The sequence below is a fragment of the Amycolatopsis thermophila genome (assembly GCF_030814215.1).
Lineage (GTDB): Bacteria > Actinomycetota > Actinomycetes > Mycobacteriales > Pseudonocardiaceae > Amycolatopsis_E > Amycolatopsis_E thermophila.
Window position 1 is genome coordinate 228,015 of record NZ_JAUSUT010000001.1, and the last position, 446,274, is coordinate 674,288.

Annotated in this window: 481 protein-coding genes, 7 tRNA genes, 5 pseudogenes and 3 riboswitches (2 of these 496 running past the window's edge); of the genes and pseudogenes, 182 read left to right on the forward strand and 311 right to left on the reverse strand. The window is 71.1% G+C overall.

Annotated features, from left to right (window positions below):
- The 5 genes in view from FB470_RS00935 to FB470_RS00955 are tightly spaced (at most 25 nt apart) and all read right to left on the reverse strand, a layout consistent with a single transcriptional unit that may run on beyond the window.
- Positions 1–766 carry the 5' portion of an MFS transporter gene (locus FB470_RS00935; protein ID WP_306987931.1) on the reverse strand. The gene continues 557 nt to the left of window position 1, outside the view, so 766 of the gene's 1,323 nt are visible here — the first part of the coding sequence; the start codon lies at positions 764–766; the stop codon falls past the left edge of the window.
- A gap of 25 nt (positions 767–791) precedes the next feature.
- Positions 792–2,198: an FAD-dependent oxidoreductase gene (locus FB470_RS00940; protein WP_306987932.1), complete on the reverse strand. Its 1,407-nt coding sequence runs from the start codon at positions 2,196–2,198 to the stop codon at positions 792–794.
- Positions 2,195–2,971: an SDR family NAD(P)-dependent oxidoreductase gene (locus FB470_RS00945; protein ID WP_306987934.1), complete on the reverse strand. Its 777-nt coding sequence runs from the start codon at positions 2,969–2,971 to the stop codon at positions 2,195–2,197. Before FB470_RS00945 ends, FB470_RS00940 begins: the two co-directional genes overlap by 4 nt.
- Positions 2,964–3,779 carry an SDR family NAD(P)-dependent oxidoreductase gene (locus FB470_RS00950; RefSeq protein ID WP_306987936.1) on the reverse strand — a complete coding sequence of 272 codons (816 nt, stop codon included), beginning with the start codon at positions 3,777–3,779 and terminating at the stop codon, positions 2,964–2,966. The genes FB470_RS00945 and FB470_RS00950 overlap by 8 nt, the downstream gene beginning before the upstream one ends.
- Entirely contained in the window at positions 3,776–4,183 is a 408-nt protein-coding gene (locus FB470_RS00955; RefSeq protein ID WP_306987939.1) for a nuclear transport factor 2 family protein, read from the reverse strand. The genes FB470_RS00950 and FB470_RS00955 overlap by 4 nt, the downstream gene beginning before the upstream one ends.
- 113 nt (positions 4,184–4,296) lie before the next feature.
- Between FB470_RS00955 and FB470_RS00960 the strand changes: the two genes are divergently transcribed.
- Complete coding sequence (locus FB470_RS00960) at positions 4,297–4,968, forward strand: IclR family transcriptional regulator (RefSeq protein WP_306987941.1); 672 nt, start codon at positions 4,297–4,299, stop codon at positions 4,966–4,968.
- 249 nt (positions 4,969–5,217) lie between these two features.
- Here the strand turns inward: FB470_RS00960 and FB470_RS00965 are convergent, their stop codons facing one another.
- Complete coding sequence (locus FB470_RS00965) at positions 5,218–5,925, reverse strand: SDR family oxidoreductase (RefSeq protein ID WP_306987943.1); 708 nt, start codon at positions 5,923–5,925, stop codon at positions 5,218–5,220.
- Between the two features lie 120 nt (positions 5,926–6,045).
- On the opposite strand from FB470_RS00965, the gene FB470_RS00970 reads away from it, so the two are divergent.
- From FB470_RS00970 to FB470_RS00980, 3 genes are all read left to right on the forward strand, one after another.
- Complete coding sequence (locus FB470_RS00970; RefSeq protein WP_306987945.1) at positions 6,046–6,666, forward strand: L-threonylcarbamoyladenylate synthase; 621 nt, start codon at positions 6,046–6,048, stop codon at positions 6,664–6,666.
- Positions 6,667–6,732: 66 nt separating this feature from the next.
- On the forward strand, positions 6,733–6,870 hold the full coding sequence (locus FB470_RS00975; RefSeq protein WP_306987947.1) for a hypothetical protein: 138 nt from the start codon (positions 6,733–6,735) through the stop codon (positions 6,868–6,870).
- A 3-nt stretch (positions 6,871–6,873) separates the two neighbouring features.
- The gene (locus FB470_RS00980) at positions 6,874–7,551 is read left to right on the forward strand and encodes a hypothetical protein (RefSeq protein WP_306987949.1); all 678 of its coding nucleotides are present in this window, start codon (positions 6,874–6,876) and stop codon (positions 7,549–7,551) included.
- Positions 7,552–7,829: 278 nt separating this feature from the next.
- Here FB470_RS00980 and FB470_RS00985 read toward each other — a convergent pair whose 3' ends face one another.
- Together FB470_RS00985 and FB470_RS00990 are read right to left on the reverse strand one after the other, a co-directional pair.
- Complete coding sequence (locus FB470_RS00985; RefSeq protein WP_306987950.1) at positions 7,830–9,137, reverse strand: phosphotransferase family protein; 1,308 nt, start codon at positions 9,135–9,137, stop codon at positions 7,830–7,832.
- On the reverse strand, positions 9,134–10,387 hold the full coding sequence (locus FB470_RS00990; RefSeq protein ID WP_306987951.1) for an acyl-CoA dehydrogenase family protein: 1,254 nt from the start codon (positions 10,385–10,387) through the stop codon (positions 9,134–9,136). Before FB470_RS00990 ends, FB470_RS00985 begins: the two co-directional genes overlap by 4 nt.
- 46 nt (positions 10,388–10,433) lie before the next feature.
- Between FB470_RS00990 and FB470_RS00995 the strand changes: the two genes are divergently transcribed.
- Complete coding sequence (locus FB470_RS00995; protein WP_306987952.1) at positions 10,434–11,201, forward strand: SDR family NAD(P)-dependent oxidoreductase; 768 nt, start codon at positions 10,434–10,436, stop codon at positions 11,199–11,201.
- A gap of 11 nt (positions 11,202–11,212) precedes the next feature.
- Here FB470_RS00995 and FB470_RS01000 read toward each other — a convergent pair whose 3' ends face one another.
- From FB470_RS01000 to FB470_RS01025, 6 genes are read right to left on the reverse strand one after another with little or no spacing between them, the layout of a single operon-like run.
- Positions 11,213–12,091, reverse strand: a complete 879-nt coding sequence (locus FB470_RS01000; protein ID WP_306987953.1) for a crotonase/enoyl-CoA hydratase family protein — start codon at positions 12,089–12,091, stop codon at positions 11,213–11,215.
- Complete coding sequence (locus tag FB470_RS01005) at positions 12,076–12,861, reverse strand: enoyl-CoA hydratase/isomerase family protein (protein ID WP_306987954.1); 786 nt, start codon at positions 12,859–12,861, stop codon at positions 12,076–12,078. The genes FB470_RS01000 and FB470_RS01005 overlap by 16 nt, the downstream gene beginning before the upstream one ends.
- Positions 12,858–13,922, reverse strand: coding sequence for an acyl-CoA dehydrogenase family protein (locus FB470_RS01010; RefSeq protein ID WP_306987955.1), 1,065 nt, complete (start codon positions 13,920–13,922; stop codon positions 12,858–12,860). The genes FB470_RS01005 and FB470_RS01010 overlap by 4 nt, the downstream gene beginning before the upstream one ends.
- Positions 13,923–13,935: 13 nt before the next feature.
- The gene (locus tag FB470_RS01015) at positions 13,936–15,108 is read right to left on the reverse strand and encodes an acyl-CoA dehydrogenase family protein (protein ID WP_306987956.1); all 1,173 of its coding nucleotides are present in this window, start codon (positions 15,106–15,108) and stop codon (positions 13,936–13,938) included.
- Positions 15,109–15,148: 40 nt separating this feature from the next.
- Entirely contained in the window at positions 15,149–16,282 is a 1,134-nt protein-coding gene (locus FB470_RS01020; RefSeq protein WP_306987957.1) for a thiolase family protein, read from the reverse strand.
- Positions 16,267–17,841, reverse strand: coding sequence for an acyl-CoA synthetase (locus FB470_RS01025; RefSeq protein ID WP_306987959.1), 1,575 nt, complete (start codon positions 17,839–17,841; stop codon positions 16,267–16,269). Before FB470_RS01025 ends, FB470_RS01020 begins: the two co-directional genes overlap by 16 nt.
- Before the next feature lie 93 nt (positions 17,842–17,934).
- Between FB470_RS01025 and FB470_RS01030 the strand changes: the two genes are divergently transcribed.
- Together FB470_RS01030 and FB470_RS01035 are read left to right on the forward strand one after the other, a co-directional pair.
- On the forward strand, positions 17,935–18,564 hold the full coding sequence (locus FB470_RS01030; protein WP_306987960.1) for a TetR/AcrR family transcriptional regulator: 630 nt from the start codon (positions 17,935–17,937) through the stop codon (positions 18,562–18,564).
- A gap of 64 nt (positions 18,565–18,628) precedes the next feature.
- Positions 18,629–20,215 carry a long-chain-fatty-acid--CoA ligase gene (locus FB470_RS01035; RefSeq protein WP_306987962.1) on the forward strand — a complete coding sequence of 529 codons (1,587 nt, stop codon included), beginning with the start codon at positions 18,629–18,631 and terminating at the stop codon, positions 20,213–20,215.
- Positions 20,216–20,219: 4 nt separating this feature from the next.
- Here FB470_RS01035 and FB470_RS01040 read toward each other — a convergent pair whose 3' ends face one another.
- From FB470_RS01040 to FB470_RS01055, 4 genes are all read right to left on the reverse strand, one after another.
- Positions 20,220–21,155, reverse strand: coding sequence for a hydroxymethylglutaryl-CoA lyase (locus FB470_RS01040; protein ID WP_306987963.1), 936 nt, complete (start codon positions 21,153–21,155; stop codon positions 20,220–20,222).
- A gap of 745 nt (positions 21,156–21,900) precedes the next feature.
- Positions 21,901–23,013 carry an NDMA-dependent alcohol dehydrogenase gene (locus tag FB470_RS01045; RefSeq protein ID WP_306987965.1) on the reverse strand — a complete coding sequence of 371 codons (1,113 nt, stop codon included), beginning with the start codon at positions 23,011–23,013 and terminating at the stop codon, positions 21,901–21,903.
- 11 nt (positions 23,014–23,024) lie between these two features.
- The gene (locus tag FB470_RS01050) at positions 23,025–24,524 is read right to left on the reverse strand and encodes an aldehyde dehydrogenase family protein (RefSeq protein WP_306987967.1); all 1,500 of its coding nucleotides are present in this window, start codon (positions 24,522–24,524) and stop codon (positions 23,025–23,027) included.
- An 80-nt stretch (positions 24,525–24,604) separates the two neighbouring features.
- Positions 24,605–26,206 carry a sigma-54-dependent Fis family transcriptional regulator gene (locus tag FB470_RS01055; RefSeq protein WP_306987968.1) on the reverse strand — a complete coding sequence of 534 codons (1,602 nt, stop codon included), beginning with the start codon at positions 26,204–26,206 and terminating at the stop codon, positions 24,605–24,607.
- 176 nt (positions 26,207–26,382) lie between these two features.
- Between FB470_RS01055 and FB470_RS01060 the strand changes: the two genes are divergently transcribed.
- Positions 26,383–27,276 (forward strand): alpha/beta fold hydrolase, encoded by an 894-nt coding sequence (locus FB470_RS01060; RefSeq protein ID WP_306987970.1) that lies wholly within the window; start codon positions 26,383–26,385, stop codon positions 27,274–27,276.
- Here FB470_RS01060 and FB470_RS01065 read toward each other — a convergent pair.
- The 4 genes from FB470_RS01065 to FB470_RS01080 all read right to left on the reverse strand — a co-directional run bounded on the left by FB470_RS01065 (position 27,273) and on the right by FB470_RS01080 (position 32,350).
- Positions 27,273–29,993 carry an FAD-binding and (Fe-S)-binding domain-containing protein gene (locus FB470_RS01065; protein ID WP_306999007.1) on the reverse strand — a complete coding sequence of 907 codons (2,721 nt, stop codon included), beginning with the start codon at positions 29,991–29,993 and terminating at the stop codon, positions 27,273–27,275. The two genes, FB470_RS01060 and FB470_RS01065, sit on opposite strands and share 4 nt — an antisense overlap.
- A gap of 98 nt (positions 29,994–30,091) precedes the next feature.
- Positions 30,092–31,369 (reverse strand): hydroxyacid-oxoacid transhydrogenase, encoded by a 1,278-nt coding sequence (locus tag FB470_RS01070; protein ID WP_306987973.1) that lies wholly within the window; start codon positions 31,367–31,369, stop codon positions 30,092–30,094.
- Positions 31,370–31,380: 11 nt separating this feature from the next.
- Positions 31,381–31,578 (reverse strand): hypothetical protein, encoded by a 198-nt coding sequence (locus FB470_RS01075; protein WP_306987974.1) that lies wholly within the window; start codon positions 31,576–31,578, stop codon positions 31,381–31,383.
- A gap of 58 nt (positions 31,579–31,636) precedes the next feature.
- Positions 31,637–32,350: a GntR family transcriptional regulator gene (locus tag FB470_RS01080; RefSeq protein WP_306987976.1), complete on the reverse strand. Its 714-nt coding sequence runs from the start codon at positions 32,348–32,350 to the stop codon at positions 31,637–31,639.
- Positions 32,351–32,411: 61 nt separating this feature from the next.
- On the opposite strand from FB470_RS01080, the gene FB470_RS01085 reads away from it, so the two are divergent.
- From FB470_RS01085 to FB470_RS01100, 4 genes are read left to right on the forward strand one after another with little or no spacing between them, the layout of a single operon-like run.
- Positions 32,412–32,915, forward strand: a complete 504-nt coding sequence (locus tag FB470_RS01085) for a 2Fe-2S iron-sulfur cluster-binding protein (RefSeq protein WP_306987978.1) — start codon at positions 32,412–32,414, stop codon at positions 32,913–32,915.
- Positions 32,912–33,883: an FAD binding domain-containing protein gene (locus tag FB470_RS01090; protein ID WP_306987979.1), complete on the forward strand. Its 972-nt coding sequence runs from the start codon at positions 32,912–32,914 to the stop codon at positions 33,881–33,883. Before FB470_RS01085 ends, FB470_RS01090 begins: the two co-directional genes overlap by 4 nt.
- On the forward strand, positions 33,880–35,952 hold the full coding sequence (locus FB470_RS01095) for a xanthine dehydrogenase family protein molybdopterin-binding subunit (protein ID WP_306987981.1): 2,073 nt from the start codon (positions 33,880–33,882) through the stop codon (positions 35,950–35,952). The genes FB470_RS01090 and FB470_RS01095 overlap by 4 nt, the downstream gene beginning before the upstream one ends.
- A gap of 30 nt (positions 35,953–35,982) precedes the next feature.
- Positions 35,983–37,131: an epoxide hydrolase family protein gene (locus tag FB470_RS01100; RefSeq protein WP_306987983.1), complete on the forward strand. Its 1,149-nt coding sequence runs from the start codon at positions 35,983–35,985 to the stop codon at positions 37,129–37,131.
- 128 nt (positions 37,132–37,259) lie between these two features.
- Here the strand turns inward: FB470_RS01100 and FB470_RS01105 are convergent, their stop codons facing one another.
- Positions 37,260–37,850, reverse strand: coding sequence for a nucleotidyltransferase family protein (locus FB470_RS01105; protein ID WP_306987985.1), 591 nt, complete (start codon positions 37,848–37,850; stop codon positions 37,260–37,262).
- A 20-nt stretch (positions 37,851–37,870) separates the two neighbouring features.
- Positions 37,871–38,983: an IS630 family transposase gene (locus FB470_RS01110; protein ID WP_306987986.1), complete on the reverse strand. Its 1,113-nt coding sequence runs from the start codon at positions 38,981–38,983 to the stop codon at positions 37,871–37,873.
- 315 nt (positions 38,984–39,298) lie between these two features.
- Between FB470_RS01110 and hisS the strand changes: the two genes are divergently transcribed.
- Positions 39,299–40,585, forward strand: coding sequence for a histidine--tRNA ligase (hisS, locus tag FB470_RS01115; RefSeq protein WP_306987987.1), 1,287 nt, complete (start codon positions 39,299–39,301; stop codon positions 40,583–40,585).
- Between the two features lie 262 nt (positions 40,586–40,847).
- Here hisS and FB470_RS01120 read toward each other — a convergent pair whose 3' ends face one another.
- Both FB470_RS01120 and FB470_RS01125 read right to left on the reverse strand, forming a co-directional pair.
- On the reverse strand, positions 40,848–41,480 hold the full coding sequence (locus FB470_RS01120; protein ID WP_306987988.1) for an SRPBCC family protein: 633 nt from the start codon (positions 41,478–41,480) through the stop codon (positions 40,848–40,850).
- Positions 41,440–41,823 (reverse strand): ArsR/SmtB family transcription factor, encoded by a 384-nt coding sequence (locus FB470_RS01125; protein WP_306987990.1) that lies wholly within the window; start codon positions 41,821–41,823, stop codon positions 41,440–41,442. Before FB470_RS01125 ends, FB470_RS01120 begins: the two co-directional genes overlap by 41 nt.
- Before the next feature lie 154 nt (positions 41,824–41,977).
- On the opposite strand from FB470_RS01125, the gene FB470_RS01130 reads away from it, so the two are divergent.
- Both FB470_RS01130 and FB470_RS01135 read left to right on the forward strand, forming a co-directional pair.
- The gene (locus FB470_RS01130; protein WP_306987991.1) at positions 41,978–42,328 is read left to right on the forward strand and encodes an ArsR/SmtB family transcription factor; all 351 of its coding nucleotides are present in this window, start codon (positions 41,978–41,980) and stop codon (positions 42,326–42,328) included.
- The gene (locus FB470_RS01135) at positions 42,312–42,794 is read left to right on the forward strand and encodes an SRPBCC family protein (protein WP_306987992.1); all 483 of its coding nucleotides are present in this window, start codon (positions 42,312–42,314) and stop codon (positions 42,792–42,794) included. Before FB470_RS01130 ends, FB470_RS01135 begins: the two co-directional genes overlap by 17 nt.
- Before the next feature lie 2 nt (positions 42,795–42,796).
- Here FB470_RS01135 and FB470_RS01140 read toward each other — a convergent pair whose 3' ends face one another.
- Positions 42,797–43,462: an HAD family hydrolase gene (locus tag FB470_RS01140; RefSeq protein ID WP_306987994.1), complete on the reverse strand. Its 666-nt coding sequence runs from the start codon at positions 43,460–43,462 to the stop codon at positions 42,797–42,799.
- A 44-nt stretch (positions 43,463–43,506) separates the two neighbouring features.
- Positions 43,507–44,568: an aldo/keto reductase gene (locus FB470_RS01145; RefSeq protein WP_306987996.1), complete on the reverse strand. Its 1,062-nt coding sequence runs from the start codon at positions 44,566–44,568 to the stop codon at positions 43,507–43,509.
- A 116-nt stretch (positions 44,569–44,684) separates the two neighbouring features.
- On the opposite strand from FB470_RS01145, the gene FB470_RS01150 reads away from it, so the two are divergent.
- Positions 44,685–45,548 (forward strand): helix-turn-helix transcriptional regulator, encoded by an 864-nt coding sequence (locus FB470_RS01150; protein WP_306987998.1) that lies wholly within the window; start codon positions 44,685–44,687, stop codon positions 45,546–45,548.
- Here FB470_RS01150 and FB470_RS01155 read toward each other — a convergent pair.
- Genes FB470_RS01155 through FB470_RS01175 form a run of 5 tightly spaced genes read right to left on the reverse strand, consistent with a single transcriptional unit; the run spans position 45,511 to position 48,506 of the window.
- Positions 45,511–45,912: a hypothetical protein gene (locus tag FB470_RS01155; RefSeq protein WP_306988000.1), complete on the reverse strand. Its 402-nt coding sequence runs from the start codon at positions 45,910–45,912 to the stop codon at positions 45,511–45,513. The genes FB470_RS01150 and FB470_RS01155 overlap by 38 nt on opposite strands.
- The gene (locus tag FB470_RS01160; RefSeq protein ID WP_306988001.1) at positions 45,912–46,598 is read right to left on the reverse strand and encodes a methyltransferase domain-containing protein; all 687 of its coding nucleotides are present in this window, start codon (positions 46,596–46,598) and stop codon (positions 45,912–45,914) included. The genes FB470_RS01155 and FB470_RS01160 overlap by 1 nt, the downstream gene beginning before the upstream one ends.
- Positions 46,598–47,329: a DUF2071 domain-containing protein gene (locus FB470_RS01165; protein WP_306988003.1), complete on the reverse strand. Its 732-nt coding sequence runs from the start codon at positions 47,327–47,329 to the stop codon at positions 46,598–46,600. The genes FB470_RS01160 and FB470_RS01165 overlap by 1 nt, the downstream gene beginning before the upstream one ends.
- The gene (locus FB470_RS01170; RefSeq protein ID WP_306988005.1) at positions 47,326–48,162 is read right to left on the reverse strand and encodes a hypothetical protein; all 837 of its coding nucleotides are present in this window, start codon (positions 48,160–48,162) and stop codon (positions 47,326–47,328) included. Before FB470_RS01170 ends, FB470_RS01165 begins: the two co-directional genes overlap by 4 nt.
- Positions 48,132–48,506: a DoxX-like family protein gene (locus FB470_RS01175; protein ID WP_306999010.1), complete on the reverse strand. Its 375-nt coding sequence runs from the start codon at positions 48,504–48,506 to the stop codon at positions 48,132–48,134. Before FB470_RS01175 ends, FB470_RS01170 begins: the two co-directional genes overlap by 31 nt.
- A 337-nt stretch (positions 48,507–48,843) precedes the next feature.
- On the opposite strand from FB470_RS01175, the gene FB470_RS01180 reads away from it, so the two are divergent.
- Both FB470_RS01180 and FB470_RS01185 read left to right on the forward strand, forming a co-directional pair.
- Positions 48,844–49,032 (forward strand): antitoxin, encoded by a 189-nt coding sequence (locus FB470_RS01180; RefSeq protein ID WP_306988006.1) that lies wholly within the window; start codon positions 48,844–48,846, stop codon positions 49,030–49,032.
- Positions 49,033–49,131: 99 nt separating this feature from the next.
- Entirely contained in the window at positions 49,132–50,052 is a 921-nt protein-coding gene (locus FB470_RS01185) for an MBL fold metallo-hydrolase (RefSeq protein WP_306988008.1), read from the forward strand.
- 3 nt (positions 50,053–50,055) lie between these two features.
- Here FB470_RS01185 and FB470_RS01190 read toward each other — a convergent pair whose 3' ends face one another.
- The 8 genes from FB470_RS01190 to FB470_RS01225 all read right to left on the reverse strand — a co-directional run bounded on the left by FB470_RS01190 (position 50,056) and on the right by FB470_RS01225 (position 56,390).
- Positions 50,056–50,481, reverse strand: a complete 426-nt coding sequence (locus FB470_RS01190; RefSeq protein WP_306988010.1) for a PPOX class F420-dependent oxidoreductase — start codon at positions 50,479–50,481, stop codon at positions 50,056–50,058.
- A gap of 35 nt (positions 50,482–50,516) precedes the next feature.
- The gene (locus FB470_RS01195; RefSeq protein WP_306988012.1) at positions 50,517–50,690 is read right to left on the reverse strand and encodes a hypothetical protein; all 174 of its coding nucleotides are present in this window, start codon (positions 50,688–50,690) and stop codon (positions 50,517–50,519) included.
- 303 nt (positions 50,691–50,993) lie between these two features.
- The gene (locus FB470_RS01200) at positions 50,994–51,587 is read right to left on the reverse strand and encodes a TetR/AcrR family transcriptional regulator (protein ID WP_306988014.1); all 594 of its coding nucleotides are present in this window, start codon (positions 51,585–51,587) and stop codon (positions 50,994–50,996) included.
- A gap of 76 nt (positions 51,588–51,663) precedes the next feature.
- A complete protein-coding gene (locus FB470_RS01205) occupies positions 51,664–52,968 on the reverse strand; it encodes an ABC transporter substrate-binding protein (protein WP_306988016.1) in 1,305 nt (434 codons plus the stop codon).
- A gap of 9 nt (positions 52,969–52,977) precedes the next feature.
- Positions 52,978–54,030, reverse strand: coding sequence for a branched-chain amino acid ABC transporter permease (locus FB470_RS01210; RefSeq protein ID WP_306988017.1), 1,053 nt, complete (start codon positions 54,028–54,030; stop codon positions 52,978–52,980).
- Between the two features lie 2 nt (positions 54,031–54,032).
- Positions 54,033–54,911, reverse strand: coding sequence for a branched-chain amino acid ABC transporter permease (locus FB470_RS01215; protein ID WP_306988019.1), 879 nt, complete (start codon positions 54,909–54,911; stop codon positions 54,033–54,035).
- On the reverse strand, positions 54,911–55,618 hold the full coding sequence (locus FB470_RS01220; protein ID WP_306988021.1) for an ABC transporter ATP-binding protein: 708 nt from the start codon (positions 55,616–55,618) through the stop codon (positions 54,911–54,913). The genes FB470_RS01215 and FB470_RS01220 overlap by 1 nt, the downstream gene beginning before the upstream one ends.
- Positions 55,611–56,390: an ABC transporter ATP-binding protein gene (locus tag FB470_RS01225; protein ID WP_306988022.1), complete on the reverse strand. Its 780-nt coding sequence runs from the start codon at positions 56,388–56,390 to the stop codon at positions 55,611–55,613. The genes FB470_RS01220 and FB470_RS01225 overlap by 8 nt, the downstream gene beginning before the upstream one ends.
- Positions 56,391–56,608: 218 nt before the next feature.
- Here FB470_RS01225 and FB470_RS01230 point away from each other — a divergent pair, with 218 nt between their 5' ends.
- From FB470_RS01230 to FB470_RS01240, 3 genes are all read left to right on the forward strand, one after another.
- Positions 56,609–58,657, forward strand: coding sequence for a DUF6351 family protein (locus FB470_RS01230; protein WP_306988024.1), 2,049 nt, complete (start codon positions 56,609–56,611; stop codon positions 58,655–58,657).
- A 267-nt stretch (positions 58,658–58,924) separates the two neighbouring features.
- Complete coding sequence (locus FB470_RS01235) at positions 58,925–60,208, forward strand: FAD-binding protein (protein ID WP_306988026.1); 1,284 nt, start codon at positions 58,925–58,927, stop codon at positions 60,206–60,208.
- 1,161 nt (positions 60,209–61,369) lie between these two features.
- Positions 61,370–61,690 (forward strand): roadblock/LC7 domain-containing protein, encoded by a 321-nt coding sequence (locus tag FB470_RS01240; protein WP_306988028.1) that lies wholly within the window; start codon positions 61,370–61,372, stop codon positions 61,688–61,690.
- A gap of 309 nt (positions 61,691–61,999) precedes the next feature.
- Here FB470_RS01240 and FB470_RS01245 read toward each other — a convergent pair whose 3' ends face one another.
- Positions 62,000–62,467 carry an ATP-binding protein gene (locus FB470_RS01245; protein WP_306988029.1) on the reverse strand — a complete coding sequence of 156 codons (468 nt, stop codon included), beginning with the start codon at positions 62,465–62,467 and terminating at the stop codon, positions 62,000–62,002.
- A gap of 141 nt (positions 62,468–62,608) precedes the next feature.
- Between FB470_RS01245 and FB470_RS01250 the strand changes: the two genes are divergently transcribed.
- The 4 genes from FB470_RS01250 (at position 62,609) to FB470_RS01265 (ending at position 66,132) form a co-directional block, all read left to right on the forward strand.
- Positions 62,609–63,619, forward strand: coding sequence for an iron-siderophore ABC transporter substrate-binding protein (locus tag FB470_RS01250; protein ID WP_306988030.1), 1,011 nt, complete (start codon positions 62,609–62,611; stop codon positions 63,617–63,619).
- A gap of 4 nt (positions 63,620–63,623) precedes the next feature.
- Positions 63,624–64,655 carry a FecCD family ABC transporter permease gene (locus FB470_RS01255; protein WP_306988032.1) on the forward strand — a complete coding sequence of 344 codons (1,032 nt, stop codon included), beginning with the start codon at positions 63,624–63,626 and terminating at the stop codon, positions 64,653–64,655.
- On the forward strand, positions 64,652–65,674 hold the full coding sequence (locus tag FB470_RS01260; RefSeq protein WP_306988034.1) for a FecCD family ABC transporter permease: 1,023 nt from the start codon (positions 64,652–64,654) through the stop codon (positions 65,672–65,674). The genes FB470_RS01255 and FB470_RS01260 overlap by 4 nt, the downstream gene beginning before the upstream one ends.
- Before the next feature lie 263 nt (positions 65,675–65,937).
- A complete protein-coding gene (locus FB470_RS01265) occupies positions 65,938–66,132 on the forward strand; it encodes a hypothetical protein (RefSeq protein WP_306988035.1) in 195 nt (64 codons plus the stop codon).
- On the opposite strand, the gene FB470_RS01270 is transcribed toward FB470_RS01265, so the two are convergent.
- Positions 66,129–67,718, reverse strand: coding sequence for a GntR family transcriptional regulator (locus tag FB470_RS01270; RefSeq protein ID WP_306988037.1), 1,590 nt, complete (start codon positions 67,716–67,718; stop codon positions 66,129–66,131). The genes FB470_RS01265 and FB470_RS01270 overlap by 4 nt on opposite strands.
- 130 nt (positions 67,719–67,848) lie before the next feature.
- On the opposite strand from FB470_RS01270, the gene FB470_RS01275 reads away from it, so the two are divergent.
- The 7 genes from FB470_RS01275 (at position 67,849) to FB470_RS01305 (ending at position 78,933) form a co-directional block, all read left to right on the forward strand.
- Entirely contained in the window at positions 67,849–69,213 is a 1,365-nt protein-coding gene (locus FB470_RS01275) for an MFS transporter (RefSeq protein WP_306988039.1), read from the forward strand.
- The gene (locus tag FB470_RS01280; RefSeq protein ID WP_306988040.1) at positions 69,210–71,249 is read left to right on the forward strand and encodes an NADH:flavin oxidoreductase; all 2,040 of its coding nucleotides are present in this window, start codon (positions 69,210–69,212) and stop codon (positions 71,247–71,249) included. The genes FB470_RS01275 and FB470_RS01280 overlap by 4 nt, the downstream gene beginning before the upstream one ends.
- Before the next feature lie 215 nt (positions 71,250–71,464).
- Positions 71,465–71,689: a response regulator transcription factor gene (locus FB470_RS01285; protein WP_306988041.1), complete on the forward strand. Its 225-nt coding sequence runs from the start codon at positions 71,465–71,467 to the stop codon at positions 71,687–71,689.
- Between the two features lie 56 nt (positions 71,690–71,745).
- Entirely contained in the window at positions 71,746–75,336 is a 3,591-nt protein-coding gene (locus tag FB470_RS01290) for a ThuA domain-containing protein (RefSeq protein WP_306988043.1), read from the forward strand.
- Between the two features lie 82 nt (positions 75,337–75,418).
- Positions 75,419–77,035: an OmpL47-type beta-barrel domain-containing protein gene (locus tag FB470_RS01295; RefSeq protein WP_306988044.1), complete on the forward strand. Its 1,617-nt coding sequence runs from the start codon at positions 75,419–75,421 to the stop codon at positions 77,033–77,035.
- 30 nt (positions 77,036–77,065) lie between these two features.
- Positions 77,066–77,992 (forward strand): multicopper oxidase domain-containing protein, encoded by a 927-nt coding sequence (locus FB470_RS01300; RefSeq protein ID WP_306988046.1) that lies wholly within the window; start codon positions 77,066–77,068, stop codon positions 77,990–77,992.
- A 20-nt stretch (positions 77,993–78,012) separates the two neighbouring features.
- Positions 78,013–78,933, forward strand: coding sequence for a sugar phosphate isomerase/epimerase family protein (locus FB470_RS01305; RefSeq protein ID WP_306988048.1), 921 nt, complete (start codon positions 78,013–78,015; stop codon positions 78,931–78,933).
- Between the two features lie 74 nt (positions 78,934–79,007).
- Here FB470_RS01305 and FB470_RS01310 read toward each other — a convergent pair whose 3' ends face one another.
- Both FB470_RS01310 and FB470_RS01315 read right to left on the reverse strand, forming a co-directional pair.
- Positions 79,008–79,202, reverse strand: a complete 195-nt coding sequence (locus FB470_RS01310) for a helix-turn-helix domain-containing protein (protein ID WP_306988050.1) — start codon at positions 79,200–79,202, stop codon at positions 79,008–79,010.
- 525 nt (positions 79,203–79,727) lie between these two features.
- Positions 79,728–79,800: transfer RNA gene (locus FB470_RS01315), tRNA-Asn, on the reverse strand.
- 144 nt (positions 79,801–79,944) lie between these two features.
- On the opposite strand from FB470_RS01315, the gene FB470_RS01320 reads away from it, so the two are divergent.
- Positions 79,945–80,187 (forward strand): hypothetical protein, encoded by a 243-nt coding sequence (locus FB470_RS01320; RefSeq protein WP_306988051.1) that lies wholly within the window; start codon positions 79,945–79,947, stop codon positions 80,185–80,187.
- Positions 80,188–80,993: 806 nt separating this feature from the next.
- A complete protein-coding gene (locus FB470_RS01325) occupies positions 80,994–81,611 on the forward strand; it encodes a DUF6000 family protein (protein WP_306988053.1) in 618 nt (205 codons plus the stop codon).
- Here FB470_RS01325 and FB470_RS01330 read toward each other — a convergent pair.
- Positions 81,608–81,883 carry a hypothetical protein gene (locus FB470_RS01330; protein ID WP_306988055.1) on the reverse strand — a complete coding sequence of 92 codons (276 nt, stop codon included), beginning with the start codon at positions 81,881–81,883 and terminating at the stop codon, positions 81,608–81,610. The two genes, FB470_RS01325 and FB470_RS01330, sit on opposite strands and share 4 nt — an antisense overlap.
- A 41-nt stretch (positions 81,884–81,924) precedes the next feature.
- Between FB470_RS01330 and FB470_RS01335 the strand changes: the two are divergent.
- Both FB470_RS01335 and FB470_RS01340 read left to right on the forward strand, forming a co-directional pair.
- Positions 81,925–82,251: pseudogene (locus FB470_RS01335) on the forward strand (XRE family transcriptional regulator); the annotation flags it as partial.
- Between the two features lie 5 nt (positions 82,252–82,256).
- A complete protein-coding gene (locus tag FB470_RS01340) occupies positions 82,257–82,727 on the forward strand; it encodes an NUDIX hydrolase (protein WP_306988057.1) in 471 nt (156 codons plus the stop codon).
- Positions 82,728–82,961: 234 nt separating this feature from the next.
- Here FB470_RS01340 and FB470_RS01345 read toward each other — a convergent pair whose 3' ends face one another.
- Both FB470_RS01345 and FB470_RS01350 read right to left on the reverse strand, forming a co-directional pair.
- A complete protein-coding gene (locus FB470_RS01345; RefSeq protein WP_306988059.1) occupies positions 82,962–83,273 on the reverse strand; it encodes an HD domain-containing protein in 312 nt (103 codons plus the stop codon).
- On the reverse strand, positions 83,264–83,587 hold the full coding sequence (locus FB470_RS01350) for a winged helix-turn-helix domain-containing protein (RefSeq protein ID WP_306988061.1): 324 nt from the start codon (positions 83,585–83,587) through the stop codon (positions 83,264–83,266). Before FB470_RS01350 ends, FB470_RS01345 begins: the two co-directional genes overlap by 10 nt.
- A 130-nt stretch (positions 83,588–83,717) precedes the next feature.
- On the opposite strand from FB470_RS01350, the gene FB470_RS01355 reads away from it, so the two are divergent.
- Positions 83,718–83,954 (forward strand): helix-turn-helix domain-containing protein, encoded by a 237-nt coding sequence (locus FB470_RS01355; RefSeq protein WP_306988062.1) that lies wholly within the window; start codon positions 83,718–83,720, stop codon positions 83,952–83,954.
- 77 nt (positions 83,955–84,031) lie between these two features.
- Here the strand turns inward: FB470_RS01355 and FB470_RS01360 are convergent, their stop codons facing one another.
- The 4 genes from FB470_RS01360 to FB470_RS01375 form a co-directional block, all read right to left on the reverse strand.
- Positions 84,032–87,169 (reverse strand): type I restriction endonuclease subunit R, encoded by a 3,138-nt coding sequence (locus FB470_RS01360; protein ID WP_306988064.1) that lies wholly within the window; start codon positions 87,167–87,169, stop codon positions 84,032–84,034.
- Entirely contained in the window at positions 87,169–88,437 is a 1,269-nt protein-coding gene (locus tag FB470_RS01365) for a restriction endonuclease subunit S (protein WP_306988066.1), read from the reverse strand. Before FB470_RS01365 ends, FB470_RS01360 begins: the two co-directional genes overlap by 1 nt.
- A complete protein-coding gene (locus FB470_RS01370) occupies positions 88,434–90,179 on the reverse strand; it encodes an HsdM family class I SAM-dependent methyltransferase (protein ID WP_306988068.1) in 1,746 nt (581 codons plus the stop codon). The genes FB470_RS01365 and FB470_RS01370 overlap by 4 nt, the downstream gene beginning before the upstream one ends.
- Positions 90,180–91,158: 979 nt before the next feature.
- A complete protein-coding gene (locus tag FB470_RS01375) occupies positions 91,159–91,485 on the reverse strand; it encodes an ArsR/SmtB family transcription factor (RefSeq protein WP_306988069.1) in 327 nt (108 codons plus the stop codon).
- A gap of 93 nt (positions 91,486–91,578) precedes the next feature.
- Between FB470_RS01375 and FB470_RS01380 the strand changes: the two genes are divergently transcribed.
- Positions 91,579–92,058, forward strand: a complete 480-nt coding sequence (locus tag FB470_RS01380) for a class I SAM-dependent methyltransferase (RefSeq protein WP_306988071.1) — start codon at positions 91,579–91,581, stop codon at positions 92,056–92,058.
- Here FB470_RS01380 and lexA read toward each other — a convergent pair.
- The 4 genes from lexA to dnaG are packed head-to-tail and all read right to left on the reverse strand — an operon-like array spanning position 92,044 to position 95,904.
- Positions 92,044–92,703 carry a transcriptional repressor LexA gene (lexA, locus tag FB470_RS01385; RefSeq protein WP_306988073.1) on the reverse strand — a complete coding sequence of 220 codons (660 nt, stop codon included), beginning with the start codon at positions 92,701–92,703 and terminating at the stop codon, positions 92,044–92,046. The genes FB470_RS01380 and lexA overlap by 15 nt on opposite strands.
- A gap of 17 nt (positions 92,704–92,720) precedes the next feature.
- Positions 92,721–93,476 (reverse strand): trans-aconitate 2-methyltransferase, encoded by a 756-nt coding sequence (locus FB470_RS01390; RefSeq protein WP_306988074.1) that lies wholly within the window; start codon positions 93,474–93,476, stop codon positions 92,721–92,723.
- 18 nt (positions 93,477–93,494) lie between these two features.
- Positions 93,495–94,013, reverse strand: coding sequence for a hypothetical protein (locus tag FB470_RS01395; protein WP_306988076.1), 519 nt, complete (start codon positions 94,011–94,013; stop codon positions 93,495–93,497).
- Between the two features lie 4 nt (positions 94,014–94,017).
- A complete protein-coding gene (gene dnaG / locus FB470_RS01400; RefSeq protein WP_306988078.1) occupies positions 94,018–95,904 on the reverse strand; it encodes a DNA primase in 1,887 nt (628 codons plus the stop codon).
- Between the two features lie 51 nt (positions 95,905–95,955).
- Between dnaG and FB470_RS01405 the strand changes: the two genes are divergently transcribed.
- Positions 95,956–96,900, forward strand: a complete 945-nt coding sequence (locus FB470_RS01405) for a sigma-70 family RNA polymerase sigma factor (RefSeq protein WP_306988080.1) — start codon at positions 95,956–95,958, stop codon at positions 96,898–96,900.
- Here FB470_RS01405 and FB470_RS01410 read toward each other — a convergent pair.
- Positions 96,860–97,429, reverse strand: coding sequence for a carboxymuconolactone decarboxylase family protein (locus FB470_RS01410; RefSeq protein ID WP_306988082.1), 570 nt, complete (start codon positions 97,427–97,429; stop codon positions 96,860–96,862). The two genes, FB470_RS01405 and FB470_RS01410, sit on opposite strands and share 41 nt — an antisense overlap.
- Before the next feature lie 175 nt (positions 97,430–97,604).
- On the opposite strand from FB470_RS01410, the gene FB470_RS01415 reads away from it, so the two are divergent.
- A complete protein-coding gene (locus FB470_RS01415; RefSeq protein ID WP_306988084.1) occupies positions 97,605–98,699 on the forward strand; it encodes a DUF2332 domain-containing protein in 1,095 nt (364 codons plus the stop codon).
- Here the strand turns inward: FB470_RS01415 and FB470_RS01420 are convergent.
- The 9 genes from FB470_RS01420 to FB470_RS01455 form a co-directional block, all read right to left on the reverse strand.
- On the reverse strand, positions 98,691–100,481 hold the full coding sequence (locus FB470_RS01420; RefSeq protein ID WP_306988086.1) for a glycosyl transferase: 1,791 nt from the start codon (positions 100,479–100,481) through the stop codon (positions 98,691–98,693). The two genes, FB470_RS01415 and FB470_RS01420, sit on opposite strands and share 9 nt — an antisense overlap.
- Positions 100,482–100,491: 10 nt before the next feature.
- On the reverse strand, positions 100,492–101,607 hold the full coding sequence (locus tag FB470_RS01425; RefSeq protein WP_306988088.1) for a serpin family protein: 1,116 nt from the start codon (positions 101,605–101,607) through the stop codon (positions 100,492–100,494).
- Entirely contained in the window at positions 101,604–101,885 is a 282-nt protein-coding gene (locus FB470_RS35710) for a DUF1963 domain-containing protein (protein ID WP_370876432.1), read from the reverse strand. The genes FB470_RS01425 and FB470_RS35710 overlap by 4 nt, the downstream gene beginning before the upstream one ends.
- A gap of 147 nt (positions 101,886–102,032) precedes the next feature.
- Positions 102,033–103,283: a deoxyguanosinetriphosphate triphosphohydrolase gene (locus FB470_RS01430; RefSeq protein WP_306988089.1), complete on the reverse strand. Its 1,251-nt coding sequence runs from the start codon at positions 103,281–103,283 to the stop codon at positions 102,033–102,035.
- A gap of 200 nt (positions 103,284–103,483) precedes the next feature.
- Positions 103,484–104,116, reverse strand: a complete 633-nt coding sequence (locus FB470_RS01435) for a YdcF family protein (protein ID WP_306988091.1) — start codon at positions 104,114–104,116, stop codon at positions 103,484–103,486.
- Positions 104,117–104,141: 25 nt separating this feature from the next.
- On the reverse strand, positions 104,142–104,747 hold the full coding sequence (locus FB470_RS01440) for a response regulator transcription factor (protein WP_306988093.1): 606 nt from the start codon (positions 104,745–104,747) through the stop codon (positions 104,142–104,144).
- Complete coding sequence (locus FB470_RS01445; RefSeq protein ID WP_442320121.1) at positions 104,744–105,880, reverse strand: sensor histidine kinase; 1,137 nt, start codon at positions 105,878–105,880, stop codon at positions 104,744–104,746. Before FB470_RS01445 ends, FB470_RS01440 begins: the two co-directional genes overlap by 4 nt.
- The gene (locus FB470_RS01450) at positions 105,880–106,608 is read right to left on the reverse strand and encodes an ABC transporter permease (protein WP_306988096.1); all 729 of its coding nucleotides are present in this window, start codon (positions 106,606–106,608) and stop codon (positions 105,880–105,882) included. Before FB470_RS01450 ends, FB470_RS01445 begins: the two co-directional genes overlap by 1 nt.
- Positions 106,605–107,522: an ABC transporter ATP-binding protein gene (locus tag FB470_RS01455; protein WP_306988098.1), complete on the reverse strand. Its 918-nt coding sequence runs from the start codon at positions 107,520–107,522 to the stop codon at positions 106,605–106,607. Before FB470_RS01455 ends, FB470_RS01450 begins: the two co-directional genes overlap by 4 nt.
- Positions 107,523–107,640: 118 nt before the next feature.
- Here FB470_RS01455 and FB470_RS01460 point away from each other — a divergent pair, with 118 nt between their 5' ends.
- Entirely contained in the window at positions 107,641–108,189 is a 549-nt protein-coding gene (locus FB470_RS01460) for a helix-turn-helix domain-containing protein (RefSeq protein ID WP_306988100.1), read from the forward strand.
- The gene (locus FB470_RS01465; RefSeq protein ID WP_306988102.1) at positions 108,186–108,710 is read left to right on the forward strand and encodes a GNAT family N-acetyltransferase; all 525 of its coding nucleotides are present in this window, start codon (positions 108,186–108,188) and stop codon (positions 108,708–108,710) included. The genes FB470_RS01460 and FB470_RS01465 overlap by 4 nt, the downstream gene beginning before the upstream one ends.
- Before the next feature lie 21 nt (positions 108,711–108,731).
- Here FB470_RS01465 and FB470_RS01470 read toward each other — a convergent pair whose 3' ends face one another.
- On the reverse strand, positions 108,732–110,117 hold the full coding sequence (locus tag FB470_RS01470) for a glycine--tRNA ligase (RefSeq protein ID WP_306988103.1): 1,386 nt from the start codon (positions 110,115–110,117) through the stop codon (positions 108,732–108,734).
- Positions 110,118–110,290: 173 nt separating this feature from the next.
- On the opposite strand from FB470_RS01470, the gene FB470_RS01475 reads away from it, so the two are divergent.
- Entirely contained in the window at positions 110,291–110,674 is a 384-nt protein-coding gene (locus FB470_RS01475) for an ArsR/SmtB family transcription factor (RefSeq protein WP_306988105.1), read from the forward strand.
- Entirely contained in the window at positions 110,674–111,123 is a 450-nt protein-coding gene (locus FB470_RS01480; protein WP_306988107.1) for a Fur family transcriptional regulator, read from the forward strand. Before FB470_RS01475 ends, FB470_RS01480 begins: the two co-directional genes overlap by 1 nt.
- Before the next feature lie 82 nt (positions 111,124–111,205).
- Here the strand turns inward: FB470_RS01480 and FB470_RS01485 are convergent, their stop codons facing one another.
- From FB470_RS01485 to FB470_RS01575, 19 genes are all read right to left on the reverse strand, one after another.
- Positions 111,206–111,919 (reverse strand): TIGR03943 family putative permease subunit, encoded by a 714-nt coding sequence (locus FB470_RS01485; RefSeq protein WP_306988110.1) that lies wholly within the window; start codon positions 111,917–111,919, stop codon positions 111,206–111,208.
- 13 nt (positions 111,920–111,932) lie between these two features.
- A complete protein-coding gene (locus tag FB470_RS01490; RefSeq protein WP_306988111.1) occupies positions 111,933–112,289 on the reverse strand; it encodes a hypothetical protein in 357 nt (118 codons plus the stop codon).
- Complete coding sequence (locus FB470_RS01495; RefSeq protein ID WP_306988113.1) at positions 112,286–113,296, reverse strand: permease; 1,011 nt, start codon at positions 113,294–113,296, stop codon at positions 112,286–112,288. Before FB470_RS01495 ends, FB470_RS01490 begins: the two co-directional genes overlap by 4 nt.
- A 1,359-nt stretch (positions 113,297–114,655) precedes the next feature.
- Positions 114,656–115,060: a hypothetical protein gene (locus tag FB470_RS01500; protein ID WP_306988114.1), complete on the reverse strand. Its 405-nt coding sequence runs from the start codon at positions 115,058–115,060 to the stop codon at positions 114,656–114,658.
- Positions 115,057–115,872 (reverse strand): isoprenyl transferase, encoded by an 816-nt coding sequence (locus tag FB470_RS01505; protein WP_306988116.1) that lies wholly within the window; start codon positions 115,870–115,872, stop codon positions 115,057–115,059. The genes FB470_RS01500 and FB470_RS01505 overlap by 4 nt, the downstream gene beginning before the upstream one ends.
- Positions 115,873–115,909: 37 nt before the next feature.
- Positions 115,910–116,665 (reverse strand): DNA repair protein RecO, encoded by a 756-nt coding sequence (recO, locus tag FB470_RS01510; protein ID WP_306988118.1) that lies wholly within the window; start codon positions 116,663–116,665, stop codon positions 115,910–115,912.
- 12 nt (positions 116,666–116,677) lie between these two features.
- Positions 116,678–117,097 carry a DUF2752 domain-containing protein gene (locus FB470_RS01515; protein WP_306988119.1) on the reverse strand — a complete coding sequence of 140 codons (420 nt, stop codon included), beginning with the start codon at positions 117,095–117,097 and terminating at the stop codon, positions 116,678–116,680.
- A 4-nt stretch (positions 117,098–117,101) separates the two neighbouring features.
- Complete coding sequence (locus FB470_RS01520; RefSeq protein ID WP_306988121.1) at positions 117,102–117,854, reverse strand: RDD family protein; 753 nt, start codon at positions 117,852–117,854, stop codon at positions 117,102–117,104.
- A gap of 70 nt (positions 117,855–117,924) precedes the next feature.
- On the reverse strand, positions 117,925–118,818 hold the full coding sequence (era, locus tag FB470_RS01525) for a GTPase Era (protein WP_306988123.1): 894 nt from the start codon (positions 118,816–118,818) through the stop codon (positions 117,925–117,927).
- Positions 118,815–119,147, reverse strand: a complete 333-nt coding sequence (locus tag FB470_RS01530) for a cytidine deaminase (RefSeq protein WP_306988124.1) — start codon at positions 119,145–119,147, stop codon at positions 118,815–118,817. The genes era and FB470_RS01530 overlap by 4 nt, the downstream gene beginning before the upstream one ends.
- A complete protein-coding gene (locus FB470_RS01535) occupies positions 119,140–120,477 on the reverse strand; it encodes a hemolysin family protein (protein ID WP_306988126.1) in 1,338 nt (445 codons plus the stop codon). Before FB470_RS01535 ends, FB470_RS01530 begins: the two co-directional genes overlap by 8 nt.
- Before the next feature lie 10 nt (positions 120,478–120,487).
- Entirely contained in the window at positions 120,488–121,036 is a 549-nt protein-coding gene (gene ybeY / locus FB470_RS01540; RefSeq protein WP_306988128.1) for an rRNA maturation RNase YbeY, read from the reverse strand.
- A gap of 3 nt (positions 121,037–121,039) precedes the next feature.
- Positions 121,040–122,119: a PhoH family protein gene (locus tag FB470_RS01545; RefSeq protein ID WP_306988130.1), complete on the reverse strand. Its 1,080-nt coding sequence runs from the start codon at positions 122,117–122,119 to the stop codon at positions 121,040–121,042.
- A gap of 95 nt (positions 122,120–122,214) precedes the next feature.
- Positions 122,215–122,568 carry a histidine triad nucleotide-binding protein gene (locus tag FB470_RS01550; protein WP_306988133.1) on the reverse strand — a complete coding sequence of 118 codons (354 nt, stop codon included), beginning with the start codon at positions 122,566–122,568 and terminating at the stop codon, positions 122,215–122,217.
- Between the two features lie 1,284 nt (positions 122,569–123,852).
- On the reverse strand, positions 123,853–124,605 hold the full coding sequence (locus FB470_RS01555) for a 16S rRNA (uracil(1498)-N(3))-methyltransferase (RefSeq protein ID WP_306988135.1): 753 nt from the start codon (positions 124,603–124,605) through the stop codon (positions 123,853–123,855).
- Positions 124,605–125,765: a molecular chaperone DnaJ gene (dnaJ, locus tag FB470_RS01560; protein WP_306988136.1), complete on the reverse strand. Its 1,161-nt coding sequence runs from the start codon at positions 125,763–125,765 to the stop codon at positions 124,605–124,607. The genes FB470_RS01555 and dnaJ overlap by 1 nt, the downstream gene beginning before the upstream one ends.
- A 45-nt stretch (positions 125,766–125,810) precedes the next feature.
- The gene (hrcA, locus tag FB470_RS01565) at positions 125,811–126,836 is read right to left on the reverse strand and encodes a heat-inducible transcriptional repressor HrcA (protein WP_306988138.1); all 1,026 of its coding nucleotides are present in this window, start codon (positions 126,834–126,836) and stop codon (positions 125,811–125,813) included.
- Positions 126,837–127,091: 255 nt separating this feature from the next.
- Complete coding sequence (locus FB470_RS01570; RefSeq protein WP_306988139.1) at positions 127,092–128,582, reverse strand: CoA-acylating methylmalonate-semialdehyde dehydrogenase; 1,491 nt, start codon at positions 128,580–128,582, stop codon at positions 127,092–127,094.
- Complete coding sequence (locus FB470_RS01575) at positions 128,579–129,877, reverse strand: aspartate aminotransferase family protein (RefSeq protein ID WP_306988140.1); 1,299 nt, start codon at positions 129,875–129,877, stop codon at positions 128,579–128,581. Before FB470_RS01575 ends, FB470_RS01570 begins: the two co-directional genes overlap by 4 nt.
- 101 nt (positions 129,878–129,978) lie before the next feature.
- Between FB470_RS01575 and FB470_RS01580 the strand changes: the two genes are divergently transcribed.
- From FB470_RS01580 to FB470_RS01605, 6 genes are all read left to right on the forward strand, one after another.
- A complete protein-coding gene (locus FB470_RS01580; RefSeq protein ID WP_306988142.1) occupies positions 129,979–131,595 on the forward strand; it encodes a PucR family transcriptional regulator in 1,617 nt (538 codons plus the stop codon).
- Between the two features lie 35 nt (positions 131,596–131,630).
- Positions 131,631–131,999: an SSI family serine proteinase inhibitor gene (locus FB470_RS01585; RefSeq protein ID WP_306988143.1), complete on the forward strand. Its 369-nt coding sequence runs from the start codon at positions 131,631–131,633 to the stop codon at positions 131,997–131,999.
- A 161-nt stretch (positions 132,000–132,160) separates the two neighbouring features.
- Complete coding sequence (locus FB470_RS01590) at positions 132,161–133,726, forward strand: NCS1 family nucleobase:cation symporter-1 (RefSeq protein WP_306988144.1); 1,566 nt, start codon at positions 132,161–132,163, stop codon at positions 133,724–133,726.
- Positions 133,677–134,519: a nitrilase-related carbon-nitrogen hydrolase gene (locus tag FB470_RS01595; RefSeq protein WP_306988146.1), complete on the forward strand. Its 843-nt coding sequence runs from the start codon at positions 133,677–133,679 to the stop codon at positions 134,517–134,519. Before FB470_RS01590 ends, FB470_RS01595 begins: the two co-directional genes overlap by 50 nt.
- A 9-nt stretch (positions 134,520–134,528) precedes the next feature.
- Positions 134,529–135,914 carry a dihydropyrimidinase gene (hydA, locus tag FB470_RS01600; RefSeq protein WP_306988147.1) on the forward strand — a complete coding sequence of 462 codons (1,386 nt, stop codon included), beginning with the start codon at positions 134,529–134,531 and terminating at the stop codon, positions 135,912–135,914.
- A gap of 9 nt (positions 135,915–135,923) precedes the next feature.
- The gene (locus tag FB470_RS01605; RefSeq protein ID WP_306988148.1) at positions 135,924–136,919 is read left to right on the forward strand and encodes a TIGR03842 family LLM class F420-dependent oxidoreductase; all 996 of its coding nucleotides are present in this window, start codon (positions 135,924–135,926) and stop codon (positions 136,917–136,919) included.
- Positions 136,920–137,409: 490 nt separating this feature from the next.
- Here the strand turns inward: FB470_RS01605 and FB470_RS01610 are convergent, their stop codons facing one another.
- From FB470_RS01610 to FB470_RS01630, 5 genes are all read right to left on the reverse strand, one after another.
- Positions 137,410–138,642: a serine hydrolase domain-containing protein gene (locus tag FB470_RS01610; protein WP_306988150.1), complete on the reverse strand. Its 1,233-nt coding sequence runs from the start codon at positions 138,640–138,642 to the stop codon at positions 137,410–137,412.
- A 47-nt stretch (positions 138,643–138,689) separates the two neighbouring features.
- Complete coding sequence (locus tag FB470_RS01615) at positions 138,690–138,872, reverse strand: M15 family metallopeptidase domain-containing protein (protein ID WP_306988152.1); 183 nt, start codon at positions 138,870–138,872, stop codon at positions 138,690–138,692.
- Between the two features lie 471 nt (positions 138,873–139,343).
- Positions 139,344–139,415, reverse strand: a tRNA-Val gene (locus tag FB470_RS01620).
- A gap of 22 nt (positions 139,416–139,437) precedes the next feature.
- A tRNA-Gly gene (locus FB470_RS01625) sits at positions 139,438–139,513 on the reverse strand.
- Positions 139,514–139,619: 106 nt separating this feature from the next.
- On the reverse strand, positions 139,620–140,420 hold the full coding sequence (locus FB470_RS01630; protein WP_306988153.1) for a siderophore-interacting protein: 801 nt from the start codon (positions 140,418–140,420) through the stop codon (positions 139,620–139,622).
- 892 nt (positions 140,421–141,312) lie between these two features.
- Between FB470_RS01630 and FB470_RS01635 the strand changes: the two genes are divergently transcribed.
- Complete coding sequence (locus tag FB470_RS01635) at positions 141,313–141,933, forward strand: VC0807 family protein (protein WP_306988154.1); 621 nt, start codon at positions 141,313–141,315, stop codon at positions 141,931–141,933.
- 16 nt (positions 141,934–141,949) lie between these two features.
- Here the strand turns inward: FB470_RS01635 and hemW are convergent, their stop codons facing one another.
- Positions 141,950–143,155 carry a radical SAM family heme chaperone HemW gene (gene hemW, locus FB470_RS01640; RefSeq protein ID WP_306988155.1) on the reverse strand — a complete coding sequence of 402 codons (1,206 nt, stop codon included), beginning with the start codon at positions 143,153–143,155 and terminating at the stop codon, positions 141,950–141,952.
- A gap of 136 nt (positions 143,156–143,291) precedes the next feature.
- Between hemW and FB470_RS35715 the strand changes: the two genes are divergently transcribed.
- From FB470_RS35715 to FB470_RS01690, 11 genes are all read left to right on the forward strand, one after another.
- Positions 143,292–143,363 carry a putative leader peptide gene (locus tag FB470_RS35715; protein ID WP_354708697.1) on the forward strand — a complete coding sequence of 24 codons (72 nt, stop codon included), beginning with the start codon at positions 143,292–143,294 and terminating at the stop codon, positions 143,361–143,363.
- Between the two features lie 134 nt (positions 143,364–143,497).
- Positions 143,498–145,195: a nitrite/sulfite reductase gene (locus FB470_RS01645; protein ID WP_306988156.1), complete on the forward strand. Its 1,698-nt coding sequence runs from the start codon at positions 143,498–143,500 to the stop codon at positions 145,193–145,195.
- On the forward strand, positions 145,192–145,350 hold the full coding sequence (locus FB470_RS01650; RefSeq protein ID WP_306988158.1) for an Insertion element protein: 159 nt from the start codon (positions 145,192–145,194) through the stop codon (positions 145,348–145,350). Before FB470_RS01645 ends, FB470_RS01650 begins: the two co-directional genes overlap by 4 nt.
- Positions 145,347–146,051 (forward strand): phosphoadenylyl-sulfate reductase, encoded by a 705-nt coding sequence (locus FB470_RS01655; protein ID WP_306988160.1) that lies wholly within the window; start codon positions 145,347–145,349, stop codon positions 146,049–146,051. The genes FB470_RS01650 and FB470_RS01655 overlap by 4 nt, the downstream gene beginning before the upstream one ends.
- Before the next feature lie 10 nt (positions 146,052–146,061).
- Entirely contained in the window at positions 146,062–146,976 is a 915-nt protein-coding gene (gene cysD, locus FB470_RS01660) for a sulfate adenylyltransferase subunit CysD (protein ID WP_306988161.1), read from the forward strand.
- Positions 146,976–148,277: a sulfate adenylyltransferase subunit 1 gene (locus tag FB470_RS01665; protein WP_306988162.1), complete on the forward strand. Its 1,302-nt coding sequence runs from the start codon at positions 146,976–146,978 to the stop codon at positions 148,275–148,277. Before cysD ends, FB470_RS01665 begins: the two co-directional genes overlap by 1 nt.
- 39 nt (positions 148,278–148,316) lie before the next feature.
- Complete coding sequence (locus tag FB470_RS01670) at positions 148,317–149,378, forward strand: ABC transporter substrate-binding protein (RefSeq protein ID WP_306999012.1); 1,062 nt, start codon at positions 148,317–148,319, stop codon at positions 149,376–149,378.
- A 10-nt stretch (positions 149,379–149,388) separates the two neighbouring features.
- Positions 149,389–150,189, forward strand: coding sequence for an ABC transporter ATP-binding protein (locus FB470_RS01675; protein WP_306988163.1), 801 nt, complete (start codon positions 149,389–149,391; stop codon positions 150,187–150,189).
- A complete protein-coding gene (locus tag FB470_RS01680) occupies positions 150,176–151,060 on the forward strand; it encodes an ABC transporter permease (RefSeq protein WP_306988164.1) in 885 nt (294 codons plus the stop codon). The genes FB470_RS01675 and FB470_RS01680 overlap by 14 nt, the downstream gene beginning before the upstream one ends.
- A complete protein-coding gene (locus FB470_RS01685) occupies positions 151,057–151,776 on the forward strand; it encodes a sirohydrochlorin chelatase (RefSeq protein ID WP_306988165.1) in 720 nt (239 codons plus the stop codon). The genes FB470_RS01680 and FB470_RS01685 overlap by 4 nt, the downstream gene beginning before the upstream one ends.
- A gap of 16 nt (positions 151,777–151,792) precedes the next feature.
- Positions 151,793–152,671: a TIGR03854 family LLM class F420-dependent oxidoreductase gene (locus FB470_RS01690; protein ID WP_306988167.1), complete on the forward strand. Its 879-nt coding sequence runs from the start codon at positions 151,793–151,795 to the stop codon at positions 152,669–152,671.
- A gap of 1 nt (position 152,672) precedes the next feature.
- On the opposite strand, the gene FB470_RS01695 is transcribed toward FB470_RS01690, so the two are convergent.
- The 8 genes from FB470_RS01695 to FB470_RS01730 form a co-directional block, all read right to left on the reverse strand.
- Positions 152,673–153,191: a DUF3558 family protein gene (locus FB470_RS01695; protein ID WP_306988168.1), complete on the reverse strand. Its 519-nt coding sequence runs from the start codon at positions 153,189–153,191 to the stop codon at positions 152,673–152,675.
- Complete coding sequence (locus FB470_RS01700) at positions 153,188–153,481, reverse strand: hypothetical protein (protein WP_306988170.1); 294 nt, start codon at positions 153,479–153,481, stop codon at positions 153,188–153,190. The genes FB470_RS01695 and FB470_RS01700 overlap by 4 nt, the downstream gene beginning before the upstream one ends.
- Before the next feature lie 132 nt (positions 153,482–153,613).
- Positions 153,614–154,144, reverse strand: coding sequence for a DUF3558 domain-containing protein (locus tag FB470_RS01705; protein ID WP_306988172.1), 531 nt, complete (start codon positions 154,142–154,144; stop codon positions 153,614–153,616).
- Positions 154,141–154,437 (reverse strand): hypothetical protein, encoded by a 297-nt coding sequence (locus tag FB470_RS01710; protein WP_306988174.1) that lies wholly within the window; start codon positions 154,435–154,437, stop codon positions 154,141–154,143. Before FB470_RS01710 ends, FB470_RS01705 begins: the two co-directional genes overlap by 4 nt.
- A gap of 117 nt (positions 154,438–154,554) precedes the next feature.
- Entirely contained in the window at positions 154,555–155,073 is a 519-nt protein-coding gene (locus FB470_RS01715; RefSeq protein ID WP_306988176.1) for a DUF3558 domain-containing protein, read from the reverse strand.
- Positions 155,070–155,360 carry a hypothetical protein gene (locus FB470_RS01720; RefSeq protein WP_306988178.1) on the reverse strand — a complete coding sequence of 97 codons (291 nt, stop codon included), beginning with the start codon at positions 155,358–155,360 and terminating at the stop codon, positions 155,070–155,072. Before FB470_RS01720 ends, FB470_RS01715 begins: the two co-directional genes overlap by 4 nt.
- Positions 155,361–155,495: 135 nt before the next feature.
- Positions 155,496–156,011, reverse strand: coding sequence for a DUF3558 domain-containing protein (locus FB470_RS01725; protein ID WP_306988179.1), 516 nt, complete (start codon positions 156,009–156,011; stop codon positions 155,496–155,498).
- Positions 156,012–156,157: 146 nt separating this feature from the next.
- Complete coding sequence (locus FB470_RS01730) at positions 156,158–156,448, reverse strand: hypothetical protein (RefSeq protein WP_306988181.1); 291 nt, start codon at positions 156,446–156,448, stop codon at positions 156,158–156,160.
- 137 nt (positions 156,449–156,585) lie between these two features.
- Between FB470_RS01730 and FB470_RS01735 the strand changes: the two genes are divergently transcribed.
- Positions 156,586–157,359, forward strand: a complete 774-nt coding sequence (locus FB470_RS01735; protein ID WP_306988182.1) for an enoyl-CoA hydratase-related protein — start codon at positions 156,586–156,588, stop codon at positions 157,357–157,359.
- Here the strand turns inward: FB470_RS01735 and FB470_RS01740 are convergent.
- Genes FB470_RS01740 through FB470_RS01750 form a run of 3 tightly spaced genes read right to left on the reverse strand, consistent with a single transcriptional unit; the run spans position 157,356 to position 158,324 of the window.
- Positions 157,356–157,718, reverse strand: a complete 363-nt coding sequence (locus FB470_RS01740) for a barstar family protein (protein WP_306988183.1) — start codon at positions 157,716–157,718, stop codon at positions 157,356–157,358. The genes FB470_RS01735 and FB470_RS01740 overlap by 4 nt on opposite strands.
- A gap of 11 nt (positions 157,719–157,729) precedes the next feature.
- Complete coding sequence (locus tag FB470_RS01745; RefSeq protein WP_306988184.1) at positions 157,730–158,113, reverse strand: guanyl-specific ribonuclease; 384 nt, start codon at positions 158,111–158,113, stop codon at positions 157,730–157,732.
- A gap of 10 nt (positions 158,114–158,123) precedes the next feature.
- Entirely contained in the window at positions 158,124–158,324 is a 201-nt protein-coding gene (locus FB470_RS01750) for a hypothetical protein (protein WP_179777777.1), read from the reverse strand.
- A 44-nt stretch (positions 158,325–158,368) separates the two neighbouring features.
- On the opposite strand from FB470_RS01750, the gene FB470_RS01755 reads away from it, so the two are divergent.
- The 4 genes from FB470_RS01755 (at position 158,369) to FB470_RS01775 (ending at position 162,669) form a co-directional block, all read left to right on the forward strand.
- The gene (locus FB470_RS01755; protein ID WP_306988185.1) at positions 158,369–159,334 is read left to right on the forward strand and encodes a quinone oxidoreductase family protein; all 966 of its coding nucleotides are present in this window, start codon (positions 158,369–158,371) and stop codon (positions 159,332–159,334) included.
- Between the two features lie 103 nt (positions 159,335–159,437).
- Complete coding sequence (locus FB470_RS01760; RefSeq protein WP_306988187.1) at positions 159,438–160,409, forward strand: alpha/beta fold hydrolase; 972 nt, start codon at positions 159,438–159,440, stop codon at positions 160,407–160,409.
- A gap of 273 nt (positions 160,410–160,682) precedes the next feature.
- Positions 160,683–161,156, forward strand: a complete 474-nt coding sequence (locus FB470_RS01770; protein ID WP_306988188.1) for a carboxymuconolactone decarboxylase family protein — start codon at positions 160,683–160,685, stop codon at positions 161,154–161,156.
- A gap of 94 nt (positions 161,157–161,250) precedes the next feature.
- The gene (locus tag FB470_RS01775; protein ID WP_306988189.1) at positions 161,251–162,669 is read left to right on the forward strand and encodes an amino acid permease; all 1,419 of its coding nucleotides are present in this window, start codon (positions 161,251–161,253) and stop codon (positions 162,667–162,669) included.
- Here the strand turns inward: FB470_RS01775 and FB470_RS01780 are convergent.
- The 4 genes and pseudogenes from FB470_RS01780 to FB470_RS01795 all read right to left on the reverse strand — a co-directional run bounded on the left by FB470_RS01780 (position 162,654) and on the right by FB470_RS01795 (position 166,462).
- Entirely contained in the window at positions 162,654–163,268 is a 615-nt protein-coding gene (locus tag FB470_RS01780; RefSeq protein WP_306988190.1) for a glycine-rich domain-containing protein, read from the reverse strand. The two genes, FB470_RS01775 and FB470_RS01780, sit on opposite strands and share 16 nt — an antisense overlap.
- 248 nt (positions 163,269–163,516) lie before the next feature.
- A pseudogene (locus tag FB470_RS01785) lies at positions 163,517–164,869 on the reverse strand (L-serine ammonia-lyase).
- 10 nt (positions 164,870–164,879) lie between these two features.
- The gene (gene glyA / locus FB470_RS01790) at positions 164,880–166,151 is read right to left on the reverse strand and encodes a serine hydroxymethyltransferase (protein ID WP_306988191.1); all 1,272 of its coding nucleotides are present in this window, start codon (positions 166,149–166,151) and stop codon (positions 164,880–164,882) included.
- Positions 166,151–166,462, reverse strand: a complete 312-nt coding sequence (locus tag FB470_RS01795) for a glycine cleavage system protein H (RefSeq protein WP_306988192.1) — start codon at positions 166,460–166,462, stop codon at positions 166,151–166,153. Before FB470_RS01795 ends, glyA begins: the two co-directional genes overlap by 1 nt.
- 188 nt (positions 166,463–166,650) lie before the next feature.
- Positions 166,651–166,742, reverse strand: a riboswitch (glycine riboswitch).
- Position 166,743: 1 nt separating this feature from the next.
- Positions 166,744–166,835: riboswitch (glycine riboswitch) on the reverse strand.
- 159 nt (positions 166,836–166,994) lie between these two features.
- Here FB470_RS01795 and FB470_RS01800 point away from each other — a divergent pair.
- The 7 genes from FB470_RS01800 to FB470_RS01830 are packed head-to-tail and all read left to right on the forward strand — an operon-like array spanning position 166,995 to position 176,239.
- Positions 166,995–169,070 carry a hydantoinase/oxoprolinase family protein gene (locus FB470_RS01800; protein ID WP_306988194.1) on the forward strand — a complete coding sequence of 692 codons (2,076 nt, stop codon included), beginning with the start codon at positions 166,995–166,997 and terminating at the stop codon, positions 169,068–169,070.
- On the forward strand, positions 169,067–170,779 hold the full coding sequence (locus FB470_RS01805) for a hydantoinase B/oxoprolinase family protein (protein WP_306988195.1): 1,713 nt from the start codon (positions 169,067–169,069) through the stop codon (positions 170,777–170,779). Before FB470_RS01800 ends, FB470_RS01805 begins: the two co-directional genes overlap by 4 nt.
- Positions 170,780–170,837: 58 nt before the next feature.
- The gene (locus FB470_RS01810; protein WP_306988196.1) at positions 170,838–172,166 is read left to right on the forward strand and encodes an MFS transporter; all 1,329 of its coding nucleotides are present in this window, start codon (positions 170,838–170,840) and stop codon (positions 172,164–172,166) included.
- Positions 172,163–172,720 (forward strand): cysteine hydrolase family protein, encoded by a 558-nt coding sequence (locus FB470_RS01815; protein ID WP_306988197.1) that lies wholly within the window; start codon positions 172,163–172,165, stop codon positions 172,718–172,720. The genes FB470_RS01810 and FB470_RS01815 overlap by 4 nt, the downstream gene beginning before the upstream one ends.
- Positions 172,717–173,901 (forward strand): glycine C-acetyltransferase, encoded by a 1,185-nt coding sequence (locus tag FB470_RS01820; protein ID WP_306988198.1) that lies wholly within the window; start codon positions 172,717–172,719, stop codon positions 173,899–173,901. Before FB470_RS01815 ends, FB470_RS01820 begins: the two co-directional genes overlap by 4 nt.
- Entirely contained in the window at positions 173,898–174,692 is a 795-nt protein-coding gene (locus FB470_RS01825; protein ID WP_306988199.1) for an SDR family NAD(P)-dependent oxidoreductase, read from the forward strand. Before FB470_RS01820 ends, FB470_RS01825 begins: the two co-directional genes overlap by 4 nt.
- A 50-nt stretch (positions 174,693–174,742) precedes the next feature.
- Entirely contained in the window at positions 174,743–176,239 is a 1,497-nt protein-coding gene (locus FB470_RS01830) for a CoA-acylating methylmalonate-semialdehyde dehydrogenase (RefSeq protein WP_306988200.1), read from the forward strand.
- Positions 176,240–176,262: 23 nt separating this feature from the next.
- On the opposite strand, the gene FB470_RS01835 is transcribed toward FB470_RS01830, so the two are convergent.
- Positions 176,263–177,033 (reverse strand): GntR family transcriptional regulator, encoded by a 771-nt coding sequence (locus FB470_RS01835; RefSeq protein WP_306988201.1) that lies wholly within the window; start codon positions 177,031–177,033, stop codon positions 176,263–176,265.
- Positions 177,034–177,175: 142 nt separating this feature from the next.
- On the opposite strand from FB470_RS01835, the gene FB470_RS01840 reads away from it, so the two are divergent.
- Complete coding sequence (locus tag FB470_RS01840; protein WP_306988202.1) at positions 177,176–178,285, forward strand: pyridoxal phosphate-dependent aminotransferase; 1,110 nt, start codon at positions 177,176–177,178, stop codon at positions 178,283–178,285.
- 24 nt (positions 178,286–178,309) lie between these two features.
- On the opposite strand, the gene FB470_RS01845 is transcribed toward FB470_RS01840, so the two are convergent.
- Positions 178,310–178,486, reverse strand: a complete 177-nt coding sequence (locus FB470_RS01845; protein WP_306988203.1) for a hypothetical protein — start codon at positions 178,484–178,486, stop codon at positions 178,310–178,312.
- A 429-nt stretch (positions 178,487–178,915) separates the two neighbouring features.
- On the opposite strand from FB470_RS01845, the gene FB470_RS01850 reads away from it, so the two are divergent.
- The gene (locus tag FB470_RS01850) at positions 178,916–179,164 is read left to right on the forward strand and encodes a hypothetical protein (protein ID WP_306988204.1); all 249 of its coding nucleotides are present in this window, start codon (positions 178,916–178,918) and stop codon (positions 179,162–179,164) included.
- A 317-nt stretch (positions 179,165–179,481) separates the two neighbouring features.
- Here the strand turns inward: FB470_RS01850 and FB470_RS01855 are convergent.
- Positions 179,482–179,553 (reverse strand) — tRNA-Val (locus tag FB470_RS01855).
- A 31-nt stretch (positions 179,554–179,584) separates the two neighbouring features.
- The gene (locus FB470_RS01860; RefSeq protein WP_306988205.1) at positions 179,585–180,637 is read right to left on the reverse strand and encodes a nitronate monooxygenase; all 1,053 of its coding nucleotides are present in this window, start codon (positions 180,635–180,637) and stop codon (positions 179,585–179,587) included.
- A 183-nt stretch (positions 180,638–180,820) separates the two neighbouring features.
- Between FB470_RS01860 and FB470_RS01865 the strand changes: the two genes are divergently transcribed.
- A complete protein-coding gene (locus tag FB470_RS01865; RefSeq protein WP_306988206.1) occupies positions 180,821–181,264 on the forward strand; it encodes a pyridoxamine 5'-phosphate oxidase family protein in 444 nt (147 codons plus the stop codon).
- A gap of 6 nt (positions 181,265–181,270) precedes the next feature.
- Here FB470_RS01865 and lepA read toward each other — a convergent pair whose 3' ends face one another.
- Positions 181,271–183,121, reverse strand: a complete 1,851-nt coding sequence (lepA, locus tag FB470_RS01870; RefSeq protein ID WP_306988207.1) for a translation elongation factor 4 — start codon at positions 183,119–183,121, stop codon at positions 181,271–181,273.
- Between the two features lie 102 nt (positions 183,122–183,223).
- Here lepA and FB470_RS01875 point away from each other — a divergent pair, with 102 nt between their 5' ends.
- Entirely contained in the window at positions 183,224–183,823 is a 600-nt protein-coding gene (locus tag FB470_RS01875) for a class I SAM-dependent methyltransferase (RefSeq protein WP_306988208.1), read from the forward strand.
- 307 nt (positions 183,824–184,130) lie between these two features.
- Here the strand turns inward: FB470_RS01875 and FB470_RS01880 are convergent, their stop codons facing one another.
- Together FB470_RS01880 and FB470_RS01885 are read right to left on the reverse strand one after the other, a co-directional pair.
- Positions 184,131–184,511, reverse strand: a complete 381-nt coding sequence (locus FB470_RS01880) for a VOC family protein (protein WP_306988209.1) — start codon at positions 184,509–184,511, stop codon at positions 184,131–184,133.
- 22 nt (positions 184,512–184,533) lie between these two features.
- Positions 184,534–185,397 (reverse strand): EamA family transporter, encoded by an 864-nt coding sequence (locus FB470_RS01885; protein ID WP_306988210.1) that lies wholly within the window; start codon positions 185,395–185,397, stop codon positions 184,534–184,536.
- Positions 185,398–185,549: 152 nt separating this feature from the next.
- Here FB470_RS01885 and rpsT point away from each other — a divergent pair, with 152 nt between their 5' ends.
- On the forward strand, positions 185,550–185,810 hold the full coding sequence (gene rpsT / locus FB470_RS01890; RefSeq protein ID WP_191244985.1) for a 30S ribosomal protein S20: 261 nt from the start codon (positions 185,550–185,552) through the stop codon (positions 185,808–185,810).
- A 760-nt stretch (positions 185,811–186,570) separates the two neighbouring features.
- Here the strand turns inward: rpsT and holA are convergent.
- Positions 186,571–187,551 (reverse strand): DNA polymerase III subunit delta, encoded by a 981-nt coding sequence (gene holA / locus FB470_RS01895; RefSeq protein ID WP_306988213.1) that lies wholly within the window; start codon positions 187,549–187,551, stop codon positions 186,571–186,573.
- A gap of 136 nt (positions 187,552–187,687) precedes the next feature.
- Positions 187,688–187,820, forward strand: a riboswitch (SAM riboswitch).
- A 13-nt stretch (positions 187,821–187,833) separates the two neighbouring features.
- On the opposite strand from holA, the gene thrC reads away from it, so the two are divergent.
- Entirely contained in the window at positions 187,834–189,099 is a 1,266-nt protein-coding gene (gene thrC / locus FB470_RS01900; protein WP_306988215.1) for a threonine synthase, read from the forward strand.
- 12 nt (positions 189,100–189,111) lie between these two features.
- On the opposite strand, the gene FB470_RS01905 is transcribed toward thrC, so the two are convergent.
- The 8 genes from FB470_RS01905 to nadD all read right to left on the reverse strand — a co-directional run bounded on the left by FB470_RS01905 (position 189,112) and on the right by nadD (position 196,022).
- Complete coding sequence (locus FB470_RS01905) at positions 189,112–191,379, reverse strand: ComEC/Rec2 family competence protein (protein WP_306999014.1); 2,268 nt, start codon at positions 191,377–191,379, stop codon at positions 189,112–189,114.
- Positions 191,380–191,471: 92 nt separating this feature from the next.
- Positions 191,472–192,227: a ComEA family DNA-binding protein gene (locus FB470_RS01910; RefSeq protein WP_306988217.1), complete on the reverse strand. Its 756-nt coding sequence runs from the start codon at positions 192,225–192,227 to the stop codon at positions 191,472–191,474.
- Between the two features lie 180 nt (positions 192,228–192,407).
- Positions 192,408–192,671, reverse strand: coding sequence for a hypothetical protein (locus FB470_RS01915; protein WP_306988218.1), 264 nt, complete (start codon positions 192,669–192,671; stop codon positions 192,408–192,410).
- Between the two features lie 68 nt (positions 192,672–192,739).
- On the reverse strand, positions 192,740–193,612 hold the full coding sequence (locus tag FB470_RS01920; RefSeq protein ID WP_306988220.1) for a DegV family protein: 873 nt from the start codon (positions 193,610–193,612) through the stop codon (positions 192,740–192,742).
- A 10-nt stretch (positions 193,613–193,622) separates the two neighbouring features.
- A complete protein-coding gene (octT, locus tag FB470_RS01925; protein ID WP_306988222.1) occupies positions 193,623–194,357 on the reverse strand; it encodes a diglucosylglycerate octanoyltransferase in 735 nt (244 codons plus the stop codon).
- A gap of 1 nt (position 194,358) precedes the next feature.
- Positions 194,359–194,970 carry a histidine phosphatase family protein gene (locus FB470_RS01930; protein ID WP_306988223.1) on the reverse strand — a complete coding sequence of 204 codons (612 nt, stop codon included), beginning with the start codon at positions 194,968–194,970 and terminating at the stop codon, positions 194,359–194,361.
- Positions 194,967–195,356, reverse strand: coding sequence for a ribosome silencing factor (gene rsfS, locus FB470_RS01935; RefSeq protein ID WP_306988226.1), 390 nt, complete (start codon positions 195,354–195,356; stop codon positions 194,967–194,969). The genes FB470_RS01930 and rsfS overlap by 4 nt, the downstream gene beginning before the upstream one ends.
- Positions 195,357–195,428: 72 nt before the next feature.
- Positions 195,429–196,022, reverse strand: a complete 594-nt coding sequence (gene nadD / locus FB470_RS01940) for a nicotinate-nucleotide adenylyltransferase (protein ID WP_306988228.1) — start codon at positions 196,020–196,022, stop codon at positions 195,429–195,431.
- Between the two features lie 264 nt (positions 196,023–196,286).
- Here nadD and FB470_RS01945 point away from each other — a divergent pair, with 264 nt between their 5' ends.
- Both FB470_RS01945 and FB470_RS01950 read left to right on the forward strand, forming a co-directional pair.
- Complete coding sequence (locus FB470_RS01945) at positions 196,287–198,392, forward strand: RecQ family ATP-dependent DNA helicase (RefSeq protein ID WP_306988229.1); 2,106 nt, start codon at positions 196,287–196,289, stop codon at positions 198,390–198,392.
- 749 nt (positions 198,393–199,141) lie between these two features.
- Positions 199,142–200,431 carry an MFS transporter gene (locus FB470_RS01950; protein ID WP_306988230.1) on the forward strand — a complete coding sequence of 430 codons (1,290 nt, stop codon included), beginning with the start codon at positions 199,142–199,144 and terminating at the stop codon, positions 200,429–200,431.
- Here the strand turns inward: FB470_RS01950 and proB are convergent.
- The 5 genes from proB to FB470_RS01975 all read right to left on the reverse strand — a co-directional run bounded on the left by proB (position 200,428) and on the right by FB470_RS01975 (position 207,518).
- On the reverse strand, positions 200,428–201,537 hold the full coding sequence (proB, locus tag FB470_RS01955; RefSeq protein WP_306988232.1) for a glutamate 5-kinase: 1,110 nt from the start codon (positions 201,535–201,537) through the stop codon (positions 200,428–200,430). The two genes, FB470_RS01950 and proB, sit on opposite strands and share 4 nt — an antisense overlap.
- Complete coding sequence (gene obgE, locus FB470_RS01960; RefSeq protein ID WP_306988233.1) at positions 201,534–202,985, reverse strand: GTPase ObgE; 1,452 nt, start codon at positions 202,983–202,985, stop codon at positions 201,534–201,536. Before obgE ends, proB begins: the two co-directional genes overlap by 4 nt.
- Before the next feature lie 118 nt (positions 202,986–203,103).
- Positions 203,104–203,361 (reverse strand): 50S ribosomal protein L27, encoded by a 258-nt coding sequence (gene rpmA, locus FB470_RS01965; protein WP_306988235.1) that lies wholly within the window; start codon positions 203,359–203,361, stop codon positions 203,104–203,106.
- A gap of 15 nt (positions 203,362–203,376) precedes the next feature.
- Entirely contained in the window at positions 203,377–203,691 is a 315-nt protein-coding gene (gene rplU / locus FB470_RS01970; protein WP_017987730.1) for a 50S ribosomal protein L21, read from the reverse strand.
- 152 nt (positions 203,692–203,843) lie between these two features.
- Complete coding sequence (locus FB470_RS01975) at positions 203,844–207,518, reverse strand: Rne/Rng family ribonuclease (protein WP_306988239.1); 3,675 nt, start codon at positions 207,516–207,518, stop codon at positions 203,844–203,846.
- 497 nt (positions 207,519–208,015) lie between these two features.
- On the opposite strand from FB470_RS01975, the gene FB470_RS01980 reads away from it, so the two are divergent.
- Entirely contained in the window at positions 208,016–209,338 is a 1,323-nt protein-coding gene (locus FB470_RS01980) for a S8 family peptidase (protein ID WP_306988241.1), read from the forward strand.
- Positions 209,339–209,392: 54 nt separating this feature from the next.
- Here FB470_RS01980 and FB470_RS01985 read toward each other — a convergent pair whose 3' ends face one another.
- The 9 genes from FB470_RS01985 to folC form a co-directional block, all read right to left on the reverse strand.
- Positions 209,393–210,220: an ABC transporter permease gene (locus FB470_RS01985; RefSeq protein WP_306988243.1), complete on the reverse strand. Its 828-nt coding sequence runs from the start codon at positions 210,218–210,220 to the stop codon at positions 209,393–209,395.
- A 597-nt stretch (positions 210,221–210,817) separates the two neighbouring features.
- Positions 210,818–211,621: an ABC transporter permease gene (locus FB470_RS01990; RefSeq protein WP_306988245.1), complete on the reverse strand. Its 804-nt coding sequence runs from the start codon at positions 211,619–211,621 to the stop codon at positions 210,818–210,820.
- Positions 211,621–212,532 (reverse strand): ABC transporter ATP-binding protein, encoded by a 912-nt coding sequence (locus tag FB470_RS01995; RefSeq protein WP_306999016.1) that lies wholly within the window; start codon positions 212,530–212,532, stop codon positions 211,621–211,623. Before FB470_RS01995 ends, FB470_RS01990 begins: the two co-directional genes overlap by 1 nt.
- Before the next feature lie 57 nt (positions 212,533–212,589).
- Entirely contained in the window at positions 212,590–213,345 is a 756-nt protein-coding gene (locus FB470_RS02000; RefSeq protein ID WP_306988247.1) for an IclR family transcriptional regulator, read from the reverse strand.
- Between the two features lie 71 nt (positions 213,346–213,416).
- Positions 213,417–213,827 carry a nucleoside-diphosphate kinase gene (ndk, locus tag FB470_RS02005; RefSeq protein ID WP_017987723.1) on the reverse strand — a complete coding sequence of 137 codons (411 nt, stop codon included), beginning with the start codon at positions 213,825–213,827 and terminating at the stop codon, positions 213,417–213,419.
- Positions 213,828–213,884: 57 nt separating this feature from the next.
- Positions 213,885–215,426 (reverse strand): alkaline phosphatase D family protein, encoded by a 1,542-nt coding sequence (locus FB470_RS02010; protein ID WP_306988248.1) that lies wholly within the window; start codon positions 215,424–215,426, stop codon positions 213,885–213,887.
- Positions 215,427–215,486: 60 nt separating this feature from the next.
- Positions 215,487–215,846, reverse strand: a complete 360-nt coding sequence (locus tag FB470_RS02015; protein WP_306988249.1) for a DUF4260 family protein — start codon at positions 215,844–215,846, stop codon at positions 215,487–215,489.
- A 112-nt stretch (positions 215,847–215,958) separates the two neighbouring features.
- The gene (locus FB470_RS02020) at positions 215,959–216,360 is read right to left on the reverse strand and encodes a DUF4233 domain-containing protein (protein WP_306988251.1); all 402 of its coding nucleotides are present in this window, start codon (positions 216,358–216,360) and stop codon (positions 215,959–215,961) included.
- Entirely contained in the window at positions 216,357–217,829 is a 1,473-nt protein-coding gene (folC, locus tag FB470_RS02025) for a bifunctional tetrahydrofolate synthase/dihydrofolate synthase (protein WP_306988252.1), read from the reverse strand. Before folC ends, FB470_RS02020 begins: the two co-directional genes overlap by 4 nt.
- Positions 217,830–217,902: 73 nt before the next feature.
- On the opposite strand from folC, the pseudogene FB470_RS02030 reads away from it, so the two are divergent.
- Positions 217,903–218,497 (forward strand): annotated as a pseudogene (locus tag FB470_RS02030) (class I SAM-dependent methyltransferase).
- On the opposite strand, the gene FB470_RS02035 reads toward FB470_RS02030, so the two are convergent.
- The gene (locus FB470_RS02035) at positions 218,485–218,760 is read right to left on the reverse strand and encodes a DUF2277 domain-containing protein (RefSeq protein ID WP_306988254.1); all 276 of its coding nucleotides are present in this window, start codon (positions 218,758–218,760) and stop codon (positions 218,485–218,487) included. The pseudogene FB470_RS02030 and the gene FB470_RS02035 sit on opposite strands and share 13 nt — an antisense overlap.
- Positions 218,761–218,830: 70 nt before the next feature.
- Here FB470_RS02035 and FB470_RS02040 point away from each other — a divergent pair, with 70 nt between their 5' ends.
- The 3 genes from FB470_RS02040 to FB470_RS02050 all read left to right on the forward strand — a co-directional run bounded on the left by FB470_RS02040 (position 218,831) and on the right by FB470_RS02050 (position 222,179).
- Positions 218,831–220,012, forward strand: a complete 1,182-nt coding sequence (locus tag FB470_RS02040; protein WP_306988256.1) for an amidase — start codon at positions 218,831–218,833, stop codon at positions 220,010–220,012.
- On the forward strand, positions 220,009–221,175 hold the full coding sequence (locus FB470_RS02045) for an acyl-CoA dehydrogenase family protein (RefSeq protein ID WP_306988257.1): 1,167 nt from the start codon (positions 220,009–220,011) through the stop codon (positions 221,173–221,175). The genes FB470_RS02040 and FB470_RS02045 overlap by 4 nt, the downstream gene beginning before the upstream one ends.
- A 110-nt stretch (positions 221,176–221,285) precedes the next feature.
- Positions 221,286–222,179 carry an SGNH/GDSL hydrolase family protein gene (locus FB470_RS02050; protein WP_306988259.1) on the forward strand — a complete coding sequence of 298 codons (894 nt, stop codon included), beginning with the start codon at positions 221,286–221,288 and terminating at the stop codon, positions 222,177–222,179.
- Here FB470_RS02050 and FB470_RS02055 read toward each other — a convergent pair.
- Positions 222,141–222,587 carry an ATP-binding protein gene (locus FB470_RS02055; protein WP_306988260.1) on the reverse strand — a complete coding sequence of 149 codons (447 nt, stop codon included), beginning with the start codon at positions 222,585–222,587 and terminating at the stop codon, positions 222,141–222,143. The genes FB470_RS02050 and FB470_RS02055 overlap by 39 nt on opposite strands.
- A gap of 163 nt (positions 222,588–222,750) precedes the next feature.
- On the opposite strand from FB470_RS02055, the gene FB470_RS02060 reads away from it, so the two are divergent.
- Together FB470_RS02060 and FB470_RS02065 are read left to right on the forward strand one after the other, a co-directional pair.
- Positions 222,751–223,125 (forward strand): DUF4180 domain-containing protein, encoded by a 375-nt coding sequence (locus FB470_RS02060; protein ID WP_306988261.1) that lies wholly within the window; start codon positions 222,751–222,753, stop codon positions 223,123–223,125.
- A gap of 13 nt (positions 223,126–223,138) precedes the next feature.
- A complete protein-coding gene (locus FB470_RS02065) occupies positions 223,139–223,636 on the forward strand; it encodes a DinB family protein (RefSeq protein ID WP_306988262.1) in 498 nt (165 codons plus the stop codon).
- Positions 223,637–224,719: 1,083 nt separating this feature from the next.
- Here FB470_RS02065 and FB470_RS02070 read toward each other — a convergent pair.
- Positions 224,720–227,344 carry a valine--tRNA ligase gene (locus tag FB470_RS02070; RefSeq protein WP_306988264.1) on the reverse strand — a complete coding sequence of 875 codons (2,625 nt, stop codon included), beginning with the start codon at positions 227,342–227,344 and terminating at the stop codon, positions 224,720–224,722.
- 139 nt (positions 227,345–227,483) lie between these two features.
- Between FB470_RS02070 and FB470_RS02075 the strand changes: the two genes are divergently transcribed.
- The 4 genes from FB470_RS02075 (at position 227,484) to FB470_RS02090 (ending at position 232,668) form a co-directional block, all read left to right on the forward strand.
- Entirely contained in the window at positions 227,484–228,467 is a 984-nt protein-coding gene (locus FB470_RS02075) for a hypothetical protein (RefSeq protein WP_306988265.1), read from the forward strand.
- Positions 228,468–228,507: 40 nt separating this feature from the next.
- Entirely contained in the window at positions 228,508–228,945 is a 438-nt protein-coding gene (locus FB470_RS02080) for a MarR family winged helix-turn-helix transcriptional regulator (RefSeq protein WP_306988267.1), read from the forward strand.
- 61 nt (positions 228,946–229,006) lie between these two features.
- Complete coding sequence (locus tag FB470_RS02085; protein WP_306988269.1) at positions 229,007–230,353, forward strand: MFS transporter; 1,347 nt, start codon at positions 229,007–229,009, stop codon at positions 230,351–230,353.
- 5 nt (positions 230,354–230,358) lie between these two features.
- The gene (locus tag FB470_RS02090) at positions 230,359–232,668 is read left to right on the forward strand and encodes an FdhF/YdeP family oxidoreductase (protein WP_306988270.1); all 2,310 of its coding nucleotides are present in this window, start codon (positions 230,359–230,361) and stop codon (positions 232,666–232,668) included.
- Between the two features lie 83 nt (positions 232,669–232,751).
- Here the strand turns inward: FB470_RS02090 and FB470_RS02095 are convergent, their stop codons facing one another.
- Together FB470_RS02095 and FB470_RS02100 are read right to left on the reverse strand one after the other, a co-directional pair.
- The gene (locus FB470_RS02095) at positions 232,752–233,249 is read right to left on the reverse strand and encodes a VOC family protein (protein WP_306988272.1); all 498 of its coding nucleotides are present in this window, start codon (positions 233,247–233,249) and stop codon (positions 232,752–232,754) included.
- A 64-nt stretch (positions 233,250–233,313) separates the two neighbouring features.
- Positions 233,314–233,871, reverse strand: a complete 558-nt coding sequence (locus tag FB470_RS02100; RefSeq protein WP_306988274.1) for a YceI family protein — start codon at positions 233,869–233,871, stop codon at positions 233,314–233,316.
- An 82-nt stretch (positions 233,872–233,953) separates the two neighbouring features.
- Here FB470_RS02100 and FB470_RS02105 point away from each other — a divergent pair, with 82 nt between their 5' ends.
- Positions 233,954–234,427: a MarR family winged helix-turn-helix transcriptional regulator gene (locus tag FB470_RS02105; RefSeq protein ID WP_306988276.1), complete on the forward strand. Its 474-nt coding sequence runs from the start codon at positions 233,954–233,956 to the stop codon at positions 234,425–234,427.
- Here the strand turns inward: FB470_RS02105 and FB470_RS02110 are convergent.
- Together FB470_RS02110 and FB470_RS02115 are read right to left on the reverse strand one after the other, a co-directional pair.
- Complete coding sequence (locus tag FB470_RS02110; protein ID WP_306988278.1) at positions 234,412–235,167, reverse strand: SDR family NAD(P)-dependent oxidoreductase; 756 nt, start codon at positions 235,165–235,167, stop codon at positions 234,412–234,414. The two genes, FB470_RS02105 and FB470_RS02110, sit on opposite strands and share 16 nt — an antisense overlap.
- On the reverse strand, positions 235,164–235,583 hold the full coding sequence (locus FB470_RS02115) for a VOC family protein (RefSeq protein ID WP_306988280.1): 420 nt from the start codon (positions 235,581–235,583) through the stop codon (positions 235,164–235,166). Before FB470_RS02115 ends, FB470_RS02110 begins: the two co-directional genes overlap by 4 nt.
- A gap of 69 nt (positions 235,584–235,652) precedes the next feature.
- On the opposite strand from FB470_RS02115, the gene FB470_RS02120 reads away from it, so the two are divergent.
- Entirely contained in the window at positions 235,653–236,312 is a 660-nt protein-coding gene (locus FB470_RS02120; RefSeq protein WP_306988281.1) for a GntR family transcriptional regulator, read from the forward strand.
- Between the two features lie 279 nt (positions 236,313–236,591).
- Here FB470_RS02120 and FB470_RS02125 read toward each other — a convergent pair whose 3' ends face one another.
- The 3 genes from FB470_RS02125 to FB470_RS02135 form a co-directional block, all read right to left on the reverse strand.
- Complete coding sequence (locus tag FB470_RS02125; RefSeq protein ID WP_306988282.1) at positions 236,592–236,720, reverse strand: hypothetical protein; 129 nt, start codon at positions 236,718–236,720, stop codon at positions 236,592–236,594.
- A 275-nt stretch (positions 236,721–236,995) separates the two neighbouring features.
- Complete coding sequence (locus FB470_RS02130; protein WP_306988284.1) at positions 236,996–237,130, reverse strand: MFS transporter small subunit; 135 nt, start codon at positions 237,128–237,130, stop codon at positions 236,996–236,998.
- Entirely contained in the window at positions 237,127–238,485 is a 1,359-nt protein-coding gene (locus FB470_RS02135) for an L-lactate MFS transporter (protein WP_306988285.1), read from the reverse strand. The genes FB470_RS02130 and FB470_RS02135 overlap by 4 nt, the downstream gene beginning before the upstream one ends.
- Before the next feature lie 98 nt (positions 238,486–238,583).
- On the opposite strand from FB470_RS02135, the gene fdhD reads away from it, so the two are divergent.
- On the forward strand, positions 238,584–239,420 hold the full coding sequence (gene fdhD, locus FB470_RS02140) for a formate dehydrogenase accessory sulfurtransferase FdhD (RefSeq protein WP_306999018.1): 837 nt from the start codon (positions 238,584–238,586) through the stop codon (positions 239,418–239,420).
- A 4-nt stretch (positions 239,421–239,424) separates the two neighbouring features.
- On the opposite strand, the gene FB470_RS02145 is transcribed toward fdhD, so the two are convergent.
- Positions 239,425–240,327, reverse strand: coding sequence for an LLM class flavin-dependent oxidoreductase (locus FB470_RS02145; protein WP_306988286.1), 903 nt, complete (start codon positions 240,325–240,327; stop codon positions 239,425–239,427).
- A gap of 73 nt (positions 240,328–240,400) precedes the next feature.
- On the opposite strand from FB470_RS02145, the gene FB470_RS02150 reads away from it, so the two are divergent.
- Positions 240,401–241,333, forward strand: coding sequence for an alpha/beta hydrolase (locus FB470_RS02150; protein WP_306988287.1), 933 nt, complete (start codon positions 240,401–240,403; stop codon positions 241,331–241,333).
- 635 nt (positions 241,334–241,968) lie between these two features.
- On the opposite strand, the gene FB470_RS02155 is transcribed toward FB470_RS02150, so the two are convergent.
- The 5 genes from FB470_RS02155 to tig form a co-directional block, all read right to left on the reverse strand.
- Positions 241,969–242,373 (reverse strand): hypothetical protein, encoded by a 405-nt coding sequence (locus FB470_RS02155; RefSeq protein ID WP_306988288.1) that lies wholly within the window; start codon positions 242,371–242,373, stop codon positions 241,969–241,971.
- A 42-nt stretch (positions 242,374–242,415) separates the two neighbouring features.
- Entirely contained in the window at positions 242,416–243,711 is a 1,296-nt protein-coding gene (clpX, locus tag FB470_RS02160; protein WP_191245034.1) for an ATP-dependent Clp protease ATP-binding subunit ClpX, read from the reverse strand.
- A gap of 229 nt (positions 243,712–243,940) precedes the next feature.
- Entirely contained in the window at positions 243,941–244,570 is a 630-nt protein-coding gene (locus FB470_RS02165) for an ATP-dependent Clp protease proteolytic subunit (RefSeq protein WP_306988290.1), read from the reverse strand.
- A gap of 26 nt (positions 244,571–244,596) precedes the next feature.
- Entirely contained in the window at positions 244,597–245,211 is a 615-nt protein-coding gene (locus tag FB470_RS02170) for a ClpP family protease (protein WP_020420753.1), read from the reverse strand.
- A gap of 143 nt (positions 245,212–245,354) precedes the next feature.
- Entirely contained in the window at positions 245,355–246,746 is a 1,392-nt protein-coding gene (tig, locus tag FB470_RS02175; RefSeq protein ID WP_306988292.1) for a trigger factor, read from the reverse strand.
- A 219-nt stretch (positions 246,747–246,965) separates the two neighbouring features.
- Between tig and FB470_RS02180 the strand changes: the two genes are divergently transcribed.
- A complete protein-coding gene (locus tag FB470_RS02180; RefSeq protein ID WP_306988293.1) occupies positions 246,966–248,504 on the forward strand; it encodes an FAD-binding oxidoreductase in 1,539 nt (512 codons plus the stop codon).
- A 4-nt stretch (positions 248,505–248,508) separates the two neighbouring features.
- On the opposite strand, the gene FB470_RS02185 is transcribed toward FB470_RS02180, so the two are convergent.
- Positions 248,509–248,841 (reverse strand): SRPBCC family protein, encoded by a 333-nt coding sequence (locus tag FB470_RS02185; RefSeq protein WP_306988295.1) that lies wholly within the window; start codon positions 248,839–248,841, stop codon positions 248,509–248,511.
- Between the two features lie 50 nt (positions 248,842–248,891).
- Between FB470_RS02185 and FB470_RS02190 the strand changes: the two genes are divergently transcribed.
- The 5 genes from FB470_RS02190 (at position 248,892) to FB470_RS02215 (ending at position 254,378) form a co-directional block, all read left to right on the forward strand.
- Positions 248,892–249,311, forward strand: a complete 420-nt coding sequence (locus FB470_RS02190; RefSeq protein WP_370876435.1) for a MarR family winged helix-turn-helix transcriptional regulator — start codon at positions 248,892–248,894, stop codon at positions 249,309–249,311.
- The gene (locus FB470_RS02195) at positions 249,304–249,744 is read left to right on the forward strand and encodes a protein-tyrosine phosphatase family protein (RefSeq protein WP_306988297.1); all 441 of its coding nucleotides are present in this window, start codon (positions 249,304–249,306) and stop codon (positions 249,742–249,744) included. Before FB470_RS02190 ends, FB470_RS02195 begins: the two co-directional genes overlap by 8 nt.
- Before the next feature lie 422 nt (positions 249,745–250,166).
- A complete protein-coding gene (locus FB470_RS02205) occupies positions 250,167–251,690 on the forward strand; it encodes a sensor histidine kinase (RefSeq protein WP_306988299.1) in 1,524 nt (507 codons plus the stop codon).
- A complete protein-coding gene (locus FB470_RS02210; RefSeq protein ID WP_306988300.1) occupies positions 251,687–253,564 on the forward strand; it encodes an ArnT family glycosyltransferase in 1,878 nt (625 codons plus the stop codon). Before FB470_RS02205 ends, FB470_RS02210 begins: the two co-directional genes overlap by 4 nt.
- A gap of 91 nt (positions 253,565–253,655) precedes the next feature.
- A complete protein-coding gene (locus tag FB470_RS02215) occupies positions 253,656–254,378 on the forward strand; it encodes a PP2C family protein-serine/threonine phosphatase (RefSeq protein WP_306988301.1) in 723 nt (240 codons plus the stop codon).
- Positions 254,379–254,438: 60 nt separating this feature from the next.
- Here FB470_RS02215 and FB470_RS02220 read toward each other — a convergent pair whose 3' ends face one another.
- The 4 genes from FB470_RS02220 to FB470_RS02235 are packed head-to-tail and all read right to left on the reverse strand — an operon-like array spanning position 254,439 to position 258,982.
- Positions 254,439–255,848 carry a GH1 family beta-glucosidase gene (locus tag FB470_RS02220; RefSeq protein ID WP_306988302.1) on the reverse strand — a complete coding sequence of 470 codons (1,410 nt, stop codon included), beginning with the start codon at positions 255,846–255,848 and terminating at the stop codon, positions 254,439–254,441.
- A gap of 2 nt (positions 255,849–255,850) precedes the next feature.
- Entirely contained in the window at positions 255,851–256,693 is an 843-nt protein-coding gene (locus FB470_RS02225) for a carbohydrate ABC transporter permease (RefSeq protein ID WP_370876436.1), read from the reverse strand.
- On the reverse strand, positions 256,690–257,670 hold the full coding sequence (locus FB470_RS02230; protein ID WP_306988303.1) for a carbohydrate ABC transporter permease: 981 nt from the start codon (positions 257,668–257,670) through the stop codon (positions 256,690–256,692). The genes FB470_RS02225 and FB470_RS02230 overlap by 4 nt, the downstream gene beginning before the upstream one ends.
- Positions 257,671–257,689: 19 nt before the next feature.
- Positions 257,690–258,982: an ABC transporter substrate-binding protein gene (locus FB470_RS02235; RefSeq protein ID WP_306988304.1), complete on the reverse strand. Its 1,293-nt coding sequence runs from the start codon at positions 258,980–258,982 to the stop codon at positions 257,690–257,692.
- Between the two features lie 179 nt (positions 258,983–259,161).
- On the opposite strand from FB470_RS02235, the gene FB470_RS02240 reads away from it, so the two are divergent.
- The gene (locus FB470_RS02240) at positions 259,162–260,157 is read left to right on the forward strand and encodes a LacI family DNA-binding transcriptional regulator (protein WP_306999024.1); all 996 of its coding nucleotides are present in this window, start codon (positions 259,162–259,164) and stop codon (positions 260,155–260,157) included.
- A gap of 26 nt (positions 260,158–260,183) precedes the next feature.
- Here FB470_RS02240 and FB470_RS02245 read toward each other — a convergent pair whose 3' ends face one another.
- Together FB470_RS02245 and FB470_RS02250 are read right to left on the reverse strand one after the other, a co-directional pair.
- Positions 260,184–261,572: an aldehyde dehydrogenase family protein gene (locus FB470_RS02245; RefSeq protein WP_306988305.1), complete on the reverse strand. Its 1,389-nt coding sequence runs from the start codon at positions 261,570–261,572 to the stop codon at positions 260,184–260,186.
- Positions 261,573–261,631: 59 nt separating this feature from the next.
- Positions 261,632–262,165, reverse strand: coding sequence for a DUF1360 domain-containing protein (locus FB470_RS02250; protein ID WP_306988307.1), 534 nt, complete (start codon positions 262,163–262,165; stop codon positions 261,632–261,634).
- An 87-nt stretch (positions 262,166–262,252) separates the two neighbouring features.
- Here FB470_RS02250 and FB470_RS02255 point away from each other — a divergent pair, with 87 nt between their 5' ends.
- On the forward strand, positions 262,253–262,711 hold the full coding sequence (locus tag FB470_RS02255) for a GNAT family N-acetyltransferase (protein WP_306988310.1): 459 nt from the start codon (positions 262,253–262,255) through the stop codon (positions 262,709–262,711).
- Between the two features lies 1 nt (position 262,712).
- Here FB470_RS02255 and FB470_RS02260 read toward each other — a convergent pair whose 3' ends face one another.
- A complete protein-coding gene (locus tag FB470_RS02260; RefSeq protein WP_306988312.1) occupies positions 262,713–263,567 on the reverse strand; it encodes a serine/threonine-protein kinase in 855 nt (284 codons plus the stop codon).
- Between the two features lie 81 nt (positions 263,568–263,648).
- On the opposite strand from FB470_RS02260, the gene FB470_RS02265 reads away from it, so the two are divergent.
- The gene (locus FB470_RS02265) at positions 263,649–264,608 is read left to right on the forward strand and encodes a DNA polymerase domain-containing protein (protein WP_306988314.1); all 960 of its coding nucleotides are present in this window, start codon (positions 263,649–263,651) and stop codon (positions 264,606–264,608) included.
- An 80-nt stretch (positions 264,609–264,688) separates the two neighbouring features.
- On the opposite strand, the gene FB470_RS02270 is transcribed toward FB470_RS02265, so the two are convergent.
- The 9 genes and pseudogenes from FB470_RS02270 to FB470_RS02310 all read right to left on the reverse strand — a co-directional run bounded on the left by FB470_RS02270 (position 264,689) and on the right by FB470_RS02310 (position 272,144).
- Entirely contained in the window at positions 264,689–265,807 is a 1,119-nt protein-coding gene (locus FB470_RS02270; protein WP_306988316.1) for an IS110 family RNA-guided transposase, read from the reverse strand.
- Positions 265,808–266,053: 246 nt separating this feature from the next.
- Positions 266,054–266,155: pseudogene (locus FB470_RS02275) on the reverse strand (IS481 family transposase); the annotation flags it as partial.
- Between the two features lie 357 nt (positions 266,156–266,512).
- Positions 266,513–267,130 carry a flavin reductase family protein gene (locus FB470_RS02280; protein WP_306988318.1) on the reverse strand — a complete coding sequence of 206 codons (618 nt, stop codon included), beginning with the start codon at positions 267,128–267,130 and terminating at the stop codon, positions 266,513–266,515.
- 46 nt (positions 267,131–267,176) lie between these two features.
- Complete coding sequence (locus FB470_RS02285) at positions 267,177–267,764, reverse strand: GTP-binding protein (protein WP_306988320.1); 588 nt, start codon at positions 267,762–267,764, stop codon at positions 267,177–267,179.
- On the reverse strand, positions 267,745–268,107 hold the full coding sequence (locus tag FB470_RS02290; RefSeq protein WP_306988322.1) for a DUF742 domain-containing protein: 363 nt from the start codon (positions 268,105–268,107) through the stop codon (positions 267,745–267,747). The genes FB470_RS02285 and FB470_RS02290 overlap by 20 nt, the downstream gene beginning before the upstream one ends.
- The gene (locus FB470_RS02295; RefSeq protein WP_306988325.1) at positions 268,104–268,514 is read right to left on the reverse strand and encodes a roadblock/LC7 domain-containing protein; all 411 of its coding nucleotides are present in this window, start codon (positions 268,512–268,514) and stop codon (positions 268,104–268,106) included. Before FB470_RS02295 ends, FB470_RS02290 begins: the two co-directional genes overlap by 4 nt.
- A gap of 19 nt (positions 268,515–268,533) precedes the next feature.
- The gene (locus FB470_RS02300; RefSeq protein WP_306988327.1) at positions 268,534–270,819 is read right to left on the reverse strand and encodes a sensor histidine kinase; all 2,286 of its coding nucleotides are present in this window, start codon (positions 270,817–270,819) and stop codon (positions 268,534–268,536) included.
- 38 nt (positions 270,820–270,857) lie between these two features.
- Positions 270,858–271,589: an MHYT domain-containing protein gene (locus FB470_RS02305; protein ID WP_306988329.1), complete on the reverse strand. Its 732-nt coding sequence runs from the start codon at positions 271,587–271,589 to the stop codon at positions 270,858–270,860.
- A 478-nt stretch (positions 271,590–272,067) separates the two neighbouring features.
- A tRNA-Pro gene (locus FB470_RS02310) sits at positions 272,068–272,144 on the reverse strand.
- A gap of 82 nt (positions 272,145–272,226) precedes the next feature.
- Here FB470_RS02310 and FB470_RS02315 point away from each other — a divergent pair.
- Together FB470_RS02315 and FB470_RS02320 are read left to right on the forward strand one after the other, a co-directional pair.
- Positions 272,227–272,300: transfer RNA gene (locus FB470_RS02315), tRNA-Gly, on the forward strand.
- 316 nt (positions 272,301–272,616) lie between these two features.
- A complete protein-coding gene (locus FB470_RS02320) occupies positions 272,617–273,735 on the forward strand; it encodes a tyrosine-type recombinase/integrase (RefSeq protein WP_306988331.1) in 1,119 nt (372 codons plus the stop codon).
- Between the two features lie 60 nt (positions 273,736–273,795).
- Here FB470_RS02320 and FB470_RS02325 read toward each other — a convergent pair whose 3' ends face one another.
- The 4 genes from FB470_RS02325 to FB470_RS02340 all read right to left on the reverse strand — a co-directional run bounded on the left by FB470_RS02325 (position 273,796) and on the right by FB470_RS02340 (position 275,662).
- Positions 273,796–274,053, reverse strand: a complete 258-nt coding sequence (locus tag FB470_RS02325) for a hypothetical protein (protein WP_306988333.1) — start codon at positions 274,051–274,053, stop codon at positions 273,796–273,798.
- A 30-nt stretch (positions 274,054–274,083) separates the two neighbouring features.
- Positions 274,084–274,683, reverse strand: coding sequence for a TetR family transcriptional regulator (locus tag FB470_RS02330; RefSeq protein ID WP_306988334.1), 600 nt, complete (start codon positions 274,681–274,683; stop codon positions 274,084–274,086).
- Between the two features lie 380 nt (positions 274,684–275,063).
- On the reverse strand, positions 275,064–275,312 hold the full coding sequence (locus tag FB470_RS02335) for a hypothetical protein (protein WP_306988336.1): 249 nt from the start codon (positions 275,310–275,312) through the stop codon (positions 275,064–275,066).
- 23 nt (positions 275,313–275,335) lie between these two features.
- Complete coding sequence (locus FB470_RS02340) at positions 275,336–275,662, reverse strand: hypothetical protein (protein ID WP_306988338.1); 327 nt, start codon at positions 275,660–275,662, stop codon at positions 275,336–275,338.
- Positions 275,663–275,873: 211 nt separating this feature from the next.
- Between FB470_RS02340 and FB470_RS02345 the strand changes: the two genes are divergently transcribed.
- Complete coding sequence (locus FB470_RS02345; RefSeq protein ID WP_306988340.1) at positions 275,874–277,196, forward strand: XRE family transcriptional regulator; 1,323 nt, start codon at positions 275,874–275,876, stop codon at positions 277,194–277,196.
- On the forward strand, positions 277,193–278,086 hold the full coding sequence (locus tag FB470_RS02350) for a phosphotransferase family protein (RefSeq protein ID WP_306988342.1): 894 nt from the start codon (positions 277,193–277,195) through the stop codon (positions 278,084–278,086). The genes FB470_RS02345 and FB470_RS02350 overlap by 4 nt, the downstream gene beginning before the upstream one ends.
- A 3-nt stretch (positions 278,087–278,089) precedes the next feature.
- Here FB470_RS02350 and FB470_RS02355 read toward each other — a convergent pair whose 3' ends face one another.
- The 3 genes from FB470_RS02355 to tgmA are packed head-to-tail and all read right to left on the reverse strand — an operon-like array spanning position 278,090 to position 280,508.
- Positions 278,090–279,226 carry a methyltransferase domain-containing protein gene (locus FB470_RS02355; RefSeq protein WP_306988344.1) on the reverse strand — a complete coding sequence of 379 codons (1,137 nt, stop codon included), beginning with the start codon at positions 279,224–279,226 and terminating at the stop codon, positions 278,090–278,092.
- Positions 279,223–280,179, reverse strand: coding sequence for an ATP-grasp ribosomal peptide maturase (gene tgmB, locus FB470_RS02360; RefSeq protein WP_306988346.1), 957 nt, complete (start codon positions 280,177–280,179; stop codon positions 279,223–279,225). Before tgmB ends, FB470_RS02355 begins: the two co-directional genes overlap by 4 nt.
- 2 nt (positions 280,180–280,181) lie before the next feature.
- Positions 280,182–280,508: a putative ATP-grasp-modified RiPP gene (gene tgmA / locus FB470_RS02365; RefSeq protein WP_306988347.1), complete on the reverse strand. Its 327-nt coding sequence runs from the start codon at positions 280,506–280,508 to the stop codon at positions 280,182–280,184.
- A 461-nt stretch (positions 280,509–280,969) separates the two neighbouring features.
- On the opposite strand from tgmA, the gene FB470_RS02370 reads away from it, so the two are divergent.
- A complete protein-coding gene (locus FB470_RS02370; RefSeq protein WP_306988349.1) occupies positions 280,970–281,446 on the forward strand; it encodes a hypothetical protein in 477 nt (158 codons plus the stop codon).
- Between the two features lie 263 nt (positions 281,447–281,709).
- Here the strand turns inward: FB470_RS02370 and FB470_RS02375 are convergent, their stop codons facing one another.
- From FB470_RS02375 to FB470_RS02545, 35 genes are all read right to left on the reverse strand, one after another.
- On the reverse strand, positions 281,710–281,940 hold the full coding sequence (locus FB470_RS02375) for a hypothetical protein (RefSeq protein WP_306988351.1): 231 nt from the start codon (positions 281,938–281,940) through the stop codon (positions 281,710–281,712).
- 65 nt (positions 281,941–282,005) lie between these two features.
- On the reverse strand, positions 282,006–282,878 hold the full coding sequence (locus FB470_RS02380) for a M15 family metallopeptidase (RefSeq protein ID WP_306988352.1): 873 nt from the start codon (positions 282,876–282,878) through the stop codon (positions 282,006–282,008).
- Positions 282,879–282,905: 27 nt separating this feature from the next.
- Complete coding sequence (locus FB470_RS02385) at positions 282,906–283,649, reverse strand: hypothetical protein (RefSeq protein ID WP_306988354.1); 744 nt, start codon at positions 283,647–283,649, stop codon at positions 282,906–282,908.
- Positions 283,646–283,909, reverse strand: a complete 264-nt coding sequence (locus FB470_RS02390) for a hypothetical protein (protein ID WP_306988355.1) — start codon at positions 283,907–283,909, stop codon at positions 283,646–283,648. Before FB470_RS02390 ends, FB470_RS02385 begins: the two co-directional genes overlap by 4 nt.
- Before the next feature lie 88 nt (positions 283,910–283,997).
- Entirely contained in the window at positions 283,998–284,657 is a 660-nt protein-coding gene (locus FB470_RS02395) for an SGNH/GDSL hydrolase family protein (RefSeq protein WP_306988356.1), read from the reverse strand.
- 1 nt (position 284,658) lies between these two features.
- Positions 284,659–286,293: a hypothetical protein gene (locus FB470_RS02400; RefSeq protein ID WP_306988357.1), complete on the reverse strand. Its 1,635-nt coding sequence runs from the start codon at positions 286,291–286,293 to the stop codon at positions 284,659–284,661.
- Between the two features lie 81 nt (positions 286,294–286,374).
- Positions 286,375–286,857 (reverse strand): hypothetical protein, encoded by a 483-nt coding sequence (locus tag FB470_RS02405; RefSeq protein WP_306988358.1) that lies wholly within the window; start codon positions 286,855–286,857, stop codon positions 286,375–286,377.
- 51 nt (positions 286,858–286,908) lie between these two features.
- Positions 286,909–289,851 (reverse strand): hypothetical protein, encoded by a 2,943-nt coding sequence (locus FB470_RS02410; RefSeq protein ID WP_306988360.1) that lies wholly within the window; start codon positions 289,849–289,851, stop codon positions 286,909–286,911.
- Between the two features lie 239 nt (positions 289,852–290,090).
- A complete protein-coding gene (locus FB470_RS02415) occupies positions 290,091–290,648 on the reverse strand; it encodes a hypothetical protein (RefSeq protein WP_306988361.1) in 558 nt (185 codons plus the stop codon).
- Positions 290,629–291,048: a hypothetical protein gene (locus FB470_RS02420; protein ID WP_306988362.1), complete on the reverse strand. Its 420-nt coding sequence runs from the start codon at positions 291,046–291,048 to the stop codon at positions 290,629–290,631. Before FB470_RS02420 ends, FB470_RS02415 begins: the two co-directional genes overlap by 20 nt.
- 11 nt (positions 291,049–291,059) lie before the next feature.
- The gene (locus FB470_RS02425; protein WP_306988363.1) at positions 291,060–291,803 is read right to left on the reverse strand and encodes a hypothetical protein; all 744 of its coding nucleotides are present in this window, start codon (positions 291,801–291,803) and stop codon (positions 291,060–291,062) included.
- The gene (locus FB470_RS02430) at positions 291,800–292,009 is read right to left on the reverse strand and encodes a hypothetical protein (protein WP_306988365.1); all 210 of its coding nucleotides are present in this window, start codon (positions 292,007–292,009) and stop codon (positions 291,800–291,802) included. The genes FB470_RS02425 and FB470_RS02430 overlap by 4 nt, the downstream gene beginning before the upstream one ends.
- Positions 291,993–293,069 carry a hypothetical protein gene (locus FB470_RS02435; protein ID WP_306988367.1) on the reverse strand — a complete coding sequence of 359 codons (1,077 nt, stop codon included), beginning with the start codon at positions 293,067–293,069 and terminating at the stop codon, positions 291,993–291,995. The genes FB470_RS02430 and FB470_RS02435 overlap by 17 nt, the downstream gene beginning before the upstream one ends.
- The gene (locus tag FB470_RS02440) at positions 293,069–294,352 is read right to left on the reverse strand and encodes a hypothetical protein (RefSeq protein ID WP_306988368.1); all 1,284 of its coding nucleotides are present in this window, start codon (positions 294,350–294,352) and stop codon (positions 293,069–293,071) included. The genes FB470_RS02435 and FB470_RS02440 overlap by 1 nt, the downstream gene beginning before the upstream one ends.
- Positions 294,353–294,361: 9 nt before the next feature.
- Positions 294,362–298,129, reverse strand: a complete 3,768-nt coding sequence (locus FB470_RS02445) for a phage tail family protein (RefSeq protein WP_306988369.1) — start codon at positions 298,127–298,129, stop codon at positions 294,362–294,364.
- Positions 298,130–298,201: 72 nt separating this feature from the next.
- A complete protein-coding gene (locus FB470_RS02450; protein WP_306988371.1) occupies positions 298,202–298,498 on the reverse strand; it encodes a hypothetical protein in 297 nt (98 codons plus the stop codon).
- Between the two features lie 2 nt (positions 298,499–298,500).
- A complete protein-coding gene (locus FB470_RS02455; RefSeq protein WP_306988372.1) occupies positions 298,501–298,860 on the reverse strand; it encodes a hypothetical protein in 360 nt (119 codons plus the stop codon).
- A 23-nt stretch (positions 298,861–298,883) separates the two neighbouring features.
- A complete protein-coding gene (locus tag FB470_RS02460) occupies positions 298,884–299,297 on the reverse strand; it encodes a hypothetical protein (protein WP_306988373.1) in 414 nt (137 codons plus the stop codon).
- A gap of 10 nt (positions 299,298–299,307) precedes the next feature.
- A complete protein-coding gene (locus tag FB470_RS02465) occupies positions 299,308–299,862 on the reverse strand; it encodes a hypothetical protein (protein WP_306988374.1) in 555 nt (184 codons plus the stop codon).
- A complete protein-coding gene (locus tag FB470_RS02470; protein ID WP_306988376.1) occupies positions 299,853–300,662 on the reverse strand; it encodes a hypothetical protein in 810 nt (269 codons plus the stop codon). Before FB470_RS02470 ends, FB470_RS02465 begins: the two co-directional genes overlap by 10 nt.
- A gap of 94 nt (positions 300,663–300,756) precedes the next feature.
- Positions 300,757–301,440 carry a hypothetical protein gene (locus tag FB470_RS02475; protein WP_306988378.1) on the reverse strand — a complete coding sequence of 228 codons (684 nt, stop codon included), beginning with the start codon at positions 301,438–301,440 and terminating at the stop codon, positions 300,757–300,759.
- A 15-nt stretch (positions 301,441–301,455) separates the two neighbouring features.
- Entirely contained in the window at positions 301,456–302,298 is an 843-nt protein-coding gene (locus FB470_RS02480) for a hypothetical protein (RefSeq protein WP_306988379.1), read from the reverse strand.
- A gap of 102 nt (positions 302,299–302,400) precedes the next feature.
- On the reverse strand, positions 302,401–304,266 hold the full coding sequence (locus FB470_RS02485; RefSeq protein ID WP_306988381.1) for a major capsid protein: 1,866 nt from the start codon (positions 304,264–304,266) through the stop codon (positions 302,401–302,403).
- A gap of 227 nt (positions 304,267–304,493) precedes the next feature.
- Positions 304,494–304,676 (reverse strand): hypothetical protein, encoded by a 183-nt coding sequence (locus FB470_RS02490; protein WP_306988383.1) that lies wholly within the window; start codon positions 304,674–304,676, stop codon positions 304,494–304,496.
- On the reverse strand, positions 304,676–307,414 hold the full coding sequence (locus tag FB470_RS02495) for a phage minor head protein (protein WP_306988385.1): 2,739 nt from the start codon (positions 307,412–307,414) through the stop codon (positions 304,676–304,678). The genes FB470_RS02490 and FB470_RS02495 overlap by 1 nt, the downstream gene beginning before the upstream one ends.
- On the reverse strand, positions 307,401–309,341 hold the full coding sequence (locus tag FB470_RS02500; RefSeq protein ID WP_306988387.1) for a hypothetical protein: 1,941 nt from the start codon (positions 309,339–309,341) through the stop codon (positions 307,401–307,403). The genes FB470_RS02495 and FB470_RS02500 overlap by 14 nt, the downstream gene beginning before the upstream one ends.
- 63 nt (positions 309,342–309,404) lie before the next feature.
- Positions 309,405–309,734, reverse strand: a complete 330-nt coding sequence (locus FB470_RS02505; RefSeq protein WP_306988389.1) for a DUF1360 domain-containing protein — start codon at positions 309,732–309,734, stop codon at positions 309,405–309,407.
- A 73-nt stretch (positions 309,735–309,807) separates the two neighbouring features.
- Complete coding sequence (locus tag FB470_RS02510; protein ID WP_306988391.1) at positions 309,808–311,397, reverse strand: terminase large subunit domain-containing protein; 1,590 nt, start codon at positions 311,395–311,397, stop codon at positions 309,808–309,810.
- Complete coding sequence (locus FB470_RS02515) at positions 311,394–311,966, reverse strand: hypothetical protein (RefSeq protein ID WP_306988393.1); 573 nt, start codon at positions 311,964–311,966, stop codon at positions 311,394–311,396. The genes FB470_RS02510 and FB470_RS02515 overlap by 4 nt, the downstream gene beginning before the upstream one ends.
- A 28-nt stretch (positions 311,967–311,994) precedes the next feature.
- Positions 311,995–312,582, reverse strand: a complete 588-nt coding sequence (folE, locus tag FB470_RS02520; protein WP_306988394.1) for a GTP cyclohydrolase I — start codon at positions 312,580–312,582, stop codon at positions 311,995–311,997.
- Positions 312,579–313,328, reverse strand: coding sequence for a 7-carboxy-7-deazaguanine synthase QueE (locus FB470_RS02525; RefSeq protein WP_306988396.1), 750 nt, complete (start codon positions 313,326–313,328; stop codon positions 312,579–312,581). The genes folE and FB470_RS02525 overlap by 4 nt, the downstream gene beginning before the upstream one ends.
- Complete coding sequence (locus tag FB470_RS02530; protein ID WP_306988398.1) at positions 313,325–313,765, reverse strand: 6-pyruvoyl trahydropterin synthase family protein; 441 nt, start codon at positions 313,763–313,765, stop codon at positions 313,325–313,327. The genes FB470_RS02525 and FB470_RS02530 overlap by 4 nt, the downstream gene beginning before the upstream one ends.
- Positions 313,762–314,433: a 7-cyano-7-deazaguanine synthase QueC gene (gene queC, locus FB470_RS02535; protein ID WP_306988400.1), complete on the reverse strand. Its 672-nt coding sequence runs from the start codon at positions 314,431–314,433 to the stop codon at positions 313,762–313,764. Before queC ends, FB470_RS02530 begins: the two co-directional genes overlap by 4 nt.
- A complete protein-coding gene (locus FB470_RS02540) occupies positions 314,430–315,335 on the reverse strand; it encodes a hypothetical protein (RefSeq protein WP_306988401.1) in 906 nt (301 codons plus the stop codon). Before FB470_RS02540 ends, queC begins: the two co-directional genes overlap by 4 nt.
- Positions 315,332–315,946, reverse strand: a complete 615-nt coding sequence (locus tag FB470_RS02545; protein ID WP_306988402.1) for a ParB/RepB/Spo0J family partition protein — start codon at positions 315,944–315,946, stop codon at positions 315,332–315,334. Before FB470_RS02545 ends, FB470_RS02540 begins: the two co-directional genes overlap by 4 nt.
- A 326-nt stretch (positions 315,947–316,272) precedes the next feature.
- Here FB470_RS02545 and mihF point away from each other — a divergent pair, with 326 nt between their 5' ends.
- A complete protein-coding gene (gene mihF / locus FB470_RS02550; protein WP_306988403.1) occupies positions 316,273–316,626 on the forward strand; it encodes an integration host factor, actinobacterial type in 354 nt (117 codons plus the stop codon).
- 158 nt (positions 316,627–316,784) lie between these two features.
- On the opposite strand, the gene FB470_RS02555 is transcribed toward mihF, so the two are convergent.
- Positions 316,785–317,636, reverse strand: a complete 852-nt coding sequence (locus FB470_RS02555; protein WP_306988405.1) for an SDR family NAD(P)-dependent oxidoreductase — start codon at positions 317,634–317,636, stop codon at positions 316,785–316,787.
- An 80-nt stretch (positions 317,637–317,716) separates the two neighbouring features.
- Here FB470_RS02555 and FB470_RS02560 point away from each other — a divergent pair, with 80 nt between their 5' ends.
- Entirely contained in the window at positions 317,717–318,328 is a 612-nt protein-coding gene (locus FB470_RS02560; protein ID WP_306988407.1) for a TetR/AcrR family transcriptional regulator, read from the forward strand.
- 115 nt (positions 318,329–318,443) lie between these two features.
- On the opposite strand, the gene FB470_RS02565 is transcribed toward FB470_RS02560, so the two are convergent.
- The 11 genes from FB470_RS02565 to FB470_RS02615 all read right to left on the reverse strand — a co-directional run bounded on the left by FB470_RS02565 (position 318,444) and on the right by FB470_RS02615 (position 325,447).
- Positions 318,444–318,692, reverse strand: a complete 249-nt coding sequence (locus tag FB470_RS02565) for a hypothetical protein (RefSeq protein WP_306988409.1) — start codon at positions 318,690–318,692, stop codon at positions 318,444–318,446.
- A gap of 136 nt (positions 318,693–318,828) precedes the next feature.
- Complete coding sequence (locus tag FB470_RS02570; RefSeq protein ID WP_306988410.1) at positions 318,829–319,287, reverse strand: hypothetical protein; 459 nt, start codon at positions 319,285–319,287, stop codon at positions 318,829–318,831.
- A gap of 50 nt (positions 319,288–319,337) precedes the next feature.
- Entirely contained in the window at positions 319,338–319,706 is a 369-nt protein-coding gene (locus tag FB470_RS02575; protein ID WP_306988412.1) for a hypothetical protein, read from the reverse strand.
- On the reverse strand, positions 319,703–320,107 hold the full coding sequence (locus FB470_RS02580) for a hypothetical protein (RefSeq protein ID WP_306988414.1): 405 nt from the start codon (positions 320,105–320,107) through the stop codon (positions 319,703–319,705). Before FB470_RS02580 ends, FB470_RS02575 begins: the two co-directional genes overlap by 4 nt.
- Before the next feature lie 74 nt (positions 320,108–320,181).
- A complete protein-coding gene (locus tag FB470_RS02585; protein ID WP_306988415.1) occupies positions 320,182–320,517 on the reverse strand; it encodes a hypothetical protein in 336 nt (111 codons plus the stop codon).
- 43 nt (positions 320,518–320,560) lie between these two features.
- Positions 320,561–321,427 (reverse strand): hypothetical protein, encoded by an 867-nt coding sequence (locus FB470_RS02590; protein ID WP_306988416.1) that lies wholly within the window; start codon positions 321,425–321,427, stop codon positions 320,561–320,563.
- On the reverse strand, positions 321,424–321,702 hold the full coding sequence (locus tag FB470_RS02595) for a hypothetical protein (RefSeq protein WP_306988418.1): 279 nt from the start codon (positions 321,700–321,702) through the stop codon (positions 321,424–321,426). The genes FB470_RS02590 and FB470_RS02595 overlap by 4 nt, the downstream gene beginning before the upstream one ends.
- 15 nt (positions 321,703–321,717) lie before the next feature.
- Positions 321,718–321,978, reverse strand: coding sequence for a WhiB family transcriptional regulator (locus FB470_RS02600; protein ID WP_306999026.1), 261 nt, complete (start codon positions 321,976–321,978; stop codon positions 321,718–321,720).
- 105 nt (positions 321,979–322,083) lie between these two features.
- Positions 322,084–322,341, reverse strand: a complete 258-nt coding sequence (locus tag FB470_RS02605) for a WhiB family transcriptional regulator (protein WP_306988420.1) — start codon at positions 322,339–322,341, stop codon at positions 322,084–322,086.
- A 272-nt stretch (positions 322,342–322,613) separates the two neighbouring features.
- Positions 322,614–325,181 carry a hypothetical protein gene (locus FB470_RS02610; RefSeq protein ID WP_306988421.1) on the reverse strand — a complete coding sequence of 856 codons (2,568 nt, stop codon included), beginning with the start codon at positions 325,179–325,181 and terminating at the stop codon, positions 322,614–322,616.
- The gene (locus tag FB470_RS02615) at positions 325,178–325,447 is read right to left on the reverse strand and encodes a hypothetical protein (RefSeq protein WP_306988422.1); all 270 of its coding nucleotides are present in this window, start codon (positions 325,445–325,447) and stop codon (positions 325,178–325,180) included. Before FB470_RS02615 ends, FB470_RS02610 begins: the two co-directional genes overlap by 4 nt.
- Positions 325,448–325,634: 187 nt before the next feature.
- Here FB470_RS02615 and FB470_RS02620 point away from each other — a divergent pair, with 187 nt between their 5' ends.
- Positions 325,635–326,975 (forward strand): DUF2637 domain-containing protein, encoded by a 1,341-nt coding sequence (locus tag FB470_RS02620; RefSeq protein ID WP_306988423.1) that lies wholly within the window; start codon positions 325,635–325,637, stop codon positions 326,973–326,975.
- Between the two features lie 121 nt (positions 326,976–327,096).
- Entirely contained in the window at positions 327,097–327,438 is a 342-nt protein-coding gene (locus tag FB470_RS02625; protein WP_306988425.1) for a hypothetical protein, read from the forward strand.
- 438 nt (positions 327,439–327,876) lie between these two features.
- Here the strand turns inward: FB470_RS02625 and FB470_RS02630 are convergent, their stop codons facing one another.
- The 3 genes from FB470_RS02630 to FB470_RS02640 all read right to left on the reverse strand — a co-directional run bounded on the left by FB470_RS02630 (position 327,877) and on the right by FB470_RS02640 (position 330,716).
- A complete protein-coding gene (locus tag FB470_RS02630) occupies positions 327,877–328,476 on the reverse strand; it encodes a hypothetical protein (RefSeq protein ID WP_306988426.1) in 600 nt (199 codons plus the stop codon).
- Between the two features lie 63 nt (positions 328,477–328,539).
- Positions 328,540–329,409, reverse strand: a complete 870-nt coding sequence (locus FB470_RS02635; protein ID WP_306988427.1) for a hypothetical protein — start codon at positions 329,407–329,409, stop codon at positions 328,540–328,542.
- Positions 329,410–329,510: 101 nt separating this feature from the next.
- Positions 329,511–330,716, reverse strand: a complete 1,206-nt coding sequence (locus tag FB470_RS02640; protein ID WP_306988429.1) for a hypothetical protein — start codon at positions 330,714–330,716, stop codon at positions 329,511–329,513.
- Positions 330,717–330,842: 126 nt separating this feature from the next.
- Between FB470_RS02640 and FB470_RS02645 the strand changes: the two genes are divergently transcribed.
- Genes FB470_RS02645 through FB470_RS02725 form a run of 17 tightly spaced genes read left to right on the forward strand, consistent with a single transcriptional unit; the run spans position 330,843 to position 338,382 of the window.
- A complete protein-coding gene (locus FB470_RS02645) occupies positions 330,843–331,076 on the forward strand; it encodes a hypothetical protein (protein ID WP_306988431.1) in 234 nt (77 codons plus the stop codon).
- Between the two features lie 26 nt (positions 331,077–331,102).
- Entirely contained in the window at positions 331,103–331,279 is a 177-nt protein-coding gene (locus FB470_RS02650; RefSeq protein WP_306988432.1) for a hypothetical protein, read from the forward strand.
- A 14-nt stretch (positions 331,280–331,293) separates the two neighbouring features.
- A complete protein-coding gene (locus FB470_RS02655) occupies positions 331,294–331,611 on the forward strand; it encodes a hypothetical protein (protein ID WP_306988433.1) in 318 nt (105 codons plus the stop codon).
- A complete protein-coding gene (locus FB470_RS02660) occupies positions 331,595–332,551 on the forward strand; it encodes a DNA cytosine methyltransferase (RefSeq protein ID WP_306988435.1) in 957 nt (318 codons plus the stop codon). Before FB470_RS02655 ends, FB470_RS02660 begins: the two co-directional genes overlap by 17 nt.
- A gap of 35 nt (positions 332,552–332,586) precedes the next feature.
- On the forward strand, positions 332,587–332,889 hold the full coding sequence (locus FB470_RS02665) for a hypothetical protein (RefSeq protein ID WP_306988437.1): 303 nt from the start codon (positions 332,587–332,589) through the stop codon (positions 332,887–332,889).
- On the forward strand, positions 332,886–333,299 hold the full coding sequence (locus FB470_RS02670; RefSeq protein ID WP_306988439.1) for a hypothetical protein: 414 nt from the start codon (positions 332,886–332,888) through the stop codon (positions 333,297–333,299). Before FB470_RS02665 ends, FB470_RS02670 begins: the two co-directional genes overlap by 4 nt.
- Before the next feature lie 2 nt (positions 333,300–333,301).
- A complete protein-coding gene (locus FB470_RS02675; protein WP_306988440.1) occupies positions 333,302–333,808 on the forward strand; it encodes a DNA translocase FtsK in 507 nt (168 codons plus the stop codon).
- The gene (locus tag FB470_RS02680) at positions 333,805–334,392 is read left to right on the forward strand and encodes a hypothetical protein (RefSeq protein WP_306988442.1); all 588 of its coding nucleotides are present in this window, start codon (positions 333,805–333,807) and stop codon (positions 334,390–334,392) included. The genes FB470_RS02675 and FB470_RS02680 overlap by 4 nt, the downstream gene beginning before the upstream one ends.
- The gene (locus FB470_RS02685; protein ID WP_306988444.1) at positions 334,389–334,832 is read left to right on the forward strand and encodes a hypothetical protein; all 444 of its coding nucleotides are present in this window, start codon (positions 334,389–334,391) and stop codon (positions 334,830–334,832) included. The genes FB470_RS02680 and FB470_RS02685 overlap by 4 nt, the downstream gene beginning before the upstream one ends.
- A complete protein-coding gene (locus FB470_RS02690) occupies positions 334,829–335,311 on the forward strand; it encodes a hypothetical protein (protein ID WP_306988446.1) in 483 nt (160 codons plus the stop codon). Before FB470_RS02685 ends, FB470_RS02690 begins: the two co-directional genes overlap by 4 nt.
- The gene (locus tag FB470_RS02695; RefSeq protein ID WP_306988447.1) at positions 335,311–335,742 is read left to right on the forward strand and encodes a hypothetical protein; all 432 of its coding nucleotides are present in this window, start codon (positions 335,311–335,313) and stop codon (positions 335,740–335,742) included. The genes FB470_RS02690 and FB470_RS02695 overlap by 1 nt, the downstream gene beginning before the upstream one ends.
- The gene (locus tag FB470_RS02700; RefSeq protein WP_306988448.1) at positions 335,739–336,230 is read left to right on the forward strand and encodes a hypothetical protein; all 492 of its coding nucleotides are present in this window, start codon (positions 335,739–335,741) and stop codon (positions 336,228–336,230) included. Before FB470_RS02695 ends, FB470_RS02700 begins: the two co-directional genes overlap by 4 nt.
- A gap of 5 nt (positions 336,231–336,235) precedes the next feature.
- Complete coding sequence (locus FB470_RS02705; protein ID WP_306988449.1) at positions 336,236–336,520, forward strand: DUF7352 domain-containing protein; 285 nt, start codon at positions 336,236–336,238, stop codon at positions 336,518–336,520.
- Positions 336,517–336,867 (forward strand): hypothetical protein, encoded by a 351-nt coding sequence (locus FB470_RS02710; protein WP_306988450.1) that lies wholly within the window; start codon positions 336,517–336,519, stop codon positions 336,865–336,867. Before FB470_RS02705 ends, FB470_RS02710 begins: the two co-directional genes overlap by 4 nt.
- The gene (locus FB470_RS02715; RefSeq protein ID WP_306988451.1) at positions 336,867–337,592 is read left to right on the forward strand and encodes a nucleotidyltransferase domain-containing protein; all 726 of its coding nucleotides are present in this window, start codon (positions 336,867–336,869) and stop codon (positions 337,590–337,592) included. The genes FB470_RS02710 and FB470_RS02715 overlap by 1 nt, the downstream gene beginning before the upstream one ends.
- Entirely contained in the window at positions 337,589–338,164 is a 576-nt protein-coding gene (locus FB470_RS02720) for a metallophosphoesterase family protein (protein WP_306988452.1), read from the forward strand. The genes FB470_RS02715 and FB470_RS02720 overlap by 4 nt, the downstream gene beginning before the upstream one ends.
- Before the next feature lie 35 nt (positions 338,165–338,199).
- Positions 338,200–338,382 carry a hypothetical protein gene (locus FB470_RS02725; RefSeq protein ID WP_306988454.1) on the forward strand — a complete coding sequence of 61 codons (183 nt, stop codon included), beginning with the start codon at positions 338,200–338,202 and terminating at the stop codon, positions 338,380–338,382.
- A gap of 262 nt (positions 338,383–338,644) precedes the next feature.
- Here the strand turns inward: FB470_RS02725 and FB470_RS02730 are convergent.
- Together FB470_RS02730 and FB470_RS02735 are read right to left on the reverse strand one after the other, a co-directional pair.
- Positions 338,645–338,715, reverse strand: a tRNA-Cys gene (locus FB470_RS02730).
- Between the two features lie 26 nt (positions 338,716–338,741).
- Positions 338,742–339,092 (reverse strand): hypothetical protein, encoded by a 351-nt coding sequence (locus FB470_RS02735; protein ID WP_306988455.1) that lies wholly within the window; start codon positions 339,090–339,092, stop codon positions 338,742–338,744.
- Between the two features lie 123 nt (positions 339,093–339,215).
- On the opposite strand from FB470_RS02735, the gene FB470_RS02740 reads away from it, so the two are divergent.
- The 6 genes from FB470_RS02740 (at position 339,216) to FB470_RS02765 (ending at position 341,314) form a co-directional block, all read left to right on the forward strand.
- Positions 339,216–339,344, forward strand: coding sequence for a hypothetical protein (locus tag FB470_RS02740; protein ID WP_306988456.1), 129 nt, complete (start codon positions 339,216–339,218; stop codon positions 339,342–339,344).
- Positions 339,341–339,709 carry a response regulator transcription factor gene (locus FB470_RS02745; RefSeq protein WP_306988458.1) on the forward strand — a complete coding sequence of 123 codons (369 nt, stop codon included), beginning with the start codon at positions 339,341–339,343 and terminating at the stop codon, positions 339,707–339,709. Before FB470_RS02740 ends, FB470_RS02745 begins: the two co-directional genes overlap by 4 nt.
- Positions 339,710–339,751: 42 nt before the next feature.
- Positions 339,752–339,997, forward strand: coding sequence for a hypothetical protein (locus tag FB470_RS02750; protein ID WP_306988460.1), 246 nt, complete (start codon positions 339,752–339,754; stop codon positions 339,995–339,997).
- Between the two features lie 77 nt (positions 339,998–340,074).
- A complete protein-coding gene (locus FB470_RS02755) occupies positions 340,075–340,275 on the forward strand; it encodes a hypothetical protein (protein ID WP_306988462.1) in 201 nt (66 codons plus the stop codon).
- On the forward strand, positions 340,272–341,054 hold the full coding sequence (locus FB470_RS02760; protein WP_306988463.1) for a metal-dependent hydrolase: 783 nt from the start codon (positions 340,272–340,274) through the stop codon (positions 341,052–341,054). The genes FB470_RS02755 and FB470_RS02760 overlap by 4 nt, the downstream gene beginning before the upstream one ends.
- Positions 341,051–341,314: a hypothetical protein gene (locus FB470_RS02765; RefSeq protein ID WP_306988465.1), complete on the forward strand. Its 264-nt coding sequence runs from the start codon at positions 341,051–341,053 to the stop codon at positions 341,312–341,314. The genes FB470_RS02760 and FB470_RS02765 overlap by 4 nt, the downstream gene beginning before the upstream one ends.
- 18 nt (positions 341,315–341,332) lie before the next feature.
- Here FB470_RS02765 and FB470_RS02770 read toward each other — a convergent pair whose 3' ends face one another.
- From FB470_RS02770 to FB470_RS02850, 18 genes and pseudogenes are all read right to left on the reverse strand, one after another.
- Positions 341,333–341,686, reverse strand: a complete 354-nt coding sequence (locus tag FB470_RS02770; protein ID WP_306988466.1) for a hypothetical protein — start codon at positions 341,684–341,686, stop codon at positions 341,333–341,335.
- Between the two features lie 54 nt (positions 341,687–341,740).
- Positions 341,741–342,388, reverse strand: a complete 648-nt coding sequence (locus tag FB470_RS02775) for a DUF4145 domain-containing protein (protein WP_306988468.1) — start codon at positions 342,386–342,388, stop codon at positions 341,741–341,743.
- Between the two features lie 227 nt (positions 342,389–342,615).
- Positions 342,616–344,769, reverse strand: coding sequence for a TerD family protein (locus FB470_RS02780; RefSeq protein WP_306988470.1), 2,154 nt, complete (start codon positions 344,767–344,769; stop codon positions 342,616–342,618).
- A gap of 108 nt (positions 344,770–344,877) precedes the next feature.
- On the reverse strand, positions 344,878–345,063 hold the full coding sequence (locus FB470_RS02785) for a hypothetical protein (RefSeq protein WP_306988471.1): 186 nt from the start codon (positions 345,061–345,063) through the stop codon (positions 344,878–344,880).
- Positions 345,064–345,601: 538 nt separating this feature from the next.
- Positions 345,602–345,817 (reverse strand): helix-turn-helix domain-containing protein, encoded by a 216-nt coding sequence (locus tag FB470_RS02790; protein WP_306988473.1) that lies wholly within the window; start codon positions 345,815–345,817, stop codon positions 345,602–345,604.
- A 403-nt stretch (positions 345,818–346,220) separates the two neighbouring features.
- Positions 346,221–346,811 carry a hypothetical protein gene (locus tag FB470_RS02795; protein ID WP_306988474.1) on the reverse strand — a complete coding sequence of 197 codons (591 nt, stop codon included), beginning with the start codon at positions 346,809–346,811 and terminating at the stop codon, positions 346,221–346,223.
- 149 nt (positions 346,812–346,960) lie between these two features.
- Positions 346,961–348,061, reverse strand: coding sequence for a hypothetical protein (locus tag FB470_RS02800; protein WP_306988476.1), 1,101 nt, complete (start codon positions 348,059–348,061; stop codon positions 346,961–346,963).
- 223 nt (positions 348,062–348,284) lie between these two features.
- Positions 348,285–348,656, reverse strand: a pseudogene (locus FB470_RS35720) (WhiB family transcriptional regulator); the annotation flags it as partial.
- A 260-nt stretch (positions 348,657–348,916) separates the two neighbouring features.
- Positions 348,917–349,330: a hypothetical protein gene (locus tag FB470_RS02805; RefSeq protein ID WP_306988478.1), complete on the reverse strand. Its 414-nt coding sequence runs from the start codon at positions 349,328–349,330 to the stop codon at positions 348,917–348,919.
- The gene (locus tag FB470_RS02810; RefSeq protein WP_306988479.1) at positions 349,327–350,343 is read right to left on the reverse strand and encodes a hypothetical protein; all 1,017 of its coding nucleotides are present in this window, start codon (positions 350,341–350,343) and stop codon (positions 349,327–349,329) included. The genes FB470_RS02805 and FB470_RS02810 overlap by 4 nt, the downstream gene beginning before the upstream one ends.
- Positions 350,340–350,624 (reverse strand): hypothetical protein, encoded by a 285-nt coding sequence (locus tag FB470_RS02815; RefSeq protein WP_306988481.1) that lies wholly within the window; start codon positions 350,622–350,624, stop codon positions 350,340–350,342. Before FB470_RS02815 ends, FB470_RS02810 begins: the two co-directional genes overlap by 4 nt.
- Complete coding sequence (locus tag FB470_RS02820; protein ID WP_306988482.1) at positions 350,621–350,926, reverse strand: DUF7701 domain-containing protein; 306 nt, start codon at positions 350,924–350,926, stop codon at positions 350,621–350,623. Before FB470_RS02820 ends, FB470_RS02815 begins: the two co-directional genes overlap by 4 nt.
- Positions 350,919–351,641 (reverse strand): hypothetical protein, encoded by a 723-nt coding sequence (locus tag FB470_RS02825; protein ID WP_306988483.1) that lies wholly within the window; start codon positions 351,639–351,641, stop codon positions 350,919–350,921. The genes FB470_RS02820 and FB470_RS02825 overlap by 8 nt, the downstream gene beginning before the upstream one ends.
- Before the next feature lie 3 nt (positions 351,642–351,644).
- On the reverse strand, positions 351,645–351,971 hold the full coding sequence (locus FB470_RS02830; protein ID WP_306988485.1) for a hypothetical protein: 327 nt from the start codon (positions 351,969–351,971) through the stop codon (positions 351,645–351,647).
- 3 nt (positions 351,972–351,974) lie between these two features.
- On the reverse strand, positions 351,975–352,460 hold the full coding sequence (locus tag FB470_RS02835) for a hypothetical protein (protein WP_306988486.1): 486 nt from the start codon (positions 352,458–352,460) through the stop codon (positions 351,975–351,977).
- A 247-nt stretch (positions 352,461–352,707) separates the two neighbouring features.
- Positions 352,708–353,187, reverse strand: coding sequence for a hypothetical protein (locus FB470_RS02840; RefSeq protein ID WP_306988487.1), 480 nt, complete (start codon positions 353,185–353,187; stop codon positions 352,708–352,710).
- Positions 353,184–353,516 (reverse strand): hypothetical protein, encoded by a 333-nt coding sequence (locus FB470_RS02845; RefSeq protein ID WP_306988489.1) that lies wholly within the window; start codon positions 353,514–353,516, stop codon positions 353,184–353,186. Before FB470_RS02845 ends, FB470_RS02840 begins: the two co-directional genes overlap by 4 nt.
- A gap of 56 nt (positions 353,517–353,572) precedes the next feature.
- Positions 353,573–353,776 (reverse strand): hypothetical protein, encoded by a 204-nt coding sequence (locus FB470_RS02850; RefSeq protein WP_306988491.1) that lies wholly within the window; start codon positions 353,774–353,776, stop codon positions 353,573–353,575.
- 162 nt (positions 353,777–353,938) lie between these two features.
- Here FB470_RS02850 and FB470_RS02855 point away from each other — a divergent pair, with 162 nt between their 5' ends.
- Positions 353,939–354,421 (forward strand): hypothetical protein, encoded by a 483-nt coding sequence (locus tag FB470_RS02855; RefSeq protein ID WP_306988492.1) that lies wholly within the window; start codon positions 353,939–353,941, stop codon positions 354,419–354,421.
- Positions 354,422–354,671: 250 nt separating this feature from the next.
- Here the strand turns inward: FB470_RS02855 and dcd are convergent, their stop codons facing one another.
- The 7 genes from dcd to FB470_RS02890 form a co-directional block, all read right to left on the reverse strand.
- A complete protein-coding gene (dcd, locus tag FB470_RS02860; RefSeq protein WP_306988494.1) occupies positions 354,672–355,247 on the reverse strand; it encodes a dCTP deaminase in 576 nt (191 codons plus the stop codon).
- A 362-nt stretch (positions 355,248–355,609) separates the two neighbouring features.
- Entirely contained in the window at positions 355,610–355,846 is a 237-nt protein-coding gene (locus FB470_RS02865) for a hypothetical protein (RefSeq protein ID WP_306988495.1), read from the reverse strand.
- Between the two features lie 137 nt (positions 355,847–355,983).
- Positions 355,984–356,157, reverse strand: coding sequence for a hypothetical protein (locus FB470_RS02870; RefSeq protein ID WP_306988497.1), 174 nt, complete (start codon positions 356,155–356,157; stop codon positions 355,984–355,986).
- A 370-nt stretch (positions 356,158–356,527) separates the two neighbouring features.
- A complete protein-coding gene (locus tag FB470_RS02875; RefSeq protein WP_306988499.1) occupies positions 356,528–356,980 on the reverse strand; it encodes a single-stranded DNA-binding protein in 453 nt (150 codons plus the stop codon).
- Between the two features lie 103 nt (positions 356,981–357,083).
- On the reverse strand, positions 357,084–357,491 hold the full coding sequence (locus FB470_RS02880; protein ID WP_306988500.1) for a hypothetical protein: 408 nt from the start codon (positions 357,489–357,491) through the stop codon (positions 357,084–357,086).
- Entirely contained in the window at positions 357,488–357,769 is a 282-nt protein-coding gene (locus FB470_RS02885) for a hypothetical protein (RefSeq protein WP_306988502.1), read from the reverse strand. The genes FB470_RS02880 and FB470_RS02885 overlap by 4 nt, the downstream gene beginning before the upstream one ends.
- A 55-nt stretch (positions 357,770–357,824) precedes the next feature.
- Entirely contained in the window at positions 357,825–358,391 is a 567-nt protein-coding gene (locus tag FB470_RS02890) for an LPD29 domain-containing protein (protein ID WP_306988503.1), read from the reverse strand.
- 204 nt (positions 358,392–358,595) lie between these two features.
- On the opposite strand from FB470_RS02890, the gene FB470_RS02895 reads away from it, so the two are divergent.
- From FB470_RS02895 to FB470_RS02945, 12 genes are all read left to right on the forward strand, one after another.
- Positions 358,596–359,081 carry a hypothetical protein gene (locus FB470_RS02895; protein ID WP_306988504.1) on the forward strand — a complete coding sequence of 162 codons (486 nt, stop codon included), beginning with the start codon at positions 358,596–358,598 and terminating at the stop codon, positions 359,079–359,081.
- Between the two features lie 273 nt (positions 359,082–359,354).
- Positions 359,355–359,810 carry a hypothetical protein gene (locus FB470_RS02900; protein ID WP_306988505.1) on the forward strand — a complete coding sequence of 152 codons (456 nt, stop codon included), beginning with the start codon at positions 359,355–359,357 and terminating at the stop codon, positions 359,808–359,810.
- Between the two features lie 33 nt (positions 359,811–359,843).
- Positions 359,844–360,755: a DUF3560 domain-containing protein gene (locus tag FB470_RS02905; protein ID WP_306988506.1), complete on the forward strand. Its 912-nt coding sequence runs from the start codon at positions 359,844–359,846 to the stop codon at positions 360,753–360,755.
- A gap of 79 nt (positions 360,756–360,834) precedes the next feature.
- Entirely contained in the window at positions 360,835–361,149 is a 315-nt protein-coding gene (locus FB470_RS35725) for a helix-turn-helix domain-containing protein (protein WP_370876439.1), read from the forward strand.
- A gap of 122 nt (positions 361,150–361,271) precedes the next feature.
- Positions 361,272–361,526, forward strand: a complete 255-nt coding sequence (locus FB470_RS02910; protein WP_306988508.1) for a hypothetical protein — start codon at positions 361,272–361,274, stop codon at positions 361,524–361,526.
- Positions 361,526–362,245 carry a hypothetical protein gene (locus FB470_RS02915; protein WP_306988509.1) on the forward strand — a complete coding sequence of 240 codons (720 nt, stop codon included), beginning with the start codon at positions 361,526–361,528 and terminating at the stop codon, positions 362,243–362,245. The genes FB470_RS02910 and FB470_RS02915 overlap by 1 nt, the downstream gene beginning before the upstream one ends.
- Positions 362,246–362,561: 316 nt before the next feature.
- Positions 362,562–363,101, forward strand: a complete 540-nt coding sequence (locus FB470_RS02920) for a hypothetical protein (protein WP_306988510.1) — start codon at positions 362,562–362,564, stop codon at positions 363,099–363,101.
- Between the two features lie 32 nt (positions 363,102–363,133).
- On the forward strand, positions 363,134–363,313 hold the full coding sequence (locus FB470_RS02925) for a hypothetical protein (protein ID WP_306988512.1): 180 nt from the start codon (positions 363,134–363,136) through the stop codon (positions 363,311–363,313).
- Positions 363,313–364,080, forward strand: coding sequence for a hypothetical protein (locus tag FB470_RS02930; protein WP_306988514.1), 768 nt, complete (start codon positions 363,313–363,315; stop codon positions 364,078–364,080). Before FB470_RS02925 ends, FB470_RS02930 begins: the two co-directional genes overlap by 1 nt.
- A 485-nt stretch (positions 364,081–364,565) precedes the next feature.
- Positions 364,566–364,883 carry a DUF4326 domain-containing protein gene (locus FB470_RS02935; RefSeq protein WP_370876440.1) on the forward strand — a complete coding sequence of 106 codons (318 nt, stop codon included), beginning with the start codon at positions 364,566–364,568 and terminating at the stop codon, positions 364,881–364,883.
- Positions 364,880–365,701, forward strand: a complete 822-nt coding sequence (locus FB470_RS02940) for a DNA adenine methylase (protein WP_306988515.1) — start codon at positions 364,880–364,882, stop codon at positions 365,699–365,701. The genes FB470_RS02935 and FB470_RS02940 overlap by 4 nt, the downstream gene beginning before the upstream one ends.
- Positions 365,698–366,060, forward strand: coding sequence for a hypothetical protein (locus tag FB470_RS02945; RefSeq protein ID WP_306988516.1), 363 nt, complete (start codon positions 365,698–365,700; stop codon positions 366,058–366,060). Before FB470_RS02940 ends, FB470_RS02945 begins: the two co-directional genes overlap by 4 nt.
- Before the next feature lie 551 nt (positions 366,061–366,611).
- On the opposite strand, the gene FB470_RS02950 is transcribed toward FB470_RS02945, so the two are convergent.
- Positions 366,612–368,234 (reverse strand): hypothetical protein, encoded by a 1,623-nt coding sequence (locus FB470_RS02950; protein ID WP_306988518.1) that lies wholly within the window; start codon positions 368,232–368,234, stop codon positions 366,612–366,614.
- A 37-nt stretch (positions 368,235–368,271) separates the two neighbouring features.
- Complete coding sequence (locus FB470_RS02955) at positions 368,272–368,631, reverse strand: hypothetical protein (protein ID WP_306988520.1); 360 nt, start codon at positions 368,629–368,631, stop codon at positions 368,272–368,274.
- Between the two features lie 248 nt (positions 368,632–368,879).
- Here FB470_RS02955 and FB470_RS02960 point away from each other — a divergent pair, with 248 nt between their 5' ends.
- The 6 genes from FB470_RS02960 (at position 368,880) to FB470_RS02985 (ending at position 371,668) form a co-directional block, all read left to right on the forward strand.
- The gene (locus tag FB470_RS02960; RefSeq protein ID WP_306988521.1) at positions 368,880–369,275 is read left to right on the forward strand and encodes a hypothetical protein; all 396 of its coding nucleotides are present in this window, start codon (positions 368,880–368,882) and stop codon (positions 369,273–369,275) included.
- 2 nt (positions 369,276–369,277) lie between these two features.
- Positions 369,278–369,658 carry a hypothetical protein gene (locus FB470_RS02965; protein WP_306988523.1) on the forward strand — a complete coding sequence of 127 codons (381 nt, stop codon included), beginning with the start codon at positions 369,278–369,280 and terminating at the stop codon, positions 369,656–369,658.
- 2 nt (positions 369,659–369,660) lie between these two features.
- Complete coding sequence (locus tag FB470_RS02970) at positions 369,661–369,819, forward strand: hypothetical protein (protein ID WP_306988525.1); 159 nt, start codon at positions 369,661–369,663, stop codon at positions 369,817–369,819.
- On the forward strand, positions 369,819–370,244 hold the full coding sequence (locus FB470_RS02975) for a hypothetical protein (protein ID WP_306988526.1): 426 nt from the start codon (positions 369,819–369,821) through the stop codon (positions 370,242–370,244). Before FB470_RS02970 ends, FB470_RS02975 begins: the two co-directional genes overlap by 1 nt.
- Positions 370,241–370,537, forward strand: coding sequence for a hypothetical protein (locus FB470_RS02980; protein ID WP_306988528.1), 297 nt, complete (start codon positions 370,241–370,243; stop codon positions 370,535–370,537). Before FB470_RS02975 ends, FB470_RS02980 begins: the two co-directional genes overlap by 4 nt.
- A gap of 720 nt (positions 370,538–371,257) precedes the next feature.
- On the forward strand, positions 371,258–371,668 hold the full coding sequence (locus tag FB470_RS02985) for a hypothetical protein (RefSeq protein WP_306988529.1): 411 nt from the start codon (positions 371,258–371,260) through the stop codon (positions 371,666–371,668).
- 68 nt (positions 371,669–371,736) lie between these two features.
- Here the strand turns inward: FB470_RS02985 and FB470_RS02990 are convergent, their stop codons facing one another.
- The 9 genes from FB470_RS02990 to FB470_RS03030 form a co-directional block, all read right to left on the reverse strand.
- Complete coding sequence (locus FB470_RS02990; protein WP_306988530.1) at positions 371,737–372,084, reverse strand: hypothetical protein; 348 nt, start codon at positions 372,082–372,084, stop codon at positions 371,737–371,739.
- Between the two features lie 164 nt (positions 372,085–372,248).
- Positions 372,249–372,674, reverse strand: coding sequence for a hypothetical protein (locus tag FB470_RS02995; RefSeq protein ID WP_306988532.1), 426 nt, complete (start codon positions 372,672–372,674; stop codon positions 372,249–372,251).
- Complete coding sequence (locus FB470_RS03000; protein WP_306988534.1) at positions 372,662–373,264, reverse strand: hypothetical protein; 603 nt, start codon at positions 373,262–373,264, stop codon at positions 372,662–372,664. Before FB470_RS03000 ends, FB470_RS02995 begins: the two co-directional genes overlap by 13 nt.
- 186 nt (positions 373,265–373,450) lie before the next feature.
- Entirely contained in the window at positions 373,451–373,807 is a 357-nt protein-coding gene (locus tag FB470_RS03005) for a hypothetical protein (protein WP_306988535.1), read from the reverse strand.
- A 156-nt stretch (positions 373,808–373,963) separates the two neighbouring features.
- On the reverse strand, positions 373,964–375,424 hold the full coding sequence (locus FB470_RS03010; protein ID WP_306999031.1) for a replicative DNA helicase: 1,461 nt from the start codon (positions 375,422–375,424) through the stop codon (positions 373,964–373,966).
- Positions 375,425–375,532: 108 nt separating this feature from the next.
- Positions 375,533–376,129 (reverse strand): ATP-binding protein, encoded by a 597-nt coding sequence (locus tag FB470_RS03015; RefSeq protein WP_306988536.1) that lies wholly within the window; start codon positions 376,127–376,129, stop codon positions 375,533–375,535.
- A 31-nt stretch (positions 376,130–376,160) separates the two neighbouring features.
- Positions 376,161–377,090, reverse strand: a complete 930-nt coding sequence (locus tag FB470_RS03020) for a helix-turn-helix domain-containing protein (RefSeq protein ID WP_306988537.1) — start codon at positions 377,088–377,090, stop codon at positions 376,161–376,163.
- Positions 377,087–377,761, reverse strand: a complete 675-nt coding sequence (locus FB470_RS03025; RefSeq protein WP_306988538.1) for a GIY-YIG nuclease family protein — start codon at positions 377,759–377,761, stop codon at positions 377,087–377,089. Before FB470_RS03025 ends, FB470_RS03020 begins: the two co-directional genes overlap by 4 nt.
- A 44-nt stretch (positions 377,762–377,805) precedes the next feature.
- Complete coding sequence (locus tag FB470_RS03030) at positions 377,806–378,063, reverse strand: MerR family transcriptional regulator (RefSeq protein WP_306988539.1); 258 nt, start codon at positions 378,061–378,063, stop codon at positions 377,806–377,808.
- Between the two features lie 93 nt (positions 378,064–378,156).
- Here FB470_RS03030 and FB470_RS03035 point away from each other — a divergent pair, with 93 nt between their 5' ends.
- Together FB470_RS03035 and FB470_RS03040 are read left to right on the forward strand one after the other, a co-directional pair.
- Positions 378,157–378,561, forward strand: a complete 405-nt coding sequence (locus FB470_RS03035; protein WP_306988541.1) for a hypothetical protein — start codon at positions 378,157–378,159, stop codon at positions 378,559–378,561.
- A 116-nt stretch (positions 378,562–378,677) separates the two neighbouring features.
- A complete protein-coding gene (locus FB470_RS03040; protein ID WP_306988543.1) occupies positions 378,678–379,592 on the forward strand; it encodes an ATP-dependent DNA ligase in 915 nt (304 codons plus the stop codon).
- Here the strand turns inward: FB470_RS03040 and FB470_RS03045 are convergent.
- Together FB470_RS03045 and FB470_RS03050 are read right to left on the reverse strand one after the other, a co-directional pair.
- A complete protein-coding gene (locus FB470_RS03045) occupies positions 379,566–380,423 on the reverse strand; it encodes a hypothetical protein (RefSeq protein WP_306988545.1) in 858 nt (285 codons plus the stop codon). The genes FB470_RS03040 and FB470_RS03045 overlap by 27 nt on opposite strands.
- Positions 380,420–380,983, reverse strand: a complete 564-nt coding sequence (locus FB470_RS03050; RefSeq protein WP_306988546.1) for a hypothetical protein — start codon at positions 380,981–380,983, stop codon at positions 380,420–380,422. The genes FB470_RS03045 and FB470_RS03050 overlap by 4 nt, the downstream gene beginning before the upstream one ends.
- A gap of 536 nt (positions 380,984–381,519) precedes the next feature.
- Between FB470_RS03050 and FB470_RS03055 the strand changes: the two genes are divergently transcribed.
- Positions 381,520–381,822, forward strand: coding sequence for a helix-turn-helix domain-containing protein (locus tag FB470_RS03055; protein WP_306988548.1), 303 nt, complete (start codon positions 381,520–381,522; stop codon positions 381,820–381,822).
- 97 nt (positions 381,823–381,919) lie between these two features.
- Here FB470_RS03055 and FB470_RS03060 read toward each other — a convergent pair whose 3' ends face one another.
- From FB470_RS03060 to FB470_RS35730, 15 genes are all read right to left on the reverse strand, one after another.
- The gene (locus FB470_RS03060) at positions 381,920–382,663 is read right to left on the reverse strand and encodes an exonuclease domain-containing protein (RefSeq protein ID WP_306988550.1); all 744 of its coding nucleotides are present in this window, start codon (positions 382,661–382,663) and stop codon (positions 381,920–381,922) included.
- A 16-nt stretch (positions 382,664–382,679) separates the two neighbouring features.
- Positions 382,680–383,153 (reverse strand): DUF6884 domain-containing protein, encoded by a 474-nt coding sequence (locus FB470_RS03065; RefSeq protein WP_306988552.1) that lies wholly within the window; start codon positions 383,151–383,153, stop codon positions 382,680–382,682.
- A gap of 53 nt (positions 383,154–383,206) precedes the next feature.
- On the reverse strand, positions 383,207–383,692 hold the full coding sequence (locus FB470_RS03070; RefSeq protein WP_306988553.1) for an SLOG family protein: 486 nt from the start codon (positions 383,690–383,692) through the stop codon (positions 383,207–383,209).
- Between the two features lie 121 nt (positions 383,693–383,813).
- Positions 383,814–384,293 carry a VRR-NUC domain-containing protein gene (locus tag FB470_RS03075; protein WP_306988555.1) on the reverse strand — a complete coding sequence of 160 codons (480 nt, stop codon included), beginning with the start codon at positions 384,291–384,293 and terminating at the stop codon, positions 383,814–383,816.
- Complete coding sequence (locus FB470_RS03080; RefSeq protein ID WP_306988557.1) at positions 384,290–384,784, reverse strand: hypothetical protein; 495 nt, start codon at positions 384,782–384,784, stop codon at positions 384,290–384,292. The genes FB470_RS03075 and FB470_RS03080 overlap by 4 nt, the downstream gene beginning before the upstream one ends.
- Positions 384,781–385,734, reverse strand: coding sequence for a phage Gp37/Gp68 family protein (locus FB470_RS03085; RefSeq protein WP_306988559.1), 954 nt, complete (start codon positions 385,732–385,734; stop codon positions 384,781–384,783). The genes FB470_RS03080 and FB470_RS03085 overlap by 4 nt, the downstream gene beginning before the upstream one ends.
- Complete coding sequence (locus tag FB470_RS03090; RefSeq protein WP_306988560.1) at positions 385,731–386,219, reverse strand: hypothetical protein; 489 nt, start codon at positions 386,217–386,219, stop codon at positions 385,731–385,733. Before FB470_RS03090 ends, FB470_RS03085 begins: the two co-directional genes overlap by 4 nt.
- Entirely contained in the window at positions 386,216–386,581 is a 366-nt protein-coding gene (locus FB470_RS03095; RefSeq protein ID WP_306988562.1) for a hypothetical protein, read from the reverse strand. Before FB470_RS03095 ends, FB470_RS03090 begins: the two co-directional genes overlap by 4 nt.
- 14 nt (positions 386,582–386,595) lie before the next feature.
- Entirely contained in the window at positions 386,596–386,814 is a 219-nt protein-coding gene (locus FB470_RS03100; protein ID WP_306988564.1) for a hypothetical protein, read from the reverse strand.
- The gene (locus tag FB470_RS03105) at positions 386,811–386,969 is read right to left on the reverse strand and encodes a hypothetical protein (RefSeq protein ID WP_306988565.1); all 159 of its coding nucleotides are present in this window, start codon (positions 386,967–386,969) and stop codon (positions 386,811–386,813) included. The genes FB470_RS03100 and FB470_RS03105 overlap by 4 nt, the downstream gene beginning before the upstream one ends.
- Entirely contained in the window at positions 386,947–387,498 is a 552-nt protein-coding gene (locus FB470_RS03110) for a hypothetical protein (protein ID WP_306988566.1), read from the reverse strand. The genes FB470_RS03105 and FB470_RS03110 overlap by 23 nt, the downstream gene beginning before the upstream one ends.
- A gap of 63 nt (positions 387,499–387,561) precedes the next feature.
- On the reverse strand, positions 387,562–388,476 hold the full coding sequence (locus FB470_RS03115; RefSeq protein WP_306988568.1) for a recombinase RecT: 915 nt from the start codon (positions 388,474–388,476) through the stop codon (positions 387,562–387,564).
- A 25-nt stretch (positions 388,477–388,501) separates the two neighbouring features.
- On the reverse strand, positions 388,502–389,443 hold the full coding sequence (locus tag FB470_RS03120) for a PD-(D/E)XK nuclease-like domain-containing protein (protein ID WP_306988569.1): 942 nt from the start codon (positions 389,441–389,443) through the stop codon (positions 388,502–388,504).
- Complete coding sequence (locus tag FB470_RS03125; RefSeq protein WP_306988571.1) at positions 389,443–389,709, reverse strand: hypothetical protein; 267 nt, start codon at positions 389,707–389,709, stop codon at positions 389,443–389,445. The genes FB470_RS03120 and FB470_RS03125 overlap by 1 nt, the downstream gene beginning before the upstream one ends.
- 96 nt (positions 389,710–389,805) lie before the next feature.
- A complete protein-coding gene (locus FB470_RS35730) occupies positions 389,806–390,057 on the reverse strand; it encodes a helix-turn-helix domain-containing protein (protein WP_370876441.1) in 252 nt (83 codons plus the stop codon).
- Between the two features lie 149 nt (positions 390,058–390,206).
- Between FB470_RS35730 and FB470_RS03130 the strand changes: the two genes are divergently transcribed.
- Together FB470_RS03130 and FB470_RS03135 are read left to right on the forward strand one after the other, a co-directional pair.
- Positions 390,207–390,716 (forward strand): helix-turn-helix domain-containing protein, encoded by a 510-nt coding sequence (locus tag FB470_RS03130; protein WP_306988573.1) that lies wholly within the window; start codon positions 390,207–390,209, stop codon positions 390,714–390,716.
- A 219-nt stretch (positions 390,717–390,935) separates the two neighbouring features.
- Entirely contained in the window at positions 390,936–391,112 is a 177-nt protein-coding gene (locus FB470_RS03135; protein WP_306988574.1) for a hypothetical protein, read from the forward strand.
- A gap of 181 nt (positions 391,113–391,293) precedes the next feature.
- Here the strand turns inward: FB470_RS03135 and FB470_RS03140 are convergent, their stop codons facing one another.
- The 3 genes from FB470_RS03140 to FB470_RS03150 all read right to left on the reverse strand — a co-directional run bounded on the left by FB470_RS03140 (position 391,294) and on the right by FB470_RS03150 (position 392,570).
- Complete coding sequence (locus FB470_RS03140; RefSeq protein ID WP_306988575.1) at positions 391,294–391,614, reverse strand: helix-turn-helix domain-containing protein; 321 nt, start codon at positions 391,612–391,614, stop codon at positions 391,294–391,296.
- A 68-nt stretch (positions 391,615–391,682) separates the two neighbouring features.
- Positions 391,683–392,210, reverse strand: coding sequence for a hypothetical protein (locus tag FB470_RS03145; protein ID WP_306988576.1), 528 nt, complete (start codon positions 392,208–392,210; stop codon positions 391,683–391,685).
- A 105-nt stretch (positions 392,211–392,315) separates the two neighbouring features.
- Positions 392,316–392,570: a hypothetical protein gene (locus FB470_RS03150; protein WP_306988577.1), complete on the reverse strand. Its 255-nt coding sequence runs from the start codon at positions 392,568–392,570 to the stop codon at positions 392,316–392,318.
- Between the two features lie 153 nt (positions 392,571–392,723).
- On the opposite strand from FB470_RS03150, the gene FB470_RS03155 reads away from it, so the two are divergent.
- Positions 392,724–393,293: a hypothetical protein gene (locus FB470_RS03155; protein WP_306988578.1), complete on the forward strand. Its 570-nt coding sequence runs from the start codon at positions 392,724–392,726 to the stop codon at positions 393,291–393,293.
- Between the two features lie 186 nt (positions 393,294–393,479).
- Here the strand turns inward: FB470_RS03155 and FB470_RS03160 are convergent, their stop codons facing one another.
- Together FB470_RS03160 and FB470_RS03165 are read right to left on the reverse strand one after the other, a co-directional pair.
- Positions 393,480–393,767 (reverse strand): hypothetical protein, encoded by a 288-nt coding sequence (locus tag FB470_RS03160; protein WP_306999622.1) that lies wholly within the window; start codon positions 393,765–393,767, stop codon positions 393,480–393,482.
- Complete coding sequence (locus FB470_RS03165) at positions 393,727–393,969, reverse strand: DUF2188 domain-containing protein (RefSeq protein ID WP_306988580.1); 243 nt, start codon at positions 393,967–393,969, stop codon at positions 393,727–393,729. The genes FB470_RS03160 and FB470_RS03165 overlap by 41 nt, the downstream gene beginning before the upstream one ends.
- 106 nt (positions 393,970–394,075) lie before the next feature.
- Between FB470_RS03165 and FB470_RS03170 the strand changes: the two genes are divergently transcribed.
- Both FB470_RS03170 and FB470_RS03175 read left to right on the forward strand, forming a co-directional pair.
- Positions 394,076–394,624 carry an AAA family ATPase gene (locus FB470_RS03170; RefSeq protein ID WP_306988581.1) on the forward strand — a complete coding sequence of 183 codons (549 nt, stop codon included), beginning with the start codon at positions 394,076–394,078 and terminating at the stop codon, positions 394,622–394,624.
- 4 nt (positions 394,625–394,628) lie between these two features.
- Entirely contained in the window at positions 394,629–395,264 is a 636-nt protein-coding gene (locus FB470_RS03175) for a YdcF family protein (RefSeq protein ID WP_306988582.1), read from the forward strand.
- 33 nt (positions 395,265–395,297) lie between these two features.
- Here FB470_RS03175 and FB470_RS03180 read toward each other — a convergent pair whose 3' ends face one another.
- Both FB470_RS03180 and FB470_RS03185 read right to left on the reverse strand, forming a co-directional pair.
- Positions 395,298–395,744 carry a nuclear transport factor 2 family protein gene (locus FB470_RS03180; protein WP_306988583.1) on the reverse strand — a complete coding sequence of 149 codons (447 nt, stop codon included), beginning with the start codon at positions 395,742–395,744 and terminating at the stop codon, positions 395,298–395,300.
- Between the two features lie 11 nt (positions 395,745–395,755).
- The gene (locus FB470_RS03185) at positions 395,756–396,625 is read right to left on the reverse strand and encodes an LLM class F420-dependent oxidoreductase (protein ID WP_306988584.1); all 870 of its coding nucleotides are present in this window, start codon (positions 396,623–396,625) and stop codon (positions 395,756–395,758) included.
- An 84-nt stretch (positions 396,626–396,709) separates the two neighbouring features.
- Here FB470_RS03185 and FB470_RS03190 point away from each other — a divergent pair, with 84 nt between their 5' ends.
- Together FB470_RS03190 and FB470_RS03195 are read left to right on the forward strand one after the other, a co-directional pair.
- Positions 396,710–397,495 (forward strand): class I SAM-dependent methyltransferase, encoded by a 786-nt coding sequence (locus FB470_RS03190; RefSeq protein ID WP_306988586.1) that lies wholly within the window; start codon positions 396,710–396,712, stop codon positions 397,493–397,495.
- A gap of 208 nt (positions 397,496–397,703) precedes the next feature.
- Positions 397,704–398,519, forward strand: coding sequence for a hypothetical protein (locus FB470_RS03195; RefSeq protein ID WP_306988588.1), 816 nt, complete (start codon positions 397,704–397,706; stop codon positions 398,517–398,519).
- A 45-nt stretch (positions 398,520–398,564) separates the two neighbouring features.
- Here FB470_RS03195 and FB470_RS03200 read toward each other — a convergent pair whose 3' ends face one another.
- Positions 398,565–399,374 carry an Fpg/Nei family DNA glycosylase gene (locus FB470_RS03200; RefSeq protein ID WP_306988590.1) on the reverse strand — a complete coding sequence of 270 codons (810 nt, stop codon included), beginning with the start codon at positions 399,372–399,374 and terminating at the stop codon, positions 398,565–398,567.
- Positions 399,374–399,844 (reverse strand): ribose-5-phosphate isomerase, encoded by a 471-nt coding sequence (locus tag FB470_RS03205; RefSeq protein WP_306988592.1) that lies wholly within the window; start codon positions 399,842–399,844, stop codon positions 399,374–399,376. Before FB470_RS03205 ends, FB470_RS03200 begins: the two co-directional genes overlap by 1 nt.
- Positions 399,845–399,982: 138 nt before the next feature.
- Here FB470_RS03205 and FB470_RS03210 point away from each other — a divergent pair, with 138 nt between their 5' ends.
- Both FB470_RS03210 and FB470_RS03215 read left to right on the forward strand, forming a co-directional pair.
- Positions 399,983–400,450 carry a 2-phosphosulfolactate phosphatase gene (locus FB470_RS03210; protein ID WP_306988593.1) on the forward strand — a complete coding sequence of 156 codons (468 nt, stop codon included), beginning with the start codon at positions 399,983–399,985 and terminating at the stop codon, positions 400,448–400,450.
- The gene (locus tag FB470_RS03215; RefSeq protein WP_306988595.1) at positions 400,447–401,133 is read left to right on the forward strand and encodes an MBL fold metallo-hydrolase; all 687 of its coding nucleotides are present in this window, start codon (positions 400,447–400,449) and stop codon (positions 401,131–401,133) included. Before FB470_RS03210 ends, FB470_RS03215 begins: the two co-directional genes overlap by 4 nt.
- Here the strand turns inward: FB470_RS03215 and FB470_RS03220 are convergent.
- The gene (locus tag FB470_RS03220) at positions 401,120–401,731 is read right to left on the reverse strand and encodes a mycothiol-dependent nitroreductase Rv2466c family protein (RefSeq protein WP_306988597.1); all 612 of its coding nucleotides are present in this window, start codon (positions 401,729–401,731) and stop codon (positions 401,120–401,122) included. The two genes, FB470_RS03215 and FB470_RS03220, sit on opposite strands and share 14 nt — an antisense overlap.
- Before the next feature lie 132 nt (positions 401,732–401,863).
- Between FB470_RS03220 and pepN the strand changes: the two genes are divergently transcribed.
- Positions 401,864–404,425 carry an aminopeptidase N gene (pepN, locus tag FB470_RS03225; protein WP_306988598.1) on the forward strand — a complete coding sequence of 854 codons (2,562 nt, stop codon included), beginning with the start codon at positions 401,864–401,866 and terminating at the stop codon, positions 404,423–404,425.
- A gap of 203 nt (positions 404,426–404,628) precedes the next feature.
- Here pepN and FB470_RS03230 read toward each other — a convergent pair whose 3' ends face one another.
- The 3 genes from FB470_RS03230 to FB470_RS03240 all read right to left on the reverse strand — a co-directional run bounded on the left by FB470_RS03230 (position 404,629) and on the right by FB470_RS03240 (position 406,522).
- On the reverse strand, positions 404,629–405,114 hold the full coding sequence (locus FB470_RS03230; RefSeq protein WP_306988599.1) for a DUF5130 family protein: 486 nt from the start codon (positions 405,112–405,114) through the stop codon (positions 404,629–404,631).
- Positions 405,101–405,370, reverse strand: coding sequence for an aa3-type cytochrome oxidase subunit CtaJ (ctaJ, locus tag FB470_RS03235; RefSeq protein ID WP_306988601.1), 270 nt, complete (start codon positions 405,368–405,370; stop codon positions 405,101–405,103). The genes FB470_RS03230 and ctaJ overlap by 14 nt, the downstream gene beginning before the upstream one ends.
- 654 nt (positions 405,371–406,024) lie before the next feature.
- Complete coding sequence (locus FB470_RS03240; RefSeq protein WP_306999033.1) at positions 406,025–406,522, reverse strand: HNH endonuclease; 498 nt, start codon at positions 406,520–406,522, stop codon at positions 406,025–406,027.
- Between the two features lie 388 nt (positions 406,523–406,910).
- Between FB470_RS03240 and FB470_RS03245 the strand changes: the two genes are divergently transcribed.
- Both FB470_RS03245 and FB470_RS03250 read left to right on the forward strand, forming a co-directional pair.
- The gene (locus FB470_RS03245; RefSeq protein ID WP_306988603.1) at positions 406,911–407,873 is read left to right on the forward strand and encodes a mechanosensitive ion channel family protein; all 963 of its coding nucleotides are present in this window, start codon (positions 406,911–406,913) and stop codon (positions 407,871–407,873) included.
- Between the two features lie 13 nt (positions 407,874–407,886).
- A complete protein-coding gene (locus tag FB470_RS03250) occupies positions 407,887–408,270 on the forward strand; it encodes a globin (protein WP_306988605.1) in 384 nt (127 codons plus the stop codon).
- A gap of 30 nt (positions 408,271–408,300) precedes the next feature.
- On the opposite strand, the gene FB470_RS03255 is transcribed toward FB470_RS03250, so the two are convergent.
- The 8 genes from FB470_RS03255 to FB470_RS03290 form a co-directional block, all read right to left on the reverse strand.
- Positions 408,301–409,140 carry an LLM class F420-dependent oxidoreductase gene (locus tag FB470_RS03255; RefSeq protein ID WP_306988607.1) on the reverse strand — a complete coding sequence of 280 codons (840 nt, stop codon included), beginning with the start codon at positions 409,138–409,140 and terminating at the stop codon, positions 408,301–408,303.
- 39 nt (positions 409,141–409,179) lie between these two features.
- Positions 409,180–409,815: a hypothetical protein gene (locus FB470_RS03260; RefSeq protein ID WP_306988609.1), complete on the reverse strand. Its 636-nt coding sequence runs from the start codon at positions 409,813–409,815 to the stop codon at positions 409,180–409,182.
- The gene (locus FB470_RS03265; RefSeq protein WP_306988611.1) at positions 409,812–410,234 is read right to left on the reverse strand and encodes an acyl-CoA thioesterase; all 423 of its coding nucleotides are present in this window, start codon (positions 410,232–410,234) and stop codon (positions 409,812–409,814) included. The genes FB470_RS03260 and FB470_RS03265 overlap by 4 nt, the downstream gene beginning before the upstream one ends.
- A gap of 10 nt (positions 410,235–410,244) precedes the next feature.
- On the reverse strand, positions 410,245–415,215 hold the full coding sequence (locus FB470_RS03270; RefSeq protein ID WP_306988612.1) for an NAD-glutamate dehydrogenase: 4,971 nt from the start codon (positions 415,213–415,215) through the stop codon (positions 410,245–410,247).
- An 843-nt stretch (positions 415,216–416,058) separates the two neighbouring features.
- On the reverse strand, positions 416,059–418,908 hold the full coding sequence (locus FB470_RS03275) for a hypothetical protein (protein WP_306988614.1): 2,850 nt from the start codon (positions 418,906–418,908) through the stop codon (positions 416,059–416,061).
- 52 nt (positions 418,909–418,960) lie between these two features.
- Positions 418,961–420,637, reverse strand: a complete 1,677-nt coding sequence (gene ettA, locus FB470_RS03280) for an energy-dependent translational throttle protein EttA (RefSeq protein ID WP_306988616.1) — start codon at positions 420,635–420,637, stop codon at positions 418,961–418,963.
- A 632-nt stretch (positions 420,638–421,269) separates the two neighbouring features.
- On the reverse strand, positions 421,270–423,279 hold the full coding sequence (locus FB470_RS03285) for a cytochrome c oxidase assembly protein (protein ID WP_306988618.1): 2,010 nt from the start codon (positions 423,277–423,279) through the stop codon (positions 421,270–421,272).
- Between the two features lie 20 nt (positions 423,280–423,299).
- Entirely contained in the window at positions 423,300–424,481 is a 1,182-nt protein-coding gene (locus tag FB470_RS03290) for an MFS transporter (RefSeq protein WP_306988620.1), read from the reverse strand.
- Positions 424,482–424,547: 66 nt separating this feature from the next.
- On the opposite strand from FB470_RS03290, the gene FB470_RS03295 reads away from it, so the two are divergent.
- Together FB470_RS03295 and FB470_RS03300 are read left to right on the forward strand one after the other, a co-directional pair.
- Entirely contained in the window at positions 424,548–425,621 is a 1,074-nt protein-coding gene (locus FB470_RS03295; protein ID WP_306988622.1) for a LacI family DNA-binding transcriptional regulator, read from the forward strand.
- Between the two features lie 199 nt (positions 425,622–425,820).
- Positions 425,821–426,213 (forward strand): peptidase inhibitor family I36 protein, encoded by a 393-nt coding sequence (locus tag FB470_RS03300; protein ID WP_306988623.1) that lies wholly within the window; start codon positions 425,821–425,823, stop codon positions 426,211–426,213.
- A gap of 200 nt (positions 426,214–426,413) precedes the next feature.
- On the opposite strand, the gene FB470_RS03305 is transcribed toward FB470_RS03300, so the two are convergent.
- Together FB470_RS03305 and FB470_RS03310 are read right to left on the reverse strand one after the other, a co-directional pair.
- The gene (locus tag FB470_RS03305) at positions 426,414–428,249 is read right to left on the reverse strand and encodes a glycoside hydrolase family 2 protein (RefSeq protein ID WP_306988625.1); all 1,836 of its coding nucleotides are present in this window, start codon (positions 428,247–428,249) and stop codon (positions 426,414–426,416) included.
- A 926-nt stretch (positions 428,250–429,175) separates the two neighbouring features.
- Positions 429,176–429,916, reverse strand: a complete 741-nt coding sequence (locus FB470_RS03310; RefSeq protein WP_306988627.1) for a PP2C family protein-serine/threonine phosphatase — start codon at positions 429,914–429,916, stop codon at positions 429,176–429,178.
- 78 nt (positions 429,917–429,994) lie between these two features.
- Between FB470_RS03310 and FB470_RS03315 the strand changes: the two genes are divergently transcribed.
- Positions 429,995–433,117, forward strand: coding sequence for a BTAD domain-containing putative transcriptional regulator (locus tag FB470_RS03315; RefSeq protein ID WP_306988628.1), 3,123 nt, complete (start codon positions 429,995–429,997; stop codon positions 433,115–433,117).
- A 997-nt stretch (positions 433,118–434,114) separates the two neighbouring features.
- On the opposite strand, the gene FB470_RS03320 is transcribed toward FB470_RS03315, so the two are convergent.
- Positions 434,115–435,290 carry an FAD-dependent monooxygenase gene (locus tag FB470_RS03320; protein ID WP_306988629.1) on the reverse strand — a complete coding sequence of 392 codons (1,176 nt, stop codon included), beginning with the start codon at positions 435,288–435,290 and terminating at the stop codon, positions 434,115–434,117.
- Between the two features lie 106 nt (positions 435,291–435,396).
- On the opposite strand from FB470_RS03320, the gene yaaA reads away from it, so the two are divergent.
- Entirely contained in the window at positions 435,397–436,128 is a 732-nt protein-coding gene (gene yaaA, locus FB470_RS03325; protein WP_306988631.1) for a peroxide stress protein YaaA, read from the forward strand.
- Here the strand turns inward: yaaA and FB470_RS03330 are convergent.
- A complete protein-coding gene (locus tag FB470_RS03330; protein WP_306988632.1) occupies positions 436,115–437,200 on the reverse strand; it encodes an NAD(P)/FAD-dependent oxidoreductase in 1,086 nt (361 codons plus the stop codon). The two genes, yaaA and FB470_RS03330, sit on opposite strands and share 14 nt — an antisense overlap.
- 204 nt (positions 437,201–437,404) lie before the next feature.
- Here FB470_RS03330 and FB470_RS03335 point away from each other — a divergent pair, with 204 nt between their 5' ends.
- Positions 437,405–438,337, forward strand: coding sequence for a serine protein kinase RIO (locus FB470_RS03335; RefSeq protein ID WP_306988634.1), 933 nt, complete (start codon positions 437,405–437,407; stop codon positions 438,335–438,337).
- A 213-nt stretch (positions 438,338–438,550) separates the two neighbouring features.
- Positions 438,551–439,933, forward strand: coding sequence for a DEAD/DEAH box helicase (locus FB470_RS03340; RefSeq protein ID WP_306988636.1), 1,383 nt, complete (start codon positions 438,551–438,553; stop codon positions 439,931–439,933).
- A gap of 53 nt (positions 439,934–439,986) precedes the next feature.
- On the opposite strand, the gene FB470_RS03345 is transcribed toward FB470_RS03340, so the two are convergent.
- Positions 439,987–440,487, reverse strand: coding sequence for a winged helix-turn-helix transcriptional regulator (locus FB470_RS03345; protein WP_306988638.1), 501 nt, complete (start codon positions 440,485–440,487; stop codon positions 439,987–439,989).
- Between the two features lie 94 nt (positions 440,488–440,581).
- On the opposite strand from FB470_RS03345, the gene FB470_RS03350 reads away from it, so the two are divergent.
- On the forward strand, positions 440,582–441,178 hold the full coding sequence (locus tag FB470_RS03350; protein ID WP_306988640.1) for a dihydrofolate reductase family protein: 597 nt from the start codon (positions 440,582–440,584) through the stop codon (positions 441,176–441,178).
- A gap of 52 nt (positions 441,179–441,230) precedes the next feature.
- Here the strand turns inward: FB470_RS03350 and FB470_RS03355 are convergent, their stop codons facing one another.
- Entirely contained in the window at positions 441,231–441,953 is a 723-nt protein-coding gene (locus FB470_RS03355; RefSeq protein WP_306988642.1) for a PIG-L deacetylase family protein, read from the reverse strand.
- 45 nt (positions 441,954–441,998) lie between these two features.
- Between FB470_RS03355 and FB470_RS03360 the strand changes: the two genes are divergently transcribed.
- On the forward strand, positions 441,999–443,174 hold the full coding sequence (locus FB470_RS03360; protein WP_306988644.1) for an 8-amino-7-oxononanoate synthase: 1,176 nt from the start codon (positions 441,999–442,001) through the stop codon (positions 443,172–443,174).
- Here the strand turns inward: FB470_RS03360 and FB470_RS03365 are convergent.
- Positions 443,140–443,586 (reverse strand): GNAT family N-acetyltransferase, encoded by a 447-nt coding sequence (locus tag FB470_RS03365; RefSeq protein ID WP_306988646.1) that lies wholly within the window; start codon positions 443,584–443,586, stop codon positions 443,140–443,142. The genes FB470_RS03360 and FB470_RS03365 overlap by 35 nt on opposite strands.
- Before the next feature lie 10 nt (positions 443,587–443,596).
- A complete protein-coding gene (locus FB470_RS03370) occupies positions 443,597–444,406 on the reverse strand; it encodes a serine protease (protein ID WP_306988648.1) in 810 nt (269 codons plus the stop codon).
- Between the two features lie 171 nt (positions 444,407–444,577).
- Here FB470_RS03370 and FB470_RS03375 point away from each other — a divergent pair, with 171 nt between their 5' ends.
- Both FB470_RS03375 and FB470_RS03380 read left to right on the forward strand, forming a co-directional pair.
- Entirely contained in the window at positions 444,578–445,408 is an 831-nt protein-coding gene (locus tag FB470_RS03375) for a M15 family metallopeptidase (RefSeq protein ID WP_306999035.1), read from the forward strand.
- Between the two features lie 68 nt (positions 445,409–445,476).
- Positions 445,477–446,274, forward strand: the 5' portion of a protein-coding gene (locus tag FB470_RS03380) for a mycothione reductase (RefSeq protein ID WP_306988650.1). It continues 594 nt past the right edge of the window; 798 of the gene's 1,392 nt are visible here — the first part of the coding sequence; the start codon lies at positions 445,477–445,479; the stop codon falls past the right edge of the window.

Here is a 446,274-nt window from a genome sequence, read left to right on the forward strand (position 1 = left end):
GGTTCGCGAAGGCCATGTAGAGCACCCTGCGGTCCTTCATCACCCGCAGCTGGCCCAGGAAGGTCTCCTTCTGCTCCGGCGCGTAGTCCTTGTTGATCTCGGTCTCCAGCCAGTCCTTCTCCTCGGCGGACAGGAAGCTCGCCTGAGCGGGCTTGTTCGGCAGGTACACCAGCACGACCAGGCCGACCAGCACCGCGGGCAGGCCCTGCAGGATGAACACCCAGCGCCAGCCGGACAGGCCGAACCAGTGCAGGTGGTCCAGGATCAGGCCGCCGGTCAGGCCGCCGAGGATCATCGCGACCGGCTGGGCGATCGCCAGTGTCGCGATCGCGCGGCCGCGTTCCTTGGGCCGGAACCACAGCGTCAGGTACAGCAGCAGGCCCGGGTACAGGCCGGCCTCGGCGACGCCGAGCACGATCCGCGCGATGTAGAGCTGCGGGATGTTCTGCACGAACCCGGTGATCGCGGTGACGATGCCCCAGCTGATCGCGATGCGGGCGAGCCAGATCCGGGCGCCCACCTTCTTCATGATCATGTTGCTGGGGACCTCGAACACCACGTAGGCGAGGAAGAAGATCGCCGACGCGGTGCCGAACACGGCCGTGGTGATCGCCAGCTCGTGCTGCATGCCCAGCTGGGCGTAGCTGATGTTGGACCGGTCCATGTAGTTGAACACGTACAGCAGCGCGACCAGCGGCAGCACTCTGCGGCTGACCTTGCGGACCGTGCGGCTGCCGACGTCACCGGCAGTGGTGGTTTCGCTCATGTCTCTCCTCGTTGAGTTCGCGAAATCAGGCCGCGGCGTTGATGCCGGCGAGGCGGCCCATGGTCAGGGCGTTGGCGACGGCGTTGCCGCCACCGACGTAGCGCTGCCCGAGCACTCCGGCTCCGGCCTCGCCCGCGGCGAAGAGGCCGTCGATGACCTCGCCACGCTCGTCGCGCACGGCCGCGCGTGCGTCGATCTCCAGTCCGGCGTGCGTGCACACCAGCTCCGCGGGCAGCAGGCGCGCCGCGTAGAACGGGGGTTCGCCGATCGGGTCCGGGTGGCCCGTCGCGCCCTTGCTGGCGAGCGTGCGGTGCCGCAGGAACTCCGGGTCGTGCCCGGACGGCAGCTGCTCGTTCCAGCGGCGCACCGTCGCGACCAGCGCGTCGGCGGGGATCCCGGCCTTGCCGGCCAGTTCCTCGAGGCTACCCGCGCGCAGCGTGCGCCCGGCCTCGGCCTCCGCCAGGACGTGGCCCGCGTCCCAGTGCGCGTACCCGGCGGGCAGGCTGAGCCGGGCGCGCTCGTCGAAGACCGCCCACGCCGTGCCGCCCTGCCGCTCGATGACGCCGCTGGACACCGCGTAGGAGGCGTCCTCGTCCATGAACCGGCGGCCCGCGCCGTTGACGTAGATCCGCGACTTCGGCGGGAACCCGGACTGCCAGTGGTGCAGCCGCTGGAAGTAGGCGGTGGGCAGCAGCAGGCCCCAGCCGTCACCGGTGACCCCGGCGCCGACCTGCTCGCCGAAGCGCAGGTGGTCGCCGCGGCTGCCGTCGGCGGCGACGACGAACAGGTCCTCGCCCGCCCGCAGCGCCGCCGGGTAGTAGCGCGCCAGCAGGTCCGGGTCCCGGGCGAACCCGCCGCTGGCGACCACGACCGCGCCGGCGCGCACCTCGATGCCGTCGGCGACCACCCCGGCGACCCGGCCGTCCTGCTCGATCAGGCGCTCGACCCGGGTGTTGAGGACGACCTCGGCACCGCGCGTGCGCGCGGCCCTGGCGAGCACCTGGACCACGCCGTAGCCCTGGTCCTTGGGCACGTGCCCGCGCCACACGTCCTCGACACCGGCCTGGCACAGCCCCGGCGTGTGCGCGTTGCCCGACACCTTCGCCGGGATCTCCACACCCAGGCCGATCAGCCACTCCAGCGTCGGCCCGGAGTGCTCGCAGAACGCGGCGATCAGGCCCGGGTTGAGCTGCCAGGAGTTGAGGTCCATGTAGTGCTGGAAGAACCGCTCGGCGGAGTCGTCCACGCCCAGCGCGGCCTGCACGCTCGTGCCGGCCGCGGTGAACATGCCCGCGGACAGCTGCGTGGAGCCGCCCAGCTCGGTTTCGGATTCGAACAGCAGCACCGAGGCGCCCCGCTCGGCGGCCGAGGTGGCCGCGGCGAGCCCGGCGCCGCCGCCACCGACGACCACGACGTCCCAGTCGTCACTCACTGCAGGTCCCCTCCGGTCTCGGCGATGATGCGGTGGTACAGGCCGTTGGACACCAGGCCGCCGTCCACGGTGACCTCGCTGCCGGTCATGTAGCTCGACCGGTCCGACAGCAGGAACAGCACGGCCTCGGTGATCTCCGCGGGCTGGGCCGTGCGCCCGGCCGGGATGCTCGCCACGGCCGAGGTGACGAACGAGTCCGCACCGGCCAGCAGCCCGGTGTCCACGAGCCCGGGGTGGACCGAGTTGACCCGGATCCCCCACTTCGCGAAGCCGCCCGCGGCCGATTTGGACAGCCCGGTCAGGCCCCACTTGCTGGAGCTGTACGCGGGCGAGAAGTAGCCGATCTGGCCGGAGATCGAGGAGATGTTGACGATCGACCCGCCGCCGGAGTCGCGCATCAGCCCGGCCACGGCCTTCATGCCGTAGAACGGGCCGGACAGGTTGATGCGCAGGACCTTCTCCCAGATCTCGTCGGTGGTGTCCAGGAACTCCAGACGGCGGGAGACGCCGGCGTTGTTGACCAGGCCGGTGAGACGCCCGCGGGCCGCGCGGATCTCCTCGACGACCCGTGCCCACGCCTGTGGGTCGGTCACGTCCAGCTGGTGCGCCGACGCCGATCCGCCGTCGGATCGGATCTCCTCGACGATCGTCGCGGCGTCGGCGATGTCCGCGACACAGACGTGCGAGCCGTGGCGCGCGAGCGCGCGTGCGTGACTGGCACCCATGCCCGCCGCGGCGCCCGTGACGAGCACGGTGTCCGGGTACTCAGACATGCCGCGACCCACCGTCGACGGCGATGCTGTGACCGGTCACGTAGCGGGCGCTGTCGGAGAGCAGGAACAGCAGCGGGCCGACGACCTCCTCCGGCGAGCCGAGGCGGTGCAGCGGCACGACGTCCAGCGCGTGCTGCAGCGCGGCCGGGTCTTCCTTGACCCAGCGCGTCATCTCGGTGTCGATGTAGCCCGGCGCGATCGAGTTGACCCGGATGCCCTTGTCGCCCAGCTCGACGGCGAGCGACTCGGTGAGGTGCGCGACGGCGGCCTTGGAGGTGCAGTATGCGCCGCGGCCCCGCCGGACCCGGATCGCCGACACCGACGACATGTTCACGATCGCGCTGCCCGGCTCCATGTGCCGCGCGGCGGCCTGGGCGCCGTAGAGCACGCCCTCGACGTTGACCGACAGCGTCGCGTTGATCTGTTCCGGCGTGATCTCCTCGGCCAGGGCGAACGGGAAGATGCCGGCGTTGTTGACCCAGAAGTCGATGCGCCCGAACCGTTCCAGCGCCAGCTGTGCCACGGTTTCGTGGTCCTCGGGCTTGGTGACGTCGATGCGAGTGCCGACGACCTGGCCGGGCTTGCCGGCGATCGACGACGCGGTGACGGCCGCGTTGATCTCGGTCGCGGTGGCCAGCATCTGCTCTTCGTTGATGTCGGCTGCCACGACGTGGACCCCACGCGTGGCCAGCGCGGCGGTGAAGCGCGCGCCCATCCCACGGGCCGCGCCGGTGACGACCGCGACCTTGCCCGGGAGCTCGGGGTGGACGGCCGTCATCGGCTCGTGCTGGGCGCGGGTGTCGCTCATCGGTTCTCCTTCATGTCGTCGCGGCGCACCGTGCGGCGGCGGATGCGCCAGGTGCCCGCGTGGCGGACCAGGTCGTCGGTGATCGTGGTCTGGCGCAGCAGCTCCGGCGGGCCGCCCGGCAGGGTGCGCACGATCTGCAGGTAGGCGCGGACGGTGAGGCCGCCGGCCGCCGGCGTGACGTGGACGTTGGTGAGGACGTGGCGGGTGACGCCGTCCTGCCGCGCGAAATCCGCCGCGAATTTCGTGAGGGCCTCGGTACCGGCGACGGGAGCCGGGTAGCTGGGCGAGTGGAACTCCCCGTCCGGGGTGAACGTGGCGGCCCATTCGCGCGCGTGGCCCTCGTCGATGTAGTGGCTCTGCGCGCCGTACAGCTGCTGGACGAGCGCGAGCGTCTCCACGTCCACGGTGACCTCCTGCGGGGTTTGCACGACCGACTTGGCGTGCTATTATCGCACGCAGCGTGCGAACTACGGAAACAGTAGGTCGCGGTCCGGCTCGTCGTCAAGGGGGTGCCCTCGTGTCCGAAGTCGACTCGGGGATGTCGAAAACGCTGCACAACGGGTTGCAGATCCTCGAACTGCTCGTCGCGCACCCGCAGGGGATGACGCTGACGGAGATCGCGGAGGGGGTCGGGGTGCACCGCACGGTGGCGCACCGGCTGGTGCGGACGCTGGAGGCGCACCGGTTGTGCCGGCGGGACCGGTTCAAGCGGATCTCGCTGGGCACCGGCCTGGTGCGGCTGGCCGAGCCGGTGGAACAGGACCTGCGCACGCTCGCGCGGCCCGTGCTGGAGGAGCTGACGGACCTGACCCAGGCGACGGCGCACCTGGTCGTGCGCGAGAACGCCGAGGAGGTGCGGATGCTGATGATCGTGGAGCCGCGGCAGGCGCGGATGCACGTGAGCTTCCGGCCCGGCCAGGTGGACCCGATCGACCGCGGCTCGGCGGGGCTGGCGCTGCTGGCGGCGGCGCCGCCCGTGCCGGGCGAGCGGGAAGAGGTGTCGCAGGCCCGCAAACGCGGATTCGCCGTGTCCTACGGGGAGATCGCGCCCTCGGTGATCGGGATTTCGGCGATCGTGCCCGGCCGCGAGGTGAGCATCGGCTTGTCACTGTTCTCGGCGCCCGACGAGGAAGCGCTGGGCCGCACGGTGGTCGACGCCGCGCAGCGGCTGGCGTCCGTGCTGCGGTGACGCCGCGCGGGCTGCGGCACCACACACGCGGCCCGGGCCGCCTCGACGCGGCGGGCCGCGGTCACGAGCGGCGGGACGATCGGACCACGCCGGCCGCAGGCTCGTCGGCCACAGCCGCTTCGCGGCCGAGCCATCGGACCCAGGGCACCGGGCCACGAGACGGCCGAGCGATCGGACCGCCGCGCGTGCGAGAGCCCTGGGCCGCGCCGTCATCCACGGCGGCCCAGCCCCTGAGTCCTCAGCGCGGACCTACACCTGCGCCGTCGGGCGGAGGATGATCTCGTTGACGTCCACTTCGGCCGGTTGCGCGATGGCGTACGCGATCGCGCGCGCGACCGCCGCGGCCGGGATCGTCTTCGCGCGGTAGGTGCGCATCCCCTCCGCGGCGTCGTCGTCGGTGATCGAGTCGGCCAGCTCGGATTCCGTCACGCCGGGCGACACGGTGGTCACCCGGATGTCCGGCCCGGCCTCCTGGCGCAGCCCCTCCGACAGCGCCCACACCGCGTACTTCGTCGCGCAGTAGACGGCCGCCGTCGGGCTCACCTGGTGCGCCCCGATCGACGCCACGTTCACGAAGTGCCCGCCGCCCTGCCGCCGCATCACCGGCAGCCCCGCCGCGATGCCGTGCAGCACGCCCCGGACGTTCACGTCGATCATCCGGTTCCACTCGTCCACCTTCAGGCGGTCCAAAGCGGACAGTGGCATGACACCGGCGTTGTTCACGATCACGTCGACCCGGCCGTGCGACGCCACCGCCCAGTCCACGAACCCCCGCACGTCCGCGGCGTCGGTGACGTCGAGCCGGCGGTAGGCGGCGTTGCCGATCTCCGACGCCAGCTCCCGCAACCGCTCCACGCGACGGGCACCCAGCACGACCTGGTGCCCCGCCCCGGCCAGCTCCCGCGCGGTGGCCGCCCCGATCCCGCTGCTCGCCCCGGTGATGACCACGACTGACATGGTTTCTCCCTTCCGTCACCCCCAGTCTCGGAAGGTGCGCGGAGGGCCACCAGGCCGCGGCGTTCCGGGGTGCGGTGCACCCAGGCAGCCGAGCGAGCCGGAAGATCCTAAGCTCTTCACATGGCGAAGTACTTCGACGTGCACCCGGACAACCCCCAGCGTCGCGCGATCGGACAGATCGTCGACCTGCTGCGGCAGGACGGCCTGATCGCCTACCCCACCGACTCCGCCTACGCGCTGGGCTGCCAGCTCGGCAACCGGGACGGCCTGGACCGCATCCGGTCGATCCGCCACCTCGACGACCGGCACCACTTCACGCTCGTCTGCCGCGACTTCGCCCAGCTCGGCCAGTTCGTGCACGTCGACAACACGGTGTTCCGCGCCATCAAGGCCGCCACGCCCGGTAGTTACACGTTCATCCTCCCGGCCACGAAAGAAGTACCGCGGCGGCTGCTGCACCCGAAGAAGAAAACCGTCGGTGTGCGCATCCCCGACCACGTCGTCGTGCAGGCGCTGCTCGACGAGCTGGGCGAGCCGCTGGTGTCGAGCACCCTGCTGCTGCCCGACCACGCCGAGCCGCTGACGCAGGGCTGGGAGATCAAGGACGAGCTGGACCACGTGCTCGACGCCGTGGTCGACTCCGGCGACTGCGGCACCGAGCCCACCACGGTGATCGACTTCTCCGCGGGCGAGCCGGAGATCGTCCGAAAGGGTGCCGGCGACCCCGCACGTTTCGAATAGCTCTGGACATCGCCGCGATGACGGGTCACGCTGGAAAAACGCACCCTGATCCGCGAGGAGGCTGCGATGAGACTGGGCCGGAAACTTGCCGTGGGCGTCGTCGAAGAATCCGAGGTCGAGGAGATCACGCCCGTCGAGGAGCCACGCGAGACCGCCGAGACCCCCGAGCCGGAGCGTCCCGCGCCCGTCACCGCCGATCGCTGAGCCATGGCGGGCTGGCTGTCGTTGCGCCGCATGCCCCAGGAACGGCGCGACGCCCCGCTGCGCGGCTACAAGCTGGCGTACCCGATGATCTCGGCCGAGGGCACCGAGGCCGGGTTCACCGGGGTGTCGCTCGGCCGCGCCCACGCCTACCGGGTCGAGGCCGAGGCGAGGTGCGCGCAGAGCAGCAGGCACCCGAGCCCGTCCCGGCTGTGCGACTGCGGGTTCTACTGCTTCCACGAGCTGGCCGACGCCCGCGCGCTCGCCTGCGATCCGCAGTACCAGCAGAGCGTGCTGCTGGAGGTGGACGCCGCCGGGCGCTACTTCCGCTACGAGCGGGGGCTGCGGTACTCGCGGCAGACCGTGCGGGCGGTGCACGCCGGGTTGTGCGCGTGCGGGTGGCCGGCGCAGGTGTTCGTGGCGACCGGCACCGGGGTGGTGGGCTGGCGGAAGCTGCTGCCGGTGTGCTCGACGTGCGCGGGCAACCGGCCGCCGCTGACGCTGGAGCACTTCAGCCGCCTCGCGGGGGTGCCGGTCCACCGGGACGACGGGGCGGTCGCGTTCACGACCGGCGCCGTGGCGGGGCCCGAGATGGTGCCGCTGCTGTCCGCGGAGGTGGCCCTGCTGCACGCCCGCCTCGACGAGCTGCAAACCCAGCTGGACCGCCTCACGCGGGGCACCTGACGCGCATCCACCACCCGGCGGCGCGCGACCGGCGGGCCCACCTCACCAGGTGTCGCGGGTTCACCGCCCCACGCGAGCACCCCCAAGAGTCAGCCCCCAGCTCACCCGGGTTCAGGCCGACGGAGGGCCGACGCATCGGCGCGGCCCGCGCCTGATCGCGGCCGCGCGCGTGAGCACCCCCCGGGGCAGCCGGTTCACCACCCCCTCGGGACCGCCGACCACCAGCGGCCCCCCCCCGGCCCACACCTCACCGCGGCCGCACGCGAGCACCCCGGAGGTCAGCCGCCGTCCAGGTAGCGCGGGTTGGCCACCAGCAGCCGGTCCGTGACGTCCTCCCGCACCGCGTTCAGCACCGTCTCGTCGAAGGGGTCCAGCCGCCCCGTGCGGAGCGCCGCGGCCAGCTCGGCGTGCGATCGGAACCCGAGCGCGGCCAGCCGCTCCCCGTGCCGGGCCTCCTGCGCCGCCCCCAGGCGCAACTCCCGCTCCACCACGCCCAGCACGTTCGCCGCCACCCGGGCCTGGAAGCTCAGCCGCCCCTCGGTTCCCGGCATGACCTCCGTCCGCAGGAACTCCGCCACCGCCTCGACCAGATCCACCGCGCTCGGCCGGCCGTGCAGGTCCGGCGTCGCGGCAGCCACCGCGTCCCCGGCGCCACCAGGCACCCCGAGCGCGCACAGCAGGTCGTGCTCCTGCTCGCACACCCGCCGTCCGATCGCCGCCAGCTCGACCGACCGCGTCCGCCCGCTCAGGTGCCGCTCCGCCTGGTGCAGGCACATCACGCCCCACCGCACGGTGCCGAACACCTCCCACCAGTGCAGCGCGGCCGGGTCCGGCCGGAACCCGGCGACCTCGGCGTACCCGTCCAGCAGCTCGTCCCGGCTGCCGAACCCGCCCGCGGGCAGCGGCGAACCGAACCGCCACGCCTTGACGCACAACCAGCCCAGGTCCTCCAGCGGATCGCCCCGGTGCGCCAGCTCCCAGTCGAGCACCGCGGCGAGACCGCCGGGCGCGACGATCAGGTTCCCGGTCCGGAAGTCCCCGTGCACGACCGTGTCACCCGACGGCCCGGGGCGGTGGGCGCGCAGCCAGTGCAGCCCGATCTCCAGTGACGGCAGTGGCTGCCCCAGCGCGTCGTACATCCGCACCACCGCGTCCAGCGGGTCCACTTCGGACAGTCCGGGCACGAGCGGCATCGCGTGGATCCGCGCCGCCACCCGGCCCAGTTCCGCGGCCAGCCCGGGCCGCACCCCGGCGAACTCCGGGTCCCGCAGCAGCCGCCGCGGGATCGTCTCGCCGTCGACGTGCGAGGTGATCAGGTACGGCGAACCGAGCACACCGGTGTCCGTGCTGTGGTCCACCAGCCGCGGCACCGGAACGCCCGCCTCGCCGGCGGCCCGGATCAGCGCGGCCTCCAACGCCATCTCCTCCGGCCGCCCCTCCCCCGGCGGGTCGCGCCGCAGCACCAGCCGCCCGCCGGGGCGCGCCTCGAACGCCCAGGTCTCCCGGCTCGCGCCGCCGCTGAGCCGCCGCAGGCCGGTGATCTCCGCGCCCAGCCGCCGCCGCAGCGCCTCCGCCAGCTCGCTCATCGCTTGCCCGGCCCGGCGAACCCGAACAGGTACCCGGCGATCTTGCGCATCTGGATCTCCTCGGCGCCTTCGGTGATGCGGTACCGCCGGTGGTGGCGGTAGATGTGCTCGAACGGCGTGTGCCGCGTGTAGCCGAGGCCGCCGTGCACCTGCATCGCGCGGTCGGCGGCGTCGCACACCAGCCGGTTGGCGCGGTAGTTGCACATCGACACCTTGTCGCTGATCAGCATGTGGTCGGTGCGGTCGAGCTCCCACGCCGTCTTCCGCACCAGCGCGCGCACCAGTTCGGCCTCGGTGTGCAGCTCGACCAGCGGCCACTGGATCGCCTGCCGTTCCGCCAGCGGGCGGCCGAACGTGACCCGCTCCCGCGCGTACGCCACGCTCCGGTCGATGCAGTACTGCGCCGCGCCGACCCCGGACGCGGCCTGCCGGATCCGGTTCTCGTGCACGAAGTGCTGCGCCAGCGCCAGCCCCTGCCCGACCTCGCCGAACACCGCTGTCGCCGGCACGCGGACGTCGCGCAACGTCACCTCCGCGTGGTCGGTGGGCATGTTGAACGTCCACCAGTGGAAGTCGACGGAGAACCCCGGCGAGCCGGTCGGCACGACGAACGCGGTGATGCCGCGCGGGTCGCCGCCCTCACCGGACGTCCGGGCGAAGATCACGTCGTGCGTGGCCGAGTGCAGGCCGGAGTTGAACCGCTTGGCGCCGTTGAGGACCCAGTCGCCCCCGTCGCGCACGGCGGTCGTCTCCAGCCAGGTGGCGTCGCTGCCGTGGTCGGGTTCGGTCAGTCCGAACGCGACACGTTTCGTGCCGGTGATCATGCCCTCGACGAACTCCTCCTGCTGCTCGGCGGTGCCGAAGGCGAGGAACATGTGGACGAACGGGAAGTTCCCCACCACCGACGCCTCGTTCTGCAGGTCGTTGTGCAGGCCGAGGCCCTTGGCCGCGAGGTGCTCGCGGATCACGGCCATGTCGAGGTTCGAGCCGTCACCGCCGCCGACCGACTGGGGCAGCCCGTAGCGCAACCAGCCCGCGCGGTCGGCGCGGGCGGACATCTCCTCGAGCAGCGCCTCCCACTCCGGGCGCGGCGTGCCGCCGGCTTCGAAGTCGGTGCGCGCGAACTCCCGGCGGTGGTCGAAGAAGCGCTCGTTGTCGTCCTGCCGTTGCAGGGGCCAGATCTCGTCCTCGAGGAACTGGTCCAGTTCGGCGAGCCGCTGCCGCAACGGCGGGGGCAACTCGAAGTCCATGGGCAACTCCTTGCGTGGGAATCGGGGCCTGGGGCACCATCCGGCCATGACCAACCCGTTCGACCTCAGCGGACACGCGTCGGTGATCACCGGCGGCAACTCGGGAATCGGCCTCGCGATGGCGCACGCGCTGGCCGCCGCCGGAGCCGGCGTCGCCATCTGGGGCACCAACGCCGAGCGCAACGACCAGGCCGTCGCCGAACTGTCCCGGCACGGCACCACAGTTCTCGCGGTCCGCTGCGACGTCGGCGACGAGGAGGCCGTCGACACCGCGATGGCGCAGAGCGTGGAAGCATTGGGAAGACTGGATTCCTGCTTCGTCAACGCCGGGCTCGCCGGGACGGGCACCCGCTTCACCGAGACGTCGCTGGAGGAGTTCCGCCGCGTCACCCGGGTCGACCTGGACGGGGCCTTCCTCACCCTCCGCGCGGCCGCACGGGTGATGCTGGCGCAGGGCACGGGCGGCAGCCTGGTCGGCACGTCGAGCGTGGCGGCCGTGCAGGGCCAGCCGCGCGGGCAGGCGTACGCGGCGAGCAAGGCCGGGCTGACCGCGATGATCAAGTCGATCGCGATCGAGCTGGCCCGCCACGGCATCCGCGCCAACGCGGTCCTGCCCGGCTGGGTGCACACGCCGCTGGCCGCACCGGCGCTGGACTCCGAAGGGTTCCAGCGCCGCGTGCTGCCGCGGATGCCGGTCGGCCGCTGGGGCAGGCCGGACGACTTCGGCGCGCTCGCGGTGTACCTGGCGAGCCCGGCCAGCGCCTTCCACACCGCCGACACCATCACCGTCGACGGCGGCTACCTCAGCTTCTGACCGGCTCCCGCTCACGGGGTCCCGGGGAAGGGCGGGACCCCGTCCGGGTAGTCGTCGCTGACCCGGCCGGGGAAGGCCGGCGAGCGCTTCTCCAGGAAGGCCATCACGCCTTCCCTCGCGTCCTTGCCCGCGCCCATCTGCAGCAGCGCGCGGGAGTCCGCGCGGTGGGCGTCCCACGGCGTCGGCGAGCCGAGCATGCCCCACAGCAGCTGCCGTGACACCGCCACGGAGACCGCCGAGGTGTTGTCGGCGACCTCCCGCGCGATCGCCGTCGCGGCCGGGATCAGCTCGTCCGCGGGCACGACCCGGGAGACCAGTCCCCCCTCACGCGCCTCGGCCGCGTCGAACACCCGCCCGGTCGCCACCCACTCCATCGCCTGCGAGATGCCGACGACCCGCGGCAGGAACCACGACGACGCGGCCTCCAGGAGGATCCCGCGCCGAGCGAACACGAACCCGAACTTGGCGTTCTCACTGGCGATCCGGATGTCCATCGGCAGCGACATCGTCACGCCGACGCCCACCGCCGGGCCGTTGAACGCCCCGATCACGACCTTCTTGCACGCCGCGATCCGCAGCGCCACGGCGCCACCGGCGTCGCGCGGCACGCCGTCGATGTCGCCGAACCCCGTCACCTCGCCGATCTCGTCCTTGTTGAACGTACCGGCACCACGCTCGAGGTCCGCGCCCGCGCAGAACCCGCGCCCGGCGCCGGTCACCACGACGACGCGCACCGAGTCGTCGGCGTCCACCTCGTCGAACGCCGCCACCAGCTCGTGCGCCATCTCCAGCGTGAACGCGTTCAGCCGTGACGGCCGGTTCAGCGTGATCGTGGCAATCCCGTCGGAGACCTGGTAGATGATCTCGTCGTAACTCACCGCACCGCCCATCGTCCCGTGTACTTCGCTTCGGTCCTGCCGAGGAACGCCTCGAACGCGGCCGGCGCGTCCTCGGTCGCGAAGTTGACCGCCTGTGCCCGCGCCTCGCCCTCCAACGCTTCACGCAGCGTCCGGCTCGCCCCCTCTTCGAGGAGCTTCTTGCTCAGCGCCAGCGCGATCGGCGGCGCGGCCGCCAGCTCCGCCGCCAGTTCGTCCACAAAGGAGTCCAGCTCGCCCGCCGGTTTCACCCAGGTGACCAGCCCCAGCTCGCGCGCCTGCGCCGCGTCGATCATCTCGGCCCGCAGCGCGAGCCGTTTCGCCTGCTGCATCCCGACCAGCCGGGGCAGCAGCCACGACCCGCCGAAGTCCAGCGACAGCCCGCGCTTGGCGAAGATCTGGCTGAACCGCGCCCGCTCGGAGGCCACCACGAAGTCGCAGCCGAGCGCGAGGTTCCACCCCGCGCCGACCGCGACCCCGTCGACCTTCGCGATCGTCGGCTTGGTGATCTCGTTCAGCGCCAGTGCGACGTCGTTGACCCGGTGCATGGCGGTCAGCGGGTGGCCGCCGCGCTCCGCACCGAGGTCGGCGCCCGCGCTGAAGTCGCCGTCGGCACCGGTGACCACGACGACCCGGACGGCGTCGTCGCGCTCGGTCTCCCGGAACGCGTCGAGCAGCCCGTCCCAGGTCGCGAGGTCGATCGCGTTCTTCCGGTGCGGCCGGTTGATCGTCACGGTCGCCACCGCGCCCGCGCGGCTCACCAGGACCGGGTCCTCCTCGGTCACCGAACCTCCGCCAGCCGCCCGGCGAGCCGGGCCAGCTGCTCGTCCTGGCCGCCGAACAGCAGCTCGCTGCTCTTGGCCCGCTTGTAGTACAGGTGCGCGTCGTGTTCCCAGGTGTAGCCGATGCCGCCGTGCAGCTGCAGCCCGGAAGCCGCTGCCGCGAAGTACGCCGGTCCGGTGAACACCTGGGTGGTGGCCGCGGCCAGCGGCAGAGCCTCCGGCTCGTGGTCGGCCACCCAGGCCGCGTGGCGCAGCAGGGATTCGGCGCGTTCGCTCGTGCTGTAGAGGTCCGCGCACGCGTGCTTGACCGACTGGTACGACCCGATGGCGCGGCCGAACTGCACCCGCACCTTGGCGTACTCGACGGTCGTCTCCAGCACCTTCGCGATCCCGCCGACCTGCTCCGCCGCCAGGGCCACGGACGCGAGGTCGCGCACCTTCTCCAGCACCGCCGCCGGATCCGCCGTGTCGAGCCGGCGCGCCGGGGTGGCGGAGAACTCCAGCTTCGCCTGACCGCGCGTCGGGTCGAGCGTCGTCAGCGGTGTGCGCCGCGCGTCTTCGGCCACGAACCACCCGGACTCCGTGTAGACCACGAAGACGTCGGCGACGTCGCCGGAGATGACGAACGGTGCGGTCCCCTCCAGCACCCAGCCGCCGTCGCGCTCGGTGGCGGCCACCGGAGCCGGTCCCCACGAACCGTCCACACCGGACACGGCGACGGCCCCGATCCTCTCGCCGGAGGCCAGCGCCGGCAGGAGTCCGGTGTCGCCCAGCGCCATCAGCGCGTCGACCGCCAGAACGGCGGAGGCGAGGAACGGCACCGGCGCCAGGGCACGGCCCAGTTCCTCGAGCACCAGGCACCGTTCGACGTGTCCCGCGCCGGCGCCGCCGTGCTCCTCCGGCACGACGAGCCCGGTCAACCCCAGCTCGGCCAGGTGCCGCCACAGCACGCGGTCGTAGCTCTCGTCACCGTCCACAACGGAACGGACGTGGTTGTGGTCGGCGAGCAGTTTGCGCACCGTCGACCGCAGTTGCTGCTGTTCGGTGTCGAGCACCAGCTGCACGATCCCTCTCCTCTCAGGCGGGGCGCTGCGTGCCCACCCGCAGCTCGCGGAAGGGCACGTCCCGGTCGACGACGGGTTCGCGGGGCAGTCCGAGGATCCGGTCCCCGATGATCGTGCGCTGGATCTGGTCGGTGCCGCCGGCGATGCTCGACGACGGCGTCTGGTTGATCGCCAGCGCCAGTTCGTCGCCCGCCGGGTCGTCCGGGTCCCACGCGGCGACCCGTGGCCCGCCGATCAGCCCGGCGACCGCCACGGCCTGCTGCATCAACTGGGCGCCGGCCAGCTTGGCGACCGAGCCGCGGGCGCCCGGCGGCGTGCCGGCGTCGGCCTCCTGCCGCAGCCGCGTGTTGAACAGCGCCAGCGCCCGCTCCGCCGCGTACAGCTTCGCCAGCTCGGCCTGGACGACCGGATCGGTGTCGCGGCCGTACTTGCGCGCGGTCTCGGCGAGGTTCGCGTGTGCCAGCGGGTCGTGCCGCTTGCGCACGAACCCGCCGATGGACACGCGCTCGTGGCCGAGCATCGTGACCGCGGCGAGCCAGCCCTGGCCGACCTGCCCGAGGACCGCGTCGGCCGGGACCCGGAGGTTCTCGAAGTACACCTCGTTGAACGGCGCGCGCCCGGTCATGTCCTTCAGGGGCCGCACGGTGACCGCCGGGTCGTGCATGTCGATGAGGAACATGGTCAGGCCCTGGTGCTTGGGCACGTCCGGGTCGGTGCGGGCGAGCAGCGCGCCGAAATCGGCGAGGTGCGCGACCGTCGTCCACACCTTCTGCCCGTTGATCACCCACTCGTCCCCGTCCCGGACCGCGCGGGTCTGCAGGCTCGCGACGTCGGACCCGGCGCCCGGCTCGGAGAACAGCTGGCACCAGATCTCGTCGCCGCGCAGCAGCGGCGGGATGTAGCGCGCCTTCTGCTCGGGCGTGCCCAGGTCGACGATCGTCGGACCGCACATGCCCATGCCGATGCGGAACACCGAGGTGGGCAGGTCGTAGCGGGCCGACTCCTGATCGAAGATCTGCTGCTCGGCGGCGGTGAGACCCTGCCCGCCGAACTCCTCGGGCCAGGTGATGCCGGCGAATCCCGCGTCGTAGAGCGCGGTCTGGAACCGCTTGGCCGTCTCCAGCTCCTCGTCGCCCGGCACGTTGGCGGCGAGCCACGCCCGGACCTTCTCACGGAACTCGCTCATGCCGCCTCCTGTCCGCTCGATGATTCGCTCGCAAGCCCGCTCATGCGATCAGCTCCAGGATCGTGGCGTTGGCCTGCCCGCCGCCTTCGCACATGGTCTGCAGGCCGTAGCGGATGCCGGCCGCGCGCATGTGGTGCACGAGCGTGGTCATGATGCGCGCACCGCTCGCGCCGAGCGGGTGGCCGAGCGCGATCGCGCCGCCGTGCGGGTTGAGCGCCTTGGCGTCAGCGCCGGTCTCCGCGAGCCACGCCATCGGCACCGGCGCGAACGCCTCGTTGACCTCGAACACGCCGATGTCGGAGATCGACAGACCGCTGCGCTGCAGGGCCTTCCGCGTGGCCGGGATGGGCGCGGTCAGCATGATCACCGGGTCGTCCCCGGCGAGCACGGCGGTGTGCACGCGGGCGATCGGCCGCAGCCCGAGCTGGGCCGCCTTCTCGCTGGTGGTCATCAGCAGCGCGGCCGCGCCGTCGCTGATCTGCGAGCTGTTGCCCGCGGTGATGACGCCATCTTCGCGGAACGCGGGCTTGAGCTTGGCCAGCTTCTCCAGCGACCCGCCACGCCGCACGCCCTCGTCGGCCGTGACCCCGGCCAGCGGCAGCAGCTGCTCGTCGAACGCGCCCGAGTCCTGCGCGGCGGCCGCCTTCTCGTGCGAGGCCAGCGAGAACTCGTCGACCTGGGTGCGGGACAGGCCCCACCGTTCGACGATCATCTCCGCGCCGATGCCCTGGTTGGGCCGCACGTTGTCGTAGCGGGTCAGGACCTGCTCGCCCAGCGGGTTCTTCCCCTGCGCGGAAAAGCCCATCGGCACGCGGCTCATCGACTCGACCCCGCCGGCCACCACCACGTCGTAGTGGCCCGCGATCAGCCCGGCGGCGGCGAAGTGCACGCTCTGCTGCGACGAGCCGCACTGCCGGTCCACGGTCACGCCGGTGACGCTCTCCGGCCAGCCCGCGGCCAGCACCGCGTTGCGGCCGATGTCGCCGGTCTGCTCACCGGCCTGGCTGACACAACCCCACACCACGTCCTCGACCTCGGCCGGGTCGATCCCGCTCCGCTCGGCGAGGCCGCGCAGCACGTGCGCCGACAGGTCCACCGGGTGCACCCCGGACAGGCCGCCGTCCCGCTTGCCCACCGGCGTCCGCACCGCTTCCACGATCACCGCGTCCCGCACGGCTCCTCCTCCTGGTTCGCCGCGGCCGGAGCCGCGTACTTCTCCTTGAGCCGCCGCTTCACCAGTTTCCCGGTGGGGGTGCGGGGCAACTCGTCCACGAAGTCCACGCTGCGGGGCGCCTTGTAGTGCGCGATCCGCTCGCGGACGTAGGCCAGCAGCTCGGCTTCCAGCTCGGGTCCCGGCGTCACGCCGGGCGCGGGCTGGACGACGGCCTTGACCGCCTCCCCCATCTCCTCGTCCGGCACGCCGATCACGCCGACGTCGAACACCGCGGGGTGCAGCGCGAGCGCGTCCTCGACCTCTTGCGGATAGATGTTCACCCCGCCGGAAATGATCATGAACGCCTTGCGGTCGGTGAGGTAGAGGAAGCCGTCCTCGTCGAGGTAGCCGACGTCACCGGTGGTGGTCCACGTCGGGTGCTCGGGGTGCTGCGCCTCGCGGGTCTTGACCTCGTCGCCGTGGTAGGTGAACGGCACCTCGTCGCGTTCGAAGTAGACGGTTCCGACTTCGCCCGTGGGCAGCAGCTTGCCCTCGTCGTCGCAGATCTTCGCGACGCCGACCACCGCGCGGCCCACCGATCCCGGCTTGGCCAGCCACTGCTCGCTGTCGATGAACGTCATGCCCGCGCCCTCGGTCGAGGCGTAGTACTCGTAGAGGACCGGCCCCCACCACTCGATCATCGCGCGCTTGACCTCGACCGGGCACGGCGCGGCGGCGTGCACCGCCACGCGGTGGCTGGACAGGTCGTAGCGGGAGCGGACCTCGCCGGGCAGCTTGAGCATCCGGACGAACATCGTCGGCACCCACTGGCTGTGCGTGACGCGGTGGGTCTCGATGGCGCGCAGGGCCGCCTCGGCGTCGAAGCGCTCCATCATCACCACGGTGCCGCCGAGGCGGTGCACGGTGGCCCCGAACCGCAGCGGCGCGGCGTGGTAGACCGGCGCCGGCGACAGGTAGACCGCGTCCGGGCCGAAGCCGTACATGTGCTGCAGAACCGGGGACAGGACGTCACCCGGCTCGTCCACCTGGCGGTCGGGCAGCTCGACCTTGATGCCCTTCGGACGGCCGGTGGTGCCCGAGGAGTACAGCATGTCGGCGCCCGAGGGCTGGTCCGCGGGCCGCTCCGGCGAGCCGGTCGCCAGGAAGTCGTCGTAGTCCGCGTAGCCGTCGGCCTCGCCGCCGTAGACCAGCTTGACCGGCAGGTCCGGGAGCAGCTCGGCCACCGCGCGGGCCAGCGGGCCGAGCGCGGCCGAGACGATCAGCGCCTGCGCGCCGCTGTCGCGCACGATGTAGGCGACCTCGGGCGGCGCGAGGTGGCTGTTGACCGCCGCCACGTAGCGGCCGGACCGCATCGCCGCCCAGTAGACCTCGTAGGCCCGCACGGAGTTGTCGCTGAGCAGGGCGACGGTGGCGCCACGGCCCAGACCGGCACCGGTCAGGGCGTCGGCCAGGCGGGTGGACCGCTCGTCGAGCTCGCCGTAGGTCAGCCGCTCCCCCGAGCCGGCCATGATGACGGCGGGTTTGTCGGGATCGGCGTCGGCGTGGGTACCCGGGTACATGCGGCTCCTCCTCGAACCGTGGACTCCCCTGCGAGAGTGCAAGGATTCGGCGTAACAGTCAACACCGACTGTTAACGGGTTATGGTGATCCTCGTGGTGACCGAAACCCGGAACCGGCAGGACCGCGCGGCCGGCACCCGGACGTTGATCCTGGACGCGGCCGTGGCGTGCCTGGTCGAGCTCGGCTACGCCGGCGCGTCCACTTTGGCCATCCAGGCCAAGGCCGGGGTGTCGCGCGGACGCCTCCTGCACCACTTCCCGTCGCGGGACGAGCTGCTGGTCGCGGCCACCCAGCACCTCACCTCGACCCGGCTGGCGCAGATCGAGGACCAGGTCGCCGAGCAGCTCGCCGGCGAGCCGGAGGGGCCGCGGCGGGTCGAGAAGTGCATCGAGCTGCTGTGGACGACCTTCCACGAGCCCGTGTTCTGGGCCGCGGTCGAGCTGTGGACCGCGGCGCGGACCAACCCGGCGCTGGCCGCGGCGCTGCGGCCGGAGGAGCGCGCGTTGCGGGACGCGATCCGCCGGGTCGGCGAGCGGATCTGGGGACCGGCGGTGTGCGCGCACCCCAACTACCCCGAGCTGGGCGAACTGCTGTTCACCAGCATGCGGGGCGCGGCGCTGCCCTACGCGTTCGAGGACCGGCGCCGGCCCTTGACCGACCCGCACCTCGCGCTGTGGAAGTCGCTCGCGCGGCGCCTGCTCTTCACCGACGGTCAGTGTTGACTGTTTCCCCGGGCGCACGGTAGAAACGCGGTTACCCTGACCCACCGGATCGCCGAGGTTGCCGATGTCCGGAGCTGTCGAAGTGCCCCGCCTGCTGGGGCGCGGGATGACCATGGGCGACCAGCTCGCCCGCCACGCACGCAAGCAGGGCGACGAGCCCGCCTACACCTTCGAAGGCGCCACCCTCACCTACCGGCAGTTCGACACGCGCGTGAGCCGGCTGGCCAACGCGCTGCGCGACCGGGGCGTCGGCTACGGCGACCGGGTCGTGGTGCTCGGGCTGAACACGCTGGAGGTGATCGAGGCCTACTTCGCCTCGACCCGGCTGGGCGCGATCTGCGTGCCGGTGAACTTCCGGCTGGTGGCGGACGAGATCGCCTACGTCCTCAACGACAGCGGAGCGCGGGCGAGCGTGGTCCACGCGGCGCTCGCTCCCGCGCTGGCCAAGGCCAGGGAGCAGGTCGAGGCGCCGGGCCCGTGCCTGGTGTTCGGCGGCGCGTTCGAGGGCATGGAGGACTACGAGGACGCGCTGGCCGGGGCCTCGCCGGAGTTCGACGAGATCGCGGTGGACGAGCAGGACCCCGCGTTCATCATGTACACCTCGGGCACCACGGGCCGGCCGAAGGGCGCCGTGCTCACGCACCACAACCTGCTCATGCACGCGTTCAGCAACATGGCCTCGCTCGAGACCGGGCCCGGCGACAAGGTGTGGCTCGCGGCGGCGCCCCTGTTCCACATCGCCGGGCTGTCCGGGATGCTGCCGAACCTCCTGCTCGGCGGGCGCACGGTGCTGCTGCCGAGCGGCCAGTTCGACCCGGTGGCGGTCGTGGACCTGATGGAGCGCGAGCGGGTGTCGTCGGTGTTCCTGGTGCCCGCGCAGTGGCAGGCGATCGTCAACGTGCCCGGGATCGCGGAGCGGGACCTGTCGTGCCTGACGAAGATCTCGTGGGGTGCGGCACCCGCGTCGACGACCCTGCTGCGCACGTTGATCGACACGTTCCCGCAGGCCGAGGTGACCACGGCGTTCGGGCAGACCGAGTGCAGCCCGGTGACCACGCTGCTGCGCGGCGAGGACTCGATCCGCAAGATCGGGTCGGTCGGGACGCCGATGCTCAACGTCGAGGTGCGCGTGGTCGACGACGACATGAACGACGTCCCGCAGGGCGAGGTCGGCGAGATCGTCTACCGCAGCCCGATGGTGATGAAGGAGTACTGGAACAAGCCCGCCGAGACGGCCGAGGCCTTCCGCGGCGGGTGGTTCCACTCCGGTGACCTGGTGCGGCAGGACGAGGACGGCTACTACTTCGTGGTGGACCGCAAGAAGGACATGATCATCTCCGGCGGGGAGAACATCTACTGCGCCGAGGTGGAGAACGTCCTGGCGGCGCACCCGAAGATCGGGGAAGTCGCGTTGATCGGCATGCCGGACGAGAAGTGGGGCGAGACACCGCTGGCGGTGATCGCGCCGCGCACGCCCGGTGACGCGCCCACCGCCGCCGAACTGGAGGAGTGGTGCCTCGACCGGCTGGCGCGGTACAAGCGGCCGCGGAAGATCGCGGTGGTGCCGGCCCTGCCCCGGAATCCCAGCGGCAAGGTGCTGAAGACGCAGCTGCGGGCCGACCGGGAGGCCGGGAAGCTGCCGGTCGAGTAGCCGGTCAGCCGCCGGTGAGGGCCTTCACGACGCGCGACGGGCTGGGGCGGCCGAGCTGCTGCGCCATCCAGGCGCTCGTCCGCACCAGCGCGTCGAGGTCGACGCCGTGGTCGATGCCGAGCCCGTCGAGCATCCACACCAGGTCCTCGGTGGCCAGGTTGCCCGTGGCGGCCTTCGCGTAGGGGCAGCCGCCGAGACCGCCGGCCGAAGAGTCCACTGTGGTCACTCCGGCCCGCAGGGCGGCGAGGGTGTTGGACAGCGCCTGACCGTAGGTGTCGTGGAAGTGCACGGCGAGCCGGGTGACGTCGTCGAAGGCTCCGAGGACGGCCTCGACGTGCCCCGGCGTGGCGACGCCGATGGTGTCGCCGAGGGAGAGCTGGAAGCAGCCCATGTCCAGTAGCCGGCGCCCGGCCGTGACGACCTGGTCGACGGCCACCGCGCCTTCCCAGGGGTCGCCGAAGCACATCGAGAGGTAGGCGCGCACTTCCAGGCCCTCGTGCCGGGCCCGCCGCACGACCGGCTCGAACATCGCGAACTGCTCGTCGAAGGAGCGGTTGAGGTTCTTCCGGGCGAACGTCTCGGTGGCACTGCCGAAGATCGCGATGGACTCCACACCCAGTGCCAGTGCCCGGTCGAGGCCGCGTTCGTTGGGGACGAGCACCGGGTACCGGACGTTCTCACGCCGGTCCAGCTTGGCGAGGAGGTCGTCGGCGTCGGCGAGCTGCGGGACCCATTTGGGGTGCACGAAGCTGGTCGCCTCGAGCGTCCCCAGGCCCGCCGCGGCCAGCCGGTCGAGGAACTCGAGCTTGGTGCCGAGGCCGACGACGGTCTGTTCGTTCTGCAGCCCGTCGCGAGGCCCCACTTCCCAGATCGTGACCCGCGACGGCAACTCCCCCCGCGACGGCTCCCGCTGGGGCAGGTTCAGATCTCGCACACTCACCGATGTCCACCTCCACCCCTAGGTTAACGCTGACTAACGCAGGGCGCCAGGGGCGGTCGGCACGAGCGCCCTGCCCCAAAAAGGAGCTGGGTGGTCATCCCGTCGCCTGAGGCCGTCTCGATCACTGTGAGCCAGGCCCGCACCCCCGGCACCCGCGCGAGATGACATGCCAAGCTTGCGGGCCTGGCTCACAGTGATAGGCCTCAATCAGGCGACGGGATGACCACCCAGCGACCCCCCTGCATGAGGTGAGATGACTGCACTCCCCGGTCATCCCGGAGCCTGCCCGTCCGGCGAGGACATTCTTTTGATCTTTTTCTCTGGCCTTCGGCCCGGGGCGCCTACGGCGCCGAACGGTCGCCTTGGGCTCGACCTCCCCCGCCCCCTCCGGCTGGATGGTTTCGGTCGCCGAGCAGACGTGTCAAGGCGGGAAAGAGTACCTTGACACGCCTGGTCGGCGACCAAAGACGGGCTGGGGATCGGGGGCGGGGGAGGTCTGGGGACGCCGTGTGTCGCCTCGCGTTGCCGGCCGCCTGGAGGGGTTTGGGGGAGGTCTGGGAAGGTCGCACCTCGCCTGGCGTCGCCGGGTTCCGGTTCGGGTTGTGGTCCCGCGTCACCTCGCGTTGCCGGGTGCCTGGGGGTGCAGGCTCCAGCCACTCTCCGCAACCCATCCCCGTCCCCAGCCACCCAAAAGACCTGGACACCGGCCGGGCGGCGCACTCCGGCGCCGCCCGGCCTGCAGCTCTCACTGGCCGTGCACCACCACGCCGCGGATGTTCTTGCCCGCCACCAGGTCCTCGTACCCCTGGTTCACGTCCTCCAGCCGGTACGTGTTGGTCACCAGCTCGTCGAGCTTGAGCGTCCCCGCCTGGTAGAGGTCCAGCATCTTCAGGATGTCCCGCTGCGGGTTGCCCGAACCGAACAAACTGCCTTTGATCGTCTTCTCCCACAGGGTCAGCACGGCGCCGGACACGTGGATGGTGGCCTTCGCCGGGTCGGCCAGGCCGGTCACCACGACCACCCCGCCCTTGCCGACCACGTCGAATGCCGCCGACATGACCTCCTCGTCCACGACCCCGACCGTCACCAGCGCCTTGTCCGCCCCCTGCCCGCGGGTCAGCTCGGTGACGACCTCGTGCGCCTCCGCCGCGGTGGCGAACGCGTGCGTGGCGCCCAGTTTCACCGCGGTGTCCCGCTTGACGGCCAACGGGTCGACGACCACGACGTTCTTCGCCCCGGCGTGCGCGGCGCCCTGCACCGAGTTGATGCCGATCCCGCCGATCCCGTAGACGACCACGGTTTCCCCAGGACGGACGTCCCCCGCGTACACCGCGGTTCCCCACCCGGTCGGCACACCGCAGCCGACCAGCACCGCCGTCTCCAGTGGCACGCTATCGTCCACTTTGACCACCGAGTGCTGCGAAATGGTCGAGTACTCGGCGAAAGTCCCGAGCATGCACATCTGCCCGTAGTCCGTCCCACCCGAGTGGAACCGGAAACTGCCGTCCGGGAAACTGCCCTCCAGGATCGTCGCCCCCATGTCGCACAGGCTCTGGTGCCCCGTCGCGCAGTACCGGCACGTGCCGCAGTTGGGGATGAACGAGCACACGACGTGGTCACCGGGCTTGACCTTCGTGACGCCCGGCCCGACCTCCTCGATGATGCCCGCACCCTCGTGCCCGCCGACGATCGGGAACCGCGGCGGCAGGTCGCCGTCGGACAGGTGCAGGTCCGAGTGGCACAACCCGGCCGCCACGTAGCGGATGAGGACCTCGCCCTCCCTGGGGCCGTCCAGGTCCAGCTCGGTGATCTCGAACGGGGTCCGGAAGTCCCGCAGAACGGCTGCCTTGACCTTCATCGGAAGTCCTTTCAGAGCGCGACGTTGACGGCTTTGGTCTGGGTGTAGAGGTCGATGGCCTCGGCGCCGAGCTCGCGGCCCCAGCCGGACTGCTTGTAGCCCCCGAACGGGATCGCGGTGTCGAACCCGTTGTAACAGTTGACCCACACCGAACCGGCCTTGATCTGCTTGGCCACCCGGTGCGCCTTGGAGATGTCCCGCGTCCAGATCCCCGCGGCGAGGCCGTATTCGGTGTTGTTCGCCGCCGCCGCGAGACCGTCCCCGGCGGAGAACGGGATCGCCGCGACGACCGGGCCGAAGATCTCCTCCCGCACCACACTCATGTCCTCGCGCACGTCGACCAGCACGGTCGGTTCGACGTAGTAGCCGGAGTCGCCGTGGCGGCCGCCGCCGGTGAGGGCGCGGGCGCCGTCGGCGATGCCCTGCCGCAGGTAGCTGGTGACGCGGTCGAGCTGCTCCTGCGACACGAGCGGCCCCAGCTGGGTCGTCGGGTCCAGGCCGGGCCCGATCTTGACCTGGCTCGCGAACTCGGCCACCCCGGCGGTGAACTCGTCGAAGATCGAGTCCTCGACGAACAGGCGCGTGCCCGCGACGCAGCACTGTCCGTGGTTGAACAGCCAGGCGTTGGCCGAGCCGGGGATCGCGGCCTCCAGGTCGGCGTCGGCGAACACGATGTTGGGGCTCTTGCCGCCCAGCTCCAGCGACACCTTCTTCAGGTTGCCCCTGGCCGCGTCGACGATCTTCTTGCCCACCTCGGTGGAGCCGGTGAACGCGACCTTGTCGACGTCGTCGTGCGCGGCCAGCGCGGCGCCCGCGTCGCCGAACCCGGTGACGATGTTGACCACGCCCGCGGGGAAACCGGCCTCGAGGAACAGCTCGCCGAGCAGCAGCGCGGTGAGCGGGGTCTGCTCGGCCGGCTTGAGGATCACCGTGTTGCCCGCGGCGAGCGCGGGGGCGAGCTTGAACGCCGCCATCACCAGCGGGAAGTTCCACGGGATGATCTGCGCGCACACCCCGACCGGCTCGCGCAGCGTGTAGGCGTGCCACTGGCTGCCCGGGATCCACGGCACCGACGGGGTGATCGTGCGACCCTCGATCTTCGTGGCCCAGCCCGCGTAGTAGTGGAAGATGTCGGCCGACCAGGCGACGTCGACCCCCTGCGCGACGGCCACGGACTTGCCGTTGTCGAGCGCCTCCAGCTGCGCGAACTGCTCGGCACGTGCAAGCAGCAGGTCGCCCATGCGCCAGATCAGGCGCTGCCGCTCCGACGGTGTGGTCCGCGACCACGGCCCGTCGTCGAACGCCCGCCGCGCGGCCGCGACCGCCCGGTCGACGTCCTCGGCGGCACCGTGCGCCACCTCGGTGATCTTCTCCCCCGTCGCGGGGTCGAACGTGGAGAACGTGCGGCCCGACGCCGCGTTCACCCACTGCCCGCCGATCAGCAGCTGCTTGGTCCCGGACACGAACTCGCGCACCGGCTGCCCGACGGCCTGCTCCGCTACCGCTGTCACACCAACCTCCTCGTCGTGGACGTGGCGGTAATGGTGACGTGGGCAACAGCGGGCTAACCGTGTCAAGTTGACACAGCGGGTCAGCTCAGGCCGAGGCTCCGGACGCGCCGGTGCAGGGTGGAGCGGCTGATGCCGAGCGCCTTGGCGGCGTGCGCCTTGTTGCCGCCGCAGTCGCGCAGCGCGGCGGCGATCGCGTCGTGCTCGAGCTGCTCGATCGGGCTCAGGCGACGGGCCTTCGGGCTGCACCGGTAGGCCTCGGGCAGGTCGCGCGGCAGCACGTCACCGCAGGCGCGGGCGGCGGCGACGTGCCGGACGAGCGCCTTGAGCTCGCGCAGGTTGCCCGGCCACGGCTGGGCGGCGAGGACCTCCAGCGTGCTCGGCACGAACCGGAGCGTGCAGCCCAGGTCGGCCAGCATCGCCGCGACCAGCGCGGGCAGCTCGTCGCGCCGGGCCCGCAGCGGGGGCAGCTCGCGACGGGCGATGCAACGGCTGGCGAGGTCGGCGGCCGGACCGGTCAGCTCGGCCGCGGGCGGGCCGGTGAGCGCGAACCAGCCGCGATCCATGACGGCGGCGATCCGCGCGGCCGACGCGGCGGGCAGCAGGGCGATGTTCTCGATCACCAGCAGTCCGGCGTGCGTGGCGACGAGCTGATCGAGGGTGGGCGTCCAGTGTTCGGCGTCGACGGCGTCGAGGACCGCGAGCGCGGCTTCGCCGGCGAGCTCGCGCGCGACGGTCGAGCGGCCGGTGCCGGGCTCGCCGCTGATGAGGACGTGGGTCCGCTGCTCGCGGTAGGCCGCGAAGTCGCGGTGCACCGGACGCGGGGTGGCGCGCCGCGGGATCGCCTGGACGTCGGGCGGTTCGAGCTCGAACAGCACACCGGAGGCGCCGGTGATGCGTTCGAACGCCACCCCGGTTTCGCGGCCCGAGGACAGCCGCACGGTGCGGGTCTGCCGGACGCCGAAGGGTGCGTCCATGGCCAGCCCGCGCAGGACCGCGTGGTCGGCGGCGTCGAGCAGGTCGGTCGCCGCGGCGTTGGCCAGCACCACGTCGTCGCCGAGGACCAGGACCGGGCGCAGCCGGTTGAGGGCGGCGGCCTGGTAGGCGGCGAGCATGCGCTGCTCCGCGGCGCGGGAGCCTTCCAGCAGGCGATGTTCGATGTCGGCGACCGCCCGGCGCAGGAACGGTCCCAGCAGCGGGTTGGCGTGCTCGGCGGGACAGGTGATGTCCAGGACGCCCTCCAGCCGGCGCGTCACCGGGTGGACGATCGGGTGGCCGTAGCAGGCGAAGGCCTTGAAGCTGTCGATGAAGTGCTCGTGCCCGTGCACCGCGAGCCCCTGGCGCAGCTCGAAGACGGTGGCGATCGAGTTGGTGCCGGTGTTCTCCTCGGTGAAGCGCGTGCCGGGGACGACGCCGAGGCGGTCGAGGGTCGCTTCCAGCCGGCGCTCCCCGAACCGGCGGTCGACGATCCACGCGTCGCGGTCGGCGAGGATGAGGCTGAACGCGGTGTCGGCGAGTTCGCGGGTGGCCTGGTCGAGCACCGGTTCGGCGGCGAGGACCAGCCGGCTGCGGCGGTCGATGTCCTCGACGGTCAGGGTGTCGACGGCGGCGTCCGGCCGGAGCCCGGACAGCTCGGCCCGCCGCCAGGACAGGGCGATCTCGGGCCGCAGCGCTCCGCTCTCCATCCCGCCTCCCTCGGCGCCGAAGACCGAGCCACGTTAGCAACGGTTAACGCCGCTGGTCGAGGCCGTGCCCCCATCCGGGGGCGGGCGTGCCGCGGCGACCGGGTCCAAAGCCCCTGGTGGCGGGCGTCGACGGGGAGTGCAATCGACGTCCAGCCCGGCGGGAGGAGTGATGGCCGGTGGACACCAACGGGTTCGGTGACCTCAAAGCCGTGTGCGTCAACGGCACGCCACTGGCGTACCGGGAGGCGGGCGCGGGTGAGCCGGTCGTGTTCGTGCACGGCGGGATCAGCGACCTGCGCACCTGGTCCGGACAGGTCGCCGGGTTGTCCGACGGCTACCGGTGCATCGCCTACAGCCGCCGGTTCGCGCGCCCCAATCCGGACATCGAGCCCGGGCAGGACGATCAGCTGATCCCGCACAGCGACGACCTCGCGGCGTTCCTGACCGCGCTCGGCGCGGCTCCGGCGCACCTGGTGGGCAACTCGTGGGGCGGATTCGTGTGCCTGTACACCGCGATCCGGCACCCGGACGTGGTGCGCAGCCTGGTTCTCGAGGAACCGCCGGTGGTCTCGCTGGTGATCGGTCCGCGCAACCGCCCGCACCCCGGCACCACGTTGGGCAACCTGGTGCGCCACCCGGCCCGCACCGCGACGGTCCTGCGGTTCGGCGCGCGCACGATGGCACCCGTGCAGAAGGCGTTCCGCCGCGGCGACGAGGACGCCGCGCTGCGGACCTTCACCCGGGGAGTGCTCGGTGCCGGCGTGGCCGACCGGATCACCCCGGCCCGGCGGACGCAGATGCGGGAGAACGCCAGTGCGCTCCGGGCGCAGATGCTGGGTGCGGGGTTTCCGCCGCTGGACCCGGCGCAGGTCCGCGCGGTGCGCGTGCCGGCGCTGCTGGTGTCGGGCGAGCTCAGCCCGAAGATGATGTCGGCGATGACCGAGTACCTCGCGGAGCTGCTGCCGGTGGTCGAGCGGGTCCGGATCCCCGGCGGGTCCCACCTCATGCACGAGGACCGGCCGGATGCGGTCAACGCGGCCATCCGCGAATTCCTGCGCCGGGCGGCCTAACGGTTGCCGCGCTCCAGCGCACGCGCCAGCACCTGCGCGAGGTGCAGGGCCCGCCGTCCGGTGAGGTCGTCGATCTGGGTGCGGCAGCTGAAGCCGTCCGCGAGCACCATCGTGTCGTCGGACGCGGCTTCGATCTCCGGCACCAGCACCCGGTTGGCCGCGCCGACCGACACCTCGTAGTGCCCCTTCTCCACGCCGAAGTTCCCGGCGAGCCCGCAGCAGCCGGAGTCGAGCGTGCGGTTGGCGACGCCGACGCGCCGCAACAGCCGCTCGTCGGGGGCGTTGCCCATCACCGCGTGCTGGTGGCAGTGCTGCTGCGTGATCGCCTCGGCTTCCACGGCGGGGAACTCCACGTCCGGCGCGTACTGCTCGAGGAACTCCGCCAGGGTGAAGGCCCGCGACGGCAGCCCGTGCAGCTCGTCGGAGTCGAACAGTTCGCGCGCGTCGTGCCGGAACACCGCCAGGCAGCTCGGTTCCAGCCCCACCACGGGGGTCCCGGCTTCCAGCTCGGGCCGCAGCACGCGCAACGTCCGCCGCAGCACCCGCCGCGCCACGCCCAGCTGCCCGGTGGAGATCCAGGTCAGCCCGCAGCACACCGACGACGACGGCAGCACCACGTCGAACCCGGCGTGCTCCAGCACCCGCACCGCGTCGTGCCCGACCTCCGGGGACAGGAAGTTCGTGAACGTGTCCGGCCACAGCAGCACCTTGCGCCGGCCGCGGTCCCGCCCGGCGAACCCGCGCCGGAACGTCCGGGGCGCGAACCGCGGCAGCGACCGTTCCGGCGTGATGCCGCCGGCCTTCTTCACCAGCCCGGACAACCGCCCGCCCAGCACGCGGTTGACCGCCCCCGGCGCGGCCGACGCGAGCCGCGCCAGCACGGGCAGGAACCCGAGCGTGTAGTGACTGGCGGGGCGCAACCGGCCCGCGTAGTGCTGGTGCAGGAACTCCGCCTTGTACGAGGCCATGTCGACGTTGACCGGGCAGTCGGACAGGCATCCCTTGCACGCCAGGCACAGGTCCAGGGCCTCGAGGACCTCCGCCGACCGCCACCCGCCGGTCACGGTCTCGCCGCGCATCATCTCGAACAGCATGTGCGACCGCCCGCGCGTCGAGTGCTCCTCGCGCCCGGTGACCATGTAGCTCGGGCACATCACACCCGACGACTTGTCGACACACGCCCCGACGCCGACGCACCGCCGGGTCGCGGTCGCCAGGCTGCCGCCGTCGTGCGGGTACTTCAGCGTCAGCGGCAGCGGCCGGACGGGCCCGTCGAACCGCAGGTCGGCGTCCAGCGGCCGCGGGTGCACGAGGTTGCCCGGGTTGAGCAGGTCCGCCGGGTCCCAGATGGCCTTGAACCGCTCGAACAGCGCCAGGACCTCCGGCGGGTACATGCGGGACAGCAGTTCCGCGCGTGCCTGTCCGTCGCCGTGCTCGCCGGACAGCGAACCGCCGTGCCGCACCACGAGATCGGCCGCGTCCTCCATGAACGACCGGAACTGGCGCCGGCCCTCCTCGGTGGTGAGGCCGAAGTTGATGCGCACGTGCACGCAGCCCTCGCCGAAGTGTCCGTACGGGACACCGCGCAGGCCGTACTTCGCCAGCAGGGCGCGGAAATCCCTCAGGTAGAGGCCGAGGTTCGCGGGCGGGACGGCGGAGTCCTCCCAGCCCGGCCACGCCTCCGAGCCGTCGGCCATCCGGGTGACGATGCCCGCGGCGGCCTCCCGCACCGACCACAGCACCCGCTGGTCGGCGGGCCGTGCCTCCACCACGGTCGCCGCGCCGGTCTCGCGTTCCAGCACCGTCGCGACCTCCCCGGCGCGCGCCGCCGCGTCGGCCGGGTCGGCTCCGCCGACCTCGACGAACAACCACCCGCGTCCCTCGGGCAGCAGGTCGACCGCCGGGTGGGACCGGCGCACCAGCAGTGAGTCGATCAGGTCGCGGCCCATGCCCTCGACGGTCAGCGGCCGCAGCGGCAGCACGGACGGCACGGCGTCGGCGGCCGCGACGTCGTCGGCGTATCCCGCGACGACCAGCGCACGGGCCGCGGGCGCGGGCACCAGCCGCACGGTGATCTCGGTCAGCAGCACGCACGTGCCTTCGGTGCCGACCAGCGCGCGCACCAGGTTCGTCCCGTTCTCCGGCAGCAGCTGGTCCAGCGCGTACCCCGACACCCGCCGCGGGATCGACGGGAACGCCGTGCGCAGCAGGGCCAGGTTGTCCAGCGCGAGCCGCTTCGAGGCCTCGACGCGCGGATCCTCGGGCAGCGACGGGCCGATCTCCAGCCGGGTCCCGTCGGCGGTCAGCACGCCGAGCGCGACCACGTTGTCCGCCGTCCGCCCCCACGCCACGGAATGCGACCCGCACGCGTCGTTGCCGACCATGCCGCCGAGGGTGCACCGGCTGTGCGTCGACGGGTCCGGCCCGAACGTCAGGCCGTGCGGGGCCGCCGCCGCGCGCAACGCGTCGAGCACCACGCCGGGTTGCACGCGCGCGGTCCGCGTCCGCGGGTCGATCTCGAGCACGCGGTTGAGGTGGCGGCTGTAGTCGACGATGACCCCGCGCCCGAGCGCCTGCCCGCCGATGCTGGTGCCGGCGCCCCGCGCGGTGATCGGGACGCCGTGCTCCCGGCACAGCCGGACGGTCGTCTCCAGGTCCTCCACAGTGGACGGGAACACGACGGCCAGCGGCACGTGCCGGTAGTTCGACGCGTCCATGCTGTAGGTGGCGCGCGCCGTCGTGCCGGACTCCACCTCACCCGTGAGCGCGCGGCCCAGCTCCGCCAGGAACCGCTCCTCCGCCACCACCGTCGTGCTCACCAGTTCTCGATCGACCGGGCGAAGATCGCCGCCAGGTCCTCGCCGCGCACCGGCCGCGGCGAGATGGTCAGCAGGCGCTCCTGCTTGAGCGTGCCCTCGACCAGCTCGTCGATGTCGTCCTCGTCGTAGCCGACGCCGCCGATCCCGTTGGGGATGCCGATGTCGCGCATCAACGACGACAGCACGAACGGCAGCTGGTCGACCGGGTTCTGCTGCTCGGGCGCACGCGGGTCGAGGATCCGCGCGGCCCGCAGGTGCTTGTCCGGGTTCGTCGGAAAGGTGAACCGGAACGCCGCCGGAGCGGTCAGCGACACCGACTCGCCGTGCGGCACCATCGGCTCGTCCTGCGGGTAGTTCTTCGGCCGGTACTCCTTGACGCGGCCCGCGATCGGGTACGCGCAGGCGTGCGGGATGTGCACACCGGCGTTGCCGAAGCCCATGCCGGCGAAGGTCGCGGCCAGCATCATGTCGGTGCGGGCGGCCAGGTCACCGCCGTTGAGCACGGCCCGCCGGAACGAGCGGGCCAGCAGGCTGAGGGCCTGTTCGGTCCAGGCGTCCGAGATCGGGTTCGACCCGCAGTAGGCGGCCCGGGTCTCGGGGCGGTGGCGCGCGAAGGAGTCGAACGGCTTGGCGGTGTAGGACTCCAGGGCGTGGCACAGCACGTCCATGCCGCTGGCGGCGGTCACCTCGGGCGGCATGCTCAGCGTCAGCAGCGGGTCGACGACCGCCATCGTCGGCCGCAGCCGCGGGTGGCTGATGCCGGACTTCACCTTCAGGTCGAGGAAGTCCATGATGCACACCGGCGTCGTCTCCGAGCCGGTGCCGGCCGTGGTGGGCACCGCGACGAGCGGCTTGAGCGGCCCGGCCGGCGCCTTGCCCTGCCCGATCGGCTTGTTGACGTAGTCGTAGAGGTCGGCCGGGTGGGTGGTCATGAGGTTCACGGCCTTCGCGGTGTCGATCGACGAGCCGCCGCCGACCGCGATGAACCCGTCCCACGACGACTGCTTCGCGAAGTCCACGGCGGCCTGGATGCTCACGTCGGTCGGTTCGACGTGCACCTGGTCGTAGACCTCGACGGTCAGCCCGCCGGCCTTGGCGGCGTCGGCGACGCGCTGCGGCACGCCGGTGGCCGCGATACCGGGGTCGGTGACCAGGAGGACCCGCTCGGCGCCCATCTGCGCCAGGTCCCACCCGATCTCGTCGACGGCGCCGGGCCCGAACTTCAGCGGCGTGGCGCCCCAGGTGAACACGGTCTCGTTGAGGTACTCGGTCACGGGAATCCCTTTCAGCCGAAGTGCCCGTGGTGAGCGAACGGGAGGGTGGCGGCCTGGCCGGGGCCGGCCTCGGGCAGCTCCACCCGCAGGGACATCGTCCCCCCGGTGTGGCCCGGTGTCTCGATGACGCTGACGCCCGGCGCGAGGCCGGCGGCACCGGGAATCCCGGTGAGCACCGGATGGGTGGGGCACGCCGTCGGTGCTGTCATCTGCGCCTCCCTGTGCCTCGCGATCCCGCGCGGTTCAGGGTGGCATGTAGCATGCTACTCAGTCAACGCCGGGGTACGCGGTCCACTCCAGCGACACCGGCGGGAGCGCGTCCCCGCTGGCAGCGGCCTCCTGGCTGATGAGGAGGCGGCCGGTGTGCAGCAGGTGCGCGCGCATCGATTCGGCCGCTTCGCCCGCCTTGCCCGCCTCGATGAGGGCGTAGATCTCCTCGTGCTCGGCGAGGATGTCGGTCAGGCTGCGCGAGGTGTCGACGGTCGAGGCGCCGCGCAGCAGGACCATGTCGCGCAGCGAGTCGATGTAGCGGGCGAGCCGGACGTTCCCGGACGCGGAGTTGATGACCTCGTGGAAGCGCCGGTCGGCGGCCATGAAGGTGGCCTCGTCGTGCTTCTCGGCGGCCACGCGCATCGCCTTGAGCTGGGCGTTGAGCTCCTTCACCCACGCCGCGGTCCGCTGGGTCACCGCGCGGTAGGTGGCGGGAACCTCCAGCAGCAGCCGGATCGCGAAGACCTCCTCGAGGTCGTGCAGGGAGGTCTGCAGGATCCGCACGCCGCGGTTGCGCTCGAACCGCACCATGCCGCGCTCGGCGAGCTGGATCAGCGCCTCACGCACCGGCGTGCGGGACACGCCCAGGCGCTCGGCGAGGTCGTGCACCGAGTAAAGGCTGCCGGCGACGAGCTCGCCGTTGACGATGGCCGTTTTGAGCTCGGCAAGGATCTTCCCGGCGAGGTTGGCGTCGTTCCCGATCTGCCGCATCCGGGCATTTTCCCACGACGCGGGCCGTTTCACGCCCGGCCCGCCGGGTACGCCCCCGGCTATGGACGCGGAGATCACCTTGCGTGTCGACGGCGCCACGCACCGGCTGACGCTCGACAGCCGCACCACCCTCCTCGACGCCCTGCGCGAACGGCTGGGCATCACGAGCCCCAAGAAGGGCTGCGACCACGGCCAGTGCGGCGCCTGCACGGTCCTGGTCGGCGGTCGCCGGGTGCTGTCGTGCCTGTCGCTGGCCGTCGCGCAGAACGGCGCCGAGGTCACCACGGCAGCGGGGCTGGCGCCCGACGGCGAGCTGCACCCGGTGCAGCGCGCGTTCCTCGAGCACGACGGCTTCCAGTGCGGCTACTGCACCCCGGGCCAGATCTGCTCCGCCGTCGGGATGCTCGACGAGGTCGAACAGGGCTGGCCGAGCCATGCCAGCCCGGACGTCAGCGCCCGGCCCACCCTCACCCGCGCCGAGATCTCCGAGCGGATGAGCGGCAACCTGTGCCGGTGCGCCGCCTACGACGGGATCGTGGACGCGATCGAGGAGGCGGCGCGGTGAAGCCGTTCGCCTACGACTCCCCCACCGACGCCGTCACCGCCGTCCGCGCGGTGGCGGACGACCCGTCCGCGGTGTTCCTGGCCGGCGGGACGAACCTGGTCGACCACCTCAAGCTCGGCATCGCGCGGCCGGGCCGGGTCGTCGACGTCACCGGGCTGACCTCCACCGAGATCACCGAGAGCGACGGCGGGCTCTCGATCGGCGCGGGGGTGCGCAACAGCGACCTGGCCGCCGACCCGCGCGTGCGGTCCCGCTACCCGGTGCTGGCCGAGTCGCTGCTCGCCGGCGCGTCCGGCCAGCTGCGCAACATGGCGACCACCGGCGGGAACCCGTTGCAGCGCACGCGGTGCGTCTACTTCCAGGACGTCACGACCCCGTGCAACAAGCGCACACCCGGCTCCGGCTGCTCCGCGATCGGCGGATACACCCGCTACCACGCGATCCTCGGCGCCTCCGAGCACTGCGTCGCGACCCACCCGTCGGACATGGCGGTCGCGCTGGCCGCGCTCGGCGCTTCGGTCCGGGTACTGGGGCCCGACGGCGAGCGCACGATCCCGTTCACCGAGCTCCACCGCCTGCCCGGCGACTCACCGGAGAAGGACACGGTCCTCGGGCACGGCGAGCTGATCACCGCCATCGACCTGCCCGCCCCGCCCGGCGGCCGGCAGCGGTACCGCAAGGTGCGCGACCGCGCGTCCTACGCGTTCGCGCTGGTGTCCGTGGCGGCCGTGCTGGACGTCGCGGACGGGACGATCCGCGACGCTCGCGTCGCGTTCGGCGGTGTCGCGCACAAGCCGTGGCGGGCGTGGCAGGCCGAAGACGCGCTGCGCGGCGCGCGCGTGTCGGACGCGGTGTTCCGGGAGGCCGCCGAGGCCGAGCTGGCGCAGGCGGAACCCGTGCCGGGCACCGAGTTCAAGGTCCCGCTGCTGACCCGAACCCTCGTCTCCGTGCTCCGGGAGCTGACATGACCGCGATCGGCGAGCCGCTGGTGCGGCGGGACGGTGCGCGCAAGGTCACCGGCTCGGCCACCTACGCCTACGAAACCCCGGCCGACGCGCCGTTGTTCTGCCACCCCGTGCAGGCCACCGTCGCGCGCGGCCGGATCTCCGCGATCCACACGGCCGAGGCCGAGGTGCTGGACGGGGTGCTGGACGTGATCACCTACCGCACCGCCGAACGGCTCGCGTCCACAGAGGACGCCGAGCTGGCGCTGCTGCAGGACCGCGAGGTGGCCTTCCGCGGCCAGGTGATCGGGCTGGTGGTGGCCGAGACCTCGGAGATCGCCCGGCACGGCGCGGAACTGGTGGTCGTGGACTACCTCGAGCACGAGCACGACACCGAGCTGTCCGCCGAGCGCGACGACCTGTACAAGCCGGAGAAGGTCAACCCCGCGTTCCCGGCCGACACCGGCACCGGTGACGTCGACGCGGCCATGGCGTCCGCGGACGTGACGGTCGAGCAGACCTACCGCACGGCGATGTACCACAACAACCCGCTGGAGCCGCACGCGACGACGGCGTTGTGGGACGACGACTTCCTGACCCTGTGGGACTCCACACAGGGCGTGCACCCGTCGCGGAAGGCGGTCGCGAAGGTGTTCGGCCTGCCCGCGGAGCGGGTGCGGGTCGTGTGCCCGTTCGTCGGCGGCGGGTTCGGGTCGAAGGGACTGCCGCACGCCAACGTCGTGCTGGCGGCGATGGCCGCCCGGGCCCACCCGGGGCGGCCGGTGAAGCTCGCGCTGACGCGGCAGCAGATGTTCTCCCTGGCCGGGTACCGGACGCCGACGATCCAGAAGATGCGGCTGGGCGCGACCCGCGACGGCGAGCTGACCGCGCTCGGGCTGGACGTCGTCGAGCAGACCTCGCGCATCAAGGAGTTCGCGGAGCAGACCGCACTGCCGTCGCGGATGATGTACGCGGCACCCAACCGCCGCACCACGCACCGGCTGGCCGCGCTGGACGTGCCGGTGCCGTCGTGGATGCGCGCGCCGGGCGAGTGTCCCGGCATGTTCGGGCCCGAGGTGGCGATGGACGAGCTCGCCTACGAGCTGGGCCTCGACCCGGTCGAGCTGCGGGTGCGCAACGAGCCGGAGGTGGACCCGGAGTCGGGCAACCCGTTCTCCAGCCGTCACCTGGTCGAGTGCCTGCGGGAGGGGGCCCGGCGGTTCGGCTGGGACTCGCGGGACCCGCGGCCCGGCGTGCGGCTGGAGGACGGCTGGCTGGTCGGGACCGGTGTGGCCGCGTCGGTGTACCCGTCGAGCACCCGGGCCGGGACGACGGCACGGGTGCGGTTCTCCCAGGGCCGGTACGCGGTGGAGATCGGCGCGGCGGACCTGGGGACCGGGGCGTGGACGGTGCTGCCGCAGATCGCCGCGGACGCGCTGGACGTGCCGGTCGAGGAGATCGACATCCGGATCGGCGACACCGACTACCCGGTGGCCGCGGTGGCCGGCGGTTCGGCGGGCACCGCCACCTGGGGTTCGGCGATCGTGGAGGCGGCGCGGACGTTCCGCGACAAGTTCGGCCGCGACCCCGCCGACGGCGACGAGGCCGACGCGACCACCACGGACAACCCGGCGCGGAAGAAGTACGCGATGTACGCGTTCGGGGCGCAGTTCGCCGAGGCGCGGGTGCACGCCGACACCGGGGAGATCCGGGTGCCGCGGCTGCTCGGGGTGTTCGCCGCCGGCCGGATCATCAACCCCCGCACCGCGCGGTCGCAGTTCCTCGGCGGCATGACGATGGGTCTGTCGATGGCGCTGCACGAGGAGAGCGTGTGGGATCCGCGGTTCGGTCAGGTGGTCAACCACGACCTCGCCGAGTACCACGTGTCGGTGAACGCCGACGTCGACGACATCCAGGCGCACTGGCTCGACGAGGAGGACGCTCACGTGAACGCCCTGGGCGCCAAGGGGATCGGCGAGATCGGGATCGTCGGTACCGCGGCGGCCGTCGTGAACGCGGTCTTCCACGCGACGGGGGTGCGGGTGCGGGAGCTGCCGGTCACGCTGGACAAGGTGCTGCCGGCGTTGCCGTGAATTGTCGGTGGGTGTCGTTATGGTCGGCGCATGGAGGACTTCCGGATCGCCGTCGCCGAGGGTGAGCTGGCCGACCTGCGGGACCGTCTGGCGCGCACGCGCTGGCCGGATGCCGAAACGGTGGACGACTGGTCGCAGGGCGTGCCGCTGGCGTACCTGAGGTCGCTGTGCGCGTACTGGGCGGACGGCTACGACTGGCGTGCGTTCGAGAAGCGGGTGAACGCGCTGCCGCAGTACCGCACGGTGGTCGACGGTCTCGGGATCCACTTCCTGCACGTGCGCTCGCCGCATCCGGGGGCGCTGCCGCTGGTGCTGACGAACGGCTGGCCGGGGTCGGTCGTGGAGTACCTGGACGTGATCGGGCCGTTGACCGATCCGGTGGCGCACGGCGGGTCCGCGTCCGACGCCTTCCACGTCGTGTGCCCGACGCTGCCCGGCTACGGCTTCAGCGACAAGCCTTCCGCGCCGGGGTGGGGTGTGCAGCGGATCGCGGACGCGTGGGCCGAGCTGATGGCTCGTCTGGGTTACGCGCGGTACGGCGCGCACGGGAGCGACTGGGGCAACAGCGTCACGACCGCGCTGGGGCAGCAGCATCCCGGGGTGCTGGCCGGCATCCACGTGCAGCCCCCGATCGCCGCTCCCGACCCGGCGACGTTCTCCGATCTGACCGATCGCGAGCGGTCCGCGCTGGAGTCGCTGGCCGTGTCGGAGTCCCAGGAGTCGGGGTACGCCGCGGAGCAGTCGACGAAGCCGCAGACCGTCGGGTACGGGCTGGTGGACTCGCCGGTGGCGTTGTGCGCGTGGATCGTGGAGAAATACCGGTCGTGGATCGACTTCGAGGGTGACCCCGAGGAGTTGCTGACGCGCGACACGATCCTGGACAACGTCAGCCTGTACTGGTTCACCCGCAGCGGCGCGTCGTCGGCGCGGTTGTACTGGGAGAGCTTCAGGCAGGTGTCCGAGTGGTTCAGCAAGTCCACAACGGACACCGTCCGGGTGCCGGCGGGCTGCTCGGTGTTCCCCCGCGAGGTCCCCCGCCCGTCCCGCCGCTGGGCGGCCCGCCGCTACACCGACATCCGCTACTGGAACGAGCCGGCGCGCGGAGGCCACTTCGCGGCACTCGAACAGCCCGAGTTGTGGGTCGCGGAACTCCGCAACTTCTTCCGCCTGGTCCGGTGACCGGAGTCCCGCTCCGCAACAGGTCCGGCATCCGTACGCCGCTCCCATGCCCACTGCCGGCCGGCAACCAGGCAGAGCCCCGGCGCGCCATCCACCGCACGCGCTCGCCCCGGCACCACCCGCGGCCGCTATTCCGACCAGGGCAGCACCACCAGCTCGGGCCACCGCTCCTGCCACCGCCGCGCCTTGGCCTCGTACACGTGCCGCGGCGCGAGCACCGGGTTGGGCCGGACGACCAGGTTGAACACGTCGGCCAGCCCGTGCGGCGCGTACACCCGCCACCGTCCGCCGGCCGACTGGCGGACGCCGACGCAGCAGGTCGTCGCCTCGAAGGAGTCGATCGCGGCCTCCGTGGAAGGGTACGGGCGGCACGGCACGCCGAACCGCGACTCGTACCACAGGTGGACCCGTGCTTCGTTGCGGATCTCCACCACCGCGGGCAGGTCGCCGAACACCCCGGCGCCCGCCGTGATCGCCGCGTTCTCGGCGGCCCAGCTCAGGTCGCGGTCGTCGAAGTAGACGAGGTCGTAGTCCCGGATGCCGTACGCCGGCGGGCGGCCGGTCACCACGTTCCACACCGTCTGCACCACACAGCCCGCCGCCAGGTACCAGCCCGGCAGGTCGAGCACCGCCGCGCGGGTCAGGACCTCCGTCAGCAGCTCGTTGCGCCTCAGCGCCGCGCGGAGGGCGTCGAGCTGCCGGAGGCCCTCGGTGTCCACCGACCCTGTCTAGTGCCTCGTCAGGCAACGTTCGGTAGGTAATCAGGCCTGCGGATCTTGGATTCGGGGGCGAAGCGTCGTTTCGGTCGGGCGTGGCGATTGGCCCAGCGGATGTAGCCGGCGATAGCGGTCTCCTGCGCGGTGTGGGAGGGGTAGTCGCTGCCGTCGAGGGTGAAGTAGCGCAGCGCGGTGAACTCCGACTCGATCCAGTTCAGCCAGGAGGCGTGGGTCGGGGTGAACACCAGCTCGACATCGTGGTTGGTGCACCAGGTGGCGATCTCGGCCTTGCGGTGCGGGGAGAAGTTGTCGCAGACGATGTAGAGCCACCCGGTCGGGAACCGGCGTCGGAGCTGGCGCAGGAAGGCGAGGAACTCCTGCCAGCGCTTGCGGTCGCGCAGTCGGTAGAACAGCTGACCTGAGGCCAAGTCGAGTCCGGCGAGCATGTGCCGGACCCCGCCGTAGCGGTTGTAGGTCGCCCGTAGCCGGGCCGGGCTCCCGGTGGGGAACCAGCCGCGGCCGGGGCGGGGTTGCAGGTTCAGCGGCCCGAACTCGTCCACGCAGATCACCCGGCCGCCATCGGGGATCTGTCCGGTGGCAGAGCGGTCGTAGAGGTCGAGGATGCGGTGCATCTTCTCGCTGAACTGCGGGTCTGGACTGGCCTTCCAGGTCTTGGTGGCCTGCCAGCGCACCCCGGCCGCCCGCAGGATCTGCCGGACCGTCTCGGCGCTGGCTATGATCCGATGCCGGTCGTGGAGATGCTCGGCCAGCTTCGACAGGCTCCACGTGGTGAACGGCAGCCCGGCGTGCTGTGGTGGGGTCCGGGCGACCCGGCAGATCAGTTCGCGGGCGTGGGGGCCGAACTTAGGAGGTCGGCCCCCGCTCCATTTTGGGTCTAGCGCCGCGAACCCCTGGGTGTTGAACGCGTGGATCACCTCCCGCGCGTACTGCGGCTTGGCCGCGAACATCGCCGCCGCCTCGGCCGCGCTGCGGCCCTGCACCGACGCAAGCACGATCCCCGCCCGCCGCAGCCGGACCCGGTCCCGCGCCGTCCTGGTGATCTTGACCAAACGCTCGGCCTCATCCGGAGTGAGCGCCCGAACGAAGACCTCGGGCTGTCGCGGCACGTCCACCACCTCCGGCAGACAGCTTTCAGCACCTGACCGGAACCGATCAAACCGGCCCGTTACGTCCCCGACCTTCCTGGACGAGGCACTAGCACGGTCCGCGGATTTTTCCGCCACCGCTGGTTTGACTTCTCCTACGGGGGGTAGTCACCTCCCGGAGTCGCAATCCGGTGGTCGTGCAGGGGTGCCGTCGGATGGAGCAGGAAGCCCCGGCCCACCTCCCCCTCGGCGGGCCGGGGCTTCCGTCTGTCCAGGGGTCCCGCACGGGCGCCGGCGGCGGCGCGGGACAATGGCAGGCGCACCCGAGCAGCAAAGGACCGATTCATGGCGAAGGCCGCCGAGCCACCTTCAGGTACCCGCGACTTCCTGGCCGACGACGTGCGCCGCCGGAAGGCCGCCTTCGACACCGTCAGCGCGGTCTTCGAGCGCTACGGCTTCGACCCCCTGGAGACCCCGGCCTTCGAACGCCTCGAGGTGTTCGCCGGCAAGCTCGGCGACGACGCCTCGGCCCTGATCTTCAAGATCCTCAAGCGCGGGGTGCACGAGGCCAGCGGCGAGGCCGACCTCGCGCTGCGCTACGACCACACCGTCCCGCTCGCCCGGGTCATCGGCACCTACGGCAGCCGGCTCCCCTCGCCCTACAAGCGCTACGCGATCGGCCCGGTGTGGCGCGCGGACCGCCCGGCGCAGGGCCGCTTCCGCGAGTTCGTGCAGTGCGACATCGACACGGTCGGCTCGTCCTCCCCCCTCGCCGACGCCGAGACCGTCTGGGCGCTCAACGACGCCCTGACCGCCCTGGGCGTCGAGGACTTCCGGTTCCTGGTCAACAGCCGTCAGGCGCTGCACGGCCTGCTCGAGGCGTACGGCGTCCCCGAGGAGGCGGGCACGAAGGTGCTCGGCAGCCTCGACAAGCTGGACAAGGCCACCCCGGACGCGGTGATCGCCGAACTCGCCGACCGCGGGCTGCCGACCGAGACGGCGGAGAGCCTGGTGGGTGACGTCGTCGCCACCGACACCGACCGCATCCGCAAGCAGCTGGACACCACCGAGCGCGGCCGCGCGGGCCTCGCCGAGGTCGACAAGCTGCTGGAGCTCACGGCCGGCCTGCCGTCCGGGCGGGTCGTGTTCACGCCGCGGATGGTGCGCGGGCTGGACTACTACACGGGCCCGATCTTCGAGGTCACCGCCGCGGGCTACCCGGGCTCGATCTCGTCCGGCGGCCGCTACGACGGGCTGGTCGCGAAGCTGGGCGGCCCCGACCTGCCCGCGTGCGGCGGGTCGATCGGCCTGGAGCGCATCCTCGCGGGCCAGGCCGCGGCCGACGCCGAAGCGGGCGGCCTGGATGTGGCGCTCACCGTGCTCGGCGCCGAGGACGAGGTGCTGCGGCTGGCGAACCGGTTGCGCGCCGAGGGCCTGCGCACGGGCGTCTACCTGGGCACCTCGGGCAAGCTCGCGCGCCAGCTGAAGTGGGCCAACGACCAGCGGGCGCGCACGGTGCTGATCTACGGCCCGGCCGAGCAGGAGGCCGGCGAGGTGACCGTGCGGGACATGACTTCGGGCGACCAGACCCGCGTCCCGGTCGACGAGGTCCCGGCCCACCTGCGCCGGTAGTTCCCGGCCGCTCCCGCTTCGCCGCCGTCACCAGCCGCCCCGAGCCGGTGCGACCTCCTCGCTACGGCGCCGGCGACGGCATCGGCCGCGCCCGGGCCTCGGCGAGCACCTCCTCCTCGTCCGCCAGACCCGGGACGCCACCGCCGACCCTGGTCAACCGGGTCACCGTGACGATCAAGGAGCCGGCTGGGGGCCCGTCGCCGCGCGGTGCCGGGCCTCCTGCCTCCGCCCGGAACATGTCCCACCGGAGACCCGGGACGCCCTACTCGGTCGGACCGCCGGCCAGGTCGGGGGCGAACTGCGCCATCGAGACCTGCGCCGCCGCGCTGATCTCCTCCGCGGTGGCCGTGCCGGAATCCTCGACCACGGTGCTCCACGCCTGCACCGAGCCGGCGCAGAACTCCTGGCTTTCGCGGGAATTGGCGGCCGCCACCGGGTCCTCGGCGATCTCGCCGGCGAAGTACAGCGCCAGGGCCAGCAGCGCGCCGTCCCAGCCGGGGCCCACGAACAGCGCCCCCGCGCCGCTCTGCGCGATCTCGATCGGCACCGTGTGCTCCAGCTGGAAGTCGGTGCTCTCGCCGTCCCCGGTCAGGCGCACCTCGACGATGCTGGACGGCCCGCCGAACGTCACCTTCAGCAGCCGGGGCGCGTCGCACGTGAGGATTTCGCCGCCCGCGTTGCCCTCGAGCTGGAACGAGCCGCCCTCGCGCAGGTCGCCGGTCAGCGGCAGGAACCACCGGCGCACCCTGGCCGGGTCGGTGACCGCGTCCCAGACGTCCTCGACGGTGGCGTCGTAGCGGCGCCGCAGCACGACGGTGACCGTCTCGCCGCCGGACGTCGTTCCGCGGCGGACCTCACGGTGGATCGCCTTCAGGTGGTTCGCGATGTCGAGCATGGTCTGTCTCCTGCCTGAGTCGTCGTTCCCGCTTGCCGCGGGCCAGCTCCGTGGCGAGGGCGTCGAGCGGCTGGTCCCAGATGTGGCGGAACCGCTCCAGCCACTCCCCGGCTTCGCGCAGCGGCTCGGAGTTCACCGCGTAGAGCCGCCGCGTCCCTTCCGTGCGCACGGTCGTGAAACCGCTTTCCCGCAGCACCCGCAGGTGTTGCGAGACCCCTGGCTGCGAGATGCCGAACTCCGCCCGGATGTCCGCGGCGATGGCCCCCGAGGGCCGTTCGCCGTCCGCCAGGAGCTCCAGGATCCGCCGGCGAACCGGGTCGCCCAGCACATCGAACGCGTGCACGGCCCGAGTGTCTCAGTGCGTACTTATATAAGTCAAGACTTAAACCCCGGATCGGCTTAGACGCACTCCGTTATCCAGGAACCCGCCCTTGACAATCGCCGCGGTGACGAGCTTAGGTAACCAAGTAGTTAGATAACCGATTGGTTCGATACGCATGGCAACGGATCCCCTGAGCGTCACCTTCGCGGCGCTGGCCGACCCGACCCGCCGCGCGATCCTCGCGCGGCTCGCCGACGGGCCGGCGACCGTGAAGGAACTGTCGGAGCCCTTCGCGATGAGCGGGCCCGCCGTGTCCAAGCACCTGCGTGTGCTGGAGAAGGCCGGCCTGATCACGCGGGGCCGGGAGGCGCAGTGGCGTCCCTGCTCGCTCGAAGCGACCCCGTTGCGCGAGGTCGCCGAGTGGGCCGAGGGCTACCGGCGCTTCTGGGACGCCAGTTACCAGCGGCTCGACCGCTACCTGAAAACCCTGCAGGACAAGGAGAATCCCGATGAGCACGAGCAATGAGACCACGCGGTTCAGCACCCCGTCGGACACCGAGATCGTCGCCGTGCGGGTGTTCGACGCGCCGCGCACCCTGGTCTGGGACGTGTGGACGAAGCCCGAGCACGTGCGCCAGTGGCAGCTCGGCCCGGACGGCTGGACGATGCCGGTGTGTGAGATAGACCTGCGCCCCGGCGGGAGATGGCACTACGTGTGGCGCGGCGACGACGGTGCCGAGTTGTCGATGACCGGCGAGTTCCGCGAGGTGTCCCCGCCGGAGCGCCTGGTCAACACGGAGAACTGGGGCGGTGACTGGCCGGAGGCGGTGGTGACGGTCGAGTTCACCGAGGACGACGGCCGCACCACCGCCACCACCACGGTCGTCTACCCGTCGAAGGAGGCCCGCGACGCCGCGACGGCCACCGGGATGAAGGACGGGTGGAACGCCGGCCTCGACCGCATGGCCGGCTACCTCGCCACCCTGCGCTGAGGTCAGCGACCGGACGGCTCACCGAAGGGCAGGTCGTCCAGGTTCGCGCGGAGTTCGTGCAGGTCGGAGAAGGTGCGGGCGGCGCCGTTGTCCGTCAGCTCGGCGGCGCCGAACCCGCCGGTCAGCAGCCCGGCCGAGGGCAGGCCGATCCGGTTCGCGGCGACGCAGTCCCACACCGAGTCGCCGATGACCACGGCCTGCTCGCCCCGCACCTTCTCCAGCGCGACCTCCAGCAGGTCCGGTTCCGGTTTGGTGGCCTCGACGTCCTTGGAGCTGGTCCAGTCCCCCGCCAGTTCGCGGCCGTCGATGAGGTCGAGGTAGTGGTCGACGTGGTCGGGTTTGCCGGAGCTGGCCAGCACCACCCGGTACCCGGCGTCGTTGGCGGCCCGCAGCAGCTCGTGCGCGCCGTCGAGGGCGCACACCTCGGGCAGCATCCCGTCGACCAGTTCCTTCCACTTGGCCCGGACGTCGTCGCCGCAGGAGTCCTCGACCTCCTGGCCGGCGACCTCGGGCACGAGCTGGTCGCCGCCCATCCCGATGGCGCGGTGGATCCGCCACACCGGCACGGTCACGCCGTAGGTGCGGAACGCGCGGAACCAGGCGAGCGCGTGGTGGTAGTTCGTGTCCACCAGCGTGCCGTCCACGTCGAGCACGAGAACCTTGGCCATGCCGGACGGGGTGCCCACGGCGACCGGCCGGGAAACGCCCACGCTCAGCGGCGGGTGTCGATCGTGAGGTCGCCCTGGGTGACGGTGCGGATGTGGTCACCGGCGAGCATGGCGTGCGGGTAGCCGAGGTCGATCGCGCTGACTTCGTCGAGCCGCGCCAGCTGGGCGGCGGTGAACCCGACCTCCAGCGCGCCCAGGTTGTCCGCCAGCTGCGCGGGCGTGCGGGCGCCGACGATCGGTGCCGTCACGGCCGGGTTCTGCAGGGTCCAGGCCAGTCCGACCTGGGCGGGTGTGCGGCCGAGGTCCGCGGCGACCTCGCGCAGGACTTCGGCGATGTCCAGGTTGCGTGCGGTGACCGTGCCCAGGCCGGAGTTGAAGCTCTTGCGGGTGCCGTCGGCCGCGAAGTGCGTGGCGGCCAGGTCGTCGCGGCTGTACTTGCCGGTGAGCACGCCGCCGGCCAGCGGCGAGTACGGAACCACCCCGAGACCCATCTCCCGTGCCATCGGGATCAGGTCGCGCTCCCCGGTGCGCTCGGCCAGGTTGTACTCGATCTGCAGCGCGACCAGCGGCGCCCAGCCGCGAAGGTCGGCGATCGCCTGCATGCGCGACACTTGCCACGCGGGCACGTTGGACATCCCCAGGTACAGGACCTTCCCCTGCCGGACCAGGTCGTCCATGCCACGCAGGATCTCCTCGACCGGTGTCGTGGAGTCCCACACGTGCAGGTAGAGCAGGTCGAGGTAGTCCGTGCCGAGGTGCCGCAGGCTGGCTTCCACCGACGCGAGCAGGCTCTTGCGGTGCGCGCCACCGGAGTTGGGGTCGCCGGGCCGGCGCAGCGTCGTGTACTTCGTCGCCAGCACCAGGCTTTCGCGCCTGCCCCGGGCGAATTCGCCCAGCAGGCGCTCGGAGCTGCCGTCGGTGTAGGTGTTGGCGGTGTCGATGAAGTTGCCGCCGCGCTCGACGTAGGTGTCGAACAGCTTGCGCGCGTCGTCCCGCTCGGCGCCCCAGCCCCACTCGGTGCCGAAGGTCGCCGCGCCCAGCGCCAGCGGTGAGACCCGCAGCCCGGAGCGGCCCAGCAGCCGGTAGGTGTCGAGGGTGAGCGTCATGGTGTCCTCCCGTGCTCGTGATCGTTGCCGGGGACGAGTCTGTGATCACCCCGAGCCGGGGGTAAGGGAAGGAAGATCCTGGGAAGAGCAGTCCCACCCGGGATGTTGGACCGGAGGTGATCAGCAGCACCGTGGAGCTGGCCGCGTTCCTGCGGAACCGGCGCGAACGCCTGGACCCCGGCGAGTTGGGCCTGCCGTCCCGTCGGCAGGCGCGGCGGACCCCAGGACTGCGGCGCGAAGAGGTCGCCGAACTGGCCGGGATCAGCGTCGACTACATCGTGCGGCTGGAACAGGCTCGCGGGCTGCGGCCCTCGGTGGACGTGGTGGAGGCGCTGGCCCGGGCGCTGCGCCTGGCCCCCGACGAACGCGCCTACCTGTTCGACCTGGTCCAGCAGCGGCCGCGCGGGACCGGCAAGCCGGCCACCACTGCCGCGCCGTCGCTGGCCCGGCTGGTCGCCGACCTGTCGCCGCGACCGGCCATGCTGATGAACCACCGCTATGACATCCTGGCCTGGAACGGCGAAATGACGCGGTTGCTCGTCGACTTCCAAAGCCTGCCACCGTCGCAGCGCAACGTGATGTGGTTGTGCCTGATGCACCCCGGGATGCGCGAGTTCTACGTCGACCGCGAACGCGTCGTGCGCGAGGGGATCGCCCACTTGCGCGCGGCGTGGGCCGCGCACCCGGAGGACCAGGCGTTGACCGACCTGATCGCCGAGTGCATCGCCGGTGACGAGCAGTTCGCGCGGCTGTGGGCCGAACGGGACGTCAAGGTCAACGGCCGCGGGCGCAAGGTGGTGCGGCACCCCGAGGCGGGCGAGGTCGCGGTGGAGTTCGAGACGCTCAAGCCACTCCAGGACCCGGACCAGCTGCTGGTGATCTACCGCGCCGCGGACGAGGAGAGCCGGTCTGCCCTGGACCGGTTGTTCGCACGAGGTCCGGTCACCGCGTCAGGAGGGCGGTCAGCGGAACCGCGGTGAGCCAGGCCCAGCCCGCCACACCGGCCACGTGCGCGGCCCGCCACGCGACCGGAGCACCACGCACCACGCGGCCGACGAGCAGCAGTTCGCACAGCCAGCGCGCACCCCAGAACACCGTCTGCGCGGTCAGCACGATCCCGGCGAGCGCGCCGGGCGCGAGCAGCTCGTCGACCGGCCACAGCAGGACGCCGAGGACGACGCAGGTCAGCCCGATGAACCCGGTGTGCAGTCCGACGACGAGCCGGGACAGGGGACTGGCCGCGACGAGGTCGGCGGGCCACCCGAGCAGCCGCGGCAGCAGGAGATGAGCCACCCCGAGCGCGATCGCGACCGTGCCGGCCAGGCGCATCTGCAGTTCGAGCATCACGGCGCCTCGAACGCGGTCGCGGTGACCAGCGGGGTCCGCCGCACCCGGGCGACCGCGACGAGACCGGCCCGCGCCGCCACCCGGTCCCACTCCGCGTGCGGGTAGAAGTGCCAGGCGCTCGGGCCGAACGCGAGCACGTTCGGCAGGTCGCGGTGGTGCTCGACCAGCACGAGCCGTCCGCCGCGGCGCAGCACCCGCCGCGCCTCGCGGAACAGCGCCTCCCGCCCGCTGGCGGTGCGCAGCTCGTGCGCGGCCAGCACCGCCAGCACGACGTCGGCCGAACCGGTCGCCACCGGGAGTGCCTGCGGCCGCACCGGGACCGCACGCGCCGGGTACCTCCGCCGTGCCCGGCGGATGGACGCCTCGCTGGGGCCGCGCGGGTCGAGCACGTCCAGCACCACGCCGGTGGAACCGGGCAGCACGGCGGGCAGTGCCGGGGACACTTCGTCGAAACCCGCGGTCACCAGCACGTGCCGGCGGACCGGATCGGGCAGCACGGGCCGCAGCCACGTCCAGCGGTAGAGGCCGGAGACGTCGTAGACCCACCACGAGGCGGCCAGGCTCGCGATCGTGAACCACGCTGCCCCGGCTCGCACCGGTTTCGGCACGGGCGCCAGGGCCACCACCGCGCCGGCGAGCACCTTGGGCCAGTTGAACGCCAGGACCTGGGCCACCCCGCGCATCACCGCAGCTCACCCCGGTGCCACCCGTAGTCCACATCGGACACGTGAAACGCGTTGGCCAGCACCGGTTCGCCGAAGCGGCGCAGGAAAGCCACGCCGTGCGACCGGATCGCGACCGGCTCGGGCCGCCACGCGCTCCGGAACGCCTTGACCACCACGATGCCCCGCTTCTCCGGCGAGAACGTGTACGGCAGCGGCCCGGCGAAGCGCCGGGCGTCGGCCGCGGTGGCGAACACCTCGTCCCACACCGGTTCCCGATCGCCGAGGTCGGCCGCGACGTCGAGATCGCCCTGCCCGTCACGGGATGTCACCGTGAACCGCAGCGCGTCCCCGTCGCGGGAGACCCGCGCCCCGCTGCGGTGGTAGTGGTAGCCGGTGAGGACGTTGCCGCCGAGGGCGAGCAGCGTGCGGTCGGTGTCGCTGCGCAGGATCTTCAGACCGCGCATGGTTTTACCGCCCGGGGTGCGCATCCGGGCGAGGATCCGGTAGCCGGTCATCACCGAGCGGAACCCGAGCGGCGCGGGCACGCCCGACGGCCGGAGGTGCCGCAGCGCGACGAGGGCGACGGCGACGAAGGCGTGCTCGGTGCCGTCCGGGGCCGTGTAGGTGTCCGGGGTCAGCCGGTCGCCCAGCAACGGCGCGAGCCGCGCCGGCTCGACCGCGTAGGTCAGGACCAGCGAATGGTCGAACCTGGTCCGCATCGGCAGGGGATGCCTCGTCAACGCCGTCATACCGGTCTCCGTGCTTCGATGACGCCCCACAGCATCGAGCGGTCCGCGGGGCCGGGATCCTCGCCGGGGCGCGGTTGGCGGAACGAGCGCGACACGACCACTCCCCCGGGTCGCAGGGCGTGGCGCACGGCCTTCTCGAGGCGGGACGCGTACCGCGGGTCGGGGCCGTCGAGGATGTTCGACAGGGAGATGCCGCCGTACCAGCCGCGCGGCACCTGTTCGAGGTGGTCGGCGACGTCGGCGTGGACCAGCGTGGCCGGGGCGCGCAGGTCGCCGGCGAGTTCGTCCCGGCCCGCGAGCAGGCGCCACGCCCACGGGTTGTCCGCGGGGGCGTGCCGGCCGAGCCCGCGCCGCAGGCGGGTGAGCAGCACGCGGTCGAGGCGCGGCGGGATGGCGTGGCGGAAGCCCGGCAGCAGCAGGCCCAGCGGGGCGAGCCCGGCGGCCAGGAGCCCCCGCAGGCGCCGGGATGCCAGCAGCTCGGCGGGATCGCCGTGGCGGATGACCGGCTCGATGCGCCGCCACCGCGGGTCGAGCCCCCGGAGCACGGCGCGCCCGGCGGCGAGCAGGCGTTCCGCGCTGCCCGCGGCGGCGGGTGCGCCGGCGAGCCGCGCCCGGCAGTAGGCGAGCTGGACGGGGTTGATGTCGACGCCGGTGACCTCGAACCCGGCCCGGGCGAGGGCGGACACGGTCTCCCCGGCGGCGGCGATGGCGAGCACCCGGCCGCGGGGAAACGCGCGCACCTCGACGTCCGGGTCCTCGTAGCCCCAGCCGAACAGCAGGCTGCGCCACCCCTCCCACGGGTTCACCGGCGCCTCCGGGTCGCCACGAGCCATGCCAGGACGAGCAGGACGATGTTCTGCAGCACCAGGTCGAGGGGTTCGGTGATGTTCCCGCCGCCGAACGCGATCCCGCCCGTGTTGAACCCGGCCAGCAGCGCGGTCTGGACGGCCGCGGCGGTGCGTGGCGTCCACCCGGTCAGCACCCACATGCCCAGAGCGATCTCGGCGAGTCCGATGAGCACGAGCAGCACCGCCGCGTACCGGCCGAGCACGGGGACCGACTGGACGACGGCCCGTTCGTCGGGGCGGGCGCCGAGCAGCTTGGCGACCAGGCCCTCGTAGATCCAGACGGCGGCCACCGCCCCCGGCGGCACCCAGCGAGCCACCCACTCCCCCATGCGCACCAGGTGACTCTAGATCCCGAACGGCGGACGGCACGGCTCGAACCCGTCGATCGTCACGCGGATCTCATCGCCATTGCGCGCAGCCGCGGCCCGAGGAGGGGAAACCGCCTCCCCGGCGCGGGCGACGGGGGGGCCGCGCCGGGCCGTCCGTCCAGCTGGTGCCGCCCGGGACGCCGAGGCCCAGCAGGCCTTCGCCGTTACCATCCACTGTGGATAACCCCGGTCGACCACGCGCGATCGCGCCACCCTCACGTGAGTGACCCGCGTCCGGGGGAGGCGCCGTTTCCGCCCGGTCTCGCCGGGTACGCGGGGCGGTGAGGAGGTAAGTGCCATGAACATGTTCGACAAGGCCAAGGACGCGCTGAGCAAGAACCCGGACAAGGCCGACCAGGGCATCGACAAGGCCGCGGAGGCCGCCAAGGGCCGGTTCGGCGAGCACGCCGACCAGATCGACCAGGCGTCCGAGAAGGCCAAGGACTACGTGCGCGGCCAGGGCCAGGAGCAGCCGCCCCCGCAGTGACGGGGTCCACAGTGTCCACAGCGGAGTGAGCCCTTCGGGACCGGATTCCCGGCCCGTTGGGCTCTTCTCCTGTCCTGCGGGATGCGGGATGCTGGGCCCATGTCCAGACCTGACCTGAACCCGGTGGCGCTGGCGCCCGGTGTCGTCGCCTTCCACCAGCCGCCCGGGGGCTGGTTCGTCAGCAACGCCGGTCTCGTCGTGGGCGCCGACGCGGCGCTGCAGGTCGACACCTTCGCGACCGAGCCGCTCAACCGGCGCCTGAACACCGCGATCGACGCCTACCTGGAGCCGGGCACACCCCGCACCGTGGCGCTGACCCACGCGCACGGCGACCACGCCCACGGCGCGGGCGCACTGGCGGCGCGGGGCGCGACGATCCTGGCCACCCCGCCCGCGGCGGGCGAGGTGCTGTCCGGGCCGCACACCTACGACATGCTGTTCAGCTGTGACTGGGGCGCCATCGACCCGCCGCCGGACGTCACGCCGGTGACCGAGCCGCGCACCGTAGACCTGGGCGGGACGTCGGCGGTGGTCGTGCCGGTGCCGGGGCCCGCGCACACGCACGGCGACCTGGTGGTGTGGCACGAGGAGTCGGGCACGCTGTTCACCGGCGACCTTCTGTTCCTCGGCGTCACGCCGCTGGCGATCTCCGGCTCGGTCGCCGGGTGGCTCGAGGCGCTGGACTGGCTGGAGACCTTCGGCGCGACGACCTACGTACCCGGCCACGGCCCGGTGACCGCGGCGGCGGAGAACCCCGTCGCGCCCGTACGGGAGTACTTCGAGTGGCTGCGGGAGGCGGTCGCCTCGTCGGCCGACTTCGCGGCGATCGAGCACGCCGCGCGCGAGCGCTGGCCGGACTGGCCCGCCGGCGAGCGGCACCGCGTCAACGCCCGGGTCGCGCACGCCCAGTCCCACGGTGGGCAGCTCGACTTCCCGGCCGGGGTCAAGGACCTCCTGACCAGCGCCGCCGCCCACGGCGAGCCGATGACCGAGACGGGCCTGATCCGCCTCGACCTCTGACGGTCAGCGGATCCGCTCGCCGTAGACGCGCTCGACCTTCAGCGTCATGAGCACCCGGCGGTCGGCGACCATCACCTGCCGGTACTCGTCCCAGTCCGGGTGCTCGCCCGCGGCGCGGCGGTAGTAGTCGACCAGCGCCTCCACTTCGGGGCCGTCCGGGTTTTCACCCGGACCGGTGAGGGTCACCGTGCCCTCGGCGGTCGCCCACGCCCAGCCGTCCGCGCTGGTGACCTCCAGCGCGGCGCGCGGGTCGCGGCGCAGGTTGCGCGTCTTGGCGCGCCCCTCGGTCATCGACACCAGGACGACCCCGGCGTCCCGGTCGTAGTAGGGCGTGACGGGCGAGAGCTGCGGCAGGCCGTTCGCCTTGATGGTGGCCAGGACGGCGAGCTTGCTCTGGGCGAGCAGTTCGTGCGGATCGAAGGAAGCCATGACCCCGATCATGCACCCTCACACCGGTGAGAGGGTCAACGCCGGAGGGCCGGCGCAGTGAGCCCGAGGGCGGCCGCGATCGCGACGGCGGCGACGGGGCCGGACGCGAGCGCGACCAGCGCGCCTCCGAGCAGCGGCCCGGCCGCCACGCCGACGCCCCCGGCCGCGGCCCACCAGCCCACCAGCCGGTGGCGGCCGTGGTCGTCCACCGCGGTCGCCGTGGCCAGGGCGAGCGCGCTGGGCAGCAGCAGTGCCGAGCCGGCCCCCCTGCGCGAGCCGCGCCAGGTCGAGGACGAGCATCGTCCCGGCCACCGCGCACATCGCCGAGGACGCGGTGAACACGACCAGGCCCGTGACGAAGGCGCGTTTGGCGCCGAGGGTGTCCGTGATCGCGCCCGCGCCCAGCATCACCGCGGCGAAGGAGAACGCCACGACGGTGTTCGATAGTCATGGAACAACTGGGGACGGAGTCCGACGGTCGTCGAACACCAGACGCGGGACCGCGGTCGCGATCAGGCGGAGGGGTAGAGGCGCCCCATCAGCTCGAGCACCTCGTCGATCATCTTGCGTGCCCTGGCCTTCGACGGCGCGGCCGCGACCTCGCGCCCCGCCTCGGTGGCCATCGCCGTCAGGCACAGCACCAGCATGTCCGACAGCGGCCGGGTGTGGCCGTTGACCAGCGTCGAGTTGGCGTGCAGCCATTCCCGGAACCGCCGGCGCGTGAGCAGCCCGAACCCGGCCGGCCCGCTGCCGGACAGGAAGATCCGAGCCAGCTGCCGCTCCTCCCAGCACCCCTCCAGGTAGGCGCGCGTGCCCGCGATGAACAGCCGCAGCGCGTCCTCCTCCCCCGCCGCCAGCGCGGTGCGGAACGCACGGGCCGACCGGTGCTGCTGCCGCTTCGTGTACTCGTCGTACAGCGTGATCCACAGGTCCGACTTGGCGGTGAAGTGGTGGTACAGGCTGCCGATGCTGGCCCCCGCCCGGTCGGCGATGTCGACCAGCTTCGCGTCCTCGTAACCGGAGGCGACGAACACCTCGCGTGCGGCGTCGAGCAGCGCGGCCCGCGTGATCTGGGCTCGCGTGCTCCCGGTGGTGGCCTCGGTCATGCTCCGATTGTGCCGGACCGCGGCGCGTGCGCCGGTCCCGGCGTGACGTGAGCCCCGCCGGGACGCGGCGTTCACCTCACGCTGCCGGGACGCCGTTGGCCGGCGCGGCCGGCTGCGGTGTCGTGTACGGCGTGACCGGGCCGTCGCCGTCGTCGGTGGTCAGCGGCGTGCCGGAGAACACCTGCTGCCCGCCGCGGATGGTCGAGATCTGGCCACCGGTGTAGCCGGCGTGGGAGTCCGGCCCGTACCGGAAGGGCACCAGGCCCGGCCCGGTGAACCCGCCCTTGTTCAGCGCGTCCAGCAGGCCCTGCCGCGTCAGGTTCTTCCCGGCCGCCTGCAGCACCTGCGCGAAGGTGTAGGCGTAGGACATCGCGTAGACGACGTTGCCGTCGAACGGCACGTTCGGGATGTAGGTGTCGTGGACCTTCTTGAACAGCTGGATCCACGAGTTGTCCGTGTCGCTGCCCGCCGGAAGGTAGGCGCTGCTGACCAGGCCCTCGATCAGGTCGGTGCCCTTGACCGACGCCCCGCTCTGCTTGGCGAAGTTCTCCAGCAGCCCGGACACCGTCACCGGGTCCGCGCCCACGCTGGAGGCGACCAGCTGCGGGGTGTAACCCAGCTTGAGCGCGGTCAGCTTGAACAGCGCGGTGTAGGCCGGGATCGCCTCCAGGACCACGACCTCCGCGCCGCTGCGCGCGATCGCCGACACCTGCGCCGCGACGTCGGTGTTGCCCGGCTGGTACGGCTGCCTGCTCACGACCAGGCTCTGGTCGATGAACTTGTCCAGGCCCTTCATGCCGTCGGCGCCGAAGTCGTCGTCCTGGTAGAAGTAGGCGACCTTCTTGCCGGCGAAGTTCTTCGCCACGTAGTCGCCGAGGATCTTGCCCTCGACGGTGTAGTCGGGCTGCCAGCCGTAGGTGTAGGGGTTCTTGCCGGGCTGGTCCCAGCAGGTGCAGCCGGAGGCGACGAACAGGTCCGGCACGCGCGAGCTGTTGAGGAAGTCGACGACCTTCGTGTGCGTCGGGGTGCCGAGCGCGCCGACCACGGCGAACACCTTGTCCTCCAGCACCAGCTGCTTGGTGAGGGTGACGGTGTTGGCCGGGTTGTAGCCGTCGTCGACGTACTTCAGGGTGATCTTGCGCCCGTTGATGCCACCGTTGGCGTTGATGTAGTCGAACATCGCCTTGGCCGCCGGACCCTGCTCGCTGTAGCCGGGCGCCGCGTTGCCGGTCAGCGGCAGGGTGCTGCCGATCAGCACCTCGGTGTCGGTCACGCCGGGCGTGCTGCCGCCGCCCGATCCCCCGCCGCCGCACGCCGTCAACGTGAGGGCGAGCGCCGCGGTCAGCGCGACCGCCGCGCGCGGGTGTCTGGACAGGACCATGTCGTCTCCTTAGATCTTCCGGTTACGGCGGAGCAGGCGGCCGATCCGGCGGACCCCCGACTGGATGCCGCCGGGAAAGGCCAGGATGACCAGGATCAGCACCAGTCCGTAGAGGACCAGCGGGATGTTGGCGTAGACCGCGCGCGGCAGGTTCGCCTGCTGCGCGAGGTCGGTGGACCAGGTGGGCAGCAGCGTCACGATCACCGCGCCGTACACGGCGCCGGCGAGGCTGCCGAGCCCGCCCAGCACGGCCGCGGTGAGCAGGGACAGCGACAGGGCCAGCGTGAACGCGCCCGGCGCGGCGAGGTTGTTGACGATCGCGAACAGCCCGCCCGCGAGCCCCGCGCACCCGGCGCTCACGCAGAACGCGAGGATCTGCGTACGGGCGACGGGCACGCCGGACAGGGCCGCGGCGTCCTCGTCCTCGCGCACCAGGCGCATGTCCCGGCCGAGGCGGCTGCGGCTGAGGTTGGCCAGCAGGAACAGCACGACCACCAGGCAGATGCCGCAGATCCAGGACTGCCACCGCTCCAGGGGGAACGACTCCCCCAGCGACAGCGGCGGCACCGGCGGGCTGACGATCAGGCCGTTCGCGCCGCCGAGGAGGTCACGCAGGCCGTGGTAGTCGGCCAGCGACGGCAGCCCGACCGCGAGCGCGAGCGTCGCACCGGCCAGGTACGGCCCGCGCAGCCGCGCCGCCGCCACCCCGACCAGCGCCCCGACCACCGCGGTGCCCGCGGTCGCCACGATCAGCACCGGCGCAAGGCTCCAGCCGGCGTTCTCCAGCAGCAGCGCGGAAGTGTAGGCGCCGACCGCGACGAACGCGCCGTGCCCGAGCGAGATCTGTCCACTGAGGCCGGACAACACCGTAAGCCCGGCGACCGCGATCGCCGTGTAGGCGATCTGGGCCAGCTGCAGGTTCGCGAACGGGTCCAGCGCGATCGACAGCAGCCAGAACCCGGCCAGCCCCAGCACCGCCCAGAACCCGTGCCGCAGCAGGGTCGAGCGCAGCCACAACGGGGGACGGCGCGTTTCCCCTTGCGGTGCCTGTGTTTCCGTCATCGTCATACCCGCCGCCTCGTTCCCGCGCCGAACAACCCGTGCGGCCGCACCATCAGCACCACGATGAGCACGACGAGCGCGCCCAGCGTCACGATGTCCGGGCCGAGGTAGCCCGAGACGAAACTGAGCACCAGGCCCAGCGCCAGCCCCCCGACGACCGCGCCCGGCGGGCTGTCCAGTCCCCCGATCACGGCGGCGGTGAACCCGAACACCAGCACCGCGTCGAACGCGGTCGGGCTGACGAACGTGCTGGGCGCGATCAGCACCCCCGCCACGGCACCGACCACGGCGGCCAGTGCCCAGCCGACCGTCAGCATCCGGCCGACGCGCACCCCCAGCAGGCGAGCCACCTCCGGCGCGAACGCCGACGCGCGCATCCGCAGCCCCACCGAGGTCCGGCGGAACACCACCGCCAGCACCGCCATCACGGTCAGCACCACCAGCACGATCCACAAGTCGTTGGGGGAGAACAGAACCTGGTGACCACCCACCTGGAAACCGGCGATGCCGAACGCCGGTGGATACGACTGCGGGGTGCCGCCGAACACCATCCCGGCGACGCCCTGCAGCCCGACGAGCAGGCCGAAGGTGACCACCACGGCGTCCAGCGGCGGCCGTTTCGCGACGGGGCGGATCAGCACCCGTTCCACGAGCGCGCCGAGCACCAGCCCGGCCACGACCGCGACGGCCAGCGCGAGCCAGTAGGACCCGCCGTGACTGACCACGGTGTAGCCGAGGAACGTCGTGATCATCATCATCCCGCCCTGCGCGAAGTTCACGATGCGGGTGGAACGCCAGATCAGCACCAGTGCCAGCGCGACCGCGGCGTACACCGCGCCGCTGGTGAGCCCGGCGAGGGTCAGGTCGAGGAAACGGCCCATCACATCTCCAGGTAGGCCCGGCGGACCCGGTCGTCGGCCGCCAGCCGGGCGGCTTCGTCGTCGGCGACCTTGCGGCCGACGTTGAGCACGACGGCGCGATCGGCGACCGACAGCGCGGTGCCCGCGTTCTGCTCGACCAGCAGCAGGGTCAGGCCGGTGTCGGCACGCAGGCCGCGCAGGGTCGCCACGATCTGCGCGGCCGTGCGCGGCGCCAGCCCGAGCGACGGCTCGTCGAGCAGCAGCAACTCGGGGCGGCTCATCAGGGCCCGGCCGATCGCGAGCATCTGCCGCTCACCGCCGGACAGGGTCTCCGCCCGCCGTCCGCGGCGCTGCGCCAGCGGCGGGAACAGCTCGAACATCCGGGCCACGCCGGTGCGCAGCCACGAGCGGTCCCGCCGCCACAGCCCGCCCAGCCGCAGGTTCTCCTCGACCGTCAGCTCGACGATCACACCGCGTCCCTCGGGGACGTGCGCGATGCCGGCACGCACCAGGTCTTCGGGTCCCCGGCGCGTGATGTCCTGCCCGTTGAGGCGCACCGACCCGGCTTTCGGCCGCAGCAGGCCGGACAGCGTGCGCAGCAGTGTGGTCTTGCCCGCGCCGTTCGCCCCGAGCACCGCGGTGATCGAGCCGCGCTCGACCGTCAGGTCGATGCCGTGCAGGGCGCGCACCGGCCCGTACTCGGCGACCAGGCCGCTCACCTCAAGCATCGGCGGCCACCGCTTCGCCCAGGTAGGCACGCTGCACGGCGGGGTCCTCCCGGACCACGGCGGGCGGCCCGGTGGCGATCACCTCGCCGAAATCGAGCACGACGAGCCGGTCGCAGAGGTTCATCACGAACTCCATGTGGTGCTCGACGAGCATGACGGTGGTGCGCTGCCGCAGCCCGCGCACGATGCCGGCCAGGTCGTCGATCTCAGCGGCCGACAGGCCGGCCGCGGGCTCGTCGAGCAGCAGCAACCGGGGTTCGCTGATCAGCGCGCGGGCCAGGGCGACGTGCTTGCGGATGCCGTAGGGCAGGCTCGCGCACGGGCGGTCCGCGACGTCGGAGATGCCGAACTCGTCGAGCATGGCGAGGGCCTGGTCGCGCAACCGCAGCTCGTGCCGCTCGGCCCACGGCGAGGCGAGCAGCGCCCCGACCGGCCCGGTGTGCGACCGGTGCGTCGCACCGGCGGCGACGTTGTCCAGCGCGCTGAGGTTGGGGAACAGCCCGAGCCCCTGCAGCGTGCGGGCGATGCCCAGCCGGGTCAGCCGGTGCGGGCGCGGCAGGAGCCGGTGGCCGTCGAACGCCAGCGTGCCGGAGTCCGGGCGGACGAACCCGCAGATCGTGTTGAACAGGGTCGTCTTGCCGGCGCCGTTGGGACCGATGACGCCGAGCACCTCCCCCTCGGCCACTTCGAGTGAGACCGTTTGGAGGACCTGCAATCCGCCGAAGGAGACGTTCAGTTCGTCCACTCGCAGCAAGGGAGCTTCCTGCGCCATTTCTTGCGACCACCGCCTCTTCGCAGCGTGCCAAAACAGAATCAGGTTCGGTTTGCAGGGACCGTACACACTCGTGGACGGCTTGCCCAGCCCCTTCGGACAATCGGTGCAAGCGTGATCGGAGAGAATTCCGTTCTGCGCTGTTGCGGTGACCCGATCACGTGCTATACCCGACCAGACGCCACGACGAGGTGGCGCACGAGCCCGGGGGTGCTCCCTTGCTGCGTGCACTGGTGCTGGCTGCCGCTGTGACGGCGCCGTTGATGACCGTTCCGGCGGCGGTCGCCGCGCCGCCGCGGCTGACCGTGGAATCCGTCTCCAACCCGCACCCCGATCTGGTGAGCGGCGGGCAGGTGCTGGTGCGGGTCCCGGCGGCGCGCGACGTGCGGGTGACGGCCAACGGCCGCGACGTCACCGACGGGTTCAAGCAGGCCGGCGACACGCTGCTGGGCCTGGTCAGCGGGTTGCGTGACGGTGCCAACGAGATCGTCGCGAGCGCGCCGGGGCGCGGTCGCGCGAGCCTGCGGGTGACCAATCACCCGATCAGCGGGCCGGTGTTCTCCGGACGGCAGCAGGAGCCGTTCTACTGCGAAACGCAGGCCTACGGGCTGCCGGCCGCGACCCCGCCGCTGTGCAGCGCGCCGACGCAGGTGAGTTACCAGTACCGGACCACCGGCGGACAGTTCCGGCCGATGGCCGACCCGGCGTCGCGTCCCGCGGATCTCGCTTTCGTCAACGGGATGCCTTACGTCGTGCGGGTGGAACGCGGCACGATCGACCGCGCGGTCTACGAGATCGCCGCGCTCTTCGACGGCACCCAGCCGTCACCGTTCACCGTGGAGCGCGGCTGGAACGAGCGGCTCGTCTACACCTTCGGCGGCGGCTGCAATTCCGGCTTCCACCAGGGCTCCTCGACCGGCGGGGTGATCAACGACCTGTTCCTGTCACAGGGTTACGCGGTGGCCTCGTCCAGCCTGAACGTGCTGGACAACAACTGCAGCCCGATCATCTCCGCGGAGGCCGCGATGATGGTCAAGGAACACTTCGTCGAGACGTACGGGCCGGTGCGGCACACGATCGGCTGGGGCGGGTCGGGCGGCGCGATCCAGCAGTACGACATCGCCGACAACTACCCGGGCATCGTCGACGGCATCATTCCGGGAATCTCCTACCCGGACCCGCTCAGCACGGCCGGCCCGGTGACCGACTGCCGGCTGCTGAACCGGTACTTCGCCGGAGTGGGCAGCTCGTTCACCCCCGAGCAGCGGCTCGCGGTGGCCGGGTTCACCAGCTACAGCACGTGCGTGTCGTGGGAGCAGACCTTCGCCAGCCGGGCCACCGCGACCGGGAGTTGCGACCCGTCGATCCCGGTGGCGCAGCGGTGGGATCCGGTGTCCAATCCGGACGGTGTCATCTGCAACTCCAACGAGCAGCTGGTGAACCAGTTCGGCCGTGATCCGCGCACCGGGTTCGTGCGAAGCACGCTGGACAACACGGGCGTGCAGTACGGGTTGTCCGCCCTGCTCGCCGGGAAGATCACGCCGGCGCAGTTCGCGGACCTCAACGCCGCGGTCGGCGGGCTGGACTACACGGGTGCCCCGGTGCCGCAGCGGAGTTCGGCCGACCCGCGGGCGCTGCATGCGGCGTACCGGTCGGGGCTGGTGAACTCCGGCTCGCTGGGGTTGCGGACCACGCCGGTCATCGACCAGCGCACCGACCTCGACCTGGCCGGCTTCGGCGCCGACATCCACACCACCGAGTGGTCGTTCGTGATGCGGGAACGCCTGCGCCGCAGCGGAGCCGAGGGCAACCAGGTGATCATCGCGAACCACCCGACGGCGGCGGAGTCGGCGGCCGCGAGCCGGTACGAGCTGGACGCGATGGACCGGTGGCTGACGGCGATCGGCAACGACCGGTCGCCGCGCGGTGCGCAGCAGAAGGTGGTCGCGAACCGGCCGGCGGACCTGGGCGACGGGTGTTACGTGTCGGCGACGGAGCGGGTGCTGGAGCCGTTGACCTACCCGGCCGCCGGACGGTGCGGCGCGCTGTACCCGGTGGCGGCGAACACGCGGATGGCGGCGGGCGAGGGCCTGGCGATGGACGTGCTCAAGTGCCGGCTGACACCGCTGGACTTCCGGGACTACCCGGTGCGGTTCACGGCGGAGGAGCAGCGCAAGTTGCGGGCCGCGTTCCCGGACGGCGTCTGCGACTACCGCAAGAGCGGTGAAGGTGCCCACCGGCCGGCCGGGGTCTGGCAGACGTACTAACCCGGGCGGGTGGCTTTCCTTGGTTGACACCATGCGGTGAAAGCGTTGTACCGCAACGCTTTCCGTCCGGGCAGAATGGTGACATGACCCAGCAACGAGTCCTCGCCGCCACAAAGCCCCCGGCCCGCCCTCCCACGCACTTCACCCGATCCACGCCCGAGCACAACGCCCCTCCTGGCCGGCACCTCAACCCACCACCAACGCCCGCACCTACTCGATGCATCCTCTCCATTGCAGGCCCTGGCGCGCGCCCCCTAGCGTGGACCGGTGAGCCTGAGCCACGACGACGGCCTCCGTGACGCCGCCTCCGTCGACTTCGGACACCTCGTCCACCATCGGCCGTCCGCGGTGGTGCGGCCCCGCTCCGCGCGCGAGGTCGCCGAGGTCGTCCGCAGCGCCGCGGCGGCGGGGGTGCCGGTCGCCGCGCGGGGCCGCGGCCACTCCGGGTACGGGCAGGCGCTGACCACCGGCATCGTGATCGACATGTCCACCCTCGCGACGGTGCACGAGGTGCGTGACGACCGCATCGTCGTGGACGCGGGCGCGGGCTGGGACGCGGTCCTCGAGGCCGCGTGGCGGCGCGGCAGCGCGCCACCGGTGCTGACCGACTACCTGGGACTGTCGGTCGGCGGCACGCTGTCCGCAGGCGGCATCGGCGGCACGAGCTTCCGCTACGGGCTGCAGACCGACACGGTCACCGAGCTGGAGGTCGTCACCGGCGGGGGAACCGTACACACCTGCGTCCCGAGCGACGACCTGTTCGCCGCGGTGCTGGGCGGGCTCGGCCAGTGCGGGATCATCACGCGCGCCACGCTGCGGCTCGTCGGTGCGCGGGAACGGGTGCGCCGACGGGAAATCGACCACGCGACGGTGACCTCCGCGGCGGCCGAGCAGCTCTGGTTCATCGAGGTGGGCCGGTTCGACTTCGTGCAAGGCCAGGTCCGCTACGGCGCGTCCGGACGGCGGATATTCCTGGAGACCGCGACCTACTACACCACACCCACCGAACCGCACGACGACGGCGAAGACGTGCCGTACCTGGACTTCCAGCACCGCCTGGACGCCGCCGAAGCGCTCCTGACCCAGACCGGCGGGTGGTTCCAGCCGCACCCGTGGTGGAACTGTTTCCTGCCCGCGTCCACCGCGGTGGATTTCCTGGAGTCACTGGTGGACGCCCTGACCGCCGACGACCTCGGCCCAGCCGGGTGCGTCCTGTTCTACCCCGTGTTCACCGAAAGGATGCACGCTCCACTGGTCCGCCTACCGCCCGAGCGGGTCGCCTACCTGATCGCGATCCTGCGCTTCCCACCCGACGCCACCACGGCAGCCGCCCAGTTGACCCAAAACCTCCACCTCTACCGCGAAGCCCGCCAACGGGGCGGCACCGCCTACCCGATCGGCGCGATCCCCTTCACCACCGCCGACTGGCACCACCACTACGGCACGGATTGGCCGCGCCTGCGGGAGTGGAAGTCCCGCTACGACCCCGCACAGATCCTCACCCCCGGCCCCGGCATCTTCCCCACCCGAGACCACTGCCCCCCGCAATGACCGACCACGCCGAGTCCGCTGATCCCCACAACCACCGACCACCGACCACCCCACCGGAACCCCTCAATACCCGCGACCATCGAGCACTCCGCGTGAACAGCTCAATGCCCCCAACCACCCCACCCGGCCCCTCAACACGCCCAACCACCGGCCACGCCGCCCGAACCGCCCAACACCCCCAACCACCTTCGTCGACCATCCACGCCCAACGACCACCCCGCCCACGTCGCAGCGCAGGCCCTCCCCACGTTTTCGCCCGCCGCCCACCAGAACCACCAGCCATCCCAAACACAACCGCACCCGCCCCCACGCTCCACCCCTTCGCCACATCAACTCGGCCGCAACCCCCAACCCTCCGCCCCTCACCACACCAGCCCACCAACAGACCCACGCCGTCTCCTCTTCACCACCATCAACCGACCCCGTACCGCCAGCCCTCAACACCCGACCGCACCAGCCCCCACCACCCACGTTTCCGCCCACCGCCAGCACCATCCACCACAACCCCAGCCCTCCCAAACCCGACCGCACCAGCCGCACCGGCCATGCCTTCACCCTCCGCCGACAACAAACCAGCCCAAACCCCCAGCCCACCTGCACCCGCCCACAAAAACCACACCCGCGTCCCGGACCCAGCCGTCCATTCGTCCCGCGGATCATCTGGCGGTAGCCGTCCTCTCCGAGCGTGTCCGGGTCGCTCGCGCCTCAGCCACGTGTGCTCGGGCGGGGGACAGGTCGCCGGCCCGGCGGTAGGCGTCGCCGGACGCCGCCGCTAACGCCCGCCCGTCCCACGTCAGCTCGTCGCGCACGTCATCCCTCCGGCCAGGCAGTGCGCCGCCCACCGGCCGGCTGGTCCGCCGTCCGACCACACCGCGGCCAGGATCCGAAGCGCCGCCTCGCGTTCGGCAACGCCGTGCCAGCTCGGTGCCCTCCGTCGACCGCCTCATGCGGGGCATCGTGCGGGCTTCGACCCACTCGAAGCCCCGACCCGCAGCTACCCTGAACACAATGGGGGCCGTCACCCACCCCCTCGCGCGGACCGGGCATGCGCGCGTGATCCAGTTCTACGCCGACGACCCCCGCGCGGCGGTTGCCGCGATCAAGTCCGCCCTGGCGCGCCCGCGTGACAGCCCGCGGTGATCACCCCAGCACGATGCGCGCATGATCATCGACGACGTCCTGCGCAGCGTCCCCGCGGTCCGGCACGCCGTGCTACTCTCCCCCGACGGGCTGGTCCAGGCCCACTCCCCCGGCATGACCACCACCGGGGCCGAGTACCTCGCCTCGATGGCCGCGATGCTGCACAGCCTGGCCCACCGCGCGGGCGCCCTCCTGGACGGCGGTGAACCGCAGCACGTGGCCATCAGATTCAGCGACAGCTCCCTGGTGCTCGTGGCCGCGGGCCCGGCAGCGCACCTGGCCGTCACCACCACGCGCGATCCCGCCGAGGTCCTCCGGCACCTGCCCCGCCGGGACAGCTGACCACCCGAAGACCACTCGCGGCCCGGCCACAACGATCACGGGTCCGGTCGTGCAGAAACGCCTGCGCCCCGGCGGGACCTCCGATCGAAGCCCGGAAGCGGAACGTCGGCACGAGTCGTCTCGCGTCCGGGCCGGGCTCGTCGCTCCCCACCCGAGCGGGACATTCGCCAACCACACGCGCGAGGTCCCGGCGGGAGCACAAGACACCTCGCCGCCCGGTGATCACGCGTTCTCCGCACCAGCAGTAGCCAGCGCCCCCGGGGTGCACGGAGAAGTGGCCCGGAACAGCCCCGAACCGGAGAGCGTCGCTCACCAGCGCGGCGACCACGCCGGCACCGAGCAGTCCACCACCGCCCACACGGTCTTGCCGCCCCCAGCGGCGGCCCGGTACCCCCACCCCGTCGCCAGCCGGTCGACCAGCACGAGGCCCCGGCCGCGCAGCGACTTCGGGTTTCCGTCGCCCAGCACGGGCGGAGCGGGGGAGCCGTCGTCAACCTCGATGAGGACCTCGGGGGACGGCCCGTCGCGCCTCAGTCGGATCCGGTGGGCGCCCCCGGCGTGGTCGTAGGCGTTCGTGAGCACTTCGGTCGCGACCAGCTGCACCGCGAAGACGTGGTCGTCCCCCAGGTCCGCCAGTGCACAGGCCACCCACTGGCGCACCCGCACCAGCGGGGGCACCGCGTCCGGCAGATCGAGCACCAGCTCGTCCTTCGCCGCCGGGTCGCCCATCCGGTTCACCACGCCCTGTCTGCTCAACGCGTTTCGCACGGCCGCCACACGGAAACCGTCACCCGTCCATGTCACACCCTCGCGCGCCCGGAGGCCAGTCCGCGCGCGCCCTGCGATCACGGCCATCTGGACGACACCCCCAGGCGACCCTAATTTAGGATCGGCTTACCTAATACGAGAGGCACTTCCATGCGTTCTCCACGTCCGCGTGCGCGCGGTTCTCTGCCGGCTCTCCTCCTGGGCGCGGTCCTCGCGCTCGCGGGCTGCGGCTCGTCCGCGGAGCAGAGCGCGACCGAGCCGGCGACCCCGGCGAGCGGTCGGTTCCCGGTCACCATCGCGACCGCGTTCGGTGACGTCACGATCCCCGCGCAGCCGAAGCGGGTCGTGGCGCTGGGTTGGGGTGACGCGGAGGTCGCGTTGACGCTCGGGGTGCAGCCGGTGGGGGCATCGGACTGGCTGCCGGTCGGCGGTGACGGCGTCGCCCCGTGGATGCCGCAGGACAAGCACTACACGACGGCGCCGACGATGCTGGGCACCCTCGAGGTGAGCGCCGAGCAGGTCGCCGCGCTCGACCCGGACCTCATCCTGGACACCCGCGCCGGCGGCGACAAAGCCCGTTACGACCAGCTCGCCGCACTCGGCGTCCCGGTGGTCGGCATCCCGGCCGGCGGCGAGGCCTACGCGACCACCTGGCAGCAGCAGCTCGACATGATCGGCAAGGCCCTCGGCCGGACCAGCGAGGCCGCGAAGGTGCAGTCCGACCTCGACGCCAAGTTCCAGCAGGCCGCCGGCGCGCACCCGGAGTTCACCGGGAAGTCCGTGGCGGTCGGCGCCAAGATGGCCGGGTCCTACGGCGCCTACGTCAACGGCGGCGCCCGCATCGAGTTCATGGAGCGCCTCGGCTTCACCCAGTCGCCCCAGGTGCAGGCACAGGCGAACGACAGCTTCTACATCACCGTCTCCCCGGAGCGGATGGACCTGTTCAACGCGGACCTGACCGTGATCTCGCCGATCGGGGTCAGCGCCGACGAGATCACCAAGGACCCGTTGTTCCAGGCGGTGCCCTCGGTCAAGGCCGGGCACGTGGTCGTCCTGTCGGACCAGACGGTCTCCCAGGCCTTCGCCAGCGCCACCCCGCTGGGCCTGAGCTACGCGATCGACCAGGTCGTGCCGATGATCACCGAGGCGATGGCGCGCTGACCCGGTGCTCCGCGAAACCACGACCGGCCTCCCCCGGCGCCGCCGGGCCCCGCTCGGCCTCGGCCTGGTCCTGGGCCTGGTGGCACTGGGGCTGGCCGTGGTGGGCAGCGTCGCGGTGGGAGCCAAGGGGCTCCCACCGTCGGTGGTCCTCGATGCCCTGCTGCACCACGATCCGGCCGACCCGGACCACCTGATCATCTGGCAGGTCCGCGTCCCGCGCACGCTGGTGGGCCTCCTCGCCGGCGCCGCGCTCGGGCTGGCCGGCGTGATCATCCAGGGCGTCACCCGCAACCCGCTCGCCGACCCGGGCATCCTCGGCGTCAACGCGGGCGCGTCGCTGTGCGTCGTCGTCGCGATCAGCGTCGCCGGGATCGACTCGATGACCGGCTACGTCTGGTTCGCGTTCCTCGGGGCCGCGCTCGCCGCGGTGGTGGTCTACGGCGTCGGCTCGCTCGGCCGGGACGGCGCCACCCCGCTGAAGATTGCCCTGACCGGCGCCGCGTGCGAGGCCGCGTTCCGGTCCCTGACGACCGGCATCCTGGTCAGCGACAACGCCACCTACGAGCAGTTCCGCTTCTGGCAGGTCGGTTCGCTCGCCGGACGCGATGCGGCGGTCGTCACGCAGGCCCTGCCGTTCCTGATCGCCGGTTTCGTGCTGGCGCTGGCCTCCGCGCGGACCCTCAACGGGCTGGCCCTGGGCGACGACGTGGCCCGCGGCCTGGGCCAGAACGTCCCCGCCGGCCGGGCGCTGTGCGCCCTGGCGGTGGTCGTCCTGTGCGGCACGGCGACCGCGATGGCGGGTCCGATCGCGTTCGTCGGCCTGATGGTGCCGCACGCCGCGCGCCTGATCACCGGGCCGGACCACCGCTGGCTGCTGCCGTACTCGATGGTGCTGGCGCCGCTGGTGCTGCTGGTCGCCGACATCATCGGACGGCTGGTCGCGCAGCCCGGCGAGCTGCAGGTCGGGATCGTCACCGCAGCGATCGGCGCGCCGGTGTTCATCGCGCTGGTCCGCCGGAAGCGCGTGCGCGGATGACCACGGTGATGGCGGTGCAGCGGCGCACGGCGCGCCGGACCGCGGTCGTGACGCTGGTGCTGGCGGCCGCGGTGCTCGCGGTGTTCCTGCTGGCGCTGTCCATCGGGGACTTCCCGATCGCGTTGCCCGACGTGGTGCGCACGCTGTTCGGCAACGGCACCGTGCGGGACAACTACATCGTGCTGCGGCTGCGGTTGCCGCGCGCGCTGGCGGGGCTGCTGGCCGGATTCGCGTTCGGGTTGTCCGGCGCGCTGTTCCAGCGGGTGCTGCGCAACCCGCTCGCCAGTCCCGACGTCATCGGCGTGACGGCAGGCTCCTCGCTGGCCGCGGTGCTGTGCCTGATCACGTTCGGCGTCACCGGGGCGATCGTGCCGGCCGCGGCGCTGGTGGGCGGGCTGGTCACGTCCGTCCTGATCTACGCGCTGGCCTGGCGCCGCGGCGTGACCGGGCACCGGCTCGTGCTGGTCGGCATCGGGGTCGCCGCGCTGGCGGCGAGTGCCATGTCCTACTTCCTGACCCGGTCCGACGTGCGGATCGCGACGCAGGCGTTGGTGTGGATCACGGGCAGCTTCGCCCGGGTCTCGTGGACCGAGGTGCGGATGGCCGCCGTGTTCCTGGTGGTGCTCGTGCCGGCCGCACTGCTGCTCGGGCGGGCGCTGTCGGTCCTGCAACTCGGCGACGACGCCGCGAAGGGCCTGGGGCTGCGCGTGGAACGGGTGCGGCTCGGCCTGCTGGCGCTGGCGGCCGAGCTGTGCGGGGTGGCGACGTCGGTCGGCGGTCCGATCGCGTTCGTGGCGCTGGTGTCCGGGCCGATCGCCACGCGCGTGCTGCGCACCGGGCGCCCCGGTCTGCTCCCGTCCGCGCTGGTCGGCGCGCTGATCACGCTGCTCGCGGATTTCGCCGCGCAGCACCTGCTCAGCGGCACCCACCAGCTACCGGTCGGCGTGGTCACCGGTGCCGTCGGGGCGCCCTACCTGCTGTTCCTGCTGGCCACGGCGAACCGGGGAGGACGTTCGTGACCCGTGGGGCGCCCGTGCATGGCGCCCACGCGTTGCGGGGGCCTGGCCCGCGGGAGACAGCCGAGCTCACGGGCTGGTGACCAGCGCGGAGTACCAGCGCCACTCGCCCGGCCGCGACAGGCCCGGCAGGTCGGCACCGCCGGCGGCCCGCAGCAGCGGCCACAGGCGTCCGGCCTCACGCGGGGAACAGCCGCGCCCGGACCAGCGCGCACAGCTCGCCCGGTGGCTGCCACGGCAATCCAGCCTGCGGTCAGTCCGTGCGTGTGCACCAGCGTCTCCACGATGCCCACGGCGGCGAAGCCCGCCAGGTCGCTGTGGTCGACGACGCCGACAGCGGCTACCTGGTGCGCGGCGTGCTGCACGGCGTGGTGTGCGCGGCCGTGCTGCTGGCCGCGGTCGCGGTGGCGTCCTCGCTCCGCCTGCGGCAGCGGCCGCACCTGAAGTTCGTGGGCCGCTAGCCCCCGCGGCCGGGTCCGCCGGTCAGGGTGGTCCACAGGCCGGCGTCGAAGTCCTCCAGGGGGAGGCGGCCGATCATGTACCGCACCGCGTATTCGATCTTGCCGCGCCAGCGGGCCGCGGCTTCTTCCGGGCTGCCGGAACGCAGTGCGGCCAGGATGCCGCCCGCGTCGTGGATCATGCGCGGCACGGCGCCGGTGTAGTCCAGGCCCAGGATCGAGATGAACATCCGCAGCTGAACGCCGAGCCGGTTGAAGTGCAGGGCCGTCCGGGGCAGATCGGCCGCCTCGGCCATCGCCTCCTGGAACGCCAGGTCGGCCTCGGCGGTCTCCTCCGCCTGTCCCGACCGCGCGCGGTCCCGCACCTCGGCCACCGCCTTCGCCACCGGCGTCAGCTCCCCTGGCCCGCGCGTGGCCAGTCTGCGCACCAGCAGCGATCCGAGCGCGGCCCGCGCGGCGTAGGTCTCCAGCACATCGCCTGCCCGCATCCGCGGGATGGCCGCGCCCCGGTTCGGCAACAGTTCGAGCAGCCCGTCCGCGGCGAGCGAGCGCAACGCCTCCCGCGCCGTAGCGCGCGAGACCCCGAGCCGGGCCGCCAGTGGCGCCTCCCGGATCCGTTCCCCGGGCTGAAACCTGCCCCGCGCGATCGACTCCCGCAGCACCGGCACCACCCGTTCGGCCGGCCTCGTGCCCGCCGCTACGGACCGGTGAAGACGGTCCTCGGGTGAGTCAGTGATGACGCGCCCCCGCGGCACCCACGAGAACGGCGACGAGCGATCCCACGCCCGCAACGCACCGGTGAGATCGGCCAGGTCCCCGGTGTCCAGTCCGGGTGCGGTGAGGACCTGCTCGGCCTGCGCGTGCCACACCTCGGGCGCAACGACCAACGGCCGCAATCGCGTCTGGTGCGGCAACCAGCTCGCGTCCGCACCGGCCAGCAGCACCACCACTTGGCCGCGGGCCGGCACCGCCCGGTCGACCGCGACCAGGAACGCCCGCAACCCGGACGGCGCCGCGGCGGCGGACCGGGCGATCGCGACGGCGGCGAGCAGTGTCTGACTCCCGGTCCGCGCCACTTGCCGCGCCCGCCCGGACACCACCGCACCGCCGGCGTCACCGGCCAGGGCGAGGACGGCCGCGGTCCCGTCGAAGTAGACCCCGGCCACGTGCCGGAACGCCGCCACCGCGGGCACACCCGCCACCGGCGGCCACAGCGAGCGCACGATCCGGCTCACGGTGCTCTGGCTCAGCCCCGTGGCCGCGGCCAGTGAGCGCGTCGACCACGGTCCACCGGGTGCCAGAAGGGTGGACAGGACCAGGGAGACACCGCCGTCCGCCACCGTCCGCGGACGCCCGCGCCGTCGCCGGTCGCCGAGCGCGGGCAGGCCGCCCGAGGCGAAGCGGTCCCGCCACCGCGTCACCACGTCCCGCGACACCCCCAGCGTCCGGGCCACCTCGGCGACGGTGGGCGCCGAAGCGCAGGCGAGCACGATCCGCGCTCGCGCCACCACCGCCTGCGGGCTCGACGGGCTGCCGACCACTCGCTCCAGTGCCGCCCGATCGGCCGCTCTCAATTCCAGAACCGCCATCCCGCCAGCGTAGTCTCACTTCTGACTCAGCCCGGAAAAAAAGACCAGTTCGTCGTCGACACCGTTGTCTACAAAAATCGCGGTACCGATACTTCACCGCTATCCATCCAGCAGAGGCGAGGAGTACCGGATGCGGCATTCGATCATCGACGCCGAACCGTACGGGAAGTTCCACCGGAAACTGTTCTTCCTGTCCGCGGGCGGGCCGTTCCTGGACGGCTACATCCTGAGCGTCGTCGGCGTGGCCATCGGCGGGGCGTCGGCCGACCTCGGGCTGACCCCGGGGCAGGAAGGACTCGTGGGTGCGTCGGCACTGGTCGGCGTCCTGCTCGGCGGGCTGGTGTTCGGCTGGGTCACCGACCGCGTCGGCCGCCAGCTCATGTACACGATCGACCTGGTCGCGCTCGTGCTGTCCTCCGCACTGTGCCTGGTCGTGCCCGACGCGTGGTGGCTGATCGCCCTCCGCGTCGTCGCTGGCGTCGCGGTCGGCGCGGACTACCCGATCGCCACGTCCCTGCTCGCCGAATGGCTACCCGCGGACCGCCGCGGCCGCACCATGGGCGCGCTCGTCGCCGCGTGGTTTGTGGGCGCCGCGGCCGCCTACCTCGTCGGCTACGCGGTGACCGCGGTCGCCGGGGACGAACCGTGGCGCTGGATCCTGGCCAGCGGCGCGCTTCCCGGGATCATCATCCTGCTGGCCCGCCTGGGCACTCCCGAGTCGCCCCGGTGGCTGCTGCGCCACGGCCGGCGCGACGACGCCAGGGAAGCCATCCACAAGGCGTTCGGCCGCTACCCCACCGAGGCGGAACTGACCGTCCTCGCCGAACAGGAACCGCCTGCGAAGTCCCGCCTGTCCCGCGTCTTCACCGGCGGCTACCTGCGCCGCACCCTGTTCGCGGGCGGGTTCTGGCTCTGCCAGGTCGCACCCGCGTTCGCGATCATCACCTTCTACCCGGTCGTGCTCGGCGCCTACGGCTTCTCCAAGGGAGGCACCGCACTGCTGTGGTCCGCGGCGGTCACGCTGGTGACGATGGCCGGCTGTTTTCCGTGCATCCGGCTCGTCGAGTCGTGGGGCCGCCGTCCGGTGATCATCTGGACCTTCGTCGCCTCCGCGATCCCGCTGGCGGTGCTCGGCTTCTTCCCGGGACTGCCCGCCGTGCTCGCGATCGTCCTGTTCTCGGTGAACGCCCTCGCCCAGGGCGGCGGCAACATCCTGCAGTGGATCTACCCGACCGAACTGTTCCCCACCGACATCCGCGCCTCGGCCGTCGGCGTCGCCAGCGCGATCAGCCGGATCGGTGCGGCGGGGGGCACCTACCTGCTCCCCCTGAGCCTCGACCACCTCGGCCTCGGCCCGACCATGCTCATCGGCGCCGCGATCGCCGTCATCGGCACGGTGATCTGCGTGCTGTGGGCGCCGGAGACGCGGGGCCAGGCCCTGCACGAGAGTTCCTCGACGACACCGGTGCGCCGGGCCCGGGAGACCGCGCGATGACCGACCCGCTGCTCACCCCGTTCCGCCTGAAGACCCTTACCCTGCGCAACCGCGTTGTCAGCACGTCGCACGAGCCCGGCTACGGCGTCCACGGCATGCCCGCCGACCGCTACCGCGCCTACCACGTCGAGAAGGCCCGCGGCGGGATCGCGCTGACCATGATCGGTGGCGGCGCCGTCGTGAGCCCGGACGCCACCCCCTCGTTCGCGAACCTGCGCATGGACTCCGACGACGTGGTCCCCTGGCTGCGGCGGCTGTCCGACGAGGTGCACGCCGAAGGCGCGGCGGTGATGACCCAGCTGACGCACCTCGGTCACCGCACCAGCAACCACAGCGGCGACTGGCTTCCCGTGCTGTCGGTGAGCGCCGTGCGCGAGCCCGCGCACCGCGCGTTCACCCGGGAAGCCGAACCGCACGACCTGCGCCGCATCGCCGCCGACTTCGCCAGTGCCGCCCTGCGCTGCCAGGACGGTGGCCTCGACGGTGTCGAACTGATGGCGTACGGGCACCTGCTCGACAGCTTCTGGTCGCCGGCGATGAACCGGCGCACCGACGGCTACGGCGGTGACCTGGACGCCCGGATGCGCTTCCCGCTCGAGGTGATCGCGGCGGTGCGCGAGGCGGTCGGCAGCGACTTCGTGGTGGGGATCCGCATGGCCGTCGAGGAACGACGGCCCGGCGGGCTGACCGCCGAGGAGGGGCTGGAGATCGCCCGGCGCGTCGTGGACGCGGGCATCGACTTCATCAGTGTGATCCGCGGCCACATCTCGACCGAGAACGGCCTCTCGCACGTGATCCCGCCGATGGGCGAACGGTCGGCACCGCACCTGACGCTCGCCGGCGCGGTCCGCGCGCACGTCGGCGTGCCGGTGATGCACGCGGCGCGCATCGCCGACCTGGCCACGGCCCGGTACGCGATCGCCGAGGGCCTGCTCGACCTGGTCGGCATGACCCGCGCGCACCTCGCCGACCCGCACCTGGTGCGGAAACTGCAGGCCGGGGAGGCCGACCGCATCCGGCCGTGCGTCGGGGCGAGCGCGTGCATCGACGCGGCCTACCTCGGCGAACCGGCCCACTGCGTGCACAACGCCTCGACGGGCCGGGAACTCCAGCTGCCGCACCGGATTCCGCCCGCACCGGCCGTCAAACGGGCGGTCGTCGTCGGTGCGGGCGTGGCCGGTCTGGAGGCGGCCCGCGTGCTCGCCGAGCGCGGGCACGACGTGACCGTGTTCGAGGCGGCCGACCAGCCCGGCGGACAGCTGCTGCTGGCCGCCAAGACCCCCCGGCGTCGTGACCTGGCCGGCATCGTGGACTGGCGCGTCGCCGAGCTGCGGCGGCTCGGGGTCGCGGTGAAGCTGAACCACTACGCCGAGGCCCGCGAGGTCCTCGAGCTGGAGCCGGACGTCGTGGTCGTCGCCACCGGCGGGACGCCCGACACGCGGTTCCTGGACGCGGGCGCGAACCTCGTGCACGACACGTGGGACGTGCTCTCCGGCGCTGTCCGGCCGTCCGGTTCCGTGCTCGTCTACGACGACCACGGCGGCCATCCCGGCCTGGACGCGGTGGACGCGCTGCTGGACGCGGGCGCGGACGTGGAGTGGGTCAGTCCGGAAAGGACGATCGGGGTCGAGGTCGGCAGCGTCAACGCCCCGCCGTACCTGCGGCGCTTCACCGGCGACGGGGTGCGGGTCACACTGCTGCACCGGCTGACACGGGTCGAGCGGGACGGCAGCCGCCTGCGGGCGGTCTTCACCAGCGACCTCGCCGACACTGGCGCGGAGACGCTGACCCGCGTCGTCGACCACGTCGTGGTGGAACACGGGACGCTGCCCAACGCCGACCTTTACCACGACCTGGTGCCGCACTCGACGAACCTCGGCGAGATCACCGTCGCCGAGCTGCTGGCCCGGCGGGAGCAGCCGGCCGGCCCGAACGCCGACGGCGCGTTCCGCCTCTACCGCATCGGCGACGCCGTGAGCAGCCGCAGCATCCACTCCGCCGTGCTGGACGCGTTCCGCCTCTGCGTCGCGGTGTGATCCACGGGGAGGGCGGGCGGCACTCGCCGTCCGCCCTCCGAAAGTCGTGGGCTGAACGGAGCCACTTCTTCCTGCTGCCGACGTTCCAGTGGCCAGTTTGCGACAGACATCTTCCTACCGTGCGCAAAAGTGGTTAGTTTCCCAGAGCATCCGTTGCCCGCTGCTGGGAGGCAGAGATCAATGGTGATCCGTTCCCGAACCGCGCAGGTCGAGCGGTGACCGCCACGCTCGACGAACCCCTCAGATCCACCGTCCTGAACGAGCAGGAACGCGCCGTGCTGGCGCTGCTCGCGGACGGGCTGCCGATCGAGGCGGTGGCCCGGCGGCTCAACCTGTCCAAACGCACGGTGCAGCGCCGGATCCGGCGGATCTGCGACCGGCTGGACGTCCACGCGCCGATCCAGGCCGTGGTGTGGGCCGCCCGGCGCGGGCTCATCTGACGTGCGGTGCGACCACCGCAACGGCAAGGCAAATCCGACGCTAGGCGAGGGATGGTATGCGGCACAGACGTGATCTCGAACCGAGCCGATCGAGACGGCCCTGGGCACCACCACGGCGGCGGGGCAGGTTCCGGCGGTCGCTGGCCCAGCTGTGCGGACTGGTCCTGCTGACCGCCGTGCCCGTGGTCCCCGCGCTGGCCGCGCCGGCCCCGGCCCCGGCCGAGGCCGCCGTGGCGGCGTCGGAACCGGTGCGGGTGCTGGTCTTCCACGGCCCGTCCGACCGGCAGGCCGACCCGGTGAACACCGCCGCCGCGGCGATCCAGGAACTGGGCCGCACCGGCGGGTTCCAAGCCGACGTCACGGCCGACCCGGCTGCGTTCACCCCGGCCAACCTGGCCCGTTACCGCGGCGTGGTGTTCCTCTCCGCCGACGGTGTCACGCTCAGCCCGGCCCAGGAGGACGCGCTCAAGGCGTTCGTCGCCGCCGGCAACGGGTTCGTCGGCGTCCACGACGCCGCCCGCGCACAGTCCACATCGGACTGGTTCACCGGGCTGATCGGCACCCGGCCGGCGGCGAGCCCGGACACGGTGCAGCAGGCCGTGGTCGACGTGACCGACCGGCAGCACCCCGCCAACACGGGCCTGCCGCTGAACTGGACCCGCTCCGACCAGTGGCTGAACTGGAGCCCGAACCCGGTCGGCCAGGTGCACACCATCGCCCAGGTCGAGGAGTGGAAGTACCAGGCGGGCGACGAGGCCAACGGCGCGTTCCACCCGGTGTCCTGGTGCCGCGACTACTCCGGCGGCCGCTCCTTCTACACCGGCATGGGCCGCACCCCGGAGAGCTACACGACCGACCAGCTCTTCCGCGGTCACCTGCTGGGTGCGATCCAGTGGACGGCGGGCATGGTGCGCGGCGACTGCCAGGCGACCATCGCGTCGAACTACACCGTGGAACGCCTCACCGCCAAGAACCAGCCGGGGCAGCTGGACCAGATCGGTGAGCCGCACGGCCTCACGATCGCCCCCGACGGCAAGGTGTTCTACATCGGCAAGGCCGCCTGCCCGTCCGGCCCGGTCGTCGACTGGTCGGACCCCGACGTCGGCCTGGGCTGCGGCACGATCCACCAGTGGGACCCGAAGACCAAGCAGGTCAAGCTGCTGACCACGCTCGAGGTGATGGGCAACCGCGGCAGCGGTGACGAGCTGGTGAAGAACGAGGAGGGCCTGGTCGGCATCACGCTCGACCCGGACTTCGCCCGCAACGGCTGGATCTACGTGTACTGGATGCCGCACGAGTCGATCGACCGCGACCTGCGGATCGGCCAGCGCACGGTGTCCCGCTTCACCTACGACGCGGCGAGGCAGACCATCGACCAGTCGACCCGCAAGGACCTGCTGCACTGGGACGCCCAGATCCACAGCTGCTGCCACGCCGGCGGCGGCATGGCGTTCGACGACGCGGGCAACCTCTACATCGGTGTCGGGGACAACAACTCCTCCGGCGGTTCGGACGGCTACTCCGGCAACAACTGGACGGCCGAGTACAAGGGCACCTCGTTCCAGGACGCCCGCCGCACCTCCGGCAACACCAACAACCTCAACGGCAAGGTGCTGCGCATCCACCCCGAGGCGGACGGCACCTACACGATCCCGCCGGGCAACCTGTTCACCGGGACCGAGGAGGGCGGCGGCAAGACCCGCCCGGAGATCTACGTGATGGGTGTGCGCAACATCGCGCGCCTGGCGATCGACAAGCAGCACGACTGGCTCACCGCGGGCTGGGTCGGTCCGGACGCCGGCGGCCCGAACCCGGAGCTGGGCCCGGCCAAGTACGAGACCGCGACCGTCATCACCTCGGCGGGCAACCAGGGCTGGCCGTACTGCATGGGCAACCGGCAGCCCTACCGGGACCGCAGCAACACCGACGCGAGCGTCCTCACCGGCTGGTACGACTGCGGTGACCTGAAGAACACCTCGCCGCGCAACACCGGCCTGGTGGACATCCCGCCCGCACGGGACAACGCGATCTGGTACTCGCCGCAGGGCGGCGGCCCGGTCTACCCGGCGCGCGCCGACGGCAGCGGGATCCCGTCGTACGTCCAGTCCGAGGCCACCTACACCGAGCCCTACCTCAAGGGCGGCGGCCAGGCGGTCATGTCCGGCCCGACCTACCACCGCTCGGAGGTCAACACCGCCAGCGGGGTCGCGTGGCCGGCCTACTGGGAGGACAAGTGGTTCATCGGTGACGAGTCCAACGCGAACAACCGCATCGCGGTGACGCTCGACCCGTCGCGCGTGCCGAACCAGGGCCCGCCGGCGTTCGCCGAGGACCTGCGGCAGATCATCAAGGGCGGCGGTGGCGACACCGCGCTGCAGAGCTGGATGGACGCCAAGTTCGGTCCGGACGGGGCGCTGTACCTGCTGGACTACGCGGGCGGGTTCTTCAGCCTCGACCCCAACCAGAAGCTGATCCGGATCAGCTACCACGGTGGGGCGCCGACCCCGTCCCCGGAGGCGGCGACCGTCGCGACGACCACCCAGGCCGGCCCGATGACCATGGCGTTCAACGGCGCCAAGGCCGGTGGCGTGTCCTGGCGGTGGGACTTCGGTGACGGCACCACGTCCACCGAGGCCAACCCCACGCACACCTACCTGCGCGGCGGCACCTACGACGCCACGCTGGAGGTCACCTACGCCAACGGGGAGAAGGCCACCAAGCGGCTGCCGGTGACGGTCAGCTGCCCGGCTCCGGATGCCCGCAAGTCGGTGTGGATCCTCGACTCCGAGACCAAGGTGGCCAACCGCAACATCGGCCTCGGCTGCACCGTCAACGACCTGATCGACGACGAGCGGGCCTGGCCGGACCACGACGCGTTCACCGCGTACGTGACCGACGTGACGAACAAGCTGCGCGGGTTCGGGCTGCTGTCCGACAAGGACGTGAACGCGCTGGTCCGGGCGGCCTCGTCGTCACCGGTGGGCCGGGCGGGCACCACGGGCTACGAGTGGCTGTTCGACGGCACGTCGACCAACGGCTGGAGCCAGGCCCCGGACGGGAGGTTCGACCTGCAACCGGACGGGACCCTGCACAGCTCGGGCGGCATGGGCATGCTCTGGTACTCGGGCAAGGCGTTCGGCGACTTCTCGGTGCGCCTGCAGTTCCGGGACGTCGCACCGGCCGGTGACCGCGCCAACAGCGGCGTGTTCACCCGGTTCCCGGACCCGCGCACACCGCTGGAGCAACGCCCGCCGGGCAGCTGCGGCACGGTCGGCTCGGCGCGGACGTCGCAGGCGTGGGTGGCGATCTACTGTGGACACGAGATCCAGATCAACGACAACACCGCGGGTGACGCGCAGAAGACCGGTTCGGTCTACAACTTCTCGCAGGTGGGTCTGGACGGGGCGTTCCCGACGGCGAAGGGCGTCTGGAACGACTACGAGGTGCGGGTGACCGGCCAGCACTACACGATCATCCGCAACGGTGTGGTCATCAACGAGTTCGACAACACCCCGGGCAAGCCGTCGTCGCGCGCCGGCGACCCGCCGACGGACCTGCGGCAGTTCTTCAGCGGGTTCATCGGCTTGCAGAACCACAGCGATCGCGACGTGATCGAGTTCCGCAACATCCGGGTGCGCCAGCTCTAGCACACCTCCCCTCCCCGGTGGCGCCGCTCGTCGGGCGGCGCCACCGGCTCCCCACCTGTGACGACGAAAGGGTTGTCGACCCATGCGCATCCTCCGGGGCGTGCTGGTGGCCGGGACAGCGACACTGTGCCTGCTCACCGGCACCACCACCGCCGCACTCGCCGAGCCGGTGCCGGTCACCGGCACCTCGGTGGCACCACTGGCGGACCAGGTGCTCACCTGGACCGCGAACGACAGCATGACGGAGTACGCCTCCGCACCGGCCACCGCCGTCGCCGGGGCGGCCACCATCGTGTTCGAGAACAGCACGGCCACCGGCAACACCACCGCGATGACCCACACGCTGACCTTCGACACCACGACGCCCGGCTACAACCACGACGTCGACGTCAACATCACCGCCAGCCCGCTGGACTCCCAGGGCGGCCGGCACGAGGTGCAGGCCACGCTGACCCCGGGCAAGTACCGCTACTACTGCGCGATGCCCGGCCACACGATGAGCGGCGAGCTGATCGTCACCGAGGGCGGCGGCCAGCAGGACACCACCCCGCCGGAGGTGACCGCCACCGTCGACGGGAACACCGACGGCGACGGCAACTACATCGGCACCGCCACCGTCACGCTGGCCGCGACCGACGACAGCTCCGGCGTGGACACCGTCGAGTACACCCTCGACGACGACAACTACCGCCCCTACGACGGGCCGATCACCATCACCGCGCCGGGCGCGCACAACGTCCACTACCGGGCCACCGACAAGGCGGGCAACGCAGCCGAGCCGAAGACCCTGGTCGTCACCGTCGTGCAGCCCGACAACGACACCACCCCGCCGGTCGCCACCGCGACCGTCGCCGGCGACCGGAACGACAGCGGGAACTACGCGGGCAGCGCCACCGTCACCCTCGCCGCCACCGACAGCGGATCCGGCGTCGCGACGATCGAGTACACAGTGGACGGCAGCGGGTTCCGCACCTACAGCCAGCCGGTCGTGCTGTCGCAGACCGGCACCCACACCCTCACCTACCGCGCGACCGACAAGGCGGGCAACACCAGCCAGCCCAAGTCGCTCACCGTGGTCGTCGACCCGCTCGGGGACGTCGTCGCGCCGTACGTGACGGCCGATCTGTCGGGCGAGGTGAACACGCAGGGCTCCTACGTCGGCAAGGCCACGCTCACCCTGGCCGCCACCGACACCGAATCCGGCGTCGCCTCGATCGAGTACGACCTCGACGGCGCGGGATTCGTCCGTTATGGACAGCCGGTGACGCTGACCGCGGTCGGGACGCACATGCTGCACTACCGGGCCACCGACCGGGCGGGCAACGCCAGCGCGGTGCAGATGCTGTCGTTCACGATCGCCGAGGCGGGCGACGTCACGGCGCCGGTGGTGTCGGTGCAGCTCGCCGGTGCGCAGAACTGGTCGTGGGACTTCGTCGGCCCGGTGACGGTGACGCTCTCCGCCACCGACGAGGCCTCCGGCGTCTCGCGGATCCAGTACTCGGTGGACGGTTCGGCATTCACCCGGTACACCAAGCCGTTCGTCATCGACCACGTCGGCACCCACACCATCCGCTACAAGGCGACCGACGAGGCCGGCAACACCAGTGCGACCGCGAGCGTGACGTTCACCGTGGCGGCCGCGACCGGCCCGTCCCACCAGGCCCCGCACCCGAACGCCGCCGACCAGCGCATGGTCTGACTCCCCCATCCCCCAACGGAAGGACCGTTCATGTCCCATCTTTCGCGGCGGGCCGTGCTCGGCGGTGCGGCCGCCGGGCTGGCCGCGTCGGTCGCCGTGCCCGGTCTCGCGGCCGCCGCGCCGGTGCAGCCGCAGGGCGAGACCCGGCGCATCACGATGTACGCCGAGAAGATCTCCGACGAGCTGTACGGCTACGGCCTGGCCCCGGGCGCGGCGACCGTGCCCGGGCCGGTGCTGGAGATGTGGGAGGGCGACACCCTCGAGATCGACCTCGTCAACACCACCGACCGGGTGCTGTCCCTGCACCCGCACGGCGTCGACTACGACGTCAACTCCGACGGCACCCTGATGAACAACTCGGCGGTGATGCCCGGCCAGACGCGGCGCTACACCTGGCGCAGCCACGTGGGCTACCGCCGGGCGGACGGGTCGTGGGCCGAGGGCACCGCGGGGTACTGGCACTACCACGACCACGCGATGGGCACCGAGCACGGCACCGAGGGCATCCTCAAGGGCCTGTACGGGGCGCTGGTGGTGCGGCGGCAGGGCGACCTGCTGCCCAAGCGCCAGTTCACCGTGGTGTTCAACGACATGCTGATCAACAACCGCCCGGCGCACCAGGCCCCGACGTTCGAGGCGAACCTGGGCGAGCGGGTGGAGTGGATCGCGATCGGGCACGGCAGCAACTTCCACACCTTCCACCTGCACGGGCACCGCTGGCTGGACAACCGCACCGGCATGCGGACCAGCGAGTACGACCACAGCCCGCTGATCGACATCAAGGACCTCAACCCGGGTGTGTCGTTCGGGTTCCAGGTGATCGCCGGCGAGGGCGTCGGGCCGGGGATGTGGATGTACCACTGCCACGTCCAGAACCACTCGGACATGGGCATGGCCGGGATGTTCCTCGTCCGCAACGCCGACGGCACGATGCCCGCCGGTGTCCACGACCACTGAATTGATCGGAGGAGATTGACATGTGTGGTGGCGCTCCCGTCGCGTTCGACCGGCGGCGGTTCCTGGCAGGTGTGACGGCGACGGCGGCCGGTGTCGCGGCGCTCGGTTTCGGGGCTTCCCCGGCGGCGGCCGCGGAACCGGACGGCGGATGGGGCCGGACCATCCCGAACAGCCGGATCGGCCTGCAGATGTACTCGGTGCGGGACGCGTTCATGTCCCAGCCCGAAGCGGTCCTCGCCGCCCTGGCCCGCGCCGGGTACCGGAACCTGGAGTTCGCGGGTTTCCCGGGCGGGACCGACCCCGCGCACGCCCGGGAGATCCGGCCGCTGCTGGACAAGTACGGCCTGCGGGCCGTGTCCAGCCACCACGGGTACGCCGAGTTCACCGACGAGGCCCGGCTCGACGAGCTGATCGAGATGGCCCGGATCCTCGGGCAGCAGTACATCGTCTGCCCGGGCGGTGTGCCGGACACGGCGGAGGGTTTCGCGGCGGCGGGGCCTGCGTTCAACCGGGCCGGGGAGAAGATCCGGCGCGCGGGGATGAAGCTGGGGTACCACAACCACACCGGCGAGTTCCTCGGGCACGGGCCGGACGGGCGCACGTTCTACCAGATCCTGCTCGACGCTTCCGATCCCCACCTGCTGTACATGGAACTGGACATGGGCTGGTCGTCGGCGGCGGGGTTGAGCGCGCAGGACAACGTGGAGCTGATCCGCGCCAACCTCGGGCGGATGCTGCTGGCGCACGTGAAGGATCTGGACGCCAACGGCAACCTCGCCGACCTCGGCACGGGCGTCGTCGACTACCGCACCATCCTGAGCGGCGCGACCCGCCTGGGGATGCGCGAGTTCATCATCGAGAACGACGACCAGAGCAACCCGCTCACCGATTCCCGTGCCGACCGGATGCACGACTACCTGGCCGCGCTGCGACTCGGGTAGCGGGTCTCCGGTAGGGCCTCCGGTAGGGGAAGGATCCGGCTCCGGCGGGGATGGGCAGGCCCGCCGGAGCCGGGTCATATCGCGCCGTGGCGGACGGCCCACACCACCGCCTGGATGGGGGTGGCCACCCCGAGGCGGTCGCAGACCGCCCGGATGCGGCGGCGCACCGTCCGGCCCGACAGGCCCGTCCGCCGGGCCACCTCCTCGGGCGACAGGCCCTCCGCGAGCAGCTCCAGGAGGACCAGGTCGCTGCGTGGCAGTTCGGTCACCTCCGGCCCCTCCACCGTCCCGTCTCCCACCCAGCATCGTGATCGCCGGGACCGCGACGGGTCAATGACAGAACAGGACAAGGTGGTTCAGACCGGCGGCCGTTCCGGGACAGGGCTGGAAAGTCCTTCCCGGGGAGCCACCGCCGGACAGCGTCGAGCGGCCAGCCGAGCCCTTGAAGCCGGCACCGGGACAGCCGGACAACCTCGTCTTCATCACCCGATCGGAGAGGGTCGCCGAGCCGAGGAACGTCAACACCATGCTCGACCGGGTGTTACGGAGAGCGACCATCGACCCCAGCGGCCTGCATGACTTGCGCCACACCTGTGCGACGCTGCTGCTGGAAGACGGGCGAGCATCCGCGAGGTGACGGAGCACGGGCCACGCCTCGCTCACGACGACGGCCGACAACTACGGTTCACGTGCCGGACCAGGCGAAGCGGCAGATGGAGCTGGTCGTGGGGACCTGATGTCACCCCTGGATGCCAGAAGGGCCCCGGATGATCTCCGAGGCCCTGTTTGTGCAGCTCCCCCGGTTGGACTCGAACCAACAACCCTTCGGTTAACAGCCGAATGCTCTGCCAATTGAGCTACAGGGGAATGCTCTGTGTCGCCCGGATCGCTCCGGGCTGACGGGACAGAACTTTAGCCCATGGCCGATCGCGCTCTGCAAGCACCCCCCGGCACTTCCCGCGGGGTTGGGGGACAATGAGTGATCGAGCCGGAGACACCAGGGAGGCGGGCATGAAGACTTTCCTGCTCGGCGCGGCCGTCGGGTACGTGCTCGGCGCGCGGGCGGGCCGTGCGAGGTACGAGCAGATCGTGCGGACCTACCGATCGGTCGCCGACCACCCGGCCGTGCAGGGCGCCGCGGGCGTCGTCCGGGCCAAGGTCGGCGAGAAGGTGGGCCACAAGCTGCCGTTCGCGCGGTCCGCGGGCGGCCCGAACGGGCACCGGACCAGGGAGCCGAAGGCCACGCAGGCGTAGGCCGCCGACCGCTGGGCCACCGGCAGGTCGGACCCGCGGCGGCCAGGGTACTTCCCCCGGGCGGGCGACCAGGGCGGCGTGGCGCGAGCGGCGGAGGCACCGGCGAGCTGACCGGTCGCGGCCGGCAGCGGTACCCGCAGGTGGAGGCGCACGTGCGCAGGGCCCCCCGACGAGCCGCCCCGGCCGATGTCCGAGCACGCCGCCTGCCTCACGCCGGCACGATCCGGTTCCCCGAGGTGTCGCAGAGCGTCACGTGGAGAAGTCGATCTACCCAGACGGTGTCCAGCACGTCTGCGATCTCTTGCGCCCGGCTTCGGCGCGGCCGTCGGCCTGCTCACCGCGTCTCGGGGGCCGCGACGCAGATCGGCGGCAGGTAGAGCACGCGCCGGGGCTTCTGAACATCAGCTCACCCCGCACCCGTGGGACAGTCCGGCGGACCCGGGGCTCCCCTCCTCAGGTTGGTGTCCGTCCAGGCCAGCCCGGCCTAGACGAGCTGGTAGGTGTCAGTCCGGTACGTCTCCGCGCCGGCGGGACAGACCGAGGCGCCGCAGTTCTTGCCGGCGACGTAGAGCAGACCGTCCGGCATGTCGTGAGTGACCCGCTCGACCTCACCGCCGACCCAGTCCGCTTCCGCGCGCCGCCGCACTGGGCCGGGAGCAGGCAGCTGCGGGCATGACGTGGGTGAGCCACCAGCGGTAGTCCGGGCCGGTCGCGCGGCACAGCAGATCAGGGCGAGGTCGCGAGCGCTCATACGGGCACCGCCCGAAGCACCTCGCCCCGGAAGCTCTCCACGACACAATGACCGCATGCGGGAGGGCTACATGCGCAACCACCTTGAGGATCCCGAATTGGGCAGGGTGGTCAACCGCTACGTGACGCCGGGCGGTCGGTACAAGAAGCTGTCCTACCGCAAGCTCATGAGGATGGCCCCGGAGGAGCGGTTGCGCTTCGGCCGGGCGTTCGCCGAAGACGCCCGGCTGGTGACCGATGACGAACTGCGAAACCTGCTCGACTACGAATGGCGGGCGCGCCGGACAGCCGCTTGGCTGATCGGCCTCGATCGTCGCACCAGGTTCCGCGAGCAACTTGGTGAACTGCTGCTCGCCAGTGAAATGGCCTACGCAGGCAAGGCGTACTGTTTCGCGCTTGCGCGGTTCGGCACCGAGGAGGATGCCCAAGTCCTGATCGCCTACCTCGGCCACTACCTCCCCCAGGTCGACCTTTCGTATGACCAGGCAGACGCCCTGGGCGCGCTGCAATTCATAGATGCCAAGATCGGGACCCACCACGCCGCCCGGTTCCTCCAGGAGGGCGGGTTGTGGCATCGGTGGGCTCACCCGGAGTCGAGACTGACAGCCCCGCCACTCCTCCTCCGAGACATCCACGACCTCTGCACCCTCGCCGATGAATGGATGGCTGCCTAGGCCGGCTCGGCGACGGCTCCCAGCCCCACCACGGTCCTGGTGGTGGGGCCGAGGCTCATGGTCGAGACGGTCAAGGGATGCTCAGGGTCAGGCGAACAGGTGCGCGTAGACGTCGACGTCGTGGGTGGTGGCCCACCGCCAGCCCCCAGCAGTTCGCCGGTCGGCGAGTAGGCGGGCAGCAGCGCACGCGGGTCGAACTCCTCGATGGGCACGGTCACACTGATCACCTCCGCGCCCGAGCCGTCCATGGCAATCAGCTGCACAGTCCACATCGGAACGTTCGTACCGAGCTCGCCCCGCTGAATCCCGTTCTGATCCACCGGCGGGGATCCGGCGCAGCATCGACGAGGGCATCGGCTCGCACACGATCTCGGCGAAGATCGACCACGCGCTGGCCTACTTCCGCAAGCTCGACGGCGTACCCGGAATCGAGATCCGCACCCACGGAACGGTGCTCTACAACAGCATCTTCCGCTTCGACGACGAGATGATCATCAACCCGCACGTCTACGGCAAGATGGCCGCCCACGCCCCCGCGCTGCACCTGCGGCGGTTGTCGGCGGGCGACCTGTTCACCACCTACGCGGACAGCTTCACCGCCGTGTGGGAGCACGCTCAACCGCACAAGTGGGAGGACTGAGGCTCGTGCCGAAGAAGGACTACTACGACGACCCCGACGCCCCGGCCGCCAACAGCATCGTGCCCGCGGTCGCCGCGGTCGTGCGCAACGAGGCCGGCGACATCCTGATGATCGAGCGCACCGACAACGGACTATGGGCACTCCCCGGCGGAGCCCAGGACCTCGGCGAGTCGGTGGTGGACGCCGTGCGACGCGAGGTCGAGGAAGAAACCGGGCTGACGGTCGAGGTCACCGGGATCAGCGGCATCTACTCCGACCCCAAGCACCTCATCGCCTACGACGACGGCGAGGTCCGGCAGGAGTTCTCGATTTGCTTCCACGCCCGCCCGCTGGCAGGCACGTTGCGGCCCAGCTCGGAGTCACGACAGGTGCACTGGGTCGCCCCGGAGCGCCTGGACGAGCTGGACATCCACCCGTCCATGCGGCTGCGTATCGACCACACGGTCAAGAACCCTGAGGACGTCCATTTGGGTTAGCCGCCGAGACGGCGGAGAGACGGCCCTTCGTGCGCTCGACGGCTGTCAGCAGCTCGGGGGTGGCACCGGTGATGAACCGAGTCACGAGGTGGCCAGGGCCGTAGCGCCGCTTGATCTCCGCAATGCGGTCTTCGGCGTCGACGGTCTCGCCGTCCGGCGAGGTGGTGAGGTCGCAGTACCAGAGCGCGTCGCGGATCGAACCGCGCTCGTCGTGGAAGTCGGCCAGCTGTTCGGTCAGCCCCGCAGTTCGGCTTCATAGACGGCGTAGGAGTGGTGTGCGACGAGGTGCACGAGCCGTTCGGGGGCATTGACCTTGGCTAGGTAGGTAGCGCCGTCGATGGGGTGAAAGCCGGTGTCGACCAGATCGGGGGCATACCCGATGTCGTGAAGAATGGCCGCGGCTTCGAGGAGTTCGGCGTCCGATCCGGCGACCGGCGCGAGGGTGCGTGCCTGCCGTGCTACGCCCTGGACGTGGGCCCATCGTCGAGGCAGCGCGTCACGCAGCTTCGCCTCGGAGAGGTCGTATGCCCACGAGATCAGCGACATCCGCCCACCGTAACGTCAAGATTCAGCGGACGCCGAGGCCCGCGAACGAAGGTGCCCTTGGAGCAGACGGTCACGACCAGGCCCAGCTCCCGCAGGATGCTGGTCGCGTGGCGGGCCGTGCCCAGTGAGACGCCGTACTCGGCGACCAGCCGCCGTTCGGCCGGCAACGGGGTGTTGGGTTTCAGTTGGCCTGCGGCGATGAGCCTGGCCAGGTGATCGGCCAGCTGCTCGTAGATGTACTTGTCCGGGTTGCTGTCCGGATCAAAGACGATGCGTTGGTCGACGGCTCCGCGGCCGCCGAGGTCATCGCTCATGCTCCCTCCTGCCTGTCGGCGATACCGGGTGCGCGCCGCGCCGCACACCAGCGCCGCTCGTTGCGACAGGGCACGAGCGCCAGGATATCCGATTTTGGGATATCCGTCGGCTCTCCGGTCGCCTTGACAGGTGGAGAAGTCGATCTACTCGGCCAAGTACCAACAGCTCTGCCGCCTCCTGCGCGAACTACGCCAGGAAGCCGGCCTCACGCAGGTGCAGGTAGCAGAGCGCCTCGGGGTGCCACAGTCGTTTGTCAGCAAGTACGAGTCAGGGGAGCGACGGCTCGACTTGATCGAACTTCGACATGTGGCTGGTGCCCTTGGAACATCCGTGACTAACGTGATCGGGAGGCTCGACCTCTCCTGAGGGTTGTCTGGTGACGGCGTGTTGCAATCAGTGCTCTGTTGAACCGGTACCGCACGGTCTTTTGCGCGCCGGCCGGCTCACACGTCCGTCCCCCGATCGATCGCGGCCTCGTAGAAGGCGTCGGCGAGCGCCATGATGACCGCGCTGATACCGGGACCGTCGCTGAAGAAGTAGTCGGCCATGGTGTTGTGGGCTTCCTGGTTCTCGACGACTGCCTCGGTGACCGCGACTTGAAAGTCCTGCGACTCCATGAACTGCTTTTTCGAGTTCACCTTGGTCTGGTTGACCAGCTCCGGATAGGCGAGCAGTCGCTGCACCAACCCCTGCACGAACTCCCGGATCTGCGACTGGGTGAACGACTCGGCGCCGAAGAGGTCGTTCATCTTGTCGATAACCACCTGGAGAGCGACGTACTTCGGCTCCTTCCGCGCCCCGGTACCCGCCGCGCTGATCCCTTTCAGCTCGCCGTCACCGGTCAGCGAGATGTCGACCGCGGTTCCCTTGCTGTGCTTGACGCCGACCAGGACCACGTCGGAGAGGTCGACGTCCGCGGACCACGATGAATCTGCGATGACCTTCTCCAAAAGCCGCAGGAAGATCGACAGCATCTCCATGTACGCGTCGCCGTAGTCGACGATTTGGCTCATGAAGTCGTATAGCCGGACGAAGGTAGACACGTCCTTGCGGAACAGGTCAAGGGTGTTGAGGGTGACCTTGTCGTCGGCCTCAATCGCTTTCGCATAGCGGCGGGCAAACTCGTTCTTGGCCGGGCTGATCGCAGCCGAGAGCGCGTTGTTGCCTTTCCGGGTGACCCACAGCTCGGCGACCTCGCGTACTTGCTCCGGGGTGTAAATCCCGGCCTGAGCGAGCTTCATCGCGAGGTGGACAACTACGTACGGGTCGGTTTCGGTCTCCAGTGTCGCATTGGTGAAGTAGGGCTCGAACGCGGCCCGGATGTCCTCGGGCTTGTTCACGAAGTCGATGACGAACGTCTTGCGCTTCTGCTCCCCGCCCGCGGTGCGATGGGTGCGGTTGAGCCGGGAGAGGGTCTGCACGGCCGTGACCCCGGAGAGCTTCTTGTCCACGTACATTGCCGAGAGGAGCGGCTGGTCGAACCCTGTCTGGTATTTGTTGGCGACCAGCATGATCTTGTATGTCGTGCCCTTGAAGGCGGCGGCCAGGTCAGAGCCGGCACCGGGGTTCAGGTTGGCCTCGGTAAACTCGTCGTCCTTGCTCGGCTGCGGTCCCCAGTCCGCGGCCCATTCCTCGTCCTCAGCCATGGCCACCGAACCGGAGAAGGCGACCAGGGTGCGGTAGTTGTACGAGTCGTCCTTCGCGGCCCGCTTGGCGATGTAGGCGTCGATCGCCTTCTTGTACTTCACCGCGGCCTTGCGCGAGTCCGTCACGACCATCGCCTTCGCCTTGCCCTCCAGCAGGTGGGCGACGTTCACGTGGAAATGCTCGACGATGATCTGCACCTTCTGACTGATGTTGGTCGGGTGCAGCTTCACCCACCGCATCAGCCCTTTCCGCGCCGCGGCCTCCTCCACTACCACCTCGCCGTCGCCGCTCTCCACCTGACCGGCGATCTTCAGCGCGGTGTCATAGGACTGGTAGCCCTTGAGCACGTCGAGGATGTAGCCCTCCTCGATCGCCTGCCGCATCGAGTAGAGGTGGAACTCGACCGGCTTGCCGTCAGGACCCTTGCGGCCGAAGAGTTCCAGTGTCTTGTTCTTCGGTGTCGCGGTGAACGCGAAGTAGGCGATGTTCTCCGACTCGGCCCGCTCGGTCATCTCCGCGGCCAGGATCGACTCGACGTCGACGGAGCCGCCCTCCTCGATCTCGTTGACCTCCTCCGCGGTCAGCACCGCCTTGAGTTTGGAGGAGATCTGCCCGGACTGTGAGGAGTGCGCCTCGTCCGCGATCACCGCGAACCGCTTCCCCTTCAGCCCCTTGTCGGCCCGGATCTCATCTAGCGCGAACGGAAAGGTCTGCATCGTCACCGCGATGATCAGTTCACCGTTTTTCAACGCGGTCGCGAGCAGCCCGGACTTCGACTTCGCCCCTGCCTTGCGGACGTCCTCCGGGCTAATCGTAGCCACGATCTTCCCCGACCCGTCGATCTGTCGGATCGCTTCCTGGAGCTGCCCGTCGAGCACGGTGCGGTCCACGACCACGATCACCGAGTCGAATACCTTCTTGTCGTTCACGTGCAGCCGCGCCAGCCGGTGCGCGGTCCAGGCAATGGTGTTCGTCTTCCCTGACCCTGCGGAGTGCTCGATCAAGTAGCGCTGCCCCACCCCCTCCTCGCGCACCGCCGCCACGATGTTCGTCACGGCCTCCCACTGGTGGAACCGCGGGAAGAGCATGCTCGTACGCCGCACTGACGTCCCGGTGGTGACATCCCACTCCTCCTTGGTCTCCACGATCATCAGCCGGCCGATGATGTTGAGCCAGGCGTGCTTCTCCCAGACCCGCTCCCACAAGTACGCCGTCGCAGACCGTCCACCCTCACCCGGTGGGTTCCCCGCGCCACCGTCGTGGCCAATATTGAACGGCAGGAAAAAGGTCTTCTCGCCCTCGAGCCTGGTCGTCATCGCGGCCAGGTCGTTGGAGACCGCGAAGTGCACCAGCGCCCGGTGCCCGAACGACAACAGCGGCTCCGGTCGCCCGTTCGTCATCGGGTGCCGGTTCTTGCGATACTGGTTGATCGCCTCATCCAGCGACTGAGTGAAGTCGGTCTTCAACTCGACGGTGGCGACCGGAAGCCCGTTGATGAAGAACACTAGGTCGATACTGCGCTGGTCGGCGGTCGAGAAGTGCACCTGCCGCATCACCCGAACCCGCATCGCCGCGTACTGCTCGTTAGTCGTCCCGTTCAGGCTGGTCTCAGGGCGGAACTGCGCCATCTTCAACCGGCCACCGCCGATGTACTGCACCCCGTTGCGCAGGATGTTCAGCATCCCGCCGCCGTGTTCGAGAGGCTTGTCGAGCGCCGTGGTCAGCACGTCGAGGAACTTCGCCTCCGACCCCGCGGCTTTCAAAGCTTTCTTGTACGGCGTCGGCTGAGTCGCCTTCAGCCAGGCCACCAGGTCCTCGGGGAAGAGCGCCCGCTCCCGGTCGTACCCGGTGTCATCGGCTGAGTAAAGCCACCCGTGGTCGGCCAGGTACTCGCAGATCTCGGACTCGAAGACGACCTCGTTATGGTCGGCCATTAAGCCGCCTCCCGTACGTCGATCTGCCCCGTCACGGCCGCCGTGATCAACGCCGCACGGCGTTCGCGGGCGAGCTCGATGAACCCCTCGGTCTCGACGATGAGGGTGTCGATCTTGGCGGTTTGCCCGTCGAGATACGCCGCAATGCGGCGCTGCTCGTCGAGTGGAGGTACGGCCAGCCGAAACTGCTTTAGCGCCTCGCACGTGAGACCGCCCTTCGTGCTTCCATTTTCCTCACTAAGTCGTCGAAGCTCGTCATAAGACGCTCTGAGCGACCACAAAAGGTACTCCGGCAACCACCGGCTCCGATCAGGAGTCACGTACGCAACGTGCTGGTTCACCGTGGCCTCGATGTCGAGAATCGTTGCCATTCCGCGCGTCTTCCCCTGGCCGGTCAAGCCAACCAAGACAGAGCCAGGAGCAACAACCGGCAAGTGGCATTCGCGGAGCGCCACGGCAGTCACAAACTGCTCGGCTCCGCTGACCCGAGCCTTATTGACGACGGAGCTGTTCAGCCAAGGGATGTGCCCGCCGCGCCAATAGATAGCGCTATCCCGCCGTGGTGTCGACCCATTGCCGATACGAGCCGTACGTCCAAGCTTGTCTGTCGCTGAACCGGTCGACTGGAGAATGGCATGCATAGCCACGGCCTGGCGCCGCTCGCGGAGCATCTCGATCAGGCGCTGCTGCTCCTCGATGAGCGTGTCGATGCGGACGGTCTCGCGGTCGAGATAGTGGGCGATCGCGCGCTGCTTCGCAAGGGGCGGGATCGGGATCGGAAGCGTCTTCAACTTCCCGGCGCTAATGTGGACCACGGTGAACCCAGTCGACCTGATCGCTTTGTATGCCCGTAGCGGGGATGATTCGAGCGCGTAGGCCAGGTAAAGTGGGTCAATCTCGTGGCTGGGGTGGAAAACCACCGCGTCGCCGCCGACGACCGCTGGTTCAGCAAGGAGCGACATCGCGGACTTCCCGATGTCCTCAGCCGATTCGCCGGATGCTGCAAAGACAATGCTGTGCATCGGCAGCGGCGTATACCTCGCTGCGTCCTCCTCGCTGACAAACGCCACGGGCGCAGCGATGGTTGTGTCGAACTTCGTGTACAAGTCGCCGTAGCGAACGACCGGAACGCCAGCATCACGGTTGTCTTCCTTCGACCCCCCGCGTCCCTTGACCAACGCCCCCAGAGCGCCGAGTCGCTTGATGGACCAGCCGGCCGGAAGTCGCCCCAACCACGGGTCAACGGCATTCTCGGATACGCCGCTCACTGCTCTACCTCTCGCAGCAGGTCGAGGATCTTGGCGACCTGCTTCTCTAGGTCGGCGTCGATCTCGGCAAGGGGGCGGGGTGGGACGTACTTGTAGAAGTGGCGGGTGAAGGGGATTTCGTAGCCCGTCTTGACCTTGGCCCAATCGATCCACGCGTCGGGCACGTGTGGCTTCACCTCGGCGTCGAAGTACGCTTGGATGACCTCGGTCTTGTCGGCCGCGCCGACGGTCGAGCCGCCGTAGGTGAACGAGACGTTCTCGGTATCGCGCTTCTTCGTGTCCGGCTTGGGCTTGCCCTTACGGTCCACGACCGGCTTTCCGTCCTCGTCGACGAGGGGGCGCTCCACGGTTACGGTCCAGTAGCCAAACTCGTCGTTGCGCAGCACTTTGGAGAAGTCCGGGTCTGCATCTTCGAAGTCGGCGTACAGCCGGACGATCTTGGCGCGGTCGGCGTCGCTGAGCTCACGGTTCTTGGCGCCGAGATTCTTGCGCATCTTGGTCCAGAACGACGAACCGTCGATGAGCTGCACCTTGCCCTTGCGGTCCGGATGCTTGGTGTTGTCGAGGATCCAGATGTAGGTAGCGATACCGGTGTTGAAAAACATGTTCGTCGGCAGCGCGACGATGGCATCGACCAGGTCGTTCTCGAGCAGCCACTTGCGAATGTTGGAGGGTCCGGACTCGGCGGCGCCGTTGAAGAGCGGCGATCCGTTCATCACAATCCCGGCGCGGCCGCCGCCGTCCTCCGGCGCCCGCATCTTGTGAACCAGGTGTAGCAGGAAGAGCATCTGCCCGTCCGAGGTGGACGGGAGTCCCGGGGCGAACCGGCCGTAGGGTCCCGCTTCGTCGCGCTCTTTCGCGACCGCTTTGGCATATTGCTTCCAGTCGACACCGTACGGTGGATTGGACATGCAGAAGTCGAATTGGCGGCCCTTGAACGCGTCATCGGTCAGCGTGTTGCCGAAGGCGATGTTGGTCGCGTGGTGCCCCTTGGCCAGCAGATCGGACTTGCAGATCGCGTACGACTGCGGGTTGTACTCCTGGCCGTACAGGCTCAGCTTCGCGTCAGGGTTCTGTGCGAGCAAGTGCTCCTCGGCCAGGGCAAGCATGCCGCCAGTGCCCGCAGTGGGGTCGTACAGTGTGCGGACGATGCCGGCCTCAGTCAGGTCGGCGTCCCGCTCGGCGAAGAGCAGGTCGACCAACAGCCGGATCGCGTCCCGCGGGGTGTAGTGGTCGCCGGAGGTCTCGTTCGCGGCCTCGTTGAACTTGCGGATGATGTATTCGAACGCATCGCCCATGTCGGCGTTGGACACGACGTCCGGATGCAGATCGATCGCCTTGAAAGACGTGATGACCTCGCGAAGCAGCCCCGCCTTCTCCAGGGCAAGGATCTCCTTCTTGAAGTCGAAGTATTCAAACACGTCGACGTCCGGCGAGAACCGGTCGATGTAGTCGGCCAGGTTGTCCGCCAGCCCGTCGGCGTCGGCCAGCAGGTTGGCGAAGGAGTAATTCGACGTGTTGTAGAACGGCCGCCCGGTCGCCTTCTTGACCTCGATCTTGAGCCGGTTTGGGTTGTCGTACTTCGCCGCCAGCTCGCGCACCGTCTCCCGGTCGGGCTCGAGGATGCAGTCGAGGCGGCGCAGGATCGTGAGCGGCAGGATCACGTTGCCGTACTGGTTGGGGCGGTAGGGACCCCGAAGCTGGTCGGCGATCGACCAGATGAAACTACCCAGCGTGCTCACAAGGCTCCTTAACCGTTCACTGGACGATGAATGTTGGTGACGCTCAGCGCGAGCCCCGTGCAAGCCGTCCGAACAGACAGCGCACGGTCTGCAACAGCCGGTGCGTCACAAGAGCATCATTGTGCATCATGGCATCTTGAGTACCACGACGTCGCCGGTCGCAGGGTGAGAAGTTTCTGTACGGCTTCAAGCCGCCCTGGCGGGCGGGCGCGCGGGCCGAACCGGCGCGCGGCCGAGCTGGGCCGCTCCGCTTTGCACGGCCGCGCTCAAGGCCGTCGGCCGGCGCGCGCAGGGCGGGGGAAGGCGCACAAGTACGACACGGAGCACCCGAGGCACGCGGCTGCCGGTGGACGCCACCTTTCCGCGATCGCCGGATGGTCAAAGCCGGGCCGGGTGCCGTCAACCCCGCTTCGCGCCGATCACGCCTCCGGTGGTCGGCTCGTGCACGCACAGTCACGTCTCGTAGTTCGGCTGTGCGGCGTGATCGGTTACAAGGGTTGACGGCACCCGGCCCGGCTGTAGGCGGCTTTGGATCGCGGAAAGGTGACGAGCGGTCAGTCAGCAGCCCGTTGAACAGCGTTGTTGCGCCCGCGCGGCCCGCCGTGGCTGACATCCAATTGTGACATCAACAGGGGCGGATCAGCGTGAACAGACGTGGGGAAATCCGAAGGACGAGGACGAGCCGAAGCAGCGAAAGCCCAGGTCGCCAGCAGCCACCATGTAGCTGTTAACCGAAGGGTTGTTGGTTCGAGTCCAAGCGGGGAAGCTTCCACCCCAGCGCAGCGACCTGGGGTTTGGTCATTCGCCGACCACGATGGCTCGGTCCGCCGGAAACCTCCGGCAATCCAACTCTCGAGGGCGGGCGCAAGCACGTAAGACCCCGAGTTCCGGGCCTCTCACTGGCCTGCGCGTCGAACGAGTTCAGTCCAGCCAGCAGCCTCGTCGACCGGTCGAGGCGGCGCGACCACCTCAGAAGTGGTCAGGGCGTGAGCATCGCCGACAGTCGGCTGAGCGGCCCGGGCTGGACGCGGTAGTAGATCCACGTTCCGCGGCGCTCCCCGGTGATCAGGCCGGCCTCGCGCAGCACCTTCGCGTGGTGGGAGATCGTCGGGCCGGTCAGGGTGAACGCGCGTGTCAGGTCGCACACGCAGATCTCCCCGCCCACATGTGAGGCGATCAGCGACAACAGCCGCAGCCGCACCGGGTCGCCCGCCGCTTTGGACCCCTTCGCCAGTTCCGCGGCCTGCGGCTCGGGCAAGGGTTCGCGCACCAGGGGCGAGCAGCACTCGTCCAGCTGTTTCGACACGACAGATATCAACTCAAGCGCGCAGGCCAGCTCCATGACGGACCAGGAGCTCCGGGAACGGGTACGCGAGCGGTACGCACTCGCCGCCACGGGTTGCTGCGGGACGGACTGACCGGCGGGCTGTACGGCGAGGCGGAGCGGTCGACGCTGCCCGCCGAGGCCGTCCAGGCGAGCCTGGGCTGCGGCAACCCGCTGGCGCTCGCCGAGCTGCGCGAGGGTGAGACGGTGCTGGACCTGGGCTCGGGCGGTGGCATCGACGTGCTGCTGTCGGCCCGGCGCCTCGGGCCGACCAGCAAGGTCTACGGGGCTCCTCATGACCGAGGAGATGCTCGCGCTGGCACTGCCCAATGCCACCCGAGCCGGTGCGCGCAACGTCAAGGGCCACATCGAATCGATCCCGCTGCCCGCCGACCGCGTCGACTTGATCATCTCCCACTGCATGATCAAGCGGGCGAGTTCGTCGGGTGCATCGCGGACGTGGAGATCACCACGACCCACCAGGTGGCCGAGGGCATGCACTCCGCGATCGTGCGCGCCCGGAAACCTGCCGGGACGCGGTCAGACGCTGCGTAGCACCGACACGACGGCGCCCAGGATGACGGCGCGGTCGCCGTCGATCACGTCGTAGGCCGGGTTGCGCGGCTCCAGGTACACGTGCCCGTTGCGGCGCCGGTAGACCTTCACCGTCGCCTCCTCGTCGATCATCGCGGCCACGATCTGGCCGGAGTGGGCCTCCGACTGCTGGCGCACCACCACGATGTCGCCGTCGCAGATGGCCGCGTCGATCATCGAGTCGCCGCGGACCCGGAGCCCGAACACCGTGCCGCGGCCGGTCAGTTCGCGCGGCAACGTGAGCGTGTCGTCCAGCTGCTCGATCGCCGAAATCGGTGTGCCGGCGGCGATGTCGCCGACCACGGGAACCGGCACCGAGTCGTCGGACGCCCGGCCGGACACCGGTTGCAGGAACGCCCGCACGTCGATCGGCCGGGACACCGTCGCGCTGCGGCGCAGGAAACCCTTCTCCTCCAACGCCGCCAGGTGCTTCGACACCGACGACGACGAGCGCAGGCCGACCACTTCGCCGATCTCCCGCGTGTTCGGCGCGTACCCGTAGCGGTTCACCCAGTCGCGGATCGCGACGAGGATCCGCTGCTGCCGCTCGGGCAGCGACGCCGCGTCCAGGTGCTCGAACAGGTCAAGATCGTCGTAGGAGGCCACCCGCGGATGTTAGATGGTCACACCCGCGCCACCGCGAACACCCGCCGGAACGGGAACCACGTCGTGCCGTCGGGTCGCGGCGGGTAGGCCTCGTCCAGCATCGGCGCGAGCTGGGCCCGGAACCGCTGCCACTCGTCATCGTCCAAAGCCGACCGCACCGGCCGCAACGCCGTGCCGGTGATCCACTCCAGCACCGCGTCCTTCCCGCTCAACCGCTGGATGTACGTGGTTTCCCAGGCGTCCACGGCACATCCCGCGTCGGCGAAGAGATCCGCGTACGCCAAGGGTGAATCGACCGCGTCGACACCGCGCAACCCGCCCAGCCGCGACGACCACTCCGGCCGGGACGCCAGGGCACGAACCAGCGTGTGCGAGGGCGAATCCATGTTGCCCGGCACCTGCATCGCGAACCAGGCGCCCGGTGGCAGCGCTCGCACCCACCGGCGCAGCAGCGACCGGTGCTCGGGCACCCACTGCAGCACCGCGTTGGTCACCACGACATCGGTGTCCGGCTGGGGGCTCCACTCGTTCACGTCGCCGAGCCGCGCGTCGATCCCCGCCGCGCGCGCCGCATCGACCATCTCCGGTGAGCTGTCGATCGCCTCCAGGACGGCGTCCGGCCACCGCTTGGCCAGCGACGCGGTCAGGTTCCCCGGGCCGCAGCCCAGGTCCACCACGCGCCGGGGTTCAGTGGCGTCGATCCGCCCGATGAGGTCGTAGAACGGGCGTCCCCGCAGGTCCGCGTAGTCGAGGTACTTCGCCGGGTCCCACACAGTACGAGCGTACTGTTATCAGTCGGGTCGCGCCAGCCGTTCCGCGGCCTCGCGCGCGATGGCCGCCACGACCTCGGCGTCCACGCCCGGATCCGGCCGCGCCTGCAGCACCACGCCGTCCTGCCCCGGCAGCTTCCGCTGCACGAACCACACACCGCCGCCGGTCAGTTCGGTCCGGTGCCGCCCGCGGATGGAGCCGTCCACGTGCCGGCGGACCAGCCACGGCACCTTCCCGGGCTCGGTCAGCTCGAACCGCACCGGCTCCCGCTCCCGCAGCAGCACGGCTGCCCCCGCCGTGCCGGTTTCCTCCGCCTCGGTCACGGTCAGGACGCCGTCGCCCCACGCCGCCTTGCTGACCAGGTGCCAGCCGATCCGCCGCGCCGCGCCGCCGGCCGGCACCCACAACCCCAGCTCGGTGACCACCACGTGCCCGCCACCCGCGACGGGTGCGGCGGCAAGGGCGTTCTCCGGCGCCTCGAACCGGCCGGGGAAACCCTCCGGCAGGGGGTCCCCGAGCAGCCGACGCAGCCACCGCACAGCGCTACCCCAGTCCACCGATGGCCTGGGCCTTGAGCGCCTTGCGGTACTCCTCCAGCGCCACCAGGTCGCCGAACAGCGCGCGGTAGTCGTCGGCCGCCTCGATCGGCGACAGCCGCTGCAGCCGCGACTTGATCTCGGCGATCTGGCGCCCGACCAGGTTCTCCTGCACGGCGGCGATCATGCTGCCGATGTAGTGCCCGTCGGCCTCGCCCTTGGCGCGCAACGGTTCCACGGCCAGTTCCGACAGCAGCGACCGCACCGGCCCCTCCGGGGTGTGCGGGCTCGCCGCGTCGATCAGCGCGGGCCCGGCCAGCCCGCTGCCGGTCCCGCCGGCCTTGAGCACCGCGCGGTGCACCGCCACGTACGCGGGGTGGGTGAAGGCCTCCTCCGGCAGCGCGTCGTACTCCGGGCCCGCGTAGGCCGGCTCCTGCAGCGCCGCCTTGAGCACCTCGCGCTGCGCCATCAGCCGCGGGTCCTTCGGGTCGGGCCGCGGCACGTCCGCCACCGCCGTGCCGTTCGCCCGGGGCACGCGGCGGCCGTTGCCGGCCCGCACCGCGCCGCCGGTGCTCTCCCGCACCCGCCGCACGACCATCGCCTCGTCCTGCCAGCCGACCCACCACGACAGCTTGGTCGCGTAGCCGTCCCGCTTCGCGCGGTCCTTGATCTGCGCCACCAGCGGCACCGTGCGCTGCAGTGCGGCGACCTGGCCGTCGACCGAATCCAGGTCGTACTCCTTGAGGATGCTGCGGATCGCGAACTCGAACAGCGGGGTGCGGCGGGCGACCAGGTCGCGCACCGACGCCTCACCCTTGGCCAGCCGCAGGTCGCACGGGTCCATCCCGTCGGGCGCGACCGCGATGTAGGTCTGCCCGGCGAAGGTCTGTTCGCCCTCGAACGCCTTCAGCGCCGCCTTCTGGCCCGCCTCGTCACCGTCGAAGGTGAAGATGATCTCGCCGCGGAAGGCGTCGTCGTCCATCAGCAGCCGGCGCAGCACCTTCATGTGGTCCTCGCCGAACGCGGTGCCGCACGACGCCACCGCCGTCGGCACGCCGGACGCGTGCATCGCCATCACGTCGGTGTAGCCCTCGACCACGACCACCTGGTGGCGCTTGGCGATCTCGCGCTTGGCCAGGTCGAGCCCGAACAGCACCTGCGACTTCTTGTAGATCGGACTCTCGCTGGTGTTGAGGTACTTCGCCTGGATCGGGTCGTCGTCGAACAGCCGCCGCGCACCGAACCCGACGACGTCGCCGCCGAGGTCTCGGATCGGCCACACCAGGCGCCGGTGGAAGCGGTCGATGGGGCCCTGGCGGCCCTCCTTGACCAGCTGGGCCTTGAGCAGCTCGGTCAGCTCGAACCCGCGGTTGAGCAGGTGCTTGGTCAGCTTGTCCCAGCCCGCGGGCGCGTAGCCGCAGCTGAACGTGCGGGCCGCGACCTCGTCGAACCCGCGCTCGGCGAGGAACTCGCGGGCCTTCTGCGCCTCGGGCGTGCGCAGCTGCTCGGCGTAGAACTCCGCGGCGACCTTGTGGGCCTCGACCATCCGGGTGCGCGTGCCGCGGTCGCGCTGGACGCTGCCGCCGCCGCCCTCGTAGGTGAGCCGGAACCCGACGCGGTCGGCCAGCCGCTCGACCGACTCGACGAAGCCGAGGTGGTCGATCTTCATCAGGAACTTGATGACGTCGCCACCCTCGCCGCAGCCGAAGCAGTGGAAGGTGCCGTGGGTGGGGCGGACGTTGAACGACGGGGTCTTCTCGTCGTGGAACGGGCACAGCCCCTTGAGCGCTCCCCCGCCGGCGTTGCGCAGGGCCACGTAGTCGCCCACGACCTCGTCGATCCGGTTGCGCTGCCGCACCTCCGCGATGTCACTTTCCCGGATCCGGCCTGCCACGGCGACCAGTCTAGTGACCGGAGGTCTTGTGCCGTGCGGCACACTCGATCCGTGAGCACGCTCGACGGGGTGGCCGAGGAGTTCGCCGGCCTGCGCCCGCACCTGGCCGCCGTGGCCTACCGGCTGACCGGTTCGGTGAGCGACGCCGAGGACGCGGTGCAGGAGTCGTGGCTGCGGCTGTCCGCGCTCGGTGACTCCGGCCGCGCGGAGATCAAGGACCTGCGGGCCTGGCTGACCACGGTGGTCGGCCGGATCTGCCTGGACCGGCTCCGCTCGGCGGCGGCGCGGCGCGAGAAGTACGTCGGCGAGTGGCTGCCGGAACCGATCGTCACCCCACTGGGCGCACCCCCGTCGGACGATCCGCTCGAGGCCGCCGTGCGCGACGAGGGCGTCCGCATGGCCGCGATGATCGTGCTCGACCGCCTGACCCCCGAGCAGCGCGTGGCGTTCGTGCTGCACGACGCGTTCAGCGTGCCGTTCGACGAGATCGCCGGCATCCTCGGCATCAGCCCGGCGTCGGCGCGGCAGCACGCGTCGCGAGGGCGGCGCGCGCTCGACGACGCGCAGCCGCCACCGCGCGCGAGCATGGCCGAGCAGCAGGAGGTGCTCAACCGGTTCGTCGCGGCACTGGTGTCCGGCGACGTGCGGGCGCTGGCCGAGGTGCTGCACCCCGACGTCGTGCTCATCGGCGACAGCGATGGCAAGGCCAAGACCACCGTGCGGGTCATGGCCGGCGCCGACAAGATCCTGCGGTTCTTCCAGGGCCTGCTGCGGATGTACCGGCCGGGTGCGTTCGCGACCGGCCGCCCGGTGCTGGTCAACGGCGATCTCGGGGTCTACCTGCCGCCGTCGCCGGGTGGTGACGGCTACAAGGACCTGGACGCCCACCTGCAGACCGTCACCATCCGGGACGGGCTGGTCACGGCCGTCTACGACCAGGCCAACCCGGACAAGCTCACCCGGCTTGCGGAATCCGGCACGCGTCCCCGGACGTGAAGCCCTGGTCGGTGATGCCGAGCGCGCTGTAGCTGCGGGCGCGCTGGTTCTCCAGCCCGATCAGGTAGGTCAGCTCCCACAGCCCCGCGCGGCCGAACTCGCGCTCGAGCTCGGCGACCTGCTCGTCGGTGACGGAGACCGGGGTGTCCGACATGGCGTCGGCGTAGGCCAGGGCGAGCCGCTCCTGGTGGGTGTAGAGGGGCGAGGTGGCGTAGTCGTCGATGTTCTTCAGGCGGTCGATGTCCAGCCCGTGGTGCTTCTGCAGCATCGTGCCGAAGTCGATGCACCACGAGCAGCCCAGCCGCACGGCCGTCCGGTACTGGGCCAGCTCGCGCACGTTCACCGGCAGGTGCTTGACCGCCTTCTCGACGAGCATTTCGTGGATCCCGCCGGCGCGCATCAGGGCCGGCTGGTGCGCGGCGACGGCGAACGGCTCGGGCACGGCGCCGAACCGCCGGGCCGCGTAGCGGAAGACGAGCTTGGTGAGCAGGCCGGCGTCCTTCGGGGAGACCGCGGGGATGCGTGGCATCGGAATTCCCTCCTCGTTGTGGTGGCTCTACCAGGGGGACGAGACGGCGTGCCGGAGTGTGACAGCGACGCCATGGCGCGAGGTCGCCGGCACGGCCGGTCCGGCCGGCGGGCACCACTTCCCCGGTGCCTCGAGCGGCTCGCGCGTGAGGTGCCGGATTCCTAGAATCGCCGGAATGCCACAACCGACCGCGGGCGTTGCCCGGCGACCTACGCTCGCCCAGGTGTACCGGCGCTTCGCCGAGGTCGAGGCGGCCGGGACATCGCCGCTGTACGGGCGCGTCGCCATCGCGCTGAGTGAATCCGGCAAGGCGCTGCGGGCGATCGAGACGGCCCCGGCGCGCAAGCGGCACCCCTCGCTGATCCTCGCCGCGCTGCACGACCTCGCCCTCGCCGGACGCGCCCCGGCGCTCGCCGCGGCCTACGCCGCCGGGGATGGCGAAGCGGCCGCGGACGCGGCGATCGCCACCCTGCTGGGGATGACCGAAGCGGTCGTGGCCACCGCCGTGCGCCGGCCGGTGCGGGCCGGCGAGACCGGGCGCTGCGCCGTGCTGTACCCGGTCATCGCCGAAGCGGCTCGCCGGCTGGGCGCGGACGCGGTCGGGCTGATCGACGTGGGCTGCGGGGCCGCATTCAACCTCAGCGTGGACCGCGTCGGCATCACCTACAGCGACGGGTCATCGCTGGGCGACCCGTCCTCGCCCGTGCGGATCCCGGCGTCGATCGTGGGCGGCCGGGCCGTTCCGGCGCGGGCGATGCCCGAGGTCGTCGCCCGGATCGGCGTCGACGTCGACCCGGCCGACGTGACCGATCCGGACGAGGCCCGGTGGCTGCGTGCCTGCCTGCCGCCGGACCAGCCGGAGCGGATCGCGACGCTCGACGCGGAGATCGCGCTGGCGTCGTCGGCGCCTCCGGCATTGCTGCGCGGCGCGGCCGTCGAAGTGCTGCCCGACGCGTTCGCGCGGGTGCCCGCGGACGCCCTGCCGGTCGTCACCACGACCTGGGCGTTGTCGCGGTTGTCGCTCGAGAACCGCCTGCGCTTCCTGCACCGCCTCGACCAGGCGGCCGCGGGCAGGCCGGTGGCCTGGGTGTCCGCGGAAGGCGTCGGAGTCGCCCCGGCGATCCCGACGCTGGGCGATCGCCGCGCCTCCGGCCACAGCATCCTCGGCCTGGCCGTGTTCGACGGGCCGGCCCTGCGCGCCGAGGCCGTCGGACGATGCTGGTCGCAGGGCCGCGTGCTGGCCTGGCTGGCCGGCTCCCGGCTACCGTGACCCGGCCAGCGCCCGGACGTCCCACACCCAGACGCCGCCGACGTACTGGGCCGAGCCGCCGAGCAGCTGGTCCACCGTCTGGTGCAGGGCGTTGCCGTTGGTGACCGGGGCGAGCACCACCGCGTCGGCCTTCCAGAACTTCAGATCCTCGACCGCCTGGGTGCGCTCCGCGGCCGTGATCTGCGGGACCTCGCCGTTCTCGCGGACCTCGGCCAGCAGGTTCGCCGTCGGACGCTCCACGGGCCCGTACCGGCCGCGCTTGTCGTCAGGCCCGCTGGGGCCGACGAAGTAGCCGTCGGCCAGCGGGAATCCGAGATCCGCCTCGACCTGCCAGTTCAGCGCCCGCGCGTCACCGGTGTTGGGCAGCGGCACGACGACCATCGACCCGGACCCGATGAACTGCCGCCACGCGCCGTCGGTGAAGAACGCGGGCGTCGCGGGACGGATGTAGGTCTTCAACGGCGTGGGCGCGACCGGGAGCAGCACCGCGACCAGCGCGCCCAGCCAGAGGAAGCGCACCGGCAGGTTCCGGTCGCGGAACGACGGCGCCGCCGCGAAGACGCGGTCCGTCGCGATCGCCAGCAGCGCCGCGACGGCCGGGATGCACCCGATCGCCAGCCGCGACTCCAGCAGCGAGTCGAACAGCGGCAGCTCAGCCAGCAGCTTCCACGGGCCGGGGATGCCGGTCTCGTGGTGGTTGACGATCAGCTGCACGCCCAGCGACAGCCACGCCATGAGGAACATCGAGATCGCGATCGCGCGGGCGACGGCGTTGCGCCACAACCAGATCGTCAGCACGACCATCAGCACGATCAGCGGCCAGCCGAAGAACGCGTTCTCCTCGGTGCGGTTCATCGACACGTCCGCGGCGGCCTCGGGGGCGCCGGCGATCGATTCGGTCGCGAACCGCGTGAACGCCGCGGTGTCGTTGCCGACCGGGCCGTGCTCCAGGGTGCGGTAGCTCTGCGGGCCGAGGAACTGCCACCACAGCGGGTAGATCGCGATCGCGACCGCCACGACGGCGGCGATCACCAGGCCGCCGGCCATCGGCTTGACCATGCGCAGCGCCTCGCGCGGGCGCGACGCGGCGTAGCCGGCGGCGAACAGCACGAACGCCATCATCATGATCAGCAGGGGTTCCTCGCCCAGGAACACCTGGTAGGCGAGCATCAGCCCGAGGACGATGCCGTCGCGCACCGGGCGCCGGCCCTGCGCGAGCCGGATCAGCCGCAGCACGATGAACGGGATGAGGAACAGCACCACGAAGTTGGGGTGCGCGTTGCCGTGCGAGATCATCGCCGGCGCGAAACCGCAGAACGCGCCGCCGATCGCGGCCGCGGTGCGCGAGGTGACCAGGTGGCGCGAGAACACCCAGTACCAGGCGATCGCCGTGCCGGACAGGCCGCCGGTGAGCGCGATCGCCCACGTCACGGTCGGGCCGAACAGCTGGGTGATCGGCGAGAGCGGGATGCCGAGACCGAACATGGCCGTGTTGGCCATGAGGTTCACACCGTCGGGGTAGTTCTGCAGCGTGGTGCCGAGCGGGTTCTCCCAGTGGAACACCGCGTGGGCGGTGACGGCGAAGAACCACTCCCACATGTTCTGGTCCTGGCCGCTGTTGTACATGTAGCCGCCGCGGCCCAGGTTGACCCACAGGCCGGCGTAGATGATGAACGCCGCGACGACGTAGAGACCGATCACCAGGGCGTCGGCACGGCCGAAGCGGCGCCGTTTCTCTCCGACCTCGGGCACGGTCTCGGGCGCCTCCAGCAAAGCGGTCACTTCTACACCCTCATGGCTCGACAACGCGGGCGAAAAAGTAGACCACACCCGTTCGGGCGTGCCGCACGAGGAGGAGGAACGGCCGGTCGACGCGCACCTCGACCGGATCGGCCGGGCTGACCATGGACAGGGTGCGGATCATGACCGCGGTGGCGGCGGCTCCCTCGAGGCCCTGCTCGTCGAGTTTGAGCACGGACTGGTGCTGGACGGCCGAGACGTAGGCGCGCCGGTCCGGGGTGAGGCGGCCGAGGTCGGCCTCGCCGGCGCGGAAGAGGGTCCGCACGCCGAGCCGCTGGAGGGCTCCGGTGAGGTCGGCGGGGATGTCGAGGTCGACCTTGGGCAGGCGCAGGTCGACCTGGACGCGTTTGGGCGCGGCGAGCAGGGCGTCCAGCCGTGCGGCGTCGAGGTCCGGTTCCTGGTCGCGCAGGTCGCCGTCGGGCAGCAGAACCGTGGCGGTGACGCCACCGGCGCCGGGCAGCTCGACCACCTGCCAGCCGTCGCGGTGGGCGTGGCCGAGGCGCTCGGACTGGCGCATCATCGCGACGCGGCGCGGGCCGCCCGGGCTGTGGAACTGCTCGTCGCGGGTGTTGGCGTCGCGGAACGGGTGCTGCCAGGCGACCTTGAGGTAGAGGGCGTTGACCAGGCTCGCGACGGTGCTTGCGTCCACCGAGCCCGGCGGCAGGAGTTCGGTGATCAGGCCGCGGGTGGTCTCGGCGATGTCGGCGTTGATCGCGCGGCGGGCGCCGTCGGGGTCCGTGACGAACGGCGCGGTGCGGGTGCTCGCGCCCGGCCACCCCGCGAGGTCGGCGAGGAAGTCCTCGCGCATCGGCAGCTGGTCCCAGGCCCACAGCTTGTTCGCCACGGCCAGGACCGGGTCCTCCTGGCGGGTGGTGTTGTCCAGCACGGCGGCGGCGCGGAGGAGGTCGGCCTGCTTGGCGATGTCCGGATCGCCGCCGGTGAGCAGCTGGAGGAGCTCGTCGGCGGCCGCGCCGCGGGCGGCCTGCGCGGCGAGGCCCAGCGCGCTCGCGATGGAGTACGGCGACACCACCGAGTCGCCCCCGGCAGCGGCGACGACCCGGTGTATCGCGAGGCTGAAGTTCAGATGCTCACGTTCCGGCGTGGTCACCTCCCCGACGCTACCGGACGAGGGGTGGGTGTCATGTGCACTGCCACGTGAACGACGACGCCTCGAACCGTCCAGCGGCGAAGGTCCTCGGGCCGGATGAGCCGGTGCAGCCGTCCCACGTCGCCCCACGTCATCCCGGTCTCGTCGCCGGAGCCGATCTGGGCGGGCATCACCCGGCGTCGCGCTTCCTCGTGGACCGCTCGCCACTCCCGCTCCGTCCGGAACCTCGGGTGCGACCAGTCCGGCCCGGTCAACCGTGGCGAGGCAGCCAGCGGCACCCGATCGTACGGCTCGATGTCGGCTGGCGGTTCGACGGGCGTTCCGGAGGCGCACGCCGGGGCGATTCAACGAGAGCCGGCGTTCGGCGATGGCCGGCGGGAGTGTCTTGCGCGTGACGGCGAGCAGCCGCGCCTCGCGAGTGGGCATCACTGGCGTCCGGTGAGCCAGCGGTGCCAGGAGCGTGCCTGGGCGTCGGTGAGCGAGGCGACCTGGTCGATGACCACGCGCAGCCGCGCGGCGTCGTCGGAGGCGGCCTGCCACGCGGGGTGGAAGGCGGCCTCCAGCGGGTCCGGGGCGCGCTCGGCGAGGGTGGTGACCAGCTCGGCGAGCATCTGGCGCTGTCCCTCCTGCATCGCCAGCCGCCGGGGGTCGCTCATCACGTAACGCAGGGCCAGTGCCTTGAGCAGCGCGACCTCGGCCGCCACGCGGTCCGGCATCACCAGCGACGCGCCGTAGCGGGTGAGCGGACCGTCACCGTACTCGGCGCGGGTGCCGGTGACCGCCGCCGACGCGAACCGGCCCACGAGTTCGCTCGTCATCCGTTTCAGCGCGATCTGCGCCTGCGGCGTCGAATCGAAGCCGGGGCGCGCCAGCTCGGCGACCACGGGCAGGTCGAGGAGGTCCCGCGCCGCGCCCTCCAGCGCGGACACCGACAGGCGCGAGAAGTGCTTCGCCGCCAGTTCGGCCACCGCGGCCCGCTCGGCCGGATCGGCCAGCACCGACAGCGACAGCCGCCCGGCGAGCACGCCGTCCTCGACGTCGTGCACCGAGTACGCCACGTCGTCGGCCCAGTCCATGATCTGGGCCTCCAGGCAGGTGCGGCCGTCCGGGGCCCCCGCCCGCATCCACTCGAACACCTCGCGGTCGTCGTCGTACACGCCGAACTTCGCGGTGCCCGCCCGCCGCGGCCACGGGTACTTCGTGGCCGCGTCCAGGCACGCGCGGGTCAGGTTCAGCCCCGCGCCCTCGACCTTCGGCTCGAGCCGGGTGAGGATGCGCAGCGTCTGGGCGTTGGCCTCGAACCCGCCGCACGCCTGGCTCACCTCGTCGAGCGCCTGCTCGCCGTTGTGCCCGAACGGCGGGTGCCCGATGTCGTGCGCCAGCCCCGCGGTCTCGGCCAGGTCCGGGTCGGCGCCCAGCTCCTCGGCGATGCCGCGCCCGATCTGCGCGACCTCCAGCGAATGCGTCAGCCGCGTGCGGGGCACACCGCTGACCTCGGTGCCCTCCCCCGGGCCGACGACCTGGGTCTTGCCCGCCAGGCGCCGCAAGGCCGCGGAGTGCAGCACGCGAGCCCGGTCCCGTGCGAACGCACTCCGCCCGTCCGGGCGCGACCCGGTGAGTGCCGCCCGCTTGGGCGCCTCGCCGAGCCGCCGCTGTCGATCGTGCTCGCTGTACACGCCGCAACTCTACGGGCCCCGGCCGACGATTTCGGGGCTGGAGAACCGGACCGCACGACGTTCCCTCTCGTGCGGTCGCGAGATGCGGAGATCCTTGCCCGTGTGGGGCGAAGTGGCGGTGCGGACTCCGGCCTGGCGCACGGGGAAATGCTGTGGCGCGAGTCGGTGGGCACAGGACGCGCGCGGGCGCGCGGCGGCGCTCAGCCGAGCCCCGTGCCGCCGATGTTGTCGGCCGGCGTCTTGGTCAGCCGGTAGAACAGCAGGGCGCCCGTCTCGCGGTAGATGTAGCGGAACTGCGTCTGGCGGGTCTGCACGATCGGCCCGCTGTGCGTCGGCGAGGTCCAGGTGTCCATTCCCGAGTCGTCGGCCATCGTGCGGGCCCGCAGGGAGTGCCAGGGGTCGCTCACGAGCACCGCCGTGTGCCAGCCGCGCGCGGAGAACGTCGCCGCCACCGCCCGCAGGCTGCCGAGGGTGTCGCTGCCCTCGCCGACGGCCAAGGTGTCCTGCCGCGGCACGCCCTGCTCGACCAGCCAGCTCACGCCCGCCGACGCCTCGGTGTAGGCGTCGCCGGCCCGGTTGCCGCCCGCGGTGACGATCCGGTCCGCCACCCCGGCCTGGTAGAGCTGCATCGCGTGCTTGAGCCGCGCCTGGAAGATCGGCGACGGCTTCCCGTTGTACTGGGCCGCCCCGAGCACGACGATCGCGTCGGCGTGGTCGCGGTCGTCCTCGCGCGCGACCTGCCACACCCGCAACGCCGTCCCGCCGACCAGCATCACGAGCACCAGGACCGTCCCCAGCACGGCCCGGCGCACCCAGCTCACCCGATCACCCATCCCGGTCATCCTCCCAGACCGGCCCTCACAGCCAGCCGCGCTCCTCCGCCAGCCGGATCGCCTCGGCGCGGGTGCGGGCACCCGTCTTGCCGATCGCGGCCGACAGGTGGTTGCGCACGGTGCCCTCGGACAGGTGCAGGCGCCGGGCCACGTCGGACACCGTGCCGCCGTCGCTGGCCGCCCGCAGCACCTCGTGCTCGCGCGGCGTCAACGGGCTCGCCCCGGTGGCCAGCGACTCGGCGGCCAGCGCCGGGTCCACCACCCGCAGTCCACTGTGGACGCGCCGGACGGCGTCGACGAGCTGTTCCGGTGGCGAGTCCTTCACCACGAACCCCGCCGCGCCCGCGGCCATGGCGCGCGCCAGGTATCCGGGACGGCCGAACGTGGTGCACACGATGATCCGGCACGACGGCAGGGCCGCGTGCAGCTCGGCGGCCGCGGTTAGCCCGTCCTTGCCCGGCATCTGCACGTCGAGCAGCGCCACGTCCGGCGCGCTCTCCTTCGCCGCGGCGAGCACCTCGTCGCCCGACCCGACCTGGCCGACCACCTCGATGTCCGGTTCCAGCCCCAGCACGGTCGCCAGCGCGCCGCGCACCATCGCCTGGTCGTCGGCCAGCAGCACGCGGATCACGAGACCTCCACCGGACGCGTCGCGGGCACCTCGGCCCGCAGCTGGAACCCCTCCCCGGGCCGTGCCCGGACCTGCAGCGTGCCACCCACCTGGGCGAGCCGTTCCGTCAGCCCCCGCAACCCGTTGCCCGCCACGCCCGGCTCCACCCCGCGCCCGTTGTCGGTGATCTCCAGCCAGTTCCGGCCGAGCCGCACCTTGACGCGGCTGGCGCCGGAATGCCGCAGCACGTTCGTCACCGCCTCCCGCAGCACGTACCCGAACGTGGTCTGCAGTTCGGGGCGCACGTTGTCCACCGCGCTGGGCAGGTCCGCCTCGATCTCCGCGGCCCGCAACGCCGCCCGCGCCCCCACCAGCTCCGCCGACAACGACACCTCGCGGTACTCCGACACCGTCGCGCGCACGTCCGACAGGGCGCTGCGCGCCAGCCCCTCCACCTCGCGGATCTCGGTGACCGCCCGCTCCGGGTCCGCCGCGCTCTCGATCAGCCGTCGCGCCAGGCCGGCCTTGACGGCGATCGTGGTGAGGCTGTGGCCCAGGATGTCGTGCAGGTCCCGGGCCAGCCGTTCCCGTTCCGCGCCGACCGCGAGCGCGGCGATCTCCTCGTTGGCCTGCCGCAGCCGCCGGACCGTCTGGGAGAGGCGGCCCATGAAGAACATCGCCGACGTGATGCCGAAAACCGTACCGAAGTCGCCCGGCGTGCCGTGCACGCCGGCGTGCAGGAGCACCAGCAACCCGCCCCCGGCCACCGACAGGCCGTCGAAGAGCAGCACCCACCCGGGCGGCAGCGACAGCGCGATGACGACCGTCGTGTACAGCAGCATGTACACGCTGCCCCCGGTCACCAGCACGGCCCAGCCGAGCACGACCAGGACCGCCGCGAACGTCAGCCGCACCGGCATCCGCCGGTGCGGCAGCAGGAAGAACGGGAAGGCCATGTAGCAGGCGCCGTAGACGGCGAGCAGGCCGATCACCAGCGGCCCTTCACCGCGCCCGGACGGTATCGCGGCGGCCAGGAAGAACACCGCGCCCAGCACCGGCCAGCGCCGTCTGAAGGCCGCGGCCCGGGCCCGGCTGGTGGAGGTGTCACTCCACCAGCCGGCCCTGTCGTCGGAGTCCACCGTGCTTCTCCCCATCACACCCGTGCGGAGTCCTTACGGTAGCGCCGGACCACCGCGATCCCGAGCGCGACGGTCCACACCGCGACCCACAGGACGGCCTGCCCGAGGCCGGTGCTCAGGTCGGTGGTCACCGCGCCGCGCCCGATCTGCCCCATCCAGTAGCTGGGCAGCACGTGCGAGATCTGCAGCAGCCAGTGCGGCATCGCGTCGATCGGGATGAAGATCCCGCCCAGCAGCGCCATCGGCAGCATCACCAGCTGCGTGATCGGCTGGACCGAGTCGGCCGTGCCGATCTGGCCGATGAGCAGGCCGATCAGCGCGAACGGGATCGCGGCGAGCCACACCCCCAGGGTGACCCGCAGCCAGCTGCCCGCCCCCAGCGACACGCCTTCGACGAGCGCGCCGGCCAGCGGCACGAGGACCACCGGTGCGATCGCGAGCGTCAGGCCGGTCGCGGCCTTCGCGGTGAGGTACCCGGCACCCGACAGCGGGGTCAGCCGCAGCTGCCGCTGCCAGCCCGCCTTGCGCTCGATCGCCACGCGGCTGCCGACGAACAGGGCGGAGGCCATCGCGCCGAACGAGGTCATGCTGACCATGAGCGTGGCGATCACGTTCTTGTCACCCTTGCCGAAGATCCCCACGTACAGCATGAACAGCAGCACCGGGAAGGCCACCGTGAAGATCAGGAACCGGGGCGAACGCAGGACCCGGCGGATCTCGAGTGCCAGGAACTTCAGGCTCATCGGTCGTTCTCCTCTTCGGCGGTGAGGGTCAGGAAGGCGCCTTCCAGCCCGACGGCGGTGATCTCGATGTCGTGGGCGCCGGGGTAGCGGGTCAGCAGCGCGCGCAGGGTCGCGTCGGAGTCCGAACTGGACACCGCGATCCGGCCGCCGCGCACCTCGTACCCGGTGACCGCGGGCAGCGCGGCGACCTCGGCGGGCGTGGCGCCGGGGACCGCGGCCCGCAGCGTGCGGCCGCTGGCCAGTGCGCGCACCTCGGCGACCGTGCCGTCGGCGACGATGCGCCCGGCGCGCATCAGCACGACGCGGTCGGCGAACTCCTCGGCCTCCTCCAGGTAGTGCGTCGCGAACAGCACGGTGCGGCCGGTGTCGGTGTAGTCGTGCATCGACTTCCAGAACTCGCGGCGGCTGGCGACGTCCATCGCCGCGGTCGGCTCGTCGAGCACCAGCAGGTCGGGGTCGCTGACCAGCGCGACGGCGAACCGCACGCGCTGCTTCTGACCGCCGGAAAGCTTGGTGCCGCGCCGGTTCGCCAGGTCCTCGATGCCCGCGCGGCGCAGCGCCTCGGCGACCGGCATCGGCTTGCGGTGCAGCGACGCGATCATGCCGACCATCTCGCCCACGGTCGCGTCGTCCAGCAGCGCCCCGCCCTGCAGCATCGCGCCGATCGCCCCGCGGGTGACGGCCTCGGCGGGCGAGGTGCCGAAGATCGATACCTCGCCGGAATCGGGCCTGGTCAGGCCCAGCATCATGTCGACCGTCGTCGACTTGCCCGCCCCGTTCGGGCCGAGCAGCGCGACCACCTCGCCCGGCGCGATGGTGAGGTCGACACCGTCCACGGCGCGCACTTCGCCGTAGTGTTTGCGCAGGCCGGTCAGCCGCACCGCGGCCCGGGTCAGGGTCTGTGTTCCGTCCATGTGCTCAGCGTGCCGCCGCGAGCGGCGACGGCAGCAGGCCTTGCGTCACGACCTGACCGTGACAAGTGTCAGGGTCACCATATCCCAAATATGGGATATCCTCTCCGATGTGAGAACGATGGACGATCGCCTGGCCACGCGGCTGGCGGAACTGCGCGCCGAACGCGGCTGGTCCCTGGACGAGCTCGCCGAGCGCTCGGGCGTGAGCCGGTCGACGCTGTCACGCGTGGAACGGGGCGAGATCAGCCCGACGACGTCCCTGCTGGGCCGGCTGTGCACCGCCTACGAGCGGCCGATGTCGCGCCTGCTGACCGAGGTGGAGGCCGACGGGCCGCAGCTGATCCCGGCCGGCGGGCAGAGCGTGTGGACCGACGACGACAGCGGTTTCGTGCGCCGTTCGGTGTCGCCACCGCACCCGGCGCTCCGGGCGGAGGTCGTCGAGGGCGCACTGCGGCCCGGCGCCGACATCGGCTACGACGCGCCGTCCGTGCCCGGCCTGGAACAGCACCTGTGGATGCTCGAAGGCACCCTCGAGCTGACCGTGGACGGTCGGACCCACACGGTGAGCACCGGCGATTGCCTGCGGTTCCGGCTCTGGGGGCCGACCCGGTTCCGCTGCCCCGGCCCGGGCGCGGCCCGGTACGCACTGGTCCTGGTGATGCCGTGATCACGCGACTGTCCGCGGACGACTACCCCGCCGCCGTGCCCGCCCTGGGCGAGGTGCTGGCCGACTGCACGAACGGCGGCGCGTCCGTCGGGTTCCTCGCCCCGCTCGACCCGGTCGAGGCCGCGACCTGGTGGAAAGGCCTCACCGGCGACGTCATCGCGGAGCGCGTCCTGGTCTGGGCCGCCTGGGACGGTGCGCGTCTCGTCGGCACCGTCCAGATCCGGCCGGCCTCCCTGCCCAACGCGCCGCACCGCGCCGAACTCGCCAAGCTGCTCGTGCACCGCGACGCGCGCGGCCGCGGACTGGGCCGGGCGCTGTTGGCGGAGGCCGAACGCGGTGCGCGCACGGCCGGGGCGACGCTGCTGGTCCTGGACACCGAGACGGGCAGCCCCGCCGAACGCCTCTACCGGTCGGCCGGCTGGACCGAGGCCGGCACGGTCCCGGACTACGCCGCCAACCCGGCCGGCGCCCTGCGTCCGACCACGTTCTTCTACAAGAAAGCCCTGGTCACCGCCGGGTGACCAGGGCCTTCGAGGCGTCCGTCAGCAGCCCGGGAGGCGGGCGGCGAGGTAGGACTCGACCTTGTCCAGCGCCACGCGCTCCTGCTGCATGCTGTCGCGCTCCCGCACGGTCACGGCCTGGTCCTCGAGCGTGTCGAAGTCGACGGTGACGCAGAACGGGGTGCCGACCTCCTCCTGGCGGCGGTAGCGCTTGCCGATCGAACCGGCGTCGTCGAAGTCGACGTTCCAGTTGCGGCGCAGCTGCGCGGCCAGCTCCTTCGCCTTCGGGGTGAGGTCGGCGTTGCGGGACAGCGGCAGCACCGCGACCTTGAACGGCGCCAGGCGCGGGTCGAGCTTGAGCACGACGCGCTTGTCGACACCGCCCTTGGCGTTGGGCACCTCGTCCTCGGTGTAGGCGTCGAGCAGGAACGCCATCATCGGGCGGCCCACACCGGCGGCCGGTTCGATGACGAACGGCCGGTAGCGCTGCTTGGTGGCCTGGTCGAAGTAGGCCAGGTCGACACCGGAGTGGTTGGAGTGCGTCGTGAGGTCGAAGTCGGTGCGGTTCGCGATGCCCTCGAGCTCACCCCACTCCTGGCCGGCGGAGAACCCGAAGCGGTACTCGATGTCGACGGTGCGCTTCGAGTAGTGCGACAGCTTCTCCTTCGGGTGCTCGTAGTGGCGCAGGTTGTCCCGGTTGATGCCCAGGTCGGTGTACCACTCGGTGCGCAGGTCGATCCAGTACTGGTGCCAGCGCTCGTCCTCGCCCGGCTCGACGAAGAACTCCATCTCCATCTGCTCGAACTCGCGGGTGCGGAAGATGAAGTTGCCGGGGGTGATCTCGTTGCGGAAGGACTTGCCGATCTGGCCGATGCCGAACGGCGGCTTCTTCCGCGACGTGGTCAGCACGTTGAGGAAGTTCACGAAGATGCCCTGCGCGGTCTCCGGGCGGAGGTAGTGCAGGCCCTCCTCGGACTCGACCGGGCCCAGGTGGGTCTTGAGCATCATGTTGAACTCGCGCGGCGCGGTGTACTGGCCGCGCGTGCCGCAGTTGGGGCAGGGCACGTCGGACAGGTCGTCCTCCGTGGTCTCCTTGCCGGTGCGGGCGCTGTAGTCCTCGGCCAGCTGGTCGGAGCGGAACCGCCGGTGGCACGCGGTGCACTCGACCAGCGGGTCGTTGAAGGCGTTGACGTGACCGGAAGCCACCCACACCTGGCGGGGCAGGATCACCGAGGAGTCCAGGCCGACGACGTCGTCACGGCTCTGGACCATCGTGCGCCACCACTGGCGTTTGATGTTCTCCTTGAGCTCGACGCCGAGCGGTCCGTAGTCCCACGCCGACCGGGTTCCGCCGTAGATCTCCCCGCTCGGGAAGACGAAGCCACGACGCTTGCACAGGCTGACGACGGTCTCAATGTTGGCGGGCACTCCACGCTCTCCATCAGATGCGGGGACGGTTATCGGTCGGTCCAGCGTATCCGGCCGTCGTCGCGGCCCGGCGCGGGGCTTGACATGGCACGGGGCGAGGCGATAACGGCAACCACTACCGGGAGAACACTAGGATGGTGGGGATCACCGACCGACCCGAGGCTGGAGAAGCTATGCCGATGGCTCGTCCGGACGCCGCGCTGCCCGGATTGCCCGACGACGCCGAGCAGGTCCACGCCGGCGACGAGCTGACGCCGCGCACGCCGCCGCAGCCCGCGACGACGCTGTCGGAGGCCGGCGAGCTGCTGCGGGCGCTGTCGGCGCCCGTGCGGATCGCGATCGTGCTGCAGCTGCGGGACGCCGACCGGTGCGTGCACGAGCTGGTGGACGCCCTCGACGTGGCGCAGCCGTTGATCAGCCAGCACCTGCGCGTGCTCAAGGCTGCCGGGGTGGTGCGCGGGGAGCGCCGGGGCCGTGAAGTGGTCTACCGGCTCGTGGACGATCATCTGGCGCACATCGTGATGGACGCGGTCGCGCATGTGCAGGAGGGCACCTGATGACGAGTAGCGAGGTCCGCCGGGCTCCGGTGCCCGGCAGGCGGTCGACGAAGCAGCGCGCGGCGGTGGTCGACCTGCTGTCGGAGATCGACGACTTCCGGTCGGCGCAGGAGCTGCACGACGAGCTGCGCAAGCGCGGCGACGGCATCGGGCTCACGACGGTGTACCGGACACTGCAGACGCTGTCCGAGGCCGGCGAGGTGGACGTGCTGCGCACCGAATCGGGCGAGGCGATCTACCGCCGGTGCTCCACCCACCACCATCACCACCTCGTGTGCCGGCACTGCGGGTTCACCGTCGAGGTCGAGGGCCCGGCCGTGGAGCGCTGGGCGGACAAGGTGGCGGCCGGCAACGGCTTTTCCGAGATCCGCCACACCGTCGAGATCGTCGGCACCTGCGCCGACTGCGCTCAGCGCCGGGACCTGGAACCGGGCCCCGCGCCGGCGTAGCGTCGTCGCCTTGCGCCTGTGGGACTCGCCTGGTGGTCGAGGAAGGGTGCTGGGGCACGGTCGGCGAGCCGCCGGAGGCGGGTTAGTACTCATAGGCGTCCTGCGGGGCGGGGACGGTGCGCAACGACCTCACCGTGACGTCCGCGGTGTAGCCGTTGGCGGGGACGGCCGTGCCGGGAACGACCTGGCCGGTGACCTCGAGCCAGGTGTCGTCGGGGTAGCGCGCGGCCTCGGGATCGGTGAGCCGCACGGTCATCGGTGACGCATCGGCCGCGCAGCACCGGATCACCATGCGCGCCAGCAGCACGCCGTCCTTGTCGTGCACGACGAACCCGGTCAGCCGCACCGTGCGGCCGGTGAGCGAGCCGCGCGAATCCCACCCGGCGCGGGTGACGAACTCGGTCAGCGTCAGCGGCACCACGTCGCCGGCGGGCAGGGGCGGGAACGCGGCCGCGTCCTGGGCGACGGCCGGCCGGGCCGGGGCGCGGATCACCGAGTCGGAGCCGAGCGCCGGCGGGGCGACGAGGAACACCGCGAGAACCGGCACGACCAGCAGCCACGCCGAGCGGGCCGGGTGGTGGTGGTCGTGCGCCGTGGTCCCGGCGCGGGTGCGACGGGCGGCGAGCACGTCCCGCACGATCGCGACCGCGCCCAGCAGCAGGATCACCGCTCCCCCGGCGATCACCCACGGCTGTTGCGCGGGTTTGACGTAGCGCAGGTAGTCGCCGTTGACGCCGAGCTTCAGCAACGCGCCGCCGAGGAGCACCAGCAGGACGTTCTGCGTTTCGCGACGCACTCGTTTCCCCTCCCTACCCCGGCCGGACGGCCAGCCAGTTGCTCGCGGCGACGACGAACGCGATGGCCCCGCTGAGCGCGAGCAGCACGGCGACCGTCCCGAACAGCATCCCGGCCCGGGCGAGCCCGCCCGGCGTGGCGCGGCCGAGGAAGCCGAACAGGATCGCCAGCACCCCGGCGGACAGCACCACGATCCACAGCGCGCCGAGGACGAGCGTGAGCACCACGGTCATCGGCGGGGGCAGGACGTCTCCGGCGGTGGGCCGCACCAGCGCCCACGTCACCCAGATCGACACGCCCATCACGACGCCGACGGCGCCGAGCGCGGCGGACGCGACCGCGAGCCCGGGTCTCTGCTGTTGCCCGATCACCTCGCACCCCCCAGGACGAGCACTCCGACGACCACCGCGCACGCGGTCGCGACGACGAACGTCACGGGCGCGAACCGTACCGCGAAGGATCGCCCGAAGGTGCCCGTCTGCAGGGCGAACAGCTTGACGTCGATCGCCGGGCCGACCACGAGGAAGACGAGTTTCGGCAGCAGCGGCAGCGCGGTGAGCGAGGCGGCCACGAACGCGTCGGCCTCGCTGCACAGGGCCAGCACGACCGCGAGCACGGCCATGACCACGACGCCGAGCACGATCTGGTTGCTCAGCGCCTCGAACCAGGCGGCGGGCACGAGGACGTTCATCGTGGCGGCGATGAGCGCGCCGAGCACCAGGAACCCGGCCGATTCGACGAGGTCGGCGCGCGCGGTCTCGGTGAACGTGCGCCACCGGTCGCCACCCTCGGGCAGGCGTTCGAGGGCGCGCCGCACCATCCAGTCGAGCTTGCCCCACCTGGCCCAGAGCAGGCCCATCACGACGGCCGTCGCGAACGAGCCGAGGAAGCGGGCCGGCACCATTTCCGGCTGTCCGGGGAACGCGACCGCAGTGGCGACGAGCACCACCGGGTTCACGGCCGGGGCGGCGAGCAGGAAGGTGAGCGCGGCGGCCGGCGCGACCCCTTGGCCGATCAGCCGGCGCGCCACCGGGACGGACGCGCACTCGCACCCCGGCAGAGCGACCCCGGCGAGCCCGGCGACGCCCACCGCGCCCGCCTGGTTGCGCGGGATGACCCGGCGGAGGAGGCGCGCCGGGACGAACGCCGCGATCGCCGCGCTGATCAGCACACCGAGCACCAGGAACGGCAGGGCCTGCACACACACCGCGACGAACACCGTCGAGCCCGTGCGCAGGGCCGGCACGTCGAGCGCGTCGCGCAGCCAGCCCTGCCCGAGCACGGCGACGATCAGGAGGGCGCAGAGCACCTCGACGGAGGTGATTCGCCCCCTTCGCCGCGCGCCCGCGGGTTCGGTTCGGTCCAGTGCATCGCTCACGGGGCCGATACTGCCAGGGGGTGGGGTCGCGAGGTGGCGTTGCGGTGCACGAGTGGACCGTTCGTGAGGTTGAGGGCACGAACGGGACTGTTCGTGCGGATGCGAGATGCGGGTTTGGGTGGTGGGCGGGGGTTTTGGGGCAGTCGGGAGGCTCGGGTGCGGCCGGTGTGTTGCGTGGAGGGAGTGGGGGCCGGGGCCGGGTGAAGGGCGCGGGTGGGGAGGTTCTGTCGGCACGTGCGGTGTGGGCCGCGGGCGCGCGGCGCGACGGGGTGGGGTGGAAGGTGCGGGCGGGCGCGGGCCGTGAGGGGCAAGAGAACGAGTGAAGGGCGGGGAGGTTCTACCGGCGCATGCGGTGTATGCCGGGGGCGCCCGCGGCGCGACGGGGTGGGGTGGACGGTGCAGGCGGGCGCGGGCCGAGGGGCAAAAGACCGAGTGAAGGGCGAGGCGGTCTATCGGCGCAAGCGGTGTAGACCGGGGGCGCCCGCGGCGCGACGGGGTGGGGTGGAAGGTGCGGGCAGGCGCGGGCCGAGGGGCAAGAGACCGGGTGACGGGCGAGGCGGTCTGTCGGCGCATGCGGTGTAGGCCGGGGGCGCCCGTGGCGCGAGAGGGTTGGGTGGACGATGCAGGCGGGCGCGGGCCGTGAGGTGCATGAGGCCGGGTGAGGGCGGGGAGGTTCTGTCGGCGCATGCGGGGTAGGCCGCGGGCGCCCGCGGCGCGAGGGGGTTGGGTGGAGGGCGCGGGCCGAGGGGCAAGCGACCGAGTGAAGGGCGGGGAGGTTCTATCGGCGCAAGCGGTGGAAGCCGGGGGCCGTAGCGCGAGGGGGTTGGGTGGAGGGCGCGGGCCGTGAAGTGCAAGCGACCGGGTGAGGGGCGGGGAAGTTAAGGAGCGCGTGCGGTGGAGGCCGCGGGCGCCGCGCCGCCAGGGGGTGAAGGCCGCACGAGGTGCGCGGTGCTGGAGGTTCTCGCGGGGGGCCGAGCGGTGCGGAAGCACGGCTGGACGCCACATGAAGCGCGGCCGTGGACGTTTCTCGGGGTGGAAACCGCGGGCGGGTGCGGGCCTGAGGTGCGGAAGGCCGGGAGAGGAGCGCGAAGAGGCAGTTGGGCGCCGCGCGAGGGTCGGAGTGGGCTGCGCGGGGCCGGAAGAGGAGCGTCCGGGAGCTGCTCAACGACCGTTGCCGCCAACGGGAACCCGGCAACGGCAAGGACCCGCCTCCCGAACCGGTCCTCTCCCGCGACACCGATCCCCAGTCACATCGGTTGCCGAGCAGCGGGGTCAACGTGCTCTTTCCCGCCTGACGCCGCTCCCCGGCATCCGGGCGAGCCCACAAGCCGGGCCAGGGGCATCCGCCTAGCGGCGCACTCAAGTCAATTCAGAACGCAATTGCGACGCCGTCGAAACCACCAGCATCAACAAGGTCCCCAAAGCCGCGATGCCCAGCCCCTGCGCGGGAAACGCGTAGCGCAACGTCAGATCCAGCCCGCGCTCGGCGTGCTGCACGCCGAGCGTCCCGAACAGCCCCTGCCCCGCGCGCTCGGCGGCCTTCGCCGCGAAGGCCGGATCGTCGGGCAGGTCCCAGCCCACCACGCAGGTCAGGCTGAGCACCGTGAGCCCCTCCGCGAGTTGGGTCGACTGGACCACGCAGGGCACGCCGTTGTGGGAGAACGTCAACGCCCCGTCGTCGTCGACGTGCACCTCGAGGTAGGTCTCCAGCGCCTCGCGGGCCCGGCTCAGCAGCTCGGCGGTGTCCGCGGCTTCGGTGTTCACGATGCTCCCTTCGCCGCGTCGACCGCGGCTCCGAACCGGCGGTCCCGTCGGGCGAACTCCTCGCACGCCGCCCACAGCTGCCTGCGGTCGAAGTCCGGGAACAGCGTGTCCTGGAAGACGAACTCGGCGTAGGCCGACTGCCACAGCATGAAGTTCGACGTCCGCAGCTCCCCGGAGGGCCGCAGGAACAGGTCCACGTCCGGCATCTCCGGCTGGTACAGGTACTTCGCGAGCATCCGCTCGTCCACCTTGTCCGGGTTGATCTTGCCCTCGGCGGCGAGCTTCGCCACGCGCCGCGCCGCGTCCGCGATCTCGGCCCGGCCACCGTAGTTCACGCACATCGTCATGTTGAGCAGCGTGTTGTGCTTGGTCTTCTCCTCGGCGGCCTGCAGCTCCTTGATGACGCTGCGCCACAGCCGCGGCGTGCGCCCGGCCCACCGGATGCGCACCCCGATCGACCCCAGGTAGTCCACCTGACGACGAATGGTGTCGCGGTTGAAGCCCATCAGGAACCGCACCTCTTCGGGGCTGCGCTTCCAGTTCTCCGTCGAGAACGCGTACACGGACAGCCACTTGACGCCCAGCTCGACGGCACCGCTGGCGACGTCGATCATCACGGCCTCACCGCGCTTGTGCCCCTCGATCCGCGGCAGCCCGCGCTGGTTGGCCCAGCGGCCGTTGCCGTCCATGACCAGGGCGACGTGGTTCGGCACCAGCTCGGCGGGGATGGCAGGCGGCTTCGCACCGGAGGGGTGCGGGTCCGGTGCCCGCAGCTCCACCGCCGAACTCGCCCCACGCGCCTTGAGCCGCACCAGTTCCTCCCACTGCCTCGGGTTGCGGCTTCCGACCCTACTTGCCCGCCTGGAGCTCCCGGGCACGCCTCTCCACGAGCGGCAGCGACTTCAACTGGCGTTCCAGGTGCCACTGCAGGTGAGCGGCGACGATCCCGCTCGCGTCCCGGCGGGTGGCGGACACCGACGCCTCCGCGACGTCCCAGTCGCCGTGCAGGAGCGACTCCAGGAGCACCAGGACCTCGGGCGCGGGGTGCACCGAGCCCGCCACCCGGCAGTTGCCGCACAGCGACCCGCCGGCCTGGACGTTGAACGCGGCGTGCGGACCGGGCAGGCCGCAGCGCGCGCACTCGGTGATGGCGGGCGCCCACCCGGCGAAGGCCATCGCGCGCAGCAGGAACGCGTCGAGCACCAGCGAGGCGTCCCGCTGCCCGTCGGCGAGCGCCCGCAGCGCCCCGACGACCAGCAGGTACAGCCGCAGCGCCGGCTCGCCCTCCTCGACGGTGAGCCGGTCGGCGGTCTCGGCGATCGCGCTCGCCGCCGTGTAGCGCTGGTAGTCCCCGACGAGCGGCAGCGCGAACGCGTCGACCGTCTGGACCTGCGTGATCACGTCCAGCGAGCGGCCGGTGTAGAACTGCACGTCGACGTGCCCGAACGGCTCCAGCCGCGCCCCGAACCGCGACGTCGTGCGGCGCACCCCCTTCGCGACGGCCCGGACCTTGCCGTACCGCCGCGTGAGGAAGGTGATGATGCGGTCCGCCTCACCCAGCTTGTGGACCCGCAGCACCACCCCGGTGTCGCGATAAAGACTCACGTCTCCATGGTCTCACGCGTACGCGGACAACCCGGTGAACGGCGCGAACGGCAGGTTCCGCACCACCCACCACGCGACGACCAGCGCGACGACCAGCAGCGTGAGCCGACGGCCCCGGGCGCCCTCGGGCCACCACCGCCGGGCGCGGCCGGCCTCCCACCGGGCCGCCGCGGCCAGCGTCACCGCCGCGAGCGGCAGCAACACGACCACGGCGAACGCGTTGACCGACAGCGCCGCACCCAGGTCGCCGTGCAGCAGCGCGCCCAGCGCCCGGCTGCCGCCGCAGAACGGGCAGTCCAGGCCGGTAAGGGCGTGGAACCAGCACGGGATCCGCAGCAGCCCGGTGCCCAGGGCCGCACCGGCCGCGGCGCCCGCCACGGCCACGGCGGGCGTGACCCGCACGCTCCGCCACGACCGTCCGGCAGAAGTCATGCCCTCAGTACAGCGCCTTCGTCGAGATCGCGTAAGTCTTCGCAGCCTTGTCGTGCCAGCCCTGCCGCGCCTGCTCGTCGAAGAACGGCGACAGCACCACCAGCAGCTCGACCAGCCCGCCGATGCACGGGATCAAGCCCGGCAGCACCATCGTGGCCAGCCGGGTGAACGCCGGCCCACCGCCGATGCCGGTGCCCGGTTGCCCGGCGGACTGCTCGGTGACCAACCGGATCCCGGCCACGTTCTTGCCGACCGTGGCACCACGGGTGGCCAGCATCGTGCCCTCGTACACCAGCATCGACAGCGATGTGAGCGGCAGGAACAACAGCACGATCCAGAACGAGCCCGGGTCGCCCGCGATCACCGCGAACTGCAGGACCAGGATCAGGATCGTCAGCGGCACACCGATGATGAGCCCGTCGATGACCCGGGCGAGGAACCGGCTGCCCATCGTGGCGAGCACGAGCGGCGGGGTGTGCGGGAACTGGATCTGCGAGCCCGGCACCACGATGTGCGCCTGGCCCGGCATGGGCGGGATGCGGCCGTACGGCGGCTGACCGGGGTAGCCCTGCGGCGCGCCGTAGCCCGGCCCCTGGGGGTACCCGGCCTGGGGGTAGGGCTGCTGCGCCGGGAAACCGCCCGAGGGCTGGCCGTAAGGCTGCTGGCCGGATTGCTGCGGGTACGTCCCGCTCTGCGGGTACTGCGGGTACTGCCCGTAGGGCTGCTGCCCCGGCTGTTGGCCGTAGGGATTGGTCATGGAGTCCCCCTCGGAGTGGATCACGTCGACGCGGCAGCGTACCCGGCGATCCCGGAAGCCTCGCGAACGCCTAGAAACCCAGCCGGCGCAGCTGTTTGGGATCGCGCTGCCAGTCCTTGGCGACCTTGACGTGCAGGCTCAGGTAGACCTTGGTGCCCAGCAGCTTCTGGATCTGCTGGCGGGCCTGCGCCCCAACGGCCTTCATGCGCTCGCCCTGGTGGCCCAGGACGATGCCCTTCTGGCTGGGCCGCTCGACGTACACCGTGGCGTAGATGTCGAGCAGGTCGCGCTTGTCCTCGCGCGGCAGCATCTCCTCGACGGTCACCGCGATGGAGTGCGGCAGCTCGTCGCGCACGCCCTCCAGCGCCGCCTCGCGGATCAGCTCCGCGACCAGCGTCTGCTCGGGCTCGTCGGTGAGGTCGCCGTCCGGGTAGAGCTGCGGGCCCTCCGGCAGCCGCGCGACCAGCAGGTCCTCCAGCTGCTTCACCTGGAAACCGTCCACGGCCGACACCGGGATCAGCTCCTCGAACTCCAGCACGTCCTGCAGCGCCAGCAGCTGTTCGGCGATCTGCTCCGGCTTGGCCAGGTCGGTCTTGGTGACGACCCCGATCACGGGGGTGCGCTTGGCGACCTTGCGCAGCTCGCTCGCGATGTAGCGGTCGCCGGGGCCGACCTTTTCGTCGGCCGGCACGCAGAACCCGACGACGTCCACTTCGGACCACGTCTCGCGCACGACGTCGTTGAGCCGCTGCCCCAGCAGGGTCCGCGGCTTGTGCACCCCGGGAGTGTCCACAATGACCAGTTGCGCGTCGTCGCGGTGGACGATGCCGCGGATGGCGTGCCGCGTGGTCTGCGGCTTGCTGGAGGTGATCGCGACCTTGGTGCCGACCAGCGCGTTGGTCAGGGTCGACTTGCCGGCGTTGGGGCGGCCGACGAAGCAGGCGAAACCGGAGCGGTGGGTCACAGGACTTCCTGCACGGTTCCGGACGGGTCGGCGCGCAGGATCGCGGCCGTCTTCGCCAGGTCGCGCACCGCGTGAACGGACGCCTCGGCCACGAACGGTTCGGCGGTGACGACCGCGGCGGCCTCCAGCCCCTCCGCGCCGCTCGACACCGCCGCCGCGACCGCCGCCTGCAGCGCGGTGATCTTGAACGAGGGCAGGTCCACGGTGGTCGCCGCGTAGGTGCGGCCGTCGGTGTCCCGCACCGCGGCGCCCTCGGCGGCCTGGGTGCGTGCCCGCGCGGATCGGGCGAGGATGACGATCTTCTCGTCCTCGGGGTCCAGCTCAGGCATGGTCCACACTCCTGTCGGCCTCGTCGTGGTCACCGTTGCTGGTACGCACCCTACGTCCGGCCAGTTCGTCGCTCTCCGCCTGCACCACCACGGTGGTGATGCGCATCCGGCCGCGGCGGTCCTTGCCGCCCTCCGCGTGCAGCCGCAGACCGTCCACCTCGGCCTCGGCGCCGGGCAGCGGCACGCGCCCGAGCCGCTGCGCGAGCAGGCCGCCGACGGTCTCCACGTCGTGGTCCTCCAGGTCCAGCCCGAACAGCTCACCGAGGTCGTCCACGCCCAGCCGAGCCGACACCCGCACGGTGCGGTCGTCGAGGTGCTCGACCGGCGGCCGTTCCTCCAGGTCGGACTCGTCGGTGATCTCGCCGACGATCTCCTCCAGGATGTCCTCGATGGTCAGCAGGCCCGCGGTGCCGCCGTACTCGTCCACGGCGATCGCGAGGTGGTTGTGCGACACCTGCATCTCGCGCAGCAGGTCGTCCAGGCGCTTGGAGTCGGGCACGAAGCTCGCCGGGTACATCAGGTCCGGCACCGGCTTGGCCTCGCCGCCCTCCAGTTGCGCGCGCACCAGGTCCTTGATGTTGACCACGCCGACGATGTCGTCGACCGACTCGCCGATCACCGGCAGCCGGGTGAACCCGGTGCGCAGCGACAGGGCCAGCGCCTGGCGGACGCTCTTGGTCTGCTCGATCCAGATGATCTCGGTGCGCGGCACCATCACCTCGCGCGCGACCGTGTCGCCCAGCTCGAACACCGAGTGGATCATCTGCCGCTCGCCCGGCTCGACCACGCCGCGTTCCTCGGCGAGGTCCACCAGCTCCCGCACCTCGACCTCGGTGGTGAACGGGCCCTCGCGGAACCCCTGACCGGGGGTGATCGCGTTGCCGATGATGATCAGCAGCCGGGACAGCGGGCCGAGGACCGACCCGAGCACCCGCACCGGCCAGGCCACGATGGTGCCGACGCGGTAGGGGTACTGGCGGCCGATCGTGCGCGGCCCGACGCCGATCAGCACGTAGCTGACCAGCACCATCACCAGCGCGGCCACCACCAGCGCGAGGCCCTCGGGTGTGATCCACCGCAGGAACACGACGGTGACCAGCACCGTCGCGGTGAGCTCGCACCCCAGGCGCAGCAGCACCAGCAGGTTGATGTGCCTGCGCCGCTCGTCGATCACCGCGGACAGCTGGCGCGCGCCGGGGCGGCCCATCCGCACCAGCCCCTCGGCGCGGGCCTTGGACACGCTGCTGACCGCCGCGTCGGCGGCCGCCAGCACCGCGCCGAGCAGCACCAGCGCCACGGCGATCACCAGGAGTGCGGCCGAACTCGCCATCGGCCGTTCCTCAGTCCTCGGTGTCGGCCGGCGCGTCCAGGCCGGCGGCTCCCAGCAGCCGGTCGTCGGCCGTCCGCTGCGCGTCGCGGCGCTGCGCCTCCGCGACCGCGGCCTGGAAGTCGGCGAGGATGCGCTTCTGCAGCCCGAACATCTCGCGTTCCTCCGCCGGCTCGGCGTGGTCGTAGCCGAGCAGGTGCAGCACGCCGTGCACGGTCAGCAGGTGCAGCTCGTCGAGCAGCGAGTGCCCGGCGGTGCGCGCCTGGTCCCTGGCGAAGGCCGGGCACAGCACGATGTCGCCGAGCAGGGCCGGTGACGGGTCACCGGCGTCGGGGCGGCGGGCGGCGTCCAGCTCGTCCATCGGGAAGGCCATGACGTCGGTGGGCCCGGGCAGGTCCATCCAGCGTTCGTGCAGGTCGGACATGACGTCCAGGGTCACCAGCACCACCGACAGCTCGGCGAGCGGGCTGACCTCCATGCGGTCCAGCGCGAAGCGCGCGGCCGAGACGATCGACGTCTCGTCCACCGCGACGCCGGACTCGTTCGCGATCTCGATCGTCATGGCTCAGCGACGGCTCCGCCAGCCGTTGCCGGCCTGTGCGTCCTGTTCGGCCTGCCACTTCTCGTAGGCGTCCACGATGTCCCCGACCAGCCGGTGGCGGACCACGTCGGAGCTGGTGAGCGTGGCGAAATGCAAGTCTTCCACGCCTTCCAGGATCTCACGCACCACCCGCAGGCCCGACTTCTGCCCGGTCGGGAGGTCGACCTGCGTGATGTCGCCGGTCACCACGATCTTCGAGCCGAAGCCGAGCCGGGTGAGGAACATCTTCATCTGCTCGGGCGTGGTGTTCTGCGCCTCGTCGAGGATGATGAACGCGTCGTTGAGGGTGCGGCCGCGCATGTAGGCCAGCGGCGCGATCTCGATCGTGCCGGCCTGGATGAGCCGCGGGATCGAGTCCGGGTCGACCATGTCGTGCAGCGCGTCGTAGAGCGGCCGCAGGTAGGGGTCGATCTTCTCGGACAGCGTGCCCGGCAGGAAGCCCAGCCGCTCACCGGCCTCGACGGCGGGGCGGGTGAGGATGATCCGGGTGATCTGCTTGGCCTGCAGCGCCTGCACGGCCTTCGCCATCGCCAGGTACGTCTTGCCGGTGCCGGCGGGGCCGACCCCGAACACGATGGTGTGCTTGTCGATGGCGTCGACGTAGCGCTTCTGGTTCAGCGTCTTGGGGCGGATGGTGCGGCCGCGCCGGGACAGGATGTCCATGCTGAGCACTTCGGCCGGCGACTCCGACCCGCCCGCCGACAGCATGCCGACGGTGCGGCGGACGGTGTCCGGGCCGACCTGCTGGCCGCGCGCGGCCAGGGCGACCAGTTCGGCGAAGACGCGCTCGCCGAACGCGACGTCGGCGGGTTCCCCGGTGAGGGTGACCTCGTTGCCCCGGACGTGCACGTCCGCGGCCAGCAGCTCCTCGGCGACCCGCAGGTTCTCGTCACGGGATCCGAGCAGCGTCAGCACCGCGCCGTCCGGGATGGGGAACCGGGACTGGGCACTGCGCGTGCCCCGTGCGGTTCCGGTGGGCTCAGTGACGTCCCCGGTGGCGGGTACGTCCGATCGGGCGGCTCCACCCTGTGCGGTTCCGGCCAAGTGTCCTCGGGCCTGCCTTCTGCGTCTCCGCTGCTCGCTTGCTGCTTACCCCTTCGATGCTAGCGGGCCGGGCGGGTGGCGCGCAGTCGGTTACTTCACGGTCGCCCGAACAACCCGAGCTGCTCGCCGCCCAGGACGTGCGCGTGCACGTGGAAGACGGTCTGCCCGGCGTCACTGTCCGTGTTGAAGACCACGCGGTAGCCGGATTCGGTGATGCCCTCCAGTTCGGCGACCTTGGCGGCGGTGCTCAGCACGTCGGCGAGCAGCTGCGGGTCGGCCGCCGCGAGCTCGGCGACATTGCGGTAGCGCTTCTTCGGGACCACCAGCACGTGCACCCGGGCCTGCGGGTGAATATCCCGAAACGCGAAAGTCGTTTCAGTTTCGTAGACCTTCTCGCTGGGAATCTCGCCCGCGATAATCCGCTCGAACAGCGTCTCGGCATCACTCATGCGGCGAAGACTATCGCTGCCCCGCGGCTCGGCGACATGCCTGGTACCGCAAGGGATTTGCGTGCGGGAAGAGACGCCGCGGGGCGGTGGAGCCTGGGGGTCGCTCCACCGCCTCCGCGGCTCCGCCGGACCGAGGGGGGAGGTGTCCGGCGGGGCTTTGGGCACCCGAGGGCAACCCCAGGTGTCGTGGTGGTCAGGGTAATGGGTGCGGTGGCCCGTGCGCCACAGTCGACACCCAATTTTTTCCAGGTTTCGAAGACGGCCGGTACGCGAATGGCGGGGCTGCTGGGGTGTGGCGTGGGTTCGACGGGGCGGGCTGTGCGCTGGGTGCGGGGTCGGTGGTGGTGGCGGGACGTCGGGGCGGTCCGCGTCCGTGGCGACGGTGCGTGATCGGGGGTGGGCGACGGTGTGTGATCGGGGGTGGATTGGTTGGGCGTGGTTGGCGACGGGCTTTCGGGGTGTTGGGGGCTTGGGTTGTTCCCAGCACCAGACGGGTGGGCACCTTCGCGGCTGTGCGATTCGCCGCTGTGCGAAGGGTCCGTCCACGTCCGCACCGGTGGTCTGTTCGCGGCCGGTGAGCGGACCGTTCACCGCTGCGCAAAGGGCCCGTTCGTGCCGCACCGCCCGCAACGCCCGCAGCGCACCGCACCGTTGGTCCGTTCGTCGCCGCGCGGATGGTCCGTTCATCGCCGCACGGATGGTCCTCTCGCCGTCGCCGGACGCGAAGGGGCCATTCATCCATGCACGAACGGGCCGTTCATTGCCACGCGAGCGGATCCGTTCATCCCTGGGCGGGCGGGCCCGTTCATGCGTGACAGCACCGCATGGGTGGACCGCTCAACGCCGCGCCAACGGACCCTCCACCACCCCATGAACAGACCGCTCAACGCCGCGCGAACGGACCCTTCACCACCCCATGAACGGACCGCTCAACCCCGCGCGAACGGACCCTCCACCACCCCATGAACAGACCGCTCAACCCCGCGCGAACGACCGTTCAACCCAACGTAAGCGGACCGTCCGAACCTCGCGCGAGCGTGTCACTCATCGCCCCACGAGTGGACCGGTTCCCGCGCGCACCGGCGGGCATCTCCCAGCGCGCGCCGCTCCCGCTGCCGCTCCCGCCGGGCCACTCCCGCGGCCGTGCCGCTGCCGCGCGCCGCTGCGGTCCCCACTTCCGTGCGGTCCCCACTTCCGCTGCCGCTCCCGCGGCCGTGCCGCTGCAGTCCCCACTTCCGCTGCGGCCCCCACTCCCGCTGCCGTGCCGCTGCCGTGCACGAACCCTCAACGCCAGCGGGAAGTCATCGCTCCCAGGGCGCCCAGCGCCACGGCCGCCGCGGTGGAGGTGCGCAGCACGGTCGGCCCCAGGCGAACCCCCACGGCGCCCGCCGAGGTCAGGGAGGCCAGCTCACCGTCGGTGATACCGCCTTCCGGCCCCACCACCAGCAGCAGGTCCCCGCCGGCGGGCAGCTCCAACTCGGTCAACCGCGCATCCGCGGTACCTTCCAGGACCACCGCGCAAGCCGCCCGGGAGGCGATTTCCGCGAGCTCCTTCGTGGTCACCGGGGAGCGCACGGGCGGCACCCACGCGCGCCGCGCCTGTTTCGCCGCCGCGCGGGCCGTGTTCTGCCACCTGGCCAGCGCCTTGGCGCCGCGCGGACCCTCCTCCCAGCGGACCACGCTGCGCTCGGCCCGCCACGGGAGGATCTCGTCGGCCCCGGCCTCCGTCGCCAGCTCGACCGCCAGCTCACCGCGGTCGCCCTTGGCCAGCGCCTGCGCCACGACCACGCGCAACGCCGGCGGCTCCTCGCTCCAGCGGCGCACGACCTCCAGGTCCAGCACCGGGTCGCGGCCCGGGCGCACCTCGGCGATCACGCACTCCGCCGCCGCGCCACGACCGTCCGACACCACCAGCCGCTCCCCCGCCCGCATCCGCCGGACGGTCGACGCGTGCCGCGCCTCTTCGCCGTCCAGCACGACGTGCGGCCCCGCCGGCAACTCCCCGACGAGGAAGACCGGCGGCGTCGTGGCCGGCATTACCGGTGGCTCTTGGCGCGCAGCTTCGAGAACAGCCCGCCCTGGTGCCGCCCGTTCGCGGTCACCCCGGACTCCTCGCCCCGCAACTGGGCCAGCTGCTGCAACAGCTCGCGCTGGGCTTCGTCGATCTTGGTCGGCACCGTGACGTCGACGTGGACGTGCAGGTCACCGCGCCCGTCGACCCGCCCGGACGACCGCAGCCGCGGCATGCCCATGCCCGCCAGCACCAGTTCGGTGGCCGGCTGGGTACCCGGGTCGACCGTCAGCTCGTACTCGCCGTCGACCAGCGTCTCCAGCGGCACCGTGGCACCCAGCGCGGCCGCGGTCATCGGGATGCGCAGGTTGCAGTGCAGGTCGTGGCCCTCGCGCACGAACACCTCGTGCGGCTCCTCGTCGACCTCGATGTACAGGTCACCGGCCGGGCCACCACCCGGGCCGACCTCGCCCTGCGCGGACAACCGGATCCGCATACCGTCGCCGACCCCGGCCGGGATCTTCGCGGTCACCGAACGACGCGCCCGCACGCGACCGTCGCCACCGCACTGGCGGCACGGGTCGGTGATGACCTCGCCGATACCGCGGCACACCGGGCACGGCCGCGAGGTCACGACCTGGCCGAGGAACGACCGCTGCACCGACTGGACCTCGCCCTGACCGTGGCAGGTGTCACACGTCTTGATCGTGCCGCCGGGCGCGGTGCCGTTGCCGTGGCACTGGTCGCACAGGACCGCGGTGTCGACCGTGATGTCCTTGTCGACACCGGTCGCGCACTCCTCCAGGCTCAGGCTGATCCGGATCAGCGCGTCCGACCCCGGCTGGACCCGGCTGCGCGGGCCGCGACCGCGACCACCACCGGTCGCCGCGCCGAAGAAGGCGTCCATGATGTCGCCGAGCCCGCCGAACCCGCCGAACGGATCGCCTCCGCCGGCGGCGCGGGCGCCGTTGTCCAGCGGGTCGCCGCCGAGGTCGACGATCTTGCGCTTCTGCGGGTCCGACAGGACCTCGTAGGCCGTGGTGACCTCGCTGAACTTGTGCTGGGCGTCCTCGGACGGGTTGACGTCGGGGTGCAGCTCACGGGCGAGCTTGCGGTAGGCGCGCTTGATCTCCTGATCACTCGCGTTCTTGGCAACCCCGAGGATGCCGTAGTAGTCCCTGGCCACCTTCTGAACCGTCCTCCTAGAAAAGCACTGCCTGGGTTCGGCGGGTCAGCCGCCGGCCAGGATCTGCCCCACGTAGTTGGCCACCGCGCGCACCGCCGCGATCGTGCCCGGGTAGTCCATCCGGGTCGGGCCGACCACGCCCATGCCGCCGAGCAGCATGTCGTTCTTGCCGTACCCGATCGACACGACCGAGGTGCTGCGCATCTGCTCGTCCTCATTCTCTTCACCGATGCGAACGGTGACCGCACCGGGGTTGCGCGCCGCGGCGAGCAGCTTGAGCACCACGACCTGTTCCTCGAGCGCCTCCAGCACCTGCCGCAGCGAGCCGGGGAAGTCCGCGACGCTGCGGGTGAGGTTCGCCGTCCCGCCCAGGACCAGGCGTTCCTCCGGGTGCTCGACGAGGTGCTCGACCAGCAGGGTGCAGATCCGGATGACCGCGTCGCGCAGTTCGGCCGGCGCCTGGTCGGGCAGCTCGGTGACCCGGCTGGCGGCGTCGGTGAGCCGGCGGCCGGCCAGGGCGGTGTTGAGCATCTCGCGGATGCGGCCGACGTTCTCGTCGGTGATGACGTCACCCAGGTCGACGGTGCGCTGGTCGACCCGCCCGGAGTCGAGGATGATCACCAGCATCAGGCGCGCCGGTGTGAGCGCGACCACTTCCAGGTGCCGCAGGGTCGAGTTCGACATCGTCGGGTACTGGATGACGGCGACCTGCCGGGTCAGCTGCGCGAGCAGCCGCACCGAGCGGCGCAGGACGTCGTCGAGGTCGAGCGCCCCGTCGAGGAAGCTGATGATCGCGCGCCGCTCGGCCGGGCTCAGCGGCTTGACCTCGGACAACCGGTCCACGAAGAGCCGGTACCCCTTGTCGGTGGGGATGCGGCCGGCGCTGGTGTGGGGCTGGGTGATGTACCCCTCCTCCTCCAGCACGGCCATGTCGTTGCGCACCGTCGCGCTGGACACGCCGAGACTGTGCCGGTCCACGAGAGCCTTGGACCCGACCGGTTCCTGGGTCGACACGTAGTCCGCGACGATGGCGCGCAGAACCTCGAAGCGACGCTCCTCCGAGCTGGGCACGCCTCACCTCCGAACACCTACGGGCGGGTATCTCACCTCGAGTTTACGGAAGGCGAACGTGAAGCGCCCTCGCTTGTGACTCGGACGCCGCGCACGGACCCGCGGGCCACCGGCAGCGGCGGGTGCTCAGCCCCGCCTGCGGGGGTGCGGCTGCCGCGATCGGCCCGCCGGCGGGTGCTGCCCGGCCGGCGGGCGGTGCGACCGCTCGAGGTCGCCGCGGCTCCGCGCGTCGTCGGCGGTCCGCGGCGACCGGCCTCAGGAGTTGCGCGGGAAGCCCAGGTTCACCCCGCCCTGCGCGGGGTCCGGCCACCGGGACGTCACGACCTTCGTCCGCGTGAAGAAGTGGAAGCCCTCCGGCCCGTAGGCGTGGCTGTCGCCGAAGAGGGAGTCCTTCCAGCCGCCGAAGGAGTAGTACCCGACGGGTACCGGGATGGGCACGTTGAGCCCCACCATCCCGACCTCGACCTCGTTCTGGAACCGCCGGGCCGCGCGCCCGTCGTTGGTGAAGATCGCCGTGCCGTTGCCGTAGGGGTTGGCGTTCACCACCGCCAGCGCGTCGTCGTAGCTGCCCGCCCGCACGACCGCCAGCACCGGCCCGAAGATCTCGTCCGTGTAGATCGACATGTCCGTCCGCACCCGGTCGAACAGCGTCGGCCCCAGCCAGAACCCGCCGCCCGGCACCGGAGCCGACCGCCCGTCCACCACGAGCAACGCCCCGGCGGACACGCCCGCCTCCACATAGGACGCCACGCGGTCCCGGTGCGCCGCCGTCACCAGCGGCCCCATCTCCGAGTCCGGGGAACGCCCGTCGCCCACCGTCAGCGAGCCCATCCGCGACGCGATCTTCGACACCAGCTCGTCACCGACCGGGTCGACGGCCACCACCACCGACACCGCCATGCACCGCTCCCCCGCGGACCCGAACCCGGCCGAGACCGCGGCGTCGGCCGCCAGGTCCAGGTCCGCGTCGGGCAGCACGACCATGTGGTTCTTCGCCCCGCCGAGTGCCTGCACACGCTTGCCGTGCGAGGTCCCGGTCTCGTACACGTACCGCGCGATCGGCGTCGAGCCCACGAACGAGATCGCTTTCACGACCGGGTGCGCGAGCAGCCCGTCGACCGCCACCTTGTCTCCGTGCAGCACGTTGACCACGCCGTCGGGCAACCCCGCTTCGGCCAGCAGCTCCGCGATGAACAGCGACGCCGACGGGTCCTTCTCACTCGGCTTCAGCACGACGGTGTTGCCGCACGCGATCGCGTTGGGCACGAACCACAGCGGCACCATCGCCGGGAAGTTGAACGGCGAGATCACCCCGACCACGCCCAGCGGCTGCGCGATGGAGAACACGTCGACGCCGGTGGAGGCGTTCTCGCTGAACCCGCCCTTGAGCATCTGCGGCGCGCCGCACGCGTACTCGACGTTCTCGATCGCGCGGGCGACCTCGCCGGCCGCGTCGGACAGCACCTTGCCGTGCTCACCGGTGATGATCTCGGCCAGCTCGTCCCGGCGCGCGGTGAGCAGCTCGCGGAAGCGGAACAGCACCCGCGACCGGGCCGCGAGCGAGGTGTCCCGCCAGCCGGGGAAAGCGCGTGCGGCCGCCGCGACGGCCTCGTCGACCTGCCCGTCACCGGCGAAGTCCACGTACCCGCGGACTTCGCCGGTGGCGGGGTCGAACACCTCCCCGGTCCGGTCCGCTACGCCACCCCAGCTCTTGCCGTCGATCCAGTGGCTGATCCGTCGCGTCATGCCCGCGCCTCCTGCACTGCAGCGACCGATTCCCGCAGGATCTCGAGCGCTTCGCCGGTCTCGTCGTCGGTCAGCGTCATGGGTGGCGCCAGCCGGATCACGTTGTTGTGCAGCCCGCCCTTGCCGACCAGCAGGCCGCGGGCCCGCGTCTCCTCCAGCACCAGCCGCGCGGCCTCGGGGCTGGGCGCGCCGTCCGGCTCGACGAGCTCGACGCCGATCATCAGGCCCTTGCCGCGCACGTCACCGACGACGTCGTAGCGCTCGGCGACGTCCCGCAGCCCCGCCAGCAGCCGCGCGCCCTGCTTCGCGGCGTTGCCCTGCAGGTCGTGGCTGAGCAGGTAGTCCAGCGTCGCCTTGGCGCCCGCGGTGGAGACCGGGTTGCCGCCGAAGGTCGAAATCGAGTTGGCGGTGAGCGAGTCCATCAGGTCGCCGCGGGCCACCACACCGCCGATCGCCAGGCCGTTGCCGAGCCCCTTGGCGAAGGTCATCGCATCCGGGATCACGCCGTGCGCCTGGATGCCCCAGAAGTGCTCGCCGGTGCGGCCCCAGCCGGTCTGGACCTCGTCGGAGATCAGCAGGATCCCGTACTCGTCGAGGACCTCCTTGAACGCGGCGAACAAGCCGTCCGGCGGCACGTTGAACCCGCCGACACCCTGGATCGGCTCGGCGATCAACGCGGCGACGTCGCCCGAAGTGGTGGTCTGCAGGACGTCGCGCAGGTCGTCGGCGCACGCCCGCACGTAGTCGGCGTCGGACAGCCCGCGGAAGGCGTCCCGGTAGCGGTAGCCGCCCTGCACATAAGAGACCTTCACCGGGGACAGCGAGCTGGCCGACCAGCCGCGGTTGCCGGTGATGCCGATCGTCGCGAACGCCCGGCCGTGGTAGGAGTTGCGCATCGCCAGCACCTGGTTGGAGCGGCGGTACTGCGTGGCGAGCATCAGCGCGGTCTCGTTGGCTTCGGTGCCGGAGTTGGTGAAGAACACCTTGGCGTCCGGTATCCCGCTCAGCCGCGCGATCTGCTCGGCGAGCTCGACCTGGGTGCGGATGAGGTACAGCGTCGAGGTGTGCAGCACCCCGGAGTCGACCTGCGAGCGGATGGCGTCGGAGATCTCGGCGATGTCGTAGCCGATGGCGTTGGTGAGGATGCCGGCGAAGAAGTCCAGGTAGGTGGTCCCGGCGGAATCGGTGACCCGCCTCCCCTGCGCGCGCACGATCTCGAGGGGCTCGTCGTAGTACAGGGCCAGCCAGTTCGGCAGGACCGCCCGGTGCCGGGCGAGCAGCTCCGATTCGCTCATGTCCGCCAGTCTCGGCGGCCGTTGTCGCGCACCACCACACACAACATGTACCCAATGGCCCGATCGGCCGTACAGTCTGCGTTCTGCGGAGGTGGTGGCGCTTGTACCCGACGGTGGCGGACGTTCTGGCCCTGCCGGTGCTGCGCCACGGCCGTCCGGAGGTCGTGGCCGGCGGGGGACGGCTGGACACGCGGGTGCGGTGGGTGCACGTCGCCGAGGTCGCCGACATCGGGCACCTGCTCAAGGGCGGCGAACTGGTGCTGACCACCGGGATCGCCCTGCCGGACGACGCCACGCAGCTCGCGAAGTACGTCGACGGGCTGGCCGACGCCGGCATCGCCGGGCTGGTGGTCGAGCTGGTCCGGCACTGGAGTGACGCGCTGCCGCGGGCCCTCGTGGAGGCCGCCGCGCGCCGCGAGCTGCCGTTGATCACGCTGTCCCGCGAGACGCGGTACGTCGCGGTCACCGAGGCGGTGAACGGGCTGATCGTCGACGCGCAGGTCGCCGAGCTGCGCGCGGCCGAGCACGTGCACCAGGTGTTCACGCAGCTCACGGTCGCCGGTGCGGAGCCGGCCGAGGTGCTGCGCGAGGTCGCCCGCATGACCGGGCGGCCGGTCGTGCTGGAAACGCTCGCGCACGAGGTGCTCGCCTACGACGCCGCCGGGACCGATCCGGGCGAGCTGCTCACCGGCTGGCCGGCCCGCTCCCGCACCGTCCACCTCGGCGAGCGCACCGGCTACCACGCCGACGCCGGGTGGCTGGTCACGGTCGTCGGCGCACGGGGCCACGACTGGGGGCGGCTGGTGATCGTGTGCGACGAACCACCGCCGGACCGGCACGTCGTCGTGGCCGAGCGGGCCGCGTCCGCGCTGGCCGTGCACCGGCTCGTCGCCCGCGAGTCCGACAGCCTGGAACGGCAGGCGCACCGCGCGGTGCTGACGGAGCTGATGACCTCGCCGACGCCGTCCGCCGAACTTCTGGCGCGGGCCGCCGCGCTGGGGGCGGCGCTGTCCGGACGGCTCGTCGGCGTCGCGGTCCGGCCCCGGATGACGGCGTCGCAGCGGCAGGCGGCCTCCGCGCCGACGGTGCTGCGCGACCTGGCCGAGACCGTCTCGCTGGCCACCCGCCGGGCCAAGGTGTCCGCGCTCGTCGCGGTGGTCGACGACGTGAGCGTGCGGGCGCTGCTGTCGCTGTCACCGCAGGCCAACGTCGACGCCGTGCTGCGCCGCCTGTCGGCCGAACTGCGGGCGCGGCCGACGTCGGTGCCCACCGTGCTGGCCGTCGGCACCACCGTCGAGTCCGCCGCCGGCGCCCGGCGCAGCCTGACCGAGGCCGCGCACGTCGCCGCGGCCGCGTTGCGCGACGGCGCCGAGCGCGAGGTGCACCGGCTGCGGGACGTCCGCCTGCGCGGGCTGCTGCACCTGCTCGCCGACGACGAGCGGGTCCAGGCGTTCGCCGAACGGGAGCTGGGTCCGCTGCTGTCCCGCGACGCCGCCTCCGGCACGCGGCTGGTGCAGGCCCTGCGGCACTACTGCGAGCACGGCGGCAACAAGTCCGCGGCGGCCGCCGCCGCCCACACCTCCCGGACCGCTTACTACCAGCAGCTCGCGCGCATCGAGCAGGTGCTCGGCGTGCCGCTGGAGGACCCTGAATCGATGCTGTCGCTCTACCTCGCGCTGCTCGCCCACGACCTCTCCGACGATCACCCGGACAGGTAACACAGTTCTCCCGCCGACCGGCCGATAGCCCCGATATGCCTCTTTCCGCCCTACTCCCCGTCGCGGCGTCGGTCCTCACACTGGCCGCGCCGCCGGCGCACCCGCCCGCCGCGAGCCTGCTGCTCGGCCTCCAGGACAGCACCGGCCGGATCACCACGGTGACCCTGGACTGCCACCCGGCCGGCGGTGACCACCCCGGCAAGGCCAGGGCCTGCGCCTCGCTGACCACTGTGGACGGCGACTTCGACCGGCTGCCGGCCGAGGCCACGGTGTGCCCGATGATCTACAGCCCGACCACGGCCACAGCGAAGGGCCACTGGCGCGGCAAACCCGTGGTCTACACCCACACCTACGGCAACAAGTGCGCCGCGGCGGCCGAGTCCGCCGGTGTCTTCGATTTCTAGTTCGTGTTTCTGCGGGATTGACCGCGTGTCACGAACGGCTTTCCCGGGAGGGTGAAGCACCGGCCCGCGCCGGGCGCAATCGACACACTGCGTTCCGACGCGGGCAACGGTGAACACTCTGACACTGCCTCCCCCGCGCCGGGGGCGAGCAGGATTCCGCAATGGAACCCACCTCGCAGGTCACCAGACCCGACGGACGGGTCGATCTCACCGGCACCGCGCAGCTCCAGGGCAGCCGGTTCATCAACGACGAGCTGGCCCCGGTGCCCGTGGAAAAGCGCACCTGGAGCACCTACAACTATTTCGCCCTGTGGATGGGAATGGCGCACAACATTCCCAGTTACGCGCTCGCCGCTTCGCTGATCGCACTGGGGATGAACTGGATCCAGGCGCTGATCACGATCACCCTGGGCAACCTGATCGTGCTCGTTCCCATGCTGCTCAACAGCCACGCGGGCACCAAGTACGGAATTCCGTTCCCGGTGTTCGCGCGTGCGTTCTACGGCGTGCGCGGGGCCAACCTGGCGGCGCTGCTGCGGGCGTTCATCGCGTGCGGCTGGTTCGGCATCCAGACCTGGGTCGGCGGCGAGGCGATCTACATCCTGGTCGGCAAGCTCACCGGTGCGGGCTGGCGGAACGCGGCCGAGGTGGGCGGCCAGCCGTGGACGCTGTGGCTGTCGTTCGGGGTCTTCTGGCTGGTCCAGATGCTGATCATCTGGCGCGGGATGGACGCCGTGCGCCGGTTCGAGAACTGGACCGCGCCGCTGGTGTCGGTCGGGTTCCTGATCCTGCTCGCGTACGTGCTCGTCAAGGCGGGCGGGCTGGGGCCCATCCTGTCCGAGCCGGCGAAGCTGGGCTGGGGCAGCGGCTTCTGGAAGATCTTCGCGCCGTCGCTGATGGCCATGATCGCGTTCTGGTCGACGCTGTCGCTGAACATGCCGGACTTCACGCGCTTCGGCGGCAGCCAGCGCACGCAGGCCCGCGGGCAGGTCCTCGGGCTGCCGACGACGATGACGTTCATCGCGATCGTGGCGATCCTGACCACCTCCGGCGGCCAGGTGCTCTACGGCGAGGCGATCTGGGACCCGGCGCGGCTGGCCGACCGGTTCTCCAGCCCCGCGGTGGTCGTCGTCGCGCTGATCGCGCTGGTGCTGGCCACGATCTCGGCGAACCTCGCCGCGAACGTGGTGAGCCCGTCCTACGACTTCTCCAACGCCTTCCCGCGGCGGATCACCTTCGCGCTCGGCGGCCTCATCACCGGCGTGATCGGCGTGGTGATCATGCCGTGGAAGCTCTACTCCGACCCCGACATCTACATCTTCGCCTGGCTCGGCTTCTACGGCGGCATCCTCGGCGCGGTCGCCGGGGTGCTGGTGGCCGGTTACTGGGTGGTCAAGCGCACGAACCTCGACCTGGCCGGGCTCTACACCGAGGGCGGCCGCTACTGGTTCCGCGCCGGCTGGAACTGGCGCGCGCTGGTCGCCACGCTGGCCGGCGCCGTGCTCGCGGTCGGCGGCGCCTACACCGCGCCCGGTTCGCAGGGCCCGTTCCCCGCCGGCGGCCTGATCCCGTTCCTCAAGCCCCTCTACGACTACAGCTGGATCGCCGGGCTGGCCGGCGCCTTCGTCGTCTACCTCGCGCTGTCGTGGGCGCACCGTCAACCGAAGGAGGAAACCCGTGAGCAATCTGGTCCGAGCCGCGTTGGTACAGCAGCGGTGGACGGGTGACAAGGACTCGATGATCGCGGGCGCGGTCGAGGCGATCGGTTCGGCCGCCTCGCAGGGCGCCCAGGTCGTCTGCCTCCAGGAGCTGTTCTACGGGCCGTACTTCTGCCAGGTCCAGGACGCCGACTACTACTCCTACACCGAGGGCATCCCGGACGGCCCGACGACCAGGCTGCTGCAGGAGGTCGCCGAGCGGCACGGCATCGTGATCGTCGCGCCGATGTACGAGGAGGAGCAGGCGGGCGTCTACTACAACACCGCCGCCGTGATCGACGCCGACGGCAGGTACCTGGGCAAGTACCGCAAGAACCACATCCCGCAGGTCAAGGGCTTCTGGGAGAAGTTCTACTTCCGGCCCGGCAACACCGGCTACCCGGTGTTCGACACCGCGGTCGGCCGGATCGGCGTCTACATCTGCTACGACCGGCACTTCCCGGAGGGCTGGCGCGCGCTCGGCCTGGCGGGCGCGAAGATCGTGTTCAACCCGTCCGCCACCAGCCGCGGCCTGTCGCAGTACCTGTGGCGGCTCGAGCAGCCCGCCGCCGCCGTGGCGAACGAGTACTACGTGGGCGCGATCAACCGGGTCGGCGTGGAACCGTTGGGCGACAACGACTTCTACGGCCAGACCTACTTCGTCGACCCGCGCGGCGAGCTGGTCAGCGACGCCGCCTCCGACACCGAGGACGAGGTCGTGGTGCGGGACCTGGACATGGACAAGCTGGCCGACGTGCGGAACCTGTGGCAGTTCTACCGCGACCGCCGTCCCGACTCCTACGACCCGATCGTGGCGCCGTAAGGAGGGCCGATGCGTACGCTGATCAAGGGTGGCACGGTGCTGTCCAGCACCGGGGCGAGCCGCGCGGACGTGCTGGTCGACGGTGAGACGATCGCCGCCGTCGCCGCGCCCGGGCTGTTCGAGACGGCCGACGAGGTGCTCGACGCGACCGGGAAGTACGTGATGCCCGGCGGGATCGACGCCCACACGCACATGGAGATGCCCTTCGGCGGGACGTTCTCGAACGACACCTTCGAGACCGGGACGACCGCCGCGGCGTGGGGCGGCACCACCACGATCATCGACTTCGCGGTGCAGCCCAAGGGATCCACGCTGCAGCCGACGCTGGACAAGTGGCACGAGAAGGCCGACGGCCACTGCGCCATCGACTACGGCTTCCACATGATCCTGTCCGACGTCAACGACACCACGCTCAAGGAGATGCAGACCTGCATCGACGCCGGGGTGTCCAGCTTCAAGATGTTCATGGCCTACCCGGGCGTGTTCTACTCCACCGACGGCGAGATCCTGCGCGCGATGCGGAAGGCGACCGAGACCGGCGCGACGATCATGATGCACGCGGAGAACGGCATCGCGATCGACCAGCTGGTCGCGCAGGCGCTCGCGGACGGCAAGGGCGATCCGGTGCAGCACGGCCTGACCCGGCCGCCGGAGCTGGAGGGCGAGGCGACGTCGCGGGCGATCCGCCTCGCGCAGGTGACCGGCGCACCGCTCTACATCGTGCACCTCTCGGCGTCGCAAGCGCTTGCGGCGGTGGCGGAGGCGCGCGACGGCGGCCAGAACGTGTTCGCCGAGACCTGTCCGCAATACCTGTACCTGTCCATCGAGGACCTGGCGCGCCCCGGCTTCGAGGGCGCGAAGTACGTCGCGTCCCCGCCGCTGCGGGAGAAGTGGCACCAGGGTGATCTGTGGCGGGGACTGCGCACCAACGATCTGAGCGTGGTGTCGACCGACCACTGCCCGTTCTGCTTCAAGGACCAGAAGGAGCTCGGCCGCGGGGACTTCTCGAAGATCCCGAACGGGATGCCGGGTGTCGAGCACCGGATGGACCTGCTGCATCAGGGGGTCGTGGCGGGCGAGATCTCGCTGGCCCGGTGGGTCGAGGCGTGCTCGACGACGCCGGCGCGGATGTTCGGGCTGTACCCGCGCAAGGGTGTGATCGCGCCCGGTGCGGACGCCGACATCGTGATCTACGACCCGGCCGCGAAGCAGACGTTGTCCGCCGAGACGCACCACATGAACGTGGACTACTCGGCGTACGAGGGGTTCGAGATCACCGGCAAGGTCGAGGCGGTGCTCTCGCGCGGGCGCGTGGTCGTGTCGCCGTCGGGGTTCAGCGGCAGCGCCGGGCACGGGAAGTTCCTGTCCCGGGACCTGTGCCAGTACCTGAACTGAGGAGCGGGCATGGATTTCGGTGTGGTGCTGCAGACGGACCCGCCCGCGCGCGAGGTCGTCCGGCTGATGAAGGCCGCGGAGGACTGCGGGTTCGGCTACGGCTGGACCTTCGACTCCGTCGTGCTGTGGCAGGAGCCGTTCGTCATCTACTCGCAGATCCTCGCCGCGACCTCGGCGATGACGGTCGGGCCGATGGTGACCAGCCCGGGCACGCGGGACTGGTCGGTGACCGCGTCGCTGTTCGCCACGCTCAACGACATGTTCGGCAACCGGACGGTGTGCGGGATCGGGCGCGGCGACTCCGCACACCGGGTGATCGGCAAGCGTCCGTCCACTTTGGCCACCCTGCGGGACGCGATGCACGCGATCAAGGAGCTGGCCGAGGGCCGGGAGGTCGTGCTCGGCGACACCCCGGTGCGGATCCCGTGGGTGCGCGGCGGGCGGCTGGAGATGTGGATGGCCGGGTACGGGCCGAAGGCGCTGCAGCTGGCCGGCGAGCACGCCGACGGGTTCATCCTGCAGTGCGCCGACCCGGCGATCGCCGCGTGGACCATCGGCTCGGTCCGCGAAGCGGCCCGTGCGGCGGGACGGGACCCGGCGGGGATCACGATCTGCGTCGCGGCCCCGGCGTACGTCGGCGACGACCTGCCGCACCAGCGGGACCAGCTGCGGTGGTTCGGCGGGATGGTCGGCAACCACGTCGCCGACCTGGTCGCCCGATACGGCGAGTCCGGGCCGGTGCCGCACGAGCTGACCGATTACATCCGCGAGCGGCAGGGCTACGACTACACGCACCACGGCAAGGCGGACAACCCGTCGACGGACTTCGTGCCCGACGAGATCGTCGACCGGTTCTGCCTGACCGGCCCCGCGGCCGCTCACGTCGCGCGGCTGCAGGAACTGGCCGCGCTGGGGGTCGACCAGTTCGCGGTCTACCTGATGCACGACCAGCGTGAGCAGACGCTGTCCGCCTACGGCGAGGAGATCATCGGCAAGCTCGGGTGAGCCCCCGCTGGGTGCCCGGCGCAGGAGTCCTGCGCCGGGCTGGTGCGGACCGTCGAGCGGGCGGCCGAGCTGCGCGGGCTGGTCGCGGTCGCGGCAGCGCGGGCGATGAGTTGAGCGCGGCGGTCGCCCGGCCGGTGCACGAACCGCCCGGCGGAGCTCGCTCCGGTGCTACGGCCGCACCGTCAGTCCACGAGGCGGCCCAGGTCGGCCAGTCGCCCTGACCGCCGCCGTCCGGCTCGTGCTGGAGCGCGACCGGGTCCCGAGCAGCTGGAAGTCGTCCTAGCCCGGCGCAGCTCCCGAGGAGGTGCGCTCAAGGCGGCGCGGCTGCCGGGGTGCCTGTGACAGCGCGAGCGGCCCCGTGGATCGAGGCGGGTGCCGGGATCGGCCCGAGGGGTGCCCTCCTGGACGTACCGTGTCCTCGGAAACCCTGCTGGGCCGGCCGGTGCACGAACCGCCCGGCGGAGCTCGCTCCGGTGCTACGGCCGCACCGTCAGTCCACGATCGCCTGGTAGACCAGCTGGCGCAGGTACTGCCGGATCGGGTGGGTGCTGGAGGGCAGCAGCTGGGTGAAGAACAGCGCGGTGATCTCCGCCGCCGGGTCGACCCAGAACGCCGTGCTCGCCGCGCCGCCCCACGCGTACTCGCCTTTGCTGGACAGGGTTTTCGCCTTCACCGGGTCGGTCAGTACCGAGAAACCGAGCCCGAAGCCGAAGCCGTGGAAGGGCATTTCGGCGAACAGCGGACGGCCGTACCGCTCGAGGTCGACGCCGCCGGGCAGGTGGTTGCTCGCCATCAGGCCCACGGTGCGCGGCCCGAGCAGGCGGACGCCGTCGAGCTCGCCGCGGTTCAGCAGGAACTGGGTGAAGCGGTGGTAGTCGGCCGCCGTGGACACCAGTCCGCCGCCCCCGGACAGGCACGCCGGTTTCGTGCGGCCGACCTGGCTGAACCCCTCGTTGCGCACGGCCTTGCCGGTGGCGGGGTCGGGCACGTAGAGGGCGGCGAGCTCGTCGGCCGAGTCGGTGGCGAACCCGGTGCTGCCCATGCCCAGCGGTTCGAAGATCCGCCGGGCGAAGAACTCGTCGAGCGGCTGCCCGGACACCACCTCGACGAAGCGGCCGAGAACGTCGGTGGCCACGGAGTAGTTCCACTCCGAGCCCGGCTGGAAGACCAGCGGCAACTCCGCCCATCGGCGCGTGCACTCGGCGAGGTCGGCGCCCGGCGGGGTGCCCCATTCGAAGCCGTTCTCCCGGTAGATCGCGTCGACCGGGTGGGAGTGGTGGAACCCGTAGGTCAAGCCCGCGGTGTGGGTGAGCAGGTGCCACACGCGGATCGGCTCGGTGGCGGCCTCGGTGACGGGTTTGAGCGCGGAGCCCTTGACGAACACGCGCGGCTCCGCGAACTCCGGCAGCCAGCGGGCGATCGGGTCGGTGAGCTCGAAGGCGCCCTCCTCGTACAGCATCATGGCGGCGACCGAGGTGATCGGCTTGGTCATCGAGAAGATGCGCCAGCGGGTATCGACCGCCACGTCGAGACCTGCCTCGACGTCGCGGTGCCCGCGCTTCGCGAGGTACGCGATCTTGCCGCGCCGCGAGACCACGGCCAGCCAGCCCGGAAGCAGGCCGTCATCGACGTAGCGGGCGAAGTAGTCCTCGATCCGGTCCAGCCGCCGCGCGTCGAACCCCACCTCGGCGGGGTCGGTGTCCACCTTCAGCTCCATTGCCATGATCTCGTTGTACTCCTGGCGCTGCGGCTGGGGCCAGGCCTGCGAGGTCAGGACTGTCCGGAAGGCAGACACGCGCCGGGGTGCGACCGGCGCTGCGGCGCTCCCTCGGGCCGGTACTCGAAGTGCGACCATTCGTTGTCGTAGACGCGGTACAGGTGGTGGCGGGCGCCGTGCAGCTCGAGCCAGCGCGCCGCCTCCTCGGGGCGCACGTCGAGCGCCGTGCCGGCCACGTGCTTCGACTCGGCGGGCGGCAGACCCGCGGCCTGGCGGCCCGCCGCACGTCGGCCGCGTACAAGCGCTGCTGCTCCCCGGCGTCGCGGTAGCCCGAGGTGAGGCCGATCAGCACACCGTCCCGCCGCAACGCCCGGGTGCGCGCGTCCGCGAACGCGGCCCGGGCCGCCGGGGTCAGGCCGGTGACGTCTGCGGCCGGGAAGCGAACGGCGAGGGCCCACCGGCAGGCGACGAACCGCGCCCGCCCCGGCGCGAGCACCCCGGCCGGGAGGAGCAGCACCACGGCGAGCACCCGGGTGACCAGCGAGTACGCCCGGACTTTCCAGGCACGACGAGAACGGGGCATGGGGATTCCTTCCGGACCAACCGATGTCCGGAGTCTCGCCACACCTGGTCATGCTGTCGAAGACAGAAGTGAACGGTTCGATGCGGAAAACGCATGATCGCCGGGGACCGGGGGAAGGAATGAGTGCGCGATACTGGGATCGAACCAGTGACCTCTACCGTGTCAAGGTAGCGCTCTCCCGCTGAGCTAATCGCGCGGAAAGGCCTCTCGTGGGGCCGTGGAGCGGACGACGGGATTCGAACCCGCGACCCTCACCTTGGCAAGGTGATGCGCTACCAGCTGCGCTACGTCCGCCTGTGGCACCGGTGTCCCGGCGTCGGAGACGACTTTAACGGATCGCCGAATGGCGCTCGCAACCACCCGGGGTGACGGGCCGGCACCGCCGGTCACCCCGGGACCGTCAGCGGCCGGCGGCGCGCTCGGCCGCCTTCTCCGCTCGCCACTCCTCGTCGGTCTTGCCGCGGCGCCAGTAGCCCGAGATGGACAGCAGGTCCTTGCGCACCCCGCGCTCGTCGAGCAGGTACCGGCGCAACTCGCGCACGAAACCGGCCTCGCCGTGGACGAACGCCTGCACCGTGCCCGGCGGGAACTCCAGCCCGCGCACCGCGGCCACCAGGTCGTCGCCCGCGGACCGGTGCAGCCACCGGATCTGCGCGTCGCCCTTGGTGGCCAGCGGCTGCTCCTCGTCGGGGTCCGCCACCTCGACGAACACCTTCACCGGCACGCCCGCCGGCATCGCCTCCAGCGCCACCGCGATCGCGGGCAGCGCGCTCTCGTCGCCCACCAACAGGTGCCAGTCCGCCTCCTCGACCGGCGAGTAGGCGCCGCCCGGACCGGACAGCAGCAGCTCGTCCCCCGGCTGCGCGTTCGCGGCCCACGGGCCGCCGAGCCCCTCGTCGCCGTGGTGCACGAAGTCGAGCGCGAGCTCACCGGCCTCCGGGTCGTGGTAGCGCACGGTGTAGGTCCGCATCACCGGCCACTGCTCACGCGGCATCTCGGCGCGGATCACACCCATGTCGAACGGCTCGGGGTACGCCACGCCCTCCTGCGGGAACAGCATCTTCACATACGCGTCGGTGAACCCGTTCGGCTGGAAATCGGCCAAACCGGGCCCACCGGCGACGATGCGGATCATGTGCGGTGTCAGCCGCTCGGTGCGCAGCACCCGCAGCCGGACCGCCGGCCGGGACTTGCCTGCCATACGCCGCTCCTTGTTCCGTTCACTGCCTGCGCGGTTAGGCTACCCTAATTCCGCGGGGGTAACCGGCGATGGCGTCATCTCCCGTCCGTCGGACCGCCCCGCAGCCGTCGAGGCACGCTCCAGCGACTCGCCACCCGACCAGTCCAGCGCCGGGCGGGAGGCGCCTCGGCCGGATCACCGCCGTCCGTCCACAAGGGACGTGCCGAGCACGTGCAGCGCTGAGGCATTGGCCCGACCGGCCGATGCGCGCCGGTGAGGTCGCCGGGCTCCGCAGGGTGTCGCGCGCGGGGAGGTGTCGGCGTCAGTTGCGCACCGCGGAGGCGGCGATCGCGTCGGCTGATGCTTATCTTGGTCATCGTGGTGAGCGGGGGTGCCGGTGAGACGTCGACGCTGACCGAGTAGCAGCGGCTGTTCCCGTTCACCGGCGGGCACAGCAAGAGGTAGTCCGCCCAGGCGAGTCGCTCCACTGCCGCACGGTCAGGCCGTCCGGCGCCCGCAGCGCACGGTTCGTCCGATGGGTGCACCAGGCTCATCCCCGCGCCGACCCCGGCGATCACCACCGCCACCGCGGCCACCGCACCCGCGACGCGCCGTTGCCTGCGGCGCCGCCGGATCCCGCACCTCCCGCGGCCTGTCTGTGCTGCGGGTCCGCCTTGGCGCCCGAGACGCGGTGCTCGCCCGTGCGCGCGGCCTGGCTGCGCAACCGTCCCCACTGCGCGCCCAGGACCGAGGCGACCTCCTGATTGTCGCGGTCCTCGTAGAGACGTGACGAACGGCGCGACGCCGGGGTGCGCCGGGGTCACCGACGCCTGCTGAACCACCGACCAAAGTCGGACCCGCACCCGCCTCCGGACCGATGCCCGCGGCCGTTCCGGCGTGTGATCATCCGCGGGTGACCGCGCCCGCCGGACTCTTCCGGACACTCGTGCTGGACATCGGCGCCCCGCTCGCCCTGTTCTACGGCCTCCGCGGGGCCGGAACCGGCGACACGACGGCGCTGCTGGTGAGCGCGGTGCCGCCCGCGGTCACCGTCGTCGTGACCGCGTGGCGGGCCCGGCGGGCCGACGCGCTGGCGGTCGCCGTGGTCGCCGGGACCGTGCTCGGCGCCGTCGCGGCCCTGCTCGGCGGCGGCCCCCGCGAACTGCTGGCGCGCGGCGCGTGGTTCACCGCGCCGGCCGGGTTGTGGACGCTGGCCACCCTGCTGCGCCGCCAGCCGCTGACCTACGAGGTGACCCGGACCTTCCTCGTGCACCGGGCCACGATCATGGACCGGCTGTGGGACACCGACCGGAGCTTCCGCGCGGCCTGGCGGTCCATCACGATCTGCTGGGGTGTGGCGGCACTCGCCGACAGCGCCCTGCGGCTCGTCATGGCCTACACCCTGCCGGTCGCGGTGGTCCCGGCTCTCGACACCGCGCTGACCATCGTCACCATCGTCGTCCTGCAGCTGCCCACCCACCTGCTGCTGCGCCGCTCCGGCCACTGGCACAGCCTGTTCGGGCCCAGCGCGTGACGCGCCGGGCCACTGCTCAGGGCGCCAGGCGCCGCACGAGCCCGTCGGCCAGCAGGCGCCCGCGGAAGGTCAGCACACAGCGCCCCTTCTCGGCGAAAGCTGCCGGGTCGAGCAGGCCCTCGGCGACCGCCAGCCCGGCCTCCCGGACGCCGGCGGCGTCGAGGGCGGACAGCGGCAGCCCTTCGGCCAGCCGCAGTTCCAGCATGATCCGCTCGAACGCCTGCTCCTCGGCGGTCAGCACCTCGCGGCCGGCCTCCGGCGAACCGCCCTCGGCGAGGGCCGACGCGTACCGCGCCGGGTGCTTCACGTTCCACCACCGCACGCCGCCGACGTGGCTGTGCGCGCCCGGTCCGGCTCCCCACCAGTCGCCGCCGCGCCAGTAACCGAGGTTGTGCCGGCACGCCGCGGCTTCCGAGGCCGCCCAGTTCGACACCTCGTACCAGGTCAGCCCGGCGCCGGACAGGACCGAGTCGATCAACTCGTAGTCCGCCGCCAGCACGTCCTCGTCGGGCGCGGGCAGCTCGCCCTTCCGGACGCGGCGGGCCAGCGCGGTGCCGTCCTCGACGATCAGCGAGTACGCCGACACGTGGTCGACCCCGGCCGCCAGCACGGCGTCCAGCGAGGCGCGCAGGTCCGCGGTCCGCTCCCCCGGCGTGCCGTAGATGACGTCGAGGTTCACGTGCTCGAACCCCGCCGCCCCGGCCTCGCGCGCGGCGGCGACCGGGCGGCCCGGGGTGTGGGTGCGGTCCAGGATCCGCAGCACGTGCGGGGCCGCCGACTGCATCCCGAGCGAGACGCGCGTGTACCCGGCCGCGCGGACGCCCGCGAAGAACTCGGGCGAGGTCGACTCGGGGTTGGACTCGGTGGTCACCTCGGCGCCGGGCGCGAGGCCGAACGCGTTGCGCACCGCGTCGAGCACGTCGGCCAGCCCGTCGGCCCCGAGCAGCGACGGCGTGCCGCCGCCGACGAACACCGTCTCGGCCGCCGGGGCGGCGCCCAGCGCCCGCGCGCCCAGGTCCAGCTCGCGCCGCAGCCCCTCCAGCCAGGACTGCGGCGAGGCGCTCGTGCCCAGCTCACCGGCGGTGTAGGTGTTGAAGTCGCAGTACCCGCAACGGGTCGCGCAGAAGGGCACGTGCACGTACACGCCGAACGGCCGCGTTCCCAGGCCCGCCAGCGCGTGCTCCGGCAACGCGAACGCCGCCGGCGCGGAAGTCTCACTCACCCTTCCAGTGTCCCTGATCGTTTCCGCGCGCCAGTGTGCCGGAGATTTTTTCAGCGTGATGCGTATCCCAGGATGCGGAGCGGGCTGGACCACATCCTGAGCAGCGTGGCACGCTGATGCGGTGACTTATGCCGGAGTGCTCCTCGTGGTGCGTCGCCACGTCGACTTCCGGCGTGTCGCCAGCGCCCTGTGCCGCGAGACGAACTGACGCCGCCCACCGCCACCAGCTAGGACCAGCGGGCGCCGTCTCGCCGCGGACCGCCATCCCTTTCCATGGGTTGTGACCAGGGCATATCCGTGTGCGCGGCGCCTACGCGAGAGCTCCCCCGGAAGGACTCCAACATGGCTTCGCCGACGCGCGACAACTCTGCCGCCCGTACCCCGCGCGCCCGGCAGCGTCGTGGTGAGGGCCAGTGGGCCCTCGGCTACCGCGAGCCGCTGAACCCGAACGAGCGCTCGAAGAAGGACGACCACCCGCTCAACGTTCGGCCCCGGATCGAAAACATCTACGCGCACGGCGGCTTCGACTCGATCGACCCGGGCGACCTGCGCGGCCGCTTCCGCTGGTACGGCCTCTACACCCAGCGCAAGCCGGGGATCGACGGCGGCCGCACCGCGACGCTGGAGCCGGAGGAGCTCGACGACGAGTACTTCATGCTCCGCGTCCGCATCGACGGCGGCGCGCTGACCACCGAGCAGCTCGCGATCATCGGCGAGATCTCGCAGACCTACGCGCGCGACACCGCCGACATCACCGACCGGCAGAACATCCAGTACCACTGGATCCGGATCGAGGACATGCCCACGATCTGGGAAAAGCTGGAGGGCGCCGGCCTGACCACGATGACCGCGTGCGGTGACAGCCCGCGCGTCATGCTCAACTCGCCGGTGGCCGGCATCGCCGAGGACGAGGTCATCGACGGCACCCCGGCGCTGGACGAGATCAAACGCCGCTACCTGGGCAAGCCCGAGTACGCGAACCTGCCGCGCAAGTTCAAGACCGCGGTGTCCGGGCTGCCGGACGTGGCGCACGAGATCCACGACGTCGCGTTCGTCGGGGTCGAGCACCCCGAGCACGGTCCGGGCTTCGACGTGTGGGTCGGCGGCGGCCTGTCGACCAACCCGATGATCGGCGTCCGGCTGGGCGCGTGGGTCCCCAGCGACGAGGTGCCCGACGTGTGGGAGGGCGTCGTGAGCATCTTCCGCGACTACGGCTACCGCCGCCTGCGCTCGCGGGCGCGGCTGAAGTTCCTGGTCAAGGACTGGGGTGCGGAGAAGTTCCGCGAAGTTCTCGAATCCGAGTACCTGAAGCGGAAGATGATCGACGGCCCCGCGCCCGAGGCGCCCGCCGTGCAGCGCGACCACGTCGGCGTGCACCGGCAGAAGGACGGCAAGTTCTACGTCGGCGCCGCGCCGATCGCCGGCCGCGTGTCCGGTTCGACGCTGATCAAGGTGGCCAAGGCCGCCGAGCGCGCCGGGTCGAGCCGGGTGCGGCTGACCCCGTTGCAGAAGCTGCTCGTGCTCGACGTGGCCGAGGACGACGTGCCGGGCCTGCAGGCGGAACTGGCCGAGCTGGGCCTGCCGACCGAGCCGAGCCCGTGGCGGCGCGGCGTGATGGCCTGCACCGGCATCGAGTTCTGCAAGCTCGCGATCGTCGAGACCAAGGAGCGCGCGAAGGACCTGGTGGCCGCGCTCGAGGAGCGGCTGGCCGACATCCAGGGCCAGGTGGAGAACCCGGTCTCGGTCCACATCAACGGCTGCCCGAACTCGTGCGCCCGCATCCAGACCGCCGACATCGGCCTCAAGGGCCAGATCGTGACCGACGACGACGGCAACCAGGTCGAGGGCTTCCAGGTGCACCTGGGCGGCGGGCTCGGCCTGGACACCGGGTTCGGCCGGAAGCTGCGCGGCCACAAGGTGACCGGCGACGAGCTGATCGATTACGTCGAGCGGGTCGTGCGCAACTACCTGACGCAGCGGGTAGACGGCGAGCGGTTCCCGCAGTGGGTGGCCCGCGCGGACGAGGCCGATCTCCGATGACTGCACAGGAACGAGCGACGCCGTTCCACTGTCCCTACTGCGGGGACGAAGACCTGCGTCCGGACGAGGACGGAGCCTGGCTCTGCGGCGCGTGCCGCCGCGTGTTCACCGTCAAGTTCATCGGGCTGCGCTTTCCGGAAGGAGCGAGCAAATGACCACCGCGACGAGGACCGAGGAACTGAAAGCGCTGGCGGAGAAGGCGTCCGCCGAGCTGGCCGACGCCACCGCCCTGGAGGCGCTGCGGTGGACGGCCGAGACCTTCGGCGACGACTTCATCGTCGCCTCCAACATGCAGGACGCGGTGCTCATCGACCTCGCCACGAAGGTGAAGTCCGATGTGGACGTCCTGTTCCTGGAGACCGGGTACCACTTCGCCGAGACGATCGGCACCCGCGACGCGGTCGCGACGGTGTACCCGGACGTGCGGATCGTCAACGCCGAGGCCGAGCAGACGGTGGCGCAGCAGGACGCCGAGTACGGCCCGAAGCTGCACGAGCGGGACCCGAACCTGTGCTGCCACCTGCGCAAGGTGGTGCCGCTGCGCAAGACGCTGGCGAACTACTCCGCGTGGGTCACCGGCGTGCGCCGGGTGGACGCCCCGACGCGGGCGAACACGCCGATCGTCACCTGGGACGACCGCAACGGCCTGGTCAAGGTGAACCCGATCGCGCCGTGGACCGACGACGAGTTCAACGCCTACATCGACGAGCACGGCATCCTGCAGAACCCGCTGGTGGGCGAGGGGTACCTGTCGATCGGCTGCGCGCCGTGCACCGCGAAGGTGGCGCCGGGCGCCGATCCGCGCAGCGGCCGCTGGGCCGGCAAGTCCAAGACCGAGTGCGGCCTGCACGCGTAGGGAGAGGGAAGTGACGACAGCCGCGACCGACGCAGCGACCGACAACCTGGCGGCGCTGGAATCCGAGGCCATCCACATCTTCCGGGAGGTGGCGGGCGAGTTCGACCGTCCGGTGATCCTGTTCTCCGGCGGCAAGGACTCGACCCTGCTGCTGCACCTGGCGATCAAGGCGTTCTGGCCGGCGCCGGTGCCGTTCCCGCTGCTGCACGTGGACACCGGCCACAACTTCGACGAGGTCATCGCGTTCCGCGACCACGTCGTCGCCAAGTACGGCCTGCGGCTGATCGTCGCCCACGTGCAGGACTGGATCGACGACGGCCGCCTGACCGAGCGCCCCGACGGCACCCGCAACCCGCTGCAGACGCAGCCGTTGCTGGACACCATCACCGAGCACAAGTTCGACGCGGTGTTCGGCGGCGGGCGCCGCGACGAGGAGCGCGCACGGGCCAAGGAGCGGATCTTCAGCCTGCGCAACGCGTTCGGCCAGTGGGACCCGCGACGCCAGCGTCCCGAATTGTGGAACCTGTACAACGGAAGGCACCGTCCGGGGGAACATGTGCGGGTGTTCCCGCTCTCCAACTGGACCGAAGCCGATGTGTGGAACTACATCGCGCGCGAGAAGGTGGAGCTGCCCTCGATCTACTACGCCCACCGGCGCAAGGTCTACCAGCGCGACGGCATGTGGCTGACCGAGGGACCGTGGGGCGGTCCGCGTGACGGTGAAGAGGTCAAGGAGCTGACGGTGCGCTACCGCACGGTCGGCGACGGCTCCTGCACGGGCGCGGTGGAATCCACCGCCTCGACCGTCGATGAAGTGATCGCCGAGGTGATGGCGAGCCGGCTCACCGAGCGCGGCGCCACCCGGGCCGACGACCGGTTGTCGGAGGCCGCCATGGAGGACCGCAAGCGGGAGGGGTACTTCTGATGAGCTCGTTGCTGCGGCTCGCCACCGCCGGGAGCGTCGACGACGGCAAGTCGACGCTGGTCGGCCGTCTGCTCTACGACACCAAGTCGGTCCTGGCCGACCAGCTGGACGCGGTCACCCGGGCCAGCGTGGACCGCGGTCTGTCCACTCCGGACCTCTCGCTGCTGGTCGACGGTCTGCGCTCGGAGCGGGAGCAGGGCATCACGATCGACGTCGCCTACCGCTACTTCGCGACGCCGAAGCGGTCGTTCGTGCTCGCCGACACCCCGGGTCACGTGCAGTACACCCGCAACACGGTCACCGGTGCCTCGACGGCCCAGCTGGCCGTGCTGCTGGTCGACGCGCGCAAGGGCGTGATCGAGCAGACCCGCCGCCACGCCGCGGTGCTCGCGCTGCTCGGCGTGCCCCGCCTGGTGCTCGCGGTCAACAAGATCGACCTGGTGGACTACGACGAGGAGACCTTCCGGGTCATCGCGAAGGAGTTCACCGACCACGCCACGTCGCTGGGTTACGCTGAAGGATCGGTGCTGGCGATCCCGGTGTCCGCCCTGGTGGGTGACAACGTCGTGGACCGCTCGGCGCAGACCCCGTGGTACTCCGGCCCGACGCTGCTGGAGCACCTGGAGACCGTGCCGGTCGCGCCCGACCCGCACGACGCGCCGTTCCGGTTCCCGGTGCAGTACGTGATCCGGCCGCGCACGCCCGAGTACCCGGACTACCGCGGCTACGCGGGCCAGGTCGCGGCGGGCACGGTGCGTCCCGGCGACGAGGTCGTGGTGCTGCCCGCGGGTCTGCGGACGACGGTCGAGCGGATCGACACGCCGGACGGCGAGCTGGCCGAGGCCGGTGCGGGCCGTTCGGTGACGCTGGTGCTGGCCGACGACCTGGACATCTCGCGCGGTGACGTGATCGCGGCGGCCGCGACCGCCCCGGTGGCCACCGACGAGCTGGACGCGACGCTGGCCTGGCTGTCGGAGAAGCCGCTGCGGCCGGGCGCCCGCGTGCTGGTCAAGCACGGCGCGCGCACGGTCCAGGCGTTCGTGGACGAGCTGACTTCGCGCTTCGACGAGCAGAAGCTGTCCACCGTGGACTACCCGGAGACGTTGCAGCTCAACGAGATCGGCCGCGCGAAGGTTCGCACCGCGGAACCGCTGCCGGTCGACGACTACGAGGTCAGCCGGCGAACCGGCGCCTTCCTGGTGATCGACCCGGCCGACGGCACCACGCTGGCGGCCGGGATGGTCGGTGCGCCGCTCCCCGTGCTGCGCAGCGACCGGGACGTGGTCTCCCCCGGCCCGTAACTCCCCAACCCCCAACCGAAAGGTCCGCCCGTGAAATCCATGCGACGCAGCACCCGTGTCGTGGCTCTGGCAGCCGCAGCGTTGTCGATGTTGGCCGTCGTCACCGGATGTTCACGGGCGGACCGTTCGGACGCCAGCGCGACCGCGACCGACCAGGGCCCGGCCGGCGAGCTGCGCCTGGGCTACTTCCCCAACGTCACGCACGCTTCGGCGCTGATCGGGCTGGACCAGAACCTGTTCGCGCAGCGGCTGGGGAACACGAAGCTGGTGCCGACGAAGTTCAACGCCGGCCCCGAGGAGGTCAACGCCCTCCTCGGCGGGTCGCTGGACGCCGGGTTCATCGGGTCCGGCCCGGCGATCAGCGCCTACGCCCAGTCCGAGGGCGAGGCGGTGCGCCTGATCGCGGGCGCCACCTCCGGTGGTGCGCAGCTGGTCGTGAAGCCGGAGATCAACACGCCGCAGGACCTGCAGGGCAAGACCGTCGCGTCGCCGCAGCTGGCCAACACCCAGGACGTCGCGCTCAAGAAGTGGATCGCCGACCAGAAGCTGACCGGCGTCAGCGTGCAGAACATCGACAACGCGCTGACGCTGGACCAGTTCAAGCAGGGCGCGATCCAGGGCGCGTGGCTGCCCGAGCCGTGGGCGTCCCGCCTGGTGCTCGAGGCCGGCGCGAAGGTACTGGTGGACGAGAAGGACCTGTGGCCGGGCGGTCAGTTCCCGACCACCGTGCTCGTCGTGCGCACCCAGTTCCTCAAGGAGCACCCGGCCACCGTCACCGCGCTGCTGCAGGGCCTGCTCGACGCCAACACGCTCGCCGAGTCCGACCCGGCGAAGGCCAAGACCGCGGTGAACAACCAGCTCCAGCAGCTCACCGGCAAGGCGCTGGCCGGCCCGGTGCTCGACCGCGCGTGGAACAGCATCCAGCTGACCACCGACCCGCTCGCCGGGAAGTTCCCGCAGCTGTCGCAGGACCAGGTGACGGCCGGCGTGAAGAACAAGGCTCCGGAGGTCGCCGGGTTCGCCGACCTCGCGCTGCTCAACACCGTGCTCGCCCGGGCCGGCAAGACCCCGGTCGACGCGGCCGGCCTGGACAAGAAGTAAGGAGCGACGCATGACCGCCACGCTGGGACGTCCCACGGTCGAGCCCGCGACCGGGCACGCCGTGCGGCTGTCCGGGGTGCACAAGAGCTTCGGGCAGGGCCGTGAGGCCGTGACCGCGCTCGCCGGCGTCGACCTCGACGTCGCACCGGGCGAGTTCGTCTGCCTGCTCGGCGCCTCGGGCTGCGGCAAGACCACCCTGCTGAACCTGATCGCGAACCTGGATCGGCCGACGGCGGGCGAGATCGAGCTGACCACGTCCAGGCCGGCGGTCATGTTCCAGGAGGCGGCCCTGATGCCGTGGCTCACCGCCGCGGCGAACGTCGAGCTGCCGTTGAAGCTCGCCGGGTTGGGGCGCGCCGAGCGCAAGACCCGCACCGGAGAGCTGCTCGAACTGGTGCGCCTGTCCGGCGTGGGCGCGAAGCGGCCGCACGAGCTGTCCGGCGGCATGCGGCAGCGCGTCGCCCTGGCGCGCGCGCTCGCCTCGGCCACCCACACCGAGAACGGCGAGGAGCGCCCGTCGCTGCTGCTGATGGACGAGCCGTTCTCCGCGCTCGACGCGATCACCCGCGACGTGCTGCAGGCCGAGCTGGTGCGCATCTGGGAGGCGACCGGCACCGCGGTGGTGTTCGTGACGCACGACGTGCGCGAGGCGGTCCGGCTCGGTCAGCGGGTGGTGCTGCTGTCGTCCCGGCCGGGCAAGGTCGTGCAGCAGTGGCGCGTCGACGGGCTGGCCGGGCAGGACGAGATCAACGCCGTGGACGTCATCAACCGGCGCCTGCGTGAGGTGATCAGCAGCCATGCCGCCGCTTGAGGACACGACCGAGCCGGACGCGGCGGCGGTCGAAGCCGGCCTAGACGCGCTCGACACGCCGGCCGTGGCCGCGAAGCGGACGAGCGGGTGGCGCCGGTTCACGCGGTCCGTGCTGCCGCCGGTGTCGTTCCTGGTCCTGGTGATCGTGGTCTGGCAGGCGCTGTGGGCCGCCGCGTTCTGGCCGGAGTACCAGCTGCCAGCACCGCTGACGGTGTGGACCGAGCTGTGGAACCGCTTCACCAGCGGGGACGCGTTCGGGTTCGTGTGGACCTCGGTGCACCGCGCCGTGCTCGGGTTCCTCATCGCGATCGTGATAGCGACCCCGCTCGGCCTGCTGGTCGCCAAGGTGCGGCTGGTGCGGGCCGGGGTGGGCCCGTTCCTGTCCGGTCTGCAGAGCCTGCCGTCGGTGGCGTGGGTGCCGGCGGCGGTGCTGTGGTTCGGTGTCGAGCCGGCCGCGATGTACGTCGTGCTGCTGCTCGGCAGCGTCCCGTCGATCGCCAACGGCCTGGTGGCGGGCATCGACCAGATCCCGCCGATCCTGCCGCGCGTCGGGAAGGTGCTGGGCGCCGGGCGGCTGGCCACGGCGCGGCACATCCTGCTGCCCGCGGCCCTGCCCGGGTACCTCGCCGGGCTCAAGCAGGGGTGGGCGTTCTCGTGGCGGTCGCTGATGGCGGCCGAGATCATCGCGACGTCACCGCTGCTGGGCAAGGGTCTCGGCGCCTATCTCGACGACGGCCGGTTCCTCAACGACATGTCGACCGTGATCGCCGCGATCGTGCTGATCCTGCTCGTCGGCGTCGGGATCGAACTGCTGGTGTTCCGGCCGCTGGAGCGGGCCGTGCTGCGGGCACGCGGGCTGGGGTCGCTGTGATCCCGCTCGTCGCCGTCGCGCACGGCAGCCGGGACCCGCGATCCGCGGCGGCCGTGCGGGCGCTGGTGGCCCGGATCGCCGCTGCGGCGCCGGACCTGGACGTGCGGGTGGCTTTCCTGGACCTGTCGGAGCCGCTGGTGACGGACGTGCTGCGGGACCTGGTGTCCGAGGGACACCGGGACGCTGTCGTCGTGCCGTTGCTGCTGGGCAGTGCGTTCCACGCGCGGGTCGACCTGCCCGCGCTGGTGGCCGAGGTGCCGGGGTTGCGGGTCACGATCGCGGACGTGCTGGGTACGGCGCTGTCGGAGGTCGCCTTCGACCGGCTGGCCGCGGTCGCGGACGTGTCCGATCCCGGGTTGGGCGTGGTGCTGGCGGCGGTCGGTTCGTCGCGCGCGGCGGCCAACGAGGTGGTCGCGACACTGGCACGGCGGTGGCAGGCGCGGCACGGTTTCCGCGCGGTGGCGGCGTTCGCGAGCGCGGCGAAGCCGGACGTGCCGGCGGCGGTGGCGAAACTGCGGGCCCGCGGTGCGCGGCGGATCGCGGTCGCGTCGTGGTTCCTGGCACCGGGCCTGTTGCCGGACCGGATCGCCGCGCAGGCGCGGGCGGCCGATCCCGCGGTGGTCCTGGCCGAGCCCCTCGCCGGCGATCCGCGTGTCGCGGAACTGGTGCTGGAGCGGTACACCACCGCGTTGGCCGCTGCCACGCGGTCGGCCTGAGCCGTACGGTGGTCGTGTGAAGATCCGGATCGGGGTGGGGTTCGGGGCGGAGACGCCGCCGGGTGAGCTGCCGTCGCTGGTGGACCGGCTGGAGGCCGCCGGGGTCGACTCGGTGTGGTTCTCCGAGCAGGTGTATTCGGACGCGGTGGACCCGTTCATCGGGATGGCGCACGCCCTGGCGCGGACCTCGCGGCTGAAGGCGGGCACGTCGGTGGCGGTCCTGCCGGGCCGGCATCCCGTGCTGGTGGCGAAGCAGATCGCGTCGCTGGCCGCGCTGGCGCCGAAGCGCGTGTTGCCGGTGTTCGGGCTGCGCCCGGCGCGGCGCGCGGAGTGGGCGCTGTTCGACGTCCCGGCCGGTGCGCGGGCCGCCGTGTTCGACGAGTCGCTGCGGTTGCTGCGGACGGCGTTGTCGGGTGGCGGTGACTTCGCCGGGGAGTTCTGGAAGCTCGACGGCGTCAGCCCCGGCCCGCAGCCGCCGCGCCCGGTGGACATCTGGCTGGGCGGCAGCGCGCCCGCGGCGTTCCGCCGGATCGGCCGGTTCGGCGACGGGTGGCTCGGCAGCTTCCTGTCCCCGGCGGACGCGGGCCGCGCGCGAGCCGCGATCGAGGAGGCCGCGGCGTCGGCGGGACGTGAGATCGAGCCGGACCACTACGGGATGAGCCTGATGCTCAGCGAGTCGGGGATCACGCCGGAGCTGGCCGCGGCGACGCGGGTGCGCCGCCCGGAGACCGACCCGGCCGAGGTGATCGCGTCGGACTGGTCTTCACTCCACCGCCTGCTTGACGCCCACCTGGAAGCCGGGCTGACGAAGTTCGTGGTCTACCACCGGGGCCCGTCGTCGTTCGAGGAGTTCCTCGACCGCTTCGTCGAGGAGCTGCTGCCGCGGCAGAACTGAGCTATCGAACCTTCGGCAAGAGCGGTTCGAGCTTCTCGGCGAGGGCTTGGGCGTCGACGCAGGCTTGCGGATCGCGCGGGCCGGTGGCGAGAGTCATCAGCACGAGAGCGCGCGCGTGCTCGCCGACTTCGACCGCGATCGCACACCCCCCGGTGGGAATGTCCGCCTGCATGGCGCGACGTCCGTTGATCGTGAGGTCAACGACGTCCTTGTTCGTCGCCGCGAACTCACGGAGCCCTTGCACCGGATCCAGAGCCAGGCCGTTCCCCATGACACCCGGCTTCGTCGCATCGCACTCATTGCGTCGGCTCTTGTTCTCGCCAGGCTCATAACCCTGTCCGGCGTTGAGTTGATCCAGCACTTGACACGCGTTCATACCGGCGAACACATCCGCGCTGGACATGGGACTTGTTTCCGGCGCCGGCGAGGCTGTTCCAGCCACCGTGGCGGTACACGCGGATACCGTGGCCCCCAAGGCAGCGACAACAAGGGCCTGACGAAGACGAGCGTTGATGGTCACCGAGCGTCCTGGTCTTTGAAGGTGTGGAGAGCCTCGGATGCGGCCGCGTCCGAGGCGTCGTACTTGCTGATCGCGATCTCGATAGCCTCATGCAGGCTGACGAGCATCTCTTGAGCGGCGAGGAACACCCGGACCAAGGATTGGTCGTCCGAGTCCATCGCGGTGAGGAACGGCCTGTATTCCTCGTTGCCCAGTATCGGTGCCTGCTGGAGCCGGTAGAGACGACGGCCGACTTCCCTCATCCGGTCCTGCATCTGCGTCAGGCGGCACGACAGCGCAACCTGCACCATGGCTCGAGGTCTGTACGAACCCTCGCTCGTCGCGGCGAACTCAAAGGCCCTGTACCGGGTCCAACGCAAGCCCGTACGTACCGAACTCGGACTTCCGGCATCGTGCTGCTTCCAGGTCAGCGCTGAGCTTGGTCACCGCACCTTGGGAAGCAACGGCTCGAGCTTTTCGGCAAGGGCTTGGGCGTCGACGCAGGCCTGCGGGTCGCGCGGACCCGAAATCAGCGACACCTGCACCATCGCGCGAGCATGCTCCCCGACCTCGATCACGATCGCGCACCCACCCAGCGGAATGGGCGCTTGCAGCGCAGCACGTCCGTTGACCGAGGTCTCCACCACACCCTCGGTGGTCTCGGCGAACTCGCGAAGCCCCTGCACAGGATCCAACGCCAGACCGTACGCTCCGAAGTCCGGCTTCGTGGCACCGCATTCATTGCGCCTGCTCTTGTTCTCGCCCGGATTGAAACCTTGTCCGGCAGTAAGCTGGTCCAGCACTTGACACGCGTTGAGGCCCGCGAAGACATCGGCGTACGTCGCGCTCGGACTGGGCCCGGCGCTGGGAGCAGGCGAAGCTGTGCCCGCTACCCTGCTGGTGCACGCTGTCGCGGCCACCGCCAGACACGCAAAGCCCGCAACGGCCTGGACGATGCGTACGTTGAACGTCACTGTGATTCCTGATCCTTGAACATCCGGACAGCCTGGGCCGCCGCTTCGTCGGAGGCGTCGTACTTGCTGATCGCGATCTCGACCGCCTCGCGAAGGCTAGCGAGCATATCCTGAACCGAGTAGAAGACCCGGACGAGAGACTGCTCGTCCGAATCCATCGCGGCAAGGAAGTGTGCTGCGGCCTTCTTGGCGTACTCGTCGTTGCCGAGCTTCGGTGCCTGCTGGAGCCGGTAGAGCCGGCGGCCGACTTCCCTCATCCGGTCCTGCATCTGCGTCAGGCGCCCCGACAGCACGACGCGCCACTCGACATGCGGATGGACCGCACAACGTCCCCATGGCCCTAGGGTGCTCGCCGAGCTTGATCTCGGACATCCGGAACCGTGCTGCTTCCAGGTCAGCACTGAGCTTGGTCACCGCACCTTGGGAAGCAACGGCTCGAGCTTTTCGGCAAGGGCTTGGGCGTCGACGCAGGCCTGCGGGTCGCGCGGCCCCGAAATCAGCGACACCTGCACCATCGCGCGAGCATGCTCCCCGACCTCGATCACGATCGCGCACCCACCCAGCGGAATGGGCGCTTGCAGCGCAGCACGTCCGTTGACCGAGGTCTCCACCACACCCTCGGTGGTCTCGGCGTATTCACGAAGCCCCTGAACAGGATCAAGTGCCAGACCGTACGTGCCGAACTCGTGCTTCAGAACATCACACTCGTTGCGCCGACTGATGTTCTCCCCGGGCCCGAAACCCTGTCCCGCGGTGAGCTGCTCGAGGACCTGGCAAGCGCTGAGGCCGGCGAAAACATCGGAGTTCGCAGCACTCGAACTAGGTGCCGGCGACGCAGTGCCCGCCACGGTGGTGGTGCAGGCAGCCGTAGCCATTGCCAGACCCACCATCGCTGCGGAGGCCTGGACGATGCGAACGTTGACGGTCACCAGTCCTGGTCCTTGAAGGTCATGAGAGCCTGGGTCGCTGCCTCGTCCGAGGCGTCATACTTGCTGATCGCGATCTCGATAGCCTCATGCAGGCTAACGAGCATATCTTGAGCGGCGAGGAACACCCGGACCAGGGATTGGTCATCCCAGTCCATCGCGGTGAGGAACTGCTTGGCGTATTCATCGTTGCCCAGTTTCGGCGCCTGCCGGAGCCGGTAGAGCCGACGGCTGACTTCCCTCATCCGGTCCTGCATCTGCGTCAGGCGGCACGACAGCGCAACCTGCATCGCGGCCCGAGGTCTGTACGAACCCTCGCTCGTCGCGGCGAACTCACAGGCCCTGTACCGGGTCCAACGCAAGCCCGTACGTACCGAACTCGGACATCCGGAACCGTGCTGCTTCCAGGTCAGCACTGAGCTTGGTCACCGCACCTTGGGAAGCAACGGCTCGAGCTTTTCGGCAAGGGCTTGGGCGTCGACGCACGCTTGCTGATCGTCGTTGGACGCCAGTGATACCTGCAGCATCGCGCGAGCGTGCTCACCGACCTCGATCACGACGGCGCATCCACCCAAAGTAATCGGCGCCTGCAGCGCGGCACGTCCGTTGACCGACGTCTCTACGACACCCGCGCTCGTCGCGGCGAACTCACGAAGGCCCTGCACCGGGTCCAGCGCCAGACCGTACGTCGAGACACCTGGTTTCGTGACATCGCACTCGTTGCGCCTGCTGATGTTCTCCCCCGGCTCGAAGCCTTGTCCCGTCGTGAGCTGCTCCAGGACTCGACACGCGTTTAGGCCAGCGAACACGTCGGAGCTCGCTTGGCTCGAAGTAGGCGCGGGGGATGCTGTGCCCGTCACCGTGCTCGTGCATGCAGTCGTGGTCAGCGCCAGTCCCACGACACCTGCGACGGCCTGGGCGATGCGAACGTTGACAGTCACCGGTCTTGGTCCTTGAACGTGTGGAGAGCCTGGGTCGCCGCGTCGTCCGAGGCGTCGTACTTGCTGATCGCAATATCGATGGCCTGCCGGAGGCTGTCGAGCATGTCCTGAGTCGCGAGGAAGACCCGGACGAGCGATCGCTCATCCTAGTCCATCGCGGCGAGAAAATGCGCCGCGACCTTCCTCGCGTATTCGTCGTTGCCGAGCTTCGGCGCCACCTGCAGCCGGTCGATCCGCTGGGCCGCCTGCCGCATCCGGTCCTGCATCTGCGTCACCGCTCGCCCCAGGTGGGTCCCAGTGTCTTCGTCCACCGCCCACTTGCCGGCCTTCGCGTCGGCCAGCATGCGCTTCGCATCCGCGTTCATGCGCTGCAGGTTGTCCTCGCCGCCGAACACGCCCGCGATTTGTGCAGCCCCGGTAGAGCCCGCCTCAGCCACACCGAACCCCTCCCCCTCTCCTGGTCGCGCTCCACGGCACGATAGCGCGGGCCTCACGCGGTGTCACAGCTTCACCCCGGTGCGCACCCGCTCACAGCAGCAGGCCCACGGCGGCCCGATCCAACTATGGTGAGCCCGTGACTGATGAACTGGTGCATTACTCAGTGGCGAGTGGTGTCGCGACCATCACCCTCGACTCGCCGCACAATCGGAACGCCCTGTCCGCCCAGCTGCGTCGTGAGCTGTCCGACTCGCTGGCCAAGGCGAAGGCCGACGACGCCGTGCGCGTGATCGTGCTCACCCACACCGGCCGGGTGTTCTGCGCCGGCATGGATCTCAAGGAGGCCAAGGGCGCCGGGGCCGGCGACCAGGGCGTGAACGAGTTCCCGCGGATCCTGGAGCAGATCTGGACGAGCCCGAAGCCGGTCGTGGCGAAGCTGTCCGGCGTCGCCCGCGCGGGTGGGGTCGGGATGGTCGCCGCGGCGGACATCGTCGTCGCCGCGCACGAGGTCACCTTCGCGTTCTCCGAGGTCCGCATCGGCGTCGTGCCGGCCGTGATCTCGCTGACCGTCCTGCCGCGCGTCAACCCGCGCGCCGCGCAGGAACTGTTCCTCACCGGTGAGGTGTTCGACGCCGCGCGCGCCGCCGAGATCGGACTCATCAACAAGGCCGTGGACGCCGACCGGCTCGACGCCGAGACCGACCGCTACGTCCAGGCGCTCACCCTCGGCGGCCCGGCCGCGCTGGCCGCCACCAAACAGCTCCTGGCGAGCCCCCGCCCGGCCACGCCGTCCGACGGGTTCCCGGACATGCTGAAGCTGTCCGCACAGTTCTTCGCCAGCGACGAGGGCCAGGAAGGCATCCGCGCCTTCGCCGAGAAGCGCAAACCGAACTGGGTGCCGGCGGACTAGTCGTCGGCGAGGGCGACCGTCAGCCGGCGGCTGTCGGCGCGGTCGCCGCCCGGCGCGAGCGCCCGCTCGGCGTCCGACAGGACGCTGCGGATCGCCAGGTACGACTTGGGGTCGGCCTGCTTGAGCAGGTCCGATCCCGCCCACACCAGCACGTGCTCGCCGTAGGGCAGCCACGACAGGTCGGTGAGGCAGTCGTAGAGCGCGTCCAGGTTGCGGCCGAACCAGTCCGGAAAGGACAACGCGGACGCGATGGCGTCGAGCGCGGACATCTTGTCCGCGGGCCGGCCATCGATGAGGTGCGAGTAGGCACCACGCGCGCGGGCCTGCTCGACGATCGTCTTCGAAGACGTCTGGGACATGGGAGTTCTCGCTACTTCGACGGGTCGACCTGGACGAAGGAAGCGTAGTGATCGCCGGTGTAGTACAGCTCGGCCCGCCCCCCGGTGATCAACCGCCGGGCGCCGCGATCCTCACTTCCGGGTGTGGGCACCGTGTACTCGTGGTAGTAGCCGCTCTGCTTCACGGGGAGCCGCTTCTCCCGGTTCTCGAACACGGTTCCGTCTTCGCGGTACGGGAACGGCCCGCCCGCCTGGATGAGGCGCCACGTCTGCCCGGCTTCGGCCGGCAGGCTGGACAGCGCCGTCAGCCCGGCAGCGGGCTCCGTCGACGTGGCCGTCTCGCGCACGATCCACCCACCGAACACGAGCACGATGAGCCCGACCAGCGCGACGGTGATCCGCCTCCTGCTTGACACCAGCGACACCTTAGGACCGGCTCGACGCGTCCTCGTCGCGGCCTGCCCGCAACCACGCGGCCACCCGGTCGACGATCCGGTCGATCAGCCACGCCACGCCCAGGCACAGGGGCGCCAGCACCGCGATGACCAGCAGGAACTGCAGCGGGAACCACAGCTGCGCGAGCCACAGTTCCGCGTTGTCCCACCAGTTGGCGAAGCCGTCGAACACCTGACCAGGGTACGCCAGGGGCCCGGGCGAGGTACGTTGCAGGCATGTTCGCCGTCTACGCCCGTGAACCGAACCCCGACAACCCGCTCGACGCCCTGGTCGTCGGCGAGCGGCCGGACCCCGAGGTGCCCGCAGGCTGGGTCAAGGTGGCCGTCAAGGCCGCCAGCCTCAACATGCACGACCTCTGGACCCTGCGCGGCGTCGGGATCAAACCGGACCAGTTCCCGATGATCCTCGGCTGCGACGGGGCCGGCGTGCTGGAGGACGGCACGGAGGTCGTCCTGCACTCCGTGGTCAACGCGCCGGGCTGGCAGGGGGACGACACCCTCGACCCGAAACGCACGCTGCTCACCGAGAAGTACCAGGGCACCTTCGCCGACCACGTGGTCGTCCCGGCGCGCAACGCGGTGCCGAAGCCGGCCGGGTTGTCGTTCGCCGAGGCCGCCACGATGGGCACGGCCTGGCTGACCGCGTACCGGATGCTGTTCGTGAAGTCCGGTCTGCGCCCCGGCCAGACGATGCTCGTGCAGGGTGCGTCCGGCGGCGTGTCGACCGCCCTGGTCCAGCTCGGGCGGGCCGCGGGCCTGAGGGTGTGGGTCACCGGCCGGTCCGAGGAGAAGCGCGCGCTGGCCGAGCAGCTGGGCGCGCACCAGACGTTCGAGTCCGGCGCGCGGCTGCCCGAGCGGGTGGACGGCGTGTTCGAGACCGTCGGCAAGGCGACCTGGGGTCACTCGCTCAAGTCGCTCAAGCCGGGCGGGATCGTGGTCGTGTCGGGGTCGACCAGCGGCCCGGACCCGAGCGCCGACCTGCAGCGGGTGTTCTTCCTGCAGCTGCGCGTCGTCGGGTCCACGATGGGGACCCGCGACGAGCTGGAGGACCTGCTCCGTTACCTCGACCTGACCGGCATCCGGCCGCAGATCGGCAAGGAACTGCCGCTGGCGGAGGCCGCCGAAGGGTTCCGGCTGATGCAGGAGGGTCAGACCGCGGGGAAGGTCGTTTTCACCCGCTGAATCGCGCTGACCTGCGCAGACGCCTTGTTGACATCACGCCGACACCAGTTTGTGATCCACGTCGACTGAGCGAAACCCGAGATTTACTCGCTAACCTGGGTACATGACCGCAGTGCAGCGGGAGATCGAGGCGGCGCCGGGCTCACGGTCCGCCGGCCCGGAGGACATCCGGGCCGGCCACCGGAGCTTCGCCGGCGTGCGCACCAGGGTGCTGGAAGTGGGTCCCAAACCCAAGCGCGGCACCGGAAGACTCGTCCTCCTGCACGGCTACTGCGACAGCGCCGACACCTGGCGCCCGGCGCTGGCCGAGCTCGCCGCCGCCGGGATCCCCGCGGTCGCGGTGGACCTGCCCGGGTTCGGCGAGGCCGATCCGCTGCGGCCCGGCGCGATGCTCGCCCAGCTGGACGCCTTCGTCGCCGAGGTCACCCGGTTCTACTCCGACCGCGGCAAGGTCGTGCTGGCCGGAAACTCGCTGGGGGGCACGCTGAGCCTGCGCGCGGCCTGCCGCGAGCAGCTGCCGGTGTCCGGGGTGGTCTCCATCGCCGCGCCCGGGTTCGTCGACTCCTGGCTGGTCCGCACGGTCGGGAAGTACCCGCTGCCGCTGCGCCTGGCCGCCTCCCTGCCGCTACCGGTGCCCGGGTTCGTGGTCCGCACCATCGCCGGGTTCGTGGTGCCGCGGCTGCTCTACGCCGACCGCGCGGCCGCCGACGTCGCGCACGTGGCGCGGTTCACGGGGCTGTTCCCCGACTTCCGGTCCACCACCACTCGTCTGGATCAGGCCCGCCAGCTGGTCGCCGAGCTCGCCGACGCCTACGACGGCCTGGAATCGATCAAGGTGCCGCTGCTGGTGGTCGCGTGCGGCAAGGACCGGCTGGTGACCGCCGCCGCCGGCCGTCGCCTGCACGCCCTGGTGCCGCACAGCCGGCTGATGCTGCGCGAGGAGTGGGGCCACTGCCCGCAGCTGGACGACCCCGTCGCGATCGCCGAGTTGCTGAGCTACTTCCGCGCCGGTGCGCTGCACAAGAAGTCGCGCCGCCGCTCGGCCTCGCTCACCCAGAGGGCCGCCGCGGGTTAGCTAGTGAGGCCATGGCGTTGGTGACGCCGGTGTGGAGTCGAGTCGCTGGTGGCTGGTCTCCGGTGCCGACGTGTGGCCGACGGTAGTTGTAATGGATGTTCCAGACGGCCAGGGCTGCGGTGGATGTGGATGATGCCGTGGCGGGTGAAGAACGCCCGGGCCCGGTGGACGGGCATGCCGGCACCAACGTCATGACCCGCACCAGTTGGCTGTCACATTTCGCCGGGCTGTTCCGTCAGGGATGTGGAAACCCCAACGGAACAGGAGTTCACCGTGGACGCTCGTCTGAACCTCTTCGCCAGCCCGACGGCAGGCAAGTTCTTCAAGCACATCTTCGCGGCGGGCAAGGTGCTCGCCGATTCGACGCTGCCCGCGACCACGCAGGCGCTGCTGACGCTGCGCGCCAGCCAGATCAACGGCTGCGGTTACTGCACGGACATGCACTACAAGGACGCGGTGGCGGCCGGCGAGGAGCCGACGCGGCTGAACCTGGTGGCGGCCTGGCGCGAAGCCACCGTGTTCACCGAGGCCGAACGCGCGGCCCTGGAGCTCACCGAGGAGGGCACCCGCATCGCCGACGCGGCCGGTGGTGTCAGCGACGAGGTGTGGGCCAACGCGGCCAAGCACTACGACGAGGAGCAGCTCGCCGCGCTGGTCGCCGCAATCGCGCTCATCAACACGTGGAACCGCATCAACGTCATCACCCGGAACCCGGCCGGCGACTACCGGCCCGGCCAGTTCGCCTGATCCGGCACAGCCCCGGGACCTTCGGAGGTCCCGGGGCGGGCCGCTCCCTAGTACCGTGATCCGGTCTCACCCGGACGAGTGATTGGGGACATCGGTGGCCGTACGCGAGCTGTTCCGGCGCAAACCCGTCGAGCAGATCGAAGCCGAGGAAGGCGGCGGGCTCCAGCGGACACTGGGCCTGTGGCAGCTGACGGCGATCGGCGTGGGCGGGATCATCGGGGCGGGCATCTTCTCGCTCGCGGGCGCGGTGGCGAACGAGACCGCCGGGCCCGCGGTGCTCATCTCGTTCCTGGTGGCCGGCATCGCCAGCGCGGCCGCCGCGTTCTCCTACGCCGAGTTCGCCGGGCTGATCCCGCGGGCCGGGTCGGCCTACACCTACGGCTACGCGGTGCTCGGCGAGCTCGTCGGCTGGTTCATCGGCTGGGACCTGCTTCTGGAGTACACCGCGATCGTCGCCGTGGTCGCGATCGGCATCTCCGGCTACTTCAACGACCTGCTGGGATTCCTCGACGTCCACCTGCCGCTGTGGATGTCCGGCGCGCCGGGCACCGAGCCGAACGGCGTGGCCGCGGGGTCGTACAAGGTGAACCTGTTCGCGATGCTGCTGTGCCTGCTGATCGCGTTCGTCCTGAACCAGGGCATGCGGTCGGCCGCGCGGTTCGAGACGCTGCTGGTGTACCTCAAGGTCGCGCTCGTCGTGCTGGTGATCGTGGTCGGCGCGTTCCACGTCAAGACCGGCAACTGGTCGAACTTCTTCCCGTTCGGGATCAGCGGGGCCTTCACCGGTGCGGCGACGGTGTTCTTCGCGGTGTTCGGGTACGACGCGATGTCGACCGCGGCCGAGGAGTCGCGCGAGTCGCAGAAGCACATGCCGAAGGCGATCCTGTACTCGCTCGGGATCTCGATGGTGCTGTACGTGCTGGCGTGCCTGGTGCTGACCGGGATGGTGCCCTACACCGACATCGACCCGGAAGCCGCGTTCTCGAGCGCGTTCGAGTCGGTCGGGTTGCGCGCGCTGGGCGCGGTCATCGCCGTCGGCGCCATTCTCGGCATCCTGACGGTGCTGTTCACGTTCCTGCTGGGCGCGACCCGCGTCGGGTACTCGATGAGCCGCGACGGCCTGCTGCCGAAGTGGTTCTCCGGCACGCACCCGGTGCGGCGGGTGCCGAGCCGGATGACGTGGGTGCTCGGCGTGGCGGCCGCGGTGATCGCCGGCCTGCTGCCGATCGGCGAGGCGGCCGAGCTGACGAACATCGGCATCCTGCTGGCGTTCGTGGTGGTGTGCGTCGCCGTGGTGGTGCTGCGGTACCGCCGGCCCGACCTGCCGCGCACGTTCCGCTGCCCCGGGGTGCCGGTGGTGCCGGCGATCGGGGTGGCGTTCTCGATCTGGCTGATCACGTTCCTCAAGCCGGAGACGTGGCTGCGGTTCGCGATCTGGTTCGTGATCGGGATGGTGGTCTACTTCACCTACAGCAGGCGGCATTCCCTCCTGGCACGTCACCACCAGAGGTAGACGTACCCGGGTGCGCCGGGCGCGCCGGCGGCGCCGCCGGAACCGATCCCGCCAGGCGGCTCGCTCGGAATCACTCCCGCTGTCCCGGGCTGGTCGGCGGTGCCGTTGCTGCCGGTGGCCACCAGCCCGGGCGAGGTTCCGCAGTCCGCGGTGCCGCCGCGCCCGTACGCCCCAGGCGTCCCGGCTTGCCCGCCGTGGGCCACGACGAGTGGTGGGCTGCCGGTGACGCCCAGGCTCGAGTCGCCGCCCGGAGCCCCGGGGACGCCGCCCACGCCGACGGTCACGATGTACTCCGTGGCCGGCGTGACCGCGACCGAACACCAGGCGGCACCCCCGCCACCACCGGTGGTGCCCGGCGCGTTGGGCGGCTGTTGTGCCGGGGTCTCCGGGGGTTTGGGTGCGGCGGCCGGCGAGGCCGTCACCCCGCCCCCGCCGCCCGCGCCCCACAGCGCGATGAACACCGAGCTGACGCCCTCGGGCGCGGTGAAGGTGCCGCCCGCGGTGAAGGCCCGGTCCCCGTGGGCGGGTTCGGCCCCGGCCACCGGCGCGGTGGCCGTGATCAGCACGGCCGCGACGGCAACGGCCTTTCCGAACACCATGCTCGAAAGGGTGCGCCGTCCGGCGGGCTCGCGCACTTCTTTCAGCCGATGGGGTGAGCCCGACGGCCGGGACCGGCGGACTTCTCCGGCAAACCCACCTGGCACCGAACACAACGAACCGGAATGACCTGCTCTGCCCGTTCGGTCACGGGGCGGACTGGGCCGACGCGCTGCTGAAGAAGGCGGCGGAGCAGATCCGATGGCCGCGCGGCCTGCCGGCGAACACCACCGTCAGGCCGCCGGTCCGGTCAGCACTCGATCACGTTCACCGCCAGTCCGCCGCGCGCGGTTTCCTTGTACTTGACGTGCATGTCGCGCCCGGTGTCGCGCATGGTCTTGATCGCCTTGTCCAGGCTCACCACGTGGCTGCCGGTGCCACGCAGCGCGATCCGGGCGGCGTTGATCGCCTTCACCGAGGCGATCGCGTTGCGCTCGATGCACGGGATCTGCACGAGACCACCCACCGGATCGCAGGTGAGGCCCAGGTTGTGCTCGATGCCGATCTCGGCCGCGTTCTCCACCTACCGGGGGCTGCCGCCGAGGACTTCGCACAGTCCCGCCGCGGCCATCGAGCACGCGGATCCGACCTCGCCCTGGCAGCCGACCTCCGCGCCGGAGATCGACGCGTTCTGCTTGACCAGGATGCCGATCGCCGCCGCGGCGAGCAGGAACCGCACGACCCCGTCGTCACCGGCATCCGCCTCGAACCGCGTGTAGTAGTGCAGGACCGCGGGGATGATGCCCGCCGCACCGTTCGTCGGCGCGGTGACGACGCGGCCGCCCGCGGCGTTCTCCTCGTTGACGGCGAGGGCGAACAGGGTGACCCAGTCCACCACGTCGAGCGGGTCCCGCGCGCCCTGCCGGACGTGAGTTCGCGGAACAGGCCGGGCGCGCCGCGGCACCCGCAGACCTCCCGGCAGCACCCCTTCCCCCTGACAGCCCGCCCGCACGCAGCCGGCCATGACACCCCAGATGTGCAGCAGCCCGTCCCGGACCTGGCGTTCGGTTCGCCCCGCCAGTTCGTTGGCGAGCATGACGTCGCTGATCCGCAGCCCGCGGTCGGCGCAGATCCGGAGCAGGTCGGCGGCCGTGGCGAACGGGTACCGCACCGGCGTGGTGTCGGCCACGATGCGATCCGCCCCAGCCGCCTGCTCGTCCACCACGAAACCGCCGCCCACCGAGTAGTAGGTGCGTTCCCGCAGGACCTCGCCGCCGGCCCCGCGGGCGGTGAACATCATGCCGTTGGGGTGGACGGGCAGGGATTTCCGGCGGTGCAGCACCACCTCGACACCGGTCTCGTGCACCCCGTTGAGCGTCACGGCGCCCCGTTCCCGCACCCGCGCGGCCCGGGCTTCCGCGGTGCGGGTGTCCACGGTGGCGGGATCTTCGCCCAGCAGACCGAGCAGGACCGCATTCTCCGACCCGTGGCCGTGCCCGGTGGCCCCCAGCGACCCGAACAGTTCCACATGCACCAGCTCGGGCAGCCGCCCCTCCCCCGTCAGTCCGTCCGCGAACCGCTTGGCCGCCCGCATCGGTCCCACCGTGTGCGAGGAGGACGGGCCGATTCCGACGGTGTAGAGGTCGAACGCGCTCAGCGCCACCGCGCGGCCCTCACATCTCCGGGTAGAGCGGGAACTTCGCGGCCAGCGCCGCCACGCGGGCACGCAACCCGGGCAGCACATCCTCCGGCGCGGACGTGACGAGCGCCGTCGCGAGGATGTCGGCGACCTCGGCGAACTCCGCGGCGCCGAAGCCGCGCGTGGCGAGCGCGGGCGTGCCGATCCGCACTCCCGAGGACACCATCGGCGGACGCGGGTCGAAGGGCACCGCGTTGCGGTTCACGGTGATGCCGGCCGCGTGCAGCCGGTTATCGGCCTGGCGCCCGTCGAGCGCCGAGTGCCGCAGGTCCACCACCACGAGGTGGACCTGTGTGCCGCCGGTGAGGACCGAGATCCCGGCCTGCCGGACGTCGTCGGCGAGCAGCCGGCGGGCGATGAGGCGGGCGCCCTCGAGGGTGCGGCGCTGCCGGTCGCGGAACTCTTCGGTCCCGGCCAGTTTGAACGCCACCGCCTTCGCCGCGATCACGTGCTCGAGCGGACCGCCCTGCTGCCCCGGGAAGACCGCCGAGTCGATGCGTTTGGCCAGCGCCGCGTCGTCGGTGAGGATCACGCCGCCGCGCGGGCCGCCGAGAGTCTTGTGGGTCGTGGTGGTGACGACGTCGGCGTGCGGCACCGGGCTGGGGTGCAGGCCGGCCGCCACGAGCCCGGCGAAGTGCGCCATGTCCACCACCAGGCGCGCGCCGACGTCATCGGCGATGCGGCGGAACGCGGCGAAGTCCAGGTGCAGCGGGTAGGCCGACCAGCCGGCCACGATGAGCTTCGGGCGGTGCTCGGCCGCCAGCCGCTCGACCTCGGCCAGGTCCAGCCGGAAATCGGTGTCACGCACGTGGTAGGGCACGACCCGGTAGAACCGGCCGCTGGAGTTCGCCCGCATCCCGTGCGTCAGGTGCCCGCCGTGGGCCAGGTCGAGGCCGAGCACGGTGTCACCGGCTTCGAGCATCGCGAACATGGCCGCCGCGTTGGCCGGTGCCCCGGAATTCGGCTGGACGTTGGCGAAACGGGATCCGAACAGTTGCTTCACGCGGTCGATGGCGAGTCGTTCCACGGTGTCGACGTGCTCGCAGCCGCCGTAGTACCGGCGACCGGGATAACCCTCGGCGTACTTGTTGGTCAGGACCGAGCCCTGCGCCTGCATCACCGCCACCGGCGCGGAGTTCTCGCTCGCGATCAGCTCGAGGGTGTGCCGCTGACGGTCGAGCTCGGACGTCACCGCGGCGTGCACCTCGGGGTCCACTTCGGACAGCGGGAGGTCGTGCGTACCCATCAGGCGCCGCCGGTGCGCGCCAGGTAGGCGGCCGCGTCGAGCAGGTCGCCCACCGCGGCGACCTTCATCCGGATCAGCCAGCCCTCGCCGAACGGGTCGGTGTTGAGCAGACCGGGGTCGGCGGCGACCTTCGCGTTGACCTCGACGACCTCGCCGTCCACCGGCGCGTAGAGCTCGCTGACCGACTTGGTGGACTCGATCTCACCGCACGGCCGGCCCGCCGCGACGGTGCTGCCGACGGTGGCGGTGTCCCCGTCGACGTCGAGCCACTCGTGCTCGGCGGTGTACTTCAGCTCGGCCGGAACGGACACGGGCGCCTCCTCGGCTGATCGGGCCCGCACGGCAGCGGCCGGCATCGGGTCCGGAGTGGACCGTGTGGTGGGCGGGCCGGCGGATGGCGCGGCGGTCCCGGCACGGGAGGGGGATGCGGGAACGGAGTTCACGGCAGGAGGCTCCCGGTGTCCGGCACCGCACCGACGCGGCACCACGGCTGGGTGGGCCTCCCCGCTCTGTCATCGATACCTGAGAGCTTCACCGCGGGAGCGGTTTGCACCGTGGGCGCAGGACCGGGTCCTGACTTTCCAGAGTTCGCCTCGCCGGAGCGGTGGGGGTGCCTGAGAGATTCTGGGGAGTGTTGCTCCTTCGGCGTCCCGCCCGCGGCGGGAGCTCTCCCGCTCCGGTTCGAATGGCGCGATATGCAGTTTGACGGATGCCGAACCTAACGGGACCGGTCCGGGCCGGTCAAGAGGCTGGCCTGACGTTCAAAAACGCCAACTGACTCTTGCTGATATCTCAACCCGAGTTTACTGTGATCCCACTTACTCGTTCAGTGAAGGAGATCCCGTGGCTTCCCGTCCCGATCCCCGACCGGCCGGCTGGCGAGTCGGCGCCGACATCGGCGGCACCTTCACCGACGTCATCGCGCTGGGTCCGGCCGGCGACGTTGTCCCGATGAAGGTCCCCTCCACCCCGCCGGACTACGGCGCGGGGGTGGTGTCGGCGACCACCGGTGTGCTGGCCGCGGCCGGGGCGAAACCGGAAGCCGTCACCGCGATGCTGCACGGCACCACCGTGGCCACCAACGCGATCCTGGAGATGACCGGCGTCCGCACCGCGGTCGTCACCACCCGCGGCTTCCGCGACGTGCTGGAGCTCGGCCGGCTGCGGCGGCCGGTGCTCTACGACCTGTCCTGGTCCAAGCCGGTGCCCCTCGCCCGGCGGCGGCACCGGTACGAACTCGACCAGCGCATCACCGCCGACGGGCGGCTCGATCCCCCGGCCGACGACGACGAGATCCGCACCCTGGCCGCGCGCCTGCGGGCGGCGGGGATCCGGGCGGTGGCCGTGTGCCTGATCAACTCCTACGTCCGGCCCGACGAGGAACGCCGGGTCGCCGAGCTGCTGCGGGCCGAGCTGCCCGGCGTCTACGTCACCGCGTCGGTCGACGTGTCGCCGCAGCCGCACGAGTTCGAGCGCACGAGCACCGTGACCGTCAACGCCTACGTCGGCCCGGCCGTGCACGGCTACCTCACCCGGCTGGAAGCCGGGCTGCGGGCGGCCGAGGTGACCGCACCGCTGCTGGTGATGCAGTCCAGTGGCGGGCTGCTGGAGGCGGCTTCCGTCGCACAGCGGCCGGTGCAGATCATCGAATCCGGTCCCGCGGCCGGGGTGACCGCGGTGCAGAAGCTGGCCCAGCTGATCGGACTGTCCACAGTGGTCGCCTTCGACATGGGCGGGACCACGGCGAAGGCCTCCCTGATCGAGGATGGCGAGCCGTTCGTCTCCGCCGACTACGAGGTCGGCGGCGGGATGAACGTCGCCCGCGGCCTCAGCTCCGGCGCCGGGTACCCGGTGCGCGCCCCCTCGATCGACATCGCCGAGGTCGGATCCGGCGGTGGCAGCATCATCTCCGTGGACCCGGCCGGCGCGCTGCACGTGGGTCCCGCCAGCGCCGGTTCCCGGCCGGGCCCGGCCTGTTACGGGCAGGGCGGTGAACTGCCGACCCTGACCGACGCCAACGTGACGCTCGGGTACCTCAGCCCGCACGCCCTGGCCGGTGGCCGCGTGCCGGTCCACCCCGACCTGGCCGTGAAGGCGCTGACCCCGGTCGCCGAACAGCTCGGCGACGACGTGGCGGGCACCGCGCGAGGCGCCTACCAGGTGGCGGTGTCGAGCATGACGACCGCGGTCAAGGCGGTGACCAGCGAACGCGGACGCGACCCGCGGGAGGCCACCATGGTCGCCTTCGGCGGCGCCGGTCCGCTCTACGCCGCCGCGCTGGCCCGCGAACTGGGCATCTCCACCGTGATCGTGCCCGTGTACCCGGGCCTGTTCAGCAGCCTGGGCCTGCTCGTCGCCGACACCGAGCGGCACGAGCTCACCCCGTACCGGGACGAGTTCGCGCAGACCAGCGCGCTCGCCGCGGAGTTCGGCCGCCTCGCCGCGAAGGTGACCGACGAGCTGGGGCCGGACGCCGTGGTGGACCGGCTGCTGGACATGCGCTACCGCGGGCAGCGGTTCGAACTGCGCATCCGGGTGCCCGACGGCGACCTCACCGGCGACCTGCTCGCCGAGGTGCGATCGCGGTTCCACGCCGAGCACAAGCGCACCTACGGCCGGGCCGGCACCGACGAACTGGTCGAGCTGGTCAACCTCCGGGTCCGCGGCCGGGTGCCCACCCCGGTGTCCATCGCCGACGTGCTGAGCCTGCCCGCCGCCGACCGCGAACCCACCACCCGCGACTGCCGGTTCGCCGAGACCGTGCCGACCCCGGTCGTGGGACGGTCCGCCCTCGGCACCGAACCGGTGGCGGGACCGGTGGTCGTCGAGGACATGGACGCCACCACCCTCGTCCCGCCCGGTGCGCGAGTGCACCGCGACCGGTTCAACAACATCGTGATCACCTGGAGTGCCGCATGATCCGCGACGCCGTGACCTTCGAGGTCTTCCGCAACGCCGTCACCGGCATCGCCGACGAAATGGCGATCACGATCCTGCGCACCGCACACTCGCAGCTCGTCGCGTCCAGCATGGACTTCTCCGCCGCGCTGTGCGACGCCCACGGCCGCGTCATCGCCCAGGCCAACACCCTGCCGGTGCACCTGGGGTCCATTCCTGACGCGATGGAGGAGATCTTCGCCGAGTTCGGCGACCGGATCCAGCCCGGTGACGTCTACCTGCTCAACGACCCGTCCCGCGGCGGCATGCACCTGCCCGACATCTTCGCGGTCGCCCCGGTGTTCGCCGGCACCGCGCTCCTGGGGTTCGCGGTCACCGTCGTCAACCACACCGACGTGGGCGGCTGGGCCGCCGGTTCGATGGCCGTGCAGTCGACGAGCATCTTCGCCGAAGGCATCCAGATCCCGCCGTCGCGCCTGATCGAGGCCGGCACCACGAACGAGACCTTCCTGCAGCTCATCCTGCGCAACGTCCGCGAACCCGACCTGCTGCGCGGCGACCTCGAATCCCAGCTGGCGGCCTGCCACACCGGGGCCGAGGGACTGCGTGCCCTCGCGGCGCGGCACGGTGTCGAACGGCTCGCCACCCTCAACGACGAACTGCTCGACTACTCCGAGACCCTGCTGCGCGCCGCGCTGGCCGAAGCGGTGCCGGGGACCTACGAGTTCACCGACCACATCGACGACGACGGACTCGGCTCCGGGCCGATCCCGATCGCGGTCAAGGCGACGCTGTCCGGGTCCGCGATCGAGCTCGACTTCACCGGTTCGGCACCGCAGGTCGGCTCCGCGCTCAACGCGACCGCGTCGTTCACCCGCTCCGCCTCCTACGCGGCCCTGCAGGGTGTCCTCGCCGCCGACATCCCGGCCAACAGCGGCTTCTACCGGCCGTTCACCTTCGTCATCCCGGAGGCGTCGATCCTCAACGGACAACGCCCCGCCGCGCGCGGTGCCCGTGGCCTGGTGGGTTTCCGGATCATCGACGCGGTGCTCGGCGCGCTCGCCCCGGTGTTCCCCGCCCGGGTGCCCGCGGCCGGGGACGGCGGACCCGACGGGATCGCGATCGGGGTCGTCGGCGCGGACGGCGAATCCGCCGTGCTGTGGGATCCGCTGGCCGGCGCGTGGGGCGCCCGGCCGGACCGGGATGGGGTGGACGGGATCAGCTCGCTGGGCGCCAACCTGACCAACACCCCGGTCGAGGAACTGGAACGCTCCGGTCACCTCCGCATCGACGGGTACGGCTACCTCCCGGACAGCGGCGGCGCGGGCCGGTGGCGCGGTGGTCTCGCGACCTTCCGCGACATGACGCTCCTGGCGCCCGAGGCCGCGGTGCAGATCAGGTCCGACCGGCGGAAGTTCCTGCCCTACGGACTGGCCGGCGGCGCGCCGGGAACGCCCTCGCTCAACGTGCTCGACCCCGGTGGCCCCGGCGAACGGGTACTGGAGTCCAAACCGCACTTCGTCATGACCGCGGGCACCCGCCACCGCCACGTCACCGCCGGCGGCGGCGGCCACGGCCACCCGTTCGAACGCGAGCCGGAGCGGGTCCTCGACGACGTCCTCGACGGCAAAGTGACCCGCGAGGGAGCCGAGCGGGACTACGCCGTCGTGATCACCGCGAATGGTGTGATCGACGCGGGCGCCACCGCCCGGCTGCGCGGGCAGCGCTGAAATCCATGTCCACCAACACCACGGAGACACCAGCCCTTCTCACCGATTGGACCTCCCGATGGACTCCACCGCCGCTACCACCCGGGCCGTCGTCGCGCCACGCACGTGGCGCAAGGTCGGCTTCCGGATCATCCCGCTGGTCGGCCTGGCCTACGTGGCGAGCTACATCGACCGTGCCAACGTCGGCTACATCGCCGCGCCCATGTCCCGGGACCTGCACCTGACGAGCGGCCAGATCGGCCTCGCCGCGGGTCTGTTCTTCATCGGCTACATCCTCGTGGAAGTGCCGAGCAACATGATGCTCAGGCGGTTCGGCGCGCGGAAGTGGATCGCCCGCATCATGATCACCTGGGGTCTGGTCACGGCGGCGACCGCGGCCGTGAACTCGGCGGCGACGTTGTTCCTCGCGCGGTTGCTGCTCGGGCTCGCCGAAGCCGGCCTGGCCGCCGGGATCCTGCTCTACCTGACGTTGTGGTTCCCGCGCCGCCAGCGCTCCTGGGCGTTGTCCGCCTTCTTCCTGATGACCCCGGTGTCCTCGGTCATCGGCTCTCCGCTGGCCGCCGCGCTGCTGGAGTGGGGTCAGAACCTGTTCGGCATCGCGGGCTGGCGGTCGCTGTTCCTCGTCGAGGGCGTCCTGACGATCCTGGTCAGCATCCTGATCCTCGCCTTCCTGCCGGACCGCCCGGGGAACGCGCGCTGGCTCGACGACCGGGAGAAGGCCGCCATCGAGGCCACGCTGGCCGCCGAAACCGACGAGCACCGCGCCCGCGGGGCGCTCACCGGGCTGCGCCAGGCGCTGACCAGCGGCCGGGTCTGGCTGATGGCCGTGACGTGGTTCGCGATCGCGTTCGGCCTGTACCCGCTGCAGTTCTTCCTGCCCACGATGATCCGGTCCATCACGCACAGCATCGGCAAGTCCGGTGATGTCAGCAGTGTGCTGCTGTCCGCCATCCCGTACGCGGTGGCCGTGCTCGCCCTGCTTCTCTGGGCCCGCTTCGCCGCCCGCCGGACGGCGGTCACCGCGACGGCCGTCCCGATGACCGTCGGGGTGGCAGGGCTGCTGCTGGCCACCTTCACCAGCAGCGGCACCCTGTTCGTGGTCGCGGTCTGCGTGAGCGTCGCCGGGATCATGACCGCGATGCCGCAGTTCTGGCGGATCCCGGCGATCGGCCTGACCGGCGCGGCGGCCGCGTCCGGGATCGCGCTGATCAACTCGGTCAGCAACGTCAGCGGGTTCGTCGGCCCCTACTTCACCGGGGCCATCGCGTCCGCGACCGGCAGCTTCACCTGGGCGCTGCTGGCCATCGCGATCATCATGACCGCCGGGCTGGCCGTCCTGCTCAGCGTGGGCCGCCGGATGGAACGGCTGGACGGGAGCCTGTCGTGAGCACCGCACTGATCATCGGCGACATCCAGCGGGGCATCACCGACGGCTACCCGTTCGCCAGGCAGGTCGTGCCCCCGCTGACCGAACTGCTCCCCCGCGCCCGCGCGGCCGGTGTCCTCGTGGTGTTCGTCCACTTCGGATTCCGCGCCAACGGGGCCGACGTGCCGCCGGACAACGCGATGTTCCGGACGTTCTTCGACGCCGGGGAAGCCTTCCACGAGGGTTCGGCCGGCACTCAGATCGCGTTGCCGGTCTCCGGCGAGGACGTGGTCGTGCTCAAACGCCGCGCCAGCGCCTTCGCCGGCACCGACCTCGACCTCGTGTTGCGCGCCCGCGGTGTCCGCACACTCGCGATCGCCGGGGTCGCCACGAGCGCGATGGTGGCCGCGACCTGCTACGACGCCGCCGACCGCGGCTACGGGGTGACCGTGCTGCGGGACGGGTGCGCCGACGGGGACCCGGCGATGCACGACTTCTTCATGGACGCCGTCTTCCCCAGCCGGGGATTCGGTGTGGTGCCCTGCGCGGGCTGGACCCCGGGACGGGACGCGTGAACGCCGCATTGCTGCACCGGCTCCGGACGGAGCTGGACGATCGCCGGGCGAGGACCGGGTTGCGCCGCGACCTGGTGGTCTCCGGTCCGCAGGGGCCGGCGCTCGGCGTGGACGGCGAGACGCTGGTGAACCTCGCCGCCAACGACTACCTCGGGCTCGCCGGTGACCCCGAGGTCCTCGACGCGGCCCAGCGGGCGGTGCGGGAGCTGGGAGTCGGGGTCACCGCGGGACGGGTGCTGTGCGGCACGCGGGAGGTCCACGGCCTGCTCGAGGCCGCCATCGCCGAGCTGGTCGGGACCGAGGACGCCGCACTCCACGGCTCGTGCTTCGACGCGAACCTCGGCGTGTTCGACGCCCTGCTCGGCCGGGACGACGTCGTCTTCAGCGACGCGCTCAACCACGCCAGCCTGATCGACGGCATCCGGCTGGCACCGGCCCGGCGGCACGTGTTCCCGCACGCCGACCTCGACGAGCTCGAACGCGGCCTCGCCGGGGCCGCGGACGCGCGCCACCGGGTCGTCGTCACCGACGGCGTGTTCAGCATGGACGGCGACATCGCCCCGCTGCCCCGGCTGTGTGAACTGGCGGAACGCTACGACGCGGTGCTCGTGGTCGACGACTCGCACGCCACGGGGGTGCTGGGCGCGAGCGGCGCGGGCACCGCCGAGCACTTCGGGCTCACCGGCCGCGTCGACGTGCTGACCGGGACGCTGGGCAAGGCGCTGGGCGGTGGCGCCGGCGGTTTCGTCGCCGGTTCCCGTGCGGTCGTGGAGACCGTGCGCCAGGTCTCGCGTCCCTACGTCTTCACCAACGCGTTGGCTCCGGCGCTGGCCGTCGCGGCGCTGACCGCGATCGGCATCGCGCGGCGGCGTCCCGATCTGCGCGAGCGGCTGGCCGCCAACACCGTGTGGCTCCGCGGGGCGTTGCGCGACCTCGGGTACGAGGTGCTGCCGGGCGAGCACCCGATCATCCCGGTGATGCTGCGGGGCGGCTCGCTGGCCCGTGACGTGTCGGCGGCGCTGCGGCGCGAAGGTGTCCTCGCCTTCGCGCTGGCCCACCCGGTCGTCCCGGCCGGTGCGGAACGGATCCGGGTGCAGGTCTCGGCGGCGCACACGCCGGACCAGCTCGAGCTCGCGGCGGCCGCCTTCGCCCGCGCACGTGCCGTCCTGGCGGCCGCATGAGCACCGCACCGGGGCTCGGCGCGCCCACCAGCGCCGACAGCAGCGAACTCGCCGGCCGGGTCGCGGTCGTCACCGGCGGCGCGAGCGGCATGGGACTGGCCACCGCGCACGCCCTCGCCCGCCGCGGAGCGACCGTCGCCGTGTTCGACCTCGCCGCACCCGGCCGCGCCGACCTGGCGGCCACGCTGGAGGTCGCACCCGGCCGGGTCTGTTCGACGGCAGTGGACATCACCCACGCCGACGCGGTCCGCGACGCGTTCGACGCGCTGCTGGCCGGCTACTCGCGGCTGGACATCCTCGTCAACGCCGCGGGGATCGCGCCGCCGACCCCGTTCGACGACATCACCGAGAACGAGTGGAACCGGGTGCTCGCGGTGAACGTGCACGGCACGTTCCTGTGCTGCCGGCAAGCGCTGCCCGCGATGCGCGCCGGACGGTGGGGGCGGATCGTCAACTTCTCCTCCACCGCGGGCAAGACGATCAGCACCGCGGGCGGGGCGCACTACACCACGGCCAAGCACGGGGTCCTCGGCCTGACCCGGCACCTGGCGAAGACCTGCGGACCCGACGGTGTCACCGTGAACGCCGTCTGTCCCGGGCTCATCGACACGCCGATGGCCCGCGCCCTGCTGCCCGACGAGACGCTCGAGCGCGTCACCCGGTCGTTCCCGGTACCCCGCGTCGGGCAGGCGTGGGAAGTCGCGGAACTCGTGGCGTTCCTCGCCTCCGACCGGGCGGCCTACATCACCGGCGCGGCCGTGGACATCAACGGCGGCGACCTCATCATCTGACGCCGTCCGACGCGACCGCGCGCGGACGACCCCACCAGAAAGCGAGCACCATGACTGTCCGGACCATCCTCCACCACATCGACGGCCGGGAGACCGCGGGCGCATCGAGCCGCACCGCACCTGTCTGGGATCCCGCGACGGGCGAGCAGCAGGCCGACGTGCTCCTCGCCGAAGCCGCCGACGTCGACGCCGCCGTGCGTGCCGCGCGCGCCGCACTGCCCGGCTGGGCCGACACGTCCGTGATGCGCCGGTCACGGTTGATGTTCGCCTTCCGCAACCTCGTCGAGAAGCACCTGGATGAGATCGCCCGGCTGGTGTCCGCGGAGCACGGCAAGGTCCTCGACGACGCCAGGGGCGAGGTCGTGCGCGGCCTGGAGGTGATCGACTTCGCGTGCGGGATCCCGCAGCTGCTCAAGGGCGACTACTCCGACCAGGTTTCGACCGGCGTCGACCTCTTCTCGTTCCGCCAGCCGCTCGGCGTGTGCGCGGGAATCTCGCCGTTCAACTTCCCCGCCATGGTTCCGATGTGGATGCACCCGATCGCGATCGCGACCGGCAACACGTTCGTGCTCAAGCCCTCCGAACGCGACCCGTCGGTCTCGAACTTCGTCGCCGGGCTCTACGCCGACGCCGGCCTGCCCGGCGGTGTGTTCAACGTCGTTCACGGCGACAAGGTCGCGGTCGACGCGATCCTGGACCACCCGGACGTCGCGGCGGTGTCGTTCGTCGGCTCGACACCGGTCGCGAAGTACGTGCACGACCGCGCGAGTTCGAACGGCAAGCGCGTGCAGGCGCTCGGCGGAGCCAAGAACCACGCCGTGGTACTGCCCGACGCCGACCTCGACCAGGCCGCCGACCACCTGGTCTCGGCCGCGTACGGGTCGGCGGGCCAGCGCTGCATGGCGATCTCGGTCGCCGTCGCGGTCGGCGACGTGGCCGGACCGCTCGTCGATCTGCTGCGGAAGAAGGCAGAGGCGATCAAGGTCGGGCCGGGGCTGGCCGCCGGATCCGAAATGGGCCCGGTCGTGTCGCGGGAAGCGCTTTCACGGATCACCGGCGCCATCCGGTCCGGCCTCGACGCGGGCGCCGAGCTCCTGCTCGACGGGCGCGAGATCGATGTCCACGGCGACGGGTTCTTCGTCGGCCCCACGTTGTTCGACCGCGTCACGCCGGAGATGGACGTCTACCGCGAGGAGATCTTCGGCCCGGTGCTCGTCGTCGTGCGCGCCGGCTCGCTGGCCGAGGCCATCGACCTCGTCAACGCCGGCGACTGGGCCAACGGCACGGCGATCTTCACCACCAGCGGCCAGGCGGCGCGCACCTTCCAGCGTTCGGTGCAGGTCGGGATGATCGGGATCAACGTCCCGATCCCGGTGCCGATGGCGTTCTACTCCTTCGGCGGGTGGAAGCAGTCGCTGTTCGGCGCCCACCACATGCACGGGCCCGAGGGGGTGGCGTTCTACACCCGTGCGAAGGCGGTCACCAGCCGCTGGCCGGAGGACGGTGCGCACCAGCGCAGCGACCTCCACTTCCCGACCGCGGTCTGAGCGGACCCCGTCGCTCCCGCCGGCTAGGCCGGCGGGAGCGAGGCCGGCATCTCGATGTGCGCCCTGCTCACGGAGGCGCTCCCGGCGAGGACCTGGATGACGTCGTGCCGCACGCGCTCACACCGGTTGCGCATCGCCGCCTCGGCGCCGTCCGCGTCGCGGTCCCGCAGCCGCTCGAAGATGACTTTCAGCTCGCCGGGTGGGCTCGCGGCGCTGGGCGCGATCAACGCCGCCATCCGCAGGACCCGTTCCAGCTCGTCGACCACGTCGACGATCGCCTTGGCGAGGCGGTTGTTGCCGGCGCTGTTGGCGATGACGGCCTCGAACTCGACCGCGGCCCGCAGCGCCTCCTCCTGTTCCACCTCACCCGCCGCGAGTGCGAAGTGGACCTCGGACAGCGCTTCGAGCCGCGCGAGCGCCGGCGCGGGCACACCGCGGCGCGCGGCCTGGGCGGCGGCCGCGCCGGACAGCAGTGTCCGCAAGGCGCAGAGGTCGTCGGTGTCCTGCAACGTGATCGGGCTGACGACGTACCCCGCGCGCGGCAGTGCCGTCACGAGCCCGTCGCGCCGCAGCCGCGCGAGCGCCTCGCGCACCGGTGTCTTGCTGATGCCCCACTGCTGCGCCAGCGAGGCCTCGGTGAAGCTGCTGCCGGGCGGCAGCGTGAGGTCGATGATCTGGCGCCTGATCGCCCGGTACGCCTGGCCGGTGCGGTCGAGTCCGGCGTCCGCCCGGCCGACCAGCAGCAGGGCGGGGATGTGGGGCGTTCCCGTGATCACGGAATGGATGTCAGGCACTTGGACAGTGTATCAGCAGCGCAGAGCAAGATATTTTTCCGAAAATCTGATATCTCAACGATGATAAGGTGATCCCATGCTGCGTTCCGCCTCGGAGTCCTGGTCCCTCCCCGCCTCGACGCTTCTCCCCACGATGGGGGCGATGGCCACGCGTGACCGGGCAGCCCGTGCCGCGCGCGACGGGGTCGCGGTCCTCCCGCTCGTGGGCGCCCCGGTCCTGCCGATGCCCGAGCACGTGCGGCAAGCGGTCAGGCAGGCGATGGACCAGCCCGACCCGCGCGACAGCCGCGGCCTGCCCGAGCTCCGCGCGGCGATCGCCGCCGAACTCGAGCGCGAGAACGGTCTGCACGTCGATCCCGAGCGCCGCCTGCTGATCACGCACGGGGCAATGCAGGGCCTGTCCCTCGTGCTGCGCACGGTGCTCGCCCCGGGCGAGGAGGTGATCGTGCCGTCCCCCACCTTCTTCTTCGACGGCCCGATCCGCGAGGCGGGCGCGACCGCCGTGCACGTCCCCGCGCACGAGCGCGACGGCTGGGCGCTCGACCTCGAAGCCCTTGAGGCCGCCGTGACGCCCCGCAGCCGGGTTCTGCTCCTGTGCAACCCGAACAACCCGACCGGCTACCTCCCCGATGCCGCGACCGTCGCCGCGGTGGCCGACCTCGCCGCCCGCCACGGGCTCCTCGTCGTCTCCGACGACTCGTGGCAGCACTTCACCTTCGACGGCCGCCGCTACCAGCCGGTCGAGGCGTTCGCCGATCGCTGGCCGCACCTGGTCACCGTCACCAGCCTCAGCAAGTACTACTCGCTCGCGAGCTGGCGGGTCGGCTACGTCCTGGCACCACCGCCGGTCATCGACGCGATCGAGCGCCGGTTCCAGTGGGAGGCGGTCTGTTGTGGCGCGGTCCCGCAGCACGCCGCGATCGCCACCCTCACCGGGCCGCGCGACTGGCTCGACCAGGCGCTGTCCACCTACCAGGCCAAGCGCGACCGCGTGTGCGACGGCATCGCCGCGAGCGGCCTTCCCGAACCCGTGCGGCCGGCGGCGGGCGCGTTCCTCCTGGTCGACTGCGCGAGCCTCGGTGACACCCCGGACGACATCGACCGCGTGCTCCTGCGGCACGGCATCGCGAGCATCCGCGGCGGCGACCTGCACGCCCCCGGCACGCACGTCCGCCTCACGTTCGGCTCACCGGAGCCCGTGCTCGACGAGCTGGTCCACCGCCTCGCCGCGGCCCGCCGCGAAGCCCGCTGACCGAACCGCGGGGATGTGCGCGGGTCAGGCGCTGGGTTGTCGCGAGCGGCTGCTCGACGTGCGGGTGATCGCTGCGGTGAGCTCGGCCTGCCGCCGGTAGCCGTCGACGGCGGCGAGCTTGATCTCCTCGTAGCCGCGCACCACGTCGGGCAGTCCGGCGAGCTCGTGATCACCTCGCGGTACTCGCCGACCAACTGCCACTCGACGCGCCGCACCCCGGCGTAGCCGGAGACGTCCAGGCGAGTGCCCCGGCGGAACGCCTGCAGGTTCGCCGGCACGGCGGTGCCGTTCCCACCCGCGGCTACGTCGCCGTCTTCGACGAGGACATCGTCCGCCACTACATCGCCTTCCTCGACGACCGCCGCGACCTGCGACCGATCGAGGAGTACCGCGAGGCCACCAGCGAGGAATGGGCCGAGTTCGACGAGCACTTCGACAAGCGCAAGGTCGAGCTCGGCTCCTGCGGGCGTCCCTACGGCACGGCCTGCCAGCACGAACACGCCTGCATCCGCTGCCCGATGCTGCACGTCAACCCCAAGATGCTGGCCCGGCTCGACGACCTCGAAGCCGACCTGCTCGACCGCCGCACCCGCGCACAAGCCGGATGGTGGGTCGGCGAGATCGAAGGCAATGACATGCCCCTCACTTTCCTGCGCGCCACGCGCGACGACACGCACCTGCGAGTACAAGGTCGCCCTGCTGAAGAAGGCGGAGCGCGAGTTGCTCGGATATCCACATCCGCGTCGAGTGCCGCCCGGTGTCTACGCCGGGCAGGCCATCGGCATCAGCACCGATGAAATCGGGCGAGCCCGAGACGCCGGCGTCGGGTTCCTGCGCAACGTCTTCGCACTGCTCGAACTCGGCTTCGACCGGGAATGAGACCTGGTTGATCGACGACGGCGTCCCGCGCATCCTCCGGCTGGTACGCCGCCTGGGACACAAGCGCAAGGACACCGAAGACCTCTACTCCCACGTGACGTCATGGTCGAGTCGATGCTGACCGCTTTGCAGTGACGCTGGGAGCAGGACGGCGTATGGAGCTGGAATGCAACCCACGTCAGGAGCAGGATGCGGCGTGACCTCTTCGGATTCGCGAAGCTGGCCAGGACGCCGTGCTCCCCATCTGCTCCCCGCAAACGCCGACGGCCCGCCGACGATGGTCGTCGACAGGCCGTCTGAACAGCTGAAATAGCCGGTGGGCGATACTGGGATCGAACCAGTGACCTCTTCGGTGTGAACGAAGCGCTCTCCCCCTGAGCTAATCGCCCGGTGTGCTGACCATGGTAGCGGGTCCCGCCGCTACCCCAGCCGCCGGGTCACGCGTTCCCGCGCCGCCTTGGCCTCCAGTTCCAGGCGAGCCATGATCTCCGCCGCCGGACCCTCCGGCGCGACCGAGTACGTCTGGCCGCCCCAGAGGTTCACCCCCTCCGGGTCGCCGGCCCGGTGCGCGGCCGTGCGCACCGGCTTGGTCAGGTGGTGCACCTGCGGGTAGGCCGACGGCGCGTACGGGGAGTGCTCGGTCAGGAACCGGTTCACCAGGCCCCGCGCGGGGCGTCCGCTGAAGGCCCGCGTGATCGCGGTGACCCGCCCGCCCTCGGCGAGCGCGCGGCGGTGCGCGGGCTGGGTGCCGGCCTCGTCCGCGCGCAGGAACGCGGTGCCCAGCTGGGCCGCTTCCGCTCCGGCGGCCAGCACGGCGACCACGTCCGCGCCGTGCACGATTCCGCCCGCCGCGATCAGCGGCAGGTCCACCGCGGAGCCGACGAGCCGCAGCAACGCCAGCAGTCCGTAGGCCTCGCCGCCGGCCGGGTTCTCCGGGTCGTCGACGTACAACCCACGGTGCGCGCCCGCCTCGAAACCCTGCACGCACAGGGCGTCCGCCCCGGTCTCGGCCGCCTGCACCGCCTCCTCGGGAGTGGTGACGGTGACGATCACCCGGGAGCCCGCCTCGTGCAGCCGTCGCACGTCCTCAGTGGACGGCAGCCCGAAGGTGAACGACACGAACGGCGGCGCCTCCCGCACCACGACGTCGACCTTCGCCGCGTAGTCGTCGTCCTCCCAGCGCGGCTCGCCGGGCTCGGTCTCGTAGCGCCGGGCCTCCTCCGCCAGCCGCCGGACGTACGGCGACAGGTCCACACCGGACTCGCGGCCGGGCACGAACAGGTTGACCCCGAACGGACGTCCCGTCAGCTCCCGGGTCCGTGCGATCCGCTCCGTGAGCGCGCCGGCCGTCAGGTACCCGGCGGCGAGGAACCCCGACCCGCCGGCCTCGGCCACGGCGGCGACGAGTTCGGGCGTCGTGGGGCCGCCGGCCATCGGCGCGACGAGCACGGGGACACGCAGGTCTTCGAACATGACCCCACTCTACGATTCCCGCGCGCCGCGGGCACCGGGCCGAACGTGCCCTCAGCGACCGCCCGGAGATCACGCGCAGCTTCGACCTTCAACGCGACCGCACCGCGGCGCCGTGCTGTGGCGGGCTAGGTCTGGCCGGCCGTGCTGTGGTGGAGCGGGCGCGTCCGGCACTAGCGTGGCCTCATGACGAAACTCGACGACGTCCGCGCGCTCGCCGCCCAGGAAACCGGTCTGGCGACCGTGGCGATCGCGCGGGCGGACGGGACGGTGCACGCCTCGGTGGTCAACGCCGGCCTGCTCGACGACCCGGTCTCCGGGCGGGCCGCGGTCGCCTTCGTGGCCGCCGGCGGGACGAAGAAGCTGGACCTGCTGCGCGAACGCGGGAACGCGACCGTGGTGTTCCGGCGCGGCTGGACGTGGGCGGCCGTGCAGGGCCCGGCCCGGCTCATCGGCCCCGACGACCCCGATCCGGGTTTCGACCCCGCCGGCCTGCCCCGGCTGCTGCGCGACATCTTCACCGCGGCCGGCGGCACCCACGACGACTGGGACACCTACGACCGCGTGATGGCGGAGGAGCGGCGGTGCGCGGTGTTCGTCGAGGCGGCCCGGATCTCCGGCCCCGCCTGACGCCGGCTACTTCTTCTTGCCCTTGTCGCCCGAGGGCTCGTCGGTGGACAGCGCGGCGACGAAGGCCTCCTGCGGAACCTCGACCCGGCCGATGTTCTTCATCCGCTTCTTGCCTTCCTTCTGCTTCTCCAGCAGCTTGCGCTTCCGCGAGATGTCGCCGCCGTAGCACTTGGACAGCACGTCCTTGCGCATCGCGCGGATCGTCTCGCGCGCGATGATGCGCGAGCCGACGGCGGCCTGGATCGGCACCTCGAACTGCTGCCGCGGGATCAGCTCGCGCAGCCGGCCAGCCATCTTGTTGCCGTAGCCGTAGGCGGCGTCCTTGTGCACGATCGCGGAGAACGCGTCCACCGGCTCGCCCTGCAGCAGGATGTCGACCTTGACCAGGTCCGCCACCTGGGTGCCGGCCTCCTCGTAGTCGAGCGAGGCGTAGCCGCGGGTGCGGGACTTCAGCGAGTCGAAGAAGTCGAAGATGATCTCCGCGAGCGGCAGGTGGTAGCGCAGCTCGACGCGCTCCTCGGACAGGTAGTCCATGCCGAGCAGGTTGCCGCGCTTGCTCTGGCACAGCTCCATGATCGCGCCGATGAACTCCGACGGGGCGATCACGGTGACCTTGGACAGCGGCTCGTGCACCTCGGCGATCTTGACCCCGGTGGGCCAGTCGGACGGGTTGGTCACCATCACCTCGGTGCCGTCATCCTGGATGACGCGGTACTCCACGTTGGGCGCGGTCGCGATCAGGTCGAGGCCGAACTCGCGCTCCAGCCGGTCGCGGGTGATCTCCAGGTGCAACAGGCCGAGGAAGCCACAGCGGAAGCCGAAGCCCAGCGCGACCGACGTCTCCGGCTCGTAGGTCAGGGCCGCGTCGTTGAGCTGCAGCTTCTCCAGCGCCTCGCGCAGTTCCGGGTAGTCCGAGCCGTCGACCGGGTAGAGCCCGGAGAACACCATCGGCTTGGGGTCGCGGTAGCCGGCCAGCGGTTCGGTGGCGCCCTTGCGCTCGGAGGTGACGGTGTCACCGACCCGGGACTGGCGGACGTCCTTCACGCCGGTGATGAGGTAGCCCACCTCGCCGACGCCGAGGCCCGCGCTGGGCTTGGGCTCGGGCGAGATGATGCCGACCTCGAGCAGTTCGTGCGTGGCGCCGGTGGACATCATGCGGATCCGCTCGCGCGGGGTGATCTTGCCGTCCACGACGCGGATGTAGGTGACCACCCCGCGGTAGGTGTCGTACACCGAGTCGAAGATCATGGCGCGGGCCGGGGCGTCCGCGTCACCCACCGGCGGCGGCACCTGGCGGACGACCTCGTCGAGCAGGTCGGACACACCCATGCCGGTCTTCGCCGAGACGCGGAGGACCTCCGACGGGTCGCAGCCGATGATGTGCGCGAGTTCGGCGGAGTACTTGTCCGGGTCGGCCGCCGGGAGGTCGATCTTGTTGAGGACCGGGATGATGTGCAGGTCCTTCTCGAGCGCCAGGTACAGGTTGGCCAGGGTCTGGGCCTCGATGCCCTGAGCCGCGTCGACCAGCAGGATCGCGCCCTCGCACGCTTCGAGCGCCCGGGAGACCTCGTAGGTGAAGTCCACGTGGCCGGGGGTGTCGATGAGGTGCAGGACGTGGTCGCGGCCGTCGACCTGCCAGGGCAGCCGGACGTTCTGCGCCTTGATCGTGATGCCGCGCTCGCGTTCGATGTCCATGCGGTCGAGGTACTGCGCGCGCATGGCCCGCTCTTCGACCACGCCGGTGAGCTGCAGCATCCGGTCGGCCAGGGTGGACTTCCCGTGGTCGATGTGGGCGATGATGCAGAAGTTCCGGATCTGCTCCGGCGGCGTGAAGGTCTGGTCGGCGAACGTGCTCACTCGGATCCTCGGCTCGTCGTGGGGTACACCTCCATGTTCCCATGCCCGATTTCCGGGTCATCCCCGATGCCGGTGAGCGGTGGCGAGTGCTGACCTGGAGGTATGAGCACAACGATCGGGCAGATCCTCGACCGGGCCTTCGGTCACCCCCGTGGCCTGCTGGGCCGGGTCGGCGGGATGGTGATGGCCTACGGCAACGGCGCGACGGAACGGCACGTGGTGGACGTGGCGAGGCTCACCCCGGAGGAGACGGCGCTGGTGGTCGGGCCCGGTCCCGGGGTCGGGCTGCGGCTGGCCGGCGAGCGCGCCCGCACGGCGGTCGGGGTGGACCCGTCGCCGGAGATGCTGGCGCTGGCGCAGACCCGCTGCGCGGCGGAGATCGCGGCGGGCCGGGTGCGGCTGGCCCGCGGGTCGGCCGAGCGGACGGGCCTGGCGGCGGCTTCGGTGGACGTCGTGCTGAGCGTGAACAACGTCCAGCTGTGGGACGACCGGGCCGCGGGTTTCGCGGAGTTGCTGCGGGTGCTGCGCCCGGGCGGCCGGCTGGTGCTGTCCGCGCACGAGAAGTGGCTGCCGGTGCCGCGGCACGCCCTGGCAGCCGAGCTCACCGCGGCGGGGTTCACGGACCTGCAGACGTGGGTGTGGCAACCGCCCGGGGTCACGGCTCCCCTGGCGGCCCAGCTCCGCGCCCGCCGCCCGGAGTAACGGCGGCCCGCGCCACGCGTGCCTGCTCGGCCTCGCCTGCCAGGGCGCCGCAACCTCGCGCCACCGCGCGAGGCCCGGCCAGCCTTGTCTCCACACCTGTCCGAAGTCCGCACGTCGAAGCGGAGGAACCCACCGGCCCGAGCTGCCGGCTCCCGGTATCCGACCCCGTGTCGGCCCGCGGCAACCTCGCCCAGGTTCACCCCCGGAAATCCCTGGCCCCGCCCGCAGGGCCCACCGCTGCCTGCCGATGACCCGAACTCCCGCCCGGGACCTCCATCCAGGCGCGGGAGTCGCGGTCCCGGCCCGGTCACTGGGTCCGTACGTCAGTGCGGAGCGGGTGGTCCGGCGGGATCTCCACCAGGACGATGGACGTGCCGTCCGGGTCGGAGATGCGGGCCTCGTCCAGACCCCACGGCTCCCGGCGGGCCTCGCGGTCGGGTTTGACTCCCCGCGAAGCCAGCTCGTCGAGCGTCGCGGTCAGGTCGCGGACCTGGAACCACAGTTCGACGTCGGGGCTGGTGCCCTTCTCGCCGCGGCCGACGACCTCCAGGAAGCCCTGTCCGGTGAAGAACACCGTGCCGCCGGGGAACGTGCGGTAGATCGCCAGGCCCAGCACGTCCCGGTAGAACGCCGTGGTCTTCTCGGGGTCGCGGGGGTGGATCAGCACCCGGCTGCTCAACACGTCCATGGTTCCTCCCTACCCCACTCGATCAGGACGCCGCAATCGCGGCAATTCCGGCCAGCACCACCACCGACCCGGCCAGCCGCCGAGCCGGATTCGGCTCGTCCAGCAGCAGCCACGCGGCGATCCCGCCGAGCACGATGCTGACCTCCCGCGCCGGGGCGACCAGGCTGACCGGCGCCATGCGCATCGCGTACAACACCAGCACGTAGGCGACCGGCGACAGCACCCCGACGACCACGGCCTCGCGCCAGTGCGCCCGCCACAGCGCACCGGTCCCACTCCCCGGACGGCATGCGGCCGGCGCGAGCAGCACGCTCTGCAACAACGCGCCGGAGGCGAAGTAGATCAACGGGGGGACGGCGAGCGCGTTGACGGCGTGGTCGTCCCACAGCGTGTAGGCGGCGATGGTGGCCCCGGTCAGCAACCCGTAGAAGACCCCGGCCCGCCGGGCACGCGCGTCCCCCGCCGACCGCGGTCCCAGGCCGATCACCAGGACGCCTGCCACGACCAGCAGTGCACCGGTCAGGCCCAGCCATCCGGGCCGCTCGCCGAACAGGACCACGGCCGCGACGACCGACAACAGCGGCCCGCTCCCCCGCGCCAGCGGGTAGACGACGGACAGGTCGCCGACCCGGTAGCCGCGCTGCAGCACGACCCCGTAAGCGACGTGGAAGACCGCGGTCAGGACCGCGGCGGGCAACCAGATCCACTGTGGACGTTGATGCTGGGCGACGAGGGTCACGACCGCGATCGGGACGCAGACCACGGCCGAGACGGTGTAGTAGAGGAACACGAACCCGGCCCCGGCGTCGACCCGCTTGGCCGCGAGGTTCCACCCGGCGTGCACGACGGCGGCGAGGAGCACCAACCCCAGCGCGGTCCCGTTCACCTCTCCCCTCCCCAGCCAGTGCAAGTGCCACCGTAACCCCCTGCTAACCTTGACGGTCGTTGCCGTGCGGCATTCCGCCAGGGAGGAAACCCGCACGCCGGGGCCGGTACAGCGCGGCAGCGAAGCCACCGACAGATCGAAGGAGCGCCTTCATGGCCAACATCAAGTCCCAGATCAAGCGCATCAAGACCAACGAGAAGGCGCGCCTGCGCAACCAGTCGGTCAAGTCCTCGGTGAAGACCGCGATCCGCAAGTTCCGCGAGGCCGCCGAGTCGGGCGACAAGGCCAAGGCCGTCGAGCTGCAGCAGGTTGCCGCTCGCGCCCTGGACAAGGCCGCCAGCAAGGGCGTCATCCACGCGAACCAGGCCGCCAACAAGAAGTCGGCGATGGCCAAGCGCGTCAACCAGCTCTGAGCTTGATCTTTCCGAGGGGCGGGCATCCGGCAGGGTGCCCGCCCCTCGCGTTTTGCCGGGTCCGGCCGGCGCCGGAGCGACGCCGGCCGGACGCCGCGCGGCCCCGGCTTCCCGGCGTTCCACCGTCCCGAGCGCCGCTGAGCAAGGCGCCCGCGCTACCCGGAGTTCTATCGTCCGCAGCGCCGCCGACCACGCCCCCCGCGCTACCCGGCGTTCCACCGCCCCGAGCGCAGCGTCGATCGCGGCCGTCACCCAGCTTCCCCGCGTGACGCCGGGCAAGCGCTGACGACCAGCCACCGCGCCGCGCTACGCAGGGCTCCACCAGCCCGACCGGCGCGATGCCGCTCCACCAGCCCGGACGCCACCAGCAACCGAAGCACGCTACCCAGCGCAGGGCCGGACAGGGCGCCGCCGACCGGCGCCACCAGCACCGCATCGCCCAGCGCTCCACCGGCCAATGCCACCATCGCCCGCACCCCGGCCCGGCTCCCAGCCCAAGGCCGGCCGGGCGCCGCTGACTACAGCCACCGGCACCGCGCTACCCAGTGCCTCACCCGCCCAAGCGCCGCCATCAACCGGAGCCCGTCCGCCGGGTTCCCGGCGTTCGGCCAGCCAGGGCGCCGCCGACCGGGGCCACCAGCACCGCATCACCTACCGCGCCACCGGCCAAGGCCACCATCGCCCGCACCCCGACGACGGTTCCCCACCCAGGCCCGGTCGGGCGCCGCTGCCCGGGTCCGCTGGCACCGTGGCGGAGCGGCTACCGCTTGTCGCGCGCGGCGGCCAGCTCCAGGACGGCCCGTTCGAGCGCGTAGGCCGGGTCCGCGGCCTGGCCTTTGACCTCGGCGTTCACGCGCGCCACCACCGCCATCGCCTCAGCGAGACCGGCCTGCGTCCACCCGCGCGACTGTCCCTGGGCCTTGCGGATCTTCCACGGCGGCATCCCCAGCTCACCAGCCATCTGGTTCGGGTTGCCGCGACCCGCCGCGGAGACCCGGGCGATGGTCCGGACCGCGTCGGCGAGGGCGTCGGCGATCAGGACGTGCGCCACGCCGATCTGCAGCGCCCACCGCATCGCCTCGAGGGCCGCACCGCGCTCCCCCGCGACCGCCTTCTCCGCCACCGCGAAGCCGGTCACGTCCGCGCGGCCGCGGTGGTAGCGGCGCACGGCCTCCTCGTCGACCCGGCCTCCGGAGTCGGCCACCAGCTGCGACGCCGCCGCGGCCAGTTCCCGCAGGTCGGCCCCCACGGCATCGATCAGGGCGGCTACCCCGGCGGGGTCGATCTTGCCCCCGGCCTGACGGACCTCGTTGCGGACGAACGACTCCCGGTCGGCCGGCCGGGTGATCTTCGGACATTCGGTGACCAGGGCACCCGCCTTGCGCAGCGCGGCCGGGAGAGCCTTGGCCGCCTTGCTGCGCCCGCCACCGGTGTGTACGACGACGAGGACGACCCCGTCGGCGGGCATCTTGGCGTAGGCCAGCACCGCGTCGGCCAGCTCCTGCCCGATGTCCTGCGCCCCCTCCAGGACGATCACGCGCCCCTCGCTGAACAGCGACGGGCTGACCAGCTCGGCCAGGGCGGGCGGGGTGAGATCCGACACGCGGACCTTCGTCAGCTCGGCGGTCGGGTCCTCCTGCCGGGCCTGGGTGAGGGCCCCGCGCACGGCGCGCTCGACGAGCAGCTCCTCTTCGCCGAGCACGAGCTGCAAGGGTGCGGAGGTGGTTGCCGGCGCGGTCACGGTTCAGATACTGCCACGGACCACCGACAGCGCCGGACCGTGATGAACCCCGCAGGGGCATGGCGCCTCCGGATCGGCGTGCCGTATGTTGTTAGCCGGGCGTTGCCGCAGCACGACAACCCCGACAACTGAATACCGCTCATCCAGAGGGGCAGAGGGAACGGCCCGACGAAGCCCCGGCAACCGGCGTCAGCCTGTCATCTCGATTCCGCGAGGTAGCTGACGACCACGGTGCCAATTCCGGCCCGCGTCAGCGGGACAGATGAGGAAAGGAACCTCGCGATGACTGCAGCCCTCGATTCGACCGCCACCCGCCGCACCGTCGACCTCGGCCCCGCCGTGGAGCTGGTCTCGAAGGAAGAGGGGCACAGCCAGCCGCTGGCCCCGGAGTTCGTCTCCGCCGAGGACTTCTCGCCCCTCGAGGTCGGCTACGACTTCGGCCGCGTGCGCCGCGAGGACATCGAGGCCGGGCCGCGCAACATCTGGCGCTACAAGAAGCTCCTCCCGGTCCCCTCGAACGTCGAGGAGATCCCGAACACCGAGCCCGGCTGTACGAGGCTGGTGAAGGCCGACCGGCTCGCCAAGGCTCTCGGGGTCAAAAGCCTGTGGGTCAAGGACGACACCGGCAACCCCACGCACTCCTTCAAGGACCGCGTCGTCGCCGTCGCCCTGGCCGCGGCTCGCGAGTTCGGCTTCGACACCCTGGCCTGCCCGTCCACCGGCAACCTGGCCAACGCCGTCGCCGCGGCCGCCGCCCGGGCCGGCTGGCAGTCGGTGGTGCTGATCCCCTCCTCGCTCGAGCGCGCCAAGGTCCTGACCACCGCCGTCTACGACGGCAACCTCGTTGCCGTCGACGGCAACTACGACGACGTCAACCGCCTGGCCACCGAGCTCGCCGCCGAGCACGAGAACTGGGCGTTCGTCAACGTCAACGTGCGCCCCTACTACTCGGAGGGCTCGAAGACGCTGGCCTTCGAGGTCGCCGAGCAGCTCGGCTGGCGGATCCCGGAGCAGATCGTCGTGCCGATCGCGTCCGGTTCCCAGCTGACCAAGGTCGACAAAGGCTTCCGCGAGTTCGCCAAGCTCGGTCTGGTCGACGACACCCCGTACAAGGTGTTCGGCGCCCAGGCCGCGGGCTGCTCGCCGGTCTCCACGGCCTTCCGCAACGGTCACGACGTGGTGCAGCCGGTCAAGCCGGACACCATCGCCCGCTCGCTCGCGATCGGCAACCCGGCCGACGGCCCCTACGTGCTCGACACCGTCCGCCGCACCGGTGGCGCGATCGAGGACGTGACCGACGAAGAGGTCGTCGAGGGCATCCGCCTGCTGGCCCGCACCGAAGGAATCTTCACTGAGACCGCCGGTGGCGTCACCGTGGCGACGGCGAAGAAGCTCATCGAGGCCGGCAAGATCGACCCCGACGCCGAGACCGTCCTGCTGATCACCGGTGACGGCCTGAAGACGCTGGACGCGATCGAGAACCGTGTCGGTCCTAAGGCGACGGTCAAGCCGTCGGCGGCGGCCGTGCACGAGGCTCTCGGGCTCTGAGCAACTCCCACCTCACTTTCCCCGGCGCACCAGTGCGGGGCCGGTCTGGTCCGGGATCACCGCGGTGTCGCCGTCGGTGTCCGTGCGGGCGACGAGCGCGCCGTCCGCGGTCAGGGTGTCGAGTGTCGTGCGGTTCGGGTGGCCGTACCGGTTGCCCGAACCGACGCTGACCAGCGCCAGCCGCGCCGACACCGCGGCCAGGAACTGGGGCAGCGAGAACCTCGACCCGTGGTGCGGCACCTTCAGGATGTCCGCGTGCAGATCGGCTCCCGCGGCCAGCAGGTCGGACTGCGCCGCGAGTTCGACGTCACCGGTCAGCAGCACACTGCCCGCCGGTGTCCGCGCCCGTAGTACGACCGAGCTGTTGTTGATCTGCGTGCCGTCGTCGTTGTCATCCTCCTCTTCGGACACAAAGGCCGGCCCCAGCACTTCGAGGCTCAGCGACGGCCACTCCAGCCGGCGCCCGGCTTCCAGTTCCAGCAACGGGACTCCGTGGCGCGCGGCGATCTGGCCGGCCTGCCGCCAGGCCCAGTCCGGGCGGCGGCCCGGTCCGACGGCGATCCCGCCGACGGCGCGTCCCTCGAACACCGATTCCAGCCCGCCGATGTGGTCGGCGTGCAGGTGGCTCAGGACCACCAACGGCACCCGGTCGACGCCCAGCCTGTCCAGGCACCGGTCCACCGGCCCCGGCTCGGGCCCGGTGTCCACCACGATCGCCCGTTTCGGCTCGCCGGTGGCCAGGACGAGGCTGTCACCCTGACCGACGTCGCACGCGACCACGGCCCAGCCCGGCGGCGGCCACCCGGGCGTGATGACCCGGCCCGGAACGACGAGCAGTAGCACCCCGGCCAGCACCAGCGCCAGCAGCACCCGTAGCCGTCGTCGCCGCAGAGCCAGCACCACAGCGACCGCGACCGCCAGGGCAAGCGCCCCACCCCACCACCCGCCGGGCCAGGGCAACACCGCTCCAGGCACCTCCGACGCCCGCCGGGCGACGAGGATCAGCCACCCCGCCTCAGGCCCGGCCAACCGCACGACCAGCTCGCCACCAGTCGGCCAGACACCCGCGACCACCGTGGCGAGCACCCCGAACACGGTCGCCGGGGCGACCACCGGAGCGGCGAGCACGTTCGCCGCCACGCTGACGATGCTCAACTGCCCGGCCATCCCGGCCACCACCGGCGCGGTCACGACGAACGCCGCCGCCGGTACCGCGAGGCCCTCCGCGAAGCCCGGCGGCAGCCCGCGCCGCTGGAGCACTTCCGCCCACCGCGGCGCCAGTAGCACCAGCCCGGCGGTGGCGATCACCGAGAGCGCGAAACCGAAGCTGACGGCCATCGCCGGGTCCCACGCCACCAGCACGCACACCGCGCCGGCCAGGGCCGGCACGACGGACCGTTGTCGTCCCAGCGCGAGGGCGAGCAGCGCGATGCCGCCCATCACCCCGGCACGCAGGACACTGGGCTCCCCGCCGGCCAGGATCACGAACCCGGCCAGTGCCACTCCGGCCAGCACCGCCGACAGCCGCGGCCCCGCGCGCAGCAGCCGCAACAACAGCAGGACCGCGCCGCACACGATGGCCACGTTGGAGCCGCTGACCGCCATCAGGTGTGTCAGCCCGGCGTCGGTGAACTCGCGGTCGAGCCGTTCGGACAGACCGCTGGTGTCACCCACGACCAGACCCGGCACCAGACCGGCCTGCTCCTCGGGGAGAACCGCGCAAGCCCGGCGCAGCGCCGCCCGCATCGACTCGGCGGCACGCTGCCACCACGGGGCAACGGTCGCGCCGGACGGCGGCCCGCGCACGTACACCGCAGCCACCGTCAGATCGGCATCCCGTGGCGGGGCCAGTTCGCCGGTGGCCATCACCTCCTGGCCCGGAACGATCCCGTTCCAGGAGGCGAAGGGTGCCAGCAGCACCACGCGTCCGGACGTGAGGACCGCCCGGCCGTCCTGTTCGGCGTGCAGGACCTCGCCTGCGACGACGACTGATCGTGGCCCGGCCTGCTGATCGGCGTACCCCGCGGAGCGGATCGGCTTCGGCCGTTCCGTCACGAGCATCCGCAGCGCCACCTCCCTTCCCTGATCGGCCAGGGCGCGCAACGGGTCGTGCTCCGCACGGCCGAACCGCAGGGCCAGGGGGCCGGTCAGCAACAGGCCGGCCACAAGCAACGCCACCGCGCCCGCCCACCAGCGTGAGCCACCCCGTCGCAGTCTGATCAACAACAGCACGGACACCACCACCGCGGCCGCACCACAGACCGCGGGCATCCACCACATCCAGAGCAGTCCGAGCAATGCCCCGAGCCACAACGACAACGCGGCCGGAACCAGTCGGAAGTCGTGCCGCACCACGGGTTCCACGCCGGTGATCACGACACCGTCACCTGCTCGCGCAAACGAGACAGCCGCGTCTCACCGATGCCCTCGACCTCGCGCAGCTGGTCCACCGACCGGAAACCGCCGTTCTTGGTGCGCCAGTCGACGATGCGCTGGGCGGTGACCTCGCCGATGCCCGGCAGCGCATCGAGCTGTTCCGCCGTCGCCGTGTTCAGATCGACCAGAGCCGAAGTGGCGCTGCTCGTGGCCGGCTGCGGCACCCCGGGCGGAGGCGGGACACCGACGTAGATCTGCTCGCCGTCGGCGAGTTTCCGGGCGAGGTTGAGCGCGGTGACGTCGGTGCCCTCGATCGCGCCGCCCGCCGCGCGCAGCGCGTCCGCCACCCGCGACCCCGCCGCGACCGTGACGAGACCTGGAGTGCGTACCTTGCCGACCACACTGATCACCAGCGAGCTGTCGGCGACGCGGCTCGCCGACACACTGGCGGGCGCCGGCCGCTCCGGTGCCGCGGGCAGGACCGGGGCGCGTTCGACCGGCGGCCCGCCGCCCAGCAGGACGATCGATGTGCCGACGAGGACGAGGACCGCCGCGAGGGCGAGCAGAACAGTCGTCAGGCGCCGCCGCTGCGGACTGCTGGTGAGCGAGGCCGGGACCCAGCGTTCGACCAGGCGGCCGACCGCGCCCGGCGGCCCGCTGTCGCGATCGGCCGCGAGGGCCTGATCGGCGAGCTTCTCAAGCCGGCGGTTGACGGGGATTCCCGGCGCTTCCGGGGCTGATCGTTCGAACACGCATTCGACGCTAGGGGGCATGAGGAGGAGGGAGAAGCGGGAATCGGCGGGGCTGTGGACAAGTGGGGGTCTGTGGACAAGTGCCGCGTTCTGACGCGGCTGCACGGGTTTCTGTCGGTCGCCCGTGTCAAACTGGAAGGTTCGCCGCGGATCGGCGGAACTGCACCATCCCTCGCGCGTCTACCAGGCCGTGCGGACGATTCTCGAGACGCGGACGTGGTCCCGGATCACGCGGGTGTGCGTGGTCCTCGTGCCGGTGTTGTACCTGCTCGCGGTGCTGAACGTCGCACGGCTCGAGAACCCGTACCACACGTGCACGCAGGAACGGTTCGGCGTGCCCGACGACGCCGGGCTGCCGCGCTTCACCGCTCTCGACGAGGGTTTGCTGCCGCCGCGGTCGATGTGCTCCTGGGCGGACGGGTACAGCACCGATCGGGTGCCCACTGTCCTGATGATCGCGCTCGCCGCCTGCGTGGCGCTGCTCGTCGTCGCCTTGCTGTTTTCGGCGCTGCTCAGGCTCTCGAAACGGCGCCCGGACCGCCTGGATCCCGTTGCACCACAACGCCCACCACGCCCGGCCCGGTGTGCGCGCCGATCACCGCGCCCAGCTCGGAGACGACGCAGCCCTCGGTGACGTTGAGCCGCTCCTCGATGCGGTTCGCCAGCTCCACGGCGCGCTGGGGCGACGCGAGGTGGTGCACAGCGACTTCCACCGGCTCGCCGTGCCCCGCTTCCTCCGCGAGCTCCACCAGTCGCGCGATGGCGCGGTTCATGGTGCGCACCTTCTCCAGCGGCTTGATCCTGCCGTCGTCCAGGTGGAGCACCGGTTTCATGGCCAGCGCGGTGCCCAGCAGGGCCGCCGCCGCGCCGATGCGCCCACCTCGGCGCAGGTACTCCAAGGTCTCGACCACGAACAGCGTCTCGGAACAACGCACCGCCGCCGTCGCGGCCGCCTCGACCTCTTCGGGTGACGCTCCGGCCGACGCCGCTCTGGCCGCGTGCAGGGCCGCGAAACCGAGGCCCATCGCCGTCCCCCGCGAATCCACGACCCGCACCCGCTCCGGGCCCACCTCCTGCGCCGCGAGGACCGCCGACTCCCACGTGCCCGAGATCTCGCTGGACAGGTGGACGGACACGACCGAGTCCGCACCCGCGTCCAGCGCCTCACGGTAGGCCGTGGCGAACGCGCCGGGCGTCGGCCGGGACGTGGTGACGATACGGCGCTGACTCAACGCCTCGGCCAGCGCGGCCGGCCCCACGTCGACCCCGTCCAGGGCAGCGACACCGTCGATGAGGACGTGCAGCGGCACGACGCGCAGGGCGTAGCGGTCGGCGAAGCCCTCGGGCAGATGGGCGGTGGAATCCGTGATGACGGCGACCGGCACGACCGTCAGCCTACGTGCCCGTGGTCTGTTCGCCGGGGACCAGGAGTGGTCCGATCAACGCGGCCATCGCCTTGCCCACGAGCGCGTGCCCTTCCCACCCCCAGTGCATGCCGTCGGGGTTGCCACGGCCGCTGAGCACGTGCTCTCCCACCACCTCGGCCAGGTTCAGCAGCGGCACGTCCACGCGCCGCGACCACGCGGCTATCGCGGCCGCGGTCTCCTCACGGCCGGTGTGGACGTTGCCGTAGGACGTGGCTCGGTGGACGCTCGGCAGGACCGCCACGACGGGCATCTCCGGCCGCAGGATGCGCAGGGCGTAGACCGCGCGGTCGAGGTAGTGGACGGTCAGCTTGGCCGGCAGCACGCGTGGTCTGCCCCGCAGGGCGACGGCGAGACGCGGCTGGGCTGCCAGGTACGCCTTCCGCACGGTGCGGCGGAGCCCCGCGGGCCGCAGGTACCGCAAACCGCCCCGCAGGTAGGTCGGCAAGGGCGACGGCAACGTGTCCATGCTCCCGACGGCCAGCACCACGACGTCGGCATGCTTCAGATCGGCCCACACCCGCGGGTCGCCGATCATCGACCACCACGCGTCGCGCGCCGTCCAGCCCGCGGACGCTACGAGGTCGGCGCTGCCGCCCAGCGCTTCGGCCGCGATGTTCGGCCACAGGCGCGGCTCATCCGCCGCGCACGGGTTTTGCGGACCCTGGAAACTCAGCGAGTCCCCGAAGACCAGCAGTTTCGGCATCTCAGCCGAGCATTCCGGCGTTGTAGGCGTGCAGCCGCCAGTGGCCGTCGCGCAGGCCGAGATCGACCCAGTGGCAGTTGCCGATGCCGCCCAGCTGCGGCCACGCCTCGACCGGAAGGTTCAGCAGCTTCCCGGTGAGCGCCGTGATCAACCCGCCGTGTGCGGCCAGCAGCACGGTCTCGCCCGGCTCGTCGCTCGCCAGCAGGTCGTTGACGACCTCGGACGCGCGTTCGGCCACGTCCACCCGCGACTCGCCGCCCGGGGGCGCCCACGTCGCGTCGACGCGCCAGATGGCCCTGTCACCGGGCCAGCCCTCGTCGACCTCGGCGCCGGTCAGGCCCTGCCATTCGCCGAGGTGCGTCTCCCGCAGCCGCTTGTCGATGCGCAGCGGTACGCCGATCGCCTCGGTCAGCACGGTCGCGGTATCCATCGCCCGGTGCAGGTCGGACGAAATGACCAGGTCGGGCTCGAAACGGGCGAGTGCGGGTGCGGCGAACCGGGCCTGGTTCCAGCCCACCTCGGTGAGCGCCGAGTCCAGGTGACCCTGCATGCGCCCCGCGGCGTTGTAGTCGGTCTCCCCGTGACGCCACAGCACGAGGCGCCGGAAACTCACGAGGCGTCCCCCGCGTCGACCGCCTCGGCGAGCCCGTCGACCTCGATCCGCGGGCAGTCCTTCCACAGCCGCTCGATCCCGTAGAACGAGCGCTCCTCGTCGTGCTGGACGTGCACCACGACGTCGACGAAGTCGAGCAGCACCCAGCGGCCCTCGCGCGCCCCCTCGCGGCGAACCGGCTGGTGCCCGGCCTCGCGCAGCTTCTCCTCGACGTTGTCGACGATGGCCCCGACCTGCCGCTCGTTGGGCGCCGAGGCGATGACGAACACGTCGGTGATGACGAGCTGCTCGGAGACGTCCAGCACCACCACGTCGGTGGCCTTCTTGTCCGCAGCGGCGTAGGCCGCCACGGTCGCGATGTCTCGTGCCTGCGCCGTCGCTGCCACTCCTGAGCTCCCTCACCTCGGACCGTCGGTCAACCGAGGGTACCTGCCGCCACCGACAACCCCGGCGGCGTGTCAGGCCGGCTTGCGGTACAACCCGCGCTTGTCGATGTACCGGACCACACCGTCGGGCACCAGGTACCAGATCGGTTCGTTCTGCTCGACGCGCGTGCGGCAGCCCGTGGACGAGATGGCCATCGCGGTGACCTCGACCAGGCTCACCTTGCCGCTGGGCAGGTGGTGGTCGTTGAGACGGTAACCCGGGCGGGTGACACCGATGAAGTGCGCGAGGGTGAACAGCTCGTCAGCGTTGTGCCAGGTCAGGATCTGCTCCAGGGCGTCCGCCCCGGTGATGAAGAAGAGCTCGTCGTCGGGGAACTCGGCCTTCAGGTCACGCAGTGTGTCGACGGTGTAGGTCTCGCCGCCGCGGTCGATGTCCACCCGGCTGACGGAGAAGACCGGGTTGGAGGCGGTGGCGATGACCGTCATGAGGTAGCGGTCCTCGGCGCGGGTGACCTGCCTGGCGGACTTCTGCCACGGCTGGCCGGTCGGCACGAAGATCACTTCGTCGAGGTCGAACCGGGCCTGCACCTCGCTGGCCGCGACGAGGTGGCCGTGGTGGACGGGGTCGAACGTGCCGCCCATGACCCCGATTCGGCGTGGTGACATGAACGGATCGTAGAAGCGCGAGTGCGCGGGCACTGCCCCGCTCCCCGGTAACAGCGCCCGCGCGCCTCGCTCCGCCGGCGGTTCGAGGGGAACCTCCGGAGGCGCCGGCGAACCCGCGCGAGGACCCCGACACCGAGGAGACTCGGCCGAACGGGTGTCCTGATGCGGTTATTCGCTGTGTTGTACGTCACATTACTTCACGACTGGACCGTTCGTGCGCTATCCGGCTCGGTTTCGTCGGCGCCGTGGGGTAGACGTGGTCGCGTGGACCTTCACCTCTTGCGCGAACGAGCCGAGACGCTGCTCCGGGCACTGGCCGGAGACGGCGCTACCCTGCGCGACGACCAGTGGACCGCCATCGAAGCCCTGGTCGCGCACCGCAGGCGTGCCCTCGTCGTGCAGCGCACCGGGTGGGGCAAATCGGCGGTCTACTTCCTGGCCACCGCCCTGCTGCGCGAGCGCGGGGGCGGTCCGACGGTCATCATCTCGCCGCTGCTGGCGTTGATGCGCAACCAGATCGCGGCGGCCGGGCGCGCCGGCATCCACGCGGCCACGATGAACTCGGCGAACCCGCAGGAGTGGGACGACGTGCAGGCGCGCATCGCCTCCGGGGAGATCGACGTGCTGCTGGTGAGCCCGGAACGGCTCAACAACCCGGACTTCCGCGACACGGTGCTGCCCAAGCTGACTGCCACGGCCGGCCTGCTGGTCGTCGACGAGGCGCACTGCATCTCGGACTGGGGCCACGACTTCCGGCCCGACTACCGGCGGCTGCGCACGCTCCTGGCCGGGCTGCCCGACGGCGTGCCGGTCCTGGCCACCACCGCGACCGCGAACGACCGGGTGGTCACCGACGTCGCGGATCAGCTGGGGCTCGGCCAGGGCGGTGACACGCTCGTGCTGCGCGGCCCGCTCGACCGCGAAAGCCTGCACCTGTCGGTCGCGAAGCTGCCCACGGCACAGGCGCGGCTGGCGTGGCTGGCCGACCGCCTCGGTGAGCTGCCCGGGTCCGGAATCATCTACACGCTGACCGTCGCGGCAGCCCACGACATCGCGGAAATGCTGCGGGAGCGCGGTTTTCCGGTGACGGCCTACACGGGCAAGACCGAACCGGCCGAGCGCGAGGCGGCCGAGGACGACCTCCTGGCCAACCGCGTCAAGGCTCTGGTGGCGACCTCGGCGCTGGGCATGGGCTTCGACAAACCCGACCTCGGGTTCGTCGTGCACGTCGGGGCGCCGTCCTCGCCGATCGCCTACTACCAGCAGGTGGGCCGTGCCGGGCGTGGCGTGCGCCGGGCCGAGGTGATCCTCCTGCCGGGCGAAGAGGACGCCGAGATCTGGCGCTACTTCGGATCATTGGCCTTCCCCGACGAACAGCGGGTGAACCAGGTGCTCAACGCGCTCGCCTACGCCGACCGGCCGCTGTCGACGGCGGCGCTGGAGCCGATGGTCGAGCTGTCCCGGTCGCGCCTCGAGATGGTGCTCAAGGTGCTCGACGTGGATGGCGCGGTGCGGCGGGTCAAGGGCGGCTGGGAGTCGACCGGGCAGGACTGGGCCTACGACCGCGAACGGTACGAGCGGGTGGCCCAGGCGCGGCGGGCCGAGCAGCAGGCGATGCTGGAGTACCAGGCGACCACGTCGTGCCGGATGGAGTTCCTGCGCCGGCAGCTCGACGACCCGTACGCCGAGCCGTGCGGCCGGTGCGACAACTGCACGGGCGAGCACCGGGACGTCACGGTGTCGGCCGAGGCCGTCGAGAAGACCGACGAACGGCTTCGACGGCCAGGCGTTGAGGTGAGCCCGCGACGCCAGTGGCCCACCGGCATGGGGACGCTCGACGTGCCCCTGTCCGGGCGCATCGTGAAGGGCGAACTCGCCGAGCCGGGTCGCACGCTCGGCCGACTCACGGACGTCGGGTGGGGCGGCCGGCTGCGCGAGCTGGTCGGCGAGCGAGCGGCGGACGGCGAAGTGCCCGAACCGGTCTTCCAGGCGTGCGTCCAGGTTCTGGCGGCGTGGGAATGGTCGCAACGACCGGTGGCGGTGGTGGCTCTGCCCTCGGCTACCCGGCCCCGGCTGGTGCACGACCTCGCCACCCGCCTGGCGCAGATCGGCAGGCTGCGCTTCCTCGGCGCGCTGGAAAGCCGGGGTGGACGTCCGCGGCGAGCGAACAGCGCGCAGCGGGTGGCGGATCTCTGGCACTCGCTTGCCGTGCCTGGAGAACTGGCCGCGGAGTTGTCCGGTGTGGAGGGACCGGTGTTGCTTGTGGACGATCTCGTGGACACCGGCTGGACACTGACGCTGGCCGCCCGGCTCCTCCGGCAGAGCGGGGCGCCGGCGGTGCTGCCATTCGCCCTGGCGAGCACGAGCTGAGGCGGGTGATGGGATGACCGATTGAGCGCCGCTGCGCGGAATCGGTGCGGAGGGCGGGGCAGACGGCGCCGCCCAAGGCCGGGCGGCGTGGCCCAAGGCCGGGCGGGCGGCCGAAGCCGAGGCGGCGCAGCCTAAGACCACGCGGCGCGGCCCAAGCCCAGCGGGCGGCCGAAACCGGGGCAACGTGGCCGAAGCCCGGCCGGGGGGCCGAAGCCGGGGCGGCGCAGCCGAAGCCCGGGCGGGGCTGCGTGGCCGAAGCCCGGGCGGGCGGCCGACGGAGGGAAGCTCGTGTGCGGTGGAGGGCGGCGTGGCTCTCGGCGGGTGGCGTCCTCGTGCGGCGGCGCAGCCACAGCCGAGGCCGCGGTTCCCCGTGGGTGCTGGCGCAACAGCACGGCTGCACGGCCGCGACGGAAGGACCGTGACTCCCGGCGAGTGCGGGACGTGGGGTGGTGCGGCTGGCGGCGCGGGGCGCCGGCGCGGCCGAGGGAGGCATGGCGTCAATGCGGCTGGTCGCCACAACGCACACGCACTCGCTGCGCTGGTGCCGACCGCAGCGCGGGCGGCACCGGCGCAGCCGAAGGGCGTGGCGGGTGCCGTGCGGGGCGCCGGGCGCCGCGACAGGCGGCCGGCGCGGTACGGGAGCGCTACCCAAAGTCGCAGGTCAGCTACTCCCGGACGAAAGTAATCTTTCGGTCCTGAGCGACGTGTGGCATTGTCCCACTCGATCGGGTGAACGTGGAGGTTATGCCATGGTCGAATCGAAGGTGAGCTCCCAGGTCCGGCACCGCCTGCCCGTGCGGAAGCTGTTCGCGGCCAGCGTGGGCAACGCGCTCGAGTGGTTCGACTGGACGATCTACGCGACGTTCAGCATCTACTTCGCCACGGCGTTCTTCCCCTCCGGGAACGACGTGCTCGCCCAGATCAACACCTTCGCCACCTACGCGCTCGCCTTCTTCTTCCGGCCCCTCGGTGGTCTCCTCCTCGGCCGGTTCGCCGACGTGCGCGGCCGCAAACCGGCCATGATCCTCACCATCAGCCTCATGGCCGGCGGCTCCGTGGTCATCGCGATCCTGCCGACGTTCCACCAGGTCGGATGGCTCGCCCCGATCCTGCTGCTCCTCGCCCGCGTGGCGCAGGGCCTCTCGCTCGGGGGCGAGGTCTCCAACGCCTCCGCCTACCTCGGCGAGATCGCCCCACCGAAATGGCGCGGCCGCTACTCGTCGTTCTTCTACATCTCGACCGGCTCCGCGGTGCTGCTCGCCTCCGTGCTCGGGTTCGTCCTCGCCCGCACCATGGACAAGGCCACCATGAGCTCCTACGGCTGGCGCATCCCGTTCCTCCTCGGCGGCATCCTCGGCCTCATCGGCCTGTGGCTGCGCCGCAGCCTCTCCGAGACCGAACAGTTCGAACAGAACAAGACGCGCGCCCGGAAAGTCCGCCGCCCGCTGCTGACCACCCTGCGCGAACACCCCAAGGCAGTCGGACAGCTCGTCGGCATCACCATGCTGTCCACGTTGTGCTACTACACGTTCTTCAGCGCCCTCACGCCGTTCGCGGTCAAGACCCGCCACGCCGACGACGTCGACGTCTTCCTCGCGCTCTCCGTCGGAACCGCACTGTTCGTCGCCCTGCAGTACCCCTACGGCGCGCTCGCCGACCGCATCGGGCGCAAACCCCAGCTCTTCGGCTGGTCCGCGGCCACCGCGATCCTCATCGTGCCACTGTCCACACTGGTCAAGCCCGGACTGGGCAACCTGCTCGTCGTCTTCTGCGTCGGCCTCGGGCTCTACGCGGCCCTGTCCAGCCTCGCCCCCGCGATCATGAGCGAACTCTTCCCCACCGAACTCCGCGGCCTCGGCATCGGCGCCTGGTACAACCTCACCGTCGCCATCTTCGGCGGCACCGCACCGCTGGTCATCAGCGCGCTGTCGGCGGCGGGCGCGTCGATCCTGTTCTTCTGGTACGTCGCCGCCGGCGCGGTCATCGCCTTCCTCGTGCTGCTCACCCTGCCCGAAACCAAAGGCAGCGAGCTGCGCTAACGCCGGAACGGCACCAGATCGTCAGCGTGCACGACCTCGCGGCGCTGCTCCTCCGGCAGCTCGTGGCTCGACCGGCCGATCAACTCCGGCAACTCCCCGGCGTCGAACGCCACCACGCCGCGCGCCACCACCCGCTGCGCCGGGTCCACGAGCTCGACGACGTCGCCCGCCTCGAAATCACCGTCCACACCGGTGATCCCCGCGGCGAGCAGCGACCGCCGACGGCGCACGACCGCGGCCACCGCGCCGTCGTCGAGATGCAGACGACCCCGCGTCCCGGCCGCGTAACCGAGCCAGAACCGGCGCGCGGACAACCGGGACTCGGCCGGGCGGAACGCCGTGCCCACCTCGGCCGTGGACAACGCACGCGCGGCCTCCGACGCCGCGGCCAGCAACACCGGGATACCCGCCGAAGCCGCGGTGCGCGCCGCCGCGAGCTTGGACACCATGCCACCCGTGCCCAGGCCCGAACTGGACATGCCGACGGCGATGCCCTCCAGATCCGCCGGGCCGGTCACCTCGGCGATCTTGCTCGTCGCCCCCGAACGCGGGTCCCCGTCGTACAGGCCGTCCACATCGGACAGCAACACGAGCGCGTCCGCGCCGATCAGGTGCGCCACCAGCGCCGCGAGCCGGTCGTTGTCGCCGAACTTGATCTCCTCGGTGGCGACCGTGTCGTTCTCGTTCACCACCGGCACCGCGCCCAGCGCGAGCAGCCGGGAGAACGTGCGCTGCGCGTTGCGGTAGTGCGCGCGCCGCACCACGTCGTCGGAGGTCAACAGCACCTGACCGACCGTCAGCGAGTACCGCCCGAACGACTCCGCGTAGGCGTGCGCCAACTGCAGCTGGCCGACACTGGCCGCGGCCTGCTGCGTCGCCAGGTCGCGCGGCCGTTTGCCCAGGGCGAGCGGCGCCAGCCCGGCGCCGATCGCGCCCGACGACACCAGCACGATCTGGCTGCCCGCCGCGATGCGCGTCGCGATCGCGTCGACCAGCGCGTTCAGGCGCGTCACGTCGAGCCCGTCACCGGTGGTCGTCAGTGCCGACGAACCGACCTTCACCACCAGCCGTTCGGCCGCCGCGACGGCTTTCCGGGCGACGCTCATCGCGCTTCCGCGTCCTCGGGCTCGTCGGGCCCGTCCCGGCGGATGCGGCGGGCCTCCTTGCGCTCGGCCGCCGACACCCGGTTGGTCTGCTCCAGCCGGGCATCGGTGCCCCGGCCGGTCATGTGCGCCGCCACGCCCGGCGTCGACGGCTCCCACTCGAACGTGATGTCGCCGATGGTCACCGGGCAGCCCGGCTCGGCGCCGCGCTTGGCCAGCGCGTCCTCGACGCCCAGCCGGTTGAGCCGGTCGGCGAGGTACCCCACGGCCTCGTCGTTGCCGAAGTCGGTCTGCCGGATCCACCGCTCGGGGCGGGCGCCGCGCACGATGAAGCCGCCCGGCTCCTCGGGGTCCTCCTCGATGGTGAACCCGGAGTCGTCGACCGCCACCGGGCGCAGCACGATCCGCGTCGGCTCGGCCACCGGCTGTGCGGCCCGGTACTTCTCGACCTCTCTGGCCAGCGCGAACGTCAGCTCCCGCAGGCCCTGGCGCGTCACGGTGGACACCTCGAACACCGGCAGTCCGCGTGCCTCGAACTCGGGCCGCACCATCTCCGCCAGCTCGGCGGCGTCCGGGACGTCGATCTTGTTGAGCACCACCACGCGCGGCCGCTCGTCCAGCTCCTCGCCCAGCGCGGGCGTGTAGCGGGCCAGCTCGGCCTCCAGGGCGTCCACATCGGACACCGGGTCGCGACCCGGTTCGAAGGTGGCGCAGTCGACGACGTGCACCAGCACCGCGCACCGCTCGATGTGGCGCAGGAAGTCGAGCCCGAGGCCCTTGCCCTCGCTCGCACCGGGGATGAGGCCGGGCACGTCGGCCATCGTGAAGACGGTGTCGCCCGCGTTGACCACGCCGAGGTTCGGCACCAGCGTCGTGAACGGGTAGTCGGCGATCTTCGGCTTGGCCGCGGACAGCACCGAGATCAGCGACGACTTGCCCGCGGACGGGAAGCCGAGCAGGCCCGCGTCGGCGACCGAGCGCAGCTCCAGCACCAGGCTGCGCTGCTCACCGGGCTCGCCGAGCAGGGCGAAACCGGGCGCCTTGCGGGCCTTGGACGCCAGGGCCGCGTTGCCGAGGCCGCCCCGGCCGCCCTGCGCGGCGACGAACGTGGTGCCCGGGCCGACCAGGTCCGCCAGGACCTCGCCGTCCTCGGTCATCACGACCGTGCCGTCGGGCACCTTCAGTTCCAGGGTCTCGCCGGCCGCGCCGGCGCGATTGCTTCCCTGCCCCTGGCGGCCGTTGGTGGCCTTGGCGTGCGGGTGGAAGTGGAAGTCGAGCAGCGTGTGCACGTTCGGGTCGACGACGAGCCGGACGTCGCCGCCGTTGCCGCCGTTGCCCCCGTCGGGGCCGCCGAGCGGCTTGAACTTCTCGCGGTGGATCGAGGCACAGCCGTGCCCGCCGTCGCCCGCGGCGACGTGGATCACCGCGCGGTCAACGAACCGGGACGCCATCGTGAAGCCTCTTCTCGTTGGTTCGGAGGGATACAGCCACTTTCAGCAACAAGGGGCGGGACCGGATGTGTTCCGGGCCCGCCCCTCGCTGAAGGTGCTGGGTTGTCTCGCCGGACCCTCAGGCCTCGACCGGGACGATGTTGACCGTCTTGCGACCGCGCTTCGAGCCGAACTCCACGGTGCCCGCGGACAGGGCGAACAGCGTGTCATCGCCGCCGCGGCCCACGTTCAGGCCGGGGTGGAACTTGGTGCCGCGCTGGCGGACCAGGATCTCACCGGCGTTGACGTTCTGACCGCCGAAGCGCTTCACGCCGAGGTACTGGGGGTTGGAGTCGCGCCCGTTGCGGGAGCTGGACGCACCCTTCTTGTGTGCCATGGCTCCTGGGGCTCCTTACTTCGTGATTCCGGTGACCTCGACGCGGGTCAGCTTCTGACGGTGACCCTGCCGCTTGTGGTACCCGGTCTTGTTCTTGAACTTGTGGATGCGGATCTTGGGACCCTTGGTCTGCTCGACGACCTTGCCGGTGACCGAGATCTTCGCGAGTGCTTCGGCATCCGCCGTGACATCGCTGCCGTCGACGTACAGCACGGCGGGGAAAGAGTGCTCGGTGCCCGGCTTGCCCTCGAGCTTCTCGACCTCGACGACGTCGCCGACGGCCACCTTGTACTGCTTGCCGCCGGTCTTGACGATCGCGTACGCCGACACGGAAGTCTCCTGCTTACTCGACAATGGGTGAGGGCTTGCGCCACGTCCCGCTCTACCGCGGTCCGATGATCGCGCCATAGCCCATCCGGGGATGGGCCGTCTTACAGGTTACGTGACGCCCCGGTGCCGGGTGACACCGGGGCGCACAAACATCAGCTCTGGTCCGTCGCGTGGACCGGAGGGCCTGCCGGACGGGAGGCCGCGCGGCGCGGGCGCCGGCGGGTCGTCCGGGTGGCCGGGGTGGGCACGTCGACCTCCGGGGAGGTCTCGGCGCCCTCAACAGGCTGCTCCGCGGGCTGAGCGGTCTGCTCCGCGGGCTGAGCGGTCTGCTCAGTGGGCTGAGCAGCCTGCTCAGCGGGCTTGGCAGCCTGCTCAGCGGGCTTGGCAGCCTGCTCAGCGGGCTTGGCAGCCTGCTCGGTCGCACTGGTGGCCGGGGCGGCCACCTCCGCCGAGGTGGCGGGCTCGGGAGGCGCGGCGGGCCTGCGGGCGACGCGGCGGGCCCGGGACGGCTTCGCCCCGGACTTCTCCGGCGCCGGCTGCTCGCCGGTGCCGGTCTGCGCCGCGGACTCGGCCTGCGCGGTGTTGTCCGCCGGAACGGCATCCTGCGAGCGCGCAGCGGTGTCGGGCCGGGCCGACGAGGTGCCCCCGGCGGGAGCCGCCGCGGCGGCCGGAGACCCGGCAGCAGGCTCAGCGGCCGCGGCCCGGCCCGACGGGGTACCTCCCGCGGGCTGACCGGCGGCCTCCGGCTGCGTCGACGAGGTACGGCCCTCGCGCTGAGCAGCGGGAACGGCGGCAGCGGCCGTCGACCGGTCCGCGGCGGCAGTGCCCTCGGACCGGGCGGCCGGAGCCGCGGCCTCAGCCTTGGTTTCGGCCGGCGAAGCGGCTTCCGGGGCGGCGCCGTCCAGAGCGCCGCTGTCGGCCTCGGCCTCGTGTTTCTCGTCACCCTCGGTCTTCGTCGAGGCGATCTTCGCGGCCTTGGCCATCGCCTCGACCGCCGAGATCGTGCTCTCCCGCTGCACCGGGGACGGCTCGGGGCTCTTCGGCGTCTCCGCCGGCTGCTCCTCCGCCTTCGCGCGGCCACGGGACCGGCGCGAACCGCCGCCACCACCGCCGTGCTGGTGACCGTTGCCGCCGCCGTTGCCGGACTTCACCGGCTCGGTCGAGACGATCACGCCGCGGCCCTTGCAGTGCTCACACGTGGTGGAGAACGCCTCGAGCAGCCCCGTGCCGATCTTCTTGCGGGTCATCTGCACCAGGCCCAGCGACGTGACCTCCGCCACCTGGTGCCGGGTGCGGTCGCGGCCCAGGCACTCGGTGAGCCGCTTGAGCACCAGCTCGCGGTTGGACTCCAGCACCATGTCGATGAAGTCGATGACGATGATGCCGCCGATGTCGCGCAGCCGCAGCTGGCGGACGATCTCCTCGGCCGACTCGAGGTTGTTGCGGGTGACCGTCTCCTCGAGGTTGCCGCCCGACCCGGTGAACTTGCCGGTGTTGACGTCGATGACCGTCATCGCCTCGGTGCGGTCGATCACCAGGTACCCGCCCGAGGGCAGCCACACCTTGCGGTCCAGCGCCTTGGTGATCTGCTCGTCGATGCGGTGCTCGGCGAGCACGTCACCGGTGCCGACGTAGCGCTTGAGCCGCGGGGTCAGGTCCGGCGCGACGTGCTCGACGTAGGCGCGGATGGTCTCCCACGCCGTGTCGCCCTGGACCTCCAGCTTCGCGAAGTCCTCGGTGAACAGGTCGCGGATCACCTTGACCAGCAGGTCCGGCTCCTCGTAGAGCATCACCGGAGCGGACGACTTCTTCCCACCCGCGGCGGAGTCGGCCTTCTCCTTGACGACCTCCCACTGCGCCTTCAGGCGCCGGACGTCGCGCTCCAGCTCCTCCTCGCTGATGCCCTCCGAGGCGGTGCGGATGATCACGCCCGCGTCCTCGGGGACGATCCGCTTGAGGATGTCCTTGAGCCGCCGCCGCTCGTTCTCCGGCAGCTTGCGGGAGATCCCGGTCGCGCCGCCCGAGGGCATGTAGACCAGGAAGCGGCCGGGCAGGGAGATCTGGGTGGTCAGCCGGGCGCCCTTGTGCCCGACCGGGTCCTTGGTGACCTGCACCAGCACGTTGTCGCCGGTGGACAGGGCCTGCTCGATCTTGCGGGACTTGCCCTCCAGTCCGGCGGCGTCCCAGTCGACCTCACCGGCGTACAGCACGGCGTTGCGACCGCGGCCGATGTCGACGAACGCGGCCTCCATCGAGGGCAGGACGTTCTGCACGCGACCCAGGTAGACGTTGCCGACGATCGAACCGCTGCCCTGCGAGGTCACGAAGTGCTCGACCAGGACGCCGTCCTCGAGGACGCCGATCTGGGTGTGCTCGCCGCGCTCGGCGACGACCATCGTGCGCTCGACCGACTCACGCCGGGCCAGGAACTCGGCCTCGGACAGGATCGGCGCGCGGCGGCGGCCCGCCTCGCGGCCGTCGCGGCGGCGCTGGCGCTTGGCCTCCAGCCGCGTCGAGCCGCGGACGCTGCGGACACCGTCCGAGCTGCTGGTGCTCTTCTCCTCGGCCTTCGTCTCGCGGACGTGGACGACGGTGTTCGGCGGGTCGTCGTTGGTGTTCTCGGCGTTGTCACCGTCGGAGCCCTTGCGGCGGCGACGGCGGCGACGGCGGCGGCTCGAACCCTCGCCCTCGTCGCTCTCGTCGGAGGGCTCCGCCTCCTCGGCGGTGTCCTCGTCCTCGGCCCTGGCGGTCTCCTCGGCCGGCTTGGCCTCGTCGGTCTCGGTGGTCTCGGTGGCGTTCTCGTCGCCGCCCTTGCCCCGGCCACGGCCGCGGCGGCCACGACGACGGCGGCGGCGGCCGGTGGCGTCCTCGCCGTCGGCGTCGTCGGCGTCCTCGTCGCGCTGGGGCTCCTCGGCCGGCTTGGCCCGGACGGGTTCCTCCGCGGCGGTGGCCTCGGGCGGCAGGAACACCGGCGACGGGGCCGCGAAGACCGGCATGTGGACGGCGCGCTTGGGCTCCGGCGGGGCCGCCGGGTCCGCGGCCGGCTCCGGCTCCGCGGTCGGCGGGACGGCCTTGAGCTCGGGCTTCGCCGAGGGCCGGCCGGCGCGCGCTGCGGGCTGCTGCTCGCCCTTGCTGCGGGCGGCGGGCTGGTCGGCGGGCGCCTGGCCAGCCGTCTCGGACGCGGCCGGCTGGCTTGCCGCAGCTCGAGCGGCGGCCTGTTCAGCCGAGGCCTGGGCGGCGGGCTCCGCGGCCTTCCGCCCAGCGGGAGCCTGGGCGGCGGCGTTCTCGACGGGAGTCTCCGGGGCCTTCTGCCCGGCGCGCGCCTGGGTGGCGGGCTGCTCGGCGGGGGCCTGGGTGGCCCGCTCCGCGGCCTTCCGACCGGCACGCGCCTGGGTGGCGGGGGCCTGGGTGGCGGCCGCCTGGGTGGCGGGCTGCTCGGTGGAAGCCTGGGCGACGGGCGCCTCCGGCTCGGCCGGGGTCTCGACGACCGGTTCCGGCGTGCTCTCCGGCACCGTGTCCGGGGCCCGCGCCGCGTCCTCGGCGGGGGCGACCGCCCCGGGCGCAGCCGCCTCGCCGGCGGCCTGCTCCTCCGCCGGTGCGAGCGCCTCGGCGACCTTGACCGCGACCTCACGCGGCACGCTCGACTGCGCGCTGCGGGCGGTCTCACCCAGTTCGGTGAGCTTGGCGAGCACGACCCGGCTGTTGGAGCCGAGCAGCTTCGCCAGTGCGTGAACCCTGACCCGGGGCGGCAACTCGCCCAGCGGGCCGGTTGCGGGTAGGGCGGTGTTCCCGCCGGTGTTCTCGGCGGGTGTGTCCGCGTTCGACATACATCTCCTCCGCCCCCGGGCGCGTCTCCAGCCACGCGGGCTGGCGGACGCGGCCGCACAGGGGCCCTTCCTGTCTGTTCCGCCGGGGTGGTCACCACCAGCGGGAATCCTGTGCCTCATCTCGCCACGACGGTGCCGGGGTCCGGCACCCGCCGACAGCAGGTCCACTCGGTGACGGGCCGTCCGAGCCGGCGGTTCCCGCCCGCCTGCCGCTCGTCGAGCCACCCAGGTGGTTCCTGGCGGCGACGACCTGGCGCTCTTCCGGCCTGTCTCCGGACCGCTCCCACCGGATGGACCGCAGGTAGCGGACGTGTCGGCGGAAGCAGCCAAGTCGAGTATCCCACACGGTGCGTCCGGTGCGGTGTACTCGGTGCCAACCGGGGTGTGACCACGGCCGGGGGAACTTCCCCGTGGCGCTTGTCGGCACCGCCCGGGTGGCTTAGCGTGCGGCTGAGTATCGCCGGCCCCCGCCGCTGTTCGCCCTGCTGGAGGTCCCGTTGCCCGCCTTGGGACGGTCACTGGTCGCGATCACGTGCGCCGCGCTGGTCGTGGCGCCGGCGCGGGCCGCGGCGGCGGACCCGGAGCCGGCGTGTTCGGACAGCGGACGGAGCGTGCGGCACCTGGTGGTCTTCGATCCCGGTACCGCCGAGGTCGCGGCGCGCGAGCAGGCCGGCGCGGCGTGCGGGCAGCTGACCGGGTATTACCCGCAGATCGGGGTGGGGGTGGTCACCTCCACCGATGCCGGGTTCGGCGCGCGGATGGGTCCGGGGCGCACGTACAGCGCGCAGAACGACCGTCGCACCGGCACGCGGTCGGTGCGACGGGCACTGCCGGCGACGGGGCCGTCGGAGGTGTCGAGGGCGGACCGCAGCGGCGAGCAGTGGAACCTGGCCGCGGTCGGCGGACCCGGCGAGGGCAGTCCGGACGTGGTGGTCGGCGTGCTGGACTCCGGCATCGACCCCGACCACCCGGACCTGGCGGATGCGGTGGACCGCGACGAGTCGGCGAGCTGCGTCGGCGGTGTCGCGGACCCCTCCGAGCGGGCGTGGCGGGCGACGACGTCGGCGCACGGCACGCACGTGGCCGGGATCATCGCGGCGGCCGACGACGGCAGAGGCACGACCGGGGTGGCGCCCGGCACGCGGGTCGCGTCGGTGAAGGTGATCGACGACCGCGGGGTCGTCACACCGGAGGCCGTCGTGTGCGGCCTGATGTGGGCGGCCGAGCACCGGATGGCGGTCACCAACTCGAGCTACGCGATCAACACGTGGGGGCCGGCCTGCTCGGGTTCACCGCACGAAGCGGTGCGCGAAGCTCTCGAGCGGGCCGTGGACTACTCGGCCACGCGGGGAACGCTGAACGTGGCGGCCGCGACGAACGACGCGCTGGACCTGACGCCGTCGCCGCGATCCGGCTGCGACGCGCTGCCGGCGGCGCTGCGGGACGTCGTCACGGTGTCGGCGGTCGGGCCGGACGGGGTCAAAGCCGGGTACAGCTCCTACGGGCTCGGAGTCGTGGACCTGACGGCGCCCGGCGGTGCCGGTGACACGTGCGTGCTGTCCACGACGCCGGGCGGGTACGACACGCTGTGCGGCACCTCGATGGCGGCGCCGCACGTGGCGGGCGCGGCGGCGGTGCTGGCAGCCGAGCGACCCGGCTCGACGGCGCGACAGCTGCGGCGGGCGCTGGAGGACCGAGCGCTGCCGGTGCCGTGCCCCGCGGACTACGACCTCAGCGGCGACGGGCGGCAGGACGCGTTCTGCGCCGGGTACACCGGGTACAACGGGTTCTACGGGCACGGACTGGTGCGCGTCGGTTGAGGCGCGTGAGCACGCGCGAATCGCACCGCGGCCGGGGCGGCTGACGGTGCCGGGTCAGCGCAGGAGCAGTCCGCTCAGCCGGCGGGTCGCGCCCCAGATTCCCAACGCCGTCAGCGCGGCCAGGTAGGCGATGTGGCCGATCATGCCGGGGTGCAGGGCACCCACTGCCAGCTCCCGCATCAGCTGGATCCCGTGGTAGAGCGGCGAGCACTGCACGACGATCCGCAGCACCTCCGGGTACACCGACAGCGGGTAGAACGTGGTGGAGAACAGGAACATCGGCACCACGGCCAGCTGGATGTAGTCGAACTGGGACGTCGAGCGCAGGAAGGTCGCGCACGTCATGCCGACCGCCGCGAAGGCGAGCGCGATCAGCAGCGCGACCGGGATCAGCAGCAGCGCCCACGGCGACGTGACCAGCCCCATCACGGCCATCACTACGAAGAACGCCACCGAGTAGAGGCCGCCGCGCAGGACCGCCCAGGAGATCTCGCCGATCGCGATGTCCAGCGGGCCGATGGGAGTCGCCAGCATCGCGTCGTAGGTCTTGGCGTAGCGGAACTTGAAGAACACGTTGAACGTGCTGTCGAAGATCGCGCCGTTCATCGCCGACGAGGCCAGCAGGGCGGGCGCGACGAACGCGACGTAGCTCATCGGGGCGCCGTCCGGACCGGTCGCGTCGCCGACCAGCCTGCCGAAGCCGATCTGGAACGCGACGAGGTAGAACAGCGGCTCCAGGACCCCGGAGGCGAACACCAGCCACATACGCGAGTAGGCGAGGACCGACCGCTCGACGATCTTGCTCGCCCGGCCGGCGTAAAGGCCGGGCGGGAGGACCCGGAGCAGGACGCCGCGGCGGGCGGGTCCCGTCAGCACGGTCATGGCGTAGCTCCTCGGCGAGCGGAGAGGGCGCGGGGCGCGCGCCGCGGTGATGGATGCGGGACCGACGTTGGCGCGGCGAGGCGCGTCCGCGGGTGACGGCCGGGCGGCAGTGTGTGCAGTGGAACGCCCCGGCGAGCGGGTCCGAACAGGGGTGTCGCGCGACGCGGGGAGTGGCCTCGGGTTGGCCGGCCGCTGCGCACGACGAGTTTCGGTTGGTCCCAGGGAAGGGGGACGGTGGGGAACCGGCCAAGCGTGTGGGCGCGGTGGAGGCCGGGCGGGAGGAGCCGGAGCGGGACGCCGCCGCGGGCGAGTTCCCTCAGCACGGCCATGGCGCAGCTCCTCGGCGGGCCGAGAGGGCGCTGGGGTGATGGATGCGGGACCGACGTTGGCGCAGCGGCGGGCGTCGGCGGGTGGAAGGCGGGCCGGAGGCCCCGAAGCGGGACGCCGCGGCGGGCGGGTTTGAGCAGCAGTGTCGCGCGGCGCGGGGAGTGGGCACGGGTCGGGTAGCCGCTGCGGGAGGCGCGCTGTGGCCGGTCCCAGCGACGCGGAGTGGTCGGGAGCTGGTCCGCGTGAATCGTGTCCTGTGGCATGGCGGTCTCACACCACCAGTCGTCGGTAGAAGTAGTGGTGGGCCAGGTAGGCCCCGACGGCGAAGAGGGCCGCCAGGAAGGCCAGGTGACCGAGCGCGGGCCACCACCGCAGGCCGCCCAGGGTGACGCCCCGCGCCAGTTCGTTGCCGTGCCACAAGGGCGAAATCCACGCCAGCCACCGCAGTGCGAGCGGGATCTGCTCGACCGGGAAGAACGTGCCCGCGAACAACGTCATCGGCATCACCACGAACCGGAACACGCCGTTGAACCTCGTGCCCTCGTCGTAGGTCGTCGCGGCCAGTGCGGTCACCGGCGCGGCGCACGCCAGACCCGTCACGGCGCCCACAACCACGACCAGCACGGCCCCCGCGTTCAACCACGCCCCGAACGGGATCGCGATCAGCGCGTACACGGCACCGGACAGCAGCAGCCGCAACGTCACCCAGATCAGGTGCCCGCCCAGCACCTGCCCGGGCGTGACCGGCGTCGCCGTGACGGCCAGGTAGTCCTTCTGCCACTTGAACCCCGACAGCACCGGGTACGTCGACTCCCCCACCGCGTTCTGCAGCGCCGCCGACACCAGCAGCGCGGGCGCGATGTAGTGCACATAGGACAGTCCGCCGGTGGCGGGCCCCGCCTGCACCTGGGAACCGAAGCCCAGCCCCATCGCGAGCAGGAACAGCAGCGGCTGCAGACCGGTCGAGTACACATTGGACTTCCAGTACCGCCGGTACCACGCCCAGTAGCCCTCGACGCGCAACCACGCGCCCTGCCACGCCGGCACCACCCGGCCCGTCGACACCACGCTCATCAGTCCACCAGCGTCCGTCCGGTCAGCCGGAGGAACACGTCCTCCAGGGTGCTGCGCCGCACCAGCGAGGACAACGGCCGCACGCCTCGCTGGTGCACCTGCTCCAGTGCGGCCTCCCCGGCCGCGGTGTAGAGCAGCAGGCGGTCCGGCAGCACCTCGACGCGGTCGGCCAGGTCGGCCACCCGGTCAGCGGGCGCCTCCTGCCCCGGCGGGAACCGCAACTCCAGCACCTCCCGCGTGGAATAGCGCAGGATCAGGTCCGACGGCGACCCCTCGGCCACGATCCGGCCGCCGTCCATGACCACCAGCCGGTCGCACAGCTGCTCGGCCTCGTCCATGTAGTGCGTGGTGATGATGAGCGTGACGCCCTGGGCCTTGAGCCGGAACAGCCTGTCCCACAACAGGTGCCGCGCCTGCGGGTCGAGCCCGGTGGTCGGCTCGTCGAGCAGCAGCAGCTCCGGGTCGTTGACCAGGGCGCGCGCGATGGTCAGCCGCCGTTTCATGCCACCGGACAGCGGCTCGACCTCGTCCCCGGCGCGGTCGGACAGCTGCGCGAACTCCATCAGCTCGACCGCCTTGCGCCGCACGTGCGCCCGCGACAGCCCGAAGTAGCGGCCGTAGACCTGCAGGTTCTGCCGCACGGTCAGCTCGTTGTCGAGGTTGTCCTGCTGCGGCACGACACCGAGCCGGGCGCGGATGCGCGGGCCCTCGATGTCGGGGTCCATGCCCAGCACCGTCAGGTCACCGTCCGAACGCGGCGACACCGACGCGATCATCCGCATGGTCGACGACTTGCCGGCGCCGTTGGGCCCGAGGAACCCGAACGCCTCCCCGCGCCGGACCTCCACGTCGATCCCGCGCACCGCCTCGAAGTCGCCGAAGCGCTTCACCAGCGCCTTGGCCTGCACCATGCTCGGTTCGTCCACGCCTGGCAGACTACGACCGACCACCGACAGTTTTCGATCGTTTTACGGCGCGGCCAGTTCCCGGGTCAACGCGGACGCGGCCGTCCGCACGGCCGGGGCGAGCCGCTCCACGTCGAGCCGCGCGGTGCTCCCGGTGATGGACACCGCCGCGATCAGGCGCCGGTTCCGGTCGAACACCGGGGCGGCCACGGCGGCGACACCGAGCTCGGCTTCCTCGTGGTTGACCCCGTACCCGCGCTCGACGGCCCGGTCGAGATCGCGCCTGAGCAACCCCGGCGCGACGATCGTGCGGGGCGTCCGGCGCGCGAGACCGGCCTCGGTGACGCGGTGGAAGTACTCCGGCGGCCCGAGCGCGAGGAACACCTTGCCGGTCGCGGTGCAGTGCACCGGCATGCGGCCGCCGACGCGCGAGACGATGGGTGTGGACCGGTGGCCGGTGACCTTCTCCAGGAACAACGTGTGGCAGCCGTCCGGCACGGCGAGGTGGATGTTCTCGTGCGTGGCCTCGTACAGGTCCTGCAGGTACGGCAGTGCGGCTTCACGCAGCTCGCGGCGCCGGGGCACGCGCTGGCCGAGCTCGAAGAGCTTCATGCTCAAGCGGTAGGAGGCGCCCTCGCGCTCCAGTCCGCCCCACCGGACGAGCTCGGCGACCAGCCGGTGGGCGGTGGCCTTCGGCAGGCCGGTGCGCGCGGACAGTTCGGCCAGGGAGAGTTCGACGTCGGCAGGTTCGAACGCGTCGAGCAGCCGCAGGCCGCGAGCCAGCACGGACTTCGGGACGTCGCCGTCGTTGGCGGTCATCCCCTGATGGTAAATCGCCGAGGGGCTCCCGGTGGGGATCAACCACACCGGAAGCCCCCTCGGCCGGTTGGTCACAGGTCGGGGAACCAGAGCTTCAGCTCGCGCTCGGCCGACTCGGGCGAGTCCGAGCCGTGCACCAGGTTGAACTGGGTCTCCAGGCCGTAGTCCCCGCGCAGCGTGCCGGGAGTGGCCTTCTCCACCGGGTCGGTGCCGCCGGCCAGCTGGCGGAAGGCCGCGATGGCCCGCACGCCCTCGACGGCGATCGCGACGACCGGGCCGGAGGTGATGAACTCCAGCAGGTCGCCGAAGAACGGCTTGTCCTTGTGCTCGGCGTAGTGCTCCTCGGCGACCGAACGCTCGACGGTGCGCAGCTCCAGCGCGGCCAGCTTCAGCCCCTTGCGCTCGATGCGCGAAATGACCTCGCCGACGAGGCCGCGCTGTACGCCGTCGGGCTTGACCAGGACCAGCGTGCGTTCACTCACGACTGCGTTTCTCCTTAAGAACACGTGCACGGATTGACCGGAAGCCTACTGGCCTGGTCAGCGCCGCGGTTCCAGGGTGGTCGACCACAGCGCGGCGCCGGTGCCGTCACGAAGATCGACGCGCAGTTCGCCCGTGCCGCCGTCGATGTTGATTTCGCCGAAATGCTGGAAACCGCCCATCGGCGAGGTGTTGGCCGCGGGCGGGGCGTGCACGAAAACCGCCTCCGGGCCGAAGGTCGGGTCGAGCGTGTTCGGGCCGAACGCACCCGCGTGCAGTGGCCCGGAAACGAATTCCCAGAACGGGTCGAAATCCTGCACGGCCGCGCGGTCCGGCGAATAGTGGTGGGCCGCGGTGTAGTGCACGTCCGCGGTCAGCCACACCGTGTTGCGCACCTTGCGCTTCGCGAGTTCACGCAGGACCCAGGCGATTTCGCTTTCCCGGCCGGCGGGCGCGCCGGGCCGGTTGTTCGCCACGCCCTCGATGCCGGTGCCGTCGAGCACCGCGAGCCCGATGGGCAGGTCGGCCTGCACGATCTTCCACGTCGCGCGGCTGCGGGACAGGCCGTCGACGAGCCACTGCGCCTGCTTCTCGCCGAGGATGTGCCCGGGCCGGGTCTGGTCGGCGGTGTTGGCGTCCTTGTAGCTCCGCATGTCCAGGACGAACACCTCGAGCCGCGAGCCGTAGGTGAAGCTGCGGTAGACGCGGCCGTCGACCGCGCGCTTCGGGTCGATCGGCTGCCATTCGTGGAAGGCCCGGAACGCGCGCGCGGCCAGGACGTCGACGCGCTTTTCGGTGTACTGCGGCAGATCCAGGATCTCGCCCGGGTACCAGTTGTTGGTCACCTCGTGGTCGTCCCACTGGACGTAGCTCGCGGTCGCCGCGGTGAACGCGCGGACGTTGTCGTCGAGCATGTTGTAGGCGAACTGCCCGCGGTACTCGTCGAGGGTTTCGGCGACCTTCGACTTCTCCGGGGTGACGATGTTGCGCCACACCCGCCCGTCGGGCAAGGTGACCGACTCGGTGAGCGGGCCGTCGGCGTACACCGTGTCGCCGCTGTGCAGGAACAGGTCCGGCTTGCGGGCGAGCATCGCGGAGTAGGCGGTCAGGCCGCCGATGTCGGGGTTGATGCCCCAGCCCTGGCCGACCACGTCGCCCGACCAGGTAAGCCGGACGTCGCTGCGCCCGACGGGCGCGGTCTTGAAGGTGCCGGCCAACGGTTCGCTGCGCACGCGGCCGTCGAGGGATTCGGCGGTGACGCGGTAGTGCACCTCGGTGCCCGGGGCGAGCGCGGAGATCCGCAGCTTGCCGGTGCCGCCGGTGTCCGGGGTGAGCAGCGGACCGCGCACGGTGCGGGCGTTGCGGAAGGACGGGTCGCGGGAGATCTCGACGACCATCCGGGACGGCCGGTCGGCGCGGGTCCAGACCAGTCCGGAGGTGGGGGTCACGTCGCCGGACTGGATGCCGTGGGTGAGCACCGGGCGGTCCGTGCGGACGAGGGTGGTGGCGCTCGCCAGGGGGCCGGCCAGGACACCGGCGGCCAGGACACCGGCGCCGGCGAGGCCGGTTCTGAGGGCGGAGCGTCGCGTCTGTTCGGTCATGCCGGTGTTCTATGCGGCGGCGGAAGCCGGAGGGCCAACTCCGGCTGTCCGCCCGGTGAATTACGCGGCGGCTCGCTGACGGCCGTCGGCGGTGCGCAGGCCGTAACCGAAGACGCGGTCCACGGCGATGTGTGCGAGCCAGGCCAGGGCGAGGGGGAAGGTGTTCGGGACGAAGCTGAAGACCACGAGGAACAGCACGGGCGACGCCCAATGGTGGGCGGCGTTGTAGAACGGCACGACCCGCCGCGGCAGGATGCCGCGACCGGCCGGTGGGGCACCGATCCCGGCCAGGAACGTCAGGTCCGGCCCGATCAGGCCCAGCAGCACGGCGCCGACGGTCCACCCGCCGTGCTCGACGGCCTCGAACACGGCGAACGCGAGCAGGAAGGCGGCGGCGACGGCCCAGGCGATGCGCTTCACGGGAACTCCTCCGAGATCGGGTATCCATTTCGAGAGCAGTGCTCTCAACATGGACGAGCGTGCCCGCATCGGCGCCCTTTGTCAAGAGCACCGCTCTCGGTTCGGATCGCCGCTACTCGGTGGGTTGCTGCTGGCTCGGCAGGCGTCCCTGCGCCATCCGCTTGGCCACGTCATTGCGCAGCCACAGCGCCCACAACCAGAACGCGGCGAACAGCAGCCCGATGATGCCGATCGCGACCTGCACGAAGAAGTACGCGATCAGCGCGACCTGCAGGACCAGGATCACCGGCACCGCCCAGCGCCGCTTCAGGACCCCGCACAGCAGGACGTGCAGGACGGCGATGACGATGACCCCCCAGCCCGGGACCGTGCCCACACCGCCGCCCAGGTTGGCGATGATCGGCACCGCCAGGCCGACGGTGATCGCCTCGCAGATCAGGGTGCCGGCCATGACCCCGCGGAAGGACTTCATCGGGTCCTTCGCCGGCGGCCGCACCGTCTTCTCCTCGCTCACGCCGGCTCCTTCCCGAACAACGTCCGCGCGTCCCCCACCGTGACGACCGAGCCGGTGATCAGCACGCCGCCACCGGCCAGCGGTTCGCCCGGGTCGTCGCTCTCCTCGACCAGCGCCACGGCCGTCTCCACCGCCGCGTCCAAACTGGACTCGGCGACCACCCGGTCCTCGCCGAAGATCGACAGCGCCAGCTCGTTCAGCTCGTCCAGCGGCATCGCGCGGGGCGAGCTGTTCTTGGTGACCACCACGTCGGAGACCACCGGTTCGAGCGCCTCCAGGATGCCGCGCACGTCCTTGTCGTCGAGCACGCCGATGACCGCGGTGAGCTTGCGGAAGGCGAACTCCTCCTCGATCGCGGTGGCCAGCGCCCGCGCGCCGTGCGGGTTGTGCGCCGCGTCGAGCAGCACCGTCGGTGCGGACCGGACGCGCTCCAGCCGTCCCGGGTTCTCCACGGCCGCGAACGCCTCGCGCACCGCCTCGATGTCCAGCCGCCGGTCCTTGCCCGCGCCGAAGAAGGCCTCGACGGCGGCCAGCGCCAGCAACGCGTTGTTCGCCTGGTGCGCGCCGTGCAGGGGCAGGAAGATCTCGTCGTAGACGCCGCCGAGGCCCTGCAGGCTCAGCATCTGCCCGCCGACCGCGATCTCCCGTCGCAGCACCCCGAACTCGCTGCCCGCGCGCGCGACCGTGGCGTCGACCTCGACGGCCCGCTCCAGCAGCACGCGCAGCGCCTCGGGCTCCTGCTCGGCGATGATCGCGACGCTGCCCGGCTTGATGATCCCGGCCTTCTCCCCCGCGATCTCGCCGAGGTCCGTGCCCAGGTAGTCGGTGTGGTCGAGGCCGACCGGCGTGATGACGGCGACCTGGCCGTCGGCCACGTTGGTGGCGTCCCACGTGCCGCCCATGCCGGTCTCGACGACGGCGGCGTCGACCGGGGCGTCGGCGAACGCCGCGAACGCCATGCCGGTGAGCACCTCGAACTTGCTCATCTTCGGGCCGCCCGCGCCGTCCACCATGCCGACGTAGGGCTCGATGTCGCGGTAGACGTCCACGTACTTCGACGCGGCGATCGGATGCCCGTCGAGCGCGATCCGCTCGGTGACCAGCTGCAGGTGCGGGCTGGTGTAGCGGCCGACGCGCAGGCCCAGCCGGGACAGCAGCGCGTCGACCAGGCGGGTGACCGAGCCCTTGCCGTTCGTGCCGGCCACGTGGATGACCGGGTACGTCTTCTGCGGGTCGCCCAGCACGGTCATCAGCGCGGTGATCCGGTCGAGCGACGGCTCGATCTTCGTCTCCGGCCAGCGCTGGTTCAGCTCGGCCTCGACGCGCAGCAGCTCCTGGCGGGCCCGGCGCTCGATCTCCTCGAGGTCGACCGGGTCGATCTCGGCCGGATCGTCGGGCAGGGGCCCGGCCACGAAGTTGCCCCCGCTGGACAGCTCCGCCGGGTACTCCTCGTCCTCGCCCGATGTCACACGTTCTCCCTACTCAGCCGGGGCCGACTACCCCGCCGAGTCTACTTTCGCCGGTCCTGGCAGGTTGGGCTGCATGCCGTTCGACCACAACCACGCCTACCACCGGCTGTTGCTGCGGCACGTGCCCGCTGGGGCGCGCACCGCGCTCGACGTGGGCTGCGGGTCGGGACGGTTCGCCCGCAGGCTGGCCGCAGCGGGGCTCGCCGTCGAGGGCATCGACGCGTCCGCGGAGATGATCACGCTCGCGCGGGCGCTCGGGCCGGCCGCGATCACCTACCGCAACGAAGACGTCACGACGGCCGAGCTCGGGCGCTACGACTTCGTCTCGTGCCTGGCGTCGCTGCACCACGTGCCGTTCGAGACGGTGACGAAACTGCGCGGCGCTGAACCCGGGCGGAGTGCTGGCGGTCCTCGGCCTGGCGAAGCCGCGCTCGCCCGGGGACTGGGTGAAGTGGGGCCTGCTCGCGCCGCCGGTGAACCTGGCGGCGCGGCTCGTCGTGGTGGCCGGGGAACACCTGAACGGCGGCCCCGATCCCGTCGCGTCGCCCCCGGTTCGGGACTGGGAGACGACGATGACGCAGGTGCGGCGCGAGTCGGCGGCGCTGCTGCCCGGGCGGACCGTGCGGCCGCTGCTGTTCTTCCGCTACCTGCTGCTCTACCGAGCCTGACGCGCGGCGATGCGCGCCTGCACCTCGGGGCGGCGCAGGGGCGGCACCGTGGCCGGGGGTTGGCGGCGCGCGGGCAGCTCGTCGAGCAGCCGCGTGGTGATCTCGGCGATCTCGGCCACCGCCCGTTCGAAGGGTTCGCGCGTGGCGTCCGACAGCGTCTGCACGCCGGTCACCTTCCGCACGTACTGGCGCGCGGCGGCCTCGATCTCCTCGGCCGTCGCCGACGGCTCCAGCCCGCGGAGCACGGTGATGTTTCGGCACATGCGGCCGAGGGTACGCGCGCCGCGGCCTCGACGGGGACACTCCGATCGGGCAAGCTCGGGGCAGCTTCGAGTGCACGAGGAGGTGTACACCCTGGCCACGGACTTCGGCGCGTACGTCGAGCGCCACCCCGTTCCCGCAACCGGGATCCCCTTCGCCGTCAAGGACTTCCTCGACGTCGCCGGCCAGACGACCCGCAACGGCACGCCCGGTCTGGGACACCACGTCGCGGCCGAGGACGCCGAACCGGTCGCCCGGCTGCGCGCGGCCGGTTACGTACCGGTCGCCCGGACCACCGTGCCCGAGCTGGCCTGGTCGGTCCGCACCCCGGGCTGCCGCAACCCGCGGGACCCCCGACGGGACGCGGGCGGCTCGAGCGGCGGGTCGGCGGTCGCGGTCGCCATCGGGGACGTGCCGGTCGCGCTGGGCACCGACACCGGCGGCTCGATTCGCATCCCGGCCGCGCTGTGCGGCGTCGCGGGGCTGCGGCCCACCCACGGCACGATCTCGATGCGCGGAGTGACCCCGCTGACGCCGTCGATGGACACCGTCGGGCCGATCGCGCGGACCGCCGCGGAGTGCCTCGAGGTGCACCGGATCCTCGGCGGCGCGGTGGAAGGCGCGCCGGAGAGCGTCGAGGGTCTGCGGCTGGGCTGGCCGGAACACCTGTGGGGCACCAAGATCGATCCGGAGGTGCTGCGGATCGTCGAAGGCGCGCGGGACGTCCTGCGGGCGTCGGGCGCGGAGATCGTGCCGGTCGAGCTGCCGCTGGGCCACCGGCACGCGCGGTCCGCCGGGTTCACGACCATGCTGTTCGAGTCGGCGCAGCTGTGGTGGCAGGCCTACCAGGACGACCCGTCCGGCCTGCGGGGCCGCGCGATCGGGCAGCTCAAGGCCGGCAGCGAGGTCACGCGGGACGACTACGACGCGGCCCGCGAGCACGCCGCCGCGATCGCCGGCGAGGTGGACGACGCGTTCACCGAGGTCGACGCCCTGCTGATGCCCACCGTGCCGGTCGCCGCCGCGCTCGCCGAAGCCGACGCGGTCGAGGTCGGCGGGCGGGCCGAGGCGATCGAGAACGCCTACTACCGGCTGACCGCGCTGGCCGCGGTCAGCGGGCACCCCGCGCTGACGGTCCCGGCCGGGCTGACCGCCGACGGCCTCCCGGTCGGCGCCCAGCTCGTCGGGCCCCGACGGCGGGAGGCCCTCCTCTGCCTGCTCGGCACCACGATCGAAGGAGGCTCCCGGTCATGACCAAACCCGACCCGCGCGACCTGCTCGGCATCCGCGGCCTGCTCCACGACGAGGAGCGCGAGATCGCGGACACGGTGCGGACGTTCGTCCGCAAGGAGGTCGCCGACCACGCCGGCCAGTGGTTCGAGGACGCGACGTTCCCGCGGCACCTGGTCGGGCAGCTCGGCGAAATGGGTCTGCTCGGCATGCACCTGACCGGTTACGGCTGCGCGGGCACCAGCGCGACCGCCTACGGCCTGGCGTGCCTGGAGCTGGAGGCCGGCGACAGCGGGCTGCGCAGCTTCGTGTCCGTGCAGGGCTCGCTGGCGATGTTCCCGATCTGGAAGTACGGCTCGGACGAGCAGAAGGACCGGTGGCTGCCGGCGATGGCACGCGGCGAGGCGATCGGCTGCTTCGGCCTCACCGAGCCCGACCGCGGCTCCGATCCCGGCGACATGCGCACCTACGCCCGCCGCGACGGCGACGACTGGATCGTCAACGGCGCCAAGATGTGGATCACCAACGGCACCCTCGCCGACGTCGCGGTGGTCTGGGCGCGCACCGACGAGGGCGTGCGCGGGTTCGTCGTGCCGACGGACACCCCGGGTTTCACCGCACGGGAGATCAAGCACAAGCTGTCGCTGCGGATGTCGGCCACGGCGGAGCTGTCGTTCGACGACATGCGCCTGCCCGCCGACGCGGCGCTGCCCGGCGTGACCGGATTGAAGGGGCCGCTGTCGTGCCTGTCGGAGGCGCGGTTCGGCATCCTGTTCGGGGCCCTCGGCGCGGCACGCACCTGCTACGAGAGCGCTCTGGACTACGCGGCGAGCCGGGAGCAGTTCGGGCGCCCGATCGGCGGTTTCCAGCTGACGCAGCAGAAACTGGTCGGGATGGCGCTGGAGCTGAACAAGGGCATGCTCCTCGCGGTGCACCTGGGCCGGCGCAAGGACGCCGGCGACCTGCCGCCGGAACTGGTCAGCTTCGGCAAGCTCAGCAACGTGCGCACGGCGATCGACGTCGCCCGCACCTCGCGCACCATCCTGGCGGCGAACGGGATCAGCCTCGAGTACCCGGTCCTGCGGCACGCCAACAACCTGGAGAGCGTGCTGACCTACGAGGGCACCGAGGAGATCCACACGCTGGTGCTGGGCCAGCTGCTGACCGGCCAGAGCGCCTACCGCTGAGGCGAACGGGTGGCGGGCGGCCGTCCGGTCGACACCCGCACAGGTGATAACCGGCCCGCCCCACCCGATCGGCGGCGCCGGACGCGGCCGGCAGCGATTAAGAAGAACTCATGCGCCGCAGCATGGTCGTCGTCCTGGTCGCCGCCTGCACGTTGCTGGCGTCCGCCCTCACCGCCTCCGCCACGCCCCGCTACCGGCACTACGTGGCGCTCGGCGACTCCTACACGGCCGGACCGCTGATCCCGCTGCAACGCCTGGACCCGGTCGGCTGCCTGCGGTCCACCGCCAACTACCCGTCACTGCTGGCGATCGCGCTGCGGGTCGGCTCGTTCACCGACGTGTCGTGCAGCGGCGCGGACACCCACGACATGGTCGCCCCGCAGGACGTGGTGCTCGGGCCGAACCCGCCGCAGCTCGACGCGCTGCGCGCGGACACCGACCTGGTCACGCTCGGCATCGGCGGCAACGACTACGGCGTCTTCGGCACGATCATCGGCACCTGCCCCGGGCTGCGGGATTCCGACCCGGCGGGCAACCCGTGCGAGCGGCACTTCACCGTCGACGGCGTCGACACGATCAAGGCGCGGCTGCCGCAGACGCAGGCGAACGTCACGGCGGTGCTCGGCGAGATCCACGACCGCGCGCCGGACGCCGAGGTGCTGGTGATCGGCTACCCGCGCATCGCCCCGCCGACGGGCACCTGCCCGCAGATCCTGCCCTTCGCGGACGGCGACTACCCGTGGCTCAACAGCGTCGAGGAGGAACTCAACGCGGCGTTGGAGAAGGCGGTCGCCGAGGACGGTAAGGCGTCCTATGTGGACACTTATGGTCCGTCGCTCGGGCACGACGCCTGCGCTCCGCCGGGTCAGGCGTGGATCAACGGCAAGGACCTCAAGCCGTGGGCGGCGAACTACCACCCGCTGTTCACCGGGATGCAGGGCGTCGCGGCGACGACCCTCGCGGCGCTACGCGATGGAGCGGGCGCGGCCGTCGCGGTGCGGTAGCTGCCAGGTCATCGACACCGTGGTGCCCTCGTCGGAGGCCGTGATCTCGACGTGCCCGGCGAGCCCGCGGATGAGCCTGAACCCGCGCCCGTCGGCCATCGTGCGGCCCGGCGGCAACGGCTTCCAGCGGCCGCGGTCGATGACGGTCACCGCGATCAGGTCGTGGTCGCGGCTCGCGTGCAGTTCGACCGGGCCGCCCTTGCCGTCCGGGTAGGCGTGGGTCACCGAGTTCGTCAGCGCCTCGTAGCCGGCCAGGCCGATGGCGTGCGCGAGGTGACCGGGCAGGTCGAGGTCGTGCGCCCAGCGCACCAGCTCGTACCGCAGTTCGGTGATGTCGCGCGGTGACGCGGGCCAGTGGCAGTGGAGGCTGGTCTCGGTGCAGCCGGACGGGCGGGACGTGCTGTCCATCGGCTTCCCCCACTCGAGGGTGTGCAGGTTCCCTTCATCTTCACACTGTCGAGTGAATGGGCAACAGGGACCTTGGACCTCATTGGATGCCCGACTCTCGATACCCTTCAATACCGCTTAATTCCCTTTGCTTCCGCTTAATAGGGAAGGATAGGGTAGAAGTATGGTTGACACGATCACGGAAATCAGCGGGGTTCGGACCTTCCGGTGCGCGCCCGAGGGGCCACGCATAGCGACGGAGGCGGACGCGCTCGACCTGGTGGGGCGGTTGTACTGGGACGAGGTCGAGCTGATCGTGCTGCCGGTGGAACGCCTGGCACCGGAGTTCTTCGAGCTGAGCACCGGGGTCGCGGGCGCGATCACGCAGAAGCTGCTGAACTACGGCTTCCGGCTCGCGATCCTCGGGGACATCGCGCCGTTCACGGCGGGCAGTGCGGCGCTGGCGGCCTACGTCGCGGAGTCCAACCGCGGCCGGCAACTGTGGTTCGTGCCGGACCTGGACGTTCTCGAAACGCGCCTCGGCCGCGCCGCGGCCTGACTAGGGTGGTCCGATGACGAGCACCCAGCGCGGAGACGTGGGACCCCCCAGCGTCAACGCGGACGAAAAGACCACGCTGACGACCTTCCTGGACTACCTGCGGGAGGCCGTGATCGCGAAGGCCGCCGGCGTGCCGGACGACGTCGCCCGCACTCCGGGGGTGTCGTCCGGCACCAGCCTGCTGGGCTTGCTCCGGCACCTGACCGGCGTCGAGCACAACTGGTTCGTCTGGTCGTACCGGGGCGAAGGCTCGCTGCGGGACGACGAGCTCACCCCCGACCCGGCCGACACCGTGGCGGGGCTCATCGACGACTACCGCCGGACGGTGCGGCGCTGCAACGAGATCATCGCCGCATGCGAGGACCTCGACCGCCCCGGCGCCCGCACGCTGCGCGAGGCGGAGCCGCCGTCCATGCGCTGGCTGCTGGTCCACCTGATCGAGGAGACCGCCCGGCACGCCGGACACGCCGACATCCTGCGCGAACAGATCGACGGTGCCGTGGGCCGCTGACGCCCGGTCCGCCCGGGGGCGTCGCGGCGCTGGGCCGGGCGCGGCGCTGGGGCAGCGCGGCGCCGGAGCGTGGCGGCGCTGGGGCAGCGCGGCGCCGGAGCGTGGCGGCGCTGGGGCAGCGCGGCGCCGGAGCGTCGCGGCGCCGGGGCAGCAGCGCGGCGCTGGGGCGTCGCGGCGCTGGGTGGAGACAGGTCGCCGCCACGTGCGGCGGTGGAGGCGGTGGGCTGCCGCGACGGGCGGTGGTGGGTAGCGGCGGCGCACCGTGGGGCCGCCGCGGCGCGGGGTGGTGGCACGCGATGGCGGGCGACCGCCGCCCGCGCTGGTGGCCGCGGCACGCGGAGTGGGTGATGGCTGCGACACGCGGTGGCGGGCGATGGCATCGTTCGGTGGCCGGGGCGGGTCGCCGGGTCAAGCGGTGGTGAGTGGGCGCAGCGTGCGGTAGCGCGTAGTGGCCGCGGCATGCGGTGCCGGCCACCCGCGGCGCGCGGTGTTGAGACGGTGCGCCACCGCTGGCGGTGGCGGGCGGTGGCCGCGGCATACGGTACCGGCCAGCCGCGGCCCGCGGTGGTGAGCGGTGGCGGCATCCGGTGGTAGAGACGGTGAGCCACCGCTGGCCGTGGCCCGTGGTGGCCGCGGCACACGGTACCGGCCAGCCGCGGCGCGCGGTGGTGAGCGGTGACGCCTCAGTGGTAGAGACGGTGGGCCACCAGCTGTCGGTGGCGGATGAGTGGCCGCGGCATTCGGTCGTAGGTGGCCGCAGCACACAGAGCCGGGGCCGCTATAGCACGCGGTGGTAGGCGGGGATGCGTGGCGCCCGCTCGCTGCCACCTTCGGTGAACAGCGCGGGCGCACTGGCCGTGGCTCACCGGCGATGGAGCCACGACCGGCAGAGTCCCGCAGTCGACCGTCGCAGGCGGTCATCCCCCGCGCCACGGAGGGCCGGCGCTGACCACATGCCTCCCGTAGGAGGGTGTCGACGGCCGGACGCCCGCCCCGGGCGATTGCCGCTCGTAGGCCTCCATCGCGGAAGCGCACGGGCAGCCACCGCCGCGGGCCGGGCACGGCCGTCCTGCGGCCCGGGAATCAGGCCGCGGGCAGCGAGGCCAGGCGTGCGGTCAGGCGCTCGATGTCGGCCGCCGCGGCGTCGCGGCGCACCTTGATCTTGTCCACGACCTCGGCGGGCGCCTTGTCGAGGAACGCCTGGTTGCCGAGCTTGCCCTCGGTCTGCTTCAGCTCCTTCTGCGCCGCCGCCAGGTCCTTCTCCAGCCGCTTCCGCTCGGCGGCCACGTCGACCGCGCCGGACAGGTCCAGTTCGACGTGCACGTTCCCGACGGACAGGCTCACCTCGACCGACGCCGACGCGGTGAACCCGTCCTCCGGAGCGGTCAGCCGCGCCAGCGACCGGACCGCCTCCTCGTGCCCGGCCACGTCGCCGAAGCCCTCGCCGTTGACGCGCGCCGCGACGCGCTGACCGGGCTTCAACCCCTGGTCCGACCGGAACCGGCGGATCTCGGTGATCAGCTTCTGCACATCGGCGATCCGGGCGTCGGCCGCGGCATCGGCGTACGAGTGGTCGGCCTCGGGCCAGGAAGCGATCACGAGCGACTCGCCGCCGGTCAGCGCCCGCCACAGCTTCTCGGTGATGAACGGGATCACCGGGTGCAGCAGCCGCAGCACGGTGTCGAACACGTGCCCCAGCACCGAGCGCGTGCTCTCGGCCCGGTCACCCGCGATCTGGACCTTCGCCAGCTCCAGGTACCAGTCGCACAGCTCGTCCCAGGTGAAGTGGTAGAGCCGGTCGATGGCCTTGGCGAACTGGAAGTCCTCCAGCAGCTCGTCCACTTCGGACACCGTGGTGGCGAGGCGGCCGAGGATCCAGCGGTCGGCCTCGGTCAGCTCGCCGGGCGACGGCAGCGGCGTGGCCACGGTCGCGCCGTTCATCAGCGCGAACTTGGTGGCGTTCCACAGCTTCGTGCAGAAGTTGCGCGACCCGGCGGCCCACTCCTCGGCCAGCGCCATGTCCGCGCCCGGGTTCGCGCCGCGGGCGAGGGTGAAGCGGGTGGCGTCGGCGCCGTAGTTGTCCATCCAGTCCAGCGGGTCGATGACGTTGCCGCGGGACTTCGACATCTTCTTGCCCTGCGCGTCGCGAATGAGCCCGTGCAGGTAGACGTGGTCGAACGGCTGCACGCCGTCGCCACCGTAGAGGCCGAACATCATCATGCGGGCGACCCAGAAGAACAGGATGTCGTAGCCGGTGGACAGCACGCTGGTCGGGTAGAACTTCGCCAGGTCGGGGGTCCGCTCCGGCCAGCCCAGTGTCGACAGCGGCCACAGTCCCGAGGAGAACCAGGTGTCCAGGACGTCCGGGTCCTGGGTCCAGCCCTCGCCGGACGGCGGCTGCTCGTCCGGGCCCACGCAGACGGTCTCGCCGTCCGGGCCGTACCAGACCGGGATGCGGTGACCCCACCACAACTGGCGCGAAATGGTCCAGTCGTGCATGTTGTCGACCCAGTCGAAGTAGCGCTTCTCCAGCTCCGGCGGGTGGATCTTGGTGCGCCCGTCGCGCACCGCGTCACCGGCCGCGCGGGCCAGCGGCTCGACCTTGACCCACCACTGGAGCGACAGCCGCGGCTCGACGACGGTGTCGCAGCGCGAGCAGTGGCCCACCGCGTGCAGGTACGGCCGCTTCTCGGCGACGATCCGGCCCTGCTCCCGCAGCGCCGCGACGATCGCCGGGCGCGCCTCGAACCGGTCGAGGCCCTGGAACGGGCCCGGCGCGGTGATGGTGGCTCGCTCGTCCATGATCGTCGGCATCGGCAGGTTGTGCCTGCGGCCGATCTCGAAGTCGTTCGGGTCGTGCGCCGGGGTGACCTTGACGGCACCGGTGCCGAACTCGGGGTCGACGTGCTCGTCGGCGATGATCGGGATCCGGCGGCCGGTCAGCGGCAGCTCGACCTCGGTGCCGACCAGGTGCCGGTAGCGCTCGTCGTCCGGGTGGACGGCCACCGCGGTGTCCCCGAGCATCGTCTCGGCGCGGGTGGTGGCCACGACGATCGAGTTCTCACCGTCGCCGTAGCGGATGGAGACGAGCTCGCCCTCGTCCTCCGAGTGCTCGACCTCGATGTCGGACAACGCGGTCAGACAGCGCGGGCACCAGTTGATGATCCGCTCGGCGCGGTAGATCAGGCCCTCGTCGAACAGGCGCTTGAACATCGTCTGGACGGCGCGGGACAGGCCCTCGTCCATGGTGAAGCGCTCGCGCGACCAGTCGACGCCGTCGCCGAGGCGGCGCATCTGGCCGAGGATCTTGCCGCCGTACTCGGCCTTCCACTCCCAGACGCGCTCGACGAACTTCTCGCGGCCCAGGTCGTGGCGGGACAGGCCGGACTTGGCCAGCTCGCGCTCGACGACGTTCTGGGTCGCGATGCCGGCGTGGTCCATGCCCGGCAGCCAGAGCACCTCGTAGCCCTGCATGCGGCGGCGGCGCGTCATCACGTCCATCAGCGTGTGGTTGAGCGCGTGCCCCATGTGCAGGCTGCCGGTGACGTTGGGTGGCGGCAGCACGATGGTGAACGGAGGCTTGTCCGACCCGGCGTCCGCCGTGAAGTAGCCCGCGTCTACCCACCGCTGGTAGAGAGCGGCTTCTTCGTCGGCCGGGTTCCACGCGGCCGGGAGGGCGGGCTGCTGGTCAAGAGGGTTCTCCGTCACAACCGGTAAGTGTACGAACCGGCCTTTCCGCGTCGCATCCGCCTTCCTTGCGCGCCCGTAACGATCTCCGTCACGCCGGTAACGAACCCCGCCGCCGGCCGACAGAAAGGCGAAGATCGAACCGGAAGGCGAATCCGAAGTGGACGACAACGACATCTCCCAGCACCCCGACCTGCGGGACCCGGACTGGCAGCGGCGCGCGGTGCGGGAAGCGCGGGGCGACCTGCGCAGGCAGCGCCGCCGGGGCCGGATCGGCAAGCGGATCGCGTGGGCCGCCGGGTCGCTGGTCGTCGTCGCCGGGGCCGTGTTCGGGCTCGTCCAGTGGGGCCGGTCGACCTCCGCCCACTACGACGGGAGCGCGCCACCGCCGGCCGAGATCCGCCCGACCGCGCCGAGCGTGCTGCCCGACATCGCCCAGGTCGACCTGACCCGCCCCTTCGCCGGCACACCCGCCGAGACCTGGGGCGAGTCGGTGGACGCGCTCACCGTCCCGCCGACCGGCCCGGTCGGCCGGATCAGCGCGGCGCAGGTGCAGAACGCCGTGGACCAGGTGAAGAAGGCCATCCACGCGGCGCGGCTGGACCGCCACACCATCGAAGCCCGCGACGGCTCGGCCTACCTGAACCTCCTCGCCCCGAACGCGCGGCCGGCATCCGCGGGCAACATCGCCGACCGCAGCAGTGACGCGGTCATGTCGCAGGTCAGCTTCGCGGCGGAGGGGTTCAAGCTCCTGCCCGCCAACCCCCGGATCAGCGGCACCATCACCGCCGCGCCGGGCACGGACTCAGGGCGGCTGACCCTGCACGCCAGCTTCGTCGTCGGCTACGCGTTCGACCCGGACGGCTACACGCCGATCATGAGCCCGGGGTACATCGACGTGTTCATGCGCCACGAGGTGGACTTCGAAATGATCGCGGGCTCGAACTACCCGAAGGCCGACCGGGGGCTCTGGGTCACCAGGACGAACTCCATCGTCCATTCGATGGCCTGCGGCCCCGCGAAGAAGGGGTACCTGGCGCCCGCGTACAGCGAGCTCGGCTCTGACGGGGGGCCGGTCCAGAACGAGGCGGCGCTGTTCGACGTCACGCAGCCGATGCCGGAGGTCAGCAACCCCTGCGACTGACCGGTTCGACAGGCCAGACTCAACAGCCTAGACTGTGTATATGACCCGGGTTCCGAACGACGTCGCGCGCTTGGCGGGTGCCCTGCGCGGCGTCGTCGGGCAGTTGCACCGCCGCCTGCGGCAGGTGGACAACGCCGGGGTGCTGACGCCGTCGCAGTCGGCCGTGCTCGCGCGGCTGCACCGGGACGGCCCGGCCACCCAGGCGCAGCTCGCGGCGGCCGAGCACGTCCGGCAGCAGTCGATGGCGTCCACGCTCGCCGCGCTCGACGAGCTGGGCTACCTCAGCCGCAGCCGCGACCCGCGGGACGGCCGCCGCGTGGTCATCGCCCTGTCCGACCTGGGCGAGAAGACCGTGCGGGGCGTGCACCAGCACCGGGAGGAATGGCTGGCGCAGGCGCTCGTGGACGACCTCACGCCCGAGGAGCGCCGCAAGATCGACGACGTGCTGCCCCTGCTGCAGAAGCTGGCGCAGCGATGAGGAAGTGGTGACGACGGCTCAGCGCACGATGACGCGATCCGGAACCGCCTATCCCCCGCGCATGGTCCTGCCACTGGTGGCCAGCGCGGTGCTCAACCCCATCAACTCCACGCTGATCGCCGTGGCGCTGGTGCCGATCGGCCAGGCCTTCGGCGCCGGGCCGGGCGCGACCGCGTGGCTCATCACGTCGCTGTACCTGGCCACGGCCGTCGGGCAGCCGGTGGTCGGGCTGTTCGTGGACCGCTTCGGCGCGCGCCGCGTGCTACTGGCCGGCGCGGCGATCGTGATGCTCGCCGGGATCGGCGGCCTGCTCGCCTTCTCCCTCGGCTGGCTCATCGCGGTCCGGGTCGTGCTCGGGATCGGCACCTGCGCCGGCTTCCCGGCCGCGATGGCCGTGCTGCGCAAGCGCGCGGACGCCATCGGCGGCGGCGTGCCGAGCCGCATCCTGTCCGTCCTGGCCATGGCCTCGCAGACGGTCATGGTCATCGGCCCGACGCTGGGTGGCGCGCTGATCGGCCTGGCCGGGTGGCCCGCGATCTTCGCCGTCAACATCCCGCTCGCCGCCGTCGCGCTCGTGCTGGCGTTCGTCTGGGTGCCCAAGGACCCGGTGCGCACCCGGACGCGCGAACCGATCGACTTCGCCGGCATCGCGCTGTTCTCCGCGACCCTGCTGGCGGTGCTGCTCTACGTGATGGCGCCCGCGGTGTCCGACCTGTACTTGCTCGGTGCCGCGCTGGCGCTGGGCGCGCTGTTCGTGCGGGTCGAACTGCGGGCCCGGCGCCCGTTCATCGACCTGCGGATGCTCGCCGGCAACGCCCCGCTGCTGCGCACCTACCTGCGCCAGGCGCTGGCGTTCCTCATCGTCTACTCGATCATGTTCGGCTACGTGCAGTGGCTGGAGTCGGCGCGCGGGCTCACCGAGTCCGCCGCCGGGGCGCTGCTGCTGCCGATGTCCGTGGTCGCGGTGCTCGCCGCGGCGTCGGCGGGCAGACCGACCCGGCTCAAGGGCCGTCTGGTCGTCAACTCGCTCGCGCTGCTCGCCGGGTCGGTGCTGCTGCTGTTCGTCGGCGACGGGACCTGGATCGGCGCGCTGGTGGTGCTCGCCGCGGTCTTCGGGCTGGGGCAGGGCCTGACGAGTGTGACCAATCAGACCGTCCTCTACGGCCAGACGCCGCCGGAGGTGATCGGCACCGCGAGCGGCCTGTTCCGCACCGCGCAGTACCTCGGCGCGATCGGCTCGTCCACGCTGATCGCCCTGTGCTTCGGGGACAAGGCCAGCTCACAGGGCCTGCACGAGCTGGCGGCCGCGCTCATCGGGATCGGCGTCGTGCTGTTCGTGGTGACGGTCGCCGACCGGACACTCCGGAACTGCGGTACTCGACCAAGGTCGGCCGCTGCCGCAAGATAGTGGACGTGACACGCAACGCGCCGCGCGAAGACATCGACGAAGCCGCCCTCGAAGTGCACAAGCCCAAGGAGTGGGCGGCCGGGATCCCCGGAGTGGCGGTGTCACTCCTGCGCGGTGTCGAGCAGATGGGCGCCGGGCGCACGGTGAAGACGCTGCGCCTGCTCAACCAGCGCGAGGGCTTCGACTGCCCGGGCTGCGCCTGGCCGGAGCCGCGCGCGGAGGACGGTGAGCACCGCAAGCTCGCCGAGTTCTGCGAGAACGGCGCGAAGGCCGTGGCCGAGGAAGCCACCAAACGGCGCGTCGACCGCGAGTTCTTCGCCCGGCACTCCGTCGAGGAACTGCACGCCCGCACCGACTTCTGGCTCGGGCAGCAGGGCCGCCTCACCGAACCGATGGTGCTGCGCGAGGGCGCGACGCACTACGAGCCGATCGCGTGGGACAGCGCTTTCCGGATGATCGCCGGCGAACTCGCGGACCTGGACAGCCCGGACGAGGCGATCTTCTACACCTCCGGCCGCACCAGCAACGAGGCCGCGTTCCTGTACCAGCTGCTGGTGCGGGCGTTCGGCACCAACAACCTGCCGGACTGCAGCAACATGTGCCACGAGTCGTCCGGCGCCGCGCTGTCGGAGGCCTACGGCATCGGCAAGGGCTCGGTGAGCCTGGCCGACATCCACCACGCGGACCTGATCGTCGTCGTGGGCCAGAACCCGGGGACGAACCACCCGCGCATGCTGTCCGCGCTGGAGGAGGCAAAGGGCCGCGGCGCGAAGGTGGTCGCGGTCAACCCGCTGCCCGAGGCGGGGCTGATGCGGTTCAAGAACCCGCAGAACCCGCGCGGCGTGGTGGGCAAGGGCACCCCGCTGGCCGACGAGTTCGCCCAGATCCGGCTCGGCGGCGACCTCGCGCTGTTCCAGGCGATCGGGCACCTGCTGCTGTCCTGGGAGGAGGCGGCGCCGGGCACGATCATCGACCGCGCCTTCGTCGAGGCGTCCACGCACGGGTTCGACGACTGGGCCAAGAACCTGCGCGAGATCGACTGGGCGGCGATCGACGAGGCCACCGGCCTGGACCGCGACCAGATCGAGCGGATCGCGCGCATGATCGCGGCCTCCGAGCGCACGGTGTACTGCTGGGCGATGGGTCTCACGCAGCACCGGCACGCGGTCGCCACGATCCAGGAGATCAGCAACCTCGCGTTCGCCCGCGGCATGATCGGCAAGCCGGGTGCGGGGCTGTGCCCGGTCCGCGGGCACTCCAACGTGCAGGGCGACCGCACGATGGGCGTCTGGGAGAAGATGCCCGAGACGTTCCTCAGCAGGCTCGAGGACGAGTTCGGGATCCCGGTGCCGCGCAAGCACGGCTTCGACACCGTCGACGCGATCCGCGCGATGCGGGACGGGCGCGGCAAGGTGTTCATCGGCATGGGCGGCAATTTCGCGGCCGCCACCCCCGATTCGGAGCTGACCGAACGCGCGCTGCGCTCGTGCGAGCTGACCGTGCACGTGTCCACCAAGCTCAACCGGTCGCACGTGGTGCCCGGGAAGACGGCACTGATCCTGCCGACGCTCGGCCGCACCGAGCGGGACACGCAGGCGGCCGGCGACCAGTTCGTCACGGTCGAGGACTCGATGTCCTGCGTGCACGTCTCGCGGGGCCGCCTGAAGCCGGCGAGCGATCACCTGCTGTCCGAGGTGGCGATCATCTGCCGCCTCGCGCGCGAGCTGTTCGGCGCGGACCACCCCGTGCCGTGGGCGGACTTCGAGGGGAACTACGACCTGATCCGCGACCGCATCGCGCAGGTCGTGCCCGGCTGCGCGGACTACAACGCGAAGGTGCGGCAGCCGGACGGCTTCGTGCTGCCGCACCCGCCGCGCGACTCCCGGTCGTTCGCCACCTCGACCGGCAAGGCCAACTTCACGACGAGCGAGCTGGAGTTCCCGCGCGTGCCGGCCGGACGGCTGCTGCTGCAGACCCTGCGCAGCCACGACCAGTACAACACCACGATCTACGGCCTGTCCGACCGCTACCGCGGCATCGAGGACGCGCGTCGCGTGGTGATGGTGAACCCGCGGGACCTCGCCGAGCTCGGCTTCGCCGACAGGGCGCTGGTCGATCTGGTCTCCGAGTGGGAGGACGGCAGCGAACGGCGGGCGCCGCGGTTCCGCGTGGTGGCCTACCCGACCGCGCGGGGGTGCGCGGCGGCGTACTTCCCGGAGGCCAACGCGCTGGTGCCGCTGGACTCGGTGGCGAAGAAGTCGAACACGCCGGTGTCGAAGGCGGTCGTGCTGCGCCTGGAACCCGCCGCGGGCTGAGCGGCGGCCCCTACCGGCAACGGGGGTCGCCGGCCGAGCGCGCCGTCAACGGGGAGCCCGGACGAGCGGGCGGTGAGCCCGGGTCAGAGGACCGTGTTGCCGTACATCTCGCCGAGCGGGTCGGCGATCAGCTCGACGCGGGCGCCGTCGGGGTCGCGGAAGTAGACCGAGACGTCGCTGTGCACGGCGTGCTCGACACCGGCCTCGTCGAGTTTGCGGACCAGGCGCTGCCAGCGCTCCGGGTCGATCGAGATGGCGATGTGGTGGAGCCCGCCGAGCACCTCCGCGTAGGGCCCGACGTCCAGGCCCGGGAAGTCGAAGAACGCCAGCAGGTTGCCGTTGCCGATGTCGAAGAAGAAGTGCGACGAACCCGGGTAGTCGCGGTTCTCGATCAGCTCGGTGAGCGGGAACTCCAGCAGGTCCTGGTAGAAGCGGACGGTCCGCTCCACGTCGCTGCTGATCAGCGCGGTGTGGTGCAGGCCGCGCGCCGACGAAGCCGGCCGCTGCCCGGCGGGCTTGAGGTGGGTGTCGCGGATGCGGTCGCGCTCCGCACGCACCACATCGAGGTCGATGGAGGTCATGGCCGGCGTTCCTTTCCGTTGGTGGTGTGCCCGGCGTACCCGCCGGGCACCACCGGCATCCGCGTCACGCGGCCTTGATCGCGGAGACCTCGAACTCGAGGGTGACCTTCTCGCTGACCAGGACGCCACCGGTCTCCAGCGCGGCGTTCCAGGTGACCCCGAAGTCCTTGCGGTTGATGGTGGTCGAGCCCTCGAACCCGATCCTGGTGTTGCCGAACGGGTCCTGGGCGGTGCCCTCGAACTCGAACGGGATGGTGACCGACCTGGTCACGTCCTTGATCGTCAGGTCCCCGGTGACGTCGAAGCTCGTGTCGCCGGTCTGCCTGACCGAGGTCGAGACGAAGGTGATCTCCGGGTACTCGTCCATCGACAGGAAGTCGTTGCTGCGCAGGTGCGCGTCGCGGTCGGCGTTGCGGGTGTCGATGCTGTTCGCCTTGATCGCGACCGTCACCGAAGACTGGGACGGGTCCGACCCGTTGATCTTGGCCGTGCCGGAGAACTCGTTGAACGAGCCGCGCACCTTGGTCACCATCGCGTGCCGGGCGACGAAACCGATCCGGGTGTGGGTCGGGTCGATGGTGTACTCGCCGGTCAGTTGTGGGTACGTGGTCGAGGTGGTCATGCTGTCCTCCCGTGGTGGTTGCTGTGTCGTCACCGTGGCACAACTTAGATGACGTGTCAACTATTCCCGGTATACTCGGGGCATGACCCGGTGGCTCGAAGATGACGAACAACAGGCGTGGCGCGCGTACGTGAAGATGCAGAGTCACCTCAACGCCGCGCTGGGCCGCCGGATGCAGGCGGATTCGCAGCTGTCCCTGCCCGACTTCGAGGTGCTGGTGCAGCTCACCGACACCTCCGAGGGGCGGGTGCGGGTGTTCGAACTGGCGCGGGCGCTGGACTGGGAGAAGAGCAGGCTGTCGCACCACCTGCGGCGCATGCAGAAGCGCGGGCTGGTGGCGCGCGAGGAATGCCCGGACGACGCGCGCGGCGCGTTCATCGCGCTGACCCCGCAGGGGCGGGAGGCGATCGAGCAGGCCGCGCCGCACCACGTGGAGACCGTGCGCAAGCTGGTGTTCGACGTGCTCACGCCGGAACAGGTGGACGCCCTCCGGACGATCTCCGAGCGGATCCTCGAAGTGGTCCGCCCGGAGGACTGTCCTCAGGACCGCAGGTGAGACGCGCCGTTGAGGTCGAGGATCGCGCCGGAGGCCCACTCGGCGTCGGCTGACGCGAGGTAGACCACGGCGGCGGCGACCTCCTCGGGCCGGGCGACACGGCCGAACGGCGACTGGGCCCGCAGGGCGTCGCCCCGTTCCCCGGTCAGCCAGTCCGCGACCCGCTCGGTCGCGATGAAGCCGGGCGCGACGGAACTGACCGCGATGCCGTGCGGCGCGAGGTGCACCGCGAGCGACTGGCCCATCGAGTGCAGGGCGGCCTTGGTCGCGCCGTAGGCGGGGTGGTCGGGCTCGCCGCGGAAAGCGCCCCGCGAGCCGATGTTGACGACCCGGCCGGCCGCACCGCGGGCGATCATGTGCCGGGCCACGCAGAACGTCACGTCGGCGGCGCCGAGCAGGTTCACCTCGACCGACTGCCGCCAGACCTCGCGCCAGTGCTCGAACGTGGTGCCGGCCAGCGGGTGCGCGGTCTGCGTGGTGGTCACCACCGCGGCGTTGTTGACCAGGACGTCCACTCCGCCGAGCGCCTCCTCGGCGGAGTCGGCGATGCGCTGCGCGTCCCTGATGTCGCCCTGGACCAGCGCGTGCCCGTCGCCGGGCAGTGCGGCCAGTGTGGCTTCCGCGGCGGCCCGGTTCGAGTTGTAGTGCACCGCGACACGGTCCCCGCGCTCGGCGAAGGCCGTGGCGATCGCGCGGCCCAGGCCCGCCGACGCGCCGGTGACGAGGATCCCGCGGCTCACTTGGCGAACAGCTGGGACTCGTCGCGGAAGGCCTTGAACTCCAGCGCGTTGCCGGCCGGGTCGTGCAGGAACATCGTCCACTGCTCCCCCGGCTCGCCGGCGAAGCGCTGGTAGGGCTCGATGACGAACTTCGTGTCCGCCGCGCGCAGGCGATCGGCCAGCTCGTGGAACGCCTCGACGGTGAGGATCAGGCCGAAGTGCGGCACCGGGACGTCGTGACCGTCGACCGGGTTGCGACCCGCCTCGTTGCGCGCGCCCTCGACGACGTGGGTGACGACCTGGTGGCCGTGGAAGTTCCAGTCGACCCACTTGGTGTCGGAACGGCCCTCGGGCAGGCCGAGCACGCCGCCGTAGAACTCCCGGGCACGGCCGAGGTCGTCGACCGGGATGGCGAGGTGAAAGCCGGGGCGGGTCATGGGTTTGCCTCCTCGTTCGTCGGTGCGGCCAGCTTGACCCAGCTCATGTCCGAATGTCAACATTCGTACATGCAGCCCGCCCGGCGGCGCGGTCTGGCCGAGGAGGCCGCCGACCGCATCCGCGACGAGATCCTCACCGGCCACTTCGAACCCGGCGACCACCTGCGTGAGGTCGAGCTCGCCGAGTCGCTGCAGGTCAGCCGCGGGTCGGTGCGCGAGGGGCTGGCGATCCTGGTCCGCGAGGGGCTGGTGCACAGCGAGTGGCACCGGGGCACCCGGGTCGTCGAGCTGACCGAGACCGACATCACCGAGGTTTACGCGGTGCGCGCGGCCCTCGACCGGCTGGCCGCGCTGACGGCGGCGGAGACGGGGCGGCCGCACCAGTTCGACGAGCTGGACCGGCTGGTCGGGGAGATGGAGCGGGAGGCCGCGGGGCAGGCCGACGGCCCCCGGCTGGTCGCGCTGGACATCCAGTTCCACAACTGCGTGTACGCGATGGCCGGCAACCGGCGGCTGATCAGCGCCTGGGAGGCGGTGCGCTCACAGGTGCACCTGTTCCAGGCCCACCGGGTTCGCCTGTCGCACGAGCACTACCGGACCCGCGTGGTCGACGAGCACCGCGAACTGGCGACGCTGCTGCGCGCCGGCCGCGTCGAGGGGCTCGGCGATCTGGCGGAGGAACACGTGCAGTCCGCGTGCCGGGGACTCATTTCGAGCCTGCGGGGCTGAGGACGTCCGCCAGGGACGCGTATCGGGAGCGCTCCCCCGCCGCGAGCGCGCCGAACCGCCCGCCCACGAGCGCCGCGAACCGCCGCCGGATCCGGTCGCGCAGATCCTCCCCCGCCCCGCTCGGGACGGCGCGGCTTATCCGCCGGTCCGTCGCGTCGGGTTCGCGGGGCCGGCTGGGCTCGGATGGCGCCGCGGTGGTGGTTGACTACCGCCCGGACGCCGGGCGGCGGCCGACGCGGTCGCCCGGATCGAACGCGACGGCGGCCGGGCCACCGGGGTTCACGGCGCCGTCCCCGATCCCGGGGCGATCCGGTGGCTCTTCGGCGCGGCCGAGGAACTCGTCGGCAACCCGAGCACGACCCGCTTCGCCCCGCTGACCGAAACCAGCGACGAGGACTTCGAACTCACCTTCGCCACCAACGACGTTCACCGCACTGCGCGAAGCCGCGCCGCCGTCTTCCCGACAGCGGGCGGATCGGCCAGCAAGGCGGCCGGGGACCAGCTGATGCGCGCCGCCGCGAAGGAGCCGGGGCCGCGCGGCATCAGGGCCTGGCCGGGGCTGTCGCCCGGACGTCGCTGGGGCGGCTGGGCGCGCCGTCGATCGTCGCGTTCCTCGGCTCCGCCGACGGCGGCCGGGTCACCGGACAGGCGACCCCGGCCGGCGGCGGCGCGTTTCCGGCCCCTCAGCCGCCGAAGAGCTGGATCACCTTGCGGATCAGTTCGTACAGGCCGTAGGCGAACGGGACGCCCACCCACAGCCAGGCGAGCGTCATGAGCCAGACGCGGCTGCTCGCGGGGCTCTGCTCCGGCGTGCTCATTTCGCCTCCTCGTGCGCGGTCTCGGCGCGCTCGGGCTCGTGGTACTTGGCGTTGACCGGCCGCACCAGCTCGTTCGCGACGAAGCCGATCACCAGCAGCGCGATCATGATGTAGAACGACGTGGTGTAGAGGTCCGGGCCCTGCTTGCCGGCGCGCTTCTGGCTGTCCGCGATCGCGTTCACGATCAGCGGCCCGAGCACCCCGGCCGCCGACCACGCGGTGAGCAGCCGCCCGTGGATCGCGCCCACCTGGTAGGTGCCGAACAGGTCCTTCAGGTACGCCGGCGCCGTGGCGAAACCCGCGCCGTAGAAGGACAGGATCAGCATCGCGGCGAGGATGACGACCACTTTGGACGAGTTCCCGACGAGCGCGATGGTCAGGTACAGCAGCGCGCCCACGCCGAGGTACATCCGGTAGATGTTCTTCCGCCCGATGAAGTCCGAAGTGGATGACCACACGAACCGGCCGAGCATGTTCGTCAGAGACAGCAGCGCCACGAACCCGGCCGCCGCCGTCGCGCCGACCGGGACCGACGTGCCGCGGAAGAAGTCGGTGATCATCGGCGACGCCTTCTCCAGGATGCCGATGCCGGCGGTCACGTTGAAGCACAGCACCACCCACAGGCACCAGAACTGCGGTGTCTTGATGGCGTTGGCCGCCGACACGTTCGCCGTCGTGATCATCGACCGGGTCTTCGCCGCGGCCGGGTCCCAGCCCTTCGGTTTCCAGCCCTCGGCGGGCACCCGGACCAGGAACACCCCCAGCGACATGAAGATGGCGTAGACCACGCCGTGGATGAGGAAGGAGGTGCCGATGCCACTCGGCGTCGACCCGAACGACTCGAGCATCTGGCTCGACCACGGCGACGCGATCAGCGCCCCGCCGCCGAAGCCCATGATCGCGATCCCGGTCGCCATGCCGGGGCGGTCCGGGAACCACTTCATCAGCGTCGACACCGGCGAGATGTAGCCGATGCCCAGTCCGATGCCGCCGATCAGGCCGTACCCGAGCACCACGAGCCAGTACTGCTCGGTGAACGCGCCCAGCGCGGACACCAGGAACCCGGTGGAGAAGCAGGTCATCGACACGAACATCGCCCACCGGGGCCCGTTGCGCTCGACGAGGGTGCCGCCGAACGCCGCCGACAGGCCCAGCATGACGATGCCGAGCTCGAACGGCAGCGCGCTCAGCGTCCCGGACAGGCCCAGCGCCTTCTCCAGGGGCGGTTTGAAGACGCTCCAGGCGTACGCCTGTCCGATCGCGAGGTGCACGGACAGGGCCGCGGGCGGGATCAGCCAGCGGCTCCAGTCCGGAGGCGCGATGCTGTGCGAACGGTCGAGGAAAGTGACGGCCACGGCGGGCTCCCCTACGCTGGTGATTGAGCCTGCAATTTCTTACTAGAAACTTGACGGAACGGCAACCAGATGTCGTGGATGAGTGGAACGAGGTCCCGATGGGGCGGGTGACGGTGCGTCGTCCGGTGCGGAAGCTGACCGCCGACGGGCGGCGTCGGCGGGCCGACCTGCTGGCGGCGGAAGAGCCGCTGGAGCTGCGGGTCGGCGGGAAGGCCCTGGCCGTCACCATGCGCACCCCCGGGCACGACGTCGAGCTGGCGCACGGGTTCCTGTTGTCCGAGGGTGTCATCGCCTCCCGGCACGAGGTGTTCGCGGCGCGGTACTGCGACGGCGTCGACGACCAGGGGCGCAACACCTACAACGTTCTCGACCTGACCCTGGCCGAGGGCGTCGCACCCCCGGAGACCGGGGTCGAGCGCAACTTCTACACCACGTCCTCGTGCGGGGTGTGCGGCAAGGCGGCGCTGGACGCGGTCAAGCTCAAGACCCGGTTCGCGCCCGGCGAGTCGTCGTTCGCGGTGACGCCGGAGGTGCTCGCGGGGCTGCCCGACAAGCTGCGCGAGCAGCAACGCGTGTTCGCCAGCACCGGCGGCCTGCACGCGGCCGGGCTGTTCCGCGCCGACGGTTCGCTGCTGGCGGTGCGGGAGGACGTGGGCAGGCACAACGCGGTCGACAAGGTGCTGGGCTGGGCACTGCTGGAGGGGCGGGTGCCGCTGTCCGGGTGCGGGCTGCTGGTGTCCGGGCGCGCGTCGTTCGAGCTGGTGCAGAAGGCCGCGATGGCCGGTGTCCCGTTCCTCGCCGCCGTGTCCGCGCCGTCGTCGCTGGCGGTGGAGCTGGCCGAGGAGAACGGGATGACCCTCGTCGGGTTCCTGCGCGGCAGCAGCATGAACCTCTACACCGGCGACCAGCGGGTGGTGGAGCCGGCCGCGGTGTGAGGCGTCAGATCCGCGGCATGATCTCCGCGGCGAGGCGTTCCATCTGCTCGGCCTGGTCGGCGAACGTGGTGAACAGGATCATCTCGGCGCCCGCGTCGGCAACCTCCCGCACCCCGGCGACGCACTCGTCGGGCGTCCCGGCGACGGCGACGGCCTCGAGACCCCGCTTGCCGTAGATGGCGGCGAGACCGTCGGCGGCGCGGCGGCGCGCGGCGTCCCCGTCGTCGTCGATCGCGATGTAGACCCGCTTGGCGATGCGGAAGCCGGCCCGCCCGGACTCGGCCAGCACGTCGCGCAGCACCTTGACCTGCTCGGCGAACGCGGCGGTGGTCGAGGAGCCGGCGCCGAAGAAGCCGTCGCCGTACTTGACCGCCCGCTTGATGGCGTTCGGGTGGCCGCCGCCGAACCACAGCGGCGGGCCGGGCTTCTGGAACGGCTTGGGCTCCATCGAGGCGCCCTCCAGCTGCCAGAAGCGGCCGTCGAAGTCGGTCTTGGCCTCGGTCCACAGGCTCTTCACCAGCCGGAGCCCCTCGGTGAACCGGGCGACGTGCGCCTCGCCGTCCAGGCCGAACGCGGCGAACGGGCGCTGCTTGCCGCCGCTGCCGACGCCGACCTCGAGGCGGCCGCGGCTGAGCTGGTCGAGCGTGGCGAGGCTCTTGGCCAGGTGGGCGGGCATGTGCAGCGGGGTCACGTAGACCGCGCAGCCCAGGCGCAGGCGTTCGGTGCAGGCGAAGGCGTAGGCCATCGTCTCGTTGGGCGCGAGCTGCGGAAATGTGCCGAGGACCTGTTCCTGGGTCCAGCCGCTCTCGAAGCCGAGTTCCTCGGCGCGGCGGACGTAGGCGCGGAAGGCGCCGGGATCGAACGTTCCGTCGGCGACGAACTGGGGGATGGCGATCGCGAACCGCATGGGCACGAGATTAGTCCCCCGGGTGTATCGGTTGTGGCACTTCCCACGACAGGGGTGGCGGGAGTGATGTTCAATGGCGCCGGGAGGCCAGGTGACCGAGGACGAAGCGACTGCACCGCGCAGGCGGCCCAGCCGCCGTTCCGTGCTGATCGCGGGCGCGTCGGGTCTCGGGATCGCCGGGTTCGCCGCCGGGACCGCCACCGGGGTGCTGCCGTTCAGCGAAGCGGTGCAGCGGGTGCTCGGGGTGACGTCGTCCTCGCCGGCGACGCAGCTCGGGGTGGCGAAGGTCGAGCGCGCGTGGTCGCGCTACCGCAACCGCATGGTGGACCTGGTGATGCTGCTGCCGTCGAAGGCGCCGCCGCGGAACCTGCCGATGTCGTTGTTGCTGCACGGCCTGCACGGGCGGGCCCGGACGGCGGCACCGACCGGGACGCTGGCCGAGCTGGCGAGCCAGGTCGCCCGGAAGCGGATCCGGCCCTACGGTTTCGTGGCCGTGGACGGCGGCGACAACTACTGGCACGAGAACGTCCCCGGCGACGATCCGATGGGCATGCTGCTGGAGGAGGTCCCGCAGTGGCTGCGGGAGCGTGGCCTGGGCGGGGTCGACGGGCTGCCGTTCGCCTGCACCGGCATGTCGATGGGTGGTTTCGGCAGCCTGCTGTACGCGCGCCGCCGGGCCGAGCGACGTCAGCCGGTCGGTGCGCTGGCCCTGCTCGCGCCGGCGCTGATCCTGTCCTGGGCGGAGATGAGCAAGCGCGGCGCCTTCCACGACGAGGCCGACTGGGCCTCGATGGATCCGCTGAAGAACCTGCAGGCCACGGCCGGCATCCCGACGGCCGTGTGGTGCGGCACGGAAGACTCGTTCATCAGCGGCGCGCGGCGTTTCATCGCGGCCGTGCACCCCGAGATCGGCTACACAGCGAGAGGCAAACACGGCGACTCGTTCAACCGCACCGTGGTGCCCAGCCTGATCAGCTTCGTGGGCCGCCACCACCCCGACGCCTGAGCGGCGCGCAAGCGGCGCGTCAGCGCCCTGCCCCAAAAGGAGCCGGGTGGTCATCCCGTCGCCTGAGGCCGTCACATCACTGTGAGCCAGGCCCGCACCCCCGGCACCCGCGCGAGATGACATGCCAAGCTTGCGGGCCTGGCTCACAGTGATAGGCCTCGATCAGGCGACGGGATGACCACCCAGCGACCCACTGCATGAGGTGACCCGGCCTGCATTCCCCGGTCATCCCGGAGCCTGCCCGTCCGGCGAGGACATCTTTTGATCTTTAAAGCCGCGCTCACGCGCTGAAAAGAAGGCGCCTACGGCGCTGGGTGGTCGCCTTGGGTGCCGACCTCCCCCGCCCCCCTCCGGTTGGAGTGTTTCGGTCGCCGAGCAGCGGCGTCAAGGCGGGAAAGAGTACCTTGACCCCGCTGATCGGCGACCAAAGGCGGGCTGGGGATCGGGGGCGGGGGAGGTCTGGGGACGCCGTGTGTCGCCTGGCGTTGCCGGCCGCCGGGAGGCCTCGTGAGGTCTGGCGAGGTCGCACCGCGCCTCGCCTGGCGTTGCCGGCTGCCGGGACGTCTGGTGAGGTCCTTGGTCGGTTTGCCTTGCCGGGTTCCGGGTCGGGTGGTGGTGCTGCGTCGGCTTCCGGGCTAGCTGACCCAGCGGCCCATCACCGAGATCAGCCACAGTCCCAGCAGCACGGCCGCGAACAGCACGCACGACCACCGCAGCAGGGGGCGGTACTCGTCCCCCGCCGCGCGGACCCGGCGCAGTCCGTAGAACCCCGCACCGAGCACGGGGAGCGGGACCAGGGGCAGCGCCGAGAGCCGCACCGGGGCCGCTACCACGCAGGACAGCGTCATGAGGCCCAGCAGCACCAGCATGACCTTGTGCAGGACCGGGCTGCCCAGGTAGGGAGTCACGACCCGGAAGGTGAGATCACTGATGCCGCGCACGTCGTCCCGCCCCTCCGGAACGACGGTGTCCCCGGCCTCCGCGGCCGGAGCGGTGCCCTCACCGGCACCCGAACGGGGACCAGCCCCCTCCACGCTCATCGGGCTAGCTTAGCGAGCGCGGAGGGGTGTCCTTCACGCAGATCAGGCGGTTTTCTCGCCACGTTCGCTGCTGCGGCGGCGCGACGGCTGACGCGACACGATCGTGGGATTGACGTTCTCGCGGACCGTCTGCTCGGTGATGACGACCTTGGCGACGTCGGTGCGGCTCGGGATGTCGTACATGACCGGCTGCAGCACCTCTTCCATGATGGCGCGCAGACCACGGGCACCGGTGCCGCGCAGAACGGCCTGGTCGGCGATCGCCTCGAGGGCCGTCTTGGTGAACTCCAGCTCGACGTTGTCCATCTCGAAGAGCTTCTTGTACTGCTTCACCAGGGCGTTGCGCGGCTCGGTGAGGATCCGGACCAGCGAGTGCTTGTCCAGGTGCGTCACGTTCGCCACGACCGGCAGCCGGCCGATGAACTCCGGGATCAGCCCGAACTTGATCAGGTCCTCGGGCATGGTGTCGGAGAAGACGTCGCTCTCGTCGATCTCGGCCTTCGTGCGGATCTCGGCGCCGAAGCCCAGCCCGCGCTTGCCGACCCGCTCATTGATGATCTTCTCCAGGCCCGCGAACGCGCCCGCCACGATGAACAGCACGTTCGTGGTGTCGATCTGGATGAACTCCTGGTGCGGGTGCTTGCGGCCACCCTGCGGCGGCACCGAGGCCGTCGTCCCCTCCAGGATCTTCAGCAGCGCCTGCTGCACGCCCTCACCGGACACGTCACGGGTGATGGACGGGTTCTCCGACTTGCGGGCGATCTTGTCGACCTCGTCGATGTAGATGATGCCCGTCTCGGCGCGCTTGACGTCGTAGTCGGCGGCCTGGATCAGCTTGAGGAGGATGTTCTCGACGTCCTCGCCGACGTACCCGGCCTCGGTGAGCGCCGTGGCGTCCGCGATCGCGAACGGCACGTTCAGCATCTTCGCCAGGGTCTGCGCGAGGTAGGTCTTGCCGCAGCCGGTGGGCCCGAGCAGCAGGATGTTCGACTTGGCGAGCTCGACCGGCTCGTCCTTCGCGTCCTTCGGACCGGTCTTGTCCTCGGACTGGATGCGCTTGTAGTGGTTGTACACCGCCACGGCGAGCGTCCGCTTGGCGTCGCTCTGGCCGATGATGTACTGGTCGAGGAACTCGTGGATGTCGAGCGGCTTGGGCAGCTCGTCGAGCTTGACGTCGCCGGCCTCGGCCAGCTCCTCCTCGATGATCTCGTTGCACAGGTCGATGCACTCATCGCAGATGTAGACGCCAGGTCCGGCGATGAGCTTCTTCACCTGTTTCTGGCTCTTCCCGCAGAAAGAACACTTCAGCAGGTCCCCGCCGTCGCCGATCCGTGCCATGACCGTTGACCTGTTCCCCTCCGGTGCACCTGCCGGCACACCTGGTCGTGTTCCTGCCCTCGCCGCCGAGCCAGCGGGAAAACGTGGCCGCTGTCCCTAGACGGTACCCGCCCGCGGCGCCGCGCGGGAGGACCAGCGGGCCCCGGCCGCCCCGAGACCCTAAACCGGGGGCCGGTACGCGCGGGGTACGACACGCACCGGCCCGGGGCCGGAATCTCGGGGCCGGGCGTCAGCCGATCTGCGACGCCTTGCGGTACGGCAGCACCTCGTCGATGATGCCGTACTCCTTGGCCTGCTCGGCGGTGAGGATCTTGTCGCGCTCGATGTCCGCGCGGACCTCGTCGGCGCTCTTGTTCGTGTGCTTGGACAGCGTGGTCTCCATCAGGCGGCGGACCCGCTGGATCTCGTTGGCCTGGATCTCCAGGTCCGAGACCTGCCCGTAGGTGCCCTCGGTGGCCGGCTGGTGGATCAGCACGCGGGCGTTGGGCAGCGCGAGCCGCTTGCCCTTCGTGCCGGCCGCCAGCAGCACCGCGGCCGCGGAGGCGGCCTGGCCCAGCGCGACCGTCTGGATGTCCGGGCGCACGAACTGCATGGTGTCGTAGATCGCCATCAGCGAGGTGAACGAGCCACCCGGCGAGTTGATGTAGATCGTGATGTCGCGGTCCGGGTCCTCGTGCTCGAGGTGCAGCAGCTGGGCCATCACGTCGTTGGCCGACGCGTCGTCCACCTGCACGCCGAGGAAGATGACCCGCTCCTCGTACAGCTTGTTGTACGGGTTCGACTCCTTGACGCCGTAGCTGGTGCGTTCGACGTACGACGGGAGGATGTACCGGGACTGCGGAAGCTGGAAGTTGTTCATGAGAGCTTTCTCCTCGTCAGGCCCGGTCAGCGGCTGCCGTTGCTGGACGGGAGCTGGTTCTCCCGGGTGAGGACGTGGTCGACGAAGCCGTACTCCCGCGCCTCCTCGGCGGTGAACCAGCGGTCCCGGTCGCCGTCGGCGATGATCTGCTCGACCGACTGACCGGTCTGCTCGGCGGTGATGCGCGCCAGCTCCTGCTTCCACTTGCCGAAGACCTCGGCCTGGATGGCGATGTCGGAGGCGGTGCCGCCGACACCGGCCGAGGGCTGGTGCATCAGGATGCGCGCGTGCGGAAGCGAGTAGCGCTTGCCGGGGGCGCCGGAGGACAGCAGGAACTGCCCCATCGAGGCGGCCAGGCCCATCGCGTAGGTCGCCACGTCCGGCTCGATGAGCTGCATCGTGTCGTAGATGGCGAACCCGGCGGTGACCGAACCGCCCGGCGAGTTGATGTAGAAGCGGATGTCCGACTCGGAGTCCTCCGCGGACAGCAGCAGGAGCTGCGCGGTGATCCGGTTCGCCACCTCGTCGTTGACCTCGGAACCGAGGACGACGATGCGCTCCTGGAGCAGCCGCTCGTACACCGAGTCGGTCAGATTGAGGCCCGCGGTCGAGCTGCGTGCCTCTGCCTTGTGCTGCGTCACGTCTGCCTGCCTTTTCACCGCTGTGGCCCTCCCCCGGGAGGGAGATCCACTGTGCACTGTCGAAGATGCTGAGATCTTGTAATCGACCCTAACGAACTCGGGCGGCCCGGCATGCCCGGCACCGCCCAAGTTCGCTGACAGCTTTATTTCTCGGAAGCAGCCGCGGGTTCCTCGGTGACCTCGGTCTCAGTGGCGGCCGCGGGGGCCTCCTCCTCGTCGGGTCCGAAGAGGTCGCTCAGGTCGATCTCGGCGCCCGAGCCGTCGGTGACCGTCGCCTTCCGGACGATCGACGCCAGCGCCTTGCCGCGGCGCACGTCGGCGAAGATCGCGGACAGCTGGCCGGACTGCTGGGCGCGCTGGACGTACTCGTCGGGGCTGACGCCGAACCGCTGGGCCTGGTAGATGATCCGCTCGGTCAGCTCGGCGTCACCCACCTGGACCTGCTCGGCGTCGGCGACGCTGTCGAGCAGCAGCTGGGTGCGCACCGCCTTCTCGGCGTCGGCCTGCAGCTCGGTGTTGAACTCCTCGAGGGTCTTGCCCTGGGACTCCAGCACCTTGGCCAGCGCTTCCTCGCTGTGGTCCAGGTCGTGGATCGCGTCGTGCTTGCGGTTCTCGACCTCGGCCTCGACGACCTTCTCCGGCAGCGGGACGTCGACGGTCTCCAGCAGCGAGTCCAGGATCTTGTCCCGAGCCTGCACGCCCTGCTGGACCTTCTTCATCTTGCCCAGGCGCTCGCGCAGGTCGGCCTTGAGCTCGTCGATGGTGTCGAACTCGCTCGCCAGCTGGGCGAACTCGTCGTCGGCCTCGGGGAGCTCACGCTCCTTGACGCTCTGGACGGTCACCGACACCTCGGCGTCGCGGCCGGCGTACTCACCCGCCACCAGCTTGGTGGTGAAGGTCTTCGTCTCGCCCTCGTTGGCGCCGATGATGGCCTCGTCGATGCCGTCCACCAGCTGGCCGGAGCCGATCTCGTAGGACAGGCCGCTGGTGGCCGCCTCCTCGATCTCCTGGCCGTCGACGGTGGCCGCCAGGTCGATCGACACGAAGTCGCCGTCCTGGGCGGGGCGCTCGACGCTCTTGAGGGTGCCGAAGCGGGCGCGGAGCTGGTCCAGCTCGGCGTCGACCTCCTCGTCGGTCACCTCGACGTCGTCGACGCTGACCGTCAGGCCCTCGAAGTCGGGGAGGGTGATCTCGGGGCGGATGTCCACCTCGGCGGTGAACTCCAGCACCTCGCGGTCCTCGAGCTTGGTCACCTCGAAGTCGGGCTGGCCGAGGGTGCGCACCTCGCCGGCGCGGACCGCCTCCAGGTACTTCGCCGGGATGGCCTCGTTGACGACCTCATCGAGCACCGGCGCGCGGCCGATCCGGCTCTCCAGGACGCGAGCGGGCACCTTGCCGGGGCGGAAGCCCGGGATGCGGACCTGCTGGGCGATCTTGGAGTAGGCGCGGTCGAAGTTCGGTTTGAGTTCGTCGAACGGCACCTCGACATTGATCTTGACTCGCGTCGGGCTGAGCTGCTCGACGGTGCTCTTCAACGTGTTCTCCTCGAGCCGTGAAAACCTGGTTTTCGGGTGGTAGCCGACAAGCGGGCACGGCGGTGCCCAAAGGCCGAGTCTAGGCCAGCGACTTGACAGCACCGGCCCGGCCCTGCTTGGCCGGGCCGGGCAGCGGCGCACCGGGTCTCCGTTTACATTTCCTCGTGGTTTGTCTACCGTCGTGATCCGCCCGTCCCGCCGTCCCCAGGAGCCCGGTCCGTGACAGCCGATGCCCAGGTCCAGGGCCGCTCGCCGGGGCAGGCGAAGCCGCGGACGCGCCTGCCCGCGGTGGTCGTGCCGACGGTGGCGTTGTTCGCCGGCGCGCTCGTCGTGTGGGGCTGGGCGACCTGGCTGAGCCTGGTCTGGCACCTGCCGGTGTGGGCGACCGTCCCGCTGCACACAGTGGCCGTGGTCGCGCTGTTCACCGTGCTGCACGAGGCCGCCCACCACGCCGCGGGCAGCCTGACGTGGGTGAACGCGACGCTGGGGCGGCTGGCCGTGCCGTTCGTGTCGCCGTTCGGCGGCTTCCCCGCCGCCCGCTACGTGCACCTGACCCAGCACCGCTCGGGGTCGCCGGAGCACCTGACGCCGTGGAACACGCGCGGCCCGGCGTGGACGCTGCCGTTCCGCTGGGCGACCGTGGACCTCTGGCACGCGTGGCGCTACCTGTCCACGCCGGCGCGGCCGGTCGCGGAGAGCGCCGAGATGCTCGCGATGCTCGTGTTCCTGCCCTGTGTCCTGGCCGCCGTGGTCGGCACCGGGCACGGGTGGGAGCTGACGGTGGTCTACCTCCTGCCGCAGCGGCTCGCGCTCGCGCTGGTGTCGTGGTGCCACGACTGGTGGCGCCCGACCGGGTACCACCGCCGGCACGCCGAGCTGCCCGGCCAGCCGTTCTGCCGCTACGTGGAGATCCCCTCGCCCCGCTCCCCGGAGCCGCCGGCCGCGGAGGCGCCGGCGGAGTTCCACCCGCTGACCGTGACCGGCGTGCGGTGGCTGACCGGCGAGGCCGTCGCGGTGACCCTCGCGGTGCGGGGTGAGCTGCGGGAGCTGTTCCGCTTCCAGCCGGGCCAGCACCTGGTGCTGCGCGCGGTGATCGACGGCGAGCGGGTGGACCGCAGCTACGCGATCTGCGCGAGCCCCGGCGAGCCGGAGCTGCGGGTGGCGATCAAGCGGGTGCCGGGCGGCCGGTTCTCGGGGCACGCACTCGGGCTGCGGCTCGGCGACCGGGTCCTCGCCCGGCCGCCGTCGGGGACGTTCACCCTGCCGACGCGGCCGCGGGACGCCCGGCACGTCGTCGCGGTCGCCGCCGGATCGGGCATCGGGCCGGTGCTGCCCGTCGTCGTGCACGCGCTCGAGACCGCGCCCCGCAACCGCGTCACCCTGCTGTACGTGAACCGGTCGGGCGACGACACGCTGTTCGCCGAGGAACTGTCCGAGTGCACGCGCCGCTACGAGGGGCGGCTGCGCGTGCTGCACTACCGGACCGACGAGCGCGACCCCAGCTTGCGGCACGCGCGCGGGTCGAAACCGTTCGACAGCATCGGGCAGGCGCTGGCGATCTCCTACGAGCGCTACCTGCCCGGCGGGCTGGACCCGGGCCGCATCCGGGCACTGCTCGAGTCCCGCCTGCACCCGGCGAAGGTGGACGAGTGGCTGCTGTGCGCGCCGCCGGAGGTCGCCGAGCCGGTGCGGGCCGCACTGGCCGAGCACGGCGTCCCGGACGGCGCCGTGCACGTGGAGCACTTCCACCGGAGCTGACCGGTCACGCCTCGCACAACTCGCGCACGGCCTTCAGCTCGCCCCGCACGACCGACACCTGCTCGGCGACCGCGGTCTGCGGCGTGCCCTCCGGGAAGAACATCGTGAACTGGTACTCGACGCCCTCGCCGTTGGGCAGCACCCGGGTGTAGACGCCGGGGCCCGGGCCCTCCGCGGCGAAGAAGTCGACGGTGCCGTGTTCGCGCGAGGCGCGGACGGTCACGCGCGTGTGGTCCACCCCCGGAGCCCAGCGGGGCAGTTGCCGGGGGTCGGACACGAGGTCGAAGACGGTGCGGGGCTCGGCGGCGATCGAAATCGTCTCGGTGATTGTCTGCATGTGCGTATCGTACGCTCTTGCTTATCGTCTTGTCACTCTACGATTTCCGTGTGACAGAGGACCTGGGCGCGTCGCTGGCGCGCATCGTGCGGCGGTTGATGAAGGCCGAGGAACCCGTGCTGCGCGCGCACGGGCTCTCCATGTGGGCGTACGCGGCGCTGTCGCGCCTCGCCGACCGGCCGGCCACCTCGCAGCTCGCGCTGGCCACTGCGATCGGCTACGACAAGACACGCCTGATCCGGCTGCTCGACGAGCTCGCGCGGGAGGGGCTGATCGTGCGGGAACCGGACCCGGCCGACCGCCGCGCCCACACCGTGCGGCTGACCCCGGACGGCGAAGCCCGCCACGCCGCCGTCAAGGCCGACATCCGCGCGCTGGAGGAGGAGTTGCTGGGGCCGCTCAGCAGCGCCGAGCAGCGCAGCTTCCGCGCCATGCTCGCCCGCCTCGCGAACGGGGACGGCGATGGGTGACACTCCCCTGCCCGGCAGCATCGAGCTGCCCGACGGGTCCCGGATCCGGGGGCGCGGCCTGCGCGATCCGGCACCGGCCGGCCCGGCGCCGGACTACGGCCTGTACCTGGGCACCGACCGCCTCCGCAGCGCTCACGACGCCGGCCTGCACTGGCCGCACACCTGGCTCGAGTGGCCGGACTTCCGGCTGCCCCGCGACCACGACGCCGCCGTGCACGAGATCCGCGGCCTGTACGAGCGGGTGCGGGCCGGCGAGGCCGCCGAGGTGGCGTGCGCCGGCGGGATCGGCCGGACCGGGACCGTCATCTCGTGCCTGGCCATCCTGGCCGGGGTGGACCCTGCCGAAGCCGTGGCCTGGACCCGCCGGCACCACCACCCGCGGGCCGTGGAAACCCCGTGGCAAGGCCGGTGGGTCAGGCGCTTCCCGCGGTAGCGGCGCGCCCGGCGGGAGTGACCAGCGACCCGAGTGTGCAGGCCGCCGGCGAACGCGCCGGGATCCGCTCCGGGTCCAGTGGTGAGGCGCCGAGAACGCAGCCGATGACCCCCGGGGCGACCATAGGGGCTCAGGCCGGACCCCGCCGAAGCCGTGGCCTGGACCCGCCGGCACCACCACCCGCGGGCCGTGGAAACCCCGTGGCAACGCCGGTGGGTCAGGCGCTTTTCGCGCTAGCGGCGCCGGTGAACGCGCCGCTTTGCGCCGGGTCCTCGGCGTCTGGATCCATCTGCATGCCGCCGGGCCCGACCGGCGTCGTCGCGGAGGCGTCAGGCGCATGAAGGGTTCTGTGCCCGGGCGGACACAGGTTGCGCACAGGCACCACACAAGGACCACACACGATCCGGACGGATCGTCGGGGCATGACCGTGCCCCACCCGGCCCGCCGGCGGGCCGGGACGCGATCGCGGCGCGTCCGGCCGCTGCGGACGAAACTGATCGCCGCGCTCGTCGCACTGCTGGCCGTGGTGTGCCTGGTGGTCGGCGTGATCAGCGAGTTCGCGCTGAGCAGGTTCCTGACCGAGCAGGTGGACGCCCAGGTGCGGGAGGCGGTCGAACGGACCCGCCACTTCGACAGGCCCGCCGGGGACGATCCGCTGCACATCCCGGGCACCGCGACCGGCACCCTGTACGCGCGGCTGTCCGGCGACCAGGTCCTCGAAGCGGCCACGCTGGCGCCCGTCCCGGGCTCCCCGGAGAACGAGGCCCAGGCTCTGCCGCCCGCCGACGCCGCCGCCCTGCCGCACGTCCCGGTCGACGGCCACCCCCACACCATCTCCCTGTCCGGCGGCGACTACCGGGTGATCGCGACCCTCGACGACGGCTCGGTGCTGCTCCTGGGCCTGCCGATGAACCAGGCCGACGACACGCTGCTGACCGTCGGCGTCATCCTCGGCGCCGTCGCCGCGATCGCCGTGGTGGGCGCGGGTTTCGTCGGCGCGTTCGTGGTGCGCCGGACGCTGCGCCCGCTCGACCGGGTCGCCGACGCCGCGTCGAAGGTGACCGAGCTGCCACTGGACCGCGGTGACGTCGCCCTGTCCGTGCGCGTCCCGGTCACCGACACCGATCCGTCCACGGAGGTCGGTCAGGTCGGGTACGCGCTGAACCGGATGCTGGTGCACATCGACAACGCCCTCGACGCCCGCGCCACCAGCGAGATGCGGGTGCGCCGGTTCGTCGCCGACGCCAGTCACGAGCTGCGCACGCCGCTCGCCGCGATCCGCGGGTACGCCGAGCTGACGCGGCGCAGCAACGGCCGGGTGCCGCCGGAGCTCGCGCACGCGATGAGCCGCGTCGAGTCCGAGGCGGACCGGATGACGACGCTGGTCGACGACCTGCTGCTGCTGGCCCGGCTCGACGCGGGGCGCCCGCTGGACGACGGCGAGGTCGACCTGACCCGGCTGATCGCGGACGCCGTCGGCGACGCGCACATCACCGGTCCGCGGCACCAGTGGCGGCTCGAGCTGCCGCCGGACCCGGTCGTGGTGCCCGGCGACGCCCAGCGCCTGCACCAGGTGCTGGGCAACCTGCTCGCGAACGGCCGCGCGCACACCCCGCCCGGCACGATCGTGACGACCCGGCTGGCCGTGTCCGCGGACGGCGACGCGGTCGTGACGGTCACCGACAACGGCCCGGGAATCGAGCCGGAGTTGGTGCCGCACGTCTTCGAGCGCTTCGCGCGCGGCGACTCCTCGCGCTCCCGCGCGGCCGGCAGCACCGGTCTCGGCATGGCCATCGTCGCCGCCGTCGTGTCCGCGCACCACGGCAGCGTCAGCGTGCACAGCAGACCTGGCCGCACCGAATTCGAGGTCCGGTTGCCGCGCACAGCTGTCTCACAGGAACGGCACAACGACGGCCAAGCTCGGCCGATCACAGTGAACTCATGACGGCCCTCGCCGAGCGCGACTCCGCACCCCCGGCCCCCGAACCGCCCGCCGGTCCCGGCCTGCACCGGCCTGTGCGGGTGCGCCCGGCGCTAGCCGGTCTGCTGATCGCCACCGCGGTGCTCTACCTGTGGGGGCTGAGCGCGTCCGGCTGGGCCAACGCGTTCTACTCGGCGGCCGCACAGGCCGGCGGCGAGAACTGGACGGCGTGGTTCTTCGGCTCCAGCGACGCGGCGAACTCGATCACCGTGGACAAGACACCCGCGGCGCTGTGGGTGATGGGCCTGTGCGTGCGGCTGTTCGGGCTCAGCTCGTGGAGCGTGCTGGTGCCGCAGGCGCTGATGGGCGTCGGCTCGGTGTGGGCGCTGTTCGCGACGGTGCGCCGGGTGTCCGGCCCGGCGGCAGGGCTGCTCGCCGGTGCGGTGTTCGCGCTGACGCCGGTGGCCGCGCTGATGTTCCGGTTCAACAACCCCGACGCGCTGCTGGTCCTGCTGCTCGTGCTCGGCGCGTACTGCGTCGTGCGGTCACTGGAGCAGGCGAGTCCGAAGTGGATCGCGCTGACCGGGGTCGCCGTCGGGTTCGGCTTCCTGGCCAAGATGCTGCAGGCGTTCCTGGTGCTGCCGGCGTTCGGGATCGCCTACCTGGTCGCGGCGCCGACGTCGGTGCGCAAGCGGTTGCTGCACCTGCTCGGCGCGCTCGGGGCGCTGGTCGTCTCGGCCGGCTGGTACCTCGCGGTCGTCGAGCTGTGGCCCGCGTCCTCGCGGCCCTTCATCGGGGGTTCGCAGAGCAACAGCATCCTGGAGCTGACCCTGGGCTACAACGGCGTCGGCCGGATCACCGGCGACGAGGTCGGCAGCCTGGGCGGGGCGCAGAGCAGCGGCAGCTGGGCACGGCTGCTCGGCAGCGAGATGGCCGGCGGCATCGCCTGGCTGCTCCCGGCCGCCGCGCTCGCGATCGGCGCGCTCGTCTGGCTGACCTGGCGCGCGCCGCGGACGGACCGCACGCGCGCGGCGACGATCGTGTGGGGCGGCTGGCTCGCCGTCACCGGCGGCGTGTTCAGCTTCATGAGCGGGATCATCCACCCCTACTACACGCTCGCGCTGGCCCCGGCGGTCGCCGCGCTCGCCGGAACCGGCGCGGTGCGGTTGTGGCGGGCCCGCTCGCACCCGATCGCGTCCGGGCTGCTGTCCAGCGGGGTCGTGCTCACGGCGCTGACCGCGTACCTGTTGCTGACACGGGACTCCACCTGGCTGCCCTGGCTGAAGTACGTCGTGCTGCTGTCCGGGCTGGCCGCGGGGGTGCTGATCGTGGTGTCCGACCGGTTGCCGCGGGCCGGTGCGCGCGGGGTGGCGGTGGTGGCGCTCGTCGCCACGCTCGCCGGGACCGGCGCCTACACGGTCGCGACCGCGGCGACCCCGCACTCCGGCGCGATCCCGTCCGCGGGGCCGGGCAGCGGCGGGTTCGGCGGATTCGGTGGCCGGGGCGGGCCGCGCAACGGTGGCGGGATGCGCGGCGGCGTCGGCAGCCTGCTCACGGGCACCACACCGGGCGCGGAGATGATCGCGCTGCTGCAGGCGGACGCGGAGAACCACACCTGGGTCGCGGCGACCGTCGGGTCCAACCCGGCCGCGAGCTACCAGCTGGCGTCCGGCTTCCCGGTGATGGCGCTGGGCGGGTTCAACGGCACCGACCCGTCCCCGACACCGGCGCAGTTCCAGCAGTACGTGGCGAGCGGGCGGATCCACTACTTCATCGGCGAGCCCACGCAGATCACCAGCACCGGCGGCAGCGACGCGGCCGAGGAGATCGCCCGATGGGTGGCGGCCACCTTCACACCGACCACCGTGGACGGTGTGACGGTGTACGACCTGACCTGACCCGGAAATCACAGGCGGGCTTCACAGCGGGCACAGGCTGAACTCAGGCGTGTGGCCGATGGTGGAGGTACAACAGCAGGAAGGAGGCCCCATGCACCGCCTCACCCGCAGCCCCGTCTGGGGCACCGCCACCACGCGCGGCCCGCGTGCGGTGAACGCCGACGCCACCGCGGCCTACACCGACCCGAGCACCGGCGAGGTCGTGTTCGCCCTGGCCGACGGGATCGGGGACGCGCGGTCGGCCGCACGGGCCGCGCGCATCGCCGTGTCGACCGCGGTGCAGGTGCCCGCGTCGCAGGGCCCGGGGGCCGCGCTGGCGGCGGCTCAGCGCGCGGTGCGGGCCGACCCCGGTGGCGGCGACTGCGTCCTGGTGGTCGCGTCGCCCTTCGACGGCGGCTACCGGGTCGCCTGGGTGGGGGACGCGCGGGCGTACTCCTGGGACGGCGCCTCGCTGCGGCAGCTGACCAGGGACCACACGCTGGCGCAGTACTTCCGCGACCGTGGCCAGGTGCCCACCGTCCGGATGGAGCACCTGGTCACAACGAGCGTGCGGACCGCGCGGCCGGAGGAGTTCGGCGACGCGGAGACCGTGGGGCCGGCCGGGCTGTTGCTCACCAGCGACGGGGTCCACAAGGCATTGACGCGCGCCGCGATGGCCGAGCTGCTCCGCGTGCCGTCGAACGGCGCCCAGGCCTTGGTGGACGCCGCGCTGGCGGCGGGCGGCCAGGACAACGCGACCGCCCTGATGGCCGAGTTCGCCCCCAGCCTGCCCGACCTGGCGACGACCCCGCTGCCGACCATCGCCCGGGCCTGAGTCCCGGTCCGGGACGGCGACCCCGGCCGTCGCGGGGGAGCCGGCACCGGCGAGACCACATCACCCCGCGGTCAGCGGCACCGCGTTGTCGCGGATCACCTTGGCGTAGAAGTGCGCACTCCGCTTCATCGTGCGGACCTGCGTCCGGTAGTCGACGTGGACCAGGCCGAACCGCTTCGAATACCCTTCCGCCCATTCGAAGTTGTCCAGCAGCGACCAGTACGAAAAGCCCCGCAGGTCAACTCCCTGCGCCAGCGCCGCGTGCGCCGCCCGGAGGTGGGCGGCCAGGAACTCCACCCGGTCCACGTCGTCGATCCAGCCGTCCGGCCGCACGGAGTCCGCGTAGGCCGCACCGTTCTCCGTCACGTACAGCGGCACGGCCGGGTACTCGCGGTGCACGCGCAGCAGCGTCTCGGTCAACCCGTCCGGCTGCACGGACCAACCCGAGTGCGTCACCGAGGCCGCCGCGTCGGGCACGAAACCGATCCCGTCGGCCCCCACCCACTCCAGGCCGCCCGGATCGACGCCGGGCCGCAGCGTGCCGGTGACCTCGTAGCCGCGGTAGTAGTTGATGCCCATCTGGTCGATCGGCGCTCCGATCAGGGCCAGATCCCCGTCGCGCACGCACGCCCCGAAACCGAACGGCTCCAGGTCGGCCAGCAGGTCCTCCGGGTACCGGCCGAGCAGCACCGGATCGAGGAACAGCCGGTTCTGCAGCCCGTCCACGCGCCGGGCCGCGTCGACATCCGCGGCCGAGTCCGACGCCGCCCGCACCGGGTACAGGTTCAGCGTGATCCCGGACCGGGCCTCCGGCGCGTACCGCCGGATCTCGGCGAGCCCGAGGCCGTGCGCCAGCAGCAGGTGGTGCGCCGCCGCGACCGCCGCCCGCGGTTCCCGCCGCCCCGGCGCGTGGATCCCCCGCGCGTAACCGAGGAAGGCCGAGCACCACGGCTCGTTCAAAGTGGACCAGAACGGCACCCGGTCACCGAGCCGTTCCGCCGCCGACGACGCGAACTCGGCGAAGCGGTACGCCGAATCGCGTTCGGCCCAGCCGCCTCGCTCCTCCAGCGCCTGCGGCAGGTCGAAGTGGTACAGCGTCGCCCACGGCGTGATGCCGTGGCCGAGCAGTTCGTCCACCAGCCGCTCGTAGAAGTCCAGGCCCTTCGGGTTGAGCGCGCCGCCGTCCGGCCGGACCCGGGACCACGCCAGCGAAAACCGGTAGACCCCGAGCCCGAGTTCGGTCATCAGCGCCACGTCTTCGCGGAAACGGCGGTAGTGGTCGGCGGCCGGTTCCCCCGTGTCGCCGCCCGCCACCGCCCCCGGACGCCGGCAGAACGCGTCCCAGATCGAGTCGGTGCGACCGTCCACAGTGGTCGAACCTTCGATCTGGAAGGCCGCCGTGCTGACCCCCCACGCGAACCCGGGCGGGAACTCCAGCCCGGCGGTGACCTCTTCGCCTACAACCGACATGCTCACCCTTTCACCGCACCCTGCATGATCCCGGCCACGATCTGGCGGCCGAGCAGGAGGAAAACGATCAGAACCGGAATGGTCGCCAGCGTGGTCCCGGCCAGCACCAGCGAATAGTCGACGTAGTGACCGCTCTGCAGCTTCTCCAGCGCCACCTGCACGGTCGGGTTGCCGGCGTCGAGCACGATCAGCGGCCACAGGAAGTCGTTCCACGACATCATGAACGTGAACATCGCGAGCACCGCGGCGGCCGGGCGGATCGCGGGCAGGCAGACGTGCACGAACGTCCCGAACACGCTGCAGCCGTCCACGCGTGCCGCCTCGATCAGCTCGTACGGCACGGCGTCCACGATGTACTGGCGCATCCAGAACACGCCGAACGCGGTGACCAGGTTCGGCACGATCACCGCCTGCAGGTGCCCGGCCCAGCCCAGCTCCGACATGGCGATGAACAGCGGGATCACGCCCAGCTGCGTGGGCACCGCGAGCGTCACCACGATGAACACGAACAGCCCGTTCGACCCGCGGAACCGCATCTTGGCGAAGGCGAATCCGGCCAGCGCGGAGAACAGCACCGTCGTCAGCGTCACCGTCCCGGACACGATGAGGCTGTTGCCCAGCGCCTTCCAGAACGGCACCGAGTCGAACACGCGGCTCGCGTTGGCCCAGAAGTTGCCGCCCGGCAGCAGCGGCGGCAGGTGGTCCGACAGCATGCCGGTGTCGCGGCTGGCCACCAGGTACGACCAGTAGAACGGGAACAGCGAGCCGGCGACGAACGCGATCAGCGTGGCGTAGACGAAGAAGCGCGAACCGCCGCGGCGGCGGGGCAGCATCCGTACGGTCATCGTTTCAGTCCCGTCGTCGCGGCGAGCCGCCGGGTGATCAGGAAGTTGGCCAGCGCGATGAGCACGATCAGCAGGAACAGCAGCCACGCGATCGCCGACGCGTAGCCGAGGTCGAAGCCCTCGAACGCCGACTGGTACAGGTACAGCGTCAACGTCTGGAACTGGTGCTGGGAACCGCCGTTGTTCGACCCCGGCATGGCGTCGAACAGCTTGGGCTCGGTGAAGATCTGCAGCCCGCCGATGGTCGAGGTGACCACCACGAAGATCAACGTGGGCCGCAGCATCGGCAGCGTGATCGAGAAGAACCGCCGCACCGCGCCCGCGCCGTCGACCACCGCGGCCTCGTACACGTCACGCGGCAGCGCCTGCATCGCCGCCAGCACGATCAGCGCGTTGTACCCGGTCCAGCGCCAGTTGACCATCGTCGCGACGGCCAGGTGGCTGGCGAACCGGTTGGCCTGCCACTCCACCCGGTCCAGCCCCAACGTCTCCAGCAGGGCGTTGACCAGCCCGAACCGCGGGCCGAACAGGTTGGCGAAGATGATGCCGAGCGCGACCAGGCTGGCCGAGTACGGCAGCAGGATCCCGACCCGCCAGCCGGCCGGGAACCGCAGCCGCAACGACAGCAGCGCGGCCAGCAGGACCGCGATGATCACCTGCGGCACGCTGGAGAGCAGGAAGATCGAGACCGTGTTGACGACGGCGTTCCAGAACTGCGGGTCGCCCAGCAGCGTCGCGAAGTTCTCCAGCCCGATGAACTTCGGGTCGTCGTCGCCGATCTCCCAGTCGAACAGCGACACGTAAGCCGTGTACAGCAGGGGGAACAGGCCGGTGAGGCCGAACACCACGAAGAACGGTGCGATGTAGAGGTACGGCGAGAACTTCACGTCCCAGCGCGACAACCGGTGCCGCCAGGACGGTTTCGCCGGCTCCGGCGGCACTTCCTGCCGCGGCGGTTTCTCGACCACGGTGGTCATCGGCCTGTTCCCCCTCGCCTCATTTCACGATCTTCTTGGCGCCGTCGACCACCTGCTGCCAGGCCTGGTCCGGCGGCGTCCCCTGCTCGACCGCCTGCAGGGCCGGGCTGGTGACGTTCTCCTGGATCTGGCCGTCGCCCGGGCCCTTGTACTGCGCGTGGGTCACCTTCTTGGCCTGGTCGGCGTAGAGCCGGCCGACCGGGGCGTCGCCGAAGTACGGCTCGGTCTGCTGCAGCAGCTGCGGCGAGGTCAGCGCCTGCACCTGACTGGGGAAGTTGCCGCGCGCCTGGAACGCCTTGAGCTGCTGCTCGGGCGCGGTCAGCCAGGCCGCGAGCTCGGCCGCTTCCTTCGGGTGCCGGCTCTGCTTGGGCACGGTCAGGTACGAGCCGCCCCAGTTGCCGCCGCCGTTGGGGAACGCGTCGGTGACGGCCCACTTGCCGGCGTTGCCCGGACCGGCGTTCTCCTCGACCACGCCGAGCATCCACGACGGGCACACGGTGGTGGCGAAGGATCCCTGCTGGAATCCGGTCTTCCACTCGTTGCTGAACGCGATGAGCTTCGCGGACTGGCCGCGCTGGATGGCGCCGGTGATGCGGTCCCAGGCCGCCTTGATGCCCGGGTTGGACTCGATGGTCAGCTTGTCGTCGCGGTCCAGGTAACCGGTGTCGAGCTGGTTGACCATGGAGTTGTACAGCTGCGAGGACGCGTCGAACCACGGTTTGCCGCCGGTGTGCGCCACGTACTGGTCACCGGCCGCGAAGTAGGAGTCCCAGGTCGCGAACAGCGACTTGACGCCTTCCGGGTCCGAGGGCAGCCCGGCGGCCTGCAGCAGGTCCTTGCGGTAGCACAGCGCCAGCGGGCCGATGTCGGTGCCGTAGCCGATCAGCCGGCCGTCCTTGTCCTTACCGGCCTCGTACTTCCAGTCCAGCCACCGGTCGGGGGTCACGTCCTTCGGACCGATCTCGGTGAGGTCGTTGAACTTGGACGACTTGTCGATGATGTCGGAGAAGTGGCCCTCCTCGACCGCGACCACGTCCTCCAGCCCGTTGCCCGCGGCCAGCTTGGTGATCAGGTTCTGGTGGTAGGGCCCGCCCTCGCCGGTCTTGTGGTGGGTGATCTTGATGTTGGGGTGCAGCTGCTCGTACTCGGTGAGCAGGTTTTCGTAGCCGAACTCGGTGAAGGTGCCGATGGACAGCTCGATCTGCCCGGTGCCGGACGACCCGGAGGAGCCGTCGTCGCCACACGCGGTGAGGCTCGCGCCGAGCACCGCCAGTCCGATCGCGAAGCTCACGCCCTTGTGAAGATGTCGCACGTCGATTCCCTAACTCGTGGGGTTCCAGGGAGGGAGATTTTGGGAGCGCTCCCAGAACGGGCATGAGTGTGTCCCCAGACACACAGCCGTGTCAAGATGGGTTATCGTTGGAAGCGCTCCCATCAACGGCGGAAGGTGACGCGGTGACCGCACACGGCAACCACGAGAGCCGGCCGACCCTGGAGGACGTCGCCGCGTTCGCCGGGGTCTCCCGCTCGACCGCCTCCCGGGCGTTGAACGACGACCCGAACGTCAGCGCTCGGGCCCGCGAGGCGGTGCGCGCCGCGGCCGCGGACCTCGGCTACTCGCCCAACCAGGCCGCCCGGTCGCTCGTGACGCGCCGGACGGGCGCGGTCGCGGTGGTGTTGTCCGAGCCCGAGGAGGTCCTGCTCGGTGACCCCTACCGGACGGCGGTGATGCGCGCCGGGTACCGGGAGCTGGCCGCGAACGGGATCCAGATGGTGTTGATGTTCTGCGACGGGCGGGACGACCTGACGCGGACGCTGCGGTTCCTGGAGGGCGGCCACGTCGACGGTGCGCTGGTGTTCGCGCCGCACCAGGCGGACCCGCTCCCCCGCGCGCTGCGGCTGCTGCGGGTGCCGGTGGTGTTCGGCGGCCCGGCGGGCGGGGTGGCGCGCGGGGTGCACGTGATCGACTTCGACAACGAGTCCGGCGCGCGGCTCGCGGTGGAGCACCTGGTGGGCCTGGGCCGCCGCCGCATCGCGACGGTCGCCGGACCGCAGGACCAGACCGCGGCGGTGCACCGCCTGGCCGGCTGGCGCAAGACCCTGGCCGACGCGGGGTTGGAGACGTCCGGTCTGGCCGAGGAGGCGGACTTCACCCTGGACGGTGGCCGCGTGGCGATGGACCGCCTGCTGGCCCGGCGCCCCGACCTGGACGCGGTCTTCGTGGCGAGCGACGTGATGGCGGCCGGCGTGCTGCAGGCACTGGGCGCCGCGGGCCGCGCGGTGCCCTCCGACGTGGCGGTCGTGGGTTTCGACGACCACCCGGCGCTCGCCGCCGCGACGAACCCGCCCTTGACGACCGTGCACCAGGACCCGGCCGCGCAGGTGCGCCAGATGGTGGCGACGCTGACGACCCTGCTGGCCGGCGAGGCGCTCCGGCCGCGGCGGCAGGTGCTGCCGGTGTCCCTGACACGGCGCGAGTCGGCCTGACGCGACGCGTCACCCGTGGCCGAACGTCAGCCGCCGGCCGGTCCGATGTGGACGACCTTGGTCACGGTCATCTCGTCGAGCAGCTCGGGCCCGTACCCGAACCCTTCGCCGCTGGCCTTCCGCGGGTGCGCGGCCCCGGCGGGCGCGCCGCCGAAGACGTTGTTCACCTTCACCGTGCCCACGGGCAGCTCGCGCCACGCCCGCTGCGCGTGCGACATCGACTCGGTCAGCACGGTCGCCGTCAGGCCGTACCGGTCGTCCGCGGCCTCGGCCAGCGCCTGGTCGAAGTCGTCGACCACGCGCACCGGGGCGACCGGCCCGAAGGTCTCCTCGCTCATCACCCGCATCGACGGGGTGCAGCCGCTCAGGACGGTCGCCGGGTAGCGCGCCCCCGGCCCGTCCGGCGGCACTCCCCCGGCGAGCAACTCGGCGCCCTGCTCGAGGGCGTCGGTGACGTGGCCGTGCACGTGGTCGCGCTGACGCTCGTCGACCAGGGGCCCCATCGGTACCTCGTGCGGGCGCTTGCCGGCCTCCGCGACCAGCGCGTCCAGGAACTCCCCCGCCACCTCGCGGTGCACGTAGATCCGCTCGACCGACACGCAGATCTGGCCGGCGTTGGCGAACGCCCCCAGCGCGGCCTGCGACGCCGCCCAGCGCGGGTCGACCCCGGCGTCCACGATCAGGGCGTCGTTCCCGCCGTTCTCCAGCAGCACCTTCGCGCCGGTGCGCGCCGCCGCGACGGCGACCGAGCGTCCGGTCGCGGTGCTGCCGACGTGCGCGATCACGTCGACGTCGTCGCACTCGGCGAGCCACGCGCCCACGGACCCGTCGCCGTCCAGGCACTGCAGGACGTCCGACGGCAGGTGCCGCGCGAGCAGGCCGGTCAGCATCCGCCCGACGTGCGGGCACCGTTCGCTCGGCTTGTGCACCACGACGTTGCCGGTCGCCAGCGCCGCACCGAGCAGCCCGCAGGCCACCGCGACCGGGTCGTTCCACGGGGTCAGCGCCACCACGACACCGCGCGGCTCGGGCACCATCAGGTCGGTCGCGTCCCAGCCGCCCTGCAGGCTGCGGCCGCGGTGGGCCGGGCCGAGCTCGGCGTACTGCTCCAGCGTCCCGGCACCGGCGAGGACACCACCGCGGGCGTCGCCGGGTACCTTGCCCGTCTCGCGGGTGTTCATCTCGGCGAGCTCGTCCGCGCGGTCCCGCAGCTCGGCGGCGGCGGCCTTCAACGCCTCCGCCCGCTCGGCCGCGGGGGTCCGCCGCCACTCCGCGAACGCCGCCCGCGCCGCGCGCACGGCCTTGGCGACCTCCTGCTCGGTCGCGGACGTCACGCGGCCCACCAGCTCGCCACTGGCCGGGTCGTGCACCTCGATCGCCCCCGGCGCGTCTTCCCGGGTCAACAGCTCAGTCATCGCACCTCCTGTCCGGGGTGCGAGTACCCCTGCTCCACTCCGGTAACACGCGGAAGCGATCAGCCCTGCGCGATCTGCTGGGCCTTCGCGTAGGCGAGTTGCAGGAAGTCCGCGCCGGTCAGCGCCGCGAACGCCGCCGCGACCAGCCGGGTCGCGCGGGGCGCGAAGACGTGGCCGATGGTGAATCCGGTCACCACCCACATGTCGAGGCAGAACGGGCAGCTGAGCAGCTCGCCGATGCTGTGCCGGAGCCCTGTGGGCTTGCGCACCTCTTCCATCACCTCGGCGGGCCCGCCGGTGTGCGCGTAGCGGGTGAAGGGGGCGCGCAGGGGGCTGGTGACCGCGTCCTTGGTGAGGGTGCGGGACAGCTTGTGGGTGCCCATCGCCATCAGGACGATGTCGGAGACCCGCAGGTCGCGCGGCAGTTTCCGGCCCGTCACGAGCGCCGCGACGGCCGCGGTCACCACCATCGACGTGTAGACGAGCATGATGAAGAGATAACCGCCCAGCGGACGGTCGTTCGTCCCGCGGTAGGCGTCGGCCTCGGCGCGACCCGCGGCGGCGAGGTCCCGGAGTCCGGCGTGCTGCGCCATACGCTCTCCTGTAAGTCCGGCTGTTCGTCCGGCCAACCGGGTACCCCCCGGGTCCGCGGGCAACCGCCCGGCCCGGAAGGAGGAGCCATGCCACACCACAAGTACCTCTTCCGCCGCGCGACGCCCGAGGACGCCGACGCGATCCGCGACCTGGTCCACGCCGCCTACGAAAAGTGGGTGGACCTGATCCACCGCGAACCCCTCCCGATGCAGACGGACTACCGGCAGGCCGTCACCACCCACCGGATCGACCTGCTCTACGAGGACGACCGGCTGGTCGCGCTGATCGAAATGATCCCGGCGGTCGACCACCTGCTGATCGAGAACGTCGCGGTGCGGCCCGCGGACCAGGGCGCGGGGTACGGACGCCTGCTGATGCGGCACGCGGACCTGCTGGCGCAGTCGATGGGCCTGCCCGGCGTGCGCCTCTACACGAACTCGAAGTTCACCGAGAACATCCGCTTCTACCGCCGGCTCGGCTACCGCGTGGACCGGGAGGAGCCCTTCCTGAACGGCTCCCTGGTGCACATGAGCAAGGCGGTCTGAGTCAGCCGAGCGAGAACGCCACCGAGGCGGCCGCCTTGACCACGTCCGCCAGACCCCGCCTGCGCCGCGGCCGCAGCACCGCCGGGGCGGGTGCGCGCAACACCCCCGCCACCTCACGCGCCTCGGGCCGGGCCGAGGGATCACGGTTCCCCATCCGGGTCAGCACATCCGCCACGTGCGGCGGCAATCCGTCGGGCACCTTGGGCTCCCGAAGCAGCCGCGCCACCGCGCACTCGGTCAGCGAACCCCGGTATTCGCGGTGCCCGGACAGGCATTCCAGCAACACCAGGGCCAGCGCGAAGACGTCCGCGGGAGGCCCCACCGGCGCGCCGCGCACCTGCTCGGGCGCCATGTACGCGGCGGTGCCCACCACGGCGCTGCTCGTGGCGAACCGCGCGCCGTCGAGCCCCTGCGCCACACCGAAGTCACCGAGCACCGGCCCGTCCGGCGCGAGCAGGACGTTCGCCGGTTTCACGTCGCGGTGCGTGATGCCGGCGCGGTGGACGTGGGCGAGCGCGTCCGCCAGCCCCGACCCGAGTTCGAGGGTCTCGTCGACGGGCAGCGGGCCGTCGGCGATGCGGTCGGCCAGCGACGGCCCGGGAACCAGCCGCATCACCAGGTAGGCCCGTCCGTCCCGCACGCCGGAGTCGTACAGCGGGATCAGACCCGGGTGCCGCAGCCGGTCCAGGATGCGCAGTTCCTGTTCCTGCCGCCGTTTCTGCGCCGCGGAGGCGCCGGCGCGGAACAGTTTGACCGCCACCTCGCGGCCGGCGACGCGATCCCAGGCGCGGTGGACGTCGGCGCTGCCGCCACCGCCGATCCGCTCCCCGAGCCGGTACCGCTCCCCGATGTCCACACCGCAGCGCTACCCCTGGGGAAGTGGCGGCAAACCCCGCCGGGGATGGCCGCGCGAGCCCGAGTGGGCGAGAGTGGTGCGATGAGCAGCGCGGAGGTGCGGGACGGCGTCTCGCTGACGAACCTCGACCAGACCCTGTTCGCCGAAGCCGGTGCCACGAAACGCGATCTGATCGACTACCTGGACGCGGTGGCCGACCGGATGATCACCGCGCTGCGCGGCCGTCCGCTGTCGGTGGTGCGGGTGCTGCGCGGGCAGGACCCGTTCATGCAGAAGAACCTGCCCAAGTACACCCCGGAGTGGGTGCCCCGGGTGAGCATGTGGGCCGAGTCCTCACACCGCGAGGTCTCGTACGCGTTGTGCGACGACCGCCGCACGCTGCTGTGGTTCGGCAACCAGCGCGCCATCGAGTACCACCCGACGCTCGCGCCGGCCGGGGACCTGGGCCACCCGTCGCACCTGGTGCTCGACCTGGACCCGCCCGAGGGGACGGCGGCCTTCGGCCTCGCGGTGCGCGCGGCGCTGCTGGTCCGCCAGGCACTGGCCGACTGCGGCCTGGCGGGCGCGGTGAAGACGAGCGGGTCGAAGGGCGTGCACGTGTTCGTGCCGGTGCGGGACGCCGACGCCGAGCAGGCCGCGGCCGCCACCCGCGCCCTGGCCGCCCGCGCCGAACGGCTCGATCCGGACCTGGCGACCACCGCGTTCATCCGCGAGGACCGCGGCGGCAAGGTCTTCCTCGACTCCACCCGCGCCGGCGGGGCGACGGTCGTGGCGGTGTACAGCCCGCGGGTGCGTCCCGGCCTGCCGGTCTCGTTCCCGGTGCCGTGGAGCGACATCGAGAACGTCCGGCCGGCCGACTTCACGCTGCGCGAGACCGCGCGGCTGCTCGGCACCTCCGACCCGTGGACCGATTCGCTGCCGGCGCCGCAGCAGCTGCCGGAGGACCTGATCGAACACGGCCGCACCATCCCGATCGCCCGCGTCCAGGCGATGCACGAGGGCAAACGCCGGGCCCGCGCGCGCCGCGAGCAGGGCTCCTAGGTGTACTTGGCCATCAGGTTGGTGGCAGTCGGCTGGTGGGTGGGTGGCCGCCGTTGTAGCTTTCGATGCTCCTATGTTCGTCAAGCCGCTGTCGGAGGGGGTGTGACGGAGGCCGTGGATGGTCGGGGAAGGTTGGCATAGATTTCCCGGGCGATGTAGCGCTTCAGGCAGCGGATGATCTCGCGTTTGCGCAGGCCTTCGGCGGTGCGCCGCTCGACGTAGTGGCGGGTCGGTTGGTGGCGACGCATCCGGACGATCGTGACGATGTAGAGGGCACTGTTTGCGGCGCGGTCGCCGCCGCGGCTGAGTCGGTGTCGGCCGGTGGTGCGTCCGCTGCTGGCCGGCTGGGGCGCGACACCGCAGAGCTTGGCGAAGGCGGCTTCGTTGCGGATGCGTTCGGGGTTGTCGCCTGCGGTGACGAGGAACTGGCCCGCGATCTCGACGCCGACACCGTGCAGTTCGACCAGTTCGGGTGCCGCTGCGTGGACCAGGGCCCCGATCTGCTTGTTGAGGGCCTTGATCTCATCATCGAGTTGCTTCCAGCGGCGTGCCAGGCCCCGTAGGGTGGCCTTGACTCCGGCCATCAATAGCCGGCCTGGGGTTGTTGCCAGGCCGAGCAGGTCCTCCGTCTCCGGCCGCAGCCGCAGGCATCGGTTGACCAGCGTCTTCTTGCTCAGCACGACAAGTTCGTCGCGCAACGGAGAGGGTGACCCGATCATGACGCCCCACAGTGTGTTGAATGCGCTGGTGCGTGCCTTGACTGCGCTGGAACGAGTCACCCGAAGGGTCCGGATGACCTCGACCAGGCCGGACTTGGCTTTCGGGGTGGCCGTCGAAGTCTGGCCGAGGACAGCCCGGGCGATCTGCTCGGCATCGAGCCGATCGGACTTGCCGTCCATGTGCCGTGCCAGTCTGTTGGGCCGGTTGACCTCGACCACGCGAATCTCCCGGGCGGTAAGGAACCGAGTCAGCGTGGCGCCGAAAGATCCGGTGCTCTCGACCCCGATCGCGCCTACCTCGCCGTGTTCCTGAACCCATGCCAGAAGGTCGGCGTAGCCGCGGTCATTGGCGGGGAACTCCCGATGACCCAACAGGCGGCCGTGGTCATCGACCGCCGCCGCGTAGTGAGTGTTCTTGTGGGTATCGACGCCGCCGATCACGGCACCAGCTGCTGGCTCTATAGCCATCTGGGTTGTCATGCTGGATGTGCTCCTCCGTTAGGGCTGATCTCACGGATGGAGCGAACCGGCCGGGCGGGGCGACAAGTCTGCGACGGGGGCTTCTAGCCCAAGCTCCTATCAGGTCAGCTCCGCCTGGCCGGTGCGCACCACAGTGCTGCACCGGAGCCGGCCGACAAATCGAACGCAGGACACCACCACTATCGATAGGTCATACCTTGACCAGGGTCAGACCGATCCGGTGCAGCACCGAGCTAAGTCTTCACAGACTTTGCCGTTTTGCCAGGGGCAGTGGGGCTTGATGAACGTCTGCCGGATGCCGTGCTCGGGGCAGATTGGCCGGAGTGACCAGCGGTAGGCCCAGGCGTTGTACGCACCAGCTCGCCCGGCCGGTCGCGCTCATACCGCACCGCGGTGGTCTTTCTTGGGCAGGTTGCAACGTCGTGCGGGCATCACCGCGGCACACGAGAGCCTCCGGCCTGGCGTGAGTCCTAGACAAGCCAAGCCACACCCCAACCGGAGGCCCCTCCCCACGTCAACACCAACCCGCCACCAACGTCCTGGCCAAGTACACCAGGCCCTGACGGACCGGCGGGCGGTGGCGTCTCATCCGGAAAGCCGCCCCGGACCGAGTGGTGTCCACCGATCGGGGACGCAGCCTCGTGATCAAACCGATGCCGGCGACGACTTCACCGTCGATCAGACGGCGGGGACCGTGACCTGTCCCTAGCGAGGGGTCTCGGACCGGAAGGTGTGTCCCAGCTCCGGGCCGAGGCCGAAGTAGTGGCGGAAGTTGTAGATCAGCGGGCTCCACGCCGCCGGGTCGACGTGCTGGGTGCCCGGCACCACCAGCCGGGGGTCGCAGTGCACCCGGAGCACCTGGGCCTGCACCACCACGAAGCCTCCCCCGTGCCCGTCCGCCATGTCGGCGGCACGGGCCTCCAGCGCGATCGGGCACTCCGCGGCCCGTGGCGGCCGGACGAGGTCGGAGTCCACCGGCCGCAGCCCCGCCGCACCGAACTTGTCCGGCTCGTACCGGAAGGCACCGCGCTTGCGGTCCGGCACCGGGTTCGCCCCGGTGCTCGGCGCCAGCCGCTCCACCGCCCGCCACTGGCCGGGACCGGGCAGGTTGATCACCAGGTCCGGGCGTTGCCGGAGGTTGGTCACCGTGTGCGAATCCGCGGCCAGGCCCAGCACGACCACCTGTCCGAGCGCCCAGGCCGAGGAGATCGGCGCCAGGTTGTGCCCGCCGTCGGCGTTCTCGGTGGACAGCAGCACCACCGGGGTGCCGAAGTACAGGATGCTCGGGCTGATCACGACGTGCTGGTTCGTCAGGGTGTCCATGCGGCCAGGCTAGGAGCGGATCATCTCGGTCCCGGCCGACACGACATCACCACTGCCGGCCGCGGCGCACCTGCTCCACCAGCGCGATGAGCACCTCCTTCGCCGACTCGCGGTCGCGCGCGTCGCACAGCACCACCGGCACCCCACCGTCCAGGTCGAGTGCGGCCGCGACCTGGTCCACCCGGTATTGGCGGGAGCCCGGGAAGCAGTTCACCGCGATCACGAACGGCATCTCGCGTCGCTCGAAGTAGTCCACGGCCGGGAAACAGTCCTCCAGGCGGCGGGTGTCGGCGACGACGACGGCCCCCAGCGCGCCCTGGGCGATGTCGTCCCAGAAGAACCAGAACCGGTCCTGCCCGGGCGTCCCGAACAGGTACAGCGCGAGGTGCTCGTCGAAGGTGATCCGGCCGAAGTCGATGGCGACCGTGGTGGTCGCCTTCTGCTCGACGCCGTCCGGGTCGTCGACCCCGACGCCCGCCTCGGTCAGGTACTCCTCCGTGCGCAGTGGCTGGATCTCGCTGACCGCGCCGACCATGGTGGTCTTGCCCGCGCCGAAACCGCCCGCGATGAGGATCTTCAACGCGGTGAAGGGTTTCGCCGGCGCGGGCCGGGGGTCAGAGCGCACGGAGTCCATTCAGTACTTCCCTCAGGATGCGGTCGTTGGGCAGGCTGGCTGGCGGGGTCGGACGGGTCACCTCGATGTGCCCGGCGTGCAGCAGGTCCGCCAGCAGCACCCGCGTGACGTTGAGCGGGAGGTTCGCGCGCGCGGAGATCTCGGCGACCGAGAGCGTGCGCGTCAGGCACAGCTGGAGGATCACCGCCTGTTCCGGGCTCAGCGTGAGGTCGTGTTCGGGCCGGGTCCGGGCGGCGACGAGCGCGATGATGTCCAGGAACTCCCCGGCCGGCCGCGCCCGTCCCTTGGTCAGCGCGTACAGCCGGACCATCGGCCCGGACTCGTCGCCGTACCAGTCGCTCACGTTCCCGTCCGGTCCAGGCGGGGCGCGGTGTACATGTGCTCGCCGACCTGCGCGACGAGCCTGGCCATCTCGTAGGCGACCAGGCCGATGTCCGTGCCCGCCTCGGCGAACACGGACAGGCACGTCCCGCCTCCCGCGGTGATGACGAACAGGAAACCGCCGTCCAGCTCGACCATCGTCTGCCGGACCGACCCGGCGTCGAAGTGCCTGCCCGCGCCCTTCGCGAGGCTGTTCAGCGCCGACGACACCGCGGCGAGGTGTTCGCTCTCCTCGCGGGTCATCCCCGTCGAGGTGGCCATCGCCAGTCCGTCGTTGGACAGCAGCAGCGCGCTGCGGACCCGTGGCGCGTTGCCCACCAGCTCGTCCAGGAGCCAGGAGAGCTCCCGGCTGTTCTCGGTGGCCTCCACCGTGTGACCCCTCTCGTCGTCATGCGTTGCGTCCGCGCGTGAAACCCTGTTGCAGCGCGGACATCGTGGCGCGCGCTTCCTCCGGCGACGCCCAGGGCGGCGCCGCCTCCTCGCGTGTGGCGGTGCCGGACGCCTCGCGCAGGCCGGGCGCGAGGTGCGCCTGCCGTTTGCGGCGTGGCAGGCCGCCGGTGACGTCGTCGTCCACCGGCGCCGGGGCCGGTTCGGCGGGCGGCGGGCCCGGTTCGGGGGGCGGCGGGGGCGCCGCCGGCCGCGGCGGGGGACGGTGCCGCCCGTTGTCGCGGGCGGGCGCCGGCCGTGCCGGGGTCTTGCGGGCCCGGACCGCGGGGACCTCCCCTTCGGCGGGAGCCGGGTCGGCCCGGGTGAGCAGCGTGGTGGGCAGCAGCACGACGGCGGTCGTGCCGCCGTAGGCCGACCGGCGCAGCGTCACGGTGATGCCCTGGCGCTTGGCCAGCCTGCTGATCACGTAGAACCCGAGCTGCTCGCCGTCGAACAGGTCGAGCTGGTGCGCCTCGGCGATCCGCCGGTTCGCCTCGGCCAGCCGCTCCGCGCCCATGCCCAGTCCGCGGTCCTCGATCTCCACCACGAACCCGGCGCCGACCGCTTCGCCGTGCACGAGCACGGTGGTGTTCGGCGGGGAGAACGCCGTCGCGTTCTCGACCAGCTCGGCGATCATGTGGGTGAGGTCGGCCACGGCGGTGCCCTGGACGGCGACCTCGGCCATCCGGTGCACCTCGACCCGCTGGAACTCCTCGACCTCGGCCACCGCGGCGCGGACGATGTTCATCAGCGGCACGGGTTTGCTCCACGTGCGGCCGGGGGCGGCGCCGGACATGATGATCAGCCCTTCGGCGTGGCGGCGCATGCGGGCCGCGAGGTGGTCGAGCCGGAACAGGTCCTCCAGCTCGGCCGGCTCCTCGGTGCGGCGCTCCATCGTGTCGAGCAGGCTGAGCTGGCGGTGCACCAGCGACTGGCTGCGGCGGGCGAGCGTCACGAACACGCCGGACACACCGGTGAGCAGTTCCGCGCGTTCGGCGGCGGCGGTCAGCGCGGCGCGCTGCACGGCGTTGAGGGCCGCCCCGACCTGCCCGATCTCGCCCTCGCCGGGTGGCACCACCGGCACGTCGGCGTCCACGTCGATCTTCTCGCCGGCGCGCAGCCTGCGCATCGCCCGGGGCAGCCGCCGGTTGGCGAGTTCGAGGGCCGAGTCGCGCAGGCCCACCAGCTCGATCACCAGGCCGCGTCCGATCTGCACGGAGATCAGCAGCGCCACCAGCACGGCGGCGAGACCGAGCAGGACGGTGATCGCGCTCTCGGTCAGCGCCGCGGTGCCCGCGTCGTCCGCCTCCGCCGACGCGGAGGTGACCGCGCCCGAGCGGACGGCCGCGAGGTCACGGGTGACCTGGTTGACCGCCGCGGCCCACTGACCGGAGGTGACCGCCGTGGCCAGGGCACGGCCGGAGGTGTCGGTCTGCGCCGCGTTCTGCAGGTCGGCGAGTTTGCGGGCGGAGTCACCGGTGACCACGTCGTCGAACGCGGCGAGCTGGGCCGGCGGCAGCTCGGACAGCAGGCCGGCGGTCAGGACGCGCTGCCCGCCGACGGCGTCGGTGAAGGTTCGGTGGATGTCGGCGGTCGAGCGGCCCGCGGCGGCCGCCTGCGCCGCGGCGTCCTGCCGGGCGAGCATGTCGCCGACGCGGCCGAGGGACGGGACGGCCCGGGCGGCCGCGATGCCCCTGACGTCGGCGAGAGCGACCTGGGCCGCGAACGCCTTGTCGATGGCGGCGGAGAAGGCGTCGAAGGTGGCGCGCCAGTCGGCCTGGCGGGCGGTCAGGGCGTCCTGGCCGTCGCCGAGCCGCGGGACCTCGGCGAGCACGTCGGCCAGCCGCCGGTTCAGCTCCGGCGCCCGGCCGGTGAGGTCGGCGGTCACCTGCGTGATGCCGTCCTGGAGCGTCGCGAGCGCAGTGCTCGTCTGGGCGTGCCGCTGCTGGAGCGCGGGCAGGTCGCCGGTTCCGGCGAGGTAGGAGGCAGCGGCCGCGCGTTCGGCCTGCAGGCCGGCCACGAGGTCGCTGACGGGCCCGGTGAGGTGGGCGTCGAGCTGCTCGATCTGCCGCTGGTTCCACGCGCTCTGCACGGCCGAAACCGCGGCCAGGCCCCACAGCACCATGAGCGAGACGACGGGCACCATCAGCAGCGCGACGATCTTCGCCCGGACCGACCGGGGTCTGAGCCGGTCGAGGAGTCCCGGCTCGGGGGAAATCCGGGCAGGTTCTTCTCGGCGCTCGGACATGCTTTCTCCAATTGCGAATAAAATCGGGGTCGAGTTCGTCAGACCGGCAATTCCGGCGTTTTCTGCGGCCCCGGGGAAAGCGCGACGAACGCGGAGGTCAGGAATAGGTAGGAACCGAGTACGACGGTGAGCGGGAACACGAACTGCATCGGGGTGGCGCCGGCGGCGGAATGCCCGGCGTGCACCTCGACGCTGACCGCGGCCATTCCGGTGTAGTGCATCGCGCTGACCGCGACGCCCATCACCAGCGACGCGCCGACCGCGGCCGCCTTGCCGTGGATGTTCAGGGTGGCCCAGAGCGCGGCGGTCGCGGCGGCGATGGCGATGGCGACCGAGAGCGTGACGACGCCCGGGTCGTAGCTCACCTGACCGGACATGCGCATCGCGGCCATGCCGATGTAGTGCATGGCGGCGACGCCCAGTCCGGCGACGATTCCTCCAATGAGGACGGAGAGTGTTTTCGAGGCCAGGTAACCGACGGCGAACACCCCGATGCCGACGACGACGATCGCGACGAGGAGACTGAGCACGGTCAGCGGGACGTCGTAGCGGATCTCAGTGCCCGTGACCCCGAACCCGAGCATCGCGATGAAGTGCATGGTCCAGATCCCGGTGCCGATGGCCATCGCGCCGTTGATCAGCCAGTTGCGACGGGACCGTCCGGTCGCGGACAGAGCTCGCACCATGCACCGGAGACCGAGTGCGCTGCCGACACACGCCATCACGTAGGAGAGAACGGGCGTGATCCAGCCAAAGGTCAATTCCGTCATCGAGCCGCTTCAGTCCTTCGTCCAGGTGCCTTACCGAAAAGCCAAACCACCCCCAGGCTTGATCGAGGACCTTAAGTGAAGAAGCTTCAGATCTCAATAATACTGACAAGTAGGTTGCGCCTGGTGAACAGATCACAGGGAGCGTCCCGGTTCGGTTTCTGGTCCACGATCGCGTTGAACACAATTACGATGAGCGTGACGGAAATTGATGCGCCAGCTCAGAGGTGGCGCCCTCGGCGAGGCGGCACGTGCACCCGGACAGCGGGGGCCGATACGGGACCATCACGTGGCGTGACGGGCTGAACGCCCAATGCGAACTGTGATCTACGCGGTAGTGAAGTGAAGGGAGCAAGCGAGCCCGGCGAGGACGGTGGTCATCACTCTCGACGACCGAGGCGAGATATGGAGAACCTGAAAGGCGAGCGGCCTCGGCCGGGCAACGCTTGTTGCACAGCGCGGCTGCGGGGCCGTAAGTGTGTGGTCGGGATGACAGGATTTGAACCTGCGACCCTCCGCTCCCAAAGCGGATGCGCTACCAAGCTGCGCCACATCCCGGCGCCCCGGGAGGCCGGGGCGGTGCGATCACTCTAGCGCGAGCCGCTAGACTCGCAGACGCGCCCGGGCGATACGGGTGCGTGCGGGCGTAGCTCAATGGTAGAGCCCCAGTCTTCCAAACTGGTGGTGCGGGTTCGATTCCCGTCGCCCGCTCCATAGTTTCGGCAGGTCAAGGCCCATCCGGGGAGGCGCCTGTCCCCACGGGGCGCCAAAGGTGTCCCCATGATCTTGAAACTTCGGCAATACTGCTGCTCATGCGCCTTGATCCACGCCCGCCACCCTCCTGAGGGCAGGCCCATCCGACACGGTCGGACCGCAGTCGCCGAATCTCACCCCCGCCAGCCCCCACCCTCGGAGTCCCCGCCTCCGCCGCCGCGCCCAGATGCGCTCCGCCGGCGTGCGGGCCCCACGACCTGGAAGCACGAGCACCCCAGTGGCAAGCATCGAAGAGCGCCCCCGCAGGAACGGCACGGTGGGCTATCGCGTCACCTGGCGCGACCCGGACACCAGAAGGAAGGACTCTCTCACCTTCGACGACCCCGAGGACGCGAAGCGGCTCAAGAAGCTCCTCGACGCCAACGGGCAGCGGCTCGTCGAAGCGCAGAAGGTGATGGCGTCGATCAAGAACCAGGTGCCCACCATCGCGGAACTCATCGAACACCACATCGAGCACCTGACCGGTGTGCAGCCCCGCACGAAACGGGATTACCGGCGCGACGCCAAGCGTCACATCAACCCCCACCTCGGTGCCATCCCGGTCGACGCTCTCGACCGGGACCGCGTGAAGCGCTGGGTGAACGACCTCACAGGCAAGATGTCGGGTAAGACGCTGGCGAACGTGCACTCCCTGTTGTCCGCTGCGCTCCAGGAGAGCATCCCGAAGTGGCGCGAGGACAACCCGGCGAAGGGCATCCGCATGCCCCAGCACGTGCCCGAGGAAGCGGTCTTCCTGACCCCCGGCGAGTTCAACCTCCTGCTCGCCAAGGTGCGAGCCCCATACCGGCTCTTCATCAAGTTCCTCGCCTCCACCGGCCTCCGTTGGGGTGAGGCCGTCGTGCTCACCCCGGACGACTTCAACCTCCTCAACCCCACGCCCACCGTGCGGGTCTCGAAGGCCCTCAAGGAGGATGCGAACGGCCGCGACGTCGTCGGCGTCCCGAAGAGCCGAAAGAGCGTGCGGACCGTCTCACTACCGGCGTCGCTAGTCCCAGAGCTATCCCTGGAGATGATCGGCAAGGCCAGCGACGACCTGGTGTTCACCGGGCCGCAGGGCGGCCAACTTCGCAACAACCACTTCTGGGAGCGGGTGTGGCTACCCGCCGTCAACGCGGCGAACGCCGACATCGACAAGCAAGGACGGCCGTTCCCCCGGGAACTGCGGCTGAACAAGAACCCGCGGATCCACGACCTCCGGCACACGCACGCTTCCTGGATGATCGCGGCCGGTGTGGACCTTCCAACCCTGCAGCGCAGGCTTGGACACGAGTCCATCAAGACGACCGTGGACCGGTACGGGCACCTGCTGCCGGACCAGCTCAAGAAGGCCGCGGAAGCGGCCGAGGCCACGCTCAGCGGCGCGCTCGCGGGCTGACTGATCCCCACTGCCGAGAGCCCCTGCACACGGGTGCAGGGGCTCTGGCGTCTTCGGGGGTCAGGCGTCGCCGCGCCACTGGCCGTCGTACCAGCCGGCATCCGGGTCCGGTGGCAGGTCCTCGTCGTAGGCCGAGGCGATCAGCGCGAGGCCGAGCGCGTAGCGCTGCACTGCTGGCATCGATCCAACGTCCTGGCCATCGATCTCAAGGTTCCCGCCGACGACGCGGGCCCAGCGTTCGCCGCGGATGACCCACAGCGGCGGCCAGCTGTCGGGCCGACACTCGGGCAGGGTGATAGTGATCTTCTTCTCAGACATGGGTACGCACCCTACGGCGGTGCGGCGCCCCTACGCGGCCGCGTGCACCCCGTACTTAACCGCCGCCAAACGGGCCTCGAGCCCGTCGACCAGCAGCTGCACGCCTTCGCGGAACTGGGCCGTGCCGTCGACCTCGACGGACGCGACGTCGGCCACCGCCTCCTCCACGAGCACCAACGAGCAGAGCGAGCTGACAACCCGGCATGCCTGCCGCTCCGGCTCGCGGAACCCGGCCGCGTCGAGGACCCGGACGGCCGGGCCACGGATGCCCTCCGGCAGGGATCCGCACGCGGCCTGGGCAGCGAGGTGGCGGGCGACGCCTCGGATGGGCACCAGCCGCTCCTCCAGCACCTCGGCCGCCTGCCGGATCCAGTCCTGCCACGAGTCGGCCTCCGCGGGGACGGGGATCTTGTCGACGATCGCTTCGACCACCTGGCGCACCACCTCAGCGCGGTCCCCGACGTGGTGGTAGATGACCGCCGGGTAGGCGCCGATGGCCTCCGCCAGGGCCCTGACCGTCCAGCGGTCCACCCCGCCGGAGTTGACCGTCAACTCGACGGCGGCCTCCACAATCCGGTCCGCGGATAGCCCCTTCTGGACGCGGGACTGTCCGAGCAGGTTGCTGGTCATGGCACTTCCTTCCAGGGGTTGTCGGCGCCTGCCGCCCCACGGGGTTGTTTCGGCCGGAGGTGTGGTTGCGCAAGACGTCGTTGAGTTCGTCGATCACCTGTTTCGCAACCAGGTGGCCGACCGCAACCTAAGTTGATCACCAGTGAGAAGGTTAGCTCGCCGCTCAGGGTGTTCACCTTGAGGTGGGTGACCTTCTCGCCGCGCGGGAGCAGCGCGTGGTAGTCGGCCAGGAATTCGCTCTGGAGCCCGGGTTCGTTACGGATCAGGTCCACGGGGAGGTAGATCCGGGTTGTCCTGCGGGGCGCCACCGTCCCCATCGTCCTGTTCCGGGTCGGCTGCGAGCCGCCCACCGCCCTGCACTGTAGGGTCCCCGGCCGGGTTCAGGGGCGACGGTCCGGCCGGGGACCCAACCCCTCGATCATGATGGGCGGATCCACCCGGTCGGCGTGCACGTCCAGCTCCGCCGCGACCTCACGCAGCAGGTTCGACATCTCCCGCAGCTCGGCGGGCGGGAAGGTGCCGTGAGCCTCCTGGTGCCGCTGGAGCCGGTCCAGCACGTGCCCCATGCCATCCGCCATCGTGCGCAACATCGCGAGAAGCCGGAACTCCTCGACAGCGACGTCGTCCACCCCGCGCACGACCGGGTCTCGCCTCACACCGCGCCCACGAGTGCGCGCGGCAGCGTCCCGCTGTGCCCCAACCACACGACCTGCCGGCCCGGGGTGCGTTGGACCGGTACGGGCTGGCTTTCCCACGACACACACCCCGGGCAGCGGTCGGTGTGCAGGCGCAGGAACGACAGGCGATAGCGCTCGTGCTCGATCGTGTAGCGCCACTCCTTGTCGGCGCACACGGGCGTCAGCACGGCGCATGCCGGGGTGGCCAGTTCAGCCCGCCGGTAGCGGTGGACAAGACCGTCTTCGTGGTAGCGGCGCAGCTCGGTGGCCGGCCCGTAGTCGATCTGGAGGCGCGCGCTCACGACTCGCCCCGCAACGCTGCGACGGCTGGACGGCGGAACGTCCGGTTGATCTCCACTCCCCCAGCTTTGAGGTGAGGGCCTCGCCGCTACAGGGCATCGAATCGGGATGTCAAGGGGAGCATTTGGGGAGGGTTGCGGGGAGGTTCCCGACTACCGGCTGGCTACCAAGAGTGTCAAACTGCGTACAACCAACAGCCAGCCCGGAGTCTGCATGACGACCGAACCGAACGACCGCCTCCGCCGAGCGCGGGAGAGCGTCGAGTCGCCCAACGCCACAGGTCAACCCCTGTCCCGGCAGGAGCTCGCCGACCTCATCAACGAGTGGATGCACGTCCACAAGAACCGCGTGGTGGAGCTGGACGCCAACTACATCGGCAAGCTGGAGAAGGGCACGATCCGCTGGCCGCAGGACCCGGACCGTCGCGAAGCGTTCCGCTCCGTGCTCGGAGCGTCCACGGACGCCGAACTCGGGTTCCAACGCCCCCGCCGGTCCCGCTCTACCGTGACGGGCGTGGACCGACAGCAGTTCCTTCGCGCAGCAGTAGGCGTGACCGCCGGAGCCGCACTCTCCAGGATGCCCCTCGCCGATTTCCTCGCCCCCACGCAGCGGAGCATCGTGCCAGCCAGCATCGGCTTCGAGCACGTCGACGAAGTCCGAACCGCCGCGGCTGCCTTCGGATCCTGGGACGCCACCTACGGGGGAGGTCTCGTCCGCGAGGCCGTCACCGCGCAGCTCATCCACTGCGCCGAACTACTCAACGCCCGCTGCGCGCCCGCGGTGCGCCGTGAGATCCACTCAGCGGTGGGGTACCTCGCGCATGTGTGCGGTTTCATGGCCTTCGATGCCTACGCCCACGAGGACGCGCGCAAGATGTTCCGCTTCGCCCTGTGGTGCGCCGAGGAAGCCGGCGACTGGCACTTGCGCGCGAAGGTCTTGTCCTCGATGGCTCGGCAGGCGATCTGGTGCGGTGATCCCGATGAGGGCCTGACCCACACCGAGATGGCGCTCGTGCGCGCCGACCGGCTCACCCCAACCGAGCAGGCGATGCTGCACACCGCCCGCGCCCGCGCCCTGGCCAAGCTCGGCCGCGTCGAAGAGACCGCGGCCGCCGTCGGCGTTGCCGACGACGCGTTCTCCCGCAGCCAACCGGACAACGACCCCCCGTGGATGGCCTACTACGACCACGCCCAGCACGCCGGGGACACCGGGCACGCGCTATGGGACACCGCGATCCGCGGCCACTTCGGCAGCGAGGCCCGCAACCGCCTCGCCCTCGCCGTGGCCGGCCACGACGACGGGCACGCCCGCTCGCGCGCGATCTCGCAGATCAAGTTGGCCTCGCTCGTGATGGCCACCGGCGATCCCGCCGAAGCCGCGGCGCTCGGCTCGCAGGCGCTCGACTGGGCGGGACCGATCAAGTCCCGGCGGGCCGCGGATGACCTACGCGAACTCCGCCGGGTCGCCCACCGCCACCCAGGCGAGGAGGGCACGGCCGAGTTGGTGTCGAGGATCGGCCGAGCGGTGGCCGTGTGACTGGCCGCGAGGACACCAGCCGCGCGGTCCTCACCGCGGCAGTCGCCGCGGCCGGGCTTTCCGCAGCAGGCGCGGAGCCGATCCGGTTCGGGGAGAACGACCTGTGGCGGCTGCCGGGCGGGCTCGTCGCGCGGATCGCTCGAGCTGGCCAGGCCACCGCGGCCGCGAAGGAAGTCGCGGTGGCGCGCTGGCTTGAGGACAACGGGGTGGACGCGGTGCGCCTCGCGCCGGGCGTCGACCAGCCGGTATCTGTGGATGGCCGCGCTGTCACGTTCTGGCTGGAGCTTCCGCCGCACGAGGCCGGCACGGTCGCCGACGTCGCGGTCGCCCTGCGGCAGGTGCACAAACTGGCCCCGCCGACGGGGTTCCAGCTGCCGAGGCTGGACCCGTTCGTGCGGCTGGCGCAACGCATCGACGGCGCCACCACGGGGACGGACGACGACCGGGCCTGGTTGAACCGGCAGCTCGCGTCGCTTCGCGACCGCTTCACCACGCTGCCCGAAGGGTTGCCTCACGGGGTGGTGCACGGCGACGCCTGGCGCGGCAACATTGCCCGCACCCGGGATGGGCGGGTGATCCTGCTCGACCTCGAACGGTGCGCACTCGGGCCGCCGGAATGGGATCTCGTGTCGACGGCCGTGTCCCGGGTGACCACCGGCTGGCTGTCCGAGGCGGACTGGGCGGCCTACTGCGACGCGTACGGCCAGGACGTCACGCGGTGGGCGGGGTTCGAGACGCTACGGGACATCCGCGAGCTGCGCATGACGCTGATGGCCTGCCAGCTCGCGGCGGAGAACCCGCGGTACAGCGCCCAGGCCGCGCACCGTGTCGCCTGCCTCCGCGGGCTGCACGGTGCGCGGCCCTGGGCTGGATGGACAGCCGTTCCGTGATGGTCAGGACGGCAGGGGCCAGCTCAGCGGGCCGTGCGGGTCGTCAATCCACAGTCGGTGCTCCCCGTCGCCCGTCACCGTGAGCCCGAGCCGGTCCCAGCCGGGCCGGTCCGCGTCGAGCCACAACCGGTAGGCGCGCTCGACCGGCCCCCATACGTCGGTGTCTCCGGCCTCGGTGACGGTGTCGCCGGACAGGTCGATCGACGCCCAGGACCCGTCCGGCGCGGTCAGGGTCGCCGCGGACGGTTCGCGCGTGTCCTGGTCGAGCACCATGCCGTACACCACGCCTCGGGGCAGTTCGAGCTGTGCCAGGAACCACACGACCGGGATGTCCCGCCAGGGCTGCGCGGGTCCCGGCTGGCGGCGCCGCTCACGTCCGCCGTTCGCCCGGGCAACGGCCGGTTGAACCGCGTCGTCGTGGCGCATCTGCATGAACGAGGCCCGCCGCGCGAGGAACCGGCCCTCCACCACGTCACCCATCTGTTGCAGGTGCACGAGGTTGCCGGCGCTGATCGCGAGCTTGAAATCGGTCAAGACCGTGCCATTCGCAGCGACCTGCTCGACCCACGCGCGCGGGATCGCCGGGACGGCGCAGGTGGCGATGATTCGATCGAACGGGGCGTGACTGGGAAGCCCGCCGTCCCCATCCGTCGCGGCCAGCGTCGGCCGGTAGCCGATCGATTCCAGACGGCCGCGCGCCCCGTCGACCAGGTCACGGTCGATGTCCACGCTGCACACGTTGCGGTCGCCCAACCGATGGCACATCAGGGCCGCGTTGTAGCCGGTGCCGGTGCCGACCTCCAGCACCCGGTCACCCGGCTGCGGGTCGAGGACGGCCAGCATCCGCATCATCAGCGTCGGGTTGGTGCTGGAGGACACCGGTTCCTGGTAGCCGCCGCGGTCTGCCAGCGCGGTGACGAGCGTGTTCGGCGAGTAGACGCGGGCCAGGTTGTCCGCGCCGTCCCAGGAGATCCACCGACCGGTGTGGTCCTGGTCGTACACGCGGGGGGTGAACACGTGTCGCGGCACCTCGACCATCGCCGCGTGCCATTCGGGCGAGTCGATGTCGCCGTGCTCCCACAGCAGGTCGGCCAGGCGCTGCGCGTGACCGCGCCAGTCGAGCTGTTCGGTCGTCGTCACTGGTGGGGCCCTTTCGTGAGGAGGTCGGCGAGCTGCGCGGTGATCGGCGCCCCGGTGGCGTCCTCGATCCAGCCATACTGGCCGCCCGCGTTCACCTCGAGGAAGGTCCATTCCCCGTCCGGCCCTATGACGAAGTCGAGCGCGCCGTAGACGAGGCCGAGTTCGCGCATCATGCAGAGGACCGCGCCGCGCACCGCGTCCGGGGGCTCGATCAGCTCGTAAGTGTTGGTGTCGTAGCCGTCCCGCCAGTCGATGTATGCGGCGGCGGTATGTGCATGAATGGCGGCTGTGGTGATCTGGTCGCCCACGACGAACATGCGCGCCTCGTGCCGCTTCGCCGCCCAGTGCTGGAACTGGTGCGCGGTGTGCTCCACACCGCGCAAATCCGCGAGGTGGGCTTCGGTGACCGGTTCGGTGCGCGCCACCTTCCGGATGCCGTCCTCCACGATGGACACCGCGCCGAGCATCTTCGTCACCGTGCGCGCTTCTCCGGCGAACTCGCGCACCGCATCAGGTTCGTTGGTGATCAGCGTGTCGGGCACGCGCACTCCGCAGCGCGCGGCCGCCGCCAGCTGCACCGGCTTGTACGCGGAGTCCGCGAGCCGCGCCGGGTGGTTGACCCACAGGACCGGCAACGCCATCAACACACCGGCGAGCCCGTACTTGGCCTCGACCTTGGCGTGCCCAAGCTCGACCTCGTTGAGGCCAGCGGGGAACCGGTAGGGCTTCGGGGAGCGGTACCAGACTGCGTCGATCGTGTCGAGTTCGACCGTGCGGTGCTCGGTGCGGAGCTGGCCGGCCCAGCGACCCCCACGCAGCCGGGCCGACAGACTCAGCTGCGTGGGGAAACGCTGGGTGTCCAGCCGATGCACCTCGACCCCGCGGTCACCCAGCTCGACGACCATCGCGTCGGCGCACGGGTCCCGCTCGTCGGCCAAGATCAGGATGGACATGGTCAGTCGTTGTGCCAGTCCTCGGAGGGGTCTCCCTCGTCGCCGTCCTGGCTGCCGGTGGTGATGGCGGTGGGCGGCCCCATCTCGATCAGCGGACGGCCTTCATACACCCGGACCTGCCGAACCGGGTCGTAGGTGCCGCCCGGCGACGCGGGCGTACTCGACGCAGGGACGGGGCTCATGCGTCGCAAGCCCCACGGCCGGAGATCGTCCTCCGACGGCTTGTCACGGGTGGTGAAGGAGCCGCGGGACAGGGGGAACTGGGCGCTGCTGCCGGCCATGGGGTCCTCGGTGAACCGCTCGTGCTCGGTGGTGCTGGCCAACTGCATCTGTCCTCCAGGGGTGTGGTTGGAAGCCCGTGCTCGCGCATGGTTCGGGGCGACGCGCGAGCACGGGCAGCTCGGGGGCGTGGCAGGTGACCTGCCTACACCTCCACACTGCTGGACCGGTGGTGGTTCGAGGAGGGAAGACACCTGGGATGTCAAGGGGAGGGTTGCGGGAGGGTTGACGACAACCACGAGAGGTAGAACGTCTGTTCGACGCGGTGTACGTTGTACCCCGAGAGAGCGTTGTCAAACCCTATTTGGGCACTTTCGCACGATCGTGCCGAAAGTCACCTGAAAGATAGTTAGGATAGCTACGCTCTTGGGTGATCCCTGGCCGGGCGCGATGTTGTCGCCCCACTTCGACCGCGCCCGGCTGGGGGTCCCGACACATGTCCGTGCCACCCTCCCCGACGGATCGCTCACCAGCAGCGCCACTACACCAATCGGGTATAGTCACTGACACGATGACAGAGATCGACCGCATCGAGCGCGAACTCGAACAACTCGGCGAGCTGCGACGCTCGCTCAAGGAGCGTGCCGACGAGCAGCTGGAAAAGCTGCACATGGTCGCCGACGAGGCCTTCTCGCTGGGCATGGACTACATGGAAGTCCACGAGAACACGAAGATCACGAAGGTCGCGGCCTGGCAGTGGGAGAAGGAGTTCAAGGCGCGGGGCATCAGTCTCCCGGCGATGCGCTCCCTACGGGAAGTCACCGACGAGCTGATCAGCGTCGGCGCGCTGTGGCGCGAGCTCGACGACCAGTTCGAGAAGGCCACCGCGAGCCTCAAGCAGGCCGTTGTTGAAGCCGCGCACCACGACTTGCCGAAGAAGAAGGTCGCCCGGCTCGCCCAGATCAACCGCGGCACCCAACGCGTGTGGGTCGAAGGCGGCGACTGGAACCCCGCCCGCGGGCGGAAAGCACCGGCCGGCGGGCAATAAAAGAGGCGGGCCCCGCAACAGGACCCGCCTCTCCAACCACATCACCACGAACGCGGCGCCCCCGCACACGCGCACCGGTTGTCATCGTAGCAGCACAACAGCGCAACATGTGGCGCAACACCCGCCGAATGGCGTATTGCCCGCCGCAACACCTGTGGCATCCTAGATGCCGTTGCCGCAACTGATACCCCCTCAGGAGAGCAACAACCCCCGGAGCCCCCGGCGCGTCAGCGACGCGCCGGGGGTTCTCTCATGCCTGGGCCTCACTCGCCCAACGGGGCGTCCACCTGACCGGCGTTGGCCAGGTCCTCCGGCTTCTTGCCGTTGCGCACCCCGTACACACCGGCGACGGTGGCGATCGCGAACACCAGGGCGGCGATGACGCCGGACGTCTCGTCGAGGCCGATCACGTCGTCGGCCAGGACCGGCGAGAGCGCGGTCGCCAGCCCGCCGATCGCCGCGACCACGGCCTTCGCCTTGCCGCTGATCTTCATGCACGTCCCCTTTCATTACCAGCCGCCGAATACACGCCGCGGCCGAACGAGTTGAAAACTGCTGGTCAGGCCGCCGTGGGGGCGTCGTCGAGCTTGGCGAGCACCTGGTCGAGCTTGTCCCGCAGCTCCCGGATGGCGGCCTTGTCCTCGAACTCCCACTTGGCCTGGTCGAACGCCAGGTCCACGACCTTGGTGATGTTGTTGTCCCCGGCGATGCGGGACTTCTGGTAGCCGAGCAGCGCAGTGAACACCTGGCGGAGCATGTCCACCAGGGACAGGTTCACCGACTGGCCGTTGCCGAGGTCGATGCGCCAGCCCGGGAAGTTCCCGCCCTGCCACTTCATCTGCGCGTTGAACGACGGGTCGCCCTCCGGGTCACCGGTGAGCTGGTTGATGATCGTGCGCAGGGCCTGCTCCTGCCAGATCATGCGGTTGCGGTCGGTCGGCTCGAACATGTCATCCCCCTCGTCGTAGGAGCCGTTGGTGAGCTTGGCGAGCACCCGAGCGCAGTCCGCCTCGCCGCGGACGATCTCGAAGTGCATCGGGTCCTTCCTGCCGACGTAATCGCCGCCCCACCGCACGCAGCCCTCGGTGAGCGCGACGATCTCGCGGATGGTGCGGATCTGGGCGGCGGAGAAGTTCGCCGACGGGTTGGTGCCCAGCGGATGCCGGGTTGCGTTCAGGTCGATCGCAGTGCCCGAGGCGTGGTTGGACAGCTCGGTGGAGCTGCCGCGGATGGTGCGCTCGGCGTAGCCCCAGTCGTCGAGCTGGCCCGGGTCGATGTCCTCGACCCGCTTGTCGAACTGGCTGGCCACCCACCGCAGCAGCTGGCCGGCCGGTCCCTTGCGCAACCGGACCTTGATGCTCGTGCCCGGGATGAGCGCGCTCTCGGTCGCGTTGATGTCGTTGGCGCTGTAGCCGTTCTGACTGGTCGCCATGGGTCCCCCTCCCCCGTGATCTACCGGTTACTCGTTGCTGCGCGCGGCCCGGCTGGACGGCGTGCTGGACTCCGTGGGCGGGTCGGTGCTCGGGGCCTGCGACGTCGCCGGGTCCACGCACGCCTTGCCCTGGTAGGTGGATCCGTCCGCGGCCTCGATCACCGCGTCCACCAGCTGGTAGCCCTCCGGGCACGCCGGACCGTCCCGCCCGGGCGCCCCCGCGGCGCCCCGGCACGGCTCGCTCGGCTGGGTGCAGTAGGCGACGAACGTGGCGTACATCTGGTCGTCCGTAATCGGCGGTGCGTCCTCGCCGTCGCGGCCGTCCTTCGGCACCGGCACCTTCGCGACGACAAGGTCCACCAGGGCGTCGATGTTCGGCGACTCCCCGTTCGCCCCGCGGCACGGCTGTGATGCCTGGCCGCAGTAGTCCAGCACTGCCGACTTCGCCACCGCCCGCACCGTGTCCAGGTCCGGCCCCGCTGGTGCGTCCGGCACCGCGACCGGCGCTTCGGTGGACGCCGGAGGCTGCACCACCGGCTGCGCCCCGAGCTGCCGCACCTGCTCCACCAACAGCTGGGTGTCGACCGCCAAGGACTGGTAGGCACCCTGCAGCTGGTCCACCTTGGCGTCTGCGTTCTCTCCGCGCAGGAACGACGCCACGATCGACACCGCGGCCACCACCACGCCGACCCCCGCCACCCACCGGTGCGTGGTGGACTTCGCCGCCCTCGCGGGCGGCTTCACGAACTTCGTGCGCGCCGACTCATTCATCCCTCGTCCCCCTGGCGGTGCTTCCCGCGCCGCTTCCGATCCCGGAGTTCTTCGGCGAGCAGTTCGAGGATCGCCTCCAGGTCGTCGTCCTCGGGGTCGTCGCCGTCCTCCCGCTCTCCTCTGGCGATCTGTTTGACCGCAGACTCGGCCGCGGTCTCACGTTCCTTCTTCGAGCCCTTGACGACCGCCGCGACCGTGGTGATGAGCCCGGCCAGCGCGCCGACAAGCGTTGCGAGGCCGTTGAAATCAATGTCACCCAACGGTCCCCCTCTTCCACAATGGACGCTCCCCCATGAGGTCGGGTGGCGTGGCCAACCCCCTCGACCAGCCACACCACCCGACTTCTAATCAGGCCGGCGCGGGCAGCGAGCACGGCAGCGTCTCCGCCACCAGCTCCGCCATCCGGTCGTGCCCGGCGTCGGTCAGGTGCACGGACTGGCCCGGCGCGTACTCGTCCGGGATGTAGTAGCCCGCGCTGTTGTCACTGGTGGGCGGCATCGAACAGGACAGGTCCAGGTGGAAGCAGCCGTTGGCCGCGGCGGTGAGCGCTGCTGCTTTGCGGTACTCGATCTGGTCGAAACCCTGGCCCAGCTCGGGTGGGAAGTCGTACTCCGTGACCACGTAGATCCGAGTCGACACCTTCTCCCGGAGCTGGCTGATCAGCGACCGGAGATTGCACCAGTAGGCGCGCCACGGGTCGATCCCCTGGAAGTACTCGTTTCCGCCGAGCAGAATGTAGACGCGGTTCGGGCGATTGGCGGCGATGTCCTCGATCGCGCCGACGGCCTCCGGCCACCGTCCGCCGGGAAAGAAGTCCGACACCATCGCGCCGTTGTGGCTGTAGTTGTCCCACACCGTGTCCGTGTAGGCGCGCGCCAGCTGGGCCACCCACCCGTGCTCTGTGGGCTGGTAGTCGTCGGCCGTTCCGGGGTAGCCGGTGCTGCCGTAGCCGGTGCACAGCGAGTGCCCCAGCACAGCGACACGGGCAAGCCCTCCACAGTAGGCCATGTCAGATGCTCCATCCTTCCGCGAACAGGACGAGGTCGGGCCGGTTCCAATGCGGCGCACCGTCGTCAGCAGGGGTCAGGTCGGTCTCGAAGGAGGTCATCGCCACGCGGATCCGGACCCGTGTGGTGTCACCCGGCGGGATCGCGGCCTGGCCGGTGTAGATCGACATCGGCAACTTGGTGCTGTAGCCGGTGAAGCTGATCCGCATCCCGCCGACCGCCTGCGGCGAGTGCCGGTAGGCGTTGAGGTTGCCGCCGTTGAGCGGTGGAAAGGGTGGTTCCGTCCCGTCGGTGGTTGCCGTGAATCCCCACTGCAGCAGCCAGTAGTTCCCCGGCGACATGATGAACTCGACCGGGCTCGTGCCGAGTTGGAACGTCGCTCGCATCTCCCGGCAGTCGCTCGGGTTGGTCAACGCAAGCTCGAGGTCGTACACCTCGATCGTTGCGCCGGTGGCGGGCGGCGCCTGGTCCTGGGCACCGGGCAGGGACGCAACCGCCTGCACGTAGAGCTTGTCCGGCGCGGTGCGCAGCTGCCCGTTGGTGTCGCAGTAGATCGGGACACCGTTGGTGTCGTCGCAGGGGAACGGTAGTGCCGCGTCACCCCACGTTGCGGATGTGGCCACGGCCAGCGGGGCGGCGCTGGTTCCGGCCCCGTCCAGGCCGCAGCCGGGCGTGAGCGGCGGTACGAACAGGGCACCGTCCGAGCCCGCGGCGAGCTGGTTGCCCGCATCGGTCGACAGGATCGGCGCGCCGCTGATGGTCACCGACCCGTCCGCGTTCGGGGTAGCGGTGAGGTCCAGGGTCGGCGTGTCCGTCACCGTCACATCGGTGACGCCACCCGCCGCGGCTGCGGGGACGAACAGACCATCCGAGTTGATCGTGAGCGCGTTCCCCGGAGCCGCCGACAGCTTCGTGTCCGCGGACACCGTGAAGGTGTCAGCAGGTCCCTCGGTGACCGTGACGTCCACGCTCGCCGTGTCCTGGCCCTGTACCACGGTCGTGTCGGTGGGCGCGGGAACGAACAGGCCACCGTCCGGGCCGATGGACAGCTGGTTCCCCGCCTGCCCCGAGAGGTCAGCGTTGATGGTGACCGGGCCACCCGGGTTGATCGAGGTGAACTCGATCCCGTCACCGGCGACGTAGGTGGTGCCGGTGCCGCCGCCGGATGGGGCTGGCACCCACTGGCCCCCGGTGAACACCAGGGAGTCCCCCTCGTTCGGGGATGGGGCGTTGACGTTGCCCAGCGAGTCCAGGTCGCAGGCGGCCAGCTCCGAGCAGTCCCAGGGCGGCACGAACAGGCCACCGTCGCTCCCGGCTTGCAGCTGGTTGTCCGCGTCGGCGGAGACGTTCACCTCCGCGGTGACCACGAAGGGGTCCGCGGCCGTGCCGGTGCCGGTCACGGTGGTGTCGGCGGTTGGTGTCGTGCCGCCTTGCACCGCCGTGGCCGGACCGGTCGGTGCCGGGCCTGGCACCCACTGGCCGGCGCCGTTGCGGACGAGCACGTCGCCGGGCTGCGGCGGAGTGGTGCTGGTGTCGACGTCACCGAGCGCGTCGAGACTGCATGCGTTCAGGTCTGTGCACGCAAACGTCGTTCCGGTGCCGCCGCCCCCGCAGCCGTCATTTCCCTGATAGGCCATCGGTTACCCCCTCCAGGTAGCCCAGTTCGTCCCGCCGTCTCCGCGCTTGCCCCCAGCGAGCGGGCCGTCGAATTCCCTGCCTCACGCGACTTTCCGGAAGCGGAGGAGCGTTCGACCGTTGGCATCGGACGTCATGTGTGCACCAACGACGGTGCTGTAGCCGTCGGTGAACTTCACTTGCAGCCGCAACACCGTCGGCTTCGTGACGGCGTAGTCCACGACGAGCGGGGCACTCATGTTCGCGCCGATCCGGATCGACGTCGAGGTTGGTGAAACGGTGACCGACTGCTGGTTGATGAAGGTCTCGCTGTTCGGCACCACCACACCGGCGGTCACGTCGAACAGACGTCCCACGATGTAGGTGCTCGCCGGGGATGTGCCTTCAACGTAGGAGCGCAGATTCCCATCGAGCTCGTAGGTGCCGGCCTCGGGAAGGGTGACCTGCAATGGGCAGTCGACCCACACGCCTGGGCGGCTGCCGACATCGGTCAACGCGGTGAGGACAGCGTTCCCGCGCACGGGCGCAGGAACCGGTGGTGCGATGCTCCCTGCCGTACCGCTCACGCCATCACTCCGTCCGCCCAGCTCTGCTCACTGCCCCGCCCCTTCGTCTGTTCAGGCCCGCTCGGTCCATGCGACCGTGACGGTGGATCCCGCGCCCGCGGCGACGGTGAGCGGGCCGCGCAACACCAGGTCGCTGTCCTTCTGCACGCTCCACGTGATCGTCTGGGAGGGATGCAGGGTCGCGGCGCCGTCCACCGTGGTGACGGTCGATGCGGCCGAGGACACGTTGGTCAAGGTCACCGACTGCGCCAGTGGGTGTGCCGTGAGGTCCCAGGTACCGCCGTCGCTGATCTCCACGAGGCGCGCCTGCACCGCCGTCGCGGGCTGGGTCTGTGGGCACTGGACTGGCGCGACCGGCGTGTACTGGATCGACGGGTCGTCCTGGTAGGTCCACACCAGTTGCGGGGCGCTGCCGTCGCACGGCACCGACCACACCTCGGTGTAGGTGGTGTCGGCGTCGCCGTCTCCGTCGGTGTCGTCGCAGCGGCGCTGCTCAAACGTCGCCGCGACCGGGCACGGGGCGGGAACAGCGCTGCCGCTCCCGCTGCCGCAGGAACCGGCCTCGCCCTGCACCTGGTACGGCTGCCCGTCGAGAGTGGTGTCCGTCGTGGAGACGATGGCGCCGTTGCAGTCGCTGCACAGGTGCCGAAGGAACGGCACCGGGTCAGGGGTGCCGGTCTCGATCAGGCCGACGAACCGGAACGGCACCGCACCCGATCCGCCTGGGGTGAGGGTCAAGGTGGTCAGCCGCGGGTGGGAGAACCGCGACACCTGTTCCGGATCGTTGTTCGAGGCGCCAGCGCCACCGCACACGGTGCGCGTGCCCGCGTCGTAGGTGTGAGCCGGGTGGAGGGCTTCCACCACGGTGCCCTCGGGAAGCACCAGGCACGCGTTCGCGTTCAGCCGCACGGACCACGCGACCCGCACAGGCTGATCGAACGTCCACACCTGCGGGCCGGGCACGTCGACCGCCCACCACGGCTGGCCCACGACCGGGCTGGTAGCGCCTGTGGCGGTGTATCCGACGCCGTTGGCGAGAGTGCCCGTCGGGTTCCCGGATCCCGGCGGCACCTGCGCCGCGCCAGCGGGGCCCGGGGTGATGTCGCAGAGAACGACCGACCGGCAATCCAGGCACGAGTCCGCGGTGTTGGCGCTGCAGGAATCCCGGTGCGGCTGGCACTGGGCGACCGGCTCAACCGGCGTGTACGGGTTCCCGGCGAGGTCGGTGTCGGTGGTGGTGACCTGGCCGGTGGTGCAGTCACGAACAAAGGCACGGACGAACTGGTTCCCGCAACCCGGCGCGGTCACCGTGGCCGACACCGTGAAGTCGTGAATGGTCCACTGTTTCGGCGTCCCTTGCGACGTCTCCAGCCCAAGCACGACACGCACCTGGCCGGCGACAACGTCCGCGAGGGGCAGGGTCGCGGTGACCGAGTAGGTGTTCGTCTGCCCGACCGGGGTGCTCGAGCTGCCGTCGTACATGACGCTGGTGGCGCCGTTGTAGAGCTGCAGCCCGCCGTCGCTCCCGTCACCACCGTTCGGCCCGTCGAGCGTGGCCTGAACGCTCACCGTCAGCGTCACGTCGCCGTCGTTGCCACACTGCGGGCATCCGCCGACGAGGCTGAGATCGCCAGCAAGCCAGCAGAATCGCCACGCCGAAGTGGTGGGCGCCGGGAACACTGCGGTGCCCCCGTCGAACAGGGCCTGTGCGTCTGTCAGCGGGATAGCGGTGTTCGCGACGGTCCCGAGGAAGTACGGCGTCGGGTCAATCGCCGAGGCCGCGAACGCCGCGTCCTGGGGGGCGGAGTCGCACAACACGAGGGTGCTGGTCGACGGGCATTCGGGCCCGTCGCTGTCGCACAGCCCGATCTCGCCCGAAGCCGTGTACGCGTTGCCGTCCAGGGTGTAGTCGGTGTGGCTGACGATGGCGCCGTTTTCGTCGCGCCGGTAGTCCCGCACGAACTGGGTCACCGACCCGTCCGGGGCGGTGTCGCACAACACCGTCGCGTCCTGCGAGGGCTGCTCCGCGCCGGCTGGGCACACGGTCAGCTCGCCCTGGAGCGTGTAGGTGCCGCCGGTGCTGGCGTCAACCAGCCGCACCGAGTCGATCGATCCGTCCGCGGCGTACTGGTATTCGACCAGCACGAGCCCCAGCACGTCCTGGGTGGAGGGGTCGACGTCGCAGAAGGTGCCGGACACCTGGATGGACTGTGCGGAGCCGCAGGCGCGGGCGCCGGCCGGTGGCTGCCCGGCGGTGAACGCGCCGGTGAGCAGGTTGATCCATCCGGCCTGGGTGGTGACTCCGTCGCAGTCGCGGGTGGTGATGGTGGCGATCGGCGTGCCATCGGCCAGGCACAGCCCGGTGGTGGCGGCCGGGGTGGTCGGCGAGTCGCACGGGGCGATGTCGCCGCACGCGCCGACCGCACCGGCGGGGGTGTAGGGGTTCCCAGCGAGGGTGTAGTCCGCGAACCCGGTGACGGCGCCCGTGTCGTCGCGCTCGTAGTCGCGCACGAAGGCGGTGACCGTGCCGTCGGGGGCGGTGTCGCACAGCTGCACCAGCGACCGTCCGGCCGGTGGCACCGTGTCGCAGGCACCCAAGGTGCCCTGCAGTGTGTAGGGCCGGCCGTCCGGGGTGTAGAACGCGGCGCCAGTGATCTGGCCCGTGTCGTCGAACTCGTAGGCAACGACGACCGGGGCGAGGACAGCACCATCAGGGTTGAGGTCGCACCACGCCGCAACCTCCACCGGTTGCGTCTCCGCGGTCGCCGAGCACGGCAGGGCGGTTGCCGGTGGCGGCCCGGCGGTGAACGCGCCCGTGCCGAGGTCCAGCCATCCCGCGGTGGACACCGCGCCGGTGTCGTCGCGAACCGCAACCACCGCGATCGGTGTGCCGTCCGCGAGACAGAGCCCGGTCGCGGCGACGGGCCCGGCTTCGGCGGCCATGAGCTCGCCGTCGCCATCCGCACCGCAGCCGTCGTTCCCCTGGAAAGCCATGAGCGCTCTTTCGGTCCGTGTTCCCCCACACGAGGCCGCTCCCTAGCTTCCGGCTCGGATCCTACCTGGCCGTTATGGGCTGCTGGATCAAAACGGTTGCGACACTTTCGCCGTGTCTCGCATCCGGACGACCTGCGGCCGCGGTCCGGCCGGTGTGACGGCGAGTGCGTTGCAGGTCGCGGGGTCGATGCGGAGTGGCGGTTCGATACTTCCGTCGGTCCCGGTCATCGGTCATCTCCTCACGACGTCACGGGCAGCGCCACGTAGCGCAACACGTTCCACGGGATCTTGATCAGGTTGATGGCGTGCGGGGCGAACTCGTCCGGGAACCACCACCACATGTTGCGCATCCACAGGGTCTGGCCCGGGTTCACCAGCTGGGAGTAGGTGGGGCCCTTGAACGTCCACGCGAAGTCGTTGATCGACCCGGCCGGCATCAGCCCGTGGTGGTTGGTGCGCAGGTAGGCGTGATCATCGGACGGGCGGACCGCGGCGGGGTCGCCCGCGGTGGACAGGGCCATGGTGATGCCGAAGTTCCAGTCGTTGCCCGGCGCCATCCGGGTGTAGACGTGCGGCCCCTCGGTCCAGCACCACACCCGCCGCGGCTGGCAGGTGTCGTTGGTGTAGGCGAGCATCGTGGTCGTCAGCCACAGCCAGTCGTCCGGCACGCCGACGGGGTTCACCACCCACCCGCCGACCCGGCTGGTGCCCTGGTCGGAGCCGACAGCGTTCCAGTCCAGCGCAAGCGAACCCTGGTCGACCTTGAGCCCGCAGTCGTCAACGCAGATCCGTGGCATCGGCCTGCACCTCCAGGTTGATCTCGTCGTCCGGCAGTGGCGTCGACGGCGGCTCCGGAGTCGGCTCCGGTTCAGGCTCGGTGGATGGCGGGTCCGCCAGGTCCAGGCCGGGGATGAGCACCTCCAGCAGCTCCGGCGGGATCCCGAGGTCCACCACCTTCTGCGCGAGCTGCTTGCGGGCGGCGTCGGCTTCGGCCTGGTACTTGGCCAGCGCTTCGTTGGACTGTCGCTCGACGACGAGGTTGGCCTGGTGGTGGGCTTCCATCCCGGCCCGGTACACGGGCTCGTCGATGATCTCGGCCCCGTAGGGGAGGGTGACCGGCTTGTCGTCCGGCTGTGTCATAGAGGCGTAGAACGCGCGCCCAAGCGCGTCCAGCCCGCGGTAGTAGATCGTGGCCACGTCCTGCCCCCTCAGTGGTTCGGCCCGAGATACGTCACCGAGAGCCGGGTCGCTCGGTTGTCGCTGATCGTCGAGCGGATGCCGCCAGACACTTGGTTCGCGATCACCCGGACCCGCTGCCCCGCGGCCAGCTCCAGCGGCTCGCCGAAGGTGATGCCGGGGTTGAGATCAGCGGTGGGGAATTCGGCGAGCGCCGTGCCGGACAGCCGCACCGGCGGGGTGGTCGTGTCGCCGATGTAGGAGAACAGCCGCCGCACCGCCACCTGCGCGGTGATGCGCCAGAACACGTGGAAGTCGTAGATCCCCGCGTAGGGGGCTTCGAAGAAGTCCACGCCGCCCGCGCCGATGGTGCCCGGGTAGTTGTAGGCCGCGTGCCAGATCAGCGGCGTCTCCTGCCCGTTCTGCAGCTGTTGCGGCGCGGTCTGGTACAGCTGCATGAACCGCAGCGGTTGGATCGCGTTCGCGCCGAGCACGTAGAGGCCGCCGTCGTCGCCCTGCTGCAGCGCGTTCCCGGCCTGCGCGGAGATTCGAGCGTCCGCGGACACGACGTAGTTCCCGGCCGGCGCTTCGTTGACGTGCATGTCGATGGTGCCGGTGTCCAGCTCCGACACCGTGGTCTTCACCCCGGGCGCGAGGGCGAGCGCGTACGGCGACGTTGCGGTGCCCGACCCGGACACGGTGATGTCCGGGGTGGAGGTGAACGCGCAGAAGCACTCCCCGGCCTGCTCGTTACCGCACCCGCATGGTGATGTCATGCTGTCCCCCCAGCCTGTGGTTCGGCCAGAACCACGGTCGTGCCGGACGCGGCGTGCACGGCCACGATCCGGCCCTGTTCGTCCTGCTTGATCCCCCATCCGCCGACCCGAACCGAGGCGGCGTTCTCCAGCGCCTCCAAGCGGTCGCGGATCTCGCGGAACATCTCCTCCGGCGTGCGTGGCCGGTTGCTAGGCGAGTACGCCACTGATCGCCTCCACGCTCGTCTCGAGGTTGGCCAGCCCGACTGACACGGTTTCGCCGCCGCCGTCCTCGTCTGTCTCCTCCACGACGGTGAGTCGGTCGAGCACCATGTCCTGGTAAACCTGGTAACAGGTGGCCTCTGTCCACACCGGAAGCACGACGCCGGGCACCAGTTCGCGGATCGTCACCGGGGCGGTGTCGGACAGGCGGGCCTCGTTCCCGAAGGAGATGTAGAGCGGCGGAGGCATCCCCATCTCCACCTGCCTGCGGGCGACCTCCAAGGCGGTCGTCTGGTCGGCGATGGTCGAGTCGTTGATCACGCGCTCGATCAGCCCGTAGTAGGGGTCGGTGCCGCCGTATTCGGCGCGGATGCCGTCTTTGCCGAGCACGATCGCCCGCGACACTGCGGCGTTGCCGTCGTGGGTGACCTTCAACCCGTTGAGGAAGTCCTTGTCCTGCAACAAGTCCGTCTTGCCCAACGGCTGGGGGCCCCAGAGGATGAGCCGCTTCCCGAGGAACGTGACGTTGAGCGCCGACCCCGTCATCTGCCGCAGCGACGCACCCACGCTCGATTGGTAGGCGTGGAACTCCCGCTCGGTGTGCACCTCGGTGGGGTAGATCAACGGGGCGGACAGGATCCCGGTCTCGTCCCCGGCGCCGTCCGGGTGGTTGAGCCCGGCCTTTATCAGGGTCAGTGCGGCGGCGGTCACCTCGTCGGAGACTGTCATGTCGGCGCGGGGGTAGCGCACGTCCAGCCAGGCCCACCCGTCCTCGGCGTACAGGGTGGCGACGTCGGACTCGGCGTCGATCGGCACGATGGGGCCCTGCCACACCGGCTCGTAGGGGCCGCCCTCGGTGCGGTAGATCACCAGCTCGTGTCGCCACGGCCGCACGTTCGTCAACTCGTCACAGCAGGCCCCGGACGGCACCCGAACCTCCGCGTGGGAGGTGTTGTTGCGGACCCGGGTCCACTCCACCCGCAGCGGCTTCGCGACCTCCAGCACCTTGTGCCCGGTGTCCCGGTCCACCACGATCGCCTTGTGCTTCCCGCACCCGAGCGCCATCACATCTCCCGCGTGACGGTCTCGAGCGACAGGGTGGCCAGCGGCGAGAACGACTCGACGTCCATGTCCGCGCAGACCGTGTAGTGCATCCCGCATTGCAACTGGATGTGCTGCGCCGGGCCGCCGCCGTCGCCGAACAGCACCGTGTCCCCGCGGGTGTTGACCCCGCCGGGGCACAGCATCCGCGCGCTGCTGGTGGTGCCGTCGATCACCAGCGTCGAGTCCGGCGGCACGTACTCCACGTAGTAGGTGCCGCAGGCCCGGCACTCGTCCAGCTCCTCCGCCGGGAGCTGCCGCGGGTTCTGGTAGACGGTGATGGACAGGTTCCGGATCGGGTCGTCGCCTGCGTAGAGCCGCATCCGCAGCGCGGACACGAACTGCGGGGCGAGCGCGGTGGCGGGGATGTCGGCGCACTGCCGCACCACGTACAGCGGGATGCACACGCACCCGGTCGTCGCCGACGGCACCCGCGGTGGCGGTGGGGGTGGCGGGCAGAGCGGGTTCGCGGTGCACCCGCGCAGCGGCGAGTTGACGCCGGGGATGCAGTCGGGGTTGTCCGGGTCGCAGTCTCCGGAGGTGTCCCAGATGATGTTGCACAGCTGTGTGTCGGGGTCCGGCTCGGGCCACACCAGCTCGTCGATCACCGTGATGGGCTGCCGCCAAAACGCCGGGTCGGCGGAGATCTGGAACGTCACCTGGAACGCCGGCCGCGTCTTGCCCTCGCACACCGCGTCCGGCAGCGGGGCGCGCCCGATGACCTCCGGCGCGGTGATCAGCTGCGCGTTCTTGAGCGTCCGCAGCTGCCGCTGCACGTCGTCGGCGTCGTCCGGGCAGCACCGCAACAGGCACAGGTCGGCGCCTTCACAGGAGGCGCAGCCGAGGAGGCGGGCGGTGAGCCACCGCAGCCCCCAGTCTGCCGAGCACATGTCGGTGGCGAACAGCCATCCGGTGACGGTGAGCACGCGGTCCCTGTGGCGTCGTGGGGGCACGATCGCCCCGTCCCCGAGCCGCTGCACCGGGGAGATGTTGAACGCGCCGTTGTGGAGCCCGTCGATGGTTTCGATCCACAGCCCGCCGAACCCGGCGGACTCCGGCTCGTTCGGGTCGTACCACGGTGCCGGGTCGGCGGCCGGCGTGGTGTAGGGCTGGTGCCCCAGGGCTTCGGCGAACCCGGGGCACGCGCACCCGTTCAGCGACCGGGACAGGCCGGGCTGCATGTAAGCCTCGACGCGGGCGTTGTTCCCGATCTCCAGGCCGCCCAGGCTGAAATAGGTCTCCAGCATCCCGCCCCCTCAGAACCTCGACACGATCGACCGCCACCGCGCGTCCACGGCCGCCGCGGTGGCGCGCGCGTCGTGCGCCTCGGTGATGTGGAAGACCGGGCTGTTCGTCGTCACCCGCGACACCCCTCCGGCCGCTGGTGCCGCGCTGCTCGCCTGGTACAGCGGTGGGATGCCGTCCAGCACCCCGGCGCGCCCGTAACCGCCCAGTGGGGCACCGCCCGCGACTCCGCGGAGGAACCGTTCGATGGCGTTCGCGTCGAACACCCCGCCCTGCCCGTAGAACTGGTCGGCGAGGACATCGTTGAACTGCTTGGCCAGCGCGCTCGCGCCGCGGAACGAGAAGTCCTCGAAGAACGTGGCCCCGCTGGTGAGCGCGGTCAGCATCTCCTGCGCAGCCTGCTGCATTGGTGACGTCTTCGCCGCCCGAGTCGCCGCCTCGCCCACGGACGCGGCGACCTGCTCGGCAGCCCGCACTACCGCGCCCTGCCGGTTCTCCATGCCGACGATCAGGCCGTCCATCACGAACTGCCCGATGCGGATGAACACCTTGGACGGCGACGCCACCTGCAGCACACCAGCGGCGGCAGCCGCGACCGCCGCCGCCGCGGCCCGAGCCTTGGCCGCCGCATAGGCCGCCCGAGCCTCGATACCGGCGGCGAGACCGTCCATCAACGCCGCACCGACACCCCGCAGGTTGATCCCGTTGAACGCGCCCGCGATCCCGGAACCCACCCCGCGGGCGGCGGCGATCACCTCAGCCCCCTTGGCCTGGGTGGTGGACACCATGCCCGCCCAGCCAGCGAGGTTCGCGCCCTGCATCTGGGCGAGACCGGACCCGACCGCGCCGACCATCCCGCCGAATCCACCCGCCACCGCGCCCTGCATCTGCGCAAGCCCGGACCCGACCGTGCCGACCATTCCGGCGACCCCAGCTCCGACGGTGCCCTGCATTTGCGCGACACCCGCACCGACGGTGCCGTTGATGCCCATCCAGGCGCCGAGCGTGCCGGCCTGCATCTGCGCCCACCCGGCCAGCGCGGAGGCCGCCACGCCAGCGATCCCGGCGCCAACCGTGACGCCGAGTGCGGTGATCCCCGTGGACACTGCGGCGGTCGTTTCGGCCCAGCTGAACAGGGCGTCATCCCGCAACCCGGTCCACCCGGCGAGCGCCTTTTCACGCACGCCGACGAAGCCGATGTCGGCGATGCTCCGGAGGTTCGCGACGCCGGACCCGACCGCGTCACCGATCTGCATCCAGGAACCGAGGGTGTCTTGGTGGATGTTGCCCCACCCCTGGTCGAAGACGCCCCGCACACCCTCGAGGCCCTGCCCGATGGTCGTCTTCCACCGACCCACGGCGTCGTCGATGCCCTTGTTGAAGTCGCCGAATATCAGGCTCTCAAGGTTGGAACCGGTCAATCGGGAGATGAACTTGATCGGGTCCGAGTCGCCGGTGAAGATCTTCCCGAACTCTTTGCCTATGAGCCCGATGCCGTTGAGGGCGACCTCGATGCCGCCCGCATCCGACGACAGCCCCAGCTGTTTCAGGTCCTTCTCGCTGATGCCGAGGTTCTTGGCGCTGAACAGTTCGTCGGCGATCGATAACCCGACACCCGCCCACCCGGCGCCCTTGAGAACGCCGGTGAGGGTGCGGGCCCACCGCTTGCCGCCGCTGGCGACCTTCCGGTCGCCGCTGTCGAACGCGGCCCCAAGCCCCGCGCTGAACGACTTGCCGAGGCTCTTGCCGAGGTCGAGCAACCCGAACTTCTTCAGCACGGCGTAGGCGATCGCGGCTTTCGCGGTGACCTCAACCAGCCCGGAGGGCAGGATGTCGATCAGCTTCGCCGCCCAGCCGACCACCGTGCCGATCGCGGAGGCGATGTCCCCGAACGCGGACGCGATCGCGGGAAGCTTCGGGCCGACCGCGGCGAGAAGGTCACCGAGCCCGTTGATCAGGTCCCGCAGCCCCTGCTGCACCTCCGGGCTGGACACCGCATCCGCCAGGCCCTGCGCGAAGGTCTGGATGTCGGGGGCGATCTCCCGCAGCGAGTCGGCGAGGGTCCGGATCACCGGCTGCAGCGCTGGGAACAGCGTCTCGGCGAGGTTCGCCACGATCGGCGCGATCGCCCCGAGCGCCTGCACCAGCTCCCCGACCACAGGCAGCAGCGCCGCCGTGATGCGCTGCATCGCGTCGAAGAAGCTCATCAGCGACTTCTGGCCCTGCGCGCTCTCGGTCCATGCCCGGAACTGCTCCGCAACACCTTGGAGGGTGTTGAGCAGCCCGCCGCCCTGCTGGTTCGCGATCTTGAACACGTTCCCGAGCCCGACGGCGAAGTCCCGCACGGTGACGCCGAGTTCCCGCAGCGTGTCGAGCGAGGCGGTGAAGAACTTGTCCAGCTCACCGGTGGCGGCGGCGTTGCGGATGAAGTCGGCGAACCGCTCGGAGAGCCGCGACACCCCGGCGGCCATGTCTGGCAGGAACTTGGACCCGACCTCGGAGATGTCCAGGAACGCCGACAGTGCCGGCTTCACCGCGGGCACCAGGTTGTGAGTCGAGTCGATCAGGTTCTCGACCAGGTTCTTCGTCTGCCCCAGCACCTCGGAGTCGTTGGCGAACCGCAACGCCTCCTTCGCGGCGGCGTTCAAGTTGTCCGCGGTCGCGCCGAACAGCCGGTTCGCGACCGGCAGGTACCGCGCCGCGAGACGGGACACGCTGTTCGCGAGCCCGTCGAACAGCCGTTGTTGCACGCCGAGCTGCATCCGGTCGAACGCGGGCTTCGCCCCGGCGACCGCACGCACGAACGCTTGCGCCGACGGGGCCAGCTCCTTCATGGCCTCGTTCAGCGCCTTCGCGTCGCCCTCGGCGACCGCGCCCAACGCGTCCTCGAGCCCCTGCGTGCCGAGCTTGATCGTCCCGACGACCGACTGGACGCCGAGCAGCGCGGCGGGTAGCAGACCGGCCGCGCCGGCTGCCTGTCCCAGCGCCGCGCCGAGCGCGACCACGCCGCCGGTCAGGGAAGTCACCCCTGCCACCGCGGCACCAGCGCCAGCACCGACCAGGGTGAGCTTCGCTCCCGTGGTGACCACACTGGTGAGCGCGGACCCGGCGTTGCGGGCGACGGTGGTGAGCGCGGACAGGTCCCGCTCGACATCGCGCACACCGCGGGCGTCCGCGTCGACCTGCAACCGCAACAGGTTGCCGCGCGCAGTCAGGCCCTGGATACGGTTCTGGGCGCGCCGGATGTCGGCGTCGACGTCGATCTCCGCGGTCTCCCGCTGGGCGCGCAGGCTGCGCAACCGGGCCTCGTACTTGCGGATGTCGGCGTCGACCTCGATCGAGGTGCCGCGCTGCCCCTCCAACTCCGCCAGCTTCTTCTGGACCCGGGAAATGTCGGCGTCGATGTCCAACCGGGCGGTGCCGCGCTGCTGCACCAGCTCCGCGATCTCCCGCTGCGCCTTCCGCACGTCGGCGTCGACCGACAGCAGCGATTCCACCCGCGTGGCGCGCTCCACCTGCTCCCGCGCCTGGGCCAGCGAGGATTCATCGACGGAGACACCGACCTCGGCCTGCACAGCGCGCATCCGGCCGCGCATCCCGACGCGGAACCGGTCTGCCCACTTACGGCCGGCACGGTCGCCGGACTGGCCGAAGGAATCCTCGAAGTCCTCGCCCGCCCGTTCGGCCGGGCGACGCAAGGCACGGCGAAGCCGAGGCTCGATGTCGGCGACGTTCAGCTCGACATCGACCTCGACGGACCCGAGATTCGGGCTCGTCACAACCCAGCCCCCCCAGCTGGTTCCCCCGCCGATAACTGTATCGGCTCGGTGCGCAACAGTTGCGCTACTGCGTCACGCGCGCGGCGCGCGACCCCCCAACATCGAGTTGCCCTGCCCCATCGCCGCGAGGAACGCGGCACCATCGGACTCCGCGCCGGCCCAAAAGTCGTCCCGCCTGTCCCCCGCGGTCTCGATGGGCAACGGCTTGTTCAACGCGGATTCGAGCTTGAACCGGTCCTTTTCCTCGACCGCGGTGGACATCAGCAGCGCGTGCACCACGTTGAGGGCCCGGTCCAACGGCACCTCCAGCAGATCGATCCCCTTCGGGAGCAGGGTGCCGTCGAGCTGGTCCCACTCCCGCGCGATCACGCCTATGAGGCGGATCGCGACCCGGTAGGGCGGCCGGTGAGCTGTTCCACAGCCCACATCAGCGGCTCGTTCAGGTCCTTGAATCGGATCTCGCCCTGCGTCAACCGGGCCATGAGCCGGTTGTAGGTGTCCTCGGTGAACACCGCCTTCATCTGCGCGACCATCGCCTTGATGAGGTCACCGGCCTTGCCGCTGTCGTCGGCCTCGATGAACTCCATGGACAGCGCCACCAACGCGTCCTCCGGGAGGTTCGCGTTGACGTGGTAGGTCTCGCTGTCCCCCTCGAACAGCTTGAACGGGATCGGCTTGCGGTTGCCCTTCTTCCGCCCGGCCGCAACCGCGAACGTCTTCACCCCTGCCATGTGGTTCCCCCCTCGTTGTAGCGCTAGTACTTCGTTGGCACGCCGGTGGATTTCCCCGTCACCAGCTGCACGGCCCTGGTCAGGAACGGCCTCCCCTTCGCCGGACCGACCCGTTTCCGGAACACCATCGGCCCGCCCCGCTTCCGCCAGGCCAGCACCTTCCCCGGCTTGGCCTCAAACCCGCGCCGCCCCTGGTGCGCCCAGAACGCGTGCCGGGCGTAGAACCCGATCCGCACCGCCATCCGCGGAAACCCGGGGCGCATCGTGACGTCCCCGGACTGCCGCAGGCGTCCGGTGTCGACCGGGGCAAGCTGGACCGCGGTGGAGTGCACCGCGACCCCGATGCGCCGCATCTGCCGGTACGTCGTGGTGCTCGGGTTGGTGCCCAGCTGCCGCAACCCGGCCTGGTTGATCGTGATCCGCCGTACCCTCGCCACACTCGCCCCCTCAGCCGTTGCACACGCAGGCGTTGACGTGGACGGTGACGGTCATGACGCCGCCCTGGCAGCCGCCGCCGGAGGCCGGGGTCCACGGGCCGACGAGGAACCGCTGGTCGCTGTTCTCGAGCCAGTCGCAGCAGAACAGTGCCCGTCGCATCGCGTGAGCGTCTTGCGCGGCCTTCTCCGCCGCCGCGGTGTTCGCGTCGCAACCGGGCAGCTGTCCCTGCGGCCCGAGAGCCGGCGCGCAGCGCATCGCGCCGAGCTCCAACGTCACGACCCACCCGTCCTGAGCGCCACACGCCGTTGCGGTGGCGGCCTGGGCGGGGAACCGGTCGGTCGGGTAGACGCCGGTGATGCGCACCCACGCCATGCCCTCCCGGCCGCCGTCGGCGGAGCAGTCGTCCCAGGGCACCTCGGCGCCGTAGAAGATGCAGCAGCACTTGACGGGGCGGTGGTCTTCGAGGATCCCGCATAAGCAGTCCAGCAGCCGTTGCGCCACAGGCCACGCCACCGGGTCCCCCACTGGCTGCGGCGCGGCGAGCGCGCGTTTCGTCAGGGCCACGTGGTCACCACCGGGGACACGACGTCGGGCGAGTAGATCTGCGGCGGTGCGACCAGCCCGTACGGGTTGACCGCCTTCACCCACTGGTTGATGGAGAACACCCCGAAGTCACCGGACGCGGCGGCGTCGAACTCGTACTCGACGTTCTCGCGGGTGACCCGCTTGACATTGTCCGGCAACCGGCACTGGTCGGCCATCCCCGGGGTGCACGCCTTGAGCAGTTCACACGCCAGCTCCCCCGCGATCTCCTCCCCGCCCGGGGGCACCGGCAGCCCGTGCTTGTACGTGACCGCCCAAGTGCCCGGCTGCCCCAGCGGCTTGCTCAGGTCCTGGCACAGCGGGAAACAGGCCCCGTCCGGGTTGGCCTCCCACACCAGGCGGCGGCCGTCGTCCACGCGGAACTGCACCAACGGAACGTCCTGCCCGTCGACGTGGACGCGCACGGGTTCCGGGAGCCAGCCGGGGAGCTCGATCTCGCACACCTCGGTGCACGAGCACCGGTGCTGGTTGCAGCCGCATTCGATGTTGAACCACTGTCCGTCCTGCAACAGCGGCGTCCACCGGTTGCCCTGCCACACCCCGCGCACCTCGGTGAACGCGGTGCAGCCGCGGCGGCACGGTCGGATGGTGACTTCGCAGCGGCCGTACTGGCGGCCGGTGGCGGCCCACAGCAGGAACACCGCCAGCTTGGAGGCTCGCTCCCGCTCGGCGGGCTCGGCTTCCTCCCAGCCCGGGCAGCATGGATCAGCGACGACTCCCCAGTCGCACGCGAACGCGAAAGCCCCCCCAGGCGTTGTCACGGTTGCGATCCTACCCGTCTTGTTGCGCAACCCATGCGCAACTGCCCGCGCCGCGAGTCGGGGTCGCGGCGCGGGCAGTCCGTTCTGGTGTGCCTTACGGGCCAGGAGCAACCAACGGCTGGCAGCCGCAGCTCGGTTCGGGCGGCGCGACCGTGGTCAGGATCATCCGGCCGAACCGATCAGGCGCCAGCGGCGGCGTGAGCGGCGACGGCCCCGCAGCGAGGTTCTGGACGTTGTAGGGACCCGCGCCCCATCCAGAGCCGGAGCGGGCGGTGGCGGTGACACCGAAGGACACCGCCCCATCCTCGATGGTGAAGTCCGCCAGGACACCGCTGGACAGCCACGGCAGCACCAGGTAGCCGTACTGCTCGGTGCCGGCCACACCGCAGGGCTGGTCGGAGTGCACACCGGTCCACAGCTCCAGGGCGAAGCCTTCGTTGCAGGGGATGTCAGCGATGTCGAAGCCGATTCCCTCGCCGTCCTCGCCGAGGATCGGGTCCTGCCCGGTCATCAGCGAGAACAGGTCGGTGTCCACGTTGCAGAACGTGATCGTGGTTTCGATGCCGGTCATGCTGGTGCAGGCCGGGATCGACACGCAGATCTCGCCGTTGGCGTTGCGGACGGTGATCTCTTCGCCCTCGTCGGTCTGCGGCGAGAACTCCACCGACACGAACCCCGACGTGACGACCTGCGAGCAGTCCCCGTAGATGGGGGCGCCACACTCGTTGACCTTGGTGATGCGCATCCGGCGCCCGCGGACGGGCGTGAAGCAAGTCATGGGTATCCTCCCCAGTTACCCGCAGCAGCACGCCGGGGTGAACTGCACCGCGGCGGCGAGGCAGTCCCAACCGACGACGTACTGCCGCTCCGCAAGAGCGGTGAAGTCGTTGTTGCTGCGGTTCAGCCCCGCCTCAGGAGGGTTCGGAACCGCGGTGATGGGGCCACGCCGCACCACGACGGGCCCGGTCGCGTACACCCAGAAACTCCCCGCCGGCGCCGCAACACCACCGGGGCCGACGTTCGCTTCGCTGTACCCGGCGCCGGCCACCACCGGCGTCCCGAGTGTGGTGACGAGCCGCCCCGCTTCGCGGGCCAGGTGGTCCTTGAGCCACGGGGCCGCGGCCCTGGGCACGTGCAGCACCGGTTCGCCGGTGAACTCGGCGTCGGCGTGCTCGTACAGCAGCGACAGCAGTTCCTCGGCGCAGGTCGCGGTGCCGAGGTTGACGGTGTCGGCGTCGGCCAGGAATGGCAGGTTCCCGCCTTCGCCGCTCATCACCGCGTATTCGACGGCCTGCTGTTCCCCGGCCTCCAGGTGCTCACGCGCCCGCCGCTGGGCCTCCTCCAGGCTGTAGCCGAGCAGGCGACACCGGAACGACCCGTACACCGTGATCGGGCTGGCCTCGACGGTGCCGGGCTGGTCGGCGAAGTCCTTCTCGGTGGTGGCGGGAACGTCCGGGTTGCCGCCCCCGGTTGGGAGACAGTCCTCGACGAACAGGCCGGGCCGCCCGCACGGGAGCGGCTGCCACTGCACACCCATCAACTCGTGCATATCGGTGGCGTCCACGATGGACGCCGCCGAGAACAGGCCGTACCGGTGCGGTGTGCGCACCGGCGCGGCGACAGTCACACCCGCCATGCAGACCCTCTCCCAAAACCGTTACCTGACAACGAGGTGCGGCCCGGTGGGGGCTGTGGGGGAACCACGAGCGGCTGCCCCCACCGGACCACGATTTCGGGGCTACGGGTTGTCCGGGTCCTCCGGCGCGACGGTGCCGCCGGTGTCCGGAGGGGTCGTCGCGCAGCTGTTGAAGCAGGAGATGACGTTGCCGCAGTGCGTCGCACCCGACGGGCACACCGGGATCGTGACGAGCCGGGAGTCGGTGCACAGATCGGCGACCAGGAAACCCTGCTCGGTGAACAGCCGGGTCATCTTGTTCTGCGCCAGCAGCGCCGAGTCGTACAGCGTCTCGATGTCGATGATCGGCTCCAGGCCGCGCACGAACGTGCCCTCGCGGTACAGCAGGAACTTCACCGTGCACGGCCACGCGAGCTGGGTGCCCGGCGCGCCGACGGTCTCGGTCTGCCAGCCCTTGACCCACTGGATCCGGCCGACACCGCGGTCGGTGAACAGCGAGTCGATGTAGGCGTCGGTGACCTTGAGCAGGTCCACGCCGAGCCGGTTCGCCAGGTCGGCGCGGATGATGCTGCGCACCCACCGCGGCAGGACGACGACGGGGCGGTCACCCACGCCGAGGAAGTAGTCCGCGCGCAGGTCCTCGATCTGGAACTCGAGCGTGTTGAGCAGGGTGGCGGTGAACCCGCTGCCCTGCAGCATCGGCGCGGTGTCCGGGTAGTTCACCGCGATGGACAGCGCCTCCATCCGCGCGATGGTGGCCGCGGAGATCCGGACGGCGTGGGCGACCATCACGCCGCGCACGTACCGCTCCACCCACTCCGGGAACGCCTTGGCCTGCAGCAACCCCACGTTGAGGCACGCGCCCTCGACACAGGCCCGGACCTCTTCCGGCTCGGGGCAGGGGACCTCGGCGCACGGCTTGGTGACGCCGGTGATCAACTCCGGCTCGCAGAACCCCCACAGCGCCGAGTTGAAGTCGGAGATGTTGGGGGACTTGAAGTACTGGATACCGCCCCGCGTGATCGGGATCTCCGGCAGCGAGATGAGCTGGTCGGCGACCTCCGGCTCACACATGTCGTACAACGTCTCTGAGGGAGCACACCAGCCACCGGCGGCGGTGAGCACGTCCCGCTGCTCGTCGCGCGAGATGTAGTCGCGGACAGCTTCCAGCATGCGGGTGGTGACGGCGCTGCCGGACTCCGACCGGGTCACCGGCTCGTTGAACGCGTCGATGTGCGCCCGCGCGACCATGGCCTGCCGCTCGCCGCTGTGGACGGCGATCGCCTCGGTCCGGCGCACGACGGCCTCGCCCAGCTCGCTGCCGGACTGGAACGTCGCCCCCGCCGACGTGCCGGGGATCTCCGCTCCCGCGGTGAGCACGCTGTACCAGGCGGCGCGCGGCTTCGTGGTGGCCGGCGGGGTCGGGGCCGGGGCACGGTTGGCGATGTCGGCCACCGACGGACGCCCAGCGGACGCGGCCATAGCCAGCTCCTGCCCGGCCTCCTGCCCGGCGGTGTCCGGCGCGGCCGGGGTGTCCACCTGCGCGGCGGCTTCCTGCCGCGCGGCCTCGGCGGCCTGCTCCGCGGCGGCCCGCTCGGCCTCCACACGCGCCGCCTCGGCGCGGGCGGTCTCCTCGGCCTCACGCTGCGCGGCCTCCGCGGCTTCCCGCTCGGCACGCTCCGCGGCCTCACGCTCCGCGCGTTCCGCGGCTTCGGCGCGGCGCCGCTCGGCGGCCTGCGCGGCGGCCTCGGCCTCCGCGCGCTGAGCGGCGGCGGCGTCGATCGCGTCGACGCGCTCACCGATCTGCGGCAGCGCCGCGGCGATCTGGCCCATCTCGGCGGTCACCTCGTCGGTGGCCTCCGCATCACGCAGCTCGTTGAACCGGGCCAGCAACTGGCCTTCCAGCTCGACGAGCTGTTCACGATTGAGCTGAGTGATGTCCTCGGGAATCTCGGGACGGTCAGGCATGTCGAAGCCCCCCAGACATGCTCGGGCGCATCCCCTCGCCCTTCCCGTGCGCATAAGAAAAGGGACCGGGGACACGCAAAGAAACAAGAGGTCTTTGCGATGTGCCCGGTCCCCTTTGAGACCAGCAGCACGGTCACGCCAGAACGCAATCGTGCGTCCCGGGAACGTTCACCGGCAGCATATCACCCTGGTTGCGCAACACCAGCGCAACCGGGCCACGGAGCGTGTCAGCCGCGGGTGCGGATCGTCGCGCCCGGCAGCGCGGCCTTCTTCGACTCCGCGGCGGCCTTGTCGTGGGTGCGGTACTTGACCACCCCGTTCTGCAGCACCTCGTAGGTGGTGCCGCCGGACGCCGCTCGCGCCGCCGCCGTGGCCGTCGAGCCCTTCCCCTTGCTGCAGTTGCACCCCATCAGTTGCTCCCCCTCTTCGTGTATCGGTTGATCTCCCGGGCAGTCGCGGCCACCTGGGCCTGCGCCACCACAGCCGTCGCGGCCTCCAACGCCTGGGCGCGCTGCTGCCGCGCCTCCAACGCCTCAACCGCCTTCTCGGCGGCCCGCTCGGCGGCGCGCTCCACGATGTGCAGCGGATCCACCGGCCGGCGCGGGATGTGCGCCACCATCGCGCGCGCCAGGTCCGCCGAGGCCGTCACCGCAACGGTTTCGGCGTCCAGCGGCGCCACCGGGAACCCGGGGTTGTCCACCCCGACGGCGGCCATGAGCTCCAGCGACACCGTGCGCCATTCCCCGGAGATGTGGCGCAGCTTCGCCACGTCCTCCACCGTCAGCCCCGGCACCAGCGACCCGGCCGCGACGATGCCGTGCTCGTCCTCGTAGAACCGCACGTTCGCCGCCGGGGTGCACATGGCCTCGTGGTACTCCCGCGCGTCGCGGTACGGGGCGTTGTCGGCGGCGTGCGGGCAGCCCACGATCAGCTGCCCGGCCCGGATCTGTGTCCCGTCCGCGGTGACGACGTCCTTGTGGTGCGCCAGTTCGTAGTCGATCGTGGAGCTGGGCGGCGGCGGCACGCACTCGCCCTCGAACCCGCGGTGGCACGAGTTCCACAGCGCGATGTGCCCGAACACCTGCCCCTCGGGCGTGACCGTGATCGGCGTGGCCGCGGTCAGGTGCTGGTCCTCGAACCACTCGGCTGGCGGCGCCTCGGGCGCGTTCTCCACTGCCTGCGCCACGATCGCCACCGCATCCACCGCGGCCGCCGTCACGACCGGCGCCGCGGTCTCCGTGCTCGTTCCCACGGGCTCACCCCCAGTGTCATCGGCTCGCGCCGTAACGGTCTTCCCGGCGTCCCCCGCGGACGCCTCCAACAGGTCCTCGACGGTGTCGACTTCGTCCAGCTCGTCACGGTCCTCGTCGTCGATCTCCGGCGCGAGCTGGCCCACCAGCGGGTAGTCGACGTACTCGCCACCGAACGCGACGCGGATCCGGTCCAGCGTGATCGGCCCGACCCGCTCCACCAGCCGCGCCACGTCGCTGGTGCGGTACGTGGCGGTGCAGTGCGGGATCCACGGGTTGTGTTGCTCCGGCAGCGGCACGTCCCCCAGCTCGTGCACCCGTTCGCACACGGACTCGTGCATCGCGGACAGGGTGCCGGTGTTGTCCCCCACCAGGTACACCACGCACTCGTCGTCCGTGCCCGGGTTGAACGCCGCCGCGGCCCACGCGTTCCCCTCGATCACCGGACCGATCGCCGCGATGTCCGCGGCGAGCTGGTGCACCGCGGCCTGCTGCTCGCTGCCCCACTGCGCCGCCTCACCGAGGAACAGCAACGTCACGTGCAGCTCCTCCAGCGGCATCGGGGTGCCGTCGTCCTGCACCGCGTCCTCGAGCGCAAGCCGCTGCACGTCGGCCTCCGATGGGATGAGCGCGATCATCCCGCTGGTGTGCTCGGCCGTCACCACCTCGGCCGGCTCGGTGTCGTCGGTAGCCTCCACGGCCTCGCACGGGCACGCCATGCTGTCCCCCATCTCCCCGTCCGCGGCCATGCCGCGCTCGTTCGGCCACTTCCCGGTGGTGAGCTTGTGGAGGCGCGCACAGGCCCCCTTGCGTTCCGAGTCGTCGTGGATGTACTCGGCCAAGTACCGGTCGCACCTGGTGAAGTCACCCGGGGAGCCCCACGCGATCTTCGCCGCGCCTTCCCCAGCGGTCCAGTACTGCAACAGCTGCGGCGGCATCACCGCCTCCAGACTCGGCTGCGCCTCGTCGACATCGGCGGCCACCGACGCGCCGCGGAACTCTCGCTCCATCGCCTCCCGCTCCCGTTCGATCAACTCCGGAGACAGCCCGATCACCAGGTCCTCCGCAACGGCTACGGCCACGCAGCGGCAGTTGATCACCTCGTCAGCGGGCCCGAGCGGATCGCCCGGGTACCGCAGCGGGAACCCTCCGACCCGGAACGGCTCCCCGGACTCCACGATCTGCCGGTGCGCGCGACGGTGGGTCGGCCGTGTGCGGTTGTCCTGCGTGGCGATCCACATGCGCCGAAGCCGCTCGCCCAGCTCGGTCTCCGCGGCGTCGAGCGCGCGGGCCTGCGCGTAGTTGAACGCCCCAGTCGTCTCGGTGCGGGCAATCCGTTCGGCCTCCGGCGCCCACTCCTGGGTGTCGAGCTGTTGCGCCACCCGCTCACGCAGCTCTTGCGGCGTCTCCCCGCGCTCGAACCCCTCGGCCAGCTGGTGCTGGACCTGCTCCCACACCTGGTCCGGCACGTTCACCAGCCGGTTGCCGGCCTCGCGCACGTAGTCCGCGGCCATCTCGTCCACCCGCGCGCGGGTGCCGTCGGGCAGCGGGCGCGGGCCCGGGACCTCCGGCACCCCGGGGACGACCGAATCCGGGTCCCGTGGGCCGGGCGTTGGTGACGTGCGGGGAAGCCTCTCCAACCGGCCGGTGATCAGCCGCGTAATCGCCCTGCGCAGCCACGCAAGGATCGCCTGCACGGCGCTGTCCCAAGCCTGCCGGGCCGCGGCCCGGATGCTCTCCGCGTTCGGGGTGCCGCCGCCGTTCGCGGCTGCACGGGCGGCGGCCACCATCTGCTCGACAGCGTCACGGACAACGTTCTCCGCCTCGACCTGCAGGGCCTCAACCTCACGGTGGGCCTGCTCGAACGCGCGCTCGACGTCGCGGTCACTCGGCGCCATCGACGCAGCCCTCCACGACGTGGGTCAGCCGGTCGAGGTCGTGGGGGCGGCGGTCCACGATCAGCTCCGACACGTACCCGGCGAGGCTGGCTTGCAGGCATTCCGGGTTCGCGCCGTGCTTGGCCGCGATCCCCGGGACCTGCGGGAAGCTGCCGCCGAACATCGCCTCGGCGTGCTCGCGCGGCGTCTCGTGCGGTTCCCGGTCCGCGGTGAGGGAGTGCACCAGGTAGATGGCCTGGGTGTCCACGTCCCGGCATGCCGCCACCCGGGACCGCTTCCGCTTCCGCCATGCCGCGCCCGCGCGTCCAAGTGCGGAGCACACCACGACGTCGCACGCCGCCACCAGCGGCCGCACGTCCGGCCTAGCCGAGGCCGTCGCCGCCGGAGTAGCCGGTGGCTGCGGCGCGGCGGGAGCGGGTTCGCCGGGGTCGGCTGGCGCCTCGGTGGTGGTGTCGCTGGGCGCGGCAGGACCCTGCTCGCCCTGCCCGTCCTCGAGCTGCCGCGGTTCGTCCCGCTGTGTGGTGGACTCGACCCGGATGGTGTCCTTCAACCCGAGCAGCGGCGCCAGCTGGCCCCACAAGTCCGGGTGGTTCTTGAGCGCCTGGAACGCGAGGATCTTGACTCGCTCTGGCCCGTCCGGGGCCTCGCCGTCGCGCAGGCCGGTGAAGGTGCGCAGCCCGTCGCCGTTCAGCTCGCCCCGGTCATACAGCTGGATCGCGGCCTCAGTGCGGTCCGGCTTGATCTCCAGGTCCGAGAGGTCCCACCGCACCACGTGCGTGTCGTCCAGGGCGGGCACGATGAGGCCCTTGGTGAGTGCTGAGGCGATCGCCGCCACCCGCCGGACGACGTGGGTGCGGATGGACTCGGACTGGATGAACTCCGCGTTGGAGTACTTGACACCGGAAAAGCCGGTCATCGTCTCCGGGGCCATGTCCATCGACATCGCGACCCGCCGGAGGTTCATCTCCCGGAACTCGTTGACGATGCCGGTCAGCTCATAGTCGAGCTTGAGGTGTTCCAGCCGCGTGTCGGCCGGCATCTTCAGCAGCACCGGGAGGATCGCCGCGGCGGTGCCCGGGTTGGCGATGTTCGCTTGCCCGACGGTGGCCAGCATGTGCATCAGCGGGTCCATGCCCTCCGGCACATTCGCACCAGGGGGCGCGATCGGCGCGGCCTCGGCCGGCACCTGGAGGATGCCCGCGACGGCGATTCGGGAGAGCAGGGTGGCCTGCACGTACTGGTCCAGGCGGCACAGCTCCCGCAGGTACGGGATCGCGGGTCGAGTGGAGGAGTCGACCTGCCAGGCACGGCCGGGGTGCCGGTCCCACATGTGGATCACCAGCGTGCCCTTGGGGAGTCGTTCCTTGCGCGCCCCACCTCGGTCCACAAGGTACGGGGAGCCACCCTTGTCGTTAGCCCGCTTCAGCTCTTGCTTGTCGAGCTTGAAGTCCTGGTCCGACCAGACGGCCCAGCCGTCGTCGTCGGACACGGTGATCAACGACTGGCCGCTGATCATGCCCTGCACGCCGAGCGCCCACTTCAACTCCGCGGACATGGTTTCGCCGCCGAGCAGGTCCCGGGACAGCGCGGCCGCGTCTCCGGTCTCCACCTCGCGTGGCACACCGTCGTCGTCGTACTTCGCGACGAACAGGCGGGCCTGGGCCACCGAGCGGCCGTTCTGCCCGGCGACGTAATGCAGTTCACCGACGCTGTCGTAGTACTGCCAACACTCCGTTTCCCAGCCCTCGGCGTTGTTGGGCCGGATCAGCCGGCCGGTCGGCGGGTCACCGATCCGGTAGGACTCGGCGGTAGCGATGAGCGCGGGCGCGGCAGCCTTCTCCCACATCGCCCGCACCCGCTGCTGGGTCGCTTCGTCGGCGCCCATCTCCTGCGCCTTCTGGCCGGCGCGCTGAAGCTCCTCATCCACCCACCCGCTCACGGGTGGCCGCTTACCGCCCACACGCTCACCTCCCCCCGGTTCGCTTCCTGGTTAGGCGTGCACGACCGCGGTGGACACGGCGAACGAGGAGGCCCACACCCCCGCGACGTACTGCCACCAGCGCTTCTCGCCCCACAGGTGCGCGCTGGTGACGGTGGCGGCGGTGATCCAGAACCCGATACACCACGGGCAGTTCACCAGCTGTGTGGCCCAGTGCGGGTCGTGCTCGGCATCGTCGGCTGTGTACTCCTCGCCGTGCTTGCGCACGTTGGCCCAGTGTTCGAGCTTCGCGCGCGGCACGTCCGTGATGGAGTCGCGCGTCACCAGCCGTGTGAGACGCGCCGCCGCACCGATCGCGAGCAGCGCCGTTCCCGGCCTCATCCCCCAGTTCACCCCCCAGTGAAGAACCAGCCGCGGCCGGTTCGCCTTGATCGTACCGCTCCTGTTGCGCAATTCATCCGAACGGACGCCCGCCGGGTTGCGGACCGAAACCGCCACCGAAGCCGGGCAGCGTGCCGTACGGGTTGACCGCGCTGTACGGGTTGACCAGCTGTGACCCGCCCATCGCCGGGTGCGCCACCACTTCCGCCGGCTCGTTGCGAATCGGGAGCAGCTCGTAGGCGAGGTACACGCTGGCGTCGATCCGGCCCGGCGATTCGGTGTCGCTGGGCCGCCACGAGTACCACTCGGACTCCAGCTCGGGCAGTTTCGCCCCGAGCCGCAACCGGTCCTCCACGAACTGTTGCGCGATCGGTTCGGCCCTCAACTGCTTGCCCTTGCGGGCCCGGACCGGCTTGACCTTCGGCGCGAGCCGCTGGAATCGCTCGTCGTCGGGCCGCTCACGTTGCAACGCCTCCCACGACGACTTGATCACCACCTCGGCCTGGTCGCCGCCGAAGTTGTGCTCGTAGAGGACCACGTCGGCGTCGATGTCCGCCGCGAGCAGCGCTGCCGCCCGGCCCCACTCGCGGGACGGGCCGGTGATGCTGGCGTCGTGGGTGATGTAGACCCGGTCGTCGGTGCCGAGGAAACCGCCGATGATGCCGGCCAGGTCCCGGCCGCCGCCGGACGGGTCGATCGCCACCGCGCTGCGACGCGGCGCGGCCGGGGGCGGCAGGTGCCACCGCTCCCGCAGCTGGTCCGCGGTGACGAGCGCGCCCGTCATGGGCTTGGGGTCGCACATGTAGAGCGACACCCAGTCCCGGGCGGTGATCGAACGGCGCCGCCGTTCCCAGAACTCGCGCAGCGCCTCGACGTCGTCGCTCGGGATCTTCGGGTGCGTCAACGGCTCCCCAGGGGCCCGGCCGAGCTGGTCGTTGACGTCGGCGAACGCCGGGAGCTTCACGACCCGCCAGGTGCCGCCGTCCTCGACGCGTCCGTCTTGCTGGAGCACGCGGTGGGCGAGGTCGTCCGGGTGCCAGAGGGTCATGATCAGGATGACCGGTGCGCCCGGAGCGAGCCTGGACAGCATGTCGGCGGAGTACCAGTCCCACACCGCGTCCCGGTAGGCCTTCGACTCGGCCTCGGCTCGGGACTTATGCGGGTCGTCGATTATTAGCAGGTCGCCTGGAAGTCCGGTAACTCCTGCACCAACGCCGCGGCTGGCGCAACCACCTCCAGCAGTCAGCTGCCAGTCGTTGACCTGCCCGGAGCCCCACTCGACGGCGATGTTGTACCGCCACCCCTGCGTCGCGACCAGCTTGCGCACCTGCTTCCCTCGCGCGGTGGCGAGGTTGCTCGAGTACGAGCCGATGATGATCCGCTCGGACGGCTGCCGGGCGAGCCACCAGAACGGCGTCCACACCGCCGCGAGCGTGGTTTTCCCGGTCTGCGGCGGCACCGCGATCAGGAGGCGGTCCCCGTCGCCGTTCCCAATCCGCGCGACCTCGCGGGAGATCAGATCGAGGTGCGGTCTCCTGTCGTAGCCGGGCGAGCAGAACTGGGCGAGCGCGGCCGGCTCGGCGAGCGCGGCCTGCGCCGCGCGCCGGTGCTGCTCGGCCAGTTCCGCCAGCGCCGACGGCGGCAGGTCGGCGACCGCGGTCACGACGCCTTGCCGCCCTCGACCACCCGCAGCACCGACCGCGCCATCTCCGCCGCCCGGTCACGCACCTGCTCGGGCGACAGGTCCTTGAACTCCTCCACCTGGATCGGGCCGCGGTCGGCGCCGGTCAGCTCGATGACCTGGTCCGGCTTGTCCAACGCCATCCGCCGGAACACCTCGACCATGCGCGCCCACCCCGGCATGTCCTTCGGGTCGAGCACGGTCTTGCGGTCGATGTGTTGCCGCACGCTGTGCGACAGCACCGCGGTGGCGGCGGTGGCGAGCATCATCTGGCGTTCGGCCAGCGAGATCTCCTGCTGCATGATCGCGGCGCGCCGCTCGCGGGTGCGGTGCCCGTCCCACTGGGCGACCCGTTCCCGCCACCGGTACTTCTCCGCCGCGTCCGCCACCGTGGAGCGGTCCAGCCCGTACTTCTCCGCCACCGCGGCGAATGACCGCTTCCCCGGCTCCATCTCCAGGTAGTCGTTGAACCGCGCGAACTGCCGGTCGGACTCGCCGGGCTGTCGGTCCCACGGATCGCCCTGGTACGGGCCGTTGAGACGCTCCACCATCCACCCCCCAGTGGTTTCGCGTGCCGCCCTATCGGGCGGCGTCGAGGAATTCCGCGCGCGCCGCGGGCTCGGTGAGCAGCACCCCCCGCAGCGCCGTCGTGGTCATCTGCGCGCCCGGCTTCCGCACCCCCCGCACGGCCATGCACGAGTGCGTGGAGGTCACCTTCACCCCGACCCCGACCGGGGACAGGTGGGTGGCGATCGCGTCGGCGATCTGCTCGGTCAGCCGTTCCTGCACCTGTAAGCGGCGGGCGAAGTGGTCGACCAGCCGCGGCAGCTTCGAGAGCCCAACAACGTCCTGCCCGGCCGGGATGTAGGCGACCCAGGCGCGGCCGGTGAACGGCAACAGGTGGTGCTCGCACACGGAGTCGAACGGGATCGGCCCCACGGTGATCATCTGCCCCGAGCCGGTGCCCTCGCCGAACACCCGCGCCAGCAGCGCGGCCGGGTCTCCCGGCCGATCGGTCATGTCGATCAGCGCGTCGATCACCCGCCGGGGCGTGTCCTCGAGCCCGGCCCGGTCCGGGTCGTCCCCGGTGAGCGCGATCATGGCGCGCACGCCCTCGGTGGCGATCTTCCGCAGCCGCGCGGTCTCCGCGGCGTCGGTGGCGTTCATCGGCCCCGTTCCTCTCCCCACAGCAGCGTGTGCAAACGGCTGGTGGTGTTCCAGCCGCGCGCGATGACGCCGTCGACCAGGGCGCGGTGGGTGGTGAGCACCTGCTCGGGTGTGACGCCTTCCGGCATCACCCACACCGCCCCGGCCGGCACCTGGTGCTCGTCCACCACGGCGGCGATCTCGTCCAGGTCCTCCCGGGTCGTGGCCACGAACTTGAAGCACGCCCGGCCGGTGGCGGCGATCTCCGCGAACCGGGCGAGCGCCTTGGGGCGGATGCGGCGCTTGGCCGTGTCGGCGCCGTTGTTCGCCAGCTTCGGCGACACCGTGAAGTGCGCGACCAGCTCGACCACCGACCCGGACGGCGGGATGGTCCCGTTGGTCTCGACGTGCACCTCACCGGCCGCGGTCAACCCGGCCAAGAGGGCGTCCATCGCGGGTTTGCGCTGGTGCATCAACGGTTCCCCGCCGGTGAGCACGAACAGCGGCACACCAAAGCTCGTGGCCTGCTCGACGATCGCGGCGACCTGGGTGTCCGGGATCTCCTCCGCAAGGTCGAACCGGGACGCGTCCCACGTGAACGCGCTGTCGCACCACCGACAGGCGAGGTTGCACAGACCGAGCCGCACGAACACCGCCTGCCGCCCGGTCGCCGGCCCTTCACCCTGGATCGTGCGGAAGCACTCGGCGAACGGCAGTTGCATCGACCGCTGCCCCAGCAGCCGCCCGAGGTGCAGCCCGGCCGTCACGGGGCCACCTCGGCGCGGTTGTTCTCGGTCTCCTGCACCACGACACGCGCCACCCGCAGCGGCGTGGTGTAGCCGCCGACGATCTCCGCCGCCACCCGGGACAGCAGCTCGGCGACCGCCTCCACCGTGGGCCACGACAGGTCGCGCGCCAGGCGGTGCTCGCCGAACCGGAACACCTTCAACCCGCCATCGACGAGCCGGGCCGCCCACTCGTCTTCGGCGCCGAGCAGCATGCCGTGGTCGAGGTTCTGGTCAACCCACCGTTGCAGCGCGGCTTTCAGCTCCCCGAAGTCGACCACCACGTCCTGGTCGTTCATCGTCCCGGCGACGGTGATCCACCCCTGCCACGAGTGGCCGTGCAGGTTGTGGCACTTCCCGGGCAGCTGCGGGAGCCGGTGACCGGCCTCGAACCTGACCCGGATGGACACGTTCGTCACGCGGCCACCTCGTACACGGTCGGGTCCGCCACCCCGGAGTCGGCGAACGCTTCGCGCCGCTCCACGCAGGTGCCGCACTGTCCGCAGTGGACCTCGCGGCCCTCGTAGCAGGACCACGTCAGGCCCACCGGCACGGCGAGGTCCCCAGCGCGGGCGGCGATCGCGGTCTTGGAGATGTGCACGAACGGCGCGTCGAGGGTGACGGCACCGTCGGTGCCCAGCTCGATGGTGCGGCGTGCGGCGTCGACGAACTCGGGCCGGCAGTCCGGGTAGATGGGGTGGTCCCCGGCGTGCATCGCCGCCACGACGTGGGTGCAGCCGGTGGACAGCGCGACACCGGCGGCCGCCATGAGAAGGGTGGCGTTGCGGTTCGGCACGACCGTGGCGGCCATCGACGGCGCCGCGTAGTGCCCGTGCGGTACCGCCACGTCGGTGTCGGTGAGCGCGGACCCGGACAGGTGGGTGCCCCAGGAGGTCAGGTCCAGGACGCGGTGCTCGACACCGTAGTGCGCAGCGACCTCCGCGGCGGAGCGCAGCTCGCGGGCGTGCCGCTGCCCGTAGTTCACCGACAGCGCCACCCGGGCGGTGCCTTCGGCGTGCCGCAACCCGAGCGCGGTGGCGGAGTCCAGCCCGCCGGAGAGCAGGACAAGGTCGCGACGTTCGGTCATCGGGTGGTCTCCTTCGCTAGAACGGTGTCGCGGATGAGGGTGATGTCGGCGAGGTTCCCGGCGGCGAGGTAAACCTTGAGGCCGTCGCCGGTGGTGCTTCCCGACCGCGGGGCCGGCACGGTGCCGCGCCAGCCGCGGACGTGCGCCTCGTACCGGCGGAACGACTCGATCGTGGCGCGGTTCAGCCATTCGCGGTCCCTGCTGCCGCGCGGGCCGACCTCGCGCACGAGCGCGAACCCGGGTGTGGACACGTGCGTCGGGTTGCCGCCGTAGGCGCGGATGAGGTTGGCGTGCTGGGCCGCGCGTCGGTCACCGACGCGGAAGGTCTGGAAATGCCTGCCGTTCCACAGTGTCAAGGTGCCGGTGCGGGAAGCCGAGTTCCAGTAGGACGAGTCCACCGAGTACCACGGCAGGATGTGCGGGTACGGCGGCCGGGTCAGCCCGAACCCGTGCAGCCGGGTGTTGTAGTCGCGGGCGATCTGGTGGGCCTTGATCAGCCACCGCATCATCGCCATCTCCCGTTTCGCGAGGTGCACGGCGCCGCCGAGCGCCACATACGGGTGCTCCGCGCACAGCCGGTGCAGCTCAGGCCACGGGCTCCCGACGTGGAACGCGGGCATGATCGTGACCCGGCCGCCAGTGCGGGCCAGCAGCCGCTCGGTGTTGCGGGCCGTCGCCACCGGGTCGCCGATAACGTCGAGCGTGGCCGCGCAGTTGATCACCGCGGCGTGCTGGGTGAGCCAGTCGCCGTACTCGTCGATGTCCACCGATCCGCCTGTGGTGAAAGCGCTGAACGCGCCGCTGTCGGCGAAGAAGTCGACCCCGGGTCGCTTCTTCAGCTCCGCGGTGAGGTCGAGCTTGCGCAGGTAGAAGTACGACCCGAGGACGTGAACCGCGGTCACAGCTCGGCCCGGTCGATGCCGAGCGCGGCGGCGAACGCCGCCACCTCGTCCCCAGTGTGCGTGTCGACGTGCGCCTTCCACGCCGCCATCAGCATCGGCGGGATCGACAGCCGCAGCACCGGCCACAGCTCCGGGTCCGCCCCGTCGTCGTCGCTGGACCCGTACTCCTCCGCCAGCGAGTCCAGATCCGCGGGCTCGCCGAGCTGCTTGGACAGTTGCTCGAGGTCGGACTCGTCGTAGCCGGTGCCAGCCAGGTCCGGCAGCTCGGCCAACAGTTCGGCCAGCAGCCGATCGTCGTACCCGCTGCCCACCTCCGCGGTGCGGTTGTCCGCAAGCACGATGCGGCGGGCGCGTTCGTCATCGCAGGTGATCACGTCGCACCGGATCGTCAGCCACCCCTCCTCGCGGGCCGCCAGGTAGGTGTGGTTCCCGGCCAGCACAGTGCCGCCGGCGCGCGGGTTGTCCGGGTCGTCGGCGCGGACCACGATCGACCGGTACTGCTTGTTCTCCCGCAGCGACTCGCGGATGACCGCGAGGTTGCCCTGTCGCGGGTTGCCCGGGAACGGGCTGAGTGTGTCGATCGGCAGCTCGAACGTGCCCAAGTAGTCCAACGGATCCCCCCAGATACCCCCGGTCTTGCTGGTCGCGATTCTGCCACAGCTGTTGCGCAACTGTTTCGATGACGCGCGGCGCGGGTACCCGCGGGAAAGAGGCGGCGGGGGCGTCCTGCGACCCCCCTCGATCCGCAGGACACCCCCGACAGTGGGGACCCGGAAAGCCGGGACAAGCAGCCGAAACGGTGCGTCACACGCGACTGTCGGGACCCCGTCTCCCCCCTCGTGGCGACATCCTAACCCCGTGATCGCTCCGGACCGCAACACCTGGCGTTAGTGTTGCGGTCGCGCCGGTGAGGAGTCCGTTCTGAGGGGGTAGCTCGATGCCGTCCACGCCTGTCCCGCAACGCAGCCCGGAGCAACGCCGTAGGGCTATCGAGGCCGCGTTGGCGTGCCGGCGTGAACGGGCCCGGCTGCGTCGCGCACTGCACACCGGGGAGATCACGCTCGCGGACTGGTTCACGCTGGCCGACCGCGACCCGGACGGTGTGGCGGCCAGGACACGACCGATCGACCTGGTACGGGCATGGCCCGGGCATCGGCGCACCGAGCGCGCCCAGGCGGTGCTGGACGCCCTCGGCATCGCGAAGGCCCGCCGCGTGCGCGGGCTCGGGAAACGACAGCGCGCCGCCCTCATCCGAGAGATGGACACCCGGATGGGACGGCGCGATGCCTAAGAGGTCCCAATCAGGGCAGGCGAAACCCGCAGAACGGGTAGCGTCGAGCACGTCGACGCCTCCATCCTCGGAAGACCTCGCCGTCTATCCCGGGACCGACGGAGCTTAACCCACCGCAGGATGTTGGCGTCGCTTTCGGGGCTCGCGGCTGGTAGGGCTCAGGGCTGGATGCCGACGAGCGGGGCAGTTGTCTGCCAGAAGCGGTCGATGAGCGCTTCGTCGTGGACTTGCTTGTTGGTCTGCCGCGGTTTGGCGGGCTTCTGCTGGGAGTAGAAGCGGCCGGGTTCCCAGTCGATCCCAGGGGTGCCGGTGAGGAAGTGGGCGAGGTTCGATCCGCCCTTCTCGGGTGAGATCAACGCGACTCGTGACAAGGGGGTCCGGTACATCAGCCGGGTCATGATGTTGTTGTTCTCTGCGCCGAAGGCGGTCCGTACGTTGCCTGGATCGAACGCGACGGCGTTGATTCCGGCATCGTGGTAGCGGGCGTGAAGGCCCTGGGCGAACAGGATGTTCGCTAGCTTCGCATCGCCGTAGGCCCGCATCGGCGTGTAGCTCTTCTCGTGGTTCAGATCATCGACCTCGACCCGGCCGATGAGCCGGGCTGAGGCGCTCGAGGTGTTGATTACAACACCGTCCCCGGCCTGCAACCGGTCCAGGAGTAGGTGTGTGAGGAGAAACGGCGCGAGCAGGTTGACCTGGAACGTCTTCTCGTTGCCGTCGACGGTCACGGTGCGTTCGCCGAAAATGGCGCCGGCGTTGTTCGCGAGGGCGTCGACGCGGTCGAACGACTCCCGGATCTGCGATGCCAGACGTCGCACATCGTCAAGTCGGGTGTAGTCCGCGACGAAGTGTGCAGCGGCTCCGACCTCGCGGGCGGTGGCCGCCGTCTTCTCGACCGACCGACCCACGATCACCAACCGGCTTGCGGGCTGTGCCTGTGCGACCTGTCGCGCTGCCTCGGCACCGATCCCATCAGATCCGCCGGTGATGACAACTACTCGTCCAGCCATATTCTCGCCTCTCTGTGACATCTATGCGTCGAGACTGACACTACAGTGCCAGTGGTGTCTCAGGATGCTAGCCTGACGTCATGGGTGCTGACCTGACGCTTCGACAGAGGACGCGGCGTGCGGTGCGCGCGGAGATCGTCGACGCTGCGATGAGCTTGTTCCTCAGCCAGGGTTTCGAGGCAACCACGATTGAGGAGATCGCCCGCGCTGCCGGGATCTCTCGGCGCAGCTACTTCCGTTACTTCGCAAACAAGGACGAGGCCCTCGCGGAGGCACTCGCTTCCATCGGCCAGACGATCGCTCAGGCACTCACCGAACGCCCCAAGGAAGAGGCACCATGGGATGCACTCCGGTTTGCCTTCGACCCTCTCGTCGAGCAGGCTAGCGCCCAGCCCAACGCTGAAGCCCTGGCCAAGCTCATGCTCGAACGCCCGTGCCTCCAGCAGGGCAAGAACACTGCTTGGCTGGCCGAAATCACCGCCGTGCTCGCACAGCGCCTCCCCGCCGATGAGGGCTCGCTTCGTGCGCGCGCTCTTGCTGCCGCAGCGATCACGTGCCTCCACACGGCACAGGAACAGTGGCTCGAACCAGGCGACAGCCGAGACCTCGGAGCGCTGCTCACCATCACCATGAGCGCCGTCCACCCATTCGCGGCAACCATCATCTCCACTCCCGCGATGACCGACAGCTAACTCACGCCGCGTGCGGGGCGGAAGAATCAACTCCCTACAGATGCCATCGCTACACCCTCGATTGGGATGAGCCGCCAAAGCACTCGACCGCGTCGTTGAACATGGTGGATCCGTCCTAACGGGCGGGGTTCTCGTCGTTGGGGATGATCATGGTGGCGTCGGGGTCGCCCTGTTCCCACGCCTTCGTCGCCGCCCACCGCCGTTGCGCCTGGCTCGGCCGATACAGCACGATGGGCCGGGGCTGGTTCACCCGGGCCGCCCGCACCCACAACGCCATCAGCGCGGCGACGAGCACGAGCACGAGCATCCCCGCCGCTGCGGCGAGACCAACCCACAGGAAGCTCACTCCGGGTTCACCAGGCATCGCACCCCCTCACACCTCGGACAGCGCAGCCCGGCGATGTAGACCCCGCACCCGGTGCACGAGTAGGTGCCCGCCTTCGGGTAGGTCCACACCGCCGGGAGCCGCGGCGGCCGCGGCTCCCGGCGGTCTGGTTCGGTCACTCTTCCCCCGACGCGTCGATCACCAGCGAAGGAACAGCCCACTCCGGACTGGTCACATCCGGCACGCACTCGCACCCGTCCACGCCGCACTCCAACTGGCTGTCCCGCGTCCGCACGTGCAGGATTTGCGGGTGGCGGCAGGTGCCACAGCGTGGCTTCTGGATCGCCGCCGCCTCGAACGCGGACCGCGCCGCGAGCACCTTCTCCAAGGGGCCTTCGAGGTCGATCCGCCCGGTCGGCAGGTAGGCCGTCAGCTGGATCGTCTCTCCCTGCACCGGCTGCGCCACGCCCTCCCGCCGCCAACGGACGAGGTTCCGGCCGTACACCGCCCCGTAGACCCCCGCCGAGGCGATGAACCCCCACTGGCGGGTGGCGATCGCGTACCCGATCCACAGCGCCTGCGCGGCGAGCCCGATCGCCCAGCCCGACGACGACTTCCGGCCGGCGAGCCACATCCCCGTGACCCCGACCGCCGTGAGAAGCCAAGACCACCACTCCGGGGCCATCAGACCGGTCCTCCCGGTTGCGCGTCGGCCAGGGGCTCCACCGGCGCGGGCAGGTGGTCGAGCTGGTGCAGCAGCCCGGACCCGCTGCACTCGCGGCAGAGCACCAGGACGCCGGGCTCGCCGCCGTCGACGACCCTGTCCCCCGCCCGCGGCGCGCGTGGGTGGGTGTTGCGCTCGAGAGTGTCGGCGGCGTCGGAGAGCAGGTACACCCACTCGGCGTCGCCCATCTCCACCGCGCGCTGCCGCAGCGCGCGCACAGCGGCGATGGCCCCGCCCCGCGCGACCGCGTTCGGCTCGGTCCCGTCAGGGAGCCGGTCTGCGGCGCGGTCGGCGGCGTGGGCGATACCGAGGGCCAGTTCCACCGTCACTGGGCCACCGCCTTGTCGACGGAGAAGCGCAGGGTGCGGGTCGGGTCGTCGGTCAGGGTGTAGGTCTTGCCGCCGTCGGTGCTGAACGCGGCCGGGTTGCGGCGGGACTGGTACAGGCCGGGCTGCCCGGCCACGGCCTCGTCGTGCTCGAACCACTCGGCCGGGTCGGTGGTGAGCGGCGACAGCGGCTGGAAACGCGCGAGCGTGCTGAACACCTCCACGGTGTGCTCGGCACTGAATCCGGAGTGCCCACCGCCCGCGAACACGCGGATCAGGTCGAGGAGGTGGCCGCGCATCGGGTCTTCCTCGCCGATCAGGTCCAGCTCGCGGATCGCGTGCTGCACCAACGGGGACTCCGCCGTCGTGTCCTCGGGGTGGGTGGGCTGCTGAGGGTTGGTCACTTGTTCTCCCGTCGCAGGGGTTCGGTACCAGAGAGGGCGCGGCACCGCGCGGACTGGCGGAGCTGCGCGGGTAGTCACAGGAATTTGGTGCCGCCGCCGGACAGGCCGGGCGCGGTCTTGGACAGCTCGGCCTGGAGCTGCTTGACGATTCCGGCCGCGGTCTCGGGATCGAGGTCCGGGGTGTTGACGATGAACACGGCGGGTCGATCGATTCGCTCAGCCACGGCGAGTTGGGCGTAGCCCTGCCCGATCCGGGCTGCGGCATCCAGCAGCGCCGGCTGGTTGCCCGTGTGGTTCGCCAGCTGGTCGTGCAGCTCCGCTGCCTTGTCGAGGTACAGGCGGGCCGCGGTCATGCTGTCCAGTGGCTCGGCGTCGCTGGTGTCGACGGCTTCGGTGTTTTCGTTCTCCATCAGGTGTTTCCCCCTTCTCGTTGTCGCAGGTGCGCTGGGCAGCTCACCCAGCTGGCCGTGCCCGTTCGATGGGCACGACCTGCATCACTGGGCCGGTACGCTCGTCCTCAGACAGCTCGAACCCCAGGCTGGTCAACGCTTCGGCGATGCGGTGCGCCGCGAACACCGACGTCGACGACCGTCCGCCGGCGCGGAGCGGCACGGGAGCGGACGCCTCCAGGCCGGGGCCAGTGACGGTGACGGTGGTGTCTTCGGTGAGCTTCCCGCCGGCCAGGCCGTGCAAGGTGGCGATGTGGCCGCGCAAGACCTCCACAGTGGCGCTGCCGACAGACACGGCGCCCCAACCGCTGTACTTGCCGTCCGGCCACACCTTGCTGTGCTCGACGCGCCCGCTCGGGTACGTCACGCGCACCCGGTGGCCCGGCGCCGGTGCCGCCGCGGTTGCTGGGACCTCGTTGGTCTCCCAGGGCGCGCGGTAGTCCGGGTGGTACTGGCTTCCGGGCTGGCCGGGTTCGTTGCTGCCGGTGCAGTCCCGGGTGTGGGAGGTGGCGTGCGGGCAGCGTTTGTTGCCGCAGTCCGGGCACACCACCATGTGTGTCTCGAACTCACCCCAGCTCGGGGCCAGGCACTCGTAGCACTGGCCGCACCCGCGATCCGGCGCCGAGGTGGCGCGGAGGCGCTGTTCGGCTTCCATCGCCAGGGTCAGGGCGGTGTGGTCACCGGTGACCGGCTCACCCTCGCCGCCCGGGTAGTCGGGGCCGCCAACGGGGTAGCCGAGCGCTAGCCCGAGGCGGTGTTCGATCTCGGCCAGCTCGGCGAGCGCGCCGCGTAGCTTGTGCTCCAGCGACTCGCGCGGCAGCCGCGCGATCCAGTCCGGTTCGGTAGCGAGCAGCTCGTCCTGGGCGGTCATCGCGTGCAGGTGGGGTCGTTTGGGACCACGCTGATCGACCCATACGAGGCGTCGCCGTGGTAGGCGACGGTGTAGCGGTTGCCGCGCACGCACTTGGTGGCGAGGTTGGAGAACCCGTCGGGCATGGTGATGATGTCGGCCGGGCTGCTGTCGGTGAACTGGCTGCGCGGCGCGTCGTTGAACGGCTCGGTGATCTTGTCGGTGAAGTCGCACGCGGTGGTGGTGGCCACGACCGCGGCGAGCGCGGCGGCCAGCGCGAGGGTGCGTTTCTTCAAGGGTGTCTCCTGTGGTCAGTGTTGGCGTTTCTTGAGCTTGCGGCGTTCGCGTTCGGACAGGCCGCCCCAGATGCCGAACCGCTCGTCGTTGTCGAGCGCGTATTGCAGGCATTCGCCCCTGACTTCGCAGCTGTGGCAGATGCGTTTGGCCTCCCGGGTGGAGCCACCCTTGTCCGGGAAGAACGCCTCGGGGTCGGTCTCCTTGCAGAGGGCGCGGTCCTGCCATGCGGGCTGTTCGTCTGCGTCGAAGGGTGCGACGAGATCGGCCAGGGTCAGGTTCTCGCTGGCGGTTGTGCGGGTCACGGTGGTGGCCTCCTCCCCGGTGTCGTGGTCCGGAAATGGGTCCGCCGCGCCGGTATCGGGAACCGGCGCGGCGGGTGGCTACACGGGTGTGAGGTTGCGGCTCGCGGCCTGGCGGCGGGCGCTCCGGCGCTCGGCCGGGGTGGTGCCGCCGTAGATGCCGTTGTCGTCGCTCATGCCGTAGGCCAGGCACTCGGCCTGGACGGGGCAGTGGTGGCACACGGCCTTGGCGCGGGCGGCCTGCCGGTCGTAGCCGGGGGTGCCGGGCTCGCCGACCGGGAAGAACGTCTCGGGGTCCTCGGCCCGGCAGACGGCTCGGGTCTTCCAGTCGGCGGACATGGTGGGGTCCCTCCTTTCGAGGCGGTTGCGGTGTGTTTGTGACTATACCCCGCAGTGTTGCGGTGACGCCACCCTAAATCAGACCCGGAAAGCACAAGGCCCCCGTGCCAGTGACCTGCTCGATCTCCAGGTCCCAGACGCGGGGGCCACCCCCAGTTCCCGGCCACCCTAACCGCAACACCCCGCCACCGGAGCGCAACACGCGTACACGAAAAAGGGCGGGGGCCGTCCCGTCGCGGGACGGCCCCCGCCCAGGGGCTCCAGCAGTGGGGCTACACGGTCACCCCTGCCGCACGGCGCAGCGCGCCGACGTTCACCGCGTTCCCGCTCGCCGTGCGCTTGAACGCGGTGTCCGGCAGGTTCCACGGCGCCTGCCGCAGCGACGTGCCGAACCGGCCCGCCTCCAACCGGGCCTGGGCCGCGTCCTCCGCAGTCACCGCCCCGGCCTCCCGGCCCAGCTCCCCGACCAGCTTCCACTCGTCGTCGCCCAGCTCGTCGATCGCGGCGATCACCGGCGCCATCACCGCGATGTCGGCGCGGTCCGTCTCACGCGGAGCCGGGACACTGTCGCCGGCCTCCTCCCGCATGACCTGCCGGATGCGGGACTCAAGCACGTCACGCTGCCAACCCAGCTCGTCGCCGCGCCGCTCCGGCACCAGCTCGTACGGCTCGGCGGTGAAGTACGCGACCAGCTCGTCCCCGGCGGCGTCGATGTCGGCCCGCGGCGCGTCCCGGGCCACCAGGTGCGCGGCCAGGGCGAGCTTCCAGGCAGCGCAGAACGCGGGCGCGTTGCTGGCCTTGATCGCGCTGATCACCCCGGAGCGGATCGCCGACCGGCGCTTCCGCTCGGCCGCCATCCGCTCCAGGGCAGCCTCCATCGCGGCCGCCTCGCTGTTGAAGTCCAGGCTCCTGGTCATCGTCTCCTCCTGGGGTGTGTCCATGCCGTTGTTGGGCGTGGCCCATACCCCCTCGGGGTCTAGTGTCCCGTGATCAGGGGAAACAATCAACTCGCTTGGCGTTTCCGCTGGTCGCGGGTTGAGGTGTACCGCGCCCGTCACCTCGGGGGAAATCCGCGGGTACGGCAGGCCCTGGCTTTCCAGGAAGTCGGCCAAGTCCTTCTGCCGCTCCGGGTTCCACCGCTCGGTGTAGGACTCGCCCATCTCCCCCACCAGCCACGCAGGCAGGGTCGGCCGGTGCGGCGTGTAGGCCACGGCCATCGCGCTGATCGCTCCCAGGTCCAGTTCCCCGTCGCGCACCAGCGAGTACGCCTTGGACGGGATGACGCGCGCCTGCTCCCGGTTGGGCTGGACCATGAAGGTGTTGTTCCGCAGCTTGGTGGTGTCCACCGACTTGATGCCGTTCAGCGTCGCGGAACCGTCGTGGTAGCTGTTGGTGCGGCCGGCGATGCGCACGTTGATGTTGCGCAGAGTGTTGGTGCCGTGGGGACCGAGGGCGTCGACCAATCCGAACTGGGTCAGGAAGAACACGCCGTAGCCCGCGGAGCGGGCCATGGAGCAGATCTCGTCGAGTAGTGCGGACGCGGTCCACACCCGGCCGTCGAACGTCTCGATCTTCGGTTCGGTGATCTTCGCCAGGGAGGTGGCCTCGTCGATGATCAGCACGAGGGCTGGGTCTTCGGGGGTGGGTTTGCGCTTGTCGACGAACCCGAGCCGCTTGTTCTGCAGGCTCGCGGCCATGTAGAAGTCCGCGAGCATCAGAAGGACTTCGTCGATGTTTTCGCCACCGATGCGCTGGATCACCGGACGGTCGGTGAGCCCGGTAAGCCACGGGTGCAGCCACGGCCCGACCAGCGGCATCATCTTCTTCACGCCGCAGCACCACAGCTCGAGGTCGTGGCGGCGCACGAACTCGGCGATGAAGTTGTGCGCCAGGATCGACTTGCCCGACCCGGTACCGCCGACCACGACGGTGTGCTCACCGAGCATCGAGATCTCAATGGGCTCGCCGTCCTCATAGATGCCGGGGTTGACCGGCTCCTTGATCGTGGTGACCGGCCGGATTCCGGGGTGGGGCACATCCTTCTTGAGCGGCTGCTTCGTGGAGACGTGCAGCAGCCACACGTGAGCCATGCTGGTTTCCTCGGCGCGGATGTCGTTGACGCCCAGCTCGATGCCTTGCTTGGCGTAGTGCTTCGAGGCGAGCACCGCCAGCGTGGGGATCGCATCGGTCAGGGCGGTGAACGTGGCCACCTGCCCGTCGGTGGGGTCGTCCGCGAGGGTGAGGGTGTACCCGGCTTTGGTGTCGGTGAAGTCGTCGACCACGACGCCGCCGAGCCTTTCGCACTTGGCCAGCCACGGTCCCCAGAGCTGCTGATAGGTGGAGGCGCGGAGGTGGCGTTCGTGCTCGGCGCGGCGTTCGGCGATCTCTTCCTTCTGCTCGGCGCGCTCGGCTTGGCGCTGGGGTTCCTTGGAGCGCCAGAGGGCGTAGGCGATACCGAAGGTGACGGTCCACAGCACGAGCAGCCCGAGGGCGGTGGGGTTGGTGGGGTCACCGTCGGCGAACACCAGCCACCCGGTGGCCGCGAGGCCGGCGGCGATGGTGAGGCGTTTCGCGTGGGTCTCGTGCTTGGCGCCGAAGGTGTCCTCGTCCACCCACACGCGGGCGGTGATGACCGCGGCCGCGGTGAACGCGAGCCCGGTGGGGGCCATGACCCAGCCGGGGAGGTGCATCCAGTGGGGCAGGAACGCGAGCGCGTAGAGGGCGAGCGCGGCGAGCAACGGGTGGAACCACCGCTTGTCGGGGTCCCAGTCAGTTGGGATGGGGTCGAGGGTCGCGTCGACCACGGGGGGCGTGGTCTCCGCCTTCTCGGTCGTGGTCACGGGTCCTCCGGGGGAATGCCGAGTCGGTGGGCTTGGTCGCGGGTGAGGATCACGTACCCGGCGTTGCGCAACAGCGCGACGAGGGCGTGGGGGTCGAGGTGGTCCAGCGGGTCAGGCTCGGCGACGTCGACGACGATCGACCCGGATGGCAGCCGCCGGGCGTGGACGCCTTCGGGCAGCTTGTCCTGCTGGAACCAGCGGTAGGCCGTGGTCGGCGCAATGCCGTGCTGTCGGGCCCACTGTTTGAGGTAGATCGTCGTCGGCATGGCGCTGATAGTGCCAGGTGTACCGCTGTGGCCGGTCTAGCTGCGGGTTTCGTGGCGGGTGGTCGGGTTGTCGCTCATCGCGGTCCTCCTGTTGCGAACGGTTGCGGTACCGATAGTCCCAACAGTACCGCAACCGCTAGACTGTTGTGCAACACACCACCGGCCACACCGCCCCCGAGGGAACACCGTGAACGACATCCCGCCCGCCACGTACAGCTGGTGGCACCGCTGGCGCCTCGGCTCGATCGAGGTCACCCGCGCCAAGCACGCCGCCGACGCCGAACGCAAGGCCGCCCAGGAACGCGACCGCAAGACCAAGCAGCGCGACACCGCCGCCGAGCGGCGAGCCCGCCGCATCCGCCGCCGCGACTGGCTCGTCGAGCACCGCGCCCTGATCGCCACGGTCTCCGCCGTCACCGTCTCGGTCGCCGTCGCGATCCCCGCCCAGGCGCTCTGGTTCGTCCACGTCCTCGCCAGCGGCCAGCTCGGGCTCAACCCCGAAAGCCTCATCGCGCTCGCCTCCCCCGTGCTCATCGAGGGGCTGTGCTGGCTCGGCGCGTTCCTCTACGCCGACAGCCTCGGCCGCGACACGCCCGTGCGTGCCTACCGGCTCACCACGTTCCTGTTCGCCGGCATCGCCGCAGCGATCAACTTCGCCCACGGCTGCGGCATCAACCCGATCGTCGGCGTTGTGTTCGCGATCGCGTCCCTGATGGGCGTCGCGTCGTGGGAGCTCTACATGCACCGCACGCGGCACATCGCCACCGGGATGACCGCGGACGAGATCCGGCTGTGGTTCAAGCGGCGTGTGTTCGACCGCAAGGTCTACCGGGAGATGCAGCGTCTCCGGCGCACGTTCGGGGCGCAGGTGCCGCTGGAGTCCGCGTGGCGCATGGGGTACCTCCGGGTGCACGGGGCGCCCACGGTTCCGGTTCCGGTTCCGCGGGACCTGCTGGACTGGTTCCGCAAGGACGGTTCCGCACGTGGTTCCGCGGACGGTTCCGACGGTTCCGGCACCGGTTCCACGCCCAGTTCCGAGGGCGGTTCCGGCTCGGGTTCCGTCGCGGTGCTCGACCGGTCCAAGGACGGTTCCACGGTGGAGGTCCCGGTGAACTGGGACCAGTTCCGCGACGTCGACTCCATCATCGCGGCGCACTGGCCGGAGCTGGACCCCGCGAACCACCCGGACCCGTCACTGCACCAGGACGACGCCAAGCGCCGGCATCCCGCGTCCGGCCTGCACGTCGAGGAACCTGCCCCGGCGTCCACCAGCGGCCCCGCCACCAGCGCGGCCCCGGAACAGGAACCCGAGCCGCGACCGCTGCCGGGACTCAACCGGGAGGAGCGGAACCTCGGCGTGACCGGCGGCGCCACCGCGGCGCTGCACCGGTACTTCGACCGGATCGCGTCCGAGGGGCACGACCCGGACGACGTGAACCGGCAGGAACTCGCCCGGGAGCTCGGGTGCTCGGCGCGGAACGTCGGCAAGGCGCTGGCGAAGTGGGCGAAGAACCGGAACCACGCGTGACCTGGGGCGGGAACCACCGGAACCGGTCGGGAACCGCCGAGGAACCGGGGACGAACCGCCCCCGGTCCGCCACGGAACCGGCCACGGAACTGGTTCCGGACCACCACCGAAGGAGAACCGCTTGGCCCCAACCCGCACCTCCGCCGCGCCCGTGCCGGCGACCGACGAGGACCGATCCCCCCGACCTGGCGACCGCGTCCTCGTCGCGATGCGGAACCAGGGCATCGTCGCGTCAGGCGGCGGCGTGTTCCACGTCGACGAGAACGGCGACTTCCCGAACAAGGACCTCGTCGCACGCGGCGAGGCCACCGTGCACGTGCTGCCGCCCGAGGTCCGCACGCTTCCGGTAACCCGGGAGGCGCTGGCCGAGTTCTTCGGCCCGATCCGGCTGCCCAACGGCGCGAACGTCACCGGCCACTTCGTGCAGCTCGCCCTGGCCCTGCACCGCGAAGCGCAGCGGTAGCGGCGTCGCGGACTGCCGGTTGCAGCAAGGGCCCGTCATCGACGAGATCGGTGACGGGCCCTTCGTCGTCCCTTGGCCAGTGGAACCCCTTGTGCTACCTCTGACCTGCGAAAACTCCGCGGGTGGAACGGGTGTGGAACGTCGGTGCGGCGGCTGGTTCCACTGGCCAAGGTCCGCCCTGGTCGGTGTGGAACAGGTGTGGAACCCGCACCGCGGATGCCCGTGCTACCGGTGAGCTGCTGCGATGCGCCGCCAGGCCGGCATGTGGAACGGTGTGGAACCGCTCCGCGCCGGAGGGGGGTGGGTGATCGTTTCCGCAGGTCATGATCGCGTACCCCATGTCGTGTCGTGTGTGGAACCTCGGGGTTCCACTGGTTCCACCGCATGGATATGGGAAGGCCCCGACACCGCGAGGTGTCGGGGCCTCGGCGTGCAGTTTCAGTCGCGGGTGCGTCGGGTGACGTCGACGGCGCCGAGCCGGTCGAGCAGGTTGCGCAGCTGGTCGAGAGTGCGGGGCTGCTCGGCCGCGAGCGCGGCGAACAACTCGGGCACGTCGGTGAACGCGGCGAACGCGTCGTCGAACAGCGACACCTGCAGCGCGGGCCTCCCGGCGAGGTGGTGTTCCTGGACGGTGAAGTCCCATTTCACGCCGTCGCGGCCGGTGTCCGCGCTTGCGGAGATGTTGATGGCCGGTACCTCGCCCGCGTAGGCGGCGTCGGCGAACCACGCCTCCTGCTGCACGAAGTAGGTGAGCAGGCAGTCGTCGCCGATCCGGCGCGGCACCGCGGCAATCCCAGCGGGCGCGGGCCCGGTGTTCTTCCCGACCTGGCTCTCGTGCCAGGCCGCGGCCTCTCGCCACTTCCGGGTGCCTGTGGGGTGGTGCACGGTTCCGCGGGCCTCGTGGTCGTTGGCCCTACGGGCCAGTTCCCGGGCGGCCCACAGGTTGTAGGCGTCCCAGTCGGCTGGGGTGTACTCGGTGAACGGCTTGTTGCGGTGCTCGGCGGTGTTCCCGTAGGCGGTGAGGGCGGCGGTGTCCATGGCGTACTCCTGTTCTCGGTGGGGGTGGTGCCGCCTCGCGTGGTGGCGGGGCGGCCGGGCGGGTCACTTCGCGGCGGCGGTCTCGCGGTCGTACTTGGCCTGGGCCTTGGCGAGGATCGCGTCCTGCTCGGTCTCGGGGGTGGTGCCGCGCTTGTGGGCGAGCGCGGCGGCGCACAGGCGGATCGTTTCGCGCATGGCGTCGGCGTAGCTCGAGTTCGGGTACAAGAGCAGATCTCCGGCGGCCTGGAGTGCGGCGCGGTGGGCGGCGGTCTCGGTCTTGAGGGTGCGGGTGCCGACGTAGTCGGGGATGACCAGCGGGGTGCCGTCGGGGTTGCTGATGGCCTTGGCGGCTGCTGCGGCGGCTTTCGCGGCCTTGGCGGCGGCCGCGGCTTCGCGCTCCTCGCGGGTCTTGCGTTGGTTGGGGCTTTGGATGCGGGAGGGGCGGCCGGACTCGATGATGGCGCGCTGGTCGGGGAAGCAGGTGAGGCAGGACAGCGACCCGGCGGCGTCGACGGCCTCGGCCGCGGTGGCGCCGGACAGCTCGGTGACCCAGTACCACTGGGTGCTGGCGTAGGTGTTGCGGCACCGCTGGGTGGTGTGGAGGTGGCCGTTGGTGTTGTCCACCAGGTAGTAGCGGGTCCAGCCGCCGCGGCGGTCGAACTCGTCGAGGAGGGGCCTGAGGTCACGGGCGCTGAGTTGCGCGGCATCGTCGTAGGCGCGGTCAATCCGGTGCTGCAACTCGGCGATGTTCTCCCGCTGGCGGGCGAGGGTGTCCGGGGTGACGAACTGGGCGCCGGCGTTCATGTGCTCGATGGCGCGTGCCTTCTCGCGCTGCGTCTGCTCGGCCTTGGCGTGGTGGGCGTAGATGGCGGCCGTGACGCGGGCGATCTCGGTGTCGATCTCGGCGGGGGTCTTGGTGGCGAGGCTGGTCATCGCGGTTCCTCTCGTCTCCCTGTTGCGCTTAACCTTACACAAGTTGCGCAACTTTCACAACTGGGCGGAGGTGCGGTCCAGCACACCCCCGCCCCGGACCGCTACTCCTCGATCGCCTTGCAGCGGGTCAGCTGGGTCTCCTTCTGGCCGTTCCACTCCTTGTGCGCCTTGATCCAGCACTTGCGGAGGGTGAACCAGGTGTCGCCGGGCTCGTCGCCGAGCGCGTCCTTGGAGGCGAACCACTTGAACAGGTAGCCGTCGTCGGACACCAGGGTGTACACGGTGCTCGTGCCATAGGCGTTCTGGCTCCAGGACACGTTGCGCACCTGCACCCGCACCTCGACGTCCCGCTGCCCGACCGTGCCGTAGAACTCGTCCCGGACCTCGGCGCGCTCCCGCTGCCGGATCAGGGTCTGCTCGTTGTGGCGTGCCCACGCCTGCGGCGCCGACACCGCCAGCCCCAGGTTCCAGGGGGACACGGCGTCGGCGGCGGCGATCGCCTTGAGGTTGCGCACGTACTCGCTGTCCCCGGGGAAGTCGTCGGACAGGATGAACTCGCGGATCTTGGCACCCATCCCGGCGGCCTCGGCGATCTCGGCCGCCATCTCCGCGGCCAGCTGGCGGGCGTTCTTGTTGCGCGGGTCGAGCAAGTCCCCGACCACAACCTTGGTGGGGACCCCGTTCCAGTCGTTGGCGCGGACGTAGCCGTACCGCTTGATCGCAGCCCACGCGGCGGCAAACACGGTGTCGGTGGTGAACTCGCGCGGGCAGTACCCACCGTCGCCCAGGAGCCCGTCGATCTCGTCGCGCAGGTCGTCGGCATAGACGAACACCGGGGTTGCGGTCCAGCCGAGGAAGTCCTTGATGCAGGTGGAGCCGACCTGGATCTGCTCGCCGGCTTCGTTGCGGAGCAGGTAGGTGGCCTTGCGGTGGCGGTGGGTGCGGCAGTGGCCGCACCAGCCTTCGTGCAGGCCGTCGCGATTGACGGTGTCGATGCCGGGGGCGGTGCGCACGATCAGTCCGGCGTTGGGGTCCCAGTCCAGGGTGGCGAGGAAGGTCCAGCCGTTGTAGCGCGGGGCGTCGCCGGTGATGCGGGTGTCGTAGACGATCTCGGTGACCTGGAGCCCGCCGACCTCGCGAGTGGTTTCGCGGCGGGTGGCGTGGACCTCGATGCGGCCGGTGAAGCCGCGCTTTGCGGCGCGGGTGTTGATCTTGGCGATCTTGTTGCGGGTGGCCTCCAGCTCGTCGGCGGTGAGGTGCCAGGTGTGGGCCTGGGTCTCGGTGGTGGTGTCGAGCGTGGCGGTCATCGGTGCCCCCTGGGGTCGGTCTCTCCGTACCCCACGAAACTAACACAAGTTGTCTAACTTGCGCAACTGTTGCGACAGCTGTTACGGTCGATCCCGCAACCACACACCGCACCCGGGGGTATCACCGTGGACCTCGCTGAACAGCTCACGAGCACCTACCCCATCAGCCTCGGCGTCGCCGCCGCCCTCATCGACGAGGTCACCAGGGCACTCACCAGCACCGCAAACCCCGCACCAGAGCTGGAAGAGATCACCGCCGAGATGCGCTGGGCCGTCGGCCACGACATCGACTGGCCGTCCGCCATCCGCGACATCGCGACCGCGTTCGGAACCACCCTCCCCGACACCGCACAGCTGTAACCCCGCAACCGCAACAGGACACCGGCATGCACATCGACTGGAAACGGCTCGCCTGGATCGCGCTGCTGATCGGCCTGGTCCTCTACGTGATCAGCCACCCCCAGCGCTCCGCCGACCTCGTGGGCGACGCCGTGAGCTGGCTCCGCCAGGCCGCGGAAGCGGTCATCACGTTCATCACCTCCGTGTTCAACCGGATCGTCTAGGGACTCCGCACACCATGACCACCACCGCAACCCCCACGCCGAACGCTACGCGCGCTTCCCGCAACGGCTACTGGACCGACGAACGCCTCGCCATCTGGCGGCGGCTCACCCCGCAGCAGCGGGACTACGACCGCTTCCAGGGCTGGTACCCGCCCGGCCAGGGCACGTGCGAGACCGAAGGCGGCCGCCGCGCGATCGAGGAACGCGACGAAGCACGAGACGCCGCCACCGAGGACGAGCTGCACGTCTGCACCTGCCACGTCAACCCGCCCTGCACCCACTGCGTGGAGTGCACCGACTGCCCGGAGGCGCGCAGTGATCAGCGCGACTGACCTGTTCGGTGGTGGCGGCGGTGCATCCGAGGGGTTGCGCCAGGCCGGCCTGCATGTGGCGGTCGCCGCGAACCACCTGCCGATCGCGATCGCAACACACAAGCTCAACCACCCGGAGACGGAGCACCGCACCGAGAATCTGCTCGAGGTGGACTGGCGCACCTTCCCCTGGACCGAGGTGCTGTGGGCATCACCGTCGTGCGTGTGGCACGCCCGCTCCGGTGGCCGCAAACGCCCCCCGGCCGAGGTCGAGTTGAAGCGCGCCGACCCGGGAGCGATCGACCGGGCGACCGCGTTCGCCGTGATCGCGGCGGCCGAGGTGCACCGCTACCCCGTGATCGTGGTCGAGAACGTCACCGAGTTCCTGGCCTGGTCGCTGTACCGGTGGTGGCTGGATGGGCTCCGCGCGCTGGGCTACACGGTGGAAACGCTCGTGCTGGACGCCGCGGACTTCGGGCACGCGCAGAACCGGCCGCGGCTGTTCATCGTCGCCACCCGCGGTATCAAGCTGGACCTCACTCTGCCGGACATCGCGCCGGTGACGGCCGCGGACATCCTCGACCCCGACCTGGGCCGCCCGGTCACCCGCCGCCTGTACGTGTCGGACCAGATCGAGCAGATCGACACCGAGGGCGTGACGCACCTGGTCACGTACCGGCGCAACGCGAAACCCCTGCGCGCGGACCGGCACCAGCTCGCCACCATCACCGCCGGGGGCAATCACCACGCGATCGCCACGATCGTCGACGGCGTCCCGCACCACCGGATGCTGTCCAACCGGGAATGCGCACGTGCCCAGGGTTTCCCCGACACGTACCAGTTCCTCGGCAACAGCAAGGACGTGAAGAAGCTGATCGGGAACGCCGTCCCGGTCGGTATCGCCCGGTGGTTCGGCGAACGCGCCGCCGCCGCGCTTGACCCGTACGACCTGGCCGCGTGACGGCCAAACCACCACCAACGAAGGGAAGTGCCCCCGTGCTCAAGATCTACGGCGCAAGCGACGACCTGATCGAGGTCGAGGGAGACGTGCGCGAGGAGTTCGACGCCCTTGCCACGCACAGGCTCGTGGCCGTGTCCAACGGCGTGCTGCTGCGCGTCGAGTACGACCAGGACGGGGTGTGGCGGATCAAGCCGCTCGCCGGCGCGGACCGCGTCCACGTCGTCCAGGCCCCGGCGGGCGACGAGGACAACTACAGCGACGTCGCCACGATCGACGAGGACGTCGAGTGGGTTGCGTGCGGCGGCCAGTGGGCGGCCCGGAAGGACGGCCGCCGGTGAACCGGACGTTCCCGAACCTCGCGAGCACCGTCGAGGAGATGCGCAAGTCCATGCAGGAGCACTACGGCGTGTGGGTGTGCTTCGTCGGCGACGACGGCGACTTGGTGGCTCTCGGCCACCACGAGCCGAAGCGTGTGCTCGCGGCTTTCAACCGCTACTGCCGGATCGAGCTGAGCATGCGAAACGTCGCGGACGACCGGGACGTGTCCTACAAGGAAGCCGCGGAGATCCTGCGGTGGCGGCACGGGCGGTTGATCACCGCGTGTGAGTCACCTGACCACGACGATGAAATCCGGATGGGTCACAGCTGCCACCAGTGCGCACTGCTCGGCGGCGGCGGCGAGTGGTGGCTCGACTGGTCGAACCCGGAGCACCCGGACGCGTTCCCCATCACGATGTGGCAGGTGTGATCGTGGTCGATCCCGAGAAGACGCGGGCTGCGGTGGACACGGTTGCCCGCCGGGTGCTGGCCGACGCTGCGCGGACCGCGCTGGAGTCCGGGCGCGTCGGCTGGGAGGACTACCCGGAGCTGGACGAACGGGACTGGATCGCTGTCACCGAACGGGCCCGGAAGCTCGCCGCCACGCTGCAGCACTCCGAGGCCATGTACGCCGAGGCGTACCGGTACCTCGCTGCGCAGGCCGAGCCCGACGGGCATGTCACCAGGCCCGACCCGGGGGATTTCCGGGACCGGTTCATCTACGCCGTGCAGCTCGTGACCTCGCGTCAGTTCGGCGCGAAGTCGATGGTGGCGCGGAAGTTGGGCACGGGGTGGAACGAGACGGTGCGGCTGTTCGAGCTTCTGGAGGGTTGGGGCGTGGTCGCGCCGACCGTCGGGTCGATGGCCCACAAGGTGTTGATGTCCGAGGCTGACGGGCGGGCGCTCGTCGCCGAGTTGCAGAAGGGGGAACGGGCGTGACGGAGGACCGGCCGTACGTCGTGGCGGAGGTCCACGAGGGGCCGATGGACTACGCCGTGCGCCACGGGGACCGGGACGTGAAGCAGTTCCATGGCCCGAGCGCGTGGATGCGGGCGACGACGTTGGCGAACCTGCTCAACGACGAGCTCGCCGCGCGGGCGGAGCGCACCTACGAGGACTGGGGTGTCCGGCACCGCAGCGAGGGCGCCGAGACCGTCGAGGTGCGCGACGACCGCCAGCACGCCCAGGAGTGGATCGTCGGCGGGTTCTTCGGTCCGTCGGCGGAGCTGGTGTGCCGCACCGTGTTCGTGGGGCCCTGGCGCCCCGCGCCGCCCGACACCGCGGCCGCGCCGGCCGAGGGGAAGCCACAGCCTTGCGCGGACGGATTCCACTGGGTCGGCCAGTCCTTCGACACCTGCGAACGGTGCGGCCTGCCCGCGTGGGAGCACGCGGGCGAAGCTCGGCTCGCCGACGGATCTCCGTTCACGGACGGCGGGTTTGTGCTGCGGCCGTGGGAGCCGGGCGAGGCCGACGCGATCCGCCGCAAGTGGGACCCGAGCTACGAGGGGGAACGGAACCAGTGAACGAGCAAACGGCACCCGAACTGCTGCACCGGTTGCGTGCCCAGCTGAACGGCTTGCTGGGGGCGCTGATCGGCCAGGGCAACCGGGTGTGCGACGAGATGCGGGACGCGATCGCCTACCTGGACACCGAGGTACGGCCCGCGGTGGTCGCAGCGGCCCGGGCCCGCGCCGAGTTGGAGTTCGTGGCCGAGCGGTACCGGCGCGACGGCTCCGGGGTCCGGTTCTCCAAGGACCGGTGCACCGGGGTGTCCTCCGACGCGCTGGCCTGGTTCGCGGCCGGCGCGCGGCCGGAGCCGGAGCGGCACGAGTACCCAGCGGACCGCAGCGACCTCGCCGCGTGCGAGCGGACCTTCCACATGGCGCCGCCCCACCTGCAGGAGCGCATGTTGCCGGTGCTCGAGCGGTACCGCGCGGCGGTCGCCAAGGAGATCGGCCAGTGACGGCGCGGGCGACGGTGATCCAGTCCGCGCATCCGGCGGACACGCTCAAGATGATCCGGGAGACGCTGTGCGTGGCGCAGGCCGCGCTGACCCACGGCGCGCGCGCCGCCGGGCAGCGGGCGGCCGAGCACTCCGCGCGGCTGGGGCGCCTGATCGACGACATCGACCGGCAGCGCCCGCTGGGCCCGGACGGCAAGCACGGCAACCGGCACACCGGGACCTGCGGATGCGAAGACGTCGAACCCCCACGGCACAACGAGGTCACCACCTACGACGAGGTGCGGCTCACCGGGTGCCCGGGCGCCCCGTTCCCGCACTACGACTTCACCGCCCGCACCGAGGAGCACGTGCAGGCCCTGTACCGGCTCTACGCGCACGCGCTCGGCGAGGGGAACTGGACGAACCCGCAGCTGAAGCGCCGCACTGTCACGGTGATCGGCACCCCGTGGGTGGATGACGCCCCGGAGAGAGGCGACTGATGGACAGCCGATGGATGGGGCGGGGTCCGGCGCTCGGGTACGTGTCCGCGGTTGCGGCACTGTTCCTGGCTGGTTGTGACGCCGCCCCGCCGCCGGACGCCCAGTACGGGGCCGTGTGCGTCGATCAAGCGACTGGGAACCGGCTCGACGACGACGCGTGCGGCGACTGGGACGACACCGGTCACACCAGCCACCCGGGCATGTTCTTCCTGTGGGTGCCGATGTCCAACGGCGCCACGGTGATCCCGCCGGTCGGGCAGCGGGTACCGGGCAACGTGGGCATCCGCCGTGTGCCGTCCGGGGCGCCTGTTGCGAAGGGGATGCCGAAGACCGGCGGCACCGTTTCGCAGATCCAGCGCGGTGGTTTCGGCGTGAAGTCCGGTGTGTCGGGTGGGGCCGGTGCGAAGGCCGGCGGGAGCGCTGGGTCATGATCGAGGTTCGTAACAAGGGGGAACGGATGGACAACGTGGACATCATCGAGCGGATCGACCACGCGATCGGCTGCCACTACTGCGGCGGCCCGCTCGGCGACAGCCCGTCCGAGGATTTCTGCACCTACGGGCACCAGCGGCGGTGGAACGACCTGTACCGGCGGTTGGGCAGTGTGGAGGCGGTGGCGGAGGAGTTGCGCGAGGAGCAGCGCCGCCACCGGGAGGCCGCCGAGCATGCGGCCGCGATGCAGCGGAAGATCACCGCGACGATGTCCGAACTGGAGACGGCATTCGGGCGCATCATCGCCGCGTTCCGCCCGTTCGCGCTGGCCGCCGCGACGACGTCGCAGGTGCTCGCCGAGGCCGGTCTCCTGCCAGACCGCGCGCCCGAGGATCCGGCGCGGCGAGCGCTGTGGTTGCGCCGCCACCGCAACACCGGACCGAAACCGGGACGGCCGCGTCCCCCGCGCACCCTGAACAGGCGGTGACCGACATGCGTTCGATCTGGAAGTTCCCGCTGGACATCACCGACCGTCAACCCGTCAACATGCCAGCGGGCTCGGACATCCTCGACGCCCAGTTCCAGCACGGCGTGCTGTGCGTGTGGGCCGCCGTCGAGCGGGAGAACCCTGTGGAGCCGCGGACGCTCGTGATCGTCGGCACCGGCAACCCGATGCCGGACGGGAAGCTGCAGCACATCGCCACCGTGCAGCACCCGGACCTGGGGCTGGTGTGGCACGTGTTCGAGGACCAGACCCCAGCGGAGGTGAAGGTGTGATGGACCCGCTGGGCTGGTTCATCGCGATCATGGTCGTGCTGTGGATCGCGGTGCTTGTGTGGGCGCTGTTCACCCGCGACCGCGGGAACAACGAGCCGTACGGGCCGACCGGCCCGGGCGAGTGGATGCTGGCCTCCCGCGATCCGGACACCGGGCTCGAGGTGTGGCACCGCGACGGCGTACCGTGGCTCGACTCGCCGCTCCCGGCGATCGGGCACGAGTGCTGGCCGCAGACGCGCGGAATTGAGGGCCACGAGGAGACCGAGCGGTGCCCGTGCGGCGCGATCCGAATCGGCGGAGGCCGGTGGCTGGAGCGAAACACCCGCACCCCGGGACAGGAGTCGTGATGCGCGCTGTGACCTGGACCCCGCTGATCACCGGCACCGTGGGCTCCCACGCCTATGGGCTGGCCACCCCCACCTCCGACATGGACACGCTCGGCGTCGCCGCAGCCCCGACAGAGGCGTTCCACGGGCTGCACGCCCCGACCGGGAAGGCCGCCACCCAGGTCTCGACCGACCCGGACGTCGCTGTGCACGAGGCCGGCAAGTTCGTGTCCCTGTGCCTGTCGGCGAACCCGACCGTCACGGAGCTGCTGTGGCTGCCGGAGGACTGCTACCAGGAGGTGCACCCGCTCGGACGGGAGCTGATCGCGCTCCGCGGGTCGCTGCTCGGTGCCGAGCGGGTCCGGAACGCGTACCTGGGGTATGCGACGCAGCAGTTCCGGCGGCTGCGTGACCGGGGCACGTCGTTCTCCTCGAACACCGCGAAGCGCACCGAGAAGCACGCCCGGCACCTGCTGCGCCTGGTGCGCGCCGGCATGTCGCTGTACCTCGCCGGTGAGCTGCCGGTGCGGGTCGACGACCCGCAGGAGTACCACGACTTCGGCCGCACCGTCGCCGAGGACGCGGAGCGTGGTCTCGCGCTCGCGGAGGCGACGTTGGCCGCGGCCGGGATGGCGATGGACTCCAAACCATCCGCGCTGCCGGACGAGCCCGACAAGCGGGCGGCGGAGGCGTGGCTCCTGCGCGTGCGGGCGCACTTCTTCCAGACCGCGGGGGTGGCGGCGTGACCGGCAGTGTGTGGTTCACCTCCGACACGCACTTCGACCACAAGCTGGTGTCCGGGCTCCGCGGCTTCGACTCGCCGACCGAGCACGACGCCGCGATCGTCGAGACGTGGAACAGCTTGGTGCGACCCGGCGACACGGTGTGGCACCTGGGGGACGTCGGCATGGGCAGGTTGTCGCGGTTCGCGCACCACGTCGAGCAGCTGCACGGCACGATCCACCTGGTCACCGGCAACCACGATGAGTGCTCCCCGATCCACCGTGGCGCGCACCTCAAGCAGCGGGAGTGGTTGGGCGTGTTCGCGTCGGTGCAGGCGTTCGCCCGGATCAAGCTCGTGCACGGCCGCAGGGTGCTGCTGTCGCACTTCCCCTACACGGGGGACCACGGACAGGACCGGTTCACCCAGTACCGGTTGCGGGACGAGGGTATGCCGTTGCTGCACGGGCACACCCACAGCTCGGAGCGCGGCGACGGGCGCCAGGTGCATGTCGGGCTCGACGCGTGGGAGCTGCGGCCGGTGCGGACTGAGGAGGTCGCCGAGCTGCTCGGCGTTCCGGGTCCGGCGGCGGGGTAGCGTGCAGGGCGGAGCACAACACGGAGGCACGAGGGATGAGCGACACCAGGGCGACGTTGGCGGACTGGCCGGATTGCGAGACCGAGGGGTGCGACGGGAAGATCCTGCTGCGCCCGGAGGGCGAGAACAAGCGGACGAAGTGCGCCCGGTGCGAGATGGCCGGGCTCGCCCCGCGGACCGAGCTGCCGCCGCTGCCGGAGCCCTACGCGGCTAAGTGACCAGCCAGCAGTGAAACGGCCCCGCACCGAGTTGGTGCGGGGCCGTTTTCGTGTCGGCACCCCAGCCGCACGCCTGTAGGGAAGCGGCCCCCGCGCCGGTCCCCGGCCGGAGGAGCGCGCGCGGCGGCCGCTTGCCGTCCGGCCTCCCACGGCCCCTGGGACCAGCCAGGACTGGTAGGCGTGTCCCCAGCTTCGTCGCCTGCGCAGGGCGACCCTGTTTCCGGGTGTTGCGGCGGCTGCTGCGCCGGCCGCCGCACCGGAGAGGTGATGGCGGGAATCGAACCCGCGTGGACGGCTTTGCAGGCCGTTGCCTAGCCACTCGGCCACACCACCTGGCGCGCTGTTGCGCGCCGTCGAGCCTACGCGTCAGCGCCGAACGCGGAGTCCCTGGCGCGCCGGAGCGCGCGGATCATGCGGTTGCAGCCATCACGGTCGAGGGTGATGGCGAACCCGGTGCAAGGCTCGCCGTGGTCCAGGCCCCACAGGGTCTCGCCGGTGTTGCCCTCCGCGCTGATGCGCCGCTCGGGGAATCGGGCTGGGCTGTCAGGGTCTTCGGTCATGACCTGGACGTATCCGGGTTCCGGGTCGTGGTAGGCGTGCGCGGTGTTGCCCGCGGGCTTCCAGATCACCTGGGCGCGGTTGTGCTGGCCGTCGATGCCTTGGATGTTCTCGTGCGGCATGATGCCGCCCCCCTCCAGTTGTTCTCCCATCACGGGGTCCCATCGCGGGACGGGTTGATGCTACGCCCGCCGACACGTGAGATCGCAACACTGGCGGGTATAGTCGTGTACAACTAGATCTCTGCTCACTGACACGACCACCGGGAGGTGTCGATGCTGCGCATACTGGGCCAGCTCCTCGACGAACTGGCCGACCGCGCCGACGAGGACGCGGCGATGTTCCGCCGCGCCGCGGGCTGGCTCACCGAGATCGACCGCAAGGCCAATCGGAAGCCCGCATGACCAGCATGGAACTGAACGAACGGGACGTGTTCGCTGCGATCCTGCCGGCCGAGCTGCGCGAGGACTTCGCGTTCTGGCTGCGGACACGCGCGCATTCGATGGGCGAGATGCCCAGCGACAGCAACGTAAAGACCTACCTCGCCCGCCCCACCATCACGGCCGTGCGCGACGAGAGTTTGACGCCGCGGGAGCTGCAGGTGCTCCGCGGGATCGCCGACGGCAAAACAGATCGGACGATAGGCCGCGAGCTGTACCTGTCCGCGGACACGGTGAAGGCCACAGCGGCGCGGATATACCGCAAGCTGGGAGTGGCGAACCGCACGGAGGCCGCGGTCGCGGCGGTGCGGCGACGGTTGATTCCGTAGCAACCCTTCTCTACCGCAACAGTCGCGGGTATAGTCGTTTACATGCCGCATCGTTGGATCGACGACACCGCACCGCACGAACTTCACGCCGCCGTCACCCATGCCGGCCCCGTCACGGTGCGCCGCGCCTACTTCGCCGACGGCACCGGCGCGGTCTCGATGCAACACCACTGCACCGGCCACGTGCGCGGCGTACGGACCCCGACGCACCGCGCGGCGCGGGAGCTCGCCGAACAGTTCGCCGATCGCGTCGCCAGCCGCCTGCCCGAACCCGCAGACGCGGCATAGACCGCCGGCCGGGGCGCGGTGACCGCCCCTTCGCCCCGGCCGGTCTCCAATCGACCCACCACACGCCCTGGGGAATCATGTCCGCAGACCGCGACAGCCTCGCTCGCCACCGCGCCTACAGCCTGCTGATGATCACCGTCCTCCTGCTGACGGCGGCGCTGCTGCTGATGCTGATCACCCCTGCCGCGCCTGGTGTCACGTTCGGCACCGCCGTTGCTGCCGGGGCTGCGCTCGTCACCGCCGCCACCGTGCGCCCGAGGGGCGGCGGTCGCAGATGATGGGCCGCACCCACGCGCTCACCGGCTGGTGCGCCGGGTTAGCGCTCGCGCCCGCGCTCGGCGCCGGTTCGCTGCATGAGGCCGTGGTGTTCGGCGCCACGACCGCCGGGTTCGCACTCCTGCCGGACCTCGACCACCCGGAGGCACGCGCATCACGGTCCCTCGGCCCCATCACCGGCGGCGCGTCGTGGGCGCTGCGCGCCGCCTCGAGCGTGCTGTACCGGGCGACGATGGGGCCGCGCGACGAGCAGTGGCGCACCGGCGAGCACCGGCACCTCTCGCACACCGTGCTATTCGCCGTCGCGCTCGGGTTCGCCACCGCCGCGGCCACCGCTGTCGGGGGCGCGGCCGTCGTCGGGGTAGTGGTGTGGTTCGCGCTCCTGCTCGCCGCTGGGGCGCTCGGCCGGTGGATCTGGTTGGTCGGGGGCGGTGCCGCGGTAGTGTGGCTCGCCCAGGCCGGCGGTGACGTCGCAGGCCAGCTCGACCAGCTCGCCGGGTCGCTCGGGATCGCCGTCACTGTTGGGTGCTTCGTGCACTGCCTGGGGGACGCGCTCACCGAGTCCGGGTGCCCGTTCCTGTTCCCCATACCGATCCGCGGCGAGACCTGGTACGAGATCCGACCCCCGGCGTTCCTGCGGTTCCACACCGGCTCCGCGTTCGAGGAGAACATCGTGTTCTCCGTGTTCGCAGTGCTCGGGATCGTGCTGGTGCCCGGGGTGTGGCCCGTACTCACCGAGATCTACACCAACGTCGGGAACACCGTGGAGGCCCTGTCATGACGTGGATCGACTGGGCATTCATCATCATGGTTCTGGCCGCGCTGATCGCGTTCGTCCTGTTCAAACACGTCGAGGACCGGCGTAGCGCTCGCGCCCGGGCCGAGCTGGCGGCCGCGGTGCGACGCGAGTTCACCTGCCACGCCTCGACTGTGCGCGGCGGCCGGCACACGATCTGCGGGGCACGGCTGCCGTGGCCGGGTCAGCCCTGCCCAGCCGGTCACCTCCACACCGACAACCCGCCCGGGAGCGACGCCGCCTGATCAACAACGCCCGGCCGCTCACCGTGGCCGGTGGCGCGCCTTGCGCTGCTCCAGGCCCATCGCGCGGAGCAGGTTCAGCGCGGCGCGGCGGATGTCTCGCCCGTCGCCGTGGCCGCCGATCACCCACAGCAGCTCCGCCAGCGCGACGCCGGCGTCCTTCTGCAGCCGGTCGAGGTAGCGCGCGATCTCTGGTGCCCAGCGGCCGTGCAGGGTGGCGACGGGTTCACCGTCGGCGAACTGCTCACGGAGCACGATGTCGCCGCGGTCGGTGTGCTCGACGACCAGGAACGGCAGGCGCCCGGAGATCTTGCGCCACTGGTCGGCGAGTTCAGCGATGCGCGCGCGTTCGGCGCGGCCCTGGTCGTCACCCACCCCTTGAGTAGAACATGTGTTCGACTTGATCGCCAGATGGGTGGGAGCGAGCTGTCAGCCGGCCGCGCCTGCTCCCTCGCGGCGCTCGCGGCGAGCCTGTCGTCGGGCCTCTAACCGGGCCGGGGCTTGGTAGACCTCCTCAAGCACCTCGCCCATGAGCTCGAGAATCTCGGCCGACTCTTCCTCGAATACCGGCTCGACGAAATCTCCGTGGGCCATGTCGTTGCCCAAGAACCGAACCTCGTGGGCCTGTTCCCGCACCAACTCGCGAATGAGACCGCGGGTGTGCAGCTCGTTGATCTTGCTGTCCAGATTCCCGCCGGTAATGCCCTTGTCCTTTGCGGTCGCCTCGATCACGGAGCGGGCGAGCAACACCGCGGATCGGAACGATCCGATGCTGTGGTCGGCGTGAGCCTCTGAGGCGGCGCTTGCGATATGGTCCGGAACGTCCGGAAAGTCGCGGCCGATCGGGTGTCTCGGTAGCCAGATGACCGGGATCTCTCCGCGATGCATCTGCGCGAGAATCGACCTACCGACACCGGAGTTTGTGAACTTTTGTGCCGTCCGCGCGATGGAGAGCTGGCCGCATTCGTCGCAGGCAAAGACCGCACTCCACGTATCGTCTACAGCCCGCCTTGCCTCATCGCCGCGAGGCGTCTGGTGGGCCGAAACGCCGCAATGCCAACACACCCGGTTTGCCATCCGCAGGATCTTAGCGGGGACGTACGACGGTGCCCGCATGCCGGACCCACTGCGCGGGCAGGACTAGACACGAGAAAGCCCCAGCGGGGTTGGTATCCATCCCGGCCCGCTGGGGCTCTCTCGTCGTCAATGGCTGGAGGAGTGGAGAGGGCTACAGTCACATCCGAAGTGTTTGAGAAGGAAGTCCTCTCGATGCCTCCGTGAACCATTGTAGCGCAACAGTTTCGCTACTCCGGGATCAGGTCCGCCAGGTTGTCCACCGTGATCACCCGCGTCGACTCAGGCAGCCCCTCCGGCCGCTCCCAGCCGATGAAGGTGACCGGGCCGTCGACGTGCTGCCCGTGCCACGGCTCCACCTTGGAGTGCTGGCCGGCCATGCCGATCAGGTAGCCGACGTTCAGGTACTCGCGGTCGATGATGCCGCGCGCCAGCGTCCCGGCGGTGGCCCTGGTGTGCTCAACCTGGTTGAGCTGGGCCCGGCCGCTGGTGTAGAGGTGCAGCCACTTGGCCCACCACGCGCCGTCGTCGTCGCGCAGGAACAGCACTGGGAACGCGACCCGGCCGCGGCCGGTCAGGTCGGACTTCGCGCGCACTGTGCGGGGCTCGTAGGGCTGGCCCTTCTGGGCGCGGTCGCGGGTCATGTACCCGAAGAACGCCTCCGCGGCCTTGATGAACGACTCCCCGGCGAACAGGAGCACCTGCGGCATCACGTACCGGGCGTCGACGCTGCCGTGGGGGACGTCGATGATCTCGGTGGCGCCGTCGCGGGCGTCGGTGATGTCGCCGGAGTGCACGATCTCCCCGTGCCGAAGCGCGGTGTAGGAGACGTGCCCGGCCTCGCGGAACCCGTCGGCGTACAGCTGCACGGACAGGTCGTAGTCGGTGCGGCGCTCGTTCTGCCGCCAGTGGATGAAGAACGACAGCACGTCCCCGCTGATGCGCTGCATGGAGCCGCGGGGCACGACGCCCATGCCGCGTGGGGCGGTCTTGCCGGACAGTGGGAGCGCGATCCGCAGGAAATCGGGGTCGAACAGCACGGTGCCCTCCACCCGGTCGGCGAGGCGGGCGGTGATCTCGCTGTCGATGGCGGCGCACAGCTCGTGCACGAGGCCGTGCGGCAGCGGCAGGCGGTTGTCCTCGGTGACCCAGGCCTTGCCCTTGCGGTTGGTGAACACCCGGGGCGTGCCGTCGCGCTCCGCGACCCGGTTGATCAGGTGCTCACGCACCGACAGCAGCACCCGCGCCGACACCTTGCCGCGGACGGCGTGCACGGCGTCCAGGATCGCGCTGTGCGCGTCCGGCCCCGCCGCGCGGGCAACCCGGTCCAGGGAGCGCATCAACAGCCCCGGCGCGGCCTGCAGGACCCGCACGGCGCCTGGCACGTCCCCGACGCCGAGGGCGGCGTCGACGCGGGCAGCGATCGACGGCACGTAGTCATCGCCGCGAGCGACGGTGAACACCCGGGCGGCGTTTGGGTACCGGTCCGCGTAGTCCTCGGCGTGGAGCCCGCCGGCCAGCCGCACCCAGGCGCGGGCGTGGGCCTTGACGTCGCCCAGCTTGGCGGGATTGGCGGCGACCGTGTCGAGCGCGGCGAGCAGCGCGCGCCGGTCTTTCCGGGACAGGCCGCGGAACCGAGTCGCGGTCTCGAGCGTGACGTCCCCGCCGGACAGCGCCGCGGCGAGCCGGAGCACGTCGGTCACGGTGTCCACCAGCAGCGGCCGGTGGTGGGCGAACCGCACCCGGTTGATGACCGCGCGGTTCTCGCGCGCGGGGATCGTGTCGGGCTGGGTGTTGTCGGCGCAGAACACGGCCAGGGTCTCGAACAGGGCGCGGTCGTGCTCCGGCAGCGGCACCGTGGAGGAGGCGAGCTGCAGGTAGAGGCGGTGGGCTTCATCCTGCAACGTGCCGCCGAGGTGCAGCACCGTGACCCTGTCGCCCGCGGCGGCGATCAGCTCTTCGTGGGCGGCCAGCATCTCGTAGTAGGTGTGCTGGTACCGGCCGTACGTGGGCAGGTCCACCAGGTTGATGGTGCCGAAGCTGGACAGCGTCACCTGCCCGTCGGCGGGGGCGAGCTGGCCGAGGCACTGGAGCCAGAACGTGATGGTGTCCGGCACGCCCTGCGGGAACCGCTTGAAGTACACGTTGTGCTGGACGTGGTCGCCGGCCAGTTCGCGCACGGCGCCGAGCACCGACACGCCGAGGTCGATCACCACGCCCGGGGACATGGCGGACAGCTGCCGCAGCAGCTCGCCGGACAGCTTGAATCCGACGTCCATGAGGGCGGCGTCGAGCTGGCGGGCGACGGTGGCGCCGTCTCCGGAGGGGCCGGTCGGGATCGGCACCCGCTTGGTGCGCTGCACGAGCAGCGTGGTCAACGACATGTGGTTCCCCCTAGCTGTTGCGGTTGATCGTGCCATTCCCGGCGGGGCTGGCCGAAACGGTTATGCGTGGGCGGTGGTGTGCGCGTCCTCGCGGCGCAGGCTTCCGGGTCAGGGCAGGAGGGTCCAGTGCCCGGCGGGGAGCTGGGCGCGGACGTCGGCGTAGTAGCCGGTGGCATCGTGCTGGCGGGTGCCGTCGGTGAAGATCCAGGAGCCGTAGCCCTGGGGCTGTTTGCCGTGGGTGTCGATGTAGTCGCTGGTGTCGACGGTGCGGCGGCGGGCGCGGTTGGTGTTCATGGTTACCCCCGGTGGTGTTGTGGTCCGTACCCCATGAACCTTACACAAGTTGCGCAACTGCGGCAATTCAGTGCGACCGGTCCATGAGAGGGCGCGCACCACACCGCTCATCCCCACCGGGTTTTCCGGGTCGATCGCCGCTCCCCCTCACTGCTGTTGCGTTTCGCGGTCGGGCTCGGATGGCACCCGAACCGGCCGCGGGCGTGGCAGTCCGGGCAGCTGCACACCGAGTACGACGGGTGAATCGCGCCAGCAACGCCGCCCGCGTCGCCGACCGGCACATGAAGATCATGTCTCGCTACGAGGACGCCGGGGTGTGCCCGTCCTGCCGGGAGCCGGTGACGCAGCGGCAGAAGTCGTTGACGTTCCACACGAACCTGGAGATCTCGGGCGGCCCGCCGGTGACATTCCACGTTGGCCGCGGCGGGTGCCGCCGCGATGCCGCCCGCCACGAGGAGCGGTGGGTTGCGGCGGACCCGAAGCGCCGCAAGACCACGCTCTCGTGCACCGGGCACGTCACGAACCACAACGACGGCACCTACGACTGCCCCCAGCTCGGCGACTGCCCGGGCCCTGCGTTCGCGGCCTCGGTGCGGGCGGTGCGGTCCTCCCAGAGGTGCGACAGGCCGGCATCACGTGCGACGTTGTAGATCGTGCCCTTCGACACGCCAAACTGCTCGGCGAGCGCCCGGTGTGAGGGCGGGCCGTCGTCGGCGAGGATCGCGGCGCGCTGGTCTTCGGGGATGGTGGGCACGTCCGCAGCGTGCGCGGGTCGTGTCACGGACAGGCTGGCGTTATCCGTGGGTGCGGCGGGCGACCTTCTTCGGTGATCGGCGGCGGTAGTCGGGGTTGTGGCCGGGCGTGCCGGGCAGGCGGCCTTGGTCGTCTGGGAGGACTTCGGGGGGCCCGCCCCAACTGCCATCCGCACCAGGGGATGAGTTCCCAGTCCTCGATGTCGTCCCTGAGCACTCGGCGGGCGTGGTCCTCGTTCTCGAAGTACCGCATCTCGCCGGTCTGCTTGTGCTTGGCGTTCATGGTGGTGATCGACGCCAACCCTGCTGCCCTCCGGCGTGACTGCGCTGGTCCGGGAGCTTCCCCCTCCCGAACCAGCGCATCCCAACGGTAGAACACGTGTTCGATCGGAGCAAGTCGTCTGCTCACCCAAGCCGAACCGGCGGCTCGGTTCCATGACGGGACCATCGCCCGCCCTGTAGGTCCTCGAACTCGATCTCCAGCACCAAGTCAGGCCGTATGGTGTGCATTGCCGCCTCGATCAACTGGGCAATGTCATCGACCCCGGCTGGCCTCCAATCGGAAAAGACGACCTCTTCCTCGGGGAGCAGTACCTCACGCTCGGGAACATCGACCAATAGCAGGCCGCGACCGGGGATGAAGATGGACACCAGCTTCACGTTGAGCACAGGCTCTGGGCCGCGGTTCCTTACCGCGGGGTCTTTCGTTACGCCGGAGAGTTTCCTGACCTCGCCTTGGCGGGACACCATCTCCGGCAGGATGAAGTGAGCGTTCGCGCGCTGCCGGCGGGCTTCGTCGGCGCGGCGATGTGCGGTCTCCTGCTGTGCGGCCCACAGCGCGACCCCGGCGGCGACGAGCGCACCGCCGCCCCCTACCCACTGGCCGAGGCCTGCCCACACGTCGTGGTCGTCGATGAGGAACCATGCGATCAGCCCTCCGGCGACGGAGACGGCCGCTGGCAGGATCAGCCACCAGGCGCGCCGCGGGCGCAGCACCTCTCTCATTCTGACCCCCAGGTGTGTCGATCTCCATCGAGCACGGTAGCTCGCATTCGTCGACTCGTGGTGCAGGTGGCCCCGCCGCAGGGGGAGTGGCGCCGGGCCATCACGTTAAGCCCGTATGTTGGAGCACGTTGTCCTTCGATCTAAGGCTTTTCGGTGGGCTTCGCTGCCTTTAGCGTGTCAGCGATGCTGGAGAACAATCGGCCCACGTCGCCGACAACCGACGGGCTGCCTGGATCGTCATCGTGCTGCTCCAGGGAGGCGGCAAATACCCGCTCGCCAAGTTGCTCTCGCATCTTCTGCTTCGAGTCATCGGGCAGTGGTGCGATGTACGCCTCGAGAGTTAGAAGTTGAATCTCAAATCGCTTACCCCACTCCGCATTCCGTCGATGCTTCCCCGCTTCACGTGCAAGATAAGCCGCAAGGGCGGCGACAGGGATAGACAGGGCCAGGTGTGGTATTTGTGGTACGAATGCGGATGCATTCGACGGCGGCCCGGACAGTGCTATTCCGGCCATAACCACGATGGCAACGATAAGAATGACGGTAGTCAATCGCAGCAGGTTAGCTGCCCTGTATTCTGAATGAGCGTACGCGGCGAAGTGAATCGCCAGCTGGTTGGAGCCGGTTATTCCGGCGGCTTGCTTGCTGATCTCGAGTACACGCTGCGTTTCGTCTCTCGCTCGGTTAGTATCGAGTCTCGCTAGCCGTGCTTCGATCGCGTCAGTCGCCCTATCTAGGGACCTGTTGAGTCGGTCAACTTCTCGGCGCGGTAGGTAATTCGAGAGGACATGCGCTTGGGCGACTGCGTGGGCGAGTTCTTGAAGTAGTGACCTTTGAAGTGATTCTACCTCTTCATCAATGTTTGAAAGCTCCTCCGAGGTGGTATCCTCTAGTGCTGCCAGGATCATCCGCGGCTGTTTAAGTGATCTTTCAATTCTTCGGGCGCGTCCATAAATCCTGTCGACATCGTGGACCGCGATGGGTCGTTTCGTCTCGACAATTTGGCGCATCGCAGTCTTGATCGGATCCAAAACCTGGACGGAGATGTCGAATATTTCTCGCAGACTTCGAAGGGTGGAGGTGGACGGTAGATAGCCTTTTTTAACGTCCTCAACCTTTTTATTCTCGTCGAGAGCAGTCCGAACTTTGGTAATGTCAGTTTCCAGGTCCTCCTGTAGCGTTGCGAGAAAGTCGACGAGGTCAAGTAGGGGACTGTGATTCTCCGCTACCTGGTCCGTCACCGTTCGCCTCCGTGTCTTTTGGCAGCTTGCTTGAGTGCTACGTCGCAGTAAGTATGCGTGCCGTTACGAATGATGCCTCCGCTGGAATACGTCGGTCACGCGACAGCTTGGGACGTAGTGCGCCGATCGACAGGTGCGGTGCTCACCGGACGGCGCGGACGGGTTGACCCCGTCCTCAAGGGCAAGAGGTACTGTCCGGGGCCGACCCACCTGCGGCCGACCTTCACTGGCGCGGCGACTGGCCGCTGCCACACCTCGCGCTGCTCGGCCTTCCGCCGCGCGCGGGCGCGCCGCTCCCGCTCGTAGATGGTGTGCGCCTTCCGGCACTCCGCGCAGGTGCAGCCCCACTTCGCGTACCGGCTGTTCGTGCCGTGGTCCGGGACGACGGCCGGTCGGGGGAACCCGTACTCGCGGGCCAGGGCGGTGCGGTCCTTGCGGTCGAGGCTGCCCCAGATGCCCCACGGTCGCCGCGGCGCAGCGCGTCTTCAGCGCAGAGCATGCGGACGGGGCAGGCGGCGCAGATGACGCGGCACGCCGCTGCCTGCGCGCCGTTCGCTTGGATGAAGTCGAGCTCGGGGAAGATCTGGCACTTCCCCTGCGCGTGCCAGTCGGGGACCTCGCGGGGAGGCGGGGCGGTTCGGCGACGGCGGTCATCGGTCCTTCCACAGCATCAGGCCGGCCGCGGCGATGAGCGCGGCGACGAGTAGGCCGGGGTCGGCGGTTCGTTCGAGGATCACGGTGCACCGTCCGGAGGCTGGAGGTCGTAGACCGCGAACACCGGCGCGCCGGTGGCGTGGGCGGCCTGCTTCGGGCTGCGTGGAACCGACCACCGGCGCAAGATCGTGTGCCGGTTCCTCACTCCTGCGGTCCTTCCTCGACGGCGTTGAGGAGCTGTTCAAGTCGGCTCGGTGTGCGGTTCGGGTCTTCGGGGAGCGGCGGCAGCACCCCGGAGAACCAGGTGCCGCAGTGGGTGCAGAACCCGGAGCCGTTGCGGTACTTGCGCCGCTCGAACGGGCCGTGGTCGGGGTGTGCGGGGCAGGCGGCGAGCCGCTGGTACTTCCGCCACGCGGCGTCCTCGGCCTCGGCGACGGTGGCGCCCTCGCCGCGCAGGAACGTGCCGGCCGGGAACGCTTCGACGAACGCGGTTCGGTAGGTGCCGTCGCCCTTGAACACCAGGCCGGAGCGGCCGCCTTGGAGGAACACGTCGGCGGGCCAGGGGTGGCGGGTGAGTTCGCCGGTGCGCTGGATCTCGCGTGCCTGGTGGGTCACTGCTGCGCTCCTTCCGGTCGGGGCACCTCGGTCAGGGATGTGCCGCCCTGGGGGGCGTTCTCGGCGTTGATCTGCCACCACGAGTAGGCGCGGCCGTCGCCGCCGCTCGCGGTCGTTGCGACCCATGCCTGAGGCGCGGGGAACGCCTTGCGGCACTGGAAGACGACGCCGTTCTGGTCGCTGCGGACGGCCTCGACGTCGTCGGGCTCGGGCGAGCCGATCGGGAAGCGGCGCGGCTCGGGCGCGGGTTGTGGTTGGGAGACCCGGGAGAGCTCCTGACGAATGCGGTCCGCCTGCAGCGTGACCGCGCCGCAGGCGTCCCAGTTGTCGATGAGCGACAGCACCTCGTTGATGCCGGTCTGGAGGGCGTCGCGGTCGCGGCGTGTGGCCATGAGCTGGCTGTGGTACTCGGCCGCCTCCTGCCGGTGCTGGAGGCAGTTCGCGTGCAGCCGGTCGTTCTCGGCGCGGAGTCGAGCGGGCCCGTCGGCTGCGGCCCCCGTGGTGGCACAGCGCGGACAGGTCGGGTGGCAGTCGCCCGGCTCGCCGTCCGAATCCATCGTGACGCGGTGCGGCTCGTCGTCTGCGGCCCCCTGCCCGGTCTCGCCGGCGAACCGCTCGTGCGGGTCGTAGGCCTTGAGCGCGGCGTCCAGCGCGTGCTGGTGGTGGGCGGTGAAGAACGCCCGCCACTGCGGCACGTCGCGCTGGAACTGGTCGTACGCCTCGTAGTAGGCCTTCCAGGCATCGCTGCGGCGGGCTTCGAGGGCAAGGGCGTGGGAGTCGTCGGCACGCGCGTCGGCATCCAGGTCTGGGGCCCCCTGCTTCCGCCAGCCGGCCCGGTCGAGCGCAGCAAACAGCCGGTTTGCCACGCCAACCGCGTGGATCGCATGGTCCTCGTCGCGGTTCTGGTAGAGGTCCACTTCGTCCAGGAGCGCGTCCGCGAGCAGGGTGACTCCCTCCCGCAACTCGGCGCCCTCGCGGGCCAGTTCTTCGCGCTGTTCGTCGTGGGTGGTCACAGGTGGGCTCCGTTCGGGTAGCAGCGGCGGCAGGTGCGGGACCAGGCGAAGTTGCGGCGGTCGGCGGGGACGCCGGACTTGCCGCACTTGGTGCGGACCTCCACACGGGTGCTGCTGTTGCGGTTCCACAGCACGGCCTGGCATTCGACGGCGAGGTGGAGGATCGAGCGGGCGGTGAACGCTGGCACGACGGGGTAGGGCACGTCCCGGTAGGACACGTCGAGACCGTCCTCGATGCGCTCGGGCGGCTCGCGCACGACCGGCTCAGCGTGGGTGGTCATCGGGCCCCCTCGCCAGCGCCGTCCCACCACCACTGGGCGACGCGGACGATGGCCTCCTGGTACGGCCGGTCCAGCTCCTGGGTGCGCTTGTCGAGCTTGTCGAACAAGACGATGGACGGGTGATCGGGCCGGGTCTGGTCCCGCCAGATCGCCCACGCGTCGTGGACGTGTTCGAGGGTGGTGTTCACGCCTTCGGTGAGCACGAGGAGCGCGTAGAAGCGGATGAGGTCGGGTTCGCAGTCGTCCAGTTCGGTGGTGAGCCGGTCGATGATGCGTTGGACGTAGGTGGGTGAATCAGCCACGGCGGGTCTCCTCGGTGTCGGTGGTGGCGGGCCCGGACAGGGCGGCGATGACGGCCTCGATGTTGACCAGCTCGGGTCCGGACACCAGTTGCTCGCGCATCTCGCGGGCGCGGGCGAGCGCCTTCTCGATGCTGGCGTAGAGGTCGCGAGTCTTCGCCTGGGCCTCGTCTCGTTGGTGGCGATAATCGCGGGCCGCGAGAACGGCCCGCTCGAACCAATCGCGGGGCACCTGGTCCTGTCCGTCGGCCGGCAGACCAGCAGCGGGGATCGCGTCGGCAGCGTCGCGCAGGAGCCGGACGACGGTCGCCCGGAGGTTGCTGCCGAACGGGCGGTAGAAGCTCTCCAGCCTGTCAGCGGCGTCGCGCAGGAAGTCCGCGTCCGCCTCGTCCTTGTTGATGCCCTCAGGGCCATACGGGACGTGCGGACGGGGGACGGTGATCACGTCTCTGCACGGGGCCTGGCGGGCGGAGGCGTCAGGATGCTCGGTCAGCTTGGCCACGATCTGCCCAGCCACCTCGTCTGGCGTCCACGAGCCCTCCAGCTCGCGCAGCACCTCGGCGACCAGGGCGCGCGAGTTCGCGGGCATCGTGGGCTGCAGCCGCAGCCGGTCGCTGAGCCGCCAGATGACGCCCTGGAGCCGCTCGATCGTCTGCTCGGGCTGCTCAGTCTTGTCGCGGTCGGGTCGGTCTTGTGGGGTGGCGGCCTCGGTGGTCACAGGTCAGGCCTCCCCGAGGGCGACGGCCAGCGGCGCGGACAACGCCTTCATGCCGGTAACCATGAGGCCGGGGAAGTCGCGGCGGGCGGTCTCCACGCAGCTGGAGCACGGGGTGTGCACCATGCCGGGCCCGGTGACTCCGCCGCCGACGGACCAGCCGGGTGCGTCCGGCGCGAAGCGGTCGATGCCGCACAGGGTCGGGCCCGGAGTGCCGCGCTCGGTGCCGCGCACGAGGTGCACGAGGTCGTCGACCGGTGTGGCGTCGAAGAGGCCGCCCCAGGCGAACTGGAGCGTCGTCAGGTGCGTGATGGGCTGTTCGGCGGTGGTCACAGGTCATGCCTCTCCGCGCTCGGCACGGGCACGGGCGACCTCGGCTGCGTAGTCCACCGTGACCTCGACGAGCGGGCCGAAGTTGCCGTTGTCCCACTCCTCGCCGTCGTCGTCGAACGAGTCCGGGTGCACGTCGCCGTTCTGGTCCATCACCTTGACACCGGCGGGGATGGTGTCGCCGTTGAAGAACACGCGCGGCTTCCGGGCGTGGTCGTCCTGGGCGGCGCCGTCGAGGAGGTCTGCGATCTTGCGGGCCAGGGCGGCGCTGATGTCGACGCCGTTCGGGTCGTAGGCGTGGTTGATGCGGATCTCGATCTCCGCGCCCTCACCCGCGCCCGGTTCGTGCTCGGCAAGGACGTACCAGCCCTCGGGGATGTTCTCGCTGGGCTCGTCCGGGTACGGCGTGCCGGGCTCGACGTGGGTGGGGATGAACCGCTCGGGCAGATGCTCGCGGTCGAGGTCGGTCACGGTGGTCTCCTTGGTGGTCATGGGTTCTCCAGGAGTGGGGTTCGGCGAAGGGTCAGAAGAGGGTGAGCGGTTCGGGTTCGGCGGCGGCCTCGGTGAGTTCACCGCGTTGGGCGAGGAGCAAGTCCCACATGACGATCCGGCCGCCCTTCGGGGTGGGGAACCAGAAGTGGCCGTACTCGCTGCGGTACCAGGTGTGGCCGGTGCGGTCGCTGACGGCGCGGACATGTTTGGGGGGGTGGGTCGCCGGCGGTCCAGGTGCGGGGCGCTGTCATGGGATGCGCACTCCGCGGTGGGCGAGGGACGTCACGAGGTCGGTGAGCGGGATGGTGGCGTGGTTGCCGCGGCGGCCGGAGCTGGTGCGTGTCCAGTCGACGGTGATGCCGGGCATGGCGCGGCCGTTGTCGTCGCGGGGGATCCAGCCGTGGATGCGCCAGGTGAGGCCGTCCCGGTCGGTGGTGGCGTGGAAGCACACGTCGGAGGGGCGGCGTTCGACGTGAATGGTGGTGACGTCGAGCGCGCGGCACCAGCGGACGAATTCCGCGGTGTCGGGCGGGAAGAGCCCGAGTTCCGGCAGGACGGGTCGGGTGTAGTCCTCGGTCTTGGGGTCCCAGCGTTTCGCGCCGGGCTGGGCGGGCTTGATGTGTGTGGTGCGGAGCTGGAGGTGGTGTTCGCGCGCGACCGCGTCGAGGGTGGCCATGGCGTGCATGACCTCGGTGGTGTGCGTGTCCAGCAGGGCGGTAGTCGTCATGCGGGTCGGGCCTCCGGCGTGATGGCGGGTTGGGTGAAGGCGGAGCGGGGGTTGCGGACGAGTTCGAGCGCGCGCCGCAGCGGGACGAAATGGTCGCGAGCTTCGACCCAGGGGGCGCTGGCGATCCGGACGATGGGCTGGCCGCTGGTGGCGGTGATGAACAGGTGGCGCTTGTACTGGGGTTCGGGCCACTGCCGTGGTGACACCCACCCCGGTGTCGGCAGTGTTTCGGTCCAGCGCACGGTGTTGCCGTCGAGGACGGTCCAGGCGTCGGTGTTGGCGGCGGCGCGGAGCGCGGTGTGGAACTCGTCGCGGATGCGGGACGGCATGGTCTCTCCCCCAGGATCTGGAGCCCCCGGCTGGGTGCCGGGGGCGGGCTGCTGGTTCAGCAGCCGTGGAACACGGTCAGCTCGGTTCCCCAGGGGAACGAGAGCGCCCGGACGGCGCCGTCGTGGGCGCGGACGGCCACCACGCGCTCCACCTGGTCGCCGAGGTAGAGGGTGGAGAAGTGCTCCACCACCCCTTCGTCGAGCTGCATGCCGATCAGCAGCGACTGGACGGGGACCTCGGTGGTGGTGATGGTGGCCATGGGGGCCTCCTTTGTGGTTGGGGTGGTTGGATACCTCGAACCTTACACAAGTTGCGCAACTGACGCAACAGTTCAAGCCCCCACCGTGCTCCAGAGCACCTCAAACCGGGTCCCGAAGCGTCACCGTTGGCACACTCCGGCAAGTTGTGTAAGGTTGGGCGCATGACAGCGCAACAGGGCATCGCCGAGATCAGCGCACAGGAACTCCGTACCCGCAAGGCCGGCAGCGACGAGTCCGCCTGGTCCGACGTGCTCAACGACGCCGAGATCCGCAACACCGCCACCTACGTGCGGCGGCGCGGACGGCTGATGATGCTCGCGCTGAACCCGACCACCTACGCCCGACTCTCCGGCCTCGTCGACGGCGCGAACGCTCCGGCTCCACAGCGGATCGTGTCTCCGCCGCGCCCGGTGAACGGCAGCGAGCGGCTGGACCTCTCGCACATCACCGACCCGAACGCGCGGGTCATCATGGACTCGCGGCTGGCGTTCCGGGAGCTGGCGCAGATCCAGCCGCGCGTGGAGAACGGCTGGCATGTGACGGTGGTGCGGTGGGATCGCCCGGCCGCGGTGTTCGTGCCGCCGTCATGGGCGCCGCAGCACGCCCTGGAGGCCGCGTTGGAGATGGCCCACTCGGGGGACTAACCCTCAAGTTCGTAACACCCGGGCGCGCCTGTTGCGATACCCCGACCGTGAGCAGGTCGAGGGGAACCACATGGCAGTCACAACGCACCAACTGGCGACCAACAGCGCAACCCGTGCGCACCGCCGCCGACCGCACGCCCTGTCCCGGATGTCACAAGCCTGTCCGCTACTACGACAACCGGCCGGAAACCCACCTCACCCCGAAAGACCGGCGCGGCCGGCGCGCCAACTGCCCAGGCCGCGCCGCTGCCTAGCGGGCGAACCACTCGAACCGCTCGTGCGCGCGTGACGGCGTCGGCCCGGCCTGCCCCTGGTACCGCGAGCCCGCCTCCGCCGACCCGTACGGGTGCTCGGCCGGGGACTCCAGCCGGAACAGGCACAGCTGCCCCACCTTCATGCCCGGCCACAGAGCGATTGGCAGGTTCGCCACATTCGACAGCTCCAGCGTGATGGTGCCGGTGAACCCGGGGTCGATGAACCCGGCCGTCGAGTGCGTCAGCAGCCCGAGCCGCCCGAGTGACGACTTGCCTTCCAGCCGCCCGGCGAGGTCATCGGGCAGGGCGAACCGCTCGAACGTCGAAGCCAGCACGAACTCCCCGGGGTGCAGCATGAACGGCTCCCCCACTTCCGGCTCGACCAGTGTGGTCAGCTCGTCCTGGTGCTCGGCCGGGTCGATGTGCGAGTACCGGTGGTTGTTGAACACCCGGAACCCGCGATCCAGGCGCACGTCGATGCTGGCAGGCTGGAGCATCGCGGTATCCCAGGGCTCGACCCCGAATCGGCCGGCTGCGAGTTCTTTGCGGAGGTCGCGGTCGCTGAGCAGCACCCGGACACGATACGCGGGGGCGATCCGGCTTGCGTCCGCCCTTCGGTCGTCAGCGGAACACTACGAGCGGAGTAGCGATCGCGTTCTCACACCCGGGTGTGTGCGCGCGGCCGTAGCGGGCGGGCCCGATGTGCGGGCGGAGAGCTTCCAGGGCGGCACAGTGTTCCGGGGAGCCAGAGCCGTGGGCTTCGCGGGCGGCGGTGGCGGCGTCGTTGACGGTGCAGTACTCGCAGCGGGTGGCGGACACGGGCGCCTCCTCGGGCGTCGGGGCCCGGGCTGGTGCCCCCCGGGCCGGGGTCGGTTCGCTCGTGTCCTGGCGGTCGCCGGGGCTGCCCCGGTTGGGGCGGCCCCGGCCTTCGCGGTTAGGCGTGGCTGTTGCGGTGCTTGTCGGCCTCGTACTTGGCGAACGTCAGGGTCGGCTCGATGAAGTACTTGTTGGTGAGGCGTTCACCGCCCGGCAGGTAGACGGCCCAGCCGCGGCCTTCCCGGCGGATCTGGTAGCCCTCGTAGTTTTCGTAGGTGTTGCGATCTTTGCGGACCCATGCGCCGGTCTGGAGGTCGTGGCGGTGCTGGTTGTTCTGGGCGACCGTGGGGTGCATGGTTCCTCCTCGTTTCCCCTGCTCTCTGTTAACGACTATACCCCAGAGGGTGGGGTGGGACCACAACTCCGCAGGTGCTCCCCAGCACAGCAGTCGGGGCGGCAGCAACCGCCACCGCCCCGCTCACCCATCCGCCTCTACGCGGCCGCGCCCCCCGCCGATCGCGCCCACGCCGCCACCGTCGCGAAGTCCTCGTCGACCAGCCCGACCTTCGCTGACACCTCGTGCAGCAGGGTCGGCGTCCCGGCCCGCGCCCGCTCGAACCCCTCCCGCGGCTTCGGGTACTCGCCGAAGTCGTCATCCAGCCACACCAGCGGCCGCCCTGCGCGTACTCGAGCACCGGCCCGAACTTCCACGATGGGCCGCGGCCCTTCTCGACGTCGATCACCGGCAGCGCGGGCAGCCCGATCCGCGGGCCGATCCAGGTGTTCGCGTCGTGCTCCCACGTGGTGCACCACACCAGTTCGTAGCCGGTCTGCGCGGCGAGCGCGAGCAGCCGCGCCCCGTGGTCGGGGTGCAGCCACACCCGCAGCGCGTCCGGCCCGTCCCACGACCGCGGGTTCATCCGGTGCTTGCGGTACCCGGCCCGCAACCGGGGCTTGTTCGTGCCGGCGAAGGGGTTCAGGGGGCCATCGACGTCGAGCAGGAGCAGGCCCGTGGCCATGCGCATGTCCTTCCTGATCAGAACGGGGGCTCGTCGGTGAACTGGCCGGCCGGTGCCGGGGCCGAGCCCCACGGTTCGTCGCTCGCCGCGGCTCCGCCGCTGCCGCGGCTGACCTTGTTCACCTTCGCGGTGGCGTAGCGCAGGGAGGGGCCGATCTCGTCGACCTCCAGTTCCACCACGGTGCGTTTCTCGCCTTCCTTGGTCTCGAACGACCGCTGCTTGAGGCGGCCCTGCACGATCACCCGCGTGCCCCGGGTCAGGGACTCGGCGACGTTCTCGGCGGCCTGCCGCCACAGGTTGCAGCGCAGGAACAGCGCCTCGCCGTCCTTCCACTCCCCCGTGGCTTTGTCGAAGGTGCGCGGGGTGGACGCCACGGTGAAGTTCGCGACGGCCGCGCCCGACGGCGTGAACCGCAACTCGGGATCGCTCGTGAGGTTCCCGACGACGGTGATGACGGTGTCTCCAGCCATGTTGCCTCGCTCTCTCGTTCGCGCTCGTGCGTATCGTCCCGCCCGCCACCGACGATTTCTGTGGTGTGCCGTCCCGGCGCAGGGGGCCGGGACGGCACACCATTCAGTGGGTCGGCTTGTGCTCCTCGACGTAGTCCCGCATGAGCTGCAGCAGCTCGACGCCAGTGGGCAGGTCGGTGTACCCGGCACGCTTCACGTGCTGCCTGCACTCCTCGGTGTCCCCGCAATCGCAGGTGAAGTTGCTGGGCCCGCTGTCCCATTCATCCAGCGCCCCACCGTCGAACGTAGCGGAGTCGATGACCCAGCGGCCATCGACGAACCGCACGTACACGTGGAGACCGTTATCGATGATGTGGTCGCCGGTGGGTGCGTTGCGCAGCACCCAGTTGTCGCCATCGAGCCACATGAGGTCTTGGCCGCAGCCACGGCAGGGTTTGATGCGGTCAAAGCGGTCAGGGTCGTCGTCGGGCCGGTGGCCTTCGGTGGCGCAGCGCGGTTCGGTGGCGGTCACCACTGCACCTCCGCGAGGTGCTTCGCGAGCCCGGCCGCGATGGTTTCGATGACGGCGAAGCGGGTGTGCAAGGGCTGGTCGATGGTGGCGAGCTGTCCGTCGGCGGCGAAGGAGATGCGGTACCCGCTGGGGGTGATCGCGACGGTGACGCCGGTGGGGTGGTTGAGGATCGCGTTGTCCTCGTTGGGCCGGGTGAATCCGTGTTCGCGGAGGAGGGCGTCGAGCGCTTGGGCGGCGGCCTCGACGGCTTCGCCGAGGAGCGGGTGCGTGGACTGCACGGGCTGTTCCTTTCCGGTCGGGCGCGGTGGTGGCCGCGCCCGACCTGGTTGGGGGTTAGGCGTTGCGGGGGGTTTTGACGGATGCGCGGTAGATGCCGTCGCTGACGGTGTCGTACCGGCCGTACTGGTAGGGGCCGCCGCGCAGCTGCTCGTGCTCGGGCGCGTCGGCGGGGAGGCCGGACTTGCGGGCGACGAGGGCGCGCAGTTCCTCGCGGAACTCTGGCGAGATGCGGCGTTGGCGGTTGATGTAGTCGGAGAGGAACTGGACCAGCTCGGCGTTGGCGCAGCAGCGGGAGTCGTGGACACCGTTGCGATCGCGGCTGTCGGCGCCGTAGGTCTCGGCGACGCGGGCGCCGTGCTCGGGGCAGTACCAGGAGCTGGCGTTGTAGGCGCAGTCGGTGCGGCCGTCGAACCGCTCGCCGGCGAACGCGCCGGTGATCTGCTGGACCTGGTCCTCGGTGGGGCCGTCGGTCCAGGTGATGTCGACGGAGGCGCCGCCGCTGTAGCGGCTGGTTCGGACGGAGAACTTGACGCCGGGGAACGTGGCCTTGAGGTGCTTGCGGATGAGCTTCGCGGCTTCGGCGCTGTCGATGTAGCGGGCCGGTGCGGCGGTGGTCTCCATGGTGTTTCCCCCTTCGGTCGGTGTCCGTCCTGACGTAAATGACTATACCCCTACTGTTGGGGATCGCAACACCGTGTCCGCGTGCTCAGCAGCACACCCGTAACGCCTCTGATCAGCAAAGATTCCCCGCAGGCCCTCTAGCCTGTTGCGACTCTTGTGGGTATAGTCGTTTACATCGCAACCGCAACACCCGAGGGGGACACCGTGGAAACCATCACCGCGCCGATCAACATCGACAAGCTCCAAGCCGCCTACGACGAGGCCGTCGCCACCACCGACCGCCTCCAGAACGAGGAAGCCGCCGCCCTCGACCGCCTGGACACCCGCGAAGCCGCGCGGCTCCACGTGCTGGCAGCCGCCTCCCGCGCCGGCTCCAACTTCCTGGCCGCGCTGATCCAGCTCGACCGGTTCCGCAGCGCCGAGCGCCTGGAGTGGAAGCGGCACACCGTGTTCCAGCCGCACCGCGTGGACGACGGCAACCTGATCGCCCACCTGCCCGGCGGCGGCGAGCCGCTGTCGTTCCCGCTGGACTCCACCCTTCCGACCGAGCGCTACGACTCGCCGGTCGTGATCGACCCCGGCATGGGTGTTGTGCCCGTGGACGCCGCGAGCCTGGACGACCTGCACGGCGCGGTGCGCGCCTGGGCGCGGGTGTTCATCGGCCGTGACGACATCGAGTTCCCCGCCTGATCCACCTCTCCCCCCGATCCCCGGGGGCCCGCCTGTTGTCGCCCACTCCCGGCGGGCCCCCGGACCCACCACACCACCCCAAGGAGACCCCCATGTCCGACAACCCGTGGCGCGACGACGTCGACAGCGAGCCCGTTGACCCCGACTTCGACCGGCGAGTGCTCGACCGACTGCGCGACCAGGAAAGCCGCTGACCGCCCGGCCCGCCCCGTGACCACACCGGGGCGGGCCGGGACACCACCACCTCAACCCGCGACAGGAAGGAACCCCGCGATGTCCGACGAGATCGGGCGCTTGGATCACCTCGGGATCAACGTGGTCGTCTACGAGCGGCCGGACGGCAAGATCCAGGTCACCGTGGACACCTCCGGCCGCCCGGAGCAGGAGGACGACCCGCGCGTCGGGCCGATCAACCTGCGGGTGTCCCTCAATGACGGGGACCTGTGGGACAACGGCCCCGTGGACCACGCCGTGATGGAGCTGGCCGAGCCCCAGGCGTTGCCGCTGGTGCGCATCGAGACCGGCGGCAACCTGGTGTGCCCCCGCTGCGGCGAGGTCAACCGCATCGTCGAGTTCGACCAAGCGTGCCGGATCAACACGCTGTCCGTCGAGGACGGCGCGGTGAAGGCCACGACCGGTCAGGGCGACTGGGACCACGACCACTTCGCCTGCCAGGCATGCGGAAAGCGCGTCGAGCTCCCCGATGGCGTCGAGATCCACCACTCCTGACCGCACCGAAACGACACCGCGAACGGGGAAACGATGAGCATCACGATCACGCACACCTACGCCGACGGCACCCTGCTGGACGGCACGAGCCGGGAGCAGGGCCGCCGGGGAGAACCGGTCCGGGCGGTGCTTGACCGCCACGGGTGGCGGTGGGGCCGCACCATCGGGTGCTGGTATCAGCGCAACAGCCGCGACCGGCCCGCCGATCCCGGGCGGATCGAGGCCACCGCGCGGGAGCTGCGGTCGCTGGGGCTCGAGGTCACGGTGGAGGTGGACAACACCCCGCGCGACATGGCGGCGGCTGAGGCTGACCGCGCCGAGCGCATGGAGGACCGGGCGGCCGCGTTGCAGGCGAAGGCGTCCCGGCGCGCCAACGCAGCGGCGGCGCGCGAGGCTGCCGCGAGCCGGGTGCTGGACGGCATCCCGATGGGTCAGCCGTTGCTGGTGGACCACTACAGCTACCGCGCCGACCGGAACCGGCGGGAGCGGGCGTTCAGCAACCTGGACAAGGCCTTGAAGCTGTCGCGAGAGGCTGATCACCACGCCGAGCGCGCCGCGACGGCGGCCCGCCACATGGACCACCGGTACAACCCGGTGACGGTGGCCAACCGGATCGTGGACCTGGAGGCCAAGTTGCGGCGCCGTTCGCTCAACGAGGAGTACCGGGCGAAGTACGAGAACGAGCTGGCCTACTGGCGCGGGGTGCGGGAGCAGCAGATCGCCGCCGGTGAGGTGGTCGAGTACGGGCCGCACAACGTCGCCGTGGACGGCTGGGTGAAGGGCTGGGCCGGGTCCGGCTGGTTCCGGGTGGTGCGGGTCAACAAGACCACGGTCACGCTCGCCACGACGCGCAGCGCGATCGATGAGACGAAGTGGCTGACCAACACGCTGCCCTATCACCGCATCACGGGGTACCGGGCGCCCGAGGAGGTGGAGGCACGGTGATCACGACCGACTTGCCCGGCGGGTTCGACCAGGGGTTCTTCGGGGAGCGGGAGGGGTTCACCCTTCCGCCGGTGTTCTGATGGGCGGCCGGGAGGCGCCGGCGGTGGGGGTGCGCTCGTGCCGCCGGTGCGGTGGCCGGTTCACGCGGGAACGGCCGTTGGTGTGTCGGGGGTTGCACGGCCAGTGCTACGACCACGCGCGTGCGGTGGGTGAGCTGCATCGGTATCCGGTGACGCGGCGCACGATCGATCGGGAGGAGATGGCCCGGTTGGAGGCTGCGGGGTTGTCGACTGGGGAGATCGCGGAGCGGTTCAGGGTGTCGCCGGGGGCGGTGCGGGTGGCGCGGCATCGGCTGCGGCGTGGGGGTGCCGTCGTGCCTGGGGGCGGATCGTAGGCTGTCCTCCCCCGGCGCTGCCGCTGTGAGCGGTCCGTGGCGGGTGTTCCCGCAGGTCAAAACCCTTGACTATGTTCAGGGTTTTGGATTAACCTTGCGATACCGCAAGGGAAAGGCGCATAATGGGACGCGAGGACGAGCTGGAGAAGCTGATCGCCTGGGCCGAGTCCCAGGGCTGGACGGTCAAGACCGACAAGAAGGGGTACCGCCACTTCTACAACCCGGCCGGCGACTGGGTTGTCCGCCACCCCGCCACACCCGGCAACCCGCGTCGACGACTGGCCGAGGTCCAGACCGCGCTCAAACGCAACGGCCTGGAGGTCCCGCCGCCCAGCAGGGCAGAACAGCGACGCCGCGCCCGCAAGGAGGCCGACTGATGAAGAACTGGACCGTGGAGGTGCTTGTCCGGGTCCAGGGCAAGCAGCTCGACAACGACGACCTGATCGCCCTCGCGGACCTGGCCGACGAGCAGCACGAGTGGACCCTGGCCCGGTGGGAGCTGGGCAACGGGTTCTGGATCATCGGCGACGCTGACGCAGTGACGACGGCCGAGGCCGCCGACAAGCTGTACCAGGCCGTCGCCGCGTGGATCGACCCGCTGCCGCTGAACGCGTCGGTGGCGAGCGTGCGTGCGGTGGACCCGGACGTGTTCGAGATGGAGACCGAGCAGTCGACGGTGCCGGAGCTGGTGTCGTCGGTGGAGGCTGCGGAGATCCTGGGCGTGACCAGGCAGCGGGTGAACCAGCTGGCCGACCGGCCCGACTTCCCGGCGCCGCTGTACCGCCTCAAGACCGGGCCGTTGTGGACGCGGATGTCGGTCGAGGCGTTCGGTAAGCGGTGGGTGCGCAAGCCGGGTAGGCCGCGGAAGGCTGAGCCGGATGGTGGCGACGAGCTGCGTCAGGCTCTCGGCACCGTGACATCGATGGTGGGCCGGGCGACGCGGTCGGCGGTGACCGGCAAGTTCACGTCGAAGACGACACCCAAGAACGGGGTGGTCCGGGCCACCAAGGCCGCGGCGAGGCTCGGTGGCGCGGTGGCCGGCCGGTCGACGGCGGCGCGGCAGATGCCGGGCGCGAAGAAGCGCGGGAACGCGTGACGGTGGTGCACGTCGAGAGCTGAATACCTGCCCTGACGGGCGCGAGCAGGCCCCCGGGACCGTTTGGTCTCGGGGGCCTGTTGCGTGTCACGGGACTCTGCGGATGTTGCGGTCGGCGTTGCCTCCTCGAACCCGTTACGGGTATAGTCGTTAACAACAGCGGATGGCCGCAACACCCGGAGGGCCCGTGACCGACACTCTGACCACCCCCGACCACCACGTCGAGGGTGTCGAGTGCGTCGGCGGCGACACGGTGTGCGACTACCGCCGCATCCACGGCTGACCGCTACCCGTTCCGCAACCACAAGGAGACCCCGTGCGCACCGCGCGCCGCTTCCTCGCCGCCGCGATCCTCGCCGCAACCGCCATCACCGCCAACGCGACCCCGGCGGCAGCCGCGAACCCCACTCACATGCCCGTCCCCGCCAAGGGCCGCGGCTGCGACTACCAGACCACCCTGCAGACCACGCTTCGGGCGCTGCACGAGGACCCTGCCGACTGGTCCGTGGTGGACATGGCCGACGACCCGACCATCGCGGGCGTCACCCGCTACCCCGAGAACACCGTCCGCATGAACGCGGCGCTGCCGTGCGACCTGATCGCCGACGTCGCCCGCCACGAGCACATCCACCGTGTGCAGTGGGCCGTGTTTGGCCGCAGCGACGCCAAGACCCCGCTGGAAGACGCGTTCGGCGGCGACGAAGAGGTCGAACGCGTCGCTGACTGCGGCGCGATCCAGCTTGGGGCTGAGTACACGTACTACCTCGGCAGCGACCCCACGCTGTGCACGTCGCGGGAGAACCACGCCGCTCGGCTTCTGAACGACTGGTGGACCGCTCACCAGGCCGGCGCCTGACCCTTCGCCCGACCCCACCCCTGGAGAACCCCATGGATCGCCGAAAAGCTGCCCGAGAAGCACGATTCCGGGCCGGACTTTTCATCGAGACTGCGCTCGCCGGAGTCGAGTGGGATCGCACCGATCTCAGCGAGGACGACGCCGAGAAGGTCGAGCGTGAGATGACGAAGATCGCGAAGCGGCTCATCCGCTCGTCCGGACGGGAGGCGTGATGACCACCCACGACGAACAGCGCGTAGAACTGGCCCGGGACCTGGACACCGCGGTGAACACCGTGCCGTGGGAACGCGACGACCTCGCCCGCTACCTGGTCGAGCAGGGCTGGCGGAAGCAGGGGGCCGCAGACCCGGAGCTTCCTCAGCGCGTCGCTGACGACATCGAGAACCTGCTGCACGAGTTCGACGGTGTCGCCGTGAAGCGGATCATCGCCGACGAAATCGTCAACCGGATCGTGTGGCGCTACCTCGGCCAGAGGGCCGCAGCCGACGACACCGCCGGATCTCGCGCCGAGCCTGATCGGGTGCGCGCCGAGCGTGATGCGTTCGTCAAGGCCGGGCGGGCACTCGTGCGGGAACACGACTGGCTCAAGGGCCAGCGCGACGACCTCCAGGCCCGCAACGACGCAGCACGAGGCATCGCGGAGGAGATGCGCTCGCAGCTCGTCAACGGTCCGGAGCTGAACGACGTCCTCCGCATCCTCGCCGCTCTTGGAGGAGGTGGAGATCTTTCCGGCGGGTTGGGGGTGGACCAGCCCAACCCCCCGAACCCGCCCGCCGGGACGCGCGTGAAGGTCACAGCCCGCCAGTGGAGGGGCTGGACGGGTGAGCTGGTGGAAGCGAGGGACGCCGAGGCCGCTGAGCGGTGGCCGTTCTGGTTCCTCCCGGACAACGGGCACGCGCGGATCGGGCTACGTCGTGAGGAGTTCGTGGTCTGTCCGGCTTCGGAGACCAGCGGCCCGCAGGAAGGACAGCGGCGGTGACCGCGCGCGAACTCACCCCTCACGAGGTCGAGGCCCTTGCCCGCGCCGAGCGGCTCGGCCACCACGTCGAGTACGACCCGCCCGCCGGGATGACCGCTGCTCGACGCTGGACCTGCACGCGCTGCGGATCGGGCGTCCTCGTCCGGGGTGCTGTGGTCTACGGGTCCGCGACGGAACAGCCCTGCGAGGCCGTCGAGGCTCCTCGAACCGACCCCCTTCCGGCCGAGCGTGCCGCGTGCACGGACGTGCGCTGCTCCCGCATCGACGGCCGCTGTGTGGGCTACCACTGTGCCCACTGCGGCCAGCCTTCCAGCATGCTCGGGCACCCCGAGTGCCGCGAGCGTGCCCGCGTGACGTCCCCCGCGGCCCCGGATGCGGCGAACACCGGTCCTGGCCCGGTTCAGGTGCCGGGAGGTGTCGCTACCGCGTCTACGGCCCGCTCAGGGCCGAAGCGGATTCAGCGTCGCCGCACCAAGGGGTGGCGTATGCCCGAAGGGGCGGTGTACGTCGGCCGCCCGACACGGTGGGGCAACCCGTGCGACTGGCGCGCCTACCCCACCATGCACCACGACGCCGAAGGCGAAGCGTGGCCGATCTCCGACGCCGAGCGGCGCCGGTTCGCGGTCTCCGACTTCGAGGCCGAGGTGGTATACGGGGCGGGCAGGCGAGCCAGCTATCCGAGCGATGAGGAGATCCGGCGCGAGCTGCGCGGCCGGCACCTCGTGTGCTGGTGCCCGCTCGACCAGCCGTGCCACGCGGACCTGCTCCTGCGCATCGCCAACAGTCCGGAGGGTCTGCGGTGAGCAGGCCGCCGTTCACGTACTTCGGCGGGAAGACCCGGTTGGCTGATCGGATCGTGGCCGCGTTCCCGCCCCACGAGCACTACGTCGAGCCGTTCGCAGGGTCGCTCGCCGTGTTGCTCGCGAAGGCGCCGAGTCGCATGGAGACGGTCAACGACTTGGACCGGGAGCTGATGACGTTCTGGCGGGTGCTGCGTGACCAGCCCGCCGAGCTGGCGCGCGTGTGCGCGTTGACGCCGCACTCCCGTGCCGAGCACCTGGAAGCCTACGACCGGCCGGACACCCTCGACGACCTCGAGCGGGCGCGGCGGGTGTGGGTGTGTCTCACCCAGGGCCGCGCCGGGGTGCTGCGCAAGACCGGGTGGCGGCATCACGTCAACCCGTCCGGGCACAGCTTCGGGATGCCGGGGTACCTCGAGGCCTACGTCGAGCGGATCCTCGACGCGGCCGAGCGGATCTCGCGGGTCTCGCTCGAGTGCCGGCCCGCGCTGGACGTGATCGCCGACTACGGCAGTCACCCGGGCGTGCTGCTGTACGTGGACCCGCCGTACCTCGGTTCGGCGCGGGTGTGGGGCAACAACTACCGGCACGAGCTGCGCGGCGAGACCGAGCACCGCGAGCTTGCGGAGGCGCTGCTGTCCTGCAAGGCGTCGGTGGTGCTGTCCGGCTACGACTCGTCGCTGTACGCCGAGCTGTACGACGGGTGGCACGTCACCCGCATGGACGCCACAACGAGCCAGGGCGGCGCGAACAGTGCCCGCACCGAGGTGCTGTGGTCCAACCGGCTGCCGGAGCCTGACCTGTTTGGAGCGATCGCGTGACCACCGAGGAAGAGTTCACCGCCGAGCAGCAGGCGTGGGCCGCAGCCGGCGAGCGGCGCCACGCCGTCGACCAGCTCCCGGAGCGGCCAGCGGACGCGGTGTGCGAGGCGGTCGGGGACGCGGTGGCCGAAGCGCTCGCCACAGGCGCGTTCGACGAGCACCTGCGCGGGAAAGGGTGGGTGCTGGTGCACGTCGGTGACGGCACCTGCCCCGAGCCCCCAACCACGTGGCTGCACGAGGGCCTGGATCTGACCGAGCCCGGCGGGCTGGTCGACCCGATCGGGCACCTCGCGGCGATGTGGCGCGAGGCGTGGGAGGCCGGCAACCGCGTCGGACGTGCCAACGGTGGCGTGTCATGACCGGCTCCGCCTACGCGGTCGCCTTCGGGCAGCGGGCAGGATGACCTCATGTTCAAACGCAAGAAGCCCACTCCGCCCCCGCCCGGACAGTTCGTGGCGAAGTACGACGGGGAATGCGCCGCATGCGGGGCTGGCATCAAAGCCGGGGACCAGGTGGGGCGAGTGTTCATGGCGCGACGCCGGATCGGTGGCGGCATCGCTGACGACCCCCGCAACCGTGTCTGCTGCGCTCGCTGTCACGCCGACGCTGCAGTCAAAGGCGACCCGTCACTGAGGTGGTGACCGGGGACAGTCGTTGATACGACCGTGGTAAAACGGCGCACCCCACGGTGCGGCCCGGCATCCGGCTGGCGGGCAGTGCCGGGTTCCGCCGCGGGGATCGCTCACGTCCGGCGGGCGGTGGCCTGGTCCGGGTCGCGGTAGCTGAACGAACCGAGCCCGGCGGCGGGTGCAGTCACGAATACAGCCACGAGAATCGCCGCTCTCAGCGGCACGACAAAGGCCCGCCACCGCGAAGGTGACGGGCCTCCGTGTCGCCCTCCCCAAGGGACCTACCGCTGATTCGCGGCGATGTCCCAAGCCTGCTCACGCTGCCGATCCTCACCCGTGGACTCCAGCCGCGCCCAATCCTGCTCGTGCGTCCGCCGGAACTCCGTCTGCGACTCGCCGATCTGCTCAGCCACACCGTTCGCCAGCGTGCCGAACCGGTCCACAACCTCCATCATCGCGGGCTCCAGCCGCACCGACCCCTTCGCCGCCTCCGAGAACCGGCGGAACAGACCACCGATCGCCTGGCTGGCCTGCGCCGCGCCGCCGAGCTCGTCGTACAGCTCCGACGCCGACCGGAAGTGATCGATCGGGGTGCCGGCGGCCTCGACCAGCGGCGCGAACCGGGTGTTGCCCGCGGCGGCCGCGCCGACACCGCCAGCCGCCGCGGCGGCCTCGTTGGCGCGGACGACCCGCGCGCGGTGCTTTCCTCCGCTCATCGTCCCTCCTGGGGTGTCTCGCGGGATCCGCTGGCCGGGCTTCTGGGGGAGTTTCCGGAAGTCGCTCGGGCCGTTGATGTCGCGGGGTCCCTTGGGTTTCGGTGGTGTTGCGGTGGGCTTGGGGTTGCCCATGGTGGTGTTGCGCTTCCGGTTGCGAAGTTTAGCAGCTTGGGCAAGTTTCGACGTGAACTGTTTGAGGCCGAGTGGGTTTTTTCCTGTGGCGTGTCGGGGTTTGCGGGGGTTGTTGCGAGCCCCGGGGGTGGGGGTTTTCCGGGGGCGGTTGGGGTTGTGGGTGCGGCCCCTGCCGCCGAGGAGGCCGCGGGCACGGCTGCGGCCCGGGTTGTTGCGGCGCCCGGCGAGGATGCCTTTACCGCGGCCTGGGGTGCGCCCGTGGCTGGGGCTGCTGCGGTGACCGCGGCGGCCGCTGGTGGCGGCGCCGCCGCGTTTGCTGCGTTTGGTGCCGGTGTGGCCGCTGCTGCGGGTGCCGGTGGTCTTGGTGCTCTTGCCGGTCGCGGTGCGGCGGGTGGGGCGGGTGTTGGCGGGGCGTTTGCTGGCGAGGCGGGCGGCGACGCTGTTGGGGTTGCGGCGTGCGGTGCGGGCGGCGAGGGGGTTGGTGCGGCCCCGGGCGGTGCGGGTGGCGCGGCTGCGGCGGCCGAGGCCGGGGATGCCGAGGCGGGAGCGGCCGGGGCCGCGGCCGCGGGTGTTGCTGCGTCCAGGGCCGGAGCGGCCGAAGCCCGGGCCACCCTTGGAGCCGGTGGGACGACCGCGGCGGCCGAGGCCGAGTCCCTGACTGCCAGGGCGGGCCGCGCCGCGTCGGCGGGCGCCGGTGGTGCCGGGGTGGGAGAGGCTGGCCAGGCGGCGTCGGGCGCGGGCTGTTCCGGCCGGGCTGGTGGCGCGGGCGCCGCGGGTGCCGTTGCCGGCGCGGCGCGGGTCGGGTGTGCGGAGTCCGAGGCGTGCGGCGATGGTGGGGCCGAGCTTGCGGGCGCCGTAGCTGACGGCGACTGCGCCACCGGCGGCGGCGCTGGTGATGGCGAGGCCGGTGGGGCCGAAGTGCATGCCGATGGTTTGGGCTCCGCCTGCGGCGGCGAGGGTTTCGGCGGCGAGCGCGGGTTTCGACGTGAGGCGGCGGGGCTTGGGCTGGTCGGCCAGTTCGGTGTCCGGGGCCGGGGTCTTGGGCTTGCCGGTCATCCTCGGTTCCTCCTCGGTTCCTCCTCGCCGAGGAGGTCTACTGCGGCTGGTAGTGGGGGTGGTTGGGGTAGCTGGAGGCGAGCTGCTGTTGGCGGGCGGCGGCCTGCTGGTCCTCGAAGGACTTCTGCATGAGCATGCCGACGACGAGGTTGATGGCGTCTTTGGCGTCCTGGAGGGCGGGGAGGATGACGCCGTACTTGAGGTGGCGGGTGACGCCGGTGTCGTCGGCTTGGTAGGTGGGGTCGTCGTCGGGGTCGGTGTCGGTGTCGGGTTCGGGTTCGGTGGCGCGGATGGGTGCGGTGTAGGTGTCGAAGTCGCGGATGCGGGTGTTGAGGGCGCTGGCGAGGTGTGCCCAGTCGGCGGCGAGGGTTTCTGCGCTGGTGTGGGGCTGGTTCATGGTGGTGTTGTCCCCTGGATGCGGGTCGGGCGAGCACCTGGGGGGTGAGGTGCTCGCCCGGCGCGAGTGGGGAGTGCTCCTTTCTGGGGTTGGGGTGGCGGGGCGCCCCGGTGAGGGGGGAGGGTCGGGGCGGCCCCGCCAGGTGGTTCTCGCACCACCTGTTCGTGACTATACCCGTCGATGTTGTGGTGCCGCAACCGGCCCGGCCCTATGGTGTTGCCATCGCCACAACAGTCGAGGGGGAACCAGTGGCTATCGCGTATATCGAAGTGCCCGTCTACTGCCGCGTCGGCGACAGCGAGGAAAACCAGCTCGGCGTCATCTCGTTCGAGCCTGACCTGATGACCAGCGCGGAAGCCCGTGACCACGTGGTGGTGCAGGTTCAGGCCAGGGCCGCGGAGTTCTTCCGGGACATCGCCCATGAGCTGGGCGGCACCCGCTCCTTCCAGCGAGACCTGCGAGACCTCATCAACCGGCACAGCGTCGACAACGACGCCAACACCGCGGACTACATCTTGGCCCGGTACCTGCATCGCTGCCTGGAGGCGTTCACCGAAGCCGTCGAGGTGCGGGACCGGCACAGCGCCCCGCCGTCGCGGGACGTGCTGCTGGGGCAGGCCGCCGGGATCGAGAGGCGGGTCTGATCGTGCAGCAGGAACCGAGCATCGGCCAGACCGTGCACTACGTGTCGCACGGCACGCCGGGCGGCGAGTACACCAAGCAGTGCCGGGCCGCGGTCATCACCCAAGTCACCGGGCGCGCCGTCGACCCCGCGACCGGGGACCCGACGGACGCGTGGGTCGTGGGGCTGCTCGTGCAGAACCCGACCGGTGTGCACCTCGCCCAGGTTTGTGTGCAGTCCGAGCAGTCGCACGACGGCGGCACGTGGCACTGGCCGGAGCACGTCACGTCCCTATCGGACCGGATGGCCGAGCTGGAGAAGGTGGTGGCCGACCTCGCCAAGCGGGTGCGCGACTGCGAGACGGGGTTCCCCGGCATGGGGCGGCTGCTCGGGGGCGGCCTGTGACCGTGGAGGTGGCCGTTGACTTCGACGGCGTGATCCACGCGTACGCGAGCGCCCCGGCGTCCGCGGACGTGGTCCGGGCGCGGCTGTTGGGGATCGCTGTGGCTCTCCTGGGTGGCCTGGAGCTGCTGCAGTGGGCCGCGCGGAAGCGGAGGGAACGCTGATGCCGTACACGAGGCATGGGCACTGGTACGGGTCCGGGACGCCGGTCACGCCGCGGCCACGGGTCGCGCGGTGCGGCGGGTCCGGGCTGTGCCGGGACTGCGCGCTCGATGCGTCCGGTGCCGCGCCGGCCGCCCCGGACCGGCCGTGTGAGCACGAGGTGTTCCAGGCGGAGGTGGCGGTCAACCGGCTCACCAAGCACGAGGGTGGCCCGGTGGTGGGGTTCCGCGCCGACGTCCGCGTCCGGTGTGCGCAGTGCGGCGAGCGGTTCCGGTGGAGCGGGGTTCCGGCCGGGCTGCTGCCGGACCGGCCCGCGGTGAGCGTGGACGGCACCGAGCTGCGCGCGCCGCTGCGGCCCGCGTCCGCGGATCCGGACTTCGGGCTCGGCCTGCCCGGGTTCACCGTGCGGCCGGGAGGTCAGGGGTGAGCGAGCGGAACCGGCCTGGGAAGGCGTCGGTGCGCAAGGTCGACGGGCAGTGGCGGACGGTTCGGCCGGCGTACGGGTTCGGGTTGCCGCACGAGACCGCCCACCGCCGGTGGGAGGACGCGCTCGATGCCGCGCTGGGACGGTCGCGGGGCCGCTCCGGGTACGGCAACATGACCGCGCTGCACGCCGAGCTGGCCGACCCGTGGCACGACGGGATCGCCGCCCGGCCCGCATGGTCACCGCTGTACCACTCTGGGGGCGCCTCCCCACCGCGGGGACGGTCGGTGCCGTAGTCTGCCCCCGGCTCGGACAACTGGCGGTTTCGCCAGCTGGCCCGGGCCGGGTGAGCCCCGAGGGCGGGTGGAGTCGCCCCCGGGTCACGCGTCGGCCTTGGTCGACGCAACGCCCTGCTAGGCGCCCGACCGGAGTCGCAGCACTTCGCGGACCATGTCGAGCCACCACGGGTGCTGAGGGACGCACAGCGGGACGAGCAGGAGTGCGGCGTTTGTGGACGCTGCACTCCTCACCCGCCGCGCGGCGCACTTGAGTTGGTGTCCAGCCCTACTGCACCAGCAGGCGCATGGTCCGGGCTCTTGGGATCCTCCGGCCCCCTCGGGCCGGCTGGGTCTCTCGCTCATCGACTCTCCGTTCTTGTTGATCCGCTCGTCGCAGGCGACCGCGGTGCCGTCCAACCTTGCATCCTCTGTCCTAAGTGGACAATATCTTACGTTAGCTGATCCGTGGACCCATACTTTTCGTCAATGCATGCCACCCGGCCGACCCCAAGGTTTCCGCAGGTCAGCCCGTATAGGGCCGCGAGACAGCGCAGCCAACAGATCACGCACTCCACGTCGGGCCACTTGCCAGACAGCAGATCTCGTAGGCGAACCGACCGCCGTGGTTAGCCGGCCGGAGGGCGCTCTCCGGCCGGCGCCAGCAGCCACGTTCGAGAGGGCTGACGTAACGAAGAAGGGTCTCGCGCGTACTCACCTGTGAGGAAAGGATCACCCGCCATGACCCAGCCGCCGTACCCGCCTCCCGACCCGTGGGCGCCGAGACCCCCGCAACCGCAGCAGCCGTACCCGCCGCAGGGGTACCCACAGCAGCACCCGAGCTGGCCCATACCCCAGCAGCCGCCGTACGGGTACGGCTACCCCGCACAGGGCTTCCCGCAGCCGCGGAACGGGCTCGGCACCGCCGGGTTCGTTGTGGGTGTCGTGGCGCTCGTGGTCGCCGGTGTGCTGCCCTTCACGTTCTGGGTGTTCGGTCTCGCCCTCGGGGTCGTCGGCGTGTCGTTGGCGGGCGTGGGCTTGAGCTACGCGAACCGCGGACAGGCGACGAACGGCAAGCTGGCCACTGCCGGTGTGGTGTGCTCGACCCTCGCGATCGTATGCGCCGTGATCGGCGCGTTCTTCGCGGTCTAACTGGGCCCGGAACGACTGCGGCCCCGGAACCGTTGAGGTCCCGGGGCCGCGGCCGGAGCCGTGAGGATTCACGGGTTGTTTGGACGGTTGACAGCGTACCCGAGAGGCGCGGCGGGTGTTGCGACTGTTGCGATCGTGTCGCCGTCGGTGTCGGGTTCCTGGTCCTGCCGGTCGAACTCGTCCCGCACCGCCTCCGCCAGCACGCGGTCGGTGGTGGTGAAGCCACCGGCCTTGCCGACCTCGTACCCGCCCTCGGTTTCGTTGATGCGCCTGTACGGCCAGGGCCGGACGTTGTCGCCGTGCCTGATCTCGACCTGCACGCCGGGCCGCACCACAGCGTCGGCGAACGTTTCGGCGTCGGCGGCGGTGCGGTAGCGGGCCTGCTCGACCCCGCCGACGATCACGTGATGAAACACGCTGAACCCCCTCGGTCTCCCCTGCTGTGCAGGGTATCCGAGCTGACCGGGGCTACATAGGGCGAAGCCTGCGAGACGACCGTCCGAACGTGCCGTGGGCTCACGTCCCGGCCGCGCGCGGCACTGGGTAGAACCGGCGCGATCCAGTCCAGCGGGCCGGCAGGTCAGTGCTCCCAGCCCTGCGCCTCCGCGAGAAGCGCCTTCCACCGCTGCGCGGTGAGCGGCTCCTCCCACATCCCGACGGCGCCGTTGTGGTGCACCAGGCGGGGCGGTTTCGGCGGATGGTTGGCCGGCAACTCGCACACCACGTCGAGGGCGCCATACAACTGGTCGTACAACGCTTGCGGCATCGTGCCCCGGTCGGGCACGTACCGGGCGCCGCACACCTCTTGCTGCGGCGGCAGCGGTCGCGGGGTGATCTCGACGTCGGCGAGGGCGCCGTGGAACGCGCCACCGCAACGGCAGTCGCAACCGGCGGCGGTGTCCGGGGCCGCGGTGAGGCAGGCGCCCGAGCAGTGTCCGGACGCGACCGCCTCCATCGCCGTGTAGGTGCCGGCCGGGCCGCTCTCGCCGCTGCTCAGAACTTCCACTCCCAGCCGCCAGAGGTGAAGGAGGAGGTGAGGGCGAGGATCCCGCTCAGTTCCGGCACGTCCAGCTCGATCTTGCCGGTGAACTTCTGGTTGGGGCCGAACTGGTAGGGCAGCTGGTCGTCGCTCGGGTCGGTGCACATGCCCATGTCGGCCTGCTTGGTGACACCGTCCTTGGTGACGATGGAGAAGTTCGACGCGGTGAGCGTCCAGCCCAGCACGTCGGCGGCGTGCTGGTCGGAGCCGGTCGCGGCGCGCACGTGCAGCACGAGCGTGTGCCCCTTCGGCTTGGTGCCGTACTGGAAGCACTTCGGGTCGGCGTCGATCTTGTCGATCGCGAACGTCGCGTTCCCCGCTCCAGGGTCCTTCGACGAGATGATGGACGCGGTCTCCCCCAACTGCTTGACCACCCGGCCGCGCTCGTTCGTCTCAGCCGCCGACGCGGCCTCCGTGGTGGGCCCGGCCTGCGTGGTGGCGGGCACGGCGGGAAGGCTTGGCTGGCCGGCGGTGTCGCTGCCGGTGTTCTTGGAGCATCCGGCGAGCACCGCAACAGCGGCAGCGGCGATGGCGAGAGCGGTGGCGGTTCGGCGCATGGGTTCCCCTCGAAATGTGGTTCGCATCCTCCATACGATCAAGGCCACGCGGCGTTACACGGTTGCGGTCGTGGTTCACCCGGTCAGCCCATCCACAACACTTCCCCAGCTTGTGGATCACTCGCCGCTACCCGCATGCGGAGAGACCCCGACAGGTTCGGCTGCCGGGGTCTCTGGGGGTGGGGGTCAGCGGCGTTTGCCGTTCCCGACCGGGTTCGTCACCACCGACGTGATGCCCTTGGCTGCGGTAATCCACTTGGCGGGCGTCCCGCTCTTGGATTTCCCGCGGTTCTTCGGCACGTTGTCCTTGACCTTGCCGCTCTTGGAGGGGTTGCGAACGCCGACCTTCTTGCCGTTCTTCGGCTGCTTGATCACCGGCGGAGCGCCCTCGCGCTGCGGGTGGAGGAACGCATCCAGTTCGGCCCCCAGGTTGCGCCGCGGCGGATGCTTCTTGTGGCTGAGCCGCCTTTTGCCGGCGCAGTGGCAGCACGTCCGCTCACCGCAGTAGTGCCCGCACCGGCCGCACGTTCGCATCTTCGCCACGCCGCTCCTCCTGCTCCCCGATCTCGGTAGTGGTATCGCTGACCGGTGCCCTGTCGGTTACAGGTCTCGGGTCCGCAACGGGGTGGGCGAGGTAGTCGGCGATCGCGTCTTCCGGGTCGAGGTGCGCCCGCTCCGGCTGCACCCACACCGGCGCCGTCACTGGCCGTCTCCGTAGAAGCTGCCGAACTGGGCGAAGTGGCGCCGGTCGGCGAGGGTGATCACCGCGTGGGAGCGGCCCTTGCGCTGCTTGTCCAGGATCAGGTCGACCTCCCCGGCGCGGGGGTTGTCCCCGCCGGTGCGGTCGCCGTACTGGGCGACGTCGTGCAGCAGCATGATCACGTCGGCGTCCTGCTGCAGCTTGTCGCTCGAGCGGATGTCGGAGGCCTTCGGCACGCCGCCGGAGCGTTCCTCCGGGCCGCGGTTGAGCTGGGCGACCAGGATGACGATGCACCCGAACTCCCCGGCCATCACCTTGAGCGATCGGGACACCTCGCCGAAAGCCTGGTCCTCGCGGTCGGCGCGGGGCAGCTGCATCAACCCGATGTAGTCCACCACCACCACGCCGAGCTGCCCGACGCCGGATTCGCGTCGCACCTGGGAGCAGCGCGAGCGGATGTGCGCGAGGTTCACGGCCTTGGTGTCGTCGTAGTACATGAGCGCGCCCTCGGTCTCGTACCGGGCTGCGGCCTTGCGCAGCTTCTCCCGCTCGTAGTCCGTGGCCGGGGTCTTGCCGGTGGCCGAGTCGTGCCGCACCCCGGCGAGGGCGGCGAGGTCGCGGATGTAGAGCTCGCGGCGCGTCATTTCCATCGAGAAGAACAGGGAGCACTCGCCGCGGTCGAACACGTAGTGGCGGGCGATCTGCGCGGCCCATGTCGACTTCCCGACACCGGAGCGGGCAGCGACCACCACGAGACCGCCGGTGGCGACGTCGAGCACGTCGTCGACGTCCGCGAGCCCGGTGGTCATCGACCCGGGGTCGGGCTCGCCCCAGTGGTCGAGGATGTCGGTGATCAGCCACGAGGAGTCCGCGGCGGACACCAGCTCTTGGGTGCCCAGGCCCAGCGTCTCCTGGAGGTACGTCTGGTGGGCCTGGTCGATGCGCGAGTCGAGCGAGCCGATGTCAAGCCGCGACGCCGCGGCCTGCCCCACAGCGCGGGCGAACTCGAGCGCGGCTCGGCGGCGGTATGCCTCGATGACCAGGTCGGCGTAGTAGGTGGCGTTCGCGGCGACCGACACCCGCTCGGTGAGGGTGAGCAGGTAGGGGGCTGCTCCGACCTTGGCCAGCTCACCCCGCCGTTCGAGCTCGTCGGCGACCTTGATGACGTCGATGCCGGACACGGACCGGTCGTCGAGGTCGCAGATCGCCTGCATGATCGCCTGGTGCTTGGGCAGGAACAGGTGCTTGGGCTGCAACAACCGCCGCACCTCCGCCAACGCCGGGTTGTTCATCGCCGCCGGCCGCCCGTCCACGTCGGTGGCCTGGATCGGCATCATCAGCGCGCCGAGCACGCTCATCTCGGCGTCGGCCTCAGTGCGGGTGGGGAACCAGCCGGTCGGGTCGCCGGGCTCGTCGTCGCCCGGTGGTTCCCATGGCACGGCGGCCGGGTCGTCTGTCATGCTGGTCAACGGATCCATTCCTCTCGGCCCCCCTCGGGGCTTCCTTTGGGTCCACAGGCCTCCACCAGGTCCTGGCCGACCAGGTGGAGGCCGTCCTATGTGTGGGGTTCAGCGGCGCGCCTTGCGGCGGTCCTCGCCCACCACAGGCACCACCTCGCAGGTTTCGCGCAGTCGGGACACCACCCGCTCCGGCAGCGCGGTCGCGAGGTCCCGCGGCTGCGCGTTGGTGGTGTAGATCCCCGGCAGCAGGTTGCGGTACCGGTGGTCGATCAACCGACTGGTGACGTTCGCGGCGAACGCGGTGTCCCGGGACGCGCCAAGATCGTCGACCAGCAGCAGCTTGGCCGTGGCGTACGCCCGGTACACCTCCTCGGTGTTCACCCCGGGCTGCGGCTGCAGCGACGCGAACAGGTCCTCCGCCGTGGTCATCGCCGGGACCGCAACCAGCCCGTGGTCGAACATGTAGCGCACGGCGGCGTAGGCGGCGAACGTCTTGCCGGTGCCGGTCGGGCCGAGCAGCAGCAGCGAGGTGCCCCGCTCCCCCGCGAGCACCCGGTCACACCAGTCCCGGACGGCGGAGTGCACCGGCGCGTCCAGGAGTTCCAGGCGGGCGTCGGCGAACAGCGGCGGGATCGCGGCTTCCATCGCCTTCCGCTTCTGCTCGACCACCTCCGGGTCGATTCGGCGGGTGAGCGCTTCGGTCATGGCTGCGGTTCCTTCCATGTGTTGCGGGGGGTTACAGCGGCTGGTGGTAGCCGGACTGGTCCTCGGGGTTGCGGTAGTACGGGCCCCACCCGGAGGCGTTGCGCAGCTGCCCCGGAGGACCGCCGCGCCCGTAGGCGGTGAGCATCCAGTTCTTCCAGGTCTTCGCCCAGTCGAGCTTCGTCGCGCCTTGGCCGCTCTTGGACTCCCAGTAGAGCTTGAACTTCTGCGTCTCCAGGTCGTGATTCACGCCGGGAGCGTGCTGACTAGCCCACACGAGCAGGTCCGGTGTGGGCGCGAAGTCCTCCGGGATCCGGGTTGCTCTCCTGGCCTTCGGCTTGGACGCGCCAGCGTCCGAGCGGCCGCCCTGGACCGCGAACAACGCCGGCTCCGGCTCGCTGGCGGCCCCATGACGGTTCGGTGTGGGTTCGTTGGTGGGTAACTGATGGTTCTGCATTGGATCACCAGAGAACGGTTCTCGCGTGTTCGGAGAACCGTCTTCGGATGACCCAGTAACGGTTTTCGGATGATCCGAAAACCGCTGGTCAGGGGGCGTTTTTGGCTCTTCCGAAAACGGGTCCTGACCTGGGGTTTCGGGCTCCGGCGGGCTCTCGTGGAGGTCGCGGTCGTCGAACTCGGGGAAGTCGGGGTTGCGCCGGTTCTTGCGAGGCACCTCCAGCTGCTTCAACAGCGCCATGTTGATCACGTACTTGTTGCCGGTCGCGGTCTTGCGCTTGCGGAGCAGGTTGGCCTCCACACACGCGGCGGTCGCGGCCGACACTGTGCTCGGTCCACACCCAGCTTCGAGCGCAATGGTGTCGACGTGGGGCCAGGACATGTTCGACTCGTTGGCGTGGTCGGCGAACACCTTCATCACGGCCTTGGCGGCGAGCCGCGCCCGAGGCGGCAGGGTCGTCCGGGAGAAGTCGGCCCGGCTCACTGCCGTCATGTGGACGATGCTCATCGGTTCACCTCAACCGCCCCGAGGCGCAACGCGGCACGCTTCACGAGACCCACCGGATCCCGCCTACCACGGAACTCGAACCACTCCCCGTGGGTGCGGTACCGCGAGAATTCGGCATGGAGCTGCTGCTCGATGCGCCAGCTTCCCGTGGCGTGCCACAGCACCTCCAGCGGCTTGCCCGAGCCATTTCGCAGCTGCTTCACGCGAGCGCGCACGTCCTTGGCGATCCCGATCTTCACCAGCGATTCGCCCGGAACACCGATCACGTAGAGGTTGGTGGGCTCGGTGGCCCTGGACCGGCTCGGTTCAGGGGCTTCGACCGGCTCGGCAAGGGTCTCTTCGTGATCCTGGTGCTCGAGTTCCGCTTTGGCCAGGCGAGCGCCCTCCACGATGAGGTTGCGCACCTCGTCGGGGCTTGCGTCTCCGCGAACCACGGCGTCGAGCGCGTCCACTACAGCGGCCAGCTCGATACGCCACCGCGCGAACTCGTGGTGGATCCGGGGATGGTCCTTCACCTCCACGGCACCGGACTCGTCGCGCACGATCGGACGCGGCGTGGGGCCACCGTGCTCCAACGCGATGTCGTGAATCCACTGACCGCCGATGTAGGCGTGGAAGGTGGCGGTAGAGATGGGGCCCGGCATGTGCGGGTCCCGCCCGAGGTGCTTCATGGTTCCCCTCAGCTGTGGTGGTTCGTGGTGAGAATGGTGCCGGGTCAGCTGGCGAGCTGGTCTTGCTCGTCGGCCGCGGTGAGCGGGGTGAGGATCGCCTTGATGTCGGACACGCGGACCCGGCGGCGGCCGCTGGGGAGTCGGACGTACTGGAGGTAGCCGTTGGCCATCCACTTCTCGATGGCGACGCGGGAGACACGTAGGCCGCCGGCTTTGAGGATGCGTTCGGCATCCAGGGCGGAGATCCACTCTTCGACGTCTGGGGGGATGGTCGGGGTCTTGCGGGTGGTGTTGTGATCCATGCCGCCAACCTAACACAAGTTGCGCACTTTCGCGCTCAGCTGTTGCGCAGGTCCTCGATCACAGCAGGTCGCGGAGGGTATGGTGTCTCCATCATGGACCGCAACACCGCCACCGCTCCGCAACACCTGTCCCTCGCGCTCGCCGAGTACGTCACCGCCCCGCCCTGCCCCGACTGGGGCCGCTGGCGGCTGTGCGCCGACACCCCAGCCCTGTACCTCCCCGCCGACCCGGCCGACCCCGGCTGGGGCGACCTCTGGTGGCTCCCGCTCGACGGGTGCCGAACCGCGGAGGACGCCTTCCGCTGGACCGCGCACCTGTCAGCGAAGACCTGGGCCGACAACGCGGTCATTGGCGGACTCGTCAACGCGCTGCGTGACGTGCTGGGGCTCGGCGACCGCGCCGCGCCGCTGTCCCACGATCAGGTGCGGGACTACGCGCGCCGCGCCGCCCACCGCTGGCCCGACCTGGCCGGCGCGGTCGGCCGCGCCGCGGGGTAACCCGGCCAGCGCCGGCACCCTCCAACGACACCGGCGTCCGCGTTGGAAGTTCGGGCCGACGCTCCAACGGGTGTTGCCCCGGTCGCGCCCCTCACGGATGCGGCCGACCATGAGACATGGCCACCCCACCTCCGCCAATCCCGGTCGCGAAGCCGAAGAAGGCCGACGCGCTCCCGGCTGGTGGGTACGCCTACGAACCCAAGCTCGACGGGTGGCGCGCGGTCGTGCACGTTCCGGCCGGGGTCGTGCACACCGCCAGCGGCGCGGACATCACCTGGCGGGTGCCCGAGATCCTGGACGCCGCGCGCCAGCTCGGCGGCGGGCTCGTACTGGACGGGGAGCTGGTGACCTACCGGGACGAGCGGATCGACTTCTCCCCGCTGATGTGGGGCCGCGCCCGGCGCCGCCGCGAGGGCGTGGCCGCCTACTTCGTGGCGTTCGACCTGCTCGCCGCCCGCGGCCGGGACCTGCGCGAGCAGCCGTACGAGCGGCGCCGCGACCGATTGGCGGCCGCGGTGGCCGGCGGGGCAGGGCTGGTGCAGTTGATGGAGTCGACCACCGACCTCGAGACCGGGCAGGGGTGGATCAGCGAGGAGTGCGCGACGTATGGCATCGAGGGTGCGGTGGCGAAACCGCTCCGGAGCCGGTACGTGCGGGGCGAGCGCTGCGGCTGGGTGAAGGTCAAGCAGTACGACACCGAGGACGCGGTGGTGCTCGGCGTAACCGGGCCCGTTGACCACCCCGCCGCGCTGGTGCTCGGCCAGGCCGACGACGCGGGCGTGGTGCGGGTGGTGGGGCTGTCCACTGTGCTGCCCACGCGGATCAAGACAGTCCTCGCTGGGCGGCTCCGGCCGGCCGGTCCGCGGCAGAAGGCCCCCGGCATTCTCGGGGGTCTACCGGGGGCCCACGACGCGTTCGAGTTCCAGCCGGTCGAGCCCGGGATCGTGGTGGAGGTGCTGGCAGACGCGGCGCGGGAATGGGGCCGGTTCCGGCACCGGCCGCGTCTACTCCGCGTCAAGCCCTCTGGATGACCGTTCCTGGGGCCGGTACGCACTGTGTGTGCGCCACCCCCCAAGGCTCAGTGATCCGAATAGGACGCCGGCAAAGCCGGCAGCAGCGGTGAGGGCAGTGCTGTAATCGCCTGTGACGACCGCCAGGGTTACGCCGATCGGAACTGTGATGAGGGCGAACACGGCCCAGATCTTGAGGAGGCGGCGGAATTCCAGGCGGTTGCGCTCGACCTTGCTCAAGACTCGAACAGGCGGCCCGTTTTTGTGACGCCGCCACCGCAGCCCGTCGGCGTCGACGAAGGTGAACGTGACCGCACCTGTTGAGGCGTCCACCTCGTCGTTCATCTGGTCACGGAACCGTAGTGCCGCGGAAGAGCTCTCGTTCGGGCCGATGACAGGCGCCAGCTGGTACAAGCCCTCGCTCCTGTGGTGGACCACGCCAGGCCGGTGGATCTCCCAGTCGTTGAGCCGCCATACCAGCGCGTTCGCCGACACATCCAAGATCGCGACTTCCGAAATTGGCAGCTGCCCGTAGTTCCGCACTGATACTTCGAGCTGGTCGGCGTTGAGGGTCTCGACGGTATTTACGGTGGCGGCGATCGTCCGAGCTTGCGCTGCCTGCCGGTCGGCCAGTTCCCGACGACGCCGTCGGCCTTCTGCAAGCGCGAGACCGAGAGCAACGACGACGGCCAAGAAGCTGGCGATCGCGCCTGCCCACTGGCCCCACGCACCGAAAGTCTCCGGGTCGGTGCCCCACGGTGGGAGCCAGCTCGTTGCCTGCACGCGAAGATCGTCGCCCCTCCACCATCGGGCGTTACCGCGGACCGGCCGGGCGGGCACGAACTCGATCACCCTGGGAGGTGGCGCGCCTCTCCTGGCCGCTGCCAGATGTAGCGGCGGGGCGCGTCCTGGTCCGGGTCGTCGCGGTACCACTGCTTGCCGTCCGCGTCTGTCCAGCGGATCAGCCAGCCCATGAACCCCTGCGATGGGTCTTCCTGGAGGCGCATCGTGAGGGTGGTGCTTTCCCCGCTCGCCACCACCGGTTGCCGTACCATAAACCGCTGGGCGGACTCAGGGTTGCCGGGTTCGATCTCTCGCCAGATCTCCGGGTGGACGTCGAGCACAGGGCGGTCGCCGTGGTTGGCGAACGGGAACTCCATCAGGTACGGGAGCTCATCGTCGGGCATGGCCGGATCAGCCTCCCGCACACCCACGTGGCCCTGCCCGGTGATGACCAGACGGGCCTGGGCGAGCGACTTCGCCTCCTCCTCGGCGACTCGGCGCTTCTCGTCCGCACTCCGCTGCCGGAGGTTGGCAATGCCGAAGGTGATTGCCGCGAGCACGCCGACCGTGTTCGCGATGGTGGCGGCTGTCGCCCACCAGGAGATCGGCTGCACGAGCTGAACGACCATCCCGCAACCGTAGGAGGCGTCGATCAGGCCGTGATCACCGGAGTCGCACGCGGGTGGAAACCGACGGCTGCCCCAAAGCGGACCACTGTGACGCATGCCACATTCGTCGACCGGACACGGACGTTTCGCGCTGATCGGCCCGACCCAAGGCCCCACTTCACTGCACATCGCGCCAGGTGCCCGCACGAGGGCGGCCTGAGCGCCCTTGTGAGCGGTCCGGCTTTTAAGCCAGGTGCTCCCCCACGCACGTATTTGTCGGCCGCAGTACTTCTTATTAGAATGGCGCCACCGGAGACCGGCCGGCGCATTCGAACGACCGACTTGACATTCCCGCCTTGGGGCGTCATCCTCTTCCACATCAGGTAGCAAACCCCTCCCGGCATTACGAGACAGGCCACTCCTGCACTCAAACGCCGGTGTCAGCGGAAGAAAACCGCAGGTCAACGCGGGTGCGAGCCGCCTGAGCGCCGAGATAGTCTGAAAAACTAATTTCGGCGGATCGTAGTTAAATCGGAATTAGTATAGGGAGATTAATCATGACAGTTATCGCTTTGCGGGACGACGACGACAACAACTTCGAGTATCGTCGCAAGAGAATCGGATACACATCCCAGGAGATCGCAGCCATGCTCGGGGTCACCTACCAGACCGTCCGGAACATGGAGCACGGCCGATGGTCCTACCACACGGCCGACTACGACAGTCTGCTCACTCGCCTGACCGATGATCGGCGACAGGAGCTGAACCGTGAGCTGCCGTTCGACCAGGACGTGGAGGAGTTCAAGGAGCGGATGCGTGAGCGACTCCAAGGCGACACGGACCGGGGCAAGGACCAGTAGTCCCAGGTCAGAGCACGAAAGGGCCCCGCGCTCGACCTCGCAAACGTGCACGCGAGGGAGCGCGGGGCCTCATGTGACCGCCCTCCGGGAAGCAGTTTCAGGCCGCGCCGGTGAACAGGGGCATGGTGATGCGGATCGGCCACTCGTAATGCACGTCGCGGTGGATGTGCATGCCCTTGGCGCGGGCGTCGGCCTGCTCGGCCTGCACCCGGTACGCGGCGGCCTGGAACCGCTGCAACGCGTCCAGCGGCATCGTGGCGATGCGCGGGAACCGCTCGGCGATCCCCCACGCGAGCCGGGCCGCGGCGAGACAGTCCCCCGCGCTGGTGTGCGCGTCCTCCGGGGTCAACTCGATGCCGTACGCGGCGCACGCCGGCCCGAGCTGCCGTTTCCCGTGCCGGGTCGGGTCCAGGCGTCGGTCCAGCACCAGCGGGTCGATCACGTACAGCGTGGAGCCGGCGTCGCGTACCAGCTCGTGCAGCGTCGGGAGCCCGTGGCGGGCGCACTCGGCGGCGAGCATGGTGAGGTCGAACGGGGCGTTGTAGATGACGAGTGGGGCCCCGGAGATGACCTGGTCGGCCAGCATCCCCACGAGCAGCCGCACCGCGTCGACGGCGGGGATGCCGTCAGTGCGGGCCTTCTCGGTGGTGATCCCATGCACCGCGGTCGCCTTCGCGGGGATCTCCACCCCTGGGTCGGCCAGGATCGTCTCGTGCCCGGCCCGCTCGCCCGGGCGCCAGCTCCACACGGTGCCGGTGACGATCCGGTCCCGCTCGGGCTCGACCCCCGAGCTCTCGATGTCGAACGCGACCAGCGGGCCGCGGTGCCAACCGTCCCCCATGCTCCCCTCTCCCTGGTCAGGCGGCTGGGACGCGGGTGGCGGCAGCGCACGTGGCGCGCTGGTAGCCGATCCCGGTGCACGCCTCGAACACGTCTTGGGGGTACACGTCGATGAGGTCCAGGGCGGCGGAGAGCCGGGCGAAGTAGGCGCGCGGCAGGAGCGCGTACACCTCGTCGCGCCACGCGATGCCGTGCATAGTTTCGGCCTGGCGGGCCAGCTCGGCGGGGGTGATCGACTCCGGGTCGCCGATGGTGGTGTCGTAGGGGGCCACGACCTGGTCGAGGGTGAGGAGCCCGTGCCGGGCGGACATGATCAGTACGCGGGCGCTGCGGCCGCCCTCGCGGTCCTGGGCGGCGAGGGTTTCGGCGGTCGCGAGCACGTGTCGGAAGTGCGGGGAGGTGTAGAGGTCCCGGGCCGGCATGGGACGGTCGGCCTTGATGGCGGCGCAGGGGACGATGTAGGTGACCGGGCGGGGTTCCTCGTGCGTCATGTAAACGACTATACCCGCTATTTCGCAACCGTGCGCTGCTGCGGCACTCGCGGTCACGCCGGGATCAGGGTGGTGTCGTCGCCGACCGTGGCCAGCTCCTTGAGCACGGCCGCGCCGACCCCGGAGTGCCGAACCCGCAACGGGATTCCCGCCTGTCCGGCAAGGAACGCGCACCCGATCGACCCCGGCGAGCGGGCGAGGATGAACGCGATGCACAGGTCCGCGCCGAGGTTCACCATGTGCCGGTTCCGCCGCGGGCCCGCGGCGGGACAGTATGTCTCCGCCGGGTTGCGCCGCGACGGGCGCCGGTGGCCGGGCTGGCACACCTCAGGGTCCGGGTCACACGGCCCGAACCAGTCCGCCCGGTGCCGCTCCACCTTGCCGCCCCAGTGGGTCCAGCACGCGTCCGCCAGCGCGTCCGCGCCGCTGTCGCAGCGGCCGTGCACGAGCACGTTGTTCGGGTGCCACACCTCGGCCAGGGCCTCGCGGATGATGCCCTTGTCCACCCAGTTGCGGGACCCGGTGACCAGGATCCGCACGGCTACCCCTGCCGCCAGTACCGTGGGCGTTGCCGCAACCGCGCCCGCCGCCACATCGACCCGACAGGGTGCTGGCCTACGTGCTCGACGCGCGGTGCGCCGGCCTTGGGTACCCATCCCATCACGCCACCGCCGTGCCCGGGGCGGACAGTTCGGCGCGGATCGCAGCCCAGTCCCGGGGGCGCCACAGCCGGTACAGCCCGGAGGGCTCGAGGTGCTCGCGCCAACGACGCTGCTCCGGGCTCAGGGACTTCGTGTTGGTCTTCAACTCCACGAGCAGCACTGCGCCGTTGCGTGCCAACTGCAGGTCCGGGAAGCCCTTGTCGCCCTGCACCGGCGTGGAGACGCCGCCGGACTTGCGGTACGCGGGCCGGAAATGGCAGGCCATCCACCCGCAGAACGCGGCGACCTTCATCACCACGTACTGGAAATCGTCCTCCAGCATGTCCTTGGGCAGCTCGGGCACCCTGGCCAGCACCGCGGGCGCGACCTTGCGCCAGGTGGTCACGACCTTGGCCGGGCGCAGCGCGGCCGCGGTGGCGCGCGGAACGTGGGGTGTTGCGCGCCGACCGTTGCGGATGACGGCCGCTCGGCTGCTCATGATGCCCGTGCCTCCCGCTGATCGGTGGGGGTGCCGTCGACGAGACGGTACCGCGCGCCACCGACAGTGTTGCGCATCAGTACGCCACCGACCGCAACACCAGTCGGCTCGGCCACATCCCACAGGCGGGTCAGGTCGCCGCGGTCATCGAGCAGGAACCAGCCGAAGCCCAGGTAGTTGTTGCTCCAGATCCACGCCTTCTTCTTGGCCGGGTCCTCGTTCGTGCGTAGTTGTGCCCAGCCCAGTTCGTAGGCCCGCGCCGGGTGCCCGGTGATCCACCCATGGCACCCCGTGGTGCCGGAACCGCACGCGGCCAACGCGTTCGAGGGCCGCCACAGATCCGGCTTCGGGCACTGTCCGCGCAGCTTGCGGTGGTGGTAGGTGACGCCACCGACGCACACGCCCGGGATCCGCACCTCACACTGGAAGCCCGCGCGCTCGAACACGATCTCTCGCGCACGCCCCTCGGTGAACGTCTTCCCGCTGCTCACGCCGCGGCCCCCACCGGCTCTGGGAACTCCTGTGGGAACGGCTCCGGCCAGTCGGCGGGCTTCTCGCCCTTACCCTGCGCGCCGACCGCGCGGGCCAGAACGGTGCCGAGCTGCTTGAACCAGAACGGCACACCCGCCTCGGCGCACTGGTCGCGCAGCGACCGTGCCCATTCCAGGTCCATCCGGCGCGCGCCGCGGCCCGACTCGCCCCCAACGATCACCCAAGAGAGGTCCCGAGCCGGCACCTGGGTGACGGTCATGCCGCCGATCCCGCCGCCACCGCGCCGCTTCCCGGCGTAGTCGTAGAACGGCCCGGCGGTGCTGGCGCCGGTGAGCCACAGGTACCGGGCGAGATCCACCGGCCCGAGCAGCGGCTCGCACGAGAGGAACCGCACCGCGGCCGGGGTGTCGATGAGCGCGGGCACGCGGATGTCGGCCCACTTCTGGTCCTCGACCGACACGCCCAGCCACACGTTCGGCAGCGGCCACCGCTGCACCAGCGACAGCAGGTCGGCCTTCCACCCGTCGCGGTGCACCGACGACAGCACCTCCCGCTGAAACGCCCGGTCTCTCAGCAGCGACCGCATCCGGGCGTGCCGCTTGGTGAGCACCTGGTAGGTGTGCTGCGGGGTCATCGCCATCACGGCGAACACGCGGGCCAGGAACTCGTCCGGCACCTCGTCGTGGAACAGGTCGCTCATCGAGTTGACGAACACCTTGCGGGGCTTGCGCCACCGCAACGGCTCCCCCAGCACGTCCTCGTGCACTGTGACACCGAACCCGGGGCCGGAGGTGGCCGGCGACCCGTCGCGCTGGTACTTCTCGGAGCCCGTCGCCTTGAGCCGCTTCGCCAGGGTGAGCGCGTAGCAGTGGTCGCACCCGGGCGAGACCCGGTCGCAGCCGGTTGTCGGGTTCCAGGTGGCCTCGGTCCAGCTGATTCCCGTGCTCACCGCTTGTAGGCCCCTCTCTGGATCAGGAACGCCAGCAGCTCAAGGTGGTGCCACGTGATGCCGCACAGGGCTTCGAACGCCGCCTCCGGGCCGGACCTGGCGGCCACCACGTCGTGGTGGGCCGTGATGATGTCCTGGGAGAGGCGCTGGTCTCCGTTGACGAAGGTGGTGACGGACTGCATCGCGGGGAGCAGGTGCGGGTCCTTGCCGGTGTCGCTGCCGTGCTTCTGCAGCAGCGCGAACACCTCACCCTTCCCCGGGCCGGCCAGCTCGATCAGAGCTTGGCCGGCGAGTACCGGGCCGACCCCGACCGCGTACCAGGTGTGCAGGAGCGCGGTCTCGTCGTCGTTCCTGGGGAACAGCTCCGCGAAACGCGCGTCGACGGCCGCCCTGTCCCGGTCCGCGATCGCGAAGGCCAGGTGGAGGTACTTCTCCGCGAAGTGCATCGCCTCGTCGGCGTTCGGTGGGGTCGCGCTGATGGTCACGACGTCTCTCCTTCCGGCAGGTTCCACAGCTGCTCGATCAGCACGGCCACGACCTGCCGGGCGAGCGGGTAGTAGATGGGCCGCGGCTGACCGGGCAATGTGGACAGGGCGTGCGCGTAGATGGACAGGGCGATGTCGAACAGCGCGGCGGGTTTGGCGTGCGGCAGCGACGAGATCAGCGACGCAACGCGGCGGGCGACGGTGACCCCGACGTGCAGGTCCGTGAAGCGGGCGGCGCGGGCGGCCCGCACCAGCGGATCGTCCGCGCCGGGCCGGTAGCCGGCCCGGGCGTGGCGCCGGGCGGCGATCTGCATCCGCTCGGCGGCCGCGCGCATATCGGCGACCGTGTGGGGTGTCGGCATGAGATGTTCCTTCGCTAGCAGGACACTCCGGCGCGCCGGAGTTCGCTGCGGGTGTTGTAGAGAGACCGGATGTCGCTCGGCGAGCCCGGAACCGACACGGTGGTTTTGCCGTCCGGCGCGAGCAGCCACGTGTGCTTGGTCTTCTTCTTCCAAGACCAGCCCGCGTCCAGGGCAGCCTGGATCGCGGGCTGCAGGTGGCGCGGCACGAACTTCTTCCACTCGGCGCGGCTCATGTCAGCGACTGCACGATCGCGGCGGCGATGATCCCGACCGCGGCGAGGAGTGTGACCGCCACCAGCACGAGCTGACCGAAATCGTCCGCCATGTCCCCGGCGTCACGCACCTGCGCGGGCGCGACGTGCGGGTCACGCCTGCGCCGGCCGGTCATCGGTGTCACCGCCGTCCGTGGTGGTTTCGACGGGGGCCGGGTCGGGAACGGGCGCCGCGTCCACGGCGGCGGGCTCGGCGGAGTGGACGGCATCGGGGCGGTACTCCTCGACCGGCTCGGCGGCGGTGGGGTTGTCGGTGACCAGGCCGGGCTGGTCGTCCTGTGCGGCGCCCTCGCCGGGGCGGTCGCCAGGGATGAGGCCGGTGCGGGTCAGAGCGACCGGCGCCAACTCCTGCGTGTCCTCGGCTCCGGCGGGCAGGCCGTTCGCCTGCCGGAGCTCATCCAGGGTCGCGAGCAACGCCGGGTCCCGTGGCATGGGCTGCGGTGTTGGGGCGGGCATGGACAGCCACATCCGCTGCACCGAGCGGCGGGCCTGTTCCTGCACCACCAGCGTTTCCAGCTTGCCGAGCATCGTGCTGAGCACGGCGACTTCGCGGTCGCCGAGCGCGGGCAGTGCGCTTCGCGCCTCCTGCAATGCGGCCGCGAACGTGGTCGGGGTGAACACGCGCGGCGCGTGGGCGGTGGTCATCGGGGTGTCCTTCCGGTGAAAGAGGAAGCCCGGGCCGCGGTGTTGCGGCCCGGGCCGGGTGGGTCAGGACTCTTCGCGCTTGTGCGCCGTCAGGTCCGGGTCGTCCGGGGACAGCGGGGTACCGGCGGCCGGGTCGTCCTCGCGCACGATCTCGCCGTCGAGCACGTCGCCGTGGTTGACGTGGTCCTCGACGTGCCCCTCCACGGTGCGTCGCACCGTGTTCTCCGCGGCCAGCGCGATGTTCAGGCTCACCGACAAGGGGATGATCTTGGACAGCTGCCGCAGCGCGGTCTTTTTGCCCATGGAAGCCCACTCGGTTTTCCACGGGCTGTCGTCCTTGTGGCTGCCCTTGGAGTAGGTGCGGCGGATGCGCTCGACCTCCCGCGCGTGCATCACGGTGAACGCAGACCCGCCGTTGGTCATCTTCACCGCGGCCCACACATGCGTGGCGCCCTCGATGCTGTTGCGCTCCTCGCGGGTGGGCTTGTGCCGCAGGAACGACTCCGTGCCCTTCTCATAGTCGAACGGCTCGCCCTCGTAGACGACCTCGGCGTCGATGTTGGCGACCATCCCGGACTGCCACGCCAACTTGACCAGGCCGCGGTAGCCGGGAATGAACGTGCACACCCGGCCGTAGGGCACGAGGTACGCCTCACCGAGCGGGCCGGGCTCCAGCCCGAGCTGTGCGGACGTCATGAGCGCGCCGAGCACGGTGTCGGCCTCGCAGTCCAGCAGCTTCGGGGTCCTGCGCACCACCGTGAGCGCGATGCGCGTGAACCGCTCCGCGTTGAGCGCGGTGCCTGCCAGTGCGCTGACGATTCCGGACTTCTGCTGGTTGATCAGCGACCGCAGGTCCTTGCCGTCGGTGCTGATCAGTTCGCCGTTGCGACGGGCGCGGGCGATGTCCGAGGGCAACGCGATCTCGCCTCGCGGGCGGCTGTTGCTCTGCCGCGGCGCGTCGACCTTGGTGGGGGGCATGGGTGTTTCCTCCAGTGGTTGTGGTTCACCACGCGGTGGTGGTGTCGAACTCGCCGCGCGCGTGCGCGGCCTCGTAGCCGCTCACGGCGTAGAGCGGCAGGCTGATCGGGACGACGCCGTCGGTGTAGCTCGGCCAGTAGCCGGTGGCGATGCATTCCTGGTAGATGCGGATGGCCTTGCGGTTGAGCCGATCGCCCCAGTACACGGCCTCTTCGTCCAGCTCGACGACGGTCGGAAGGTACGGGGGTTCCTTCTCCTGGAAGATGAACAGGAACACGATCTCGTCGGCGACGTCGAGCGCGCGCAGCCCGGCGCGGTAGAACGCCTCCTGCTGGTGGTAGCCGTGCTCGTACACGGCGCGCTGGATGGCGTGGGGCTCGGCGCTGCGGGCCGTCTTGTAGTCGACGATGGTCAGGCGGCCGTTGTGGTCGATCGCGCGCATCCAGTCCACACGCGCCCGGCACATCACCCCGCTTCGGTCCTCCCAGATCAGCGTCTGTTCAGGCCGGCCACCGTCGGCCGGGTCCAGCAGCGCCCCGGCGTGCTCGTGGTTCCGCAGGGCAGCGGCCATTGCGTTGATCCGCTCGTACTGGTGGGGAAGCAGCGGGATCGCTCCACGGGCGCGGGCTTGCTCGGCGGCCTGTTGCGCCGCCTTGGTGCGCCAGTCCTTCGCGTCGACGACGACGAGATCCGGGCCGCAGCCGAGCACCTTCCGGTGCGCGGCGGATCCGAAGTCGAGGTCCTTGTTGGGCTCGGAGTGGTGTTTGCGGTCGTGCTCGAAGATCGCCGGGCAGGACGGGGGCAGCAGCTTCCTCGCGCCGGACGACGACAGCGAGCCGCCGGGGACCGGGTCGGCGTGGTACGCCTCTTCGGGGACGTCGTCGTAGATGCCGGGCTCGTCCAGCACAACCGGCTGGTCGAGCCCGGCAGGAGCGGTGTCCTGCGCGGGCTCGAGGACGGCGGTCATCAGGCCGCCGCTCCCAGCTGGATCGGCTCGACGTAGGTGGAGACCTCGATGTACGGGTCGTCGTCACCGGTGTGGTCGGCCAGGGCCTCAGCGATGCACGCCTCGCGCTCGCAGGTGTGGCGGGTGTCGCGGTCGCCGTCCTCGTCGGTGACGTAGATGTTGGTGACGCACACCTGGCCGAGGGCCTGGCAGTACTCGCACGGTTCGCCGTGCTGGTCGGACGGCTTGGCGATCGCGACCGGCTTGATGTCGGTGGTGTTGCGCATGGTGTCTGCCCCCTCTGGCTGGCGTCAACTTCTGTTTGTGACTATACCCCTAGACAGGTATGGCCGCAACAGTTCAGCGCAACAGTGGCGCTCGCCCTAGCCGGGCCGCCTGCGCGTCACCACGAACGCCGACAGTGGATGCCCGAGCGCACGCGCCAACGCCTGCGCCGTCTCCGGCATAGGCCGCGTTTTACCTGCTAGGACACGGCTCACAGTGGCCGTAGACACTCCCGAGCGGCGCGCAAGCTCCAGCCCGGTCCACCCCCTCGACATCCGCACCCTGTTGAACAACTCGGACGAGTAGCACACCTCGCCGGTGTTCTGTTTCCCCCTCAACAGTTGCGACATGTTGCGACACTAACACAACACTTTAGGTAGATTGCGCACAAAGAGTTACTCGGAGTTGCGGCCATTGGGGTGGCGCCGAAAGCGGGCAAAGGTTACTCACCGGTGTTCCACCGCGCTTCAGCGCGTTGCACCGCGCTATGCTCCCGCGTATGGGCGACAACACCACTCTGAACTGGCAAAACCTGGACGACGAGTTAGATCGTCGCAGGAACGAACTGAACATGACCTGGGGCGACGTGGCCGATAAGGCCGGTCTCTCCGAGACCATGCTGCGCAAGGTTCGCCGCGGCCAATCCACGCGCCCCACACCGCGCACCAAAGCGGCAATTGAGAAAGCGGTGTCGTGGGAAACCGGCAGTTTCGACGCCGTGCTCCGCAACGAGCCTCCGACGCCCAAGGGCGACACACCCGGCGCCCGCGGCACTCACCTGGCCGCGGTCCCGACTGCGCGCAGTGCGACGGCCACGAGTGCTTCCGAGCCGGCGGCGACCGCAACACCCGCACAGGACGTGCCGGAGGATGCGGAGCGTGAGCTGTTCGACCGGTGGCGCAGCCGGGTGGGCGAACGCTTCAGCCACGACTGGTTCTGGGAGCTCGTCGAGGACTTCACGACCGTCCGGAAGATGGCCATCCAGGGATCTCGCACTGACCGCAAGTAGTGTTACAGGGTTTCACCGTCCCTCCCCCGCGCGGGGAAGGGTCACGAACTGAATTCGCCTGTTCGGACGAAAGCTCGTCGCGATCGGCACGGCAAATTCGGACGACTGGTTGAACAGCCACCAGGGGTAAGGGCTATCGTCTACGGAGGAACCAATTTTCTCCACCCCGGGGGGGTAACGTTGCGTAACATCCTTGCGGTCGCTTCACTGGTGGCGGGCGTGTCCGCTGCCGTCACGGCGACCGTCGTCCGGCGTGGTCTCGAAGCCGAGATCGACCGGAAGGCGTCGAGCTTCAGCCTGCGAAAGCTGGAGAACCGGCTGGACGCGCGGCTGGATGCCCTTGAAGCGTTCCAGGAGTTCAAGGCTGCCGCCGCGACGGCCGGCACTGCGGCCTGACGCGACTCATAGAGGAAGCCCCGGCTGGTCCCCTCGGGGCGGGGAAATTGACCAGCCGGGGCTTTTTCATGCCGACGAAGAAATGGTTACGGTCCCCTCGACCCTATTCACAGAAATCACACGCGCACTCAAACCCGGCAGAACCGCATCACGGTTCTGCCGATGTAATTACCCACACGAACTAACTCGCCTTGCGGGGCTTCCTGTTCCGCGCGGCGCTTCGGCTCGACGCGCCGAAGACGCTGACGTCCACCGCTGGCGCCGCAACTGCCTGCCCGGGAACCTCCCCCGCAGAGGGGGTTTCCTTCGCGGGTTGTTCGTGAAGCTGGGCGATCTGCTTGATGTGCTCGTCGGTGAACCGCACGGGCCCGCGCTTGCCACCGAGCCGCAGGAACGGGAACCGCCCCTGTTGCACCCCGCTACGCACCCAGTACACGGACGTCTTGAACAGCTGGGCGACTTCCTGGACCGTGTACGTCGTGATCGGGGCGGCGTGGGTCATGACTCCACAATACGCCACAGTTGCGCAACAGGCCACAACAGACCGCAACAGTTGGATTATCCGACAGGTCAGGAGCGCGGATGGGGCGCAGGGCCCGGCTTCCGCTTGCGGTTCTCGGCGAAGTGCTCGGCAGCCGACCGCAACCAGTACCCCGTCACAACTGGTCGAGGGAACGGGTGCGGCCGACCTTCACCCGCGGCGCGCTGCCGCTCCTTCTCCAGCTTGTAGATCCACTTGTCCGTGACCTCGCACAGCTCTGCGAACTCGGCAGCCGAGACCATCGGGGGAATCGACAGGTTGGCTAGGCGACGTTCGCTCTCGGCCTCGGACAGCACCTCCGCTGCATCCCAGCCGGTCACGGTATAGCCGCTGGCGGCGAGCTGTTCGACGAATGCGCGCCGGGCCTCGACGAGTGCGTCAATCGGATCGGGGGTCGCGCTGGTCATGAGGATGTTGAAGGCGGCCACGTCTCCGGTCTCGTGCACGCCGACGGAGAGGAGGCTGTCAGCGGCGATGCGCCGGCCAAGTGCGAAGGCTTGCTCGCGCGGCACTGGTCGATTCAGGGTGGCGGACAGGGTGATGCTCCAGGGCTCCATGTCAACTATCCTTGCTTGACAAGCGAAAAAATTCAAGTACCAGGAGTGGGGCTACGCTGGGAAAGCTGGTCGGGGGTGCTTCCTTCACCCCCGACCAGCCCGCGATCATTCGCTACGCGGCACCTCGCCGTGGATCCCCTGGTGGTGATCCGGCGGCCAAGGCCACTGCAGCCCGTCCCAGACGATCCAGGTCAGGAGCACGCGGCGCAGGTAGCGCTCGTGTTCGTCCTGGAACAATTCGATCGGGGCAAAGCGACCCTTGCCAGCCGGCGTCTCAAGGAACACCGTGGCGTCAATGATGACCACCGTCCAGCCCTGGTCGCGCATCGCGAGGATGATCGCGGTTCCCAGCTCTCCCATTCGTTGTCACCTCCTCTCATTGGGTGACACGACCATATCCTCGTTAGGAGACTTTTGTCGCTTAACTGGGCGGGAGAAGGGCGCAGATCACCCGTCATCGGACTCGCTACGACCTCGTGCGCAGAAGCCCGCCTCACCGCTACGGTCACGCCCGTGACCGACCCATTCGACATCCCCAAAGCGCGGGGCACTCTAAGGGTGCTGCAGCTCGCGCACGACCGGTGGACCGAACTGTACGAGGGCATCGAGGGGCTGAAGTTCGACGACCTCAACGGCCAGGAGGAGGTCGCAGCGATCATCCGCGGGCCAGCCGTCGAGATGATGATGTGGGCGCGCGGACTCGACGACCTCTGCCGCGGGATGCCCGAGCGGCGGGACGGTCAGCTGGTGCCGACCGAGCCCGACCTGCCCGGCTACGAGACCGCTCGAGCCACAGTCGCGGGCCTCGTCGACGGCGCCCGCTACGCGACGAACCGCGAGGTGCATCAGTTGCTCGCGCTCATGCAGCCCAAGGGGGCTCTGAAGTTCCCACTCACCTTCCCGCTTGCGTTCGACCACTTCGGCGGCGTGCAGTGGCTGCACGAGATGCAACTGCCGCCCGCCGCGGAGGAACGCCGAGGGCAGGCGCCGCTGCGCCAGGCGTACGTCGACCACCTCGCCGGCCGGCCGGTCGGCCCCACGCTCGACGGCCTGCGCCAGTGGTTCGAGAGCCAGCTCTCGTAGCCATCGCGGCCGCGGCAAGCAGCGGGAAGGGCCGCCCCCAGTGTGTCCCCGCCGGGGACAGAACACCCGTCAAACCCCTGCAACCGTCGACAACAGCCAGCAACCCTCAACAACAGCTTGCAGGGGAAACGCGTCCGACCTGCGGAAAGGAGCGGGTTCGATTCCCGTCGCCCGCTCTCGCTGTCTTCACAGGTCAAAGCACACAACGAGCGGCGGTCTCCGGTTCTGAGGGCCGCCGCTCGCCGCTGTCGTGCCATTACCGTGCCAGTAGCTCCCGCCCTGCCGGTACCGCTCCACCGGTGCGTTCAGCTCGTCGGCGATCTGCCGGTCACGCGCGCTCGTCGCGTGCTGGTAGATCAGCGCCGCCCGCGCGGTGCTCTGCCCCATCCGCTGCATCAGCTCCCGCGTGGTCCCGCCGGCGACGCGGCGAGTCCTACCTAGCGCCGGTCCTCCGGCAGTGCGGATCGTGGCCACGAGGCGACGTGTCCTTGTCCCGGATCCTGCCGTCCCGACCATGAACGACGGTCTCGCCGCCGGTGTTGTTCGTGATCTCACGCGCCCGGCCTGTCGCCTCGCGCTGCGTGTCGTAGCGCCCGCTCGAACGGTTTGCCCCCGGCTTCTTGACGTCCCAGCCACCGTCCGGATTCGGCACGACGTGCCGATCTTTCTCGCTCACGCGTGACTACGGCCACCGGCACTGCGTCAAGGCTGGAAAGCGTGCCTTGACCCGGCACCACTCGTAACGGGCGCCCTGCGATCAAGCCCGCTGGTACCGTCGCCAGGTGCCGCGGTTGATCCTGCTCAACGGGCCGCCCGCGTGCGGCAAGTCGACGCTCGCCCGGCGGTATGTCGACGACCATGCGCTGGCGCTGAACCTGGACGTCGACCGCATCCGGGGCCTGATCGGCCGGTGGCGCGACGATCCACGCACCGCCGGCGTGCTCGCCCGCGAGGTCGCCCTCGCTGCCGCGCGCGCCCACCTGGCTTCCGGGCACGATGTGGTGATCCCGCAGTTCCTGGGCCGGCCGACGTTCATCGAGCGCCTCGAGTGCCTCGCCGGCGAGACGAACGCGACGTTCCACGAGATCGTGCTGCTCGACAGCAAGGAGAACACGCTGCGACGCTTCGCCGAGCGCGCCTGCGCGGCGGCCGATCCACAGCACCTCGAGGCCCAGGAGATGGTCGAGCGCACTGACGGGTTCGGCGACCTCCCGCAGATGTTCGACCGGTTGATGGCGGTGATCGCAGCACGGCCGCACGCGAGGATCGTCCACGTCGCGGAGGGTCAGGTGGACCTGACATACGAAGCCGTCCTGCGCAACCTGGGGTGAGGCCGTGGACGACACCCTGCGCGCCGACGTCGAGACCCTCTGGGACTACCACCACCTGCACCACGAGCCGCGCCCCACGGATGTCGGCGTCGGGCTGGGGAGTCACGATCTCGGCGTCGCCACGTACACCGCCGAGCTCTACCACGCCCGCCGGTTCCCGCTGGTCGTCTTCACCGGCGCCAACGCGCCCACCACCGTGGACCTGTTCCCGCGCGGTGAGGCCGTCCACTTCCGCGAACACGCGATCGCGCGGGGCGTCCCGGCGACAGCCATCCGGCTCGAACCGCACGCCACCAACACCGGCGAGAACATCACGTTCACCCGGCGGCTGCTCCAGGACCACGACATCCGCTCGGTCACGCTGGTCTCGCGCCCGTACCAGCAGCGCCGCGCCTACGCGACCTGCCGCAAACTCTGGCCCGAGGTCGACGTCGTGTGCGCCGCCCAGCCGCACACGCTCGACGAGCACATCCGCAGCATCGGCGACGCAGACCGCGTGATCAACATGCTGGTCGGCGACACGCAGCGCATCACCCGCTACGCCGAACGCGGCTTCGCGATCCCGCAACCCATGCCGGCCGCGGTCCGCGCCGCCCTGCACCGGCTCATCGCGGCCGGGTTCACCAAACGCCTCCTCTGATACCGCGGGCGCGCCCCAGGCGTGGCACCTTGGTCAGGCGTCCACCTGCCGCGCCGTCGCCATCGCGCGCTCGGTCTCCCAGAACGCCCGCATCGACAGCACCAGCCCGTCGGCGTCGACCCGGTACACGAACACCCCGTCGGTGTCGACGCGGTACCCGCCCGGCAGGTACGTGGTGATCGTGCCGACGTTCGCCACCTCGTCGCCCGCCGCGAACGAGTCCTTGATCGTGAACTCGAACCGTTCGACCTTCGCGATCGTCAGCTCCCAGAACGCGGCGATCCCGTCGTGGCCGTGGTGCCCGCGCCCCTCCTCGTCGAACATCGACGGGCCGACCGGGTCCTCGACGACGGCGTCCGGCGCGAACAACGCCAGCCACTCGTCCTTCGCACCGCGGCAGGTCGCGTTCATCGACCGCCACGAGGCCACCCGCGCCGGCGGCTGCTCCGCGGCGACGTCCCAGCACACCGAAACACCCATGACGAACCCCCTCAGAACCGGGAAATGATCTCGTCGGCGAACTTGCGGATGGCGTCCTTCTTCGGGCCGATCGGGTCGCCGAACCCGATGCCCTCGAACACCCACGGCTGCGTGACGATGTCGGTCACCCCGATCTCGCCCTGCTCGCGGTACCCGTCCAGCCCGAACTTGTCGATGCACACCGCCTGGATCTCGAACGGGTCGCCGGCCCGCCCGAACTCCGCACGCAACTCCGCCAGCCGCGAAATCGTCGTGCGCAGGTCGTCGAACTTCATCATCGCCGAAGACCAGCCGTCGCCGACCCGCGCCGCGCGCTTCAGCGCCACCTCGGTGTGCCCGCCGATGTAGAACGGGACGTGCTTCGACGGCGCGGGGCTCATCTGCAGCTTGTCGAAGTCGAAGAACTTGCCGTGGTACTCGACCATCCCGCCGTCGAGGATCAGCCGCAGCACCTCGATCGCCTCGTCCACGCGCTTGCCGCGCTGCGCGTAGGGCGCGCCGCACCACTCGAACTCCTCCGGCGACCAGCCGACGCCCAGCCCGAGCCCGAACCGGTCGCCGGACAACACCGCCACCGAACCGACCTGCCGGGCCAGCAGCACGGGGTTGCGCGACCCCAGCTTGAGAACCGAGGTGTAGAACTCGATCCGCTCGGTCACCGCGGCCATCGTCGCGACCGCCACCAGGGGATCCGCCCACGGCGTGTCCGCGGTCCAGAACCGGCTGCCGTCCGGCGTGTACGGGTATTCGGCCGACACGTGCTCGGAGTAGAACAGCGAGTCCGGCAGGGCGATCGAGGAGAAGCCGCACTCCTCGGCCGTCCGGGCGAGCTCGGTGAACTGGTCGAGGGGGTTCATCGCGACCGAGAGTGTGAACTTCATGCGACCGAGACTATAACGTGTTCTAGTTTTCGTCGAGAGCGGAACCGCTTGCGCCCGGCTTCCCGCAGCTCACAGACTTCACCCGTGATCCACGAATTCGCCGGCGACGTCGCGGCGCAGTACGACCGGTACCGCCGCGGCTATCGCGACGAGGTCTTCGACCTGCTCGCCGGCGAGTTCACCCTCGGCCGGGTGCTCGACCTGGGCTGCGGCACCGGCCAGCTGACCGTGCCGCTGGCGCGACGGTCCCGCGCGGTGATCGGCATGGACCCCTCCCCCGACATGCTCGCCCGGGCCCGTGCGGCCGAGCTGCCCAACGCGGTGTGGGTGGTCGGCGCGGACAGCGACGTCCCGGCCCTGGAGCCGCTGCTCGGCGCCGCGAGCCTCGACCTCGTCACTATCGGCCAGGCCCTGCACTGGATGGACGCGGCCCCGCTGTTCGCCGCGCTGAGCCGGCTGCTCCGGCCCGGCGGCGGCGTCGCGGTGATCGCCAACGGGACGCCCGTGTGGACGCAGGACAGCTCGTGGGCCTCGGCGATCCGTGAGGTGTCCACGCGGTGGCTCGGCCCGCTGGAGTTCCCGGCCTGCGGCAGCAGCGACGAGGACCGCGCTCGCCACCGGGACCTGCTGGAACGGGCCGGCTTCACCCGGGTGCGCGAACACCGCCTCGACCACACCGAGCGGCTGGGCCTGGAGGAGGTGGTCGGGTCCTTCTACTCCACCGGCCCGCTGGACGAGCTGGACGCCGCAGGTCGGCGCGGTTTCGACGAAGACCTGCGCGCGGCACTGCGGGACGCGGAGCCCGCCGGCGTGTTCGCCGAGGAGGTGCCGGTGCGCGTCCTGTGCGGGAAGTGGGAACCGTCGGCGTAACGCCCGCGTCGGCCAATGCCGCCACAGCGCCGGACCACCAGTTCAGCAGCCGACCGGGACGTGGTGGACGACGCAAGATCATCCGCCGCTGCACCGGAACTACCCGCCCGGCCTGTACGTTGCCCGTATGTCCGGTTCGGCGGGGACAGGTGCTTCCACAGACCATCCGCGTCGTCCGGCTCAGCACACCAACTTCTGGGAGTAAGCCATGGGCACCGCGATCACCGTGATCGTGCTCCTCGTTGTCATCGTGGGCGCCATCGCCTACTTCAGCAAGGCTCAGGCCAAGACGCGGCAGCGCCAGCTCGACGACGCCAAGGCCGACGCGCGGCGCCTGGTCGAACGCCTGGGCGGGCAGGTGCTCAACCTCGTCGGCTCCAACGAGCCGGCCAAGCAGGCCCTGGCCGACGCGTCCGAGCGCTACAACGCGGCCGGCTCCCAGCTGGAGCAGGCCCAGACCGCCGAGCAGGCCAAGCTCGTCAAGGAGACCGCGCTCGAGGGCCTCTACTACGTGCGCGCCGCGCGTGAGGCGATGGGCATGGACCCGGGCCCGATGCTGCCCGAGGAGCGCGAACGCGAGCGGGCCGGCAAGGTGACCGAGGAGCGCAGCGTGGACGTCGAGGGGCGCCGCCTGCAGGCCTCGCCCAACCCGGGTGACGACACGCCGTACTACTACCCGGGCGGGCGCGTGGCCGGACGGCCGGTGCCCCAGGGCTGGTACAGCGAGCCGTGGTGGAAGCCCGCGCTCGTGGCCGGCGCATGGGGGCTCGGGTCGGCCCTGCTGTTCAGCACGATGTTCAGCGGCATGTCCGGTATCGCCAGCGCGGAGGCCTGGGAGTCCGGCTACGACGCCGGCCAGGAGGACGCCATGGCTGACGTGGGCGACGGCGGCGGCGACATGGGTGACGCCGGTGGCGACATGGGCGGCGACTACGGCGGGGACTTCGGCGGCGCCGACATGGGCGGTTTCGACGGCGGCGGTTTCGACGGCGGCGGCGACTTCGGCGGCGACTTCGACTTCTGAGCCCTCACCGCACAGCGGGCCGGACACCACGTCCGGCCCGCTTTTTCACGCCGCCTGGCAGACCGGGCACCAGTACAGGTTCCGCCCGGCCAGCTCGGCGTGCGCGACCGGCGTGCCGCACACCAGGCACGGCTGCCCCGTGCGCCGGTACACGTAGACCTCGCCGCCGTGCCGGTCCTGCCGCGGCGCGCGGCCGGTGACCTCGGGCAGGTGCTCGTCGTCGACGGTGTCGATGCGCCCGATGCGCACGCCCTTGCGCATGAGCGCGACGAGATCGGCCCACATCTCCTTCCACTGCACCTGGTCCAGCGCGCGCCCGGGCACCATCGGGTTGATCCGGTGCCGGAACAGGACCTCCGCGCGATACACGTTGCCCACACCGGAGATCACGCTCTGGTCCATCAGCAGCGCAGCGATCGACGTGCGGGACGCCGAAATCCGCTGCCAGGCCTCGTCGGGGCGGGCGTCGCGGCGCAGCGGGTCCGGGCCGAGCCGCGCCTTGATCGCGTCGACCTGGTCCGGGGTCAGCAGTTCACACCGGGTCGGACCGCGCAGGTCCGTCCAATGTGTCCGGCCCACGAGCCGCAACCGGACCTGCCCCACCGGGGCGGTTTCCGGCAGCTTCGCCTCGGTGAAGGTCCCGTACAGTCCCAAGTGGACGTGCACCGATCCGAGCGGGCCGAAGTCGTGGAACAGGTGCTTGCCGTAGGCCTCGGCCTTCACCATCACCTGACCGTCCACAAGGGCCGCTTCGCGAGCGAAGCGGCCCTGTGGACTGGAGACGCCCACCGGCGCGCCCGCGTAGCGCCGTTGGTGCAGGCGGGCGAGCCGGTGGAGGGTGTGCCCCTCGGGCATCAGCCGGGCAGCGGCGGCGGGGTGCCGGTGCGCTCGTAGTCGAGCATCTGCTGCACGCGGCGGGCGTGCCGCTCGTCCTCGGACGGCGGGGTCGACAGGAACGCGTCGACGATCGCGGTGGCCTCTTCGACGGTGTGCATGCGCGCGCCGACGCCGATCAGCTGCGCATGGTTGTGCTGGCGGGCGAGCTCGGCGATCTCCGGCTTCCAGGCCAGCGCGGCCCGCGCGCCCTTCACCTTGTTCGCGGCGATCTGCTCACCGTTGCCCGAACCGCCGATGACGATGCCCAGGCTGCCCTCGTCGGCCACCACGCGGCGGGCGGTCTCGATGCAGAAGGCCGGGTAGTCGTCGGCGGCGTCGTAGACGGCCGGGCCGATGTCGGTGACCTCGTGGCCCTGGCCCTTCAAGTACTCGACCAGGTGGTTCTTCAGCTCGAAACCGGCGTGGTCTGATCCCAAGTAGACGCGCACGGTGGGAGTCTCGCATCCGGGCCGGACCCGGGCATGCTGGGGGTGTGGACGTGTTCGCCCAGGACGGGCATGACCTGCGGCTGGAGTGGGGCCCGGAAGGGGTCGCCGAGCTGGGTCGCGGCTGCGCGGTGCTGGTTCGTGGTGGACGTGTTGCCGTTCAGCACGACCGTCGATCTCGTGACGAGCCGGGGCGGCCGGGTGCGGCCGCTGCACTGGCAGGGTGACGCGGCGCCCCGGCCCGCCGCGGTCGCAGCCGCGGCCGACCGGATTGCCGGGCCGGAGCCGATCGGCGTCATCCCGGCCGGAGAACGCTGGGGGATCACCATCACGACCGCGGCACAGTCCGGCTCACTCCGGCCCTGCGTCGAGGACCTGCTCGGCGCGGGCGCGATCGCCGCCGCCCTGTCCGGCCGGTCGGCGTCCCCGGAGGCGCTGCTGGCCGCCACCGCCTACCACGGCACGGACATCCGCAGGGCACTGCGAGGATGCTCCTCGGGTCGCGAACTGATCGCCGCCGGCCACCAGCGCGACGTCGAACTGGCCGCGGAGGTCGACGTCAGCCCGACCGCCCCGATTCTCGTCGACGACCTGCTGGAGGCCGCGTGACCTGGCTCGAACTCGCCGAGGGCGTGCACGCCCGCCGCTACGAGCACCTCGACCAGACACTCGGCCTGGTCGTCGGCGCCGAGCGGTGCCTGGTGATCGACACCGGCGGCGACGAGGTGCAGGGCGCGGAATTCGCGGCCGAGGTCCGCGAGATCACACCCCTGCCGTGGACGGTGGTGATCACCCACGCCCACTTCGACCACCACTTCGGCAACGCGGCCTTCCTGCCCTGCCCGATCTGGGCGCACGAGCGGTGCCGGGACGCTCTCGTGCGCGACGGCGAGACCGATCGGGAGGCCTGGGTCCGGCGCTTCCACGACGAAGGACAACCCGTCCTCGCCGAGCGGCTCGCCGCCGCGCGCCTGGTGCTGCCGGACCACCTGTTGACCGACCGCGCGCGCCTCGACCTGGGCGGCCGGACGGTCGAACTGGTCCACCCCGGCCCCGCGCACACCGACCACGACGTGGCCGTCCACGTGCCCGATGCCGGGATCCTCTTCGCCGGCGACCTCGTCGAACAGGGCGCGCCGCCGTCCATCGGGCCGGACGCCCATCCCCGGGGCTGGCCCCCCGCGCTCGACCGCCTGCTCGCCCTGGACCCCGGCACGATCGTGCCGGGGCACGGCGATCCGGTCGGACCCGAGTTCGTGGCCGCCCAGCGGGACGAGCTCAGTCGAAGTTGAGCTCGCCGGTGCGGGTCCGCTTGAGTTCGAAGAAGTCGGGGTAGCCGGCCAGCAGCCGGGCGCCGTCGAACACCTTCACGGCGTCCTCGCCGCGCGGGATCGAGTTGAGCACCGGGCCGAAGAACGCGACCCCGTCGATGTGGATGGTCGGGGTCCCGACGTCCATGCCGACCGGGTCCATGCCCTCGTGGTGGCTCTTCTTCAGCGCCTCGTCGTAGTCGGTCGTCTCCGCGGCCGCGGCCAGGTCGGCCGAGGCTCCGACCGCCTCCAGGGCCTGCTTGATGACGTCCGGGATGTCCTTGTTGCCCTGGTTGTGGTAGCGGGTGCCGAACTCGGTGTAGAAGTCCCGCAGGATCGCCTCGCCCTTCTCCTGCGCCAGCGCGATCGCGACACGCACCGGGCCCCACGCCTTGTCCAGGAGCTCCCGGTAGTCGGCGGGCAGGTCGCGGCCCTGGTTGAGCACCGCGAGGCTCATCACGCGGAAGTTCAGGTCGAGGTCGCGCTGCTTCTCCACCTCGAGGATCCAGCGCGAGCTGATCCAGGCGAACGGGCAGACCGGGTCGAAGTAGAAGTCCACGCGTGTGCGCTCTGCCGTCATCGATGTTCTCCCTGTGGGTGCTGGGGCCGTCAAACGGGCCAACAGCACGCGGAGGGCCCTTGTTCCCGGCCAAGACATGATTGGATAGCGGGATCACCGAGAATGACAACCGCGAGCGTTTCCGAGGTGCCTGTGCCCGCCCCTAACCTGACCCGCGACCAAGCCGAACAGCGTGCCGAGCTGCTCGAGGTCGAGTCCTACGACATCGCCCTCGACCTCACGGACGGTAACGGCGGCCCGGGCGAGAGAAGCTTCGACTCGAAGACCACGATCCGGTTCGCCGCGACGAAGCCGGGCGCGAGCTCGTTCGTCGACATCGTCGCGGGTTCCGTGCGCTCCGCGACGCTCAACGGCCGCGCGCTGGACGTGTCCGGCTACGTCGAGGACGACGGCATCGCGCTGCCCGACCTCGCTGCCACCAACGAACTGGTCGTCGAGGCCGACTGCCGCTACATGAACACCGGCGAGGGCCTGCACCGGTTCGTCGACCCGGTCGACGACGCGGTCTACCTGTACACGCAGTTCGAGACCGCCGACGCCAAGCGCATGTTCGCCTGCTTCGACCAGCCCGACCTCAAGGCCACCTACCGCCTGACGGTCACCGCGCCGAGCGAGTGGAAGGTCGTTTCGAACGCGCCGGTGGAGAGCACGGAGAAGACCGCGGAGGGCGCCACGCGCACGGTGTTCGCCGTCTCCGAGCGCATCTCCACCTACCTGGTCGCGCTGATCGCCGGCCCGTACGCCGAGTGGCACGACCAGTACACCGACGAGCACGGCACGATCCCGCTGGGCATCTACTGCCGCGCGTCGCTGGCCGAGCACATGGACGCCGAGCGGCTGTTCACCGAGACCAAGCAGGGTTTCGGCTTCTACCACAAGGCGTTCGCCACGCCGTACCCGTTCCGCAAGTACGACCAGCTGTTCGTGCCGGAGTTCAACGCGGGCGCGATGGAGAACGCCGGTGCGGTGACGTTCCTGGAGGACTACGTCTTCCGCAGCCGGGTCACCCGCTACGCCTACGAGCGGCGCGCCGAAACGCTGCTGCACGAGATGGCGCACATGTGGTTCGGCGACCTGGTCACCATGCGCTGGTGGGACGACCTGTGGCTGAACGAGTCGTTCGCGACGTTCGCGAGCGTGCTGGCGCAGGCCGAGTCGACGGAGTACGTGCACGCGTGGACCAGCTTCGCCAACATCGAGAAGTCCTGGGCCTACCGGCAGGACCAGCTGCCCTCGACGCACCCGATCGCGGCCGACATCGTCGACCTGCAGGCGGTCGAGGTCAATTTCGACGGCATCACCTACGCCAAGGGCGCCAGCGTGCTCAAGCAGCTGGTCGCCTACGTCGGGCTCGACCACTTCCTGGCCGGGCTGCGCGTGTACTTCGGCAAGCACGCGTGGGGCAACGCGACGCTGGCCGACCTGCTCGGCGCGCTGGAGGAGGCGTCCGGCCGCGACCTGTCCGGCTGGAGCGCGCAGTGGCTGGAGACCACCGGCCTGAACTCGCTGCGGCCGAAGTTCGACACCGACGCCGACGGCAGGTTCACGTCGTTCGCGGTCCTGCAGACGGGGGCGAAGCCGGGCGCCGGTGAGCTGCGCACGCACCGCATCGCGGTCGGCATCTACGACGACGAGGCCGGCAAGCTGGTCCGCACGAAGCGCGTGGAGCTGGACGTCGAGGGCGAGCGCACCGAGGTGCCGGACCTGGTTGGCGTGCCGGCGGGCAAGCTGGTGCTGGTCAACGACGACGACCTGACCTACTGCACGATGCGGCTGGACACCGGTTCGCTGACCACGCTGGTCGACCGGATCGCCGACATCACCGAGCCGCTGCCGCGCACCCTGTGCTGGTCGGCGGCGTGGGAGATGACCCGCGAGGCCGAGCTGAAGGCGCGGGACTTCCTGCAGATCGTGCTGCACGGCATCCACGCGGAGACCGAGGTCGGTGTCGTGCAGCGGCTGCTGCTGCAGGCGCAGACCGCGCTGAACTCCTACGCGCAGCCGTCGTGGGCCGCCGCCGAGGGCTGGCCGCAGTTCACCCGCAAGCTGCTGGAGCTGGCGCGCGACGCCGAACCGGGCTCCGACCACCAGCTGGCGTTCGTCAACTCCGTCGCCGGCTCGGTCCTGGACGGCGCGACGGCCGACGTGCTGGCCGGCTGGCTGGACGGGTCGGCGCCGCTGGAGGGCCTGGTGGTGGACGCGGACCTGCGGTGGCGGCTGCTGCACGCCCTGGTGGCCCACGGGCGCGCCGGGGACGCGGAAATCGACGCCGAACTCGCCCGCGACGACACCGCGACCGGGCGCCGTCACGCGGAGCGCGCCCGCGCCCTGCGGCCCACCCCGGAGGCCAAGGCGGAAGCCTGGCAGCGCGCGGTCTACGACGACGAGCTGCCCAACGCGACGAGCAACGCCATCATCAGCGGCTTCTCCCACCCCGGGCAGAAGGACCTGTTGACGGGCTACGTGAGCACCTACTTCGCGGCCATCGACGAGGTCTGGTCCCGCCGTTCGAGCGAGCGCGCCCAGCCGACGGTCGTCGGGCTGTTCCCGGCCTGGGCCGTGGAGCGGGCCACGGTGGAAGCCGCGGACGAGTGGCTGGCCGGCGACCACCCGGCCGCACTGCGGCGGCTGGTGTCGGAAGGGCGGGCCGGCATCGTGCGAGCGCTGGCGGCCCGCGAGTTCGACGAGGCCTGATCCAGCAGACAGGGGCGCCGCCCGCGAGCGATGCGCGGCCGGCGCCCCTTCCGTGATCCCTTGATCTGTGGTCCGCCACCCGGGCACGCAACGGGACCGGCACCCGCACCCGCGGATGATCACCCAGCTCGGGCTCGGAGCACGCGCCGCGGAACGCCAGAAGGGGCGGCCGCGTCGGCGGCCGCCCCTTCTGGGAAGCGCTGCTAATGCTTCGGCGCCGAGCCGGCCTGGTCGGCCAGCATGCGCAGGCCCGAGACGAGCCCGCCGATGAGGTCGCCCTCCTTGAAGGACGCCACCATGCTCATCACGGCCAGCTTCGCGCCGCGGTCGGGCAGCCGCCGGACCGCCTCGGAGCCCGTCACGATCTCCACGACGCGCTCACCCGGGGACACGGCGATCAGCACCGCGTTCGCCGAGCTGGGCTGGATCGACGCGTGCAGCTCCTCGGCGCGGGCGCGGGTGTCCGAGCCCAGCTCGCCCAGGTACACGCTGAAGTCGAGGCCGGTCTCCCGGCTCGCGAGCGTCAGCGCCTCGTCCAGACGGGCCAGTTGGACGGTGCTGAATGGGCTGGATGGAGCAGAGGGCTCGTACATCCGGGCCACCGAACGGCGTCCGGTCGCGGTAATCGCGACGCCGATCTCCAGCTCCTCGTCCGATCCGGGCTGTCGGGTCAGCTCACCAGCTGCCACGGGCTCCTCCTGCCGCCGTCACGCTCGCGTTCGCGCTCGCGTCCCTGTTCTCCACCGGTTCGCCGGAGTGCGTGTCGTGCACCGTCCCGATACCTTCCGGGTTGCCGCTCCACCACATCGGCGGGTACTCCCAGTCCTGCCCGGGCCGGTACCGCGGCGTCCCGGTCAGCTTCGACCGCAGGGTGAGCAGGGCGATCACCCCGTAGATCGCCGCCGGGATCAGCGCGAAGATCAGGATCGTCTCTCCGATGTTCACGCGTGAAGAGTAGCCCGAGGAGCCCGGACCCGCCGAAGCCGGGCATGACCGCTCGTCGCGTGGGGGGCACCGTCCGCCGAGCGTAGTTACCACGATGGCGCGATGGGCTGAAGAGCGGTCGGACGAAAGGTTGCAACTCAACGTACAGCCGGCCGCACCCGGCGCCATTGCCTTGTTCGGTCGGCCAGTTCCTCGTAGCTTTTTCACCTGTACGGGCCTTGCGCCCCGCTCCCCTTGCCGATGAGTAACGCTGAGGTCCCTGGAGGACAGACCATGTACCTGCTCCGTACCCTCGCTCAGACCAACGCCGACCACGTTCCGTCACTGATCGACGCCCCTGAGGGTTGCGTCACACGGGGGACTCGTGTGACCCGCGGCACGCGTGTCACCGCGGGAACCCGCGTCACCCGCGGCACCAGGGTCACGCGGGGTACCCGTGTCACCGCCGGAACCCGTGTCACGCGTGGCACCCGAGTGACGCGAGGCACGCGAGTCACCGCAGGGACCCGCGTCACCCGCGGCACCCGTGTGACGAGGGGCACCCGCGTCACCGCCGCCTGAGGCGTCCGAGCCGTCCCGAACCTGACCGGAACCCCACCAGACGAAGACGTCGGAACGCCCCGGCTCACCGCCGGGGCACCGGTGTGCCGGCGATCAGGCCGCCACGCCGAGGTAGGGCTTCCACAGCGGGTCCGCGTCACCGGAGTGCACCAGCAGGCGCCAGTGCGGACCACGCGGCGCCGTGGGCACCACCCGCAGCTGCCACCCCAGGTCCTCCAGCAGCCGGTCCGCCTTGCGGTGGTTGCACTTCGCGCAGCACGCGACGCAGTTCTGCCAGCTGTGCGGACCGCCCTTGCTGCGCGGCAGCACGTGGTCGATCGTCTCGGCCCGCCCGCCGCAGTACGCGCACTTGTATCGGTCCCGGTGCATCAGCCCGGCCCGCGTCAGCGGCACCTGCGCCCGGTAGGGCACCCGCACGTACGTGGACAACCGGATCACCGACGGCACCGGCAGCGACAGCGTCGCCGCGTGCAGCGTGAGCCCGGCCGGATCGCCGTGCACGACCTCTGCCTTCCCGCACATGACCAGCACCACGGCCCGCCGCAGCGGGAGCGCGGTCAGCGGTTCGAACGTGGCGTTGAGGAGCAGCACGCGCCGCCTGCCCATCGAGAAAGCCCCGGGGGTGCCGGAACCGGCCGGATCCCGCCCTCTACGCTGACCCGAGGGTCGGCTCACGCGGCCGCCTCGCGGGGGTGGCCCACTGGGCTGGGGACCGCCACCCGGCGGCCCCTGACCCTGATGAGCGCCCTGCCCCTGAGCGCACAGGGCTACCTCCGGCGCCTGCCCGCCCACCGCTTGGTCGGGGGCGCCGAGGGGGATCGGTTGTCGGTCTGGCACTCGACCACCTCCACCGGTGCAGCCATAGTCGACCACAGATCACACCCGATGTGCACCTGTGTTAGAAGACGTGTCCTGTGAAATTCGTTCGACGTCTGCCTGACGCCGGGCGAAAACGGCCAGAAAGGGATCCCCGAGCCCCGTGACGCCGCTGCTCAACGAAGCACCCGAATGCATCAACCAGCCCGGCACCTGGTGCTATCAAGTGTTCCAGATCACGCACAACGAGTGGCTGGCAGCGTCGGCCAACTGGCTGATCGCCAAGCCGTTGCGGATCGTGTTGATCCTGCTCGTCGCGTTCGTCATCCGCTTCCTGCTGCACAAGCTGATCGACCGCGTCACCACGATGCCCGCCGGCAACGGCGGCAAGAAGCTGCCGGCCATCCTGCGTCCCCTGCGTGAGCGCGCCCCCGACATCCTCGGCCCGGTGGTGGCCGAGCGGCGCCGCCAGCGGGCCAAGACGATCGGTTCGGTGCTGAAGTCGCTGACGTCGTTCGTCGTGCTCGGCCTGGCCTCGATCTACATCCTGGGCGAGCTGGGCATCAACCTGGGCCCGCTGCTCGCCTCCGCCGGAGTGGTCGGCATCGCGCTCGCGTTCGGCGCCCAGAACCTGGTCAAGGACTTCCTGTCCGGCATGTTCATGATGCTGGAGGACCAGTACGGCGTCGGGGACGTCGTGGACATCGGGCCGGCCACCGGCACCGTCGAGTCGGTCGGGCTGCGCATCACCACGATCCGCGACGTCAAGGGCACCGTGTGGTACGTCCGCAACGGCGAGGTCACCCGCGTCGGCAACTCCAGCCAGGGCTACGCCATCGCCCTGGTCGACGTGCCGCTGAGCTACAACGCCGACGTCGAGCGCGCCACCACCGTGCTGACCGAGGCCGCGCGCTCCGCGGCCTCCACCGAGCCGCTGTCGGTCGACCTGCTGGAGGAGCCCGAGGTCCTGGGTGTGGAGAAGGTCACGCCGGAGAGCATCGAGCTGCGGCTCACGGTGAAGGTGCGGCCGGGCCGCCAGTGGGCGGTGCAGCGGCAGCTGCGGGCGGCGTGCCTCACCGCGCTCGAGGAATCCGGATTCCTGTCCGCGGCGACCACGGCACAATGAGAGGGTGACCGGTATGAGCGAGCCCCAGTCCTTCTTCGAGGCCGTCGGCGGGGAACCGACGTTCCGCAAGATCGTCGCGCGGTTCTACGCCGAGGTGGCGAAGGACGAGGTGCTGCGGCCGATGTACCCCGAGGAGGACCTGGGGCCGGCCGAGGACCGGCTGCGGCTGTTCCTGATGCAGTACTGGGGCGGCCCGCACACCTACTCCGACCAGCGCGGTCACCCGCGCCTGCGGATGCGGCACGCGCCGTTCAAGATCGGCCCCATCGAACGCGACGCGTGGCTGCGCGCCATGCGCGTCGCGGTCGACGAGGCCGGCCTGCCGGAGCCGCTGGAGACCCAGCTGTGGAACTACCTCGAGATGGCGGCCCAGAGCATGATGAACAGCTGGGTCTGAGCTGTCCCGCGCCCGTCCGGCGCCGGCGCGTCAGCCCAGCTTCGCCAGCTCGTTCGCCAGCGGCTCCAGGACGTCCGGGGTGTGCGGCGGCGGCAGGTAGACGATCGCGAGGTCGAGGCCCTGCTCACCGAGCGCGGCGGCCTCGTCCGCGACCTTCGCGTAGTCCAGGTCCGGGCCCAGCCGCACGTGGCTGGACAGCATGATCTCCTTCGGGTCCCGCCCGATGTCCGCGCAGTGCTGGTGCAGCACGTCCCGCTTGCGGGCGAACTCCTCCGGCGTGCCGCCGACGAAGTTCCAGTGCTGGGCGAAGCGCGCGGTGGTGCGCAGGGTCCGCTTCTCCCCGCTGCCGCCGATGCAGATCGGCGGGTGCGGGCGCTGCACGCCCTTCGGCTCGTTGCGGGCGTCGGTCAGCTGGTAGTACTCGCCCTTGAAGGTCGTCGTCTCCTGCGTGAGCAGGCCGACGAGCACCTCGCACGCCTCCTCGAAGCGGTCGCTTCGCTGCTTGACCGTGCCCAGCTCCATGCCGTAGGCGCCGGATTCCTCCTCGTTCCAGCCCGCGCCGATGCCGATCTCCAGCCGGCCGCCGGAGACGATGTCCAGTGTCGAGGCCATGTTCGCGAGCAGCGCCGGGTGCCGGTAGTGGATGCCGCTCACCAGCGTGCCCAGCCGCAGCCGCTGCGTGGCCTGCGCCAGCGCCGTCAGCGTGACCCAGCCCTCCAGGCACGGCCCGGTCGGGTCCGAGAAGATCGGGTAGAAATGGTCGAAAGTCCACCCGGACTCGAAGATTTCGATGTCGTCGGCCGCTTTCCACACCGCGAGCATGTCGGCCCACTCGGTGTTCTGCGGCGAGGTTTTGAACGCGTAGCGCATACCGCGAACACTAGCGACCTGGAGCAGCTCCAGCGCAAGTCAGAACAGCAGGGGCAGCAACGCGTGCCGCCGCCGCACGACCGCGCCGTAGCGGGCGTCGAGGCGCATCCAGGAATTCGTCGCGGTCACCCGGATGACGTCGTCCGGAATGGCGGAATCGAAGAACCCCATTCCGGACAAGGCGAACAGACATCGCATGTGCACCTTGACCTCGAGGTCGCCCTCGCTGACCGTGAGCACCGCCTGGTCCATCAACGACGCCGGCGGGGTGCCGTGCGGCCCGGCGTTCTCCCGCGCCAGCGCCACACCGCGGTCGGTGAGGTCGCTGATCACCTTCGCGGGCAGCTCGTCGACCAGCTGCCACCCGGCGCCGGCGGGCAGCTCTCCGTGCCACAGCAGGTCACGCGCCGGGCCCGGGTCCATCCGTTCACCACCGGCGACCGTCAGCGCGGCCAGCAGCTCGTTGCCGGAGACCGTGACGTCGCCCGGGGTGACCTCGCCGTGCACCGCCCGCGTGGCCAGGCAGTCGAACGGCGTGGCCACCCAGGCTTCGACGACGCCGTTCCCGCGGTTGCGCAACCGCACGGCGGCCTGGCCGTCCAGACGCACCGCCCTGGCCACGAAGGCTCCGAGGGTCTCCCGGTCGTCCCGGTCGGGGATCCGCAGCTCGGTCACGCGCCCGCCTCCGTCAGCCGGGCCTGCAGGAACGCGCGCTCGTCCGCGGTGAGGCGGCGCGGACGGTTCGTGGCGACGTCGTAGGGCGCGAGGACGGTCTCGGCGGTGACCGCGATCCCGTCCTCGGCGCGCGGACCGTCGTGCACCTGGTAGGCCAGGGTCAGCGACGCGAACTTCAGGTCCTTGAGCGAGATCTCGACCCGGATCTCCTGCCCGTCGACCACGATCGGGGCGCGGTAGTGCACGGCGAGCTTCACCACGACCATGCCCTTCGCGAACTCCGCGAGCCCGGCGCGGCCCGCCTCGTCGAACAACAGCGGCACGCGTGCCTCTTCGAGCAACGTCACCATGTTGGCGTGGTTGACGTGCCCGAACACGTCCATGTCCGACCAGCGGGGCCGCACCTTCGCAACGTACACCCCGATATTCCTACCTCACCGTGCTCCGCAGCTGGCGCGCGGCGACCGACAGGGTCGCCAGGTCGAGGCGGCCCGACTGGTTGATGTCGTCGAGCGCGACCCTCGCCCGCGCCAGGCGCGAGGCGTTGGTCTTCTCCCACTGCGCGATCTTCGCGTCCGCGTCGTCGTCGGTGTCGCTGTGCCGCAGGGCGTCCAGCGTCATCGCCCGCAGCGACGAGTACACGTCGTCCCGGAGCGACAACCGGGCCAGCGCGTGCCAGCGGTTGCCGCGTTCGAGCGCGCTGATCGAGGTGAGGATCCGGTCGACGTCCAGGTGCGCGGACAGCGCGTAGTACAGCTCCGAAGCCTCCTTCGGGCTGCGCTCGGCGTCCACCCCGGCCTCGCGCTCGGCCAGCTCGGCCACCTCGACGACGTCGAGCAGGCCGTAGGCGTCCAGCAGGACCGCCACCCGCAGCGCCAGCTCCCGCGGCACACCCGCCTCGGCGTAGCGGTCGGCCTGCTCGCGCACGGCCTCGGCTTCGCGGCCGCGCAGGAGCGTGTCGACCTTCGGCGCCAGATCGGCGACGACCGGCCCGAACCGGGAGATCTCGGCGCCCACGGCGAGCGGCTGGGGCCGGTTCGCGAGGAACCAGCGCGCGGCCCGGTCGAGCAGCCGCCGCGACTCCAGCATCATCTCGTCCTGCACCTCGGTGGGCACGCGGTTGTCCAGCGCGTGGATGTCCTCCCACAGCTCGGTGAGGTTGAACACGCGGGTGACCACCGTGTAGGCGCGCACGGCGTCGGTGGCGGTCGCGTTCATCTCCTCGGCCAACCGGAACGCGTACGACACGCCGGCACCGTCGACGACCTCGTTGACCAGGAGCGTGGTGATGATCTGGCGGCGCAGCGGGTGCTCGTTGATGCGGTCGCCGAACCGTTCCCGCAGCGGTTGGGGGAAGTACTCCGGCAGCCGCTTGGCGAACACCTCCGCGTCCGGCAGGTCACTGGCCAGCAGCTCGTCCTTGAGCTCCAGCTTCACGTGCGCGAGCAGCGTCGCCAGCTCGGGCGAGGTGAGGCCCTGGCCGGCCTTCTCCAGCGCCTGGAACTGCTGCTTGCTCGGCAGCGCCTCCAGGCGCCGGTCCAGCGCCCCGGCCTTCTCCAGGCTGGTGACGAGCCGGGCGTGCACCGGCAGCATCGGTACCGCGTGCGCCCGGCTGACGCCGAGCACGCCGTTCTGGTGGTAGTTGTCCGCGAGCACGAGGCGGCCGACCTCGTCGGTCATCTCGTGCAGCAGGGCGTTGCGCTGCTCCCGGTCCAGCGCACCGCTGCTGACCAGGTGGTCGAGCAGGATCTTGATGTTGACCTCGTGGTCGGAGCAGTCCACGCCGGCCGAGTTGTCCAGGGCGTCGGTGTTGATCTTGCCGCCGGTCCGGGCGAACTCGATGCGCCCGCGCTGGGTCAGGCCCAGGTTGCCGCCCTCGCCGACCACCTTCACACGCAACTGGTTGCCGTTGACGCGCACCGCGTCGTTGGCCTTGTCGCCGGCATCGGCGTGGGTCTCGGTCTCGGCCTTGACGTAGGTGCCGATGCCGCCGTTCCACAGCAGGTCCACCGGCGCCAGGAGGATCGCGCGGATCAGGTCGGCCGGGGCGAGCTGGGTGACGTCGTCGTCCAGGCCGAGCGCCTGGCGCACCTGCGGCGAAATCGGGATCGTCTTGGCGCTGCGCGAGAACACGCCGCCGCCCTCGCTGATCAGCGACCGGTCGTAGTCCTCCCAGGACGACCGCGGCAGCTCGAACAGGCGCTTGCGCTCCCGGAACGACGACGCCGCGTCCGGGTTCGGGTCGAGGAAGACGTGCAGGTGGTTGAACGCGGCCACCAGCCGGATGTGCTCGGAGAGCAGCATCCCGTTGCCGAAGACGTCCCCGGCCATGTCGCCGATGCCGACGACCGTGAAGTCCTGGGTCTGGGTGTCCACGCCGAGTTCGCGGAAGTGCCGCTTGACGCTCTCCCACGCACCGCGCGCCGTGATGCCCATGGCCTTGTGGTCGTAGCCGACCGAACCGCCCGAGGCGAACGCGTCGCCCAGCCAGAAGCCGTACGCGGCGGAGACCTCGTTGGCGATGTCGGAGAACGTCGCGGTGCCCTTGTCGGCGGCGACCACCAGGTAGTTGTCGTCGCCGTCGTAACGCACGACGTCCTTGGCCGGGACCGTGCGGCCCTCGACGAGGTTGTCGGTCAGGTCGAGCAGGCCGGAGATGAACATGCGGTAGCAGGCGATGCCCTCGGCCAGCTGCGCGTCGCGGTCCACGCCGGGGTCACCGGTCGGGACCGGCGGGCGCTTGACGACGAAGCCGCCCTTGGCGCCGACCGGCACGATGACGGCGTTCTTCACCGCCTGCGCCTTGACCAGGCCGAGGATCTCGGTGCGGAAGTCCTCCCTGCGGTCCGACCAGCGCAGACCACCGCGCGCGACCGAACCGAACCGCAGGTGCACACCCTCCACGCGCGGGGAGTACACGAAGACCTCGAACCGCGGGCGCGGCTCCGGCAGGTCCGGCACGCCCTGCGGGTCGAACTTGAGCGCCAGGTACGGGCGCGGGCGGCCGTCGGCGTCGGTGACCCGGTAGTTCGTGCGCAGCGTGGCGCAGATGACCGACAGCAGGCGGCGGAGGATGCGGTCCTCGTCCAGGCTGGTGACGGCGTCGATCATCGTCGAGATCTCGCCGACCAGCGCGTCGGTCTGCTCGTCCGCGGACGGGTCGGTGGTCAGGTCGAAGCGGTGCTCGAACAGCTTCACCAGCATCGTGGCGATGTCGGTGTGGGCGAGCACGGCGCGCTGGATGTACTCCTGCGAGTACGGCGTCCCGGCCTGGCGCAGGTAGCGCGAGTAGGCCCGCAGCACCGCGGCCTGGCGCCAGGTGAGGCCGGCCCGCAGGACGAGGGCGTTGAAGTCGTCGATCTCGCAGTCGCCCCGCCACGCGGCGGCGAAGGCGTCCTGGAAGCGCTCGCGCAGGTCGCGCTCGGCCTCGCCCAGGTCGGTCAGGCCGATGCGCAGGCCGAAGTCGTAGACCCAGGAGCGGGTGCCGTCCCAGCGGCGCAGCTCGTAGGGCCGCTCGTCGACGACCTCCAGGCCCATCCGCTGCAGCACGGGCAGCACGGCGGACAGCGTCACCCCCTCGCCGAGGAGGTAGAGCTTGAAACGCCGCTCCCCCGGCTCCGCGCCGTCCGGGGTGTAGAACGACATCGCCAGGTCGTCCGGACCGGTCAGGCTCTCCAGCTTGCGCAGGTCGGCCAGCGCCTCGACGGCGGTGAAGTCCTCTTTGTACGCCTCGGGGAAGATGCCCGAGTACCGCTGGCCCAGCTCACCGGCCGACTCCTCGCCGAGCACGGCGGTGGTGCGGGCGGCCTCGCCGGCGCGCTCGCGCCGCTCCGCGAGGATCGCCTCGACCATCAGGTCGTCCCAGTTGCGCACGGCGGCGTTGAGCCGTTCCTGGATGCGCAGCACGTCCGGCTCGACGCGCGTGGCCGGATCGGTGTGGACGGTGAAGTGCACCTGCGCGAGAGCGGTCTCGCCGACGCGCGTGCCGTACTCGAGGTGGGTGCCCTCGAGTTCGGCGAGCAGCACCTCCTGCATGGCCAGGCGCGAGCGGGTGGTGTAGCGGTCGCGCGGCAGGAACACCAGGCACGAGTAGAAGCGGCCGAAGGTGTCGCGGCGCAGGAACAGGCGCAGCCGACGGCGGTCGGACAGCGTGATCGCGCCGACCGCGGTCGAGTAGAGCGAGTCGAGGTCGGCGGAGAACAGGTCGGCGCGCGGCCAGTTCTGCAGGACCTCCAGCATGCGCTGGCCGGAGTAGGACTCCATCGGGAAGCCGGCGCGGTGGATGACCTCGCACACCTTGCGGGACACCACGGGCACGTCCAGGACGTCCTCGTGCAGCGCGGAGGTGGTGAACATGCCGAGGAAGCGGTGCTCGCCGGTGACGTTGCCGCGCTCGTCGAAGGTCTTGACGCCCACGTAGTACGGGTACACCGGGCGGTTCACAGTGGACGGTGCGCTGGCCTGGGTGAGGACGAGCAGGTGCGGGTGCAGCGCGATGGCGGCCGTGTCCGGGCCGGCGGTGAGGCTGCGGGCGGCGAGGCTGTCCTGGCGCAGCACGCCGAGGCCCGAGGCGAGGACGGCGCGCAGGGCGGGTTCGTCGGTGCCCGACTCGGTGTCCTCGACCAGTTCGTAGCGGCGGTAGCCGAGGAACATGAAGTGGCCGTCGGCGAGCCAGCGCAGGAGGCTCGCGCCCTCGGCGACCTCGTCGGCGGGCAGCGGCGGCGGGGTGGCGTCGAGTTCGGTGGCCAGGTCGACGGCGGCCTGGCTCATCTTGTCGGTGTCCTCGACGACCTCGCGGACGTCGCCGAGCACGGAGGCGAGGTGGGTGTCGAGCTCGCGGGCGCGGTTGAGGTCGGTGATCAGGTCGATCTCGACGTACATCCACGATTCGGCGGCCGCGCCTTCGGGCGGGCTGGCGACGTCGGCGTTGGGGTGGACCTCGATGAGCTCGCCGGTGATGTCCCGGCTGACGACGACGATGGGGTGCACGAGGCGCTGGACCTGGACGCCGTCGCGGGCCAGCTTGGCGGTGATCGAGTCGACCAGGTAGGGCATGTCGTCGGTGACGATCTGGACGACGGTGGCGTCGCGGGTCCAGCCGTCCTCGGCGGTGGTCGGGTTGAGGAGGCGGACGGCGGGGCGGCCGGGGATGCGGTTCTGGGCGAACTGCTGGTGGGACCGGACGGCACCGACGAGGTCGACGGGGTCGTCACCGAGGATCTCGTCGGCGGGGATGTGGCGGTAGTAGAGGCGGATGAGGTCGGCGATGTCCGGCGCGTGCTGGGCGGCGGCCTCGATCAACTCGTCCCGGATCTGCTCCGGGCTGGCGGGCCGCAGACGGCCGTCGGGGACGGTTCCGGACGAGGATCCGGGGCGGGCTGACACTCTCGTCGAGCTCATCTCAGGCAACTCTCCACCGAGTTCGCTTCGCGCGCGTAGCGCTGAACGAACACCACCATAACCAGGCCGTAAATCGTGGCGACGCCGGACCGCCGGATCGTAGAATCGGTGCACAATCGCGGCGGTCGGGCCGCTGACCGGAGGTGTCGAGCCGGCCGCTCGCGCGGTGAGTTCCGCTGCTCCGGAGTGAGCGCCGGGCCGTCGAGCGCCGGATCATCGCGCGTGCCGCCGGGAGTGTCCGGGCCGCCCAGGGTTGTGGCCAGTGCCCGCCACCGTGCTCGCCGCCGCCACCGTGCCCGCCGCCGCAGTGCCCGTCACCGGCGCCCCGCCCGCCACTGCCGTAGTGCCCACCGCTGCACGGTGCCACCACCGGTGCACGGCGCGCCGCCGCCACCGTGCCCGCCGCCGCAGTGCCCGTCAACGCCGCAGTGCCCACCACCGCACGATTCCCGCCGCCGCAGTACCTGTCGCGGCTGCAGTGCCCGCCACTGCAATACCCGTCACGGCCCAGTGCTCACCAGCCCACGGTGCCCGCCACTGCCCGCCCCCTGCAACGGCCGCCACTGCACGATGCCCACCACCCCAGTGCCCGTCACCGCCGCAATGTCCGTCACCGCCGCGACGCCCACCACTGCACCGCCCCCTGCACCGGCCGCGGGCGCGGCTCAGCACGCGCGCTGATCGTTCAGTTGAGCCCCGGGGCCACTCGCCCGCCCCCACCTTCAGCCTTGCGGCGGTAGCGGCGGGTGCCGAGCGCGTAGTAACGCACTCGCCGACGAGCGCCCGCCCTCCCGTCCCGGTGCCACCACGGTCCGGCGTCGCGGCCCACCGGCGCCGGCGGCCTCAGCCGTCGCCGCGGTGGCGGCCGTTGCCGGGCTCGCTGCCGTTGCGTCCGTGGCCGTTCACCGGTCGCGGCTCGGCGGAGGACTGGTTGCCCAGCCGCTTGACGAGGGCCGCCGCACTGGATGTGCCCGCCTGGTGTTCGGCCAGTGCGCGGGCCAGCAGGTCGGCGAGGCCGGCGTCCTCGGGGAGGTCGTCGTCGGGTATACCGGACGGGTCGCTGCGGAACGGCGCGCCCAGGCCGTCGTCCTGGAGCACCGGCGCGTTCGTGAACGGCGTCTCGGACGTGCTGGTGCTGGTGTCGCTGCTCGTGTCGGCGAAGTCGTCCCACGGGGCCAGCGACGGTGGCAGCCGCAGGCGCGGCAACCAGTTGTCGATGACCGGCATGCTGGGCGCCGGCTCGTTCTCACCGCGCACCTTGTCGTCGGACGAGGTCTCCGGGCGCGCAGGAGCGACCCCGGCCCGGCTGACGGGCTCGGCGTCCTCGCTCAGCCAGGATTCGGCCGCCGCCTGGTTGCCCTGCTCGCGCGGGACATCCTCATCCGCCCGGCGCCGTCCACCCGGCTCGGGACGCCCGGGGTCCCCGGCGTCTGCCGCGCGGCGACGACCGCCACCGGCCCCCGTGCTGATGCCCAGCCGGTCGAGCACGCTGCGCGCGGCGACCGACCCGTGCTCCGAATCGTGGCGTGTCTTCCGGGCCGCCCGCGACTCGGCGTGCTCCTTCCGCGACGGCGCATCCGTGGATCGCCGCGGCGACTTCTCCGGCTCCTCGGGCGGAACGACGTCGGCCCGCGCCCCAACTTCGTCGGCCTCGGACGTCGCGGCTTCGTGCTTCCGGCCCGGCTCGGCCGGTTCGTCACGCTCCGCCGCGTCGGGCTCCAACCGGGACGTCAGAGCAGTCTTGCCCGTCCGGCTCGACTCCAGCTCCGACGGTTCGTCAGGCTCCGCCGGAGCCTCACTCGCCCGGCGTCGCCGCGCCACGGCCTCGTCACGCCGCTCGGGCTCGACCTCGCTCGCCGGGCTTCGCCGGGAGGTCGCCGCGCCTTCGTCGCGCTGCTCAGGGCTCGCGTCGCTCGTCCGGGCCAGGGGGATCACGCGCGTCGCATCGTCCGGTTGCTCGGACTGGGGCGTCGCCTTGCCTGCGCTGTCCAACCTCCGCGCCGCGGCGTCGTGTGGCCGCTGGGACTTGACCTCGCTCGTGTCGGGTGGTTCGGTCCGCGACCCCGCATCGATCTCGCTCGTCCGCGTCGACCCCGAAACCGCCGAGGCACGCCGCCCCGAGCGCGACGCCACCCCGGCCGCACCCGTCGAAGTCGCTGCCGCTGCGTCGGCTCGGTGCCCTGCGGCCGGTACCGCCTGCGAGAACCGCGGAGCCTTCGTGAGGTCCTCGGGCCGCTCCTGCGCGGGCTCGGGCGCCAGGGCCCAGCTCGGCTTCGCCCTGGCGGTGGCCGGTTCACGAGCATCCCCGAGCTCGGGTGCGAGGGACCAACCCGCCTTCACACCGGGGGTGGCCGGCTCACCAACGTCCCCCGGCTCGGGCGTGCGGGACCAACCCGGCCTCGCGCCGCGGGCAGCCGGCTCACCAGCGTCCCGCGGTCGCGGAGCGTCCGCCGCCACGGGCGGAGCGTCGGCGCTGGGCTCGCGGCCGACGGGCACCTTCGCCTCCGGCACCGACAGCGGCGCGACCGCCACCGAGGTCGCCCCCTCGGTCGCAGGCACCGAACCCAGCACGTGGTCCAGATCGACTTCGGCGTGTCCGTTGCCGCCGAACTCACCCGTCAGCAGCCCGACGGCCTGACGACGAGCACGCGCGTGCACGTGCTCGGCCGCCCGCGCCAGGTGCAGGCATTCGATGGCCTCCGCATACCGGCCGAGTCGCTCCTCCACGTGCGCCAGCTCGGTCCACAAGCGCGCGGTCAACGCGTGCAGCTCGTGCCGCTCGGTGGCGTGCACTGCGTCGCGCAGCATCCGCGCCGCGGCCTCGATGCTGCCGGAGGGCAACAGGACCCGCGTCGCGATCGCCATCCGGAGCCAGCCGGCAGGCGCGACCGACGCCGCCCGCGCCGGCTCGTCCAGCACCTGCCGAGCAAGGTCGAGCGCGTTGGCGCTGTCGCCGCGATCCAGCAGCGAACAGACCAGCTGCAGGACGAGCCGTACCCGGACGACCCCGCCGTCGTGCTGCGCATCCTCGAGCTGTTCGAGGAACCCGAGGCCTGTCCGCGCTGCGTCGGCCGCACCGATGACGTCCCCGTGCCGACGCCGGTGTGCCGACACCGCGACCCGCAGCAACGCGCGCGCCAGCAGCCGGCCGTCGGCGTCCAGGGCGTCGTCCGCCCCGCACAGCCGGTCGGCCTCGGCGAGGGTCCGGTCGAGCTCCGGCTTGCGCCCGAACTGCGACAGGCACCCCACCAGTTGGCTCAACGCCGCGGCCTTGTGCGCGCCGGTGAAACGCGGCGCGTCGAGCACCGGCCGCAACGCCGCCAGCCCGGTCAGCGGTGCGCCGACACTGCGCGCACACACCGCGAGGTCCGTGCGCAGCCGCGCGGCCAGCACGGTTTCACCGGTGTCCTCCGCCGCACGCAGAGCCGCCACGGCCCGGCCCACGGTGGGAGCCCGCAGACCGAGGCGAACGCGGGCCGACACGGCGAGTCCCTCACCGCGGACCCACAGCTCCTCCGCCCCGGCGGCCTCGGCCAGGGCCGCCGACCGCTCACCGAGCACGAGCGCCAGCTCCGGCGCGCGCACCTCGAACTCCGCGGCCTGGTCGAGCAGGCGCTCGACCGCCGCGATCTCCGCGGTCCGGCCGCCATCGTGGGAGCGCGAACCGGATCGGCTGTGCTGGGTGGCAACCAAGGGGACTCCGCTTCCGTGTTGGCTCGAGCGTGCTAGCACGGGGCTCCCCCGCTCAGTCGCGCGTCAGCTTGCGGTGTGTCACCCGGTGCGGCCGGGCCGCGTCCGGTCCGAGCCGCTCCACCTTGTTCTTCTCGTAGCCCTCGAAGTTGCCCTCGAACCAGAACCACTTGGCCGGGTTCTCGTCCGTGCCCTCCCACGCGAGGATGTGCGTCGCCACTCGGTCCAGGAACCACCGGTCGTGGGAGATGACCACGGCGCAGCCGGGGAACTGCTCCAGCGCGTTCTCCAGCGAGCCCAGGGTCTCCACGTCCAGGTCGTTCGTCGGCTCGTCCAGCAGGATCAGATTGCCGCCCTGCTTGAGGGTCAGGGCCAGGTTCAGCCGGTTGCGCTCACCACCGGAGAGCACGCCCGCCGGCTTCTGCTGGTCCGGGCCCTTGAAGCCGAAAGCGCTGACATACGCCCTGGACGGCATCTCGGTCTGCCCGACGTTGATGTAGTCGAGCCCGTCGGACACCACCTCCCACACCGTCTTCTTCGGGTCGATACCGGCCCGGTTCTGGTCTACATAGGACAGCTTGACCGTCTCACCGATCTTGACGTCGCCCTCGTCCGGCTTCTCGAGCCCGACGATGGTCTTGAACAGCGTCGTCTTACCGACACCGTTCGGGCCGATCACACCGACGATGCCGTTGCGCGGCAGCGTGAACGACAGGTCGTCGATCAGCACCCGCTCCTCGAAGCCCTTCTTCAGGTGCGAGACGTCGACGACCACGCTGCCCAGCCGCGGCCCCGGCGGGATCTGGATCTCCTCGAAGTCGAGCTTGCGGGTGCGCTCGGCCTCGGCGGCCATCTCCTCGTAGCGGTCGAGGCGGGCACGGGACTTGGTCTGGCGGGCCTTGGCGTTGGACCGCACCCAGTCCAGCTCGTTCTTGAGCCGCTTCGCCAGCTTCGCGTCCTTCTTGCCCTGGACCTCGAGGCGTTCCCGCTTCTTCTCCAGGTAGGTCGAGTAGTTGCCCTCGTACCCGACGACCCGGCCACGGTCGAGTTCCATGATCCACTGGGCGACGTTGTCCAGGAAGTACCGGTCGTGGGTGACCGCCAGGACGGCGCCGGGGTAGCTGGCCAGGAACTGCTCCAGCCAGAGCACGCTCTCGGCGTCCAGGTGGTTGGTGGGCTCGTCGAGCAGCAGCAGGTCGGGCTTCGACAGCAGCAGCTTGCACAGCGCCACCCGGCGGCGCTCACCACCGGACAGGTGCGTGACGGGCTCGTCCGGGGGCGGGCAGCGGAGCGCGTCCATCGCCTGCTCGAGCTGGGAGTCCAGCTCCCACGCGTCGGCGTGGTCGAGGTCCTCCTGGAGGCGCCCCATCTCCTCCATCAGCTCGTCGCTGTAGTCGGTGGCGAGCTGCTCGGCGATTTCGTTGAAGCGGTCGAGCTTCACCTTGATCTCGCCGAGGCCCTCCTCGACGTTGCCGCGCACCGTCTTGTCCTCGTTGAGCGGCGGCTCCTGCTGGAGGATGCCGACGGTGGCGCCCGGCTGCAGGAAGGCCTCGCCGTTGCTCGGCTGATCGAGTCCGGCCATGATCTTCAGCACGGTGGACTTGCCGGCACCGTTCGGACCCACGACGCCGATCTTGGCGCCCGGGTAGAACGCGGTGCTGACGTCATCGAGGATGACCTTGTCCCCGACGGTCTTGCGCACCTTTTTCATGGTGTAGATGAACTCGGCCATGCCCACGATCGTAGAGCCGTGTCACGCGCGACCGAACGCCGGTCACCATCCCACGACGGACCGTCAACCCCCGGTCACCGTGGAGAACAGGCGGCGCTCACGGCCCCCGCCCTCCACGCGGCCCGGGCGGAACCGGACGCCACCGACCCAACCGCACGTTCTCCTGCGCGCCGCCGGCGGCGCCGGAAGGGCCCGACGGCGTATCCCGGTGCCGCCAGGGAGGTTTCGATCGCGCCCACGAGCTACCGCGGCGCACCACGAAACTCTCGATGTCAACTTGAGCACGAGGCGCCCCCGTGGTCTCACCACCCCGGTCAAGCCGCACCGACCCGACGCGCGGTCCCCCGGACCACCCGCCGGCAACACACCTGTGCCGTCGGCCGAACCGGCGCCCGCCGCACCGATCGACCGCGGCCATCCGGCCACGCGTTCCGCCCCTGGTCATCACCGTCATCGCCGTCATCACCGGTACTCCTCGCCATCCGTTGTTCCGGCCTGACACCAGGGTGCCCGGAAGAACGACGATTCGGCGGACGAGGGCGAAAACCACCGAAATCTGTGGACAGTTTGGAGCGGTGTGGACAACTCGCGGCGAAAACCGGTCGTCACGGCGGAATTGTCGGTGCCGTGTGCTAAGTGCGCGGCTTGCCCTGTTCGGCCATCTGCTTGAGCATCGCGTTGTAGGCGGCAAGCTCCTGGTCGCCGCTCGCTTCTTCCCGCCGGTCCCGCCGCTTCGCCTCACGCGCGTCCGCCCGCGCCCACTGCACGAGCAACGCGATCAGCACCAGCAGCACCGGAACCTCTCCGGACGCCCAGGCGATGCCACCGCCGAGCCGCTGGTCGGCCAGCAGGTCGGAGACCCACGGCAGGTGCAGGCCGCGGTAGAAGTTGTCACCGATGATCGTCTGCTTCGACATCAGGATCACGCCGAAGAAGGCGTGGAACGGCATGGCGGCGAACATCATCCCGAGTCGCCCGAGGTGCGGGAGCCGCCGTGGAGCCGGGTCCACGCCGATCACCGGCCAGTAGAAGACGTAGCCCGCGAGGAGGAAGTGGGCGTTCATCAGAAGGTGTGCCCAGTGGTAGTTCAGGGCGGCGTCGAACAGACCGGAGAAGTACAGGGCGTAGAACGAGCCGACGAACAACACCAGCGCTACGACCGGATGGGTGAGAAGTCGTGAAACCGGCGAGTGCACCGCCGCCAGCAGCCATTCCCGCGGTCCGGGCGGAGCGTCCCGGCCGGCCACCGGCAGCGCGCGCAACGCGAGCGTCACCGGGCCGCCCAGCACGAACAGCACCGGCGCGATCATCGACAGGAGCATGTGGCTGCCCATGTGCACGCTGAACATCGCCGGCGAGTAGCGGCCGATGCCGGACGACGTCGCGATCAGCAGCACGAAACAGCCCACGGTCCACGAGACCGTCCGGCCCACGGGCCAGTCGACACCGTTGCGCCGCAGCCTCCGCACGCCCGCGAGGTAGAGGGCGGCCAGCACGATCGCCGCCGTGCCGTAGACGAGGTCGAACCGCCAGTCGAACAGCAGCCGCACGACGGTCGGCGGGCCGGACAGGTCGTAACCGACGAGGAGTTCCGTGGTCGAGGGCTGCGCGACGTCCTGCGGCGGCGGAGTGCGCCCGAGCGCGGTCGCGATCCCGATCGTGACGAACATGATCAGCACCTCGACCGCGGCCAGCCGCAGGAGCTGCCCGCCGCCCTGTCGGTCGGCCACCGCGCGCACGCCGCGGGAACGCTGCTGCTGCCCGAACACCCCGAGGACGAGCAACGCGGCGATCTTGGCCACCACGAGCAGGCCGTACTCGGTGGTGAACAGATCGGACACCGGCAGCCGGACCAGCGCGTTGATCACGCCGGACACGGCCATCACGATCCAGCAGACGAGCGCGAGCTTGGAGAAGCGCCGGGCGGCCAGCGCCAGGTTCTCGCCGCGCCGCCAGCCGAGAGCGAGCAGGGCGACCAGGCCGCCGACCCACAGGGACGCGGCGATCAAGTGGTAGAGCAGGCTGTTCGTCGCGAGGTCGTGGGACCCGCCGCTCGCGGAGTGCCCCGTCACGGCCACCGGGACCAGCCCGGCTACGGACAGGCCGAACAGCACGGCCGTCCAGCCCCAGGACAGCGCGAGACGGCAACCGAGCACCAACACCAGCGCGATCCCCGCCGTCCACAGCCAGGCCTTGGGCTGTTCGATCGCGTCGACCAGGTCGATGAGGACCTGGGGCGAGAACAGCTCGGTGACCGGCTTGCCCGCCCCGTCCGCGGCGGTGAACAGGACCGAGGCGAGTGCCGCGAAGAACCACACCCACGCGGCGACCCCCGCGGTGCGCAGGGCCGCGTAGCCGTCGGGCGCCAGCACACCCGACTTCTGCGGCGGCACGAGGAACGCCGCGAGCAGCAGGGAGCCGACGCAGACGACCGACGCCACGTCGGCGAGCACGCGGACCACGCCGACGCCGTACTGGGTGACGAGGCCGGGATCGGGCAGGCCGGCGACGAGGTAGGTGGCTCCGCCCGTCATCGCGAGCAGCGCGACGGCCACCACCGCGGCCAGCAACCCGCACACCAGCAGCAGCGGGAGGACGCTCACCCGGCGCCGGGTGACGGTCTCGGGAGCTTCGGAGGGCACGTGTCGAGGGTAGGCCTGCCTCAGACGGGCAGCTCGGCAGCGGTCCGTTCACGGTGACGTGCGCGACTCGCGCCGACCGCGGCGGGGGCGATGAGGGCTGCCAGAACCGCGACCAGCACAAACGAAGCGGACAGGGAGGTCGCCTGTGCGATACCGCCGATCAGGGGCGGACCGGCCAGGAAACCGGTGTAGGCGACGGTCGTGACGAACGCGATCTCCCGCTCGCCCCCGCTGCCGTCGGCGCGCTCGCCGGCCTCACCGGCCAGGCTGAGCGCGACGGGGAACGCGGCCGCGAGCCCCATGCCGGCCAGGACGAACCCGGCGAACGCGACTCCGGCGACCGGCACGACCGCGGACATCAGCAGACCGGTTCCGGCCACGACAGCTCCGATCACGAGAGTGCGCGTCGCGCCGAGCCGGCGTTGCATCCACGCGCTGCCCAGGCGCGTGACGGCCATCGCCAGCGAGAACGCGGTGAAGGCGAGGGCGGCCGCGCCCTGCCCCGCGCCGTGCTCGGTGACCAGCAGCAGTGCTGACCAGTCCGAGCTGGCCCCCTCGGCGACCGCGGAGCACAACGGCACCACCGCGAGCAGCCAGAGGACGGGCCGCCTCGCCGTGCGGGTCTTTCGGACGGGTTGGCCGGACCGCGGGACCGCGCGCGGCAGCCCGCGGTAGACCGCAACCATCGCCAGCGCCGTCACCACAGCGGCAACGACGAAGTGGCGCGTCGGGGACCAGTGCTGGGCAGCGGCGAGACCGGCCGCGGCAGAGGCGATCAACCCGCCGAAGCTGAACCCGGCGTGGAACACCGGCATGATCGCCTTGCCCGTGCGGCGTTCGACGCTGACGCCGCCGATGTTCATCGCCACGTCCAGCGCCCCGTTGGCGAAGCCGATCCCGAACAGGGCGGCGGCCAGCCACGCGACCGAGCCGACCAATCCTGCCAGGGGCAGTACGACGCAGGACAGCAGGGTGGCCGCGAGCACGACGGCCCGCGCGCCGAACCGCTCCGACAGCCGCCCGGACAGCGGCGCCGCCAGGAGCAGCCCGGCAGTGCCGCCGAGCAGGGCGAGCCCCAGCGCGCCCGGGCTCGCCCCGACCTGCTCCGCGAGTGCGGGCACGCGCGGCGCCCACGACCCGTACACCGCGCCGTTGAGCGCGAAGACCACGAACACCGCTACCCGGTCGCTGACCACGATCACCCGTCCCACAATGACTTAAGCGCTTCAGAACGTCAACCGGATCTCGGACCGGTTTAGACTGCGCCGATGACCGGTACCCGTCGGCGCCGACCGACGCTCGACGACGTCGCCAGCGCGGTGGGCGTCTCCCGGGCAACGGTGTCCAACGCGTACAACCGACCCGACCAGCTCTCCGCCGAGCTGCGGGACGAGGTCCTGCGGGTCGCGAAACAGCTCGGCTACACCGGTCCGAACCCCGTCGCCCGCAGCCTCGCCACACAGCGCTCCGGTGCGATCGCGTTCATGCTCGACACCGGGTTGTCCGCGGCCTTTTCCGATCCGGCGCTGTCGATCACGCTCGACGCGCTGGCGAGCCGCGTCGACCCCGAGGGGCATGCCCTTCTGCTCCTGCCGGGCGGCGACGACGGCGGGCCGCGGGCGGACCGGGTGCTGGCGGCACAGGCCGACCTCGCGGTCGCGTACTCCCTGGCCGACCACGCCCCCGCGCTCCGGGCGGTCAAGCAGCGCGGGCTGCCCCTGGTGGTGATCGACCAGCCGATCGTGCCCGGCGCGGCACGGGTGTCGACGGACGACCGCGGTGGCGCGACGGCCGCGGCCCGGCACCTCCTGGAACTCGGACACCGGCGGTTCGCGATCCTGTCCGCCCAATGCCTGTCCGAGCCGCGGGGCGGCCCCTTGACCGCCGGCGAAGCGGCGAAGAGCCGGTTCCTCGACAATCGGGAACGGCTCGCGGGATACCTGGAAACGCTGGCCGGAGCGGGCATCGATCCGGACGCGGTGCCGATCTGGGAGGTCTCCGGGCTGTCGCGGGAGGCGGCGATGCCCGGCGCGGCCCGGCTGCTGGACCGGGAACCCACCGCGCTGCTGTGCATGTCGGACGAGCTCGCGCTCGCCGCCCTGGCCGTGGCGCGGCAGCGCGGCCTGCGCGTGCCGGAGGACCTGTCGATCGTCGGATTCGACGACACGCCACCGGCCGCGTGGTCGGACCCACCGCTGACCACGGTGCGGCAGGACCTGGTGCGCAAGGGACAGCTGGCCGGCGAGCTGGCGTTGCTGTTGCTCGCCGGGCGGCGCGCGCCGAAGGCGACCACATTGGACGTCGAACTCGTGGTGCGCGGTTCCACGGGTCCCGCGAAATAGCAGAGAATTCACGCGTCCGGCAAGAACGTGTTCGCGAACCTGTGGACAAGTCCGTTCACGCACGCCCGATCGAGTTAACGGAACCTACTTATCCACAGAAGTAGAAATGCCTGCTGACAGCCTCGCCCGGAGCGGCCATTGTGGAACCCGGACCGCGGGAGTGCGGTCCCCACAGGGAAACTCACAGGGGAGATCAGAGATGTTCGGCATTCTCGGGAGAACTCGCGCGTACCTGCCCAAGGCGCTCGTCCTGGCCGCGCTGGGACTGCTGGCGGCCGGAGGTGTCGCCGAGGCGGAACCCACTCCGCCGACCGGTAACGGGTGCGAGCAGGGCGAGTTCTGCGCGTGGTCGGGAGACTTCTACGGGGGCACGGTGCAGATGCTCGACCTCCGCACGGCCAATCCCGGCGAGTGCATCCCGCTCGGCGGCGATGCCCGGTCTTTCGTCAACCGGCTGGACCGCGAGGTGACCGTGTACCAGGGCGAGGACTGCTCCACCGAGGGGGACTTCACGACGTACCCCGGCGGCGGGACGTTCGTACCGCACGCCCCGTTCATCGTGCGGGCGATCCAGATCTGGGACAACAACTGACATCGCCCCGCCACAGTCGAGACCGGCGTCCGCTCGCTCCTGGGGACACGTGAGTCCGGGCGGGCGGCGGTCGGGAATCGCTTTCCCGCAGCGGTTCCCGCCCACGGGCGCGCCGAGGCACACGGCGCGCCCGTGGGTTCTCCCAAGCCGCCTGTCGACGCGGCCGGATGTCAGTCAGTCGCGCGAGGGCGGCTGACTGATCAACTCCGGTCCCGGTAGGCGTTGAGGTCCTCCGGAGGGTTGGCGGCGGCGGGACGGCTGAGCACGGCCCGGATGCGTGCCGGGTCGACCTTCGGACGGCGATCGGCGGTGAGCAGGCCGTTGCGTTCCTGCTCGGTATCGGTCAGCTGCGTGTAGCAGAAGCCGGCGAGGGCGGGTGAGGTCAGGACAGCGGTGACGAGTTCCTCCAGGCGCGCCACCAGGTCGTCGTCATCGACAACCGTCGAATAGCCGAACCACTTCTCGCCTTCGGCGGGCACGTGGGAAAGGCCGCCGAACTCGGTCAGCATGATCGGACGGACGGGTTCGGCGTGGGGGTCGATGTCGCCGAGCAGGAGGCGGCGGCCGCCTGGCCGGCCGGTGGACAGGGTACCGTGCAGCGCCTCGGCGTCACCGTAGCGAATGGACAGAGCGGACCCGGTCGGCGCGTAGTCATGCACCCCGACGATGTCGGCCTCCGGGATCTCCCAGCCGTCGTTGCCGATGACGGGCCGCGTGGGGTCGATGCTCTTGGTGAGGTGGTACAGGGATCGGACGAAGTGAACCTGTGCGGGCTCGGTGGCGATGTCGGGCACGCCCCAGCTTTCGTTGACCGGCACCCAGGTGACGATGCTGGGGTGGCTGCGGTCCCGGCGCAGGATCTCCAGCCATTCCCAGGTGAGCCGTTCGACGGCTTCGGGTGCGAACTCGTAGGCGTTCGCGGTCTCGCCCCAGACCAGGAGGCCGAGCCGGTCGCACCAGAAGAGGAACCGCGGATCCTCGGCCTTCTGGTGCACGCGCACGCCGGTGAAGCCCAGTTCCTTGGCGAGTTCGACTTCGTGGCGCAACGCGACAGCATCGGGGGCGGCGAGGTGTGACTGCGGCCAGTAGCCCTGCTCGAGCACCATGCGCGGGTAGTACGGGACGTGATTGAGGAGGAAGCGACCATCGGCCACGCCGACCTCGCGCAGGCCCAGGTAGCTGGACACGACATCGGAAGGCGCCTCGGCGGCGTGCAGTTCGACGGCGGCGTCCACCAGCACCGGGTGCTCCGGGGACCACAGCAGCCGGGAACGGTCCGGTCCGTGTCGCAGCGCGGGCACCGCAACATCGAACCGGAACCGGCGCCGGTCGACACGCACCGATTGCTCGGCGAGGATTTCGTCGCCGAGGCGCAACACCACGCGGACGGTGACCGCTTCACCTGGTGCGACGGAGAATTCGCCCTCGCAGACGACGGATGCCCGGGCGATGTCGGTCGTCCAGTGCAGTTCGCGGAGGTGCAGGGCAGGCACGACCTCCGCCCAGACCGGTTGCCAGATCCCGGTGGTACGGTGGTACCAGATGTCGTGCGGCTCGCGGTGCCAGTCCTGTTTGCCCCGGGGCTGGGTGCCCTCGTCCGCGCGGTCCTCGGCCCGCAGGACGATCACCTGTGGACCGTCGGCCCCCAGTGCCTGCGTGATGTCGAAGGAGAACGGTGTCTGTCCACCGGTGTGGCTGCCCAGGTGGATTCCGTTGACCCACACGGAAGCCGCGTAGTCGACCGCGGCGAAGTGGAGGATCAGGCGGTGGCCGGGCGGGATCGGCGGGGTGTCGACCTCGCGCCGGTACCAGACCACACCGTGTGGTCCGGGCTCGTGCACGCCGGAGAGTTCCGACTCCGGTGGGTACGGGACGGTGATGGTGCGATCGAAGGCGTCCGGCTTGGTGAACCACTGGCCGGCGAGGCCGCGATCGTCGTCGTCGAAGGCGAAACCCCACTCGCCGTCCAGCTCGAACCACTCCGAGCGGACGAGCTGCGGTCGTGGGCAGAGGCGGTCCGGGTCGGCGGCGATCATGACAAAACCCTACGACAGGAAGGAGGATTGGGCATCGAACTGTGAGCTGCTGGCTTCGGCGTCGTGACTGCCGGGTCGGCCTGGTGCCGGGCACCGACAGGACTCCCGGCGGCGCGGTAATCACCCGGCGGGCCCGCGGCCGGCCACCTCCCGCGCTCTCCCGTTTGGGACGACCCGAAAGGGGTGATCCGGTGTCCCAGCACCAGGTTTCACGTGAGGTGTGGCGCGCTTTCCTCGCGCAGCAGGGCGATGGTGGAACCATCACCGCGACCCGTGATGCGGGTGATGCCGTTCGGCGCCCTGGTCGAACTTCTGTCGCGGGTCCCCGGGCTGCTGCCGCGGCCCGCCTAGACGGAAGTCGAGCCCGGCTCGCCTATCGAGGTCCGCATCGCGAACCGTCGAGAACCGTCGTGTGAGCGTGGTTCCCGCCTGATGGCGGAGTGCGGGGGCAGAACGGCGCGAGCTCGGCCGGACGGGCCGTTCGGCGGGAGGTGAGGCCGCCGCCTGCCAGCAGGCCTCGCAGCACTCCTTGCGGCGCTCCCGGCGCACCTTGCCGCGCACGGTGCGACAGCCGCGCCGCATACGTTGCGGCGCACCTCGCCACGCTCGCCACACATGTGGCGCCATACCTGCCTGCCGATCGTCGCGGCGCACCGCCCCACGCCACGCGGCGCACCTTCACGCGCACGATGCGGCAGCCTTGCCGCTGCGCCGCACGATGCGGCAACTTCGCCGCGGCGCACCTCGCCTCGCTCGCCACACATGTGGCGGCATACCTTCCTGCCGATCGTCGCGGCGCACCGCCCTATGCCACGCGGCACGCCGCCCCACGCCACGCGGCGCAGCTTGCCGCGCACACTGCGGCAACTTCGCCGCGCACCTGGCGCGGCGCGCGCCGCGCAGCACCGGGGGCGAGTGCCGGGGCGTCAGCCCTGCCTGACGTCCACTACGACGCAGCTGATGTTGTCCGGGCCGCCGCCGGCGTTGGCCAGCTCCACCAGCCGCTGCACGGCCGCCTGCGGCTCCGCCACGGTCGCCAGGACCTCCGTCAGCGCCGGGGGCGGCACCACGTCCGACAGCCCGTCCGAGCAGATCAGGTACCGGTCGCCGGGCTGGGCATCCAGCACGAAGAGGTCCGGCTCGGGCTCGCCGGCGCCCTGCAGGGCACGCGTCAGCACCGACCGCTGGGGGTGGCTCCCCGCCAGCTCCGGGGAGATCCGCCCCTGGTCCACCAGCTCCTGGACCACAGTGTGGTCCCGCGTCACCTGCACCAGCTCGCCGTCCCGGAGCCGGTAGGCACGCGAATCACCGACGTGCGCCACCGCGAACGACGCGCCGTCCCACGCCAGCACGGTCAGCGTGGTCCCCATGCCCTGCAGCCCGCTGTCCTCTTCGACCAGCGCGCGCAACCGCCGCCCGGCGTCGGACACCGCGGCGGCCAGCGCCTCCACGTCGGGCTTGCCGGACTCGGCCGCCAGCCGCTCGTCCAGCGCGGCGACGGCCGCGATCGCGCCCGAGCTGGCGACCTCACCGGCCACATGACCACCCATCCCGTCGGCAACGGCGAGCAGACGGGGACTCGTGAACACCGAGTCCTCGTTCGCTTCGCGTCGCTGCCCGACGTCGGAAGCCACGGCGTAGGAAATCGTCAGCGGCCCAGGTTCCATACCTGAAGTAAAGCAGCGGCCCTCGAACCGCGGCACAGCCTCACCCCGTCCGGGGCCCCATGCGCCACAATCGGCAGCGTGTGGTTCGCCATCCTGGGTCCCGTCGAGGCGCGGTCCGCGGCCGGGAACCCGGTGCCCCTCGGCGGGCCGCGGCCCCGGTCCCTCCTCGCCCTCCTGCTGCTCGACGCCGGTCGCGTCGTCGGCACCGAACGCCTCATCGACGGCCTCTACGGCGACCAGCCACCCGGCGACGCGGCCAACGCGCTGCAGGCCCAGGTGTCCCGGCTCCGCCGCAAACTGGGCGACGAGGCCCGCATCGAATCCAACCCCGCCGGCTACCGGCTCGCGATCGAACCCGACCACGTCGACGTCCACCGGTTCACGCGGCTCGCCCGCGACGGCCGGGACGCCCTCGACCGGAACGAGCACGCCCGCGCCGCGAAACTCCTGCGCGACGCCCTCGCCCTCTGGCGCGGCCCGGCACTGGCCGACGTGCGCGAAGCACCCTTCGCGGAGGCGCACGCCGTCCGCCTGGACGAACTGCGCACCACAGCCATCGAGGACCGCGCCGAAGCCGACCTCGCCCTCGGCGAATCCCGCGCGATCATCGGCGAGCTCACCGACCTGTGCGCTGCCCACCCACTCCGCGAACGGCTGCGCGTGCTGCTCATGCGCGCACTCGCCGCCAACGGCCGCCAAGCCGAAGCGCTCACCGTCTTCGAAGACGCCCGCCGCACACTCGCCGACGAACTCGGCGCCGACCCGTCCCCCGAACTCGCCGCCGCCCACCTCACGGTGCTGCGCGCCGAGGCGCCCCCCGAACCGCCGCGCCTGCCCGGCCAGCTCACCAGCTTCATCGGCCGCGAACCCGAACTGGCGCGGATCGCGGCCCTTCTCGACAGCAACCGGCTGGTCACACTCGCCGGCCCGGGTGGCGCGGGGAAGACCCGGCTGTCCATCGAGACCGGCGCCCGCCAGCAAGGCGAGGCCTGCTTCGTCGACCTCTCCCCCGTCACGAGCGGCGGCGACGTCGCTCAGGCCGTGCTCACCGCGCTCGGCCTGCGGGAGACCGCCCTGTTCGCCTCCCCGGGCGCGTCCCCGGACCCGGTCGGCCGGATCGAGGTGGCGCTCACCGGCCGGCGGATGCTGCTGATCTTCGACAACTGCGAGCACGTCATCGCCGACGCCGCGAAGCTCGTCCACCGCTTGCTGGCGTCCTGCCCCGGCCTGCGGGTGCTCGCCACCAGCCGCGAGCCGCTGGGCATCACCGGCGAAGCGCTGTGCCCCGTCCCGCCCCTGGCGCTCCCCCCGCCCGGCACCGGCTCCGCGGATGCCACGACCTACCCCTCGGTGCGGTTGTTCGCCGACCGCGCCGCCGCCGCGCGAGCGGATTTCCGGCTCGACGACGACGCGGTCCAGCGCGTGCTCCGGATCTGCACCGCACTCGACGGGATGCCCCTGGCCATCGAGCTGGCCGCGGCGCGGCTGCGGACCCTGTCGCTGGACCAGCTCGAAGCCCGCCTCGACGACCGGTTCCGCCTGTTGTCCAAAGGCAGCCGCACCGCGGCGCCCCGGCACCAGACGCTGCACGCCGTCGTGGAGTGGAGCTGGGACCTCCTCGACCCGGACGAACAGGACCTGGCCCGGCGGCTGGCCGTCTTCGCCGGCGGTGCCACCGCCGAGGCGGTCGCGCGCGTGTGCGGACTGTCCGAACCGGACGCCGAGGACCTGCTCGACAACCTTGTCGACAAGTCGCTCGTCGAGTACTCCGGGGGGCGGTACCGCATGCTGGAGACGATCCGGGCGTTCAGCGCGCAACGGCTCGACGAATCCGGCGAACGGGACAGGCTGGACCGGGCACACGCCGAGTACTTCCTCACCTTGGCCCGGACCGCGGACTCGTTCCTGCGCCGCGCCGAGCAGGTCGACTGGCTCGCGCGGCTGTCCGCCGAGCGGGCGAACCTGAACGCCGCGTTGCGCTGGGCGGTCGACGCGGACACCCGGCTGGCGCTGCGGCTCGTCGGGGCGCTCTCGTCGTACTGGCGGATGCAGGGGGTGCGCAGCGAGATCGGGCCGGTCGCCGCCCGGTTGCTGGCGAAACTGCCGCCGGAACCGCCCGACGACCTGGCGGAGGAGTACGCGCTGTGCGTGCTCAACGCCGCGCCGGCCAACCCGCCGGGCCTGGCCGGGCACCTGCGGCGGGTCGAGTCGATCATGGCTTCGCTGACGTGGCCGCTGCGCCAGCCCTACCTGCTCGTGTACTGGGCGCTGTTCGCCGGCCCGCCGGACCCGGCGCACGAGCCGAGCGACCTGGAACGGGCGATGTTCGACGGCGACCCGTGGTTCCAGGCGCTGGGGTACTTCTCGATGAGCTACCTCCGCCTCTACAACGGAGAGCCGGCTGCGGCTGAGGAGGCGTTCGTCCGGTCGCTCGAGCTGTTCCGGGAGCTCGGCGACCGGTGGGGCGTCGCCCAGGTGCTGGACGGGCTGGCAGCGGCCGCCGACCTGCGGGGCGACCGGGCCACCTCGCTCGCGCTGCTCGACGAGGCGATCGAACTGCTCAAACAGCTCAACGCGACGGAGGAGCTGGCCGAACTGTGGTACCGGCGGGCCGACCGGCTGCTGCGCGACGGCGACCTGACCGACGCCGAGGCCGGGTACCGTCGTGCGGCGGATCTGGCCCGGCGGGCGGGCGCCCGGACGGTGCTCGCTCACGCGGACCGCGGGTTCGGCGAGCTGGCGCGGCGGCGGGGTGACCTCGCGGAGGCGCGGGCGCACTACGAGCGCGCGCTGGGCGCGCTGGGAGCGGACTGGCAGAGCGAGGCCGCGGGCGCCCAGATCCTGACGGGGCTGGGACGTCTCGCGGAGGCCGAGGGCGACCTGACGCGCGCGCGGACGCAGCACCGGCAGGCGCTGGACGTGACATTGGCACAGCACTTCCGGACGAACGTCGCGGACGCCGTCGAGGGGCTGGCGGGGGTGACGCTGCTCGACGGCGAGCCCGGGGAGGCCGCCGAGCTGCTCGGGATGGCGGTCGCGCTGCGCGGCACGGCCCATCCGGGTGACCAGGACGTGGCGGGCGTCGCGGCCGGCTGCCAGAAGCTCCTCGGCGCCGACGCGTTCGCCGACGCGTACGACCACGGCGCGGCGATGCCCGCCGAGGAGATCATCGCGCGCCTGCGTGCACCGCGGGAGGCGTAGCCGGGGCAGCGTGGCAGGAGTTCCCGGCGCCGCGAGCGTGGCAGCGACGAGAGCGCCCGAGTCACGGGGGCCGGGCTACCGCACGCGCGCAATGCGGCACGCGCCGCACAAGCAACCCAGACACCGCGAACACGACACGCGCGGCAGCGACGAGAACACCCAGGCCTCTGCGCCCGGTACCGCACGCACACCGGGCGACACCCGCCCCACAAGCAACCCAGACACCGCGGAGCACGACACGCGCGGCAGCGACGAGAACATCCAGGCCGCGTCGCCGGGGTAACGCACGCACATTGCGACACCTGCCGCACAAACAACCCAGACACCGCGAGCACGGCACGCGCGGCCGCGACGAGAACACCAGGCCGCTGCGCCCGGGGTACCGCACGCGCACCGGGCGACACCTGCCGCACAAGCAACCCGGGCACCGCGAGCACGGGCAGGCGTGGCACGACGAGAGCGCCCAAGTCGCGTTGCCCAGGTACCGCACCCGCACCGCGCCACACCAGCCGCACAAACAACCCAGCCACCGCGGAGCACGGCACGCGCGGCAGCGACGAGAGCATCCAGGCCGCGTCGCCGGGGTAACGCCGCACACTGTGCGACACCTGCCGCACAAGCAACCCGGGCACCGGTAGCACAGCAGCGACGAGAGCGCCCAAGTCGCGTTGCCCAGGTACCGCACCCGCACCGCGCCACACCCGCCACACAAACAACCCAGCCACCGCGGAGCACGGCACGCGCGGCAGCGACGAGAACACCAGGCCGCTGCGCCCGGGTACCGCACGCGCACCGCGCCACACCCGCCCCACAAACAACCCAGACACCGCGAGCACAGCAGCGACGAAAGCGCCCGAGTCACGATGCCCGAGCTACCGCACGCGCGCAATGCGGCACGCGCCGCGCCCGCCGCACCCCGGCAAGCGGCCCGCGGAACGCCGCCGGCTGTGCGGTGGCCGCAGGTGGCCAGCCCGCTGCCAGGACCCCCGGCAGGGCCTCAGATGCCGTAGTCCTTCACCTTCAGCGCGTTCGCCGCCTTCAGGGTCATCCGGTCGAACACGCCCGAGAACACCCGCGTCGTCAGCATGCGGTGCGACTGGTTGCGCAACCACAGTCCCCGCGCGGTGCGCGGCGCCAGGAACGGGCCCGTGCCCTTCGCCTGCTTGGCACCCGCCTCGGCGGCGGGGCGGACCTCCGCCTCGTACCGGCCGAACGCCACCGCGTGGTCCCCGCCCGCCGCGGCCAGCTCACCGGCCAGCACGTACGCCGCCATCATCGCCAGGCCCGTGCCACCGCCGCCCGGGCCCACGCCCCAGCCCGCGTCGCCGACCAGGGCGACCCGTCCGCGCGTGTACGCGGGCAGGTAGACGTGCGCCAGCTCGTCGAAGTACAGGTCGTCCGCGTCGGCCAGTGCGGCGACCAGCCGCGGCACCTCCCAGCCGACCCTGGCGTAGACCTCCGCGATCGTCCGCTTCAGCTGGACCTCGTCCTTGCGCTCGAAGCGCCGCCCCTCCAGCGGGAACACCAGACCAGCGCTCGCCGGGCCGTCCGGGTCCTGCGCGGACAACGTCACGCCCCGCCCCGGCACGTTGTAGATCAACCCGGTGTGGTCCAGCCGCAGGTGGTTCGGCGCGGTGAACCCGGCGAACGCGTACCCCATCTCCGTGCGGAACCGCGACTCCGGCCCGAACGCGAGCGCCCGCACCCCCGAGTGCAGCCCGTCGGCACCGATCACCAGGTCCACGGTCCGCGGCGCGCCGTGGGCGAACGTGACCTCCACGCCGGCCGCCGTCTCGGTCAGCGACGTGATCCAGTCCCCGAACACGTACTCGGTGTCCGCCCTCGTCGCCTCGTACAGCACCCGGCTCAGATCGCCGCGCTGGATCTCGACCTCGCCGCTGATCATCGACGCCGGCAGGCTCGCCACCCGTGTCCCGGACTCGTCCAGGATGTGCTGCTCCCCCATCGACGTCTGGTGCGCGCGGATCTCCTCCAGCAACCCCATCAGACGCAGCACCCGCATCTGCTCGCCGCGGAAGTCCACCGCCTGCCCACCCTCGCGCAGCGCGGGCGCCCGCTCCACCACCGTCGTCGACCACCCCAGGCGGTTCAGCCAGTAGGCCACCGACGGGCCGGCGATGCTCGCGCCGGAAATGAGAACGGTCCTGCTCATGTGTGCCTCCTCGTCTCGGATGACCCGAGCTTCGCGAGCAGCGCTGACCGTCGGCTGACCGTGGGCTGACCGGCCCTCCGGGCACGGCCGGGTTACCCTGCTGGCCGTGCTGGTGTTGCTCCCCCCTTCGGAAACCAAGGCTGCCGGTGGCGACGGTCCACCGCTGGATCTGGACGAGCTGTCGTTCCCGGAGCTGAACCCCCTGCGGCGCAAGATCGCCGACGCGCTGGTCGACCTCGCCGCCGACGTCCCGGGGAGCCTGGACGTGCTCGGGCTGTCGCGGCGCCAGGAGGACGAGGTCGCGCGCAACGCCGCGCTCTGGACCTCCCCGACCCTGCCCGCACTGGAGCGCTACACCGGCGTCCTCTACGACGCGCTGGACTACGGCGGGATGCGCAAGGCCGCGCGGGCCAAGGCGGACCGCCGCCTCGCCGTCGCCTCCGCGTTGTTCGGCATCGCCCGCGGCGACGACCGCATCCCGGCCTACCGGCTCTCCGGCGGCACGTCCCTGCCCGCGCTGGGCTCGTTGCGCTCGCTGTGGCGTCCGGTGGCCGAACCCGCACTGGCCGAAGTGGACGGCCTGATCGTCGACCTGCGGTCGGGCGCCTACGCCGCGCTGGCCCGCGTCCCGCATGCGATCACCGTGCGGGTGGTCACGGCGAGCGGCCGGACCGTGAGCCACTTCAACAAGGCCTACAAGGGAAAGCTCGCGGCGGCGCTGGCGACCGCGTCGCGCGAACCCTCCACTGTGGAGGGCTTGATCGACGCCGCCGAGAAGGCCGGGATCACGCTCGACCGCGTCGGCGAGCAGGAGCTGGAGCTGATCACCGACCGGTGAACCGCTCCGGCCGGTAGGGCTCGAGGTCGACCGTGATCTCTTCGCCGAGCGCGAGGCACGCGATCAGGCGACCGGCGAACGGCGCCGCGGTCAGGCCACCGTGGCCGAAGCCGGTGGCGATCAGCACGTCCGGCCGGTCCTCGAGCGGGCCGAGCAGCGGCAGGCCGTCCGGCGAGGCGGGCCGGAACCCGACCCGCGTCTCCAGCAGCGTCGCCTCGGCCAGGCCGGGCGCGACGGTCAGGGCGTGGTCCAGCACCTCCCGCTGGCCGGCGGCGGTGACCCGGTGGTCGAACCCCGAGCCGGTCTCCCGCGTCGCGCCCGCGACGACCCGCGAGCCGGGGAAGGCCAGCAGGTAGTGGCTGGACACCGGCAGCACGACGGGCCATCGCGCGGTGTCGGTACCGGGTAGTTCGAAGTGGCTGATCTGACCGCGTTGCGGCGCCACCGGGACGGCGGGCAGCAGCTCCCCGGTCCAGGCGCCGGCCGCGACGACGACCCGGTCGCCGGCCAGCTCCTCGTCGCCGATCCGCAGGCCGCGCGGGGTCAGCGCGGCCCGCCCCTGGACGATCCGGGCGCCGCGCCGGACCGCCGCGTCCAGCAGGGCCTGCCGCATGCGCCGTCCGTCGACCCGGCCGCCGCCGGAGACGTGCACGGCGGCCAGGCCGGGGGCGAGCGCGGGGAACAGCTCACGGGCCTGCGCCTGGTCGAGCCGCTCGACCCGTCCCGCGGCGGGCTCACCGGCGACCCGGTCGCCGACGCGCCGGTACTCCTCGTCCAGTTCGGTCTCGTCGGCCGAGACGATCATCCCACCGACCACCTCGAACGAGGTGTTCGCGGCGCCGTCCTCGGCCAGCTGCGCCACCAGGTCCGGGTAGTACGCGGCGGCGGCCGCGGCGAAGCGGTATTCGTCGTCACCCCGCCGGCTCGTCCACGGGCACACGATGCCGGCGCCCGCGGCGGTGGCCACGCCCGGACGGTCCTCGTCGACTACGACGACGTCCGCGCCGCGCCGGGCGAGCTGGTGGGCCGCACTCGCCCCGGCGATCCCGGAGCCGATCACGAGAACACGCATGCCCGCCAGTCTGCCCGTTATTCGGTTGCGGCCACACCACCGTCACGGGCACGATCACCCGAGTGCCGGTGCGCTGGGCCCGGTGGGAAGTGAAGGAGGTGCGTCGTGTCCGTCGTTGTCCTGGGCCGTGCCCTCCTCGCCCAGCCACCCGCCCCGCCCGCCTGATCCCGCGCCGGTGGGGCACTCATCCCTGGAGACCCACCAGTGCGCCAGCACGATTCCGAAGACTTCACGCCACGCTCACGCCGTCGCCGCCCGCGGTTCGACGACGACATCAACCCCGTCCGCAGCGGCCGCCTCACCCCGGACGAACGGGAACGGCTCGCCCGGCTGCGCGACGACTCCTACGCCGAACCGGAGATCCCCGGCGGCGCCGACCGCTATTCGACCTGGGACAGCGCCGAGCACGGCCCGCGCCCGCACCCGGCGTGGGTGATCACCGAACTGGCCGCCGTGGACACCGAGCTCGGTGTCCTCAAGACCGGCAAGGAGGCCGAGGTGCACCTGCTGCGCCGCGGCCTGCCGGACGGCAGCCGGGAATGCCTGCTCGCCGCGAAGCGTTACCGCTCTAGCGAGCACCGTCAGTTCCACCGCGACTCCGGGTACCTCGAGGGCAGGCGCATGCGCCGGTCACGGGAGAACCGGGCGATGGCGCAGCGGACCTCGTTCGGCCGCAACCTCATCGCCGAGCAGTGGGCGGTCGCCGAGTTCGCCGCGCTCAGTCGGTTGTGGACGATCGGGGTGCCGGTGCCCTACCCGGTGCAGCGGGACGGCACCGAACTGCTGCTGGAGTTCGTCGGCGACGCCGACGGCACGGCGGCACCGCGGCTGGCGCAGCTGCGCCCCGAGCCCGACGAACTGCAGGACCTGTGGTTCCAGACGCTCGGTGCGCTCGACGTGCTGGCGTCCGAGGGGCTCGCGCACGGAGACCTGTCCGCCTACAACATCCTCGTCCACGACGGCCGGATCGTGCTGATCGACCTGCCGCAGGTGGTCGATGTGGTGGCCAATCCGAGGGGAGCGGAGTACCTCAGCCGTGACGTCCACAACATCTCCGGGTGGTTCGCCGCACGGGGACTGCAGGTCGGAGCCGATGACCTGGCATCCGACCTGCGGAAGCGGGCGGGGCTGACGTGAGGTCCCGGACGGTCTTCGGGTATTCTGATCACAGTCCGCAACCGGGCGACGTGAATTCGGGTCGCCCCCTTCCTGGAACGCGGACACACCACCGATGGCGCAGCCGCGCCGGGTTCGTCCTTGTGAAAGCCCGCCGAACTTGTCTTCCGCCTGCCTGCGCGCAGGCACACCGGGCCTCCCTTGCGACGTACCACCACGTCCGAGAGGCAGTGCGTGAGCATCACCCTTGAGTCCACTTCCACCGTGCAGTCGTTTGCCGACCTGAACCTGCCCGAGCCCCTGCTCGGGGCGTTGCGCAAGGCCGGCCTCGACGCACCCTTCCCGATCCAGTCGGCGACCCTGCCGGACGCGCTCGCGGGGCGCGACGTGCTCGGCCGGGCGCAGACCGGGTCCGGGAAGACCCTCGCCTTCGGGCTGGCCCTGCTGGCCCGCCTCGACGGCGGCAAGGCCCGGTCGCGGAAACCCCGCAGCCTGGTCCTCGTTCCCACGCGTGAGCTGGCCCTCCAGGTCAGCGACGCGCTCACCCCGCTGGCCCGCGCGCTGGGCCTGTGGTGCCGGACCGCCGTCGGCGGGATGGCCTTCCCCCGGCAGGCCGACGCGCTGCACCGCGGCGTCGACCTGCTGATCGCCACGCCGGGTCGCCTGTCGGACCACGTCCGGCAGGGCACCGCCGACCTGAGCGAGGTCGACTTCGTCGCGATCGACGAGGCCGACCAGATGGCCGACATGGGCTTCCTGCCCCAGGTCCGGGAGATCCTGGACCTGACCCCGCGCGACGGCCAGCGGCTGCTGTTCTCGGCGACGCTGGACGGCGACGTCGGGCAGCTGGTCAACCGCTACCTGCACGACCCGGTCGAGCACTCGGTCGCGCCGGCCACCGCCAGCGTCGACACGATGGACCACTACGTGTTCCAGGTCTCGCGCCAGGAGAAGCAGTCGGTGATCACCGAGATCGGCGCCCGCGAGGGCCGCACGATCATGTTCGTGCGCACCAAGCACCACGTGGACCGGTTGACCGACCGGCTGCGTGAGCGGGGTGTGCGGGCGGGCGCGCTGCACGGCGGCAAGTCGCAGGGCCAGCGCAACCGGGTCCTGCAGGACTTCCGCGACGGCCACACCACGGTGCTGGTCGCCACGGACGTCGCCGCGCGTGGCATCCACGTCGACGACGTCAGCCTGGTGCTGCACGTCGACCCGGCTGCCGACCACAAGGACTACCTGCACCGAGCCGGCCGCACCGCGCGCGCCGGGGCGTCGGGCGTCGTGGTCACGCTGATCACGCCGGACCAGCGCCGCACGGTCCGCCGGATGACCGACAAGGCCGGCGTGCGCGCCGACAACCTGGTGGTCCGCCCCGGTGACCCGAAGATGGCGGACATCACCGGCTCCCGCGAGCCGAGCGGTGTCCCGGTCGTCGACCGCCCCCGCGACACCGTCCCGCGCCGGGCCGGCGGCTCGCGTGGGTTCGGCGGGCCGCAGCGTCCGCGCCGCAGCGGTGGCTACGGCCACGGTGACCGCGACCGCGGGCACGCCGGCGGGTACCGGCAGGGGCGTCCGGGCCGCGGCCCGCGACGCAGCACACCGTCCGCGAGCTGATCGAGTCTGAACGGAGAACCGCCGCGACCCACGCCAGGGTCGCGGCGGTTTTCTCATGCGCTCTGTTCCTCGAGGGCGGCTTCGTAGGCGCTGCGCAGCCGCGCGAAGACCGATTCGCGGCCGTCCGGGCGCGGGATGCCCAGGTGCTGCTCGCGCAGCTCGTCCATGAACTCGTCCCACAGCGGCTGGCCGCCGCGCTCCAGCAGCTCCGCCCGCACGGCCAGCTCGCGCGTCACGGGCAGGTGACGTCGCCCCCACGCGCCGAGCGCGGCCATGACCGGCACGAGCTGGATCGCCGGCTCGGTCAGGCTGTAGATCACCTTCTGCTTGTGGGTGGGGTCCGGGGCGCGCGACACGAGCCCCAGCTCGGTGAGCCGCTGCAGGCGCGACGCGAGGATGTTCGACGCGATCCCCTCGTCCGAGTTCTGCAGCAGCTCCCGGAAGTGGCGGCGGTTGCCGAACATCATGTCCCGGATCACCACCAGCGACCACCGATCACCCAGCACCTCGACCGACAGGTTGATCGGGCACCCCGACCGGCGTTCCTCCGTCATCGCTTCTCCTTCCGATTGCAGTTTACAACCGGTCTCGGAAGCAGTACAGTTCCCGGAAACCGATTGCAACTCGCAACCAGATAGGGGAACGACGATGACCACGGTGTCCAGCGACCTCGGCATCTCGATCGACGGCTACCTGGCCGGTCCCCGGCAGAGCCGGGAGAACCCGCTCGGCGAAGGGGCCGAACGGCTGCACAGGTGGATGTTCGAAGCCGAGGAGGAGAACCAGGCCGAGGTGGACGCCATCCTCGGGCACGGCGCCTACATCATGGGGCGCAACATGTTCGGGCCCGTCCGCGGCGAATGGGACGAGGACTGGCGCGGCTGGTGGGGCGAGGAGCCGCCGTACCACGCGCCGGTGTTCGTGCTGACCCACTTCCCGCACGAGCCGATCGAGATGGCGGGCGGCACGACCTTCCACTTCGTGACCGACGGGATCGAGTCGGCGATGGCGCAGGCGCGCGCCGCGGCCGGCGAGAAGACGGTGTCGGTCGCCGGCGGCGCCTCGACGGTGGACCAGTTCCTCAACGCCGGGCTGATCGACGAGCTGCGGCTGCACATCGCCCCGGTGCTGCTCGGCGCCGGTGAGCGGCTCTTCGCGACCGTGTCCGACCTGGACCTCGAGCCGGTCTCGTCGCGCACCACCTCGCTCGTCACACACGTGACCTACCGGCTCCGCCACCCGTGACCCGCGGGCCCGTGCCGGGCGGCATCGGGCCGCGACGTGGACCGGGCCGGTCCTACCGCTGCGGGAACAGCTCGAAAGTGCAGGCGAGCGGCACGCCGAACAACTCGCCCGCCGTCGAGGCGAACTGCCGCAGGAACGGCTCCGGCTCGGCCATGTCGCCGTCCAGCGCGGCCAGGTACGCCTTGTGCTCGCTCAGCGAGGCGACGGCCGCGTCGAAGGTGTCGGTGATGTCCACGCCGTGCGTCGGCCGGGGTGAACCGCTCACGGCCACCCAGCGCACACCGCTCCACGGTTCGAGGCCCAGGTCGGGGAACAGCCAGCGATTCGCCGCGTCGCGAACCGCGTCGAGGACCGCCGCGCCGACGTGCCGGTGATCGGCCATGTTGAACCCGCCGCCGGGGAAGCTCTCGCGGTGGTTGAGCGTCACCACGAGCTCGGGCCGGTGCCGCCGGATCGCCGCCGCGATGTCGCGCCGCAGGGGGACCCCGTTCTCGATCAGCCCGTCCGGGTGGTCGAGGAACTCGACCTGCTCGACGCCGACGACACGCGCGCTCGCGAGCTGCTCCTGCGTCCGCAGCGGCCCGGCCTCCTCGGGCGGCATGCTGTCGATCCCGGCCTCGCCGCGCGAGGCGAGGACGTAGACCACGGACTTCCCCTGGCGGGTCCAGCGGGCGATGGCACCGGCCGCGCCGTACTCGAGGTCGTCGGGATGCGCCACGACCGCCAGCGCCCGGTTCCAGTCCTCCGGCATCGGCTCCGGTCTCGTATCCGTCATGGCCCCTCCACTGCTCAGCACCGGCTCGGTGCGACACTGCGTGACGTGAACGTACCGGCTTCCCCGTCCCCAGAGCAGGTTTTCGACTGGCTCGACACCGCGGCCGAGAAGCGCGCCGCGGCCGGGCTGACCAGCCGGCTGCGCCCCCGGGGGGCCTCCTCGACGGAACTGGATCTCGCCGGGAACGACTACCTCGGCCTGGCCCGCGACAAGCGCGTCGCCGGTGCCGCCGCGGCCGCCGCGCTCCGCTGGGGTGCGGGCGCGACCGGGTCCCGGCTGGTCACCGGGTCCACGGAGCTGCACGCCGAACTCGAATACGAGCTGGCCCGCTTCTGCGGCGCGCAGGCCGCCCTGGTGTTCTCCTCGGGCTTCACGGCCAACCTCGGTGCCGTCACCGCGCTGTCCGGCGCCGAGTCGGCGATCGTCAGCGACAAGTACATCCACACCTCGCTGGTCGAGGGTTGCCGCCTGTCCCGCACCGACGTCGCCGCGATCAACCACTGCGAACCGGCGGCGATCAAGCACGCCCTCGCGACCCGACGCAAGCCGCGGGCCCTGGTCGTCACCGACTCGGTGTTCTCGGTGGACGGCGACCTGGCCCCGCTGGCGGAGCTGTCCCGGGTGTGCCGCGAGCACGGCGCGGCGTTGCTGGTCGACGACGCGCACGGGTTCGGCGTGCTCGGCGACGGCGGCCGCGGTGCCGTGCACGCCGCCGGCCTGGCCGGTGCGCCGGACGTGGTCACCACGATCACGCTGTCGAAGTCGCTGGGCGCGCAGGGCGGCGCCGTCCTCGGGCCGCGCCGGGTGATCCGGCACCTCGCCGAGACGGCTCGCAGCTTCATCTTCGACACCGCGCTCGCCCCGGCCAGCGCGGCCGCGGCGCTGGCCGCGCTCGGCGTTCTCAAGTCCGAGCCCGGCCTGCCGGAGAAGGTCGTCACCAACGCGGTGACGCTGTCCACTCAGCTGCGGGCGGCCGGGCTCCGGGTGAGCACACCGGAGGCCGCGGTGCTGTCCGTGCGGGCGCCCTCCGCCGAGTCCGCTGTGGAGTGGGCGGCCCGCTGCGCCGAACAGGGCGTGCGCGTCGGGTGTTCCCGCCCGCCGTCGGTCCCGGACGGCGTGTCGCGGTTGCGCCTGACCGTCCGGGCCGACCTCACGGAGTCCGATGTGGACACCGCGGTGAAGGTGATCAGCGAATCGGCGCCAGCCGGCGCCGCATCGTGATGTGCGGGATGCCGTCCTCGTCGAACTCGTCGCCCTCGGCGACGTAGCCGAACTTCTCGTAGAAACCCCGCGCGTAGGTCTGCGCGTCGAGCACGCTGTCCGCGTCGCCGACCGAGATCAGCGCCGCGGTCATCAGCCGCGCTGCCAGGCCACGGCCGCGGGCGCTCTTGGCGGTGACCACCCGGCCGATGCGCTGGACCCCGTCGTCCTCGGCGAGGACCCGCAGGTACGACTCGATGCCGTCCGGCCCGTCGATCCAGAAGTGGCGGGTGGTCGGGAGCAGGTCACGGCCGTCCAGCTCGGGGTACGGGCAGGTCTGCTCCACGACGAACACCTCCACCCGGAGCTGGAGGATGTCGTACAACTGCTGCGTGGTCAGGTCCGGTCCGCGGACGCCTCTCTCGGGGTTCACGCAGTCCTGACTACCAGAACACGCGGCGCGACGGGTCCGCTTCGCTCCGAATCTCGTCGGCGTAGGTGATCACGCGGGTGTAGACGCCCGGTTTGCCGGGGCGGGCGCAGCCGTCGCCCCACGACACGATCCCGATGAGCGTGTCGCCGACCACGAGCGGGCCGCCGGAGTCGCCCTGGCACGCGTCGATCTCGCCCTGCGGGTAGCCGGCGCACACCATCGAGCGGGAGTCGTAGTTGGAGTAGCTGGACCGGCAGCCGTCGTCACTGACGACCGGCACGACCGCGCTGCGCAGCACGTCCGAGCGCGCGCCGCCGTCGGCGGTGCGGCCCCAGCCGAGCACCGTGGCCTTCGTGCCCTCGGCGTACAGCGAGTCGTCTCCCGGCAGGTTCACCGTGCGGTAGGGCAGGCTCTGCGACAGCTTCAGCACCGCGACGTCATCGCCCTTGCCCGGGTCGGAGAAGGACGACGGGATCCACACGTCGCGCACGGACACGACCTTGCCGTCGTTCGTGCGCTTGTCCTGGCGGCCCGCGACCACCCGCAGATCCGTCCGCGCCACCGCCTTCGCGCAGTGCGCCGCCGTGGCCACCGCGGTCGGGCTGACGATGACGCCGCCGCAGAACTGGTTGCCGCTCTTGTCGGTCAGGAACACCGCGTACGGGTAGTCGCGGACGGACGCCTCGGTGCCGCCGACGATGTCCGGGCGCGCACTCGTGGACGGCATGGCCGCGGCGACCACCGGCACGGACGCGGCGGCGGCGATGACGGCCGCCAGCGCAAAACGGAATCGGCGGTCGCGTCGACGGTGCTTCGCCATGCGCGCGCTCCCTTCGAAAGCTCAGTGATCCCCCTGCGCACACCCGATCGTTCGACGAACGACTCCGGGGCGTGAGATTGCCGCACATACAGTAGTCGACAAGTTGCCGGAACCGGTGTCACTGAATCGGGTGGTCTCGATTCTGGGAGACTGACAGGCGTGCGAGGAATCGTGGCGCTCCTGCTGGCGCTCGGGCTCGTGGCGTGCAACGCCCCGTCCGAGCCGGCACCGCCCGCACCCTCCCCGGCGGCGCCGCCGGTGACCACGACGACCGCGCCGCCGCCGTCCACGACCACCACCGCTCCCCCGGCCTGGACCGTCGGCGCGACCCCGCTGCCGCGCCGGGCCGACGGGTTCGGGCAGGTCCGGCCGACGCCGGAGGCGCTGCGCAACCGCAGTCTGCCGACGCCGGACTTCCTCCCGCCGCCCCCGGACGGCCGGTACGCCTCGGCCGTCGGCGCCGTCCCGCGGGACGTGCTCGCCCGCAGCACGTGGCAGTCCGCGTGCCCGGTCGCCGCGTCGGACCTGCGTTACGTGACGATGTCGTTCTGGGGCTTCGACGGCAAGGCGCACACCGGCGAGATGCTGCTCAACGCCTCGGTGGCGCAGGACGTGACGCGGGTGTTCGGGCAGCTGTTCGCCGCGCGGTTCCCGATCGAGGAAATGCGGATCACCTCGCCCGCCGAGCTGGACGCGCCGCCGACCGGGGACGGCAACAACACCAGCGCGTTCGTGTGCCGCCCGGTCCGCGGCCAGACGAACTGGTCGGCGCACGCCTACGGCCTGGCGATCGACCTGAACCCGTTCTGCAACCCCTACACCAAGGGCGACCTGGTGCTGCCCGAACTGTCGTCCGCGTACCTGGACCGCTCGTGGGTGCGGCCGGGGATGGTCGAGGCCGGGGACGCGACCGTGCGTGCGTTCGCCGCGGTCGGCTGGGACTGGGGCGGCGCCTGGCGGGAACCCACGGACCGGATGCACTTCACCGCCACCGGCGGGTAGGACGGGAACAAATCGCCGGTTCGGGCCGGTTGGACGACGTGAACGCGCAGCTGCTGGAGGTTGGTCACGTGCCCCACTACGACCTGGTGATCGTCGGAACCGGCTCGGGGAACTCGATCCTCGATCCCCGGTTCGCCGGATGGAAGACGGCGATCGTCGAGAAGGGCGTGTTCGGCGGCACCTGCCTCAACGTCGGCTGCATCCCGACCAAGATGTTCGTGCACGCCGCCGACGTCGCCGCGACGCCGTCGGTCTCGAGCCGGTTCGGCATCGACGAGACGCTGGACGAGGTGCGCTGGCCGGACGTCCGCGACCGGATCTTCGGCCGGATCGACCCGATCGCCGAGGGCGGTCGCGAGTACCGGATCGGCCACGAGGACAACGCCAACGTCACGGTGTACGAGGGCCAGGGCCGGTTCACCGGGCGCAAGGAACTGACCGTCTCGTTCCCGGACGGGCGGCCGGACGAGGTCGTCACCGCGGACCGGTTCGTGCTCGCCGCAGGCGGCCGTCCGGTGGTGCCCGACCTGCCGGGGCTCGAGGACGTCGGCTACCACACGTCCGACACCGTGATGCGGCTCGAGACGCTGCCGTCGCGGCTGGTCATCGTCGGCAGCGGGTTCATCGCCGCCGAGTTCGCGCACGTCTTCACGTCGTTCGGCGTCGAGGTCACGCTGGTCGCCCGCTCCGGCGCGCTCCTGCGGAGCGAGGACTCCGACATCAGCAAGCGGTTCACCGAGCTGGCCGTGCAGCGGTTCGACGTCCGGCTCAACCGCAAGGCCGTGCGCGTGCGTCCGTCGGGTGCGGGTGTCGCGCTGGAGCTGGAGGGGCCACAGGGCGCCGAGACCGTGGAGGCGGACGAGCTG

Excerpts from the sequence above, each read along its gene's own strand:
- FB470_RS02590 (WP_306988416.1), bottom strand. The coding sequence starts at position 321,427 with ATGACCGCCCAGGACGAGCTGCTCGCTACCGAACCGGACTGGATCGCG.
- FB470_RS01850 (WP_306988204.1), top strand. The coding sequence starts at position 178,916 with ATGACATGCCCCTCACTTTCCTGCGCGCCACGCGCGACGACACGCACC.
- FB470_RS02115 (WP_306988280.1), bottom strand. The coding sequence starts at position 235,583 with ATGACCCGCCCCGGCTTTCACCTCGCCATCCCGGTCGACGACCTCGGC.
- FB470_RS01755 (WP_306988185.1), top strand. The coding sequence starts at position 158,369 with ATGTTCGCCGTCTACGCCCGTGAACCGAACCCCGACAACCCGCTCGAC.
- FB470_RS01165 (WP_306988003.1), bottom strand. The coding sequence starts at position 47,329 with ATGACGGCGTTGACGAGGCATCCCCTGCCGATGCGGACCAGGTTCGAC.
- FB470_RS02865 (WP_306988495.1), bottom strand. The coding sequence starts at position 355,846 with ATGCACCCCACGGTCGCCCAGAACAACCAGCACCGCCACGACCTCCAG.
- FB470_RS02150 (WP_306988287.1), top strand. The coding sequence starts at position 240,401 with ATGGCGCCGGGAGGCCAGGTGACCGAGGACGAAGCGACTGCACCGCGC.
- FB470_RS03345 (WP_306988638.1), bottom strand. The coding sequence starts at position 440,487 with ATGACGGAGGAACGCCGGTCGGGGTGCCCGATCAACCTGTCGGTCGAG.
- FB470_RS03015 (WP_306988536.1), bottom strand. The coding sequence starts at position 376,129 with ATGACCGAAGCGCTCACCCGCCGAATCGACCCGGAGGTGGTCGAGCAG.
- FB470_RS01760 (WP_306988187.1), top strand. The coding sequence starts at position 159,438 with ATGACCGCAGTGCAGCGGGAGATCGAGGCGGCGCCGGGCTCACGGTCC.
- FB470_RS01575 (WP_306988140.1), bottom strand. The coding sequence starts at position 129,877 with ATGAGCGAATCGGAGCTGCTCGCCCGGCACCGGGCGGTCCTGCCGAAC.
- FB470_RS03200 (WP_306988590.1), bottom strand. The coding sequence starts at position 399,374 with ATGCCCGAGGGGCACACCCTCCACCGGCTCGCCCGCCTGCACCAACGG.
- FB470_RS01630 (WP_306988153.1), bottom strand. The coding sequence starts at position 140,420 with ATGGCAGGCAAGTCCCGGCCGGCGGTCCGGCTGCGGGTGCTGCGCACC.
- FB470_RS01200 (WP_306988014.1), bottom strand. The coding sequence starts at position 51,587 with ATGACCGAGGCCACCACCGGGAGCACGCGAGCCCAGATCACGCGGGCC.
- FB470_RS03105 (WP_306988565.1), bottom strand. The coding sequence starts at position 386,969 with ATGACCGGCCGGCGCAGGCGTGACCCGCACGTCGCGCCCGCGCAGGTG.
- queC (WP_306988400.1), bottom strand. The coding sequence starts at position 314,433 with ATGACCGAACGTCGCGACCTTGTCCTGCTCTCCGGCGGGCTGGACTCC.
- glyA (WP_306988191.1), bottom strand. The coding sequence starts at position 166,151 with ATGGGTACGCACGACCTCCCGCTGTCCGAAGTGGACCCCGAGGTGCAC.
- FB470_RS01480 (WP_306988107.1), top strand. The coding sequence starts at position 110,674 with ATGACGAGTAGCGAGGTCCGCCGGGCTCCGGTGCCCGGCAGGCGGTCG.
- FB470_RS02105 (WP_306988276.1), top strand. The coding sequence starts at position 233,954 with ATGACCCGGTGGCTCGAAGATGACGAACAACAGGCGTGGCGCGCGTAC.
- FB470_RS02515 (WP_306988393.1), bottom strand. The coding sequence starts at position 311,966 with ATGGTGGAGCGTCTCAACGGCCCGTACCAGGGCGATCCGTGGGACCGA.
- FB470_RS02155 (WP_306988288.1), bottom strand. The coding sequence starts at position 242,373 with ATGAGCGTGGAGGGGGCTGGTCCCCGTTCGGGTGCCGGTGAGGGCACC.
- FB470_RS00985 (WP_306987950.1), bottom strand. The coding sequence starts at position 9,137 with ATGAGCGAGCTGGCGGAGGCGCTGCGGCGGCGGCTGGGCGCGGAGATC.
- FB470_RS02230 (WP_306988303.1), bottom strand. The coding sequence starts at position 257,670 with ATGACCACCGTGGTCGAGAAACCGCCGCGGCAGGAAGTGCCGCCGGAG.
- FB470_RS01250 (WP_306988030.1), top strand. The coding sequence starts at position 62,609 with ATGCGTTCTCCACGTCCGCGTGCGCGCGGTTCTCTGCCGGCTCTCCTC.
- tgmA (WP_306988347.1), bottom strand. The coding sequence starts at position 280,508 with ATGCAGTTGGCCAGCACCACCGAGCACGAGCGGTTCACCGAGGACCCC.
- FB470_RS03055 (WP_306988548.1), top strand. The coding sequence starts at position 381,520 with ATGACAGTTATCGCTTTGCGGGACGACGACGACAACAACTTCGAGTAT.
- FB470_RS01130 (WP_306987991.1), top strand. The coding sequence starts at position 41,978 with ATGGCAACGGATCCCCTGAGCGTCACCTTCGCGGCGCTGGCCGACCCG.
- FB470_RS02280 (WP_306988318.1), bottom strand. The coding sequence starts at position 267,130 with ATGGACACCCTGACGAACCAGCACGTCGTGATCAGCCCGAGCATCCTG.
- FB470_RS01330 (WP_306988055.1), bottom strand. The coding sequence starts at position 81,883 with ATGTGGACTGTGCAGCTGATTGCCATGGACGGCTCGGGCGCGGAGGTG.
- FB470_RS01415 (WP_306988084.1), top strand. The coding sequence starts at position 97,605 with ATGCCACAACCGACCGCGGGCGTTGCCCGGCGACCTACGCTCGCCCAG.
- FB470_RS02060 (WP_306988261.1), top strand. The coding sequence starts at position 222,751 with ATGGTTGACACGATCACGGAAATCAGCGGGGTTCGGACCTTCCGGTGC.
- FB470_RS03020 (WP_306988537.1), bottom strand. The coding sequence starts at position 377,090 with ATGAGCATCGTCCACATGACGGCAGTGAGCCGGGCCGACTTCTCCCGG.
- FB470_RS01840 (WP_306988202.1), top strand. The coding sequence starts at position 177,176 with ATGGCCACGCGTGACCGGGCAGCCCGTGCCGCGCGCGACGGGGTCGCG.
- rpmA (WP_306988235.1), bottom strand. The coding sequence starts at position 203,361 with ATGGCACACAAGAAGGGTGCGTCCAGCTCCCGCAACGGGCGCGACTCC.
- hydA (WP_306988147.1), top strand. The coding sequence starts at position 134,529 with ATGCGTACGCTGATCAAGGGTGGCACGGTGCTGTCCAGCACCGGGGCG.
- FB470_RS00965 (WP_306987943.1), bottom strand. The coding sequence starts at position 5,925 with ATGTCAGTCGTGGTCATCACCGGGGCGAGCAGCGGGATCGGGGCGGCC.
- FB470_RS00975 (WP_306987947.1), top strand. The coding sequence starts at position 6,733 with ATGAGACTGGGCCGGAAACTTGCCGTGGGCGTCGTCGAAGAATCCGAG.
- FB470_RS03115 (WP_306988568.1), bottom strand. The coding sequence starts at position 388,476 with ATGCCCCCCACCAAGGTCGACGCGCCGCGGCAGAGCAACAGCCGCCCG.
- FB470_RS03295 (WP_306988622.1), top strand. The coding sequence starts at position 424,548 with ATGACCGGTACCCGTCGGCGCCGACCGACGCTCGACGACGTCGCCAGC.
- FB470_RS01530 (WP_306988124.1), bottom strand. The coding sequence starts at position 119,147 with ATGCCTGAGCTGGACCCCGAGGACGAGAAGATCGTCATCCTCGCCCGA.
- FB470_RS02130 (WP_306988284.1), bottom strand. The coding sequence starts at position 237,130 with ATGAGCACGCCGGAGCAGAGCCCCGCGAGCAGCCGCGTCTGGCTCATG.
- FB470_RS03110 (WP_306988566.1), bottom strand. The coding sequence starts at position 387,498 with ATGACCACCGCCCACGCGCCGCGCGTGTTCACCCCGACCACGTTCGCG.
- FB470_RS03320 (WP_306988629.1), bottom strand. The coding sequence starts at position 435,290 with ATGAGCAGGACCGTTCTCATTTCCGGCGCGAGCATCGCCGGCCCGTCG.
- FB470_RS03075 (WP_306988555.1), bottom strand. The coding sequence starts at position 384,293 with ATGAGCAGCCGAGCGGCCGTCATCCGCAACGGTCGGCGCGCAACACCC.
- FB470_RS02345 (WP_306988340.1), top strand. The coding sequence starts at position 275,874 with ATGACGACCGAACCGAACGACCGCCTCCGCCGAGCGCGGGAGAGCGTC.
- clpX (WP_191245034.1), bottom strand. The coding sequence starts at position 243,711 with ATGGCACGGATCGGCGACGGCGGGGACCTGCTGAAGTGTTCTTTCTGC.
- FB470_RS01185 (WP_306988008.1), top strand. The coding sequence starts at position 49,132 with ATGTCCAGACCTGACCTGAACCCGGTGGCGCTGGCGCCCGGTGTCGTC.
- FB470_RS02975 (WP_306988526.1), top strand. The coding sequence starts at position 369,819 with ATGCCGTACACGAGGCATGGGCACTGGTACGGGTCCGGGACGCCGGTC.
- FB470_RS02395 (WP_306988356.1), bottom strand. The coding sequence starts at position 284,657 with ATGGCCTACTGTGGAGGGCTTGCCCGTGTCGCTGTGCTGGGGCACTCG.
- FB470_RS02930 (WP_306988514.1), top strand. The coding sequence starts at position 363,313 with ATGACCACCCACGACGAACAGCGCGTAGAACTGGCCCGGGACCTGGAC.
- FB470_RS03255 (WP_306988607.1), bottom strand. The coding sequence starts at position 409,140 with ATGCGCTACGCGTTCAAAACCTCGCCGCAGAACACCGAGTGGGCCGAC.
- FB470_RS01875 (WP_306988208.1), top strand. The coding sequence starts at position 183,224 with ATGAGCACAACGATCGGGCAGATCCTCGACCGGGCCTTCGGTCACCCC.
- FB470_RS01645 (WP_306988156.1), top strand. The coding sequence starts at position 143,498 with ATGGCTTCGCCGACGCGCGACAACTCTGCCGCCCGTACCCCGCGCGCC.
- FB470_RS02655 (WP_306988433.1), top strand. The coding sequence starts at position 331,294 with ATGACCACCACCGCAACCCCCACGCCGAACGCTACGCGCGCTTCCCGC.
- FB470_RS02585 (WP_306988415.1), bottom strand. The coding sequence starts at position 320,517 with ATGGAGAACGAAAACACCGAAGCCGTCGACACCAGCGACGCCGAGCCA.
- FB470_RS02440 (WP_306988368.1), bottom strand. The coding sequence starts at position 294,352 with ATGCTGGAGACCTATTTCAGCCTGGGCGGCCTGGAGATCGGGAACAAC.
- FB470_RS01190 (WP_306988010.1), bottom strand. The coding sequence starts at position 50,481 with ATGGCTTCCTTCGATCCGCACGAACTGCTCGCCCAGAGCAAGCTCGCC.
- FB470_RS03000 (WP_306988534.1), bottom strand. The coding sequence starts at position 373,264 with ATGCGCCGAACCGCCACCGCTCTCGCCATCGCCGCTGCCGCTGTTGCG.
- FB470_RS02765 (WP_306988465.1), top strand. The coding sequence starts at position 341,051 with ATGACGTGGATCGACTGGGCATTCATCATCATGGTTCTGGCCGCGCTG.
- FB470_RS02455 (WP_306988372.1), bottom strand. The coding sequence starts at position 298,860 with ATGGCAGGGGTGAAGACGTTCGCGGTTGCGGCCGGGCGGAAGAAGGGC.
- FB470_RS00995 (WP_306987952.1), top strand. The coding sequence starts at position 10,434 with ATGACCAACCCGTTCGACCTCAGCGGACACGCGTCGGTGATCACCGGC.
- FB470_RS00945 (WP_306987934.1), bottom strand. The coding sequence starts at position 2,971 with ATGTCTGAGTACCCGGACACCGTGCTCGTCACGGGCGCCGCGGCGGGC.
- FB470_RS01025 (WP_306987959.1), bottom strand. The coding sequence starts at position 17,841 with ATGTACCCGGGTACCCACGCCGACGCCGATCCCGACAAACCCGCCGTC.
- FB470_RS03065 (WP_306988552.1), bottom strand. The coding sequence starts at position 383,153 with ATGACGCACGAGGAACCCCGCCCGGTCACCTACATCGTCCCCTGCGCC.
- FB470_RS02605 (WP_306988420.1), bottom strand. The coding sequence starts at position 322,341 with ATGTCCGCCGACTGGAAGACCCGAGCCGTCTGCCGGGCCGAGGACCCC.
- FB470_RS03310 (WP_306988627.1), bottom strand. The coding sequence starts at position 429,916 with ATGGAACCTGGGCCGCTGACGATTTCCTACGCCGTGGCTTCCGACGTC.
- FB470_RS01325 (WP_306988053.1), top strand. The coding sequence starts at position 80,994 with ATGCGGGAGGGCTACATGCGCAACCACCTTGAGGATCCCGAATTGGGC.
- FB470_RS01680 (WP_306988164.1), top strand. The coding sequence starts at position 150,176 with ATGCCGCCGCTTGAGGACACGACCGAGCCGGACGCGGCGGCGGTCGAA.
- FB470_RS03355 (WP_306988642.1), bottom strand. The coding sequence starts at position 441,953 with ATGACGGATACGAGACCGGAGCCGATGCCGGAGGACTGGAACCGGGCG.
- FB470_RS01270 (WP_306988037.1), bottom strand. The coding sequence starts at position 67,718 with ATGGCGGTTCTGGAATTGAGAGCGGCCGATCGGGCGGCACTGGAGCGA.
- FB470_RS02265 (WP_306988314.1), top strand. The coding sequence starts at position 263,649 with ATGAGCAGCGCGGAGGTGCGGGACGGCGTCTCGCTGACGAACCTCGAC.
- FB470_RS02845 (WP_306988489.1), bottom strand. The coding sequence starts at position 353,516 with ATGCCGTCCCGCATCCGCGACGAGTTCCACACCGCGCTCCGCGCCGCC.
- rpsT (WP_191244985.1), top strand. The coding sequence starts at position 185,550 with ATGGCCAACATCAAGTCCCAGATCAAGCGCATCAAGACCAACGAGAAG.
- FB470_RS02640 (WP_306988429.1), bottom strand. The coding sequence starts at position 330,716 with ATGACCGCCACGCTCGACACCACCACCGAGACCCAGGCCCACACCTGG.
- FB470_RS01210 (WP_306988017.1), bottom strand. The coding sequence starts at position 54,030 with ATGACGGAAACACAGGCACCGCAAGGGGAAACGCGCCGTCCCCCGTTG.
- FB470_RS02905 (WP_306988506.1), top strand. The coding sequence starts at position 359,844 with ATGAGCATCACGATCACGCACACCTACGCCGACGGCACCCTGCTGGAC.
- FB470_RS02615 (WP_306988422.1), bottom strand. The coding sequence starts at position 325,447 with ATGCCGACGACGATCTACCTCAAACAGTGGGCCCGACAGCACGGCATT.
- FB470_RS01080 (WP_306987976.1), bottom strand. The coding sequence starts at position 32,350 with ATGCGGCAGATCGGGAACGACGCCAACCTCGCCGGGAAGATCCTTGCC.
- FB470_RS02900 (WP_306988505.1), top strand. The coding sequence starts at position 359,355 with ATGTCCGACGAGATCGGGCGCTTGGATCACCTCGGGATCAACGTGGTC.
- FB470_RS02780 (WP_306988470.1), bottom strand. The coding sequence starts at position 344,769 with ATGTCGTTGACCACGCTGCTCGTGCAGCGCACCAAGCGGGTGCCGATC.
- FB470_RS02205 (WP_306988299.1), top strand. The coding sequence starts at position 250,167 with ATGACCGTGCCCCACCCGGCCCGCCGGCGGGCCGGGACGCGATCGCGG.
- FB470_RS01555 (WP_306988135.1), bottom strand. The coding sequence starts at position 124,605 with ATGCCGGCCACGACGCCGCCGGTCTTCCTCGTCGGGGAGTTGCCGGCG.
- FB470_RS02760 (WP_306988463.1), top strand. The coding sequence starts at position 340,272 with ATGATGGGCCGCACCCACGCGCTCACCGGCTGGTGCGCCGGGTTAGCG.
- FB470_RS01260 (WP_306988034.1), top strand. The coding sequence starts at position 64,652 with ATGACCACGGTGATGGCGGTGCAGCGGCGCACGGCGCGCCGGACCGCG.
- FB470_RS01675 (WP_306988163.1), top strand. The coding sequence starts at position 149,389 with ATGACCGCCACGCTGGGACGTCCCACGGTCGAGCCCGCGACCGGGCAC.
- FB470_RS01825 (WP_306988199.1), top strand. The coding sequence starts at position 173,898 with ATGAGCACCGCACCGGGGCTCGGCGCGCCCACCAGCGCCGACAGCAGC.
- FB470_RS03145 (WP_306988576.1), bottom strand. The coding sequence starts at position 392,210 with ATGGAGCCCTGGAGCATCACCCTGTCCGCCACCCTGAATCGACCAGTG.
- FB470_RS01610 (WP_306988150.1), bottom strand. The coding sequence starts at position 138,642 with ATGGCAATGGAGCTGAAGGTGGACACCGACCCCGCCGAGGTGGGGTTC.
- FB470_RS02435 (WP_306988367.1), bottom strand. The coding sequence starts at position 293,069 with ATGGCGCTCGGGTGCGGGAAGCACAAGGCGATCGTGGTGGACCGGGAC.
- FB470_RS03120 (WP_306988569.1), bottom strand. The coding sequence starts at position 389,443 with ATGACCGCCGTCCTCGAGCCCGCGCAGGACACCGCTCCTGCCGGGCTC.
- FB470_RS00950 (WP_306987936.1), bottom strand. The coding sequence starts at position 3,779 with ATGAGCGACACCCGCGCCCAGCACGAGCCGATGACGGCCGTCCACCCC.
- FB470_RS02700 (WP_306988448.1), top strand. The coding sequence starts at position 335,739 with ATGATCGAGGTTCGTAACAAGGGGGAACGGATGGACAACGTGGACATC.
- FB470_RS02775 (WP_306988468.1), bottom strand. The coding sequence starts at position 342,388 with ATGGCAAACCGGGTGTGTTGGCATTGCGGCGTTTCGGCCCACCAGACG.
- FB470_RS01700 (WP_306988170.1), bottom strand. The coding sequence starts at position 153,481 with ATGGTGCAGGTTGCGCTGTCGTGCCGCCTGACGCAGATGCAGGACCGG.
- FB470_RS01515 (WP_306988119.1), bottom strand. The coding sequence starts at position 117,097 with ATGACTTCTGCCGGACGGTCGTGGCGGAGCGTGCGGGTCACGCCCGCC.
- FB470_RS01320 (WP_306988051.1), top strand. The coding sequence starts at position 79,945 with ATGAAGACTTTCCTGCTCGGCGCGGCCGTCGGGTACGTGCTCGGCGCG.
- FB470_RS02370 (WP_306988349.1), top strand. The coding sequence starts at position 280,970 with ATGACAGAGATCGACCGCATCGAGCGCGAACTCGAACAACTCGGCGAG.
- FB470_RS02875 (WP_306988499.1), bottom strand. The coding sequence starts at position 356,980 with ATGGCTGGAGACACCGTCATCACCGTCGTCGGGAACCTCACGAGCGAT.
- FB470_RS02745 (WP_306988458.1), top strand. The coding sequence starts at position 339,341 with ATGACCAGCATGGAACTGAACGAACGGGACGTGTTCGCTGCGATCCTG.
- FB470_RS02480 (WP_306988379.1), bottom strand. The coding sequence starts at position 302,298 with ATGGCGGGTGTGACTGTCGCCGCGCCGGTGCGCACACCGCACCGGTAC.
- FB470_RS03150 (WP_306988577.1), bottom strand. The coding sequence starts at position 392,570 with ATGGGAGAGCTGGGAACCGCGATCATCCTCGCGATGCGCGACCAGGGC.
- FB470_RS01295 (WP_306988044.1), top strand. The coding sequence starts at position 75,419 with ATGCGCATCCTCCGGGGCGTGCTGGTGGCCGGGACAGCGACACTGTGC.
- FB470_RS02385 (WP_306988354.1), bottom strand. The coding sequence starts at position 283,649 with ATGAATGAGTCGGCGCGCACGAAGTTCGTGAAGCCGCCCGCGAGGGCG.
- FB470_RS01215 (WP_306988019.1), bottom strand. The coding sequence starts at position 54,911 with ATGGGCCGTTTCCTCGACCTGACCCTCGCCGGGCTCACCAGCGGCGCG.
- FB470_RS02100 (WP_306988274.1), bottom strand. The coding sequence starts at position 233,871 with ATGACCACCTCGACCACGTACCCACAACTGACCGGCGAGTACACCATC.
- FB470_RS01570 (WP_306988139.1), bottom strand. The coding sequence starts at position 128,582 with ATGACGCGACGGATCAGCCACTGGATCGACGGCAAGAGCTGGGGTGGC.
- FB470_RS01055 (WP_306987968.1), bottom strand. The coding sequence starts at position 26,206 with ATGGAGAGCGGAGCGCTGCGGCCCGAGATCGCCCTGTCCTGGCGGCGG.
- FB470_RS00980 (WP_306987949.1), top strand. The coding sequence starts at position 6,874 with ATGGCGGGCTGGCTGTCGTTGCGCCGCATGCCCCAGGAACGGCGCGAC.
- FB470_RS01135 (WP_306987992.1), top strand. The coding sequence starts at position 42,312 with ATGAGCACGAGCAATGAGACCACGCGGTTCAGCACCCCGTCGGACACC.
- FB470_RS02555 (WP_306988405.1), bottom strand. The coding sequence starts at position 317,636 with ATGGCTGGACGAGTAGTTGTCATCACCGGCGGATCTGATGGGATCGGT.
- FB470_RS02630 (WP_306988426.1), bottom strand. The coding sequence starts at position 328,476 with ATGGACACCGCCGCCCTCACCGCCTACGGGAACACCGCCGAGCACCGC.
- FB470_RS01240 (WP_306988028.1), top strand. The coding sequence starts at position 61,370 with ATGATCATCGACGACGTCCTGCGCAGCGTCCCCGCGGTCCGGCACGCC.
- FB470_RS01350 (WP_306988061.1), bottom strand. The coding sequence starts at position 83,587 with ATGAGCGATGACCTCGGCGGCCGCGGAGCCGTCGACCAACGCATCGTC.
- FB470_RS02035 (WP_306988254.1), bottom strand. The coding sequence starts at position 218,760 with ATGTGCCGAAACATCACCGTGCTCCGCGGGCTGGAGCCGTCGGCGACG.
- FB470_RS01535 (WP_306988126.1), bottom strand. The coding sequence starts at position 120,477 with ATGGCGAGTTCGGCCGCACTCCTGGTGATCGCCGTGGCGCTGGTGCTG.
- FB470_RS01740 (WP_306988183.1), bottom strand. The coding sequence starts at position 157,718 with ATGTCCCAGACGTCTTCGAAGACGATCGTCGAGCAGGCCCGCGCGCGT.
- FB470_RS02050 (WP_306988259.1), top strand. The coding sequence starts at position 221,286 with ATGCGCCGCAGCATGGTCGTCGTCCTGGTCGCCGCCTGCACGTTGCTG.
- FB470_RS02415 (WP_306988361.1), bottom strand. The coding sequence starts at position 290,648 with ATGCCACGGATCTGCGTTGACGACTGCGGGCTCAAGGTCGACCAGGGT.
- FB470_RS01455 (WP_306988098.1), bottom strand. The coding sequence starts at position 107,522 with ATGGACGGAACACAGACCCTGACCCGGGCCGCGGTGCGGCTGACCGGC.
- FB470_RS01880 (WP_306988209.1), bottom strand. The coding sequence starts at position 184,511 with ATGGACGTGTTGAGCAGCCGGGTGCTGATCCACCCCCGCGACCCCGAG.
- FB470_RS01000 (WP_306987953.1), bottom strand. The coding sequence starts at position 12,091 with ATGGGCGGTGCGGTGAGTTACGACGAGATCATCTACCAGGTCTCCGAC.
- FB470_RS02375 (WP_306988351.1), bottom strand. The coding sequence starts at position 281,940 with ATGAAGATCAGCGGCAAGGCGAAGGCCGTGGTCGCGGCGATCGGCGGG.
- FB470_RS02695 (WP_306988447.1), top strand. The coding sequence starts at position 335,311 with ATGGACAGCCGATGGATGGGGCGGGGTCCGGCGCTCGGGTACGTGTCC.
- FB470_RS02650 (WP_306988432.1), top strand. The coding sequence starts at position 331,103 with ATGCACATCGACTGGAAACGGCTCGCCTGGATCGCGCTGCTGATCGGC.
- FB470_RS02010 (WP_306988248.1), bottom strand. The coding sequence starts at position 215,426 with ATGACCGAACAGACGCGACGCTCCGCCCTCAGAACCGGCCTCGCCGGC.
- FB470_RS01145 (WP_306987996.1), bottom strand. The coding sequence starts at position 44,568 with ATGACGCTCACCCTCGACACCTACCGGCTGCTGGGCCGCTCCGGGCTG.
- FB470_RS01590 (WP_306988144.1), top strand. The coding sequence starts at position 132,161 with ATGGAACCCACCTCGCAGGTCACCAGACCCGACGGACGGGTCGATCTC.
- FB470_RS01120 (WP_306987988.1), bottom strand. The coding sequence starts at position 41,480 with ATGCTCGACATCGCGAACCACCTGAAGGCGATCCACCGTGAGGTCCGC.
- FB470_RS01065 (WP_306999007.1), bottom strand. The coding sequence starts at position 29,993 with ATGGACGCGTCGAACTACCGGCACGTGCCGCTGGCCGTCGTGTTCCCG.
- FB470_RS02220 (WP_306988302.1), bottom strand. The coding sequence starts at position 255,848 with ATGTCGGTTGTAGGCGAAGAGGTCACCGCCGGGCTGGAGTTCCCGCCC.
- hisS (WP_306987987.1), top strand. The coding sequence starts at position 39,299 with ATGGCGAAGGCCGCCGAGCCACCTTCAGGTACCCGCGACTTCCTGGCC.
- FB470_RS02330 (WP_306988334.1), bottom strand. The coding sequence starts at position 274,683 with ATGACCAGCAACCTGCTCGGACAGTCCCGCGTCCAGAAGGGGCTATCC.
- FB470_RS01605 (WP_306988148.1), top strand. The coding sequence starts at position 135,924 with ATGGATTTCGGTGTGGTGCTGCAGACGGACCCGCCCGCGCGCGAGGTC.
- FB470_RS01810 (WP_306988196.1), top strand. The coding sequence starts at position 170,838 with ATGGACTCCACCGCCGCTACCACCCGGGCCGTCGTCGCGCCACGCACG.
- FB470_RS01670 (WP_306999012.1), top strand. The coding sequence starts at position 148,317 with ATGCGACGCAGCACCCGTGTCGTGGCTCTGGCAGCCGCAGCGTTGTCG.
- FB470_RS02570 (WP_306988410.1), bottom strand. The coding sequence starts at position 319,287 with ATGTGGCTCGCCGGCCGGAAGTCGTCGTCGGGCTGGGCGATCGGGCTC.
- ettA (WP_306988616.1), bottom strand. The coding sequence starts at position 420,637 with ATGGCCGAGTTCATCTACACCATGAAAAAGGTGCGCAAGACCGTCGGG.
- FB470_RS01460 (WP_306988100.1), top strand. The coding sequence starts at position 107,641 with ATGGACGATCGCCTGGCCACGCGGCTGGCGGAACTGCGCGCCGAACGC.
- FB470_RS01830 (WP_306988200.1), top strand. The coding sequence starts at position 174,743 with ATGACTGTCCGGACCATCCTCCACCACATCGACGGCCGGGAGACCGCG.
- FB470_RS01015 (WP_306987956.1), bottom strand. The coding sequence starts at position 15,108 with ATGAGCGAGTTCCGTGAGAAGGTCCGGGCGTGGCTCGCCGCCAACGTG.
- thrC (WP_306988215.1), top strand. The coding sequence starts at position 187,834 with ATGACTGCAGCCCTCGATTCGACCGCCACCCGCCGCACCGTCGACCTC.
- FB470_RS01995 (WP_306999016.1), bottom strand. The coding sequence starts at position 212,532 with ATGGTGCAGGCCAAGGCGCTGGTGAAGCGCTTCGGCGACTTCGAGGCG.
- FB470_RS02145 (WP_306988286.1), bottom strand. The coding sequence starts at position 240,327 with ATGCGGTTCGCGATCGCCATCCCCCAGTTCGTCGCCGACGGAACGTTC.
- FB470_RS02085 (WP_306988269.1), top strand. The coding sequence starts at position 229,007 with ATGGTCCTGCCACTGGTGGCCAGCGCGGTGCTCAACCCCATCAACTCC.
- FB470_RS02120 (WP_306988281.1), top strand. The coding sequence starts at position 235,653 with ATGCAGCCCGCCCGGCGGCGCGGTCTGGCCGAGGAGGCCGCCGACCGC.
- FB470_RS03300 (WP_306988623.1), top strand. The coding sequence starts at position 425,821 with ATGTTCGGCATTCTCGGGAGAACTCGCGCGTACCTGCCCAAGGCGCTC.
- FB470_RS03060 (WP_306988550.1), bottom strand. The coding sequence starts at position 382,663 with ATGGGGGACGGTTGGCACCGCGGCCCGCTGGTCGCGTTCGACATCGAG.
- FB470_RS02485 (WP_306988381.1), bottom strand. The coding sequence starts at position 304,266 with ATGCCTGACCGTCCCGAGATTCCCGAGGACATCACTCAGCTCAATCGT.
- FB470_RS02425 (WP_306988363.1), bottom strand. The coding sequence starts at position 291,803 with ATGACATCACCATGCGGGTGCGGTAACGAGCAGGCCGGGGAGTGCTTC.
- fdhD (WP_306999018.1), top strand. The coding sequence starts at position 238,584 with ATGGGGCGGGTGACGGTGCGTCGTCCGGTGCGGAAGCTGACCGCCGAC.
- FB470_RS02080 (WP_306988267.1), top strand. The coding sequence starts at position 228,508 with ATGACCCGGGTTCCGAACGACGTCGCGCGCTTGGCGGGTGCCCTGCGC.
- FB470_RS01445 (WP_442320121.1), bottom strand. The coding sequence starts at position 105,880 with ATGGGGAGAAGCACGGTGGACTCCGACGACAGGGCCGGCTGGTGGAGT.
- FB470_RS02505 (WP_306988389.1), bottom strand. The coding sequence starts at position 309,734 with ATGAGGCCGGGAACGGCGCTGCTCGCGATCGGTGCGGCGGCGCGTCTC.
- FB470_RS03035 (WP_306988541.1), top strand. The coding sequence starts at position 378,157 with ATGGACCGCAACACCGCCACCGCTCCGCAACACCTGTCCCTCGCGCTC.
- FB470_RS01905 (WP_306999014.1), bottom strand. The coding sequence starts at position 191,379 with ATGTGGTGGATGCCCGCGGTCTGTGGTGCGGCCGCGGTGGTGGTGTCC.
- FB470_RS02705 (WP_306988449.1), top strand. The coding sequence starts at position 336,236 with ATGCGTTCGATCTGGAAGTTCCCGCTGGACATCACCGACCGTCAACCC.
- FB470_RS35725 (WP_370876439.1), top strand. The coding sequence starts at position 360,835 with ATGGGCGGCCGGGAGGCGCCGGCGGTGGGGGTGCGCTCGTGCCGCCGG.
- FB470_RS01865 (WP_306988206.1), top strand. The coding sequence starts at position 180,821 with ATGACGAAACTCGACGACGTCCGCGCGCTCGCCGCCCAGGAAACCGGT.
- FB470_RS01410 (WP_306988082.1), bottom strand. The coding sequence starts at position 97,429 with ATGCCACGCATCCCCGCGGTCTCCCCGAAGGACGCCGGCCTGCTCACC.
- FB470_RS03100 (WP_306988564.1), bottom strand. The coding sequence starts at position 386,814 with ATGAGCCGCGCCGAGTGGAAGAAGTTCGTGCCGCGCCACCTGCAGCCC.
- FB470_RS02250 (WP_306988307.1), bottom strand. The coding sequence starts at position 262,165 with ATGGCGCAGCACGCCGGACTCCGGGACCTCGCCGCCGCGGGTCGCGCC.
- FB470_RS02185 (WP_306988295.1), bottom strand. The coding sequence starts at position 248,841 with ATGCAGACAATCACCGAGACGATTTCGATCGCCGCCGAGCCCCGCACC.
- FB470_RS01035 (WP_306987962.1), top strand. The coding sequence starts at position 18,629 with ATGTCCGGAGCTGTCGAAGTGCCCCGCCTGCTGGGGCGCGGGATGACC.
- FB470_RS02490 (WP_306988383.1), bottom strand. The coding sequence starts at position 304,676 with ATGGGGTGCAACTGCAGCAAGGGGAAGGGCTCGACGGCCACGGCGGCG.
- FB470_RS01650 (WP_306988158.1), top strand. The coding sequence starts at position 145,192 with ATGACTGCACAGGAACGAGCGACGCCGTTCCACTGTCCCTACTGCGGG.
- FB470_RS02245 (WP_306988305.1), bottom strand. The coding sequence starts at position 261,572 with ATGACTGAGCTGTTGACCCGGGAAGACGCGCCGGGGGCGATCGAGGTG.
- FB470_RS01220 (WP_306988021.1), bottom strand. The coding sequence starts at position 55,618 with ATGCTTGAGGTGAGCGGCCTGGTCGCCGAGTACGGGCCGGTGCGCGCC.
- FB470_RS03350 (WP_306988640.1), top strand. The coding sequence starts at position 440,582 with ATGACCACGGTGTCCAGCGACCTCGGCATCTCGATCGACGGCTACCTG.
- FB470_RS01585 (WP_306988143.1), top strand. The coding sequence starts at position 131,631 with ATGCCTCTTTCCGCCCTACTCCCCGTCGCGGCGTCGGTCCTCACACTG.
- FB470_RS02815 (WP_306988481.1), bottom strand. The coding sequence starts at position 350,624 with ATGACCACCCACGCTGAGCCGGTCGTGCGCGAGCCGCCCGAGCGCATC.
- FB470_RS02195 (WP_306988297.1), top strand. The coding sequence starts at position 249,304 with ATGGGTGACACTCCCCTGCCCGGCAGCATCGAGCTGCCCGACGGGTCC.
- FB470_RS02400 (WP_306988357.1), bottom strand. The coding sequence starts at position 286,293 with ATGGCCTATCAGGGAAATGACGGCTGCGGGGGCGGCGGCACCGGAACG.
- FB470_RS02285 (WP_306988320.1), bottom strand. The coding sequence starts at position 267,764 with ATGGACTCCGTGCGCTCTGACCCCCGGCCCGCGCCGGCGAAACCCTTC.
- FB470_RS01720 (WP_306988178.1), bottom strand. The coding sequence starts at position 155,360 with ATGCAGGTTGCGCTGTCGTGCCGCCTGACGCAGATGCAGGACCGGATG.
- FB470_RS01175 (WP_306999010.1), bottom strand. The coding sequence starts at position 48,506 with ATGGGGGAGTGGGTGGCTCGCTGGGTGCCGCCGGGGGCGGTGGCCGCC.
- FB470_RS01985 (WP_306988243.1), bottom strand. The coding sequence starts at position 210,220 with ATGACCGTGCTGACGGGACCCGCCCGCCGCGGCGTCCTGCTCCGGGTC.
- FB470_RS03195 (WP_306988588.1), top strand. The coding sequence starts at position 397,704 with ATGGGCACCGCGATCACCGTGATCGTGCTCCTCGTTGTCATCGTGGGC.
- FB470_RS03040 (WP_306988543.1), top strand. The coding sequence starts at position 378,678 with ATGGCCACCCCACCTCCGCCAATCCCGGTCGCGAAGCCGAAGAAGGCC.
- FB470_RS03270 (WP_306988612.1), bottom strand. The coding sequence starts at position 415,215 with ATGAGCTCGACGAGAGTGTCAGCCCGCCCCGGATCCTCGTCCGGAACC.
- FB470_RS02740 (WP_306988456.1), top strand. The coding sequence starts at position 339,216 with ATGCTGCGCATACTGGGCCAGCTCCTCGACGAACTGGCCGACCGCGCC.
- FB470_RS02045 (WP_306988257.1), top strand. The coding sequence starts at position 220,009 with ATGACCAAACCCGACCCGCGCGACCTGCTCGGCATCCGCGGCCTGCTC.
- FB470_RS02840 (WP_306988487.1), bottom strand. The coding sequence starts at position 353,187 with ATGACGACTACCGCCCTGCTGGACACGCACACCACCGAGGTCATGCAC.
- FB470_RS01475 (WP_306988105.1), top strand. The coding sequence starts at position 110,291 with ATGCCGATGGCTCGTCCGGACGCCGCGCTGCCCGGATTGCCCGACGAC.
- FB470_RS02065 (WP_306988262.1), top strand. The coding sequence starts at position 223,139 with ATGACGAGCACCCAGCGCGGAGACGTGGGACCCCCCAGCGTCAACGCG.
- FB470_RS02935 (WP_370876440.1), top strand. The coding sequence starts at position 364,566 with ATGCCCGAAGGGGCGGTGTACGTCGGCCGCCCGACACGGTGGGGCAAC.
- FB470_RS01975 (WP_306988239.1), bottom strand. The coding sequence starts at position 207,518 with ATGTCGAACGCGGACACACCCGCCGAGAACACCGGCGGGAACACCGCC.
- FB470_RS03125 (WP_306988571.1), bottom strand. The coding sequence starts at position 389,709 with ATGCGCAACACCACCGACATCAAGCCGGTCGCGATCGCCAAGCCGTCC.
- FB470_RS02410 (WP_306988360.1), bottom strand. The coding sequence starts at position 289,851 with ATGGCTTTCCAGGGGAACGACGGCTGCGGTGCGGATGGCGACGGCGAG.
- FB470_RS01450 (WP_306988096.1), bottom strand. The coding sequence starts at position 106,608 with ATGAGCCTGAAGTTCCTGGCACTCGAGATCCGCCGGGTCCTGCGTTCG.
- FB470_RS02165 (WP_306988290.1), bottom strand. The coding sequence starts at position 244,570 with ATGAACAACTTCCAGCTTCCGCAGTCCCGGTACATCCTCCCGTCGTAC.
- FB470_RS03185 (WP_306988584.1), bottom strand. The coding sequence starts at position 396,625 with ATGAAGTTCACACTCTCGGTCGCGATGAACCCCCTCGACCAGTTCACC.
- FB470_RS02855 (WP_306988492.1), top strand. The coding sequence starts at position 353,939 with ATGACAGCGCAACAGGGCATCGCCGAGATCAGCGCACAGGAACTCCGT.
- FB470_RS01290 (WP_306988043.1), top strand. The coding sequence starts at position 71,746 with ATGCGGCACAGACGTGATCTCGAACCGAGCCGATCGAGACGGCCCTGG.
- FB470_RS03030 (WP_306988539.1), bottom strand. The coding sequence starts at position 378,063 with ATGGATCACAACACCACCCGCAAGACCCCGACCATCCCCCCAGACGTC.
- FB470_RS02750 (WP_306988460.1), top strand. The coding sequence starts at position 339,752 with ATGCCGCATCGTTGGATCGACGACACCGCACCGCACGAACTTCACGCC.
- nadD (WP_306988228.1), bottom strand. The coding sequence starts at position 196,022 with ATGTCACCACGCCGAATCGGGGTCATGGGCGGCACGTTCGACCCCGTC.
- FB470_RS03305 (WP_306988625.1), bottom strand. The coding sequence starts at position 428,249 with ATGATCGCCGCCGACCCGGACCGCCTCTGCCCACGACCGCAGCTCGTC.
- FB470_RS03330 (WP_306988632.1), bottom strand. The coding sequence starts at position 437,200 with ATGCGTGTTCTCGTGATCGGCTCCGGGATCGCCGGGGCGAGTGCGGCC.
- FB470_RS02095 (WP_306988272.1), bottom strand. The coding sequence starts at position 233,249 with ATGACCTCCATCGACCTCGATGTGGTGCGTGCGGAGCGCGACCGCATC.
- FB470_RS02270 (WP_306988316.1), bottom strand. The coding sequence starts at position 265,807 with ATGACAACCCAGATGGCTATAGAGCCAGCAGCTGGTGCCGTGATCGGC.
- FB470_RS02925 (WP_306988512.1), top strand. The coding sequence starts at position 363,134 with ATGGATCGCCGAAAAGCTGCCCGAGAAGCACGATTCCGGGCCGGACTT.
- FB470_RS02755 (WP_306988462.1), top strand. The coding sequence starts at position 340,075 with ATGTCCGCAGACCGCGACAGCCTCGCTCGCCACCGCGCCTACAGCCTG.
- FB470_RS01665 (WP_306988162.1), top strand. The coding sequence starts at position 146,976 with ATGAGCTCGTTGCTGCGGCTCGCCACCGCCGGGAGCGTCGACGACGGC.
- FB470_RS01360 (WP_306988064.1), bottom strand. The coding sequence starts at position 87,169 with ATGGCCGACCATAACGAGGTCGTCTTCGAGTCCGAGATCTGCGAGTAC.
- FB470_RS01045 (WP_306987965.1), bottom strand. The coding sequence starts at position 23,013 with ATGAAGGTCAAGGCAGCCGTTCTGCGGGACTTCCGGACCCCGTTCGAG.
- FB470_RS03025 (WP_306988538.1), bottom strand. The coding sequence starts at position 377,761 with ATGAAGCACCTCGGGCGGGACCCGCACATGCCGGGCCCCATCTCTACC.
- FB470_RS03050 (WP_306988546.1), bottom strand. The coding sequence starts at position 380,983 with ATGGTCGTTCAGCTCGTGCAGCCGATCTCCTGGTGGGCGACAGCCGCC.
- FB470_RS01085 (WP_306987978.1), top strand. The coding sequence starts at position 32,412 with ATGGACGCGGAGATCACCTTGCGTGTCGACGGCGCCACGCACCGGCTG.
- FB470_RS02785 (WP_306988471.1), bottom strand. The coding sequence starts at position 345,063 with ATGAACACCAACCGCGCCCGCCGCCGCACCGTCGACACCAGCGACTAC.
- FB470_RS01205 (WP_306988016.1), bottom strand. The coding sequence starts at position 52,968 with ATGGTCCTGTCCAGACACCCGCGCGCGGCGGTCGCGCTGACCGCGGCG.
- FB470_RS01345 (WP_306988059.1), bottom strand. The coding sequence starts at position 83,273 with ATGTCGCTGATCTCGTGGGCATACGACCTCTCCGAGGCGAAGCTGCGT.
- FB470_RS02910 (WP_306988508.1), top strand. The coding sequence starts at position 361,272 with ATGGGACGCGAGGACGAGCTGGAGAAGCTGATCGCCTGGGCCGAGTCC.
- FB470_RS01305 (WP_306988048.1), top strand. The coding sequence starts at position 78,013 with ATGTGTGGTGGCGCTCCCGTCGCGTTCGACCGGCGGCGGTTCCTGGCA.
- octT (WP_306988222.1), bottom strand. The coding sequence starts at position 194,357 with ATGCCGAAACTGCTGGTCTTCGGGGACTCGCTGAGTTTCCAGGGTCCG.
- FB470_RS01075 (WP_306987974.1), bottom strand. The coding sequence starts at position 31,578 with ATGACAGCACCGACGGCGTGCCCCACCCATCCGGTGCTCACCGGGATT.
- FB470_RS01280 (WP_306988040.1), top strand. The coding sequence starts at position 69,210 with ATGACCGACCCGCTGCTCACCCCGTTCCGCCTGAAGACCCTTACCCTG.
- proB (WP_306988232.1), bottom strand. The coding sequence starts at position 201,537 with ATGAGCGTCGCCCGGAAAGCCGTCGCGGCGGCCGAACGGCTGGTGGTG.
- FB470_RS03370 (WP_306988648.1), bottom strand. The coding sequence starts at position 444,406 with ATGGCGAAGCACCGTCGACGCGACCGCCGATTCCGTTTTGCGCTGGCG.
- FB470_RS01300 (WP_306988046.1), top strand. The coding sequence starts at position 77,066 with ATGTCCCATCTTTCGCGGCGGGCCGTGCTCGGCGGTGCGGCCGCCGGG.
- FB470_RS01170 (WP_306988005.1), bottom strand. The coding sequence starts at position 48,162 with ATGGCTCGTGGCGACCCGGAGGCGCCGGTGAACCCGTGGGAGGGGTGG.
- FB470_RS02255 (WP_306988310.1), top strand. The coding sequence starts at position 262,253 with ATGCCACACCACAAGTACCTCTTCCGCCGCGCGACGCCCGAGGACGCC.
- FB470_RS01780 (WP_306988190.1), bottom strand. The coding sequence starts at position 163,268 with ATGGTGTTCGGAAAGGCCGTTGCCGTCGCGGCCGTGCTGATCACGGCC.
- FB470_RS03130 (WP_306988573.1), top strand. The coding sequence starts at position 390,207 with ATGGGCGACAACACCACTCTGAACTGGCAAAACCTGGACGACGAGTTA.
- FB470_RS01805 (WP_306988195.1), top strand. The coding sequence starts at position 169,067 with ATGATCCGCGACGCCGTGACCTTCGAGGTCTTCCGCAACGCCGTCACC.
- FB470_RS02215 (WP_306988301.1), top strand. The coding sequence starts at position 253,656 with ATGCACCGCCTCACCCGCAGCCCCGTCTGGGGCACCGCCACCACGCGC.
- FB470_RS01990 (WP_306988245.1), bottom strand. The coding sequence starts at position 211,621 with ATGAGCGTGGTGTCGACGGGCCGGGTGGTGCCGGCGTGGCAGGGCGCG.
- FB470_RS01180 (WP_306988006.1), top strand. The coding sequence starts at position 48,844 with ATGAACATGTTCGACAAGGCCAAGGACGCGCTGAGCAAGAACCCGGAC.
- FB470_RS02725 (WP_306988454.1), top strand. The coding sequence starts at position 338,200 with ATGAGCGACACCAGGGCGACGTTGGCGGACTGGCCGGATTGCGAGACC.
- FB470_RS03180 (WP_306988583.1), bottom strand. The coding sequence starts at position 395,744 with ATGGGTGTTTCGGTGTGCTGGGACGTCGCCGCGGAGCAGCCGCCGGCG.
- FB470_RS02950 (WP_306988518.1), bottom strand. The coding sequence starts at position 368,234 with ATGACCGGCAAGCCCAAGACCCCGGCCCCGGACACCGAACTGGCCGAC.
- FB470_RS02635 (WP_306988427.1), bottom strand. The coding sequence starts at position 329,409 with ATGACCAGCCTCGCCACCAAGACCCCCGCCGAGATCGACACCGAGATC.
- FB470_RS01950 (WP_306988230.1), top strand. The coding sequence starts at position 199,142 with ATGGTCGAATCGAAGGTGAGCTCCCAGGTCCGGCACCGCCTGCCCGTG.
- FB470_RS02000 (WP_306988247.1), bottom strand. The coding sequence starts at position 213,345 with ATGACCGCCAACGACGGCGACGTCCCGAAGTCCGTGCTGGCTCGCGGC.
- FB470_RS02915 (WP_306988509.1), top strand. The coding sequence starts at position 361,526 with ATGAAGAACTGGACCGTGGAGGTGCTTGTCCGGGTCCAGGGCAAGCAG.
- FB470_RS02735 (WP_306988455.1), bottom strand. The coding sequence starts at position 339,092 with ATGGGAGAACAACTGGAGGGGGGCGGCATCATGCCGCACGAGAACATC.
- FB470_RS02475 (WP_306988378.1), bottom strand. The coding sequence starts at position 301,440 with ATGACTTGCTTCACGCCCGTCCGCGGGCGCCGGATGCGCATCACCAAG.
- FB470_RS01435 (WP_306988091.1), bottom strand. The coding sequence starts at position 104,116 with ATGGGTGATCGGGTGAGCTGGGTGCGCCGGGCCGTGCTGGGGACGGTC.
- FB470_RS02210 (WP_306988300.1), top strand. The coding sequence starts at position 251,687 with ATGACGGCCCTCGCCGAGCGCGACTCCGCACCCCCGGCCCCCGAACCG.
- FB470_RS02835 (WP_306988486.1), bottom strand. The coding sequence starts at position 352,460 with ATGACCACCAAGGAGACCACCGTGACCGACCTCGACCGCGAGCATCTG.
- FB470_RS01100 (WP_306987983.1), top strand. The coding sequence starts at position 35,983 with ATGGAGGACTTCCGGATCGCCGTCGCCGAGGGTGAGCTGGCCGACCTG.
- FB470_RS03140 (WP_306988575.1), bottom strand. The coding sequence starts at position 391,614 with ATGACCCACGCCGCCCCGATCACGACGTACACGGTCCAGGAAGTCGCC.
- FB470_RS02985 (WP_306988529.1), top strand. The coding sequence starts at position 371,258 with ATGACCCAGCCGCCGTACCCGCCTCCCGACCCGTGGGCGCCGAGACCC.
- FB470_RS01860 (WP_306988205.1), bottom strand. The coding sequence starts at position 180,637 with ATGTTCGAAGACCTGCGTGTCCCCGTGCTCGTCGCGCCGATGGCCGGC.
- FB470_RS01160 (WP_306988001.1), bottom strand. The coding sequence starts at position 46,598 with ATGCGCGGGGTGGCCCAGGTCCTGGCGTTCAACTGGCCCAAGGTGCTC.
- FB470_RS02715 (WP_306988451.1), top strand. The coding sequence starts at position 336,867 with ATGCGCGCTGTGACCTGGACCCCGCTGATCACCGGCACCGTGGGCTCC.
- FB470_RS02380 (WP_306988352.1), bottom strand. The coding sequence starts at position 282,878 with ATGGCGACCAGTCAGAACGGCTACAGCGCCAACGACATCAACGCGACC.
- FB470_RS03220 (WP_306988597.1), bottom strand. The coding sequence starts at position 401,731 with ATGACGGCAGAGCGCACACGCGTGGACTTCTACTTCGACCCGGTCTGC.
- FB470_RS02565 (WP_306988409.1), bottom strand. The coding sequence starts at position 318,692 with ATGCCTGGTGAACCCGGAGTGAGCTTCCTGTGGGTTGGTCTCGCCGCA.
- FB470_RS01140 (WP_306987994.1), bottom strand. The coding sequence starts at position 43,462 with ATGGCCAAGGTTCTCGTGCTCGACGTGGACGGCACGCTGGTGGACACG.
- tgmB (WP_306988346.1), bottom strand. The coding sequence starts at position 280,179 with ATGTCCATCCTGATCTTGGCCGACGAGCGGGACCCGTGCGCCGACGCG.
- FB470_RS02225 (WP_370876436.1), bottom strand. The coding sequence starts at position 256,693 with ATGACCGTACGGATGCTGCCCCGCCGCCGCGGCGGTTCGCGCTTCTTC.
- FB470_RS01655 (WP_306988160.1), top strand. The coding sequence starts at position 145,347 with ATGACCACCGCGACGAGGACCGAGGAACTGAAAGCGCTGGCGGAGAAG.
- FB470_RS02325 (WP_306988333.1), bottom strand. The coding sequence starts at position 274,053 with ATGTCTGAGAAGAAGATCACTATCACCCTGCCCGAGTGTCGGCCCGAC.
- ybeY (WP_306988128.1), bottom strand. The coding sequence starts at position 121,036 with ATGACGATCGAGATCGCGAACGAGTCCGGCGTCGCGGTGGACGAGACG.
- mihF (WP_306988403.1), top strand. The coding sequence starts at position 316,273 with ATGCCGTCCACGCCTGTCCCGCAACGCAGCCCGGAGCAACGCCGTAGG.
- FB470_RS02955 (WP_306988520.1), bottom strand. The coding sequence starts at position 368,631 with ATGAACCAGCCCCACACCAGCGCAGAAACCCTCGCCGCCGACTGGGCA.
- FB470_RS02890 (WP_306988503.1), bottom strand. The coding sequence starts at position 358,391 with ATGGAGACCACCGCCGCACCGGCCCGCTACATCGACAGCGCCGAAGCC.
- FB470_RS01155 (WP_306988000.1), bottom strand. The coding sequence starts at position 45,912 with ATGCTCGAACTGCAGATGCGCCTGGCCGGCACGGTCGCGATCGCGCTC.
- FB470_RS00970 (WP_306987945.1), top strand. The coding sequence starts at position 6,046 with ATGGCGAAGTACTTCGACGTGCACCCGGACAACCCCCAGCGTCGCGCG.
- FB470_RS02300 (WP_306988327.1), bottom strand. The coding sequence starts at position 270,819 with ATGTCCGAGCGCCGAGAAGAACCTGCCCGGATTTCCCCCGAGCCGGGA.
- FB470_RS02495 (WP_306988385.1), bottom strand. The coding sequence starts at position 307,414 with ATGGCGCCGAGTGACCGCGACGTCGAGCGCGCGTTCGAGCAGGCCCAC.
- FB470_RS03095 (WP_306988562.1), bottom strand. The coding sequence starts at position 386,581 with ATGCCGACACCCCACACGGTCGCCGATATGCGCGCGGCCGCCGAGCGG.
- folE (WP_306988394.1), bottom strand. The coding sequence starts at position 312,582 with ATGAACGCCACCGACGCCGCGGAGACCGCGCGGCTGCGGAAGATCGCC.
- FB470_RS02305 (WP_306988329.1), bottom strand. The coding sequence starts at position 271,589 with ATGACGGAATTGACCTTTGGCTGGATCACGCCCGTTCTCTCCTACGTG.
- FB470_RS35730 (WP_370876441.1), bottom strand. The coding sequence starts at position 390,057 with ATGTCGCAACTGTTGAGGGGGAAACAGAACACCGGCGAGGTGTGCTAC.
- FB470_RS02850 (WP_306988491.1), bottom strand. The coding sequence starts at position 353,776 with ATGGCCACCATCACCACCACCGAGGTCCCCGTCCAGTCGCTGCTGATC.
- FB470_RS00990 (WP_306987951.1), bottom strand. The coding sequence starts at position 10,387 with ATGGACTTCGAGTTGCCCCCGCCGTTGCGGCAGCGGCTCGCCGAACTG.
- FB470_RS03250 (WP_306988605.1), top strand. The coding sequence starts at position 407,887 with ATGAGCGAGCCCCAGTCCTTCTTCGAGGCCGTCGGCGGGGAACCGACG.
- FB470_RS02560 (WP_306988407.1), top strand. The coding sequence starts at position 317,717 with ATGGGTGCTGACCTGACGCTTCGACAGAGGACGCGGCGTGCGGTGCGC.
- FB470_RS01275 (WP_306988039.1), top strand. The coding sequence starts at position 67,849 with ATGCGGCATTCGATCATCGACGCCGAACCGTACGGGAAGTTCCACCGG.
- FB470_RS03010 (WP_306999031.1), bottom strand. The coding sequence starts at position 375,424 with ATGACAGACGACCCGGCCGCCGTGCCATGGGAACCACCGGGCGACGAC.
- obgE (WP_306988233.1), bottom strand. The coding sequence starts at position 202,985 with ATGGCGTCCCGGTTCGTTGACCGCGCGGTGATCCACGTCGCCGCGGGC.
- FB470_RS02055 (WP_306988260.1), bottom strand. The coding sequence starts at position 222,587 with ATGGACAGCACGTCCCGCCCGTCCGGCTGCACCGAGACCAGCCTCCAC.
- FB470_RS01225 (WP_306988022.1), bottom strand. The coding sequence starts at position 56,390 with ATGGCGCAGGAAGCTCCCTTGCTGCGAGTGGACGAACTGAACGTCTCC.
- FB470_RS01550 (WP_306988133.1), bottom strand. The coding sequence starts at position 122,568 with ATGAGTGATGCCGAGACGCTGTTCGAGCGGATTATCGCGGGCGAGATT.
- FB470_RS01095 (WP_306987981.1), top strand. The coding sequence starts at position 33,880 with ATGACCGCGATCGGCGAGCCGCTGGTGCGGCGGGACGGTGCGCGCAAG.
- FB470_RS01520 (WP_306988121.1), bottom strand. The coding sequence starts at position 117,854 with ATGACCAATCCCTACGGCCAACAGCCGGGGCAGCAGCCCTACGGGCAG.